Here is a 449,332-nt window from a genome sequence, read left to right as displayed (position 1 = left end):
CGTCTGCCCCCGCCGGATATGGGCGGGCAGGGCCCTGGCAGGGCATGAGATCGCCCCGCAGCATGTGGTCGTTGGAGACGCTGGGGCGGGAACCCCTGTCGGCGCATTTCTGGATGCGCGAGTTTCTCTATTCGGAGATCGGCAATTTCCACGCGGTGCCGAACATCCCCGACAATCCTGACCTGGCCCTTGAACGGGGCCGGGCCTTTGCCACGGCCCTGCTCGACCCCCTGGAAGAGACGTTCGGGCGCATCTTCGTCCGGTCCGGTTTCCGGTCTGCCGCGCTCAATGGCTACGGGAACGCCAACAAGCTGAACTGCGCGCGCAACGACAATCCGCTGGAGTGCCACATCTGGGACCTCCCGGATGTCGCCGTCTCGGGTGCCACCGTCGTGATCCCGTGGTTTGCACGGCGCTACGAGGCCGGGCGCGACTGGCGGGATCTGGCGTGGTGGCTGCACGACCATCTGCCCTATTCGGAGATCTGGTTCTTTCCCAAGCTCTGCGCCTTCAACCTGGTGTGGCGTCCGGACCCTGTGAGGCGGATCGACAGCTACATCGCACCGAAGGGGACGCTTCTGAAGGCAGGAGCGGAGCCGGGGGAGGATTTGGAAACCCGGGCTGCACGCTACGAGGACTTCCCGCCGTTCAGGGGTATCGCCTTGCCCGTCTGAGACTCGGCGGCGGGCCGATCCCCAAAGGCGGTTTACCAAAGCTTTAGGACGAATCTGCGAGACCTGTCGGTTGAAGATCCGTGCAGAGAGAACTTCGACATGATGGGATTCGATCCCCGGTTCCGTGACTTCCCCGACTACCTGCGTGCGGCGGGCCGCGAGATCTGGGAAGGCCGCACGCTTGGAGCGGGGCTCGCGACCTTCTACCATCCGGCGATCGTCCAGCGTGACGCGCGCGGTGTCCTGCAGGGGACCGACGCGCTGTGGGCGTCCGGTCTGGCGGAACTCCACGCCATGCCCGACCGGCGCCTGCTGACCGAGGACGTGATCTGTAGCGGTTCGGACAAGCGTGGGATGCTGGGCTCGACGCGGATGGTCGCAATGGGCAGGCACATCGGCGATGGACCGTGGGGGCCTGCAAGCGGTGCCCGGTTGCGCTATCGAGTCATGGCCGATCATTTCGCCAAGGCCGGGCGCATCAGCGACGAATGGCAGGTGGTCGACACCGCGGCTTTGCTGTCGCAGGCCGGACAGGACGTGAAGACCTGGGCACGCGACCGGCTGGACCGCGCCGACACGCCAGAGCCGGTCTTTTGTCCGGAGGTCGATGTTCAAGGGCCCTACACGGGTCGCGGCAACGACGACAGCTGGGGTTTGGCACTGGAGAACGTGCTGGAGCGGTTGATGGCCGGGCACCTGTCCGTCGTTCCGGATCAATACGATCCCGCCTGCGGCCTGTCCTATCCCGGCGGGCAGGAACTGCGGGGGCACGTCGCGGCAGAGCGGTTCTGGCTGGGGCTGCGGCAGGCGTTTCCGTCGGCCGCCTTCGCGGTGCACCATCGCATCGGGGAGGAGACGCCGATGCTGCCGCCGCGCGCCGCGCTGCGCTGGTCGCTGACCGGGCGGCACGACGGTTGGGGCGCGTTCGGACCGCCGACCGGCGCGACAGTCCATGTCATGGGCATCAGCCACGCGGAATTCGGACCGGAAGGGTTGCGCCGCGAATGGACGCTGTACGACAGCGCGGCGATCTGGATGCAGATCCTCGCCGCGGAAGGCTAAGCGGGTCTAGGGTGGGGTCGGGCCAGGCGGTCGATCTGAAGCATCAGGGCACGGCGACAGGTAGGTCGATCGTTTCGGTATCAGACTTGGCAGGCACCAAGAAAAACACGCTAAGGGTATGCAATTTATCTATTTAATCTCCTTCTGATTGTGCTCCCGCAGCCGCGCGTTTGTCACTTAGCGGACCCGTTGCCAGCGGCCCCAGCGAAACCTTGGCTGCCTTCGCCTGAGTCATGCGCCTATTGATTCTGTGGATAAGCGTTGCGCGACGCTGGGCCATGGATTGATGGGGTTTGGGAAGTGCTTGATACATATGGGTAACACCACATTCCTTTGATGAATTGTTGACCGGTACTACTACATGCGCGCATTTTTGCCGCAGCAACAGTGGGGGACGGTTGGAATGATCAGGTGCACAAGCGCGTGGGCGGCGGCGGTCGCATTGTCGGGGGCGGTCGTCAGCGGGGCCGCCATGGCGCAGGAAACCTGCGGCGGGCTCTATACCGTGCAGCGGGGCGATTCCCTGTCGCTGATCGCCGACCGGCTCTACAAGGACGTGGGGCAGTGGAGCGCGATCTACCGCACCAACATCGAGATCATCGCGAGCCCGGATGCGATCCGCGTGGGTCAGACCTACCGGATGCCCTGCATCAACGGCCTGCCCGCGGGTCTCGATGGGGGAATGCCGGTCGCGCAGGCGGCCATGGCCGAACCGCAGCCCGCGCGGTCCGCCGTCGAGGTGCAGGCGCACCGCCAGCGCAAAGCGGACGAAAGCCGCAAGGGTGTGGACGTCAAGCTGCTGGCCGGCGACGATTTCAAGCCGTTCACCAATCGTCTGCAGATGTCGTCCGGCATGATCACCGATATCGTCAACCGGGCCTTCGTCGCAAACGACGACACCGGCGCGCACAAGTTCTATTGGGTCAACGACCGCTCCGTGCATCTCGACCCGATGCTGTCCGAAGGTATGGTCGACCTGGCCTTCCCGTGGCGCAAACCGGACTGCGGCGGCGATGCGAGCTCTGCCCTGTGCGCCGACTATGTCTATTCCGAACCGATGTTCGAGATGCTGGTCGTGCTCTTTACCGCCAAGGGTTCGGGCGTGACGTACCAGCAGGAGGCCGACCTCGACGGTCTGCGTGTCTGTGCGCCGCTGGGACACGCCAGTGCATCGCGGCAAGGGCAAAGCGCGGGCTATCTTGCCCGCGTCGGTGCGCGCCTGCAGCAGCCCGCCAGCGCCGGGGATTGTTTCATGCGTCTGGTGTCCGGCTCTGCCGATGCGGTTGCGATGAACGAGTTCACCGGCCGCGTCGTCCTGAAGGACATGGGACTGGGCGATGCGGTGGAGCTTCAGCTGTCGCGTCCGCTGGCCATCGAAGGTCTGCATGTGGTTGCCCACCGCTCCAACCCACGGGCCGAGGCGCTGATCGCCGCCTTCAACGACGGGTTGGACAAGATGCGTGACAGCGGAGAATACCTGAAGGTCATCGACAAGCACATGTCGTCGATCTGGGCGGGTCTCTGATGATCCTGGGGAGGAGCATCGCAGCACTCCTCATGCTGAGCGCGTCCGCCGTGGCGGCCCAGACCTGCGTGCCGGAGGCATACACCGTACAGGCCGGCGACACGGTCTTCACCATCGCCGAGACCCGTTATGGCGACCCGGAGAAGTGGACGCTGATCTACTACGCCAACGAGGCGGCCCTGCAGCAGTCGGTCTTCCAGGTCGCGCCCGGCGACGTGCTGAAGCTGCCCTGCGCGCCCGGAACGGAGGCCGCGGATGCCACGCCGCTGCGTCGGGACGACGCGGAACTGAAGCTGCTGACCGGGGGCAACTTCGCGCCGTTCACCGATCAGGACTGGCCGGGGCAGGGCATGATCACGGAGATCGTCAATGCCGCGATGGAGGCGACCCCGGCCCCGGTGACCTATTCGATCACCTGGGAAGACGACTGGTCGGAACACCTGTTCCCCGATCTGGCGGAGAAGAAGTACGACATGGGTTTCCCATGGTACAAGCCCGACTGCGCCGCCACTCCCGACAACGAGCGTTGCGCCAGCTTCCATTTCTCCGATCCGCTGGTCGATATCCTCGTCCTGCTGTTCGTGCGCGAAGGGGACGGCTTCACCTACGAGAGCGACGCGGATGTGGTGGGCAAGCGGCTTTGCCGGCCCAAGGGGTATTTCACCCACGACCTCGACCGGCCGGGGCGGGAATGGATATCGAAGGGGTTGATCGACCTCGTGCAGGCCGACAGCCCGCAGGCCTGTTTCACGGCGCTGATGGCGGGCGACGTCGATGCGGTGACGGTCAATGTCTTCCTGGGCGCGCAGACTATCGAAGAGATGGGGTTGAGAGGCCAGGCGGTGCCCCTGGACAAGCCGATCGCCACCGAGGGGCTGCATGTCATCATCTCGAAGACGCACTGGCGCGGAACGACGTTCCTCTACCGCTTCAATGCCGGCCTCGCGGCGCTGAAGGAAAGCGACCGCTACAGCCAGATCGTGTCCCGGCACCTCGGCGTCTTCTGGGACCAGATCAAGACGCAATGAGGCGGAATGCGTTCCGCGATGGGACGCACGGATCGTCTGCACGGCACATCCGCAGTCGTGGCCATCAAACACGCTGCCGAAGCTGCCGGTTCTGCCTGCGCTCCGTGCGGGCTCTGTGCGGGCGCTTTGCCATGCTCTGCGGTGGTGAGGGAACAGGCGTGTCGTTACGGTGCGGCGGGACGAGGGATGCGCACCGCGCGCCCGCCCATCTTTCGGCACCGGATCGCTCTTGGTTACTGCATCGGATGCCCCCTCCGTCTGGCTTGGCGGCCCCTCTTTTCCTTGCGACCGGGTCTGATAGGGTTGCGGCGACTGGGGGTGGCTTCGTGGGTGCAAGCGTGACGACAACAGGCGGCGGACCGGAGTGCGGGGACGTACATGCGTGAGTCCGTCGTGTTCTTGCCGGATATCCTGTGCGACGCCCGACTGTTCGGACCGCACCTGGCCGACCTGTCGCGCAGCCGCGCCGTCATGACCGCAGCTCTGACAGAAGGCGAGCGGATCGAGGAGATCGCCTCGGCGCTGCTGGACGTCATCCCCAAGCGATGCGCGCTGGCGGGGCAGGGACTGGGCGGTATCGTTGCGATGGAGATCGTCCGCCGGGCGCCGGACCGCGTGACCCGCCTATGCCTTATGGACACAACGCCGTTGGCCGATACGCCGCAGCAGGCCGCCGAGCGCGACCCGCTGATCGTCCGTGCCCGCGCCGGCAAGAGCGGCTCGGTCTTTGCCGAGGCCCTGCGCCTTGCAGACCTCGCGCCCGGACCTTGGCGGGCCGAGATTTCCGCGCTGCTGCAAGAGATGGCCGCGGGCCTTGGGGTCGAGGTCATGACCCGCCAGATCCGCGCGCTCCAGCGCCGTCGCGACCAGCAAAGCACCCTGCGCAAGATTGCCGTGCCGACGATGGTGCTGTGCGGGGCATCCAATCGTCAGCTTCCTGTCAAACGGCACGAGTTCATGGCGGAACTGATCCCGGGCGCGGCCTTGCGGGTAATCGAGGGGGCCGCGCACATGTCTGTGCTGGAACAGCCCGACGCAGCAGCCGACGCTCTGGCAGAATGGCTGTCCATGCCGCTCGTCCTGCGCTGACCGGAGATAGGTCGGCACGCGCGGGATTGCCAAGCTCTTCCGCCCCGCCTATGTCGGGCGCGCGTGGAGGGCCGGACGGCCGCCTTGGGGAAACCCCGGGAGGAAAGTCCGGACTCGCCAAAGCACCGGTGCCGGGTAACGCCCGGGCAGGGCAACCTGACGGAAAGCGCCACAGAAAACAGACCGCCTGTCGCCTGTCGGCAGGTAAGGGTGAAACGGTGGGGTAAGAGCCCACCGGGGGGATGGCAACATCGCCCGCTTGGCAAGCCCCACCGGGAGCAATGCCGTGTAGGGACCTCGCGTCCGACTGATCCCGCTTGCGGGATATCGGGACAGGGCGGCTTTGGCCCGAGAGGTCCGGGTTGGCAGCTAGAGCCGCGCGGCAACGTGCGGCCCAGAGGAATGGTCGTCTGAGGGGGCAACCCCGACAACAGAATCCGGCTTACAGGCCCTCCGCGCATCACTGCTCCGGGCGACCGGCCCGGCCGCCGGACCACGCCGGCCCACAAACTGTCACGAGACGGTTGACTCGGGCCGCGCAGTAAGTAAAAGGCGGGCTTCATACGAATTTCACGCGCGGCGCCCCGCGTGTTGCAGGAGACGACCAATGGCGAAGCCGACCACGATCAAGATCCGCCTGAACTCGACCGCAGGCACCGGCCACTTCTACGTGACCAAGAAGAACGCGCGTACCATGACCGAAAAAATGACCATCCGGAAGTTCGACCCGGTTGCGCGCAAGCACGTCGAATACAAAGAAGGCAAGATCAAGTAATCCTGCCCTTTTTCGGAACGAGCCACAAAGGCCGCGACGGTGCTTCCGCGCGGCTTTTTTCTTGTTTCTGACGGTTTTTCTGCAGTCGCAAGCCTATCTTGACCGGTTCGGTCTACCGTTGCATACTGTTAACATATTGATTTCAAGTCATAACGGTCTTGCCCATTCTGCATTGGTCCTTCGGTCTGCCTTCTGTCATGCTGCGGTGCAGAATGTTGGCGCTTGGCATCCGGCCACGCGCTACGCAGAAAACTGGAGAAATCGATATGTTCCGCACGTTTGCACTTGCCGCCTTTGTTTTGCTTCCCCTTGCCGCCGCAGCTGAAACCGTCACCCTCGACACGCCGATGGCCGGTGCCACGCTGCACCAGTCGACGACCGACATGTCTGTCTACTGGACCAAGGCAGGCGACACCTTCGAAGTCGTGGGCTACTACGCAGCCCGCAACGACGCTGACGATCAAGGGCGCATTATCATGGCCCTGGCGGATGGCGACTCCGTTACCTTCGGCCTGCCTGGCCATATTGGCCAGCTCTACAGCTTCACCCGCGAGGGCGATGCGGTGACCTTATCGACCCGCAACACCATGGTTCAGGAACTGGCGCTGAATTAAGAGCGACAGACCGGCGCCACCAACGGGCGTCGGTTGTGATTTGCCTGACCGGCCAAATCCCGGAATACTCCCGCATCGGAGGTACGGATTTGGCCGAGCAGATCACCATACGCCCTGCGACTCGGCATGACATCTCTCTGCTGGACGACCTCTATCGCCGCAGCTACGCCCGTTTGCTTGCAGCGGACTATCCGCCGTCTGCGCTAGTCTTTGGCTTACCCGAATTCGCGCGCGCCCAGCCCGAATTGATCGACTCGGGCTTGTACTTTGTCGCGGAAAGCGGAACGGCCCTGCTAGGCGCTGGCGGCTGGTCGCTGGCCATGCCCGGTGGTACGGGGCGTGCGCCGGGCGTGGGATACGTCCGCCACCTAGCCACGGACCCTGACGCCGTCCGCAGGGGCGTCGGCACGCGACTCATGACACATGTCATCCAGGACGCGCGGGACAAGGGCATCCGTGTGCTGCACTGCAAGAGCACCCTGACGGCCACACCGTTCTACAAGTCGCTGGGCTTCCGCAGCATCGGGCAGAGCGCCATGACATTCGGAGGCGGTGTGGCGTTCCCGGTCAACCTGCTGTCGTATCCCTTGTAGGCCACGTGCAAGGCACATGGTCCCTCAGCTGACGACCAGCACGTCGCCTTCAAAAAAGTCGGCTGGCGCGCGACTGACAAACGTAACCTCGCTCTCAGGAAAGGGCTGTGCGTATAATCGGGCGGCATCTTCAGCATCCCCGTTGTAGCAGTGACAGACGGCGTTATTGGGTGGCTTCATGGTCAGCTCACCCGGAGATGATACTTAGTTGACACGAACCCAAACGGCGCCGAATTCGAAATGGGAAGTTCGGCCGGGCAACGAAAAAGGGCCGGTCTTTGGACCGGCCCTTCGTTAGATTGCGTGGATCTGCGATCAGTCGTCGCCGCCCATGAACAGATACATGATCGAGCGGAACATCGCGATGAACGAGATGTAAAGCTGAAGCGCACCGATGATCGCGGCCTTCTCAAGGAAAAGATCTGCCTCCGGACCACCGTGGGTGCGCGCCTCAAGATAGGTGTTCTTGATCTCTTGCGTCGAAGTCGCGGTGAGGACCGCGAACAGGCCGAGGATCGCCACGTTCATCCACCAGAAGGTGTTGCCTCCCATACCGCCGAACAGCATGCTGATCAGGGCGAAGGCGACGAGGCCCCAGGTCATCATCACGGCGACCTGGTGTACCGGGCCGAGGTTACGCTTCGTCAGGTAGCCTGTCAGCGAAAGGCCAAGGAACGCAACCGCGGTGTAGGCGAGGCCGGTGATGACCTGCATCATGTCGAACATGATGAAGATCGTGGCCAGCGACACGCCGGTCAGGGCCGCGTAGGCCCAGAAGAGACCGTTCAGCGCAACGACGGACAGCTTGTGGAACGCGAAGGACGCGATCATCACGAAGGCCAGCGGGCCGAAGATTACGACCCAGACCACCGGAGAGACCAGCAGAACCTGCTGAAGGGCCGGGCTGGATGCCACGAGGTAGGCCAGCGCGAACGTCATCAGCAGCGCGCCGGACATCAACGCGTAGACCTTGTTCATATGAGCGCGCAGCCCCTCGTCAATCTGGGCGCTGCGGGCACCGGATACGCCCCGTGCCCCGATCGTTTGATATTCAGCCATCAATGCCTCCGTTTGCGTACAAATCGCCCCGAAACACTATTCGGGGAACATGGCAGGAATATTGGCAGTGAGGCATGAATATTCAAGCTTTAGAGAGGTCTTGGGACATAACATACGCGTCAGATGCGCCAAAAAGTCGGTGCATCCCACCGGGCGTCATGTTCCGCACGCTCGTAGCGGTTGGCTTCGCGCAGGTCGGCGGCTATCCGGGAGGGCGGCCAGTGCCTTTCGGGGCCACGGTGCAAAAGGTCGATAAAGTAGCGTTCGGCGGCACGATACATGGCGTCGTCTTTCAAGAGCTGTGATGTTTTCGGGTGTGTCGATGTTTTCCATTGATGAATTTGGCACAGTCTGATTGATATTCGAAGTGAATGTTTTTGCTTCCTCCCATCACGGAGCGTAATGGATGAGAAATCTCGACATCACCGTCCTGAGGTCCTTCGTGGCCGTTGCAGAGGCCGGCGGCGTGACGCGTGCCGCAGGTTTCCTGAACCTGACGCAGTCGGCCGTCTCGATGCAGCTCAAACGGCTTGAGGAGATGTTGGGTCTCAGACTGCTGGAGCGCAGCGGGCGCGGCGTCAGCCTGACGCCGGCGGGCGCACAGCTTCTGTCCTATGCGCAGCGCATGGTCGAGATGAACGACGAGATCTACACCCGCCTGACCTGCCAGAGCTGGGAGGGGGAAATCGTCCTCGGCGTGCCACATGACATCGTGTACCCCGTGATCCCGCAGGTCCTGCAACGGATGGGCCGGACGCACCCCCGGGTCAAAGTCCAGCTTCTCAGCAGTTTCACGAAGGAACTGAAGGCAAAGTTTGCCCGGGGTGAGGCCGATGTCATCATGACAACCGAAGGCGGCGTCGACCAGGGCGGAGAGACGTTGATGGAAGTGCCCCTGCGCTGGATCGGTGCTCCGGACGGGCAGGCGCACAAGTCACGCCCGCTGCGGGTCGCCTTTTGCCGGTCCTGCGGATTCAGGGAATTTGCACTCGCCCGGCTGGATGCAGAGAATTTCGCCTGGGAGCTGGCGGTGGATTCCGACAGCGACATGACCGTGGACGCGACGATCAGCGCCGATCTTGCCGTGACGGCGCGGTTGCAAGGCCACGCGCCGACCTACGTGAAGTATCTGGACGAGGGGCTTCTGCCCGACCTCGGCACGCAGAACATCAACCTATATGCCGGGAACGGAAAGACCGCGATCACCGAAGTGATGGTCGACTATATCCGGCAGGGCATGCTGGCGGTGCGCGGCCTGTCCCGCGACGCCGCCTGATCTCAGACGCCCACGTCCGGGCCGTAGCACATCATCGGTTCGTCGTTCTGGCGCGCCTCGTAGAGGACAGTGGACGACGGATCGTTCTCGAACACCGCGCGTAGTTTGCTGCCCTCGCGGAAGAACGTCCAGCACTGCGGGTCGGGGCTGTCCTCGTAGACGAAACAGATCTGGGAGCCTTCAGCCTCGTACCAGTATCCTTCCTTGCACTTGCCGTCGAGGAAGGACCAGCGCACGCGGCGGTCGGGCAGGTACTCCTCGACCCCGTAGGCGTCGCCGGACATGCCGTAATACAACGTCTTGCCGTTCACGTAGCTTTCGAAGGCGTTGGCCGAAAGGGGCTCGGCGGCGAATGCGGGGGCAGCGGCTAGGGAAAGCGCCAGTGCGGCAGGAAGGAACTGTTTCATGCCTCAATCCTGCCACATTCACGGGCGGAGGCAAGATACGGGATTACCGAATGGTTAAGACTTCGGCGCGCGTCGGCGAAGGATCGCCCGGGTGCGGATCATCCGGGTTGCCAGCGGCGCACACGCTTGTCCATTACACGGCGCCAGAGGGGCGGCACAAGCGCCAGAACGGCCATCACGGGCAGGGAGTGCGGCAGGATCGGCATCGTGCCGCGGTCCAGTTCCAGCCCGGGATAATGCTGCGACGGGTGGGCATGGTGATCGGAGTGGCGCGGTGCGTTCAGCATCAATGCCGACGAAAAGCCGTGGGGCGCGTTCCAGCTATGGCCGGGCCCGACCGGTTCAAACCTGCCCGGAGCGACCTCCCTGCGGCGCAACCCGTAGTGCTGGACATAGTCCGACAGCAGCAGTTGTGCCTGCGCGTAGCCCGCGAGACCAAACAGCACCACGACGCCTGTCAGCCCAGCCACAGTAGCGGCGACCAGCACCGATAACGCCGCGCCCATGCCATAGGCGGTGTAGGGATGCGACAGACCGCGGCGGCCAAGCCGACGTTCCGCCCTGTATCCTTCCACCAGTGCGCCACGCCAGGCCCGCACGGCGAACCGCCAGTAGCCTTCCCCCATGCGCGCCGAATTGGGATCGTTTGGCGTGGCGGCGTGGACGTGGTGAACCCGCGTATGCGCGGAAGCGTGGAACCCGAACAGAACAGAGGAATAGACCGCCACGCCCAACCGCCGCATGGCGCGGGGGGAGCGATGGATCAGCTCGTGCGCGTTGGAATTCGACACCTGTCCCAGGAACAGGCCTAGTGCCGCGAACAGGCAGACCGTGTCCAAGACCGAGAGACCCCCGGCGGCGATGACCCGGACGCCGCCGTAGAGCAGCGGGAAATGAAGCAGGCCAAGCGTCACCGACAAGGCGTCGCCCGCCGGAAACTCCGCATCCGGGCGGTCAGGGGCGGCGAAGGCCGTCAGCTTGTCCAGAAAGAACGTGAAGACCGTGATGTAGAGCAGCGCAATGAAAGGGAAGGGCGCGCCGAGGGTCATGGCCAGCGCCAAGAGCACCACCATACTCAGTGTTGCGATCGTGAATCGTGCCATCGTTGCCCCCGGAGCGCCGCCCGATACCATTGGATGTCTTACCTCTAGCGGAACTTTCCGTCACCCATCAGGCAAAAGACGGGGCATTTCGCGGCGGAGCCATGCTCCAGTGCGTCGTTTTTCATCGGCGTCCGGGACGGCGTGGACGGTAGGCTGCGCCAACACGAATACGGGGAGGTGCTTCGATGGCACTCGATGAGCGCAAGGGCGTATGGAAATCGGGCAAGGGACGGGGACGCCGGACGCCGAAGGGCCGTCAGGTCGAGGACAAGGCATGGGCCGAGGTGCGCGACCTGCTGGGCGACCGTCCGCGCCGCCGCGACCTGCTGATCGAGTTCCTGCACCTGATCCAGGACGAATACCGTTGCCTCTCTGCCGCGCACCTGCGCGCGCTGGCCGAGGAAATGCGCCTGTCCATGGCCGAGGTCTACGAGGTTGCCACCTTCTACGCGCATTTCGACGTCGTGAAGGAAGGCGAGACGCCGCCGCCCGCGCTGACGATCCGCGTCTGCGATTCGCTTTCCTGCGAACTGGCCGGAGCGGAACAACTGCGTGAAGCGCTGGAAAACGGCATGGACCCTGCTCAGGTCCGCGTCATGCGCGCGCCCTGCATGGGCCGCTGTGACACCGCGCCGGTTCTGGAACTCGGCCACAATCACATCGGTCACGCCACGCCGGAGAAGGTAGAAGCGGCCATCGCCGCCGGCGAAACCCATGCCCCCGTCGAGCGGTACGAGACGCTTTCCGCTTACCTCGAAGAGGGGGGGTACAGCGAACTGAAGGCGCTGCGTGCCGAAGGTGATTGGGAGGAGGTGCAGGAGAAGATCCTGGCGTCCGGTCTGCGCGGGCTGGGCGGGGCAGGCTTCCCCTCCGGTCGCAAGTGGGGTTTCGTGCGCGCCAATCCCGGGCCGCGTTATCTGGCGGTCAACGGCGACGAGGGTGAGCCGGGAACCTTCAAGGATCGCGTTTACATCGAGGGCGAACCCCATGTTTTCCTTGAAGGAGTTCTGATCGCCGCCTGGGCGGTGGAGGCCGAGCGCTGCTTCATCTACATGCGCGACGAATACCCCGGCATCATCGACATCCTGCGCAAGGAGATCCGCGCACTCGAAGAGGCGGGGATCGTCGAGAAGGATTATATCGACCTGCGGCGGGGCGCGGGCGCGTACATCTGTGGCGAAGAAAGCGCGATGATCGAGTCGATCGAGGGCAAGCGCGGGATCCCGCGCCATCGTCCGCCCTACGTGGCTCAGGTCGGCATCTTCGACCGGCCGACGCTCGTCCACAACGTGGAGACGCTGTATTGGGTGTCCAAGATCTGCCGCGAGGGGCCGCAGATCCTGTCATCGGTGGAAAAGAACGGGCGGAAGGGGCTGCGTTCGTATTCGGTGTCGGGACGGGTGAAGTCGCCGGGCGTGCACCTGCTGCCCGCCGGATCGACGATCATGGATATTATCAAGGCGGCGGGCGGGATGCTCGACGGGCACAGGCTCAAGGCCTACCAGCCGGGCGGTCCGTCTTCGGGCTTGTTACCCGCGTCGATGAACGACATCCCGCTGGACTTCGATACGCTTCAGCCGCACGGCAGCTTCATCGGGTCGGCGGCGGTCGTCGTCTTGTCCGACCAGGACTCCGTCCGGGACGCCGCGTTGAACATGCTGCAGTTCTTCGAGGATGAAAGCTGCGGTCAGTGTACGCCGTGTCGCGTCGGTTGCGAGAAGGCGGTGAAGCTGATGATGGCGGACAAGTGGGATCAGTCGCTGCTGGAGGAGTTGTGCCAGACAATGACAGATGCGTCCATCTGCGGCTTGGGTCAGGCAGCGCCGAACCCGATCCGCCTGACCATCAAGCACTTTCCGGAAGAGATCTGACCGAGAAGGGCGGGACATGTCCCGCCCTGCCTCTTCGATCAGGACCGTCCGGTCGGAAACACCGGGCGCGTCGTGGTTGCCCGGACACGCACTTCGGCCTCACGGGCACGACGTCGCGTTTTGACCACACCCGCCAAGGTCATCAACGCCACCGTTCCAAACAGGAAGTACATCGATCAGTTCTCCTTTGCTCTGTCACATTCCTTTGTAGCCCTGCGAAGGACAGCCGCTTTGATCCTGAGCAAGTCGGACGAAAGTCGTGGTTTTGATGGGCGCCGTCGATTTATCGGAAAAAGACAAAAGTGATCGGATGAAAACGCCTGACCTGCGGAATAAAGTCGGATAAGGGAAATAGACAGCCACTTATCCACATGCCTCAATCGTTGCGATAAACCGCGCAGATGCAGCCGCTGCGTTTCAGTTTTCTGCACATGTTCCAAGCGGCATCGCGGCTGTCGCGACCGAAGCGGGCCATGTAGTAGCCGCCCCTTGGGCTCGCCCGGCTTTTCGACCAGAGGAGCAGCGGCTCTTCCGAGCCGTAGACCGACCGGCATCCGCGTGTGCTGCTGCGGAACTTGGCCAGCGCGGCCTTCTCCGACACGCCGAAAGCGACCTGCACGCCCCAGTCCGGCACCACGGGCTCCGAAGGTTCCTGTTCCGGATAGGCGGTCAATCGTCTGTTTCGGCCCAGATCGTAACACGCCTCCCGGAAGGATAAATCGTCGTCCAAGGCAAAGTCCGGCTCGACAGGCGGGGCGTCGCGCCATGTCTCGGCCTTCAGGCCGGTGATGATCTGGACGTAGTCTATGGTTTCCCGCGCAAGTCCGCCGGTCTTTGCCACCAGCCCGTCGGCGCGCCTTTCGCCACCGTTGTAAGCGACCGCGGCCAGCCCGTGATTGCCGTAGCGCCGCGTCAGTTCGCCAAGGTATTCCGCCGAGTATTCCAGCGCTTCCGCCGGGTTGTAGGGATCGCGCAAACCGCGCAGCTCTGCGGTGGAGGCGATGAACTGCGCGATGCCCATCGCGTCGGCGTGTGAAAGGGCGTTGGGGTCGAAGCGGCTTTCCTGCCAGATCAACCGGGCGAAGAAGTGCGGGTCGATACCGGCATCGTTGGCGAAGGCTTCCAGCGCCTGGCAGGTGTCGTACACGAAATGCGACGGGCGGATACACTGCACCTGTCCGAACGCTCCGGAGGAGCACAGGCTGCCCGGCTCGTCGGGTTGGGCGTCAACCGACGCGGGGATCAGGAAAAGCAGGAAGAGCAACGCGCGCATGGCTGCAGTAAGGGGGGACCGGGCCGGATGGTCAACTCACACTTTCATTGAGCCGCGCGGCGTATTAGGTGTGATTGATCCAGAAGGTACGAGGCCGCGCATATGTCGTTTTTCGGAAAGCTGAAAAACCGTCTGTTCAAGACGTCTTCCAAGCTCGACGAAGGGCTCGATGCCATCGTCGAGGAGGGCAGCGATGAGACGCCCGCCGACGACACGCCCGCACCCGAAGCGCCGATTGCCGCGATGCAGCCCATGGCGCTGCCGGAAGAGACGGAGCCGCAGGGCACTCAACGGCCGGGTCTGCTTGGTCGCCTCATCGGCCAGCCGGACAGTGCGGAGCCGCGCCGCGTGCTGGACGACGACATGCTCGAAAGCCTCGAAGAGCTGCTGATCGCCTCGGACATGGGGGTGGACACGGCTTTGCGCGTGACGTCGAACATTGCCGAGGGGCGCATGGGCCGCCGTGTTTCGGCCCGCGAGATCAAGGAGTTGCTGGCGGAGGAAATCGCGCGGGTGATGGAGAGCGTGGCACGTCCCCTGCCGATTTATCCGAAGAAGCCGCAGGTCGTTCTGGTGGTCGGGGTGAACGGTTCCGGCAAGACGACGACGATCGGCAAGCTGGCCAGCCAGTTCAGGGCCGCCGGAAAGTCGGTGGTCATCGCCGCGGGCGACACCTTTCGCGCGGCGGCGGTCGAACAGTTGCAGGTCTGGGGCGAACGCGCAGGCGTACCGGTGCTGACGGCGCCCGAAGGATCCGACCCGGCAAGCCTTGCCTTCGACGCGATGGGCAAGGCCCAAGCGGAGGGCGCCGATCTGCTGATGATCGATACGGCGGGCCGGCTGCAGAACCGCGCCGACCTGATGGAAGAACTCGCCAAGATCGTCCGCGTCATCCGCAAGAAGGACCCTGACGCGCCGCACAATACGCTGCTGGTGCTGGATGCCACCACAGGTCAGAACGCGCTGATCCAAGTGGAGGCGTTCCGGCAGTTGGCCGATGTCTCCGGCCTCGTGATGACAAAGCTCGACGGTACGGCGAAGGGCGGTGTGCTGGTGGCGCTGGCCGACAAGTTCGGCTTGCCGATCCACGCCATCGGGGTGGGGGAGCAGATTGACGATCTGGCCCCCTTCGACCCGGAGGAATTCGCGGCGGCGCTCACCGGGCTTGAGCCCTGACCCGAGGCTTTGACAACTCAGGCGTCGGTCTGTGTGCCCAGCACCTTCTCCACCTGTCCCAGCACGAAAAGCACCACGACGACGATCCCGGTCGCCATCGACGCAAGCGCGATACTGCCCGCGCCGCAGCCGAGGCCAATGGCACCGCACAGCCAAAGCGAAGCGCCCGTCGTCAGGTTCTGCACCTTGCCGCCACTAGTGAAGATCACGCCCGCCGCCAGGAAGGCTACTCCGGCGGTGACCGCCTCGATCATGCGCAGGGGGTCGTGACGCTGTTCGCCGGTGTTGCCGAATTCGATGGACGACAGCTCCTGACCGACGAGCACGAAGAGACAGGCGGCGACCGCCACGAGGATATGCGTCCTGAGACCGGCGGGTTTGCCTTGCAACTCCCTTTCCAATCCGACAATGGCAGACAGGACCACCGCCACCAGCAAGCGTGTAAACGCGAGCGAGGCGGGGACGACAGAGAAGCAGGCCCCGAGCTCGCCAGCGACCTGTTCAAACATGCGGAACCTCCGGGTGTTTCTTGAACGTCTTGACCTTCAACCGCCCGGCAAGGCGTCGGGTTCCGAAAACGAGTGCCGATGAGCGACTGGCTGATTTCACTGGAAGGCACGGAAGCGGGCCATACCCTTGCGCTGTGGCTGGCCGTTCTGGCGGCCTTCCTGCACGCGGCCTTTGGTGCTCTTCAGAAGGGGCGGCACGATCCGTGGCTGTCGCGCGGTGCCATAGACGGCAGCTATGCCCTGATGGCGGCGCCCTTCGCCCTGTTCGTCGTGCCATGGCCCGAACCGCACATGTGGCCGATATTTGCCGGCGCCTTTGTCATCCACGCGGTCTACAAGGTGCTGCAGGCCCTGGCCTACACGCGCGGCGCCTACACGGTGGTCTACCCGGTGGTGCGCGGGACCGGCCCGCTTTTTGCGGTCATCGGCGCGGCGCTGGTCTTTGGCGAACACTTTGCACTGACGCAGTGGTTGGGCGTCGGGGTGCTGCTTTGCGGGATCTTCGGGCTGGCGGTCTACAACCTGATATTCCTTGAGGTCGACCGCGACACGCTGCCTGCCGCACTGGGCTTTGGCGTGGCGACCGGCCTGTTCGTCGCGCTCTACACGACTTATGACGCTTACGGCATACGGGCCACGGCGGACCCGTTCACGTTCCTTGCGTGGTTCTTCTTCATCGACGGCTGGCTCATGCCCGGCATCGCGGCGGTGCGCTGGCGCTCCATGATCGTGAAGCCTGAGTTTCCGCCGCTGATGGTCCGGGGCGTCGTCGGCGCGATCGTGGCCTTCTTCAGTTTCGGCTCCATCATGCTGGCGACGCGGCTGGACAAGGTGGGCGAAGCGGCCGTCCTGCGCGAGACCTCGACCGTCTTCGCGGCGATCATCGGCTGGCTGGTGCTGCACGAAACGGTGGGACCCCGCCGGATCGCTCTCATGGCGTTGATCGCAGCGGGCGCGGTGATCGTTGAGTTGGGCGGCTGAAGCGACTATCTGAGGACAAAAGGAGCCTCACATGACCGACCAAGCCGGGCCGCGCCCGATCAACCCGATGCTGAAGAGCGCGCTGGAGTTCGGGCCTCTGCTGGCCTTCTTCGCCGCTTACCTCGCGCTGAAGGACCGGATCTTCACCATCGGCGGGACGGAGTACGAGGGGTTCATCGTGGTCACCGCCGGCTTCATCCCGGTCTTCCTGATCGCCACCGGCCTTCTGTGGAAGCTGACCAGGCATCTCAGCAGGATGCAACTGGTGACGGCGGTGTTGATCGTGATCTTCGGGGGCCTGTCCGTCTGGCTGAACGACGACCGGTTCTTCAAGATGAAGCCGACGCTGATCTACCTGCTGTTCGGCACTGCCTTGGGCATCGGGCTCTTGCGCGGCGAAAGCTGGTTGCGTGCGGTCATGGAGGGACTAATGCCGCTCAAGCAGGAAGGGTGGATGATCCTGACCCGCCGCGTGATGCTGATGTTCTTCGGACTGGCCGTGCTGAACGAGGTGATCTGGCGCACCATGTCGACGGAAACATGGGTCTATTTCAAGACCTTCGGCCTGACAGCGGCGGTCTTTGCCTTCTTCATGACGCAGAGCAGCCTGTTCAAGACCTACGCCATCGAGGACGAGGCCGAGGCAGACAAACCGGCGGAGTAGGCGCACCCTGCCGCAGGCTCACCACACCCGGCACGTCGGGTCCCCCAGCAGAACGATGGACCGCCAGTCGTCAGCGATCAGCTTCGCGGCAAGAATGTCGCCAAGCTGGCTTTCGTCGCGGTTGTCCAGAAGGCGGCGTGCGGCAATGTCACGGCTGTTGCGGAAGGATGCGCCGGTCGCGCGGACCCGGTCCAGCGCCATGCCGATGGGCTGGCCGGTGAACAGGCATGTGTGAAAGCAGTCGAGGATCGAGCTTGTCACGTACTGCCCGGTCTTCCGGTTCCTGAGCGACCAGTCGAAGGTCGGCTCCACGTGGCCGACAAAGGCGCGCAGGGGCTTCGGTGACCCAAGGAGCGCGCGGGGCAGGGGTGCCGTGGTCTCCCCGCATCCGGCCACGGCCCGCACGATCCGGTCGGCGGCGGTCCCGGCCTTCAGGACACCGTCATAGGCGGTGCGCGCAGAGCTACCGGCCGAACAGCAGGCCTGCGCAAACCAGATCGCGCCGGAGGGCGCCGCATTGCCGGTCAGTTGCGCGGGATCGAGCCGGCGCAGGTCCGCGTCGATCGGCAGGCCCAGATTGCTCCGCATCAGATCGACGTCATCGAGCGGCGCGGTGTCGCCATGGCTCGTCGAGACGATCAGGGCCGGATGCCGGGCTTCGATAGCTGCGGAAAGCGCGGCGTGGGTGGCTTGAGGCCCACGCAGGACATGTGCGCCCGCGACCAGCTCTGGCACCGGGTCGGTGGCAAAGCGGTCGTGGATCGGGTCGCCGATTGTCTTGCGCATCAGGGTGGTGATGTCTCCGCCGCCGTGATCGACCGTCCAGGACAGCGTGTTCGCCTTCATCATCGGGCTGCCTTGCCAGTCGGACAACAGGGCGTCGACGTAATGCTCCAACCCGGCGTCGTCGAGGTCGAGGCGCCCGGTGAAAAACGTCAGATGCAGGTCGTACTGCACGTCCCAGGGAATCTGCGCCGGGCTGCCCACGATCAACAGGTAACGCGGGATGTGCCCCGGCGCAGTGCCGATGCGCCCGGCATGAATGTCGATGTCCATGGCCGAGCCATCCGGCGCGTAGCGACGCAGGGTGCCGGGTTGCCAGTCCTTGCCGACCCGGAAGACCGGCGCATCGCCCCGTCGTGCCACCAAGTCCCGGATCGGTGCCGGGGCATCCATGGCCGAGGCCAGCTCCGCGCGGGTCAGTTCGCGGTTCTCGGGAAGGATCACACCCCATCCGACCTTCGGGTCCTGCCATCGGTCCTGCGGGACGGGGGCGGCCGGAAGCCTCCGGCTCTGGCCGGCGAAGGGCAGACCCAGCAGATGGCGCTTCAGGTCCGGGTCGACCGCGCCGGTGTTCTCCCCACCGGTCCATGCGTTCAATTGGAGCGTGTCGGGCAGGGTCATGGCGCGTCTCCGGTCATGCCTCGTCGAAGGCTGTGTGTTCTTCGGTCCGGGTCCGGGTGCCCAGTTGCGCCTCGAGTTCCGCGATGCGTGCGCGGACCTCGCGCACGGCCTCGTCCGGCAGCACGTCGCCCCGGCTATCCAGAATGCGGGCCAGAACCTCCCGTTCGCCGATGGCCTCTTCGCGGGCCAGAAGGGTGTCTTCGTCCACGTCGGGGGACGCGCCGCCGGGGGCGTCGCCATGGCCGATGACCTTGATCGCGAGCGGCCCGCTGCGGAGCGTCATGACCGGGAAGGTCCAGTCGCGGATGCGGGCGGCGGCCAGCATCGGGGGCAACGGCGGGTCGGCGAGAATGGCGCGGCAGGCGTCGGAGAAACAGGCCCCCAAATCGAGCTCCATGCCGCCTTGGGCGATGGCCTGTCCAACGGCCCGCAACGCCCGTTCATGGAAAGTACCGCCGAAGGCATGGGTGTATCGTGCCAGCATCGGCCCGCGCATCCCCACCACCACCGGTATCCCGGACTGGACGAGTTCCTCGCACAGGCTGGCGGTTTCGGGCGTGCCCGGCCCGGTGTCCTCCGCATCGCCCACATCCGCCAGCGAACAGGCGTTCAGCACCACGAGCCACGCCTTGGCCGAAAGCGCATGCAGCAGGTCGCCGCGCATCAGCCAGGTCGGTTTCGTGCAGCCGTAGTTGACGCCCCCGTCCTCGACCTCAAGCACGGATTCGGTGCCTGCGTAGCCGTGGCAGAACAAGTGCGCCACATGGGGACCAAAGCGCTCGATCCGTGCCACGAGGGCGCTGGTGCCATGCGGTATGGTTTCGGCGCGGATCGCAGGAACGCCGAGCGCGTTGATGTCGTCCTCGAGTTCCTGCCGGGAGGCGAGGATCAGCGCCTGAAACCTGACCGAACCGGTCAGAGACTGCAGAGCCTTCCGGATCTCGTCCCATTCTCCCTGTCCGTCATCGCCGCGTGCGCCGATCACGGCGAGAAAGCGCAGCGTGTCGGTGTTGGCAATCTGCAGGTCCGGGGCGGTTTCCGTCTCTACCTCGCGCAGGATCGGAATGCGGCGGTCGAAGCAGAGGAACCCGGCCTGCGTCTCTCGCAGGGCCTCCCATGGCAGGGCTTTTGCGTCGCCCGCGAGGTCGGAGAAGGCCAGCCGCAATGCCCCCTTCGTCGCGTCTTTGCGCAGGATCGGGCGGAACGCCTCCTTGGTGTTGCGGTGGGCCGAGAGGCAGGACCAGAGCGCATCGCCCGCCGCGCGGACCACGTCGTCCGGTCCGGCGGCATCGAAGGCGTCGAACACCGCCTTGTGGGCGTCGATCTGTAGTGGCGGGCGGGGGGCATCGCTCAGGAGGACGCCGGGCGCCTCGATGTGGAACTGGGTGTACTCGGTCATGTCGTGACCGATGGCACGCTCGAACCGGATGCGGGTGACACTCATCGGCCCGTTCCCCCGCCAAAATCGCCGCCCGTCAGCTTCGAGATGAAGTCCAGCGCGCGTAGCGCCCCCTGGTCCCGCGCCTCCTGCGTGCGCGATTTCGGCCGCGCGCTGCCGATCTGGTCAAGCGTGCGCTGAAGGTCGGCGGGAAGCGGTGGCACGGAGGTGGCAAGATCCGGCGTTTCGAAGGCTGCGCGCAAACCGTCGTCCAGCGTGCCCGACGGTGCGGGCAGCATCACATCGTCGAGCGCACTTTCCGACAGCGGCTCGCCCGGGGCGACGGTGGCGGTCCGCACCCCTCTTGTGATGGCCTGGAAGGCAGCTTTGGGTTCGGCAGCGGCCACGGCCTTCGGATGGACAGAGAACACCAGCCCGGGTGCCGGGTCGGGATAAAAGGGCTCCCCTGCCAGGGCGTGGAGGGCCGGCGCAAGCTGCCGATCCCGTTGGCGCAAGTTCAGCAGGAAGGGGCCGGGACGCCGCCACGACATCTCGTTCAGAAGCAGCCGAAGCCCGGTGGACCACCGAGGGTCGCCGAGGGCGGTCAGGGTGACAAGCTGCGCGCCGATGGTGTCGCAGAAGCGCGCGAGTTCCTGCGCCCCCACGAAGCGGGACCATTGCGAATCTCCGTCCGAGAGCGGGCTTTCCGGCAGGGCCAGCGCGCCATGGGCGTTACTGGCGTAGCCGGGACAGAGGAAGTGGACGGCATGTGCACCCTCCGGGCCAAGCGTGTCGGCCATCCACGTCAGCCAAGGATTGCTCACCTCGGCGGACTGCGGGATGGTCCGTGCGCGGTCCGGTGCATCCGCTTTCTCGGGCAGGGCTGCGCGGTGAAAGCGAAGCTGGGGAAACCTCTGGCCAAGGTGGTCGAGGTCTCGCACCTCCTCGGGCACCATGTCAGCGCCGTGGAACAGCACGACATCGCGTCTCTCGAAATGCGGAAGGCTGTCTAGCAGATCCAGCAACGGCGCTCCCCAATCTTCGCTACCCTTGGCTCTGGGCGCGGCCGCACAGATCGCGATGGGCCGGTCGGACGCCGGGGCGTAGCCCGGACGGACGAAGTTCGGCACCCGCAGGATCGCCCGGCCGCAGGTGTCGGAGAACATTTCTTCCCACGGATAGGCACCCAGGGTTTCTGCGCCGTAGGCCAGTTGAATCCAGATCGCCTCCGGTCCATCGGCCTGTTCGCCCAACCAAGCGAACATCCCGCGCAGATCGCCCGGCACCTTTGGTCTGAAACCGTTCTGCCGGTCTCGGACCGTGGCGGGAAACCCGAGGTCGGTCAGCGGCAGGCGCAGCGGTTCGGCCAGCGCTTCCTCGCCCCGATAGGGTTCGGCGGCCAGCAACGCCCCGCTCCGCGACATCTCTACCGTGCAGCGGAGCGCGAGCAGGTGTTCGGAGGCGCGGACGAGGGTCGCCATGGGGTCCTTTCAGCGCAGGTTCTGGAGCATCGCCCAGAAGGTGTAAGGGTTGGTGACGTCGGAATGCCCGGTGATGCGCCCGTCGCCGTTCAGGTCGATCACCGCGTGTCCGGAGAGGTCGGGATACGTGATGCCCCGGTCGGGAAGGGTGACCTCCAGCAGTTCGCCGGGCGCGAGTTCATGCGGCCCGTAACCGCCCATTGCCGCGAACTGACTGACGCCCGACGCGAACTGCATCTCGCCCAGGTCGCTGCGGCGGCGTACGGCCAGGTGGAAGACGTGCCTGAGCGGGATGTCGTTCTTCGACCGGGTTGTCAGTACCGGCTTGCGACACCGCTCTAGGACCTTGCGGAAGCCGCCGGGCCGCCCCTCCACATCCTGAGCGAAGGCGAGGTGGTTCACGGCGGGCTGGAGAAGCAGCACGGATTCCACGGCGCGCGGGGCCTGCACCCGGCTAAGCGCCGTCATCGTCACCTTTGCACCGTAGGAATGCCCGACGATGTGAAGGCGGGTGCCCGTCTCTCCTAGCAGGCGTTGCAACAGTTCGGCCACGCCGTTGGCGCCCACGACACCGCCGCGGTCCTTCATCTTTAGGACCGTCGCCATCCTGAGCACCTTTCGCAGGCCGAAGACACCGGAGAAAGGCCCCCCGGCGGCCTGCACGCCATCGGTTGGCGCGTCGTCGATCGTACCGCCGCTGTCGAAGCCGCCATCGTCATCCTCTGGCCCTTCCGCCAGGATATCCGCGGAACGGAAAGTGTGTTCGAGGTCGCGCGCGGTGAACTGCGCCGAGGCTTCCGTCTCGTCCTCGTCGGGATGGGCGAACTGCGGAGCGAGCAATTCCGACAGTTGCGACAGCTCGGCCCCGGTGATGGTGTCCTTCCCCGCGAGGAAAGCGGTCAGCGCCTCTGCCTCGTCGGGGTCCATGTCCTCGCGCAGAAGCTCCGCATCGGCGCTTTCTACGACCGGTTCGGGTGTGCCGGCGGCCAGATCGGGTGTCTCTTCCCACGGCCAGAGCAGGGCGGCACTGGGCCAGGACACGCCAAGAAACAGGGGCTTCAAACCGCCTGGCAGGACGTCACCGCGCTGGTCTGCCATAGCGCAGACGCCTTCCATGAACGCGCGGTAGAGGCGCATGGCATCGTCCCAGTCGTTGTTCCAGCCATGGCTGAACAGGATCGTGTCGGAGTGACCGCCATCGCGGATCAGGCGCAGGACCGCGTCGCGTGTCGCCGGAGAGGTGCAGACCCCGTTCTTGTCGTAGGTGATGGCGTGAAACGGGACCGTTTGACCGAGAAAACCCTGATGGGTGAAAATCGGCGCTTCGGGCGAACCGGGCATGCGCGCGCTCCTCAATATTCGTTAAAAAATACACGATCATCGTATGCGATGTCGCAATTCTGTCAATCACGTCTCAATCGCGGCGGGCATTGTCCCGGGCATCTTCGTGCGCTCAGCGCCCGACCCGGTCGATCTTGGTCGAGAGGTGGATCAGGCTTTCCGAACTGCGCACACCCTTCGCCTCGACGATCTTGTCGAGGCTGATGTCCAGCGCCTCGGTCGTGCCGGCGGTCAGGCTGACAAGGAAATCGAAGCGGCCCGATGTGGTGTGCACCGTCTCGACCTCCGGCATGGCCTTCAGGCGCGACAGAACGGCGGCGGCCTCGTTCGGTTCCAGGGAAATCAGCACGGTGGCGCGCAGGGGCGGGCGCAGGCCGGGACCGCGCCTGAGGGTGAAACCTGCAATGGCACCGCTGGCGAGAAGTCGGTCGATGCGCGCCTGCACCGTCGTCCGGGCAAGGTCCAGCCTGCGGGCCAGTTCCGCCACGGGGGCGCGGGCGTTCTCGGCCAGCGCGGCGATCAGTTTGCGGTCGGTTTCGTCGATCTGCATGTCATCCTCGTCGATCTGACGAGAAGAATGGCACATTCTGTCCGTCCTGCCCATATGAATCGCAGGGCGTGGGTGCATTTTCGGGGAACGCGAGCAGGAGACACGAACACATGGTTGTACAGGACACCTTCTACAGTGACCCGGCGAAGTGGATGGCCCGGGAATTGCCGGACGAGCCGGTCTTTTTCTACGATCCGGAGCGGCTGACGCGCATGGCGCGCCGCTTCATCGACGGTTTCCCCGGAGAGGTGACCTATGCCGTGAAGGCGAACCCCGACCCGGTGGTGATCGAGGCGCTGTCGCGTGCCGGTCTGCAGGCGTTCGACGTTGCCTCGCCCGAGGAAATGGCGCTGGTGCGCGATGTGGACCCCAAGGCACGGCTGCACTACCACAACCCCGTCCGTTCGAAGGCAGAGGTTGCTGCAGCGCGCGCCTTCGGCGTCGTGTCGTGGTCTGTGGACCGTATGAGCGAGCTGGAGAAGCTGGGCGACATCGAGGGCGCCGAGATTGCCGTGCGCCTGAAGCTGCCGGTGGCGGGGGCCGTCTATGACTTCGGGACGAAGTTCGGCGCGGCACCTGAGAAGGCCGTGGCGCTCCTGCGGGCGGTGAAGGATAGGGGCGGCGTGCCGTCGATCACCTTCCACCCCGGCACCCAATGCCGCGACGCGCAAGCCTGGGTGGCCTATATCGCGGCATCGGCGAGGATTGCGGCAGAGGCGGGCGTGACCCTGCACCGTCTGAACGTCGGCGGTGGTTTCCCCGCGCATCGCAACGACCCGGAACCTGACCTGGAGGTGATCTTTGACGCGATCCGGGACGCCGTGCGCGCATCTTTCGGTGACGATGCCCCCGCTCTGGTCTGCGAGCCGGGCCGCGCGATGGTGGCCGAGGCCTTCGAACTGGCGCTTCAGGTCAAGGCGATTTGCGACGGCGCGGTCTTCCTGAACGACGGCATTTACGGCGGCCTGTCCGAATGGCGCGACCTGTCCCCGTCGCAGCGGCTGACGGCCTATGCGCAGGACGGCACGCGGCGCGACGGCGAAACCGTGGCGAACACCGTCTTCGGCCCGACCTGCGACAGCCTCGACCGGCTGTCCGACCAGGTGTCCCTGCCAGAGGATCTGGCCGAAGGCGACTATCTGCTGTTCCATGCCTGCGGTGCCTATTCCACCGCCCTCGTGACCCGTTTCAACGGCTACGGCGCACGGAAAATCGTCACGCTCATGCGCTGACCGGCCTGCTCTGGACACTTCGCCCGCAAAGGCTAAGGTCCGGGGCAAACCGGCAAGCGCAAGGGAGTGTGTCCATGGAAAAGTTCGGCAAGAGCCAGTCGGTCAGGCGGGTCGAGGACACACGGTTCCTGACCGGTCAGGGACGCTACGTCGATGACATCGTGCCGGAGGGCGCGCTCAGGGCCTACTTCCTGCGCTCGCCCGTAGCTCATGCGGTGCTGAAGGGGATCGACGTGTCTGCCGCGCTGGAGGCCCCGGGCGTGCATGCCGTCATCACCCAGGCGGACTTGGAAGAGGCGGGTCTGGACGCGCGGATGACCTACACCTGCGCGCCCAACCGTGATGGCACGAAGGGGGCCGCGCCGAAACGCCCGCTTCTGGCGGAGGGTCGGCTGCGCTTCGTCGGAGAGGCGGTGGCGATGATCGTCGCCGACACGCTGGAACAGGCGAAGGATGCCGCCGAACTGGTCGAGATCGACTACGACGACCTGCCTGCCCACATGGAGATCGGCGCAGGCGGAGAGGCCATCCACCCGGAGGCGCCCGACAACCGCGCCTATGACTACGGCATGGGCGACGAGGCGGCCACCGACGCGGCTTTCAAGGCGGCGGCAAAGGTCGTGTCGCTGGAAGTCGGGGACAACCGGATCATCGTGAATTCCATGGAGCCGCGTGGCGCCTTCGCCGAATGGGACGGCGACCGGATGCATCTGGCGTTCGGCGGGCAGGGTGTCTGGGGGATGAAGAAGGAGCTTGCGCGCGCCTACAAGGTCGAGGCGGAGAAGGTCCGCACCACCAATCCCGACGTCGGCGGCGGCTTCGGCATGAAGGGCATGGCCTACCCGGAGTACTTTGTTCTTCCCCATGCCGCGAAGGTGCTGGGCCGACCGGTGCACTGGATGTCCGACCGGACCGAGGCGATGCTGTCCGACAACGCGGGCCGGGACCTCGTGACGCTGGCAGAGCTTGCCTTCGACGCCGACAACCGCATCGTGGCCTACCGGTCCCACACCCGGTCGAACCTTGGCGCGTACAACTCCCAGTTCGGGCAGATGATCCAGTCGTTCCTGTTTTCTCGCGTCCTGACAGGGGTTTACGATATCCAGACGGTCTATCAGCGGGCGGAAGGGTTCTATACGAACACCACGCAGGTGGATGCCTATCGCGGCGCTGGCCGCCCGGAGGCGATTTATGTGCTGGAGCGGGTGATGGACCGGGCCGCGCGCGAACTGGGCGTCGATCCGATGGAACTGCGCCGCATCAACTTCATCAAGCCGGAGCAGTTTCCCTACACCACGGTGGCCGGGGAATCGTACGACGTGGGCGCGTTCGCTCGCGTGCTTGGCCGGGCCGAGACATCGGCGGATGTGGCGGGCTTTGCCGCCCGGCGTGAGGCCAGTGCTGCCGAGGGCAAGCTTCGCGGGTTGGGGGTTTGTTATTACATCGAGTCTATCCTCGGGCAGCCGCATGAGGACGTTAAGGTGGAATTTGTTGGTGACGGTGCGCTGATCTACGTCGGGACCCAGTCGAACGGGCAGGGGCACGAAACGGTGTTCCGCCAGTTCCTTGCCGACCAGACCGGCATTCCGGCGGAAAAGATCGAGGTGGTGCAGGGCGATAGCGACCGCATCGCTTCGGGCGGGGGCACCGGCGGATCGCGATCGGTGACGACGCAGACAAACGTGACGTTGCAGGCTGTGGCAGAGATGGTCGGCGGCTTCTCGGCGTTCCTTGCCAGCGAGATGGGCGTCGCGGCGGATGAAGTGACCTTCGACGACGAACGTTTCCGCGCCGAGGGATCGAACCTGACGCCCACGATGCTGGAGGTGGCGCAGATGGCACGCGACGTCGGCCGCGAGGACCTGCTTGTCTGGCAGGCCACGGCCAAGCTGCCGGGGCGGTCCTACCCCAACGGATGCCACGTCGCAGAGGTGGAGATCGACCCGGAAACCGGCCATGTCGCCTGCGACCGTTACACGGTGGTTGACGATTTCGGCAACCTGATCAACCCGATGCTGGCCGAGGGGCAAGTGCACGGCGGGGTGGCGCAGGGGCTGGGGCAGGCTCTGACCGAACACGTCGTCTATGATGGCAACGGGCAACTGCTCACGGCAACGTTCATGGACTACGGGATGCCGAGGGCCGATCTCATACCCAAGATCGGTTTCGAGACGGAGCCGGTGCCTTCGACGGCGAACCCGATGGGAATGAAGGGCTGCGGCGAGGCCGGAACGGTCGGCGCGCTGGCGGCAGTGTCGAACGCGGTGCAGGATGCGTTGTGGGAACGGGGAATCAGACAAGTGGACATGCCATTCACGCCGATGCGTGTCTGGTCGATGCTGGAGAATGATCGGATCGCGGCTGAATGACGAAACGGGCGTACAGGGTGGGCCTTTGGCCTTTGCCCTGTTGCCGCGCGTCTGGCGGGATCCCTGGGCCGGGGGCCGGAGATGATCGGCACACAGATCGCCAACACCGTCCTTGGCTGGGTCCGCAAGCGCTTTGCAACCGGCTACACCCCGTATGAGCCGCGGCGCGGGCCGCGCGATCACATCATCATCCTGGACGGCACGGCTTCCACCCTCGAACCGGGGATGGAGAGCAACGCGGGCCTGACCTACAAGCTCTTGAAAGAAGTCGGGCGGACCTCGCTTTACTACGAGGCGGGCATACAGTGGGAAGCCTGGATGTCGACCTGGGACGTGGTGTCGGGCCGGGGGATCAACCGGCAGATCCGTCGCGCCTACGGCTACCTCGCATCGCGCTACCGGGTGGGAGACCGCATTTTCCTTCTGGGCTTTTCGCGCGGCGCCTATGCCGCACGGTCGTTGGCGGGGATCATCGACCGCGTGGGGCTGCTGCGGCCAGAGTTCGCCACGGAACGGAACATCACGCAAGCGTACCGGCTGTACCAATACGCGCCCGACAGCGAGACGGCGGACGACTTCGCACGGCTGCATTGCCACGATGTGACGCTGGTGGAGATGGTGGGCGTATGGGACACGGTGAAGGCGCTGGGGCTGCAACTGCCGCTGCTCTGGCGGGTGACGGAGCCGAGCCACGCCTTTCACAACCACGCGCTTGGCAATTCGGTGCGGCACGGGTTCCACGCGCTGGCGCTGGACGAGACGCGGGTGACCTTCACGCCGGTGATGTGGGAGCGCCCGCCGGACTGGAGGGGCGTGATGGAGCAGGTCTGGTTCCGCGGCACACATGGCGACGTCGGTGGGCAGATCGGCAGTTTCCAGGCGGCGCGCCCCCTGGCGAACATACCGCTGGTCTGGATGCTGGAACGGCTGGAAGCCTGCGCCGTGGCGCTGCCGCCGGGCTGGCGGGACAGGTTTCCCTGCGATGTGGATGCGCCTTCGGTCGGCACGTGGCAGGGCTTTGGCAAGCTGTTCCTGAACCGGCGCCGCAGGGTCCTGGGGCAGGACCCGTCGGAACGTCTGCACGAAAGCATTGACGTTCCCTTACCGGCGGGAGCGCCGGCGGAGTAGGCTTTTTGCCAAGGTCAAGCGAAAAGGCTCACATTTTATTTACTACCCTTTAACCTGTGTCTTTTGCGCCTATCTCTTTATCAGGATCGCGGGACCGGAACTCCCGCGAGACCTTCACTGTCCCTCGTTCCGTGACTTGCGCCCGGGAAACTATCCCGGGCGCTTTTTCTTTGCCTGAAGGCTGCGTACGGTGGCGGTCATGAGATACGACGACTCATTCCTCAAGGACGTGTTGACCCGCACCAGGACGGTGGCGGTGGTCGGCGTGTCGATGAACCCGGTCCGGCCCAGCTACTACGTGGCGCGCTACCTGTCGCTGAAGGGATACAAGGTGATCCCCGTCAACCCGGGTCACGCCGGGAAAAAGCTGTTCGGTCAGGAGGTTAGGGCCACCCTTTCAGACTGCCCGAAAGAAGTGGACATGATCGACGCCTTCCGACGGTCGGAGCATGTACCGCCCATCGTCGAGGAGGCGCTGGAGGTCTTTCCCGCGCTGAAGACAGTGTGGATGCAGATCGGCGTGGAAAGCCCGGAGGCGGCGGAGATGGCGCAGGCGAGGGGCGTGGACGTGGTGATGAACCTCTGTCCCAAGATCGAATACCAGCGCCTTTTCGGGGAGTTGCGCATGGGTGGCTTCAACACCGGGATCATTTCTTCGAAGCTATAGGGACGGGACCGGCGCTGTTTGCGCAGGCGCAAAAGCGCCCCGCCCACCGTCCCGTCAACGCCGCGTTCGACCCGCGTGCGTGGTGGTTGAGCATGCGGGCGATGGCCAGATGATGTGGCGTTCGGCCCGTCCGCGGGCCGTCGTTTGCCGTTTCTTCACAAAGGTTGACGCGCTGTAAGGGGTGAACCGGCCGGTTCGACCCCTCGAACCGGCCGGTTGGTAACCTTTTGCCCGGGAGGGGCAGGAAACGTGGTTAACGGGCGGCTATGTCGCAGTGGGCCGGTCGTCGTCGGGGGTGGGGTGCGTGTCGGAGGTGGCTGTCAGGGCCTGCGGCAGGGACACCGGGCAGGGACGCGGGCCAGGTTCACCCGCGCGCGGCTTTTTCCGCCAGACCCGATTGCGACTGGCGGGCGGCCAGTACGTCCATCACCTGTGCCACCGTGACCCCGCGGGCGTGCAGCATGACGAGCAGGTGAAACAGGACATCCGCCGCCTCCGACGCCAGTTTCTGGGGATCGTTCTTGACCGCTTCGATGATCGCTTCGACCGCTTCTTCGCCGAACTTCTCGGCGCATTTCTCCGGACCCTTGGCCAGCAGCTTGGCGGTCCACGACTCGTCGGGCGAGGCCTTGGCGCGGGCGGCGACGATGGTTTCGAGCTCTTCGAGGGTCATGGGAAGTCCTTTCGGAGGCGGCCGGACGAGCGGCCAAGGGGGCGGTCAGAGGCGGCTGTCGTGCTTCAGGATCAGTTCGACAAGGGTCCAGAACTGCGGCTCCATCGGGGTGCCTTCGATCTGGCTGCGGTTGAGGGGCGTGAAGACCGGGCGGGCTTCCGCATCCTCTGCCTCGGACCAGTCGAGCAGGAGCGGCCCGTCTGTGGTGATGCCGATGCGCACGCCCCAGCGTTCGCGGGGACCGGCGGACTGCGACCAGTCGCCGATGTAGAGCCGGCAGAGCGGGCGGTGGTTCGGCGCATCCAGCGTCACGCCGACGGAGTACCACCCCACCGACCGCGCACCCACGTCGAGGTAACCGGTCACGACGGTTGTCGGCTTGCCGCAGCAGTTGCAGGCGGTGTGCTCGGTCTCGCCCTCGCGGAGCGTGACGTCCGAGCCGTCGGAGATCATAGGCGCACGGGGATCCCGGCGGCGGCCATGTGGGCCTTGGCCTCCTGGATCGTGTAGGTGCCGAAATGGAAGATCGAGGCGGCGAGCACGGCGGATGCATGACCCTCGGTCACGCCCTCGACGAGATGGTCGAGCGTGCCGACGCCGCCGGAGGCGATCACCGGGATGTCCACGGCATCGGCGATGGCGCGGGTCATCGGCAGGTTGAACCCGGCCTTCGTGCCATCGCGGTCCATGGAGGTCAGCAGGATTTCCCCGGCACCCTTCGCGGCGATCATGGTGGCGAATTCCACCGCGTCGATGCCCGTGGGCTTGCGACCGCCGTGGGTGAACAGTTCCCATTTGCCGGGGGCGACGGTCTTGGCGTCGATGGCGCAGACGATGCACTGGCTGCCGAACTGATCGGCGGCCTCTGCCACGACGTCGGGATTGGCGACGGCGGCGGAGTTGAAGCTCACCTTGTCCGCGCCCGCGAGCAGGAGGGCGCGGACGTCACCGACGGTACGAACGCCGCCGCCGACGGTGAGGGGGATGAAGCACTGTTCCGCCGTGCGTGTCACGACTTCGAACATGGTGCCCCGGTTCTCATGGGTTGCATGAATGTCGAGGAAACAGATCTCGTCCGCGCCGGCAGCATCGTAGGCACGGGCGCTTTCCACCGGGTCGCCCGCATCGACGAGGTCGACGAAGTTGACGCCTTTGACAACGCGGCCGTCGGCCACGTCGAGGCAGGGAATGATACGCGTCTTCAACATGCTTCGGGGGTTAGCGCGAAAAGCTCATGTTGGGAAGAGGCTGCAAAGATCGTCGTGAACAGCCGGCGGCGGGCGCGGTTTTTCTGCCAGATCGCGTGCGGCGGACAGGCGAGATCCGAAACGCAAAAAGCGCCGCCTCCGGGGGGAGGCGGCGCGTCGAAGGCGTCAGGCTGTCATGCCTTGGGGGAAGCGGCGTCAGCCCTCGCCTTCGGTGTCCTGCGCGTCGGCTGCGCGGATCTCTTCCATCAGCGCGGCGACGCGCTCGCCGACCTGCTTGTCGGTCTGCAGGGCCTCGCCGATCTCGTTGTAGGTTTCCACATCGAGGTTGTCGGTCTCGGTGATCGCGGCCTGCATTTCGGTCATCGCCTCGCGCTGCAGGTCGGTGATGGCGTCCTCGCCTTCGGCGGCCTGGATCTGCGCGGTGTAGTCCTGGCGGATCTCGACGATGGCCATGGCGGCGGTGACGAAGCTTTCAAGCTGTGCGTCGGTGAAGCTTGCGGTCTGGGTCGCCGGTGCCTCCTGCGTCATCGGCGCGTCCGTGGGGGCTGTGTTCGCCTCCTGGGCGAAAGCCGGGGCCAGCGGAGCGGCTGCCATGCCGAGGATGGCTGCGGTGCCGAGGATCGATTTGCGGATGGTCATGTTGGGTCTCCGTCGTATTGGTCTGCGAGTGCGCCGGCCGGACCGGCGCTGCGATGGGGCTAACCTGTGGGCCATGGCGGCGGGACGCAACCGGGGGCGACAGGACCGGCGCGGGCTCGCCGAAATGGGGGTGCAGACTGCGCGGTGCTCCGCAGGCCGGGACCGCCTGAGGTTGAATTCGTGCCATGGCATCATAAGGCCCGGAGCGGCGGAACCGGGATGGCAGAAGCGGTGTTGATCTGGTGGAGCTGACCAGGGAGATCCCACATGAGACTTTTGATGGCCACGGCGATGGCATTGCTGCCGTTGTGCGCGACAGCCGACGAGAACCTGAACTGGGTCAAGGCGAAGGGCACCGTGCCCGAAGCGATGGACCGGCTGGAGGCGGCGGTGGAGGAGGCCGGCGGCACGGTCTTTGCCCGCATCGACCACGCCGCCGCTGCCAAGGATCTGGGCGTGGAACTGACGGATGCGCAACTGCTGATCTTCGGCAACCCCAAGTTGGGCACGCCCGTCATGAGGGAAAACATGCGCGCGGGGCTGGTGCTGCCCCTGCGGGTCCTGGCGTTCAAGGACGATGGCAGCACGTGGTTCCTGTATCAGGAAGTCGTGCCGATGCTCGATTCCGTCAACGTGGACGACGATGTGGAGGGTATCCAGCCAATTGTCGACGCGTTGAAAGCGTTGACGGAGAAGGCGTCGGACATGCCGGCCGAGTGACATCCGGGCTAAGGTCCGTTTCGAACCGAAAAAGGGACGTCAGTGGGCGATCCGCCAGTGCCGTGTTTCGTGCGGGCAACGCATGTGTGTCGCGGGTCGTTTGACGGGAACGGGCCGCTTCACACGACGCTCAGGTGCGCAGGACCTTCAGCGCTTCCTTGAGGTCGATGGCCCCGTCATAGAGCGCGCGGCCCGAGATCGCGCCGTTCAGTTTGGCGCCGCAGTCGCGCAGCGCGCGGAGATCCTTGATCGAGGAGACGCCGCCGGAGGCGATGACCGGGATCTGCACGGCACGGGCGAGGGCGGCTGTCGCCTCCACGTTCGGGCCCTGCATCGCGCCGTCGCGGTTGATGTCGGTGTAGACGATGGCCGCGACGCCCGCGTCCTCGTAGCTGCGCGCAAGCTCCGTTGCGTCCACGTCTGTCGTTTCGGCCCAGCCCTTCGTGGCGACCTTGCCGTCGCGGGCGTCGATGCCCACGGCGATCTGACCGGGGAAGGCGCGGGCCGCCTCGCGCACCAGCGCGGGATTTTCCACGGCCACCGTCCCCAGGATCACGCGGGCGAGGCCCTTGGACAGCCATGCCTCGATCGTGGCCATGTCACGGATGCCGCCGCCCAGTTGCGCGGGGGTGCCGGTCTGGGACAGGATCGCCTCGACCGCGGCACCGTTGACCGGCTGGCCCGCGAAGGCGCCGTTCAGGTCGACGAGGTGCAGCCATTCGCAGCCCTTGGCCACGAATTCCAAGGCTTGCGCGGCGGGGTCTTCGTTGAAGACCGTCGCCTTGTCCATGTCGCCGCGCAGGAGCCGCACGGCCTTTCCGTCCTTCAGGTCGATCGCCGGATACAGGATCATCGACTGCCCTTCTCAATCTTGCCGGTGGGACAAGGCCCGCTGGTCCAGGGGTCTTGTGGACCCGCTTGTTATGACGTCACGCCACTAAAATAAGGCGTACCCAACGTCATCCTTGTTCGAAAGCCGCCATACGCGTCAAGTCGAATGGAGCAAGAGGGAGGACAAGACAATGAGATTGTTGGCATATGTTGCCGCACTGGGGCTATTCGCCGCGGCTGCGCAGGCGGACCCGGTCGAAGGTGTCTGGCAGACGCAGCCGGACGAGGGATCGTATGCCCATGTGACGATGGCGCCCTGCGGCGCAAAGTTCTGCGGTGTCATCAGCCGGACGTTCAACGCGTCGGGCGAATACAAGTCGCCGAACATCAGCCGCAAGCTGGTCATCGACATGGCCCCGCAGGGCGGTGGCAAGTACAAGGGGCAGGTGTGGCAACCGTCGAAGGACCGCATCTTCATGGGCAAGATGGACCTTGCGGGCGACCGTCTGCAGCTTGCGGGCTGCGTCGCGGGCGGCCTGATCTGCAAGAAGCAGACCTGGGCGCGGGTGAAGTAGTGGAAACATGTAGGCAGGTCCTTGCTGGCACGGCGGCTGTCTGACTTCTCCTGACGGTTGAAGAACCCATATGTAACGGGCAAAGCCGTTCCAGTCAGAGAGGGAGAGTTCACCATGATCCGACCCGCGATGTATGCCGCCATGGCCTGTGTGCTGGCCGCTCCGGCACTGGCCGACCCGATGGAGGGGATGTGGCGCACCGAACCGGACCGCAAGAACCTGACCAGCTATATCGACGTCACCCGCTGCGGCAGTGCGCTGTGCGGCACGGTCGCGAAGGCCTTCGACGCGTCCGGGCAGGAGGTGACGACCCCCAACGTGGGCAAACGGCTGTTCTGGGATCTGAAACCCGAGGGCGGCGGCGCCTACGAGGACGGCACGGTCTGGGTGCCCCTTCTGGACGTGACCGCACGGGCAAGCGCGCGCCTGAGCGGCAACACGCTTGAGGTCACCGGCTGCAAGGGGCCGGTCTGCGACGGGCAGGTCTGGACGCGGGTCAACTGAGACGCCCGGGGGCGTGACTACGGGCGCCAGTTCAGAAAGTTGGCGATCATGCGCAGCCCGGCGCCCGCGCTTTTCTCCGGGTGGAACTGCAGCCCGACCTTGGTGCCGTCCGCCACGATGGCGGTGACGTCGCCGCCGTAATCGACATGCGCGACGCGTTGGCCGGGGGCCAGCATCCGCATCTGGTAGGAGTGGACGAAATACGCGTGTTCGCCGGTCTCGATCCCGTCGAGCAGCGGGTGAGGCGTGTCGATCAACAGATCGTTCCAGCCCATGTGCGGCACCTTCAGCGCCGGGTCGGACGGGGCGATGTGCTCGACCGAGCCGTCGATCCAGCCCAGCCCCTTCGTCGCCTCGTACTCATGCCCCTCCTGCGCCATGAGCTGCATACCCACGCAGATGCCAAGGAACGGGCGGCCGCGGTTTTCGACGGCGTCCACCATCGCCTCGAAACATCCCGATGCGCGCAGGGCCGCCGCGCAGGCGGGGAAGGCGCCGTCGCCGGGCAGGACGATGTGGTCGGCCACCGCGACGGTTTCCGGATCGGAGGTCACCACGACCGAACCCGCGCCGGTTTCGGCGGCCATCTTCTGGAAGGCCTTTTCGGCGGAGTGCAGGTTGCCGCTTTCGTAGTCGATGATGGCGGTGAGCATGGGCGGTCCTTTCCTGTGCGCGCCCCGGAGGTCGCGCGAAACGGCGCAGGCGTCAAGAGGGCTGGGGATCGCGGCCGACGTGGTCGAGCAGCGCGAGGATCGCGGCGTCGTCGGGCAGGGCGTCGCCGAAGCGGCCCGTCATCTGCAGCAGGACAAAGCCGTGGCACAGCGACCAGACCTGCGTTTCGATCACCAGCGGGTCGGTGCCGGGAGGGACGAGCGGCCCGCAGGTGTCGCGCAGGACGCGGTAGGCGGCAGAGGCACCTCGGTCGGTCTCGGTAAAGGGGCCTGCATCGCGGAAGCTGAAGATCAGGTCATAGAGCGCCGGCTCGGACCGGGCGAAGGCGAGGTAGCCGCGCGCGATGCCGCGCAGCCGGTCGCGCGGCGTCTGCGGCCCGGCGTCTGCGTGTGCAAGCATGGCCTTCTCGAACCGGGCAAAGCCTTCGTCGGCGATGGCATGCCGCAGCCCGTCCGCATTGCCGAAGTGATGGGCGGGCGCGGCGTGGGACACACCGGCGCGCGCGGCGCATTTCCTGAGGCTCAGCGCGTCCAGCCCGCCTTCCTTCAGGAGTGCGATCCCGGCCTCTACCAGCGCCGGTTTCAGGTTGCCGTGGTGGTGGCGGGTCTTGTCGTTGGTGTTCATGCCGGCGGCGTATCCGGATGACTTGACAGTGTCAAGTTTTGGGTCATATCGTGATTCATCTTGACAGTGTAAAGTTCATCGGGGGAAAGATGATGACGAAGGCACGGACGATCCTGATCGCGGTCCTGTCGCTGGCGGTGGCGCTGGCGTCTTGGCGGTTCCTGGCATTTGGCGTGCCGCAGGCGATGCCCTTCATGGCGCATCACCTGGACGGAGGGGCGGTGGCACTTTACGCGCATATCCTTCTGGCACCGGTGGCGCTGGCGGTCATGCCGTTCCAGTTCTGGCCAAGTCTGCGGGCGCGGCGTCCTGCGCTGCACCGATGGACGGGGCGGGTCTACGCCCTGTCGGTCCTGCTGGCGGGGCTGGGCGGGCTGTGGCTGGCGCCAGGGAGTTCCGCCGGACCGGTGGCGTCCTGGGGCTTTGGCTTGCTGGCCGTGATGTGGCTGGGCAGCACGGCGCGGGCGGTCTGGCTGGCCCGCGCGGGCCGGATCGCCGAACACCGGGTCTGGATGCTGCGTTCCGCGGCGATGACCTTTGGCGCGGTGTCCTTGCGCCTGCAACTCGGGCTGTTCGTGCCGCTCGTGGGGTTCGAGACGATCTACGTCATCACGGCGTGGTCGTCCTGGATGCCCAACGTGATCCTGATGGAATGGTGGCTACGGCGGGACCGTGCCCGCCGCCTGCCCGCCGTCGCCTGATCAGAGCGCGCCCTTGGTCGAGGGGATCGCGTCGCCCTTGCGCGGATCGGGTTCCACCGCTTCGCGCAGGGCACGGGCAACGGCCTTGAAGGCCGCTTCGGCGATGTGGTGGCTGTTCAGGCCGTGCAGCTTGTCGACGTGCAGCGTGATGCCGCCATGCGTGCTGAGCGCCTGAAAGAACTCGCGCACCAGTTCTGTGTCGAAGGTGCCGATCTTGGCACTGGGCAGATCGACGTTCCATACGAGGAAAGGCCGTGCGGACAGGTCGAGCGCGGCGCGCACGAGGCTGTCGTCCATCGGCAGCAGGCAGGCGCCATAACGGCGAATGCCACGCTTGTCGCCAAGCGCCTTGACCAGCGCCTGGCCGATGGCGATGCCGGTATCCTCGACCGTGTGGTGGTCGTCGATGTGCAGGTCGCCCTCGGCCCGGATCGTCATGTCGATCAGCGAGTGCCGAGAGAGCTGGTCCAGCATGTGATCGAAGAAACCGACGCCGGTCTGGTTGTCGTAGGTGCCGCTGCCGTCGAGGTTCAGTTCGACGGAAATGCTGGTCTCGGCGGTCTTGCGGGTCACGGTGGCGCGGCGCATCGGTCGTCCTCTTGCTGGTCGGCGCCTTATAGGCGGGCAGGGGACGCGCGGAAAGAGGGCGCACGCGGAAAGCGCGGCGGGTGTCGCCGTTGCGTTGCGTGCTGCGGTGCTTAAAGATCGACGACTGGAGCGGGCGAGGCGATTCGAACGCCCGACCCTAACCTTGGCAAGGTTATGCTCTACCCCTGAGCTACGCCCGCGAACCAGTCTGTCATCTGGACCCCGACGTGCGCCATGGCGCTGATCCGGTGTCCGGCCACTTGGAGCGGGCGAGGCGATTCGAACGCCCGACCCTAACCTTGGCAAGGTTATGCTCTACCCCTGAGCTACGCCCGCGTGCCAAATGGTAGGGGGGCGTTTAAGGCTTCCGCGGGAGGGGCGCAAGCGGAAAAATCGGGGCCTGCCGAAAATTGTGAAGGGGGCGGCGCGAAGCCCCGCCCTACGCCAGGTCGCGCCCGGGCGGTGCAGGTCATTCCGCCGCTTCGGGGGCGCATTGGCGGGGCGGGAACGCCTTTGTTCCGGTCGGGCCGTCGCCGGTGCAGACGAAGACGGTCAGGTCGTCGCCATGCGCCTTGAGCAGGGGATCGGGAACCAGACCGATGCGGGCGGCGAGCCCCGCGAGGTCGGCCCGGTTCTGCGCGCCGGTCTTGGCCTGTACCGACGCGAGCCTTTGGCGGACCGCCGAAAACGATACCCCCAGCTTGTGCGCGATCTGCTTGTCCATCATCCCGTGGCCGATGAGGCACAGAAGCTCTTTCTGCTTTGCGGTCAGTTGGTTGCGCTCGATGAATTCAGTCTTGAAAAGCTCCGCGTAGCGCGCGTGCCCGGCCAGCGCGGCGGTGTGCAGGGTCCAGCCGTGCCGGGCCAGCAGCGCATCGAAGGCCTCTGCGCTGTGGTCGCCGCCGAAGGTGATAAGCGCGGCGTGACCCGGGTCTCCCATGCGCAACGGAAAGGCGACCCCGGCGTTCAGACCATGTTCCGCCGCCAAAAGAACGTGGCGCCGCTTGTCAGCGGAAATCTCGCCCATCGACGGAAGGTAGGCGGCGCCGATCTTCAGCGGCGTCAGATAGCGGCAACCATGAGTCCGGAAGTCCGAGGTATCGCGGATGTGGGGATAGGCGCGCACACGGTCGAGCCAGTCCGAGGTGAAGGTCGTTCGGATGAATTGCGCCTGCTCCCAGTTTCGGAAGTCGGCGGAGTAGACGTACTCGACGACATTCAGGTCCAGCCCGTGGGCAAGATCGAGAAACAGCTCCCAGACCGCGTCAGTGGTGCGGGTCGCTTCGAGCCTCAACAGAAAGTCCAGGAGCCGGGCGGGTACGAATGTCTCCGTCGCCGCAACGGCCATGCCATCAAAGTGTTCCATTCCGGTATTGTCGCGCGGGACGGAGCACGTGGGCAGTCAGGTTTTCCCTCACCTGACAGAATTGACAGGTGGTCAGGCTGCGGGCGGCGTCGGCTCGATCAGGTCCCAGCGGTTGCCCCAGGGGTCGCGGAAAACGGCGACGGTGCCATAGGGTTCGTGGCGCGGCGCTTCTTCGAAGACCACGCCCTTCGCGGTGAAGGCCTTGTGATCCCGGGCGAAATCGTCGGTGCGCAGGAACAGCCAGACGCGCCCGCCGCCCTGCTGGCCGATGGCGTCGCGCTGGTCGCCCACCGCCCGGGCGAGCAGGATCTCGGTCGTGTGGCCCGGACGCCCGACCCGGACCCAGCGTTTGCCGCCGCCCATGTCGGTGTCTTCCTTCAGCTCGAACCCGAGGACGTCACGAAAAAAGGCAATGCCCGCGTCGTATTCCGGCACGAGGACGGCGAAGGCAGCCAGTGTCAGCCCCATCAGCTGTCGGTCTCTACCGGCCCGCCCTGCTTCACCCAGTCGGAGAAGCCGTCGCGCAGGTGCGCGGCGTCGAATCCCATGTCCAGCAAGGTCGCGACGGTCAGCGCGGAACGCAGGCCGTGGGCACAGTGGAAGATGTACTGCTTGCCCTCCTGCGCGAAGACCGGCTTGTGATATGGGCTTTCGGGATCGACCCAGAATTCGATCATGCCGCGCGGCGCGTGTACGGCGCCGGGGATATGGCCCAGTTTTTGGCGTTCCCGGATATCGCGGATATCGACGAAGACGACGTCGGGATCCTTGTGCATCTCGATCGCCTCGGCCGTGCCGATTTCAGGGATTCTATCGCGGGCGGCGGCGACCATGCGGGCCGCTGTTACGGTGAGTTTCTCCATGGTGTCGCAAGCTGTCCGTTTATAAGCGCTGCGGTCAAGGTAGAAGCTGGCGCTGCAGAAGGCGAGGCCGTAAATCTGGCGCGAGATGCCTTGGCCTCGGGCGTTTCCTGCAGGAAACACCGTGAATCTTGCAGGAAACCCCTTTGCCTAGCGCCAGGCTTCGGGGATGGGATCGGGGGAGAGAAGGTCACCGACCTGTTCCGCCTCACTGCGTGACAAGTGCGGAAGCATCACGCGGGTGGTGTAGTGCCCATACATCCGCCCGTCAGTCGACAACACCGACCAATCGGCGATCTGGTCGCGTTCGAAGCTGACGGTGTCGCCCAGCGACAGGCCGGGAAGGTAGGCGGGATCGTTGGCCAGCTTGCCGGTAAATCTGCCGTCTTCGGACAGGGCGACGTGTTCGACCCATATGACTTCGTCATCGACGTCGAAGTGATCCACCGGCAGCCGCGCCTTGAGGTTCAGCGCCGGGTGCAGCCCGCCGTCGTCAGTTGTCAGCCGGGCCAGCACGAAATCGAGATGGCTGCGCGCCTCTTCGATGGCGGCGGACATCTCCGCGTCTTCGGGCGAGAAGTTGACCACCGGATCCTGCGCGGCCAAGGGGCCGGACGAGAGGCATAGGGCCAGCGCGGCGGCGATCCGGAGCGGTGTCTTGCAGAGCACGGGACTTCCCTGAACGTAAGCGATGACAACGGGATAGCACGCTGCGCGACGCTTGCGAACAGGCGGCGCGCGGGGTGCGCGGATTTCGGCCCCCGGGCGCCCCGGGTCTGTGCGGCAACGCTGCGGATTGGCGTCAGGTCAGAACGGAACGTCGTCGGCGGCGCAGAGAAAACGGGCCACGACCTTCTTCGTCCCGGCCTTCTCGAACGCGATTTCGAGCTTGTCGCCCTCGATCCCGTCGACAGTGCCGTAGCCGAACTTCTGGTGGAACACGCGTTCGCCGATGGTGAAGGCCGAAACCGCCTGCATGTCGATCACCTGGGTCTTCGATTCTCGCGGCTGGCTGATCGGGCGGTCGCCCGACCGCGCCTGCAGCCGTTTCCAGCCGGGCGAATTGTAGACATTCGCCTCTGACGCGCGGGTTTCCAGCGTCGAGGAAGTGTCGCCGAAGCCGCCTTGCGCCGCGCCGAAACCGCCCCCGCCGTAAAGGCCCGGCGGCGTCAGGACTTCCACGTGCTCTTCGGGGAGTTCGTCGACAAAGCGCGAAGGCATCTGCGACTGCCACTGGCCAAAGACACGACGGTTGCCCGCGAAGCTGATGGTGCAGCACTCCTCGGCCCGGGTGATGCCGACGTAGGCGAGCCGCCGCTCTTCCTCCAGCCCCTTCACGCCGCTTTCGTCCATGGAGCGTTGCGAGGGGAAGAGGCCGTCCTCCCAGCCCGGCAGGAAGACGGCGGGGAACTCCAGCCCCTTGGCGGCGTGCAGCGTCATGATCGAGACCTTGGCGCCGGATTCGTCGGTATCGTTGTCCATGACAAGGCTGACGTGTTCGAGGAAACCTTGCAGGTTCTCGAAGCTTTCCAGCGCCTTGACCAGTTCTTTGAGGTTCTCCAGCCGGCCGCCAGCCTCTGCATCCTTCAATTTTCGCTGTTCATTTGGATCATCCGGATCTTTTTTCGGTAGGTAGTAGCTGTCGATGTAGCCAGACTCTTCCAAGATCTCTTGGGCGAGTTCGATGTGCGATATCTCCGGCTTTCCATATTCAATCCGAAAAATTTGCTCGGCCTCGCCCGCAGCAGCCATCTTGCCCACTTCTTCAGTAATCTCCCGGACAGGGCCGCGCATCTTTTGGCCCCAGCGCGCGAGGTCGGTAACCAGTTGGCCGAGCGCCTTTGCACCCTTTCCCTTGATCGCACCCTGTTCGATGGCCAGCGCGGCGCCGTCCACAAGGGGTACGCCGTTCTCGCGCGCGATGCGCTGGATGGTCTGCTGCGCCTTGTCGCCAAGGCCGCGCTTCGGCGTGTTCACGATCCGCTCGAACGCGAGGTCGTCCGTGGGCGAAATCACCAGCCGGAAGTAGGCCATGGCATCGCGGATCTCCATCCGTTCGTAGAAGCGCGGGCCGCCGATGACGCGGTAGGGCAGGCCTATGGTCAGGAAGCGGTCCTCGAAGGCGCGCATCTGGTGTGAGGCGCGGACAAGGATCGCCATCTCGTCGAGGCTGAACGGCCGCATCCGGCGCGTGCCGTTCTGCATCGATTCGATTTCCTCGCCGACCCAGCGGGCCTCCTCCTCGCCGTCCCAGTGACCGATCAGGCGGACCTTCCAGCCCTCTTCCCGATCGGTCCAGAGCTCTTTGCCGAGCCGGTTCGAATTGCCCCGGATCACGCCGGAGGCGGCGGCGAGGATATGCGGGGTGGAGCGGTAGTTCTGTTCCAGGCGCACCACGTGCGCGCCGGGAAAGTCCTTTTCGAACCGCAGGATGTTGCCCACCTCTGCGCCGCGCCAGCCGTAGATCGACTGGTCGTCGTCGCCCACGCAGCAGATGTTCTTGTGCGCCGACGCGAGGAGACGCAGCCAGAGGTACTGCGCGACGTTGGTGTCCTGGTATTCGTCCACGAGGATGTAGCGGAACCAGCGCTGGTATTGTTCCAGCACGTCCGGGTGGGTCTGGAAGATCGTCACCATATGCAGGAGCAGGTCGCCGAAGTCGGTGGCGTTCAGCTCCTTCAGGCGGTCCTGGTATTCCGCGTAGAGGCGCGGTCCCTTGTGGTTGTAGGCACCGGCGTCCGCGGCGGGCACCTTGTCGGGTGTCAGCGCGCGGTTCTTCCAGCCGTCGATGATGTTGGCAAGCTGGCGTGCGGGCCAGCGCTTGTCGTCGATGCCATGCGCCTGCACCAGTTGCTTGAGCAGCCGCAGCTGGTCGTCGGTGTCGAGGATGGTGAAGTTGGACTTCAGGCCGACGAGTTCGGCGTGGCGGCGCAGCAGCTTCACGCAGATCGAGTGGAAGGTGCCCATCCAGGGCATCCCCTCCACCACCTGGCCCAGCACCTTGCCGACGCGGGTCTTCATCTCGCGCGCGGCCTTGTTGGTGAAGGTCACGCTGAGGATCTCGTTCGGGCGGGCGCGGCCGGTGTTCAGAAGGTGCACCACCCGGGCGGTCAGCGCCTTGGTCTTGCCGGTGCCGGCGCCGGCCAGCATCAGGACCGGCCCGTCGAGATGTTCGACCGCCTCCCTCTGGGCCGGGTTCAGCTCGTCCAGATAGGGGTTCGGGCGCGCGGCCATCGCGCGGGCGGAAAGCGAAGACGCCTCGAAAGCGTCGAATTCGTCGTAGCTGCTCATTGCCCCAATCTAACGCCGGGGCGCCGGAAGGGGAAGGTGTGTTCGCCTTGTGTTCCGCGTGTTTTCTTTGTTCAGGCGGACATCAGCGCGCCGGAGGTCACGCCGAGCCTGCGCCGCGAAGTCTGGAAGACGGGGCGCGGTGTCTCTTCGGGCGCCGCTACGGGGGCCTGTGCAGGGGCATGTGCGGGGGCGGGCGTGGGGGCAGTTTGCGGCCGCAGCGGCTGAACGGCGGCGGCTGCGGTCTGGGCCCGCAGTGGCTGGATCGAGGCAAGCGCAGGCTGGGCCGCAGGTTTCGGGGCCTGTTCCTGAGGGGCTTTGTCGGCGGCGGCGGTGCGGGTCTGTGCCTCGGCGGCGCGTTGGGCCGCCAGCGCGGGATGCATGCGAATCGCGGGATACTCATTGGGCTTGAGCGCGGGGCCGACGGGGGGCGCGGTCCTTTGGAGGTCTTCAGATGGGGCTGCGGACCGCTGCGCGGATAGGGCATCGGGCCGCGGCGGCGCACTGAGGGTGGTCCGCATGGCGGCGGTCTGCTGCTTCAGGTGTGCCTCGCGCGCGGCGACCGATGGGTCATGACGGGCCTCTTGCACGGCGTGCGGCATGTCGTGCTGCGTGGTTGCGGCGGGCTGCGGCGGGACGGCGGCCTGGGGCGTCGCGACCGGAGACCTGGCGGCCTCTGCCCGGTGGCGGGCGTTCTGGTCGGCGGCGGCGCGGACCTCTGCGGCGGCCTTCTGCGCGACCTCCGAACACCGCGCGCGACCGGCAAGCGAGGCGCGGGCCATGCGGGCCACCAGCCCGGCCTCCGACACGCCTTCGAGCACGCAGTGCAGCGATGCGAAGCGGTCGGACCAGCGGTCGGTGGCGGCAGAGACGGCGTCCGACAGGAAAAGCGTGACCAGCCGGGGATTGCGCCGCTCTGCCAGTGTCACGATCTCAGGCAGGTAGGCGCCCGCCGTGTCCAGATCGACCAGCAGCACGTCGGCCACGGCCCGGCGCAGGCAGCACTCGGCGACAGAGAGGCTGCCGGAGCCGGTCACGTGGATGCCCGCTTCCAGAAACGCGATCTGGAGGCGGTCCAGGCGGGGGATGTCACTGTCCAACAGCATCGCGTGCATGGTCTACTCCGGGGTTCGGGAACGCTTGGCGGAGAGCCTCGGCTATCGCGCTTAAAAAAAACTGAACATTTTCGGAGAATGCGGCGGGGTCTGGCGGACGCGCGGATTTCGGGCGAGACATGGGACATGGAACCGCAGCAGAGATACATGACCGTCGCCGACCTGAGAGAGCGGGCCAGGCGACGCGTGCCACGTTTTGCCTGGGCTTACCTCGACACGGCGACCGGGACGGGCGCGACCCCCCGGCGCAACCGTGCGGCGCTGGACCGGATCGGCTTTGTGCCGTCGATCCTTGACGGAGAGGTGACGCCGGACCTGGCCACGGAATTGCTGGGCGTGCCGCATCCGCTGCCTTTCGGGGTGGCGCCGGTCGGGCAGTCGGGCCTGTTGTGGCCGGACGCGGAGGCGATGCTGGCCCGGGGGGCGGCGCAGGCCGGTCTGCCCTACACGCTGTCGACGGTGGCGACGGCCACGCCCGAAGAGGTGGGGCCGCTGACCGGGGGGCAGGGCTGGTTCCAGCTTTACCCGCCCCGCGCTGTCGACGTGCGCCTCGACATGCTGGCGCGCGCGCAGGACAGCGGGTTCCGCGTGCTGGTGCTGACCGTCGACGTTCCGGTGGCGTCGCGGCGGGAGGCGCAGGTGAAAGGCGGGCTGGTGCAGCCGCCGCGTCTGACGCCCCGGATCGCCGCGCAATGCGTCCTGAGACCGGCCTGGTCGCTGGCCCGGATGCGGGCGGGAATGCCGCGGATGAAGACGCTCGACCGGTACACGACCGACCTTTCCACCCGCGATCCGACGGCGCATGTGGGCTACCTGCTGCGCACCGCGCCGGACTGGGATTACGTGACCTGGATCCGGGACCACTGGGACGGGCCGCTGGTGGTCAAGGGGGTGATGCGCGCCTCCGATGCGGCGCGGCTTGAGGCGGCGGGCGTCGATGCCATCTGGGTGTCGAACCACGGCGGGCGCCAGTTCGACGCGGCCCCCGCCGTGGCCGAGGTGCTGCCGGAGGTGCGCGCCGCCACGACGCTGCCGGTGATCGCCGACAGCGGCTTCGATTCGGGGCTGGACATGCTGCGGGGCATCGCGCTTGGCGCGGATTTCATCATGATGGGGCGCGCTTGGCACTACGCGGTCTGCGCGCTTGGCGAAGATGGCCCGGCGCACCTGACCGAGATGCTGCGCCGCGACCTTGTGGCAGCCATCGGCCAGCTTGGCGTGGCGCGGCCCACGGACCTGCGTGGCCGGACGGAGACCCTCAGCGATCTGCCAGGAACGGGCTGGTGAAGGCCCAACTCTCGGCCGAGACACGGACGACGATGTGCGACACCTGCCAGTCGTCGCTGCACCGGGTCAGCCGCAGGTTGGTCCGCATGGGAGGGGCCGGAAAGAAGTCGTCGATCTTGCGTGCCGTGATGACAACGCCGTCGATGCGCTTTTCGGAAATCGCCTCTGCCTTGGTGACGACGCGGAGGGTGCGGTCGATGCCGCGGGCGTGGTCGTCGTCGGCCTGTGCCAGCATCGCGGTTTCGAGGTCCTCGACGGAACGAAGCACGATCGTCCGGTCAAGAGTCTCGATTGTGCAGGGCTTCCATGCCTTTCGGGACAGGGTGAGACAGCCGAGGGTCCTGATCTCCCGGTCGAGCTGATCGAGGTGTTGGCTGATCATCCAGTCGGGGCGCGCCATGAGGCTTTGCGCAAGCGCGCCCGCAGGCCGCTCGGATCTGTCGAACATGTTGGGCTCCTTGACCCGGGTCATTCCGCAACCGAATAATTTGTCGGCGTTAATGACGGATTAAGCCGGAGCGTTTGCAAATCTGGCCTTGCCAAAAAATTAATTTGCAAACCCCTCTTGCGCCGCGGTGCGGCAAGGCGTCAAGGTAATAATGTTGCGCAAACTGACAACAATCATGCGCGAGAGGACCAACACACATGCCCGATTTCGAGAAAATTCTCGTCGCCAACCGTGGTGAAATCGCGATCCGCATCATGCGGGCGGCGAACGAGATGGGTAAGAAGACCGTCGCGGTCTTTGCCGAAGAGGACAAGCTGGGCCTTCACCGCTTCAAGGCGGACGAGGCCTATCGAATCGGAGTAGGGCTTGGCCCGGTGCAGGCCTATCTCGCGATCGATGAGATCATTCGCGTCGCCAAGGAAAGCGGCGCGGATGCGATCCACCCGGGCTATGGCCTCCTGTCGGAGAACCCGGATTTCGTCGACGCCTGCGACGCGGCGGGGATCACCTTCATCGGGCCGCGGGCAGAGACCATGCGCGCGCTTGGCGACAAGGCCTCGGCCCGGCGGGTCGCCATCGAGGCGGGCGTCCCGGTGATCCCGGCAACCGATGTGCTGGGCAACGATTTCGACGCCATTGCCAAGGAGGCCGAGGAGATCGGCTATCCGCTTATGCTGAAGGCGTCCTGGGGGGGCGGCGGGCGCGGCATGCGCCCCATCGAAGGTCCGAAGGAGTTGAAGGACAAGGTGCTGGAAGGCCGGCGCGAGGCCGAGGCGGCCTTTGGCAACGGCGAGGGTTATCTTGAAAAGATGATCATCCGCGCCCGTCACGTCGAGGTACAGATCCTTGGCGACAAGCAGGGCAACATCTACCACCTTTATGAACGCGACTGTTCGGTCCAGCGCCGGAACCAGAAGGTCGTCGAACGCGCACCCGCACCGTACCTCAGCGAGGCGCAGCGCGAGGAGATCTGCGAGCTGGGCCGCAAGATTTGCGCCCATGTGAACTACGAATGCGCGGGCACGGTCGAATTCCTTATGGATATGGACACCGGCGCTTTCTACTTCATCGAGGTGAACCCGCGCGTGCAGGTGGAACACACCGTCACCGAGGAAGTCACCGGCATCGACATCGTGCAGGCGCAGATCCTCATCGCTGAGGGCAAGTCGCTGTCCGAGGCCACCGGCAAGGCCAGCCAGTACGACGTGCGTCTGACCGGCCACGCGTTGCAGACCCGGATCACCACGGAGGATCCGACCAACAACTTCATCCCCGACTACGGCCGCATCACCGCCTATCGCTCGGCCACGGGCATGGGCATCCGTCTGGACGGCGGCACGGCCTACGCGGGCGGGGTCATCACGCGCTTCTACGATTCGCTGCTTGTGAAGGTGACGGCCAAGGCGCCGACGCCCGAGAAAGCGATCAAGCGGATGGACCGCGCCCTGCGCGAATTCCGCATCCGGGGCGTGACCACGAACATCGAGTTCGTCATCAACTTGCTGAAGCACCCAACGTTCCTGAACAACCAGTACACCACGAAGTTCATCGACACGACGCCGGAGCTGTTCGACTTCCAGAAGCGCCGCGACCGGGGCACCAAGGTGCTGACCTACATCGCCGACATCACGGTGAACGGTCATCCGGAGGTGCAGGGCCGCGCCATGCCGCATCCGGACCTGAAGCCCGCAAAGCCGCCGATGCTGCGCGCCGACGCGCCCGCGCCGGGGACCAAGACGCTGCTGGAGGAGAAGGGGCCGAAGGCGGTCGCCGACTGGATGCTTGAGCAGAAGCAGCTTCTGATCACCGACACGACGATGCGCGACGGCCACCAGTCGCTTCTGGCCACGCGGATGCGGTCGATCGACATGATCGGCGCGGCGCCCGCCTATGCTCACAACCTGCCGCAGCTCTTCTCGATGGAGTGCTGGGGCGGGGCAACCTTCGACGTGGCCTATCGCTTCCTGCAGGAATGCCCCTGGCAACGCCTGCGGGACCTGCGTGCCCGGATGCCCAACCTGCTGACGCAGATGCTGCTGCGCGGCGCGAACGGGGTGGGCTACACCAACTATCCCGACAACGTCGTCCAGTTCTTCGTGAAGCAGGCGGCAGAGACAGGCGTCGACGTCTTCCGCGTGTTCGATTCGCTCAACTGGGTGGAGAACATGCGCGTCGCGATGGATGCAGTTCTGGAGAGCGGCAAGATCCTCGAAGGCACGGTCTGCTACACCGGCGACATGCTGGACCCGGACCGGTCCAAGTACGACCTGAAGTACTATGTCTCCATGGCCAAGGAGCTGCGGGACGCGGGCGCCCACGTGCTGGGCCTGAAGGACATGGCGGGCCTGCTGAAGGCCAATGCCGCCTACACGCTGGTGAAGACGCTGAAGGAAGAGGTCGGCCTGCCGGTCCACTTCCACACGCACGACACCTCGGGCGCGGCGATTGCCACGATCATGGAGGCCTCGCGTGCCGGCGTGGACTGTGTCGATGCCGCGATGGACGCGCTGTCGGGCAACACATCGCAGCCGACGCTGGGCTCGGTGGTCGAAGCGTTGCGCTTCACCGAGCGGGACACCGGCCTCGACATGGGGGCGATCCGCGCGATCTCCAACTACTGGGAGGCGGTGCGCGGCCAGTATGCGGCGTTCGAATCCGGGATGCAGGCCCCGGCCTCGGAGGTCTACCTCCACGAGATGCCGGGCGGTCAGTTCACCAACCTGAAGGCGCAGGCGCGGTCGCTGGGTCTGGAAGAGCGCTGGCACGAGGTCGCCCAGACCTATGCCGACGTGAACCAGATGTTCGGCGACATCGTGAAGGTGACGCCGTCCTCGAAGGTTGTGGGGGACATGGCGCTGATGATGGTCAGCCAGGGTCTGACGCGTGCCGAGGTGGAAGACCCGAAGACCGACCTCAGCTTCCCGGATTCGGTCATCGACATGATGAAGGGCAACCTCGGGCAGCCGCCGGGCGGCTGGCCGAAGAAGATCCAGAAGAAGATCCTGAAAGACGAGAAACCCTTTACCGAGCGGCCCGGCCTGAAGGCGGCGCCGGTCGACATCTCCGAGAAGCGTGCCGAGCTGGAAAAGACCATCGAAGGCGTGGAGTTCGACGACGAGGACCTGAACGGCTACCTGATGTATCCCAAGGTCTTCACCGACTACGCCGCGCGGCACGAAACCTACGGCCCGGTGCGGGTGCTGCCGACGCGGACCTTCTTCTACGGCATGGAGCCGGGCGAAGAGATCACCGCCGAGATCGACCCCGGCAAGACGCTGGAGATCCGGTTGCAGGCGGTGGGCGGCACGCAGGACGATGGCGAGGTGCGGGTGTTCTTCGAGTTGAACGGCCAGCCGCGCGCGATCCGCGTACCCGACCGCAAGGCCAAGGCGGCAAGCGGCGCGCGGCCGAAGGCGGAGGTCGGCAACCCGAACCACATCGGCGCGCCGATGCCGGGGGTGGTGTCCTCCATCGTTGTGAAGCCGGGCGACAAGGTCAAAACCGGCGACCTGCTGCTGACCATCGAGGCGATGAAGATGGAATCGGGCATGCACGCCGAACGGGACGGCACGGTGAAAGCGGTGCATGTCGCCGCTGGCGGCCAGATCGACGCCAAGGACCTGCTGGTCGAGATGGAGTGAAACCGGCCCTTCGGGGGGCGGAAAGGCAGGGCGCGGGGGGTCACCCTCGCGCCGTTTTGCTTTGCCTTCGTGGCGGTCAGTCGGCGGTGGCCAGTTCCGAACCGTCGGTGGCACGGTCCATGGGCATCCCGCGACGTGCGGCGACGGTCAAGCCGCGCACAGCTTCTCCGCGATCCTCGCGCAGGACGACCTCTGCCAGGTAGGCGACGGTCAGGCCCGCATCGGCCAGCAGCGTCTCGACATAGTCGCGCGAATGGGCGAAACGCCGGGTTTCCCGCAGCAGGACGGGCGCGTCGCCAAGTTCCACGGTGAACGAGAAAAGCCCGCCGGGCCGCAGCGCGTCGACCGCCCAGGCCACCGGCTGTTCGAGTGCACCGAGGTAGTTGAAGACATCCGCCGCGACGATCAGGTCGTAACGGCCCGGGCGCCGGTCCAACGTGGCGATGTTCTGCTTTTCGAGGAGGTCGTAAACGCCTTTCGCCTCCGCCTCGTGAAGCATGTGCTGCGACAGATCCAGCCCGTCCAGGCGTGTCACATGCGGCCGCAGCAGTTCGCCCATCAGGCCTGTGCCGCATCCGAGGTCGAGCGCGTGGTCCGCGCGGCCTAGCCCGGCGGTCTTCAGCGCGGCCAGAATCTCTTCCGGCCCGCGATAGACGAGGCGGTCGCGCAGCGCGCGTTCGAAGCGCGGCGCGTATTGGTCGAAGAGCAGTTCGACGAAGGCGGGCGGCAGGGTTTCGGTGACCGGCACCTCCCGCGCGAGGTCGCGGTTGATGCCCGCACCCAGCGGGTCCTTCGGGTCTGCCTCGACCGCGCGGGTCCAGGCGTCGGCGGCGGCGGGGATGTCGCCCGCGGCCTTCAGGTACTCGCCCAGCCGAAACCAGCCGGCGGCCCAGTCCGGGGCCAGCTCAAGCGCCTGTTCGAGGATGCAGATGGCAGCGGGCAGGTCGCCCAGGTGCGCCATGTTTTCGGCAAAGCCCGCACGGCTGTCGACCGCGGGCACGCCGGAGGAGAAGAGAGCTCCGGTCATTCCTTGTCACTTCATAGGGCCCGCTTGTTTCCCGTCTCCCTTGTCGGGGGCGGGCACGCGGCGGGCGGCACGAGTCTCACGGATCGGGTCCGTGCGTGGCGGCGATTATTGCCGGTGCGCGTTTCCGTCAATGGGGTCCGTCACTTGGGTGCCGGGCGGTGACGGAAGGTTCCATCCGTCAGCCGATGGGCAGGGGGGCGTCCGCCTTGGGTTGGTCCATGACGATCTGGCTGTGCACCCGCGAGACGACCGGATGGGCGAGCAGGACCTGATGAATCAGCGTGTTCAGCGCGGGCAGGTCGGAGCAATAGACCCGCAGGAGGTAGTCGGCCTCGCCGGTCATGGTCCAGGCCGAGGTGATCTCGGCCCGGGTGCGCAGGAGCCGGGCGAAGGCCGCGCCTTCCTCGGCGCCGTGGCGGCCAAGCTGCACTTGAACGAAGGCCTGCACATCGAGGCCCAGCCGCGCAGGGTCGAGCGTGGCGCGGTATCCACGGATCACGCCGGTTTCCTCCAGCCGCTGCCGCCGACGCCCTGCCTGGCTGGCCGAGAGGTTCAGCGCCTCGCCCAGTTCCTGTGCGGTGGCCTGTCCGCGAGTCTGGAGACGCTCCAGAAGGGCGACGTCGGTCTGATCGAGGTCGGCGCGGCTTTCGTGCATGTTTCCTCCGGTTCGTGCGAATCTTGCGCGTGGATCGTTCCCTGAGGGCGAAGAATGCGCGCAAGCCGCGTGCGGGTAAAGGCATACTGGAGGCAGGAAACCAAAACACGCACGAACAGGAGGACACCATGGGACCTTTCCCGCACGACGCACCGCAGTCCACCATCACGGAACAGAACCCGGCCGGGACCGATGGCTTCGAATTCGTGGAATTCGCCCATCCCGACCCGGAAGAGCTGCGCGCGCTGTTCCGCAGGATGGGGTATGAGCACGTCGCAACCCACAAGTCCAAGCAGGTGGAGCTTTGGCAGCAGGGCGACATCACCTACGTGCTGAACGCCGATCCCGACAGCTTTGCCGCGCGTTTCGTTGAAGAGCACGGCCCCTGCGCGCCGTCGATGGCATGGCGCGTGGTCGACGCTCAGAAGGCGTTCGAACATGCGGTCGCCAAAGGGGCGGAGCCGTACGAAGGTGCGGACAAGACCGTCGACTGGCCCGCGATCAAGGGCATTGGCGGGTCGCTGCTGTATTTCACCGACCAGTATTACGACACCTCGCCCTACAACGAGGAGTTCGACTGGATCGCGCAATCGAAGCCGAAGGGCGTGGGGTTCTACTATCTCGACCACCTGACGCACAACGTGTTCCAGGGCAACATGGACACGTGGTTCCGCTTTTATGGCGACCTGTTCAACTTCCGCGAAATCCGGTTCTTCGACATCGAGGGCAAGTACACCGGCCTTTTGAGCCGGGCTTTGACCTCTCCTTGCGGCCGTATCCGCATCCCGATCAACGAGGACCGGGGCGAGACGGGGCAGATCGTGTCCTACCTCAAGAAGTACAAGGGCGAGGGCATCCAGCATATCGCCGTGGGCGCGCGCGACATCTACGACTCGACCGACGCGATTGCCGACAACGGGCTGAAGTTCATGCCGGGACCGCCGGACACCTACTACGATCTGTCCTACGACCGCGTGCAGGGGCACGATGAACCGATGGACCGGATGAAAAAGCACGGCATCCTGATCGACGGCGAAGGCGTCGTCGACGGGGACGAGACGCGTATCCTGCTGCAGATCTTCTCGAAGACGGTGATCGGTCCGATCTTCTTCGAGTTCATCCAGCGCAAGGGCGACGACGGCTTTGGCGAGGGCAACTTCAAGGCGCTCTTCGAGTCGATCGAACGGGAGCAGATCGAGAACGGCGAAATCGCCGCGGAGTGATCTGGCCCGGGCGCGCGCGCGAGGTCGTGCGCGTCGAAGAACAACCAGGGAGGAGAAGGGGGAGGGCGCCGTGCTGCGGCGCCCTTCTTCGCGTCCGCAGGCTCAGGGCCAGAGTATCCAGAGATAGGCGGCATATCCCGCAACCAGCACGACGCCTTCGCGCCGCGCGATCCGGAGGCCGGTGGCCGCGAAGACCACCAGCAGGACGGAGACGCCGACCATGAGCGGCGCGTCGAACGCGGCGATGCCGGACGGCACCTGCGATGGCGCGATCAATGCGGTTGTGCCGCCGATCCCGAGAATGTTGTAGATGTTCGATCCCACCACGTTGCCGAAGGCCACGTCGCCCTGCCGCTTCAGCGCAGCGATCACCGAAGTGACGAGTTCGGGCATCGAGGTGCCCACCGCCACGATGGTCAGGCCGATCACCGTTTCGGACACGCCGAAGCCGCGTGCCAACGCCACCGCACCGTCGACCAGCAACGCTCCGCCCGCCACGACGATGACCAGCCCGGCCAGAGTGATGAGCAGCGGGATGGCGACGGTCCTGGCGGGATGCGGCGCGGCAAGGTCCGGGTCGGCACCGGCCAGTGCGAGGCTCTTGTCGAGCAGCGCTCCGCCCTCGGGTCCACTGCGCTCCTGCCGGATGACGAAGACGAGGTAGAGCACAAGGACCGCCAAAAGCGCCGCTCCGACGATCCGTCCCATGGCCACCAGAAGGGCGAGCGCGGCAAAGACGACCGTCGCCAGCAGCATCGCCATGGCGTCTCGGCGCAGCGCGGAATGCGCCACGATCACCGGACAGATCAGCGCCGAGACGCCCGCGATCAACAGGATATTGGCGATGTTGGATCCGACGATATTGCCATAGGCGATACCGGGCGATCCGCTTAGCCCGGCCTGCACCGAGGTGACGAGTTCCGGCATCGACGTGCCGAACCCCACCAGCGTCAGGCCGATGACAAGCGGTGAAATCCCGAACCTTTCCGCGGCCTGAACGGCGCCGCGCACCAGCAATTCTCCCCCGATCACGAGAAGCGCAAGCCCCGCGATCAAAGGCACCCAGGTATCTAACATGATGATCCTCCCGCCGCATGTCGTGCGGCACGTCGAGCGTAGGTGGGGAGGGCCGGAGAGACTTCAATGAGGCCGCAACGCAGACCTGCCGAGTATTCCGGAAAGCAGGCGGAACCCCGCTAGGGGGCGGGACAGGTGCGTCAGCTTGCGATGGGACGGCCGCTGCGGCTTGCCCGCAGCAGGGGACCGATCAGCCGCGCGGCATCTGCAGGGTCACGTTGCGCCCGCCCTTGGTGTACCGCAGCTCGGAATCGCCGATGGCGGCGACTCGCCCGCCGTCCAGCTTATCGCCGACCTTCACCTTCAGGTACTTGCCGCTGGCCAGGCGCACCAGCGCGCGGCGGTTGGCGGGGGTGCCATAGACGCCGATCAGGTTGATCCGGCTGAGGTTGATCGCGTTCCGCACCGTGGCAGACGATGCGACCGAAGCGCTCGACGGCACGGAGGGCGCCACGACACGCGGAGCCACGGCGGCGGTCTGGACCGGCTCTGTCGGTCGCTCGCGTTCGGCGCGTTCGACTATGGCGGCCATGTTGCGCGGACGGCCCACCGGTTCCAGCGAGTTGCGCACGGCAAGGTCCGTGGCGGGCGAGGAGGGTTCCTCGTCCGCGGCTTCTTCCTGCGCCGTACGCGGGCGGGCCAGCGGTCGGAACTGTTCCAGCTCTTGAAGGGAGATGCCTCCGAGCGTCGCACGTTCCTGTTGTTCCACCACATCGTCGGGGCGGGCTTCGGGACGGATGCCGGCAAGCGGATCGGTGACTGCCGGCGCGTCGGGCGCGTCGGACGTGGCGGGCGTGTCCGGTGCCGGCAGAGCGGCCAGCTCGACCGGTGGATTGCGTAGCGGCGGCACCACGGGCGGCGGGCCGGTGTAGATGCGCAGGCCGTCTGGCGTCAGCGCGCCTTCGGGTGTGGCGCGCACGACACCGCGCTCGTCGATGTCGAACGTCATGCCTGCGGGCGGCGGCAGGCCGGGATCCACGGGGAACGGTTGAGAGAGCAGATCCGGCGCCTCGGGCAGCGCCACGGCGTCGAACATCCGCACCGAGGGGTCGATGGAGGCGACGTACACGTTGTCGACGCCATCGTCCGGCGGCGTCAGAGGGGAGGCGGGGGACCGCTGCCATATGCCCGTCGCGGCATAGGTCGCGTCGGCTTCTTCGGGTGTCAGCGCGCGGGGCGCCTCGGGCAGGTTGCGCGGCGCGGGGGCGTCCGTGGTGTCGACCGGCTCCGTGTTCAGGGCGGCAACATCGACGGAGTCGGCCTGCGCGTCGGGGGCGGTTTGATCGCTGCCCGTTGCCTCCGGCGTCGCGGCGGGTGTCGAGGTCTCAGCGGGGGTCCCGGTGACCGCCGGATCGGGCAGCGCCGCGACCGCTGTCGGTTCGTCCTGCCCCCGGAAGAAGCGGGCGAGCCCGTCCTCAAGGAAAACGGAGGCCCAGGCCGCCACGCCCACGAGGAACAGCAGCAGGCCCGCCGTCAGAATCAGCCCGAGAAAGCGTGGTTTGCCGCCCACCGCCTGCTGTTCCCGCGCGCCGAAAACGGTCATGCGATCACGTTCTTCGCGCGGGCTCATCTGGCTGCGGCGGTCGCGTTCGAGCGCGGGCTTGCCGGGTGTGACCGGCGCAATGTCGGGCGCGGTGCGGGCGACGGGCTTGGCGACGGGCAGCGGCAGATCGTCGACCGGTTCGGGATCGGGCTGGATCTTCAGCGGCGACAGCGGCGCGCCGGTGGGCGCGGGGGGAATGCGGTCAGGGGTTGCGTTCAGCTTGGCCAGCTTTGCGACGCGCGCGGCGGCGGGTGGTACCGCATCGGGGGCGCGCAGAGCCGCTAGGCGGGCAAGCGGGTTGCCGCCGGAGGCCGCCATGGCGACGGCGGGCGGGGGCGTATCGACCGGCGCAGGCGCGGGCGTCTTGTCACGCCGGGTCAGGCGCAATCCCGGCTTGCGTTTCTTCGGGGCGCTCTCTGCCGGGTTTGCGCGCGGTGCTGCGGCCGCAGGGGCCGGGTTGTCCGTCGCGGTTGCAGCGCGCTTGCCCTTGCCCTTGCGGCCCAGCCGCAGCCCGGATTTCTTCGGGCGTGGTTCGCTTTCCGGCATGCCGGTCTGGCGCGGCAGGGGGGACCCGAATTTCGGTGTCTCTCCGGTCTGCGGGTTGGCGGCGCCGACGGTCGGTGCGGAGGTCCCGGCCTCCGGATGGGAGGGCACGCCAAGCGGTCGGGCCGGGCCGTCGGCCTCCGGGCGTCCCGCCGCGCCGAGCGTTGGGGCCGCAGTGCTGGCATCGGGACGGGACGGTGCGCCAAGCGCACGCGATGGCGCAGCTGACGGCCGGTCGGCCGCAGGGCCGACGGGGCGAGGCGCGGGGGGCAGCGGTGCCTGTTGCGTGCCCGGCGCGGAGGCTGCAGGGGTCGTCCCCGGCGCAGGTGCCTTGGGCAGCGGCGTGTTGCCCGCAGGCAGCGTGGTTTCGTCCGCCCGGGCAGTCAGCGGCGTGCCGGGCGCAGGGGGCGTGGCGGGTGATGCGGGCTGGATGGGCGGCGCTTCGGACGTGCGGCCCAGCGGCATGGCTGCCGGTTTCAGATCGGCCAGACCTTCGATGTGGTCGGAGGTGACTTGCGAGTCGCGGGTGCGCATGTCCGGCGTGGCGAGCGGCGTGAAGCGCGCCCGCCGCGGCGGCACCTCGGTCGATGGCACGAGGTTCGGGCGCGGCGCCGGAGGCACGCGCCCGTCGGCGCGCAGTGCGCGGGATGTGGAGAAGGCGACGGGGGCTGTCTCGGTTTGATCGGTGTCTGTCGCGGCGTCGTCCAGACGGTCCGGCGCGCCATCGGATGTCCGCGCGGTCACGGGTTCCGGGCGCTCGGGTGCGTCCATCTCCGGCAGTGCAGGCATCGCGGGCAGCGTGTCGGTGTCTGGCTCCGGTAGCGTAGCAAAGGCCGGGATCGTTTTTTCGCCAAAGCCAAGGCGCGCGGCTTCGGCGCCCGCAGAGGCGGCCTCTGCCGCCGTGTCGTCCGTTCCGGCGTCCGACGACGGCGCTGTCCGGCCTGCCTGTGCCTCGTCCTCTGCCGTCGGTGCGAAGTTGGCGGGCGCGCGGTACACTGGCGCGTCGTCGCGCAGCGGCAGCACGGGACCGTCGTCCGGTAGATTCGTGGGGGCCGGTGCCATGTTGCGCGCTTCGGGCAGTTCCGCCGCCGCATGGTCGGGCAGTTCGGCTGTGCCGAATGGTTCCGGCGCGGCGACCGGTTCGGCCCGGCGCGAGGTTGGCGCGGCGGAGGCAACCGGTGTCAGCGCCGCTTCGTTCGCCGCCACGATCTCGATGGCACGGGAGGGGCGGTCGGCCGCGCGTTTCCACGTCCGCGCCTTGCCGAAGTAGACCGCGCCGTCGAACGCGCCTTCGGGGGCCTGGGCAAGATGGCACACCGGGGTGAAGCCGTGTTCCTTTGCAAAGGTCTCGGCCTCGTCCAGCGTCTCGCGCGCGACAGCCGCGATCTGAAGGCGTCCGCCCACCAGAGCGTGATCATAGGCCAGAGCGCTCAGCGGGTAGGGCGTCGCACCGTCCAGCGCGGCGCGGATGGCGGCATCGCGGGCAGCGGTGTCCCCGCCGAAGTCCGGTATGTCCAGAAAGCGGATCTGCTCCGTCGGGATGACGATGGCGACCTCGGCCCCTTTCGGGTCGAGCTTCTCGGCACGGTCGCGCATGGCGATGACCGCGACATCCAGATCCGGATTGTCGATGGGCACTTCTTCGATGCGGGCCCATGTGGACCCGATACGACGCAGCAGGGCGATGCCTTCGAACGAAAGGGCGAGCGCAAAATTCGATACCATGGCGCGGGTCTTACCAGTCCTGCCGTGCTCGGGGGAGGGTTTATCCCTTTTTCACGAAGTATATGGCAACTCTTCGCCGAGGGGAAGAAAGACCTCGCCCGGGGGATGGACGCGGACCGCCCGATGACCGACCCTTGGGCGGAAATGTTCCCTGATTTTAGGATGTTGCGATGCGCTTCATAACGATGATTTTACTTGTGGCGATGACCGGGCCGGCCTTTGCCCAGGAAACGCCCGGACAGGCGCCTGCCCAGGCCCCCGGCCGCATGACTGTTTCGGGCGAGGCGAAAGTCGTGGCCACCCCCGACATGGCGGTTCTGAGGCTCGGTGCGCAGGGCCGTGGAGAAACCGCAGCAGAGGCGATGGATTCGACCTCGGCCGCAGTGTCGGCGATCCTGGCGCGGCTGCAGGAGCTCGGCGTTGCGGAGAACGACATCAAGACCACCTCGCTCAACCTTTCGGAAGAGCGGCGCTGGAACCGCGAGCAGGAAGTCGAGGTGTTCGAAGGCTACCTTGCGGAGAACATCGTGGAGGTGCGTGTGCGCGACCTCGACTCGCTCGGCGCGATTCTCGGCGACGTGCTGGACGAGGGGGCGAACCGGATGCAGGGTCTGCAGTTCACCCTGCAGGACCCGCGCGAGGTCGAGGACGAGGCACGCCGCCGCGCTGTTGCGGACGCGCGTGCCAAGGCGGAACTCTACGCCGAAGCCGCAGGCGTGTCGCTGGGTACGCTGGTCACGCTGACCGACAGCGCGACGCCGATCGTGCGCCCGATGGACCTGGCAGAGCCGGTGGTGATGGAAGCCCGCGCCGCCAAGGACGTGCCCGTCGCGGCGGGCGAGATCGAGATCCGCGCCGAGGTCACGATGACCTACGCGCTGGGTCAATAATAAAGCGGGGCAGGGCGGAGGCGATCCGCCCTGCCGTCACGCTGTCAGATTACGACAGCGACTTGTGCAGCGCCTGATCCAGATCGGCGATCAGGTCCTTCGCGTCTTCGATCCCGATGGAAATCCGCACCACGTCCGGCGCCGCCCCTGCGGCGACCTGCTGCTCTTCGGTGAGCTGGCGGTGGGTGGTGGAGGCGGAGTGGATCACCAGGCTGCGGGTGTCGCCGAGGTTGGCGACATGGCTGAAGATTTCCAGCGAATCCACAAACTTGACGCAGGCCTCGTAGCCGCCTTTCAGTGCGACGGTGAACAGCCCGCCCGCGCCTTTCGGGCAGATGCGTGCCACCCGGTCGTGATAGGGCGAACTGGCGAGACCGGCATAGGTCACGCCCTTCACCGCCTCGTGCTTTTCCAGCCACTCGGCGATCTGCCTGGCGTTCTCCACGTGTTTCTGCATCCGCAGGCTCAGCGTCTCGATGCCCATCAGCGTGTAATGCGCCGCTTGCGGGTTGAGCGTCATACCGAGGTCGCGCAACCCGATGGCGATGCCGTGGAAGGTGAAGGCCAGCGGGCCGAACGTCTCGTGGAACTTCAGGCCGTGGTAGGCCGGTTCCGGCGCCGAAAGAGACGGGAACTTGTCCGAGGCGGACCAGTCGAAATTGCCGGAATCGACCACGGCGCCGCCGGTGACCGTGCCGTTGCCGGTCAGGTACTTGGTCATCGAGTGCACGACCAGCGTCGCACCGTGTTCGATGGGGCGGCAGAGGTAGGGCGTGGCAGAGGTGTTGTCGACGATCAGCGGCAGCCCGGCCTTGTCTGCCACGGCCGCGATCGCGTCGAGATCGGTGATGTAGCCGCCCGGGTTGGCGATGGATTCGCAGAACACGGCGCGGGTGTCGTCGTCGATGGCCGCGGCCACGGCGTCGAGGTCGTCGAAGTCGACGAAGGTCGCGGACCAGCCGAAGCGCTTGATGGTCTGGCTGAACTGGGTGATCGAGCCGCCATAAAGCCGGGTCGACACCACGACGTTGCGCCCCGGTGCCATCAGCGGGAACAGCGCCATGATCTGCGCCGCGTGGCCGGAGGAACAGCAGACCGCGCCGACACCGCCTTCAAGCACCGCGACACGTTCCTGCAGCGCGGCGACGGTGGGGTTGGTCAGGCGGGAATAGATGTAGCCCACTTCCTGAAGGTTGAAGAGCGCGGCGGCATGTTCGGCATCGCGAAAGACGTAGGCCGTGGTCTGGTAGATCGGCACCTGCCGCGCGCCGGTGGCCGGATCGGGCCGGGCGCCCGCATGGATTTGCAGCGTGTCAAAGCCGAACTGGGGTGCGTCTGTCATATGATCCTCTCCCTCTGGACGAATTTGGCGCGACGGTATGCGAAGCGACGGGGGCCGACAAGCGCAAGCGCCCGTGCCGGGGAGCATGGTGGAGGGAACATTGCCTTTGCGTCAGGCCGGGTGGGGCGCGGTCGTAGGGTGGAGATTCTCCACCCTCCGCGCTCCGGTCAGTGCGCGGCCTCGACGCAGAGGACCGTAGGCAGATGCTGCGCCAGTTCCTGCCAGTTGTCGCCCTCGTCGAAACTGGCAAAGACCGAGCCGGAGTTCGTGCCGAACCACAGGCCCGCGCCCGGATCGGTGGCCATCGCCTGCCGCAGCACCGTGAAGTAGCAGTTTTCCTGAGGCAGACCGGTACGGCAGGCTTTCCACGTGTCGCCCCCGTCGCGCGATCGCCAGACGGCGGCGCTGGCGTCGGGCGGGTAGCGGCCGTCGCTGTCGCCGTTGAGCGGAAGGGTCCATATCGTGTCGGGCTTCTGCGGGTGAACGGCAATCGGGAAGCCGAAGGTGGAGGGCAGCCCTTCGGTGATGTCGTCCCAAGACCTCCCGCCATCCCGTGACCGGAACACACCGTGGTGGTTCTGCTGGTAAAGCAGGTCTTCCTCACCGCCCGCGCGAACGATGCTGTGGACGCAATGACCGGTCTCGCCGTCCCTCGGACCGGCCGGGTGGTGCGTGTGTCCGCAGGGGCCGAGGTTGCCCAGCCGGTTGCGCCGCTCCCAGCTTGCGCCGCCATCGTCGCTGGCGAACACGCCCGCGGCAGAGATCGCCAGCCAGATCTTGTCCGGACTCCTCGGATCGGACACGATGGTGTGCAGCACGAGCCCCGCGGCGCCGGGCTGCCAGCTGTCGGAAGAGGGGTGGTCCGTCAGGCTGTTCACCGGTTGCCAGGATAACCCATTGTCATCGCTGGAAAAGAGTGTCGCGGGTTTTGCTCCGGCGTAGATCCGGTCACCCGCCTTGGCCAGCGACCAGATCGCTTTGATCCGTCCGCTGTAGGGCGCTGGGTCGGTGGACGCGTCGATGCCGAAGATCTTCGCGGCCTCAGGGTCGGCGCGGGCCCATGTGTCCATCTCCCCGTCGGCGAGCTTGACCACGTCCCACGACACGCCTTCATCGGTGGAGCGCCAGATCCCCGCGCCCGGGAAATCGCCGCCGCCGCCAGCCAGCATCACGCCATCCGCCCCCAGCGCGTGGTTGATGGGCCATCCGCCGCAATGTGGCCCTGACAGGACCCACCCGTCGCGCCCGTTGGCAGACTTCAGCAGGAAAAGGCCCTTGGTGGTGCCGATGAAGATGGTGGTGCTTTTGCTCATTGCAAAACTCCTGTCGCTTAGAACGAGATTATCAGCTTTCCCCCGTCTTGTGCGAAAAGAGTTGATATCCACCCATTGGCGCGCGCAAGCCAGCGACGCCTTGTCCATGGATGCCGATCCGGTCCCCGGCCCGGTGGGCCGGACCCGCCTAGCGCATCCAGAAACCTTCCCGCTTCAAGGTGTTGCGGATTGCCTGTTCGCGGCGGGGCAGGTCGTCGCGGTCGAACAGCGCGCGCGCTTTCTGACCGCGCCCCTGGTAGATCATGCGCTTGAAGGGATCGTATTGCTTGAGCAGTTTCTTCAGGCGGTTGGGTTCGCTCACGCTTTCCAGCACCTCCACCGCCTTGTCCGATTCGCGCGCGTAGAGCATCGGGATGGTGCGGTAGTGACATGTGACGGAACCGTCCAGCAGGCCCGCGGGCAAGGTGTCCTTGCCGCCGCCGAAAGAATGGATCACCAGCGGCAGCGCCACCTGGTCCAACCACGGGTCGAGGGACTGACAAACCAGCGCCTCGGGCGGGGTGTCGCGGATCTCCAGCGCGTAATCGAGGAAGCGCTGCCCGAAGGTCCTCGGGCACCTGTAGAAGAAGAACCCGGCGTTGAAGTAGAGATACCGCTGCCAGTATTCGTCCGGCTGGGTCAGGTCGAGGCTCGACCCGAAATCTAGCCCGAAGCGGTCATACAGCGATTTCCAGATGCCGCCGTAGCCGGGGCCGTAAAGCTCGGGCTGCGGCCAGGTTCCCTCTCGGCGCAGCGATGCGGTGGGCCGGTCGAAGTCGAACGGCACCGATCCGAGGTCGTCCAACACCAGCGTGTCGGTGTCGAAGAACACGAAGGGTTCGCCCTCGGGCAGGGCAAACAGTGCCTCGATCTTGTTGCCGTAAGGGTATTTGTTGCCGAAGTGGCGCGCCTCGAAAGACACGAAGGTCGCGCCGAGGTCGGTGAGCGCCTCTCTGATCTCCGGGTCGCGGATCGTCGGGTCGTTGGGCCAGAGGTCGCCGGGCGCGGGTTCGGCTACGAACAGGCGGAACCCGTCCCTGGGCGAGCGTTCGGCGCGGGAAGCGGCGAACAATAGTGCCTCGTAGGCGAGGCGGTCGTTCTGGCCGACGATAAGAATATTGACGGTTTGCGCGTCGCGCTCGGGGCGTGGCATGGTGAGGCTGCTCGCATTTTTCCGGCAGTATACGCGAGGTTGCGCAGACAGAAAGCGCCGATCTGCCGAAAGGTCATGGAGAGGGAGGTTGAGATGCTGGATGTGGTTCTGGTGTTGATCGCGCTGGCGACGGGCGGCGGTGGCGCAGGCCCCGAGCGGGAGACGCTGACCCTGACGCCCGCGGAGGCCCCTGTCGCCGCTTCATCGTCCGAGGAGGCGCCGCCGCCCGTGGCCTCGTCCGAGGAGACGCCCGCAGCGCTTCCCTATGAGGCCGAACCGCAGGTGGCCACGGGCCGTTTCCTCACCGCGCTCGAGATCAAGCCGATCATGGGCGCCACCCGGGCCAACTGGGTTGCGGTGCGTGAATGGGACGGGCAGGACCTGATCTACGTGACCCATATCTGGAGCTGGCGTTGCGGGCTCGCTGCAATGAAGCTGGGCGTGAACGGCGCGGCGCCCGAGGATTGGCCCCTGCCGCCCTGTCACGAGGACACGGCCCAGCCCAATGCCATGCTGGAAAGCGACGGGCTGCCCTACAGGGCTTTCCCGCTGAAGTCGGTCGAGACCGTCACGGTGGAGTTGATCTACGACGATCTGACGACGGAGCGGTCGACCTTCAACCGTCAGGGCGTCTTGATGCCTTGACACGGGCGGCGCGCAGCCCCGCCCTACGGTCCGCAGCGACCGACCGCACCCGGTGCGATACGACCCGGGTGCGGTGCGTACTCAGACCTCTATGGGCTCAAGCACCTGCGGCTCGATCACGGTGACGCCGGGCAGGCCGGCTGCCAGCTTTTCGGCCGACTGTTCGAGCGCCGGGAACGTGCGGTAGTGGCATGGGATCACGGTCTTGAAATCGAAGTACTTTTTCGCGGCATAGGCGGCCATTTCCATGTCCATCGTGTAGTAGCCGCCCGCCGAGATGATGCCGATCGTCGGTTTGAAGTACTCCGCGATCCACGCCATGTCGGCCATCGGGCAGGTGTCGCCGGAGAGATACAGCACCGTCCCGCCGCTTTCGATGACAAAGCCCGCTTCCTGCCCCATGTAGGTTGCCACACCGTCGACCTTCATCGACGAGGAATGCGAGGCCGGGACCATGGTGACCTTCACGTCTCCGAAGCTGACGGAGCCGCCCATGTTGAACGCGTGACCTTCCTTTGCGCCCATCGCCTGCAGCGCATGGCCAAGCTCGAAGATGGCGTGCACAGGCGCGCCCGTGCGGTTGGACACGTCCACGATGTCGTCCGTGTGGTCGAAATGCCCGTGGGTGAGGAGGATCTGCGTGGCCCCCTCGATGGCGGCGTCGGTGTCTTTGCCGTCCATCATCGGGTTGCCGTCGATCCACGGATCGATCAGCAGCACCTCGCCACCCGTTTCGATGCGGAAGCCGCCGTGACCCATCCAGGTGATCTTCATGTCCATTCTCCATCTGGCCTTTGCGTGAAGGCTAGCAGGCCGCGGCCCGAAGGCCAGAGGCGAGGCAAGCAAAATCCGGCGGTCGCGTGAGAAATCGGATTTGCCGGATGGCTCGGGCCGGTCTCGGCATCTGGGGCACGCTGCGGGGCCGATCGTGCTTCGAACGCCTGAATGGCGGCGTTCGGTGTATGGTATCGGGAAAAACGTGCAGCGTCGCCGTGCATGGCATGTCCGGTGCGGCGTTGCCCCGACACATGCTTGCGGGCCGGGCGGCAGGACGGTAAAGCGGCGCTTGAACTTTCTGCGAAAGAGGCCCCCATGTCGATCGACATCGAGACCGCCGCCCGCGTCGCCAAGCTTGCGCGGATCAAGGTGGAAGAGGACGACCTGCCCGCGCTGGCAAATGCCTTCAACGACATCCTCGGGTTCATCGAGCAACTGAACGAGGTAGATGTCGACGGGGTGGAGCCCATGGTCTCCGTCACGCCGATGCGGCTGAAACGCCGCCAGGACGGGGTGACGGACGGAGGCATGCAGGACAAGGTCCTGTCGAATGCGCCGGATGCCCGGGAAGGCTTCTTTGCGGTTCCGAAGGTGGTCGAGTGATGAGCGAACTGACGAAACTGAAGATTGCCGAGGCGCGCGATGCGCTGCGTTCCGGTGACGTGACTTCTGCGGAACTGACCGATGCGTGCCTTGCGGCCATCGACAACGCGGACGCTTTGAATGCTTTCGTGCACAAAACGCCGGATATCGCGCGCGAACAGGCCGCTGCGGCAGATGCACGGCTGAAGACGGGCGATGCCCCGGACCTGTGCGGCATCCCGTTGGGCATCAAGGACCTGTTCTGCACCAAAGGCGTGGCGTCACAGGCGGCCTCGCGCATCCTCGAAGGCTTCCGGCCAGAGTACGAGTCGACCGTCACGACCAAGCTGTTCGAGGCGGGATCGGTCATGCTGGGCAAGCTCAACATGGACGAATTCGCCATGGGGTCGTCGAACGAGACCTCTGTCTACGGCAACGCCGTGAACCCGTGGCGGCGCGGCAATGACGATGCACACCTGACACCCGGGGGGTCTTCGGGCGGCTCCGCTGCGGCTGTCGCGGCGGATCTGTGCCTCGGCGCGACCGGCACCGACACCGGTGGCTCCATCCGCCAGCCTGCCGCTTTCACCGGCATCACCGGGATCAAACCGACCTACGGGCGCTGCTCGCGCTGGGGCATCGTGGCTTTCGCCTCCTCGTTGGACCAGGCCGGGCCAATGGCCAAGGATGTGCGCGACGCGGCAATCATGTTGCAGGCGATGTGCGGACATGACCCGAAGGATTCCACCTCTGCCGACCTGCCGGTTCCGGACTTCGAGTCCATGCTGACCGGTGATATCAAGGGCAAGAAAATCGGTATTCCCAAGGAATACCACATGGATGGCATGCCCGCCGAGATCGACGCCCTGTGGGCGTCCGGTCGCGACATGCTGCGGGACGCGGGTGCAGAGATCGTCGATATTTCGCTTCCGCACACGAAATACGCACTGCCCGCCTATTATGTGATCGCTCCTGCAGAGGCATCGTCCAACCTGGCACGGTATGATGGCGTGCGGTATGGCCACAGAGCGAAGCTGAGCCAGGGTGACGGCATCACGGAGATGTATGAAAACACCCGTGCCGAAGGGTTCGGCGAAGAGGTCAAGCGCCGCGTGATGGTCGGCACCTACGTGTTGTCGGCAGGCTTCTACGACGCTTACTACAATCGTGCGCGAAAGGTCCGGACCCTTATCAAGAAGGACTTCGAGGACGCGTTTCATGCAGGAATCGACGCGATTCTGACACCGGCGACCCCCTCTGCCGCCTTTGGCCTGGGCGAGATGGTCGAGGCGGATCCAGTCGCAATGTACCTCAACGACGTCTTCACCGTGACTGTCAACCTGGCCGGTCTGCCGGGGGTCTCCGTGCCCGCGGGGCTGAACGGGCAGGGCCTGCCGCTCGGGCTTCAACTGATTGGTCGCCCGTGGGAAGAGGGCGATCTGCTGAATACCGCCTATGCGCTGGAACGGGCGGCGGGTTTTGTTTCCAAACCAGTGCAATGGTGGTAAGGCGCTCGCCTAAAGAACCGGTGGGACAGGCAGGACATCTGATGCGGTATATCCTTTGTGGAGTGGCGGCACTTGCGCTGACGGCGTGCACGACTTCTGTACCCGACAGCGCGGCAGGGGTTGTCGATCCGGGACAGGGTGTCGGCTTCAACAACTACGACACCTATCGTGCGGAACGGGAGGCGCAACTGAACGGCACAACCGGCCAGTCCGGCGTGATCACGCCGCCGGCTGCCGTGCAATCCGGAACGCTCGATCCGCAGGACGCTGCCGCCGCACGGCAGGCTGCGGCTCTGAACTCCGGCCAGGCGCCCATCGATGCGTCGCCTTCCAATCCGGCGCCGCAGATCGTCGAGAATTCCGCCGGTATTTCCGGTGAGAACGACTTCAATGCCGTGTCGGCACAGCGTGACATCGCCGCCGACGCGGCGCTGATCCAGCAGAACCGAGCGCAATATCAGGTGATCCAGCCGACCGACCTGCCGACGCGCCCGGGCACCAACCGGCCGAACATCGTCGAATACGCCTTGCGCACGACGAACCCGGTGGGCACGACGCTGTACAAGCGGTCGTCCCTGCGGGCTGAGACGCGCTATCAGAATTCCTGCGGTTCTTTCGCGTCGCCGGACCTTGCGCAGGAAGAGTTCCTCGCGCTTGGCGGCCCCGAGAAGGACCGCAAAGGCATGGACCCGGACGGCGACGGCTACGCCTGCGGCTGGAATCCTGCGCCGTTCCGTGCCGCGAAGGGATGACGGAAGAGCCGGTCTGGCATCCTTCCCCAAACGTCGGTGACCGGCGCGACTGCGCCGCGCCGGATATGATCGTCCTGCACTACACCGCGATGAAGACCGCGGAGGCCGCCCGTGACCGGCTGTGCGATCCGGCTGCGCAGGTCTCGGCGCATTACGTCGTTGCCGAGGATGGGCGCACTTGGCAACTGGTGCGTGAAACGCATCGCGCCTGGCATGCCGGGGCGGGGGCGTGGGGTCCGGTCCGCGACGTGAATTCTCACAGTATCGGGATCGAGATCGCGAATACTGGTGCCGCGCCATTCCCGGAGCGGCAAATGGTGGTGGTCGAAAACCTGCTGCGTCGTGTCATGGCGCGCTGGCGGATCGCGCCTGAAAGGGTCGTCGGGCATTCCGACACGGCGCCGGGGCGCAAGATCGACCCGGGCCCCCGTTTCGACTGGCGCAGGCTGGCACTGCAGGGGGTGGCGGTTTGGCCCGACGACACCGGCGATCCGGGGCAGTTCCTGCACGATGCACGACGTTTCGGTTACGATGTGGATGCCGTTGGCGAGGATGTCGTTCTGAACGCCTTCCGCATGCGGTTTCGTCCTGGGGCCAAAGGGCCGTTGGAGGACGAAGATCGGCGTTTGATGCACGATCTTGCCAACCGATGGCCCGTCGCGCAGGTCGCGCTCGTCTAATCCAGCTTGTAGGGAAGGACGTCGCGCCGGTTCGGCGTGGTCGTCAGACGCTTTTCCAGCGGCGGAACGGAGCGTTGGTGGCAAGAGGTCCGCTCGCAGATCCGGCACGAGATCCCGATGGGCTCGAAGGCGGAAGCGCGGGTGAAATCCATGTCGTCTGCGTAGACCAGCGCGGCGGCGTGGCGCACTTCGCACCCGATGGAAATCGCATAGCGCCGCACGGGCGCCCCGAAATGTCCGCCCGTTTTCGAGACGTCGCGCGCGAGGGAAATGTAGCGCACACCGTCCGGTGTCTCGGCCAGTTGGCGCAGGAAACGCCCCGGTGTCTCGAAGGCGCGGTGCACGTTCCACAGGGGGCAGGCTCCGCCGAACCGCGCGAATTGCAGCCGCGTGGCAGAGTGTCTCTTGGTGATCGTTCCGGCCTGATCGACGCGGACGAAGAAGAACGGCACGCCCTTCGCGCCGGGGCGCTGCAGGGTCGACAGGCGGTGGGCGACCTGCTCGATGGATGCACCGAAACGGGCGGCGAGCAGTTCTAGGTCGTGACGGGTTTCCTGCGCAGCCGACAGGAAGGCCTTGTAGGGCATCATGGCGGCACCGGCGAAGTAGTTCGCCAGCCCCAGTTTGGCGATGGCGCGCGCCTCTTCGCTTTGGAACCGCGCGAGGTCGAGTGTCGCCTCCAGCAATTGGTTCTGCCGCAGAAGCGCGATCTGCACGAAAAGCTGGAAGGTCTGCGTCTCGACCGGCAAGAGCGAGGACAGGGTCAGTTCCTGCCGCTCCGTGTCGAAGGCACGCATTGGCGCGGCCTGCACGAACCGGACCTTGATGCCGCCGATTTCCAGACGCGCAACGGCGGCTGTGCGCAGGTCGCCCTCGCTGGCCAGCAGCCCGGCGAAGTGTTCGGCGGCGCGATCAACGGCGTCGATGTAGTTGTCGCAATAGTGGAAGAAATCGCGCACCTCTTCCCACGGGGACGGTTGCAACTGCGAGCCTTCGCGTCCAAGCGCCTCATCGAGGGAGGCCAACCGTTCATGGGTCTGGCGGTAGGCGCGGTGCAGGGCGAGAAAGGCGCGCGCCAGAACCGGGGCGTTCGAGGCTGTCAGGCGGAGGTCGGCCAGTTGCGGCGTGGCATCGCCGAAGATCGGGTCAGCCAGTGCCTCGCGCATGTCGGTGACCAGACGTTCCGCGTCGCCTTGCCCCAGCTCGGTGACGTCGAAACCGAATTCCTGTGCCAGCGCCAGGACAACCGTCGTCGACACCGGACGGTTGTTGTTTTCCATCTGGTTGAGGTACGGCAGCGAGATGCCCAGCTTGGCCGCGAAATCCTTCTGGGTCAGCGACAGACGACCGCGGATGTCCCGCAGCTTTGCGCCGGCATAGAGTTTCTGGGTGGCCATGGTCGTCCTGCTGTCTGCGGGTTTTGCAATTTTGCGGCTGCTCGCCCCACTTTTTGCAACTTCGCTCAGGCTGCGTCCAGCCCCCTCAGTTGCCGCTCACGCCAGATCACCAGAGAGATGGCCAGGATCGAGGCGACGGAAGAGCCAAACATCATCCACAGGAGCGGCCATGCCCCGGTTTCCGGTGTCAGCATCGTGCCGGCCATTTGCGACAGCCCTGCGCCGCCGCCCAGCATGATCGCACCGGCAAGACCCGAGGCGGTGCCGGCCAGATGCGGACGCACCGAAAGGGCGCCGGCGGTGGCGTTGGGGATGCACATGCCGTTGCCAAGGCCGACCAGCGTCATGAAGCCGAAGAAGGTCCACTGGCTGCCGAACCCCGCCGCGAAGACAAGGATCGACACCGCGAGGCCGATCGTCACGATGAAGGCCCCCCAGAGGATCATGCGATTGATCCCGAAGCGGGCGGAGAACCGTCCCGACAAGAAGTTGCCGAGGAAATAGCCCACCGCCGGAGCGCCGAAGAAATACCCGAGGTTGGCGGTGGTCAGGCCGAAGACCTCGATGCCGACAAAAGACGCGCCGCCCACGTAGGAGAAGAACGCACCGGACGAGAAGGCGCAAGCCAGCGCGTAGCCCCAGAACCGCGGCGAGCGGAGAAGCTCGGGGTACTGGCTGAACTGCTTGCCAAGGGTCAGCCCGCTTCTGGTGGCGGTTTCACCGAGGTCGGCCCAGACGAGGGCCAGCATCGCGACGCCCGCGACCAGCATCAGCCAGAAGTTGGAGTGCCAGCCGAAGGCCTCGGCCAGGGCGCCGCCGAAGATCGGTGAGATCATCGGGACCAGCGACATGCCCATCGTGACATATCCGATCATCGAGGCGGCCTTGTCCGGGGGGTAGAGGTCGCGGACCACGGCGCGGGACAGGACCATGCCGACGACCACGCTGGCCTGCATCATGCGGAAGGCGAGGAAGACCTCCACCTTTGTGGCCATGATGCAGCCGACGGTCGCCAGCACGAAGATCGCGAGCCCTCCCAGGATCACCGGCCGCCGCCCGAGGTTGTCGGCAATCGGCCCGATCAGCAGTTGGAGGACGGCGTTCATCAGCAGCGTTAGCGAGATCGCGAGCTGCATAATGTGGTACTCGGTCTCGTACCAGTCCGCCATGATCTGCAGCGCCGGAACGAAGACGTTGAGCGTCAGCGCGGTCATGCTGGCCAACAGGACAAGCGTCAGGATATGAGGGGGTGTGGTGCGGTCGAGAAACCGCTTTTGTCTGCTGGGCGTCATGCCGAAAACGGGTAGGGCGGCACGGGCGGTTTGTCCATGCGGATACATGTCCATTTCATGCATTATTCAAATTTGCAATTTGCGATAGTGCGTATTTCCAGAATTTGCAAATTTGCGAGGAAATGCTTGAGTGGACGCGTGCGCTCTGTATGTTCCCGCCAAACGGAAAGGGGCCGCCGATGAAGGACATTATCCAGGAACTGCACGACCGTCGCGAGAACGCCCGCCTGGGCGGGGGGCAGAAACGGATCGACGCCCAGCACGCCAAAGGCAAGCTGACGGCACGGGAGCGGATCGAACTGTTGCTCGACGAGGGCAGCTTCGAGGAATACGACACCTTCGTCGCCCATCGCTGCACCGACTTCGGCATGGACAAGAACCGGCCCTACGGGGACGGCGTGGTGACCGGCTGGGGGACGATCAACGGTCGCATGGCCTATGTCTTCAGTCAGGACTTCACCGTGCTGGGCGGCTCGGTCTCTGCTACACATGCGCAGAAGATCTGCAAGATCATGGACATGGCGATGCAGAACGGCGCGCCGGTCATCGGGTTGAACGACAGTGGCGGTGCTCGCATCCAGGAAGGCGTGGACGCGCTGGCGGGCTATGCCGACATCTTCCAGAAGAACATCGAGGCCTCGGGCGTCATTCCGCAGATCTCCGTCATCATGGGGCCCTGCGCAGGTGGCGCCGTTTATTCGCCCGCGATGACCGACTTCATCTTCATGGTGAAGGACACCTCCTACATGTTCGTCACCGGCCCCGATGTGGTGAAGACCGTCACCAACGAGATCGTCACCGCCGAGGAACTGGGCGGCGCGTCCACCCATACGAAGAAGTCCTCGGTCGCCGATGGCGCGTTCGAGAACGATGTGGAGGCGTTGGCCGAGGTGCGTCGGCTCGTGGACTTCCTGCCGCTCAGCAACCGTGAGAAGCCGCCGGTCCGTCCGTTCTTCGACGAGGTCGACAGGCTGGAGGCGTCGCTGGATACGCTGATCCCCGACAACCCCAACATGCCCTATGACATGAAGGAACTGATCGGCAAGGTCGCGGACGAGGGCGATTTCTACGAGATCCAGCAGGACTTTGCCGGCAACATCATCACGGGGTTCATCCGCCTCGAAGGGCAGACCGTGGGCGTCGTCGCCAACCAGCCGATGGTGCTGGCGGGGGTTCTGGACATCGACAGCAGCCGCAAGGCCGCGCGCTTCGTCCGGTTCTGCGATTGTTTCGAAATCCCGATTCTGACCTTCGTCGACGTGCCGGGCTTCCTGCCGGGGACGGCCCAGGAATACAACGGCGTGATCAAGCACGGCGCAAAGCTGCTGTTTGCCTACGGCGAGGCGACCGTGCCGATGGTCACCGTCATCACCCGCAAGGCCTACGGCGGCGCTTATGACGTCATGGCATCGAAGCACATGAAAGCTGACGTGAACTATGCCTGGCCCACGGCGCAGATCGCCGTGATGGGTGCAAAGGGCGCGGCAGAGATCATTCACCGGGCCGATCTGGGCGACGCGGACAAGATCAAGGCCCATGCCGACGCCTACGAAGAGCGGTTCGCCAACCCCTTCATCGCGGCAGAGCGCGGATTCATAGATGAGGTGATCCAGCCCCGGTCGACCCGGCGGCGCGTGGCGCGTGCCTTTGCGATGCTGCGCAACAAGCGGCAGTCGATGCCGTGGAAGAAGCACGACAACATTCCGCTGTGAGCCGAAGATGCAGGGTGAGGTCGCAATCCGTCGTCTGAAGGGCGGCTGGCTGGAGCAACGGTCTGCGGAGGGCTACGTGCTGGCGCGCGAGTGGCCGCCGCGACTCGATGTTTCCGCAACGTCAGCCTTCCCGGACCTGAGCGCCTCGCGCCTCGCTCGGCAGATCCGTCAGGACCTCTGGCGGAGCCTTAAAAATATGCGTGGTTTTTCGCCAATCGTGCAGATTCACTTTACGTTACAAGGAATGACTGTTACGGCTGGCGGGCGTGTTTACGGACGCGCGCCACGGGGAATCGCTTCGCAGATTCAATCCCTTCTGGAGAACCCCGCCAATCGCGAGCGGTGGCTCACATGGGCCCGGAGGCGCACGACATGAGCGCAATGAAACACCATGCCGCAGGTGCGCCTGCGGCAGCAGCGGCCCCGGCGGGAGGAGCGAGCGCGGCAACGCGAACGTGCCGGGGCTGCGACTTGATCACCCGATTGCCCCTTATCTTCTCACTGGTCTCCGTCCTTGCCGCGCCTGTCGCGGCAGAAGAACTGGAGTTGCCGGTGTCCGGGCTTTCGGTCGCCTTCTTCGACCTGATCGACGACACTCCGACATGGCGGATCCGCTTCACGGCGCCTGGCCTCACGTCCGGCGACGTGGACTACGCATCGGTCTCCGATGACATGGCGTGGCTGTGCCGGGAAGAGGCACTGCCGCGCCTCGAAGCTGTCGCTGCGTCACCCGAACATATCGTCGTCACACTGATGCAGGAGCCGGTCGAATTCGGGGTCGCGACACCCGGAATCCGGCAGTTTTTTGAAAGCTATACGGTCGAAGACGGCCTCTGTATCTGGGAGGCCTACTGATGAATGCACTACATCTAGCGCAAGGCGCGCCACTGCGGCGGGCGTATGCGTCTTCCGAGTCACAGATGAAATCGCTTGCTCGGACCGCGTATCTTTTCCCCAGCATCGCCGTTATTCTGACATGCGATTGCACCCAAGCAATCGACACCTCGAAAGGGGGGGCGGCAGAGTGCGGCCTCCCGTTTAATGACAGGAGCAAGAGATGTCCAAGAGCATCAAACTGCTTGCCATGCTTTCGGTTGTCGCCGGCCTCTCGGCTTGCGCGCAGCAGGAAGAAGAAGAATACGTCGTGGTCAACCCTGAGCCGATCAGCGTTGAGCCGGTGTACACGGGCAAGTACAAGTAAGAACCTATCGGGGCGGGTGGGTTCCCCGCTCGTCCCGACATTCCTATCGAGCACGGCTGATCGGGCCCCGTCGAAAGAGGGCCGGACATGCTGAAGCACCGCGGTTTTCCGGGCCGTCTGCCCGGCACAGATTTTCAGTTCACGATCCGTCGCGCCAATCCAAAGGGCGCGACGGCGATAGTCCGGCGGGACCGCTATCGCGACCGCCGCGCGCCTGACCGCAAGGCCGACTGGGTCTTCATGTCGGCGCTGTGGTACCACTTCGGCGATCAGCCCTTCGAACGCGGCAACCTCGATGCCGGGCGTCTGTCTTGGTTGTTCGGTCGCGAAGTCCTGCCTTACGACGATCCCTTCGATCCGGAGTCCTACGAGGCGCTCCTGATCATCGACGAAGCCGCCGCCCGCGCATCCTTCCCCGAGGCCTTCGACGAACAGGAGCCCTGGGAAAAATGAACGTGCGCGTGGTTTTGCCGATCCGGTCAGCTTTTGCGCGGCACAATGCCGACGGGAATCCAGCGATGGATTCACACTTTGCCGAAAGCGCCGCTTCTGCCAGCCTGAAGACAGGTCAAGGGTTCAGTCCGTCGAAGGCTGTCCGTTCCGCCCTTGCCCGTTCCCCAAAGGGGCGGCCGCACTTGTCCCCAGTATGGCCGCCCCGCCCTTGGGTGGACTTTCAGGAATGGTCGGATCGTCAGGAGCTTGTGCCATGCCACGTCATGCGGAGAAACTTCTGGAAGTTTGCACCTCTTTGGGCGATTCTGACCGCAGAGCAGAAAAAACAAAAGCCTGAGGCAGACAGATGCAAATCCTTCGTATTTCTTTCGCCATATTGGCGATGCTTGTTCTTGCGAGTTGTGGCGACACGCTTGGAGAGCAGGCAGTTGTGGGCATGGGCGCCGGTGGCGCCGCGGCCATGGTCCTTGAAAAGGACGCCCTCACCGGCGCGGCCGTCGGTGCTGCGGCCAACATCGCCTATTGCAGGACATATCCGTCGCGCTGCTGAAAAAAGGACGATACGCGCGCATGCCCGGACTTGCGTCGAAAATTTTCTAAAAAATCACGAAATCGCGGGAACCCTGTGCCTCGCGCGTGCGTATGGTCGTACGAATAATCAAAACTATCCGACCTTTTCCAAGGAGGAAATCCAATGCGCATTCTCACCCTCACCGCCGCTCTCGCTGCGACCCTCGGCCTTGCGGCCTGCGAAGGCACCGATCTGGAGCGCGGCGCTCTGGGGGCCGGCATCGGCGCGGCAACCGCGGCAGCGACCAACCGCAATGTGGCGGCCGGTGCAGCCATCGGCGGCGCAGCCGGTGTGGTCTGCGACGACGTCACGCCGCAGCTCTGCAACTGATCGCAAGCTGACATCCGGCCTGCGCCCGAACGGCGCATCCTGGCCGACAGATACCGAAACACGCCGTCCGGGGCTTTGCACCCCGGGCGGCGTTTTCGTGTGCGCACATCCCCTGCCGAGGCAGGGCGACGGACAACACGCCCGGGGCGTGACGACAACGAACACGCCCTCGGCGTGACGAACGAAGGGACGAGAGATGTTTGAAAAGATCCTGATCGCGAACCGGGGCGAGATCGCCTGCCGGGTCATCAAGACCGCGCGCAAGATGGGCATCAAGACAGTGGCCGTGTACTCGGACGCGGACAAGCACGCACTGCACGTCGAGATGGCCGATGAGGCCGTGCACATCGGCCCGCCGCCCGCAAACCAGTCCTATATCGTGATCGACAAGATCATGGATGCGATTGCGCAGACCGGTGCGCAGGCAGTGCACCCGGGCTACGGCTTCCTTTCCGAAAACCCGAAGTTCGCGCAGGCGCTGGAAACCGCGTCCGTCGCCTTCATCGGTCCCCCGGTCAAGGCGATCGAAGCCATGGGCGACAAGATCACCTCGAAGAAGATCGCGCAGGAGGCCGGGGTCAGCACCGTGCCCGGCTACATGGGTCTGATCGAGGACGCCGAAGAAGCGGTGAAGATCTCCAACGAGATCGGCTACCCCGTGATGATCAAGGCCAGCGCCGGCGGCGGCGGCAAGGGCATGCGGATCGCGTGGAACGACAGCGAGGCGCGCGAAGGCTTCCAGTCGTCCAAGAACGAGGCGGCAAACTCTTTCGGCGACGACCGCATCTTCATCGAGAAGTTCGTCACCCAGCCGCGCCACATCGAAATCCAGGTGCTCTGCGATGCCCACGGCAACGGTATCTACCTGAACGAGCGGGAATGCTCGATCCAGCGCCGCAACCAGAAGGTCGTCGAAGAAGCGCCGAGCCCCTTCCTGGATGCCGAGACCCGCAAGGCGATGGGCGAACAGTCCGTCGCGCTGGCCAAGGCGGTGGGCTATACCTCTGCCGGGACGGTCGAATTCATCGTCGATGGCGAAAAGAACTTCTACTTCCTTGAAATGAACACCCGCCTTCAGGTGGAGCACCCGGTGACCGAGCTCATCACCGGTGTCGATCTGGTCGAGCAGATGATCCGCGTTGCCAATGGCGAACCGCTGTCGATCACCCAGGACGACGTGAAGATCAACGGCTGGGCCATCGAGAACCGCCTTTACGCCGAGGACCCGTACCGGGGCTTCCTGCCCTCCATCGGGCGGCTGACCCGCTACCGTCCCCCGGCGGAGGGCGAACTGGGCGAGGGGATCGTGCGCAACGACACCGGCGTCTTCGAAGGCGGCGAGATCTCCATGTATTACGACCCGATGATTGCGAAGCTCTGCACCTGGGGCCCGACCCGGGGGGCCGCAATCGAAGTCATGCGCAACGCACTCGACAGTTTCGAGGTCGAGGGCATCGGTCACAACCTGCCGTTCGTGGCCGCCGTGATGGATCATCCGAAGTTCATCTCGGGCGACATGACCACCGCCTTCATTGCCGAGGAATATCCCGAAGGTTTCGAAGGCGTGGCGCTGAGCGAGGCGCAGCTCAAGCACGTGGCCGCTGCCGCGGCCGCGATGAACCGGGTGGCAGAGATCCGGCGCACGCGTGTGACCGGGCGCCTCGGCAACCACGAACGCCGTGTCGGGTCCGAATGGAACGTGACACTGCAGGATACCTCCTTCGACATGACCGTGGACGCCGACCAGAAAGGCGCGACCATTGCCTTTGCCGATGGCGAAACGATGCGGGTGGAAGGCGACTGGACGCCCGGCGACAGTCTTGCACGGATGACCGTGGACGGCACGCCGCTGGTCCTGAAGGTGGACAAGATCACCCAGGGCTTCCGCCTGCGCACCCGTGGCGCCGACCTGAAGGTGCATGTCCGCAGCCCGCGCCAGGCCGAACTGGCCCGGCTGATGCCGGAGAAACTCCCGCCCGACACCTCCAAGCTGCTGCTTTGCCCGATGCCCGGCCTGATCGTGAAGATCGACGTGGAGGAAGGACAAGAAGTGCAGGAGGGGCAGGCGCTCTGCACGGTCGAGGCGATGAAGATGGAGAACATCCTGCGCGCCGAGAAGAAGGGCGTCGTGTCCAGGATCAACGCGGGCCCGGGCGACAGCCTGAAGGTCGACGACGTGATCATGGAATTCGAGTGAGACCATGGCGGCAGGGGGTTTGCACGGCTGGGCAGACAGGCGTCGGACAGGTGTCCGGCGGCTGTTCCCGCGCCGGCTGCCCACTGCCGCCGGCCCTGTCGGTGCGCGCAGTGCTTTTGCACCCGTGACCTCCGGGTGTTTTCCGGTCTATTCTCTGTTCGAGACGGGAACGAGCGGGGACAAGGGCGATGATGCGACGCGTCGCAGCGATATGGCTGATGCACAGCCTGGCCTTTCTGGCCGGGCTGATCGTGTCGGGTGTTGTCGCCGTGGGTCTCTGGGCCGTCGTTCCGGGGACGGTGCCGACGTGGATGCTGTTCGGCATGGCGCTTTCGGTCTCCATCGTGGCGGTCGGCGCGGGCTACGGGCTGTACCTGACGCTGGTCGGGCTGCTTCTGGACGTGGATCTGGGCTGGGCCTACTACCTTCTGGGGCCGGTCATCGTGCTGGTGGTCATGACGCTGGTGTTCCTGGGCGTCTATTGGCACATCCTGACCGTAGGGCAGGGCAGCCTTGCGGGATACGTGGCGCTCTTCCTGATCGGCGGGGCCATCCTGACCCGTCGCGCCGCGGGAACTCTGCCGCTGACGGAGGCCGAGGAAGACGCCTGACCGGCGCGCCCCGCCTCGGCGAAACGAAGTCTCAAGACCTTGCGCTTACCCTCCCGGACCGAAGGGAACGGCCGGAGGCGGGACATCATGCGCATTGCGAAGCACGTTGTGCTTGTCCTGTCCGCGCTGCTTGTCCTGACGTCCTGCATTCCCCTCGACAAGGAGGAGGAGGTCCGCGCCGAACTTGCCGGTCTCGTCTACCTTGCGCAGACCCGGCGCTTCACGTCGAAGCCCACGTGCACGGCGGCGATCTTCGATCTGGCCTCGTCCTCGGTGCGCAGCCATCGGGTGCGGATCGTCTCGGACGTGCGGGCCGGTCTGCGGCTGGTGAAGGCCGGGCGCGTGGTGGCCTTCGACGTGCCGGGGGCCAATCCCAACGTCGTCTCCGAACAACTGATGTCCATCAGTCTGGAGGAGGGCATGGGCCTGCTGTCCAGTTTCATAGGGCCGTCGATGGCCTGTATGGACGACCAGTTCCAAGTGGATGCCTACTACGCGTTGATGTCGGACCAGAGCCTGACGATCTACGATCCGACGAACAACGCGATGATGCTGCTGCATCGGGAAGCGCGCCTGCTGTTCTTCCTGCGCGGCAACGTCTGACGACGGCTCAGAAGCCCTTCAGCTCATCCTGCCGAAGCGGCAGCTTGTCGATGGAGCGGGAGATCTCCCGTACCGACCACGGGCGCGGCTTGCGGGTGACGATGGTGCCGTCCTTTGCCATGACCACCAGCATGAACCCGCGTGGGCGCAGGGCCTTACGGACAGAGGTCATCGCCTGCGGATCGCTGTCCGCGATGATGACCACGTCGCGCTCGTCAAGCGCGGTGTACCGGTCGGTCAGCAGTTCGATCTGTTCCTGGAACCTCGGATCGGCGGCATTGTCGGCAAAGACCACGACGGGCCGCTTGATCCACAGCCAGTCCGACAGAGAGGTGTCGGCGGCGTCCAGCACGATGGGCCTGTCGGCATCGTTATCGGCGGCCCATGCCGGGGTCAGCGCGGCTGCCCCGAGGCAGAGAATGGCAGTCAGGCGAAAAATCCAGCGCATACCACAAGATATATGTCGCTCCGCGCGTCCTGCACAGGCCACATGCACCTCAGCCCGCGAAAATTTTACCTTTAACCGCATTGTCACCGGCCGGGGCGCAAGCTCTGCCGTTGCAAGAACCGTGCGCGCATCGGCTGCGTCCGGGCGCTCCGGGACCGTGACGACCATGCAGATCATTCTCCACCTCGGCGCGCACCGCGCCGCCACCACCAGCTTTCAGGCCTACCTGCGCGCCCACCGTGCCGACCTCGAGGCGCGCAGGCTGGGATTCTGGGGGCCGTGGCGCACACGCAAGGGGCTTTTGCACGGAGTGGCGGAGGCGCCGGAAAGCCCGGCACAGGCGCGCCGCGCCACCGGGCGCGTGCGCCTCGCGCTGGAAGGGGCCCGCAAGACCGGCACGGCGCGGCTTGTCGTCAGTGACGAGAACATGCTTGGTATGCCGCGCCGGTGCCTGCGCCGGGCCACCCTGTATCCCGGTGCCGGAGAACGGGTCGCCCGGCTGGCGAAGGCCTTTGGCCACGTCAACACGATCTGTCTGCAGGTGCGCGCGCTCGATGCCTGGTGGGCGTCGCTCATCGGCCACCTCATCCCGCGCGGGGCACCGGCCCCGTCGGAGGAGACGCTCGCCCGCATTGCCGCCAACCCGCGAAGCTGGCGCGAACTCGTCACCGAACTGGCCTGCGCCTGTCCGGAGGCAGAGATCCTCGTCACTCCGTTCGAAGCGTTCTGCGATCGTCCCGACCGCCTGCTGACGGTCATGAGCGGGCTGACCCATCTGCCCGTCGCCCGACCGGGCGCGTTCTGGCGCAACCGCCACCTCGACCTGAGCGGCCTGCGCACGACACTTTCGGACCGGGGCGAAGATCCCGGCCACATGCCGGAGGGAGAGGGCCGCTACATGCCCTTCACAGACGGCCAGCGCGCCTGCCTGCGCGAGGCCTACGCCGACGATCTGTTCTGGCTCGAAGCCGGGGCGGACGGGCTCGCAACATTGAAAGCCGACCCGGACCCGGGCCGCCGCAGGCTGACCCTGGCGGCGGGTCTGAAAGAGAGAGGACACACACATGACGGATCTGCCCGAAGACTGGCGCGCGACCGCTGAAAAGGAACTGCGCGGCAAGGCTGTCGACGACCTGACCTGGGACACGCTAGAAGGCATCCCTGTCAAGCCGCTCTACACCGCCGCCGACACCGAGGGCCTGCCGCACATGGGCAGCCTTCCGGGGCAGGAGCCCTTCACCCGTGGCGTGAAGGCGACGATGTACGCGGGCCGTCCCTGGACGATCCGCCAGTACGCCGGGTTCTCCACCGCCGAGGAATCGAACAACTTCTACCGCAAGGCGTTGGCCGCCGGGCAGCAGGGTGTGTCCGTCGCCTTCGACCTTGCAACGCACCGCGGCTACGACAGCGATCACCCGCGCGTGGTGGGGGATGTGGGCAAGGCAGGGGTCGCCATCGACAGCGTCGAGGACATGAAGATCCTGTTCGACGGCATTCCGCTCGACAAGGTGTCCGTGTCGATGACGATGAACGGCGCGGTGATCCCGGTTCTGGCGAACTTTATCGTCACCGGCGAAGAGCAGGGCCATGACAGGTCCGTGCTGTCCGGGACCATCCAGAACGACATCCTGAAGGAGTTCATGGTCCGCAACACGTATATCTATCCGCCCGCGCCGTCGATGCGCATCATCTCGGATATCATAGCGTATACATCGGATTACATGCCGAAGTTCAACTCGATCTCGATTTCCGGCTATCACATGCAGGAAGCGGGCGCGAACCTCGTCCAAGAGCTGGCCTTCACCCTCGCCGACGGCAAGGAGTACGTGAAGACCGCCATGGAAGCCGGTATGGACATTGACAAATTCGCCGGCCGTCTGTCCTTCTTCTTCGCCATTGGCAAGAACTTCTTCATGGAAGTGGCCAAGCTGCGCGCCGCGCGACTGCTGTGGCACCGCATCATGACGGAACTCGGGGCGCAGAACCCCCGGTCGAAGATGCTGCGCACCCATTGCCAGACCTCCGGCGTGTCGCTGGCAGAGCAGGACCCCTATAACAATGTCATTCGCACGGCTTATGAGGCGATGTCGGCGGTCCTTGGCGGCACCCAGTCGCTGCACACCAACGCACTCGACGAAGCCATTGCCTTGCCGACGGAATTCTCCGCCCGCATCGCGCGCAACACGCAGCTTGTGCTGCAGGAGGAAACCGGCGTCACAAAGGTCGTCGATCCGCTGGCGGGGTCCTACTACGTCGAGAGCCTGACCAACGAGCTGGCCGAACGGGCCTGGGCGTTGATCGAGGAAGTGGACGAGATGGGCGGCATGACCCGCGCCGTCGAATCCGGGATGCCGAAGCTCCGGATCGAAGAGACGGCGGCCCGCCGTCAGGCCGATATCGACCGCGGCACCGACGTGATCGTCGGCGTCAACAAGTACCGGCTGGAGAAGGAGGACGACCTCGACATCCTCGACATCGACAACGCCAAGGTGCGCGAGAGCCAGGTCGCCCGACTGGAGAAGATCCGTTCCACGCGCGACGAGGCGGCTTGCACCGCGGCGCTCGAAGAACTGACCCGCCGTGCGAAAGAGGGCGGCAACCTGCTTGATGCCGCGGTCGAAGCGGCCCGCGCGCGTGCCACCGTAGGAGAGATCAGCATGGCGATGGAAAAGGAATTCGGCCGGCACCGGGCAGAGGTGAAGACCCTCGCCGGTGTGTACGGCGCGGCCTACGAGGGCGACGAGGGCTTTGCCGCCATCCAGAAATCGGTGGAGCAGTTCGCCGAGGACGAAGGCCGCCGCCCGCGCATGCTGGTGGTCAAGATGGGGCAGGACGGTCACGACCGCGGCGCCAAGGTCATCGCGACGGCCTTTGCCGATATCGGGTTCGACGTCGACGTGGGACCGCTGTTCCAGACCCCGGAAGAGGCCGCTCAGGACGCCATCGACAACGATGTGCACGTGGTCGGCATCTCCAGCCAGGCCGCCGGTCACAAGACCCTGGCCCCGCAACTGGTCAAGGCGCTGCAGGCCGAAGGCGCGGGCGACATCATCGTGATCTGCGGCGGTGTCATCCCGCACCAGGACTACGAATTCCTGAAAAATGCAGGGGTGAAAGCGATCTTCGGTCCCGGCACCAACATTCCCGAAGCGGCGCAGGACATTCTGCGGCTGATCCGTCTGGCGCGCTCCGACGCGGCGGCCTGATCCCCTTCGCGCGTCCCCTGGACAGGGGGCGCGCATCGCCGGGGCCAAGGTCATACCGGCGGGTGTAGCGGTCCGCCTTGCCGGTCGTTTGCTCCGAATTCAGGCCCGCGCAAACCGGCGACTGCGCCCATCTGCCGGACGTTTCCGCTGATTTCGTACCTCATTACGGTGCTCGACAGGATGATGCGCGAAGACAATTTGGCGCCTCAAGACGTCAGCGAAACATTGGCGGTATCAAAAAAAGACGCCTGCGCGTCAGCGCAATGGCGGCTTAGGTAGCCGCCCCAATTTCGCGGAACTGGGCAGATCATGGCCCGGTCCAAGGCCGTCTGTTTGACGAAAACGTCAGATCGGGGCCGACCTGTAGCGGACGGCCCCGATCGTGATGGTTCAGGCTGCGGTCGCGTTTGACTCGCTCTCGGCCTTGCCGGCCTGATCTTCCTTGCTGGTCGACATGCGCAGAGCGATGTAGCCGATGATGCCCGAGATAAGCGATCCGCTCAGCACGCCGATGCGCACTTCGTTCATCAGCGCCGGATCGGAGAAACTCAGCGAGCCGATAAAGAGCGACATGGTAAAGCCGATCCCGGCGAGGCAGGCGATGCCGTAGATCTGCGCCCAGTTGGCGCCGTAGGGCATCCGGGCCAGACCCATCTTCACCATCAGGAAGGCCACGCCGAAGACACCCACCTGCTTGCCGATGATCAGGCCAAGCGCGATGCCAAGCGGCAGCGGAGCCAGCACCTGGTTCAGTTCCATGCCCGCCAGCACAACGCCCGCGTTGGCAAAAGCGAAGACCGGAATGATGAGGTAGAGAACATAGGGGGACAGGCCGTGCTCAAGGGAGTGCAGGGGAGACTTGCCCCACTTGTCCTTGAGCGGGATGAAGAAGGCGGTGACCACACCGGCCAGCGTCGCATGAACGCCCGACTTCAGCACCAGCACCCACAGCACCACACCCAGAAGCAGGATCGGGGCCACACGGTGCACGCGCTGGCGGTTCAGATACCACATGGCTGCCATTGGGATCAGCGCCATCAGCAGGTAGTTGACCTTCAATTCGGCGGTGTAGAACAGGGCGATGATGATGATCGCGCCCATATCGTCAAGGATCGCCAGCGTCAGCAGGAAGACCTTCAAAGAGGCCGGAACCCGGTCGCCGACCAGCGCCAGAACGCCCAGGGCAAAGGCAATGTCGGTCGCCGCCGGGATGGCCCAACCGTTGACCGTTTCAGTGTTGCCCCAGTTGAAGACGAGGTAGACGACGGCCGGAAGCACCATACCGCCCACGGCGGCCATGCCCGGAAGGACGACGTCAGACGGGTTCTTCAGCTTGCCTTCCAGAAGTTCGCGTTTCAGCTCAAGGCCGATCAGGAAGAAGAAGATCGCCATGAGCCCGTCGTTGATCCACAGGATCAGCGGCTTTTCCAGGCCTTCGCCGTTGATGGTTACGCTGAAGTAGCTGCCGAGAAAGTTGTCATACAGGATATCGAGCCCGGAATTGGCCACCACCATGGCCAGGACCGCTGAAAGTATGAGGAGGATGCCCCCCGAAGCTTCGTGACTGAAAAACTTGTCCAGAGCGCGTAGCAGCATCCTATATTTCCCTCATGTAAAGATTATAGATTCAGTCATATTTGGGGCGTTTGCCTGAGCTTTCAACGCGGAACCGGTCGTTTTTCCGCTTTGCAGCATGGATTTGCGCGTCTATCGTGCTGCGACTGCACGGAATTCACACTCAATGGTGACGCTGACCCTCGATCATATCGCCGTTCTGGGCGAAACGCTCGCCGAAGCGATCGCGCATGTCGAAGGTGCGCTCGGGCTGCCCATGTCCTCGGGCGGGGTGCATCCGCGTTTCGGCACGCACAACCAGCTCGTCGGGCTGGACCCGGAACTCTACATCGAGGCGATTGCCATTGATCCGTCCGCCTCCGCGCCGCCAGACGCGCGCTGGTTCGGCCTTGACGAGTTCGCGGGTGAGGCACGGCTGGACAAGTGGATCTGCGCCGTCTCCGACATCCACGCGGCCATCGCGGCGCTTCCCATGGCCGGGCGGGCCGTGGAACTGAGTCGCGGCAAACTGTCATGGACCATGGCGGTGCCCGAAGACGGGCGCCTGCCGTTCGACGGTCTTTTTCCGGCCCTGATCCAGTGGCATTCGGCTGTGCCGCCGGGGCGCTCGTTGCCCGCATCCGGCGCGGCGCTGACCGAACTGACGGTTACACATCCCGACGCCGCCGCCCTGAGCGACCTGCTCGCTCCGTATCTGGATGCGCCGCAAGTCCGGTTTCAGCATGGGCCTGCCGGCCTGGCTGCAGCGATCCGGCAAGCGGACGCGGACATCGTCCTGGCATGATCGTGCGGACCAAATAGCCCGCGCGCGTCGCTCGCCCTGACCGCGCGTTGATGGCGGCGACTGATCGCGCTTTATACGCGGATGGCGTGCACAGACGATGCCTCGGTAAATCGGGCGCCGATCCCGGCGGTGCTGCCAACCATGATTGCCCCGCCGCGCTCCTTTCGCAGGTGCGCCTCGGGGCCGGCGGATGGATGGATTTCGTGCTTATGCAGAAAATTCTGTATTTCCTGCCCTGACAGTTTCGCTGCATCGCGGTAAAATGCCGGCATGTCGATCTGGACCCGCATCACCCAGGCGCTTTCTGCGCTGACCTCCGGCGAAACGCTTGGCGCGCTGTTCGACCGCCTGCGCACGCCGCCTGAGCGTTCCGTGGCGTTCACCATCGCCGTGATCGCCCTGTCGGCAAAGATGGCCAAGGCCGACGGCCTCGTCACCCGCGCCGAGGTCACCGCCTTCCGCGAGGTCTTTCATATCCCGGCCGAGGAAGAGGGCAACGCCGCCCGCGTCTTCAACCTTGCCCGGCAGGATGTTGCAGGTTTCGAGGAATACGCCCGCCGCATCTCCACCATGTTCGGCGAAAACCGCGAGGCGTTGTGCGACCTGATGGAAGGGTTGTTCCATATCGCGATGGCGGACGGCCAGTATCACCCGGCAGAGGACGCCTTCCTGACCCGTGTGTCCGAGATCTTCGGCATGTCGGAAAACCGCTTCCGGTCCATGCGCGGCCGTCTTGTGCCGGACGCGGTGCCCGATCCCTACGATGTGCTGGGCGTCACGCCCGATATGGACCTGCGCGAAATCCGCAAGCATTGGCGGCAACTCGTGCGCGACAGCCACCCGGACGTGATGATCGCGCGCGGTGTGCCCGAAGAGGCGGTCAAGATCGCCGAAAAGCGCATGGCCGCGATCAACCGCGCGTGGGATGAGATCTCCGCCCGCGAAACCGCCTGACCCCGGCTTGCGCTTTGCCACCTACAACGTCGAGTGGTTCGATGCGTTGTTCGACGATCGCGGCCACCTGATTGCCGACGATGGCTGGTCAGGGCGCCGCGATGTGACACGCCGCGCGCAGGCAGAGGCACTGGGCACCGTTTTCAAAGTGCTCGACGCCGATGCGGTCATGGTGATCGAGGCACCGGACACCGGCAGCCGCCGCTCCACCACCCGCGCATTGACGGCCTTTGCGCAGGCATTCGACCTGCGCACGTCGGCCACGATCACCGGCTTCACCAACGACACGCAGCAGGAAATCGCGCTGCTCTACGACCCGGCGCGCCTGACCGTCCGGCACGACCCGAAGGCCACGCCTGGCGCGCCGGGCTTTGACACGGAGTTCCGCATCGACCTCGATGTCGACGATTTCCCCGACCCGGTGCGCTTCTCGAAACCGCCGCTGGAACTGGCCGTAACGACTGCCTCGGGCCACGCAGTGCATCTCATAGGCGCCCATCTGAAGTCCAAGGCACCGCACGGCGCGCGCAGCCGGGATGATGTCATGCGGCTGGCCATTGCCAACCGGCGCAAGCAACTGGCACAGGCGATCTGGTTGCGCGCCCGGATCGACGCGTTGCTTGCAGACGGCCAGAGCCTGATCGTGATGGGCGATCTGAACGACGGTCCCGGTCTCGACGAATTCGAAAGCCTGTTTGGCCGCAGCTCGGTCGAGATCGTTCTGGGGCAGGGCGACACCGCCCTTTACGACCCCCACGCGGCGGAGGCTCTTTCTCGGCGGATCGGTGCCCAGCCCGCCACTTCGCGCTTCTTCATCGAACCTGAAAACCGCTATCTTCAGGCGCTGCTCGACTACGTGATGGTGTCGCCGGACCTGATGGCGCGGCAGCCGGACTGGCGGATCTGGCATCCCTTCGACAATCCCCGATGCTGGCGCGACCCAGCGCTGCGGGAGGCGCTGCTGACCGCTTCGGACCACTTCCCGGTCACGCTCGACCTGGAAATCTGAGGGCGTTGCCCTTCCCGGACCGCATGGGCCGACCTATCTTCGGGGGATGAAACACATTGCCGCACCGCTGCTCGCCCTGACGCTCTTCGCCGCGCCCGTCGCCGCGCAGGAAGAGGACGACGGCGGATTCAACCTGATGGAAGAGGGCGCGCGCCTCTTCTTCCGCGGGTTGATGAGCGAGATGGAACCGGCGCTTGAAGATCTCGAAGATCTCGCCCGGGAAATGCGCCCTCAGTTACAGGCCTTCATGACCGAGATGGGGCCAGCCCTGCGCGATATCCTTGAAGAGGTGGAGGACTGGTCGGTCTACGAGCCGCCCGAAATTCTGCCCAACGGCGACATCATCATCCGACGCAAGACGCCGCCGGAAGACGAGGAGCCACTGCCGGAGAACGGCGAAATCGAACTGTGATCGAAAGGCGAGATCCACAGGCCCGGCACCGCAGGTGAAACATGCGTCTCGCATCCCCGCGAAGGCCGCTGCAGTGCCGGTTCAGCCGGAAACGACCTCGAAACTCTCCGCGCCCATGGCCTGCGCCAGCGACTTGAACCGCGCGCGCGCGACCTCTCCGTACAGGTCTGTCATGTCGGGTTCCATCCGCAGCAAGAGCCGCGTGCCGTCCGAGTCGAAGCGCGCTTTTCCGGCAGACGATTCCAGCGTCCAGAGCATGGCGCCAAAGCGCATCGCCTTGCCCAGCACCTCAGCTTCGCGCCGGTGCGGCTCGTCCAGAAGGTTATAGAGCTCTTCGAACCGCGTGCCTTCGCGTTTGTTCTTGTATCGGTGCAGCAGAGACAGGCCGAGATACACCCGTTCCCAGTGCTTCAGCCCGCCGAGGTTCGCGCGCGTGGCGTTGTCGAAACAGGTCTCGGCCCGGTAATCGGGATGCGCGCGCCAACTGACATCGTGCAGGAGACAGGCGGCGTGGATCAGGCGGCGGCGCCCCTCCGACGCGTCGGGGAACAGCGGCAGCACGAAATCGTAAAGCTGGCGGCCGAACCCTGGTAGACGCGCATCCTTCGCCTCGGCGAACCGACAGGCCTCGATCAGCGGGTCGCGGTCGCGCAGCACCTTCGGCATCTGTTCGTACAAAAGCCCCTCGCGGATGCCGTAACTCGAAATGGCGATGTCGGAGGGTTGGACGTTTGCCACGATCTGTTGCAGCACCTCCGCCGCAAAAGGCACCAGAGCCATCCGTGTGGACGACACGCCGGCCGCCTTGCGCAGCACCTCGTGATCCGGGTGCGCTTCGATGAAGGCGACGGTTTCCGCCACGGTCGAAGCATCCATGCGGTATTCATGCAGCACCCGCAACGGGTACTCTCGGCGCAGCATGTCGATGCGTGCAATGGCCCGCCAACTGCCCCCCACGAGGAACAGCCGGTCGCGCTGCGTGCCCATATAGTCCGTCAGCGCTTCGATTTCCTTGCGGATGTGCTTGTCACGCGCCTTCTTGCCGCCGTCGAGGTCCTTCAGTTTCAACGGTCCCAGCGCCGAGGTCATGCGGCGTCCGACGCGGCCCTTGCCGATCTCGGCCAGTTCCATCGACGATCCGCCAATGTCACAGACCAGGCCATAGGATCCGGGCCACCCCAGCAGCACGCCCTGAGCCGAAAGCCGCGCTTCTTCCGCGCCGTCGATGACGTGGACCGTCAGCCCGGTCTCGTTTTCGATCTGGCGGCGGAACTGCGGCCCATCCTCTGCGTCGCGCATGGCGGCGGTCGCCACAACGGTCAGACCCGACAATTCCATCCCGTCCGCCAGCAACCGGAAACGTTTCATGGCATCCAACGCGCGCACCCGGCCATCGGGGCTCAACCGGCCCGAGGTGTTCATCCCGTCGCCCAGACCGCACAGGATCTTTTCGTTGAAGTAGTAGGCCGGGCTGCGTGCCGCGCCGTCGAACACCACCATCCGGACAGAGTTCGACCCGATATCGACCACGCCCACGCGGCTCAGCGCGCGTGCCTCCGGTCCGTCGAACAGCGGATGGCCAAACGGATCCCAGTGACCGTGGCTTTCTTCGGTTTCATCCATAAAACGCGCTCCCACGGATCGTCTCGCGCGAAGTCCTAGGGGCAGGGGAAGGGGGGGTCAAGAAAGGACCGCCCCTCCCGTCACTTGGCGCGGGGTCAGCGGAACAACGACAACAGCAGCGACGGTGCCTGGTTGGCGATGGAGAGAGAGGTGACTGCAAGCTGTTGCTGGACCTGCAGCGCCTGGAATTGCGCCGCCGTCTCTTCCATGTCGGCATCGACCAGAGAACCGATTCCCGACTTCAGCGCGTTCGTCAGGCTCTTGACGAAATCCGCCTGCGTTTCGAGCCGGCCGCCCGCGCTTCCGAAAGAGGCCGCAGCGTCGATCGCCGTGTCCAGCAGCCTGTCGATGTCAGCCAATGCGGCGTCCGCGCCTTTCTGAGACGTGACGTCGACGTACATCAGCGACGACAATCCGCCGCCGATGGTGCTGGAGGAGTCTGCCGCGTATTGATCTACCCGGACAGAGAAGTCGTCCCCGACGGATCCGGCCCCGGTGAAGGTGATCGTGTTGCCGCTGGCCTCCGCCCCGATGCCGGCGGTTGCGGTCGCTCCAAGGTCCGCCTCCACGTATCGGTTGAACTGCGCGGTCAGCGCCCGGGCGACGTCGGCCATGGTGTCACCGTCGCGTGCCACATAGTTAATCTCGTTCCCGGAGGCCGTGGCCGAAGGCGCTCCGCCCGCCGAACCGCTGATCCAGATGGCGAACCCGGTGCCGACGGCCACCGACTGCGACGCGGAGGTTCCGAAGGTCGTGACGCCGGTCGGGGCCGTGGCCGCGCCGGTCAGCGCGCTGGCTGTGGCATCGCCAAAACCGGTGATTTCGTTCGCCCCCGCGGCCAGCGAGGTCAGTCCGGTTCCGATGGACGACAGCGTCAGCCCGAGGTCCTGCTTGCCCACCCGGATGTCGGATGCCCGCACGCCCGACGACGAACGGTCCAGCGAGGCCAGCACATTGATGCCGCCGCTGCCGGCATGCATGGACCGGTTGGACAGAAGATTGAGCCCGTTGAACTGAGCCGCGCCCACGACGGCTCCGATCTGGTCCCGCAAGGCGACGATATCGGCTTGGATCTTGTCGCGGTCGACGTTCTCTTCCTGCGCGGCGACGATCTTCTCCTTCATGCGGGTCAACAGGTCGGTCACCGTCTCCGCGCCTTTGCGGGCGACCGACACGCTCGACATGCCCAGGTTGAGACTGTCGGAGATCCTCGAAAAGCCCGCGACATCGGACTCCATCGTCTTGGCGATGGCCCAGACAGCGGCGTTGTCGCGCGCGCTGGCGACCCGCAGCCCTGTCGAGATCTTGCGTCGGGTCTGCGACATCTGGTCGTTGATCGACTTCAACGTGTGCAGCGCGATCATCGCGCCCCGGTTCGTTAGAATGCTGGACATCACACTCACCCAATTCTCGAATCTCTAATCCGCGTTCCGGCGTCGTCTTCTGACGTTGCGAGCCGAAGGTCGAAGGCCGCGCCACCCGGGGAGAGTGCAGGCGGACAGTACAGTGCCCGCGTTAACGGGATGTTTGGACAGCCTGTCGAACGGTTCGAACTGTTTCAAAAAAGCATGCCCCGCAAACGGGTTGCGGGACATGCTGTTGGTGTCGGACCGCGCGTCCGGCGACGCGCGGCACCTTCATCAGCGGAAGAGCGACAGCAGCGACTGAGGCGCCTGGTTGGCGATGGACATGGCCTGGATCGACAGCTGCTGCTGGACCTGGAGGGCCTGCAGCCGTGCCGAGGTTTCTTCCATGTCGGCATCTACCAGCGTGCCGATGCCGGACTTCAGCGCATCGGTCAGACCGGAAACGAAGTTCGACTGCGTCTCGATCCGCATCTGCGCGGAACCGAAGGCCGCGGCGGAGTCGATCGCGATATCGATCAACCCGTCGATGGCCGCCAGAGCCGAATCCGTGCCCGACTGCGTCGTTACGTCCACGTCGGCCAGGGCCGAGAGGCGGCCACCGATGGTCGTGCTCGCATCCGGGTCGTACTGGTTGACGGTCAGCGAGAAGTTGTCGCCCGTGCCGTCGTGACCGGTGAAGGCGATCTCGTTGCCGTTCTGAACGACCGCGTTGACGGTTGTGTCGGTTCCCAGGTCGTCCGCGGCGTAGCTGTTGAACGACTGTGCGAGACCCGCGACCACATCGGCCATCGTGTCGCCGTCCCGGGCGACGTAGGAGATGTCGTTGCGGTCGGTTGTGGCCGCAAGACCGTTGCCTGCCGTGCCGGTGATCGAGATCGAGAACGCGGTGCCCGCCGCCACGGAGTCGGTCGAAGCGCTGCCGAAGGTCGTGGTGCCGGTTGGGGCGGTGGCCGCGCCGGTCATCACAAAGGCCGCCGCGTCGCCGTCGCCGGCGATGTCGTTGTTCGCACCGGTCAGGGAGGTCAGGGAAGCACCGATGGAGGAGGCCCCGGTGCCGAGATCCTGCTTGTTCACGCGGATGTCGGTGGAGGCAACGGTCCCGTCACTCGACCGGTCGATTGAGGCCAGCACGTTGATGCCACCGGAATTCGCCGTTTGTTCGGTGTTCTCCAGCAGGTACTGCCCGTTGAACTGAGAGGCTCCGACGACGGCCGCGATCTGGTCGCGGAGGGCGTCGATATCGGTCTGGATCTTGTTGCGGTCGACGTTCTCTTCCTGAGACGCAACGACCTTTTCCTTTACCTGCGTCAGCAGGGCGGTGACGGTTTCGGCTCCCTTGCGGGCGACGTCGATGGTCGCCTGGCCGAGGCTCAGGCTGTCGGAGATGCGCTTGAAACCGGCAACATCGGATTCCATCGCCTTGGAGATGGCCCAGACAGCAGAGTTGTCCTTGGCCGTCGCCACCCGTTTGCCGGTGGAGATCATGCCCTGGGTGTCTGTCAGAGACCGATTGACCATCTTCAGGGTCTGGAGTGCGGTCATCGCGCCGGTGTTGGTAAGAATGCTCGACATGTCGAGTGCGCCTTTCATTTTGGCATGGCGTGTTTACGCCGGTTGTGCCAGCCGTTCGGCCGACTTCGGGAAAAGCGTCTTCTGACGATTGCAGGCGGCTCGGGGGCGTTCACTTGCCCGCGGCCCTGCCTTTCACACCACCCGCGTTCCGAGTGGATTCTCCCCGCGGCCCGTGGCGGGCCGGGGAAAGCGCCCCTGGGGTACTGCCCCTCCCTGCGGTCGTTTACCGAGGGAAGGGCGCGCCCCGGGGGCGCTTCGTTCCGTTAGCGGAAGAGACCCAGCAGCGACTGCGGCGCGCTGTTGGCAATGCTCATGGCCTGGATGCCCAGCTGCTGCTGGACCTGCAGGGCCTGGAGACGTGCCGAGGTTTCTTCCATGTCCGCGTCGACCAGCGTTCCGATGCCGCTCTTGAGGGCGTCGGTCAGGCCGGATACGAAGTCTTTCTGCGACTCGATGCGCATTTCCGCGGAACCGAAGGCGGCGGCGGAGTCGATCGCGGTGTCGATCAGGGCATCGATGCCGGCCAGCGCCGAGTCCACACCGGACTGGGTGGTCACGTCGATGTCGGCCAGGGCCGAGAGGCGGCCACCGATGGTCGTGCTGGCATCCGGGTCGTATTGGTTGACGGTCAGCGAGAAGTTGTCGCCCGTGCCGTCGTGACCGGTGAAGGCGATCTCGTTACCGTTCTGAACGACCGCGTTGACGGTTGTGTCGGTACCCAGGTCGTCCGCGGCGTAGCTGTTGAACGACTGTGCGAGACCCGCGACCACATCGGCCATCGTGTCGCCGTCCCGGGCGACGTAGGAGATGTCGTTGCGGTCGGTGGTGGCCGCAAGACCGTTGCCCGCCGTGCCGGTGATCGAGATCGAGAACGCGGTGCCCGCCGCCACGGAGTCGGTCGAAGCGCTGCCGAAGGTCGTGGTGCCGGTCGGGGCGGTGGCCGCGCCCGTCATGACATAGGCCGCCGCATCGCCGTCGCCGGCGATGTCGTTGTTCGCACCGGTCAGGGAGGTCAGGGAGGCCCCGATGGAGGAGGCACCGGTGCCGAGATCCTGCTTGTTCACGCGGATGTCCGAAGAGGTCACGCCGTCGAACGACCGGTCAATCGAGGCGAGTACGTTGATGCCGCCGGAGTCCGCCGTCTGGTCCGTGTTGGTCAGCATGTACTGGCCGTTGAACTGTGCGGCGCCGACGACGGCAGCCACCTGGTCGCGCAGGGCGCTGATATCCGCCTGGATCTTGTCCCGGTCGACGTTCTCTTCCTGTGCCGCGACGACCTTTTCCTTCACCTGGGTCAGGAGGTCGGTCACGGTTTCCGCGCCCTGGCGAGCGACGGAAATGGTCGCGAGGCCAAGGCTGAGGGAGTCGGAGACCTTCTTGAAGCCCGCGACATCGGATTCCATCGCCTTGGAGATCGCCCATACGGCCGCGTTGTCCCGCGCAGAGTTCACCTTCTTGCCGGTGGAAATCTGCGTCTGGACATCACCCATCTGCCGGTTGATGCCCTTCAGAGTCTGCAACGCGGCAATGGCCCCGTTGTTCGTGAGAATACTCGACATAAGTCTCGCCTTTCGGTTCGTGGCGCGTTTGGCGCCGGGATTTGCCGGTGTCCTTCTCCGGCATTCGGAACCGTCTTCTGACGCTACGGACCGCATCCTCACGATACGTCCGCGCCACCCAGGTCGAGTGCAGGGGCAACATGCGCCCCGGCAATTAATCCCCGTTTAACGATTTGCGTCCCCCGAAGGGTCATTTCAGGGCGAGGATGTGGCACGCCGCCCAAGTCCTGCCGCAGCGATGAACGCGGCATTCACCATGGCGGCGCAAGTATTTGGTATTAAAGGAATTTACCGGAGTTGCCCGAGCGGGGCGCACAGCCCCGTGACGCGGGCCAATCCAAGTGTCGAGCCGTCAGCCCACACCTGCAAACGCGCGCCCGAGCTGCCCCGTCATCCGTCCAGGGGCACCTGACTTCAAGACCGGTAAAACTTCAGTCCTCGGTATGCGTCAACTGCGGCACGTCCTTGGCACCAGCGGACCCGCGGCCAGAGAGCGAGGGGTTCTCCATGAAGAACCGGTGGCAGTTGAACGCAAATTCGCCCTCGGGCACCGGATGGCGTGCAAAGCGGCCCGACGGTTCCATCACCCAGCTCTGCGCCGTGTCCGCCAGGTTCGCCGCCATGATCTGGCTGACGATCTGCGCCTTCACCGTGGCGTTGCGGATTTCCACGCCGGTTTCGATCCGGCGGTTCAGGTTGCGGCCCATCCAGTCGGCGGAGGAAATGAACACCCGGCTCTTGCCATGCGGGAGGCCGTGGCCGTTGCCGAAACAGGCGATCCGCGAATGTTCGAGGAACCGGCCCACGATGGACTTCACCCGGATGTTCTCTGACAGGCCCTTCACGCCGGGCCGCAGCCCGCAGATGCCACGGATCACGCAGTCGACCTTCACGCCGCCCTGGCTCGCACGATAGAGCGCGTCGATCATGTCCGGTTCGATGAGCGAGTTCATCTTCAGCCAGATCGCCGCCGGGCGGCCGGCCGCCGCGTGCTCGATCTCTTTCTCGATGAGGTCGATCATTCCCGGCTTCAGCGTATGCGGCGAGATCAGCAGGTTCTCCAGCCCCTCGGGCATCGCGTAGCCGCTGAGGTAATTGAACAGCTTCGCCGCGTCGCGCCCCAGCGCCGGGTCGCAGGTGAAGAACGACAGGTCGGTGTAGATCTTTGCGGTGATCGGGTGATAGTTGCCGGTGCCCCAGTGGGTGTAGGTCACCAGCTTGTCGCCCTCGCGGCGCACCACCTGGCTGATCTTGGCGTGGGTCTTCCATTCTAGGAAACCATAGACCACATGCGCACCGGACCGCTCCAGACGCCGCGACTGCCGGATGTTGGCGGCCTCGTCGAAGCGCGCCTTCAGCTCGACCAGCGCCGTCACCGACTTGCCATCCTCCGCTGCCTCGCACAGCGCCGCCACGATGGGCGAGTTCTTGGACGTCCGGTAGAGCGTCTGCTTGATCGCCACCACATCCGGGTCGAGCGCCGCCTGGTTGAGGAAGCGCACCACCATGTCGAACGTCTCGTAGGGGTGGTGCAGCAGCATGTCCTTCTGCTTGATCGCGTCGAACATGTTGCCGTCGAAGTCCTGCACCCGCTCAGGCACGCGGGGCGTGAACGTGGGCCACAGGAGGTCGGGGCGGGAATCGAGCACCAGCTCCTTGGTGTCCGCCACGCCCAGCATCCCGTTCAGCTCGATCAGCTCATCGGGGCTGACGTGCAGCTCGCGCATGACGATGGCGCGCAGGGCTTTGGGCGCACCGGTGCTGATCGTCAGGCGCACGACCTCGCCGCGCCGGCGGCGCTTGAGCGCGACCTCGAATTCGCGCACGAGATCCTCGGCTTCTTCCTCCACCTCAAGGTCGCTGTCGCGCAGCACGCGGAATCCGAAGTGATCCTTCACCTTGTACTGCGGAAACAGAGAATCGATGTGCAGCAGGACCACGTCCTCGAGATAGATCGCCCGGTGCTGACCGGGATCGGAGGGCAGCGTCATGAACCGGTCGATCTGCGCGGGGATCGGCAGCAACGCCTGAAGCGGGCGCTTGTCGCGGTTCCGCTCAAGCTGGAGCGCAAGGCAATAGCCCATGTTGGCGATGAACGGGAAGGGGTGCGCGGGGTCGATGGCCAGAGGCGACAGCACCGGGAACACCTGTTCGAGGAAGGCCGTCCCAAGGTGCTTCACGTCGGCCTCGGTCAGGTCGTCGCGCCCGACGATGTGGATGTTCTCGTCGGCCATCTGACCTTGCAGGACCCCCAGCACGCGCTGTTGTTCGGCCATCAGGTTGCGGGCGTCCTCGTCGATGAGGACAAGCTGCTCGGCCGGGCTGAGTCCGTCGGCGGCGGGCGTGGTGTTGCCGTTGTGCGCAAGTTCGCGCAGGCCTGCGACCCGCACGGTGTAGAACTCGTCGAGGTTCGCCGCCGAAATCGACAGGAAACGCAGCCGTTCAAGCAGCGGGACGCGCGGGTTCTCGGCCTCTTCCAGCACGCGCCAGTTGAAGCCGAGCCAGCTCAGTTCCCGGTTCACGTAACGCCCCGGACCCTGCAGGTCGAGGTCGGGCAAGTCGGTGGCGGGCGACAGCGGGGATTTGAGGAAGTCGGCAATGGTCATGACGGGCTTATGCCTCTGGTTATGCAACGGAATGATGACAGTGGCGCGGTTCTGCCCGGCACGTGTTGCCCCAGTCTTGCCCACGCGCATCGGTTCCTGCAAGCGGCAGCGGCGGGGATCGCACCGGATCGCACGGCAATGGCAGGATCAGCCCCGGCCGCCGTCCCCGGCAGAGGCCATGCGCGCCAGAACGGCTGCCGCCATGGACCGCGTGACCCGCTTCTTGTCGGCCAGCGACGACTCGTCCAGCGCCGCCACCACGTCACGTGCGGCGGCATGGCTGCGCGGCATGTGCCGGGTGAGATACGACAGCACTTCCGGACCCGGCGTGATCTGGCGGTCGGCGAACTGCTTGGCCAGCAAGGCGGTCAGAAGCGCGTCGTCGGGCGCCCCCAGCCGAGCCACCTGCGCGCCCATGATCCGGCTCTTCAGGTCCGGCAGGACCAGCGGCCAGAGCGACGGCTCCCGCTCTGCCGTCATCAGAAGCTGATGCCCCTGCGCCAGCGCGAGATTGTGCAGATGAAACAGCGCTTCTTCCGCTGGACGGTCGCCTGCGATCCGCTCCACATCCTCGACGCAGAGAGGGGCGGCGGCAAGGTCCGGGATGTCGGCGCCTGCCAGAGTGTCGGCGTTCAGGATGCGGGCGCCCGACAGCTTGGCCCAGACATGGGCGAGGTGCGTCTTGCCTGAGCCGCGCGGCCCGCAGATCACCATCTTGGCGCCGGGCCATTCCGACCAGCGGTCTATCAGCGCGACCGCCATGGCGTTGGCCTCGCTGACAAAGAAATCCTCCCGCCCGAGCGCCTCACGCGCGGGAAGGGGAAGCGGCAGTTGCTTCGGACCCTTCACGGGGTATCTTGCCGCGGCCGGCTGACCGTCAGATGCGTCGTCGCCTGGACCATCTCCGGGCCGCCGACCCGCTCCGTGGCGGACACGGATTCGACCTCGTCGCCGACGAACCCCAGGTACAGCTTGGATTCGCGGTAACGGTCGCCGAGGAAACGCACGATCACCCCGATGGCCGCCGCCAGGGGCACCGCCACCAGCAGCCCGATAAAGCCGAAGAGCGCCCCGAAGACCGACAGCGCCAGCAGCAGCCACACCGGGTGCAACCCGACCGAACTGCCGACAAGACGCGGCGTCACGATGTTGCCCTCGATGAACTGGCCCGACTGGAAGATCGCCCAGACCGCCACGATCCACCACCACTCGCCCCAGAACTGGAACAGCGCAAGCCCGATGGCCAGGCCGCCGCCGACGATGGCCCCCACGTATGGGATGAAGGTCAGGAAACCGGCCACAACGCCCACGACCAGCCCGAACTGCAGGCCCACGGCCCACAGCAGCACGGCGTAATAGGTGCCGAGGATCAGCATCACCGACCCCATGCCACGGATGAACCCGGCCAGAACACTGTCCACGCTGCGCGCCAGTTCGCGGACCGTCTCGCGGTGATCCAGCGGCACGAGCGTGTCGATCTGCGCCACCATGTTGTCCCAGTCGATCAACATGTAGACCGCCACCACCGGCACGATGAGGAACAGCATCAGCACGTTCAGCAGCGATCCGACCGACGCCAGCGCCGTCTCGGCCACCGCGGCGCCCTTGGTCTTGATCGTCTCGCCCAGCGAGGCCAGCGACTGCTGCACCACGCCGCCCTCGGTCATGAGATTGGGGAACTTCTCCGTCAGGAAGGCCTGCAGGTCGCGGAAAAGCTGCGGCGCGGTCTCGAACAGGGCGGTGGCCTGACCGATCAGCAGCGGGATGATGGCCAGCGTCAGCACCACGAAGATCAGCACTCCGGCAACGGTGATCACCCCGACCGAGGCGTTGCGCGACAGGCCCGCGCGCTCAAGCCGGTCGGCCACCGGGTCCAGGCAATAGGCAATCGCGCCGCCCAGAACGAAGGGCAGCAGCACATTGCCGAGGAACCACAGGGTCACGGCAAAGATCGCCGCGGCGATCCCCCAGTACTTCAGTTGCTTTCGGACCGGCAGGGCCATGGGCGCTCCTTTTGCTGCGCCGCCACAATCGCCCGCGCAGGCGCCGGTTTCAAGGCCGCAGGCGGGTCCTGTCAAGTCCGATATGCCGACCTGACAAATTCACCGGCACAGTCTAGCAGGTCTTGCATGACAAGCCACATGCGCCCCTCGGCCGCCGGATGCGCGCCGCTTCCGGCCCTCAGCCAGTCCGAGGCACTGGGCCGCGTGGCCGCCATCGCCGAAGCGCCCGACATGGAAATCGCCTGGGCGGTTTTCGTGGCCGCCGCCCGCGCCATGGGGTTCGAGCGCATCAACTACGGCTACACGCGCTACCGCACCGGGGCGGGGATCGGCGACCCGGCGGATGCGATGTTCCTTTCGACACATGCGCTGGACCGGGTGATCGCGTTCCACACGACCGGGCTTTACCTGCAATCCGCCGACTACCGCTGGACACGGGACAACTGCGGTGCCTGTTCCTGGGGCTGGGTGCATGACGAACGTGCCGCCGGGCGCCTGTCGCCGCAGGAAATCCGCACCATGGACAAGCTGGGCCGGAGCCGCGCGGGCTATTCCGTCAGCTTCCCTGTGGGTGCGCCGCGCTCGAAAGGGGCGATGGGGCTGGCCGCGCCGCGCGAGGTCCCGCAAGAGTTGGTCGATGCCCATTGGCGGGACCACTCCGATGCCCTGTTGGCCCTGACCCACATGGCGCATTTCAAGCTCAGCCAGTTGCCGCTGCCGGTCGCCGCCGCGCGGCTCACGCCCCGCCAGCGCGAATGCCTGCAATGGGTCGCCGATGGCAAGACGCAGGCCGACATCACCCAGATCACCGGCATGGCGGCCTCGACGATCGAGCGGCACCTGTCGCGCGCCCGCGACCACCTGAGGGTGGAGACGACGGCGCAGGCCATCGCCAAGCTCGCCTTCCTCAACCAGCTCTGGGTGACGCAACTGGACGAAGCGCCGTAAGGTCAAGAGTTTGCCCGCGTCTGGGGCAGCCTTTCGAAAAGCCCATAAAAGGCAGTGTGTTAAACGACCCGTCAGACACTGGCCCGCGACAGGACCGCACCACCATCGGCGGTTTTCGGTCATCGCGCGCGGGCGTCTGGCGTCCTTCCGCGCACACACCCGCTCGTGATCCCGGGGCGCTTGGCGCATCGGGGGGCATCGTGCTTAACTCTATCCCGTTGCTGCCATTGCCTTTAGTCTCATAGGTGCCTTCTATGCCCAGACCGCCCCTGTTCGTATTCTTCGTGCTCGTTCTGTCGATGTTTATCACTGCCGTCGGTTATGCCGAAAACGACAACCGCCACGCCGGGGTCTTCGCTCCGGTTCCCAAGGTCATGAACGTGGAGGGCACATCGCCCTCGCCGCACCCCGGCAAGGCTGGCTGACGGCTGACCTGATCGCCCCGGCGCGCCCTGCCTGTCCCAAGGGACGGCGGGCGACGCTTTACCCCATGCGGGTTTTGCGCCATTCCCAGCGGATGGCGCTTTCTTTTTTCCGGGGGCAAGGGGCATGACGGATCGACGCGTGGCAGGCACGGGGCAGGGCTGAGATGCTCTTCCTGACGATATGGCCGCTTTTCGCGCTGATCTGCGCGGGGTTCCTGCTGGCCCGCAAGGGGTTCCCCGCCGAAGGGTTCTGGCCCGCTGCCGAGCGCATGAACTACTTCTTCATGTTCCCGGCGCTCCTGTTTTCCAGCCTGGCCCGCGCGCCGATCCGCGATCCGGAGGTTTTGCGCCTCGGCGTGGCGGCGGTGGCGTTGCTGCTGATCGCGGCGGCGCTTCTGGCCTTTGCGCGCTGGCTGAGACCGGCACCCGCCGCCCGTTTCGGCCCGGCGCTGCAGGGTGTGCTGCGGTTCAACACCTACCTCGGGGTCGCCGCGATCACGAGCCTTGCGGGAAGCGAGGGCCTTTCCCGCGCGGCGGTCTACCTCGCCATCGCGGTGCCGCTGGTGAACCTGCTGTCGATCCTCGCGCTCAGCGAAGGCGGCGCGTCAGGCCGTTGGCGCAGACTGGTGCGGACGATCTTCACCAACCCGCTGATCCTCGCCTGCCTTGCGGGAATCGCCGTGGCGCTGGCCGGCACCGGGTTGCCCTTCGGCTCTGCCGCGCTGTTCTCTCTGCTGGCACAGGGGAGCCTGCCGCTCGGCCTTCTGTGCGTCGGCGCGGCCCTGCAACCGCAGGCGCTGAGGCAGGACATGGCCGCGCTGGCAGGCATCGACGCGTTGCGGCTGTTCGCCATGCCGGTGCTTGCCACTGTCGTGGCTTTCGCCATGGGGCTTGAGCCCGTCTCGGCGCTGATCCTCGTGGTGTTCTCCGCCATCCCGACGGCGCCCACGGCCTACGTGCTGACGCGGCAACTTGGCGGCGACGGGCCGTTCATGGCGGGGATCATCACCTCCCAGACGCTTGCCGCCGTGCTGACCCTGCCGCTGGTCGTCTGGCTGTTCAGGCTGGTCGGCGGCAACTGACCGCCCATGAACCCGGCCGCGGACGGCCTGTCGCGCCCCGCCGATCCGCCGCCTTCCAAGCCGTGCAAACGCCGCCCGCGCACGCCGCACCGCCAGAAGGCTTGCAAACCCCCCGCGCGAGCCTCTAAACCGCGTGGAAACCCTCTTTTTGCAAGGTCCAGACCCGATGCGCCTCAGCCGCTACTTCCTGCCCGTCCTCAAGGAAACCCCGTCCGAGGCGCAGATCGTCTCGCACCGGCTCATGTTGCGGGCCGGCATGATCAAGCAGGCGCAGGCGGGCATCTATTCCTGGCTGCCGCTGGGCTACAAGGTCCTCAAGAAGATCGAGAACATCGTTCACGAGGAGCAGCAGCGCGCGGGGCATATCCCGCTTCTTATGCCGACGCTGCAATCGGCGGACCTCTGGCGCGAATCCGGTCGTTACGAGGCTTACGGCGAAGAGATGCTGCGCATCACCGACCGTCACGGCCGCGACATGCTGTATGGTCCGACGAACGAAGAACTGATCACCGACATCTTCCGCAGCTACGTCCGGTCCTACAAGGACCTGCCGCTGACGCTCTACCACATCCAGTGGAAGTTCCGCGACGAGGTGCGTCCCCGCTTCGGCGTCATGCGCGGCCGCGAGTTCCTGATGAAGGACGGCTACAACTTCGACCTCACCAAAGAGGATGCGCTGCACGCTTATAACCGCCACCTCGTCAGCTACTTGCGCACCTACGAACGCATGGGCCTGCAGGCCATCCCGATGCGCGCCGATGGCGGCCCGATCGGCGGCGATTACACGCACGAATTCCTCGTGCTGGCGGAAACGGGCGAGTCGGAGGTCTTCTACGACAGCGAAATCACCGATCTGAAGTTCGGCACCCGCGACATCGACTACGACAGCGTCGAAGAGTGCCAGTCCGTGCTGGAGGAGTTTACCTCCCGCTACGCGCGCACCGACGAGACCCACGACGAGGCTCTGTTCGGCGAAATCCCCGAAGAGCGCCGCCGCACCGCGCGCGGCATCGAGGTCGGCCAGATCTTCTACTTCGGAACGAAGTACTCCGACGCGATGAACGCCGTGGTGCAGGACCACTCCGGCGCGCAGGTGCCGGTGCACATGGGGTCCCACGGGATCGGCGTCAGCCGCCTGCTGGGTGCCATCATCGAAGCGTCGCATGACGACAAGGGCATCATCTGGCCCGAGGGCGTGACGCCGTTCCATTGCGGCATCATCAACCTCAAGCAGGGCGACGCAGAGGCCGACGCCGCTTGCGAGGCGATCTACCTCGACCTCGTTAAGTCCGGGCTGGAACCGCTTTACGACGACACCGACGAACGGGCCGGGGGCAAGTTCGCCACCATGGACCTGATCGGCCTGCCGTGGCGGATCACCGTCGGCCCGCGCGGGCTGAAGAACGGCGTGGTCGAGCTGACCTCGCGCCGCACCGGCGAAAGCGAGGAAATGCCGCCCGAACAGGCGGTGGAACGCATCCGCCAGATCTACGCCAACCACTGACCGTGAGGCGCGGGCCCGCGAGACGGGCCTGCGCTCTCCCTGCAACCCCCGTTCGCCTGTCCTGTCTGTCCCGCTTGATGCGACGCGGCAGGTGGCTTTAAGCTGGCCGGAAAAACGGCAGGAGCAGAGGCGATGATCGGGCGGGCACTGGCACTCGCGGGCGGCTTGACGGGTGCGGTGGGCGCATCGCAATTCCCGGAATTCTCTCAGCAATACATGCAGCGTCTCGGCGGCACAGTGGACGAACTGGCGCGCCAGATCGACCGTTACGAGGCCGACGCCGAAGCCGTCGACATGACGCTTGCCGAATACCTCCGCCAGTTGGGCGCCGAAGGGTCGCTGGCCCAGACGCAGGCGGGCAACATGGCCGAAGACATTGCCCGCCACGACCGCCTGGCAGACGCGCTGGCCACGCTGGAAGGCGCAGGCCCCTTCATGCGCGCGCGGCTCGCCAGCCACATGGGGGACCGGGAGATCGCGGAACGCGCCTTCGAGGTATTCAAACCGGCTGTCCCGGCGACGTTCGAGGGCGCGGTCTTTGCGGGAACGGGGTTTCTCGCGGGCTGGCTGGGGCTCAGCCTGATCTTCGGGTTCCTCGCGCGGCTCTGGGCCACGCTCAGGGCGCCGTTCCGACCGCGCCGGACGACCCGGCGCGGTTACCGCTGAGGGGCAGGGCGCCCGCCCTCGGCTCAGGCCTCCGTCCGCGCGACCGCTTCGACTTCTGCCACGATGCCGTCGACCACCGACAGCAGAAGGGCGTCGTCCTCGCATTCGGCCATGACCCGGATCAGCGGCTCCGTACCCGACTTGCGGATCAAGAGCCGACCCTTGCCTGCCAGCCGTGCCTCCGCATCTCGGATCACCGCCTTCACCTGCTCGGAGTCGAGCGGTGCCACACCGGGCCCGAAACGGACGTTCTTCAGCAATTGCGGCACCGGCGCGAAGCTGCGCGTCAGCTCCGATGCGCGGCGGCCGGTGCGCACCATCTCGGCCAGGAACTGCAGCCCCGCCATCAGACCGTCGCCCGTGGTGGCATAATCGGTCATCACGATGTGGCCCGACTGTTCGCCGCCGAGGTTGAACCCCCCCGCGCGCATCCGTTCCACCACGTAGCGGTCGCCGACAGCCGTGCGCTCAAGCCGCAGCCCGCGCCCGTCCAGAAAGCGTTCCAGCCCGAGGTTCGACATCACGGTGGCCACCAGCGCGCCGCCCTTCAGGCGGTCTTCTTCCGCCCAGCGGTCCGCCAGCAGCGCCATGATCTGGTCGCCGTCGACCACCGTCCCGGTCTCGTCGATCAGGATGATCCGGTCCGCGTCGCCATCGAGGCACAGCCCGACGTCCGCGCCGTGCGCGACGACCGCCTCGGCCGCGGCCTGCGGATGGGTGGAGCCGCATTTGTCGTTGATGTTCAGTCCATTGGGGTTCGTTCCCAGCGGCACCACGTCGGCGCCCAGCTCCCACAGAACCTCGGGCGCGGTCTTGTAGGCGGCGCCGTTGGCGCAATCCACGACCACCTTGATGCCGTCCAGCCTGAGGCCGGAGGGCAGCGTACCCTTGATCCGTTCCTGGTAGCGGAAGCGGCCGTCGTCGATCCGCTTCGCCCGGCCGATGTTCTGCGGCTGCGCGGCGTGCACGCCGCCTTCGACCAGCCCCTCGATTTCCGCCTCGACCGCGTCGGACAGCTTGAACCCGTCGGGGCCGAAGAACTTGATGCCGTTGTCGTCCGCCGGGTTGTGGCTGGCCGAGATCATGATCCCCAGATCGGCGCGCATCGAGGTCGTCAGCAGCCCCACCGCAGGGGTCGGCACCGGCCCCAGCAGCAGAACGTTCATGCCGGTCGATGTCAGGCCCGCGGTCAGCGCGTTCTCGAACATGTAGCCCGACAGGCGCGTGTCCTTGCCGATCACCACGCGGTGCACACCGCCGTGTTCGTTGCGGAAGTGGCGGCCCACCGCGGCACCAAGCGCCACGGCGAGTTCGACCGTCATCGGATAGGTGTTGGCCTTGCCTCGCACGCCATCGGTGCCGAACAACTTGCGGCTCATGTCTTGCCTCTCCCTTGTATTGCCCGCAGCATCGTCAGCGCCTGCGCCGTCTCTGCCACGTCGTGAACCCGAACGATCTGGACGCCCTGTGCCGCCACGGCCAGCGCGCAGGCAACAGAGCCGGGCATCCGGTCGGTGGCCTTCTCGGCCCCGGTAAGCTTGCCGACAAAACCTTTGCGCGACGCGCCCACGAGGATCGCACAGCCAAGACCGTGATACAGCGATACGTTGCCCAGAAGGGCAAGGTTGTGGTGCATCAGCTTGCCGAAGCCGATGCCAGGATCGACGACGATGTTCTTGCGCGGGATTCCGATGTCTTCCAGCTTGAGGATCTGCCGTTCGAGGAAGTCGTAGACGTCCAGCAGCACATCTTCGAAGGTCGGATCGTCCTGCATCGTCTCCGGTTCGCCCATCATGTGCATGACGCAGACCGGCAGATTCCGTTCGGCGCAAAAGCGCGCCAGCATCGGATCGTAGACAAAGCCCGAGATGTCGTTGACCAGCCGTGCGCCTGCATCGACCGCCGCTTCTGCCACCACCGACTTGCGGGTGTCGATGGAGACGGGGGCGGCAATCTCGGTCGCGATGGCCCGGATCACCGGCTCGACCCGTGCGATCTCGGCCTCGCGGGGGACGGCCAGCGCCCCGGGCCGCGTGCTTTCGCCGCCGACGTCGATGATATCCGCCCCGGCCTCCACCAGCGCACGCGCATGGTTCAGCGCGGCGGCGGATGACTGGAATTGCCCGCCATCCGAGAAACTGTCCGGCGTGACGTTCAGGATGCCCATGATCCGGCAACGGTCCATGGCGACGCCGGACACCGGGGCACGCGGTGCGCTGATGCGGTCGCGCCAGTCCTGCTGAACCTCTTCCAGGGAAACGGTTTCCGGCCGCTGGCCGCGTTCGTATTTCACGGCAAGGTGGAACCATCCAGGTCCGCCAGCCACCGGCAGGCTGCCGTGCTCCGGCACGGGGGCGTCGAAACGGACGAGGGGCCTGTAGTAGGATCTGCTCATGCCGCCTTCACTAACGGAAACGCGGCCCTTTGCAAGATCGGGGCCGCCCGTCAGAGCAGCGGCGCCCCGGTCTTCACCCCGCGCAGCGGCACGGGCGCGGATTCCGGCAGGCTTTCGCCGACCACAAGCAGCTCGGCGGCCTCGATTTCGCCCGCGAACCAGGCGGACAGGGCGACCGTGTCGCGGGGCGAGACCCTCGGCGGTTCGGTGGCGTCCAGAACGATCTTCGACGGGGCCCAGACGCAGGTCTGACCGTTCTTCATCGCCCAGTCCAGTTCGGTGCGGGTGGCGACCACCTTGCAGCGCAGATCCCGCGCCGCCAGACGCCAAGCGTTCTGCTCGATCGCCAGAAGATCGACCCGGCGCTGCGTCATGTGGTGGCCGGTTTCAAGCGGCGCGGCGGCCGGCAGCCCGGTGGTCAGGATCACCGGTGCCCCGTCCGCGACCAGCGCGTCGATCCAGTGCCCCAGATCGGGATGCGCGATGGCGTCGTTCGACAGGTAGACGACGCGCGGATGCGGCCGGGCCGAGGCGGCGTCCTCCGCCAGCGCATTGAGGTGGGCCGCCACGTCCTTGCGGGCGCGCACGATCTCGACACCCAGCGCGCCGGGGCCTCGGTCCAGCTTCTCGATCCGGACGAAGGCACGCAGCGCCTGAGGTTCCAGCAGGATGCGTTCGGCGATGCGCTCGGCCAGTGTCTCCAGTAGGTTCAGCCGCTCGGCGGCCAGCTCGAAGGCGATGGCCTCGGTCACGCTGTCGTAGGACAGGATGCGGTCCACGTCGTCGTCGATGGTCCCGGTGAAGGGCGCGACCTCGACCACAACGTTGAACCGCAGACGCTGCGTGATGCCGCGTTCCGCCTGAAAGGCGCCGATCTCTGCCTCGACGATGTGGTCGCGCAGGGAAATACGGTCGCGCGGTGTGTCGCCGGCGGTCGCAACGGCGCGCTCCGACGGGTGGGCAAAGGCAAGGCGGATTTCAGAGGCCATGACGACTCCCGTTTGGTGGTGGGGTCCACCTATAGGGTGCATTGCGCAGCGGTGGCAGGCCGAAAGCGGCAAACGCGGACCCATGGCGGCATCGCGCCATCGTTGGGGCAGGGTGCAAGGGCCGGTGGCGGAGGAGCGTGCCGCCGCTCAGCGCGGATTGCGGTAGAAGATGTGCTGGCCGATGTTGGCCGTCTTCATGAAGCTGCGCGACCACTTCGGACGCACGGCGTTGGTGTGGTAGTAGGTGGCCCCCTGCGTCAGCGAACGCGGTGCGCCGTTCAGCATGACCTGCGCGACCTTGCCGACCCGATCCCAGGCGGCGGGCTCGTTAATGCGTTCGGGATGACCGTCGCAGGTGTAGGTGAACTGGCAGCCGTATTTCTTGCCGGTGCCTTGCTTCACCACGCCGCAGACCGACCCGGGAAAGCGCGGCGAAGACACGCGGTTCAGGATGACCTCGGCCACAGCGAAGAGGCCCTGCACGCTTTCTCCGCGCGCCTCGAAGTATAGCGCTTCGGACAGACACTGCCATTCCGCACCGCCGGTCGAGATGATCGGCTGCCGCGACAGCCAGGCGTTGGAATAGGTGATGTCCCCCGTGCCCTGCGCGGCGGCGACCGGCGTGACCAGCTTTTCTAGGTGGCCGTTGCGCGCCCGGGCCAACGCCTTTGTCTCGAGCGAGACGAGCGTCTCGGCCTTGCGGATGGCATCGGCATGGGCCGGGGCGGAAATGGTCGAAGCAATTGCCAGGCCGATCAGGGCGGCAGCACGGAAGGCACGGATCATTGCGGCGGTCTCTTTTGACGGGAACGTGGCCCCGATCCATGCCGGGACGGCGCGGTTCGTAGCCATTTTTGCGAAATTCGTAAACACTGCGATCTGGAAGCGCGGAATACCGCCGCTGCCTGCGGTCGATTTGCGACTTGTCCACGGCTTTTGCGGCCGGCGGGCTTGCAAATCCCAACGCCGTGTCGGCAGCGGTAAACGCATTGCGCGACTCGGCTCAACCCCCGGATTCCAAAGGGCGCTTATACCAAGGGCGGTTTACGTAGCGTCCGCTCCGAGGGGCATGGCAAGCCCCTTATGGTCACATGCGCGGAGGTTTGCGCACGCCTTCGGCGGAAAGTGCGAATTGCGCCGCCGCCAGCCGGGCGACCGGCACCCGGAACGGCGAACAGCTGACGTATGTCATGCCGACGGCGCGGCAGAAGGCGATTGATTCCGGGTTGCCGCCGTGTTCGCCGCAGATCGACAGGGTGACACCGGGGTTGGATGAGCGGCCGCGCTCCACTCCGATGGCCACCAGCTCGCCCACGCCGTCGAGGTCGAGCACGTGGAAGGGGTCCTCGTTGAACACGCCCTGCTGCACGTAGTCCCCCATGAAGCGGCCCGCGTCGTCGCGCGACAGCCCGTAGGTCATCTGCGTCAGGTCGTTGGTCCCGAAAGACAGGAACTGGCAATGCGGCGCGATCTCGTCGGCGCGCAGGCAGGCGCGCGGCGTTTCCACCATCACGCCCAGGCGGTAGGTGAAGTTGCGCCCGCGTTCCGCCCGGACCGCCGCGGCTACCGCGTCGATGCGCGAGCGCAGCAGTTCCACCTCGCGGTTCGCGCTGACCAGCGGCAACATGATCTCCGGCACCACCGGTGCGCCCTCGCGCGAGGCGTCAAGCGTCGCCTCGAAGATCGCACGGGCCTGCATGTCGTAGATTTCCGGCACCGTGATCCCCAGCCGCACGCCGCGCAGGCCCAGCATGGGGTTGTATTCGCCCATGGACTCCACCCGCCGCGTCACGTCCGACACCGGCAGGTCCAGCGCTTCGGCCAGGTCGCGCAGCCCGGCCCGGTCGGTCGGCAGGAACTCGTGCAGCGGCGGATCGAACAGCCGGATGCAGACAGGCAGCCCCTCCATGATGCGGAACAGCTCGGTGAAGTCGGCGCGCTGCATCGGCAGCAGCATCGCCAGCGCCGCCTGCCGGTCTTCCGGCGCATCGGCAAAGATCATCTCGCGCATGGGGGTGATGCGGTCGGCCTCGAAAAACATGTGCTCTGTCCGGCACAGGCCGATCCCCTGCGCCATGAACCGCCGCGCCGTCGCCGCGTCGGCGGGCGTATCGGCATTGGCGCGGACGCCAATGTCGCGCGCGTCGTCGGCCCAGCCCATCAGCTTCTGGAAGGCGTCGTCGAGCGCGGCCTCCACCATCTCTGGGCTGCCTTCCAGCACCTCGCCCGCGGTGCCGTCGAGCGTGACCACATCGCCCTCGCGGAAGGTGCTGCCGTTCTCGGCAAGGATCGTCTTGCGCTGGAGGTCGATTTTCATCCGCGCGGCCCCGACCACGCAGGGCAGGCCCATGCCACGCCCGATGACGGCGGCGTGCGAGGTCATGCCGCCACGCTCGGTCAGCACGGCCACCGCGGCGTGCATGCCCCGGATGTCTTCCGGCGAGGTTTCGCGCCGAACGAGGATGCAGCTTTCCCCGCGCGAGGTGGAGGCCAGCGCCTCCGCCGACGAAAACACGATCCGCCCCGTGGCGGCCCCGGGCGAGGCCGCGATGCCACGCCCGATCACGCGCCGGTCGGCGCCCGGCGCAACCTGCCGGTGCAACAGTTCCGAGATCGCGCCCGGCTCGATACGCATCACCGCTTCCTGCGGCGAGATGATCCCGTCCTCGACCAGACGGACCGCGATCCGCACCGCCGCGCGCGAAGATCGCACGACACGCACCCCGTCGAGAATGTGCAACTGTCCGTTCTGAATGGTGAATTCGATCTGCATCTCGGCGCGCAGCTTGCGCCGCATCAGCTCGGTATGGGCCTTCAACTGTGCGAAGGCCTCCGGCGCCAGCTCCTCCAGCGAAGGCCCCCGCGGGTCCTTTTCGAGGAAAAGGCTGGTGTTGCGATGCTTCAGCGCTTCTCGGCCCTGGCTCTGGCTCAGGTAGCGGCCCGTGACCTGCGGCAGGCCGGTGTCCGAATCGACAAGCTGCAATACGCCCGAGCCGCATTCCCCCTTACCGAGACCCGGCGCCATCTCCTGCACCACGAGGCCAAGGCCCGCGTCCACTGGCGCGCCCTTGGCCTGCCGAAGCAGCCGGGCCGACGTGCCCTCCCACGCGCGCGCCATGGACCGCAGCACCTCGCGCAACTGCACCGCCGGGTCCTGAGGGAAGGCCTCTTCGGCCTCTTCCTCATAGGCGGCGAGCGCGGCGGAAAGCCCGGCCTGTCCCACGTCCTCGATCTCGTCGAAAAGGTCGGGGTCCAGTCGCGCGATATGGACCGCATAGCCCTGCACGAACCGCATGTAGAGGGAGGCAGACGCCTCGTGCCCGATGCTCTCGGTCAGTGCCACGTAGCGCGCGTCGTTCATCCCGATATTCAGAACCGCGCCGGGACCGCCCCAGTCGGGGTCCTCCGACGAGGGGCGCACGCACAGCAGCGCCTCGGGGTCGAAATGCGCCAGCAGGGCCGCCATGTCCGGCATCTGCCCGGCGGCGATGCGGTGCACCTCGGCGAAGGACAAGGCGACGGTGCGCGGCACCGGCAAGTCGAGCCGCACGAGCCGCTGCAGGCACTTCGCCCGCCCGCCATGCGTGGGCGTCGCCATCGGCGCGGTCGGCGTGATGAGCGTGACGTCAGGGTCTTCGGAGAACGCTTTCTGCACTGCAGCACCTGTTTTGGTTGCGCGCAGAATACGGAGTGACACTCATATGACAAGATGGGCTGTCGTCGCGGGCGGAAATGCGTGACGTAGCGTCGTGCGGGTTGGTGGTTTCGCCTTGCCAACGCAACGCGATCCGCCGGGGAAAGGCGCGGCCTTTCCCCTTTGCCGCTCCGGTTACCCCGTTCGAAGGGCGCGGGCGACGGAAGGGGCGGGCCTCAGCCCTCGATCTTCGTCAGGTCGGCGATCTGCAGGCAGGTCTGGCGGATGCGGCTCAAGAGGTTCAGCCGGTTGCGGCGCACCACTGAGTTTTCGGAGTTCACCTGCACCGCGTCGAAGAAGGCGTCGATCGGCGCCCTAAGGGTGGCCATGGCCTCCATCGCGGCGGTGAAATCCTCTGCCTGCATCGCCGGGGCGATCTTCTTGTCGGCGGCGTCGAGCGCTTCGAACAGCGCGCGTTCCTCGTCGGTCTCGGCGAATTTCACATCCGCGCCGAAGGAATATTCCACGCCGTCCTTTTCCTCGGCCTGCGTGAGGATGTTGTTGGCCCGCTTGAACCCCTGCACGAGGTTCCTGCCGTCCTCGGTCTGCATGACGGCAGCCAGCGCCTCGGCGCGCTTCACCAGCAGGGTGAGGTCGTCGTTGCCGTCCATCGCGAGCGAGGCGTCGATCACGTCATGGCTGACGCCTTGGTCGCGCAGGTAGACTTTGAGGCGGTCGTGGAAGAAGGCGAGGAGGTCCAGATCCTTGTCAAGTCCTGTATAGTCGTCTTCATCCTGCGGGTTCGGGCGAGCTGCACCCACGTTTTCAAGTGCTTCGGAGATGACATCGGATAAGCTTATCCGCAACCCATTCCCCAGCACCAACCGGATCACCCCTAGCGCAGCGCGGCGGAGGGCGTATGGGTCCTTAGATCCCGTGGGCTTCTCGTCGATGGCCCAGAAGCCTGTCAGCGTATCGAGCTTGTCGGCCAGTGCCACGGCGACCGAAGTGGGGGCGGTGGGCACGTCGTCGGACGGGCCCAGCGGCGAGTAGTGTTCCTGACAGGCGGCGGCAACATCGGCGGGCAGGCCCGCGGCCTCCGCGTAGTAGCGGCCCATCAGGCCCTGCAACTCGGGGAACTCGTAGACCATCTCGGACGACAGATCGGCCTTGGCCACCTCGGCGGCCTGCGCCGCGCGGTCGGTATCTGCGCCGACCTTGGGCGCCAGGTCGCGGGCCAGCGCGGCGATGCGTTCGATCCGGGCCTTCTGGCTGCCCAGCTTGTTGTGGAAGGTCACGTCCTCCAGCCGGTCGGTCCAGGCGGTCAGGCCCGCGTCCTTCGCCACGCGCAGGTCGTTTTCCCAGAAGAACTTCGCATCCGACAGGCGGGCGGCCAGCACCTTCTGGTTGCCCGCGAGGATGGTGGCGCCGTTGTCTGCCGTCTCGATGTTGGCGACGGTCACGAATTTCTCGATCCGGCCGGTCTTCGGATTGCGCACCGAAAAGAACTTCTGGTGCTCCTTCATGGAGGTCTGCAGCACCTCTGGCGGCAGGCCGAGGAAGGTGTCTTCGATGTCGCCCATCAGCACCACCGGCCATTCCACAAGGCCCGCGACCTCCGCCAGAAGGCCCTTGTCCTCGACCACGTCGAGGCCCTGCGCGAAGGCCATGTTGGTGGCGTCGTTCCAGATGTGCTCGGCGCGTTCCTCGGCCGACAGGATCACATGCGCGCGCTTCAGTTTCGCGGCGTAATCCTCGAAGGAGGTCACTTCGAACGGCGCGCCGCCCATGAAGCGGTGGCCTTCGGTGGTGCGGCCCGCGCGGATGCCGTCGATCTCCAGGTCCACGACATGCTCGCCGCCCTCGTCGCGCATCAGGCAGAGGATGCGGTGCAGGGGGCGGACCCAGCGCAGGCTGCCCGTGCCCCAGCGCATCGACTTGGGCCAAGGAAAGCCGCGCACGGTCTTTTCGAGCTGCTCGGCGACGATGGCTTCGGCCTTGCGGCCCGGGGTCGTGACGGTAGCGTAGTAGAAGGCGCCCTTCTTGTCTTCGCGCTCTTCCAGCTGGTCGCGGGTGACGCCCGCGCCGCGCATGAACCCTTCGAGCGCCTTGTCCGGGGCGCCGACCTTGGGCCCGCGGCGCTCTTCCTTCAGGGTGGGGCTTTCGGCGGTCAGGCCCTCCACCGTCAGGCAAAGACGGCGCGGCGTGTGGAAGGCGGCGGCGGACGCATAGGTCAGCCCGGCCTCGACCAGTCCGTCGGTCATCATCTTCTTCAGGTCCCCGGCGGCGCGGGCCTGCATGCGCGCGGGGATTTCCTCGGAAAAGAGTTCGATCAGAAGGTCGGGCATCGTCTCACCACAGCTTTGGCCCGCGCCTTGGCGGCACGGGCTTCGTCGTTGCTGCGGTGTCTAGCGGGCCTCGCAGGGGGTCGCAAGCGGAGACGCCGCCTGCGACCCCTTGCGGATCAGGCCGTGGCTTCGTTGAGCTTGCCCTCGGCTTTCAGCTTGGCGCGGCGGGCGAGGGTCATGACGTCCTTGCCCTCGTAGCGCGGCAAGACGCGATACCAGCCCTCGACGGCGTTTTCCACGGCGAAGGCCAGCAGACCCAGCGCCACGATGCCCAGAAGGATGCGCCCGTAGGCCATGGACCGCAGCTGGTGCAGCGCTTCGCCCACGCCTCCCGCCTCATTGGGGTTGGCGGTCATGGCGGCGAAGATGATCGAAACGCCGATCAGCGAGATCACCACGCCCTGCGCGATGCAGCCGAACTTGCACACCGGGTCGAGCTTGCGGGCGGTGGGCGTGACGCGGATGTGCTCCTTGTATTTCTCGGCCCAGCCCTTGTGCATGTAGTAGATGCCGGCGCCCAGCGTGGCGATGCCGACCACGCCCACGAGCCAGGGTCCGAACGGCATGGACATTAGTTTCTGGGTCATGGACTGCGTGCCGCCGCCTTCGCCGCCGCTGCCGCCGCCCATGGCGGTCGCCGCGACCGAGACCCCGATAGCGCCGTGGATCAGGCCGGTGATCACCAGACCGGCGCGGGCGATCATGCCCTTGGCGTCGGTGCCGTAGTCCTCGAGATCGAGCCAGGCGTCGACCAGACGCCAGGCGAGATAGGCCCAGAGCCCCACGGCGATCGCCCAGAGCGCGGCCACGCCCCAGGCCTGTCCGCGCAGGTCGGCGAGCGCGTCGGTGGTGCCCTGCGCCTGACCGCCCTTCAGCGCGGCCATGAGGGCCAGACCGCCCACGACCACGTAGACGGCGGCGCGCGCGAAGTAGCCGGTGCGCATGACGGGCGGGACCCAGGCGGGGGCTTTCTCGGACATGGTCGATCTCTCCTCTGTTGCAGGGAGAGCGCTTGGAGAGGCGATAAAGTTCCGTGGAAGTTGTGGTCGTCTGCGGTGTCGCCGCGCATCTTGCGCGGCGACAGGCCGAGGGAGGCGCTGCCTCCCCCGCACCCCCTCCGAGGTATTTGCGCCAAGATGAAGGGGGGGCGACGCGGATTGCGGGCCGGATTGCGGGGCGGGGGAGCGCCTGGCGCGCGTTGTCTATGGCGGGCTGGTCGGCGGGACAGTGCGATGTTGGCCGGTTCTACCCGGGGACGGTCCGTCGTTGGGACGGTCAGTCCTTGACCGGGCAGTCCTCGCCCAGCGGCGTGCCGTCGTAGGCCTTGTCGCCGCACTCGTTGATTTCTTCCCAGACGTAGCCGTGACCGTCCTCGGCGATCGCGACGACGCGGTCGATGCCGTATTCGATGTTGCGTTGTCCGGCGAAGACCAATGCGCGTCCGGCTTCGATGTCTTCGGCGATTGCCTCCGCATCGAAACAGGTGAACCAGGCGGGCGCGTTGCGCGGCTCGGCACCTTCGTAGGGCTCGTAGGTTTCTGTCAGCATCGCCAGCGACAGGGTCGTGGTGAAGCAGGCGCGGTAACGGATCGGTGAGCTGTCGGCGTCGATGGCCTCGAAATTGTCGTAGAGGATCGCTTCCGGAGCGTCGGTGACCATGTTGGTCAGCAGCACGTCGTCGCGCCCGGTGGCCTGCACCGGTTCGTAATAGTAGTAGACCTGCGTGTAATACACCACGGCGCCGAAGATCAGGGAGACGAGCACGATACCGATCCCGATGACCTTGCCGCTCATGCCGCCGCGCCGCTTTCGTACCCGCCGGCGGTGGTGGTGACGAAGGCATCGGCGCACATCTTCGCCAGCGCGCGGACGCGGCCGATGTAGGCCTGCCGCTCGGTGACGGAGATCACGCCACGGGCGTCGAGCAGGTTGAAGATGTGGCTGGCCTTGATGCACTGGTCGTAGGCCGGGTGGGCCATGACGATGCGCTTGCCGGTCTTGGGGTCCTCTGCATCGCGCGCGAGGATGGCGGCGCATTCGGCCTCTGCCTCCTCGAAGTGGCGCAGCAGGAGCGCGGTGTCGGCGGTGTCGAAGTTGAAGCGCGAGTATTCCTCTTCGGTCTGGCGGAAAACGTCGCCATAGGTCAGCGCGATGGGCGACTGCGGGTCGTTGAACGGCATTTCCATCACGTGATCGACGCCGAGCACGTACATCGCCAGCCGTTCGAGACCGTAGGTCAGTTCGCCGGAAACGGGGTGGCAGTCGTGGCCGCCGACCTGCTGGAAATAGGTGAACTGGCTGACTTCCATGCCATCGCACCAGACTTCCCATCCGAGGCCCCAGGCACCGAGCGTCGGGCTTTCCCAGTCGTCCTCGACGAAGCGGATGTCGTGCAGGGCCATGTCGATGCCGATGGCTTCGAGACTGCCGAGGTAGAGCGCCTGCAGGTCCGGCGGCGACGGCTTGATGATGACCTGATACTGGTAATAATGCTGCAGCCGGTTGGGGTTCTCGCCGTAGCGCCCGTCCGTGGGGCGGCGCGAGGGCTGCACATAGGCGGCCGTCCAGGGGCGGTTGCCCAAGGCGCGCAGGGTGGTCGCGGGATGGAAGGTGCCGGCGCCGACTTCCATGTCGTAAGGTTGCAGAATCGCACATCCTTTCGACGCCCAGTATGTCTGGAGTCGCAGGATGATCTCCTGGAAGGAGGCGGGTTTGTGCGGGCTCTTTTGCTGGGTCTCGGACATGGTTGGCTTCCTCGCGGCGCTTGGGCGTCTGATTAGGCGGCAACAGGCGTGGGGTCAATGCGCCGCCTCACGTCATTTTCACGTGCACGCGGCGTGCGATCTGATAAAGGTTGCCTGATTTGGGCAGCACGAAGAGGCCGACGACAGCGATGCCGAGACATTTGATTTCCCTTGCTTTTGCGCTGGTTCTTTCGGGGCAGGGCGTCCTTGCGCAACAGGAAGAGCGGTTCTTCATCCAGGTCGAGGCGCGCACGTCCTTGGCCGGGGCTCAATCGAGTGTCCGCCAGTTTTCGCAGCGTTTGAACAATGTGAACGGGTTCTCGCTGGGCGGCGGCTGGTACGGCGTGGCCGTGGGCCCCTACGGCGACCGCAACGAGGCGGAGGCCTTCCTGGGCGAGCTGATGCGCTCCGGCGCGATCCCGCCCGACAGCTATGTCGAGACGTCGCGCGTCTACGGCCGGCAGTTCTGGCCGGTGGGCGCCCAGGTCGAGCTCGACGCACCGCAGGACGGGCAGGCCGCCGCTGGCGACACGCCCCGGACCGAGGTTCAGCCGACGCAGGACGACGCCGCACCGACCGATACCGCCCAGGCGCCGGCGACCGGGGACCAGCCGCTGACCGCGGACGACCTGGCAGCGGCGCTCTCCGACGAGCAGCAAGCGGCGCCCGAACCGCAGGCCGCGCCCGAGCCACCGGTCCCCGCGGTCCCGGAAGAGACCCCGCGCGAGGCGCGTGCCTCCGAGGCGCAGCTTGACCGCGAAGCGCGCGACATGCTGCAGATCGCGCTGCAATGGGCGGGCTTTTACGAAGGCCGCATCGACGGTGCCTTCGGTCCCGGCACGCGCCGGTCCATGGCCGGATGGCAGGAGGCCAACGGCTACGAATCCACGGGCATCCTGACCTCGCGCCAGCGCGCCGCGCTTCTGGGGCAGTACAACGCCGTGCTCGACGGAATGGGCATGGCCGACCGCGTCGACGACCGCGCGGGCATCGTCATGCAGATGCCGCTGGGCGTGGTGGACTTCGACCGCTACGAGGCGCCTTTTGCGATCTACGGGTCGAAGACCGATCTGCCCGCGCAGGTTCTGCTGATCTCGCAACCCGGCGACCGCGACACGCTGAACGGCCTTTACGAGATCATGCAGACGCTGGAAATCGTCCCCGTCGAGGGCGAGCGGCGCCGCGACAACGGCGGCTTCCTGCTGACCGGGGCGAATTCGCGTATCGTCAGCCACACGGAGGTCGGCCTGCGCGACGGCGAGATCAAGGGTTTCACCCTTGTCTGGCCCGCCAACGACGAGGAGCGCCGCTCGCGCGTGCTGGCTTTGATGCAGGACAGCTATCAGCGCATTCCCGGCGTGCTCGATCCGGCGATGGTCTCGGACGACGGTCAGTCCGTCGACCTCGTTTCCGGCCTGAAGGTGCGCACGCCGAAGGGCAACGGTTCGGGGTTCTTCGTGGCATCGGGCGGCGCGGTCCTGACCTCTGCCGACGCGGTGGCAGACTGCGAACGCGTGACGATCAACGGCAGCTACCCGGCGCAGGTGATGGCGCGCGATGCGTCGCTGGGCGTGGCGCTGCTGCGTCCGCAGGACGCGCTGGCGCCGCGCCGTGTGGCGCAGTTCTCCACCGGCACGCAGCGCCTCCAGTCTGAGATCGCGGTGGCGGGCTTTTCCTTCGGTGGCGTGCTGACCGCGCCGACCCTGACCTTCGGCACGCTGGAGGACACCCGTGGCCTTTCCGGCGAACCGCAGGTCAAGCGCCTCGCGCTGTCGGCGATGCCGGGCGACGCGGGCGGACCGGTCTTCGATGCAGGCGGCTCGGTCATGGGGATGCTGCTGCCACGCGAAACCGAAGGCGGACGGCAACTGCCCGATCAGGTGAGCTTTGCCGCCAAGGGCGAGATGATCCTCGATTTCCTGCGTGCCAACGGCGTGAGCGCCAGCAGCCAGGTGACGGGCGGCATCATGGAGCCGGAGGACCTGACCGCGCTGGCCACCGACATGACCGTGCTGGTGTCGTGCTGGTGACAGGCCTTTGATCCAAGGTAGGGCGGCGCACAGCCCCGCCCTACGAATCGTGGCACGGGACCGGACGCAGGGTCCCCGTCCTGCCTGAAAACTCTTCCCTGAAGACCCTTCGCCTTCGCGGCGGCCGCCGATGTGCTGGCGCCGCGCGGATCGACGGTCAAACCCAAAACGCTCTCACGAAAATTCGCGAGGGCGTTCCTGTCTGGGTGATCTGTCACACGGGGCAGGCCGGCTTTTACCAAAGACCCGGTGGTCCGCTTGCGGATCAAGCCCGGTCTCGACGATTGCGTCCTCTTACGGCAGGCGCCCTGTGACATACTGCGCTTCACCTTGTGCGAAACTCCAGTCCTCTTCCCGGTTGGTGAAAACCGAGATCAGGAGGTCGTTCGGGTCCAGCCCGCAGGTGTGTTCGAGGTTCTCAGCCAACAGTTTGTAGACCTTCATCTTCTCGACGTGGGTGCGCGGACTGGTAAAGAACTGGATCGAGATCATTTGATCGCTGCGCGTGAACCCCAGCCCGGTGTCGAGAAAGACCATACGTCCGGGCTTGTGTTCGTGGACGATCTGGTAGCGGTCGGTCTCGGGGACGCCGAAGGCTTCGACAACGCAGGACTGGACGGTATCCAGAAGGCGTTGAAGATCCTCGTCAGAGCGTCCTTCGATCATGTCAATTCGCAGGAGCGGCATGCTTGGTTTTTTCTCTTTCGGCTGGAGGCAAGTTTGAATACGCGCACTCAACGTCCCGAGCATTGAATTGGTTGCCCTCCCGGCGTGGACCCATGGCTGGCATGCCGCCTATCGGTCGGCCTTAGCATCGGTCATGGAGGGCGCCCAGCCGTCACAAGGGCATTACTCGGACGGCCTGATCGATGCGGCATACGGCAAGCGGATCGCCAGACCGGGCAGGGCGCGCCTCACCGGGCACGCCCCCGGCCTCAGCGCAGGAACAGCCGCTTCAGCGCGCCCCATTGGCTCAGGAAAACGCCCGCGAGGATCAGCACCAGTGCCACCAGAAGGGAGGCGTGCAGCGGCTCCCCCAGCACGATCACCCCCAACGCCACCGACCACAGCGGCACCTGGTAGTTCGTCAGGCTCATGAACACCGGCCCGGCAGAGCGGATCACCAGCACCCGCAGCAGATTCGCACCCGCCGTAGGCAGCAGTCCCAGCACCGCCAGTATGGCCAGCGTCTGGCCGTGCGGCAGGGGCGGCGGACCTTCCTGCGCCCAGGCGACGGGCAGCACGAACAGCGCCCCCACCACCAGCGGGACCGCCGCCAGCCCTATGGCGTCGATCGGCGGCAGGCGCCGCATGGTGACCGAGCTGACCGCATAGCAGCAGGCCGCGCCGAGGCAGGCAAGCCGTCCCCAGGGCTCCATCGCGTTGCCGGACGCCTGCAACGCCTCCGGTCCGATCAGCACGACGACCCCGACAAAGCCCACCGCGAACCCCACCGCGCGGCGTGCCGTCATCCGTTCGCCCGGCACGAGGAAATGCGCCAGCGGCAGCACCATCAACGCCACCGCCGCCATGCTGACCCCGGCAAAGCCGGAGGTCGCGTATTGCTGGCCCCAGCCCAGCAACATGAAGGGCAGGCCGGAGGACAGGACGCCGATCAGGATCAGCGATGGCCAGTTGCGCGCCTCTGTCAGCCACAGGCCGCCGCCGCGCAGCGCCCAGACGGCCAGCGTCAGCAATGCCGCGAATCCGATGCGGTAGGCGGCCAGCCAGAACGGCGTGATGCCGTGCAGGGCAATCTCGATGAACAGGAAGGTCGCGCCCCAGACAAGGCCGAGGCTCCCGACCATTGCCCAGCTTCGGGGCGTGATCTCTGGTGTCATGCCGGCGCTATATCGGGCATGTCGTGCCGCGCCAAGGTCCCGCGCGACACGAGGCAGGGCGGAGCCTCTCCGCCCCACTCAGGGTCATGTCAGCCACGCAGCCGGTGGTGCAGGACGATCGGCACAACGAGGTCTTCCTCGTCCGTCAGGTGCCGCTCCAGGAACCCGGTCAGAGCGCTCACCGTGTCGTGCAGCGGTCCGGCCTCTTCGGTCATCTGCGCGGGATCGAGCGTTTCCAGCGCGATCACCCGGTTGGCCTGCCGCGTCAGCCGGTCCAGCGTCTCGTCCAGCGTGACGTGATCGCTTTCCAGCATCTCCAGTCCGCGGGCAAAGCGCGGATCGGCCGCTTCGAGTTCCGGGAAGAAGCTGCGATCCTCCCAGGTGTGATGCCCGTGCAGGCTGACGACCAGCCGGTGCCCGAAGAACCCCAGCCGTTCCGCATAGAGGTCGGCGGGCGTCTCCTTGTCGAGGAACCGCTCGGTCTCGGCCTTCAGGAGCGCGCCGGTATGGCGAAAGCCCAGATGAGCGCCCATCCAGTTGCGGGTCGCTTTTTTCAGGCCCGGGTGTTCCAGCCAGCCGTCGCGTGGCAGGTCCCGATAGAGGGTCCGCATTTCGGGCGGAAGCCCCTCGCGCGTGTTGATGTCGTAAGTCATGACCGGAAGATGGTGGGCGCGTTATGATGTAACAATGTCGCGACCGCGCACAGTGGCTCTGACCGGATCGCACCGTCTGTGCACGAAGCAGACGGATCGGGGTTAACGCAAAAAAATCCCTGCGCAACGGGAGATTTTGGCCGACTCGGGGGCAAAGGTTAACAACCGGCCGGGAATCGGGGTCCAATCGGCCGGTTCACCCCTTACAGGGCGTTAAGGTCGGTTAACGCTTCGTGATGTCGTTGTGCCGCGCTGAAGGGCGTACACCGCATGTGGTCCTGCAAGGACGGCGCACGCGGCGTTAAGGCCATCGCGCGGTGGTGTCACGGTTAACGTCGCAACGCAAAAGGGCGGCCCGAAGGCCGCCCCTGTCGTCCGGTCCGGAAAGGACCTCAGTTCTTGGCCTTGTCGACCATCTTGCCGGCAGAGATCCACGGCATCATGTCGCGCAGCTTCTCGCCGATCTGCTCGATCTGGTGCTCGTCGTTGATCCGGCGGGTCGCCTTGAAGAACGGCTGGCCGACAGCGTTTTCCTGCATGAAATCACGCACGAATTTGCCGGTCTGGATGTCCGTCAGGACTTCCTTCATGCGGGCCTTGGTCTCGGCGTAGGGCAGGATGCGCGGGCCAGAGACGTACTCGCCGTACTCGGCGGTGTTCGAGATCGAGTAGTTCATGTTCGCGATGCCGCCTTCGTAGATCAGGTCCACGATCAGCTTCACCTCGTGCAGGCACTCGAAGTAGGCCATTTCCGGCTCGTAACCGGCTTCGACCAGCGTCTCGAAGCCCATGCGGATCAGTTCCACAAGGCCGCCGCACAGCACGGCCTGCTCGCCGAACAGGTCGGTTTCGCATTCCTGGCGGAAGTTGGTCTCGATGATGCCCGAGCGGCCGCCACCGATGGCGGAGCAATAGGACAGGCCGATTTCCAGCGCCTTGCCGGTGGCGTCGTTATGAACGGCCACGAGGCAGGGCACGCCGCCGCCCTTGGTGTATTCGCCACGCACGGTGTGGCCCGGACCCTTGGGCGCCATCATGATGACGTCGACGCCCGGCTTCGGCTCGATCAGGCCGAAGTGCACGTTCAGACCGTGTGCGAAGGCAATGGCAGAGCCTTCCTTCAGGTGGTCGTGGACGTATTTCTTGTAGGTCTCTGCCTGAAGTTCGTCGGGCATGGTGAACATGATGACGTCGCACCATGCCGCCGCTTCCGAGATGCCCATGACCTGCAGGCCTTCGGCTTCGCACTTCTTGGCCGAGGGCGAACCCTCGCGCAACGCGATGGCAACGTTCTTGGCGCCAGAATCGCGCAGGTTCAGGGCGTGGGCGTGGCCCTGGCTGCCGTAACCCAGGATCGCGACCTTCTTGTCCTTGATAAGGTTAACGTCGCAGTCGCGGTCGTAGTAAACGCGCATGTGTCTTCTCCTCTGTGATGGCGGCACAATAGTCCCGGAGGGATGAGAGAGTTTTCGTTTTTTGGGTATTTTGGGAAGAAGACGACTTTATCATTCTCCATTACGTGATATTTCGGTGAAATCATGCTCGACGACACAGACAGACGCATCCTTCGGCACTACCAGGCCGACCCGGACTCGCCCGCCGCCGAACTGGCGGACAGGGCCGGTGTGACCCCTTCGACGCTGGCGCGGCGGCTGGAACGGCTGCGCGAAACCGGCGTGCTGAAAGGCGTGCGCGGCGTCATCGACTGGCACGCGCTGGGGTACGAGGTCGAGGTCAGCCTGCGTGTCACCCTCGACAAGACCCAGCCGCGCGCCTTCGACACCTTCATCGCCGCCGCACGCGAGGTGCCGGAGGTGCTGGAGATCCAGACCTTTCTGGGTCAGGTGGACGTGCGCCTCGCCGTGATCGCCCGCGACATGGCTCATTACCAGCGCATCTACCGCGAACGGCTGCTGGACCTGCCGCACATACAGGACATCGAGGCCTTGATGCACGTCGCCCGCCTCAAGGACGAGGAGACGCTGCCGCTGTGATCGACCTCGACGACATCGACCGCGCGCTGCTCCGGGCGCTGGCAGAGGATGCCACGGCGACTGCCGGCGCGCTCGGGCGTGAGCTTGGCCTGTCGCAACCGGCCTGCTGGCGCCGCATCAAGCGGCTGCGCGAGGCCGGGCTGTTCCGCGACACCCGGCTGGACCTCGACGCGCAGGCTTTGGGGTTCGGAGTGACGGTCTTCCTCGGCGTGAAGCTGGCGACCAAGGGCCGTGTCAGCCTGCAGGACTTCGAACGCGCGGTGTCGGCCATTCCGGAAGTGCAGACGGTGGAGCACGTTCTGGGCGCCTACGACTACCGGTTGCGCGTGGTGGCGCGCGACCTGGCGGATTTCGAGCGGGTCCTGCGGCGCCGGATCATGACGTTGCCGGGGGTGGGCAATCTGGACGCCAACGTGCTGTTGTCGGAAGAACGCAGGCCCGGACCCCTGTTCGCGATCTGACCGGGCCGGGTGCGGTCAGGCGCGCTCAGGCCGACCGCCGGAGGGCCTCCGCCTCGAAGCGTTTCAGTTCGTAACGCGACAGCGCGCCGGCGTCCGGTCGCTGCGCGAGGTCGGGAAAACGGGCGATGATCTCGTCGCGTTCCTCAGGCCCCACCGTCTTCAACGCCTGGCTGCCAAGGTGCAGGGACTCCGCCGGGCAGCCTTCTGCAAAGATGATCTGGTGCCGTTCGAACAGCAGGTGATAGTAATGCACGACCGGGCATTCTTCGATGAAGATGTCGCGCCCGTCGACAAGATGCTTTGCCGCGACCAGCACCTCGGACTGGCCGAACATCAGTTCCGCGCGTGGGCCGCCGAACAGCATCCGGTGGTTCTGCGACACGACCAGATCGCGCAGGTTTCCAAGCGCACCGGCGCGGATGCGGACCGGCGCATTCGGCCCGACCCCCGCCTGCCGGTCCGACCCGGCCCAGATCACCGGCTGCGGTCCGTCATCCTGCGTGACGACAAGGTCGCCTTCCTTCAGCGTCTCGACAAAACGCGGGCCGCCCGGTGTCTCGATCAGGGTGCCCCGGGCAAAGCAGAGCACCACGTAGATGTCGTTGCCGCCCGCGCCGCCATGGAAGATCCCGTCGGCCTGTTCGCTGCTTCCGCCGTCGATCGTGTCGTTCGCGTTGTAGTCGTTGTCCTTATACTGGTCGACAAAAAGCGGAATGCCGTCGTTGACCGCGTCGGACAGATCCGTCCCCGAGACAAGGAAAAGCTGGTTGATGTCCGGCGCGTCGGGGTCATCCGATGTCAGAACATTTGCGTTCAGTCTCAGGTAGTTGTCGCCGACACCTGAAGTGTTTCCACGGATCTCGCCAGTATGCCCGTTGTGTCCTTCGTAGACATATTTTGACGTCCCGGCAAAGTAGTCCGCCGAGGTGTCGTAGACGGTGATCCGGGTGATTTCCGACCCATGCCCGACGCCGCCATCCTCGTTGGCATTCGTCACGTCGATAAGGACGATGTCGTCGTGCTCCCACACGAACTCTGCGTCTCGGAGGAGCATGCCGCCCTCGTCGAGATTGCCCCCCGAATGCACAACCTTCAGCTTCGGGCCGCCCACAATGCTGTACGCATTGAGGAGGATCGTCGTGTCCGCCATGATACTCTGCCTCGGCGCCGGGTCTTCGTGCCCGGCCGCTCTTTGATCTGGGGGAAATGTAACAGGTTCTCGCGGTTCGTGAATCCTTTAGTTGATGCAGCAATGACACTGCGGCATATGCGACACGTCCACCGGGACCAAAGGTTGTTTTGCCAAGCGTCGCGCGCTGCGGTAGGTCCGGGATAACGACCTTTGGAGGGATATATGGCTGCTTTGCTCGACAACATCGACCCGGACGGGCTCGAGGAGTTTTCGGTGGTCTTCACCGACCGTTCGCTGAACCACATGTCCGCCGCGTTCCAGCAGGTGATGCGCGACATTTCCGGCATGCTGCGCGAGGTCTACAATGCCGAAGCGGTGGCGCTTGTCCCCGGCGGCGGCACCTACGGGATGGAGGCGGTGGCGCGCCAGTTCGGCCAGGGCACCGACGTTCTGGTGGTGCGCAACGGGTGGTTCTCGTACCGCTGGTCGCAGATTTTCGAAGCAGGCAACTTCGGCGGCCAGACGACGGTGCTGAAGGCACGCCGGCCCGGCAACGCGTCCGACGCGCCGTTCTCTCCCGCGCCGATCGAGGACGTGGAAGCGAAGATCGCCGAAACGAAGCCCGGCATCGTCTTCGCACCGCATGTAGAGACCTCGGCCGGGATGATCCTGCCCGACGACTACATCCGCCGGATGGCGGCGGCGGCGCATGACGTGGGCGCGTTGATGGTGCTGGACTGCATCGCCTCGGGCTGTGTCTGGGTGGACATGAAGGACTGCGGCGTGGACGTGCTGGTCTCGGCCCCGCAAAAGGGCTGGTCGGCAACGCCCTGCGCCGGCCTCGTGATGATGTCCGAACGCGCGGTGGCCCGGCTGGAAGAGACCACCTCCGACAGTTTCGCCGTGGATCTGAAGAAGTGGCGCCAGATCATGAAGGCCTACGAGGACGGCGGCCACGCCTATCACGCCACCATGCCGACGGACGGTCTGCGCGGGTTCCGCGATGCCATGGCCGAGACCAAGGACTACGGCTTCACCCGCCTGAAGGAGGCGCAGTGGGCGCTGGGGAACGCTGTGCGGTCCCTGTTCGCGGAAAAGGGCGTGAAATCGGTTGCGGCAGAGGGTTTCGCAGCGCCGGGCGTCGCGGTGTTCTACACCTCCGATCCGGAGGTGAAATCGGGCAAGGCCTTTGCCGCGCACGGGATGCAGATCGCTGCGGGTGTGCCGCTGGCCGTAGACGAGGGGGCGGAGTTCTCGACCTTCCGGATCGGGCTGTTCGGTCTCGACAAGCTCTATGACGTCGACGGCACTGTGGCGCGGCTGAAGCGCGTCGTGGACGCGGTGTTCTGACAACGGGCTGACGTTGCGATGCCGCGCCGGTGCGTCCAGCGCGGCATCCTCTTCATATTGTGCGCACCGAAGGCCGCTCGCCGCGCGCGGTCACGTCCGCGCGCATCGGCCCGTCAACGGGTCACGAGCGCCAGAACGTTCGGATCGGGTGCGGGCAGCACGGTGATATGCCCCGAAAGGGCGGTTCCGGGCGCAGCACATGTGCCCGCAACGCCTTCCTTCTTGTTCCCCGGACAGAATGCGTCGGTCGTGTGCAGGCCGAAGTAGGCATTGCCTGCCGCGATCTCGGACAGGACGAAATCGACATCGACGTGATCCGGCCCGACCATTGCCGGTTCCATCGTCCAGTTCGACACGCGGTAGATGAAACCGTCTTCCGTCGCCTCGATCTCTCCCGGCATCTGTTGGACGAAGAAGTCGGGACCGCCTTGCGGATAGTTGTGGATGTGGATCGGGCCAAGCACGCCACCCGGCCCGGCCGAAGCCAGCGTATCCGGCGCCACGCCGGAGATCGTCATGACCAGTTCGATGATGCGGCCTTCATCGCGATTGTAGGTCAGGGAGGCCGCCCCCCAGCCTTCGTGGGTCGATCCCCAGTTGGCAGACGTCGGGTGGCTGGCGCGCATCTCCGATACGGCGCGGGTTACGTCCGCTGCAGAAGGCAAGGGGATAGCTGCGGCGCACGCAAAGGCGGCGCCCAAAAACAGGCGAGTTATCATGGCTTTACCTCGATTTGGCGAGTTTCGTCTGATGCACTCCCATCTGCCGATATGCGCCTTAATAGAAGGTAAACCGCGGCTGTGGCGGCGACTGTGTTGCTCACTTGTTCTTGCAAAAACCATCCCCAGTTGTGGGGAGTTGCCAAAGTCGCTCAACCGTGAGTGGCCGTACGCGAACGCAGCGCCGTTGCAATGATTCGGCCCGGTGAAGACGGGATCATCCGGAGGCGCCAAGACCCAGTTTCATCAAGGACGTGCGGACCGGCTTCATGCTGTAGAGCGTGTCCAGACCCCTGGCCCGGAGGTCGCGGAGCGGTTGCGACGACATCTGCGAGATCCGGTTCAGCGCGGTGATCCCCGCGACGCGCGCACGGATGTCGGTGATCCGGCGGCGGTGGTAGGCGTCGAGCATCGCGGCATCTCCGAGCCGGTCAGGCTGGGCCATGGCGAGGTCGCGCAGCGTGACCAGATCCCGCAGGCTCATGTTCAGACCCTGGGCCCCGATGGGCGGCACGACATGCGCGGCTTCGGCAACGAGGGCGAGGCGCTGCCCGGCCAGTTGCTCGGCTTCCCGAGCGATGATCGGCCAGATCGTGCGTCGGGAGGCCAGTTCGAGCGGGCCGAACAGGTGGCAGGAGCGTTCCGACATCTCCTGTTCGAAGGCCGTCTTGTCCAGTGCCATGCGCTGTTCGGACTTCGCGCCGTCGTCCATCCAAACAATGGCGGAGGACGGGCGGCCTTCGAAGTCAGGCAGCGGCACGAGCGTGAAGGGACCGCCGGTGCGGTGCACCTCGGTCGAGACGTTGCCATGCGGGATGGGGTGTGTCACGGCAAAGGCCAGCGCCTTTTGCCCGAAGCGGGTCGTGCGCACGCCGATCCCCGCCGCCTGCCGCATGGGCGAGTTGCGACCGTCTGCGGCGATCACAAGGCGGGTGCGGATCCGGCTGCCGTCCGAAAGCGAGACGCGCGCTTCGCCCTCGCGCGTGAACAGGCCCGTGGTGCCGGTGCCGGGGCGGAAGTCGACCTGCGCCAGTTCGCCGAGCCGAGCCGCCAATTCACGGCGCAGGAGCCAGTTGGGAAGGTTCCACCCGAATGGTTTGTCCGAGATATCGCCTGCGTCGAAGTCCTTTGTCACGCGCGGTTCGGACACGGCACCACCGGCATCGACGATGCGCATGGTCTGCAGGGGCATGGCGTGATCGGCGAGCCGCGTCCAAAGACCAATGTCTTCAAGAAAGGCCTGCGCAGGCTGCAGGAAGGCGGTGGTCCGCAGGTCGGAGCCTTCGGCCTCGCGCTCTGTCACCGGAGCGGTCGGGTCGACCACAAGCGTCGAGAACCCGGCCTGCGCAAAAGCGGCGGCCGCGGTCAGTCCCGCGATGCCGCCGCCTGAAATCGTGATATCGTAATCCATGGACACTCTCCTTGCGCGGCAACCTAGGGCGCGCAACAGCGGATCGCCATGCGACGCGATGGGTTATCTGCCCATGGAGATCAGGATCAGCAGCGCATACATCACCGGCACCAGCGCCAGTGCGATCATTGCCAGTGCCGGCAGGCCCCATGTCCACGTGGCGAGCGCGGTGAGCGCCACGAATAGCACCACGCACATCAGGATCAGCGTCACGACGCTTGCGGGGGTCTTGGCGGTTTCGTGCGACAGGGTGGCGTCTTCGGTCGTCATGGGCGGGTCTCCTGAACTTGGCCGATCCGACATACAGGTCTTGCGCGAAAACGACATGTGCGAAATGCCGCATCTGACGTGTCAGGATGTCCTTTGTGCCGTGCCGCGCGCGGCGTCATGTAGCGGTTCGTTTCCGGACCGTGTCGAGGAACCCGGTCAGATCGTCGGTATGATGGTGAATGTGATCCGCCGGCGCAGGTGTGGGCGCAACGTGCACCGTCACCATTCCAAGGCCGTGCGGCACGGCGAGGTTCCTCGGGTCGTCTTCGAACATGACCGCCTGTGTGGGGTCGAGCGACTCCTTGGCAAAGACCTTCGCGAAGGCATCGGCGTGCGGTTTCGGAAGGTAGTCGGCATCTTCCACGCCATAGATCGCGTCGAAGGCGTGTTCCAGCCCGCGCGCCTTCAGGACCTGCGCCGCATAAGGCGCACTGCCGTTGGTGTAGACCACGCGCCGTCCGGGCAACTGGCCAATCAGTTCGGCCAGATGAGGGTCGGGTGTCAGCGCGTCGAACGAGATGTCGTGCACCTCTGTCAGATAGCGCTCCGGCTCGACGCCGTAATGGGTCATCAGCCCGGCCAACGTCGTGCCGTGATCCATCCAGTAGCGGTGCCGCAATTCGTCGGCGGCCTTGTGCGAGACCGACAGGGTTTCCATCACGAAGGCGGTCATCTTCGCCTCGATCTGGTCGAAAAGCCGCATCGCAGGCGGGTAAAGCGTGTTGTCGAGGTCGAAGACCCAGGTGCGCAGTCGGGAAAAACGGTCCATGACGCCAGTTTATGCCTGTTGCGGCATCGAGGCAAAGCAAGTTGCTTGTGTGTTAGCGCCCCAAAGGTCTAACTTGCCGCGAAGACTGCAAGGAACCCTCATGGCTCAACCCAAAACCGCCCAGAAGGACGCCTATTCTCTGATCCTCGATGCCATCGACTCCGGGATCTACCGACCAGGCGACCGCCTTGTAGAGAGCGAACTGGCGGACCGCTTCGGCGTGTCGCGGACACCGATCCGAGAGGCCTTGCAACGGCTTGAAACGCAAAGCCTTCTGGCTCGGGACGGTCGGTCGCTGATCGTGGCCTCGCTCGACCACAACCAGATGGCCGAGCTCTATGCGGTGCGGACGGAGCTTGAGGGGCTGGCCGCGCGGCTTGCGGCCCGGCATGCCACCGAGGAAGAAATCCAGGTCCTGACCGAGATGGTCGAGGAAGACCGCGCACTGATGAACGACCCCAAGGCGCTCAGCCGTGCGAACCGGCGGTTCCACAAGATGATCCACCTGTCGTCGCACAACCGGTATCTGGTCCAGCAGCTCGATCTCGTGCACCGGTCGATGGCGCTGATGGCCACGACCTCTCTGGCGGCGCGCGGCCGGGGCGAGATCGCCATGGCCGAACATCAGGCCATCGTCGATGCGATCTCCCGGCGGGACGAGGATGCGGCCTACAAGGCGTTGCGCGATCATATCTCGGTGGCCTTCGTGACGCGTCTGAAGCTCGACACCCAGGAGGCGCTTGGCGCCTGACGTATGTCAGAGCTCTCGGTCCGGGGGAATGTCCGCGCCCGGCGTATCGGGCGAGGAATGACCGTGCTGGGTCTTGTCCCAGAAGAACGGGTTCCGCAGCGTTTCCCACAGGGCCTTGTAGATCGCCACGGTGCCGAGCGGGAAGTAGGCGAATAGCGTCGGAACCCAGGGGAACAGCGCTCGGTGCGGGCTGCGCGCGAGGGCGGCCATGCCGACCAGCAGCGTCATTCCCTCTGCCGTGAGGAAAATGACCGTCAGCGCCAGGATCCCGCCACGTCCGATCCACGGGTCCAGCGGATGAGGCAACCCGGCGAGGATCAGCCAGAACGACCAGAGCACCGGCGCGAAGGCGAATTGCAGGATCGTGCCCATGAACAGCGCCTGCATCCCGAAGAACCGTTTCGGACCGAGGTCGTGCCACAGGCGCCTAGGGTGGCGCGAGTGCACCCACCAGGTGATGACGTATCCCTTCAGCCAGCGCGACCGCTGCTTGATCCAGGGCCAGAACCGGTTGTTCGCCTCTTCCCTTGTGACGGAGCGGATCATCTCTGTCCGCCAGCCGTAGCGGGCCAGCCGGATGCCGAGGTCCGCGTCCTCTGTCACATTGTGGGCGTCCCAGCCGCGCACCTCCTCCAGCGCCTCGCGCCGGAAGAAGACGGTGGTGCCGCCAAGCGGGACGGCGAAACCCATCCGCGCGAACCCCGGCAGCAGGATGCGGAACCAGCTTGCGTATTCGACGGCGAAACAGCGTGACAACCAGTTGGCGCGCGGGTTGTAGAAATCGAGAATGCCCTGCAGGCATCCGACCTTTGCCGGGGCGCTGTCGAAGGCGCTCACCACCTGGTCGATCTGGTCGGGGGCAGGGGCGTCCTCGGCGTCGTAGATGCCGACAATCGCGCCACGAGTGAAGCGAAACGCGTAGTTCAGGGCGCGGGGCTTTGTCCGTATGCGCCCGGGCGGCACCACGATGGTCCTGATCCATGGCGGCAGGGCGGTTCGGTCGACGGTTGTCCGCGTGACAGTGTCCTCCGCCTCCAGCACGAGCACGACGTCCAGCAAGGATTTCGGGTAGGTCAGGCGCGACAGGCGTTTGACGAGCGTTCGCGCAATTTCCTGTTCATGAAACAGCGGCACAAGGATCGAAACCACTGGCGGATGGGGAGGCAAGGTGTGTCGGGTCGATGCCAGACGACGCGGAACGGCGATGAGCGCAGCAAGCTTCATACCCTGCGACACCAGCAGCGATCCAAGGGCAAGCAAGAGCCCTATGGTGAACAGCAGTGCAGGCGCGGTCGCAAGGAGGGAGAGACAAATGAGGCTGGCAAGGATCGCAAGTGCGGTCGCCGCCGGGCTGGAGGTGTTGAGATCGCGGCAGCTGTCCTCCTCCCGGACCCAGTTTTCGGCGGCTGCGGCCATGGCATTGCCGTGTCGTTGGGCGATTTCGTCGTGGATGTCCGCTTCGGTCGCGACAGCCATGACGACAGGTCCGATGTCGGGCGGGAGCAATTCCAGAAGGTCGTCGTAGTGCTCCGGGCGAGCGGTGGCGAGGACGAGTGTATCCCCGATGCGGATCCACGGCAGGACGCCGTGAGCAAGGCAGAAATTGGCGGGCAGCAGATGTGACAACGCGGGATCGGGGGGATGGGCCGCACGGTCGAGGGCCATGGCGCCATAGTGCCGTGCCTGGGCTTCGGCAACGTCCTTTCGTGTGGCGAGCGCCTCTGCCATGACGACCGTGGAAACCGGCTGATGCAGTCGAGCGGACTCCGCCAGCGCACCAAGCATCGTGCCGGGTGCGACGGCCCCGGCCTCCATGAGGATGTGGCTGACCGGCTGACCCCTTGGCCCGCGAGCCTGCGCGAGGGTGACGTCCGTCAACAAGAGGCGGGTCTGGGTCATGGAGGGTCCGGCTTTGCCTGCCGGGAGTGTCGCGAACGGGATTTAAGATGCGTTTAACGCCGGTTTGGGTGCGGCAAATATTTCCCCGTGTGCGGCAATGCGTTAACTGCCACCCTTGATGATTGTGAACAAATGGAAAAGCCGCACCGGCGCGACAGCGCAGGCTTGCCGTCCATAGGCGCGACCGTGCCTTTGCCGTGCCCGCCAAGCCGCTGGACTAGCGGGCACAGATGGGAACGTAAAAAGCCCCGGCGCAGAGAGCGTCGGGGCCGGAGCATGCTTTGAAGTCCCTGTCGTGAGAGACCGATGGAACCGGATCAGGCGTGGGCCATGGATGCGGCGAAACGTTCGAACAGGTAGAAACTGTCCTGCGGCCCCGGGCTGGCCTCCGGGTGGTGCTGGACAGAGAACACCGGGCGGTCGGCCACGCGTATTCCGCAGTTGGAGCCGTCGAACAGCGATACGTGGGTTTCAAGCACGCCGGAGGGCAAGGTCTGGCTGTCCACCGCGAAACCGTGGTTCATGGAGGTGATTTCCACCTTGCCGGTTTCCATGTCCTTCACGGGGTGGTTGGCGCCGTGGTGACCGTGGTTCATCTTGATCGTCCGTGCCCCCAGCGCCAGCGCAAGCATCTGGTGGCCCAGGCAGATGCCGAACACCGGCAGATCGGTGTTGTCCAGCAGGCCCTTAATCATCGGCACGGCATAAGATCCGGTCGCAGCAGGGTCGCCGGGTCCGTTCGACAGGAAGACGCCGTCCGGGGCGTGCGCCATGACGTCTTCATAGGTCGCCGTGGCGGGCAGGACGGTCACCTCGCAGCCGGCAGACGCGAGACAGCGCAGGATGTTGCGCTTGGCGCCGAAATCAATGGCGACAACCTTGTGCCGGGCATCGGTCTGGCGAACGTAGCCGTCCGGCCAGGCCCACCGCATCTCGTCCCAGCGGTAGGATTGCGCGCAGGTGACGTCCTTGGCGAGGTCGAGCCCTTCCAGCCCGGAGAAACCGCGCGCCGCGGCCACCAAAGCCTCGATGTCGAAGTTGCCCTCGGGATCGTGGGCCAGTGCCACATGCGGGGCGCCGGACTGGCGGATCGCCCGAGTCAGCCGCCGGGTGTCGATGCCGCCGATGGCAATGCGGCCACGGGCCGAGAGCCAGTCCGACAGGCCCTGCACCGCGCGCCAGTTCGACGGTGCGGTCGGCATCCACTTGACGACCATGCCTGCCGCCACCGGATCGCCGGTTTCGTCATCTTCGGGATTCACACCGACGTTGCCCACGTGCGGGAAGGTGAAGGTGACGACCTGACCGGCGTAGGAGGGGTCGGTCATGATTTCCTGATAGCCCGTCATGGCGGTGTTGAAGCACAGCTCGGCGGTGACCTGACCGGTGGCGCCGAAGCCCTGCCCGTAGAAAAGTGTACCGTCGGCTAGGGCGAGGCATGCGGTGGGCGCGGGCTTTGGGCTCGGCATGGGGCGACTCCGGACTGTGGGCAAATCGTGCGGAACCTAAGCCCGCGCCGTGAGGCGGTCAAGAGGCCGTTCTCAAAATGTAAATCCCTTTAATTTCAGGGTTTTGGGCAAATCTGGCGGAGTTGCGCCGACGCAGCGGTTGGGATAGGGTCGGGTCTTGAATGTGGATAACCGCGGGGATTGCGGCATGGAATTGCGCGAGAGAGTCAACGTGGCCGTCAAGCAGGCGATGCGGGAGAAGGACGCCGCGCGGCTGTCCACCCTTCGCCTGATCAATGCCGCGATCAAGGATCGCGACATTGCGGCCCGTGCGGACGGGCAGGAAAACGGCGTGGACGACTCCGAAGTGCTGGCAATCCTCGGAAAGATGGTCAAGCAGCGCCGCGAGAGCGCGAAGACCTACGAGGAAGGCGGACGGCTGGATCTGGCCGAGCGCGAGATGGCCGAGATCGAGGTGATCGAGGAATTCCTGCCGCGCGCCCTGAGCGATGCGGAGGTTTCGGCGGCGATCGATGCGGCTGTGGCCGAAGTCGGGGCCGAATCCATCCGCGACATGGGGCGTGTCATGGGTGTGCTGAAATCGAAGTACACCGGCCAGATGGATTTCGCGGCCGCGGGGCCGCTGGTCAAGGCGCGGCTGGCCTCCTGAGGATCGGCGGGCGCGGCGTTCATTCGGGTAAACGCCGCAGTCATTTTTCCTGACATCCGGTTGAGAAATGAGACCTCTGCGTCGGGTTCGGCGCGGTCCGGTGTGGGGCTGCGCGCGTCCCCGGTCGGGGAAAGTGCGAGTCGCAGCCACCGGAACGCCGACGTTCACGCAACGCGCGCCAGGGTAACGGACCGTGCGGTGGGCAGGGCTTGTGGCAGGCAGGGGCGCGCGCACAAGGCCCGCAGACACGGGTTTCCCGAAGTCGGGATTTATTCTTAATATCGGGACAAAACCGGCCGGAACGGGGGGCCGAACCGGCCGGTTGTTAACCTTTGTCCATGCGCCAAGAAGGACGTTGCGTCACAAACGGTTAACGAAGGCAGGCGGCGCGCAGCCCCGCCCTACACCGGTTGTGCGTCCGGATTCTGTCCCGCCTGTCCCTGTGCCGGCTCCATGGCGGCGAGATCCTCGGGCAGCTCCTCGGGCAGGGGAAATCCCTGCGCGATGCGGGCCAGTTCCTCCGGGTCGTCGATGCGGAAACGCTCCACGAATTTCGTCTTGAAGCTGACGCGCCCGCGCCGCGCGCCGAAGTTCTCTCCGTGGTTCAGGACATAAAGCACCGCCGGGAAGGACAGGGGCGCCAGCCGGTGGCCCGCCAGCGCGGCGAGGTAGGGAAACATCCGGTGTTCGTGCTGCGTCATCGCCTGAAGAAAGCCCGCCGACTGCGGCAGGTCCGGATCGTGGGCCACCGCCGCGCAACTTCCGCAGAGCTTCCAGAAAGGTTTCCGCATCGGTTCGCGCAGGGTCGGCGCATCGGCGAGCGCGATCACCCCGGTCGCGTCGTCCATCACGAGGCCCTGCTGCACAAGGTAGCCGCCCGGGGCCTGCCGGCGCAGCATCTCGCGCACCATGCCCTGGCGCATGAGGTCGTCGGCGTCGAAGCTCATGACATAGGAGGGGCCGGTGTCCAGCCGGTCGAGCTGTCCGTAGAGCGCCGCCAGCTTGCGCCACTTGTCATTGCCGGGGGTGGGATCGTCGAAGGGCAGGAAATGGATGCGGCGGTCGTCCGGCAGGGCGGGCCGTTCCTGGCAGCAGACGATGGCCTGCCAGTGCGGATCGTCCTGCGCGATCATGCATTGCAGCGTGGCGCGCAGGCGGATGTTGACGGCACGCCAGTCGCCGACCTGCTCCGGCCCGACCAGCGGAATGAGGAAGATCACCTGCCGGCGCATCGCGGGGACCCGGGTCCTGAGCGCGTGGCGCAGGGCGAGGGCCGCGGCCTCGGAGGGGACGGGGGTCAGCCGGTCGGCGATGTCGTCGCGTCCGGCGCGGGCGGCAAGGGACAGGGCGGCGCGGTGCCATTTGGGTGTTGCGGGGGCCTGGGCCATCTCAGCTCTCCTTCGCGCGGCGGACGGCGGTCAGCAGGTCGGTGTAGAGCGCCTTGCGTTCGTCCTCGGACAGGAAGGCGCCGATCTCGACCTCGCGCCCGCTGCCCTTGAGGGTGACGTAGTAGGGAACCGGGCCGCCCGTCTCGTGCAGCGAGACGGTGACCCAGAAGGTGTTGGCATCCCACGACAGGGAGTCGCCGCGCGGATCGGTGCGCACGAGACTGGTGTTGTCGTGGGTCAGGGTGAGCACCTCGAGGATGCGGCGGTCGCGCAGGTTGCGGCGCAGCGCGTAGTAGAGCGCGGCCGTCGCGGCCAGCATGAACGGCAACAGCCCCCAGAGCACCAGCGTGCCGAGAACCCCATAAAGCGGGATCGAGGCGGCAAGGAAGAAACCAAGCACCATGGCGGCGAAGCCCTTTGGCGACAGGGAGTTGTGCGGCCAGAGCTGCATCTCCTGTACGTGCGCGCGTTGGGGTGTCGTCCAGTGGTACGGCATTCCTGTCCTATAACGTGCCACATGGCGTCCGCAAAGCGGGAAGCTATCGTGTTTTCGGGAGGTTGCGTCCGTTTTGCGCAGATGCGGCGCAGCGGGTGGCCCAGTTGGCTCCAGTCAGGTCCGGGCGGGGCCGCGCAGGACCCGGAGCACGATCTGCCCCAGCGTCAGCGCGGCGAAGACGATGAGCGCCAGGCCCGCCACTCCGGTCAGCGCCTGCTGCACTTCGAGCGTCCAGAACATGGCTGGAAGTGCGTCGGCTTCGGGCACCACACCGCGGACGTGCAAGGCTCCGAACTCTACCGCCGACAGGATGCCGTGCTGTGTCAGAACGCACAGCGCCATGTTGCGCCCGAAGCGGACCGCACGGATGAAATCCAGCACGAAGTACACCGCCGGAAAGATCGCGAATGTCAGCGCCACGCGGGCGAAGAGTTGCGGCAGCGGAATGGTGGAGAAGGTGTCGTGCAGCGAGGTGTCGCGCAGCGCCGGAACCTCGGTCATCGCAAGCAGCCAACCGGCATAGAGCGCCCACGAGAACGGAATGGCGAGCAGCAGGATCGGCGGCCAGCCCGGGCGCCTGAGAAAGGCGGCCAGGGGCAGGGCCGATACGATCAGGAGGACGACGTAGGACAACGGGGACTCCGGCTGCGGACAGTGGGGAGAGAGGAAGGTAGCGGGCGGGAGCACCGGAGAAAGGCCCGTCGTGTGTGCACCGGTCCGGGTGTGGCCTTTGCGCCAGAGGGCGTCGGGGGTCAGGCTTGCGCTGACAGTATCGTGCGCCTGTCCGGGTGTCTCGCCGCAGGCCGGAATTCAAAAGGCCCCGCGAGCGTGTCGCGGGGCCTTTCGTTGGTCTTTAACACGGGGCGCTTAGTGTGCGTGGCCCTTGTCCCAGTCTTCCTGCTTCGGGAGCTGCTCGAACGTGTGCTCCGGCGGCGGGGAGGGCAGGGTCCACTCCAGCGTGTCGGCCCATTCGTTCCACGGGTTGTTCTCGGTCACCCGCGCGCCACGGGTGAGCGCGTGGAAGACGATGTAGAAGAACAGCAGGAACGAGGCGAAGGAGATGAATGCGCCGATCGACGAGACGAAGTTCCAGGTGGCGAATGCATCCGGGTAGTCGATGTAGCGGCGCGGCATACCCTGACGGCCAAGGAAGTGCTGCGGGAAGAAGGTCAGGTTCGCACCGATGAACATCATCCAGAAGTGCAGCTTGGCCAGGGGTTCGGAGTACATCCGGCCCGACATCTTCGGCAGGTAGAAGTACATCCCGGCGAAGATGGCGAAGACGGCACCCAGCGACATAACGTAGTGGAAGTGGGCAACCACGTAGTAGGTGTCGTGGTACGCGCGGTCGACGCCTGCCTGGCTCAGCACCACGCCGGTCACGCCGCCGACGGTGAAGAGGAACAGGAAGCCGAAGGCCCAGAGCATCGGTGCCTTCATGTCGATGGAGCCGCCCCACATGGTGGCGATCCACGAGAAGACCTTCACGCCCGTGGGGACCGCGATGACCATCGTTGCCAGCATGAAGTAGGACTGCTGGGACAGCGACATGCCGACCGTGTACATGTGGTGCGCCCACACGACGAAACCCAGCGCGCCGATGGCGATGATCGCCCAGACCATCGGCAGGTAACCGAAGACCGGCTTGCGCGAGAAGGTCGCGATGACGTGGCTGATGATGCCGAAGCCCGGCAGGATCACGATGTACACTTCCGGGTGGCCGAAGAACCACAGGATGTGCTGGTAGAGGATCGGGTCACCGCCGCCGGCCGGGTCGAAGAAGGTCGTCCCGAAGTTCCGGTCGGTCAGCAGCATGGTGATCGCGCCGGCCAGAACGGGCAGGGACAGCAGGATCAGCCAGGAGGTGACGAAGATCGACCACGAGAACAGCGGCACCTTGAAGAGCGTCATGCCCGGGGCGCGCATGTTCAGGAAGGTGGTGATCATGTTGATCGCACCGAGGATCGAGGACGCGCCGGAGACGTGCACCGCAAAGATCGCGAGGTCGGTGGAGAAGCCCCCTTCGGTGGTCGAGAGCGGCGGGTAAAGCACCCAGCCGATACCAGACCCGAGCTGACCGTTGCCGCCCGGCGAGAAGACCGAGCAGATCGCCAGCGTGGTGCCCGCGACATACAGCCAGAACGACAGGTTGTTCATCCGCGGGAACGCCATGTCCGGCGCGCCGATCTGCAGCGGCATGAAGTAGTTGCCGAAACCGCCGAACAGCGCCGGAATGACCACGAAGAACATCATGAGGATGCCGTGGCCGGTGATCAGCACGTTCCAGAGGTGTCCGTTCGGCGTGCAGTTCTCGACCGCGGTCGGGAACAGGCGTGCGCCTTCCATACACATGAACTGGACGCCCGGCTCCATGAGCTCCATGCGCATGTAGACGGTGAAAATGACGGAGATCAGGCCGGCGAAGGCCGACACGATCAGGTAAAGGATCCCGATGTCCTTGTGGTTCGTCGACATGAACCACCGGGTGAAGAACCCCCGGTTGTCTTCATGCTCGTGGCCATGAATGGCGGCGTCTGCCATTGTCTGCCTCCCTAGCGTTTCCATGCGGGGACGCGCGAAAAGACTCCTGCCAAGAATCTTTCCGTGCATCCGGTGTTCTGTCAGGTTTTTAGAATGTGTCCGCGACAGCGTCCATGCGGCGATTTGATCTCGATCAAACTTTTTGTCGCACCCAGTTGAAGTGCTGCGGTCCGGTCCACCCGGAGGCCGTCGTCGGTCAAACCGGGTGCGGTTCGGAAACCGTCCGACCGTGGTTCTGGCGCAACGTCCGATTCGGGCGGGCGCGGAATCGGACCTGTGCCAAGGCCGGTGACAATGTCTCGCAGGGTGAGGAATGTCGTCCATGGCTTTGAATTTGTTGTAGATATCCGGCCATTCCGAAGGTTCGTTCGCCGGTGCCTGAAGCGTGCGGTGTGGCCTGACGCAGCGCCAGTGCGCGCAAGACGCGGCCGGGGGCAGTGCTGCCTTAACGCTTTGTTAGTGGTGCAGGCGTCACCTTCGGGACGGGCATCGGTTTACGCGGCAGAGGGCGGGGTCAGGCATTCCAGACTGTCGGTTCGGGTGGGAGTGTCTATTTATTGTCTCACTGCCACGCAACAAAATTGCCCATGCAACGTTTGGGATGAGGAGGGTACAATGACTGCCGTTGATATGATGTCTGCTCACACGACCGGCAGCTCGCTGCGCCAGCGCCTTGCCCGGATCTTCGAAACGCCGTTCGACCGGCGCTATCGTCAGCGCACCGCGACCATTGCGGCGCTGCGCGCCAAGTCGGATGCCGATCTGGCCGCGATGGGCCTGACGCGGGACGAGATCGTGCCGCATGTGTTCGGCGGCCGCGCCGTGGCCTGAGGCGTCCTCTGGCGGACGTCAGGCATCGGCCTTCACCGGAATCGGACCGAAGACCTCATCGAAGGTCTCCCTGAGTGCCACGTCGAGGTCGTCCATCGTCACCGGCAGGCCGAGGTCGACAAGGCTCGTCACCCCGTAGTCGGTGATTCCGCAAGGCGTGATGCCGTCGAAATGGCTCAGGTCCGGTTCGACGTTGATCGAAATACCGTGAAAGCTCACCCATTTGCGCAGGCGGATCCCGATCGCTGCGACCTTGTCCTCTGCCATGCGCCCGTCGGGCAGGGCGGGGCGGTCGGGCCGCTCGATCCACACGCCGACTCGGCCCTCGCGGATATGGCCGCGCAGGTTGAAGGTGTCCAGCGTCGCGATCACCCAGTTCTCAAGATCCTGCACGAAGCGCCGCACGTCCTTGCCGCGTTTGCCCACGTCCAGCATCGCGTAGACGATCCGCTGGCCGGGGCCGTGGTAGGTGTACTGCCCGCCGCGCCGCGTGGCGTGAACCGGGAAGCGGTCCGGGTCCTTGAGATCCTCGCGCTTGGCCGAAGTGCCTGCGGTGTAAAGCGGCGGGTGCTCCAGCAGCCAGACGCATTCCTCGGCCTCGCCGCGCGCGATGGCTTCGGCGCGGGCTTCCATGAAGGCGAGCGCTTCCTCGTAGGACGTCAGCCCGTCACTGATCTTCCATTCCACCATGCGCCTGCCGGGACCTCTGCGCCCCGTCTCCCTCATGCCTGTTGTCCGGGCGACGCCCTCGCCTCCCACAAATTTCGGGGTAATGCGCATCGGGCTAAAGCGCAACGCAAAGGGGATGTGTCGGGTCCCCGGACACGGGCGTCGGACAAGACGGACAGGGCGCAGATCCGCCGGAACCGGAGACCTGTCGGCCGCTCGCGCAAACTGTCCGAATGGCAATGCAATTTTCCTCTTCACATTGCTGACGGGCTTCGCTAAGAGGCGCGTCACCAAGTCAAGACAGTGCGGTCGTGGCGGAATTGGTAGACGCGCAGCGTTGAGGTCGCTGTGGGGTAACACCCGTGGAAGTTCGAGTCTTCTCGACCGCACCAAAACAGAATTCAGTCTGTTTTTGACCCCCTAGAGCCTTGAATGGAAAGGCTAAAGGCGGGGTTCTGGGGCCTGTATTCCGGCAGTATGCCAAGCGGTCTGACAGGGCTAGTTTCAGCATTATTTTGCGCAATTCTATGTGGCCCGATTCCCATAGCTTCCAAGGGTTTGACAGGAACTGGAGCGCTGGTTCTAGGGTCAGGACTCGTTCTCTCTCAAAGCCAGAAGATCACGGTCGCAGCGAGTGCGATCGCTGAGAAGAAGGTCTTTGGGCATCGGTCATAACGGGTCGCCACCCGTCTCCAATCCTTGAGCCTGCCGAACATGATCTCGATCCGGTTGCGACGCTTGTACCTGCGCTTGTCGTACGGGACGGGCGTCTTCCGTTTCGTCCGGCCCGGGATGCAAGGGCGTATCTTCTTGTCTTGCAAGGCTTCTCTGAACCAGTCGGCATCGTAGCCGCGATCTCCGAGCAGCCATTTCACGTCTGGCAGCCCGCCGACCAGCGCACGCGCCCCGATGTAGTCGCTGACGGGGCCGGCAGTCAGGAACAGGTCGATGGGCCGGCCATGGCTGTCGCAGACGGCGTGCAACTTCGTGTTCATGCCTCCCTTCGTCCGGCCAATCAGCCGTCCACGCCCCCCTTTTTCACGCCCAGGCTGGACGCCGTGCGATGGGCCTTCAGATGAGTTGCGTCGATCATCACGGTCGTCTCCTCACCATGCTCGCCCGCCAGCCCGGCCATGATCCGGGCGAAGACGCCTCTATCGCTCCACCGCTTCCAGCGGTTGTAGAGTGTCTTGTGCGGGCCGTATTCCCTTGGCGCATCTCGCCACCGCAATCCATTGCGATTGATAAAGATAATACCGCTCAGAACGCGCCGGTCATCAACCCGGGGCTTGCCGTGCGACTTGGGGAAGTAAGGCTCCAGACGCGCCATCTGCGCATCGCTCAACCAGTAGAGATCAGACATGTTCACCGCTCGTTTTCGAACGGTGAATCACGCTCGCTCAACCAAATCAATGGGTCCTGAACCTAGGCACTATCCTTCTGATCTCGACACATACCGCACTTATCGTGACGCGGTCACAGCGTTCATCATGGCCCGGAAAAAGCGAATTGAAAACGCAAGCGTCTGACCCTGATTGTTTGCTGGAAAGTCGAAAAGCAGGGGCCACTTTGGGCTTTGTCACGTTTTTGCCTGCAGCCGAAAGGGCAGACATTGGTGCACTGTGTCAATCGGCAGGCAATCTTGGGTCTGACGCATATTTGGTGCAGATGAAGCCTTGCCTCGCTACATTTGGGCGATCTTCGCGGGAGTTTGCCCATGGCATGTGGAATGGATCGACGGGCGTTACTGCCCGGAGGGTTGAAGGCGGACCGGGTCGAGCTGGTTGACGATAGGGTGCAGATCCATGTGCGCCCGGTCGGCGGAACAGCCGCCTGCCCAAGATGCGGCGAGATTTCTCGACGCGTTCATAGCCACTACCAGCGTCGTCTTGCGGATCTGCCGGCACATGGGCGGCAAGTCAGGCTTGTTCTGTCTGCTCGGCGCTTTCGGTGCTGGTCCCCTTTGTGCCGGACACGGATCTTCGCGGAGCGGTTCTCGCCGGCAATTGCTCAGCCCTACGCGCGGCGGACAGGGCGCTTGCAAGACCTGGTCCGACATCTTGGCCTCGCCCTCGGTGGGCAGCCGGCTCAGGCCTTGGCCGCACGACTGCTCCTGCCAGTGAGCAAGGACACCTTCCCTTCCTGCGCAGCGTCCGCATTGCGATGAGACAGCCGGTTAGCGCGCCACGGGTGATCGGTATCGACGACCGGGCTTGGTTGCGGGACCAGCGCTACGGCACTTTGATCTGCGATCTCGAGCGGCGGCGGATCATCGATCCGGCTCGCCGCCGGGCAGGGAGCCGGCGACCATCGAGACATGGCTGAGGAGCCAGCCCCAGATCGAGGTCGTCGCCCGCGATCGCAATGGCGGTGCCGTCACGCGCGCCTTGCCGCAAGCGGTTCAGGTGGCGGATCGCTGGCACCTCCTCGAGACCGTCAGCGTGGCGTTTCTGGCGGCGGTGCGACGGTCCATGCCGACGATCCGCCGCGCTGTTGGGGCGTCGGAGCTCGATCCCGCCCTGCTCACCGGGGCCGAGCGCCTGCAATACGACGGTTTCCAGCGCCGAAAACATACAAACGAAACCGTCGGGCGCATGACCAGCGAAGGTGTTCCGGTCAAGCGCATCGTGCGGACGACAGGGCTGAGCCGTGGCCTCGTCCGCCAGATCGTGTGTGGCGAGCGCGACGATGTCTTCCGGGTGCGCCAAAACGGCCTGACCCCTTGGTTACTTCGGCTGGAGGAAGATTGGGTCGGCGGGTGTCGCAATGCCACAGAGCTCTGGCGCCGACTTCGCACCTCGGGCTTCGGCGGTAGCCTCCGCGTGGTTGGTGAATGGGCCACGCGGCAGCGCCGTGCCGAGAACGCGATGCTGGCCGGCAACGGGAAATGCCCGCCCGCCCGCAGGATCGCGCTGCTCATGACCTCGGCACGAAACCATCTGTCCAAGGCGGACGCCGTGCTCGTTGCGCAAGTTGAAGCCGCGCTGCCAGCTTTGGCGGCCGGCGGCAGCTCACTCATTGCCGATGATCCATTCCAGGAAGGCCAGCGCGGGGCCCGACGGGCGTCGAGGTCCGGTCACGTAGTAGGATGTGCCGAGATCGAGCTCTCCGTCTGGCCACATGCGCAGCGCGCCCTCGCGGACCGCACCGCTTGCAATGGAGCGCCAGCCCAGCATGACACCGCGCCCGTCCAGTACCGCCTGCGCGGCCTGCACGTAGTTGTTGAAGGTCTGCCCCGACAGCCGGCTGCGTTCGATCCGCCGGGTGCGCAGGTATTCCTCCCAGCCGGCCCAATGCTGGTTGTGCGGGCTGCGCACGTGAATGAGTGGTGCCGTATCGAGCTCAACCCCCTTTTCGAGAAGGCTTTCGAGCAGCTGGGGTGCCGCCACCGGGCAAACGCGTTCGTCGAACAGTTTCACTGTCGTGCCCTCGCTCCAGCCGCCGGTGCCGTAGCGGATGGCGACGTCGACGCCGGGGGACAGGTGCGGCAGGTCGGTTGCCGGAGCTTGTACGTTCACGGTCACATCCGGGTGCGCGGCGTAGAAATCAGGTAGGCGAGGCATCAACCAATAGGTGGCCATGCCCAATGTGCACGACACTGTCAACTGGGCTCCGTCCTGCCCGCTGAGTGCCCGGATGTCCTCCAGCGCGGCCGCGATCTGTCCCAGCCCGTCACGTACCGCCCGCGAGAGAAGCTCGCCCGCTTCTGTCAGCTGCGCGGGACGCGTGCCGCGATCAAAGAGAGAGGTGCCGATATGATCCTCGAGCGCTTTGACGGTCTGGCTCACCGCGGACGCGCTTACGTTGAGCCGGGCGGCGGCGAGCCGCGCCGAACCATGCCGGGCGACGGCCTCGAATGTGGTCAGCAGGCGCAGTGGGGGCAGGCGGTCCATCAAGTTAATCCGTGGCTTAAGTTATCTTCACGCTAATCCGGCTTTTGGCGGAAAGGAAGGCGTGGAATGCTTGTTTGCAGAATCCTCCAAACTCACTCCAAAGATCTGGTATCACGCATGAATGTCATGACCTCCCCCGTGGCTGCCCCGGTCCTCAAGGACACGGGCCTTGAAATCCTCCTCTCCGACGGAGAGGCTCACTACTTCAACTATTACTGGCTGCGCGACAACTGCCCCAGCTCGTTCAACAGCGCCACGCGCGAGCGCAGTTTCGACATCTTCCACCTCGATACCGCGCCCAAGGCGAAGGCCGCCGAGGTGACCGGCGATGTTCTGGAAATCACCTGGGAAAGCGAAAACCACGTGTCCCGTTTCCCGCTGGCATGGCTCGAGGCTTACAAGACACCGCAGCGCCGCCCCGATCCCGCCGACCTCGCCCGCGAGGCATGGTATGGCGATCACTACCCGAACGTGCCGCGCTTCAGTCAGCCCGCGCTCAAGGCCGATCCGGAGCTGCGCGCCAAGTGGATCGAGGCGATGCTGGTCAAGGGCTTCGTGATCCTCACCGACATGCCGGATAGCGACGAGGGTCTTACCGAGACTGCCGAGATGATCGGACGGGTCCGCCCGACCTTCTTTGGCGACTACTTCGACGTAAAGACTCACATCAACCCGACCAACACCGCCTACACCGCCTCGGCGCTGGAGCTGCACACCGACACCCCCGCCGAAGAACATGCCCCCGGCGTGCAGTTCCTGCATTGCCGCGCCAACACGGTCGAGGGCGGCTACAGCCTCTATGCCGACGGCGTTGCGGTGGCGAACGATTTCCGCGCGCGTGATCCCGAGGGGTTCAAGCTGCTCGCGGAAACCAAGGTGCCCTTCTTCTGCGAGCACGACACCTACGACATGCGCTCGCGCCAGACGATCATCGAGCTGGACCAGCACGGTGAGGTCTCGGGTCTGACCATCAGCCAGCACATGCTGGACATCTCAGATCTGGATCAAGAGCTGCTCGACCGCTGGTATCCGGCGTTCTGCCGCTTCGGGAAGATGCTTCAGGAAGAGAAGTATATGATGACCTTCATGATGAAGGCCGGCGAATGCATGGTCTTCGACAACCACCGCATCGTGCATGGCCGCGCGGCCTATACCGCCGAAAGCGGTGACCGCTACCTGCGCGGCACCTACACCGACCGGGCCGAGATGCGGTCCACTTACCGCGCGCTGGTGAGCGAGGGGCGTTTCAAATGAAGGACCTGACCCAGATGACCGGCAACGCCGGGGAGACTGCCGCCCTGCGCCAGGATCTCTCGGCCGCCTTCCGCATCTGCCACCAGATGGGCTGGAGCGAGTCGGTCGGCAACCATTTCAGCGCTGCCGTCAGCGAACACGAGTTTCTGCTGAATCCCTGCTGGCAGCATTTCGCGTCGATCCGCCCGCAGGATCTGCTGCGCATCGACGCCCGCGACGGGCGGGTGATCGAGGGGGAGGGCTCGCCCGACGCCTCGGCCTGGTGCGTGCATGGAACGCTGCACCGCAAGAAACCCGAAGCAAAAGTGATCCTGCACGCGCATTCGCCTTACGCAACGGCGCTGGCCTGCCTGAAGGACCCGACCGTCGTGCCGATCGACAACAACACCGCGCGATTCTACGGGCGTACCGCTTATGATCTCGACTTCGGCGGCATTGCCGACGCCGAGGAAGAGGGCGAGCGGCTGGCGGACTCGCTGGGCGACAAAAGCGTGCTGGTGATGGGCAACCATGGCGTCACCGTTACCGGCGAGACTGTCGCGGCGGCCTTCGAGGATCTCTACTTCTTCGAGAAGGCGGCACAGACGCTGATCCTGGCCCGATCAACGGGAGAACCGCTTGCGGTGCTCTCAGACGCAGTGGCGCAGAACACCGCCGATGGCTGGCGGGCCTATGCCGGAATGGCAGAACGGCACTTCGACTTTCTCAAGTCGCAGCTCCCTGCGCTCTGAGCGCTCGCATGTAGGCCCCCGCCGGTGTATCCAGCGGGGGCATCCAAGCGCGAGGCCTATCATCAAACGCTACCCCTCCATTCAGGCGCTGCGTGCCATCGAGAGTGTCGCTCGCAACGGTGCTCTCTGGCGCGCCGCAGCCGAGCTGAACGTTACTCGCAGCGCGATCAGCCACCAGTTGCGGCTGCTCGAGGCGGATCTCGGTTTCAAGATCGTCGAACGCAGCGGCAACAAGTCCGAGATCACGCCCCGCGCCCGCGCTTATGCCGAGGACGTGCGCCGTGCGCTCAGCATGATCGCCACCTCCACCGCGCGGGTGGCGCAGGAGGGGCTGACCGGGTCACTGACGATCAGCGCCACACCCGGCTTTGCCGATGGCTGGCTGTGTCTGCATTTGGGCGATTTCATCGACGAGCATCCCGACGTGGTGGTGACCGTGCTGAGCTCGCACAAGATGGCAGACACCACCAATCCCGAGATCGACACCTTCATCACTTTCGGGCAAGAGTCGCGCGCCAACCTTAGGACCGAGCCACTATTCGAGGTTGAGTTCACGCCGCTGTGCAGCCCTGCCTATCTCAGCCGATTCGAGAGCTTCAACGATCTGCGCATCTTGCAGCAGGCGACACTTTTGCACATGACCGATTTCACCGACTGGGAGGGCTGGATGGCCCTCTCGGGGTTGCCGGCCGAGGATGCCCGGCGCGGCATCTGCTACTCGGACATGAACATCGTCCATACGGCGGTTCTGGCGGGGGAGGGGATCGCCATCGGCGACACGGTTCTTTGGGGAAAGGACCTGCGAGACGGGCGTCTGATGCGGCCGTTTTCAGCGTCCTTGCACGCGGGCACAGGTTATTTCGTTTGCACGCCCAAGGAAAACCTCGAAAATCCCATTGTTGAAGAGTTCCATAAGTGGTTGAAATCAAAAGTTGAATTTAGCCGGCTCAGCTCCTCCCAGAGGGCGTGACAAAAGAAATTTGTCACGCCTCTGAATGAGTTTCATTTGCAGTTCGGCTCTGCGCCCCGCACCCTTGGTCCACAACGGACAGGAATGAAGAGCGAGGCGATTGTGTCAGACACAACGCAGATCGAAGCACGTTCGGTCGGAAAAAAATTTGGGAAGTTCCACGCTTTGCGGGATATTTCCCTCGGGGTTTCGGAGGGCGAGTTTCTCTCCCTGCTCGGTCCATCGGGCTCGGGCAAGACCACCTTTCTCACGCTGCTTGGCGGATACGAGCCGGTGACATCGGGCCAGCTGCTTCTCGAAGGGCAGGACATGACGAACTGGTCTGCCAACCAGCGCGGCTTCGGCATGGTGTTCCAGGGCTATGCCCTGTTCCCGCATCTCACCGTGGCCGAGAACATTGCCTTCCCGCTGAAGGTGCAGAAACGCGGCAAGGCGCAGATTGCCGACCGCGTCGCGCAGATGGTCGAGATGGTCGGCCTCGACGGTCACGCCAACAAGAAGCCCAAGGCGCTTTCGGGCGGGCAGCAGCAGCGGGTCGCACTGGCTCGGGCGCTGGCCTACGAGCCCAAGGTGCTGCTGCTTGACGAGCCGTTCTCGGCCCTCGACAAGAACCTGCGCGGGCAGATGCAGGAAGAGCTGCGCCGCCTGCACCGAGAGCTGGGTACAACCTTCGTCTTCGTCACCCACGACCAGGAAGAGGCGCTGGCGTTGTCGTCCCGCGTGGCGATCTTCAATCAGGGCGAGCTGCAACAGATCGGCACACCGGCCGAGGTCTACGAGCGCCCCGCCAACCGCTTCACCGCGGAATTCCTCGGTGACATCAACATCCTGTCGCTTGCGGGTCTTTCCGGCGCGCCGATCGAGCTGCCCACCAATGCGGGTGCCTTCGACACGCTGGCGATCCGCCCCGAACACATGCGCCTTGCCACGGGCACTGACACCAACCAACTGCCGGTAACGATGCGCGACCGGGTCTATCTCGGCTCGAAATCCCGGCTGCTTCTGGAAACCCAGACGGGTGAAGAGCTGATGCTCTATTTCGACAACGGTCCCGGAGTGCCGCCTCCCGATCCGGGCACCGAACTTCGTGTGGCATGGCACACCGGCGACAGCTTCGCCATCTGACGTCGGTCACACGACACATCCCCGACCCGCGGCGCAGGTCGCTTCGGGACGACGATACCCTTATAAAAAACAAACAGGTGAGACCAATGAACACCCATTTTCAGAACGACCTCGTGGAAATCCTGAAAGAGCGCGCCGCGAAGGGGCAAATCTCGCGCCGCCAGATGCTGCAGGGCTTTGCGGCTCTTATGGGCACCACCGCGCTTGGCGCGGGCGCGGCGAAGGCGGAGGAGGGCCGGCTGGTCTTTGTCAACTGGGGCGGCGATGCGCTCGATGCGATGGACGAAGCCTTCGGTACGCCGTTCACCGAAGAGACCGGTATCGAGGTGCTCTATGACGGCTCCGGCCCGACCGAGGGCGCGATCACCGCGCAGGTACAGGGCGGCAACCCGACCTGGGATCTTGTGGATGCGGACCCGTTCTCGTCGCAGGCGCTGGGGCGTAAGGGGCTGATGACGCCCATCGACTATGACATCGTCGACAAGGCCAAGCAGCGTGAGGGCTTCGGCTGGGAATACAGCTCGTCGTGCTATTTCTACAGCTACGTCATCGCCTACGATGCGACGCGGTTCGACGAGCCGCCGACCTCGATCGCAGATTTCTTCGACACCGAGAAGTTCCCCGGCAAGCGGTCCATGTATAAATGGGGCGCGGGCATGTGGGAGGCAGCGCTGCTCGCTGATGGCGTCGCGCCCGAAGACCTCTATCCGCTCGACCTCGAGCGTGCCCATGCGAAGATCGATGGCTTCAAGGAGCACATCGGCGCCTTCTGGGGCGGCGGCGCGGAAAGCCAGTCGCTGCTGCTGAACGGCGACGTGTCGATGGCGCTGATCTGGAATACCCGCGCGAGCCTGCTGCACAAGGATACCGAAGGCGAGATCACCTTCACCTGGCAGGATGGCATCATCGGCCCGGGCGGCATCGGCGTGCTCAAGGACAACCCGGGCGGCACCGAGGCCGCGATGCGCTACATCGCCGCCACGCAGGAGCCAGAGCGCCAGGTCGTGCTGTTCCAGATGCTGGGCAACGCGCCGTCGAACCCCGCCGCCGACGCGCTGATCCCCGAAGACGAGCGCCGCTTCAATGCGATGGATCCCGAGAACCTGCCGAAGCAGATCGCTCTGGACACCGACTGGTACGAAGAAAACTACGGCGCCGCGCTCGACGCCTATCTTCAGATCATCTCGGCCTGATCGACGCCTCCGCCTGATTTTCAACGACCGCCGCCCTTGACCGGGGCGGCGGACCGGAGACCCCATGCGCGCCTTCCTCTTTCTCATATGTCCCGTGCTGCTGTTTCTCGGAGTCAGCTACCTGCTGCCGTTCCTGGGGATCGTGCAGCTGAGCTTCACCGACCCCGATCCGGGGCTGGCCCAGTACAGCCGCGTGCTGACCGAGGATCTGCCCACTGGCGTCATCTGGCGGACCCTGCGCCTGTGCGTGATGGTCACCGCCGTGTCGGTAAGCTGCGCCTATGTCATCACACTGCTCTGGGTGCGGGGCTCGCCGCTGGTGCGCTCTATCACCGAGCTGTGCATCATGATCCCGTTCTGGATCTCGGTTCTCAGCCGCGCGTTCGGCTGGCTGTCGATGCTGTCCAACCGTGGCCTGCTGAACACGTGGCTGCAGGACATGGGGCTGATCGACAGCGCCATCCAGATGACCCGCAACGAGTTTGCCGTGGTCGTCGGCATGTCGCACTACCTGATCCCTTTCGCGGTCTTTCCGCTCGCCACGGCCATGCGCAACGTCGATGAACGCGTGCTGACCGCAGCCGACGGAATGGGCGCATCGCGGCTGCGGATCTTCTGGCAGGTTTTCCTGCCGATGACCTCCAGCGGCATCCTGGGCGCGACCCTGCTCGTGTTCGTCTTCTCCATCGGTTTCTACGTGACGCCCGCGCTGCTGGGCGGTGGACAGTCGGTGCTGGTGGCGGAACTGATCTACCTCTGGATCTTCCAGATCCCGCAATGGGGCATGGCCGCCGCGATGAGCGTGGTGCTGATGCTCGGGGTCGGGGGCATCCTCTACGTGCTGATGCGCCGCTACGGGGAGATGGCGAAATGAACAGGCTTCGTCCCGGCGTCATCGCCACGCTCCTCTCGGGCCTCGTCGCGGTCTTCCTGCTGATGCCGCTGATCGCGGTGGTCCCGGTCAGCTTCACGTCGCGGCGCTACCTGTCCCTGCCGAACGGCGAATGGTCCTGGCGGCACTACGCCGCGCTCTTCGAAGATGCCGAGTGGGGGCAGAGCCTTCTGACATCGGTGCAGGTCGGCGTTCTGGCCAGCTTCCTTGCGGTGGCGCTGGCGGCGGCCTTCTGCATCGGCATCTGGATGCTGCGTCCGCGCGGCGCGGGGCTGATGACCGGCTTCGTGCTGCTGCCGATGATGGCTCCGCCCGTGGTGTCTTCGCTGACGCTGTATTTCTTCCTCAACAAGATGGCCCGCTGGAACGACATCATCGCCTACGACAAGCTCGGCGGAGTGGTGCTGGCGCACATGGTCATGGTCGTGCCATACGCTGTGGTGGTGATCATGGTCTCGCTCAGCCAGCTCGACCGGCGTATGGACCTTGCCGCACAGTCGATGGGGGCAAGCGTGCCGACCCGCGTCTTCGGAGTCATCATCCCCAACATCCGCTTCGGCCTGATCGGCGCGTTCTTCCTGTGCTTCCTGCTCAGCTGGGACGAGATCGGTGTGACGCTCTTCGTCACCTCGGTCGAGACGATCACCCTGCCGCGCCGCATGTGGATGGGACTGCGTGACAATGTCGATCCTTCGATCGCCGCGCTTTCGGTGTTGCTGATCTGCGTGGTAACCTTGCTGGTCGTCATCCGCGCCGCGATGTTGATGCGCAAGGAAAGCTTGCGCTGATCCCGCCCCATTCCCGCGCCCGCAGCCCGGGCGTGGACCGAACCCACCCCGGACCTTCCGCACAAAAGAAAAGTGTGACCCATGCATTTTGGACTGACCGAAGAACAGGAGATGATCGTCTCCACCGTCCGTAGTTTCGTCGAGAACGAGATCTACCCGCACGAGGCGCTCGTCGAGCGCACCGGCGAGGTGCCCGCCGAGATTGCGCAGAACATCAAGCAAAAGTGCCTCGACCTGGGCTTTTACGCTTCGAACTTCCCCGAGAGCGTCGGCGGCCCGGGCCTGTCCCACGTCGATTTCGCGCTGGTCGAGCGCGAGCTTGGCCGCGGCTCGATGGCACTGACCCATTTCTTCGGGCGCCCGCAGAACATCCTGATGGCCTGCGAGGGCGAGCAGGTCGAGAAGTATCTGATGCCTGCGGTGCGCGGGGAGAAGATGGATGCGCTCGCGATGACCGAACCGGACGCCGGGTCCGACGTGCGGGGCATGAAATGCTCGGCTGTGCGCGACGGAGGCGACTGGGTGGTGAACGGCTCCAAGCACTTCATCTCCGGCGCGGAGCACGCGGATTTCGTCATCGTCTTCGTCGCCACCGGCGTCGATGAGACCCCGCGCGGCCCCAAGAAGCGCATCACCTGTTTCCTGGTGGATCGCGGCACGCCGGGGTTCGAGATCGCGCGCGGCTACAATTCCGTGTCGCACCGGGGCTACCAGAACAGCATCCTCTATTTCGACAACTGCCGTCTGTCTGACGCGCAGGTGCTGGGCGAGGTCGACGGCGGCTTCGACGTGATGAACGAATGGCTCTATGCCACGCGCATCACCGTCGCGACCAACTCTGTCGGTCGGGCGCGCCGGGTCTATGACCACGCGGTGCAATATGCCGCCGAACGCAAGCAGTTCGGCCAGCCCATCGGCAAGTTCCAGGGCGTGAGCTTCCAGATCGCCGACATGATCACCGAGATCGACGCCGCCGACTGGCTGACCCTCGCCGCCGCCTGGCGTCTCGACCAGGGGCTGCCCGCAAACCGCGAGATCGCCTCGGCCAAGCTCTATGCCTCGGAGATGCTTGCCCGCGTCACCGATGCGGCCCTCCAGATCCACGGCGGCATGGGTCTGATGGACGAACTGCCGATCGAACGCTTCTGGCGTGACGCGCGGGTGGAGCGCATCTGGGACGGCACGTCCGAGATCCAGCGCCACATCATCAGCCGGGAGATTTTCCGGCCGCTGGGAGCCTGAGCCATGTCGCCGCTAAGCCGGTTCTTCTCGCCGAAGGCCGTCACCGTGATCGGTGGCGGCGCTTGGTGCGAGGCGGTGGTGCGCCAGTGCCGTGCCACCGGCTTTGCCGGGCCGATATGGCCCGTGCATCCGAAGAAATCGGAGGTCGGCGGGGTGCCCGCCTATCCGGACCTCGCCTCCTTGCCGGGGGTGCCCGACGCGGCCTTCATCGGCGTCAACCGGGAGCTGACGGTGACCATGGCGCGCGAGCTCTCCGCCATGGGATGCGGTGGCGCGGTCTGTTTCGCCGCCGGCTTCTCGGAGGCGGTGTCCGAGCTTGTCGATGGCGACGCGCTTCAGGCGCAGCTTGTAGACGCGGCCGGAGAGATGCGGGTTCTGGGGCCGAACTGCTATGGCATCGTCAATGCGCTGGATGGCATGGCGCTCTGGCCCGACCGGCACGGAATGTCACCGGTCGAGTCCGGCGTGGCCGTGATCGGCCAGTCCTCCAACGTGCTCATCAACCTGACCATGCAACGGCGCGGCCTGCCGCTCGCCGCCGTGGTCGCGGCGGGCAATCAGGCGCAGACCTCGATGTCGGATCTCGGCATTGCGCTGCTTGAAGATCCGCGCATCACCGCGCTTGGCCTGCACATCGAAGGGATCAGCGATCTGCCTGCCTTCGAAGCGCTGGCCGGCCGTGCCGCCGAACTGGGCAAGCCCATCGTCGCGCTGCGCGTCGGCGCGTCCGAGCAGGCGCAGACGGCGGCGGTGTCGCATACGGCCTCGCTCACCGGCTCGGACGCGGGCGCGCGGGCGCTCTTGCGGCGGCTGGACATCGCACAGGTGGACACGCCGACCGAGCTGGTCGAGACGCTGAAGATCCTGCACGTGACCGGCGGGCTACGGTCGTCGCGCATCGCTTCGGCCTCCTGTTCCGGAGGCGAGGCGTCGTTGATGGCGGATATGGGCGAAATCGCGGGGGTCACCTATCCGGCGCTGACCGATACGCAGAAAACCGGCCTGCGCGCGGTGCTCGGCCCCAAGGTCGCGCTCGCCAATCCGCTGGATTACAACACCTATATCTGGGGCGACGAAGACGCGCTGACGGCGACCTTCACGGCGCTCTGCACGGCGGAGCTTGGGCTTGGCTGCGTCGTGCTGGACTACCCCCGCAACGACCGGTTCGAGGCGCCCGATTACGATCAGGTCCTGCGTGCCGTTGCGAAGGCCCGCGAAATCACAGGCACGCCGATGGCGATGGTCTCGCTGCTCTCCGAGGGGTTGCCCGAGGCGGTGGCGCAAAGGGCGATGACCATGGGGATCGTCCCGCTCTGTGGTATGGGAGATGCGCTGCGGGCGATCCGCGCCGCCGTTACCGCGCCGGACCGCCGCAACGCCCGTCCAGACCCGGTGACCCTGCCGGTGAATGGACATGGCGCTGCGCGGGTGTTCTCCGAGGCCGAGGCCAAGGCGCTGCTCAAGAGCTTCGGCGTGCGGGTACCTGGCGCCTCCCGTGCCGGTGATCCGGCCGAGGCTGCCGAGGCTGCCGCGCGGATCGGCTTTCCCGTGGTGCTCAAAGGCGAGGGCATCGCTCACAAGACCGAGGCCGGGGCGGTGGTGCTGAACCTCGCCACCGCGCAGGCGGTGGCCGAGGCCGCCGCGAAGATGCCGGCCGAGAGCTTTCTCGTGGAAGAGATGATCACCGGCACCGTGGCCGAGCTGATCATCGGCGTCACGCGCGATGCGGCGCATGGCTTCGTGCTGACGCTGGGGCTTGGCGGGATCCTAACTGAACTGATCCGCGACACCGCCTCGGTGCTGATCCCGGCCACACGCGAGGACATCGCGGCGGCGTTGCAAAGCCTGCGCACCGCGCCGCTGCTGACCGGCTACCGGGGCCGTGCCGGGGCCGATGTCGACGCGGTCATCGACACCGCGATGGCACTGCAAAAGCTGGTGCAGCAGCACGCCGGTGCGCTGCACGAAATCGAAATCAATCCGCTGATCTGCCGCGCGACGGACGCGGTGGCGGCGGATGCCCTGATCAGGATGGAAGAATGACCCAGAACGTTCTGACCGAGCGCCGCGGCGCGGTGCTCGAAGTCACACTGAACCGGCCCAAGGCCAATGCCATCGACATGGCGACCTCGCGAGAGCTGGGCGAGATCTTCACCGATTTCCGCGACGATCCCGAGCTGCGCGTGGCGATCCTTACCGCGCAGGGCGAGAAGTTCTTCTGCCCCGGCTGGGACCTCAAGGCCGCCGCGGGGGGCGAGGGCGCCGATGGCGACTATGGCAAGGGCGGCTTCGGCGGATTGCAGGAACTGCGTGGTCTCAACAAGCCGGTGATCGCCGCCGTCAACGGCATCGCCTGCGGCGGCGGGCTGGAGCTTGCGATCAGCGCCGACATCATCCTTGCCGCGGATCACGCCAGCTTTGCCCTTCCGGAGATCAAGTCGGGCACCGTGGCCGATGCGGCGACGCTGAGGCTGCCCAAGCGCATTCCCTATCACATCGCCATGGAGCTGCTCTTCACCGGGCGCTGGTTCGATGTCGAGGAAGCGCATTGCTGGGGGCTGGTCAACCGGATCGTCCCCGCCGCCGATCTCATGTCCGAGGCCCGCAAGATGGCCGACGAGCTGGCCGCCGGACCGCCGCTGGTCTTTGCCGCCATCAAGGAGATCGCGCGCGAGGCCGAGGACATGAAGTTCCAGGACGCCCTCAACCGCATCAACGCCAGCCAGTTCGAGACGGTGGAAAAGCTCTACCGCTCCGAGGACCAGAAGGAAGGCGCCCGCGCCTTCGCCGAAAAACGAGATCCGGTCTGGAAGGGCCGGTAAGGAGATCCCATGACCCTTCAGATGAACCGCAAGCCTTTCATCACTGCCGCCATCACCGGGGCGGGGGCCACGCAGGACAAGAGCCGGCACGTGCCGCGCTCGCCCAAGGAGATCGCCGAGGCCGCCATCGAAGCAGCCAAGGCGGGCGCCGCGGTGGTGCATTGCCACGTCCGCGACCCCGAGACCGGTGCGCCCTGCCGCGACGTGGCGCTGTTCCGCGAGGTGACGGACCGCATCCGTTCGTCCGAGGTGGACGTCGTGTTGAACCTCACCGCCGGGACGGGGGGCGATCTGACCTTCGGCGATGTCGAGACCCCGATGCAGTTGGACACGGCCAACACCGACATGGCGGGCGCGACCGAGCGCATGGCGCATATCCGCGATTGCCTTCCGGAGATCTGCACGCTCGACTGCGGGTCGATGAACTTTGGTGATGGCACCTACGTGATGACCAACACCACCGAGATGCTGCGTGCCATGGGCGCGATGATGACCGAGCTTGGCGTGAAACCCGAGATCGAGGCCTTCGACACCGGGCACCTGTGGTTCGCCAAGCAGCTGGTGAAGGAAGGTGTGCTGGACGATCCCGCGCTGGTGCAGCTTTGCATGGGCATCCCGTGGGGCGCGCCGGGGGACATGAACACGTTCATGGCTATGGTCAACAACGTGCCCGCCGGTTGGACCTGGTCGGCGTTCAGCCTCGGCCGGGACGAGATGCCCTATGTGGCCGCAGCAGCCCTGGCCGGGGGCAACGTGCGGGTGGGCCTCGAGGACAACCTCTATCTCGAACGTGGGGTCATGGCGACCAATGCGCAGTTGGTGGAGAAGGCGGCGAACATCCTTGCCAACATGGGGGCGGCGCTGATGGGCCCGCAGGAGGTCCGCGACCAGCTTGGCCTCGTGAAGCGTGACATGCCGGTGCCTGCATGACCCCCACAACGAAGAAGGCGGCCATCATCGGGGGTGGCGTCATCGGCGGCGGCTGGGCGGCGCGGTTCCTGCTGAACGGCTGGGACGTCGCGGTGTTCGATCCCGATCCGGAGGCGGAGCGCAAGATCGGCGCGGTGCTCGACCGGGCCCGCGCCTCGCTTCCCGCGCTCTACGACCGGGCGCTGCCGCCCGAGGGCGCGCTGACTTTCTGCGACAGCCTCGTGGACGCGTTGCAGGGCGCCGACTGGGTGCAGGAAAGCGTGTCCGAGCGTCTGGAGCTCAAGCACAAGGTCTACGACCAGATCGCCGCGCATCTGCCCGAGGGTGGGTTCATCGCCTCCTCGACCTCCGGTTTCAAGGCGTCTGACCTTGCGGCGAACGGAGCGCCGGTGGTCGTGGTCCATCCGTTCAACCCGGTGTACCTCTTGCCGTTGGCGGAGATCACCGGCGAGCCGGAGCTGCGCGCCAAGGCTCTGCCCGTGGTGCAGTCCATCGGCATGTCCCCGCTGGAGATGCATGCCGAGATCGATGCCTTCATCGGCAACCGCTTTCAGGAAGCGATTTGGCGCGAGGCATTGTGGATGATCAAGGACGGCATCGCCACCACCGCGCAGATCGACGACGCGATGCGCATGGGCTTCGGCCTGCGGCTTGCGCAGATGGGCCTGTTCGAGACCTATCGCCTGGCAGGCGGCGAGGCCGGCATGGCCAGCTACATGGAGCAGTTCGGCCCGTCGCTGCACTGGCCGTGGTCCAGGCTGACCGATGTGCCCGATCTCGACGCCGCGCTGGTGCAGGCCATCAGCGACCAGTCAGACGCGCAGTCCGGCCATATGACCATCGCCCGGATGGAAACCCTGCGCGACGACAACCTCGTCGCCATCCTGCGGGGGCTGCGCCGCACGGGCAGCGGCGCAGGGGGCGTGATCACCGCACATGAGGAGAGTTTGGACTCCGACGGCGAGATCGACGGGCTGCCGGTCACGCAGCGCCGCGCCGTGCCGGTGACCTGGACCGACTATAACGGTCACATGAACGAGGCCGCCTATCTCGAACTTGGCACCTGGGCCACCGACGGCCTGATGAAGCTGGTGGGCGCCGACGATGCCTATGTCGCCAGCGGCAAGAGCTTTTTCACCGTCGACACCCGCATTCGGTACTTGGGCGAAGTGCATCGGGGGGCGGTGCTGACGGTGACCACGCAGGTGCTCGAAGGGGCAGGCAAGAAGATGAAGCTCTTTCACCGCATTCTGAAGGAAGACGGCAGCCTCGCGGCCACCATCGAAACGCTCATGCTGCACACCGATCTGAACACCCGTCGCGCCTGCCTGCCGGAGCCAGCGGTGGCGGAGGCGCTCGAAACCCTGGCTGCGGCCCATGCCGGGCGCGATGCGCCCGGTGCCGGCGGCTCTGTCGGCCAGCGCAATTGAGGAATGGACCCAAGATGTCTCCCGAAGAGAAACAGACCCGCGAAGACTTGGCCGCCTGCTACCGCCTGGCGGCGCTGCATCGCTTTACCGATCTGATCTACACCCATATTACCGCCCGCGTGCCGGGCGAGGAGGGGCATTTCCTGATCAACCCCTACGGCTGGCGCTGGGAAGAGATCACCGCTTCGTCGCTGGTCAAGATCGACGTAGACGGCAACAAGGTTGACGGCAGCCCGCACCGGGTGAACCCGGCGGGGTTTACCATCCATTCGGCGGTCCACATGCACCGGCATGACGCAGCCTGGATCATGCACACGCACACCCGCGCAGGGGTGGCTGTGTCCTGCATGGAGGAGGGGCTGCTGCCGCTCAACCAGATTTCGCTGCAATTCCACAATCGCACAGCCTACCATGATTTCGAAGGCATCGCGCTCGACCTCGAAGAGCGCGCGCGCATCGTGGCAGACTTTGGCACCCACCCGGTCATGGTCCTGCGCAATCACGGGCTGATCGCAACCGGGCGGTCTGCGGCCGAGATGTTCTCCAACATGTTCTATCTGGAACGGTCCTGCGAGATCCAGGTGGCAGCGACATCCTCGGGGCGCCCGCTCCGCATGGTGGAAGACAGCATCGCTGCGCATGTCCACGGGCAATACGCGCAGATGAACGAGGAAGACGGCGACCTGCAACTTGAGTGGGACGCCCATTTGCGCTCGATCGAAGGGCTGGGCAGCGACTACCGCGCTTGACATCTGCAGGTTCGCGCCCTCCCGGCGCGGACCCTTCCACGGGGGCGTGCCTTCTGGCAGGCTGCTGAGAAATTCCGGTCGCGACGCGCATCGAAGATCATGAGCCACCGGCACCACGGTATGACGGAGGTGGCGATGCGCGGTTCGGACGAGGGAACGGGGTCGCTGTCCAGCTACGTCGATCGTGAGGAGCGCATCCCGTTCCGGCATCCGCTGCGCAAGATCAGATCCGGCGTCAACGATGTCCTGCGTTCGGCGTTGTTGCAGAACATTTACCTCAGACGCACCTGTCCCTTTCCCGTTTGATGTCAGGAGGCGCGCACGATCTTGGTGGTGCGGAAGGCTGAGAAGCGGTTCATGAGGGCGATGCATATTTGAACTTCGGCGGTTTGTCTGTCGGGAACTATCGCAGCGATCCGGTCGCCGAAGGCTTTGAAGCATCGCACCTTCGCCCCGATGCGACTTCGGAGATGGTAGCCCGTCCAAAGATTTCAGAACGCCTTGCCTTAATGGCGCGTGGCGCGCAGGGTATCGTTCCGGACGCGGGCCGCCGGGCCGTTGTCCTTCCAAGGTTTGCCGTTCTTGCGGATCATAATGATCGGAGCGGCATCGCGTTCGAGGATGGCGGTGTGACAGCGGCGGGTATCGTAGGCAACGTCGGCCGTCACCGTGCCGATAGGTTCCCCCTGTGGCACCTGGGGGCAGTTCGGGCAAGAGAGGGCTGTCCCCGTCCCGACGTGACGTGAACTCTACAGCCCGGATGTCGGAGGTGGCAGGGTCCATGGCGAGATGACCCTTTCGCCATTGGCAGGGACCCTGCACTCCGTGCTTGCGAGCCTGCCATTTAGGACCCGGCAATGGTTTGCTTGCAAACCATGAGAGGGCACCATCGCCGAGAAACTTGATGCCGGTGCTGTCTGTCATCTGGCAGGGCATCACGCAGCGATGTCCCGAGAGGCCACGAGCAGATCCAGCGGGCCATCGGCACGCCGATACGGGATCTGCACCGCCAGGGTATTCTGCCGGCGGCAGAGCGTGGACGCGTCCGGAACGGGCCAGTCGAGCCCCGCCTGCCGCACGAGCCCGGCGACCATCTCTACGGTCTGTCGCAGAGGAAGCCTGATCAGAACTTTGATCCCCTCTCGGGACATTGCTGTGCAATACCCTGCCGGGAAGTGGACAAGCAGAACTGGATCGCCGCATCGGAGAAAACCGGTGGCCTGCCTGCGCGACCGTCGTGCGGCGCGCGCCACCTCATGTCCTTGTCGAACCAGATCAGCACCTCACCGCGCTTGCGGAGCGCGGCAGTGTAGGCGGACCAGTTCGTCGTGCGGAAGCGGGTAGGTGCAGGCTTCGGCATGCCGCCCTACTTACTTGCTGGATTCGGTCTGTGAATCCTTATCGGCTCAGGTTGTGCAACAACGCCGAGCAATAGTCGACCTTCGTTCACAGCGCAGCATCCGGCACCTTGGGCTCTGAGCGGACATGCGGCGGCGCAGAGGTGCCAAGCGCTTGGTCGCTCGTGTCGCGACGTCGCTGCCGGATGGCCGCCGCTTCCGGGTTCTGGTCGTGGTCGACGACTATGGCCGGGAACGCCTGGCGCTGGTGGCGGACACCTCGCTGTCCGGCCTGCGCGCCGTGCGAGAACTCGATGGGCTGATCATGCAGCGTGGCCGACCGGCGATGGTGGTCTCGGGCAACGGAACCGAGCTGACGTGGCTGGCGGTGCTGAGCTGGTGCCAAAGCACGGGGATCGAGTGCGGGCTTGTTGCACATATCAGCGATGAGGATTCACTTTAGGACGTGTTGACAAAAGGTATTCACAGTTCGGGCTGATCGTGATTCAAGCTGGTATCTGCGATGGAGACCCGCTTGGCACGAGACCTGATGTCGGACGAGGAATGGGCGTTCTTTGAGCGTTTCATCCGGACAGTCCGCGCCCCGAACGGGCGCAAACCTACCAACCACCGGCTAGTTCTTGATGGGATTTTCTGGATCGCGCGCACGGGGTCTCCCTGGCGCGATCTGCGGGAAGAGTTCGGCAAGTGGTCAAGCATCTACCGCCAGTTCCGGCGCTGGACGCTGCCGGGGCTCTGGGAGCAGATCATGGACGCCCTGATCGAAAGCGGCGCGGTCCCGCACGCCCTGCAAATGATCGACAGCACCGTGGTTCGCGCCCCTCATCAGGCAGCGGGCGCTAAAGGGGGACTCCGCGAGAGGGTTTTGGCCGCTCAAGAGGTGGCTTCACGACCAAAATCCATCTCCTCGACAATGCAGCAGGGCTGCCCATGAGGACGGAGATAACCGCGGGGCAAACCTTCGACTATCTCGGCTTCGATCTGGTCATGGCGGACAACATGCCGACCCCAAGCGTCCTGCTGGCCGACTGAGGCTATGACGCTGACAGCATTCGGGAAACCATGGACAAACGGGATGTCCTGCCGGTCATTCCAATGCGCAAGTCCCGCAAAAAGCGCGTTGGCGTGGACCGATCACTATACCGACTGCGCAACCTGGTCGAACGGTGCTTCAACAAGCTGAAGAACGCCCGCCGCGTCGCCACCCGCTACGACAAAACTGCGGAGAGCTTCCTGGGCTTCATCGACATCACGTCGATACGCCTTTGGGTGCGCCATTTGTCAACATGACCTAGCCGGTGGTTGGTAGGTTTGCGCCCGTTCGGGGCGCGGACTGTCCGGATGAAACGCTCAAAGAACGCCCATTCCTCGTCCGACATCAGGTCTCGTGCCAAGCGGGTCTCCATCGCAGATACCAGCTTGAATCACGATCAGCCCGAACTGTGAATCCCTTTTGTCAACACGTCCTAAGCTTTTCCAAAATCGAGTCTTTTCGATCGCACCATTTTCTCATTAGAAAGTCGTCAGTATCGCTGCGCGATGTACGCAGGGGGCGGAGGGCCCATTTGGATGCTACTCATCGTCCAGAAGGGGGGCGCCTGTCAGTGCAATCGCTAAGGGCCTGAGGGGGCTGGCTGAGGCTCCGGGTCGAAGTTCGCGTGGCATGGGCCTTCAGAGGGCCGAGAGGCTCGGTAAGGTACACGCGACAGGTCTGGATGGCGTTGGTTGTGTTGACACCGGGGCGCGCAGGGGCAGGTCTTGGGCCACTTGCTGTGCCGTGACAACAGTCCGATTTTCTTACGGGAATCCGGGACTCATTCGACGGAGTGTTCGACGGCAGCTTGGGGCAAGCTACCGCCTTTGAAGCTGGATAAACCGGGCGGACAAACCGGGATGGTTGCTGCACGCAGATCGCTTTGTCAGGGCAGCGATTTCTCCACCGTCAGATGCGGTGTGCCGTCCGATGTTCTGCGACGGCTGCGGCCATCCTTGCCGACGATTCCGCGAATACGGTGACGCCAGTTCGAAAAGCTGTCGAACACCACGGTGTCGATCGGTTGATCCAGCGCGATCTCGACGTGGCGATGGCCGGCGGGACCCGAGAGAGAGACGATCCGTCCCGTGTAGGCCTGCCCCAGGTAGTGGCCCGACACCTGTGCGCCCAAGGCAAGGCCCGTTTCGGCGCCGCCTTTGCCAAGGCGGGCATGCAGCGTATTCCAGTCCCGCGCGCCGTACTGCAGGGCGACGAGTTCGAGGGACCGGGCGTGGCTGATCGTCGTGCCCTCGGCTTGCAAGGCGCGCCGGAGCGCCTTGGCCTGGGCTTTCACGAAATCGAGTGTCGGCTGTGTCATGTTGCCTCCGTGGCAGAGGGGGATGCCGAGGTTGCCGTGCTCAGGCGGGCGCGGACAACCAGAGCCAGAGCCAGCAAAAACAGCGCGGCATCGGCGATGGGGAAGGCGAACCACAGGCCGTCGATCCCGGCATGGGCATTCAGGACGACGAGCAGTATTGGCGTCAACACCCAGGGTTTGACCAGTGTCAGCGCAGCCGTCCGCAGCGGATGACCCAATGCCTGGAAATGCAGGGCCAGGACGAGGACCGGCCCGGTGGCGGCATAGAGAGCGGTCATCGGGCGCAGGACCGCGCCAACCGCTGAAATGACCTGCGGGTCGTTCGAGAACAGCGCGCCCAACGGTTGACCGGCGAAGGTCGCGCAGAACGTCACGCCAAGACACCAGACAAACGCGCTTGCCATGGCCAGCCGCAGGGCATCGCGTGCCCGGTCCATGCGGCCTGCGCCAGCGTTGTGGCCGGTGATGCTCTGGACGGTCAGGGCGATGGCCATCTGCGGCAGGAAGGCCAGTCCGAGGAGGCGCGTCACCACGCCGTAGGCTGCGACATATGCGGCATGATCCGCCGTGGCGGTGCCGATGACGAGAAGCACGGTGCTTGCCACAACGGCCATCCCGACGAAAGTCAGGCAAAGCGGCAGACCGAGCGAGAGGATCCGGCCCCAACCCGACAGCCAGTTGGCGTGCCGGAGCGTGCCAAGCGGCAGAAGCTCGTCGTCGCGTGCCCGCACGCCCAGCAGCAGGGCGAGGCCAAGCGCCTGCGCGCACACGGTGCCAATGGCCGAGCCTGCCACGCCAAGCCCGAGAAGCACGATGGCCACATAATTCGCGCCGATGTTCAGCAGGTTCACCAGTACCGAGAGCAGGGCTATCAGCCCGGCGCGGCCCTCGTTCCTGAGCGCATCGGCGTGCAGGCCCAGCCCGAACTGGATCGGAGCGCCAAGGATCAGGATCAACAGGTAGCGCTGCGCCATCCCTGCGATCTCTGCGTTTCCGGCGGCAAGCGTCGAGACGACAGCGGGGCCGAGCGTCAGCGCTCCGATGACCAGCGCCGCGCCGATGGCCATGGCCAGCCCGTGGGCAGCCGCGAAGACCGCACCCGCCTGTGTGCGATCCCCGGCGCCCAGATGGCGGGCGAACAGGCTCGACATGCCACCGCCGGCAAGGGTGGTCAGCGCGGTCAGCAGCATGACGACAGGAAAGGCCAGGCTGACCGCGGCCAGGGCCTGCGCGCCGACGAAGCGGCCGACGAATACTCCGTCGATCACGTTGAGGAGGCCGCCCATCGACATGACCACAGCCATTGGCAGGGCATTCGACAGGAACAGGCGTCCGACGGATCGGGTCAGAAATCGGTTCTCAATGGTTCGTGGGGCGGGTCCGACAGACATCGCTCACTCCTCCGGGGAGGCATTTCGGATCGGGAGGGAGCCTGCATTGCCCACCTGCGAAATGCTTCGGGGGTGAGATGTCGTCATTATCCGGGCTTCACCGTGACTCGCGTCCGCAGGCGGCAGGTGCCCGGCACCTTGGTCGTCGGATACGGGCAAAACCTGCCAGAGGCAATATGGTATTCGCGACTCGGCTCATTGTCATGAACGATTGGTGTCTGCGCTCGGACCGGGAGCCGAGATGTTTGCGAAACGCAGATGGCCCACGGGATTTGGCCGGGCGTTCGAGCTGAACGGGACGCAGGTGTTCCAGGTCCCTTACAGCACACGCCCTGCCATACATCGTCAGGGGCGATGTCGGTCGATCACAGAGCCGTTTCGCGGCCGGTCGCGGGATGTCACGTCCGACGTGGTGTGGTGGGGCGGATGGCATCGCAAAACAGCGGCGCGTCGTCCAGGTCGTGGTCGCGGTCCATGTTCGGGGTGGACGGGTCAGCGGCGCTGACCTTAAATGCGGGCATGATCCTGCAGAAACGCCTTCCCTACGATGTCTCGACTCCACGCCGCTTGCCGGGTGTCGCTCCCTTCGACATGGCCGACTGGCTGCAGGTGGACGAGGCTTACGCTGGACAGATGGCGGAACGCGTCAGGCTTTTGTCCGAGCGGCGGACCGATGTGCTGCGGCTCGATCCGGACGCCAAGGCGGCGGCAGGGGAATTGCTGGATCTCGTGCTGGCGCACCTGCCGGAAGGGTTTTCACGAGAGGGGGAGCGCATTTTCTGTCCTGACGGTCGTGTCGTCGAGGCCGATCGCAGCGACCCCTTGGGCACCCTTGGGGTGATTGTGCAGGAGGATTTGTGCCTCATGCAACCACGGGACGGCGTCCACGTTCTGACCGGCGCGGTTTTGTGTTTCCCCGCAAGTTGGCTCCTGTCGGAGAAGTTCCTCAGGCCGTTGGTGGGCATACATGACCCGGTCAAGGTCTATGACGAGGGGCTTGCCAAGCGGGTGCAGCGGTTGTTCGACGGGCTGCAGCCGGGTCGGCCGCTGTGGCGCTACAACCTGTTGAACTATGACGATCCCGCGTTGTTCCAGCCCCGGTCGGAAAACGCGCGCCGCCCGGAGGTTGACCAGGAAACGGCACCCTTCACGCGCAGCGAACGCCAATGCCTCGTGCGGTTGCCACAGACCGGCGCGGTCGTGTTTTCGATCCACACATACATCGTGGCCCGGTAGGTTTCGCCCCACATGGGGGCTTGGTGCCGTTCGACAGCATCGCAGTCACTGCCGACCCTGATCGGCGAAAGGGGTGAGGTTTTCTTGGCCACCCCGTCGAAGATCTTGGCGCCGTCTGCGAAACCCGGACACACGATGCCAGCGTACCCGCCGAACGACAGCATGACTCGCTTTACTTGTGACGGCAAACCTTGTTTAGAATGGGTTCAAGAACAGGCAATCATTTAGAGATTTCAACACGATGGTACTCGGATTTGTTAAGTCGGCTGGCCGCGCATATTATCGGGCGAAGGGCTATTTCCCGGCAACCATTCGCGGGAACGATTTCAAGCTCGATCCATATCATTTCGCTTTCTGGAGCGCCGCGTCGCAAGAACGCTGGGAGCCAAGCACTTTCGACGTAATCACGAAATACCTTTCGCCCGAAGCGACGTATATCGATATCGGCGCGTGGATCGGCCCTACGGTGTTACACGCTGCCAAGCAATGCAAACAGGTCTATTGCTTCGAACCCGACCCGACAGCGTTGCGGTTCCTGAACTGGAACCTTGATCTGAACGAACTGCATAACGTTCACGCTCTGGGCGTGGCCGTTGCCGCCGAGGCCGGCCTTCTCAAAATGGCGACGTTTGGAGACAACCCCGGCGACAGCAAGACCAGCTTGTTGCAGAACGAAGCACAGTATTTTGTTCATGTTCTTGCGATCACCTGGGCCGACTTTATTCAGAAGGCTCAGCCCGAAAATGTCAGCTTGATAAAAATAGACACCGAAGGTGCGGAGTTCGATCTTATTCCGACGATGCGGGAGTATCTTGAAGACAACCGTCCGGCATTGTTCCTTTCGACACATGCGCCTTACCTTGACGAGTCGAAGCGGATGGATGCGATGGCTGCGCTTTTGGATGCCCTTTCTTTTTATCCCAACATATACGATGAGTTTCTGAAGCCGATAGGCCGCGATGAGTTTCTGTCACGGAAAGCTTCCGAGGAGTTTGGCACATATCTCTTTGCGGATGATTGATTCCGGCCCCGAGCAGGGCGGGAATTCTAATACCCGATCTGCCTCGTTCGTCCGCATTTTTCGGGTGGAATTGGAAGGCCGCGGGTCTGTCGGCCTCTCCAAACGAAGACGCGGTCGATGAAGCCTGCAAGGTCATAGAGTCGGCCGGCGCTATTGCCTCATCAGGCAACCGCCGGCCGCGGGTTCAATTCACCAGGGCGCTCATTACACCGTCCAGGCGGTGTGTGGTGTGGAGAACGGAGAAAAGGCACGTGACCGCCAGCGTCTGTGCCGCCAGGCGGAAGTCCATGCCACGCAGGCTGGCGATGTAGACGAAGACGGCGGCCGGGAAGTAAACCATGCCAAGAACGCCGGTCATCATGTAGCCCGCGACGGAGAGGCGGCGCTTGACCGGTTCCTGCGGTTCAAGTTTCACGTAGGTTTCGAGTAACTCGGCGGCGTTGAGACGCTCCTCCACCGGTTCGGGCGTAGGCGTTTCAGGAGAGGTTTTGCTGAAATGGCCGTTCAGGTTCTCGTGTTCGAACAGTTCATTCTCCATCTCTGCATCGAGCTCTGGCATTCGATGCGGCGACACGTAGGACCGCAGACGGACGAAGTCGTCGCGGTCGAGCAGAACGTCAGGCGAATACCATTCGAGGATGTCGGCAGAGGAATGGTCGAGTGCGGCCAGGACAGTGTCGGACAGGATGCGCGCGGCCTTTTCGTCGTCGAGCGGCTCGCCATCGGTGGTGATGACCTCCAGCAAGACGCGCGGGCCATATACGCTTTGTTCCTCGGGGATGACGTGGATACCGTAGCGGCGCCCAAAGACCTTGTCGGCATGGACAGACCGGCTGGGCGCTTTGCCTGGCACCGGGTCGAGACGCGCCAGCACGCGGGCTGCGCTTTCGACGTAGGGCGCCGGATCCAGATCGGTGGCGTCGGGAAGAACAAGACCTGCGTAGGGATACTCGGCTTTTGTCATGCGTGGGTCCTCAGTGTGGCAGGGCGGCGCTGCATGCGCCGCGTTAGCCAATGTGTGCCCGCAGATCATGTTTCGATTTGGGCGAAATGACGCAACTTTCTTGTCAATTTAAGAGATAGTGTTGCACTTTTGTTCAACTTTGGGTTGATCATTCCGCCCTTCGGTCGCAGGCGATCAGTTGCCGACGGCCTGGGCTGCATAGGCGATGGCGCGCTGGTAGTTGCCACTGTCGTTCCACGCCGACAGGGCACGGAAGTTCCGCGTGCCTTCTCCGAACGGCTGACCCTTCTGCCAACCGTTCTGGCGCAGGAGATTTGCTGCGGAGGCCAGGGCATCGGCGGCGTTGTAGGGATCGGCCCGACCGTCGCCGTTGGCATCGACACCGTAGCGCATCCAGTTGCCGGCGAGGAACTGCATATGGCCCAGCTCACCCGAGGGGCCGCCCTGCGTGTTGGGCGAAATCATGCCACGGTCGACCATCATCAGCGCAGCTTCCGCGTGGGGTTCGAATCGCGGATGACGGCGGCAGTAGGAGGCCAGCGTCACGGCGCCACCGACGATCGGCGTCTTGCCAAGGTAGCCGCCCCAAGAGGTCTCAAGCCCCCAGATCACCGCAAGCACGCTGCCTGGTACGCCGTATTGCCGTTCGATGGAATTGAAAAGGTTGGCGTTTTTGTTCATCCGGGAGCGCGCGGCGTTCACGAAGGCCTGTGCCGATCCGCCGGTGCGCTTGGCGAGGAAGGTCGCCGGGTCGGCATGCGACACGCCCGTCTGGCTGGAGGGGCGGGATTCGAACCGCCAGGTAATGGAGGACAGCTGTGCCCCCTGCAGCGCCTGCAGGCCACGCTGGCCTACGCCGCGCGATGCCGCTTGCTGGGCGAACGCGGCCTTGTAGGCGCCGAAAGAGCCTTGGTCGGTGATGCAGCTCGCCGCGAATGCCGGCGAGGTTGCGAGAAGAGACAGCAGGGCTGCGTGAACGATACGGCGCATCGGGTCCTCCGGATAGCTACAGTTCACGGGAGACTAGCATCGGTTTGCTGTCCGCCAAGGGCCGTTCGTCAGATCATGCCGGAGAAGCCGCCGGAGAGCACCAGCGTGGTGATCGTGACCACGAGGGAAGCTGCGCGCAGCCCGGGGTTTTTCGCGAGGTTTCCGGCAACGTCGGAGACTTGGTTCTGTATGCCGACGCGCTCGCCCGCGATCTCGGCCGCGGTGGCCTCCCGGCGGAAGGCTGCGCGCATGTGGTCCTCGAACGCGGCGACATGGGCGTCGAAGCGGTCGTCGGTGACACGGGTTTGGCGGGGACGCATTGTCACGGCGCGGCGGACCGAGACCCGGCGGGGGGCGATGGGCGGAGGAGCCGGAGCGAAGACGGCGTCGAGCCCTTCCAGGAAGGCCGTGCGGGGGATGGCCGTCTTCCTGTCTTGCCAGATGACCGACGTCACGTCGAGTGCGCGGGTGAAGCGGTAGGCGAGTTCCGCGAGACGGGCGGAGGCATCTGCGTCGCCGAGATCGAGCGAAAGCGTGACCACTGTTTCATCGGCCATGTGCGACACGGCGAATGACAAGGTCAGGCCAGGCGCCGCCATCCGGAGCGCGTTCAGGGAAACGTCGTCGACGTGCAGGCCTTCGACGCGCAAGTACGGTTTGAGCACGTCTGCCATCTGCGGGAGAGCGACGGACGGACGGCCTGTGAAGACGAACTTGGCTTTTGCGGACATGGTTCCCCCGGATTTCTTTGCTTGCAGAGACAGTCTTGCCGCAGTTTTGGGAAGAATCTGGACCGCATCCGGGGGGGACTTAGGCAAGATCGGACGCAATCCGCCACAGTTGTGCCGAAGTCGTCTTGATCGCGTTCAAATGCGGCGGTGCCGCCGCAAAACCCGAAGGGCGCCAAGGTTTCGACATAAAAACGGAACGTTCGAAACGCATTGTTTCCGGGCATTCTGACATGACGGCTTGACGTGACTTTGCGTCAACGGAAACGGGCCCCGCGAAAACGCGGAGCCCGTCCCGAAAAACATGTGCCGTCAGGCTGGATCAGCAGGAGTAGTACAGTGCGAATTCGACCGGGTGCGGCGTCATTTCGTACATTTCCAGCTCTTCCATCTTCAGCTCGATGTAGCCTTCGATCTGGTCCTTGGTGAACACGTCACCGGCCAGCAGGAAGTCCATGTCGGCTTCCAGTTCAGCCAAGGCTTCGCGCAGCGAGCCGCAGACGGTCGGGATGTCGGCCAGTTCTTCCGGCGGCAGGTCATAGAGGTTCTTGTCCATGGCTTCGCCCGGATGGATCTTGTTGGTGATCCCGTCGAGGCCGGCCATCAGCAGGGCCGAGAAGCACAGGTAGGGGTTCGCCGCCGGGTCGGGGAAGCGGGCTTCGACGCGCTTTGCCTTCGGCGACTGGGTCCACGGAATACGCACGCAGCCCGACCGGTTGGATGCGGAGTAGGCGCGCAGAACGGGGGCCTCGTAGCCCGGGACCAGACGCTTGTAGGAGTTGGTCGACGGGTTGGTGAAGGCGTTGAGCGCCTTGGCGTGCTTCAGGATGCCGCCGATGAAGTACAGCGCCTCGTCGGAGAGGTCGGCGTACTTGTCGCCCGCGAAGAGCGGCTTGCCGTCTTTCCAGATCGACATGTTGACGTGCATGCCCGAACCGTTGTCGCCCTTGATCGGCTTCGGCATGAACGTTGCCGAACGACCGTAGGCCTGCGCCACGTTGTGGATGACGTACTTGTATTTCTGCAGCTCGTCGGCCTGTTTGGTCAGCGAGGAGAAGACAAGGCCCAGCTCGTGCTGCGAGGTCGCCACTTCGTGGTGGTGCTTGTCGACCTTCATGCCGAGGCGTTTCATGGTCGACAGCATCTCGGAGCGGATGTCCTGGCCATCGTCGGACGGGTTCACCGGGAAGTAGCCGCCCTTGTAGGTCGGACGGTGGCCCAGGTTGCCCATCTCGAATTCCGCGTCGGTGTTCCATGCGGCGTGGTCGGCGTCGACCTCGTAGGACACCTTGTTCGGGGAGACGGCGATCTTGACATCGTCGAACAGGAAGAACTCGGCCTCGGGGCCGAAGTAGGCGACGTCACCGATGCCGGAGGACTTCAGGTAGGCCTCGGCCAGCTGCGCGGTGCCGCGCGGGTCGCGGTTGTAGGCTTCGCCTGTGTCCGGCTCGACGACGGAGCAGTGCACGCAGAGCGTCTTCTCGGCATAGAACGGGTCGATGTAGACCGAGTCCGGGTCGGGCATCAGCTTCATGTCGGAGGCTTCGATCGACTTCCAGCCGGCGATGGAGGAACCGTCGAACATGAAGCCTTCTTCGAGGAAGTCCTCGTCGACCAGGTCGCTCATCACGGTCACGTGCTGCAGCTTGCCGCGCGGGTCGGTGAAGCGGATGTCGACGTAGGCAATATCCTCGTCCTTGATCAGCTTGAGAACGTCAGCGTTGCTCATTCTGTTGTGTCCTTCTCTGTCAGAATTGGATTTTGTTTGCGCGGACGCCGCGCGCGCGGGCGCGGCCCCGTGAGGTCAACCGGTGCTCAGAGCGCGTCCGAGCCGGATTCGCCGGTACGAATGCGAATGGCCTGCTCGACGTGGCTTACGAAGATCTTGCCGTCGCCGATCTTGTCGGTCTTGGCCGCGGAAACGATGGCCTCGATGGCACCATCGACCTGATCGTCGTCAAGAACGATCTCGATCTTCACCTTGGGAAGGAAATCCACCACGTATTCGGCACCGCGATACAGTTCGGTATGACCTTTCTGGCGGCCGAAGCCCTTCACCTCGACGACGGAAAGGCCCTGGATGCCGGCCTCCTGCAAAGCCTCTTTGACTTCATCAAGCTTGAATGGCTTGATGATGGCTTCGATCTTCTTCATGAGGTTCTCCCCCCCTTTTCGCATCCCGTGTCGGGCTTCGGCAGACCATTTCTGACCTGAGCCCACAATCACATAGAATGTCAGTTGGGGGACAATGGCCATGCGAACTTGAATGGGAGATCGTTTTTTAATCGGTGTGCACAAAAATGCGCCGAAAAAGAAACGTGGAGCGAGGTAGTGACGGAACTGGTAACCGCAGAGGAAATGCGGGCTCTCGAACGCGCGGCCATGGACAGCGGTAGGGTCACCGGACTGGAGCTGATGGAGCGTGCGGGGAGGGGAGTGGCCGAGGCGATCAGGGCGCATTGGCCAGATGCCCGGCGCGCCGTTGTGCTGTGCGGGCCGGGCAACAACGGCGGCGATGGCTTCGTGGTGGCGCGCCATCTGTCCGACGCCGGCTGGCAGGTGGACGTGCTCTTTCATGGCGATGTCCGCCGCCTGCCGCCCGACGCCCTGGCCAACCATGACCGCTGGGCTGCAATGGGCGCGGTCGAGCCGCTGACGCTCCGCGCTGTGAAACGCACCGGCGCTGCCGATGTCTTGGTCGACGCGATCTTTGGCATCGGCCTGTCCCGGCGTGCGTCCGGAGAGCTTGAGCGCGTGTTGTGCCATCTGGCGGGCTATGGCGGCGATCGGGCCTTTCTCCAGCCAAAGCTGGTCGCGGTGGACGTCCCCTCCGGTCTCGATGCGGACAGCGGCGAGATCCCTGGAAAGGGCGCGTTGGAATGGGCGCCCCCATGCCCGTTCTGCGCCTTGACCGTGACCTTCCACCGCGCCAAGCCGGGCCATTGCCGTGCCGAAGGCCCGGAGCATTGCGGGAAACTGATCGTCAAGGATATTGGTCTTTAACAGGCCAACTTTGCCCGGAGGTGCCATGCAGTCGGAAACCATCACGCGCGACACGCTCCCTGATCTGTCCAAGCGGGTCGATCAGCACAAGTACGACCACGGACATGCCGTCGTTCTGTCTGGGCCGCCGGGGCAGGGCGGTGCGGCCCGCCTTGCTGCCCGGGCGGCGCTGCGGGTCGGCGCGGGCCTTGTCACGCTTGGCTGTCCTCTGCGCGCGGTGACCGAGAACGCGGTGCAACTGACCGCGGTCATGGTGCGCGGGCTCGACGGGACGGCTGGCCTGGCCGAGATGCTGGAGGACGAACGCTACAACGCCCTGTGCCTTGGCCCGGGGCTGGGTCTCGGGCCGGCCACGGGTGAGTTGGTGCGCGGCGCGTTGAGCGCGCGACGGGGCACGGTGCTGGATGCCGACGCGCTCTCACGCTTTCAGCGAGAGCCGAAGGCGCTGTTCGACATGCTGCATGACAACTGCGTGCTGACCCCTCACGGCGGCGAGTTCCGCCGCCTGTTCCCCGACCTCGCCGCACGGCTGGACGGCGACGACGCGGTCAGCAGGATCGACGCCACGCGGGAGGCGGCGATGCGCGCCGGGGCGGTTGTCCTGCTCAAAGGGGCGGACACCGTGATCGCCGCGCCAGATGGCCGGACAGCGGTGAATGCGGCGGTCGACGACCGCGCGGCGCCCTGGCTGGCGACGGCAGGGGCAGGGGACGTTCTGGCGGGGATCGTGTGCGGGCTGATGGCGCGGCGGCTGCCGGCCTACGAGGCTGCCAAGGCGGGGGCCTGGCTGCATGTGGAGGCGGCGCGCGCCTTCGGCCCCGGCCTTATCGCAGAGGACCTGCCGGAGATGCTGCCCGGGGTCTTCCGCGACCTCGGCCTCTAGCTGCCTTGCAGGTCTGTCGCCGGCGCGTGGTCAGGCCGGGGCGACGACGGTTTGCGCGGAAGCCAGTTCCAGCCCGTCGGCATACAGGATCTGCGGCGTCTCGAAGTGCAGTTCGAACAGGTCCAGCGTCTCTCGGCCAAGGCTGCGGATGTAGGTGCCGTCGACGAGCCGGCAGGCCGGCACCAGCGCCTGGGCCGCACCGAAAAGCGCGCTTGCCCGCCAGTCGCGCACGAGGATCTCCTGGCAGCCGGGCAGGATCACGTCACGGTCGGGCCGGGCGTTGCCCAGCGTGCCATGCGCGATGCTGACCGCATCGACCGTCAGGCGCCTGTGGCGCAGGGCGTGCAGGCGAGCGGTGCCCGCGGTGCGGGTGATGATCCGGTCGCCGGGCGTCAGGTATTCGACGGGCAGCTCGCCATCGAGAGTCAGCACGAGCGTACCCGCGCAGACTGCGTTCAGCGTCTCGCGTGGCACGACATGCCGCGCGCGCAAGCGCGCGTTCGGTCGGTTCGTCATGTCTTGGGCGTCCTGCTCTGGTTGCCTCTGGTTTTTTCAGAAGTGTCCAGCAACATTCGCGCGATGTCACGGCTTTTCTGACTTTGGCGCAGGTGCTTTTTTCTCTCGCATGCGCGCGGGGGCTTTGCTATGGAGCGCGCCACGGAGCGGGTGTGGCGAAATTGGTAGACGCACCAGATTTAGGTTCTGGCGCCGCAAGGCGTGGGGGTTCAAGTCCCTCCACCCGCACCACGTTGAAAATAGATGGAAATTATTGAGATCAGGAACGTAGCAGAGCGTGAAACCTCTGCTACTGGCGCGATTTTGCTAGGCTGAGTTGCTCTGTTCCCCATCGTAGGGCCGCCGGAAGCAGAGTTCTTCCGGCTCTCGCTCTGCTGCCCAATGCTGTGGCGCGGGCCTTCGCCTCGGCCGTGCCCAGGCGTATCCCGGTTGTACCCTCAAGAGCCTGCAGCCCCCTTGGTGGTGCCAAGGGGGCTGCTCTGTTCACCTCTGCGCGTCGGCGGCAAGCGCGGCAAGCCTGTAGAACCCATGTGCCATCTTGGTGAAGGGTGTCAGCAGGAAGAAGGCAAGGACCGCGCCCAGATGCAGGGCAAGCAGCGGGGGCATCAGCGCTGTCTGGCCAAGGGCATAGAGCACCAATCCGCTCAGGCCCACGAACCCCAGCAGGCCGATAAAGGCGATTTCGCCGCCGAAGGCGCCGCTGGCCCCAAGGTTCCGGTCGGATCTCAACTTCAGCCGGATCATCTCGAAACAGCCGGCCACCAGCAACAGTCCGCCCGACAACCCGAGGATCTTGGGCAGGGACAACAGCCCGTAGGGCGCGGGCATGTGCAGCGCGTAATGCATCACGGTCGCAACGCTGGTCGAGGCGAAGCACAGCAGGAAACCATACATCACCGCCTGATGGACCGCCCGTCGCGCATGGGTGAAACGGTCTTCGTCTTCGAAGTTGCAGCCGTCGCCATGACCGCCCTTGAGGTTCTTCATGTTGGCAGCCTGCCGGAATGCCTGTGCCAGATGCGCCGGCTTCAGCGGCTGCGCGCCGACATGGCGCCAGTACCGACGCAAACTGATGCCGATGCTGACCAGCGGGAAGAGGAAGGCGGGCAGGAAGATCGCAACCATGGCATTGTGCGACAGCACTGCGTAGAAGCCTTCGCCGCCCTGACTGGCCAGAGACCGCGCCGCCCAGAACAGGAGCGCGAAACCGACAACCGTGGCCAGCGCGATCAGAACCCCGTTCTTCTGGAAGGCCCGACCCGCCGCTTGCGGAAAGGCCAGGTCTTCCCAGCTGTCCTGCCGGACATCCGCCAGCGCCTGTGGCAGGTTCAGGTCAAACTCGTGGGGGGCGGTGTACTGGCAGGCGTAATAGCAGCCCCGGCAGTTGTGGCAGAGGTTGGCCAGTTGTGTGAGATCACCGTCGCTGAACGCGCGCTCGGCGTGCAGTGCGGGGAAGACCGAACAGTAGCCCTCGCAATAGCGGCAGGCATTGCAGATTTCGGCCTGGCGGCGGGCTTCCTGGAGCAGATCAGTTTGCATGGGCGGCGGCCTCCTTGCCTGCGATGCGTCCGAAGACGGTTCCGATGGTCATGCCGAAGCCGGCGAGGTAACCCTGACCCAGGATCGACCCGGCCATGGTTTCGCCCGCGGCCCAGAGGTTTCGGACGGGGCGGTTGCCAATGGCGCATTGGGCGCGCTCGTCGACCTTCAGCCCGAGGTAGGTGAAGGTCACGCCGGTCCTGAGCGAGTAGCCGTAGAACGGCGGTTCGGTGATGGGGCGGGCCCAGTTGGTCTTGGGCGGGGTGAGGCCGTTGGTCGACACGCCGTCGAGTTCGGTGGGGTGGAAACCCGAGGTGTCACCGCAAGCGGCGTTGAATTCTGCGACGGTCTGCACCAGCGCATCGGCGGGCAGTTCCATCTTGTCGGCCAGCTCTTCCAGCGTGTCGGCCTTGATCGGCGGAAAGACCGACGGCATGAACAGGTTCAGCGACTTGGCGTCGATGATGACGTAGCCCACCTGATCGGGTTGAGCCGCGACAAGGCGGCCCCAGATCGCGTAGCGTTTGGGCCAGACGTCCTCGCCCTCGTCGTAGAAGCGCTGCGCGTCCTTGTTCACCACGATGGAGAAGGGCACGCAATCAAGCCGCGTGACGATGCCGCCGTCGAACTTCGGGGCGCGGCCGTCGATGGCCACAGCGTGGCATTGTGTCGGGTCGCCGACCTGTTCGACGCCCTGGTCCAGCAGATCGGCCAGCACTACACCCCGGTTGTAGGGCGTGCCCCGGATCAGGAAGTTCTTCGCCGCAGGCCCCCATGCGCGGGCAAGCCAGTCGGTGTCGGCCTGGAAACCGCCGGAGGCCACGACGACGGACTTCGGCGTGACGCGCCGCGTCTCGCCTTGATGGGCATATTCGACGAAGGCGATGCGGTCGTTGTCGAGTTCGAGGTGGGTGACTTCGGCCTCGTAGTGCACCTCCACGCCGAGGCGCGCTGCGGTGCGGTAATAGGCGTTCACAAGGCTCTTGCCGCCGCCGAGGAAGAACGCGTTCGTGCGTGCCAGCGACAGCGTGCCCGAGAGCGAGGGCTGAAAGCGGACGCCGTGTTCCTGCATCCATGGCAGGCATTCCTCCGACGTGCGGATGGCGAGGCGGGCCAGATGCTCGTCCGTCTTGCCGCCGGTCACTTTCATCAGATCGGCGAGGTATTCCTCTTCGGTGTAGCTGTCGACCAGCGGGCCGAGCGGGCCGTGGTGCATACAGCGGAAGTTGCGTGTGTGGCGGGAATTGCCGCCGCGGTATGGCTTGGGTGCGGATTCCAGGATCAGCACGCGGGCGCCCGCCTCGGCGGCGGTGATGGCGGCACAGAGCGCCGCATTTCCGCCGCCGATGACGACGATGTCGGGGGTATCGGCAGTTTGGTTCACAGTAGGTCTCCGTCAAAGCCGGGGGTACGGTTGGGCAGGGTGCGCAGGGCGCGCACCCGCACCCGTTGAGCGGCCTCGATGTGGGCGCGCATGGCGGCCTCGGCCAGGGCGCCGTCACGCGCCTTGATCGCATCGAGTACGCCGAAATGTTCCTCTACCGCTTTCTCGGCGCGGTCCGGTTCGGTCAGCGTCGTCGGGCCCAGGATCATCAGCGCCTTCTGCAGCGCGTGGATCGACCGGGTGAGAAAGCGGTTCTTGGCGGCATCCAGCAGCGCGGCATGGAACTGGCGGTTCAGCACGAAGGCCTCGGGCACGTTGCCCAGGTGCGACATCTGCTGGTTCATGTCGATCAGCTCCTCGATTTCGATGTCCGAGGCCGCCCGCGCCGCCAGCCGCGCCGCCGTGCCTTCGAGTACGGCGCGCATTTCGTAAAGCTCCATGACCTCGGCGTAATCCAGCGTCCGGATCGTCGCGCCCTGACGGGGGACATGGGTGACGATGCCGTCGGCCTCGAGCTGGCGAATCGCCTCGCGCACCGGGGTGCGGGACATGCCGAGCCGGTCGGCCAGCTCGGTCTCGCGCAACCGGTCGCCGGGGTTCAGGCGGCCTTCGCGCAACTCGGTCAGCAGGCGGGCGTAGGCGGCGTTGCCCTGCGGGGTGCCGTCGTCTTCGGTCGTCATTGAACCCTCCCAATCAATATTGTATGCGGGTGGATACAAGAGTATTCAATGCTTGGTCAAGAGAGTCGGGAGGCCGGTTTGCGCAAACATTTCATCGACAAGGCGATGCAGCAGCGTGGGCTGACTTTCGTCCTTGCGTCGTTTGGGGCGGCGCTGTTCTGGTTGGGCAACCTGCCGCTGCCGTTTCTTTTCGGTCCGATGAGTTTCTGCCTCGCAGGGGCGCTGGCCCATCTGCCGCTGAAGGGCTTCGGGCAGGTGTCTGTGGCGGCCCGAACGATTCTCGGGGTTGCGGTCGGCGCCTCCATCACGCCCGACGTCATCGCCCAACTGCCGCGCATGGCGGTCTCTGTCGCGCTGATCCCCGTGTTCATCGCGGTGATCGCGCTGGTGGGCGTGCCGTTCTTCCGCAAGCTCTGGGGGTTCGACGCGCCCACGGCCTATTACGCGGCCATGCCGGGGGGGCTTCAGGACATGGTGATCTTCGGCACCGAGGCCGGGGCCAATCCGCGCGTGCTGTCACTGGTTCACGGCACGCGCGTCCTGATCATCGTGACGCTTGCGCCTTTCATCCTCGGGCACTTCTACGGCGTCGGTCTGACCAATCCCATCGGAGCGCCGGCCGCCGATCTGCCAGTGCACGAGTTGTTGATCATGGCCGTCGCCGCTTTGATCGGCTGGAAGGGCGGGGAACGCATAGGGCTGTTCGGAGCGTCGATCCTGGGGCCAATGATCGTCACGGCGGCGCTGTCGCTGGCCGATGTGATCCATGCCCGGCCCCCGGCCGAGGCGATCCTGCTGGCGCAGTTCTTCATCGGCTGCGGGATCGGGGTGCAGTTCCGTGGGGTCACATGGAAGGAACTCACCCGCGTGGTCGCGGCAGGTATCGCCTACGTACTGGTGCTGGCTGTCCTCGCGGCGGTCTTTTCCGGCGTCGTCACGGGGTTGGGGCTGGGAGAGCCGGTGGCCGCGTTCCTGGCCTTCGCGCCCGGCGGGCAGGCCGAGATGACGGTGCTGGCCATTGTGACCGGTGCAGATCTCGGGTTTGTCATCACCCACCATCTGACGCGCATCGTCATCGTGATCGTCGGCGCGCCGGTGCTGGCCGCGCTTATCGCTCGAAGACGGAAGGATTGACCATGTGGATCGGCTGGCCGGCAGCGTAGGCATTCACCTGCTCGAAGATATCCGCGAACTGCTTGTCGAACTCGTCCTCGGTGACAAAACCGATATGTGGCGTGGCGATCAGATTGGGATGGGACAGCAGCGGGTCATGGGCGTCTGTCAGCGGCTCGGTGTCGAAGACGTCGACGGCTGCCATGCCGGGATAGCCCGCATTCAACCCGTCAAGCAACGCGCCCGGCGCGATCAGCCCGGCGCGGGACGTGTTCACCAGGACAGAGCGCTGCGGCATCTGCGCCAGGTCGTCCGCAGTGACGATGCCACGCGTTTCCGGTGTCAGGCGCAGGTGAAGGGAGACCACGTCACTTTCGGCGAAGAAGGCGGCCCGGCTGTCCGCGACAAGCTCGCCCGCCACGCGCGCCCGGCTGCGCCCCTCGTCGGAGGCCCACCATTGCACCTGCATCCCGAAGGCGCGGGCGTAGTCCGCCACCACGCGACCTATCCGGCCATAGCCATACAGCCCCAGCGTCCGGCCGCGCAGGGTTCGGCCCACGCCCATCTGCCACTGTCCGGCCTTGGCGCTAGCCATCTGCTGCGGCAACTGGCGCATGGCCGCGAGGATCAGGGCGAAGGTCAGTTCGGCGGCGGCATAGTTCGCGCCGTCAGCGCCCTTGTTCGAGCAGAGCAACACACGCCGGTCGGTGCAGGCCGCCACATCCACGTGCGGCCAGACCCCGCGTTGAGAGATCAGCCGCAGCTTCGGCAGGCGCTCAAGAAGGCCCCGCGTGACCCGTGTACGTTCCCGGAACAGCACGACACACTCGGCCTCTGCGAGGCGGGCCGCCAGCGCCGCCTCGTCGGGTTCATGGTCGGTCCAGACCGTGACGTCATGGCCGTCGAGCAGGCGGAAGCAGGGCAGCCCCCGCAAGGTGTCGAACCAGTCGTCGAGAATGTGGACCTTCATGTGCGTGCCCTGTCAGCTCTGGGGAGAGAGCGCCTTGATCGCCCGGCTGACCCGTTCGTGCAGGATCAGAAGATCGGATTGGCTCGGACCGTCTTTGGCGATCCTCTGCGACAGGTCGCTGCGGATCTCTTCCAGATCGCGGCGCACGCGGCTCAGTTTTTCGTAATCGCTCATTCGGGGATCCTCAGTGCGACAGGAGTACGGGAATGTCGATCTGCGCCAGTACCTCGGAGGTGACACCGCCAAGCAGATCTTCACGGAACTTCGAATGCTCGAATGCGCCGAGCACCAGAAGCGATGGGCGATGCTTCTGGCACCAGGCGAGAAGGGTAGGGGCGACAGGGTGCGACGTCGGCCATTCCTCGTGCACGGCTTCGACGCCGTGACGGGAGAGGTGGGTCATCAGGTCCTCGATCGGCCATGCGGCACGCGGCCCGACGGTCAGCACGCTGACGCGCCCGTCGTCTTCGATCAGGCGCAGGCTGTCCGACAGGGCACGCGCCGCGGCGCGGCCGCCGTCCCAGGCCAGCGCGGAGTGGCTGAGCCCGCCGCCGCCGGCATAGCCCGCAGGCACGACAACCACCGGACGCCCGGACATCAGCGCGATGCGGTCCGGGTGCAGCGTCACATGTTCGTCGTCGGTGTCGGCATGGCTGCCCACGATGAGCATGTCGTAGTGCCGCGCGGCTTCCGACAGGACGTTGTCGACACGGCCGGTGACTTCCTTCAACTGAAGCCCGGTGGCCAACCCCAGGGCAGAGCGTTCCGTTTCGAACTTCGCTTCGATCTCGCGCAGGATGTCCGAGTTGGCGGCGTCGAGCAGCGCGCGCGCTTCCTTCGGGATCCAGCGTGACCGCTTGTCGATCACCTCGTGCGAACTGTGTGCCAGTATGGCGGTGACATGCGCGCCCAGCCGTTCCGCCAGCGACGCGGCATAGCGCAGAGCGGCGACCGAGCCATCCGAACCGTTGAAGGCCACGAGCAGGTTCATCATCGGCATGTCAGTGTCCTTCCCAGACCGTGGCGGGCACATAGATGTGCCCGTCGGCGAGCTTGCGGGCGGTGCGCATCAGGCCGGCGGAATTGAGCTTGAACTGGGTGGTCATCTCGAAATCCACCAGCACTTCGATGGTGCCGGAGGCATGCTCCAGCACGACGTTCGTGGGGCTTTGCGTCGGACGGTCCAGCAGGCCATCGGCCACCGTACCGGGCGTCAGCGCGCAGGACGCCAGACATTGCGACCCGGTGACAGCCATCGAGGGATGGGTCGTCCAGGGCATGAAGTAGCGCGTGCAGATCGTGCCGCCGTCCTTCGCGGGCGCCAGAAGCCCGAACTTCGGCGTGACGGACTTCGAGACGTCGCCCATGCCCATGGCCGCGCCCGCCTGAAGGCGCACGGACTCCATGCGTGCAAAGAAATCGCGGTTCTCGTCCAGTTCCTGCACGGTCTCGTAACCCGTCAGGCCGAAGTCCGCCGCGCGGGCGATGACCATCGGCATGGCGACGTCCATGCAGGTGACCTCGATGCCGTCGAAGGTGTCGCGCAGGTTGCCCGTCGGCACGAAGGCACCGGTGGCGGACCCCACCACGCCCATGAAGTTCAGCGCTATGGGGGCGGCGGTGCCGGGCACCCCGGCGATCTCTGTGTCGCCGTCATAGCGCAGCACGCCGCCCGGGGTCTGGACCCGCGCCAGCACCCTTGCGCCGGTGTTGACGGCGCGGATCCTGATCTCGGTCTCGTCGCCGGAAGGGGTGACGAGGCCCATCTCGATGGCCGCCGGACCCACGCCCGACAGGATGTTGCCGCAGGTCGGTTTGAAGTCGACCATCCGCTCCGTGACCGAGACCTGGGCAAAGAAGTAATCCACTTCGGCCCAGTCGTCGTCCGACGGCGAGAGCATGGCAACCTTGGTGGTCACCGCCACGCCGCCGCCGATGCCGTCGATGTTGATCGGATGGCCCGCGCCCACGGCAGCCATCAGCACTTCGGCCAGTGTTTCACGGTCCTCGGGCAGATCGGCCCGATTGAAGTAAGGCCCACGCGAAGTCCCGCCCCGCATGAACACGTAAGGGATGCTTGTCTGTGTCATATCACTGTCTCCCTTGGATCAGTTCAGCGGCCAAGGCAAGTCGGTGACGCCCTGCAGAAGGCCCGGTGGAAAGTCGCGGTTGAGGGCGCCTGCCATCACGCACATCAGCGCAATGCCGCAGGCCGTCAGGATCAGCGTCTTCGGCCAGGGGGCCTGTGCCCGAACCCTCAGGAAGGTCACCAGGAACCCGGCCAGAGCGAGGATGAAGCCCAGCACGTAGGTGGCCGCGATAAGCCCCGCGAACCAGGCCAATGTGCCCCAGAGGCCATAGGGCGCATCCGCGTCCTCGCCCGCCATTTCCTTGTCGGCGAAGATGGTGTCGCCCTCGGGTCGCAGGATCATCTGCACCAGCAGGATCAAGAGCGCGGTCAGCGTGATGCCCCCGATGACCAACGGTACGATCTTGTCCGTCATGTTGTAGTCGGGGATCATGTTGGCGTTGATGAGCGCGGTCACGACATAGGCCAGGATGACCAGCAGGAAGACGATGGGCGCGCGCTTCGATCCGGACTTCACGTCGCCCTCGGCCATGATGGTCTTGGCCTGCCGGATACCCAGCACCACCGACACGACCGTGACGATCAGCAGCACGATCACGATGGGCGAAAAGATGTAGGAGATACCTTCCTCGAAAGAGCTGCGGAACCGGAAAGACGCGATCTGGAATGCCTGGTTGGAGAATTTCTCGACCGGGTTGGACAGCACGAAACCGATCAGGAAGGCCGGACGCGACCAGTCGAAGCGGCGCAGGAAGATGCCGATCAGGCCGATGGCGAACAGCGCGAGGATGTCCTCGAAGTTCTGACCCGACTGGAATGCCGCGAAAGAGATCAGCATGAACAGGAATGGCGCAAGATAGGTGAAGCGGATGGTGGTCAGCTTCGCGATGCCGCCAGAAGCCGCGATGCACAGGATCGTGCCGACCACGTTTGCCAGCGCCAGCAGCCAGACGATGGAGTAGGTGATGTCGAGATTGTCGCGCAGCATGTTCGGCCCGACTTCGATATCGCCCGAACCCAGCAGCGCAATGGCCCCGATGAAGATCGCCATGGAGCCGGAGCCGGGGATGCCGAACAGCAGGGTCGGGACAAGGCCGCCGCCTTCCTTGGCGTTGTTCGAGCTTTCCGGCCCGATCACGCCGCGGATCTCGCCCTTGCCGAAATTCGATTTGTCCTTGGTGGTCTGGACGGCGTGGCCGTAGGCGATCCAGTCGACGACCGAGCCGCCAAGACCGGGGATCACGCCGACGACGACGCCGATCAGCGAACAGCGGATCGAAAGCCACTTGTTGGCGACCCAATCCTTCACGCCTTCGCCCCAGCCGGCACCCAGCTTGGCATCCTTGGCGATGGAGCGGTCCTGGCGCAGCAGCGAGACGATTTCCGGCACGGCAAAGATGCCGAGGCCGACGATCACCAGCTTCAGCCCGTCTGTCAGATACGGGATGTCATAAGTTGCCATGCGCAGCGAACCGCCCGCGTCGGCCTCTCCGATGGTGCCGATCAGCATGCCCAGACCCGCCGCTGCCAGCCCCTTGAGTGCCACGCGCCCGGCGAGGACGGCCACCATCGACAGGCCGAGGATCGAGATCATCAGCATTTCCGGCAGCCCGAAGGCCAGCACGAGCGGCCGGGCGACCACGATAAAGACCGTCAGGAAGGCCGCGCCGACCAGCCCGCCGAACAGCGACGAGGTAAAGGCCGCCGACAGCGCCCGGGCCGCCTGGCCTTTCTTGGCCAGTGGAAAGCCGTCCAGCACGGTGGCCTGCGAGGCGCTGGACCCCGGGATCCCCATCAGCACCGAGGCAAAGGTGTCCGAGGTCGGGACCACCGCCACCATACCGATCATCAGCGCGAGACCGAGAACCGGTTCCATGCCGAACATGAAGGGCAGCAGCAGCGACAGTCCGGCGATGCCGCCGAGACCGGGAAACACACCGACTGCAAGGCCCATGACCACGCCGAGGACAAGGTAGCCCAGGACGACAGGTTGCAGGATGAGAGCCCATGCGTCGGCAAGCGCCGGCAGGGCGGTCGCAAAGAGATCCATCGCACCGTTCTTTCGGTTGAGTCTTCAGAAACAAGGAATGTCGCGCGCCCCGCCCGGAGGAGAGGACGGGGCGCGCGGGCGCGTCGATTACTTGATCGTCACGCCATAGGCTTCTTTGAGCCAGTTGATGACAAAGGCCTTGGCTTCGGGCGACACCGTGGTCGCCTCCTTGGTTGCCTTGGCGGCGCCATTGCCCACGAACATCGGGTACTTGCCCACTTGCTTTGCCGCGAATTCGGCAAAGTCGGGGCGCGCACGGACAGCCTCGAACGCGGCGATATAGGTGTCGGCCACCTCTTGCGGCGTGCCATTCGGCAGGAAGGCGATTTTCTGGGACGGGAAGCCCGCCACGAAGAAGGCTTTCCAGGAATCCCAGGCGTCGCCGCTGGTTTCGCAGCCATCGGTGGCCTCGCACACCTCCTTGAAGGTGGGCATGTCCGGGAAGGTCGGATCACGCACGATGTTGCCGTCTTCGTCCAGTGCGCCCCAGCTCATCATTGGCACGGCCTTGCCTTGCTCGACCAGGTCCGCCGATGCCCCGAGATAGCCCGAGGAGGTCTGGTAATCGATGGTGGCTTCGCCGCGTTCGAACATCAGGCGACCGTCGCCGCGTCCCTTGATGCCGAAGACCGGCTCGACGTTCATGCCAAGCATTTCCCAGGCCAGCAGCGGCACGAGGTCAAGCCGCGTGGCACCCTGCGAACCGTAGATGAAGTTGACATCCTTGAGATTGTTGGCCGAGCCGTCGAATTTCGCGCCGTCCTCGGGGTTGAGGTAGGCGACACCGCCCGTACCGGAAGCCATGACCGGCACCCAGTCGGAATATTCATAGCGTACACGCGGATCATCCAGCAGATACGGGAACTGGGTCGACCCGGACGTGCCGAAGATCAACGTGCCATCTTCGTATTCCTGCTCCTGGAACCAGTTGGCGCCCTTGGTCGAGCCTGCGCCCGGCATGAACTTGACGACGACGGTCGGTTTGCCCGGCAGTTCCTGCGCCAGCAGCGGCGCGAAGAAGTTCGCCCACTTGGCCGAACCGCCTGTTTCCGAGAATGGGATGACCCATTCGATCGTCTCTCCGGAAAAGTCCACTTCGGCCAGAGCCGGTGCCGACATGAGGGCGAGAGCAGCAACCGAGGTTGCGAGGTTCTTGATGGTCATTGGTATCCTCCCGTAGACCTTCGCCGTGCCAGATGAATGTCCGGCACGTTACATGTTATCTTTTCAAGGGAATGATTCCCTCCTCCAACGTCTGCACCTTGCGGTTCCAACCTTGCGCGAAACTTGCGCAACATGACAAAGAAGTAACCATGCGGATTGCAGTCATAGAAGACAACGAGGCTCTGGCACACGGGATTGCATTCCGTTTGCGGGACCGGGGGCATTCGGTGGACCTCCTTCACGACGGCACCGAAGCCGACGCGTTCCTTGCGCAGGAAGGCGCGGACTTGGTCGTGCTGGACCTGAACCTGCCGGGAATGGACGGGCTCTCGGTGCTGCGGGCCTTGCGGCGCCGCAACGATGGTACGCCGGTCATCCTGTTGACCGCCCGTTCCGAGACGGCGGAGCGGGTGGCGGGGCTGGATGCCGGAGCCGACGACTACCTGACCAAGCCGTTCGAGATGGATGAACTCGAAGCCCGCCTTCGCGCCATGGCCCGGCGCAAGAACATCGAGTTCGCGGCCCGCGACAAGCTGGGTCCGCTGGTCTTCGACCGCACCGGACGCCAGCTTATGCAGGACGAACAGGCGCTCGACATCCCACGCAGGGAAATCGCGACGCTGGAGTGCCTGCTGGAACGTCGCGGGCGCCTCGTGTCCAAGGCGCAGTTGATCAGCCATGTCTACGGCATCGGCTCGGACGCCGAGGACAGCGCGATCGAGCCGCATGTCTCGCGTCTGCGCAAGAGGCTCGAACCCTTCGGAATACGTATCAAGACGGCCCGGGGCCTGGGCTACATGCTGGAAGTCGATGGTGCATAGCCGGCGCAGGCGGGTGTTCCGCAGGGCCATGTCACTGCGCTTGCGGCTTTTCCTGGTGATTTTGCCGCCCCTTCTCGTGGTGTCCGTCCTGCTTGGCCTGTGGCGTTTCGAGGCGGCGCAGCGGACTTCCGAAGAACTGTTCGACCGCAGTTTGCTTGCAGCCGCGCTGGCGATTTCGCGGGATGTCGCAATCTCCGATGGGGATGCCCTCTCACCCAGCGCACGCAGATTCATCTCGGACGCGGGCGGTGGCGAAATCTTCTACCATGTGACCGGGCCGGGCGGATATTACGTGACCGGCTATGCTTACCCGCCGCGCGCCGCCGAGACGACTGACGCCGACGTGCCCAGTTATTATCTGGCCACGTACCGGGGCGAAGAGATGCGGGTCCTGCGTATGATAGAGAACCGCACGATCGACAACCTGACGGGCGAAACGGTCGTGACCGTCTGGCAGCGGGTCAGTGACCGTCAGGCCTTTGCGCGCGAACTGGCGCTGCGTGCGATTGTCCTGATGGCGGGCCTGATGGCGGCGCTGGCGCTGGTGGTCTGGTTTGGCGTACAGATCGGCCTGCGTCCGCTCAACGACCTGCAGGAGGCGATCCGGCAACGCTCCCCGGACGACCTTGGCCGCATTCGCCGTCCCGTTCCCAAGGAAGTCGCCGGGGTGGTCTCGACCCTGAACCGCCTGCTCGGTCAGGTGCGGGACAGCATCGAGGTCCATCAGTCCTTCATTTCCGACGCCGCGCACCAGTTGCGCAACCCGGCCGCTGCGCTGCTGGCTCTGGCCGAGACCCTGCCGGATGTCCGCGACGAAAAGGAACGTTCTGCCCGACAGGCGGAGCTCATCGCCGCCGCCCGCGTATCCGCCCGTCTGGCTAACCAGTTGTTGTCTCTTGAGCGCCTCCGGTACGACGGCACGGCACCGGCCACGCGCTTCGACCTCAACGAGTTGGTCGAAGATGTCTGCAGCGGTCTCGCTCCGCAGGTTCTGTCCCGTGAGATCGACTTCGCGTTAGAGAGGGCGGAAGCGACCCTTGACGTGGAAGGGGACCCGGTTCTGTTGGGTGAGGCGCTTTCCAACCTCGTGGAAAACGCCTTGCGTCACGGCGGCAACGGAATGACTCGGATCAAGGTGAGCACCGGCAAACGTGGCGCGGAGGCGGTGATCACGGTGCGGGACGACGGGGTGGGGATACCGCTCGACAAGGCGGACATCGCCTTCCGCCGCTTCTCGCAGCTTGAGAACGGCGAAGGAACGGGCCTCGGTTTGGCTATCGTCGAGCAGGTCATGCGCAGGCATCACGGCGGTGTGAAACTGGAAGAGGTCCGGACAGGCACGTGTATCAGCCTTCGCGTCCCGTTGGTCGGGAATGGTCAAGCCTGACGCGTATCCAACTGGGGACATTGGGCCGGGACTTCGACAAAGGGGCGCCTTCGTGTGCGCGACCGCCTGAAAACCGGACCATTTGAAGCTGGAGTCTTGTGCCAGTCCTTCTTGGTCGAAATTTGAGCGAAGCCACATGAAACCGTTGAGTTTCAAATCGGCGCGGGACAGGTTCACGTCTTTAAGTAGGGCGATCTGCGAAACAATCGCGCGCCATGCGTTTCGTCGCGAGCGTGTCTTGCAGCGGCAGGAAGGCGGTGGGTGCGCGCGCACTGGCCCATGATCCTTGCCGATACCCACGAGAAACTGGGATATTAGCGCAAACACATCCACGAAAACCGTAAGCGTTGCATCCACCAGCCCCCAGTCTGAGGGCTGTCCGAGGCCACTGCCGACTGCATATTGGCGCATAGTGCCGATATTTTGCTAAGGCAAAAACGCTCTTCTGGCTCGGAGCAAACATTCATGCGGCAAGCAGCGGACGGGCGGTCACCAATGCCGCCCCATGTGCTCGGCGCAACAGGAGAGCGCGTCCAGACACGAGGGGCGGGGAACCGATCTTCGCCGCGCGCGGCATGACCGACGCCGACGTGCAGAAACTGCATAAAGAATAAATGCGCTCTGCCTTCTTGCTGCCGTCGTTGCCGGCCCAGAGCGGGCCTCCATGTGGATCTCAGCGAAGGTCCGGTTCGAGACCCTCTAAACGATGCTGCGCCTCGTGATTGACAGCTTCAAAACTTGACGTTGAAATCGAGACGGGAAGCTTTCATCGGCATCCAACGGGTGCCGATGAAAGCCAGAGCCGCAGCGCTTCCGCTTCTTCTGGCATGCTGCGGGGAGGTCTCGATCTCAGAGCTCAATCTTGCGCATCGACGCTCCGCGGCACCAGGGCCTGCACGACGGATTTCATGTCGATATAGCCCAACGTTTCGCCATCGTTCTTTACGTCGAAGGCACGGTCCAGATTGCCCTCGGCCAGCGCGATGATGCTTTCCAGGTTGTCGCCCGGAGCGACCTCTCCGTCGATCGGAGCGTCCGGTTTGCGATCCGTCATCACCGAACGGACGCGCAGCACGCGCGCGCGATTGATGTCGGCGACGAATTCTTCGATGTAGGGGTCCGCAGGGTTCAGCAAGATGTCTTGCGGCTGACCCTGCTGCACCACTGCGCCGTCTTTCAGGATCACCAGATGATCGGCAAGCTTCAGCGCTTCATCCAGATCGTGGGTGATGAAGACGATCGTCTTTTGCAGTTCGTCCTGAAGCTCGAGCAGAAGGTTCTGCATGTCCGTTCGGATCAGCGGATCCAAGGCGGAAAACGCCTCGTCCATCAACATGATGTCCGAGTTCGATGCCAGAGCCCGCGCGATGCCGACCCGCTGCTGCATGCCGCCCGAAAGCTGGTGGGGATATTGCTCGCCCTGACCGGCAAGTCCGACCCGGTCGAGCCACTTGTTGGCCTCATCCTCATAGTCGCGCCGCGCCATGCCGCGGGTGGCCAGCGCCATGCCCGCATTCTCCAATACGGTTCGGTGCGGCAGCAGGGCGAAGTTCTGGAACACCATCGACATGGATTCGCGGCGCAGGGTGCGCATCTGCGCGTCGTTCCACGACAGGATGTCCTCGCCATTGACAAGCACCTCTCCGGCCGTGGGTTCGATCAGCCGGTTGAGGTGCCGGATCAGCGTCGACTTGCCCGAGCCCGACAGGCCCATGATGACGGTGATCTCGCCTTCCTTCATGTCGACGTTGATGTCCTGCAGGCCCAGCACATGGTTCGTCTGTTCCAGCAACTCGGCCTTGGTCATGCCGTCGCGAACCTTGGCGAGGGCCCCTTTGGGGTCCCCACCGAAGATTTTGTAAAGGTGCCTGATCGAGACTTTCACGTTCTTTGTCATGTCCGTCTCCTCAGCGGCTGCTTTGGCTGGCGTCGATGCGCGCCAGCGAGGCTTTGGTCACGCGGTCCAGCGCGATGGCCAGTACGACGATACCCAGACCGGCAATCAGACCGACGCCAAGTTCAAGGTTGCGGATGCCGCGCAGCACGAGAATGCCAAGGCCCGGGGCCGAGACCATCGAGGCGATGACCACCATCGCAAGGCTCATCATGATCGTCTGGTTCACGCCGGCCATGATGTTGGGCAGCGCCAGCGGGATCTGCACGCCAAAGAGCTTCTGGCTTTTGGTCATGCCAAAGGCGTCGGCGGCCTCGATCACGTCCGGATTGACAAGCCGGATGCCGAGGTTGGTCAGGCGCACCACCGGCACGATCGCGTAAAGGATCACTGCGATGCCGTAGAGCTTGGGTTCGGTCACCGAGAACAGGAAGATCAGCGGGATCAGGTAAACGAATGGCGGCAGGGTCTGCAGCATGTCCAGCACCGGCGTCAGTATGCCCTGCAGGCGATCGCTGCGCGACATGGCAATCCCTATGGGCACCCCGATCAATACGCATATGAAGGCGCAAACGAAGATGATGGCGAGGGTCTGCATCGCGACCTCGTAGTGGTCGACGAAGGCGAGGCCCGCAAGAACCAGCGCCACGAAGCCCACGACCTTCCATGACCGGCCTACCACCCAGGTGATCAGCAGCAGTATCGGAACCATGGCCCACCAGGGCGTTTCGGTCATCACCCAAAGCATGGTCTCAAGTGCCCAGCTCAGCGGTTGGGTCAGCGGATCGACGACCACGCGCAGCGCATCGCGAATGCCGAGAAAGCCGGTTTCCAGCCCAAGCGTCAGATCGCGCGACTGCGGAATGGCCGCGCAGGCCTCGTGCAGGGCATCGAGCGAGGGAAATGGAAAGTCCCGCAACGAGGTGTCGGCATCGGCGCCGCTTGACTTGGCCAGCAGGTCGGCCATTGACATCGGTGCGCCGGAGTCCTGCGCACCGCACCACTCCCTCAGGCCAAGGGTATCGAAGAGACCATCGTAGGTTGCCATATGAGCATTGCGGCCCTTGCAGGCCCTCCTTGTTGTTGAAAACCAAAACGGGGCCGATTGCCCGGCCCCGTTGAGAAACTTCGCCCCGAAGGGCAGGGCATCCGATTACTTAAGGAGTGCCGAGAGGTTTTCGCGCGCGGCGTCGTTGACCCAGTTGGTCCAGGTGTCGGACGCGGTCGACAGGAAGTAGACGGCGACTTCCTCGTTCGAGGCGTTGTTCTCGTCTTTCCATGCCAGCAGGCCCGACATCTGGTCGGTGGCGAAGGTCATGTTGGTGAAGAACTCGGTCACCTCGGGGTTCTCTTGGGCGAACTCGGTGGTGACGGATGTCAGGATCGGCGCCGCGGGGAAATCCGAAACCTGCGGGTCGGGGGTATCGGGGTTCTGCAGCGGGGCAAAGGCCGCCTCGTCATAGCCGCCCAAGTCCACCTTGGTCATGTCGTACTTGCCAAGCGGGACAGTCGGGCCCCAGTAGTAGCCGAACCAGGGCTCACCGCCGGTCACAGCCGCGCCCATCGACGTCGCGAGCGTCTCGCCCGAGCCGTGGTTGAAGACCTCGATGCCATGGCCTTCAAGGTCCAGCGCGCGCGACAGGTTGTCGGAGACAACGCGGCAACCCCAGCCATCGGGGCAGTTGTTGAAGCGGCTGCCGACCAGCTCGGGGTTCTCAAGGATACCGTCGATGGTCTTCAGTTCGGGGTGCTCTTCGGCGAGCGAGGTGGGGATCCACCAGCCCTCGACACCGCCTGGCTCCAGCACGGAGGTCAGGCGCTGAATGGTGCCGCCTTCTTCGAGTTTGATATAGGCTTCACCGCCCGAGTTGAGCCACAGGTTGGTCACCACGTCCGGCTCGCCGTTTTCAGCGACCGAGGTGATCGCGGGAATGGTGTCGGACTGCACCAAGGTGACATCGCAGCCATAACCCTGCTCCAGCAGGAACTTGGCGATGTTTGTGGTCACCTCGGCAGCGGCCCAGCCCATCTGGGCGATCGAAACTTCGCCGCACTGGCCAGCGTCGTCCTGAGCCTGCGCCTGAGTGGCGAGCGGCAGTGCGAGGGTGGCGGCGAGTGCGGTGGATGCGAGCTTCATGGTACGCATGAGGTTCTCCTTTTAGACGTTCAATTGAATGCGAAACGAAAGCGCACGCCATGTAGGGTGGCATGTTCAGGACATGCCACGCGTTCATTTTGCGTTTCTTTTCAACATTTCCGGGGTGGATAACAGGCTTGGGCCGGAACCGCAAACAGGCGGGCGGAGGGCGCGCTACCGGGCCCGCGGCGCCTGATGATCGGAGGAGCGCCGGTCGGGCACCGTTGCGTCGCCGTGCGCACTCTATTCTCCTGACCGACCGCTTCCCGTCCCGGTTGGACGTTTGGGCCGGGCAGAGCGAAGGTTAGATTCCCGCGGCCCTACGCCATCTAACGACTGATCGATAGTTTCGCAGGGGCGTTCCAAAGAAGCAGCTTTGCGTAATCGCGTCGAGGCAGCTTCGCCTCGATCTGATCCAGAATCCGAGTCAGATAGGACTCAACATTTATGTTGTCGAGCTTGCAGGTCTCTACGTTGGAGGACAGGATGCCCCAAGCATGTGCGCCTTCGTCACTGCCTATGAACAACGCATTTTTGCGAAGCAAGATAGACGGCTTAAACATGCGTTCAACCGGGTTCGTGTCTAAGTCTATCCGCCCATTGTCGACGAAAAGGGTCAGGCCTTGCCAGTACTTTAGCGTGTAGGTGGTCGTGTTGACAAAAGGGATTCACGGGACGCGCTGATGGGATTCAAGCCGGTATCTGCGATGCAGACCCGCTTGGCACGAGACCTGATGTCGGACGAGGAATGGGCGTTCTTTGAGCGTTTCATCCTGATAGTTCGCGCCCCGAACGGACGCAAACCTACCAACCACCGCCTTGCTCTTGAAGGGATTTTCTGGATCGCGCGCACAGGCTCTACCTGGCGCGATTTGCCGGAAGAGTTCGGCAAGTGGTCAAGCGTCTACCGCCAGTTCCGGTGCTGGACACTGGCGGAGCTCTGGGAGCAGATAATAGACGCGCTGAACGAAAGCGGGGCGGTGCCGTACGCCCTGCAAATGATCTACAGAAGTGTGGTTCGCGCCAATCATCCACTGCCCGGCAGGGCATCGCGCCAGCAATGTCTCTAGAGGGAGGCCGCGCGCGCTAAAGGGCGAATCCGCGACAGGGTCTTGGCCGTTCACGAGGTGGGTCAGGGTTCACGAGGGCTTGTCGCATATATCAGCGATGAGGATTCACTGTAGGAATCCAGTGCGTTGGATCGGTGTCATGCCGAGGCTCTCGCCCACCCGCTATCGCACGACGGACTGGTCCGAATATGACGCTGCGCTGCGCCGGCGGGGTTCGCTCTCGGTCTGGTTTGATCCCGACACGGTCCGGCACGCCGGAAAGACCGGTAAACGGGGGCGGCCCGAGACGTTCTCGGATGTCGCGATCCACACCTGCCTGACGCTGAAGGGTGAGGGGCGTCTCGGAAACGATCCGGGGGATCGTTTCAGCCCTGAACGGGCGGAGCCCCGGCCTGTTCGGCCTTCCGCTGCGGCAGACGGTCGGGCCGGTCGAGAGCCCGATCCGGATGGCTGGGCGCGACTGGCCGGCTCCGGACTGTTCGGCGCTGTGCCGACGGCAAGCGCGGATCGGGGTCAGATCCCCTGTCGCCGCTCGGGCAAGCCCTTGAACCTGCCGATCCCCTCTCGTGACATCACCGCGCGATGCACGGCCGGGCAGCGGACAGCACGGGGGTGACGTTCGGTGGCGGTGGCGCATGGCCGGCCCGGAAGCATCGCGCCTCCGGCCAGAGGCAATGGCGCAAGGTTCACATCGCCCCGGACACGGAAACCGGCGACATACGCGCGGTCGAGTTCACCTCAGGCCGCCATGGCGACAGCCCGCTGCTGCCAGACCTGCTGTCGCACATTCCCGAGGGCGAGGAGATCGCCACCGTCACGGCCCCTCTCGGGATCATGCGACGCATGACCCTGCCGGGCAACGGACGGCGCATCCGACACACGCCGATGCCATCCCGCCATCGTCGAGCACGGCGCCGATGCCGTCATACCGATCCACCGGAACGGCCGCGCCTGGAAAGAAGACTGCCCCGCAGCATTGGCGCGAAACGAGATCCTGCGCGCGACGCGACACCTCGGCAGGGCGCTCTGGAAGACGTGGGCCCGCTACCATGTCCGAAGTCGGGTCGAAGCTCAGCCTCTCGGGACATTGCCGACGCAATGCCCTGTCGGCCAAGGGATGAAATGCCTGAAGTTCTTCGGCGAGCGGATCATGTCCGTTCGCCACTGTCGCCCGGACCGATGGCGCGTCGATGGCTCACCCCCGACCGCCAGACCGCCGAAATCCAGATCCGCATCGTCATCGTGAACCGCTTCCCGGCCCCCGGCAGAGCCGAGATCGAGGCCATCGCCTGAAGCACAGCGGGAAAAAGGACCTTCAGCCCGAACGCCGATTTGCGCAACAGCGCCGGTTTACGACCAAGATCCACCATCTCGCCAATGCCGCTGGAACTGCCGATGAGGACCGAGATCACCGCTGGGCAAACATCCGATTACCTTGGCTTTGATCGGGTCATGGCTGACGACCCGTCAACGCCAAGCGTCCTGCTGGCTGATCGGGGCTATGACGTTGACAGCATGCGCAGATCCATGGACAAACGCGATGTGTTGCCGGTCATCCCCATGCGAAATTCACGCAAGATGCGCGTCGGCGTCGACCGGTCATTGTATCGCCTGCGCAACCTGGCCGAACGATGCTTCAACAAGCTGAAAAACGCCCGCCGGGTTGCGACCCGCTACGACAAGACCGCGGAGAGCTTCCTCGGCTTCGTCGATATCACTTCGATCAGGCTTTGGCTCCGCCATTTGTCAAACTGACCTAACCGGTCATTGTCCTCATTGCGGGGATATCCGCATCATTGGCCATGGCGGAAAACAGTTCGAGGCTGTTGGAAGAGCGCGTGAATTTCGGCTCTTGGGAAGCTGATTTCTCTTGGGGATCGTCCAGCTTGAAAACTGAAGCGCTATCCAGCATTGAAGAAACATCCGATTGGAGTGCAACCGTACTCGCATTCGTTTCCTCAACCATCGCGGCATTATGCTGGGTCACGTTCTCAATCTCATTCATTGCGGTGTTGATTTCCCGAATGGAATTGACTTGGCTTTGAGCGGTAGTCGAGATATCCATTATTGCGGTATTCAGTTCCTTGACCATATCTTCGATCTCGGAAAGCGCATGCCTGGTTTCATTGGCAAGGTTTTCACCATTTTGTACATCTGTGACACTGGTGTTAATGCGTGTCTTGATGTCTTGGGCCGCCGTGCTTGCACGCTGTGCCAAACCTCGCACTTCAGCGGCAACGACAGCAAACCCGGACCCGGCTTGGCCGGCTCGAGCCGCCTCCACCCCCGCATTCAACGCCAGCAGGTTCGTTTGAAAGGCGATATCGTCGATCAAACCAATGAAACTAGAGATTTCATCAGTGCTTTTCTTGATTCTCTCCATCGCATTCGTCGACTGGGCCACCACGTCTCTGCCTATCTCGGCCTTCTTTTGCGCGTTCTGAGAGAGTTCCCATGCATCGCGCGCGCCGGACGCCGTACCTTCTACCTCATTCTTGATCTGGGCCAGGGTTGTGGTCGTCTGGGTCACCGCGCTTGCCTGTTGCTCGGTACGTTTCGCGAGTTGGATAGATGCGTTGTAAAGGCTCTGCATGCCGCTGGAAATGGTTTCGGACGTGCCAACGACATCGGTCAGGATCTCGTTCAAACGGTTCACCGATTGATTGTAGTTGACGCAAATCGAGCTGAACTCTGCACCGACATCCTGGTCTATGCGGAATCTCAGGTCCCCCATTGAAAGGTTGCGCAAGGCTTCGCTCAGCGTGGAAACAAAATCAGACGTTTCCTTCAGGCGCGTTTGTTCCCGCTCCTTTTGTTCCCGCCGCTCGATTTCTCCTTTCTGGAAGATACCGAGTGCTGTCACCATCTGGCCCAGTTCGTCGTCGGGTGCACGGGGAAGCGTCATGTCGATGTTTCCGGACGCCATTTCCTTTGTCATGTTGGATAGCTGACTGAGCCGCTGTAAGATATGCTTCGATACGTAGCCATAGCCGATGGCACCAGAGAGCAGGATGGCCGTTATTGCGATGGCGATCAAAGTCATGTTGCCGACCGAAACCTGCTGAGCCGCTTTGGAAACCGATTTTTCGATTTGCGCGGCGCTTATGCTGACGATTTCGGCGACAGTGTTTTCGAATTGTGCAAACAGATCGTCCAATTCGGCGCGCGTGATCGTGGCGCGGTCTCGGTTGGCCAAGGATTCGACGATGCTGTCGTAGAGGCTTTGCTGCGCATCGCTGCCCAAAACGGTCAACATTTTGTCAAGGAATGCCTTGGCCTGAGCCTGCCTTTCCGGATCGTCAATGCTTGATACTTCGCGGTCGATCGTCTCGATCGTGAATAAAATTTTCGATTGAAACGCGTCCAGGGTTTCGATGTCGTTCGCCGCCAGCAATTTCAGCGAAAGTTGCTGCAACAAAAGCGCATTGTTGCGCAGATCCGACATTCTTGTGGAATAAGGTTGATCGATGTCCAGAATGTTGTCCAACGTATCATATGTATCGTCGATCATATATGGGTCTTCGACCGTGTCGTACATGCGCGACAAGCGGTTGGTGACAGTTGCTCTGGCATTGGCCACAAGCGAGTCGGTGACCCCGTTCAGGTTGCTGCTTTCGTCGGAGATCAGTGCGACAGCGTCCGACTGTGACGCGACGAGTTGCGCCCGCTGGCGCGATATATCGACATAGCCCGTGATCGCTGCTTCCAAATCGACGAGCAAACCGTCCAGTTGATCCGTCAAGGCCGTGCTGCCGGTCTGGCTGTGCAGCCTTTGTGTCGTGTTTTTCGTCTCAGCCATCGCGGTGGCAAACTCGGACGCCAATTCTTCCACGGCTTGCACAGTCGGCGCACGGTCAAGGCGATCCATGAACTGGAGAATCCTGCCGGTTTCCGCTTCCAGTTCCGTGGCCGTTATGGCGGCGGGAAAGGCGCGTTCCGTTACGATCTCTTGTTGCCCGGTAATCGAGCGCATGATGAACAATGCCGTCACCGACGAAATGGCGACCAACGCGGCGAGACTGGCGATTGCAAGCAGCAACCCTGTACGAATTGAAACCGTGGGCATTTTTCAAACCTTTTTTGGACGTCGCTGCGGGCTCCATTTTCACGGTTCCCGCAGCGGTTGGTTTCAGGCGGGATGCGTCAGTCGACCTTGAAAGTCGGATTGAAATCTGCCGGCGCCAGCGACTGGTCCACCGGGAATGTCGACGAGTTTTCCTTTGTCACGCTGAAAATGACCGGGCCGATGTGGCCGGGCGTTTCCTTTCCTTCGAGGTGGCGGACCGCCTGGTCCACAGAAAGCGTCCCTTGCAGCGCGGCACTGTCGGTCGGTGCGCTCGAAATGATGCCGCGCCGAACGCCCCGGTACATCGCCGGTGTGAAGTAGTCGGCAACAAGCCCCACCTGATCGGTCAGTCCGCGTTGGCGCAGCACGCCCATGGCCGCTTCGATCGCGACGGCATTCCCGGCGATGTAGTCGAGGTCCGGGTTCGCATCGAGCGCCTCCTCCACCAGGGCGCGTTGGAAATCTGCACCGGTATCCCCGTAGTAGACCGCACTGATCTCGGCCGCGGAGTTCTGCATCACCTCGCGAAAGCCCGCGTCGGTAAAGGTTACCCAGCCGGCCGCTTCCGGACCGGGCAGCCAGGCTACGGTTGGTGCGTCGCCGCCTTGCGGGTAATTGTCGACGAAATACTGCCCGGCGGCGCGCCCCATGTCGTGCCAATCGACCGCGACCATGCCGGTGATTCCGTCACCCTGGATCGCATTCACCGTGGCAAACACCGGAACGGACTGGGCCGCTTCCGTGACCGTCTCGGTCATCTGGTCGTAGGAGACAGTGCCAAGAAGGATCGCATCGTAGTCTGCCGCGGCGCAATCCTTTACCAGTTTCTTCTGTTCTTCCAGATGGTCGTATCCGCCCGCTTCGAACAGATCGACCGCGACACCCAGGCTTCTTGCGTGGGAAACGACACCATAGTTCGTTGCGACCCAGTACGGATCCTTCAGATGTGGAAACACGACGCAGAGTTTCCATTTCTTTTCGGCCTTCGACAGAGGGGTGTAGTCGAGCGCCGTAGTCTGGCTGTCGAAATTGAAATGCTCCCCCCAACTGGTCAGCGTCAAAGTCGATTGGATTGCCAGTGCGCTGGTCGCCGCAGCTACGAGGAATGCGGCGCCTAGGCTCGTGGAGGTTCTCATGGCGGAACACCTTTCAAATATGCCGATGAGCTCCAAAATGGTCCTCAAATCTGAACATTAGATTTAGGCGATGCAGATTGTCTCTGGTCGCTGGCGAGATTTTGTTGAGGGAACAAGGTTCGGGAGATCCCCGATCAAGTGGGCTCACGATTCCGGCCCTCGTGCATGATGCAAACGCCGAAGTCCGCGTCCTTCCGCGAGCCTGGCCCCCCAGAGCGCCGGGGGCGAACGGGAGATGCTCCCGCGCCGTGGCGCGGGCGGCGGCCAAACCCGCTTGCACTGTTGTCCTCGTGTCAATAGAAGGTGCCAAATTCAATTGCGCCCCCATCGTGGGGCGCGTCTTCATTCGAGGGAAGAGACGATGCAGGTCACCGAGACGCTGAACGAAGGCCTCAAGCGCGGCTATGCCATCACCGTGACGGCGGCCGAGCTGGACGAGAAAGTCACCGCCAAGCTGAAAGAGGCGCAACCGGACATCGAGATGAAGGGCTTTCGCAAGGGCAAGGTGCCGCTTGCTCTGCTCAAGAAGCAGTTCGGCCCGCGCGTTCTGGGCGAGACGATGCAGGAAGTCATCGACGGTGCCATGAACGAGCACTTCGAGAACACCGGCGATCGCCCGGCGCTGCAGCCGGAAGTGAAGATGGTGGATGGCGAAGAGTGGAAGGAAGGCGACGACGTGCGCGTCGAGATGTCCTACGAAGCGCTGCCGGAAGTCCCCGAGATCGACCTGTCCACCATCACTGTCCAGAAGCTTGTGGTGAAGGCCGACGATGCGTCCGTGGACGACGCGCTGAACAACCTCGCCTCCACCGCCAAGGACTTCGAGACCAAGGAAGGTCCGGCAGAGGACGGCGACCAGGTGGTGTTCGACTTCCTGGGCAAGGTCGACGGCGAAGCGTTCGACGGCGGCGCGGCAGAGGACTATCCGCTGGTGCTGGGCTCTGGCTCCTTCATCCCGGGCTTCGAAGAACAGCTCGCGGGGGTCTCCGCGGGGGATGAGAAGGTCGTCGAGGTGAAGTTCCCGGAAGAATACGGTGCGGAGAACCTTGCCGGCAAGGACGCGACCTTCGAGTGCAAGATCAAGGAAGTGAAGGCTGCCAAGGCTGCCGAGATCGACGACGAGCTGGCCAAGAAGTTCGGTTCCGAAGACCTAGAAAGCCTGAAGGGTCAGATCCGTGAGCGTCTTGAGGCCGAATATGCCGGTGCCGCGCGCCAGGTCATGAAGCGTGGCCTTCTGGACCAGCTTGACGGCATGGTGTCCTTCGATCTGCCGCCGACCCTGCTGGACGCCGAAGCCAAGCAGATCGCGCACCAGCTGTGGCACGAAGAGAACCCGGACGTGCACGACCACAACCACGACACGATCGAGCCGACCGAAGAGCATATGAATCTGGCGGAGCGCCGCGTGCGCCTTGGTCTGCTGCTGGCCGAACTGGGTCAGAAGGCAGAGGTCGAGGTGACCGACGCCGAGATGACGCAGGCGATCATGAACCAGGCCCGCCAGTATCCGGGTCAGGAGCGCGCCTTCTTCGACTTCGTCCGCCAGAACGCACAGATGCAGCAACAGCTTCGTGCGCCGATCTTCGAGGACAAGGTCATCGACCACATCGCCGATCAGGCGCAGGTCACGGAGAAGGAAGTCTCCAAGGAAGAGCTTGAGAAAGAAGTCGAGGCACTCGAGGAAGAGTGATCCGATGCGGCTGGCGGGACAGAAACCGCCGGTCGGGAAAGCCAAGCACCGGAGCCGCCCTCATCGGGGCGGCTTTTTTTGCCCGAGACTGTGTGGCGGACAAGCCGCGGTGTCAGACGGCGGTCTGATACGCCTGAAAGCTTCCGGAACTGCCTGTTTCGCTGACCGTGAAGAAGTCGATCTCGGTCAGAAGTTCGCGGGCGCCGCCCTGGAGGCGGCTGCTGGAGTCCCGGGACTCTTCCACCATCGCGGCGTTCTGTTGGGTGACCTGATCGAGCTGCGAGACGGAGGAGTTGATTTCCGCCAGCGTCTGGCTTTGCTCTTCCATGCCGTGCGCGATTTCCTGGACACGTTCCGAAATCCCGTTCACGCCTTGGAAGATCGTCTCGAACTCCGTGGTTGCGCGGCCCACGAGATCGGAACCCTCTCCGACATGTTCCGAGCTGGCCTGGATCAGCGCCTTGATCTCGTTCGCGGATTCGGAACTGCGCTGCGCCAGCCCCCGGACTTCGGACGCCACGACAGCAAAGCCCCGCCCGGAGTCGCCAGCGCGCGCGGCCTCCACTCCGGCGTTCAGGGCCAGCAGGTTGGTCTGGAAGGCGATGCCCTCGATCACCGCGATGATCTGGCTGATCTGGTTGGACGAGCCTTCGATCTTGTCCATGGCCGAAGTCAGGTTGGCGACAAGGGTGCGCCCGCCCTCGGCGGCGGTGCGGGTGTGGTTCGCGACGTTGCGCACCTCGTTCGCATTCGTCGCGGCCGAACGTGCGGTGGAGGTCAGCTGATCCACGGCGGCTGCGGTCTGCTCCAGCGTGGCGGCCTGCGTTTCCGTACGGCGGGAGAGGTCGTCCGCCGTTGCCATCATCTCGTCGGCGGTGCGGTTCACGTCGCTCGAAACGTTTTTCACGTTCGTCATCAGTTCCGACAACTGGTTCATGCAAGCGTTGAACGTCTCGGCAAGCGAATTGAGATCCGGCGCGCTGCACGGCGCGACATGGCGTGTCAGGTCCCCCGTCGACAGGGCCTCAAGAGAGTTTTTCAGGTCGTTGATGGCAAGCTGGCGTTCGGTCACGTCAGAGGCGACCTTGATGACCGCACGAACCTTGCCATCGTCGCCCATAACCGGCGAGTAGCAGGCCTGTATGTAGACCAGATCCCCGGATTTCGTGACACGCGGGAACTGGCTGGTGAACGTTTCGCCGTTCCGGAGTCTGTCCCAGAAAGAGGCGTATTCGGCGCCTTCGCGGTAGGCCTTGTCCACGAACAGCGAGTGGTTCTTACCGTCAAGTTCTTCCTTTGTGTATCCGAGAACGGCGAGGAACAAGTCGTTCGCCCATTCGATCTGCCCGTCTGGTTTGAACCGAATGACGGCATGGGTGTCGGTCACCATGTTGGCAAGATCGAGTTCCTCCGAGCTAGGAGATGCGGTCTGGGGAGCGATGGACTTGAACGGCCACATGGGACACCTCTGGAAGCCTTTTGTTCCGTCAATCCCTAAGCCGCCAACGTTTACAAATTCTGACCAAATCTGCGTATGCCCGAATTAATACTGGCGCGGCGGCTCGCATTCGGATGTGCGAACGAAAAAAAACCGCGCGATCCGGGACCGCGCGGTTTTCAATGTCTGAGGCACAAAGCCTGTCAGTCGTCGTCGCCCTCTGCGGCCGTAGCCGGGGCAGACGGTGCATCGTCGTCGTCGGACGCGGCAGAGCCGATGTCGTCAAACAGTTGCGACACTTCGAATTCGGCCTGTGCTTCTTCCTCTGCGGCGAGTTCCTGGATGGACTTGCCGGATTCCTGAAGCTCAGCCTCCTCGGGGGAGCGCGCGACGTTGAGGGTCACGGTGACCATGACCTCGGGGTGCAGGTGCACCTCGATCTCGTGCAGGCCGAGTTCCTTGATCGGGGTACGGATCAGGATCTGCTTGCGATCGATCGAGAAGCCCTCGGCGGTGGCCACGTCGGCCGCGTCACGAGTGGTGACGGAGCCGTAGAGGTTGCCACCATCGGAGGCCTGACGAATCACGACGAACTGCTGGCCACCCAGACGGTCGGCCAGTGCTTCGGCCTCTTTCTTGGATTCCAGGTTACGTGCTTCGAGCTGTGCCTTCTGCGCTTCGAAGGAGGCGATGTTCTCCTTGGAGGCGGTCAGGGCCTTGCCCTGCAGCAGCAGGTAGTTGCGCGCGAAACCGGGCTTGACGTCCACGACGTCGCCCATCTGGCCAAGCTTGGCCACGCGTTCGAGAAGAATGACTTGCATGTTGGCCTCCTTACTTCACGGCGTAGGGAAGCAGGGCGAGGAAACGGGCGCGCTTGATCGCACGGGCCAGTTCACGCTGCTTCTTTGCCGAGACGGCGGTGATGCGGGACGGCACGATCTTGCCACGCTCGGAGATGTAGCGCTGCAGGAGGCGGGTGTCCTTGTAGTCGATCTTGGGCGCGTTCTCACCGGAGAACGGGCAGACCTTCCGGCGGCGGAAAAACGGTTTTGCAGCCATGGTTTATGCTCCTTGTTCTCTGGGGATCAGTCGCGGGGACGACGCTCGCGGCGGTCGCCACGCTCGTCTTTCTTCTGCATTTGGACGGAGGGGCCTTCCTCGTGCGCATCGACCTTGATGGTCAGGACGCGCATGACGTCGTCATGCAGGCGCATCAGGCGTTCCATTTCCTGCACGGCGGACGACGGGGCGTCGGTGCGCAGGTAGGCGTAGTGGCCCTTGCGGTTCTTGTTGATCTTGAAGGCCATGGTCTTCACGCCCCAGTACTCGGACTCGATGACGTTGCCGCCATTGTCCTTCAGCACTGTGGAGAAGTGTTCGACAAGGCCTTCGGCCTGCGCGTTGGACAGGTCCTGGCGCGAGATAAAGACATGCTCGTAAAGCGGCATGTGCACTCCATTTCTATCAAGGCGCGTTTCAAAGGGCGGGCTTTGCCTTCCGCGCCCGACCCACGAGAGACCGCGCGGTTCAACCGTTCATGCGGAAGGAAGCGCCCGTATACACGCTTTGCCGGCCATTGCAAGACGCCGCGGGAGCGGTCCCGGCGGACCCGGAAATGCCCGTTGGCTGTCACATTGGCGGCCGGATCAACCTTAGTGTCCAGCGCAAGGTGAAGGATGTGGTAATAGGCCACGATTATTTAGGACGGGTTGGGACTATCTGCAACAAGCGGTGCTGTCGGGAACGGTCGCGGCGGTGGCCATCTGGCTTGCGGTGGTCAGGGCGCAAGAGCCGCGTAATTCCAACTGGATCGCTGGGCGGCGCTGGGATCCTGCGTCAGGCGGATCGTGACGGGCCACTGACCGTGGGCCCCTGGCAAACTCACCTGTCAAGCGCTTGGCCCGCTTCTGTCGAAGGAGGTCCGGCGCAATCGCCAGGCCAGGTTCCTTCTGCCCCGGAGTTTCCCGGAAGGCGCCGCATTCCCGTCGGTTTTGCCGTTTACGCTCGCACGGACGTCGACGGGCCACGAAGGTCAGCAAGGGACGGGAGACCGGGAATGAAGGCGATGGCAGGGGCAACGGAGGGTCATGAGGCCGCGGACGCCGTGGAACTGGGCCAGGTCCGCCACCTGCTTGTCCGCATCATCCTTTTGTGCGCCGGCATGGGCCTGATGGTGTCTGCCTTCGGCATATGGCTTGTGGGGGGCGGACACGGCCCCACCGATCTGCGGCTGATAAAGATGGGCGTCTCACTCTTCATGCTGATCATGGGCATGTCGATGATCGTCCTCGCGAAGTCGCCGGCAAGCGACTGACCTGTTCGAAAATCAACACAACCTGTTGAGTCAGCACCAGTTGTGCGAATGCTGCAATGCCGCGACATGAGGGTCATCTTACAGTCCACAAAGGTGACACCATGAAATCCGTACTTCTCGCCACAGCCGTCTCGCTGCTGCCGATCTCTGCCTTTGCCGGCGATGCCTGGACGCTCGACCCGAGCCACAGCCAGATCGTCTTTACCTATGACCACCTCGGTTACTCGACCGGCACCGGCATGTTCTCCGGTTTCGAAGGTACGATCGACTGGGATGCCGAAGACCCGGCGGCCTCGTCCGTCTCCGTTTCTTTCCCCGTGATGTCGATGCTGACCGGCTGGGAAGCGCGGTTCGAGCACTTCATGTCCCCCGATTTCTTCGACGCCAGCGACGACGAGATGGTGACCTTCGAATCGACCTCCATCGAAGTGACCGGCGAGGACACCGCGCTGATCACCGGCGACCTGACGCTGAACGACGTGACCAAGGAAGTCGTTCTGGATGCCAAGCTGAACCAGCAGATGGATCACCCCATGGAAGGCAAGCCCTGGGCCGGTTTCGACGCCACCACGACGCTGGTGCGCTCGGACTACAACCTCGGTGCGTTTGCGCCCTACGTCAGCGACGAGGTCGATGTGTCGATTTCCGTCGAGGCGATGAAGGCGGACTGATCCGTCAACGGGTGTCGGCGGATACGGTGCCGCCACAATTCATCCGACTGAACAGTGCCCGGCCTGCGTTTCCGCGCAGGCCGGGCATCTTTGTTTTTCGGGGCCATCCGTATGGTGCGGATGCGCTTGCAAGGCGCCGCCTTCGAGATGTGGGGTCCGACAAGCAGACCTTGGTCTCTCTCCAATTCGAGCTTCGTTCGAAGCACTTGGTAGGGCCCGCCTCCTCAATCGCGCCACAAACGTCACAGAAAAGAGGGCCCGGAACGGAGGTATTCCCGCATGTTCGATGTGATGCCAGATGGCGACTGGGGCGGCGCGGCGTGGCGCTTGCTGGACCCGCGACCGCTGAAGGCGGAGGCGCCCTATACGTATTTCATTCCCAGCACAGCGGAATTGGCCCGTCTGGAGCCCGGTGACGTTGTCATGCTGGAGTTCGTGGCGCCGAATCCGGACGACTACGCCGGCCAGCGGCTGCCGGTGCAGGTGGACACACAGACTGACGATCATTGGTTTGGTATTCTGATGAGCGCGCCGCACAACCTGGCCGGACTGGAGGCCGGCAGTCTGGTGGAGTTCCGGCCATGGCACATCGTGGCCGTTCCGGAGACGCGCGCCGACGCGAATGCGCATGAGGAAGAGGCCCGCTTTCTCGCCTGCGCCCTCGTCGACGGCCGTATCCTGTCCGGCGCGGCCAGTGTGGGCGCGCTCGAACGGCGGCAGCCCTCGCCGGAGACCGGGCAGACCAGCCCATACGCCCGCATCTACGGAGAAACGGGGTGGGTCTTCTATCCTGCCGGGCTGCCGCGCATGGCGGATCAAGCGATGGACTATGTACCGATCGGCTTGGTGCTCAACATTGACGACACGATGCTGCCACTGCTGCGCAAGCCCACGGGCACACGGATCATCCGGTGGCGAGAGGGGTGGCGTACTCTGCCCAGTTGAACCGCATTCGCCTTGACGCAAAGCACCGGGTCTCCCTTCGCGGGTGACCGGGTGCCGATGGCCTTTTGGGTCAGGAGCCGCCTGCGCGCGTGGCGGTCAGTTTGACGCTTACCTGCACGTCGAACCCAAGCTGTGCCGGATCGGTCATCGTCTCGCCCATGCCGAAGGCGCGACGGTCGAGCGTGGTGGTGCCAGCCATATGCGCAGTGCCGTCCGACAGATCCAGCGTGAAGGGCAGGGTGACCGGCACCTCCGTCCCGCGCAAGCTCAACGTCCCATCGGCGACGTAGCCATCGGCGGTGCGGGTGATCGGTGCGGTGAAGGTCGCCGTCGCGAACTGCTCCGCATCGAAATACTCAGGGCCAAGAGCCTGCTTTGTCACGCTGCCAAGCGACAGGGACGGGATCGAAATGGTCACGGCGACGTCGCCCTTCCGGCCCGTGCCCTCGCTGTCGTCGAAGGCGATGTCGGCGGTCCAGTCGGCAAAGGAGCCCTCGACCGTCTTTCCGAACTGCTGGACAGAGATGCCAAGCGTCCCTTCGGTCACCCGCCAGTCGCTTTCGACCTGCGCCAGCGCGGGGCGCAGCGGGGCCGGTCCCGGGGACGCACTGGTGTCGTGGCTGAACAGGCCGGAGGCGCCGGCAATGGCAAACGCCAGGACCCATGTGGCCAGCGCGCCGGTGGGCGCGGCAATGGTGTGACGCGGGGCCGGACGCTCTCCGGCATCCGTCCGCCCGAACCACATCCGCCGAAGCGTGGCGTCCCGGTCGATCAGCGCGTGTTTCAGGGCGCCTGCGACGTGAAGCCCGACCGACCCCAGCATCACCCACTGCAGCACGTAGTGGATGGTGGCGAAGACCTCGGCCAGTGCGGGGCTCTTGGGCACGAAGGGCAGGCTTTGGCCGAAAGGCCACCAGATCGGCGCGAAACCTTCGGTCGCGGCGTGTTCGATCCATCCCGACAGCGGCACGAGAACGAGGCTGCCGTACAGCAACCAGTGCACCAGTTCGGCCAGGAAGGTCTCGGCGCGGCGGTCGGGGTGCAGCGCAACCGGTTTGGGCTGCGTGACCGCCCAGGCGATGCGGATGACGGCAAGCGCGAGGATCGTCACGCCCAGAGTCTTGTGGATGGAAAACAGCGTGGCCTTGGTCGCCAGCTGCTCGGCCGTGTCATACCCCGCGTTCGAGGCGAGGAACCCCAAGGGGAACATGGCGAGGATGCCAAGCGCCACGGCCCAGTGCAGCGTCTTGGCGACGGTGCCGTACCGTGTGGCGGTGTTGGTCAGGGACATCGATTGCTCCTGTGCGGGTTGGTGCGAATTTCCGCAACATGTGCCCGTGCCGCACTGCCGCGCAATCTCTGCAGGTGCACAGGCATCGTGCGGCAGGCGTTGCATGGCTGTCCCACTGGCGGTATTGCCTGAAGGCCAAGGATCAGACGCTGAGGAGAGGCCATGACCCGCGCTTTCATTTTTCCCGGGCAGGGTGCCCAGACCATCGGCATGGGGCGCGATCTTGCCGAAGCCTACCCGGCCGCCCGGGCCGTCTTCGATGAGGTCGACGCCGCACTGAACGAGAAGCTGTCGGCGCTGATCTGGGAGGGGGACCAGGACACGCTGACCCTGACCGAGAACGCGCAGCCTGCGCTCATGGCCACGTCCATCGCGGCGCTCAGGGCACTTGAGGCCGAAGGGGTGAGCATCGAGGCGGCGTCCTACGTAGCAGGCCACTCGCTGGGCGAGTACACGGCGCTGACTGCGGCGGGCGCCCTGACGGTGAGCGACGCGGCCCGATTGTTGCGCGCGCGCGGTAAGGCCATGCAGGCGGCAGTCCCGGTGGGCAAAGGCGCCATGGCGGCGATCCTCGGACTGGATCTCGCGGCGGTGCGTGGCGTCGTGGCAGAGGCAGCCGAGGGCGAGGTGCTGGCCGCGGCCAACGACAACGATCCGTCGCAGGTGGTGATTTCCGGCGCAAAGGCGGCGGTCGAACGTGCCGTCGAGATCGCCAAGACGAAGGGGGCAAAGCGCGCCGTTCTTCTGCCGGTCAGCGCCCCGTTCCACTGTGACCTCATGGGGCCGGCAGCCGATATCATGGCCGAGGCACTGGACGACGTGAACATCGACGAGCCGAAGGTGCCGTTGGTGGCCAACGTGCGTGCCAGTGCGGTGACCGATGTGACGCTGATCCGCAACCTGCTGGTCGAGCAGGTCTGCGGCGCCGTTCGGTGGCGCGAGTCCGTTGAGTACATGGTCGGCAAGGGCGTGACCGAATTCTGGGAAATCGGCGCGGGCAAGGCGCTGTCGGGCATGGTGCGCCGCATCGACCGGTCCGCCGCAGTGCGCAACATCGGCACCGCGGCCGAAGTGGCCGCCGCCGCTGCCAGCGTGAAGGGCTGATACGCCGGGGCGTCTGGCAGGCGCGACGCCCGCCGGACGTCTGTTCAGAGCCATGCAGCCGTGCCACATGGCGCTCCGGAGACCTCGGTTCTGGATTCGTATGTGGCGAAGGTCGCCGGACTTCTGCCCGGCAGGTACAACCCATGGCAACGCGGTCCGGATGTGCCTGAATGGGCAAGGGCTGGTTTGCGGCACTGGCGAAGTGTGCGTCCGGCTGATAACCGGAGCGAAATGAAGTCCGAAGGAGACGAGGGTCATGTTCGATCTGACAGGCAAGACGGCGCTGGTGACCGGCGCATCGGGGGGCATTGGCGGCGCGGTCGCGAAGGCACTGCACGGCGCGGGGGCCACGGTGGGGCTTTCGGGCACACGTACCGAACCTCTTGAGGCGCTGGCGGCAGAACTGGGTGCGCGCGCGCATGTGCTGCCCTGCAACCTGTCTGACGCCGATGCGGTGAACGCTCTGCCCAAACAGGCGGTCGAAGCGATGGGCAGCCTCGACATCCTGGTGAACAATGCGGGGATCACCCGCGACAACCTCTTCATGCGCATGTCCGAAGAGGAATGGGCACAGGTGCTGGAAGTGAACCTCACCTCCACCTTCCGGCTGTGCAAGGGCGTGCTGCGCGGCATGATGAAGGCGCGCTGGGGCCGGATCGTGAACATCTCGTCGGTGGTGGGTGCCACGGGCAACCCGGGGCAAGGCAACTATGCTGCCGCCAAGGCGGGGCTCGTCGGCATGTCGAAATCGCTGGCCTACGAGGTCGCCAGCCGTGGGATCACGGTGAACGCGGTGGCGCCGGGCTTCATCGAGACGGCGATGACCGACAAACTGAACGAGGACCAGAAGGGCGCAATCCTCAACCAGATTCCTGCGGGTCGCATGGGCACGTCCGAGGAAGTCGCGGCGGCGGTTCTCTACCTGGCCAGCCCCGAGGCTGCCTATGTCACAGGCGCCACGCTTCACGTGAACGGCGGAATGGCGATGCTGTGATTTGCGCGGCGGCCTTCTGCGCGGCGGCACGGGAAAGCATTTGCCATCCCCGCCGCCTGTGCTATAGGCCGCACTGATTTACAGGCCGGTCCGCAGCTTTGCGCGCCGGGATCCGGGGCGACCCCGGTAGATCGAGCCGCCCGCCAAACGGGCAACGAAAGTCCGCCGCGGGGTCGGGCAAACTGGGTTTTGAGTAGCCCACAGACTTGTGAGGAAAGAACATGAGCGACATCGCAGATCGCGTGAAGAAAATTGTGGTCGAGCACCTGAGCGTTGACGAGGACAAGGTCGTCGAATCGGCGTCGTTCATCGACGACCTCGGCGCGGACAGCCTCGACACCGTTGAGCTGGTGATGGCGTTCGAAGAAGAGTTCGGCATCGAGATCCCGGACGACGCGGCCGAGACCATCCAGACCTTCGGCGACGCGGTGAAGTTCATCACCGAAGCGCAGTAAGCGCTATCTTCGGACGTGGTTTTGCGGCGCTCCCTCGGGGGCGCCGTTTTCTTTTGGGGGAAGGTTTGGGATGGGGACGGCGCTCGCCTGCGGCATCGCCCCGCCCACCATACCCGGCCGCAAGGCCATACACGGTGGTCATGTGCTTTGGTGGACACGAAAAAAGGGGCGCCGACCCGTCGGGTGGCGCCCCTTTCGTTGCTTCGGACACAGGTCTGACGATGCGTGCCCGGACCGCGTGAGGGCAGGTCCGGGCCGCGCTCATCGTGTGTCGGCGATCAGCCGTCGAAGTCGACTTCCTCGATCAGTTTGAGCGCCGCCGACCGTTCGCCCGCGATGGTCATCAGGTTGGTTTCGTCCGGGGTGAAGGTGCCCCAGCTCTCGACCAGTTCCGCCGGCTCTGCGCCGGGTGCGATCGGGTATTCGTAGTTCGCTTCTGCGTAGATCTCCTGCGCCTTCGGCGACGTCAGGAATTCCATGAGTTTCAGCGCGTTCTCCTTGTTCGGAGCGGCGGCGGTCATTGCCACGCCGGAGATGTTCACATGCGTGCCGGACTCCTCGAAGGTCGGGAACACGATGTCGACCGAATCCGCCCATTCCTTCTGTTCCGGGTCGTTCAGCATCTGGCCCATGTAGTAGGTGTTGCCGAGGCTGATGTCGCACTCGCCGGCCCAGATCGCCTTGACCTGCGCGCGGTCGTTGCCCTGCGGCTTGCGGGCGAGGTTGGCCTTCACGCCTTCGAGCCACTCTCGCGTGTACTCTTCGCCGTGGTGAACCAGCATCGCGCTGACGAGCGCCACGTTGTAGGCATGGGTGCCGGACCGGGTGCAGATGCGGCCTTTCCACTTCGGATCGGCGAGATCCTCGTAGGTGGTCACTTCGCCCTCAGCCACGCGCTCTTTCGAGGCATAGACGACGCGGGCGCGGGTGGTGAGGCCCCACCACTGCTTGTCCGGATCGTGGTAGATGGCCGGCACGTTCTTCATCAGCGTGTCGCTTTCGACAGGCTGGGTGACACCGGCCGCGACGACGGCGTTCAACCGCGAGATATCGACCGTCAGAACGACGTCTGCCGGAGAGCGCCGACCCTCGGCCTGCAGGCGTTCGACCATCCCCTGTTCGAGAAAGGCGACGTTGACCTTGATGCCGGTCTCTTCGGTGAAGGCCTCGGTCAGCGGTGCCAGAAGTTCAGGCTGGCGGTAGCTGTAGACGTTGACTTCCTGGGCCATCACGGGTGTGGCCATGGCAAGACAGGTCAGTGCGGTGGTGGCGCGAATGAACATTGCAGATCCTTTCGGAGCGTTTCCTGATGCGGGCGTTAGAACCCGACAAAAAACATCAGTCAATACCCGACGGTAACGCTCAGGCTTTTTCCTGCGCTTTGGCCGCGTCCCAGAGCCTGTCCATTTCGGCAAGGTCGCTGTCCTCCGGGCGGCGCCCATCCTGTGACAGGCGATCTTCTATGTATTTGAACCGGCGGGTGAACTTGCCATTGGCAGCCCGCAGCGCCGCCTCCGGGTCGATGTCGAGATGGCGGGCAAGGTTGGCCACGACGAACAGCATGTCGCCGAATTCCTCGATCTGCTGATCCTTGTCCTCCGCTTGGCGGATTTCCTCCAGTTCCTCCACCAGCTTGTCCATGACGTGCCCCGCGTCGGGCCAGTCGAAGCCCACCCGTGCGGCGCGCTTCTGGAGCTTCACGGCGCGCATCAGGGCGGGCAGTCCCAGTGCAACGCCGTCCAGCGTGCCTTTCTGCGCCTTCGACGCGCGTTCGGCGGCCTTGATCTTTTCCCAGTCGAGGGTCTGCTGGTCGGCGGACTTGTCGCGGCTTTCGTCGCCGAAGACGTGCGGATGACGGGCGACCATCTTGTCCGACATCGTGTCGGCCACCTCGTCGAATGAGAAAAGCCCTTTCTCTTCGGCCATTTGCGCGTGGAAAACCGACTGGAATAGCAGGTCGCCCAGCTCGCCCTTCAGCTCGTCCCAGGTCTTGCGGTCGATGGCGTCGGCGACCTCGTAGGCCTCTTCGATGGTGTAGGGCGCAATGCTGGCAAAGTCCTGCTCCAGGTCCCACGGGCAGCCGGTTTCGGGATCGCGCAGGCGGCGCATGATCTCCAGCAGGCGCGGCATCCCGCCATTCGGGTCGTGGATCAGGTCTGTCATTGCCTTTCTCCCTCGGCTGGGGTTTCGCTTTGGTGTGCGGGATCGGACGGAAGGAGTCCAGACGATGGTGGTGGTGAACAGGATTGCCGGGTTCGCGGAGGAGATGGCCGGCTGGCGGCGGCACCTCCACATGAACCCGGAGCTGAGCCTCGCGTGTCACAAGACGGCGGCCTTCGTGGTGGACCGGCTGAAGGAATTCGGGGTCGACCGGATCGAGACCGGCATCGCGGAAAGCGGCGTCGTCGCGGTGATCGACTGCGGGCCGGGTCCGGTGACGGCACTCAGGGCCGACATGGATGCTTTGCCGATACAGGAGGCGACGGGTGCCGAATGGGCGTCGCGCGTCGATGGGCAGATGCACGCCTGCGGTCACGACGGGCACACCGCGATGCTGCTGGGCGCGGCGAAATACCTATGCGAAACAAGGGCTTTCAGGGGGAAGGTGATCCTCCTTTTCCAGCCCGCCGAAGAGACCGTCGGCGGCGCGCGCCTGATGGTGGAGGATGGGGTTTTCGACCGGCATGGAGTGGAGGAGGTCTTTGCCCTGCACACCGATCCCTTTGCCGAGCTAGGCGTCTTCCGCACCAATCCCGGGTCCGTCATGGCGGCGGTGGACGACTATGCGCTGACGGTGCGGGGCAAGGGCGGCCACGCGGCCTATCCGCACGAATGCCGCGACCCGATGCCCTGTGCGTTGGCCGTCGCGCACGCCTTGCAGGCGCTGCCACGGACGTTCGATCCGCTCGAAAGCCTCGTGGTGGCGGTCACGCAATTCCACGGCGGAACGGCGCCGAACGTGGTGCCGGACACGGTGACGCTGGGGGGCACGGTGCGCAGCCTGTCGCCTGAAGTGCGCGACCGGGTGGAGCAGCGGATCAGGGACATCGTGGCGGGGGCTGCGGCGATGCACGGCGTTGAGGCGGAACTCGACTACCATCGCAACTATCCGCCGACGGTGAATCACCCGGAGCAGACGGGATTCGCGGTCGATGTGGCGCGGGAGGTGTCCGGGCAGGTGATCGACGACCTGCCGCCGGAAATGGGGGCGGAGGACTTTTCCTACATGCTGGAAGCGCGGCCCGGCAGTTTTCTCTTTCTTGGGCAGGGGCTTGGCCCATCGGTGCACCATCCGGAGTTCGACTTCAACGACGAGGCGGCTGTCATAGGGGCAAGTTACTTTGCACGACTGGTAGAACGCAGACACGCATCGTGATCCTTTTCGCGCCACAACCCGCGCTATAGGTGCATAAATAGTATTTAATGAACGGTTGACGCTATACCGAGTCTTCCATGTTGGCGCAAACCGACGCAGTGTGCGCGGCAATTGAACACTGTTAGGGAGGCCGCATATGGCCATCGTGAATTCGATTTCGGCGCTGGAAGAGGAGATGACAGGATGGCGTCGACATCTTCACCGGACTCCGGAACTGGGGCTGGACTGCTTTAAGACAGCCGCCTTCATCGTTGAAAAGTTGAAGGAATTCGGGATCACGGAGATTCACGAGGGCATTGCCCGGTCGGGTGTCGTGGCGATCATCGAGGGGCGCGCGCCGGGCCGTACCATCGGGCTCAGGGCCGACATGGATGCGCTGCCGATGGACGACCTGTCGGGGACGGAATACGCCTCCACCGTGCCGGGTCTGGCGCACACCTGCGGACACGACGGCCACACGACGATGTTGCTGGGCGCTGGAAAGTATCTTTCCGAAACCCGGAATTTCGCCGGTCGCGTGGCGCTGATCTTTCAGCCGGCGGAGGAAAACGAAGGCGGCGGCCGGATCATGGTCGAAGAGGGAATCATGGACCGCTTCGACATCGAAGAGGTCTTTGGCATCCACAATTCCCCGGGCGCGCCCGAAGGATCGCTGAACACCAACCACGGCGCGCTTCTGGCGGGCGTCGATGAGTTCACCGTTCATATCAAGGGTATAGGGGGTCACGGCGCACAGCCGCAGAACACCGTGGACCCGGTTGTCGCAGCGGCGTCGATGGTGATGTCGATCCAGACGATCCTTGGCCGGAACCTGAGCGCGCTTGACCGGGTGGTGGTTAGCGTCACGCAGATCCACACCGGATCGGCCATGAACATCGTGCCGGAAACGGCCATGCTGAACGGCACGGTGCGCTACTACGACACGGACGCCCAGGCGACGGTGAAATCGCGTCTGGCGGAGATCGTGGAGTTCCAGGCCCGCAGCTTCGGCTGCACGGCGGAGCTGGTCTACGAGGACGGTTATCCGCCCACGATCAACCACCCCGAGCAGGCGGCCTTTGCCGCCGAGGTGGCGCGCGAGGTCGTGGGGGCCGACATGGTCGACGAGGACACGCCGCCGATCATGCCGGGCGAGGATTTCGCCTATATGCTGCAGGCGCGGCCCGGGGCGTATCTGTTCCTGGGGCAGGGCGATACGCCGATCTGCCACCACCCCAAGTACGACTTCAACGACCGTATCGCGCCGGTCGGGGCAAGCTTTTTCGCCCGCCTGGTAGAGCGCGCGCTGCCCGTCGGTTAACGTGCTGTCGAAAACGCCGGGTGAAGGGATCGTTGCAGGGGCGCGCGGGAGGGTTAATCCGCCGCGCGCCACAGCATCTCGTGCGGCGTGGCGCGGGTTCTACAATGCCGTTCACCTGTCTTGACGGGATTTAACCATTCCTGACGCCCTGTAAGGGGTGAACCGGCCGTTTGAAGGGGGCGAACCGGCCGGTTGTTAACCTTTGCACCCGCCGCTGATCTGTCGTTTGGATGACGTTGCGTCAGGTGTTTTAAGAACTGGCGTGCGTCAGGACAGCGCCGGCCTGAAAGCCCGGCCTACGCGCGGTTGCGCTTGACGGCGGCGCGCGTGCCATGTGACCTCGGAACGGGAAGAGACAGGAGCGACCCATGAGTCTGGAAGAGGCGAAGACGCAGATCGACCACGCGTTCACCCGCGAGGACCTGAAAGGGCCCTCGTTCGAGAACGTCTTTGCCGGGGCGCCGTCCTTCCTGCGCCGCAAGTACACCAAGGATCTGACCGGCGTGGACGTGGCGGTGACGGGGCTGCCCTTCGACCAGGCGGTGACCAACAGGCCCGGCACCCGGCTGGGTCCGCGCGCGATCCGCGAGGCGTCGCTGTTGCAGACGATGGACAAGCCCTATGGCTGGGATTTCGATGTGCTGTCGGAGTTCGCCATCGCGGATTACGGCGACATGGCGCTGGACTATGCCATGCCCTCAGAAGTGCCGGCGCGGGTCGAGGCGCATGTGAGCGGCATCCTCGACGCGGGCGCGGCCTGTGTGGCGCTTGGCGGCGACCACTCGGTGACCTGGGGCTGCCTGCGCGCCTATGCCAAGAAACACGGACCGCTGAGCGTGATCCAGTTCGACGCCCACACCGACACCTGGGCGGACGACGATTTCGACCGGGTGGATCATGGCACGTTCATGTACAAGGCGGCGAAGGAGGGGATCGTCGTGCCGGAGCGGTCGGTGCAGATCGGCATCCGGACGGACAACCCCGACACGCTGGGTTTCAACATCATCGACGCCCGCGAGGTCCACGAGATCGGCGCCGAGCAGGTGGCGCAGCGGGTGCACGAGATCGTGGGGCAGGCGCCCTGCTACCTGACCTTCGACATCGACGCGCTGGACCCCGCCTTCGCGCCGGGCACCGGGACGCCGGTCTGGGGCGGGCTGAGCAGCCACCAGGCGGCGGTGATCCTGCGGCGGCTTGCCGGGCTCGACCTGAAGGGCGGCGACGTGGTCGAGGTCTCGCCGCCGTTCGACACCACCGGCGCGACGGCTGTGGCCGCGGCGCATGTGGCGACAGAGATCCTGTGCCTCTGGGGCTGGCGCCAGCGGTCGGCGGTTTCCGGCTGAGGCCCGCGCATCGGCGAAGGCGCGCCACCCGGCGCGTCCGGCACTTTCAGAATCGGGCCGAACCGTGCAGATGCAGAATCTGTCATACCGGAAGGACGTGGAGACGTGCGCTTATTCTTCTATCTTGCGGTTCTGTGCGTCATCGGCGGGCTGGCGTGGATCCGGTTCGCGCCGTCAGACCCCGCCTACTGGAACGTCGATCCGCATGTCACGGCGGACCAGGACCTGGCCGATGGGGTGCGGCGGCGCATCCCCGGCGGCGAGGCGGTCTTTGAACGGCTGAACGGAATCATCCTCGCCACCCCCCGGACAGATGTGCTGGCCGGCAGCGTGGCGGACGGGCAGGTGACCTATGTCACCCGGTCCAAATGGATGGGCTTTCCCGATTACACCACGGTCAAGCTGAATGGCGACGTGCTGGAGCTTTGGGCGCGGTTGCGGTTCGGGCGCTCCGACATGGGCGTGAACCGTGACCGGGTCGAGGGCTGGCTGGCACAACTGGGCGCGGGACGCGACAGCTAGGACGCGCCCCGGCGGTCCCTCTCAGGACGCTTTTTCGTAGCGCGGCGCGTGTTCCGCGAAGGGCGCCATCTGTTCGGCGAGCGCTGCCGCAAAGGCGGGCCGCGCGGTGCCACGGTCGCGATAGGCCCGGAGTGCCGGGTAGGCGGCAAGCGTGACTTCGGGCACGTCGCGCAGGACCGTCACCATCAGGACATCGGCTGCGGTGAAGCGGTCGGCGACCAGCCAGTCCTTGTCGCCGAGCGCATCGGACAGCCGTTTGAGCTTGCGCTCGACAAGCGCGGTGATCTGCGGAACGAGACGCCCGGCGGCCTCCTTGTCCTGCGCGAAGATCGACAGGAAGGTCAGCTGGGCCACGAAGGGCTCGACCGAGTTCAGCGCGGAAAAGCACCACGACAGGGCCGAGTCGCGGTCGGCGGCGTCCTCGGGCATCAAGGTCGGGGACCGTTCCGCGATGCGCCAGACGATGGCCCCGCTTTCGAACAGCCTGGCCTCGTCCGCGTCGAGCGTCGGCACCTGTGCAAAGGGCTGGCGGGCGAGGTGTCCCGGCTCTGTCTGCCGGCCCTGTTCGATCAGTGTCACGTCGTAGGGCAGCCCCGCCTCGCGCAGAGCCCAGCGGACGCGCAGGTCGCGGACGTGCCCCTGTGCAAAATCCGGAACCCAATCGTAGGCGGTGATCGTGATGTTCTTCATGTCCGTCTCCTGTCGCTGTCATTGAGTTGATATCAACGTGATTGCGGTGCGTCAATCCGCAGCGTCTTGACCGCACCTGCGGTTTGCGGGCAATCAGGGCGCCATGATCCCTTCTGACCGTTTGCACCAGATCAAGGCGCGGCTCGAATATGTCGAGGCGCAGATGGCCACCGGCGGCGGGGACATCGTGGCGCTTGGCCGCGAGTTCGCCGAACTGTCCCCGGTGGTGCGCCAGATCGCGGAGTGGGAACGGCTGACCTCCGACATCGAGGAGGCCGAGGCAATGCTGGCGGACCCGGAAATGCGCGCGCTGGCCGAAGAGGAGTTGCCGGACCTGCGCGCGGCACTGCCCGCGGCGGAGAAGGCGGTTCAGCTTGCGCTTCTGCCGAAGGACGCAGCCGATGCGCGCCCGGCGGTGCTGGAGATCCGGCCCGGCACGGGCGGCGACGAGGCGGCGCTTTTCGCGGGCGACCTGGCGCGCATGTACCAGCGCTACGCAGAGGCGCACGGCTGGCGTTGGGATGTCATCGAAGAGCAGATGTCAGAGCTGGGCGGCGTGAAGGAACTGGTGGTGCGGGTCGTGGGCGAAGGCGTCTTTGCCCGGCTGAAGTTCGAATCGGGTGTGCACCGCGTGCAGCGCGTGCCGGAGACGGAATCGGGCGGACGTATTCACACGTCCGCCGCGACGGTGGCCGTTCTGCCGGAGGCGGAGGAGGTCGATATCGCCATCGCCGCCGCCGATATCCGGATCGACACCATGCGGTCGTCGGGCGCGGGCGGGCAGCACGTCAACACCACGGATTCGGCGGTGCGGATCACCCACCTGCCGACCGGCATCGTCGTGACCTCGTCCGAGAAGTCGCAGCACCGCAACCGCGAGATCGCCATGCAGGTCCTGCGCACGCGGCTGTTCGACCTGGAACGGTCGAAGGCGGATGCCGCGCGCTCGGCGGACCGCAAGGCGCAGGTGGGGTCGGGCGACCGGAGCGAGCGCATCCGCACCTACAACTTTCCTCAGGGCCGGATGACGGACCACCGGATCGGGCTGACGCTCTACAAGCTGGACGCGATCATGGGCGGCGACCTCGACGAGATCATCGACGCCCTGATCTCGGAACACCAGGCGGCGCTGCTGGCGGAGATGGACGGGTGATGGCGCTTCCCTTGGACGTTGAAACGGTGAGGGGCCGCCATGCGCGCCGCTGACCTTCTGTCGCAGGCCACGCGGCGGCTGGCCGATGCCGAGGTCGCCGATCCCGGGCGCGACGCCCGGCGGCTGATGGCGCATGTCTTGAAGGTGCCCCCGGGCCGCCTGACGCTGTTCCTGCCCGAGGAGGTCGATCCGGAGCTGGAGGTCGTCTATCTGACGCTGATCGAGCGGCGTGCCGACCGTGTCCCGGTCAGTCATCTTGTGGGGCGGCGGGCCTTCTACGGGCGCGATTTCCTTGTCACGCCCGAGGTGCTGGACCCGCGCCCCGAGACCGAGACGCTGATCGAGGTCGCGCTGTCCGAACCTTTCGGCACGGTGCTGGACCTTGGCACCGGGTCGGGCTGCATCCTGCTGACGCTTCTGGCAGAGCGCGACGATGCGGTGGGCTACGGCACCGACGTCAGTGCCTCGGCGCTGAACGTCGCCCACTGGAACCGCAATGCGCTGAATCTGGAAGGCCGCGCGGAGTTCTGTGAAGGGAGCTGGTACGGCGCGCTCGGGCAGATGGACGAACTCTTCGACCTGATCGTGTCCAATCCGCCTTACATCGCGGTGAACGAAATGCCCTTCCTGTCGCCCGAGGTGCGGGACCACGAACCGCGTCTGGCCCTGACCGACGAGGCCGACGGGCAGACCGCCTATCACGCCATCCTGGCGGGCCACGCGCGCTGGCTGGCCCCCGGCGGACGGCTGGTCGCCGAGATCGGTGCAACGCAGGGTATGGCGGTCAGCAAGCTTTTCGCCCGCGCCGGACTGCGCGGTGTCAGGGTCATTCCCGACATCGACGGGCGCGACAGGGTCGTCGTTGGCGTGAATTCGCCGTTCTGAGGGCTTATCCACGCAAATTTCGGCGTTTTCCGGGCATTTGCGCTTGCCGAACCGCGGTCCATATGATTATTCAGGCTTAGTTGGCTGTTGAGCGGCATCCGCCGCTCCCGCTGACGATAAGCCAACATGAAGGTGACAAAGACAGAGATTGGCGCAGGACGCGCCCGAGTGTCACCAAGCCGTATCAACAGGCTGGACCAGATAAACCTATGCGATCTTCCAAATCCCGCTCGCGGAACAAGAACAACCGCAACCGCAGCAATTCGCTGGGCAACGTCGTCAACCGGGTGTTCGATTCGAACGGTCCGGAGGGCAAGGTACGTGGCACGCCCCAGCAGATCATCGACAAATACAACCAGCTGGCCCGTGACGCCGGCCTGGCGAACGACCGCGTGAACATGGAGAACTTCCAGCAGCACGCGGAACACTACATGCGGATGCTGAGCGAAGCGCAGCGCGAGCAGGACCAGCGCCGCGAACAGCAGGAAAAGGAAAACCGCGAACGCCAGGCGCAGCGGGACCGTGATCGGTCGCAGCGCGGCGACGACCAGGGCAACGACCGCGGCGACGACGGCAACGCGTCCGGCGGCCAGAACGGTGGTCAGAATAACGGCCAGAACGGGGGCCAGAACAACGGCCAGAACGGTCAGAACAATGGTCAGAACGGTGGCGGCCAGTCCCGGAACGAACCGCGCGGCCGCGACACCTCCGACAACCGCCAGCCCGACGTGCTGGACTTCGGCGGCGACGACGACGGCCCGGGTCTCGTGGACACGCCGGAAAGCCGCGCTGAAACCCAGCCCGAACCGGTGAAGGCCGAGGCCGCGTCCGACGCCCCCGCCGCCGAGGCGAAACCGAAAAAGCCGCGCGCGCCCCGCAAACCCTCGACCCGCAAGAAGCCGGTCAAGAAGGACGCGGCAGAGGGCGAGACCCCCGCGGCAGCAGAAGCGCCCGCAGGCGACGCCACCCCGGACGCCGCTGAATAGACCCGTCACGCAGGTTTTCACGAAGGCCCCGCCAACCGGCGGGGTCTTTTCGTTTTGACCGTCATGTTCTCGGCCGTCGTTCTTTTTGGACTGTCAGGGCGACAGGCGTGTCGGGGAGGTCACCGGTCGGAAGTCACCGGTCGAAGGTGCGGGCCAGCGCGCAGAATGCCTCGAGAGAAACCTGCTCCGCCCGCTCGGTCGGCGGAATGCCGACGCTCCGCAGCCGGTCCTCGATGTCCGGGGCGGCCCCCTTCAGCGCGGCGCGCAGCATCTTGCGACGCTGGTTGAAGGCCATGGCAACGATCCGTTCCAGCGTCTTCGGGTTTGCCGGATAGCGCGGCGCGGGCAGGGCGGTCAGATGCACAACGGCGGAACTGACCTTCGGCGGCGGCGTGAAAGCCCCCGGCGGCAGGGTCAGCGCGATGCGCGCATCGGTGCGCCACTGCGACAGGATCGCCAGCCGCCCGTAGGCCTTGCCGCCCGGCTGGGCGACGATCCGCTCCGCCACCTCTTTCTGGAACATCAGCGTCAGCGACGACCAGACCGGCGGCCACTCGGGCGGCGTAAGCCAGCGGGTCAGCAGTTCTGTGCCGACGTTGTAGGGCAGGTTGGCGCAGATCGCGATGGGCGGCTCAAGATGCGCCAGCGGATCGATCTGCAACGCGTCGCCCTCGATCACCTCCAGCCGCCCGGGATAGGCGTCCGCGATCTCCGCCAGCGCCGGCAGACAACGCGCGTCCTTCTCGATGGCCAGCACCCGCCGTGCCCCCCCGGACAACAACCCCCGCGTCAGCCCGCCGGGGCCGGGCCCGACCTCGAGCACATCCATTTGCGACAGGTCGCCGGGAATACGCGCGATGCGCGCCGTCAGATTCAGATCCAGAAGAAAGTTCTGCCCCAGCGCCTTCTTCGCCGAAAGCTGGTGGGTCGCGATAACCTCGCGCAGGGGGGGCAGGTTGTCGATCTGGCTCATGGGGTTCCTTCGCCCAGCCGCCGGGGCGCGTCAAGCGCCCGAAGACCTCCGCCCGACGCCACCGGCCCCTTCATCTTGGCTCAAATACCTCGGGGGGTGCAGGGGGGCAGCGCCCCCCCTGCGCGTGGCGACGCGGAACGCGGCGCAAGCAAAGCCCTAGCCGCGCGCCAGCCGGGCCGCCATGCGCAGCGCCGCGATGGTGGACGTCGGGTTGGCGATGCCGGTGCCCGCGATGTCGAAGGCGGTGCCGTGGTCCGGAGAGGTCCGCACGAACGGCAGGCCCAGGGTCACGTTCACCCCTTCGTCGAAATCCAGCGTCTTGATCGGGATCAGCGCCTGGTCGTGGTACATGCAGATCGCGGCGTCGTAACCCTCGCGCGCGCGGGCGTGGAACATCGTGTCGGCGGGCAGGGGGCCGTTCAGCAGCATGCCCTCGGCGCGCAGCTTCGCCAGCACCGGTGCGATCAGCTCCATGTCCTCGTGCCCCATGCGGCCGCCTTCTCCGGCGTGGGGGTTCAGCCCCGCGACCGCCAGCACCGGCTGCTCGACGCCGAACTGGCGCACCAGCGCATCGTGGGTAATGCGGATGCGGCGCTCCAGCAGGTCGGGGGTAAGCGCGGCGGGCACATCGGCCAGCGCGATGTGGATGGTCACCGGCACAACCCGCAGGCGGTCGGAGGCCAGCATCATCACCACCTCGTCGACCTCGCCCAGGTGGGCGAGGAACTCTGTATGGCCGGGGTAGGCGAAACCGGCACCTTCGGCCAGCGCCTGCTTGTGGATCGGCAGGGTGCAGAGCGCGGCGGCGTGGCCGTCCTGCACGTGGCGCACGCCCGCCTCGATCGACTGGATGACGCCCGGCGCGTGGGCCGCCTGAGGGTCCCCCGGGACACGGGGGCCGGGCATGGGCAGCGGCAGCACGGGCAGTCCGCGCGACGCGGCCTCCACCGCCTCGCCGGGATCGGCCAGCAGCACGTGGGGCACGGTGCCGGGCAGGTGCGACGGCTCTCCGATCCAGAAGAACGGCAGGCTGTCGCCGAGGATCTCCCACGCGCGTTCCGCCAGTTCCGGGCCGATGCCGGCCGGTTCGCCGCAGCTCATGGCGATGGGGGCGGTGGGCGCCTTGGCCCTGTCGGTCCGTTCCGTTTCCGGATCGGGCACCGGGTCGGAGGTGGCGCGCCGGGGCCGCGTGGTCACGCCGCCATCGGGCGCCTCGCTGTCGCCCGGAGAGGCTACGGGATCGACCTTTTCGGCGCTTTCGCCAAACGCGTCGCCCGAAGGCGTGCCGGCCCGCGTCATTGGTTGATGATCGTGGCGTCGGAGCGCAGCTGCGCCAGGTAGCCGTCGGCCAGAGATCCGATGCGCTGGTTGCGCAGCGCGCCGAAGACCTGTTCGCGGTCGGGCGCTTCTTCCTCGGCCACACCGGCGGTCCGTCCGCAGAGCATCAGCAGCACCAGAGTCTGGCCGTCGGCGCGGGTCAGCGCGGTCGAAACCTCGCCCGGATCGAGCTTCGACAGCTCATAGGCGATGTCGGTGGGGATCTCGTTCACCGGCAGCGTGCCGCGGTCGAGCACTTCCGGCGGCTGGCCCTGCGCCACGGCGTAAAGGTCATCGCAGCGGTCGCTCTTGTCGGCGATGGCCTGCGCCTTGGCGAGGTTCTCGGGCGTGCGGCCGCCGGGGATGTAGTAGGCGGCGTATTCGACGGCGGCCGTGGCGGGGGGCTGATACTCGCCTTCCTCGATGGCGCGCAGCTGGAAGAGCGCCATGGCGCCCTGCAGCGGGATCGGGTCCGACACTTCGCCCGGCGCGAGGCCCAGCACGATGGGTTGCAGCGGCGGCGGAAGTTCGGACAGCGAACGCCACGGCAGTTGCCCGCCCGCCCCGCGTGAGGCGGTGGCCGAGAAGCGCCGGGCCTGCGCCGAGAAGGCGCCGGTGTCGTCGAGCTGCGCGATGCGCTGGGCCCGTTCGCGGACCACCTCTTCCTGGCCCGGGGGCATCGGCATGATGATCTCGGACAACAGGACGCGCACGGTCGAGGTGCCATTCTGGCCGGAGGACAGGGCGCGGTCGACCTCGTCCTCGGACACGTTGGCCCGCCCGGCAAAGCGCTGCTGCACCAGCATGCGCCACGACAGGCCCGCGCGGACGAAGTCGCGGTACGTCTCTTCGTCGACACCGGCCTGCGCCAGCGCCTGGGTGAACTGTTCGCGGGTCAGGCTGGCACGGCTGGCGAATTCCTCCATCCCGTCGAGAAGCTCTTCGGGGGAGGGCTGGATGCCGGCGTCTCGGGCGGCCTGCAGGCGCAGACGGTCGTCGATCAGCTGTTCGCGTGCCACCTTGTTGAGGTCGCCGGGCGCCCGCATGACCTGCAGCATGCGCTTGCGCTGTTCCAGCTCGTAGCCGGTGATGACCTGCTCGTTCACGATGACGGCGGGAGAAAAGAGGCCCTGGGCCGCCACGGGTGTGCCCTGCGCGGCCGCAAGGGCGATGCCGAGCGCGAGGGAGGCGGCGGTAAGAGAGGTTTTCAGCGACATATGCGGCGATACTCCTTGGCACTGTCGTCGGCGCCGAAGCCGTGCAGCGCGACGGTCAGTTGGATGTCCGTGGACGGCTCCAGGTTGTTGGCCGAGGCGAATTCGCGTGTCGCCCCGATATCTACCTGGATGCATTCGTTGCGGTATTGCAAGCCGAGGCCCACGCGGTCAAGGCGGCGGTCGGCAAGATCGTACCGAACCTCGGTCGAGGTCTCCCAGTGGCGGGTCACGCGGTAGCGCCCGTCGAAGGTCCATTCGGAGACGGCCTTGTTGCGAAGTTCCTCGGGATCGGTGACCAGCAGCACGTAAGACGCGCCGAGGTCCATGCGGGTGTTGGACCAACCGGCGCGGGCTTCGGCCTTGGTGAAGCGGTTTTCCTCGTCGAGCAGTCCGCGCGCCGTCAGGGTGATCCCCAGCGGGTTGGCGAAGCGCCCGGCGATCAGCCAGTCGCTTTCGAGGCTGTCGAGACCGGAGGACCGGGTGAATTCAGAGTCGATATCCTCGCGCCAGAGACGGCCCATGGTCAGCGCGGCGGACCAGCCGCCCGGTGCCTCGTGCATCCAGCGCACGCCCGCGGCGAAGGTCATGCCGTGTTCACGCCGGTCGGCGGCGGGGAAGCGGGAGAGCGAGAGAAGGTTGGCTTCGTCGAATTCGACGCGGGTCGATTCCTCGTTGGCGTTCTTCGCACGCGATCCGCCGACCCAGCCGATCTGGGCCACCGGCTCCAGCAGGGTGCGTCCGCCGTTGCGGCCCTTGCGTTGCAGCGGCCAGCGCAGTTCCACCGCGGCGCCGGGGGTGAAGCGGGTGATCCGGTCGGGGACGGCGGCGTCCTGGTCGGTGATGTAGTGGTCGATCCACAGATGGCCTTCGAGACCCAGGCGGAAGCCGGGGCCGAGCGTCCAGCGGTCGCGCCAGCTTCCGTCGATGTTGAGCCGCGCGGTGTCGCGGCCGTCGGTGATGTCGTCGGCGTCGTTGCTGTCGACGTCGAGCGTGCTTTCCCGGTAGAGGCCGCTGGCCGCCAGAGACAGCCGGAATTCGCCCGGGACGCGCGACCACAGGAACCGCCGGTCGGTGTGCACCGCGGCGGTGAGACCGGGCTGCGTGGCGTTCGCCTCGTACTGGCGCAGGGTCTGATAACTGGTCAGGTCGAAGCTGATGCGGCGGTCGGTGCGCACCCGTGCCATGGTCACGGTGCTGGCCAGACGGTCGCTGTTCTGGATGGAGTAGTCGTTGAGGTAGGCGTCGTCCGAGACGGAGCGCAGCGCGAATGTCAGCGTGTAGTCGCGCGGGAGGCTGAAGACGCCGTCGGCAAAGAGGTAGCCGCGCACCTGTTCGTCCCGGAAGCTGTCGGAGGACATCGCCCCGGTCAGTGTCAGTTTTCCGCTTCGGAACGCACGCCGATAACGGAATTCGAGCGAGCGGGATTTCGTCGTCAGGTGCGGGGTGAGCGTCAGGTCCTGATGATCGCCGATGGGGATGAAATACGGCACCTTCACGCCGAACCCCAGCAGGGTCGAGGAGGTGAAGGTCGGGAACAGGAAGCCGCGCGCCCGGTCGAGCGTCGGATCGGGCAGGCGCAGGCGCGGCAGCCAGAACACCGGCACGTCGAGCAGGCGCACCTGCGCGTCGTCGAAATAGAGCTGGCGCTCTTCCTGATCGTGCACCACGCGGGCGGCGCGGATCTGCCAGAGCGGCACCTGGTTCTTGCCGCAGACCTGGCAGGAGGTGGCGGCGACGCGACGCAGTTGCGTGTAGCGGCCATCGACGCGCTGCGCCTCGACCGCCGCAAGCTGAAGCTGCTGGTCGATGACCATGCGCGCGCCCTTCAAAAGGCCGTTGCGGAAGCCTTCGTCCAGTTCTGCCTCGGAGGCGAGGATGATGACGCCCTGTTCGGGATCGGTGATGCGGATCGGGCCGGTGATCTGCAGCCGGTCGTTGGCGCGGTCGTAGGTGATCGCCGACGCCGTCAGCCGGGTCGTGCCCTGCAGCGCCTCGACGTTGCCGGTGGCGACCAGCGTCTCTTCGCCGTCGATGAACACGTTGTCGGCCACCAGAAGCGCGGGGGAGTCGTCCTCCTGCGCCGTCTGCTGGGCCGCCACCGGGGTGGCCGATGCCATGAGGGCGGGCAGGGGCGCCAGCCACAGCGCCGCGCAGGCAGTGGCCCGAACGGCGGCCCGAACGGCAGCACGTGCCAGCGCGACCGGCGTGCGCCCCGCCGGGGGCGTGGCCAGCGGCACGATGCGTCTTCCTCGTGTCATCCGTCCTCCATGTGCAGGACCAGTCCCAAGGCCAGCAGGACCGAGGCGGTGGGGGGCACCCAGGCCGCGACAACCGGGGCGAGCTGGCCGTTCTCCCCCATGATCTGCGCGAAGCTTCGCACGTAATAAAGCCCGAATCCAAGCAGCACCGCAGAGAGCACGGCCAGACCGGTGCGCGCAAGCCGTGTCGGCTGCATGGTGAAGGCCGCTCCGACCAGAACCATGGCCACGAGGAACAGCGGACGGGCCAGCTCCATGTTATACCATACGATGTGGCGGCGGGCCGAGAAGCCCGACTCTTCGAGCCCCGCGATGAATTGCGGCAGGTCCCAGATCGCGACGGCGGAGGGCCGTCCGAACCGGTCGCGGATGCTTTCCCGGGTGAGGGTGGACGGAAGCTCGTACTCGACGTGCAGGCGCGCCCCGAGTTCGGGGTTGAGGCCCGGGGTCAGCGGCCAGGCCTTGGCGTCGGTCAGGTGCCAGGCGCCGTCCGAGAGCGCCGCGCTTTCGGCCTGGATGCGCATCGCCGGACCGCCGTCGGGCGCGTATGTGACGATTGAGACGTCGTAAAGCTCTGTCGCCTCCGGGTTGGCGCGGGCCGCGCGGATCACCGACTGGCCGTCTTCGCCGCCCTGCCGCAGCCACAGGCCCTCGGGCCCGAAGGAGACGGCGGAGGTGTTGCCGGATTCGTAGGTTTCGCGCAGGTCGGCGTAGCGCTTGGAGGTGGCGGCGACGATCGGGTTCATCATGGCGACGATGATCGCCCCGATCAGCAGCGCCACGGTGGCGGGTGCCATGAGCGCGGTCAGCCCCGAGCGCCCGGCGGCGCGGGTCGCCACCAGTTCGGAGGACCGTGCCAGCCCGATAAACATCGCCACGGTGGCCAGGATCATGACCAGCGGCAGGATTTCGTACAGGCCCTCGGGCAGTTTCAGGATGACCAGTTGCAGGGTCTCGCCAAAGCTGACCTCGTCGCCAAGCTGGCGCAGTTCGTCGATCAGGTCGAGCAGCCCCTGGAACAGCGCGAAGACGGCGAAGATGCCGAGGAACAGCGACAGGAAACGGCGGGCGTAGTAGAAGTGCAGGGTCACGCGGCGGCCTCCGTTTCACGAAGGCGTTTCGGCCGGAAGGGACGCGAGGCCTGCCAGAGCAGAATCCACGTGAAGGCGAGGCCGGTGACGCTGGGGGCATAGACAAGCGGCCAGAGACGGGGGTTGCGCACCACCGGGTCGGTCACCGCGCTTTCCACCAGCTTGACCACGACCAGCAGGAAGATGGCAAAGACGATCTGCCGCGTCACGCCGAAGCGCGAAAAAACCCCGACCATCAGGGCGGAATAGCCGATCAGCGCCGCCACGACGCACAGGAGCGGCCCCTGGAATCGCATGTGCGCCTCTTCCAGCACTTCGCCGATCTGTTGGCCGGTCTCCGCGGCGATACCATCGGTGTTGAGCAGCAGTTCGGTGGTGGGAATCGCATCGAGCTTGCGGCGCTTCTGCGGGCTGGCGGTGATGAGCCCGGTCAAGTCGTACGTGAAATCCGAGAAATTGGTGGTCGAAAGCCGCATGTCGGTCGTGTTCATGGTCTGCGCGAGACCCGCCAGCATGACCATCTTCGGGCCTTCGTCGTCGCGGATCAGGTAGGCGCGGTCGGCGGTGTAGATGACTTCGCGTTCGGGTTCCCGCCGGTCCGAGAGCAGCACGTCCTGAAGCGTGCCCTCGGGGGTGATGTCACGGATGTAGAAGGTGATGCCCTTGGAGGGGTGCAGGAAGGTGCCTTCGCGCAGGAGCCGGGCCGAGACGGAGCTGGAGAGTTCCTGTTCGCGCATCCTGAGCTGCTTGAGCGATTGTGGCACAAGCACGTGGGTCAGGACGCTCATCATCAGGGTGACCATGATGCCGAAGACCAGCACCGGCCGCGCGAGCCGCCATGGCGAGAAGCCGGTGGCCTTGACCACCGTCAGCTCGGAATCGCCCGACAGCCGGTTGGTGACGTAGACCGCCGCGGCGAAGGTCGCCATGGGCAGCACCAGCGCGATCACCGCAGGCAGCGACAGGGCGGTGAATTCCAGCACGATGCGTGCGGAATGGCCGTCGTTGATGAGCCGGTCGAACAGGACCACGGCGCGGTTCACCCAGTAGACGGACACAAGCACCAGCGCGAAAAATCCGAAAAGCACCATCAGTTGCGACAGAACATATCTGTCGAATCTTTGCACGCCCCGTAACCCCCCGGTCCTTTCTGGTCGAAGGGCAGTCTAGGGGAAAGGCCGGGCGGGGGGAAGGTGGCTCTGGCCTTCCGCTGCGGGCGCGGCTAGGTCTTTGGGCAAGGACACGCTCAACGACACCCGCGCCGGACGCGGGAGGACGGGGCCGGCCCCTGCCGCCCCTCACCACGACAAGGAGAACCCAAGATGACAGAGCTGCGCGACATCCGTTTCGCCGAGACCGATCTGGAAGCACTGGCGGGCGCCTCGGGCGCCGTCGCGGTGGCCGTGCCCGCCGAGGGCACGATGGGCCCGGGCGCGCGGCGGCTGAACCGTTTGACCAAGGGCGCGGTGAAACGTGCACTGGAGAGCGAGGCCTTCGAGAAGCTGGGAACGGGCGAGACCATGGCCCTGGCCTGGCCGGTTGGCATGGTGGCGGATGCGGCGCTGCTGGTGAAGCTGCCGCGCCGTCCCTCGGTGACGGAGGCCCGCAAGGCCGGTGCGTCGCTTGCCAAGGCAGCCGGTTCGAAGGAACTGACCGTGGTCGCCGACGGCACGAAACGCGTGGCGCAGATCGGCCTCGGCCTCGCGCTGCGCGGCTACGCCTTCACCGCCCGCAAGTCGAAGGCCGACGACCCGCTGGGCGCCGCCACGCTGATGGTGAAGTCGGTGGAGGAGGCGGAAGGCGCCTTTGCCGCCGTAAAAGCCGTGGCCGAGGGCGTGGCCTTTACCCGCGACCTGACCTCGGAGCCAGCGAACGTGCTGGGCACGGTGGAATTCGCCAACCGGCTGGAGGCGCTGCGCGACCTCGGGCTGGAGGTCGAGGTGCTGGACGAGGACAAGCTCGAAGAGCTGGGCATGGGCGCGCTGTTGGGCGTGGGCATGGGCTCTGCCATGCCGTCCAAGGTGGTGGTGATGCGCTGGAAGGGGGCGGAAGGTGCGCCGCTGGCGCTGATCGGCAAGGGCGTGGTCTTTGACACCGGGGGCATCTCGCTGAAGCCCGCCGCCGGCATGGAGGACATGACCATGGACATGGGCGGCGCCGGGGTGGTGTCGGGCGTGATGAAGACGCTCGCGCTGCGCAAGGCCAAGGCCCATGTTGTCGGCATGGTCGGCCTTGTGGAGAACATGCCCTCGGACCGCGCGCAGCGTCCGGGTGACATCGTGACCTCGATGAAGGGCGACACGATCGAAGTCATCAACACCGACGCCGAGGGGCGGTTGGTGCTGGCCGACGTGCTCTGGCACGCTCAGGAGAGCGAGCAACCGGCGGCCATCGTCGATCTCGCCACGCTGACCGGCGCCTGTATCATCGCGCTGGGCCACGAGAACGCCGCCGTCTTTTCGAACGACGACGGGTTTGCGGGCGATTTCCTGAAAGCGGCGGAGGCCGAAGGCGAAGGCGCGTGGCGGATGCCGATGGGCAAGGCCTACGACGACATGATCAAGAGCCAGAAGGCCGACATCAAGAACACCGGCGGTCGGCCCGCGGGGTCCATCACGGCGGCACAGTTCCTGCGGCGCTTCGTGAAGGAAGGCACGCCGTGGATCCACCTCGACATCGCGGGTGTGGCGCAGGTGAGCGCCGAGACCGCGCTGGCGCCGAAGGGCGCGACCGGCTGGGGTGTCATGTCGCTCGACCGTCTGGTGCGCGACAAGTTCGAGACGGAGTGATCCGGGCCTTGGTGCGGGACGCGTCACATACACTGCCGGGCGCGTCCCTTCCATGGCGCGCCCGCTGCGGTACGGGAACGGCCTGACATGGGGGCGGTGTTCTTTTACCATCTCACGCGCCAGCCCGTCGAGGTGACGCTTGGCATGCTGCTGACGAAGTCGCTGGAGCGCGGCTGGCGGGTGGCTGTGCGCGGCACCGATCCGGCGCGGCTCGACTGGCTCGACGCGAAGCTGTGGCTGGAACCGGAAGAGGGCTTCCTGCCGCATGGGCTGGCGGGCGGCAAGTTCGACGCGGAGCAGCCGGTGTTGCTGACCACGGCGCTGGAGGCGCCGAATGAACCGGCCTGCCTGATCGCGCTGGACGGGGCGGAGATCCGGCCTGAAGAGACCGATGCGCTGGAGCGGGTGTGCATCCTGTTCGATGGTGGCGACGGCGCGGCCGTTCAGGCCGCGCGCGGCCAGTGGAAGGCGCTGACGTCGGCGGGCTGCAAAGCGCAGTACTGGTCGGAGGACTCGGGCCGCTGGGAAAAGAAGGCCGAGGCCTGAGCGGGCGCCCCACGATGTTCGTCTAAAATCGTTGGGCGCACCGTTTCAGATGCCAGCAAGACCGACGATTGGTGTCGCATCTCAGACCACGAGTACGGCGCTACGTCCGAAGGATGGGACAGCGATCAGTCGAGCAGAATGCAATGAAGGGCAGGATTGAGCCCAAAGTGCCGGATGCTGCGTGCGGCATGAATGTCAGCTCCCGCGTCTATCATCACGCCCAGGTTCATTCGGGTCACTGGAGAACAGCGCGATCTTGTTGCCGTGCGGGTCACGAAGATAGCCGACATAAAAGTGGGGGCCGTATATCGGACGAAAACCAGGCTGCCCATCGTCAGAGCCGCCTGCGGCCAGCGCAGCGCCATGAAGCTCACTAACCTGGCTTTGTGATCGCGCCTGAAACGCGACCATGACACCGTTCCCAGCCGAGGCAGATTGCCCATTGAAGGGGGATTTGACGTAGAAATCTGGCTGGACGGGGGGCTGACCCTGCTCTGTAGGCAAGATGTAGCTTAGGTCTCCTTGATACTCTTCGAGCGCATAACCCAGCGCTGGAAGGAAAGCCGAGTAGAAGCGCTCTGCCTTCGCGATGTCATCCGCGCCAACGGTGACGTAAGCAATCATTTTGTGGTTTTCCTCCCAAAGTCTCAGCGATGGCGATGGGCCGCCATAGAACGAGAGAGTAGCACCATCCGAAGCGGCCATTGCAACAGCCGCAGCGAAAGCTCACTCTGTCCGCAGTCCGGTCGTTCAAGCATCACGCGGCGAATGTCGGGATCGAGCCCCTTTGACGGGATGCTGCAATTTGAACCGAGGTTCGTTTGCGATTGGATTGCAGCATCGGATCATGCGCTACATCACAGCGCCGGCGCGTCTACCTATCCAAATGCCACGAGCTTCTTGCTGTCTTCGTCCCATAGATGAAGTCGCGTACTTCGAAAGCTCTGCCTGATCGTCATGTGATTGCTCGACGCAAGACTGTCGTGGTCCCGAAGCACTTCGGGCAGTCGATAGAAGGGAATCCGGCTGTACAAATGGTGTACGTGGTGAATTCCAATATTCCCGCTCAACCACTGCAACACGGATGGCAAGACATAGTGAGAACTGCCGTGCAGCGCGGCGTCATGCAGATCCCAGTCTTTATCGGCCTCCCAGTGCGTGTCTTCGAACTGATGCTGAACGTAAAACAACCACACCCCTGCGCTCGCCGCGAGCAGCGTAGATGGCAAGAAAATCAAGAGGATCGGCATGATGCCGCCAAAGTAGTAGATAACCGAAAGAGCAAGGCAGATCATGGCATTGGTGACCATTGAACTGACCCAGTACTTGGCTCGACCGGTCAGACCCAACGGCAATCTGTTTTCCAGAAAGAACAAGTACCCGGGGCCGAGACCGAACAGGACCAGAGGGTGACGGTACAGACGATAGAGCAAGCGCTTTAGCGGGCTCCTTGCCTTGTATTCCGCAACCGTCAGGGTGTGCACATCGCCCATGCCCCTACGGCCGAGGTTGCCGGAAGAACTATGGTGCAAGGCGTGCGATGCTCGCCAAACGTCGTAAGGCGTCAGAGTGACGATGCCGATCACGCGACCAAGCCAATCGCTCAACACACGGTTCTTGAAAAAAGCGCTGTGGCCGCAATCATGCTGAATGATGAACAACCGGAGCAAGAAGGCCGCGTTGCACAGCGATATTACAAATGCCAGCAACGCGCTGATGGACATGGCATACCATGCGACGGCCCACAACAGAACGAATGCGCCTACCGTCACGGCCAACTCAAAACTGCTCCGCAGAGCATCCGGTTCGCGGTATGCGGAGAGAATTTTGACCCAGTCACGCGCAGCGCTTACACGAGCGCCAGCCGTATTGTCTTCGTGGGTCATCATGCTCCTCGGTTCGCCATTTTCCCTACTGCTATAGGAAGTGGGCGAATATTCAACCGACGACGCGCCTTTTCCGCACGAAAGCTTCTGACAAATTCGAAATCCTTCAGCATGAACTCTTGAATGAGGGGGGTGCACGGTAAGGATGCCGGTCGTTGGTGCCCAAGCACTTGATGACAGCTTTGTCCGCTCACCTGACCTTGACCCATACCGCGACCGGGGTCCGGTCGCGGGAAGACGTGCCTGTCACTTGGGGCGGAATTGTTTGGTACGGCACCCTGTCAAGATCGAAGACGTTCGACACGAAGAGTAAAATCTGCACGGTATTCGACACGCCGTTTCAGCGTTCCAGGACCATCCTGCCGCCCGAAATCTCCAGCCGGTCGAAGCGGGACAGGTAGTCCATGCCCAAGAGCGAATCCATCATCTGCCCGTCGTTGACGTAGGCCCTGACTCCGCGATCCATAAAGGGTCCGAGCGACACGCTGTCCAGGGTGACTGGCGCTGTTTTCACCGTGCCGTTCGCGGTCTGCGCCATGTCGTAGAAGGCGAGGTCGTCGGGATGCAGGCCCGCTTCCTCCGCCGCGATCTTGGTCAGCACCATGCCGGAGGCGCCGGTGTCCACGACAAACCGGGTGGGCGAGCCGTTGACCTCGAGAGTCACGTAGTAGTGGCCGTCGAAGCCGCGCGGGATCTCGATCCGGCCATCGCCGGAGAACACAGCCTGCCGCTGGTCCAGCCCGCCGCGCACGTCCTGCCAGAGCCCTGCGGCGGCAAGGATGCCGACGAACAGCAGCGCCCAGCCCATCAGGCTCTGCAGGCCACGGCCCGGCGTGCGGCGGTGGTTGAGCCAGAACCATGCGAGGGTGGCGAAGGCCAGAAGCCCGAGAAAGATCGTGTGGCCGGTCTGGTCGGGCGTCATGTCGGGTCCCTGTGCCTGCGTTCCCTCAATGTAGGCACTCCGCCCGCAGAAGGAAGTCTCAGGGCGCCACGAAGCCGAAGTCCCGCAGCCCGTCGAGCACGAACTGCACGGAGAGCGCGGCGAGCAGCATGCCGAGCAGACGGGTCGTGACGGTGATGCCGGTGGGGCCGAGCCCGCGCTCGATCAGTCCGGCCGAAAGGAACAGCATCAGGACCAGCGCCAGCACGAGCGCCATGACGCCCAGCACGCCAATGATGCCCAGGACGTCGGTGGTCGAGCCGGTCAGCAGGATCATCGACGCGATGGCGCCGGGGCCGGCGATCAGCGGGATGGCAAGCGGAAAGACGGAAGGGTCGGGCGGGTGGTCGGCCTCGGCCCGGTCCTCGCGCCGCTTGTTGCGGCGTTCGAAGAGCATGTCGAGCGCGGTGATGAACAGCAGGATGCCGCCGGAGATCCGGAAGGCCGGCATGCCGATGCCGATGAAGCCCAGCACCGCCTCGCCGAAGAAGGCGAAGAGCGTCAGGAGCGCGGCGGCGATGACCGTCGCGCGGATGCCGACGGCGCGGCGGTGGCGCGCGTCAGCGCCCTGCGTCAGGGCGATGAACAGCGGTGTCAGCCCGATCGGGTCGATGACCACGAAGAGCGTGACGAAGGCCGAGATCAGGAAGGTCGGGTCCATGATTCCCGGTTAGGCGGTTTCGGGCCGCCGGTAAAGCCTTTGCTACGGGATCAGGCGGCGATGGCGACCTGCGCCTTGCAGGCGGTTTCGAACGCGGCGCGCGCGGTCGAGAAGGAGGCGGTGGCCTTTTGCAGCGCCGCGCGCTGCGCCGGGGACAGGGACGGGGCCCGGGTCTCTTGGCGGCTGCGGGTGGCGGTTGGCTTTGCCTTCGGCTGTTCGCTGGCGTTCTTTTTCGCGCCTGAGCCCGCTTTGGCCTGCGCATGGGCCTGCGTGCGGCGGGGTGCATCGGACTTGGGCCTTGCCTTGGCCTCGGGCCGAGTGTCGGCTTCGCGGTTCGTGCCCGCAGCGCCGCGCCCCGTGGCCGGGACGTGGTGACGCAGCTTGTCGTAGGCCGCGTTCAGGTCGGCGAGGCGGCGGGTCAGTCGGGCGGCGTCGGCGGGGCAACGGTCTGGATGATTTGCGCGGACAAGCCGTTTCCATGCCTTCCGGATGGTGGCGCGGTCGTCGAAGGCGGACACGCCGAGGATCTCGTAGGGGGTGCGGGCTGCGGTACGGGTCATCGGGGGCGTCCTTCCGGGTCCTGTCAGATCCGGCGCCGGGGCTGCCCCCGCGGCCCTGCGGCGCCGTTGAATTGAGGCATAAATCGGGCGGAAGGTGCGGGGAAGTCTCAATTTGGACACAAAGTTAACGCGATTCTGCCGGGTATTTCCGGGTTTCGCGCCCGGATGTATCCGTAAAACTAATTTATTTCAGATGCTTGCGGCTTGGTTGGCTGTTGCGTGACGTGGGGCTTTCGAAACGGGCATACGCGGAAAATGTGGCGACCTGTGCCACATTCGTGGTCCCGATCTGGCCGGTGCGGGCGCTGACTGGCCCGCAGTTGCCCGAACGTCCGCCTGAAACGAAGAACGGCGGCGCCGAAGGACCGCCGTTCTCCATAGTCGGAAGAGAAGGTGCGGAGTCAGCCGCGCTGCGCCGTGTCCAGTTTTTCCTGAGCCGCCATCCAGAGTTCCTCTGCACGGGAGAGGCCTTCCATGATCTCGGCGTATTTCTTGTTCCAGACTTCCAGCTCGCCCACCTTGTCGTTCTCGTAGAGCGCAGGATTCGCCAGCTTGTTCGCCAGTTTCTCGCGCATGTCCTCAAGCTTGGTCACGCGGTCCTCGCATTTGCGGACGTGGGCGCGCAGGTCGAGGATCTCGTCGCGGGAGGCGCGCCTGGGTTTTTCCTTCGGCTTTTCGGGCTTGGCCGGTGCGTCCTTGGACAGCAGGAGGGCGCGGTAAGCATCGAGGTCTTCTTCGTAGGGCTTCACTGTGCCGTTCGACACCAGCCAGAGCCGGTCGGCCACCATCGACAGCAGGTGCATGTCGTGGCTGACGAGGATGACGGCGCCGTTGTAGGCGGTCAGCGCCTCCATCAATGCCTCGCGGCTTTCGATGTCGAGGTGGTTGGTCGGCTCGTCGAGGATCAGCAGGTGGGGGGCGTCGAGCGTGGCGAGCAGCAGCGAAAGCCGTGCCTTCTGGCCGCCGGACAGGCGCGCCACCTCGGTATCGGCCTGCGCGGCCTGCAGTCCGAAGCCGGCGAGCCGGGCGCGGAGTTTGGCGGGCGGCGTGTCCGGGCGTTCGCGCTGCAGGTGCTGGAGCGGCGTCTCATCCAGATGCAGTTCGTCCACCTGATGCTGGGCGAAGTAGCCGATGCGCAGCTTGGACGAGCGGTTCATGTGGCCTTCGATCAGGGCGATGCGGTCGGCAAGCAGCTTCGAAAGGGTCGATTTGCCCTGACCGTTCTTGCCCAGAAGCGCGATGCGGTCGTCCTGATCGATGCGCAGGTTCAGTCGGTGCAGGACCGCCTTGCCGTCGTACCCCGTGGAGCCGCCGTCGATGTTGATGATCGGCGGGCTGAGCTCATCCGGCTGCGGGAAGGTGAAGACGCGCTTGGCCGCCTCTTCGGGCGCGGTGACCATGTCCATGCGCTCGATCATCTTGAGCCGGGCCTGCGCCTGTTTGGCCTTGGAGGCTTTGGCGCGGAAGCGGTCGACGAAGGACTGGAGGTGCTCGCGGCGGTCCTGCTGCTTCTTCGCGGTGGCCGCCTGTTGGGCACGCTTTTCGGCGCGCAGCCTGACGAAGCCGTCGTAGGGCGTGCCGTAATAGGTCAGCTTGCGGTCTTCGAGGTGTAGGATGCTGCCGACGGCGCGGTTCAGAAGGCCGCGGTCGTGGCTGATGACGATGACGGTGTGCGGATAGCGTGCCAGATAGGATTCGAGCCAGAGCGCGCCTTCCAGGTCGAGGTAGTTGGTCGGCTCGTCGAGCAGCAGCAGGTCGGGCTGGGCGAACAGCACGCCCGCCAGCGCCACGCGCATCCGCCAGCCGCCGGAATAGGCGGAACAGGGGTTGGCGTGTTCCTCGGGCTCGAACCCCAGTCCGCGCAGGATGGTGGCCGCGCGGGCCTCGGCCGACCATGCGTCGATGTCGGCCAGACGTGTCTGGACCTCGGCCATGCGGTGGCCGTCGGCGGTTTCGGCCTCGGCCATCAGCGCGGAGCGTTCTTCGTCGGCGGCAAGCACCGTGTCGAGGATCGATACGTCGGAGGAGGGCACTTCCTGGCTGACGCCGCCGATGCGGGCACGGCTGGGCAGGGAGATGTCGCCGCCATCGATGGTCAGTTCTCCGCGGATCAGGCGGAAGAGCGTGGTCTTGCCCGCGCCGTTCGGACCGACGAGGCCGACCTTGTGGCCTTCGGGAATGGTGGCGGTGGCGTCCTCAAAGAGTGGACGGCCTTCGACCGAATAGGAGAGGGATGAGATGCGCAACATGGGGGCGCTTTAGCAGAGGGTTACGGTATGGGAAAGGCGCGTCGGTGTGCGGCACTGTTTGCCTTCGCAAAAGCGCCCGCCCACCGACCCGTGGGGCGTCTTCGCGGGTGGAGGCGGAACTGGTGCGCAGGGCGTTTTTTCGGCGTGGTGACCTGTCGGGGCGCGCGTCTGTTCGGCACGGAATGACCTTTGTGCGGGGCCGGCGCCACCTGTGCGCATGCGGCGGGGTCATGAGGGGTTCCCTGATCCGGGAGGCCGTGTTATCGGGCGCCGCGATACACCCTGACGACCCCGGACTGTGGGTCGGATCCATCTGGAGGATAACACGATGGCCCTCGAGCGCACCTTTTCGATCATCAAGCCCGATGCAACCCGCCGCAACCTGACCGGCAAGATCAACGCCAAGTTCGAGGAGGCCGGTCTGCGCATCGTCGCGCAGAAGCGGATTCACCTCACCAAGGCGCAGGCCGGCGAATTCTACAAGGTGCATGCGGCGCGCCCCTTCTACGATGAACTGTGCGAGTTCATGGCCTCTGCACCGATCGTCGCCCAGGTCCTGGAAGGCGAGGACGCCATTTCCAAGAACCGTGAAGTGATGGGCGCGACGAACCCGGCCGATGCGGCCGAGGGCACCATCCGTGCCGAGTTCGCCGAGTCGGTGGGCGAAAACTCCGTCCACGGGTCGGATGCGCCGGACACCGCGGCAGAGGAAATCGCGTATTTCTTCTCCGGTCTCGAACTGGTCGGCTGAACCGGTTCCCGGTTACTGGCATGATCCTGACATGACGAAGGGGCGCCTTTGGGCGCCCCTTTTCGTTTGCCCGGACGTCTGCCGCGTGCCGCGCGTGTCAGGCGTTTGCGCCCCGGGCCCGTCCGAGCCCCTGCACAGGGGTGCGGGTTGGCGACGGCCGCGGGGTCTGGCCCTTGGTGGTGTCCGCGTGGCGCCGTTCCGCGAAGTCGCGCATCAGGGCCGCGTTGCGGAGGTTCGCCTTGAAACCCACGTCGAAGATATCGCCGATCAGGGGGATGAGGCCGATGACCCAGTCGATGCCGATGTTGCCGGCCATGCGCACCAGCAGGTGCTTCGGCGCGCCGATCTCATGGCCGAGGTAGACGATATAGGCTGCGGGCGTCAGTGCGAGCGTGTCGCCGATGCCCGGGACCAGCCCCAGGATGCCGTCCCACCCCAAGCGGATGCCGGTGCCGGGCAGATGCAGCGCGGCGTCCATCCGGCGGGCGATGCGTTCCGCCCGTTCGACCTTTGCGAAGATGGTCTTTGCGTCGGTCATGGCGGCGCTCACGCGTGGGCCGGACGGCGCGAGATCACCCAGATCGCGTGCACGACGCCGGGGAGCCAGCCAAGGAGTGTCAGCAGGACGTTGATCCAGAAGTGTTTCGACAGGCCCACTTCTAGGAAAACGCCAAGCGGCGGAAGAAACAGGCTGAGAATGATGCGGATGAGGTCCATCGGGGATCTCCTTTGCGTTGCCGGGTTAAGGAAAGAACGCGGCAACGGTGTGGAAGTTCCGACGGTGCCCGGCGCCGCCCGGGTCAGGCGGCGCGTTCGGCGGGCGACTGGACGGGGTCTTCGGTGTCGATCCGGAACTCCGACACCGAACGCGACAGGTCCTGTGCCGTGCCGGCGAGCGCAGAGGAGGTGGTCCGCGTGTCGGCAACAAGCCCGGCGTTGGCATGGGTCAGGTCCTGCAGCAGCTTCATCGCGGAGTCGATCTCGGCCAGGTCGCTGGCGTGGGCGCTGGTGGACGCGGCGATGTCCGACAGGGCTTCGTCCATCTTGTGGATGCTGCTGACCATGGTCTGGAGCGACTGCCCCGCGCCGTTGACCAGCTGGACGCCGTCCTGAACCTCCCTGTGGCTTTCGGAGATCAGTTTCTTGATATCGAGGGCGGATTTCGACGACCGGCCGGCAAGGTCGCGCACCTCTTCGGCCACCACGGCGAAGCCACGGCCGGATTCGCCGGCGCGGGCGGCCTCCACCCTTGCGTTGAGGGCGAGGAGGTTGGTCTGGAAGGCGAGTTCCTCGATCACCGTGACGATCTTTGCGATCTCGTCCGACCGTTGGCTGATCTGGTCCATGGCGGCGATGGCCTCTGCCACCGTGCGGTCCGATTCGGCGGCGGTGTCGGAGGCGGCGCGCGCCTCTTCCTTGGCGGAGGCGATGTGTTGCGCGTCGTCGCGGGTCTCTTTCGTCACACGGGCGACGCCGTCGGCGCTGCGGATGATCGCGTCGCTTTGCTGTTCCGTCCGGTGGGCGAGATCCTCCGCACCGTCCTGCATCTGGCGGGAGCGGTCGGAGATCTGCGTGACGGCTGACACCAGACCGGAGATCACTCGGTTCAGGCGGTCGGCGGCCGAGTTGAAGTCGAGCCGGATGTGATCGTACTTCGGATCGAGGGGCGTGTGGAAACGGCGCGTCAGATCGGCGTTGGCGAGGGCGTTCAGACCTTCGGCGACCATGTCGACGACCTGCTGGTGCGTGCCGTTCAACCGGGCCCTTTCCTCGGCTTCGGCACGGGCGCTGTCCTGTCGCTGGAAAAGCATCGCTGCCTTGAAGTCCGCCAGGACGCGCGCCATGCGCCCCAGTTCCGAACGTTGGGAGGACTGCGGAACCTCGGGTTCGAAGTTGCCGTCGCGATAGTGCCCCATCAGGGCGATCAGGCTGGAAATCCGGCGGAGTGTCTTCTCGAACAAAAGGAAGGAGAAGAGCGCGGCGGTCAGCGCCGCGCCGACCGTCAGGAGAACCGTGTTGCGCAGTTGTGTGGCGGTCTCCTCCCGCTGGAGCGCGGCGTTTGTCCTGATCTCCTGCGCCAGGTCGAGTTCGAGGGCGCGCAGGCTGTCGATCCAGGCGGTGGAGGCGGCGAACCATTGGGGCGCGGTATAGCCGCCCATTGTACCGGTGTGGACGGACGCGGTCAGGACTCCGCGCATAGTGGTCACCGTCTGCGCGGCTTCGGACTGGCGAAGGGCTTCCAGCCAGTCAGGGCGTTCGAGGACCTGCGCCGCGGCGGCCAGATCCGCAGCCTGAACGGCGCCCAGGCTGACGAACCGGGTGTGTACGGCGGGCGCGAAGGCCCCGGCGCCAAGCCCCGTGGCACCCATCGCCCGCTCCAGCCCGGCGCTTTCCTTTGCCTTTCCGACCAGTGTCTTGGCTTCCACGAGCCGCGCAAGGCCTTCGGACGCGTGCGCCTCCGACACGCGGTTGGCGGTGGTGAGCAGCGTGTTGATGAGGCCGGTGTACCAGCCCGCCAGTTCCGGCACCGTCTTTTCCGTAGCGGTGATCGCAGCCCGCCAGTCGGCCAGTTCGGCAATAGCGGCATCGGCGTTTGCCATGGGGGTGGGCGCCATGGCATGTGCCATCGGCAGCGCGCCGGAAATGGCGGCAAGCGCCGCGTCGGTGTCGAGCCGCTGGGCGGGAAGGGCATCGGCGAAGCTGGTGCCGCCCGACGAGGTGTAGCCGGCGGAAAAGCCCCGCTCTTTCTGGAGTTCATGCACGAGGTTGTTGATCAGCTCCGCCTCGGCGATGCCGCGCGCCTGTGCGTCGAGGTGGTCAATTCGGTTCTGCCCGGCCGCCCAGTCGTACCATGTGAGGTAGCCGATCAGGGCAAGAAGGGGGATCATGATGACAAGAGCAGTTTCGCGGAGAGTCATGGCCGGCCTCGCTGAAAGAGTTGACCGACCATCCGCACATCTGGTTACCGAAGTGTCGCTTCGATAATTTTCTCTTTTCGAATGTATCTATAACTCAAGCCATCGTTCCGCTCGCGACGCGGGCCTCGGACAGGTCTGCCGCAAAGCCGCACAGCGTGTCTATGGCATGCGACAGCCGGTCGTCGGCGACGGTCAATGCCACACGCACGTGGCCCGCCGCCGCGGCACCGAAGCTTTCCCCCGGCATGACGGCGATGCGATGCGCGTCGAGCAGGCGGTAGGCGAAAGTTTCCCCGTCGAGGCCGGTTTTGCGGATGTCGAGCATCAGGTACATCGCACCGCGCGACGGGATGGCTGTGACCACCGACTGCCTGGCCAGTCTATCCAGGACAAGCGCACGGCGCCGGCGGAAGGGTTCGGCCACATGGGCCTCGACCGCATCGCCTTGTTCCAGTGCGAAAAGTGCCCCGTCCTGAATGTAGCCGGGCACGCCATAGGTGGTCGCCGTGGCGAGGTCGATCAGGCGGGAGACGGCCTCTTCCGGGGCGACGATCCAGCCGATGCGGGAGCCGGTCATGGCGTGGCTTTTCGACATGGAGCCGACGACCATCGTACGGTCCGCCATGCCGGGCAGGGCGCGCGGGCTGACGTGGGCGCCCTCCCAGACCTGCGTGTCGTAGACCTCGTCCGAAATCACCCAGAGGTCGTTGGCGGCTGCGGCGCGCGCGATGCCATCGAGGGTTTCCGCGCCGTAGAGCGTGCCGGTCGGGTTGTTCGGCGTATTGACCAGAAGGGAGCGTGCGTTCGTGTCCCGGGCCGCGCCGTCGATCTGGTCGAAAGACGGCAGGAAGGCGTCCTCCGCCCGGGTGGCTATGGCATGCGGGATGCCGGAAGCGGCACGGATCGTGCCGGGATAGGTGGCATAGTAGGGGTCGATGAAGAGGCCCGTCTCGCCCGGGGCCAGCACCGCCATGTGAGCGGAGAACAAGGCGGCCTGACCGCCGGGTGTCACGAGCACGTTGTCGCGGGTGGTGGCGACCCCTGTGCGGTTGGAGACACGGCTTGCGATCCGGTCGCGCAGGGCATCGACCCCGGGCACCATCGCATAGCCGGTGTGCCCGGCGCTGGCGGCGCGGTGCATCTCGTCCAGGATCGCCTGATCGGTGCCGATGTCGTGCTCGCCAATGGTCAGTTCGAGGATGTCCCGGCCTTCGGCCTTGAGGGCGCGCGCCTTGTAGAACACGCCCCAACCGTCGGAGCCGTCACCGTTGAGGGTGCTGATACGCTTGGACAATTGCGGCATGGGCGGCTCCTTTTCGGGTTTGGGACCGGTGTGCCAGAGCCGGAGAGGCGGGGCAAGCCGTGTTAACCATTGGTCCGGAAGTGTGAAGGGATTCAACGCGTTGCGTTCGGCGCCCGGATTGACCGGGCGCACGGAGGGGAGTAGCGTTCACGGCATGCTGGACAAGGTGCGGCAGAGGCCCGCGGGGGAAACCCTGGCGGGTCTTTTTCGTCTCCTGCCCGAGGAGGGGCAACCTACAGGCAAGAAAGGTGTCGAGCATATGAGCAGCAAGAAGGTGACCGGCTGCACACTGGTGGTTCCGGTGTGCGAGACGGCGCGTCTGGAAGCGCAACGGGACGAGATTGCGCAGACGCTGAAGGACCTGGTCGCGGATATTCGCGAGCTGGCGGAGAAAGTCCGGAATGGAGGGGTGAAGAAGGCCGAGCTGGGCACGTCGCTGAACGACCTGCGCTACTGGCTGAAGGCCGCCCGGGAAACGGAGCTTGAACTGGATGAAATCAAGAGGAAAACAACCGGAATCGTCGGATCCTATGGACTCGACCTCGAAGCAGCCAGATTTGAGGTCCGGTGCCGCCTGGATCGCCTCCGCGCCTGCCGAGGTGCAGATTGAGTTCTGGAATGCACTGTCGGAAGGGGGGCGCATCGCGCTCCCCTACCTTTTCGATTTCTGGGCGCATCCTCACCAGCTTCCGCCGGAGGGCGACTGGCGGACCTGGGTGATCCTGGGCGGCCGCGGCGCGGGCAAGACGCGCGCCGGGGCCGAGTGGGTGCGCGCGCAAGTCGAAGGCGCGCGTCCGATGAAGCCGGGCCGGTGCAAGCGCATGGCGATCATCGGCGAGACCTTCGATCAGGCGCGCGAGGTGATGGTGTTCGGCGACAGCGGCATCCTCGCCTGTTCGCCGCCCGACCGGCGTCCGCTGTGGCAGGCGTCGCGAAAGTGCCTCGTCTGGCCCAACGGCGCGGAGGCGATGATCTATTCCGCAAGCGAGCCGGAGGCCCTGCGCGGGCCGCAGTTCGACGGCGCCTGGGTGGACGAGCTGGCGAAGTGGAAGCGCGGGCAGGATACGTGGGACATGCTCCAGTTCGGTCTGCGACTGGGTGATCATCCGCAAGTCTGCGTGACGACGACGCCGCGCAACGTCGGCGTGCTGAAGGCTTTGCTGGCGCTGGAGTCCACCGTGACGACCCATGCGCCCACCGAGGTGAACGCCGCGCATCTGGCGCGCAGCTTCCTGGACGAGGTGCGTTCGCGCTATGCCAATTCCTCGCTCGGAATGCAGGAGCTTGACGGCCTGCTTCTTGACGAGGTCGACGGTGCGATGTGGACGCGCGACCTGCTGGATGCACAGCGCTGTGGCATGCTGCCCGCGCTCGACCGGATCGTTGTGGCGGTCGATCCGCCAGCGGGCGACGGCAAGCGGTCGGACGCCTGCGGGATCGTGGTCGCCGGTGCGGCGCGCGGCAAGGACGGGCTACTGACAGCCTATGTGCTGGAGGATGCCAGCGTGCAGGGGCGGCGCCCGGCGGAATGGGCCGCCTGCGCGGTCGAGGCGGCGCGCCGCTGGAATGCGGACCGCGTGGTGGCAGAGGTCAACCAGGGTGGCGCGATGGTCGAGAACGTGCTGAGGCAGGTCGACCCATACCTGCCTGTCACGCGCGTCCATGCCTGCGACGGTAAGGCGGTGCGGGCGGAGCCGGTCGCCGCGCTTTACGAACAGGGGCGCGTCTTTCATGCGGCGGGACTGGCGGACCTGGAAGCGCAGCTTTGCCTGATGACCCCCATGGGATTCCAGGGAGGCGGCAGCCCCGACCGGGTGGATGCGCTGGTCTGGGCGGTGTCGCACCTGATCGTATCCGGCAGACCGCCGGTCAACCCGCGCGTGCGGAGTGCCGGGTAAGTGTTTGATTTGGCTTAAGATCGCATCTGCGCTGGGCAGCGTTCGCTACGCTGAAGGCTTGTTAACCCGCTATTCATAGGGTGGCTTTCGAAGCGCGGATGGACCGACCGTCCGCCGTTTTCGGGATAGCGGGATACGCCAGGGGACGCAGACCTTTCGGGGCTGCGGCCGATGGTCTGCGGCGCGGCGGAACGGCCGGAGGGAAAAGGAGCACAAACATGGTTTTCGACTTTCTGCGGCGACAGGATACGCGGAACGCTGGGTCCGTGCCGGAGGTGAAGGCCTCGGCCACGGGTCGTGTCGTGGCCCACATGTCCGCCGGCCGCATCGCGTGGAGCCCCCGGGACACGGTGTCGCTGACAAAGCAGGCGTTCTCGGGCAATCCGGTGGGGTTTCGCGCGGTCAAGCTGATCTGCGAGGCGGCGGCGGCGTTGCCGCTGGTGCTGCAGGATCGGGACACGCGTTACGTCGACCATCCGATCGTCAGGCTGATCACTCAGCCCAACAGCGGCCAGGGCCGAGCCGAACTGTTCGAGGCGCTCTATGGGCAGATGCTGCTGTCCGGTGACGGATACCTTGAAGCGGTGGCGGGCGATGCCGGGCTGCCGTTCGAGCTGCACGTGCTGCGCAGCGACCGGATGAGCGTCGTGCCCGGAGCCGATGGCTGGCCCGTGGCCTATGTCTATGAGGTCGGCGGCCGAAAGCACCGTTTCAACGTGACCGGGCCGGTTTCTCCGGTGCTGCACGTCAAGACGTTCCATCCGCAGGATGATCACTACGGTCTTTCCCCGCTTCAGGCGGCGGCCCAGGCGGTCGATGTGCACAATTCGGCGTCGCGCTGGTCCAAGGGGCTGCTGGACAACGCAGCCCGGCCTTCGGGCGCCATCGTCTGGAAGGGCACCGAGGGGCAGGGGCACCTTACGACCGAACAGTACGACCGGCTGACCGCCGAGATGGAGGCGCATCATCAGGGCGCGCGGAATGCGGGCCGGCCGATGCTGCTGGAAGGCGGGCTGGACTGGAAGCCGATGGGTTTCTCGCCCTCCGACATGGAGTTCCAGAAGACCAAGGAAGCGGCGGCGCGCGAGATCGCCGTGGCCTTCGGTGTGCCGCCCATGCTGTTGGGAATCCAGGGCGAGGCGACCTATTCGAACTACGCGGAGGCACACCGGGCGTTCTATCGCCAGACGGTGCTGCCGCTGGCGTCGAAGGTGACGCATGCGGTGGGGCGCTGGCTGTCCTCCTTTACCGGAGAGGAGATCGTGCTGTCGCCCGATCTCGATCAGGTGCCTGCACTCGCCGTGGAGCGGGACGCGGTCTGGAACCGGGTGGCCGGGGCCGAGTTCCTGACCACTGCGGAGAAGCGCCAGTTGCTGGGCTTGCCCGCGCTTCCGGAGGAGGCTCAGGATGACTGACATGCGCAGCCGGGCAGAGACCTTCGCCTGCGCGCCGGGGCTTCGGCTGGAAGCGCACGAGCGCGTCTCGAAGTTGCAGTACGACGGGTTGACCGACAGGTTCCGTCGACTGGAAGCGCTGATGGAACGGCTGGAGCGGCGGTTGTGGCTGGCCGTCTACGGCGTTGCCGGGGTGATCCTGGCGGAAGCTTTTCAGGGGTTCATGCAGGTGACGCCCTGAGGGCTGCACCAGAGGAGGATCGGAAATGGATCTGGAACACAAGTTCTGCCGCTTCGACACCGATGTCACGGTCGTCGAAGGCACCCGCATCGAAGGGTATGCCTCGCTGTTCGGGAAGTGCGATCAGGGCGGCGACGTGGTGGCCCGTGGCGCCTATGCCCGCTCTTTGAAACGGCTTCTGGCGGAGGGACGCGCGGTCAAGATGCTGTGGCAGCACGACCCCGCCCAGCCCATCGGTGTCTGGGAGCAAGTGCGGGAAGATGAGCGCGGGCTTTACGTGAAGGGCCGTCTTCTCGACACGGTGGCGAAGGGCCGCGAGGCCGCAGCCCTGATCGAGGCGGGCGCCATCGACGGGCTTTCGATCGGCTATCGCACGATCAAGTCCAGCAAGGATGACGGGGGCCGCAGGCTCCTGGCGGAACTGGAGCTTTGGGAGGTGTCGCTTGTGACTTTCCCGATGCTGCCCAGTGCGCGGGTTGCCGCGAAGGGCGAGGATCGTCCCGAAGACGGTGGCCTGCATGCGTTGGCGGAGGCCCTGGAGGGCATGCGCCTGAACCTGGCGGGCGACTGACGCGCGCCACTCATGAGGGAAACAAGGATGAGCAAACCCGAGACCACGTCTCGGACCGGGGAAGATGTGTCTCCGGTCGCCCGGGTGAGTGCCGCGATGGCGGGACTGATCGGGGACTACAAGGCCCTCGCGGCCGATCTGGAAGAGAAGCTTGCAAAACAGGAAGAGCGACTGACCATGCTTGATCACAAGACCGCACTGGCGAAACGGCCGACCCTTTCGACCCGCGCCGAGGTCGAAGCCCCCCATCTCAAGGCGTTCGACGCATACCTCCGGTCGGGCGACGACGACGGCCTGCGCGGCATCGAGCTTGAAGGCAAGGCGATGTCCACGGCGGTGAATGCCGATGGCGGCTACCTCGTCGATCCGCAGACTTCTGCGATCATCAAGTCGAAGCTCGACAGCCTCGTCTCGATCCGTGCGATTTCCAACGTGGTGAACGTGGAAGCCTCCGCCTTCGACGTCCTGATCGACCGCAACGATACCGGCGCCGGCTGGGCGACCGAGACCTCGACCGCAGCCGAGACCACGTCGCCGACAATCGAGCGCATCTCCATTCCGCTGTACGAGCTGAACGCGATGCCCAAGGTGTCGCAGCGCCTGCTGGACGACTCCGCCTTCGACGTGGAATCGTGGCTGGCATCGCGCATCGCCGACAAGTTCATCCGCGCCGAAGCGGCGGCCTTCATCAACGGCGATGGCGTCGACAAGCCTTCCGGTCTGCTGACGAACGCCATCGTCGCGAATACCGCCTGGGCCTGGGGGTCTTTGGGTTATGTGCCCACTGGCGCGGCCGCGGGCCTGGGCGACGGCGATTGCGTGATCGACCTGATTTACGGGCTCGACAGCCGGTATCGCTCGAACGCGACCTTTGTGATGAACTCCAAGACCGCGGGCGCCCTGCGCAAGCTGAAGGACGCGGATGGTCGCCACCTGTGGGCCGACGGCCTTGCCGCGGCAGAGCCCGCGCGCCTTCTGGGCTACAAGGTCCTGATTTCCGAGGACATGCCGGACATCGCCGCTGACGAGTACCCCATCGCGTTCGGCGATTTCGGCGCGGGTTACACCATCGCGGAACGCCCGGACATCCGTGTCCTGCGCGACCCGTTCTCGGCCAAGCCGCACGTCCTGTTCTACGCGTCCAAGCGCGTGGGCGGCGGCGTCAGCGACTACGCGGCGATCAAGCTGCTGCGTGTCTCGACCTCGTAAGCGTGCACCGGACAGGGGGCGCGAGACCGCCCTCTGACGGGCGCGCGTGGTCCCGAGTTGTCCAGCTTCCCCTCCGCCCGAGCAGCCTGGGCGGCGCGCGCCCACCTGTCGATGAGGCCCCAAGGCCGAGCATATCGGAGAACAGACATGATGTTGGTGGAAGAAACACAAGTGGCGGAGGCAGCCCTTCCGGTGGCCGGGCTGAAAGAGCATCTGCGGCTGGGCAGCGGCTTTGCGGAGACCGATTTGCAGGACAGCGTGCTGGTGTCGTTTCTCAGGGCGGCCATGGCAGCCATCGAGGCGAGGACGTCCAAGGCGCTTGTGCAGCGCGGGTTCGTCCTGACACTGGACGACTGGCAGGAGCGGAGCGTGCAGAAGCTGCCCATTTCGCCGGTGCAGAGCATCGCCGAGGTGACGATCATCGACGGCTACGGCGTTCCGCAGACACTCGATCCGTCCGCCTACCGGCTCCAGCGTGACACCTTCACGCCGAAGGTGCGCGCAGTGGCCGCGAGCTTTCCGTCGGTTGCCGATGGCGGCGCAATCGAGATCCGTTTTCAGGCGGGCTACGGCACGGACTTTTCCGACGTTCCTGACGATCTGAAACAGGCCGTCATGCTGTTGGCGTCGCATTATTACGAGTATCGGGACGAAACCGCGCTGAGCCAGGGCTGCATGCCCTTCGGCGTGACGAGCCTGATCGCCCGTTACCGTCCGATCCGTCTGGGGCTGGGGGCATGAGCGCGTTGGGAGGTGGCGGTCCGAAAAGTGTCGCGACGCTGAACCGGCGGCTCGTGCTGGAAGCGCCACAGGACGTTGCGGATGGCGCTGGCGGTTACACGCGCGTGTGGTCGGCGATCGGTACGCTTTGGGCGCGGGTCGATCCGCGGAGCGGGCGTCAGACCGAGGGCGAGGCCGGGGCAATGTCCTCCGCGGGATTCACCGTGACAGTGCGGGGCGCCCCGGTGGGTCATTCGAGCCGCCCCGTCGCGGGACAGCGCTTTGTCATGGCGACCAGGATTTTCCTGATCGAAGCGGTCACGGAGGTAGAGCCTCGCGGCATGTACCTGGACTGCCGCTGCACCGAGGAGGTTTCCGCATGACCTATGCAATCGCAGGAGCGTTGCAGGCGGCGGTCTACGCGCGGCTTCAATCCGACACTGCACTGACGGCAGTTGTCGGCGCCGAGGTCCACGACAAGGTCCCCACCGGCGCACTTCCCCCGATCTACGTGGCCCTCGGACCTGAACGGGTGGAGGAGGCCGGAGACCAGACCGGCGCGGGCGCGTGGCACCAGTTCGTGATCTCCGTCGTGACGGAGCACGCGGGCTTTCTTTCCGCCAAGGAGGCCGCCGCCGCAGTGAGCGACGCCTTGCACGGCGCGGACCTGACGCTGGGACGAGGTCGCCTGGTGGGGCTGTGGTTCCACAAGGCCAGGGCGGCGCTGGCCGGCGAAGGTCGCCGGCGCATCGACCTCACGTTCCGTGCGCGGGTCGAGGACAACTGAAGCTTTTCATCCAGGAGTGAGACAGATGGCTGCTCAGAACGGCAAGGATCTTTTGATCAAGGTGGACATGACCGGGACCGGCACGTTCCAGACGATGGCGGGGCTGCGGGCCACGCGGGTCAGTTTCAACGCGGAAAGCGTGGACGTGACGACGCTGGAAAGCCAGGGCGGTTGGCGCGAACTGCTGGCTGGGGCGGGCGTCAAGTCGGCCAATATCAGCGGCTCGGGCGTGTTCAAGGACGACACCACGGACGAACGCGCGCGGCAGATCTTCTTCGATGGAGAGACGCCGGCCTTCCAGATCATCATCCCCGATTTCGGGACGGTCGAGGGCGCCTTTCAGGTGACTGCGATCGAATACGCCGGGTCGCACAACGGCGAAGCGACCTACGAGATGTCGCTGGCTTCGGCCGGCCAGCTCGCCTTTACGGCACAACCGGCGGCGTGATGGCCAATCCGTGGCGGGGGGATGTGGCGTTGGTCATCAATGACGAGCGCCACGTGATGCGGCTGACGCTGGGTGCGCTGGCCGAACTGGAAGCTGGGCTGGAGACGGGCTCGCTCGTGGAACTGGTACAGCGGTTCGAGGATGGCCGGTTCAGCACGCGGGACGTGTTGGCACTGATCGTCGCAGGACTGCGCGGCGGCGGATGGACCGGCCATGCCCCGGATCTGTTGTCGGCGGAGATCGAGGGCGGTCCGGTGGGTGCGGCAAAGGCCGCGGCGGAACTGCTGGCGCGCGCCTTCATGCTGCCGGAGGCGGCCAATGACGGGGTTTGACTGGCCTGCGCTGATGCGCGCGGGGATGCGCGGTCTCGGACTGCGCCCCCGCGAATTCTGGGACCTGACGCCGGCGGAGTTGCAGCTTCTGCTGGGCGAGGGGTCCGGCACGCGGCCGCTGGGACGCAAGCGGCTGGCGGAACTGATGTCGGCCCTTCCGGACAGGAGTGACGAAAGATGAGCGGTTTCGATCTGGATGACGATCTGGCCGACGAGGCAACCCGCCTCGAACGGTCGCTGGGCAACGCGGCGGGAATGGCGCAGGCGTTCGACGCGGAAATGCGGCGGATCAACACGACCTTCTCGGAGACGGGACGCAGCGCCACGCGGTTGGACTCGACCATGAGCCGAGGTGTGGCGCGCGCCATCGACGGCGTCGTGCTGGACGGAATGAAGCTGTCGGATGCGCTCGATACCGTCGCGCGGTCGATGATCGACGCGGCGTGGAGGGCGGCGGTCAAGCCAGTCGCCAACCATGTGGGCGGCTTTCTCGCCTCGGGTGTCTCGGCGCTGTTCGGCGATCTGTCTCCGTTCGCGAAGGGCGGTGGGTTCACCCAGGGGCGCGTCATGCCGTTTGCCACAGGCGGTGTGGTCAGCGGCCCGACCTACTTCCCGATGCGGGCAGGAACAGGCCTGATGGGCGAGGCCGGACCGGAGGCGATCATGCCGCTGACCCGTGGCCCGGACGGCAAACTGGGGGTGCGCGCCGCTGGCGGCGGTGCACCGGTGACGGTCGTGATGAACATCTCGACCCCGGACGCCCGTTCGTTCGAACGCAGCCAGAGCCAGATCGCGGCCCGCATGAGCCAGGCGCTGAGCCGTGGCGCGCGGAACAGGTAATCGGAGGGATACATGGCTTTTCACGAGGTAAGATTTCCGGCCGATCTGAGTTTCGGCTCGGTCGGAGGGCCGGAGCGGCGGACCGATATCGTGACGTTGACCAGTGGTTTCGAGGAACGCAACACGCCATGGGCGCACTCCCGCCGCCGCTACGATGCGGGACTCGGGCTTCGTTCGCTCGACGACATGGCGGCGCTGATCGCCTTCTTCGAGGCGCGGCAAGGCCAGTTGAACGGGTTTCGCTGGAAGGACTGGGCCGACTACAAGTCGTGCGCCCCTTCGCGAACGGTTGCCACGGGCGATCAGGTGATCGCGCGGGGTGACGGCGTCACGACGAGCTTCCAGCTCATCAAGACCTACACGTCGGGCGAGGGGGCCTATGCGCGGCCGATCACGAAACCTGTCGCCGGTACAGTGGTCGCGGCGGTTCAGGACGACCGGATGTTCGAGGGCGTGCACTTCGAGATCGACACCGCGACTGGGATCATCACCTTCACCGAGGCGCCGATGAACGACGTGGAAATCTCGGCCGGGTTCGAATTCGACGTGCCAGTGCGGTTCGACACGGACCGGATCAACGTAAGTGTGTCCAGTTTCCAGGCCGGCCAGGTGCCGGACGTGCCGGTTGTCGAGGTGCGGATCTGATGGGACAGGAAGAGCTGCACGTGCACCTGGCGACCGGTGTCACCACCGTCGCCCGCGCCTGGGCCGTCACCCGCCGGGACGGGGTCGTCTTCGGCTTCACCGATCACGATCGGGAACTGACCTTTGACGGTATCGTCTTCAAGGCGGATACGGGTCTGTCTGCCAAGGCGCTTGCCCAGTCGACGGGACTGTCTGTCGACAACACAGAGGCTATGGGCGCGCTCAGCGACACGTCGATCCGCGAGAAGGACATCGCGGCAGGGCGTTTCGACGGGGCGGAGGTTGTCGCCTGGCTGGTGAACTGGGCGGATGTGGACGCACGGCGGGTGATGTTTCGGGGACATATCGGCGAGGTTCGCCGCAGCGCCGGGGCCTTCCACGCGGAACTGCGTGGCCTGACGGAGGCGCTGAACCGCCCGGTGGGCCGCGTCTACCAGAAGCCCTGCACGGCGGTCCTGGGGGATGCGGCCTGCGGGTTCGATCCGAACACCGGGGGCTACACGTTCGAAGGGGATCTGGAAGGGGTAGAGGAAGCGCGGGTCTTTCGCGCCGGGCCGCTTGGCGGGTTCGGTCCGGGCTGGTTTCAGCGCGGCCGCCTGACCGTCCTGACGGGTGATGCCGAAGGGCTTTCCGGCATAATAAAGCGCGATCATTTGGCGCGCGATGGCACACGGCTGATCGAACTCTGGGAACCGTTGCGCGCCCAGCCAGCGGCGGGCGACACGGTGCGGCTTGTCGCCGGATGCGACAAGAGGTTCGAGACCTGCCGCCTGAAGTTCGGCAACGCCATCAACTTCCATGGGTTTCCGGATGTTCCGGAGGACGACTGGATCACCGTGCAGCCGGCTTTGGCAAAGGCCCGGAACGGGGGGAGCCGCCGATGAACGCGGTTGTCGAAACGGCGCGCTCCTGGATCGGAACGCCTTACGTGCACCAGGCGTCGCTCCGGGGGGCGGGGTGCGACTGTCTCGGGCTCTTGCGCGGGGTCTGGCGCGACATGGTGGGACCCGAGCCGGAGGCCGTGCCGCCATACACCCGCGACTGGTCGGAACCGCAGGGCGACGAACGGCTGTGGCGTGCCGGGCTGGCCCATCTGCGATCCAAGCCGGTCGATCTGGTCGAGGCTGGCGACGTGCTTCTTTTCAGGATGCGGGATGGCGCGGTGGCAAAGCACATCGGCCTCCAGGCGGAGACGGGGACAGACCCGACGTTCGTGCATGCCTATTCCGGGCATGGGGTCATCGAAAGCGCGTTCAGCGCGCCATGGGCCCGGCGCGTCGTGGCCCGTTTCTCCTTTCCCCAACAGGTTTCATCGGAGGGCTGACGCATGGCAACGATCCTACTTTCCGCCGCAGGGGCGGCGATCGGCGGCTCAATCGGCGGCTCTGTCCTGGGCCTTTCCGCGATGGCGGTGGGTCGTTTTGCGGGGGCTGCGGTGGGGCGCGCCGTCGATGCACGCCTGATGAACCAACGGGTGATGGGGCAGGGGTCTGACGTCGTCGAGACCGGGCAGGTGGACCGCTTCCGTCTGACCGGCACGGGAGAAGGCCAACCCATTGCGCAGGTCTATGGGCGCATGCGCGTCGGTGGCCACGTGATCTGGTCGACGGAGTTCATGGAGCATGTCCATGAAAGCGGCGGCGGTGGCGGTGGCAAGGGCACAGCGCCGAGACAGCCGGCGCAGCCGGTGGTGCGGCAGTACAGCTATTCCGTCAGCCTGGCACTTGCCTTGTGTGAGGGCGAGATTGCCAGCGTCGGTCGCGTCTGGGCCGACGGCGCCGAGATTCCTTTGCATGATCTCGACATGCGCGTCTATCGCGGCAAAGCCGACCAGTTGCCGGATCCGAAGATCGAAGCGGTGGAAGGCAGCGGGCTTGTCCCGGCCTATCGCGGCACGGCCTACGTTGTCATCGAGGATCTGGATCTGTCCCGTTTCGGCAACCGTGTCCCGCAGTTCAGTTTCGAAATCACCCGCCCGGACAACAGCGCCTCGGACGTTCCGGATCTTGTGCGCGGCGTGGCGATGATCCCCGGCACAGGCGAATACGCCCTTGCGACGGAGCCGGTGTACTGGGCCTATCAGGCCTCGACCGACGCTCTGTTCGGAGCAGGGCCGGGTGGCGTAGCGGTGGCCAACGTGAACTCTCCGTCCGAAGAACCGGACTTCAACACCTCGCTCCGGCAACTCACGGACGAGGTACCCGCATGCGAAGCGACCTCGCTTATTGTCAGTTGGTTCGGCGACGATCTGCGCTGTGGCATGTGCGAGATCAAGCCGAAGGTGGAGCAGACGGCCCATGACGGGCGGATGCCGTGGACGGTCAGCGGATTGACCCGTGGTGCCGCCGGGGTCGTTCCGCAGGACGCGGGCCGGCCGGTCTACGGCGGCACGCCGACGGATCAATCCGTGGTTCAGGCGATCCGCCGCATGAACGCCAATGCGCTGAAGGTGATGTATTATCCCTTCATCCTGATGGAGCAGAACACGGGCAATTCCTTGGAAAATCCATGGACGGGCGAAACCGGTCAGCCAGCCTTTCCTTGGCGTGGCCGGATCACGCTCAGCACTGCGCCGGGACGTGCCGGGACGCCCGATAGCACTGTGGCGGCGGATGCAGAGGTCGCTGCCTTCTTCGGCACGGTTTCGGCCTCGGACTTCACGGTTGGCGACGGCATGGTGACCTACACTGATCCGGCGGAGTGGCGCTACCGTCGGTTCATTCTGCATCAGGCGGCACTGTGCGTCGCGGCGGGCGGTGTCGACTCCTTCTGCATCGGGTCGGAGATGGTCGGCCTTACCCAGATCCGTGGCGCTGCGGGCTTCGCCGCTGTGGCGGAACTCAGGGCGCTGGCAGCGGAATGCCGCGCGCTTCTCGGGCCGGGTGTGCGGATCGGTTATGCGGCGGACTGGACGGAGTACTTTGGCTATCATCCGCCGGAAGCGCCCGGGGATCTGTACTTTCATCTCGACCCCCTTTGGTCCGATCCGGAAATCGACTTCGTCGGCATCGACAACTACATGCCGCTGTCCGATTGGCGCGATGGCGAGGACCACGCCGATGCGGCATGGGGACAGGTGCATAACCTTGACTACCTCACCGCCAACATCGAAGGCGGCGAGGGCTACGACTGGTATTACCCGACCGACGAAGCCCGAGAAGCGCAGCGGCGCGAACCGATCACCGACGAGGCCCACGACGAGCCGTGGGTCTGGCGCTACAAGGACATTCGCAACTGGTGGCAGAACCGTCATCACGAGCGCATCGGCGGAGAACGCCAGGAAACGCCAACTGACTGGGAGCCGGGCATGAAGCCGGTTTGGTTCACCGAGCTGGGCTGCGCCGCGGTTGACAAGGGCACGAACCAGCCCAACAAGTTCCTCGATCCCAAGTCTTCGGAATCGAGCCTCCCGTATTATTCCAACGGTCTTCGTGACGAGGCGATCCAGCGCGCCTATCTGCAGGCTTTGCTGGGCTACTGGATGGACCCGTCCAATAACCCGGTGTCGGACGTCTACGAGGCGCCCATGCTCGACATGTCGCGCGCCTTTGTCTGGGCCTGGGATGCCCGGCCTTATCCGTGGTTTCCGGGCAATGCCGCGCTGTGGTCGGACGGGCCGAACTATCGTGCGGGGCATTGGCTGAACGGCAGGGCATCCGGGCGCTCGCTGGCCTCTGTCGTCACGGAAATCTGTCATCGCGTCGGTTTGACGCAGATCGACACCAGCGGGCTTGCCGGGTTCGTCCGGGGCTATGCCGTGCCGCAGATCGCAGATGCGCGCAAAGCCCTTCAGCCGCTCATGCTGGCCTACGGCTTCGACGCGGTCGAGCGTGACGGTCTGCTGGTTTTCCGGATGCGGTCGGGACGCTCGCCCGTTGAAATCGCGGTCGAGGATCTGGCGGTGAGCGACGAACTCGACGGCGACCTTGTCGAGACACGCGCCGGTGCGGCAGAGATGTCGGGTCGTGTCCGTCTCGGGTTCTTGCTTGCCGACGCGGATCATCAGGCTGCCTCGGAAGAAGCGATCCTGCCTGACGACGAGACGCATGCCATTGCCGAAACCGAGTTGCCGCTGGCGCTCACGCGTACCGAAGGGCGGCAGATCGCGGAGCGCTGGCTTTCGGAGGCCCGCGTGTCCCGCGACAGCCTGCGGTTCGCCTTGCCGCCGTCATGTCTGCGTGTGGGGGCCGGGGACACTGTGCGCCTGCCGACGAAGTCCGGCCCTGTTCTTGCGCGGGTCGACAAGGTTGAGGTCATGGAACACCAGATCGTCGATGCGGTGCGCATCGAGCCGGATGTCTTCCTGCCTTCGACTTTCACCGAGGACGCCACCCGTTTGCGGCCCTTCGTGCCTGCCGTGCCGGTTACGCCTCTGTTCATGGACCTGCCGTTGACGACCGGGGAAGAAGTGCCGCACGCCCCGCACCTTGCCGTTACGGCCGAGCCGTGGCCCGGTGCGGTTTCGGTCTACGACGCGTCGCAGGATGCGGACTACCTCGCAAACGTGCTCGTTCCCGGTCGCGCCGTTGTGGGCATCACGGAAACCCCGCTTTTGGCGGCGCGGCCCGGTCTGATCGATCCGGGCGCCCCGCTTCAGGTCCGGTTGGCGAACGGCGTCTTGCAGTCGATCGGCGCAGAGGCCTTTCTGACGGGGGGGAACCTGATGGCAATCGGAGACGGTACACCGGGCAACTGGGAACTGTTCCAGTTCCGCGATGCGACGCTGGTCGGGGAGGGGCGCTGGCTTTTGTCCCATCGTTTGCGCGGTCAGGCGGGCTCTGACGCTCTGATGCCGCATACATGGCCTGTTGGGTCGTGGGTCGTGCTGATGAACGGCGCGCCGCGGCAGATAACGATGGCCGGTCACCTGCGGCGCGTGTCGCGTCATTTCAGGATCGGTCCGGCCCAGAGACCTTACGACGATCCGAGTTACACGCATCAGGTCCACGCCTTCGACGGCAACGGGCTCCGGCCCTATCGTCCGGCGCACCTGTCAGCCACCGAAAGCGCCGGGGACACGACCGTCAGTTGGGTCCGGCGCACGCGCATCGATGGCGACAGTTGGGACGGATACGAAGTGCCCCTCGCAGAAGACAGCGAGGCCTACCTCGTGCGGGTCATGCAAGGCAGCAGCACGCTGCGCGAGGTGCAGGTGTCCGTCCCGGAATGGACCTACAGTGCACTGTCACGGGCGTCTGACGGGATCGTTGGCGCATACAACATCTCGGTGGCGCAGATCTCGTCGCGCTACGGAGCAGGGCCTTTCGCGACTGTGGACCTCACCGCATAAGACCGGTGCGGCCTATGACTGAACTGGCGGTGGCGCGGGCCGTCGCCACTCTGGTACGTTGCCTCCTATCTGGGGCAGTGATGCGTCCGCGTCGGCGACTTCGGAGCGGCCGATATTGCCCTGACACAAACTGCATCGCAGCGGTCGTCTGAAGTGTCCTGTCCTTGTTACCGACAAACGGCCGAAGCGTAGCCGGTTCGGTCATCCTCTTGCGCAGGACATGCAGCGCAACACCGTCGGTTCGAGTTCAAGCCGGGCGCGGTCGATGTCCTCGCCGCAATCGGCGCAATAGCCGAATTCACCTTCTTCGATTCTCCGCAAGGCGGCCTGCAACGCGCGCCTGTATGTATTCCGCCGGGCTTGCGTCGCCTTGGCCATCGACTGGTTCAGAAGCGCATCCTGCCGTGACAGCCGGCCGACCGACTGCTGGTCGAGTTCGACGACCCGCTGGCTCCGTTCGCCGAGCACATCCTCTTGGTCGAGTTCGGCCAGGCGTCTGCCTATGTCCTGACGAAATGCCGGAACTTTCCGTTCATCCATGATCGCGATGGTCCTCATCAAGGATTTGCGTTTCGCTCCCCAGACCCTATCTGCTATCTTACCGTGGTCAAAGGAGGATGCCAGATGGCCGAGACACGCATGAAACTGGCCGAGGTCGACCCGGTCTGGGCGCGCATCGCCCGTGAAGCCGAAGAAGCCGTGGCGCATGAACCCTTGCTGGGCGGTCTGGTGCATTACTCCATCCTGCACCATCCGACGATGGAAAGGGCGCTGAGCTACCGGACTTCGTTGAAGCTGGCCAACGGCGAGATGTCCGAACAGATCCTCCGGGAAATCTGCGACGAAGCGTATTCGGCGGATCCGGACCTTGCCCATGCGGCGCGGGCCGATATCACCGCGACCTACGAGCGTGACCCGGCGTGCCACCGCTACCTGCAGCCGTTGCTTTTCTTCAAGGGCTTCCAGGCGGTGCAGGCTTATCGCGTGGCGCATTGGCTCTGGACGCAGGGGCGCAAGGATCTGGCGTATTTCTTCCAGATGCGGTCCTCCGAGGTCTTCGGCACGGACATCCACCCGGCGGCCCGTATCGGGCGCGGCATCATGATCGACCACGCGCATTCCATCGTGATCGGGGAAACGGCTGTCGTGGGCGACAACGTGTCCATGCTGCACTCGGTCACGCTTGGCGGCACAGGGAAAGAAGACTCCGACCGCCATCCCAAGATCGGGAACAACGTGCTGATCGGGGCAGGTGCCAAGGTGTTGGGTAACATCACGGTCGGCCACTGCTCGCGCATTGCGGCGGGGTCTGTCGTGCTGAAAGAAGTGCCGCCGTGCACCACCGTGGCGGGGGTCCCCGCGAAGATCGTGGGCGAGGCCGGCTGCGACCAGCCCTCCAAGGAGATGGACCAGATCCTGCGTGGCGAAACGCTGGGCATGTGATCCGGCCAGACGGTTTAAAAGCCCCGGTCATGACCGGGGCTTTTCGTTTGGTGGCGTTTCTTCGTTGTTGCGAATGGACCAGCTGCGGAAGCGCTCAGGCCAGCATGGCCAGCGGGTTCTCGAGGTTTCCCTTGATCGCGGTCAGCAGTTCGGCACCGAGCGCGCCGTCGATCACGCGGTGATCCACGGACAGCGTGACCGACATGACGGTCGCCACGGCCAGCGCGCCGTCCGCGTTGACGACGGGTTTCTTCACCCCTGCGCCGACCGCGAGGATCGCGCCGTGCGGCGGGTTGATGACCGCATCGAAGTTCTCGATCCCGAACATGCCAAGGTTGGATATCGCGAAGCTGCCGCCCTGGTATTCGGACGGTGCGAGCTTCCGGTCGCGGGCACGGGCCGCGAGGTCCTTCATATCTGCCGACAGCGCCGACAGCGTCTTCTGGTGCGCATCGCGCAGGACTGGCGTGAACAACCCGCCCTCGATTGCGACGGCGACCGCCACGTCGGAAGGTGTCAATTGCAGGATGCGGTCGCCCGCCCAGACGGCATTCGCCTTCGGCACCTGCTGAAGGGCCATCGCACAGGCCTTGATGATGAAGTCGTTGACAGACAGCTTCACACCGCGCGGCGCGAGCTGTTCGTTCAGTTGCGCGCGGAAGGCCATCAGCGCATCCAGCGTGATGTCCCGGCGCAGGTAGAAATGCGGGATGGTCTGCTTGGCTTCGGTCAGGCGGGCGGCGATGGTGCGGCGCATGCCGTCCAGCGGCACCTCGGTATAGTCGCGGTCCGCGTAGAGCGCCGCGACCGAGGACGGATCGACCGGCGTCGGTGCGGCTTTGGCGGGCGCCACAGCGGGCGTGGCGGCAGCGGCTGCCGGTTTCGCCGCGGCGGGCTCGGCGGTCGCACTTTCCACGTCGGCCTTCACGATCCGTCCGCGCGGGCCGGAGCCAGTGATCCGCGATAGGTCCAAACCTTTCTGCGCGGCGATGCGCCGGGCGAGGGGAGAGGCGAAGATCCGTTCGCCGTCTGCACGTTCCGGCGCCGGCGGCGCGGCGTGGCTGTCGGTTTTGGGCGCTGCCGGTTCTTCTTCGGGGGTGGCGGGCGTCTCGGCTGTACTCTCTGCGGATGTGCCGATGTCCTCCGCCGTCTCGCCCTCTTCCAGAAGGACCGCGATCACGGTGCCGACTTTCACCTCCGCAGTGCCCTCGGCGACGACGATGCGACCGATCACGCCCTCGTCGACGGCCTCGAATTCCATGGTCGCCTTGTCGGTTTCGATTTCGGCCAGAACGTCGCCAGACGACACTGTGTCGCCTTCCTTCACCAGCCACTTGGCCAGTGTACCCTCTTCCATAGTGGGCGACAGTGCGGGCATCTGAATTTCCACGGGCATCGCTCAGGTCTCCGTTTCGAGGGTCATCTCGTCGAAGGGCGCTTGCGGCGTGCCTCCGTTGATGAGCGTCGTCAATGCGCCTTCCAGCTCGGTCTTCTGGGCCGCAGCCCATTCCATCGCACGCGCTTCCGTGACCGTACCCATCTCGCGTTCCAGTAGCGACTTGGGTGCGAGTGCCGTCACGGGCCCAAGCGACAGGTGCAGGCCGTGCGGGCCGAGCCCGAGGATTTCGATCTCATCCGCCATGGTTGTCCCCTCAGCGATAGGTGACTTGTTTGACGGCCTCGATCACCTCCGCGGTGGTGACCAGGGCCAGCTTTTCGAGGTTCGCGGCATAGGGCATGGGCACGTCCTTGCCGGTCAGGTTGATGACCGGCGCATCCAGCCAGTCGAACGCCTTCTGCATCAGGACCGCCGAGATGTGGTTGCCGATGGAGGCCACCGGGAACCCTTCTTCGATGGTCACGCAGCGGTTGGTCTTCCGGACCGAGGCGATGACCGTTTCTGTGTCCATGGGGCGCAGGGTGCGCAGGTCGATGACCTCTGCGCTGATGCCGTCCGCCGCCAGCTTTTCGGCCGCGTCCATGGCGTAGGTCATGCCGATCCCGAAGCTGACAAGCGTGACATCGGTGCCCTCGCGCCAGATCCGGGCCTTGCCGAAGGGCACGGTGAAATCGTCCATCACCGGCACGTCGAAGGACCGCCCGTAAAGGATCTCGTTCTCCAGGAACACCACCGGGTTCGGATCGCGGATCGCGCTTTTCAGCAGGCCTTTCGCGTCGGAGGCTGAGTAAGGCATGCAGACCTTCAGCCCGGGGATATGCGCGTACCACGCGGCGTAGTCCTGGCTGTGCTGCGCGCCGACACGGGCGGCGGCGCCGTTGGGGCCGCGGAAAACGATGGGACAGCCCATCTGCCCGCCCGACATGTAAAGCGTCTTGGCGGCAGAGTTGATGATCTGGTCGATGGCCTGCATGGCGAAATTGAAGGTCATGAACTCCACGATGGGCCGAAGACCGCCAAACGCCGCGCCTACACCGATCCCGGCAAAACCATGCTCGGTGATTGGCGTATCCATGACCCGCTTGGAGCCGAACTCGTCCAGCAAACCCTGGCTGATCTTGTAGGCACCCTGATATTCGGCCACCTCCTCGCCCATCAGAAAGACGTCGCCATCGCGGCGCATCTCTTCTGCCATGGCATCGCGCAGCGCCTCGCGGACGGTCTGCTGCTTCACCTTCGTCCCCTCTGGCCAGTCCGGTTCGGGCTTCTGACCGTCGGGCTCCGGACGGCTTTTCGCGGCGGCGGGTGCACTTTCCGACGTCAGCGTCTTGTCGACGGGGGCGGGTTGTTGCGCGGGGCCGGTGGCGGACGCGTCCTCGACGCTTTCGCCGTCTTCGACCAGCACAGCAATCGGCGTGTTGACGGCCACGCCCTGTGTGCCTTCGGTCACGAGGATCTTGCCGACGATCCCCTCGTCGACCGCCTCGAATTCCATCGTCGCCTTGTCGGTCTCGATCTCCGCGATCACGTCACCGCTACTGACGGTGTCGCCTTCCCTGACCAGCCATTTGGCCAGTGTGCCTTCCTCCATCGTCGGCGACAGCGCGGGCATCAGGATTTCGGTTGCCATGTCCGTGTCACTCCTGCTCTTGCGGCCGACAGGCGTGCATCAGCGCCCCCATCGACATGTTGGCGAAACCGACATCGTTCTCGGCGGTAGGGGTGAGGATCGTCAGGTGCACCTTTTCGGTCGGCATCTGGCCTTCGCAGCGTGTCTCGGTGCAGGTCATCTCGATGGCGTCCAGATAGGCCTTGCGGGTGTCGTTGTCCGGTCCGTCGAGCGTGATGTCGGCGCTCACATCGACCCCTTCCGAGAACGGCAGGATCAGGCTGGCCACGTCTGGCGCATAGACCGCTTCCTCGTAGCCGTTCATCGACAGGTCCCGCACATTGAAGGTGGTGACCGTCGTACGCACGGTTTCCGGGTCGAGCCGTTGGATCAGCGTCATCCGGTAAAGGCAGGTGTCGAGATGTTCGAACTTGGTGCGGAAAGGTGCGTCTTCCGCGCCCTGATTGAGGTAACGGAACAGGCTGACCGCCAGCGGCGCCTCCAGCGGCGGGCCTTCGATCACGATGGTCTCGCCGGTGTCCTTGTTGGTCACGGTGGTCTGCGCCAGCGCGGCGAGGGGCAGGGCGGACAGTGCCGCGGCAAAGACAAGCGCTCTCATGCCGCGCCCTCCTGTTTCTGCGGGATGGCTTCGGCATAGATATCGGTCCAGAGTTCGTCCAACGCCGGTTCCGGGCTCTCGCGTGAGAAATCCGCCGCCTCCGTGACGACCGCCTTGATCTCCTTGTCGATGGCCTTCAGGTCCTCTTCCGTCGCGTGTTTGCCCTGCAACAGCATCTCGCGGACGTGTTCAATCGGGTCGCGTTCCTCGCGCATTTTCTGGACTTCCTCGCGTGTTCGGTACTTGGCCGGATCGGACATGGAGTGACCGCGATAGCGGTATGTCTTCACCTCCAGGATGTACGGCCCCTTGCCGGAGCGACAGTGCTTTACAGCCTTGGCCCCCGCATCCCGGACCGCCGTCACATCCATTCCGTCGACGATCTCTCCGGGGATGCCGAAGGCCTCGCCGCGGGTGTGGAGGTCGGGGGTGGACGTCGACCGCGCCTGCGCCGTGCCCATGGCGTACTGGTTGTTCTCGATCACGAAGATCACCGGAAGCTTCCAGAGGGCCGCCATGTTGAAGGTCTCGTAGACCTGGCCCTGGTTCGCCGCGCCGTCACCGAAATAGGTGAAGGTCACGCGGTCGTTGCCCCGGTACTTGTCGGAGAATGCTAGGCCCGCGCCAAGTGGCACCTGCGCGCCGACAATGCCATGGCCGCCGTAGAAGTGCTTTTCACGGCTGAACATGTGCATGGAGCCGCCCTTACCCTTGGAATAGCCGCCCTCGCGACCAGTCAGTTCGGCCATGACACCCTTGGGGTCCATGCCGCAGGCCAGCATGTGGCCGTGGTCGCGGTACGAGGTGATCCGTTTGTCGCCTTCGTCGGCCGCGGCTTCCAGACCGACGACGACGGCCTCCTGGCCGATGTAGAGGTGACAGAAGCCGCCGATCAGGCCCATGCCGTAGAGCTGGCCCGCCTTCTCCTCGAACCGCCGGATGAGGAGCATGTCGCGATACCAGGACTTGAGTTCGTCAGCCGAGACATTTGGCTTTGCAGCCGCCTTGCGCGTGGCCATCGCTTCTCCTCCCCAGGAATAGTTTAACGTTAAACGGCATTGGGTAAGATCGTAGCGCGACGGGCCGGGGCCGTAAAGACTGCGCAACAATGTTTCGCGCGAATTACCGCTCAGGAAATCTTCAATAGCGCGCAACGGGATGCTGCCGTCGAACGTTTGCGGAAGAACGGCCCGGGCAGGGTGGTCCTGCAGGAGCGTTTATCAGGGATTGTTAACGATAGGGATTGTTCTCGATGGAAGACGATGACGACGCGCCGAAGCTGATCCGCACGGATTTCAGCGACGATACCTCTTGGGAGGCACTGCTCGAATCCGCGATGGCCGAGGGCGAGATGGGCTTTACCGCAACCTTCTCGCGCGTGGAAGACGAGGCATTCGATGGCGCCGATACGGAGGCCCTGTTTGAAGCGTTTCCGGATGATGCGGTGCTGTACGTCGCCGACGATCACGCAATGAGCGACCAAAGCTGGCCGATCCTTGTGGTGGACGCAGAGACCGGCGCCGAATTCCGGGTGCGGGCCAAGGACACCTGGGCCGTGGAAAACAACCTCAGCCTTGGCAACATGTCCTTCGATGAGGCGATGGACATGCTGGACGAGGACGGGGTGTTCGAACCGCCTGTCTAAGACCGATGAGGCGTATCAGTTCACGACGATTTCGTCCGAACGTACCAGACCCAGCACGTCGCGGGCTTGCTGATCCAGAAGATCGAGGTCGAGGAAGTCGTCGGACAACCGCCGCGTGAGGTTTTCCATCTGGAGGACCTCGGCCTGCACGGCGGCAAGTTCCTGTTCCAGCTTCTGGCCCTCCACAACGATTTCAGCGCGTCGAAACAGGCCGAAGTCGCCTTGCACGGCGGCAAAGGTGAAGTAGGCCGACAGGCTGAGGGTCACCGCGAAGAACACGGGGACGCCTAGGGAAGGGCGCGAACGGCGGGGTGTCATATCTCGGGTCTGCCTCGGACAACATCTCTCGGGGGATGCCTTGAAGGCCAATCTGTCATGCCGGCCGAATCAGTGGAAGTCACGCCTTCGTGGGTGAGCGAATCGCTCAAAAAGCGTTGCATTCCTGCACGGTGTGATCGCCCGCTGGCCCGCGCCACGCGTGAGGGTATTGTGCGATCATGCAAAGACCGCTGCTCCTCTGCCTACTGATTCTCCTCCTTGCCGGCTGCGCCGCGCGGGGTGTCATCACGCTTCTGCCACAGCTGGACGGGCAGGGGACCGATGTGCGGCGGGTGTTCATCGCCTCCAACCGTCTGAGCGGCTCCGATGACGCCAGCCAGTTCATCTTCGAACAGGACTTCGGCGACGTGCGCGACCCGAACATGCGGTACGGGTCCATCCTCGTTTCGATCCCGCCTGGGCACAGGGAAGGGCAGATCGAATGGCCCGGGGCCGAGGTCCCCGATCCGCAACGCCATTTCGTGGCCTCCGATCAGCGCACCTATGCCGACGCGCGGACCTTCCTCGACGCGCTCGACGCCAGCGACCGCGAGCCGCGCGAAGTCGTGGTGTTCGTCCATGGCTACAATGTGAACAACGCCGAGGCGGTCTATCGTCTGGCGCAGATCGCAAAGGACTTCGACGCGAAGGTGCCGGCGATCGCGTTTTCGTGGCCATCTGCCGGAAACCCGCGCGGATACGTCTACGATCGGGACAGCGTCATGTTCTCTCGCGACGATCTCGAGTCGCTGCTGACGGCCCTGACCGGGCCGGGCGGGCGGCGGGTTCTGCTGGTGGCGCATTCGATGGGCAGTCAGCTGGTGATGGAGACGCTGCGGCAGATGTCGATTTCGGGCAACCGGCGGGCGCTGGCCGGAATCTCCGGCGTGGCGCTCATCAGCCCGGACATCGACGAGGATGTCTTTGTCCAACAGGCCCGGCGCATCACACCCTTTCCGGAGCCGTTCACGCTGATGGTGTCGACCCGCGACCGCGCGCTGGACCTGTCGGCCTTCCTGACGGGCAAACCCGCCCGCCTTGGATCGATCACCGATCCGTCACGGCTGGGGGCCCTGCCGGTGCAGGTGGTCGATCTGTCCGATATCGAAGGCGGCGAAAGGGGCGGCCATTCCACGGCCTTTACCGCCCCTGCGGCGATCCGGCTCCTGCGGGATCTGGCAACGGGCGCCTCCGAACTGATCGAAGGCGCCTTCTGACCGGTTCAGGCTTCGGTCTTATCTTCTTCGTCTTGCTGGTCCAGTGCCGCCACGCCGGGCAGGGTCTTGCCTTCCATCCACTCGAGGAACGCGCCGCCAGCCGTTGAAATGTAAGAGAAATCCGATGCGACACCGGCCTTGTTCAGCGCCGCGACCGTGTCGCCGCCACCGGCGACGGACACAAGCTGTCCCACTTCGGAACGCGCTGCCGCATGACGGGCCGCCGCATTTGTCGCCGCGTCGAAGGGCGCGATTTCGAAGGCCCCCAGCGGACCGTTCCAGATCAGGGTGTTCGCCCGGTCGATGGCCTGCTTGATGTGCGCCACGCTGTCGGGTCCCGCGTCGAGGATCATCGCGTCGGCGGGGCATTCCTCTGTCTTGACCACCTCGCTCTCGGCGCCTTCCTTGAACTCTCGGGCCACCACGACGTCGCGCGGCAGCAGAAGTTCACAGCCGGTCTCTACGGCCTTTTCGGCAATCGCCTTGGCGGTCCCGGTCATGTCGTGCTCGCACAGCGACTTGCCAACGTCGATGCCCTGCGCGGCGAGGAAGGTGTTCGCCATGCCGCCGCCGATCACCAGCATGTCGACCTTTTCGACGAGGTTCGACAGGAGGTCCAGCTTGGTTGACACCTTCGCGCCGCCAACCACCGCCAGAACCGGGCGTTCCGGCGTGCTCAGTGCCGATTCCAGCGCCTGCAGTTCGCCCTGCATCAGGCGACCGGCGCAGGAGGGCAGAAGGTGCGCCACCCCTTCGGTCGAAGCATGGGCGCGATGCGCGGCCGAGAAGGCATCGTTGCAGTACACGTCGCCCAGTTCCGCCATCTGCGCGGCAAGCTCCGGGTCGTTCTTTTCCTCACCCTTGTGGAAACGGGTGTTCTCCAGCAGCGCCACCTGGTTCTCGCCCAGCGTGTCGATGACCGCCTGGGCCACCGGGCCCACGCAATCGGCCGCGAACACGACCTCGACGCCCAGAACCTGCTCCATCGCGGGGATCAGCATCTGCAGGCTCATGTCGTCGCGGCGCTCGCCCTTGGGGCGACCGAAGTGTGCCAGAAGCACCGGTTTGCCTCCGCGCGCCAGGATGTCCTGGATCGTCGCGCAGATGCGGTCGATGCGGGTGGTGTCCGTCACCTTGCCGTCTTCGACGGGGACGTTGATGTCCACCCGGGTCAGCACCCGTTTGCCGTCCAGATCCATGTCGTCGAGGGTCTTCCAGGCCATGTCGCTCTCCCAGTCCCAGTCCCGTTCTCAATCGATACCCGTGTTGCCCTCTGACGGGCGCGCCGTCAACGGCTGCTTGGCTTTGTGCGCGGTGTGGCATAAACCACCAGCCAGAATGGACTGAGGAGTGGAACACATGGCCGAGATCAAGGATCCGGAGAACACCATCCTGATGGAACTGAAGGGCGGCACGGTCGTGATCGCGCTTATGCCGGACGTTGCGCCCAAGCACGTTGAGCGGATGAAAGAGCTGGCGCGCGCCGGCGCTTATGACAACGTGTGCTTTCACCGTGTCATCGACGGTTTCATGGCGCAGACCGGCGACGTCGCCAACGGCAACATGGAAAAGGACTTCAACCTGCGCCGCGCTGGTACGGGCGGGTCGGAGCTTCCGGATCTGCCGGCAGAATTCTCGCGCATCCCGCACGCCCGCGGGTCGCTGGGGGCGGCACGGTCGCAGAACCCGAACTCCGCCAATGCGCAGTTTTTCATCAACTTCAAAGACAACGACTTCCTGAATGGGCAGTATACGGTCTATGGGCAGGTGATCGAAGGCATGGAGCATGTCGATGCCATCACCCGTGGCGAGCCGCCCGCGAACCCGGACCGCATGATCTCTGTCAAGGTGGCCGCCGATGTTGCGTAACCTGACCGCCGCACTGGCGATCATGGCGTCCCCGGCGCTTGCCACCGGTCTCCAGATCGAGGTCGCGGGCGAGGACGGACCGAAGGGCACCGTGACCATCGACCTGTTCGAGGATGTGGCTCCGGGCCATGTGGAGCAGATCACGGCACTGGCCGAAGAAGGGGCCTATGACGGCGTCGTCTTCCACCGGGTGATCGATGGTTTCATGGCGCAGACCGGCGACGTCACGTTCGGCAACATGGAGAAGGATGGCTTCGACATGCGCCGGGCCGGCACCGGCGGGTCCGAGCGTCCCGACCTGAAGGCGGAGTTCTCCGATCTGCCGTTCGACCGTGGCGTCGTTGGCATGGCGCGGTCACAGTCGCCGGACAGCGGCAACTCCCAGTTCTTCATCATGTTCGAGCCGGGGCCGTTCCTGAACGGCCAGTACACGGTGGTCGGCGAGGTGACGGACGGCATGGACGTGGTCGATTCGATCAAGCGCGGGCATCCGCGCAGCGGTGCCGTGGACGGCGAGCCCGATCACATGGTGAAGGTCACCGTGACAGAGTGACGATGCTCGGGGGCGCTTCGGCGCCCCTTTTGCTGTCCGCCTGCCGGGCCGGTCCCACGCGATGCAGCACAGCGGACTGGACAGCCGGCCCCGGAGTCCGGACAATCGGACCAAAGAGGGGGATTTGCCATGCGCCGCGTCTTCGGTCTGTGCCTGCTGCTCTGGTCCGTGATGGCCACCGGCGCCACCGCCGATCCGTCGTTCTGGAAACACGAATGGCCCGACACCGATTTCTCCAACACCAGTGTCGCAAACTGGGTGGAGATCGTCTCGGGCGGCCCTCCGAAGGACGGCATCCCGGCGCTCTCCGATCCGCAATTCGTCGAGGTCGGCCAGAAGGAGGGCATCGCGCCCACGGAGCCGGTCATCACGGTGGAGATCGACGGCGAACGCCCGCGGGCCTATCCGATCCGCTACCTGACGTGGCATGAGATCGTCAACGACAGCATCGGTGATGTGCCGGTCGCGGTGACATTCTGCCCGCTGTGCAATTCCGCCCTGACTTTCGACCGGCGCGTGGATGGCCGGGTTCTGACCTTCGGCGTCTCTGGCAAACTGCGCAACTCGGACATGATCATGTACGACCGCGAGACGCAAAGCTGGTGGCAGCAGGCGGTGGGCATGGGCATCGTTGGGGACATGACCGGCACGCGGCTGAAATCCCTGGCCTCGTGGATGGAGAGTTTCGCGGCTTTCAAGGACCGCAACCCGAACGGGCTGGTAATGGCGGAACCGGAGTGGCAACGGCCCTACGGCCGCAATCCCTATCGTAACTACGACAGCTCGAAACGGCCTTTCCTGTATTCCGGCGAGATGCCTCCGCACGGCATACCGCCCCTGATGCGGGTGATCCGCGTCGGCGACAGGGCCTGGCCCATGGACCGGCTTGCCCGCGAAGGAGACGTGACTGAGGACGGCGTGCGCATCCTTTGGCAGTCGGGCGTGAACTCTGCGCTCGATTCCGAGCGGATCGCGGACGGGCGGGACGTGGGGGCGGTGCGCGTTACGGATGCGGCAGGCCGGGACTTGCCGCACGACGTGATGTTCGCCTTCGCATTCCACGCCTTCTGGCCAAACGGGCGCTGGATGCTTGGCGGCACCTGACGATCCGGTTCAGGAACACAGCGCCAGCGGCAGGACTCGCGCCACGGGCGCAAGGCAGGGTAGATGGACCCACGTGCCGCCCAGACAATGGGCGTCCGCGCCGAGCCCCAGTTTGAAATGCGTAAGCCCCGGCGCGTCCTGCGCGTTCAGAATGCCGAGATCCAGCATGTCATGCCCGCGCCGCCAGCAATCGGTCACTGCCTCCCAGAGAACGAGGTTCATGGCATTCAGGCGGCGTCCCTCCTCCGTGATGTGCCCGATCTGCCATGTGGTCATGCGCCCGTGCCGCAGGATCAGCGCGGCGGCAACCGGTCGGTCTTGGTGCAGCGCCTCGTAAACGATGGCTTCCCCGGGGTTGGCGGCAGCGTAGATCGCGCAGAAGGCGGGCGGCAGACCCTTGTAGCCCTTAGTCTTCGCATGTCTTGTCTCGGCGCTGAGGAGCCAATGATCCGGCGTCAGCTCCTGCTGGCGCACCGCCATGTCCATCTGCTGTGCGCGGTTGAGGCGATTGCGCCACTTTTGTTTCAGGTTGGCACGTTGGGCTGGAGGCGGGGCAAGCGGCAGCAGCGCAACGGTCGCCGGCGTCATCAATGGCCAGAAACCGCCGTCGCGCAGGGCGCTTGCCGGGATGCCGTCGGCGTTCAGCAGAAAGGGGCGTCCGTCGTGCCAGTGCGGCCAGCGTGTGACCCAGTCGCAGAGATCGCCCGGATTCTCCGCCACCGGGCCGCGCGACACGAGATCGACCCGACCGAACGGCCGGATGACCCGGGACTGCACCTGCCAGAGCAGGCGCACGTCCCCCCTGGACTCGCGTTTGCAGAGCCGGGTCGGTACACCCATGCGCGCGCAGGCCCGCGCGAATTGTGGGGTTTGGGGGAGGGGGAGCCGCAGCATGGCGGCATTAACGGGATCAAAACTTTCGATTGGCTTAATGGCCGGATGAACAGACACCCTTTGCGCCGTACGGCGCCCCGATCCGAATCGATTGCGCTGTCCCGTCCTCGTCCGACTGCAGGGGCGGCCCTGCTGGTGGCTTGCGTCCTGTCGGTGCCCTTCCTGTTGTTAAGCGTCGTGCAGGCGGTGTTCTGAAAACGTCCGGACGTCTGCCCGGCTGGCGGTGTCGTAAGTGTGGCGGCGATGGGAGCGGACGGACCCCGCGCGGTCGGACGATGCGCAGCAGAACTGCGACGCGCGGGCCAGCGCCATGCATCCAGTCGTGCCTGTGTCCGAGACTTGTCCGCGCGATCCGTCTCGTGCCGCTAGGCGAAATGTCGTGCCGGATCGCGCTGGACCGCCCGGCTGAAGCTGCACACTGCGCCAAACCCGATGGCCCAACGTCTGCGACTTGCAATGGCGCCGCGAAACGTGCCGACAAGACCGGTCAGGTCTCGCGCCTAGAGAGCCCCTATGCGGCGGAGCCGGGCGTCAAAAAGCACGCTTTCCGGACGCGGGGCGGGTCCACGCGTCCGGAGGGGCTTGGAACCGCGGGGATCAGTCGGACAGCTTGATCAAGGCGTGCCGCTTCTTGCCTGCGCTGAGCTTGATCGGTGAGGCCAGCGCCCCACGGTCCAGCATCAGGCCCGCGTCGGTCAGCGGTGCATCGTCCAAACGCGCGCCGTTCTCGGCGATCAGGCGCTTGGCCTCCTTGCCGGACTTCACCAACCCGGACCGGACGATAAGCTGAATGACCGAGATGCCGTCGCCGACTTCCTCGGATGTCAGCTCAAGCGTGGGAAGATCGTCACCAACGCCGCCCTTCTCGAAGACTTCGCGCGCTGTGGCCTCTGCCGCGGCGGCGGCCTCGGAACCGTGGCACAGCGTCGTGACCTCGTTGGCCAGAACGATCTTCGCCTCGTTGATTTCCGACCCGGCAAGGGCGCCAAGACGCGCGCATTCCTCAAGCGGCAGTTCGGTGTAGAGCTTCAGGAACCGACCCACATCGGCGTCCGTCGTGTTCCGCCAGAACTGCCAGAACTCGTAGGGCGAGAGCATGTCGGCATTCAGCCACATGGCGCCGCCCTGGCTCTTGCCCATCTTCTTGCCGTCCGACGTGGTCAGCAGCGGCGAGGTCAGGCCGTAGATCTCGTGATCCAGCACCCGGCGCGTCAGGTCGATACCGTTGACGATGTTGCCCCATTGGTCGGAGCCGCCCATCTGCAACAGGCAGCCGTAGCGCCGGTTCAGTTCGAGGAAGTCGTAGGCCTGCAGGATCATGTAGTTGAATTCGAGGAACGACAGGGACTGTTCCCGATCCAGCCGCGACTTCACACTTTCGAACGACAGCATCCGGTTGACCGAGAAGTGCCGCCCGATGTCCCGCAGGAAGTCGAGGTAGTTCAGGTCGTCCAGCCATTCCGCATTGTTCAGCATCAGGGCGACATTATCCGGCCCTACCGCTTCGCTGCTTGAAGGCATGGTGGGCGCGTCGCCGTAGGAGAGGTACTTGGCAAAGACCTGCTTCATCCCTGCGATGTTGGCGTCGATCTGCTCGGGGCCCAGCAGCGGGCGCTCGTCCGAGCGGAAGGAGGGATCGCCAACCTTCGTCGTCCCGCCGCCCATCAGCGTGATCGGCCGGTGGCCGGTTTTCTGCAGCCAGCGCAGCATCATGATGTTGAGCAGATGGCCCACGTGCAGCGACTGCGCCGTGGCGTCGTAGCCGATATAGGCGGTCACCACCCCGTGCGACAGCTTGTCGTCGAGCGCCTGGTAATCGGTACAGTCGGCAAGGTAGCCGCGCTCCATCATGACGCGCATGAAATCCGATTTGGGATGGTAGGTCATGGCAGGCCTTCTGTATATTGTCCGCGGTCCGTATAAGGGCGGCGGGGCGTGAGGAAAAGACCATGATGAGAACCGGACCGGTCAAAGCGTTGGGGGCGATGTCGGGAACGTCTCTGGACGGCGTCGATGCGGCCGTCGTGGTGACCGACGGGGTGACGATCCTCGAATTCGGCGACAGCGCCTATCGCCCCTATTCCGAGGCAGAGCAGGCGGTCCTGCGCGCGGCTCTGGGCAAGTGGCCCGGGGCGGATCTGGCGGCGGCGTCTGAGATCGTGCTTGGCGCGCACCGTGAGGTTCTGTCGCGGTTCGAGGGGATCGACGTGGTGGGCTTCCACGGCCAGACTCTGGCGCATGAGCCGCGCGGACGGGGCACGCATCAGTTGGGCGACGGCGCGGCGCTTGCCGATGCCCTGGGTGTGCCGGTGGTCTGGGACTTCCGGTCCGCCGATGTGGCGCTGGGGGGCGAGGGCGCGCCGCTGGCGCCGTTCTTCCACTGGGCCTGCGCCAAGTGGATCGGGGCGGACAAACCCTTGTGTTTCCTCAACCTTGGCGGCGTGGGCAACCTGACGTGGGTCGATCCCGCTGCCGCAAAGCCCGAGGCGCCCGGCGCGCTGTTGGCGTTCGACACCGGGCCGGCCAATGCGCCGCTGAACGACCTGATGACGCAACGGCGCGGGCTGGCCTACGACGAAGGCGGCGCGCTGGCGCAGCAGGGCCGGGTGGAAGAGGGCGCGCTGGAGCTATTTCTCGATGAAGGTTTCTTCCGAAGAATGCCTCCGAAATCGTTGGATCGGGACGATTTTTCCGTGATGCTGGATCTGGTTCGGGAACTCGGCGACGCCGATGCCGCCGCGACGATGACCGGCATGGCGGCGACCGCGGTGATGGTCGGGATGGAGCATTGTCCTTCGCCGCCGGACAGGGTTCTGGTGACGGGGGGCGGCCGCAAGAACCCGGTGATGATGGAGATGCTGCGCGCCGGGCTGGATTGTCCGGTGGCGCCGGTAGAGGACGTGGGCCTCGACGGCGACATGCTGGAGGCGCAGGCCTTCGCATGGCTGGCAGTGCGGGTGGCGCGCGGCCTCCCGACCTCGGCGCCCGGCACGACCGGGGTGGCGACGCCCGTGGGCGGTGGCCAACTCTCGCGCCCCGAGAGACGTTCCGAAAGCGTGGCCTGAGCGGTGTTGCGCAGCGTGCGCCCTGTTGCGTGAACGGGCGTTCAGTTAAGCCTGCGACCGTTGCGGGAAGGCACCGTGCGCCGTTAACGCATGCCCCGCATGTGGGGGCGGGGGCGCCGTGCGCCACAAGGCGTTTACCGGATATTCATGTTTAACCATAAGCCGTTACCCCCGAACCGGCCGTTCAGGGGTGCCGTTCCGGCCGGATTGCCGTTTTGGAATGCATGATTTCTGAACAAACCATTGATGTTGTGGAAAACCCTGTCGGGCGGCATGCAACAGCACGTCATCCGGGCGTTTTCAGCATTGTCATTTGTGGTCCCGTGGCCTTATGTTATCAGGCAGGCTTTCGCGCAGTTGCGCAAGGCCGGACAGTTTCGCTGCATCGGGAGTTGCGACAGACGCGCCGGATGCAGACCGATTGGGCCCGAGGGGCGCTGGCGGGGATACCCGTGGCATGCCGGAGGCCGATGAACCGAACCCGCAGAGCGAGCGACGCGACGGGTTTCATGAATGGGCGTCGGGTGCGGAAAACGCGCCTTGGCGTCGGAGAAGAACCGCGATGACGCGCGCGACGCAAGACAGGCACATGGGCAGGAGCGGAAACGCCGCCTTTGAGCCGTGCGACCGGCCGTCACTATTCGCCCAGACAAGACACGCTCCACGCTTCCTTGCGCCTCCCGGTCAAAGGGCCGGTTCACGGGGGCTGCGCGCGTGCACACGGATTACATGGCAAAGAAAATGCTCATCGATGCCACCCACGCGGAAGAGACCCGCGTCGTGGTGGTGGACGGAAACAAGGTCGAGGAATTCGACTTTGAATCGGAAAACAAGCGTCAGCTAGCAGGTAACATCTACCTCGCGAAGGTCACGCGGGTCGAACCCTCGCTTCAGGCGGCGTTCGTCGATTACGGCGGCAATCGCCACGGCTTTCTCGCGTTCTCGGAGATCCACCCGGATTACTACCAGATCCCGGTGGCCGACCGTCAGGCTCTGATGGAGGAGGAGGCCGCGCTGGCCGCCGCCGAGGAAGAAGAGGACAAGCCGAAGAAGACGTCGCGGTCCCGGTCACGCAAGAAGTCGACGAAACCGTCGTCGCGGTCCGATTCGAAGTCGCCGAAGGAACCTTCGGGGATGGAAACCATCGACCTCGGCGCCGAGGACGACACCTCCGAAAACGAGGCGGTGGCAGAGACCGGCGCCCCGGGCGAGGGGCTGTCGCCGATGGAAACCGTGAACGAGGCGCCCGTGGGCGAGCCGGTCGATTCGGTGGAAAGCGCCGATACCGGTGCTGAGACGACCGCCGCTGCCGAAGCCGATCTTCCGGAATTCGTCATGGCCGAACCGGCCCCCGCACCTGAACAACCCGCGCCCGAACAAGCGGAGACCGTTGCAGAAGCGCAGGCAGACGCCGCGTCCGAAACCGCAGAAGCGACCGTGACCGAAGCGCAGGCTTTCGCCGCGCCCGAAACCGGTAACACCCCGGAAGAGGACGCGCAGGCGGCGGACGCCACGGCAGAGACCGCCGAGGACACGGCAGAAGAACCCGCCGCTGCGACAGAGGAAGACACCTCGGCAACGTCAGACGACGAAGACGACACCAACGGGTCGCAGCGCCCGATGGCGGCGGATTCGCGTGACGACGGGCTGGTCGTGACCGGCGAGCCGGGCGAAACCAGCGAGGATGACGATGACGAGGGCAGCGGCGACGATCCGTCGGCGCGCGACGAATCCATCGAATCCGTGGCCGACGACGACACGCACGAAGACATCCGTCCGGTGCGCAAGACGTCGCGTGCACGCCGCTACAAGATCCAGGAAGTCATCAAGGTCCGGCAGATCATGCTGGTGCAGGTGGTCAAGGAAGAGCGCGGCAACAAGGGCGCGGCGCTGACGACCTACCTGTCGCTGGCCGGTCGCTACTGCGTGCTGATGCCGAACACCGCCCGTGGCGGCGGCATTTCCCGCAAGATCACCAACGCCACCGACCGGTCGAAGCTGAAGGCCATCGCCAACGAGATCGACGTGCCCAAGGGCGCGGGCCTGATCATCCGGACGGCGGGCGCCAAGCGCACCAAGACCGAGATTAAGCGCGACTACGAATACCTCCAGCGTCTGTGGGAGCAGATCCGCGAACTGACGCTGAAATCCATCGCGCCGGCCAAGATCTACGAGGAAGGCGACCTGATAAAACGCTCGATCCGCGACCTCTATTCGCGCGAGATCGACGAGGTTCTGGTCGAGGGCGAGCGCGGCTATCGTGTCGCCAAGGACTTCATGAAGATGATCATGCCGTCCCACGCCAAGAACGTGAAGCACTACACAGAACAGATGCCGCTCTTTGCGCGCTACCAGGTCGAAAGCTACCTGGGCGGCATGTTCAACCCCGTGGTGCAGCTCAAGTCGGGCGGCTACATCGTCATCGGCGTGACCGAGGCGCTCGTTGCCATCGACGTGAACTCTGGCCGGGCGACGAAGGAAGGGTCCATCGAGGAGACCGCCACCAAGACCAACCTGGAGGCCGCCGAAGAGGTGGCGCGCCAGTTGCGTCTGCGTGACCTTGCCGGTCTGATCGTCATCGACTTCATCGACATGGACGAGCGCAAGAACAACGCTGCCGTCGAAAAGAAGCTGAAGGACAAGCTGAAGACGGATCGCGCGCGTATCCAGGTGGGCCGTATTTCGGGCTTCGGCCTGCTGGAAATGTCGCGTCAGCGTCTGCGCCCCGGCATGATCGAGGCGACGACACAGCCCTGTTCGGCGTGTCACGGAACGGGCCTGATCCGCTCGGACGACAACATGGCGCTGCAGATCCTGCGCCAGATCGAGGAAGAGGGCGTGCGTCGCCGGTCGCGTGAGGTTCTGGTGAAATGCCCGGTGGGCATCGCCAACTACCTGATGAACCAGAAGCGCGAACACGTCGCCATCATCGAATCTCGTTATGGCATGGCTGTCCGAATCGAGGGCGACCCGCATCTTGTGGCGCCCGACTTCTCGATGGAGAAGTTCAAGACCGCGACACGCTCCGTGCCCGAAGCGACCGCGCCGGTGGTCTCGGTCGACACGTCGATAATGGATGCCATCGACGAGGCGACCGAAGCCGAGGAGATCGAGGCCGAGGTCGAGGAGGCCGAGGATCAATCGTCCGGAGACGACAACGGCGACGATCAGGGCAACGAGCAGGGAAGCGACGACAAGCCGAAGAAGAAGCGCCGCCGGCGGCGTCGGCGGTCGAAGTCCAAGGACGGCGATCAGGACGACAACGGGTCGAACGATGGCGATACCGGCAACGGGTCCGACGATTCCGACAGCAACGGTGACACGGGCGATTCTGCCGAGGGTGGCGATACCGATGGCAACACCGAGGACGGTCAGGACGGCGGTAAGAAGACGTCGAGCCGCTCGCGGTCCCGCTCCCGTTCGCGCAGCCGCTCGTCCAAGCCGAAGGAACCGGTCGAAGCGTCGACCGGGGGTGACGCTGCGGGCGATGCCACCGATGCCACCGATGCCACCGAAGCGCCTGCCGAGGCTGTGGCCGTAACCGCCAACGCACCTGCGCCGGTAGAGGCGGATTCCGCGACAGAAACGCCGGCGGTTGTGGAACAGGTGGCGGAACCCGTCGCCGAACAGGCACCGGAACCCGAAAAAGCGCCAGAGCCGCAGGCAGCGGAGCCAGAGGCCGCCTCCGAGGAGGAGAAGCCGAAACGCGCCCGCACACGGGTCAAGGCATCCGACGTGATCGCGCAGGTCGTGGGGTCGCCGGTCGGTGGCTCGGCAGAGGCCGCGGTCAATGCCGAACCGGTAGATGAGCCCGCTGCTGAGGCGGAACCGGACGCCGCCCCGCAGCCGGAACCGGAAGCGGTTGGCGAGGATGCGGGCGGCGACGACGACGAGCCCAAGAAGAAGAAACGCGGGTGGTGGTCGCTGGGCCGCTGAGGCCCGCACACACGTGAACAGAAAAACCGCCACGTCCAGACGTGGCGGTTTTTTCATGCGCTCTTGGCAAGCGTGGCGGGACGCAACGGTCGCGACCGCAGCGGCGGTTCGGCGCCTTCGCGGCAGGAGGCGTTAAGCTCAGACCTTCCGCACGATCCAAGTCATGGTCGTTCCGTCCTCTGACTGGCTGATCAGCTCGTTGCCGGATTCGGCGCAGAAGTGCGGCACGTCGATCACGGCGGCCGGATCGTCGGTGATCAGCGTGACGGTCTCTCCCGCGGCAAGCGCCTGCAGCCGCTTGCGCAGCTTGAGGACAGGCAGGGGGCAGAGCAGTCCGGTGGCGTCGAGTGTCTGGGTCATGCCCGTCGTCTAGCGCCTTTGCCGCCGCTCTTGAAGAGCCTTGCGCGATGGTCTGTGACGATGCGTCCACGGGGATGTGAGCACGCCCCGCGTGACGCCATGCGCGCTTTGCCATATGTCCGGAAGCATGTTCGGAATCGACCTCATCGACGCATCCCTGATGCCCGCCATGTTCGTGGCATTGCTTGCCGGGCTCGTGTCCTTTCTCAGCCCCTGCGTGCTGCCCATCGTGCCGCCCTACCTCGCCTTCATGTCCGGCCTGTCGCTGAACGAGATGCAGGAGGGCCGCAAGCGGGGCAAGGTCGCGCTGGCGGCGCTGTTCTTCGTGCTGGGGCTATCGACGATCTTCGTGCTGTTGGGGTTCACTGCGTCGTGGCTGGGGTCGTTCTTCCTGACGAACCAGGTGCTTTTGGGGCGCATCGCGGGCGCGGTGGTCATCGTCTTCGGCCTGCATTTCCTTGGGGTCTTCCGGATCGGGTTCCTCGACCGCGAAATGCGGATGGAAGGCGGCGAAGGCGGATCGGCATTCGGGGCCTACATTCTGGGGCTCGCCTTCGCCTTTGGCTGGACGCCGTGCATCGGCCCGCAACTGGGGGCGATCCTGTCGCTCGCCGCGACGGAGGCGTCGGTGGCCCGGGGCACGGTCCTGCTAGCGGTCTATGCGGCGGGGCTGGGCATTCCCTTCCTGCTGGCGGCGATCTTCCTTGGTCGCGCCGTGGGGCTGATGAACCGGTTGAAGCGTCACATGGGCCTGATCGAGAAGGTGATGGGCGTGCTCTTGATCGTGGTCGGCGTGGCTCTGCTGACGGGGGCGTTCTCCGCGTTCTCGTTCTGGCTGCTGGAGACCTTCCCCGGACTCGCGACGCTGGGCTGATGCGGCGCTGCTTGGTGCAAAATCCACCTGCGCCGCGCCTTACTGTTGCCTGAAACCGCGGTTATCCTGCGCTGCAGGAGAGATTGCGCATGGCACAGCAGGACCGGAACCAGATCCGCGACGGGGACGTCAGCAAGCGCCGGGTGTTCTACATCCCCGGTTATGATCCCATTCATCCGCGCCGCTACCGCGAACTCTATCGCAAGGAGGGCGCCGCGCAGGCGCAGATTTCGGGCTACGAGATCGGGTTGAAGCCGAAGCGCACCGGCGGCCCGTACGGCTGGCACGTGGAGGCCGCCTTTGACGGCACACCCGTCACGGCGGACGTCGAGGTCCTGGTCTGGTCGGATATCGTGCGCGACAGCATGTCGAACTCCATCCCCGCCACGTACGCCCAGCTTGTGCGCACGGCGTGGGAATACATCGCAACGGGCGCGCTGTTCCGGTTGATGCGGCTGCGGAAAGGGCCGGTGATCGCGGCGCTCTACCCCATCGGTGCGCTGCTGGTGCAGGCGATGCTGGCCCTGCTGGTGGTCTGGCTTTGCGGTTGGGTCGGCAGCTTCGCTGGACCATGGGGCACGCTGGCGGGGACCATAGTGGGCCTTTTGCCCGGGGTACTGGTGCTGCGCTGGTTCAAGTCGAAAGACGGCAAACTCTTCGCCTATTACCTGATGCACGACTACGCCTATTCCGCCCGCTACCGGGGCGCCAACCCGCCGGAGCTTGAGGCGCGCATGGCGGAGTTCGGCAAGACCATCGCGGGCGCCCTGGCCGAAGACCACGACGAAGTGCTGGTGGTCGGCCATTCCTCCGGCGCGCACCTCGCCGTCTCAATCCTGGCCGACCTGATCCGGTCTGGCCGGGTTCCGGCGAACGGGCCGCGGCTCGGGTTCCTGAGCCTCGGGCAGGTGGTGCCCATGGTGTCTTTCCTGCGCGATGCCGACCGCCTGCGGGCCGACCTGCACTACCTATCGGCGCGCGATGAACTGACATGGGTCGATGTCACCGCGCCGGGGGACGGCTGCGCCTTTGCGCTGTGCGACCCGGTCAGCGTGTCGGGCGTGGCACCGGAGCGCAAGCGCTGGCCGCTGGTCTTTTCGGCACAGTTCACCCGGTCGCTCAGCCCCGAACGCTGGAAGGAGCTTCGGTGGAAGTTCTTCCGCCTGCATTTCCAGTACCTCTGCGCCTTCGACAGGCCGCTGGACTACGACTATTTCCAGATCACCGCGGGCCCGCTGAGCCTTGCCGCGCGCTACGCCGGGCGCCCGCCCTCGGCCAGCCGGATCGACCGCGCGGTTTCCAAGTACACGAGTATGGCGGCATGACGGATGACAGGGTGCCGCCGAAACCGGCGGCGCGGCCCGACAAGGTGTCGCTCAGGCGGTATGTGAAGCTGTTCCGGCAGGACATCCTGTCGGCCCAGCCCGCGAAGCTGTACCGCGCGTGGATGGCGGAGTTCCGGACGCCGTTCTTCCGGTCCTACCTTGTCAACCAGCCGGAGCTGGTGACGAAGGTGCTGAAGGAGCGGCCCATGGACTTTCCGAAGTCCGACCGCATCGGGGAAGGGCTGCGTCCGCTTCTGGGCGACTCGGTCTTCCTGACCAACGGCGCGCAATGGCAACGGCAGCGGCGGATCATCGACCCGGCGTTCGAGGGCGGGCGGCTGAGGGAGACCTACCCGGCGATGTGGGACGCGGCTGAGGCGGCGCTGGCGCGGCTGACCGCCCGCGCGGGCGGTGTGGTGGAAATCGAGGAGCAGACCAGCCATGCCGCCGCCGACGTGATCTTTCGCACGCTGTTCTCCATCCCCATCGAGGACGAGACAGCCTCGGCGGTGTTCCACGAATTCCGGGCGTACCAGCGCACACAGCCGATCCTGAACCTGGCCGCCTTCATCCCGGTGCCGCGCTGGATGCCGCGCTTTTTCCGGCGCGACACGAAGGCCGCGGCCCGGCGCATTCGGGGGCTGATCGCCCGTCTGACAGAGGCACGCGCGGCTGAGATCGCCGCCGGAACGGCGCCCGACGACCTGGCCACAAAGATCATGACCACGCGCGATCCGCAGACCGGCGAGACCTTCACCGCTTCGGAAATGGTCGACCAGGTGGCGATCTTCTTTCTTGCCGGGCACGAGACTTCGGCCTCTGCGCTTGGCTGGGCGCTCTACCTGATGGCGCTTTTCCCGGAGTGGCAGCAGCGCGTGGCTGAGGAGGCGCAGGGCCTGCAAACCGGCGATTTCGCCGAGATCGGTCGGATGCGCGTGTCGCGCGACGTGTTCCGCGAGACGCTGCGCCTTTACCCACCGGTGCCGATGATGGTGCGGGAGACGAGCTGCCCGGAGCGGTTCCGGGGCCGGGACGTGCCGCAGGGGTCGCAGATTGTGCTGTCGCCCTGGCACCTGCACCGGCACGAACGGCTGTGGGACCGTCCCGACGATTTCGACCCGGGCCGCTGGCAGACGGAAAACGGCCGGACCTGCGGGCGAGACGCCTTCATCCCATTTTCGGCCGGGCCGCGTGTCTGCACCGGGGCGGGGTTCGCGATGGTCGAGGGGCCGCTGCTTTTGTCGCTGCTCCTGCGCGACCTTAAGGTGTCTCGTGTCGAGGGGCGCACGCCGGTGCCGGAGGCGCACCTGACGGTGCGCGCGCGCGACGGTATCTGGCTGCGGATCGACAAGCGCTGACCTAGCTTCGGGGTGCGGCGGGCCGCTGTCGTACCGGCAAAACCGTCAAAGCCTGGGCATCCTCCGACCTGTTGTTGCGGCGGGACTGCGCAGCCTGCCACATTTAGCGATAACAATTTTCGATGCCTCTAGGTTTGCCCGGAAACCCGCGCTAAGCGTTGGGCGATTTAATTCCAGCCGGGAGAGGGTGATGGCAGATTTCGAGAAAATGAAGGCGCAGATGGCCGAGGGAAAAGGCTTTATCGCAGCGCTGGACCAGTCGGGCGGCTCGACCCCGAAGGCGCTGAAACTCTATGGCGTGACCGAGGATATGTACGACGGCGAAACCGCGATGTTCGACGAGATCCACGCCATGCGCACGCGCATCATCACGGCGCCGGATTTTACCTCTGACAAGGTCATCGGCGCGATCCTGTTCGAACGCACCATGCGCGGCACCATCGAGGGCAAGCCGGTGAGTCAGGTGCTTTGGGAAGACAACGGAATCGTCCCTTTTCTGAAGATCGACAAGGGGCTCGAAGACGAAGCGGACGGCGTGCAGCTCATGAAGCCGAACCCGGGCCTGGAGGCGCTGCTGAAGGACGCCGAGGGTTTTGGCGTGTTCGGTACGAAGGAGCGTTCGGTGATCCACGAGGCAAACTCGGACGGCATCGCCGCCGTGGTGGCCCAGCAGTTCGAGGTCGGCCGCACCGTGCTCTCCTGCGGGCTGGTGCCGATCCTTGAGCCGGAGGTCAACATCAAGTCGTCCACCAAGGCCGAGGCCGAGGCCATGCTGAAGGATGAGATCGCCAAACACCTCGACACGCTTGAGGACGGCCAGGACATCATGCTGAAGCTGTCGATCCCGACCGAAGCCGGGCTGTACGACAACCTTGCCGACCATCCCCGCGTGATCCGCGTCGTGGCGTTGTCCGGTGGCTACTCCACCGACGAGGCGTGCGAAAAGCTGGCGAAACAGCCGAAGATGATCGCCTCCTTCAGCCGTGCGCTTTCAGAAGGGCTGTCGAAGCAGCAGTCCGACGAAGAGTTCAATGCGGCTCTCGGGTCGAACATCGACAAGATCTATCAGGCGTCGATCTGACGTCCGATCCTTTTACGGTCTGACAGGACCCCGTGCTGGCCATCTGCCCGCGCGGGGTTTTTCATTTTGTTGGCCGAACGCGGAGTTGCCCAGTTAGCGCAGCGCGCGGTTCGTTGCATGGACGGGGCGAAAGAGGTGCCGACCGGCACCGGAAACCGCCGCGTCATGGACCAACGGGATTTTTCCCTGACGCGGCTCGCCTGGATCGTTCTTGCCACCCCAATGCAGGCGTGCGGCTATTCCGACAGGAACGCCGCTTGCGTCTCGGAACAGGCGAGCAAGAAGACGGGCGAAGGGCGGGGCGGCAATGGCACGACCATGCAGCCCGAAGCGATCCGTACCGGCGGCGACACCGGCGCGCGATGGTCCAGCATCGTCACCGGTGTGCAGGACGCGCAGTCGCGCTCAGCCCTGCCGGGCGCGCCAGTCGGCGAGCGTGCGGCCGGGTTCCCCCACAAAAAGCGAGGGCAGGGGCCTCAGGTCCTCGATCCGGTCGATGCGGAAGCTCAGGAAATCGCCGATGGTTTCTGACCAGGCGATACAGGTCCAGATCCTGCCGAAGTAATCCAGATGCAGCGGGCGCAGGTCGTGCCCGCTGCCGTTCAGTGTGACCCGCAGTTTCTGCCGAGCCCGGATGGCGGCGCGGATCGCGGGCATATGGGCAAAACCGCGCGCCGCCTCGGCGAAGGCGTCGGTGGCGAAACCGAAGGGCGCCGCGCGGCTGTCGCTGTCCTCGGGTAGGACGGCGTCGATCTTGGCGGCGAGGGAACGGGCGGCACTGGCCTGTTCCGTAAGGGGAGAGGCGCCGAGGGCGGCGAGGGCCAGGTGCAGCGCCTCCAGCTCTGCCTCTGTCAGGTTCAGCGGCGGCAGGGTGATCGCCGCCTGCACCGTGTAGCCATAGCCGCGCGCGCCCTCCACCGGCACGCCCGAGGCGGCGAGGGTCTCCATGTCGCGGTAGATCGTGCGGACCGAAACGCCAAGGTCCTGGGCCATCGCCTCGGCGGTGTGCAGACGCCCGTCGCGCAGGCGCTGGGTCAGGGCATAGAGGCGGTCCTTGCGGTTCATTTCGGGCGACTCACGGGGGTGTTTCGGGCCTGTGTGGCCCCTTTGCTTGTGGCAGGGGCGGGGGGCGGACTCCACCCATACTGACAAAAACCTGACAACTGACAACCTCATGACACACACAGTGTCCGGGCGCGGCGGTTTGGCGCTTTCCGCGCGCTTCAAACGTCTTTACACAACCTCGGACGAATTCGGGTCGCGGCTTCTGCGACCGTTTTGCAGGAACAATGACGGAGCAAGACCAATGGGTATCGGGAACATCGGCCTGCCGGGCCTTCTGCTGATCGCGGTTGTGGTGCTGGTGCTGTTTGGCCGCGGCAAGATCTCCTCGCTGATGGGCGAGGTCGGCAAGGGCATCACCGCCTTCAAGAAGGGCGTGAGCGAAGGTGGTCAGGAACTGGAAGACCAGAAGAGCGAAGAGGCCCGCGACGTGACGCCGACCTCCACGCCGGAGTCCAACCAAGACAAGGACAAGGTGTAAGCCGCCATGTTCGATCTCGGGTTCGCCGAGCTTCTGGTCATCGGTATCGTCGCGCTGATCGTCGTCGGTCCGAAGGACCTGCCGGTGCTGTTCCGCAACGTCGGCCGGTTCATGGGCAAGGCGCGTGGCATGGCGCGCGAATTCAGCCGCGCCATGAACGAGGCCGCCGACGAAGCCGGCGTGAAGGACATCCAGAAGACGATCCGCACCGCAACGAACCCGGTGAACAGCGCCATGGACGGGGTCAGGGATGCGGCGAAGTCGATGACCGACTTCAATCCCGACAGCGAGACCGGCAAGCTTGCCAAGGAACGCGACGAGGCCCGCAAGAAGATCGAGGCCAACGCCGCCCGCGCCGCCGCCGACCGCAAGAAACGGGAAGCCGAAGAGGCCGCGCGCAAGGCCGAGGAAATGGAGAAGGCGCTGGCCGAAGAGCCCAAGGCGCCCGCGACCGACGAGGGTGACAAGGCATGAGCCGCACCGAAGACGAACTTGAGGACAGCTCTGCCCCGCTGATCGAGCATCTGGCCGAACTGCGCACGCGGCTGATCCGGTCGATCATCGCGCTGTTCGTCGGTATCTGCGTGATGTTCATCCCGATCGACGGCCAATTCCTAGCGGAATACGTCCTGCAATTCCTGCTCGTGCCCATCGAAAGCGCGTTGCGCGCGCTGGGGGACCCTTCTCCGACGCTGCAATATACCAGCCCGCAGGAATACCTGTTCGTGCTGTTCCGCATCGGCATGGTCTTCGGCTTCGCGCTGGCCTTCCCGGTGATCGCCTACCAGATGTGGCGCTTCGTGGCGCCGGGGCTGTACCGGTCCGAGAAGAACGCCTTCCTGCCGTTCATCGTCGCCTCGCCGGTGATGTTCCTGCTGGGCGCGTCCTTTGCCCATTTCGTGGTGACGCCCCTGGCGATGGCCTTTTTCCTGGGCTTCACCGACGCGCCGTCGGTCTTTGCCAACCTGTTGTCCGGCTCTGTCGATGTCGACGCCGCCGCCGTTGTGCCGACGACCACCGAAGGGCTGCGGATCACCTTCTTCGGCAAGGTGAACGAAAGCCTGCAGACCAGCCTCGTGTTCATCATGGCGTTTGGCCTCTGCTTCCAGTTGCCGGTGCTTCTGACCCTGATGGGGAAGGCGGGTCTGGTGTCTGCGCAGGGTCTCGGCTCGGTCCGCAAGTACGCCATGGTGGCGATCCTGATCCTGGCGGCCGTCGTGACCCCGCCGGATGTCGTCACACAGTTGATCCTCTTCACCGTGGTCTACGGCCTTTACGAGGTCTCGATCTTCCTTGTCGCCCGCGTCGAGAAGCGGCGTGAGAAGGATCTTCGGGAACAGGGCCTTTGGTTCGAGGACGAAAACGGCGAGGAAGATCCCCTCATGAAGGAATTCGACGAGGACAAGAAGGCCCGTGACTGACCCCCTCGACCGCATCGCGGCGGCGCTGGAGCGACTTGCCCCGGCGCCTGCCCCGGCCCCCGATTTCGCCACGGCCGAAGCCTTTGTGTGGGAGACGGAACCGGACCACCTTCAGCCGGTCGCCAGAGTCAGCCGGGTGGACCTGTCACTGCTGATCGGCATCGACCGGTCGCGCGACACGCTGCTGAAGAACACATTGCAGTTCGCCCGTGGCCTGCCCGCCAACAACGCGCTTTTGTGGGGCGCGCGGGGCATGGGCAAGTCGTCGGTGGTGAAGGCCGTGCACGCCGCCGTCCGCGCCGAAGGCCACGACCTGAAACTGGTGGAGCTTCAGCGCGAGGACCTGCCGTCGGTGGGTCGCCTCCTGGACCTATTGCGCGACGCGCCGTGCCGGTTCGTGCTGTTCTGCGACGACCTGTCGTTCAGCCACGACGACCAGCATTACAAGAGCCTGAAGGCTGTTCTGGACGGCGGCGTATCGGGCCGGCCCGACAACGTGGTGCTTTACGCGACCTCCAACCGGCGGCACCTGATGCCGCGCGATATGATCGAGAATGAGCGGTCTTCGTCGATCAACCCGTCCGAAGCGGTCGAAGAGAAGGTCTCCCTTTCCGACCGATTCGGCCTCTGGCTCGGGTTCCATCCCTGTTCGCAGGACGAGTATCTGGCGATGATCCGAGGGTATTGCGACCGATACGGCGTCATGATCGACGACGAGACGTTGCGTGCGGAGGCGATAGAATGGCAGGCCACGCGCGGCTCGCGCTCTGGCCGGGTGGCTTGGCAGTTCTTCACCGACCTCGCAGGCCGGAAGGGCGTATCCCTGAGCTGAGCGGCGGCGGCATGCCGTCAAGGCCTGCCGGCCGCCGGGGTCATTCCTGATCTGATAAGTCCGGACAACCGCTTTCGATGAACATCGAAGGCGCGCGAAGCTGTGTCGCGCGCCTTTCTCCGGCTGGTTCGCGGCCAAAGAGGAACGCGCGGGGCCAAGCCCGGGACGTTCCTCGCAATGGCTTATTTCAGGTAGGCCATCGGGTCCGTGCTGTCGAAGCCCTTGCGGACCTCGAAGTGCAGGAAGGAAGGCGAACCGGAGCCGACGCGCGCAATGGTCTGCCCCTTGCTCACCGCGTCCCCCTTCTTGACCGAGATGTCGTCGACATGGGTGTAAACGGTGATCAGATCGCCCGGGTGACGGATCAGCAAGAGCTTCACGCCTTCGGTGGTGTTCGAGATCGACGCGACCGACCCGGCGGCGGCAGCCTTGACCGGCTGACCGGCAGAGGCGGAGATGTCGATGCCCTCGTTCTTGCCCTTGGAGTATTCGCGGATGATCGAGCCGGAGACCGGCATGACCATCTGAGCCGAGCTGGACGCCGGTTTCGCCGCCTGCTGGCCGATGTCGGCGGCGGGAGGTTTCGGTGCGGGGGCAGCTGCGGTCGAAGTCCCGCCCGAGGCGGGCGCGGCCGGTTCGATGGGGGTCACGTCTACGGACGGGAGGGGCGTCGTCGACGACGGGGGCGTCGGCGTGGGCGTTCCGCTGCCCGGCACCGTGGTGCTCGCGGCGGCGGCCTCGTTGATGTCGACCACGGGGATCAGCAGGTACTGGCCTTCGCGGACAGTGAAATCCTTGTCGAGCGCGTTCCACTCCGCAAGGCTGCGGGGGCTGACCTGGTAGAGCCGCGCGATGGTGAAGGCGGTTTCGCCCCGTGCGACCTGGTGGCGGATCGGTTCGGCCCCGCCGCCTGAGGTTGTACCACGCGGCGTGGTCGGAGAAGCACGCTCGATAGCGGCACCGGCCAGCGTCGTCACGTCCACCTGACCCGCAGGTTGCAGGCCGCCGGTGGCGGGCGAAGGTTCGGCCACCCGGCTCGGCAGGGCGATGATCTCGCCCCGGCGCAGTGTGTCGCCGGTTTGAAGGCCGTTGTAGCGGGCGAGTTCCTGAGCGGGCAGGCCGATCCGTTCGGCGACCTGCGCCACGGTGTCGTTGCGCCGGGCCACGGCGACCTGGTAGCTGGGATAGGAGATTACGCCGCGATTGTCAGCAGCGGGCCGTTCGGCTGTCGCCGTGGCTGCGGCGGCGGCCGTGTCGACCGGTCCGCCGATACGGCCGCGCATGTCGACGTCCATCCCGTTCGAACAGGCGGCGCCAAAAGCCAGCAGGGCAAACGCGGGAAGGGTGCGGGTCAGCGTCATCTCGATGTCCTCGTCTCATGCGCCCCTTGTTGTTCCGGGGCGTCACGCCTGTGATCTCGGTACAGGCTGATGCGGTCAGGACCCTCTTAGTCCTTTCCCAGCCCTTCCACCAGCGGCACGAAGCGCACGGGCCGCAACTCGTCATACTCGAACCCGCTTTCCGTCCGGGTGACCCGGATCAGGTGCTGCACGGTGTCCGACTGCCCCACGGGCACCACCATGATACCGCCAATCTTCAACTGCGCCAAGAGTGGCCCGGGCGGGTCTTCGGCGGCGGCGGTCACGAGGATGCGATCAAACGGTGCCTGGTCTGCCAGCCCGAAGGAGCCGTCGGCGGTGAAGGCGGTGATATTGGCGAGCTCCAGCGCATCGAAGACCTTGCGCGCGGCGGCGACCAGACGCTTGTGACGGTCCACGGTATAGATACGCCGGGCAAGCTGACTGAGGATTGCGGCCTGGTAACCGGAGCCTGTCCCAACCTCCAGCACCTTGTCGCGGGGGCCGACCTGAAGCGCCTGAGTCATCAGGCCCACCACGGAGGGCTGCGAAATGGTCTGGCCGCAGGCGATGGGGAGCGGCATGTCCTCGTAGGCGCGGTCGGTAAAATAGCCCTGGATGAAAAGGCCGCGGTCGATCTTTTCCATCGCCGAAAGCACGGCCTTGTCTGTCACGCCCTTGGAGCGCAGGGCGAACAGGAACTGCATCTTTGCCTCGGCGTCGAACGTCATGCGAAGGCGTCCCGCAACGCCTTCAGGGCCGTGGTGCAGGTCAGGTCGGCCCGCATCGGGGTGACGGAGATCCAACCGTCGAGGTTGACGGCGGCGTCGGTGCCTTCGGCCACCCGCGCACGCTGGTCGCCGCCCTTTGCCCAGAGAAACCGGCGCCCGGACGGAGAAAGCTGCGATTCGACAGAGAACCTCGTGTCTTCGCGGACGCCCTGCGGGGCCGCCACGATCCCCTTGACGCCCGAGGCCGGGACCGGAGGGAAGTTGACGTTGTAAAAAAGCCGGTAGCCGTCCTGCGCGTTCGTGTCGAAGGCGAGGATCTTGCGCAGGACTTCGGCTCCGAACTGCGCAGCGCCCTCGAATGGGTTGTCGATATGGTAGTTCTCGGGCCCGAGGTATTGCGACAGGGCCACGGCTGGCAGGCCCTGCAGCGCGCCTTCCATAGCGCCGCCCAGAGTTCCCGAATAGAGCGCGTTCTCGGCGGAGTTGTTGCCCCTGTTCACGCCCGACAACACGAGGTCGGGGGGCGTGTCCTTCAGGACGTGGTGCACACCGGCCAGAACACAATCGGCGGGGCTGCCCTCCGCTGCGTAGCGGCGGGGCCCGAGTTCGGAGATCATCGTGGGATGGGCGTAGCTGATGCAGTGGCCGACGCCAGACTGCTCGAAGGCAGGGGCGACGGTCCAGACCTCGCCGTCCGGCCCTGCCAGCTCGGTCGCGATCTGTTCCAGCACCTTGAGCCCCGGGGCGTTGATGCCGTCGTCGTTGGTGATGAGGATGCGCATGAGCCTGCCCGTTCGCTTTGCTTCGTCCTTAAGCGAAGGGGGCAGGCGGGGCAAGCGGCGGGGCGCCGACCGTTGCGGGCCGTGTCCGGTAAGGGACAGAACGGTCCGGTCGCCGTCGCGCGGGCCTGTCTGCCGGGCTGCTCAGCCGAGCGTGGCAATCAGGCGGCGTGCCTCGTCGGCGGGTGTGGCGAGCGCGTCGCGGTCCTCTCCGGGATGGAAGCGCGCGCGCACGGCGGTTGCCATGGGCGCGGGTGTCAGGACGCGCACCTTCGGGCCGGTCTTCACGGTCTCGGCGGCCCAGCTTTGCGCGACGGCGATCTGCGCGGCCTTGGAGGCGCCATAGTGGCCGTAGAACTTTTTGCCGCCCTTCGGATCGTCGAAGAACAGCGCGGTGCCATCGGTGCCAAGCAGCGGCGCGATGTAGGGGATCAGGTGGCCCATGGCATGGGCATTTGTCGCCATGGAGCGATCCCAGTCCTTCATATCGAGCTGCCAGGTCGGCGTCAGCGGACCGGTATGCACTGCCGTGTGCGCCCACAGCGCGACGCCGCCCCAGCGGTCATGCACGGAGCGGCAAAGCTGGGCCATGGCGTTGCGGTCGGTCACGTCCATCGGGGCCAGCGTCGCGGCGCCGCCCTTGGCCTTGATAGCATCGTCGAGCTCTTCCAACCCGCCCACGGTTCGGGCGACGGCGACGATGTGGTACTCGGGCGCAAGCGCTTCTGCGAGGGCATAGCCAAGGCCGCGCGAGGCGCCGGTGATGAGGGCGATCTGGGTCATGCGGTCCGTTTGGCGGGGATTTCGCGGTCCGTCAAGCCACGGCACGGGGCGTGGACGCGCGACGACCGTCAAGTGCTGGCTGGAATCCGGAGAAGAATCGATATTTCAGTGCTTTGCATCTCGTTCTTCGTGTCGCCTTGACGAGCGTGCGACGGCGTGACGCTTTGGCGCCGGCTGGCTTTCCCTCCTCCGGAAAGCGCGGAGCGTCTTTTCGGAATGCGAAATTTATACTTTACGTCAATATCTTGCGAGTCGTTCTTCCAGCCGCAAGTCGGCCCCGGATCAACCGGCGGCGCGGTTATCTTCGATCGGCCCGTATTGCGGGAAATGGCGCAGAACGTGATCGACCACCTTGCGGGCCTCCTGCGTTTCGAGGCCGAGGCCGAAGCCGATCACGTACCGCCCGTAGTCGAACTTGATCGTGCCCGCCTTGCGTGACGCCCACAGCCCGGGCGAACGCTTTGCGTCCTGCGGCCAGGCGCTTTCAGTTGGGCCCGCGCGCAGTCCGGTCACCGCCTCCCCGTCGCATCGGGTGGAGCGGCGCCAGATGGGTATGCTGCGGGTAACGGTCACGGCCTGTGGCGTGACGATCAGGCGTTCCTCTCCGATGTTCAGCCACAACAAAAGCGTCAGTGCGCCGAGGCAGCCCACCGTCCATCCGGCCAGCCAGAGGCCGAGGAACGCGATCAAGGCGGCGGGACCGGCGAGAAGTTCCCAAAGTGCGAACAGCCAAGCGCCGCCAGCGATCACCAGCCAGATGCACAGAAACAGGCTGACCCAGAAATGCCGCTGCGGGCGCATCAGAAACGAGATTTCCTGCGCGTTGCCTGTGGCCTCCAAGGTGATGCGCGCGCTGCCTGTCATGGTCTTCCCCTTTTCCCGCAGATTAGACGGTCCCGGTCCGGCTTGGCGAGCGCCAGTGCCGAAGTGATTGGCACGGACGCGCCGCCTGTTGCAGACTGGCCCTACCAGAAGGGAGTTCCGAAATGCGCATTGTGATGATCGTCCTGGCGATGCTGGGTCCAGGTGCCGCGCTGGCGGACGAAATCAGCGGTGATTGGTGCGGGCCGGACGGGCGGTCGTTGACCATCCTCGGCGCGACTGTCGTCACTCCGGGCGGGGCAGAGGTTCCGGGTCGCTACAGTCGCCACCGCTATGAATTCGAGACACCGGCGGGCGAGCCGGGCGCGGGCGACACCGTGGTCATCAATCAGTTGTCCGAAGAGGCTGTGGACGTGGTCTTTGGCGCAGCAGATCCGGTGCGCTGGACCCGCTGCAGAGACGTGACGAGCTGAATCAGGTGGCGCGGGAACCAAAACGGGCAATGGCGGTTCACGTGTCATGCAAGACCATGACATGACCGCACCGCGGCGGGGCGCTTCCCCAGAAAAGCAAGACAACCTGGACCCCGAAGCCGAAAAGGAGGCGGTGCGCAGCCACTCCGACGAGTCGCATGTAACAGAGGCGAGTCGCCTGTCTGCCCGCCTGATCTACGAGGTCATCCGGCGCGACGGCGACGAGGAACTGCAGCGGCCCGTGGCCTCTCTGGTCTGGTCAGGGCTCGCCGCCGGCGTGCTCATCAGCCTCTCGGTGCTGACGCAGGCCGTACTGAAGAGCAAACTGCCGGAGACCGACTGGGCGCTGCTGGTGGAAGGGCTGGGCTATTCGGTCGGGTTCATGGTGGTCATCTTCGGACGGATGCAGCTTTTCACGGAAAACACGATCACCACGGTGCTGCCGGTGGTGGCGGACCGTTCGCTGACCTGCCTGCTGAAGCTGTTGCGCCTTTGGGCCGTGGTTCTCGTTGCCAATATCGTGGGCTGTGTCGTGGCCTCCGGCTTCCTGACCCTGCCATTCGTCGTGCAGCCCGATGTCATGACGGCGCTGATCGCCGTGTCGCACCACGCGGTGGAGGGAACGGCAACGCAGAACTTCGTCCGCGCCATGCCCGCCGGCCTGATCATCGCCGCGTTGGTGTGGATCCTGCCTGCCACACGCAACGGCGGGTCGTTCTTCGTGGTCATGGCGCTGACCTGGCTGATCACCGCCGCCGGATTCGCCCATGTCATCGCCGGATCGGTGGAGGCAGGCCTGCTTGTGTGGGTCGGAGAAATGCGCTTTGCCGATGCGGCCCTGATCTATTTCCTGCCGGTGCTGGCGGGCAACGTCGCGGGTGGCACAGCGGTGTTCACGCTTCTGGTCTGGGGGCAGGTGCGCAACGAGGTCGAGGTGGAGTGATCACTGCACGACGGGCTGGGTCATCCAGCGGGTGCGGCCCTTGCCTGACAACGCAAGACGCCCGTCCTCGATGGCAATAATGGGATCGCGACCGATCCGGTCGCCGACCTTGAGTTCGACAATCTTGCCGTCCGCAGTGCGCACCAGGGCGCGCGGTCGTTCGCCTGAACCGAAGGTGCCAAGCAGGATCAGGTCGTCGAGGTTGCCAGTGGCCTTCTGCGTGGCCAGTTGCGCGACTTTCTGGGATGACTTTTCCTGTGCCATATCGACGTCTCCTGTGAATGGAGAGGCGCGCCTACACGGGCTTTATCTGCTGCGAAAGCCGTCCCGCGGGACCTCTGCGGCGGTATGCCGGAATGGGGTGCGACATGGGCACAAGCTTGCCGGATCGGCTTGGCGGGACTGTTCGGCCTGCGGCCGAAGGCGCCCGCCCGCCAACCCGTCACGCCGCTTCGGCGGATACGCGCCACGTCTGAAATGCGCGCGGGGGCTGTCCGGCGTTTTTTTTATATCGCTCCGGGAGCAGGCCTGGATGCCGACTTGGTGGCCGGGCTTTGCCGGTGTTCTTTTCGGCTGGTCTTCGTTGAACGAGCCTTTGGGACTCTGGCGGCATCGGGACAGAGAAGATGGCATCTGTCCCGGTCTTTGCTTCGAACCCGGTCCTTTGTTTGGCGCGGCAAGACATGTTGATCTGTGCAACCGCCGGCGAGGCCATAAGGCATGCGTGAACGGGATTTGTCCGGCCAATCCGGACGTTGGCTGGGAGGATCGGGTGGATATGTCGTGTCGCAGGGGAAGGCGTGGCGCGGGTTGCGCGGGAGGATGCCTCCGGCGGGAGTATTTCGCAGCAGAGAAGCCGGGGGCGCAGGCTGGCTGCAGTTCGCGATGCGTGTGCGGTGGGGTCCGCCACCGGGCGCGTCGTTGGCCGTTTGCCGGAACGCGCGGCCGTTCGGCGCGCGGTGAGGCGAGGGCGTCCGGGAATGCGGTTGATCGGGGGCTGATGTCGCCCTTTCTGGCAGAGGGGATGACTGGCGGAGCGGTCTGCGTGGGGATCCGGTCCGCGCAGGGGAGCGGGCCGGGTGTTGTCTTAACCCGGGCCCGGATCCACGTTTCAGGAAAGGCGGTTTATTCCGCGGCTTTCATCTTGAAACCCTTCTGCAACATGTCCGCAGGTTCCACCGGGTACTCACCGGAGAAGCAGGCGTCGCAGTATTGCGGGCATTTGGCGTCGCGGCCCTCGGCCTCGCCCACCGCGCGGTAGAGGCCGTCGAGCGAGATGAACTTCAGGCTGTCGACGCCGAGGTGATCGCGCATCTCGTCTTCGGACATGGTCGCGGCGAGCAGTTTGTCGCGTTGTGGGGTGTCCACGCCGTAGAAGCACGGCCAGGCCGTCGGCGGCGAGGCAATGCGGAAGTGGACCTCGGCCGCGCCCGCGTCGAGGATCATCTCCTTGATCTTGCGGGAGGTGGTGCCACGAACCACGGAATCGTCGACAAGGATCACCTTCTTGCCTTCGATCAGCGCGCGGTTGATGTTCAGCTTCAGGCGCACGCCCATGTTGCGGATCTGTTCGGTCGGCTCGATGAAGGTGCGGCCCATGTACTGGTTGCGCACGATGCCCATGCCGTAGGGGATGCCGGATTCGGCGGCAAACCCGATGGCCGCCGGAGTGCCGCTGTCGGGCACGGGGCAGACCAGATCGGCCTCCACCGGAGTTTCGCGCGCCAGCTCGACGCCGATCTGGCGCCGGGTTTCGTAGACCGAGCGGTGGCCGATGATCGAATCGGGGCGCGAGAAGTAGACGTGTTCGAAGATGCAGAAGCGCGATTTGGCCGGACGGAAGGGGCGGATCGATTCGACGCCGTGTTCGGCGGTGATGACCACCATCTCGCCCGGATCGATCTCGCGCACGTAGTCCGCGCCGATGATGTCCAGCGCGCAGGTTTCCGAAGACAGCACCCAGCCGTCCGCAACCTTGCCGAGGACGAGCGGGCGTACGCCCAAGGGGTCGCGGACGCCGATCAGCTTTGTCCGCGTCATGGCGACGACCGAAAAGGCGCCTTCGACGCGGCGCAGCGCGTCTTCCATCCGGGCGGGGATGTCACGCTGCAGGGAGCGGGCCATCAGATGGATGATGCATTCGCTGTCCGAGGAGGACTGGAAGATCGAGCCGCGCTCGATCAGTTCACGGCGGAGTGCGTCGGCATTGGTGATGTTGCCGTTGTGCGCTATGGCCGCGCCGCCCATGGAAAACTCGCCGAAGAAGGGTTGCACGTCGCGGATGGCGGCGGCTTTCGATCCGGCGGTGGAGTAGCGCACATGGCCGATGGCCAGTTGACCCGGCAGGGTGTCCATCAGCGACTGGCGGGTGAAGTTGTCCCGCACGTAGCCGAAGCGCCTGGCCGAGTTGAACCCCGTTTCGGGATGGTAGGAGACGATGCCCCCGGCCTCCTGTCCGCGGTGTTGCAGGGCGTGCAGGCCGAGTGCCACGAAGTTGGCGGCATCGGTCACGCCCACCACGCCGAATACGCCGCACTCTTCGTGCAGCTTGTCGTCTCCGGCGTCGAAAGGGTTGGATGGAAAGAAGGTGGCGTCGGACATGGTGTCTCCGAATCCCGGGCTGGTCGCGCCCCTCATACGGGCTTGGCGGGGAAGTGTCACGGAAGGATCACAAAACTATGCGTGAGAAATGTCGGTTTCTACCAGTACAAGCGCGCCGTCGCTGTGCCATCCCGCCGCCCAGCCCCCTGCGCGAAGCAGGGCGAAGGGATAGTAGACGTCCGGCGCATCGTTCGGTGCGACAAGCGGCCACATGAGCCAGTGCGCCACATCGTAGCTGTCGGCGGCGCGGTAGAACGGCTCTGACAGAAAGGCGAGCGCCGCTTCGTGTGCCGGAGATCGGGCGGCGGCCATGTTCCACAACGCGTCGTCCATATTGATCGTGGGCGCGTCCGTGCCATCGAGTGCGTCGGGGAAGGGCGTTTCGAACCGGATCGGCGCGTCGCTTTCCGGTGCATCCAGGCCAAACAGGCGGAGGTCCGCCACCGCCGTGCGAAGCAGCGCGTGTGCCTCGTTTCGCGGCAGTCTGCGCATGTCGAGCGGCCAAAGCGCGGCACGCTCGCCAAGCGCCGCGCCCTCGGGCAGAGGTGCGAAGGCTGCGGGGCAGTCTGTGGCCGGCAGACGCCAGATGCCGAAATGCAGGCGGGCATCGCTGTCGCAGGGCGGCAGGGGATCTGGGCGCGGGTCCGTGACCAGGGGGGAGGCGTCGAGGATGTCGTGCCAATGCGCCTGCCAGCGGGCGTGCAGGTCTGCGGCTGACATCGTCTGACCCCGTGCCGCGGTTACTGCGGCGTGTCGCAGACACCCACGAGTTGCTCATACTGGGCTGTGATCCAGCCGAGCGCCTGTTCGGGGTTCTGCTCTTCGATCTTGCCGCTGAACTGACTGAACACGGCAGCCGAGCGGCTGTCGTCGATCATCGCCACGTCCTGCGCGGTGATGACGGTCTCGTAGACGAAGAAGGCAATGGCCACCAGAACGATGCCCCGGGCCACGCCGAAGAAGAAGCCAAGCGCCTGATCCAGCCCGCCAAGCGCGGAGCGCTGGATCAGCGAAGAGAAGAGCGGCGTGAACAGCGACACGATCAGCAGTGCGATGGTGAACACGGCGGCAAAGGCGGCGATGATCGACAACTCGCAGCTGTCCGACAGGAATTCGCCCACAACGGGGAGTTCCTTGACCAGGGGCTGCACCTGAGCGGCGAACATGAAGGCGAGGATGGCGGCGACGATCCAGCCGACGATGGCCATGGCCTCGCGCACAAGGCCGCGCGAATAGGCCAGCAGCGCCGACATCACGACGATTGCCGCCACGATGCCGTCGACGATCGTAAATCCATCCATGGGCCTGCCTCTTCGCGTTCTTTTCCCGTGTGTGCCTGCCGGCGCGGTTCATCCGGCGCCGAAGACCTCTCCTACAAAGCCGGTCAGGTCGGCCATCTGCGTCAGTTTCACGGATGGGCCACCCTGCGCCTTGCCGCCCGAAGGCAGGATCGCGGTGGAGAAACCAAGTTTGGCGGCTTCTTTCAAGCGATTTTCGGTCTGACCCACGGGACGTAGGGCACCCGATAGGCTGATTTCGCCGAAAACGACAGTCTCGCGCGGCAGCGCCGCGTCCTCGCGGGCGGAAAGTAGCGCAGCGGCCACAGCCAGATCGGCAGCAGGTTCGCCGACCCGCATGCCCCCGGCGACGTTCAGGTAGACGTCGAGCCCAGCAAACGGAATGCCGACCCGCGATTCGAGCACCGCGAGAATCATCGCCAAACGTCCGCCGTCCCAGCCGACGACCGACCGGCGCGGCTGGCTGTGTGGCGAGGGCGCGACGAGGGCCTGGAATTCTACCAGGACAGGGCGCGTGCCTTCGATGCCGGCAAAGACCACCGATCCGGGCGAGGGCTCTCCGCGTTCGGCAAGGAACAGGGCAGAGGGGTTGGACACTTCCGCAAGCCCGCCGCCGGTCATCTCGAACACGCCGATCTCGTCCGCCGGGCCGAAGCGGTTCTTGACCGAGCGCAGGATGCGGAACTGGTGGCCGCGTTCGCCTTCGAAGTACAGGACGGTGTCGACCATGTGCTCGACCACACGGGGACCGGCAAGCTGGCCGTCCTTAGTGACGTGGCCCACCATGATGACGGCGGAGCCGGTGCGCTTGGCAAAGGTCGTCAGTTCGTGCGCGGCGGCGCGGACCTGGCTGACGGACCCGGGTGCACTGTCGACGTTGTCGGCCCACATGGTCTGGATCGAGTCGACGATGGCGAGGTCGGGGCGTTCCTTGTCGAGCGTGGTCAGGATGTCGCGCAGGTTGGTTTCCGTCGCGAGTTTTACGGGGGCATCCGCAAGGTTCAGGCGCTGTGCCCGCAGCCGGACCTGGGCAGAGGCTTCCTCGCCCGAAATATAGACGACCTTGAGCCCGGCATTGGCAAAGGCGGCCGCGGCCTGCAGCAGGAGCGTCGATTTCCCGATGCCCGGATCGCCTCCCACCAGAACGGCCGAGGCTGGGACGAGGCCGCCGCCCAGCACCCGGTCCAGTTCGTCGAGCTTGCAGGCCGTCCGCGGCGGCGGGGCCTCCTTGCTCGACAGGTCGCTGAGCTGAACGGCCCGTCCGCGCGCCTGACCCAGGGACTTTCCGGCCGGCCCGCGCGACAACGGTTTTTCTTCCTGGATACAGTTCCACTCGCCGCAGGCCTCGCATCTGCCTGCCCACTTCGTGGTGACGTTGCCGCAGGACTGGCAGACGAATCGACTGATGGCCTTTGCCATGGAAAACCTCCGCTGGGATCGGAAGCGGGTATGTACCGGGATTGATCGCGAAAGGGAACGGTTGCGCCTGTGTCGTGCAGGGCCATCCGTGATCGTGTGACAAAGCCCGGGCTTTGGCGTCGCGATCTCGTCGAATGCACGCGGCACCTATCTGGTCATGGCGACAGTTCGACCGGTTTATCTCTGCAAACCGTCGTGAGCATCGACAGCGTGCCTAAACGTCAAGATGGACATCGCGGGACGTGGGCCACACGCACGGACGCACTTCTCCGCCGTGCCCGTTGACTATCGGCTTTTGGAAGGGAAGATGACCCCCACACACGAGACCGGCGGCAGGTCGGACCTTGCAAACACGGAGAAGACATGGTCGCAACGGTCCTGCTTGCGCTTCATCTGTTGATCCTCACAGGCTTCACGCTCCGTATTCTTCTGCGCGACAACCTGTCGCCGCAGGCGCGCCTGGCGTGGTTCATCGTCCTTTCGGCGCTGCCCTACGTCGGAACCGCCATCTATTTCCTGTTCGGCGAAATCGACCCCGGCAAGCGTGCGGACATGCGCCACAAGGAGGTCTTCGGCCAGATCCGCACGAAGGCGTCACATCTCATGGGCGCGCCCGGCGATACGGAGCGACTGATCGATCCGCTCTACAGGCCTGCATTCCGGTATGCGGGGTCCATCAACGGTTTCCATCCGGTCGCTGGGAACAGCGCGGCCTTGATGGCGGACGCCGCTGACACGAACGCGCATCTCATTGCCGATATCGACGCGGCACAAAGCCATGTGCACGTGCTCTATTACATCTGGCTGGACGACGGGACCGGCACGGATGTGGCGCGGGCGCTGATCCGTGCCGCACAGCGTGGCGTCACCTGTCGGGCCATGGCCGATGGCCTCGGATCGCGCGCCCTGATCAAGTCGTCCCTCTGGCAGCAGATGAAGGATGCAGGCGTTCAGATGGCGGTGGCCCTGCCTCTCGATCATCCGATCCGCACCTTGATGACCAGTCGCATTGACCTGCGGAACCACCGCAAGATCACCGTCATCGACGGCCAGGTCACCTATTGCGGCAGCCGAAACTCCGCCGATCCGGAGTTTCGGGTGAAAGCCAGGTATGCGCCCTGGGTGGATATCATGCTGCGCCTGAAAGGACCCATCGTCGCCCAGAACGAATTGTTGTTCCTCAGCGACTGGATGCAGGCCACGGGCGAGGCCTTCGATGACTTCGTTGTCGCGGAACACGACACACAGGGCGGCTTTCCCGCGCAAGTGATCGGAGACGGCCCGACCGAACGGCGGGGGGCCACGCCGCAGCTGTTCTCGGGACTCATCGCCTGCGCGCAGGAGACCCTGACGTTGTCGACCCCCTACTTCGTACCTGACGCCACCGTGCTGGATGCGCTGTGCTCCGCGGCGCATCGCGGGGTCGAGGTCACGCTGATCTTTCCCAAGGTGAACGACAGCTGGATCGTCGCGGCGGCGAGCCGAAGCTACTACCGCAGACTGTTGTCCGCGGGGTGCCGGATTCACGAGTTCAAGGGCGGCCTCCTGCATGCCAAGACCTTGACCATTGACAGCAAGGTAACACTCATCGGGTCGTCGAACCTCGACCTGCGCAGCTTCGATCTGAACTACGAGAACAATATCCTTTTGCAGGATGCAGGCGTGACCGGTGCCGTGCAGGAGCGCCAGAGCGCCTATGTCGCGCGGTCCGACCTGATAACGCTCGATCTGGTCGCCGCGTGGCCGCCGCACAGGCGCATCTGGAACAATGTCATAGCCACGATCGGTCCGGTCCTCTGACCGGCGCAGGGCCGTCCGCGCTCCGTGCCCGACAGCGGGCACTGGAAGGTCGTGGCCGCTTGTGCTTCGGTCTCGTTCGAAACCCCGCGACACGGGCTGTTTAAGGAGAAACCGATGACCTGGAAAACGGTGGAGCAGTGGACGACGCATCTGCATCCGGACAAATGGTCGGGGGCGTTAATCATCCTCGCGCTCTTCCTTCTTGCCGGGATATTGCTGTCGCATCTGTTGAAACGGACCATCCGGCTCGTCGTCGCGCGCGACCACGACAATCGCCTCGACCGCATGTCCATCGCGTTTCTGTCGAAGGTGGCCAGCGCCTTTGTCTGGATCATGATCCTCATGCTCTACGCGCACATGATCCCGGCTCTGGACAAGCTTGCCACCGCTTTGCTGGCCAGCGTGTCGGTCGCATCGGTGGTCTTTGGCCTGGCCGCGCAATCGACCCTGTCGAATTTCGTCGCGGGCTTCAGCTTGATCTTCTACCGGCCGTTCCGGCTTGGCGACAAATTGCAGATCAATGCGCCGACCGGCGTCGAGACGGGCATCGTCGAGGACGTGTCGCTGGGCTACACGATGCTGAAGACCTACGACAATCGCCGGGTCATCATCTCGAATTCGTCGATTTCGAGTGCCACCATGGTCAATCTGTCGGCCCGTGAACAACGGACCATGGCGGTGATCCCGATCTCGATCGGCTACGATTCCGACATCGACGCGGCGCGTGCGTTGATCCTCGAAATCGCGTCCGGTCTTCCCCAGGTCGAGGAAGTCGTTGGCTGCCCCGTGACCAACCTCGGCGCGTCGAGCGTAGATTTCAGTCTGCGCGTCTGGTGCGCCGATTCCGGTGTTGCGGCAGGTGTGAAGAACGACGTGTTCGAAGCGGTGAAAAAGCGGTTCGACGCGGCCGGAATCGAGATTCCCTACGCCTACCAGAACGTCCTGATCAAGGAGGTGTCCGCGGCGCTCCGTCAGGACGCGCGGCCCGAAACGGACGCGGACTGATCGGGGTCCTGTAGATTCCGATGCCATGGCGCCTTTGAGGTTTGGACAATGCGGCGGGACGTCGGATTGTCTGCGTTGCGCCGCGGCCAGCAAACCTTTCACGAATGTAAGGCCGCGGAAAAGACCACTGCAGATGGCTCGGGCAGAAAGGGCGTATCGGAGCAAATCGCGCGAAAGGCCCATCATGCTGACATACTGGTTCAAACTTCTATCCGATGTGGTCGGCCACTCGCTGGCCGCGCCGCGTTTTGACACGCGCATGGTGCCGGTCCGGTCGCATGCCGCCGCGCCGCGCAGCCCCAAAGCGGTCGTCCTGGGACGGCCCCGCCTGACTTCTGAAAGGAACCCTTCATGAAACGTACGCTTCTTCCCCTCCTGACGGTACTCTGCCTGTCATCCCCCGCGCTGGTTGCCGCGCAGTCCCTCGAATGCCCGGAGCCCGCGCCCGTGTTCACCGAGGCCGGTGCCCATGACTTCGATCTGCAGCAGCTTGCGCAAAGGGTCGGGACGGCCGATCTGGACGGCCAATCGCTGGGTACGATCGCAAAGGAGATCCGCAGCGAATATCCAGACGCCAAGGACGCCGATGTCGCGGACATCATGATCACCGCCTTCTGCAACTACCTCAACACCAATGCACCGTCCGATCACCGCAGCGAGGCGAATGTGGCGGCCTTCGAAAACCAGGTTTACGACGCCGTGTTCGGGGGCGCTCCGGCGAAGACCTACAAGCGCCAGGGTTGGCTTTACGGAAACTGAGCCAACCACATGGCCCGCGACATCGGACCCGTCACCCTTGGTGGCGGGTTTTTCTTTTAACGATAGTAACTTGTCGAATCTTTCGCACATGTAAGGTTGCCGAAAATCTGGTGAAGGAGTGCGCCCTTAAATGTTCTTCAACGGCAGCAATCGCTGCGGGAACAGGACAAGCGAAAATGGCCTCAACAGAATTCAATGCGTTGGTCTTGCAAGGGGCAGGGCGTCCGGCGCCGACGGGATGCTCGGCATTTCAACTGGCGCGGTGGGCTAAGGCAACTGAGGGGAAGGCCGCGTCGCGGCGCCAGCCTATGCCATATGGCCGGTCCGCCTCCCTTACGCTGTCCACAGACACTTCGAATTTCCGCTGCGTGGGGGCAATGGCCCTGCACGTCTGCGCTTCTCAAACACCCGAAAACTGAAGGACCCCGATCATGAAATCCTCTGATGTCGTCGCAAACGCCTTTGCCATGCCGCTTACCAGCCCGTCCTATCCAAAGGGGCCTTACAAGTTCGTCAACCGGGAATTCCTGACGATCACCTACCGCACCGATATGGAGGCCCTTCGCCGCGTGGTGCCCGAGCCGCTGGAGATCCCCGAGCCGCTGGTGAAATACGAGTTCATCCGCATGCCCGACTCGACCGGTTTCGGTGACTACACCGAAAGCGGACAGGTGATCCCGGTCACGCTGGACGGCGTCGCGGGCGGCTATGTCCACTCGATGTTCCTCAACGACGACGCGCCCATTGCTGGAGGGCGCGAGATCTGGGGCTTCCCGAAGAAGCTCGCCGATCCGGCGCTGAGGGTCGAGAAAGACACGTTGGTCGGTACGCTGGACGTCGGCTCTGTTCGGGTGGCGACCGGCACGATGGGCTACAAGCACCGCGAGCTGGACCATGACAAGGTGCTCAAGGGCTTCGAAGCGCCGAACTTCATGCTCAAGATCATCCCGCATGTCGATTGCACGCCGCGCATCTGCGAGTTGGTCCGCTATTACACGCTGGACGTGACCCTCAAGGGCGCCTGGGAAGGCCCCGCCGGGCTGGAACTGCACCAGCACGCGCTGGCCCCGGTCTCTGACTTGCCGGTGCTGGAGGTCGTTTCCGCCGTCCACCTGATGACCGACCTGACGCTCGGACTGGGCGAGGTGGTCCACGATTACCTGCAGCCGAAAGGATAACGGATCATGCAAGCTGAACGCCAATCCGACGCTATGCGCCACGCTTCTCGACACAATCTGCCGACACGACTGGTTCATGCCGGGTTGGCTGTGGCCGTCGTGACCCAGCTTGTGGTCAGCCTGGTGATGAAGCCCGCCGAGGACGGACATGCCGGTAACCTCTGGTACGAGATCCACGAATATGGCGGCCTTGCCGCCTTTGCCCTGATCGTGCTGTTCTGGATCGTTCTGACGGCCCGCAAGCGCGGCACGCCGTCGGGCCTGTTGTTCCCTTGGTTCTCGGGCGCACGTCTCTCGGCGCTCTGGTCCGACATCAAGCGCCACGGCGCGGCGCTGCGCCAATTCCGTCTGCCGCCGCATGACGACGCCAGCCCGCTTGCAAGCGCCGTGCATGGCCTGGGCATCCTGCTGATCACCGCGATGGCGGGGTCGGGCACGCTTTATTACTTCGTCGGAGCCGGCAACCCCGATGCTGGCGGCTTGGTGGGCCTTGCCATGTTCGTCCATAAAGCGCTGGCGAACCTCGCCTGGGCCTACCTGATCGGCCACGTCAGCTTGGCCGTCCTCCAACACCTCTCCACCGATTTCAACCTGCGCGAGATGTGGTCTTTCCGCTCCGCGTCTAACAAGGAAGCAAGCAAATGAACCTCAGGGATAAGGTCTGCATCATCACCGGCGCGGCCAGCGGCATCGGCCACGGCATCGCCAAACGCTACGTCGCCGACGGCGCCAAGGTCGTCATCGCCGACCTGAAACTGGACGCCGCGCAGAAGGCGGCGGATGAGTTGACCGCCCAAGGCCCGGGCGAGGCGATGGCCGTCGAAATGGACGTCACCGACGAGGACCAGGTCAACGCCGGTGTCGCCAAGGTCATCGACGCATGGGGCCGGATCGACGTGCTGGTGTCGAACGCGGGCGTGCAGATCGTGCACCCGCTGGAAGACTTCCCGTTCAACGAATGGAAAAAGCTGCTGTCGATCCATCTCGACGGGGCCTTTCTGACCTCCAAGGCGGTGATGCCGCACATGCAGAAGGCCGGATCTGGCACGATCATCTTCATGGGCTCGGTCCATTCCAAGGAGGCCAGCCCTCTTAAATCCGCCTATGTGACTGCGAAACACGGGCTGCTGGGTCTGGCCCGTGTGATCTCGAAGGAGGGTGCCAAGCATGGCATCCGCGCCAACGTGATCTGCCCGGGCTTCGTCAAGACGCCGCTGGTCGAAAAGCAGATCCCGGAACAGGCGCGCGACCTTGGCATCTCGGAAGAGGAGGTCGTGAACAAGATTATGCTGGGCGAAACCGTCGACCAGGAGTTCACCACCATCGAGGATGTGGCCGAGGTGGCCCATGTCTTTGCGGCGTTCCCCACGAACGCCCTCACCGGTCAGTCGCTGGTCGTCAGCCACGGCTGGTACATGAACTGACCCTGCAGGCAAAAGGAAACCGGCAATGGAACACCCGTCCCTTCACGACCGGCTGGAAGCACTCGGTCACAAGATCCACGCCGCCGAAAAGAGGCTGCGTGAGGAAAGTCACCTGTTTCACGACAAGGCGCATCTGACCTCGCAAGAACTGAAGGCCCGCTACGCGCGTCTGCAGGCCCGGCTGAATGGCGAATCCGCCGATGCCGAGGCAAACGGCAACCACGTGACCGACCTCGAACGCTCCGTGCAGCAGTGGCTCGAAAGCATCGACCCCTCGCACGTTGGATCCAACTGACATTCACTCAAGGACTGAAAAGGATAACGTCATGTCCGAACTCATCGTCATCGGGTACGAAACACCTGATAAAGCGGAAGAAGCCCGCGCCGAGCTGATGAAAATGACCCGCGAATACCTGGTCGACGTGGCCGACGCCGTTGTCGCCGTTGCGGACGACAAGGGAAACATCAAGCTCAACCAGATGGTCAACATGTGGACGGCCGGGGCAACCGGCGGGGCCTTCTGGGGACTGCTGGTCGGCATGCTCTTCTTCAACCCGCTTCTTGGGGTGGCCGTGGGGGCAGGGGCCGGGGCACTGTCCGGCGCGCTCACCGATTACGGCATCAACGACGACTTCATGAAAGAGGTGGGCGGTGTCCTGCAACCGGGACAGGCGGCGCTCTTCATGATGGTGCGGACCATGGCTTCGGACAAGGTCATCGAGCGGCTTGGCGAACACGGCGGCCGGGTTCTGCGGACCAACCTCGACACCGATGCGGAAAACCACCTGCGCCGTGCCTTCGATGAGGCGCACAAGGCCGAGGTCGACGCGCAGGCGCCGGAACAGGCATGACAACGGTCGTCTTTCTTCAGCCGCTGCTGGCGCTGATCTCGGGCGTGCTGATCCTCATTTTTCCGAGGCTGCTCAACTACGTCATCGCCGGCTACCTGATCCTTTTCGGACTGGCCGGGCTGTTCCCGCAAATCTTCGGCGCCTGAGCGCGCATACTTCCGGCTGCGGACCCCATGATCGGGGTCCGCCCCCTTTCTGACAGGGCCAACCATGAAACATTTGAAACTGATCATTCTCGCTGTCGCCGTCGTCGCTGCCGGAGGCGGACTGTGGCTCTGGTGGCAGCACGAAACCATCCACCCCTCGACCGACGACGCCTACCTCAAGGCCAATGTGCTGACCATCGCCCCCCAGGTCGGTGGCGCGGTCGAGACCGTCGCGGTCACGGAAAACCAGCATGTGAAGGCCGGTGACCTGCTGTTCCAGATCGACACCAACGATCTGGCCGCTCAGGTCGCTGCGGCGCAGGCCAGTTACGATGCCGCCGTCCAGCAGACCAAGGCGTCGATCACCGATCTGTCCTCGGTCTCGGCCCAGGTCGACAGCGCGCGGGCGGCGCTGACCGATGCGCAGGACAGCTATGACCGGACGGCGTCTCTGTTCAAGAAGGGCGACGTGGCGAAAGCGGCGCTGGATCAGGCCACCACGACGCGCGATCAGGCCAATGCGGCGCTCGACAGCGCGCAATCGGCATTGGCCTCGGCCCGCGAACGCGCCGGGCAAGCCGGTGACGACAACCCGGCGGTGCGCGCGGCCAAGGCGCAGTTGACACTCGCGCAGATCAACCTCGCCCGGGCAAAGGTCACCGCCCCGGTGCCGGGCTGGGTCTCGAACCTCGACCTCCGGCCCGGTGCTCTGGTGTCGCCGGGAATGGCGGTGTTTTCCTTGGTCGAGGACGGCGACTGGTGGATCGACGCGAATTTCAAGGAAACCGATCTGGCGCGCCTGCGCCCCGGCCAGCCGGTGACCGTCGACATCGACATGTACCCGGGTCTGTCGCTTGACGGCACAGTCAAGAGCCTGGGCGCCGGGTCGGGGTCGGTGTTTTCCCTGCTGCCACCGCAGAACGCCAGCGGCAACTGGGTCAAGGTCACTCAACGCTTTCCGGTGCGCATCGCGCTGGACACCCGTCCGGACGATCCGGCGATGCAGCTGCGCGTGGGCGCAAGCACCAGCGTGACCGTCGATACATCCGGTTTGGACAACGCGAAATGAATGCCGCCGCCAATACGCCCGAGGCCCCGCGCGGTGCGGCACCCAAGGCCGTGCGCTGGACAATCGTGCTGGCCGTGGTGCTGACGGCGGTTCTGGAGGTGCTCGACAGCACCATCGTCAACGTGGCGCTGCCGCAGATCCAGGCCGCTTTCGGGATCACCAACGACCAGACTGTGTGGATCCTGACCAGCTATATCGTCGCGTCCGTTGTTGTCATGCCTTTGACAGGGTTCTTTGTCCGCATGGTCGGGCGGCGGCGGCTGATCACTTCGGCCATCGTCGGCTTTGCCGCCTTCTCCGCGCTTTGCGGCCTGTCGTGGAGCGTCGAGGTCATGGTCGCCTGCCGCCTTGGTCAGGGCATCTTTGGCGCCTTCCTGATCCCGCTGTCGCAATCCATCCTGTTCGACAGTTTCCCGAAGGAAAAGCGCGGGCAGGCCATGGCCTTTTTCGGCCTGGGCGTCGTCGTGGCGCCGGTATTGGGCCCGACCATCGGGGCGCTTCTGACCGAGTATTTCTCGTGGCGCGCGGTGTTTTACGTCAACCTGCCCATCGCGGCCTTTGCCCTGACCATGATGACGGGCGAACTCAAGTCCGAGGACACACACCGGATCAAGGTGGACTGGACCGGGCTGGCGCTGATGGTGGGGGCCATCGCGTCGCTGCAACTGATGCTTGACCTGGGCGAGACCCGCGACTGGTTCGCCTCGAAGCTCATTCAGGTCGCCGCGATCACCATGATCGCCTGCGCCACCACCTTTGTCCTGCGTGGCCGCGGCAAGACCAACAACATCATCGACTTCTCGCTCTTCCGCGACCGCAGCTTTGCGGGTGCCAACGTAGCAATCTTGGGGTTCGGCGTGGCGATGTTCGGGTCCATCGCGATCCTGCCGCTGTTTGTGCAGGGCCTGCTGGGCTATCCGGTGCTGGATGCGGGGTTCCTCTTCATCCCGCGCGGGATCGCGGGGGGTATTTCGATGGTGCTGACGGGATCGGTGCTGGTCTCGCGTTTCGACCCGCGCAAGCTGCTGGCGGTCGGGCTGATCATGACGGGAATGGGCAACATCCTGCTGGGGCAGCTCAACCTCAATGCCGGCTTCTGGAACCTCGCGTGGCCGGGTGTCGTCTCGGGCCTTGGCATGGGGCTTTTCTTCGTTCCGATGTCGACGCTGGCTTTCCAGAACATCGGGCCGGACAAGCAGGACGAGGCTTCGGGCATCTACGGCGTGACGCGATCGCTTGGGTCCTCTGTCGGCATCGCGCTTGTGGGCTGGCAGGTCGCAAGCCGGATGCAGTTTCACTACGCGACTCTGTCGGCGGGGATCACGCCCTTCGACGCGGCGGCGCGGGCATGGCTGGCGCCTCTGGGCCTCGATCCGTCCTCCGCCGCAGGGGCGGCCCAGATCGCCGGACAGATCCAGCAGCAGGCGAGCCTTCTGGCGTTTCAGGACGCTTTCTGGCTGACCGGTGTCGCGGCCTTCCTGATGCTGCCCGTGGTGCTAATCCTCCAACGGCCAAAGGCCACGGCCGCCCCAGCCATGGCGCACTGAGGCCGCCCGGCAGCCGATGATCGAGAGCGGGCATTCGTCGCAGGGATTGCCCGCAGAAGAGTGGTGAACGGCATCCTACGCCAGTCTTCAAAATCGGTTCTGCCACGCCGGTCAAGGGTCAGCATGATTGTCCATATCCAAGGAGCGGCCCCAGACCGGAAATCGGCGCCTGTTCAGGGCGGGGGGCTCTCAAGGCCTACAGCCTCGACCCTTGTGCTTAAAGCGTTGTCCCGGGTCGTGGCCGAGACCCCATTATGACCCATCTTTCCGCCGTTGGTCCGACGAAACTCCGAGGCCTTGCCGGACGGCTGGCGCCCGGTCGGCCCGGCCCGGACGGCGCGGTTCGAATACACCAGCGCCAAATCCTGCAAAGAGTGCGATCAAATGACCCCCGTCCGCAACCGGGTCAGGCGCAATCGCATATTTTGCGGCCACAAGTCCGACGATCGCGGCCAGCCATCCCCCTGCGTGCCGCCATGAGGCGACGAACACGCCGATCAATCCGAAACCGCCCAGCGACATGCCGACATCGGTCACACCTGCCAGCGGAGCGAGATGGGGGATCAGTGCGATGGCCGCCAGAAGGATGGCGCCGACCACGAAGTCGAGACCGAAAAACAGTCCGGCGGCCCGCCAACTGCCCCAGCGCCATTCCGCCGCTCCGATCACGCCCGCTGCAAAGACGAGCTGGCGCAGCAGCATCGGCAGATCGTGCGACAGGAAGATGGCGGTGACGAACCGGGTCAGATCGCCGTCCCTGATCGCATCGACCCCGATGCCCCGCGCATCAAGCACGGCGGGGGCGATCTGTCCGGAAACCGTCCCGGAAAGGGCATTTGCCAGCAGCATCGCGCCAAGAAAGGCAAGCGTGAAGGGCACCCGCCGTAACGCATCGGCGACGCTTGGCTGCGATCCGGGATCAAGGCGCAACATGGACGGCGAAGCTTCCGAGCAAGAGGAACAGCGCCATGACAAGCAACAGCAAAAAGGCTTCGGCAGGGCCGTCGTCGTCGGGCAGCCTGTCCTGCGCGTCGATGCGTTTGCGCACATGCCGCATCCGTAGCCAGGCGATGATCACGACCGCGCCCCCGGTGGCAAAGAGCAGATAGCTGGACCACGGCGGCACTGGCCGCGCCCCCAGCCGCGCCGCCGCGAGGCCAAAGCCGACGATGGCCACGGCGGTGCGCACCCAAGCCAGAAACGTTCGTTCGTTGGCGGCATGTGTGTCGAAATTGACGATCATCCGCGGCTCCTATTTCATCAGTCCGCGCAGTCCGCCGGACACCAGCACATTGACCTCGTACAGGATCTGCGGCGCCGCCAGACCGCCTGGGCAGGCGAGGTAATTCGGCGACCAGACCGGGTCGAACTTTTCCTTGTAGGCGCGCAGGCCGCCGAACCGGTAAAAATGCTCGCCATGTTCGTAGATGAACCCGCCGATGCGGTTCCAGAGCGGCGCCAACTCGCGGTTTTCGACACCCGAGAAAGGCGCGGCCCCCAGCGACATCCAGCGATAGCCCTCGGCCGCGCCCCAGAGCATCATCTCCGCAAAGAGCGCGTCCATGGCGAAATGCGGGGCCTCGGGCAGGTAGCGCATCAGGTCCAGAGACAGCTCGCTGCGCTCTGCGCCCTGAAAGAGGTTGGCAAAGGCCACGATCTGTCCGTCCGGGTCGCGCAGCACGGCCACGTCGAAATTACGCATGTAGTCTTCGGTGAAGGCGCCGAGGGAAAAGCCCTTTTCCTCGCCCTGCTTGCGTTCCAGCCAGGCATCCGAGATGTGCCGCAGCTCGGGCAAGATCGCTCCCAGCTCGGCGCGCGGGATCACGGCAAAGACAAAACCGTCGCGCGCCGCCCGGTTGCGGGCCTGCCGCAGGTCCTTGCGCTTCGATCCGTCCAGAGTGAAGCCGCGAAGGTCGACGCGCGCCACCTCTCCGATCTTGAGGATAGACAGCCCCAGGTCGAGGTAGGTCGGCAGGTAGGCCGGAGATACGGAATAGAACGCCACCCGCTTGCCGGCCCGATAGGCACGTTCCCGCAGTGCCCAGATCAGGGCCTGGCCGGCGGTCACGTCGCCGACCGGATCGCCCTTGGCGATCAGTGACTTGCCGGTGTCCGCATAGGCGATGAAGGCGGTCTCGTCCTCCGAGACCAGGAACAGCTTGTCCCCGGTCAGGGCGATATTGGCCTCTGTGTCCTCGCTTTGCGCCACCAGATTGCGCACCACGTCTGGGATTGTGCGCGGCTCGCGGACCGGTGGCCGATGGTTGATGATGGAATTGACGACAACCGCCGCCAGAACGATCGCGACGACCAGGCTGGCCCTCAGGAACCGCGAGGCGTCGCCGTTCCAGCTGAACTGCCACCAAAGCGCATTGCGGTATTCGACGTGGTCGTACGCAAAGAGGCCGATCCAGAAGATTGCCGCGGCCAGAACAAGGATGCTGAGGATCCAGCGCCGGTCGAGCCGGAAAAGCGATATCTCCTCGGCACGGTAGAAGGCGGGGCGCAGCAGTCCCAAGGTCGCCAGCGTCGCCGCCATGGAAAGGGCTTCGACCCAGTCGAGCCCCTTGGCCAGCGACAAGACCAGCCCGATCCCGATGAGCGCCATGGCAAAAAGCCAGGCGCGGTAGAGCTTGCGGTAGAGGCCTGCCGCCACGACGATCAGCAAGGCCCCCACGAGGCTTCCGGCCAGGTGAGACGCTTCGACCACGCCCAGCGGGAACACGTCACGCAGCAGTTCCAGCCGGGTGCCCTCGGCGGGCAGGTTGCCCGAAACGAGCAGGACGATACCCGCGAGCATCGCCAATGCCGCCGCGAGGATCGGCACCACGGGCTTCAGCGCGCGCCAAAGCGTGCTCGACGTGACCTGAAACCGTCCCCGGTTGGCCAGTGCCGCCGCAGTGGCCAGGCCAAAGGCGGCGATGGCGAAGGGAAGCACGGTATAGATCAGGCGATAGAGCACAAGCGACGCAAGCACGTCGGAGCTGCCGGAGGCACCAAGCCCGGCGATGATGGTCGCCTCGAACGCGCCCAGACCGCCGGGGGCGTGACTGAGGATGCCCAGAATGACCGCCGCGATGAACACGGTCGCAAAGAATGGGAGGTTGGGCACGAGGTCCGCAGGCAACAGCACGTAGAGCGTCAGGGCCGCGCCGGAGATATCGAGAATACCCGCCATCGTCAGGCCCGCAGCCTGCGCGGATCGCGGCAGAGCCACGGTGTATGGCCCCGATTTCAGACGCCTCCTGTCGCTGGCCAGCCAGATCAGATAGCCGGCGTATCCCGCAAGCAGGACAGACCCGAGTGCGGTCTCGATCACCGGAGGAATCGGGATGACCGCGCTCAACCCCGCAGGATGCTGTGTCAGCAGTACGCCGAACAGCAGAACCAGACCGGACAGGAAACCGGTCCATGAAACCGCGACCAGGGCGGTGACCTTCACGAGGTCGAGACCGAAGGCCGAATAGGCCCTGTAGCGGACGGCGGTGCCCGTCAGGTACGAAACGCCGAGAAGGCCGGATATCGCGTAGCCCGCCGCACCGGCGACCATCGGCACATGGGCTGGCATGGTTTTCGGAGCGACGGCACGCATGGCGAGGAAATCGTAGATCGCGATCCCGGTGAAGCTGAGTCCGGTGCAGGCAAGCGCCGCAAGAAGCAACCACGCATCCTTCGCCGCAAGGTCGGACCTCACGTCTGCCCAAGTGACATGGCTGGCCAGCTTGTGCAGCACGATCACGGCAATGATGCCGATCACGACGGGAATCGCGAACTTGACGGCGGGGTGTTCGATCACGCGCAGCGCGCGCGAGACGACCTTCGGGGGCTCAGTGACGGTCATTCATAGGTTCCCCGAGACGGTCGATTCGTGTCTGCTGCAACGTGGCAAGCCTTTCCAATGGTTCTGCACTCGGGTGGTCGATCTTCTCACGACGCGGGTGAATGTCCAGTTCGCGTGTCGGCTTCACTCGGCCTTCTTGCCCTTAAGGCTGGCGAGCCATGGTTTTCTGCCTCTGTGGGCGCATCACCGTGGTTGGGCCGGAAGTGCGGTCATGCTGGGACATCGGATCGGGCAGTTTGAGGGTGTAGGGCGCGATGGAACGTCGTGCACATTCATCCGTGCCACCGGCACGTCGCAAAAGCGGTTCAAAACGTTCCGGTTGCTGCCCGGGTTGCGCGGGCATGTCTGGCGGAGGCATGCCCAGCGACCAGTGCCCGGCCGCGTCTTCTTTGGACAGATGTCAGTCGGCGGGTCTGGCCGATCTTGCGAGCATGACAATCGACAATCCGGTCGAGAGGAAATTCAGACCCATCATCAGGCCGAGTGTCCAGCTTGCAGTCCAGGGCCAGCCGAACAGGATCACGACACCGGCCGCGAAGGAACACAACCCGCTGAACACGAGCCAACCCCAGTTCGACAGATGAGCGCTGGCGCGCAGCCCAAAGAGGATAGACAGGATCCCTTCCATCAGAAAAGACAGCATCATGAGCACGGTCAGTACGGCGATACCGGCAAGCGGAAACAGCACGAAGGCGACACCGACGACAAACAGCAGTCCGAAGGCCGCAAAACCGTAGCGCCATTCCGGCGCGGGTCGTATGGCCCACGAAAACCAAAGCCCCACGGCCCCCCACAAGGTCAACATCCACGCCACCAGAAGTTCCGTTCCGAAGGTCGCGACAGAGGGCAGAAGGATGGCGAGCAAGCCGATCAGGGCAAGGATAACGCCGACAAGTCTCAGGTGTTTGAAACCGACCCGTTCGATGTCCGGGCTGACCGACAATTTCAGATGAGTCAGGTAAGTCTGCATTTGCTTCGCTCCAATGGGTCCGGTCTCTTCGGCCGGGCGTGTGAGGAAACTAGGTGTGCGCCATCGCTCAGGGTTCGCGCGAACTTTACTTCCACGCAAACAACTCTGTTTCGCTGGCGTATCCGGTCGGATTCTCATTACATGACGGCAAGGAGATGGACGCCCATGAAGATCATGCTTGCCGAAGACGATACCAAGGTGGCCGACTACATCGTGGCCGGCCTTTCGGAACACGGCCATTCCGTAGATCACGTTGCCGATGGCCGGGACGCGCTCAGCTATCTTCTGTACAACGACTGCGACCTGGCGATCCTCGACCGCATGTTGCCGGGCATGGACGGGCTGTCGGTGCTCAAGGCGCTCCGGGCCTCGAAGAAATCCCTGCCGGTCCTGTTCCTGACCGCGATGGGACAGGTCGACGACCGTGTCGAAGGGCTGGCCGCGGGCAGCGACGACTACCTCACGAAACCCTTCCACTTCTCCGAACTTGTCGCCCGCATAGACGCCATCGTCCGCCGCAAGACGGAGACCCGCGCGGAACCCGTCCTGACCGTGCACGACCTGACGCTCGACCTGCTGGCGCGTACCGCCACACGCCAGGGCACCGTGATGGAGTTGCACAGCAAGGAGTTCGCCATCCTCGAAATCCTGATGCGGAACTCCGGCCGGGTTGTGACCCGCACACTGCTGTTGGAGCGGGTCTGGAATTTCAACTTCGACCCCAATACCACCGTGGTCGAAACCCACATGAGCCGCCTGCGTGCCAAGGTCGACAAACCCTTCGAAACGCCCCTGATTCACACGATCCGCAACACCGGGTATTCGATGCATGGACCGCGGTGACGTTCTTTCGGGCGCCGCGTTTTCGGCTGTCCTGCGCTCTGCCTTCGCCTTTGTCATCGTGCTGGTTCTTTTCGGCTGGCTGGCTCTGGTCTACATCGACCGAAGCCTGATCGCCGAGTTGGGCGACGATGTGCAGCAGCGCTGGAACATCATCGCCACCGATCACGCGAACGAAGGCCAGGACCACGTTGTCACCACGGTCAACAAGGTCTCGCGCGTGCAGTCCAACGGCCATCATGCGGTTGCGCTTTTCGATACAAACGACAGCCTTGTCGCCGGGAACATTCTGAGCCGTCCGGAAGGACGGGGACTCCAGGTCGGTGCACTGGACCATGTCGACGGTTCGCCGGACGATCTTACCCACGACTACGTCTATTATTCGGATTCGCTGGACGGAACCCTCCTGGTTGTCGGTCAGCGTCTGGACCTGCTCTATCGCACTAAGATCCTCGTCTTTCGCGCCCTGACGTTGAGCGGGTTCCTGATCGTCCTGACCATGCTGTCCGTCGGCTACCTTCTGAGCGGCAAGAGCCTGCGGCGCTTGCGAGAGATCGAGACCGCGCTGTCGAAGACCAGCGAGGGGGACATGGCCGTCCGTATCCCCGAGAACGGGGGCACAACGCAGATCGACCGGATCGCGCGGCAGTTGAACCAGCATCTGGACCGGTTGTCCCGTATGGTGGCAACGACCCGCAACACCGCCGCCGCAACCGCCCACGACCTGAAATCGCCCCTCGGCCGCGCCTATCTTTCGCTGGGCAAGGCCATGGAGAGGGTGGAGCACGACGAGGATCCGTCAGCGGAACTGGCCGACACGCAGGACGAGCTTGAGAACATGCGGGTCATCTTCGACTCCTACCTGCAGTTGTCCCGCATCGAAGCGGCGGGGCAAGAGCATCTTGGCAAAAGGATCGATCTGGTGGCATTGGCTGGGGAACTGGCCGACACCTTCGCCCTGATCGCGGAGGACGAGGGCCAGAGCCTGCTCTTCGACGTGGACGCCGGGAAGGACTACGGGGTCAACGGCGACGGCCAGATGCTTCAGCAGATGGTGGTGAACCTGCTGCAGAACGCCGTCACCCATGGCGCCGAGGGCAACGTCATCACGGTCAGGCTGGCCCGTGCGGAAGGCTGCGTAAGGTTCACCGTTGCCGACAAGGGCCCCGGGATTCCCGCCGAGTCCAAAGAGCGCGTGTTCGAACCGTTCCACCGGCTCGACCCCAGCCGCTCGAAGCCGGGAAGCGGTTTGGGGCTGGCGCTTGTGCGGGCCATCGCCGAGAAGCACAACGGCACCATAGCTCTCAGGGATAACCACCCGGGCCTGATCGTCGAGGTGACCTTGCCTGCCACCGCCATTTGAATGGCGCCCGGTCGAACGGCGGTGTGCCGCTGCCACTTAGCGTCGGACCCTGCGCCGCCCGTGACCCGTCGACGCGTGACGCGCCAACGGATGAGACGCACCGTCATGAGCCATGCCGTTGCGCACGGAGGAATGAAGCGCCGTTTCGGATCACGCGTATACGAACCCAAGTGACAGGGAGTTTCCCGGCAAAGGCACGCTCGTAGCACATCCAAAGGTAGCTGAGGATATCTTGCCCCACACGTACAAACTGTCGGAGATAAAGAGGCATTCGTCTGATCCTCCAGATTGTCGATCCGCAGGCTTTGGGAAGTTGAAGCATTGAAGGGGGCTCTGCCCCCGCTCCTTCGGAGCCCCCCGAGGTATTTGTCACCAAGATGAAGGATGAACGCGGCACGTGAGTGTCTTCGCCTTAGCAAAAATACCTGTTCTTCGCAGTACGAAGGACTGCCTGAAGTAGAGCCGCTTCAGCGGATCGGAACTTCGGGGGCGGGGCATTTCCAGGATGCGGAGCACAATCGAGCCGAGAATCGTAGCGGTGAAACAAATGCCGCCAAGTGGTCTCTACCCGCCTGGCGCGGAGACCCTTGGCGCGGATGCCGTAACGCGCAATCAGGTAGCCGTCGGCCATGATGAATAGACGTCCGTCCGCAATGGTGCACGCGAACGCGCCCTGTACGTCGAAGGCAAGCAGAACGCCGGATCGGAAAATCAAATTGCAAGCGCAGGGGGCCGACGGTCTTCTGTACAGGGGCGACAGGGATGAATGCCGCAAATAAGAGGGCGCGAAAGAGTGTGGGTCTGCCATGACGTCAGCCTTGATATCACCGATATGTCGGACTTGTCGAAGATCGGCAGGAGGCCCGCGCGCGATAAAGTGCCAGCCAAGCGAGCGGCTAAAGGACGGTGCAAGCGAGGTTCACGTGACGCTTCGGATCGTAGGGCGGGGCTTCGCGCCGCCTGCCCTTGGTCAGGAAACCCACCACCAGACGATCAGCAGGCCGGACAGCATCACGAGGTGCAGCAGGTCGATGATCCGCCAGCGCGCTCGGGGCGTGACGGAGCAGATCAGGAAGATCGCGGATGGAACGAGCAGAGGCCCCAAACCGCCGCCGCCAGCCATCAATTGCGCCGCGGTCACGTAGAGCGGTCCTTCGTTCAGGCCGAGGGCAGGGGCGAAGGTCGTGGCAATTCCGCCGAGGCAGAGCACCAACGTCATCAGGGCGGGCCAGCGGGCGAGGCCACGCCCGGCGGTCACGCGGATCAGGGCCAGGAGGGCAAGAACCTCGAGATAGACGAACTTCTTGAAGAACAGGAACCCGAGCAGAACCGGGTCGGGCTGAAGAAGGTTGTTCATCTGTTCTCCGGGGCTGCGGTGGCGGTCGGCCCGCATTGACATCATGGATGGGGAAAAATCAATTCGCGCGGTCGTTTCAGCCGGGTCCCGGCGGTTTTAGCGCACGGATGCTATGGGTCCCGTCGCGCGGCCGTGGATGAACTGGTCGACGTGGGCGTCGCCGGAGCGGTCAAGCTCGTTCACCGGTCCGGTCCAGCGGATGGTGCCGCCGTGCAGCATCGCGACGTTGTCCGCGATGGCCCGGACAGAAGTCATATCGTGGGTGATGGTCATGGCGGTGGCGCCCATCTCGGTCACGATCTCGCGGACAAGGTCGTTGATGACCCCGGCCATGATCGGATCGAGCCCGGTGGTCGGTTCGTCGAAGAAGATGATCTCGGGCTCGGCGGCGATGGCGCGGGCGAGGCCCACCCGTTTTTGCATGCCGCCAGACAACTCTGCCGGGTAGCGGTCGGCCACGTCGGTCGTCAGACCGACGCGCCGCAGTTTTTCTATCGCGATTTCGCGGGCCTCTGCCTTCGGGCGGGCGAGGCTGCCGCGCAGCAGGCGGAAGGCGACGTTCTGCCAGACCGTCAGTGAGTCGAACAGGGCGCCGCCCTGGAAGAGCATGCCGAAGCGGGCAAGAAAGGCGTCCTTGTCCTGCGTCGTGACGTCCTGACCGTCGAGCGTGATCGTGCCTGCGTCAGGTGTCACGAGGCCGAGGATACATTTCAGCAGCACCGACTTTCCGGTGCCTGAACCGCCGATGATCACCATGGAGGTGCCCTGCGCGATCTCGAGGTCGACGCCCTGCAGGACGCGGTTCTGGCCGAAGGCCTTGGTGACGCCATGCAGGGCGATCATCGCATTCCCTCCTGCGTCGCGAAATCGGCCCGCGTTGGACCGAGTATTTGCAAAGCGGAGAAACGCAGGGATGTGCCCGGTATGTCCGGGCGGGGCGCTTGGGGGGATGGGTGCAAGCCGGTCATAGCGAGAAGAAGGCCCCGGTCAGCAGGAAGTTGGCGGCGAGGATCAGGACAGCTGCGGCCTCGACGCTGCCCTTGGTCGCGCGGCCCACACCCTGCGCGCCGCGCCCTGACATCATGCCGAAGTAGCACCCCATCAGCGCGGCAATGCCGCCGAAGGCGCAGCCTTTCACGAGGCTGGAGATCACGTCGAGCGGTTCGAGGAAATCGACGGTGTTCTTCAGGTAGGCGGCAGGGTTGAACCCCAGCGAGCCGGTGGCCACCGCGTAGCCACCGAAGACTCCGATCACGTCGCCGATTCCGACGAGCGCGGGCACCACAAGCAGCGCGGCCAGCAGGCGCGGCGCGACGAGGTACTTCATCGGGTTGGTGGACAGCGTGGTGAGCGCATCGATCTGTTCGGTTACCTTCATGGTGGCGATCTCGGCGGCTATGGATGACGTCACGCGGGCGGCGATCATCAGGCCGACCAGCACGGGTCCCAGCTCGCGCACCATGCCGATGGCCACGATCTGCGGCACCACCGCTTCGGCGTTGAACCGGGCGCCACCGGAGTAGATCTGCAGGGCCAGTGCGGCGCCGGTGAAGAAGGCGGTCAGGCCCACCACCGGCAGAGACAGCCAGCCCACGTTCATCATCGCGGCACCGAATTCGCCCGCGTAGAAGGGCGGGCGGAGGGTGTGGCTGAGCGCTGTGAGGCCGAAGCGCGTGACCCGACCGATGGCGGCGAGCCAATGGAGCAGGGCGCGGCCCAGCCAGCCGAAGGGCGCGAGAAGCGTCATGCGCCCGTGTAGCTGCGGTCGTAACGCGCACCGAGGGAGGTGAGCACCTCGTAGCCGATCGTTCCCGCCCAGTCCGCGAGGGTGTCCACACCCTGATGCAGGCCGATGAGCTCGACATGGTCCGGCAACTCGGGCAGGCCGGTCACGTCGACGGCGATCAGGTCCATGGAGATGCGGCCGAGGATCTTGCAGCGGGTCTCTCCGGCCCAGACGTAGGCGGCGGATCCCATGGCGCGGTGGATGCCGTCGGCATATCCGCCGGCGATTGTCGCCACGCGCGACGGAGCAGAGGCGGTCCAGGTGTTGCCGTAGCCCACGGTTTCACCGGGCAGCACGTCGCGTGTCTGGATCACCGGGATGTCGAGGCTGACGACCGGTTGCGCGTCCACGAAGGGCAGGCCGCCGTAGAGGCCGACACCGGGGCGCGTCATGTCGAAATGATATTCCGGCCCCAGCAGGGTGCCGCCCGTCGCACCAAGGGAGCGCGGCGCGTCGATGCCATCCGTCATGTCGCGGAAGGCCGCCAGTTGCCGGGCGTTCATCGCGTGATCGGGTTCGTCCGCGCAGGCGAGGTGGCTCATCACCAGCCGGGGGTTCTGGGCGAGGGCGATGTCGCGCAGAGCGGACCACTCTGCCGGTTCCATGCCCAGCCGGTTCATGCCGCTGTCGAGCTGTATGCCGAAGGGATGGCCGGGCAGACCCTCCACGTGCATCAACATCTGGTCGATGGAGTTGATCATCGGCACGAGGTCTGCATCGCGTATCGCATCACGGTCGCCGGGCATATGGCCCGAGAACACGCAGATTTCGGGGCCGGGACCGAGGATGCGGCGCAGACGCAAGCCCTCCTCGGCGATGGCGACGAAAAAGGTCCGTGCACCGGCGGCAGCCAGAACTGGTGCGCATTTCTCGGCGCCGAGGCCATAGGCGTCCGCCTTGACGACGGCGCCCGTCTCGCCCTCCGACAGGGCGGCGAGGGCAGTCCAGTTGGCGCGGAGCGCGCCCAGGTCGATTGTCAGTCTCGCCATGGCCATGTTGCCTGTCTTTGGCAGGTTGGATGTTGGGGTCAAGGGGGAAATGCGGCTTCATGCCTGCGGCGGGCAAGGATATGCTTGCACGAAAAGGGGGCAAGGCAGGGCGCATGAAGGACACGCTGCGGCTGGAGGCCGAACTTTTCAGGCTGGCGCTGGGAGAGGTGACACGGATCGTGCCGCCGGCGCGCGACGACGTGTCCGAGGATCTTCTGGTGCGCTCGGTCAAGTATCAGCCGGTGATCGGCGCCTTGGTCGGGTGCCTGGGGGCTGCGGTTCTGTGGCTGGCGGGCTTGGTTCTTCCGGCGGCAGCGGCCGTGCTGGTTGCGATTGTCGCGATCATGCTGGTCAGCGGTGTGCGCGACGAGCTGGGACTTTCCGTCGCGGTCGATGCCCTGGCCCGAGAGACGGGCCGCGAAGCGGTGCTGGCGCGCATGGCGCGGGGCGCGGGGCCACGCGGCGGACTTGCGGTTGGCCTGACGCTGGCTCTCAAGGTTGTGCTGCTTGTGTCCTTCCCACCGGGCGTGGCGGCGGTGGCTCTGATCGCGGGGATGGGGCTGGGCCGCATGGCTGCGGTCCACACGGCGGCAAGCACCGTCTCTGCGCGCAAACGGGGCATGGAGGTTCTGTTGCCCGGCGTGACGCCCGACGGCTACCGCGTCGCGCTGGCAGGCACAATCCTGGCCGTGCTGGCGTTGGAGTTCGTGGCGGGTGCCTGGGCCGGTGTCGCCGCCGGTATCGGTGCCATCGCTTTGGGCCAGGCATTCCGAATCTTCGCCCTCAGGCGATTGGGGGGATACACGGCGGAAATCCTCGGCGGTGCGGCGCTGCTGGGGGAGCTTGGCACCTACCTGGGCCTGGCGGTCGTGCTCTGACCCCGCGGCATGATGACCGAGGTGGCAGGCCGGCGGACTGACGGCGCGCGCGGGCCTGACAATCCTGCCAACCGGGCAAAGCGCGCTTTGTCGCGCGTGCAAGGCAAGGTAAACTTCTCCGCATTTGATAGCGGAGGCATTTGAGATGGACTTCTCGGGAATTTCACGTCCGCAGGTCGAAACGCTGGTGTTCAATCTTCTGGCTGTCGACGCCTACAAACCGCTTGGTGTGCTTCTTGGCGGATGGGTGCCGGTGGCGGGGGCCGTCATGGCGGCGATCCAGGGGGCCGCGCTTGTCGGCTGGTCGGCGTTTGAGGCCGGGTTGATCGGCGCGCTGAAGACCATGGGCAATCTCGGGGCGGGGATGGTGAACATGCTCACGGACTTCGTCGCGGACCTTGTGAACGGGCTGATCGTTATCGGCGCGGGCAATCAGGACGGGGTTCTGGCGGATGCGGCGCAAGGGGCTATGACCGGAGGCGGTCTCGCCGCCCAGATGCTGTGGATGGTCGGAGGCGGCGCGGTCGTCGAAGCGGGTGGCGCGGCAGCGCGCGGTGCAGCGGAGACCTTCATGCGTGGGGCCGGGCTGGTGCTGCAACAGGAACGCGGCGGCGGTCCGGGCAGCAATGCGCGTGGCTGGGGTCTTTTGGGCGTCGGCATCATCGCAATCGCGGCGGTGGCGGTGGCCGCCGTCACCTTCGGCTCCGCGGCCGCGGTGATCGGCGTGGCCGTGATCGCGTCCGGTGCCGTCATAGGTGCCGGGCTCGCGGTGTATTATGGCATGGGGGAGGACGATGGGCCGGAGCAGTCCGGCTCAGAGCCCCAGCCAGAACCGCCCTCGGAAGGCCGCCCTTCGCGGGAACCGGCTGGGGCCGCACCTGCACCAGATCCGCGTCTTGTCACCCCGACCAGAAACCGGGCAATCGGACACCGGCCCGCCAAGTCGCAGCGTGAGATAGACGCGATGAAGGCGGGGCGGGCGTCCTACAACAGCCGCTTGCTGACAAGCTATCTGGCGCAGGGCGGTCGCTGACGAACGTACCCGGCGCCCGGGGATCAACCTTCCTGCCAGGGCTTCACGAGGTTGCCGAAGCGGGTGAACTGGCTTTCGAAGGACAGTTCGACCGTGCCGATGGGGCCGTGACGCTGCTTGCCGATGATGACCTCGGCCTTGCCATGCAGGCGGGACATGCGCTCCTGCCAGGCGACCATTTCGTCCAGACGGTCATCAGAGGGCTTCTCGCGTTCTACATAGTATTCTTCGCGGAACACGAACATCACGACGTCGGCGTCCTGCTCGATGGAGCCCGATTCCCGAAGGTCCGACAACTGGGGCCGCTTGTCCTCGCGGCTTTCCACCTGACGCGAAAGCTGTGACAGGGCGATTACCGGGATGTTAAGTTCCTTCGCTATCGCCTTGAGACCCATGGAGATTTCGGCAATCTCCTGCACCCGGTTTTCGGCGGTGCCGCGCAGAAGCTGAAGGTAGTCGACGATGATGAGGTCAAGCCCATGGGTTCGCTTCAGACGACGGGACCTGGCCGCGACCTGGCTGATCGGCAGCGCGGGCGTGTCGTCGATATAAAGCGGGCAGGCCTCCAGTTCCTTGGCGGCCTCGACGAAACGGCGGAACTCGTGCTCCTCCATGTCGCCCTGCCGGATCTTGTGGGAGGAGATCTCGGACGCCTCGGCGAGGATACGGCCTGCGAGCTGCTCGGCGCTCATTTCGAGCGAGAAGAAACCGACCACGCCACCGTCCAGCGCGCCGACCGTGCCGTCGGGACGCTGGCCCTTCTTATACGCCTTGGCGATGTTGAAGGCGATGTTGGTGGCCAGCGAGGTCTTCCCCATCGAAGGACGCCCGGCGAGGATCAACAGGTCGGACGGGTGCAGGCCGCCCAGCTTCTTGTCCATGTCAATGAGGCCGGTGGAGATGCCGGCAAGACCGCCTTCGCGCTGATACGCGGCGTTTGCGACGTTCACCGCCTCCGTCACCGCGCGCAGGAAGGACTGGAACCCGGACTCCGCGTTGCCCTGTTCGGCCATCTTGTAGAGCTTCTGCTCGGCCTCGACGATCTGCTCCTTCGGTTCGGAGGCGACATCGACCTTGGCGGCCTTGTCGGAGATCTCGCGCCCGAGGCGGATCAGATCGCGGCGCACCGACAGGTCATAGATCATCTGCGCATAGTCCCGCACCGCGAAGGTGGAAACGGCAGAAGCCGCCAGACGCGCAAGGTAAGCCGCGCCGCCCAGTTCCTGAAGGCCTTCGTCGTCTGCCATAAAGGCCTTGAGCGTGACCGGCGAGGCGAGGTTGTTCTTGGCGACGCGCGCGGCGGCGATCTCGAAGATTCGGGTGTGCACCGGGTCGTAGAAATGCTCGGCCCGGATGATCGACGCAACGCGGTCGAAGATGTCGTTGTCGGTCAGGATCGCGCCCAGAAGCTGCTGTTCGGCCTCGATGGAGTGCGGCATGGTCTCGGCGGCGTCGACGTGAACGCCGGTCGGATTGATCGTCGTTATCTCGTTCATTTTGATCCCCACTGCTCAGGCTGACCGTGTAGCAAACCGGATTTCCGGGGTGCAGAGTGTAAATCTCTGGGGATAAGCGGTGGACCGCTATCCCCACATCATCTTGTCACAGAACGGGCGTATGCCGCAAGATAGGCCAAAAGGGGCCTGTGGGCGACTCATGGGCGTGTCAGTGGAGACACACCGCAAGAGATCGTGAAATCAAACTGACGCCACGACACTGCCTGACAACAACCGATTGACGGGACGGGCTGGTGCCCCTCAGGTCCCGGCGCGGGCTGCGCGCCATGCGTGGGGGTCCTTCAGGAACGACTCGACCTCCGACAGGACGCCCGCGTGCTTCTCCGGCGCTTCGGCGAGAACCTCCCACCATGTGCACAGGTGATGCAACGACACGCCGTGATCGCCCAGCGTTTTGATCGTTTCGGGGAAGATGCCGTAGTAGAAGATCACCGCCGTATGGGCGCAGGTCGCGCCGGTTTCGCGGATCGCATCGACGAAGGACAGTTTCGATCCGCCGTCGGTGGTCAGGTCCTCGACCAGCAGTACACGCTGGCCCTCCGTCATGGCGCCCTCGATCCGCGCGTTGCGGCCGTAGCCCTTCGGTTTCTTGCGGACGTAAGTCATCGGCAGGGCCATGCGTTCGGCCACCAGAGCGGCAAAGGGAATGCCCGCCGTCTCGCCGCCGGCGATGTTGTCGAACGCCTCGAAGCCTGCGTTGCGCATCACCGTCACCGTGAGAAAGTCCATCAGGGTCGAGCGGATGCGCGGGAAGGAGATCAGCTTGCGGCAGTCGATGTAAACCGGCGAGAGCTGCCCGGACGCCAGCTTGAACGGTTCATCCTGCATGAAGCTCACCGCCTCGATCTCCCAAAGCATGCGCGCGGTCAGGCGGGCCATTTCTTCGGCGGAAGGGTAGGTCGAGGGGATCATGGGTGGCACTCCTTTGGGTCAGGCGTCGATTAGCGGGTTTTCGTCAGCGGGGGAAGAGGTGCGCATGGGCCGGGACCCGCGTGGACCATATTGCGCATGTGCAATGGGCAAACCCGGTGTATCCTGCCGTCAAAGGAGACCGTCATGCGCCCCGCACTGCGTCCGCCCTATTCCTACCGCGACGACCCGGAGGTTCCGTCCTTCGACGATGACTGCATCCTCGTGGTCATGGACGGGGACTGCGCGCTCTGCTCGGCCACGGCGCGGCGGATCGCGCGGCTGGACCGCGATGATATGGTCCGCATTTGCACGGCGCAGTCGCCCTTGGGGCGCGGTTTGCTCGGCCACTACCAGCTTTCGCCGGACGATCCCGACAGTTGGCTGATGCTGCACGAGGGCCGGGCGCGCGGGTCGCTCGATGCCATCGTGGCGCTGTTCCCAAAGCTGCATCACGGTTTCGTGCCGCTGCGGGTGCTCGGGGTTCTGCCGGTGGGTGTGCAGGACTGGCTCTATGCCCGGATTGCCCGCAACCGGTATCACTTCGGCAAGACCGACCTCTGCGCCTTGCCCGATCCCGAGCTGCTGCGGCGGCTGATCTCTTGACGCCTTATGCCGCCTTGTTGGGGGACCGCATGGCGGGGTTGCCGCCCGCCTGCAAGGCCCTGCATGCGGGGTTCGGAGCGTTCGATGGACGGATCACCGTGACGCCGGCCGACACTCGCGGGATGCGGTTGCTGGCCAGGGTGATGGGTCTGCCTCCTGCCGCCCGGAACGTGCCGTTCCGGCTGGTGACCGAACCCGACGGGCAAGGCGCGCGGTGGATACGTGAGATCGGGGAAACCCGCATGGTCTCTCGCCTGTTCGCCACCGTCGACGGATTGCTGGCCGAGCGCCTGGGGCTGGCGCGGGTCGATACGCGCCTTGTGACCGAGGCGGGTGGCCTGAGACTGGTGACGGAGCGCGTGGCAATGCTGGGCATGCCTGTACCCCGAGCGCTTTGGCCCCGCGTGGTTGCGCGGGAATGGCAGGACGGCGGACTTTACCGTTTCGATGTTGCCATCGCCCTGCCGCTGCTCGGGAGGCTCGTGTCCTACACCGGGCAACTCGATACGCTGCCGACGCAAAACGACCCGGCGCAGGTTCAGCCGTCGCAGGACTTGTAGATCTTGTCGCTGGCCGTGCGGTCCTTCATCGGATCCGGCACGTTCAACTGCTTCAGGAAAGTGCCGCCCATCTGGTAAGCTTCGGACTCCGACAGCGAGATGCAGGTCCAGGTTTCCGCGCCGTGGTCATGCTGCGCGTGATGGACCAGTTCATGCAGGAGGATTTCGCGCCAGAGCGGATTGTCGCGCGGGTCGGCGAAGTTCTCGGCCCCGTCGATCTGCTCGGGCGAGAGGATGAAGATCGTGCCATCCGGTCCTTCATTGGCGATGTAGATGGCGTTGACGCGGTCGTCGACGCCGTCCTCGGGGATGAGGTGCGCGCGCCCGTAGTAGAATTCGCGGGTCAGTTCCTTCGGACTGAGTTCCACGACCGCCGGTGGCTCAAGGTCACTGGTCTGATAGGCGCTGTTCTCGCCGATCCAGTCCAGAAGCAGGTCGATGAGAGCGTCCATGGGCGGTCTCCTTCTTTCTGTCCCTCGGTGCATTGACCGTTATTCAGACCAGCCTAAATGGGTATAGGTTTACGTTTCAATACTTTCGTCCGTCCAAATTCCGCACGGGCCATAATGATGCGCGCGGCTGCCGCTTTTTCCGACAACCCCAGCGAATTCTCTGCAGTGGGCGTCGTTCGGACCCCAGACGTTGCGGTTGGGCAGGGGATCGGCCACTCCAAATTGTCTGAGGTCGTGCTCACGCAGCCTGTAGGCCCGGGGAGCTCCCTGAGCATCGCAGGCCTGACTGATGGCCATCCCGGTTTCGTTTTGGGCGTGATGCACGATCTCGTGCAGGATCTTTCTTTCCTGCGGTTTGCCGTAGGGACCGTCGAACCCGGTCCCGTTCTTTACGGCGTACGGCGACAGGGGCCATATCGTGCTGTCGGGACCGTCACCCACCGTGCAAGGCGCGATCAGGCGCTCGGTCGAGCGGTCCTGGGCGATAGATGCGGTACAGCGGGGCCGTCTTCGCGGGTGGGGCAAAGGGAGTCAGTTCAATGGCAACCGAGTCTGGGACGGCGATTGTGGTGTGGACGGGGTTCGCGCCGATCCGGTCCGGCAAGCCATCCATCGAAGGCTTTGGTTGGTGCTCGCTGACTGGCGGGTCATGGCTGGGCCTCCTAAAGGCCTGACACACCGGTCAAGGAGAACCGGGCATTGCGCCCCGGCCAACAAAGCGCCGCCCGGAGGCAGCGCCTGTCTTGTTTGCAGGCGGTGCGCAGGTTCTGGACCCGCACTGGCCAGTCAGTCGACGCGCCAGTGCAGCGGCATCATCGGGTCGAACACGGTGACCGGGCCGTCTTCGGTGTCGATCTTCTTCGGATATTCGACCGGATCGCCCTTGGTCAGGGTCACGGTCTGCTCGCTGACCGGCAAGCCGTAAAAACGCGGTCCGTTCAATGAGGCAAATGCCTGCAGCTTGTCCAGTGCGCCGTCCTGCTCGAAGACCTCGGCCAGGATCGACAGCGTGTTGGTCGCTGTGAAGCAGCCGGCGCACCCGCAGGCGTTTTCCTTCAGCGGATCGAGGTGCGGCGCGGAATCGGTCCCGAGGAAGAAGCTCGGATCGCCGGAGGTTGCGGCCTTGCGCAGGGCGAGCCGGTGTTCTTCGCGCTTGGCGACCGGCAGGCAATAGTAGTGCGGCTTGATCCCGCCCACGAGGATTGCGTTTCGGTTGATGACCAGGTGATGGGTGGTGATCGTCGCCCCCAGCGCATCGCCGCCTTCGCGCGCGTAATCGGCACCCTGAGCGGTGGTGATATGTTCCATCACGACGCGCAGGTCCGGCGTGGCGCGGCGCAGCGGATCCAGCACGCGGTCGATGAACACGGCCTCGCGGTCGAAGATGTCGACGTCCGCATCCACCACCTCGCCATGGACGCACAGCGGGCAGCCGATCTCGGCCATACGCTCCAGCAGGGGGCGCACCTTGTCGAAGTCGCGCACGCCCGAGGCGGAGTTGGTCGTGGCCCCGGCCGGGTAAAGCTTCACGGCGTGGATGATGCCATCCGCATGCGCCTTGGCAAGGTCGTCGGGGTCGGTCGTTTCGGTCAGGTAGAGCGTCATCAGCGGGGTGAAGCCGCTGCCTTCCGGAAGCGCCGACATGATGCGGTCGCGATAGGCGGCGGCCTGATCGCCGGTCACGACGGGCGGCACGAGGTTGGGCATGATGATCGCACGTCCGAAATGGCGCGCGGTTTCGGGGGCCACGGCACGCAGCATTGCGCCGTCGCGCAGGTGCAGGTGCCAGTCATCCGGGCGGGGAAGGGTGATCTGGGTCATGGCAAATCCGCTAGCATGGGGCGCCGTTCTTCACCAGAGCGGCTTGACGCGCTATGAGCATAGTGAGTGCAGAAAGGGGTGACGATGCTATTGACGGTGATCCTTGGCGCCGCTGCCGGATGGGGCGCGAAACACGTGGAGCCCCAGGTGACAGACCGGCTGTACCGCTGGCTTGGGTCGGAGCACATGATCGCAGAGCAGGATCGCGGCGTGGCGGCCCTGCTTGTTTGTCTTCTGGCTGCGGCGGTGTTGCTGTCTTTGCTGGGCGAGGGCGGTCGGGTCTTCCTGTTCAGCCTTTTCGCCGCGCTCGGCTATTTCCAGGAAGACCTGCGCGAAGCCTTCCTTAGGCGCGGGTCCTGACCGATCATCGAGCGGCCCTCTGTGCCTCGAGCTGAGCGAGACGGCGACGGAATCGCGGGGCATTCATCCGTGCTGTCACATGGCGGCACAACATGAGGCCCAGCCTGTCGCGCTGGCTGGCGTCGGTCCGCGCAAGCAGTTTGCGCAGGTAAGGCGGATGGTTGCGGCGGGCCCGCATGTGTTCTGCAAACCGCGCAGTGTCGAGCGTGCCGTCGGCGACCTCGATCAACAGTTTCGGCAGAATGTCCATTAGGCGCAGGTCCGTCTGCAGCGCGCCACCGAAGAACGGCATCCGGTAGCGGTCGACGTTGCCGCGCTCGAACAGGGCGGAGTGCATCGCATCCAGGCGTTCGTAGGGATCGTAGAGGACCCAGGCCTTTTCCGCGGCGTCGATCATGTCAGGCGCAAAACCGTAGCGCGAAGTGAAATCCTGTCGGCGCATGTCTGTGAACCGGTCGTCCCATTCCGTCACGCGGGGATCCAACGTCGCCTGCGGCTGCAGGAGCAGCGCTCGTGCGCCAGGCGCCGCGACCGAATAGGCGGCAGCAGCATAACCGCACGGGCCGGCGCCGTAAAAGACCACCCGCTCGAATTCGTCGAAGAAACCATCGTCCAGCAGCTGGTCGAAGAAGCCGAAGACCCGCGGGTCGCGGAACCACGTGTCGCCGTGCGAAAGGACAGAGAGCGAGGACCAGCCGTGGTCGCGCACCATGTCGAAGCCAAGGGGGGTGCGGGTCTCCGATAGGGCCTCTATGCCCGACATGGTCTCGAACGACACCAGCAGGGTGTCGCCGTCCTCGATGAAGATGCCGGCATGCCGTTTGCCGAGAGGCTCGGCAAAGCCGTGCTCCTCACCAAGCCCTTTCAGGGCGGTCAGCCACTCACCGCGGCCAAGCTCGCTGAAATCCGGAGTGAAACCGTTGTCTGCTGCCATGCCATGTCCTCTTTGACCGCGTCTGAGGGCGGCCCGTTCGGAAACAATCGCCGCCAGGTCGGGCAGATTTATGGCTCAGTCGTGTTGAATTAAGGAAAAATGGGGCAGAGATGGTGGAGAGGGCAGTTGCCCGGCGCCGGCTAGGTGTCGCCCGTCATACGGGCCCTGGTCGCGTGGCCACTCAGGAAACGCGCCGCGTCGAGCGAAAGCGGGCGCGCGGGTGGCGCCATGAGGAGGCGGGCAAAGAGCGCGCGGTTTGGCTCCTCCGCCATGAGCGCGTCGAAGCGCGCATGCCGCCAGGCCACGGCCCTTTCATGCAGGGGGCCAAGCACCCGGTCCTCGGCAAATGCCGCCCGGCGTTCCGCGACTCCCTCCAATCCAAGGACGCTGGTGTCCTCGACGTCGCACCAGTTCCTCTCGACCCAGTAGTCCATTCCGAGCGCATGATCGCTGTGGACGGCACGCCCCCTGTCCGCCTTCAGAACATAGCTTTCCATGGCACCGAGTGGATAGTGGTTGAGCTGCGCCATACCGTAGAGCGGCTGTCCGAAGGGCGAGAAGATGCGGCGCGTGCGGAATTGCTCGTCCAAAGCGCGGCCATGCGCGTCGAACCAGCGCGCGTTTGCCAGACGGTCCTCCATGGGGCTTCGGGGCCTGTGGACACCGAGTTTCCTGTAGGTGCCGTCGTTGCGGTAGAGCGTCTTGAACATGAACGCCCGCCACGGCCAGTGCATGATCTCCGGTGCCGCGCGAGTGAACTGCTGCGTGACCGCCGTGTCTGTGAACCGGACCACGCCCGCATTGCCGAAGAGCCGCCATGTCAGCGTTATCGCGGTGGCCTCGGGCAGGGCTCCGATCAGGGCGGGCAGGGTCCGGTCGCCCGCGTGGACGTTCACGTACTCGTCGATGTCGATGGGCAGGAGCCAGTCGGCGCGCCGCACTTGCTTCGCCTTGTCTGCCAGCTTCAGCCCGGTGAACTGGATGCCACCGCTGTCGTAGGGGCCGTCGTTGCGAATGTGCGTGACGTGGCCCATTTCTGCCAGCCGGTCGAGCATCGCGTCCGTGCAGTCGTCGCAATCGTTGCTCATCGCCACGACATGCGTGATCCCGCAGGCGAGATGATGCGCTATCCAGTCGAGCAGGAAGGCCGCTTCGTTGCGGACGCAAAGGACGGCTGTGATATGCATGCGGCTCCGGCAATTCGCGTGAAGAATTTCTCGTAGAAAATTCTTTGAAGCGGAGGACTTTTCGTCGAAAAGTCCTCCGCCGCCCGGTCACCAATCCTTGCGGAAAGTGACAACCTTGGCTTCGCTGGCCTTGGGGAAGTACGTCAGACCGGCTTTGTGCATGGCGTCGAACACCGCTTGCACGCCGCTCTGACCGATCCATTGCGGGTGCAGTTCGATGATCGCCACACGCAGCGACGACCAGTCGGCGGCGGGCAGAAGCTCTGCCTCCGCGCCTTCGATGTCGCAGACGAGCACCGACGGTTTCAACGCGTCTATCACGGGTGCTATGGCCTGCTGCTCGACCTTCTCCTCGCGCACGATGGCATCGGTATCGATGTCCCCGCTCATGGAAGAGGCAAGGAAGTTCTTGCGGATGTAGAACGGCACCGGTTCGCCCTTTTCCGGCGCGAGCAGGGCATTGCGCACCTCGACGTTGGTCACGTCGTTGGCGGCGTGGACCGACTTGATGTAGTCGATGAGGCTAGGGTTCGCCTCGTAGGTGACGATCTTGGCGACCTTCTTCTTCACCGCGAGGAGGGTGGACATGTAGCCCATGCCGCCACCCAGTTCGAGAACGGTGTCGCCTTCGCGCACGACGCGCATGACCGCGTCGCATTCCTTGCGCTCATAGGTCCCCTCTTTCAGAGCGGCGCGCACCCGTCCCGTGGTCAGTTCCGGGTGCTTGGGGATCTTCAGCCCGCGCGAACGAAGGAAGGCATTTCTTTCGATGCCGTCGCTGCCATCCATTTCAGTTCTCCAGATCAAGGGCGAGCGCATAGGCCACCCGTTCGGTTTCCGTGAGCTTCAGCGTGAGCGCCTGTTGGTACAGGTCTTCGAATTCGGGCATTCCATGCAGTTCATCGGCCTTGGCACGGTGCCATTGGAAAGCCTTGCCATGCCACTCTTTCAGAACCGGGTCCGACAGGAACCGGTCGTATTCTGCGCGCACACGCGGAACGTTGCGCTTGATCGTGATGTCCCGGTGCACCGACCAGTCCATGCGGATCCAGTAGTTTATGCCGATGTTGCGGTCGACGTGCAGGGCGCGGCCGCGCTGGCGCTTGATCAGGTAGCTTTCCGCCGAGCGCAGAGCATAATGATTCAGCTGGATCAGGTCGTAGCCGATCGACCTCTTGGACGACCGCCAGCCGTTCCGGAGCGCTTCCGAGGTCATGTCCCGGCCGGAGCCGTTGACCCATTTCACCTTGTCATCGAAGCCATCGGCCAGCTTGTTGGGCCGGTGGCAAGAGATCTTCTCGTAGGCGCCGGTGTTCCTGAACATCGTCTTGAAGCCCCAGACGGTGTGCGGCTTGGGGCAGAACTTGGGCGCGCAGGTGTCGAACTGCTCGATGACGAAGCGGTCCGTGAGGGTGAGCACGTCGTTGTGTCCGAAGAGCCGCCAGGTCATCGCCACATTTGTCGCATCCGGTACGGCGGCAAAGAGGTCGTCGAGCGTTCCGTTCCCGGTCCGGATGTTGACGAACTCGTCCACGTCGATGTGTGCGATCCACTCCGCGTTTCGGATCACCGGCTCGTCCAGTGCGTTGTCGAGCGCGAACTGCTGTGGCGAGTTGCCGGACCAGTTGTCGTTGTTGCGGTGCTGCAAGATACCGATTTCCTGCAGCCGGTCGAGAATTTCGGATGTGCCGTCTTCGCAGCCGTTGGTGTAGATCAGGAAATCGTCGAAACCGATTGCGCGGTGATAGGCGATCCATTCGAGGATATACGGCCCTTCGTTCTTCATGCAGCCGACAATGACCCGGCCCGTGCTGCCGTTCGGCAGGACGCGCTTCGGGGCGGGCGTGTAGGCGGCGGCCAGAGCCTCTTCGTCGACACGGCCCAGCCGATTGTGCGGTGCAAAGGACGACGTCTGTAGTTTGACGAAGTTCTGCTTGGCCAGATCGGGCATCACCTTGCGCGCGGCGGGCGACAGGATGCGGTCGACATTTTCCGTCGCGGTTGGGTCAGCCTCGGCATCCACCTCGCGCAGGGTGGCAGCCGCGCCTGCCAGAGCCGGGGTGCGCGGCGCGGCGGCCGGTGCGCTGACCGGTGCCGGGGTCCGGGCCGCGAGGCGCGCGAGGTCCGCCGCCTTGTTCGCCAGTTCCTCCTTGGTCGCCTGGTTGATGCGCCAGCGGAAGGCCATCAGGTATTGTGTCGCACGGAAGCCGTTCGTCGGATCCGCCTCAACCCAGGGGGCGGCGGCCCTGTCCGGTGCCATCAGCGCCGGGTCCAGCCCGTCGTGTTCGGCGCAGAGCGCGGAGATGTCACCCGCGAAACGTTCCGAGAGCGCCGCGAGGCTGTCGGCGTCCACAGGGGCGCCGTGCACCTTGATTTCGCCCAGGAACTTTCGCCAAAGCTGGCGGGGAAGGATGACCTCTTTTTTTGCCAGCAGGCGCAACACCGCGTCGTTGAACAGACGGCAACGGGTCAACCATGCGGCGGAGGGCTGGGCGGGCAAGTCCCAGGCTTCCACCTTGCCGATGGTGTCTGCGATGCCGAATGCCGCACGGACTTCATCGGGGGCTCTTTCTGACTCCAGCAACGCGAAGTCGATGCTGCGGAACGTCATCGACCCGGCGCCGAAGACCGCCTCCCACTCGCTTTGCATCCGTCGGAAGTCGAGCCAGTGGTTGGCCCCTTGGATCTCCGGGAACTGGCCTGCCTGCGGGTCCGGCTTAGGGCGGGTCGCGATGGCGGCGTCCCAGAAGGAGTTGGCTGTTGTCGTATCCAGTTCAAGGCCAAGGCTGCGGCCCCGGCCTTCCAGCAACTGCCCGGGATAGCGCCGCACCAGCATCCGCGCCGGATCGTCGACATGCGCCACGATCCGGATATCGTCGGAGATGGGGGCCAGCAGTGCCTTCAGTCGCGTCAGTTCGGAACGGGTCGACAGGGAGGTGCCAAGCTGGTGGGCCGACAGGATCAGCGTATCGACGGGGAAGCGCCGTGCTTCTTCGGTCAGCGCATGCGCCACGTCGTCATGCAGGACGCGCTGTTTTTCGGGCGCGATGTATCCGCGGTTGTAGCGCAGGGAATCCACATGTTCCGGGTCCGTGACAGCCATGAACAGTCGCGTGTGGTTCCGTGCGCCCGGCGAGCGTGCGTAAAGCACGCCTTTGCCCAGAAGCTGGTCGCGCTTGCCGTCCAGGATGCGTTGCAGCCGGTCCGACACCTGACCATCGGGACCGATATGGACGTAGATGCGCATCAGGCCGCGCCCTCTACGTCATCGCCGTCGTCGTCCCCGACAGGGTTCACGTTCAGCCGCCCCCACCACGGCAGGTCCACACCGATATGCGCCGAAAGCCTTTCGCGCGCGTCGTCGGCGGCCATCGGCAGTTCGAGATAACGCGGGTCGTCGCCAAATAGGTCGCGGAGCATGTCGTAATGTCCCTCGATCCATCGGATGCGTTCCTTGTCGGATCCGCCGTACCCCATCGGCAGCCCTGGCACTGGACCCGCGGGCAGCCGATCCGTGCCCATGTTGTTCCAGCGGCGCATGGAGTCGGAAACCTCGTCCGCCGGGCGCCACGTCGCGACGTACAGCATCTTCGGCCGCGCCATGCGCATCGCTTTGATCATCGCGTAGTCGCATTGCGGCCAAAGGGAGGTGTCGCCGTTCAGGACGCTGACCTCCGTCAGGGCATGGTAGATCGGGTCGAGGTGGACAAAAGGGTCGCCGGTCTCGAAATAGCCGTTGTAAAGCTGGCGGCCGACGAAGGTTCCGCCAAGCCCGACCTGCCGGGTGTGGATGCGCCGCACCTTGTGATCCGCCACTGTCCAGCCGCCCCGGTCCAGGGCATGGGCCAGGGTCGTGGTTCCCGTCTTCGGCAAGCCGAGGTTGACCAGCTTCACGCTCATCTCGCCAACTCCGGCTGCTGGTCCGGGGCCAGGCCCAGTTCCACCATCAGCTCATATTCGCCGGGCGGGAAGGGCGGCAGGTCGCGCAGGTGGGCGTGCATCTCGGCGTAGGCAGGCATCGCCATCAATGCATCGCGCTTCTCACGATGAAGACGCACGCAATCGTCGTGCAGGCGCGCAATCGTCGGATCCGCTTTCAGTTTGGCCAGCGCCTTCCGAAGGGCGGGCAGGTATCGGTGGATCGAGGTGTCCCGGAACGCGCGGTCGTTGCGCTCGCGCCAGTAGGTGTCGTCGAAGACCCGGCCCTCGCGGTTCACGTCGCCGCGGTCGTTCTTCACGAGGTAGCTGTCGAGCGAGCGCAGCGCGTAATGGTTGAGCGTGGCGTATTCCCGCGCGCCGGTAGACGGAAACTTGCGGATGCGCCGCGGATTGGCGGCCACGAGGAACTTGTGCGGCACGCCGCGCCCTGAACCATCGGTCCACGCGGGCCGCTTTTTCTCGCCCTTGTTGTCCTTGAAGAAAGGGCGGTGCGCGCCGAAGTATTGCAGCGGGAAATTCTTCCGAATGAGGGATTTGACTTCGATCGCCGTCTCCCCGCACCAGAGGTCGGGGTTGTGCGACCGGGTGAACTGCTCGATCACCGGTCGATCCTCGAAAGCCTCGACGCCGTCGTTGGCGAAGAACTGGAACGTGACAGAGATCGCCTGCGGATCGCCGCAGGCCGAAATGAGCGCGGGGATCGTGTGGTCGCCCACATGCACGTTCAGGAACTCGTCGACGTCGGCGATCCAGACCCAGTCGGCCCCTTGCACGACGGGCCGATGGGCCGCGTCTTTCAGCGCCTCCATCTGGTAGTTGCGCCCCTCGGCGGGGTTGGGCAGGCGAAGGACGCCCTGATCGGCCAGCGCGTCCAGCAGCGCGTCGGTGCCATCTGTGCAGTCGTTGGAATAGAACAGGAAGTCGGTCACACCCAGAAGACGATTGAAGGCGATCCATTCCAACAGGAACGGGCCCTCGTTCTTCACGCATGTTACTGCGGTTATGCGCATAGGCGCCCCGCGTCTGTGTCAGGCATGGCTGCTCGTCCGCCTCGCGACCGGTGTTCCCCGGCTCTGTTGCAGGAAATCATGTCACCACCGTGGCTTTCAGTCAACGTTTGCTTGATCGGGCCACCATTGCGGCGGGGTGTGGACTGCGACCTTGGCGCTATTGACCCTGCGCGCAGCGCTTGGGACATCTCGGTGCAAGGAGAGCCATATGACCATTCCCAATTCCATCGACGAGGTCCAGTCCACGCTGGCCTCCACCGGGTACGTCTGCGGGCGTGCGCTGGCAACAGTTGTGTTCCTGTCGCTGAAACTCGGCCGCCCGCTGTTTCTCGAAGGGGAGGCAGGCGTGGGCAAGACGGAGATCGCCAAGGCGCTGGCCAAGAGCCTGAACCGCCGCCTGATCCGCCTTCAATGCTACGAGGGACTCGATGCGTCCTCTGCCGTCTACGAGTGGAACTTCCCCGCCCAGATGATCGCGATCCGCACGGCGGAGGCGGCAGGCGGATCGGATCGCGCGGCCCTCCAGACCGAACTGTTCGGACCGGACTACCTGATCGAACGGCCGCTCCTGCAGGCCATGCGCCCCGATGAGAACGGCGCCCCGATCCTGCTGATCGACGAACTCGACCGCACGGACGAACCCTTCGAGGCCTTCCTGCTGGAGGCACTGTCAGACTTCCAGGTGACCATCCCCGAGATCGGCACAATCGAGGCGCCTGAACCGCCCATCGTCATCCTGACCTCCAACCGCACGCGCGAGGTGCACGATGCCCTGAAACGCCGCTGCCTGTACCACTGGGTCGACTATCCGAAATTCGGTCGCGAGGTGGAGATCCTGAACGCCCGCGCCCCGGAGGTCTCTGAAACCCTCTCGCGCGAGATCGTGGCTTTCGTGCAGTCGCTCAGAACGGAAGACATCTTCAAGAAGCCCGGGGTGGCGGAAACGATCGACTGGGCCAAGTGCCTCCTGGCGCTCGACGTGGTGGACCTGAGCCCGGAGGTCATCTCGGACACGCTGGGTGCAATCCTGAAGTACCAGGACGACATCGCCAAGATCGGGGGCGGCGAAGCCGGTCGCCTCCTCGACGAAGCCAGGAAGAGCCTCGAAGCCGTCTAGCGCGCCTCTCTCGCCCTTCATCTTGGCAAAAATACCTCGGGGTCCGGGGCAGAGCCCCGGCGCCTGTCCCGATCCAGCCTCCCGCTGAAAGTGCCCATGCCAGAATACCTTCCTCTCGAACTCCCGGAACATCCGAAGCTCGCGCAGAACATCATCCATTTCGCGCGGGCGCTGCGTCGGGCCGGTCTGCCGGTAGGGCCGGGGCGGGTGATCGACGCCATCCGGGCCGTGGAGGCCGCAGGCTTCACCGAGCGGATGGATTTCTACTGGACGCTGCACGCCTGTTTCGTGAACCGGCCTGAGCACCGCGTGGTCTTTGCGCAGATCTTTCGGCTTTACTGGCGCGATCCGCGGTTTCTCGAACACATGATGTCTATGATGCTGCCCGCGATCCGTGGCGTGCAGGAGGAAAAGGCCGCCCAATCCGCCGAGAAGCGCGCGGCTCAGGCGCTGCTGGGCGACCAGATGCCCGAAGTCCCGCAGCCGGAGGAGGAGGACGGCGGCACGCAGGTGGAGGTCGACGCCTCCTTCACGATGTCCGCCGAGGAAAAGCTGCGCACGCTCGACTTCGAACAGATGTCGACCGAAGAGATCGCTCAGGCCAAGCGGATGCTGTCGCGGCTGACCCTTCCGGTCAAACCCATCGCCTCGCGCCGGTCGCAGGCGGCGGCGCTTGGGCGGCGCACCGATCACCGCCGCACGATACGCGATGCACTGCGCAAAGGCGGGGAAATCCACTCGATCGCACATGCCAAGCCACGCCTGCGATGGCCGAACCTGGTGGTGCTTTGCGACATCTCCGGTTCCATGAGCCAGTACAGCCGGATGGTCCTGCACTTCCTGCACGCGGTGGCAAACGAGAAGGGGCAGGGCTGGGCCAAGGTCCACGCCTTCACCTTCGGCACGCGGCTGACCAACATCTCGCGTCACCTCGCGACCCGGGATGTGGATGCCGCGCTGAAGGCCGCAGGGGCCGAGGCGCAGGATTGGGAAGGCGGGACACGGATCGGCGCCTGCCTGCATCAGTTCAACCGCGACTGGTCTCGCCGGGTGATGGGGCAGGGCGCGGTCGTCCTTCTGATCACCGACGGGCTGGACCGGGACGACGCCGGCGCGCTGGAAAAGGAAATGGAGCGTCTGCACCTTTCCGCACGTCGGCTGATCTGGCTCAATCCGCTTTTGCGTTGGGACGGTTTCGCACCCAAGGCCACCGGCATTCGCGCGATGCTGCCGCACGTTGACAGCTTTCGGGCGGGCCATTCGATTGCCTCTCTCGAAGAGCTGGCGGAGGCGATCTCACGCCCCGACGATCTGGGCGAGAAGGCCCGGCTGATGCAGATGCTCTGAGATCATGGGGCCGGTTTCCCGGGCATCCCCATGGGTTCACGGCGGAAGACATATGCCGCGGACCGCTCCGGTTCCGGTTTGTGCGTCTTCGCGCCGCCTCCGACCCATACGCGCCGGAACCATTTGAAACCCCTGCAAGACCCGGTCTCCGACGCAGAAAGATCGTGGTTACCGACACACGACATGTTTCGAATGTGTCCGCCGACAGCCTCAATACGCGGCAACCTGCTCAACGATTGACGCGACGATATGCGTTGCCATGCAACTGAACGCATCCCGGGGCGTTTGCAGGGCAAGCCTCCGTGAGGGGCGTCGAGAGAGGAGACTACAATGAAAACCCGCAATCTCGTGACTTCGTCGGTCACAGCGCTGTCCATCGCGCTTGGTGCACCGATGTCCGCACAGGAAGCGTCGCAACTCCCCCCCGGGCAGATGCAGAAACTGATGGGCGCGCTACAGGCAATGTGTGCCGCAGAAGGTGACGTGCCGCCGGCGCTCGACTGCAACCTCGTGGCCGAGGCGTCTCAGGACGGCTCCCGCGAGGGCGCTGTCGTCGATATGGCGGAAGACCTCGCGGCCAATGGCGTGGCCGTGCCCGGCGTGGATCTGAACCAGTTGCTTGCCACCGGCGCCCCGGCCGAGGCGGCCGACGTGGCAGCTGCGCCCGACGTTGCAGCAGAGCCGGACGTGGCCGCGGGCGCGGAAGCGACGGCTTCGGCGGAAGCGGATGCACAGGCGCCGGCTCCAGCCGACCAACCGGCAGAGGCGCAGGCCCAGGCCGAAGGCAACGCAGACAGCGCAGTTCAGGCCGACGATCTTGCCGCGGCCCTGCAGGAGCAGGCTGACACAGAGGCCAATGCAGCGCCCGAAGCTGCCCCGGAGGCCGAAGCCGAAACACAGGCCGAAGTCCAGCAGACCGCGCCTGAAGCCGAGGCGCAGGCCGAAGCTGAACAGGCCGCACCCGCGCCTGAAGCCGAAGCTCAGGCCGAAGCCGAACAGGCCACACCGGTCGGACCCGCGCCTGAAGCCGAGACGCAGGCCGAAGCCGAACAGGCCGCACCCGCGCCCGAAGCCGAAGCACAGGCCGAAGCCACGGGTGAAGTGCAGGCCGACGATCTGGCCGCCGCCCTCGAAGCAGAGGCCCAGCAGGCCGAGGACAACGCCGCCGCCGCTGTCGAACAAGCCGAAGGTGCAGCCGAGGAGGCCGTTCAGGACGCACAGGATGGCGTTGCCGAAGCCCAGACCGAAGCCGAGCAGGCTCTGGAGCAGCAGGCCGAGGCTGTCGTGGGCGAAGAGAACATTCCGACCGAAGCAGATGCACAGGCCCAAGCCGACGCCGTGGCCGAGTCGGAGCAGTCGGCCTCTGCGGCTGCCGCAGCTTCTGCCGAAGGTGGCACGGAAGAGCCGGAAGCGGTCCAGGAAACCGTGACCGAGGAAAACACCCGCCAGTCGGACGAAGACTTCACCACCACGGTGAACCAGTCGCAGGCCGAAGCGGAGCGCTACAAGCAGGAAGCGCGCGATGCCGGTGAAGACGCCGAGCGTGCCCGCACGGTGGCCGGTGCCGCCCTTCTTGGTCTTGGCGCCGTTGCACTGAACAACATCCTCGACAACAACGACAACGTGGTGTCGAACTCTGGCGACCGCGTGGTGGTGGAGAATAACGGCCGTTTCCGCGTGCTGCGCAATGACGATGTGCTGTTGCGCCGCCCCGGGGCAGAGGTCACGACCTACCAGTACAACGATGGCTCCACCCGTAACGTGGTGGCCTACGACGATGGCACCTCGGTAGAGACCGTGCGCGCCGCCGATGGACGTGTGCTGCGCCGGACGCGGATCCTGACGGACGGATCCCGCGTCATCCTCTTCGACGACACACAGCAAGCGCAGGAAGTCGTTGTTGGCGATCTGCCGCAGGTCAGCTCGCGTGGGAACGAGGAGCGGACCATCTACCGCGAAGGTACCGACGCCGCGACGCTGGAACAGGCGCTGGCATCGCAGGTCGCGCCTCAGGTGGGCCGGACGTTCTCGCTGAACCAGATCCGCAATATCGACCGCGTGCGTCAGCTTGTGCCCGAGGTGAGCGTCGACACGATCAATTTCGAGACGAACAGCGCAGCCATTCGTCCGGATGAGGCCCAGGAACTCGCGGCGCTTGGCAACGCGCTCAAGGCGTTTATCGACAAGAACCCGAGCGAGGTCTTCCTGATCGAAGGCCACACAGACGCGGTGGGCAACTACGCCTACAACCTTGCTCTCTCGGACCGTCGAGCGGAGTCGGTGGCGCTTGCCCTGACCGAGTACTTCAAGGTCCCGCCAGAGAACATGGTCCTGCAGGGCTACGGCGAAAGCGATCTGCTTGTTCCGACCGCCGATGCCGAGCGCGCCAACCGCCGTGCCGCCGTGCGCCGGATCACGCCGCTCCTGCAGAACGGCGGATGATCCTCTCTCTCTCTCCAAGTGATGGAAGCGGGCCCTTCGGGGCCCGTTTTTTTATGCCCAGCCTATTTGCCGGGCCTGCCGCCAGACGTGGCCTCCTGGTAGCCCAGCAGCGTGGGCGCGATGTGACGCTCGCCTTCCGGGCCGAAGACGTGGCCCTGGATCGCCTTGAAAGCGGCGGTGTAGATCCCGAGGTTTTCGACGTCGAGATTGTCCGGTGCGGGCAGCATCAGACCGAGCGGTCCAACGAAGCCGTCGACGGAGATCGAGATCCGCGCCTGCAGGTTGGATATCTGCGCCTTGGCCGCGATGTTGGGCAGGGTCACGGCAAGGTCGAAGTCGGCAGAGAGCACAGCGACGGACAACCGCACGGCGGTGCCGTATTCGACCTGCCGTCCCGTGCCTGTCTTCTGGATGCAGAAACGCTTGGCCTCTTGCACCAATCCGTATCGCGAAAGTGAGCCCTTGCTGGTCAGAAGGCGGGCGAGAATGCTGGCTTCGACCTCGGCTTCGGTTGTGTACTGATGGGCCTGCACGTCCCAGCGGTCCAGTATCTCGGCTTTCGCAGGGGCGGCGGTCAGGCTGGCGATCTGTGGGCCGCCAAGGTCGCCACCCGGCAACTCGTCCCGGTCGGGACCGGCGGCCTTCTGCAGGAACAGCGTATGGTCCCGCACGTCGTCGGGCAGGGTTTCGGACATTCCGTTGACGGCGATGAACATGTGATCCCTTCCTGAATTGGCTGCTTCGTCAGAGTGTGACCCTGTGCCTACTGAACGGTCTGAAATCTATGAAATGGCTGACATGGCGCTGAGGCGCGGGCGTGTTCCAGAAGCAACCGGCGTTGATGTTCAATGGGCCGCCTTTGTACCCTGTTGCCACGCCTCCGCGGTACAATGTGACGCCAATCTGAAGTGGTTTTTTCTGCACCGACGCATGACCGGAATAATGCGGCGAGGCTCAAGGGCACGGACATGATACGGATCAACGAATACGCCCACGCATATCATGAAGGGGTGAGGCGGTGAAGCGTCGCTGCCGTCGGGCGTGTGACGCCTGACAGCTGCCCGACTGTCGGATCAGTTCACCAGTGCGCCTTCGGTCAGAAAAACCGCGCGGTAGGTCTCGGGGCTCTCGTCGAAGTTCAACGTGCCGGTGACGGTAACCTCCGTCGCCTCGGCCATGTCCGGGACGGGCCGTGACATCTGGACCTCAAGTGTCGGACCGTAGCCGTTCGTGCCGCAGAAAGGGCAATCCGCCGGGTCGGGAACCAACAGGAACTGAGTGACCTGCGCCTGTGCCTCCACCGGGACGTAGAAACCGGTGATCGTGAATTCCCCGGCCTGTGCGCGCAGTTCCTCGGGGATCGTCTTTTCGACCGACCAAGAGGTCTCGGTCTCGGTTTCCTTGTAGGTGATGCCGGTGATCAGGTCCCACGGGTTTGCCATGGCCGGTTGGGAGAGCAGGGCAAGTGCGATCAGGGGCAGGGCGCGCATCGGGTACTCCGGGAAGGACAAGCGTTTGCATGAGAGGATACGGAAATTCGGGTCCTCTCACCAGCCGCCTTGCGAGTCTGGCCAAGCGGCGATTCGCCGATCGGACGCCCATGCAGGGTGCGGCGTCGACTAAAGGCACGGTCAAACGGTCGGCAAGCATGACGTGCATGTCCTGCGTTTGCTGCTCCTGACGAGGGGTATTCGAACGCCTATGCGCGAGCGGTTGCAGTCGGTTTTCGCGTTTGCGGTGCGCAAAGCACCAACCATGAGGCTGAAATGCGCATTAGCGAAAAATTTAGACTAACGCCGCGAAAATACTCAGGTCTTGCCGCCTTCGGTACGATGCCGTCGGCGCCGGAAATGAGGGGATATGATATGGCAGACCACAGATGGCTTCTGGAAGTCCTGGCCGATATTCACGTGTATGCTTGTGCAAACGCTTTACCCATGGTTGCTAAGTCGTCGCAGGCCGCGTTGACCGCAGCCGAAAAGGAGGTCTCGGGCGGTGCGAGGATGCATTCGCGATGCACGACGGCCGCTGGTCACCTTTCCATTGTCGCCGACAACTAAGCGGCCAGTCGGGCCGAAGGCATCCGAAGGGGTTGGCTTCGGCCCTTCATGAACGACCGATTTCGATAAACCGCAGGTCAAACTGTATGCGATTTCCATCTGTTTGCCCAAGACATGTCCAAAACAAGGAGGCGTTATAGAAGAGGCTGAGCGCACTGCTGCCGGAGTGCTCGTATGCCCCAATACAACGTATCACTGACGAACATGTCTGCGACCGGGAGGTTCGTTCAGTCGGACCATTTCGGTGCGAATGCTTTGCAACTGGTCAACGTGGACGCACATGGCCACCTCGGTCCGACGGACGGTTTCCAGAGCGCCGCTCAGACGCTTGGTCTCAACCATTTCCGTTATCCCGGAGGCGGGACGGAGAACGTCATCGACATCACCCGGCTGGAAAACGGCCAGATAAGGGAGGAGGTGCGCCGCTTTCTCGATTGGGTCAGGGACTCTGGGACTGCCGATGAGCCGGGCAAAGTGACGATCGTCCTGCCGACGAAGACCGACCTGCCGGCGCAGCAGGTCGAGGATTTCGTCTACCTACTGCTGAGGGAATACGGACCGCTGATCGAGGCGCTGGAAATCGGCAACGAGTATTCGATTGGCCGTTACGATCCCAACTACGACCGCAGCACCCACCCAGAGGAGAACCCGAACGGCGATTTCGTATCCTCCATGACGGAGGCGGAGTACGGCGTCGCCGCGAACCGTGTCATCAACGCCTCGCTCGATGCGATGGACCGGTATTCGGCAGGGACCACCGGCACCGCCCACGACCCCAAGATCCTCCTCCAGATCGGCGACATCCAGGGCGCCGCCAGCACGTACAAGGGCAGCGGTTCCTTTGACATGGCGAACGAGGCGATTGTCTCGTTTCTGAATGCGCGCGCGCGGGCGGCTGTCGACGGCGGCGTGGCACACTACTACTACAACCAGTCACACGAGGACGATCAGTCCTTTACCCATGAATGGTACGAACACCGCAGTCTCGACTGGCGTATCGAGAACTTCAGCAACTGGCTGGGGCATGATGTGGAGCTTTACGTCACCGAATGGAACGTGCTGGCCAGCAATTACAACCAGCTCGGCGCGGCGAGCGCGGGCATCCTGCTGGAACAGTTCGAGTTCATGGTGCAGGCCGGTGTTCAGGACGCCTTCGTCTGGCCGCTGCAGCATCGCACCGGATCGAATATCGCGGGCAACCGGCAGGTGGACGATATCGACCTGACCATTGGCGGCACGGCTTTCCAGATGATGGCCGAATCCCTGAAACCTCAGACCAGCCAGACCGGCAGCGTCACCGCCTTCGAGAGCATCGCCTCCGACAGCACGGGCAGCAACGACAATGTCGAAGTGAACCTGTTTTCCAGTGCCTATCAGGATGTCATCTTCATGACCCTGCGGGACCTCAACCGCGCCACGGTCAACCTCGACATCTCGCCCTTCCTGAATGCGGATTCCACGGTGGAAGTGACCCATGTGACCATCGACCGGTCCACCTCGGACGGTTTGTCGGACATGGCGGACGAGGACGGGCTGAACCGGATCGGCAGGCGCATCATCGACCAGGAAGAGGCGGATCAGCTTGCGACGCTGGCCTTCTTCGACCCCACCGACGCCAATCATATCCGGGATCTGGGCGACGGGCGCTACCAGACCTATCTGCCGACATACTCGAGCATCGTGCCGTTGACCGCCAATCCGACCGGCCTCGACGACTACTACTTTGCGACGGAAACCGACGTGGATGCGCTCGTCACGACCCTGTCGGGCGACTACCTGTCGACGGGCATCGTACGGGTCGGCCTGATGCCCTATGACTTCGTGCGCGTGGTCATCGACAAGACCGCTTCGCACGACGGCGGCAGCGGAAACGACCATCAGGTGGGCGGCACGGGCCGCGACTCCATGTTGGGCAGGCTCGGCAACGACACGATGTTCGGTGGGGAGGGCAACGACACGCTCAAGGGGGGGCATGGCGACGACCGTTTGTACGGCGGGGACGGCAACGACTACATTGTCGACGGTTACGGCAACGACCTGATTTACGGCCAGGAGGGGGACGACGAGTTTGTGCTTGTCGCGGGTCAGGACCGGGTGTTCGGCGGTGACGGAAACGATTCAGTTTCCGTCGCGTGGGCAAAGCACGACGTTTCGTTTCAGCACCTCGACGGCGGTCTGACCCTCGTGACGCCGGACGGAAGGGTCGACATGCGTGAGGTCGAGACTGTGGAACTCGCCGACGATACCGTGGCCACCGACGACATCCACGTCTTCGTGATGGATGCGCCGCCGAACTTCGACGACATGCTCTGAACCGTCAGACCATCATTTCCTTCGTCGCGCTGAGCGTAATGTCGGGATAGTCACGCTCCACCCGGTCGATGTCCCATTGCAGGCGTGTCAGGTAGACCACGTCGCCATCGTGGTCGTAGCTGATGTGCTGCTTGTTGGCCTGCGAGAACTTCTCGACAGCCTCTTTCGGCCCGTGCACCCAGCGGGCGGACGTGAACTGCGACGCGTCGAACCGGACCGGCAGGCCGTATTCCAGCTCGATCCGCGATCCCAGGACCTCGAATTGCAGCGCGCCCACGACGCCGACGATGAAACCAGAGCCGATCATCGGCTTGAAGACCTTGGCCGCGCCTTCCTCGGCGAATTGCATCAGCGCCTTTTCCAGGTGCTTGGCCTTCATCGGGTCGCCCGCGCGGACGCTTTGCAAAAGCTCCGGCGCGAAGGATGGGATACCCGTGACCTTCAGCGCCTCGCCCTCGGTCAACGTGTCGCCGATGCGCAGCTGCCCGTGGTTCGGGATGCCGATGATATCGCCGGCCCAGGCCTCTTCCGCCAGTTCGCGGTCGGCGGCGAGAAACAGCACCGGGTTGGAAATCGCCATGGGTTTCTTCGTGCGGACGTGCGTCAGCTTCATGCCTCGTTCGAAGTGGCCCGATGCCAGCCGGACAAACGCCACCCGGTCGCGGTGCTTGGGGTCCATGTTGGCCTGCACCTTGAATACGAAACCGGCGACCTTGGTCTCTTCCGGCGCGATCTCTCGCGGGGTGGCCTTCTGAACCTGCGGTTCGGGGCCATAGGTGCCGATGCCCTGCATCAACTCCTTCACTCCGAAGGAGTTGATCGCCGAACCGAACCAGATGGGCGTCATGTGCCCTTCGAGCACGCTTTGCGGATCCAGCGCGGGCAAGAGCTCCCGGGCCATCTCGACCTCTTCGCGCAACTGCTCAAGCAGCGCCTCTGGGATGTGATCGGCCATGCGCGGATCGTCCAGCCCTTGAAGGCTGATGGATTCCGCCACCTTGTTCCGGTCGGCCCGGTCCATCAATTCCAGCCGGTCGTTCAGCATGTCGTAGCAACCCAGGAAGTCGCGCCCCATGCCGATGGGCCAGCTTGCCGGGGTCACGTCGATGGCGAGGTTTTCCTGGATCTCGTCGATGATCTCGAAGGTGTCGCGCGCCTCGCGGTCCATCTTGTTGCAGAAGGTCAGGATCGGCAGGTCGCGCAGGCGGCAGACCTCGAACAGTTTCTGCGTCTGGCTTTCCACGCCCTTCGCGCCGTCGATGACCATGACCGCCGCGTCCACCGCCGTCAGCGTGCGGTAGGTATCCTCGGAAAAGTCCGAGTGGCCGGGCGTGTCGACGAGGTTGAAGCGGAACTTGCCAAAGTCGAAGGACATGGCAGATGCAGAGACCGAGATGCCCCGGTCTTTTTCCATCTGCATGAAGTCAGATCGCGTCCGCCGCGCTTCACCCTTGGCGCGCACCTGACCGGCCATCTGGATGGCGCCCCCATAAAGGAGGAATTTTTCCGTCAGCGTGGTCTTGCCGGCGTCCGGGTGCGAGATGATCGCAAACGTCCGGCGACGGGCGATTTCGGGCGGAAGGGAGGGGCGATTGTCCAGCATGGAGGCGCAGATAGCGCGGATTCGAAGGCCGCACAATCCATGCAGACGATCGGCCCGCCATTCGTGCCTTGAGAGGGCCGTTCAGGCCGCGACGACCTATCGGAGGGATGCTCAACCCGAGTGCAGTATTACGCGAACATGGACGTTCAACACTCGTTTGACGGGGACGGATGACGACCCGTACCCATGGCAGGTTTCTCGGTTCCCCTTGTGGAACAGGGGTTTGGGCGGCGGGCCCCACAGCCTTGCCGCCCAGTCCTGTCATTGGGCTGCGCGAGGGAAGTGCCGCTGCGCGGATCGGATCAGGCGTCCAGTTCGCGCGTCGTGATCGTGTAGGTGAAATTCGCCGGGTCGAGTTCGTCGCGTCGTTCCCCGCCGATTTCGGCCTGAGGGTACATCAGGAACGGCACCGGCCCGTTGTCAGAGCCGGGCAGCGACACGTCGTGCGCTGTGCCAAGCGCGATCCAGTTGCCTTCCGCAGCGCCAAACAGCGCATCGCGCACGTCCTGCACCTTGGCATCAGACAGGCTCAGAGTACCATCGTCTTCCTGCAGGACGACCTTGCGCACGTCGGCCGGATCGGCGGCGACCCACCCGTGACCGTCGATGAAGACTTCGGCCCGGCAATGCTGGGCCTTTGTCACGTCAGCAGACCCGGCACCGAGCGCTTTGTAGCCGAAGGCGGAGGGCGCCACGCGAATGCCGTAGAGGTCCCGCGCGGGCAGGCCAGCGGCACGGGCAAGACCCACAAACAGGGCGTTCAGGTCGGCGCATTTTCCGGTCAGATCGCCGGTGTGCAGCATGGATGCGATGTCGCCCAGACCGCAGCCGCGGGTCTCGGGATTGCGCTCCGTCTCATCGACGACCCAGTTGTAGATACGCTTGGCCTTGTCGAGGTCGTTGTCGGCGCCATCGGTGATCTCGTTGGCAGTATCCAGAACGATGCCGTTCAGCGGCAGGAGTTCGGTTGGGGTCGTGGCGCGTGCGCGTTCCTCCTCGGACAGGGCGGCGGTGCCGGACAGACCGGAATGGCGGTCGCGGGTGCGGACGTCGGATGTCACTTCCAGCACGGCAGGCGTATCGGAGGCGTCCCAGGTGGCGTGGATGAACCCGTGGCTTCCGTCTTCTGACATGACCTGCTTCACCGTGTCGGCGTTGCCGGTCCACGTGGTGTCGCCCGGGATCGTCCAGAGCGGGTCGGCATGGGCGGGGACAGGGATCCACGCCTGCGCCGATGCACCGTCACGATCAAGTGTGACGCGCGTTTTCAGTTCGAACCTGCGCCACTCGGTGGAGGCGGGCGCGTAGGCGGCGCGCAAAGAGACGGGTGCAGCGATCAGGGCGGAGACGGCAGCGGAACGGAGGAGAAATTGACGACGGCGCATGGCATGTCCTTTCGGTCAGGAGTCCGCGACGGGATACGCGCCGGACCCGGGGGCTGCAAGGGTCGGAACCCACAGCGCACGCAGCACGTTTTGACCCGGCAAAGGAGATCCACATGTCACGACCGAGCATCAAGAACGAAAAGCTGTATGACGACTTGCGCGACGACGGCATGTCCAAGGAAAAGGCGGCCCGCATCGCAAATGCCAAGGCCAACGACGACATGAACCCGTCCGAGAAGGGGGGCAAGGCGCCACCCTACGAGCAATGGACAAAGGACGACCTCTACACCCGCGCGCAGGAAATCGGGATCGACGGGCGGTCCGACATGTCCAAGGACGAGCTGATCGAGGCACTCAGGTCCCATTGACCTGAAAGACAAGCTCATTTTGGCTTCAGCCGCCAGACGACTTTCTCAACAGCGCTGCGGCGTCCGGATGCGACAACAGCGCTTCTCCGATTTCGTAGTCGGAGAAGTCTGTACACCTGTGCCCCGGTATCAGCGCCGACAGACGGTCGGCCAGCGCATCGGGAAGAACCGCCTGGGTCTGTGACGTCACGAGCATCGATTCGGCGGCGATCCCTTCGGCATAGATGATCTGATGCGCGTCGAAGAGCATCTGGAAGTAATCGACGAAGCCCCCCGGTGCGACGACCACCGTGTCACCGTTCACCAGGTGTCGGGCACGGACCAGAACCTCCGACCGGCCCGCCCCGAGCTCGTCACGCCGCTGGTAGATGAAAAGCCTGTGGTCGGGTGAGACGTAAAGGTCTCGGGCGTTGTTCAAGGCACCCTCGCGGATGAGGATCGGAGCGAAGGTCCCCGAGGCGCGCGACGTGTGGTGGCCGATCCACCTTATTTCCTGCGGGCCGTCGTCCCGTGTCAGCACACGATCACCGGCCGCAAGTTCCTCTACCGGTTTCTGCGCGCCCGAGGCCATGGTGATGAGGGTGCCCGCAGTGAAGGAGGTGCAGGCGATCTGCGCGTAGCGTGCCAGCGCCGTCTCCTCGGAAATGCCCACCAAGGTGTAATCGACCTTAGGCGACATCTCGGTCAGGGGCAGGGCGTAGACCTGGACGGCGTTCCCGTCCGTGTCGGTTTCGACAAGCACCAATGCCTCTGTCGTGTTGCCGGAGCCGGACATGAAGGTGACGCAGCAGTCGAGGTGCAAATCGTTCTCGGGTGTCCCGGCCTCTGTATCGTGGCCGATGCGGAAGGGGGGCCTGGCCGTGTTCTCGACAGAAATGGTGCGCAGCGCCGCCAGAGGCGACAGGCGGTAGATATCGTCGTGCTGAAGGTCCTCTGCCCAGGCCAGTGCATCGCCAAGATTGGCCCCGCTGACCACGCGCAGGGCGGTGGTCGGGTAGACCTGAAGGGGCGAGGCGGAACGGCTCATGACGACTCCTGGCAGTTGGCAGCGTGAAGCGGAGGACTCGATTCATGGAACCTCCCACCGGGGCATTGTATGCTGGTAAATTGTGTCATCAAATGGGTTGCGTACCGGCAATTTGTCGACGTTGCTGAAACGAAGCAGAAATCAAGTACTTGGGAGGTCTCTATGGACCTGGGAATTCGTGGTAAACGCGCGCTGGTCTGCGCCTCCAGCAAGGGACTGGGGCGGGGCTGTGCCGAAGCTCTGGCAGAGGCGGGGGTGGACCTCGTGATGAATGCACGCGGGGCCGAGGCGCTGGAAGAAACCGCGCAGGCCATCCGTGATCGCTGGGAGGTCGATGTCACGACCGTGGCGGCGGACATCGTGTCAGAGGACGGACGTGCACGTGTCCTGCAAGAGGCCGGGGGTGTCGATATCCTCGTGACCAACGCGGGCGGCCCGCCGCCGGGCATGTGGTCCGACTGGGGCCGCGAGGATTTCGTGAAGGCTTTGGACGCCAACATGCTGACGCCCATCGCGCTGATGACCGCGCTCATGCCCAAAATGATCGACAAGGGATGGGGCCGGGTGGTCAACATCACCTCCGTGTCGGTCAAGGCGCCGGTCGGCGTGCTGGGCCTGTCCAATTCGGCCCGGACGGGGCTTACGGGATACGTCGCCGGGACCTCGCGGCAGGTGGCACCCAAGGGCGTGATCGTGAACAACCTGCTGCCCGGCATCCATGCGACGGACCGCGCGGATTCGCTGGATGGCGCGGTGGTCAAGGCAAAGGGGATCTCGCTGGAAGAGGCGCGGGCCGAACGCTTTGCGACCATTCCGGCGGGGCGCTATGGCACGCCGGAGGAGTTCGGCCAGATGTGCGCCTTCATGTGTTCCCAGCACGCGGGCTTCATGGTGGGGCAGAACGTCCTGCTGGACGGCGGTGCCTCCAACATGACGATGTAAGCCTTGGCGCGGGGACCGGATGGCAAGGGGGGCGGCGCGGGCTTCTCCCTAGCCGATCAGCTGTTCAACGCCGACTCGCTGGCCGATCTGGCCGGTGAGTTTTCGGTCGTGACCGGGTTCGACCCGGACCGGTTCCTTGCGGACTGTGTGCCGGGGCTCAGCGGGCGCGGTCTGCTGGAGCGGCTGGACTGGATGGCCGATTGCCTCGAAGCGCAGTTGCCGTCCGGTTTTGACGCCATGTCCGAGGCGCTGGAGGCCGCTCTGCCCCCCGCGCTCGACCCTGCACTGACCGATGACGATTTTGGCCGGTTCATCCACGCAGTGCATGGCATCCTGATCGTCCGCCACGGGATGGAGGACCCCGATCGGTCGCTCGACCTGCTGCATGCGGCCACCCGTAGATTTTCCATGGAGTTCTACATCCGGCCCTTCCTGAATCGCTGGCCGGACCTCACGCTTGCGCGGCTGCACGACTGGGCGCGGGACGACAACTACCACGTGCGGCGGCTGGTCAGCGAAGGCACACGCCCACGGTTGCCCTGGGCGCGCAACATCGATATCGACCCGGCGGTGCCGCTGGACTTCCTCGACGTTCTGCACGCCGATCCGACTCGCTACGTCACCCGGTCTGTCGCGAACCACATGAACGATCTTTCGAAGGTCATGCCGGACGAGGTGGTGACCCGCTTGGCGCGCTGGCAGGCGGAGGAACGGCAGGACCCGGCCGAGATGGCGTGGATCACCCGCCACGCCTTGCGGACGGCGGTGAAGCGCGGAGAGCGAGCCGCGCTGGACCTGCTGGGCTATCGGGCCGGGGACGTGACCACCCGGCTGGAGATATTGACGCCAAAGGTGCGGATCAGGGACGCGCTGAGGTTCGCTGTGGAAGTCGAGGCGGATGAGGCCTTGCCCGTCCTCGTCGACTATCGCCTCCGATTTAGTCGGCCCGGCGGATCGGCGGAAAAGGTGTTCAAGCTGAAGTCCGGAAAGCTCGCGCGAGGCCGGGCAACGCGGTTCGAGAAACGCCATCTCCTGAAGGGCAACGCCACAACCTACCGGCTCCATCCCGGCGAACACGGGGTCGTCGTGCAGGTGAACGGCACCGACGTGGCGGAGGGCACCTTCGACCTTCTGCCCGCAGCGGAGTAATTAGCAGCCTCAGGTTTCCGGCGTCGACCAGCGGGCACCCATCGCCTCGATTGCGGATATCCGGTCCTGCGTCTTCGGGTGCGACAAAAGCCAGGCAGGCGCGGCGTGGGTCGACTGGGTCAGCGCCTCCAGCTTCTTGAAAAGACTGACCTGTGGCGCAATACCGATGCCGGACTTGTGCAGGAGGGCCGCGGCGTAGGCGTCCGCTTCGTATTCGTCAGACCGCGACAGATGTGCGGCCAGCAGCGACGTCAGCATGTTGGCGAGCCAGACGCCAACGCCGGGGATCAGACGGCCAAGCACCATCATCAACGCGGTGCGGATTGCGTTCTGGCCGGAGAAGTCGATCATCCGCCGGCGTGCATGACCAAGGGCCACATGGCCCAGTTCATGCGCGATGACCGAGGCCAGCTCCTCTGCCGAAACCTCACCTTGCCGGTACTTTTGGTAGAAGCCGCGCGTGATGAAGATGCGACCGTCCGGCGCGGCCAGACCGTTGACCGGATCGATCTCGTAGATGTTCACGCGAATGCGGGGCAACTCCAGCGCCTGCGCCATGCGGTCGGTCAGCTTCTTCAGGCGCGGGTCGGCAAGCTCGGTGGACCGTGCGTCCAGCTCCCGCCGCGTGCGCCACGCCGAGAAGTGGTACATCACAAGGGCATAGACAATCGCGAGCAGGATCGGAGTGAACTTCAGCATGGGCTGAATATGGGTCCGCGGCCCGACTGGGGAAAGGGGCGATTTTCTGGCGGGACATCACGGCCCCGCTGATGTCGGAGCGGGTCACGGTTCTCGTGCCCGCTCCGCGCCGATTCTCAGTCGAAGGTCGCCGCGAAGGACGTCCGGTAAGTGTTCAGAAGGTCGGCCAGAGGGGTCTCGGAGCCGCCCATGCGCACGGTGTCCCCAGTGAACTTCCCGACCGAGGTGAGCGTGACACCCGCCTGTCCGGCGGCGGTCATCAGAGCTTCGGCGGAGTCGAAGTTGCAGGCGATCAGGTAGCGGCCCTGATCCTCGCCGAAAAGCAGTGCGGTGTCGTCGGTGTCCAGGTGGACGCCCGTGTTGCCCGCCGCCGCCATCTCGAAGGCTGCCATCGCAAGACCGCCGTCGGCCAGATCGGTGCAGCACCTGATCCACTGCCGGTTCGCGCGGATGAAGTCGCCGTTGGCAAGCTCCACGTCCAGATCGACGTGCGGAGCATCGCCATCCTCGCGGTGGAAGACCTCTGCCAGAAGCGCGGACTGGCCAAGGTGGCCCGCCGTTTCGCCCAGAAGAAGCGCCACGTGCCCGTCGCGGGGCACGTCCAGGATCGGCTCTTCGTCGGCGGCGATGAGACCCACCGCACCGATGGTCGGAGTAGGCAGGATGCCTTGACCATCTGTTTCGTTATAAAGTGACACGTTGCCCGAAACGATGGGCATGTCGAGCGCAAGACAGGCCTCTCCGATGCCCTGAAGCGCGCCGACGAACTGGCCCATGATCTCCGGCTTCTCCGGATTGCCGAAGTTTAGGTTGTCGGTTGTCGCCAATGGCTTGGCACCAACGGCGGTCAGGTTACGGTAGGCTTCGGCCACCGCCTGCCGACCGCCCTGAACCGGATTGGCCTTCACGTAGCGCGGCGTGACGTCCGACGTGAACGCCAGCTTCTTGTCGGTGCCGTGAACGCGGATGACGCCCGCGCCAAAACCCGGCGTGCGCATGGTATCGGCCATCACCTGGCTGTCGTACTGATCGTAGATCCAGGCTTTGGACGCGTAGTTCGGTGAGCCCAGCAATGCTCTCAGACCGTCGATGGGGTCGATCTGCGGCACATCCGCCAGCGGTGCGGCCTCTGGTGTCGGCACGTGCGGCCGGTCGTATTCCGGCGCGCTGGACGACAGTTTGGACAGCGGCAGGTCGGCCATGCAGGTGCCGTTGTGCATGATGAGAAAGCGGTCCTCGGCAATCGTCTCGCCCACGATGGCAAAGTCGAGGTCCCACTTGTCGAAGACTGCCTTCGCCTCGGCTTCCTTCGCCGGGTCGAGCACCATCAGCATCCGTTCCTGCGATTCCGACAGCATCATCTCGTAGGCAGTCATGTTGGTTTCGCGCTGCGGCACGTTCTCGAGGTCGAGACGTACGCCAAGGCCACCCTTGTCACCCATCTCCACCGCGGAGCAGGTGAGGCCGGCCGCACCCATGTCCTGGATCGAGATCACGGCGCCGGTCTGCATAAGCTCAAGCGTCGCTTCCATCAGGCGTTTTTCTGTGAAGGGGTCGCCGACCTGAACGGTGGGGCGTTTCTCTTCGATCGTTTCATCGAACTCCGCCGAGGCCATGGTCGCGCCACCGACGCCGTCACGGCCGGTCTTGGCGCCGAGGTAGACGACGGGACGGCCGACGCCAGACGCGGCGGAGTAGAAGATCTTGTCCGTATCGGCGAGGCCGGCGGCAAAGGCGTTGACGAGGCAATTGCCGTTGTAGGCCTTGTGGAAGCGCGTCTCGCCACCGACGGTCGGGACGCCGAAGGCGTTGCCGTAACCGCCGATGCCTTCCACGACACCGTGCACGAGCTGGCGGGTCTTGGGATGCTCCGCCACTCCGAATGACAGCGAGTTCATTGCCGCGACGGGGCGGGCCCCCATCGTGAAGACGTCCCGCAGGATACCGCCCACGCCTGTCGCCGCGCCCTGATAGGGTTCGATGTAGGAGGGGTGATTGTGGCTTTCCATCTTGAAGACCACAGCCTGCCCGTCGCCGATGTCCACGACACCCGCGTTCTCGCCCGGACCGCAGATCACCTGCGGGCCGGTGGTCGGCAGCTTCTTGAGATGGATCTTGGAGGACTTGTAGGAACAGTGCTCGTTCCACATCGCGCTGAAGATGCCCAGTTCCGTAAACGTGGGCTCTCGATTCAGGATGCGCAGGATCTCGGCGTATTCGTCCGGCTTGATGCCGTGGGACGCGATCAGATCTTCGGTGATGTCCGGTTCCTGCATGTCTTTCCCCTGACGTGGCAATGCGCGCCCCGTTTAAGGCAAGGGCGCGGCAGGGGGAAGGGGGCACGCGGCCCCTTTGGTTCTGCAGGCGGGCGCTCTTCTGGTGTCAGTCCAGTGGCGTGCGCGCGGCGTTGCGTTCCGCCAGTGTCAGCACACGGGGCGTAACCACCGGCAGACCGTCCTCGCCATGGAACGGACCGCTGGTCTTGCCGGAAAACACCGCGCCGATGGCGCGCCCGAAAACGGTGAGGAAGGCCGCCTCGGGTTTCAGCTCCTTCACCTTCCCACGTGTACTGTCGACGTTGACCCGGCTGCGCACCGGGCCGCATTTTTCGGCGGGCGCGGGAACGCACAGACCGACGAAGGGCAGGGTCTTCTTTTCCAGCACGTTGGCGATGGGTGTGCCGCAGCACCCCGAGTGGTAACGCACCATGCCTTTTGGGGACAGCTTGAGGGCAGCCAGGTGCTTATGTCCGTGGGTGATGGTGACGTGGCCGGGCACGGACTGGAGAATATGCAGACCGCCGTTCTGGTCGAGGAACTCAGGATGGCCGAGCGCCTTGGGAAAGCTGCGGCAGTCGGCGCAGTAACACACGACGTGGCGACGAGGGGCGGCGGAAGCGAGGCTCCATGACATGCTGCCGCACGAACAGGAAAACATCAGCGAAGACGGCATACGGTAACCCTTTGGATTGAATAGGGGGACGTTACCGATTTCGTCGCGGGCCGCAACCTTGGTCGTGGGTCATGCGTCGGGGCGCGTCCAGACATATGTGCCCGCGCCAAGGAAGCACACCGCCTGAATCGCCAGTACATGCGTCGGCAGGGCAAGGATCAACCCGATGCAGAAGGTGACGGCCATCATCCCCAAGGCCATGCGCTTGTGGCGGCGTGCGATGGCGCCTGTCGTTTCCCACGCGCGGATCGGCGGGCCGAAGGTCCGGTGCGTTTCAAGCCAAAGCCGGAGACGTGGCGACCCCTTGCCGAAGCAGAACGCCGCCAGAAGCACGAGGGGCGTCGTCGGCAGAAGCGGAAGGACGATACCGATGATGCCCAGCCCAAGGGACAGCGCGCCGAGAGCAACCCAGACCGGGCGGGCGAACATATGCGGGCGAAGCGGCATCAGGCAGGCTGTCCGTGAAGTTGCAGTCTAGTGTGCAGGGTAGTTCAGTGATGGCCGCCGGAAAGGGTGAGCCACGTCGTGCGCCGCTGCGGCACGGTCCGTCGCTGGAGGTCCGCCTCGTCACACCCCATCGCGAAAAGGGCCGGGCCAAAAAAAAGGCCGAGCACAAAGCTCGGCCGAAGTCCAACAGGGAGGTATGACGATGCGAAACAAATGATGCAACGCTTCGTCATGTGCCGAATATGTCATCACAGATGAATCGATCAAGGACATTTACGCCGCACCTGCAGCATTTCCGCCATGCGTGACGTGCATACCACAGTGATTTTTCCCGCATTACGTGTGTTCAGTCCGCGCCCATCGCCTTTCGCTGGCGGCGATGCGCGATGATTTCATCCTGCACGAAGTCACGGAACGCGGACACACGCTTGGATTGTCTGAGTTCTTCAGGATACGCTAGGAAAACGGGCACCTCGACGCTTTCGATATCTGGCAACACCCGGACCATCGTCGGGAAATCCTCGATGATGTAATCGGGCAGCACGCCAATCCCGAGATTCGAGATCGTCGCCTGCAGCACGCCGAAGTAGTTGTTCACGGTCAGCGTCGTCTGGACGTCATTGGCCAGCAGCGACTGCACAAGCTGTTCACCGGCCAGCACCTGCGGCGCGCCGGGCTTTTGGCAGATCAGGCGGTGCGTGACCATCTCTTCGAGCCGCGTAGGTTCGCCGTGTTCGGCCAGATAATCCGGCGAGGCATACATGCGCATGCGGATCGACATAAGACGCTTGCGGATCAAATCGGCTTGGCTTGGCTCTTTCATGCGGATGGCGACGTCGGCCTCGCGCATCGGCAGGTCGAGCACACGCTCTTCCAGCATCAGGTCGATCTTCAGGTCGGGGTATTTCTCGTACAGCTTCGTCAGACGAGGCGCGAGCCAGAGTGCGCCGAACCCATGCGTGGTCGTGACCTTCAGCTCGCCGAAGACTTCTTCTTCGCTGTCGCGGATGCGCGCGGTCGCGCTGTCGATGCGTTTGACCATCGATGAGGTGGCGTCGAACAGGAGTTCACCCTGTTCGGTGAGAATCAGCCCGCGCGCATGGCGATGGAAGAGGGTCGTATTCAACGCCTCTTCCAGCGCGCGGACCTGCCGCGACACCGCCGATTGCGACAGATGAAGCGCATCCCCTGCGTGTGTGAGGCTGCCCGCATCTGCCACTGCGTGAAATATTCTGAGCTTGTCCCAATCCATACCGACACTTTCCGCTGTTGGCGCACACATAGTGGACGGAATCTGTTAAATGAATAAGAAGTTGACTTAAGGCTCGGCATTTGTGGAAATTAAACCCACTAAGGTCAGTAGCATTTACCTAATTTTGCGCTACAATGCTGATAACTTCAGCGTTGGGAGGCGCCGGATGAGCAAGCACCAGATCACCCTGAACGACCGTTTCGACCTGTCCCGCGAAAGCGTTCTTCTGAACGGCACGCAAGCCCTTGTCCGTCTCATGCTGACGCAAAAGGCACGGGACAGGCAAGCCGGGCTGAACACCGCAGGCTACGTCACGGGATATCGCGGCTCGCCACTCGGTGCCGTCGACCTGCAGATGCGCCGCGCCGAAAAACTGTTGCGTGAAAACGATATACGCTTCGAAGAAGGACTGAACGAGGATCTCGCGGCGACGGCACTTTGGGGGTCCCAGCAGGCCGAACTGCGAGGCGAGGGGCGCTTCGACGGAGTTTTCGGGCTCTGGTACGGCAAGGGGCCGGGTGTGGACAGGTCCGGCGACGCGATGCGCCATGCCAACATGGCGGGGGCCTCGAAACATGGCGGTGTCCTGATGGCCATGGGTGACGATCACACAGGGGAGTCCTCCACTGTCCTGCATCAGAGCGAATGGGCGCTGGTGGATGCCTATATGCCGGTCGTTTCGCCTGCGGGCGTACAGGAAATCCTCGACTTCGGACTTTATGGCTACGCGCTCAGCCGGTTTTCCGGTTTGTGGGTCGGTCTCAAGACGATGAAGGACACGGTGGAGGCGACGGCGGTCGTGGATGGCCGTCCCGACCGCGTGTCCCTTGTGACGCCCGACTTCCCGATGCCCGAAGGTGGGCTGAACATCCGCCTCGGTGACACGCCTCATGCGCAGGAAACGCGCATGATCGACCACAAGCGCTTTGCGGCCGAAGCGTTCTCGCGCGCGAACGGTATGGACAAGCGGGTCTGGGGCAAGCCGGGGGCGAAGATCGGTTTCGTCTCGGCGGGCAAGAACTGGCTCGACCTCGTGCATGCGCTGACCCTTCTGGGCATCGACGCGGCGGAGGCCGAGCGGCTCGGTATCACCACCTACAAGGTTGGCCAGGTCTTTCCGCTGGACATGCAGGGGTTCCACGACTGGGCCGAGGGCCTCGATCTGATCGTGATCGTCGAGGAAAAGCGCAAGCTGATCGAGGTGCAGGTCAAAGAGGCGATCTTCGACGACAGACGTGGCCGGCGGGTCTATGGCTGGTACAAGGGCGGTGCGGGCAGCATGCACCGGGACGAGCTGTTTCCAACGCGCGGGGCGCTGGACCCGATGTGGATCGGCCGAAAGCTGGGCGAGATTCTGATCGAGGAGGGACGCGGCACAGATGCCGTGCGCGCCGGTCTTGCCAGGATCGAGGAGGCGACACGCGCCGACAACACGCCCGACATTGCCGCGCGGGTCCCGTACTTCTGCGCGGGCTGTCCGCACAACTCGTCCACCAAGGTGCCGGAAGGGTCGCGCGCCTATGCGGGGATCGGCTGTCACTACATGGTGCAGTGGATGGACCGTTCGACGCTCGGTTTCACCCACATGGGGGCAGAGGGGGCCAACTGGATCGGCGAGGCGCCCTTTTCGAAGACCGGACATGTGTTCCAGAACCTTGGCGACGGTACCTACAACCACTCCGGTGTTCAGGCGATCCGCGCGGCTTTGGCCTCGGGCGTCAACATCACCTACAAGATCCTGTTCAACGATGCGGTTGCCATGACCGGCGGCCAGAAGAACGAGGGCGGCCTCACCCCCCAGCGCATCGCGGACGAGGTGCGCGCCATGGGGGTCGAACGCGTTGCCGTGGTCTACGACGAAAAGGAGGATGTGGCCTTCGGCGCGTTTCCGTCCGGCGTCACGATGCACGAACGCGCCGAGTTGTCGGAGGTGCAGAAGGGGCTAGCGAAGCACGAAGGCGTGTCGGTGCTCCTCTACATCCAGACCTGCGCCGCCGAAAAGCGCCGCCGCCGCAAGCGCGGCCAGTTCCCCGATCCGGACAAGCGGGTTTTTATCAACACCGATGTCTGCGAAGGCTGCGGGGATTGCGGCGTGCAGTCGAATTGCGTGGCCATCGTGCCGGAAGAGACGGAACTGGGCCGCAAGCGGGCCATCGACCAATCCGCCTGCAACAAGGATTTCTCCTGCCTGAAGGGATTCTGCCCATCTTTCGTGACATTGGAAGGCGCGGAAGTGAAGAAGGCTGAGGTCGCGAAGCTCGACCTCCCGGACATGCCTTTGCCGGACCTGCCGAAGATCGACGGCACGTTCAACGTGGTCGTCACCGGTGTCGGTGGCACAGGTGTCGTGACCATCGGTGCGGTTCTCGCGCAGGCGGCACAGATCGATGGCAAGGGCGCGGCGATGATGGAAATGGCGGGCCTCGCCCAGAAGGGCGGTGCCGTCCACATCCATCTGCGCATTGCCGAAAAACCCGACGATATCTCGGCCGTCCGGGTCGCGACCGGCGAGGCGGATGCCCTGATCGGCGGAGATCTGGTGGTCAGTGCCGGGGCCAAGACGTTGGGGCTTACAAAGACCGGGCGCACCGGCGGTGTCGTCAACAGCCACGAGTTCATCACTGGCGACTTTACCCGGAACACCGAGCTCGCCCTGCCGGTTGACGCGCTCAAGCTGGCGCTGGAGGCCCGGATCAAGGACAGGCTCGCGATGTTCGATGCCAGCGATCTTGCCAAGGCCACGCTGGGCGACTCGATCTTCTCGAACATGATGATCCTTGGGGCTGCCTGGCAGATGGGGTTGGTGCCGCTGTCGCATGACGCCATCGCCGCCGCGGTCGAGCTGAACGGGGCCGCCGTCCAGCGCAACCTGCGTGCTTTCGAGATTGGACGCTGGGCCATCCTGCACGCGGAAGAGGCCGCACGCCTTCTGCGACCGGTCGTGGTCGACAAGCCGAAGTCGCTGGACGAGCAGATCGCTTTCCGCGCCGATCACCTGACGAAATACCAGGACGAGGCGCTTGCCGACAAATACCGCGCGCGCCTGAAGGACATTGCCGACCCGCGGCTGAAGGAAGTGGTCGCGAAAGGATATCACAAGGTTCTGGCCTACAAGGACGAATATGAGGTCGCTCGCCTGCACCTCGAAACCCGCGACAAGGCGCGCCAGCAGTTCGGCGGCGTCTTCGAGATGACGTTCCACCTGTCCCCGCCGCTGGTGGCAAAGGAAGGGCCGGACGGGCGCCCGGAAAAGAAACCCTACGGCGAGAAGATGCTGAAGGTCTTCGGTGTGCTGGCCCGCATGAAGGGGCTGCGCGGCACGGTCTGGGACGTCTTCGGACGGTCGGAAGAACGCCGGATGGAGCGGGCGCTGATCGCACAATATGAGGCCGACATGAAGGAATGGCTGCCGAAGGCCCGGCCCGAGATCATGGACCCGTTGGTCGCGCTGGCGGAACTGCCGTTGCAGATCCGCGGGTTCGGCCCCGTCAAGATCGCGAACGAGGCGAAGGCCGCGAAGCGCCGTGAGGAATTGCTGGCGGTGCTGAAAGCCGGTGGCGCACCGGTCTCGCAAGCGGCAGAGTAAGCGCCTACGTCCTGCGTGCCGGCGTGGCGGGGGGCTCACCGACCGGGCCTATGGCCTTGCGGGCGAGCACAATGAAGGTCTCGCGCTCTGCCTCCGTCAGCCTGTGGAGCATCTCGTCCTGCAGCGCCGTCACGACGGGCAGGCTCGCCTCGAACAGAGTTCTGCCGTCATCGGTCGGTCGCACCTCGCGGGCGCGACGGTCGTGGCGGCTGACCTCGCGCCGGACAAGTCCTTTCTGTTCCAGCCTGTCGATCACGCCGCCTATGGTCGCGCGATCATAGGCGATAGCCGCCGCGACACTCGCCTGGTCGATGCCGGGCCGGTCGATGATCGCATCGAGGGCGGCAAACTGTACGGGTGTCAGATCGTACCCGGCATCCGCCATGTGCCGTGAAAACACCTGCGTTGAAATCTGGTTCAGCCGCCGAATCAGGTGGCCTGGCATGGCGTGCACTTTCATCTGGCGGTTCCTTCTTCGGCTGTAACTAAAGTCATTAATCACAATATGTTATTGAATTTGATTTGTATACTTACCTTTCTGCCGAAAAATGATATGTGTAGATATCAATTCGCGCCGGCACGGTGCGCGACACGAGGAGGAGCCCCCATGCAATTTTACCTCGACGGTTTTCGCGGCGGAGATCCGGACATCCGCAACGCCGCGCCCAATCGGCGGGACCGTGGGCCACATGCGCCGCTGCCCAGCGAGGTCGACGTACTGATCGCTGGCTGCGGTCCAGCGGGCCTTTGCCTTGCGGCGCAGCTTTCGCGGTTTCCGGAAATCGACGTGATGATCGTCGAGCGCAAACCGGGGCCGATCGAAAAAGGGCAGGCGGATGGCGTCAACACCCGCACGATGGAGATGTTCCAGGCCTTCGGTTTCGGCGAGAAAGTGAAGCGCGAAAGCCACTGGGTAAACCAGACGGCCTTCTGGTCGCCGGACCCCGCGAACCCTGCGCACATCCGCCGGATCGGCCGGGTGCAGGACGTGCCGGAGGACAGCTCCGAGATGCCGCACACGCTAATCAACCAGGCGCGCATCCACGAGCTTTTTCTCGACGTGATGCGCAATGCGCCGTCACGGCTGGAACCGGACTATGGCTGGTCGGTCGTGAATGTCGTCGTCGATCCCGCGACCGAGGACCATCCGGTCACGGTCACGCTTGAGAACACCGGCGTCAATCCCGGCGAGACGGTGACGATCCGCGCCAACTACGTGGTCGGCTGCGACGGCGCGCGGTCCAATGTGCGCAAGGCGATTGGCGGGCAGTTGCACGGCGACGCGGCGCATCAGGCCTGGGGGGTGATGGATATCCTCGCCAACACCGACTTCCCCGATGTCCGGCAGAAATGCCTCGTCGCCTCTCAGTCCGAGGGCAACATCCTGATCCTGCCGCGCGAAGGCGGCTACCTGTTTCGCATGTACGTCGAACTGGACAAGCTGAACCCGGATGAGCGTGTGTCCAGTCGCAAGTTCTCGGCCGATGACATGATTGCCGCCGCGAACCGCATCATGGCGCCCTATACCATCGACGTGAAACAGGTGGTCTGGTGGTCGATCTACGAGATCGGGCACCGTCTGACCGACCGGTTCGACGACGTGGGCCAGGACGACGCACGCAATCCCCGTGTGTTCACCGCCGGGGACGCCTGCCACACGCATAGTCCCAAAGCCGGGCAGGGGATGAATGTGTCGATGCAGGATACCTTCAACCTCGGCTGGAAGATGGCGCACGTTCTGACGGGCCGTGCCGACGCCAGCCTGCTGCGGACCTATTCCGCCGAACGCTGGGTCGAGGCGAAGCGCCTGATCGACACCGACCACCAGTGGGCGCGGATCATGTCCGCCCCGCCGGGCCAATCGGAACTCGACGGGTCGGGCATGCCGCGTTTCCAGAAGCAGTTCATCGAGAACCTGATGTTCACAGGCGGCCTTGCGGTGAAATACGACGCGTCGCGCCTGACCGCGAAACAGAGCCACCAACACCTCGCCATCGGACAAGAGATCGGGCGCCGGTTTCATTCCGCGCCGGTGGTGCGTGTGGCCGACGCGATGCAGATGCAACTCGGCCATGTCGCGGAGGCGGATGGACGCTGGCGCATCTATGCCTTCGGTGGGCAAGCGGACACTTCTGCACCCGGCTCCGCGATCCATCGGCTGGCGGAGTGGCTGGAGTCGGATCCAGCCTCGCCTGTGGTGCGATACACGCGGCCGGATGAAGATCCGGATGCGATCATCGACCTGCGCGCCGTGTTCCGGCAAACCTTCGAAGCTGTGGCGATGGAGGACATGCCGCCGCTCTTGAAGCCGATCAAAGGGCCGTTGGGACTGCAGGATAATGAGAAGGTTTTCTGCCTCGATCACAAGGGGATGGGCGACATCTACGACTTGCGCGGCATCGATCGGGAAAAGGGCTGCATGGTCGTCGTTCGGCCCGACCAGTACATCGCCCATGTCCTGCCGCTGGACGCTACGGCAGAGCTGGCGGCCTTCTTCGACGGAGTCCTGTTGCCGCAAAGGTAGGCGCGCGCGCCGGGGCAGCGTCATCAAAGCGCCAAAAGGGCGTTACATTTTCTGGCCAGAACGCGCGAACCGCAGTAAAGGCTGCGGCATCGGGAGCACGGGGAGGAGCCATGCCCGCCAGCTGCAGAGACGTGACGCGCGACATTTCCTATTCCTACTCGGCCAGGACCCGGAGCGGCCGCGCGATGATCCGCCTTATGGAGAACGCCACCGGGCGTCTTGGGCTGATCCGCCGGGCTGCCGGCTACGAAACGGAGGTGGGGCAGGGCCGCGACTTCTGGGAGGTCATGGTGACGCGCTATGGCCTCGGGCTGGAGGTCATCGGCGGATCGCTCGACAACCTCCCCAAGCACGGGCCGCTCGTGGTCACCGCCAACCATCCGTACGGGATCCTCGATGGTCTCATGCTGGGGCACATATTGTCGGTGGCGCGGGGCGACTTCCGCATCCTCGCCAACGGGGTTTTCCGCAAGGCGGCGGAACTGAACCGCGTCGTGCTGCCGATCTCCTTCGACGAGACCAGGGAATCCGTGCAAATGAACCTCGACACCCGGCGGGAGTGTCTGCGTTACCTCGACAGCGGGGGCTGCATCGGTATCTTCCCGGGTGGCACGGTGGCCACGGCGGAACGCCCGTTCGGACAACCGATGGACCCGGGCTGGCGTACCTTCACCGCAAAGATGATTGCCAAGTCCGGCGCGACGGTCGTACCGATTTACTTCGACGGGCATACATCGCGCCTGTTCCAGCTTGCCTCGCACCTGCACACGACCCTGCGCATGGGGCTGCTGATCAAGGAATTCCGGAAACGGGTGGACACGCCCGTGCGAGTCGCCATCGGTCAGCCAATCCCCGCGCACGAGATTGCCCTGCGTGCCAGAGACGCGCGCGCGATGATGGATTTCCTGCGGCAAAGCACCTATCAGTTGTCGCCGACACCGCTGAAATCCCTCGAATACGGATTCGAATTCGAGCAAAAGCACAAGATGCGGCGGCAGTGAAGTGACAGGCACACGGGGCAGGACATGGCGGTAGGTGTATTCGATTCGGGCCTTGGTGGCCTGACCGTATTGGATCGGGTTGTGAAACGGCTGCCGGACGTTCCGTTCGTCTATTTTGCCGACAGCGCCCACGCGCCCTACGGTGTGCGCGACGCCAACGACATCTACGATCTGACCACGCAGGCCGTATCCCGGTTGTGGGACGAAGGCTGTGATCTGGTCGTTCTTGCCTGCAACACCGCCAGCGCGGCGGCGCTCCGCCGGATGCAGGAATCCTGGGTCCCGCGCGACAAGCGCGTTTTGGGGGTCTTCGTGCCGCTGATCGAAGCGCTGACCGCGCGCCAGTGGGGCGACAACTCTCCTCCGCGCGAGGTGGGCATCCAGCACGTCGCCCTTTTTGCCACGCCCGCAACCGTGCGCAGCCGCGCGTTCCAGCGCGAACTGGCTTTCCGGGCAATCGGTGTCGACGTGGAGGCACAGGCCTGCGGCGGTCTGGTCGACGCGATCGAGGAAGGCGACATGATCCTCGCCGAGGCGCTGGTTCGCAGCCACGTGGACGCCCTGAAGCGCAAGATGCCGACACCCGAGGCGGCCATCCTGGGCTGTACGCATTACCCGCTTATGCAGGACATATTTCAGGATGCACTGGGTCCGGACGTGCATGTTTACAGCCAGGCGACCCTGGTGCCGGATTCTCTGGCCGACTACCTCGATCGGCATCCGGACATGTTGGGCCGTGGCACGACCAGCCGGTTCCTGACGACGGGCGATCCGGCGCGTGTCTCGCGCCATGCAACCCAGTTCATGAAGCGCCAGATCACCTTCGAAAAGGTCTGACCTGGGGCACCCTGATCGCGGTTCATGCGTCGGATAACGGCGGCCCGGCAGTCGGCGGGGGCGGAAACCTCAGGTTCAGATAGCCGCGAAGGTAGAACATGATCTCCTTCGTGGCGCCGCGCGGAAAACGCGCTTCGAGCGCGCGGCGCGTCAGGCTGAAATAGCAGGGCAGGTTCGATATCGTGCCGTCGAGCCGCCGGAACCCCATGGACCAGCCGTCGAAGCGCCGCAACTTGGCCGGTCCATAGTGCATGACCTTCATCTTGTAGTGCCGCGGGTCCCGATAAATCCGGTGCAGGGTGGGATCGAGGATGTCCCGAGGCCCTTCCAGCACTTCGAAGAAGTTGCGCGACTTGTATAACAGCAGTCCGCTCAGGCGTCTGGCGAGATTGGACTTCGCAGTCTCGACCATCAGGTGGTCCAGCGCGCTGTCGCTCAGCCGTGTGCGTGTATGGCTGATGCAGATCGCCCGGACCAGAGACGCCGAGTTCACCCCTTTCCCGGGCGATGCGGAAGCGGTGCTGCCGGACAGGTGGTCGAAATCGACGACCGCCATCCCGCAGTAGCCCTGACCCGTGGCAGCGCGGACGGGCCGTACGATGCCTGTAAATGCGTTCATCTTCCCCCTCCTTTCTGCACTGTGCCTTACGGCTGTCCGACGCCGGAGGAGGTCATGCCGCTGTCCGGGGCGATGCCCGCGATGCGGGCGGCTTCGAAGCAGAGGACATAGCCATCCTGCGAAGGACGCCTTGTCCGTGAGTATTTCAGTCAAATCTTAACGGGCCGCTTGATCGCGATGTATCGTCTGTCCCGACCCAAGGTTCCTGGCGGTTCGGCGGCTCAGGTCCGGGGATCCCTCGGGCCGACGTCTCCTTCCCACCATGCTTTCGTCAGGCCCTGGTAGATGGAGATCCGGCTGCCTTCGGGAAAGGCGCGGAGAATGTCCCGGCGGTAGGGCAGGCTCTTGCCTTCCCGGCCACGTTCATCGCGCCAGGCCAGGCGGTAGAGACGGCGGGAGTTCACGGTGATGTGGGTGCGCAGATGCTCGGTCACCACGGCCCTTTCACGCGCGCCGTAGCGGCGGGCGCGCAGGGCGGCGATGGCGCGACGGGCGGGAACCCAAAGCGCAGCAAGAAAGATTGTCCCAAAGACCAGTGCGATGCCCTGCGTCACGGCCGATGCGGTCCGGGTCTCGCCGCGCGACAACTCGATCGTGTCCGGCTCCGACGCGAGATACCACAGGGTTACCGGGGTGCCGATGGCACTCCGGTCATGGGTTGCCGCGTCAGTGTTCTGTTCGACCGTGAGTGGTGCGCTGCCGTCCGGTGTGAACCGGACCTTCACGAAGTAGGACCGCGTTTCGTCGCCGTCGCTGTCGTGGGACACACGGATGTCGCGGCCAAGCACGGTGCCCACTGTCTCTATCCCTTCGGCATCGAAACGCTCAGCCGTCCGGAGCGTGAAGTGGCTGACCAATGTCAGGATCAGCGTCACGACCAGCGGAATATAGGCAATCCAGCCGCCCATCCGGTGAAAGAGGCGGGAGAAGGAGACCGGTCTGGAAAGTGACGGTTCGGCTGGCATGGCGCAGAGAGTGCCGCGAGCTTGGGCCCGGATCAAGCGTAGGTCACTGGTCTGCGGTGTTTTTTTCTTGGTGCCGTGGCCGAGCGGTGGTGGGGCACGCGGCAGGGTCGGGATGGCTCCGGGAATGCGCGGCCGTGCTTTTACGGATCTCGCATGGGCCGTGCGCGCTAGGCAGTTGCGAGAGAGGCATTTTGGCGGTAATGCAAATCCCAAAGGAGATACTGCATGATCGGGACCCGCAACGATTTGCGACGATGACGTTCATGCCGCGCCGGGGCGCGGCACCTGCAGCCCATCCTTCGTTTTCATGAAAGGTGTCTCATGACCCAGTCCATCGCCATCATCGGCGCGTCCGGATACACCGGCGCGGAACTCATCCGGCTGATTGCCACCCACCCGTCGTTCGAGATCAAGGCGCTGGCCGCCAATTCCAAGGCCGGCCAGAGCATGGCACAGGTCTTTCCGCACCTGCGCCAACTCGACCTGCCGACGCTGGTGACGTGGGAGCAGATCGACTTTTCCGAGATTGACCTGTGTTTCTGCGCTCTGCCGCACAAGACAAGCCAGGAGGTTATCTCGAAACTGCCCAAGAGCTTGAAGATCGTCGACCTGTCGGCCGACTTCCGTCTGCGGGATCCGGCCGCCTACAAGACATGGTACGGCAACGATCATGCCGCCGTCGACATGCAGAAAGAAGCGGTCTACGGTCTGACCGAGTTCTACCGCGACGAGATCGCCGGAGCGCGGCTGGTGGCGGGCACCGGGTGCAACGCGGCGACCGGTCAGTACATCCTGCGGCCGCTGATCACCGCCGGTGTGATCGACCTTGACGACATCATCCTCGATCTGCAGTGCGGCGTATCCGGCGCGGGTAGGTCTTTGAAAGAGAACCTGCTGCACGCGGAACTCTCGGAAGGGACGAACGCCTATGCGGTCGGCAGCACCCACCGGCATCTCGGCGAATTCGACCAGGAGTTTTCCAAGCTTGCCGGGCGCGAGGTGAAGATCCAGTTCACACCGCACCTCGGGCCGTTCAACCGCGGCATCCTTGCCACCGGCTACGTGAAGGGCGAGGCGGAGGCGATCAACATGGCGCTTGAAGCCGCTTACGCCAACGAGCCGTTCGTGGAGGTGCTGCCCTTTGGCGAGACGCCTTCCACGCACCACGTCCGGGGATCGAACTTCGTCCACATAGGCGTGGTGGCGGACCGGCTGCCGGGACGGACCATCGTGGTCGCGGCGCTCGACAACCTGTGCAAGGGGTCGTCCGGGCAGGCCCTTCAGAACGCCAACCTGATGTTGGGTGTCGAGGAAACCGCAGGCCTCATGCTGGCGCCCTGCTTTCCGTAGGCGGGGTTTTCCGGATTGAGCGCGCCTGCGCGCGCTCTTTCTGCCGGGGGCAGGCCCCCGGACCCACGTCGGGGCGCTGCCCCGAACCCCGGGGTATTTGGGCCAAGATGAAGGGCCGGCGGCCGTATCTGGGGGCGATCGGGACGGGCAAATCGCCACAGGCCTCCCCGCGCTGCGGGGAATCGCATATATAGCGATGCACCGATCTTTGGGAGGACAGACATGGCGCTGAAGTCGCTGAAGAAGAAACGGCGGATCCAGGTTGTAGCACTGGCTGTGGTCGCGCTGATCGTCTCGACCGGACTGATCGGTTACGCGATGAAGGACGGTATCAATTTTTTCCGGTCTCCAAGCCAGGTGATGGAGGAGCCGCCGTCCCCGAACGAGGTCTTCCGGATCGGCGGGCTGGTTGAGGATGGGTCGCTGGAACGGGGTGTCGGCGAGACGATCCGGTTCCGGGTGACGGATGGCGGCGCGACGGTGCCGGTCGTCTTCACCGGCGTGCTGCCCGATCTCTTCGATGAGAACCAAGGCATGGTGGGCACCGGGCGTTACGTCAACGGCACCTTCGAAGCCTCTGAAATCCTTGCCAAACACGACGAGACCTACATGCCCAAGGAAGTTGTGGACGCGCTGAAGGCGCAAGGGGTCTACCAGGAGCCGGAGAGCTGATCTCACGCACGTTGTGCAGTGAACCGCGGAGCTGTCCGGCCAGCCAGGGGCTGTCGATGGATTGGGCGGCCTCGTTCGGACCGGCGCTCGACAGTGTTGTCAGTGCACTTTTGCCAGCGGCTTGCGGATAGGGGGCCCGGACCCCGGGGTGGTATGCTCGTCTTGGATCGTTGAGGCTTGCGGCTTGTCCTTTCGGACCGCCGTGCCCGAGGGCGGCGGGCTCCACGGACTGGCGGGGAGGACGAGTGCGACGCGCAGCCCGCCCAGCGGTGCGCGGTTGATCTGTATCAGCCCACCCGATTGGCGCGCGAAACCGGACACGGCGGACAGTCCGAGGCCGGACGCCTCGCTTTTGGCCTTGGTGGTGTAGAACGGCTCCGTCAGCATGGCGAGCGCCTCACGCGGGACGCCGGGGCCGTTGTCCTCGACGAAGAACACCGTGTAGGGAGGCGGGCATTCGGTCTTTTGCGCAGGGTCCGGCAGCGTGTCCTGGGTCTCCACCCAGATCCGGATATCGCCCTTTCCCAGCAAGGCATCCTGCGCGTTGAGGCACAGTTGCACGAGGCAGGTTTCCAGCATGTCTGCGTCGACATAGGCGGTCAGCGGCTCGGCGGGCGGCGCCAGCGTGATCTGCATGCCCGGATCGAGAAGGTCGCTTAGCAGGTCCTCAAGCCGGTCGAGGAAACCGCCAACGGACAGGGCCATGGGGGTGAGCCTGGTGCGGCCCGAGGCCGCGAGCAATTGCTGGACCGTCAGAGCCGCCCTGCGTGCCGCCTTTCGGCTGAGGTCGAGTGCGGCCATGCGATCCTCGGGCGTGTCGAGGAGTTCGAACAATTCGAGGTGGCCGAGGATCACGGTGAGCTGATTGTTGAAGTCGTGCGCCACGCCACCGACGAACTGGTTCAGTGCGCGGGCCTTCTGGGCATTCGCGTATTTCTGTTGCGCCTCGCGAAATTGCGTCTGTCGACGCGCATCGGTCAATAACGAGACGATCACATAGGTCGTCAGGGCGGCGTCGGCCACGATGACAAGCGCACCCTCCTGCCAGCTGCGGGTCATGGGCAGGACGATGGCGGCTGCGGCCCCGAATATGGTGAGCAGAAGGCATACATCGACCGCGATGATCGCGAAATCCCGCTGGCGCCTGTGCAGCAGATAGATGGTGTAGCCTGTCAGGGTTGCTGCGGCGGCGAAGTCCATGCCCGTGCCGGGTGAAGAGGCGAGAATCCAGATCGGGAGCGAGAGGAAGATCAGGCCGGAGGCGGCATAGGCCGCCAGGACAATCGCGATATCGAAGACCGGCGTGCGCATGTGTCGCCGCGCAAGCAGCGCCATGATCGTCAGTTCGGAACCGGTGTGAGCAAGGAACCAGAAGATGACGAGGTGGTCTGGCCGGGCGATGTAGTACGCAGTGGCGCCGATGCCGACGAGCAGGATGCGCAGCAGGGTGTCGGACCGCGACCGGTGCTCAGCACGGCGGATTTCCTCCAGTCGTTCCTTGTATGCCGCGGAAGACATAACGTTCACCCTGCGCTTCCCGATCACCGGCGGCGGCCGGAAATCGGGTTCGATGATAGGGGGATGGACACGATCGCTCTATGGACGTCGGGGCCGTATTGCCCGGAGGCGTGGTCTCATCCGTATAGGGCTGGCACGTGTCAGTTGCGCCAGCCCGCTGGTGTCATCTCAGGATGGAGCGACCGGCGTAAATCGCGGTGTCTTCCAGCATTTCCTCGATCCGGATGAGCTGGTTGTATTTCGCCAGCCGGTCGGACCGCGCCAGGCTGCCGGTCTTGATCTGGCCGCAGTTCGTGGCGACGGCAAGGTCGGCGATGGTGGCATCCTCGGTTTCGCCGGAGCGGTGCGACATGACGTTGGTCATGCGCGCGCGGTGCGCCATCTCGACCGCCTGGAGCGTTTCGGTCAGAGTACCGATCTGGTTGACCTTCACCAGCATGGAGTTGGCGCAGCCCTTCTCGATGCCCATCGAAAGGCGCTTGGGGTTGGTGACGAACAGGTCGTCGCCCACAAGCTGACAACGGTTGCCCAGAACGTCCGTCAGCATCTTCCAGCCATCCCAGTCGTCCTCGGCGCAACCGTCCTCGATCGAGATGATCGGGTAGTCGTTCACCAGCGCCTCAAGGTACTTCACGTTGTCTTCTGGCGACAGCGACAGGCCTTCGCCCTTCATCTCGTACTTGCCGTCCTTGAAGTACTCGGTCGAGGCGGCGTCGAGCGCGAGGTAGATGTCTTCGCCAGGCTTGTAGCCTGCCTTCTCGATGGACTTCAGGATGAAGTCGAGCGCGTCGCGCGTTCCCTTCAGTTCCGGTGCGAACCCGCCTTCGTCGCCCAGACCGGTCGACATGCCCGCTGCCGAAAGCTCCTTCTTCAGGGTGTGGAAGACCTCGGAGCCCATGCGCACCGCCTCGGCGATGTTCTCCGCCGCGACCGGCATGATCATGAACTCCTGAATGTCGATCGGGTTGTCCGCGTGTTCGCCGCCGTTGATGATGTTCATCATCGGGACAGGCAGGGTGCGGGCGGATGTGCCGCCCACGTAGCGGAACAGCGGCTGGCCGGCAAAGTCGGCTGCGGCCTTGGCACAGGCCAGCGACACGCCGAGGATCGCGTTGGCGCCCAGGCGGCCCTTGTTGTCGGTGCCGTCGAGTTCGATCATCGTGAGGTCGATGGCCACCTGTTCGGTCGCGTCGAAGCCGACGATGTTCTCGGCAATCTCGCCGTTAACACTTGCCACGGCATCCCGGACGCCCTTGCCCATGTAGCGCGACTTGTCGCCGTCGCGCTTTTCGACGGCTTCGTGCACGCCGGTCGATGCGCCGGAGGGCACGGCGGCCCGGCCCATGGTGCCGTCTTCGAGGAGGACGTCGACCTCGACGGTCGGGTTGCCGCGGCTGTCGAGGATTTCGCGGGCGTGGATGTCGATGATGGTGCTCATGGCTGTCTCCGGAGCTGGGCGTCTGTCCGGAGGTTTATCAGGCCGCGAGTGAAAGTAAACGGTGGCGTTATCGCTAACACGCCTTCCGGCGCGAGGGTTGCGCTAACGCCTGCGCTGCGGGTGCGACTGTACGGGCCAGCGCACGTTCCCGGAGGAAGGTATACAGTCCCGCGGCGAAGATGATCCCGGCGCCGACGTATGTCATCATATCGGGACGGTCGCCAAAGATCAGAATGCCGAGCGCCGGGGTGAACAGCAGGCGCGTGTAGCGGAATGGGGCGACGATGGAGGCCGGTGCCATGCGCATCGCCGTCGTGATGGCAAGATAGCCCAGCGTGGTGACGAAAATGGTCCCCAGAATGAACCACAAGGTCAGTGCGGAATAGTCCGACGACCGTTCCGCAAAGCTCCAAAGAAGGATGCCGGCAGGGATGGTCACGGCGAACCCCCATGTGGAAATCGCCAGCGCCGGGATGTGGGGCGGCGACAAACGGGTGACGAGGTCGCGACCCGAAAGGCCCGCAATGCCCATCACGGCAAACAGCTCGTACCCGGTGAAGCTGGCGGACCATGGGCGGATCACCAGCAGCATGCCGAAGATGCCGATGGCGACAGCGAACCAACGGCGCGGCCCGATCTCTTCCTTCAGGAAGATCGCGGCACCGATTGTGACCACCAACGGGCCGGTCTGCATGATCGCCGCGAAGACCGGAAGAGAGACATGGGCGATCCCGTTGACAAGCCCGATGGCGCCGATGATCTCGAACCCGTTGCGGAGCAGGATCATAGGATGCAGCGCGTCCTTCGTCAGGATCTTCACACGCATTGCCAGGGCCAACGCGATGAAGAACGCGGTGCCGCCGATCGAGACAAGCGTCATCACCTCGCCGATGGGAGCGCGCTGGGTGGAAAGCTTGTAAAAGGCGTCGGACCCGGACAGCAGGGCCATGGACAGGATCATCAGGAGAATGGCGCGCAGGGTCATGCCGGTCTTGTGATCCCAATTGCAGGATTCGGCAAGATATGTGCCGAGCGCACATTTCTGCGCATGTCAGGCAACGACCGCCGCGAGGGCATACGCTGCCTGCCAACAGTTCAGTTCGTGGCGGTCTGCAGCTCGTGCAGGTGGGCCGCGCAACCCCGCAGCGCCGCGTAGTCGTCCGTCACGAGGTGCACGGGGAACTGCTCCATGAAGGCAGCGAAGCGGCCCTTGTCACGAAACGCCTCCGCAAAGCCCAGCTCCATCAGGTGGGGCCCGAGGTGGCGAGTGACACCGCCCACAAGGAAGACGCCGCCAAAGGGCAGGGTGGTCAGGGCAAGGTCGCCCGCATACCGTCCGAGGTAGCGCACGAATAGCTTTGCCGCCTTGCGGGCGCGGTCTTCGCCTGCCGCGTAGGCCTCCATCACCGTTGCGGCTTCGCGACGGTTAGCGCCGTCCCCGATGAACTCGTCGAGGTTCTCTAGCCCGCGGCCTGACAGGATCTCTTCCATGCCGGAGGACGGAATGCGCGCGTTCATCCAGTCGACCAGCCGCAGCTCCTCCGTATCGCGCGCTTGAAGCGCGATGTGCCCGGCCTCTGCCGCAGGGACCAGCGTCAGCGTGCCGGAAGTGTGCACCGGGACGGCGTTCAGCCCGGTCCCGACGTTGACCACCAGCCGCACATCGCTGGGCGCGGGCTGACCCGGCATCAGCGTCAGGAGGCTGTCTGCATCGAGATGGGGGACGGAGTGCCCCTGCGCCTGCAGGTCGTTCAACACCACCACGCGAGCGCCACCAGTGCGGGCCGACAGCGCGCGCGCGTCGATGGTCCAGTCGAGATTGGTGAGTGTGCCCACGCCGTCCTTCACCGGTCCGGCCATGTCTACGCAGATCGCGCCGACGAGCGGATGGGCGGAGAGGTATGCGTCGAGGATCGGCTCAAGGCCGGGGTGTTCGGCGTTGCGATAGCGTTGGATGGTGTCGGTCAGCACCTCGCCATCGTCACACAGCGCGACGCGCGTGTTCGTGCCGCCGATATCGACGGTGACGGAAACGGGAGTGATCATGGCTGATCCCTTCAGCTTTGCAGCGCGGACTTCAATTCGTGGTATGAGGACTTTGCCGTTCTTTCAAGCGTTCCGAAGTCGACGTGCACCAACCCGAACCGCTTTTCATACCCCAGCGCCCACTCGTAGTTGTCGAGCAGCGACCATATGAAATAACCCGATACCGGCACACCAGCGGCAATCGCCCGTTGAACCGCGTCGAGATGGTCTTCGAGGAAGGCGGTTCGCGACGGATCCTGCACGGCGCCATCGACCAGCACGTCCGGTGACGCCATGCCGTTCTCGGTGACATAAAGCGGCAGGTCGCCGGTGTACTCGCGGGCGGTGCGCGTGAGAAAATCCTCCAGCCCCTGCGGATAGATTTCCCAGTCCATGAAGGTCTTCGGCAGCGGGCCTTCGACCTCTTTAAGCGAGGGGAAGGGGGTGGCGTCCGGCGCGATCAGCTTGCGCGTGTAGTAGTTCAGGCCACACCAGTCGAGCGGTTCCTGGATCGTCGGGAAATCGTCCTGCCAGCCCGCGGGCAGATGCGGCTCCAGCCCGTCGAGCGCGGCCTGCGGGTAGGCGCCTTTGAACACGCCGCCCAGAAACCAGCGGTTGTAGATCGCGTCGTACCGCGCGGCGGCCGCTTGGGCCTCGGGTGTGCCGTCCGCAGGCGTGGCCCATTCGAGGTTGAAGACGCCGCCGAGGTTCGACATGCCAAGGCCCCGCATCGTCTGGATGGCGGTGCCATGGGCGAGCAGGACGTGATGCATCGCGCGGGCGGCGGCGCGCACATCGCGCAGACCGGGGGCGTGCCCGCCCATGAAGTGCGACAACCACGCCACGCACCACGGCTCGTTTATCGGCGCGACAGAGAACATTCGGTCGCCCAACCGTTTCATCGCGATCTCGGTAAACTCTCCGAACCAGGCCGCGATGTCCCGGTTGCGCCAACCGCCCTTGTCGGCCAGCGCGGAGGGCAGTTCCCAGTGATAGAGCGTGGCACAGGGCTTCAGACCGCGTTCCAGCATCGCGTCGGTCAGCCGGTCGTAGTAGTCCAGTCCTTCCGCGTTGGGCGTCCCCGTACCCTCTGGCAGGACCCGCGCCCAACTGATGGAGAAACGATAGGCGTCCAACCCGGCAGCCTTCACAAGGTCGAGGTCCTCGGCAAAGCGGTGATAGTGGTCGCAGGCCCGGTCGCCGTTTTCGGCGCGGACCACGTTGCCGGGTGTCGCCGCGAAGTCGTCCCAGTGGTTTCGGCCCGCACCGCCGAAGGCATGGCCCTCGATCTGGTAGGCGGAGGTTGCGGTGCCGAAGAGGAAACCTTCGGGGAAATCGGATCGCTTGTGGCGCATGGGAAAACCTTATGTCGGTTGGGGGACCTTGCGGGCCGGGCCGGTGGAGGTGCCGATGATCAGCTCCGCCTCCATGAGGTGTGTCAGGGGTTGGCCGCCGGGATTGCGGATTTGATCTAGCAGCATCTCTGCGGCACGTTCGCCGGCCTCCCGGACGGAGGAGCGTGTGGCCGTAAAGATCGGGACGGAATGCCCGTTCTTCAGGTATCCGAGGTCGTCGTCGTGCGTGATGACCGAGATGTCGCGCCCCATCTCCAGCCCAGCCTCGTGGATCGCGCGGCGGACGCCGATGGCGGTGATCATGGACGACACGATAAAGGCGGTCGGCGGACGGGCGTCGGCCAGCATCTCGGCGGCGGTACGGAAGCCGTAGACCTCGGTCATCTCCTCGGCCCGCATGAGGGTCGGGTCGGGTGCCATGCCGCGGTCGGTCAGGGCCGTTTCGTACCCGATTCGGCGGCGATAGGCGAAATCCATGAACTCCAGCCCGTTGATGAGGGCGATCCGCTGGTGCCCGAGATCCAGCAGAAATTCCGTCGCGCGCTGAAAGGCGCCAGCGTTGTTGATGTCGAGCCACGAGTAGGGTTCTGTCACCTCTGAGGCGCGTCCATGCACGAGGAACGGCATCCCCAGTTCAGAAAGGAGGGCGATTCGCGGGTCGGACATCTTCGGGCCGTGCACGATGATGCCGTCCACGATCCCGCGCGCGTCGATGGACCGATAGGCCTTTTCCTCCTCCAGGTCGGAGACGAGCGAGATGACGATCTCGTAGCCGGCGCGGGAATAGGCGTTGCCGGCGCCTGCGATGAAATCGCCGAAAATGGGGTTCACCATCTCGTGGCTGGCCGAGATCGGAAGGATGTGCCCGATGGCGTGTGCGCGCCCCGTGGCCAGCCCCTTGGCCCGCGTGTTCGGGCTGTAATTCATGTCGCGCGCGGCCTGCTTGACCCGCTCTCTCGTCTTCTCGCTCACCTCCGGATAGCCGTTCAGCGCACGGCTGACGGTCGTCTGGGAAAGGTGGAGATGTTCCGCGAGTTCTTTTAGATTCATCGTGCCATGTGATCCAAAGCGCTTTGGCTTTGTCAAGAGTATGTTCGCTAACACGGCATGATGCAATGCGGCGCTTAATGCTGCATTGCAGCGGTCTATTTCATTAAATTGTTGGAAGCACGGTTGACACACGCTATTCATTAAGGAAGGCTGACCTCGCTCAAAGCGCTTTGGATGACTCCACCACAGCAAGCGTCGTTGAGCTGGGTTTCACCCGCCTTGGGGCGGGATACTGGGAGGACGAATTCATGAAAACTTCGCTTTATGCCGGTGTTGCCCTGTGCACGCTGGGTGCCGGGGCGGCGCATGCAGAGGATCTGACGGTCTTCGGTCCGTGGCTGGGTCCGGACCAGGAAATGGTCGAGACCGTGCTGGATGCCTTCGCCGAACAGTCGGGCCATAACGTGTCCTACGTCGGCTCCGACAGCTTCGAGCAGCAGATCCTCGTCGACGCCGAAGCGGGCTCCGCGCCGAACGTATCGGTGTTCCCGCAGCCGGGCCTTGCCGCCGACATGGCGTCGCGGGGGTTCCTCACGCCGCTGGGTCAGGACGTCGCCGACTGGGTGGCAGAGAACTACGCGGCGGGGCAGTCCTGGGTCGATCTCGGGACCTATGCGGGACCTGACGGCGAGGATCACCTCTACGGTTTCTTCTACAAGGTCGATGTGAAGTCGCTGGTCTGGTATGTGCCGGAGAACTTCGAGGACGCGGGCTACGAGGTTCCCGAGACGCTCGAAGAGCTGAAGGCCCTGACCGATCAGATGGTCGAGGACGGCGAGACGCCGTGGTGCATCGGACTGGGATCCGGCGGCGCAACCGGCTGGCCGGCGACCGACTGGGTCGAGGACATGATGCTGCGCACGCAGTCCCCCGAGGACTACGACGCATGGGTCAGCAACGACCTGAAGTTCAACGACCCGAAGGTGGTCGGCGCTATCGAGGAATTCGGTTGGTTCATCGAGGATGATCGCGTGGCCGGGGGCAGGGGCGCGGTGGCGTCCACCGACTTCCGCGACAGTCCCAAGGGCCTGTTTGCCTCGCCGCCGCAGTGCTACTTGCACCATCAGGCATCCTTCATCCCGGCCTTCTTCCCGGAAGGCACCGAGGTCGGCCTCGACGCAGACTTCTTCTACTTCCCGGCCTATGCTGAAAAGGACCTTGGCACGCCGGTTCTGGGGGCGGGCACACTCTGGGCCATCACCAACGAGAACCAGGCCGCACATGACCTGATCGCGTGGCTCGAAACGCCCGAGGCGCACGAGATCTGGATGGGCCTCAAGGGCTTCCTGACCCCGCACAAAGGTGTCGATCCCGAGGCGTTCTCCGATCCGACGCTGCGCAAGATGAACGAGATCCTGCTGGGGGCCACGACTTTCCGCTTCGACGGCTCCGACCTGATGCCGGGCGGAGTCGGCGCGGGTTCGTTCTGGACCGGCATGGTGGATTACGCGGGCGGCGAGTCCGCCGAAGCGGTCGCGACCGAGATCCAGGAAAGCTGGGACGCGCTGAAGTAAGCGCCTTACCATAGTCCGCTCCGGACAGATGCGGTCCCCTTGCGTGGGGCCGTTTCCGGGGCGGGGTTTCATACAGCGGGGGAGAAGGGCCGATGCATCCGGCGCTACAGGGTCTCTTGACGATCGTGATCGGGGTGGGTGCCTGCCTCGCCTATTTCTGGGCCTCGAACCAGATCCTGGACAAGGTTCTGTTTCCGGCGAAAGGCCCCAACGCGGGGCGCAACATCAACCGCGCCAGCATGATACGGCCGTGGCTTTTCCTGTTCCCGGCGCTCTTCGCGCTGACGCTCTACTTGGCCTATCCGGTTCTGGAGACGCTGCGCCTTTCGCTGACCGACCGGCGCATGGGGGGCGCATGGGCGGGTTTCGACAACTACTCTCAGATGTTCTCCGAGGCGAAGTTCTGGGAGGCGATGCGCAACAATATGCTCTGGCTGGTCGTGGTGCCCGCCTTGTCGACCGCTTTCGGGCTGATCGTGGCGCAACTGACCGACCGGCTGCGCTGGGGCAACGTTGCGAAGTCGCTGATCTTCATGCCCATGGCGATCTCCTTTGTCGGCGCGTCGGTTATCTGGAAACTGGTCTACGACGCCCGCCCGCCGGGCACCGAGCAGATCGGCGTGCTGAACGCCATTTACGTGTTCTTCACCGGCGGAGAGCCGCAGCAGTGGCTGACGATCCCGCTGTGGAACAACTTCTTCCTGATGGTGGTGCTGATCTGGATCCAGACCGGCTTTGCCATGGTGATCCTGTCGGCCGCCCTGCGTGGCATCCCAGAAGAGACCGTCGAAGCCGCCATCGTCGACGGCGCCGGTCCCTTCCAGATCTTCTTCAAGATCAAGGTGCCGCAGATCTATCCGACGATCATGGTCGTCTGGACGACGATCACCCTGGTGGTGCTCAAGATCTTTGACATCGTCTTTGCCATGACCAACGGCCAGTGGGGTACACAGGTCCTGGCCAACTACATGTTCGACAAGCTGTTCAGGGCCAACGACTGGGGCGTCGGCTCCGCATCGGCCATCATCATCATGGTCCTCGTGACGCCGATCCTCGTGTGGAACGTGGTGCAGGCGCGTCGGGAAATGCGATGACCGGCCGGTCGGTCGTGCAGGGATAAGGGGGCGGGGGCTCGTTATGGACAATATCGCAGGACACAAGTCGTCGCTGACATGGGCGGTGAACATCTCGGTCGTGGTGATCGTGGCGCTCTGGCTCTTTCCGACGGTGGGGCTGTTCGTCTCGTCCTTCCGGACGGCGGACCAGATCGCGACCACCGGCTGGTGGAAGGCGCCCTTCGCCGCGGAGCAGAACCTCGTGCTTCGCACCAAGGCGCCTGAAGACCAGGTGCAGGAGGGCGACCTCTACGTCATTTCGGGCAATCTCTTCGATGAAGAGGGGCGTGACCGGCTGGGCATTTCGGCCTGGGGTACGTCCTCGCGCGATGTGGCCGCCTATGAGCCGGGGGACACGGTTGAGGATGACGAGATGCGCATCACGCTGGCGAAGAACGGCGACTACCGCGTCGAAAGCGGGGTTGCGATGGAAGGCCGCCGGGGCGAGCGACTGTTCGTCACCGCGCTCGTTCCGCCGGAATTCACACTCGACAATTACCGCCAGGTGCTGACCTCCGGCAACGCGACCGACAGCATGGCCAAAGCCTTCTTCAACACGCTGACGGTCACGATCCCGGCGACGATCATCCCGATCGTGGTGGCGGCCTTTGCGGCCTACGCGCTGGCATGGATGGATTTCCCGGGCCGCGCGCTGCTGATCGCCTTCGTGGTGGGGCTGCTGGTCGTGCCGCTGCAACTGGCGCTGATCCCGCTGTTGAAGCTGCACCTGCAAATCGGGATCGGGAAGGGCTACCTGGGCACATGGCTGGCGCACACGGCCTTCGGCCTGCCACTCGCCATCTACCTGCTCAGAAACTACATGGCTGGGCTGCCGCGCGACATCATCGAGAATGCGCGCGTCGACGGGGCGACGGATTTCCAGATCTTCACCAAGATCATCCTGCCGCTGAGCTACCCGGCACTGGCAAGCTTTGCGATCTTCCAGTTCCTCTGGACATGGAACGACCTGCTGGTGGCAAAGGTCTTCCTGATCGACGCCACGGGCCAGACCACTGTGATGACCAACCAGATCGTCGAGCTGCTGGGAACCCGTGGCGGCAACTGGGAAATCCTCGCCACCGCGGCCTTCGTCAGCATCGCCGTACCGCTGGTCGTGTTCTTCGCCATGCAGCGATACCTGGTGCGCGGCCTTCTGGCGGGCTCCGTGAAGTGAATTGAAAACCGCCCCGGGACATGGACCGGGGCCCCGGCTCCGGGCCGGCCAAGAAAGGGTCCCGGACCTCGTCCGGGCCTACAAGGGAAAAAAAATGACAGACTCGAGCATCGACAAGGACTGGTGGCGCGGCGGAGTGATCTATCAGATCTATCCGCGCAGCTACCAGGATTCCAACGGCGACGGGATCGGCGACCTCAACGGCATCACGGCGCGCCTCTGGCACGTCGCGAGCCTTGGCGTGGACGCGATCTGGATCTCGCCGTTCTTCACCTCTCCGATGAAGGACTTCGGCTACGACGTCAGCGATTACTGCGACGTCGATCCGATGTTCGGCTCGCTCTCGGATTTCGACACGATGGTCGAGACGGCACATCTGCACGGCATCAAGGTGATGATCGATCTGGTGCTTTCGCACACCTCGGACCTGCACCCGTGGTTCGTCGAAAGCCGGTCGTCGCGCACCAATGCGAAATCCGACTGGTACGTTTGGTCCGATCCGCAACCCGATGGCACACCGCCGAACAACTGGCTGTCGATTTTCGGCGGCTCGGCCTGGCAGTGGGACACCACACGAGAACAGTACTACCTGCACAACTTCCTGACCTCGCAGCCGGACCTCAACTTCCACTGCCCCGAAGTGCAGGACGCCTTGCTGGAGGTTGTGCGGTTCTGGCTCGACCGGGGGGTGGACGGGTTCCGCCTCGATACGATCAACTTCTACGTCCACGATCAGGAGCTGCGCTCCAACCCGCCCCTGCCGCCGGAACGCCGCGACGATTCCATCGCGCCGAAGGTGAACCCCTACAATCACCAGGAGCATATCTATTCGAAAAACCGTCCCGAGAACATCGCCTTCCTCGAACGGTTCCGCGCCCTGCTGGACGAATACGAAGGCAAGACCGCCGTGGGTGAGGTCGGCGACGCGCAGCGCGGGCTGGAGATCATGGGCGAATACACGCGCGGCACCAAGCGCGTGCACATGTGCTATTCCTTCGAATTCCTGTCGAACACCTACCCCTCGGCCGAGCGTGTCGTGCAGGTGATGAACGACGTGGACGAGCGCGCGAATGGCGGCTGGCCCTGCTGGGCCTATTCCAACCACGACGTGGTGCGCCATGCCTCGCGCTGGAATCTGCCGCCGGCGGCCTTGCGTGCGCTGACGACCTTGCAGATGTGCCTGCGGGGGTCGGTCTGCATCTACCAGGGCGAAGAATTGGGCCTGCACGAAGCAGACGTGGCCTACGAAGACTTGCAGGACCCCTACGGCATCGCGATGTGGCCAGAGTTCAAGGGCCGCGATGGGTGCCGCACGCCGATGGTCTGGGACGCGCAGGCGGTGAACGGCGGGTTCTCCGACTCGCATCCGTGGTTGCCGGTCAGCTTCGAACACATCCGTGCCGCCGTGTCCGCGCAGGAGGACGATCCGGGCGCGCTTCTGCACCACTATCGCAGGGCCATCGCCTTCCGTCACAGCCACGTGGCGCTGAAGAAGGGCGAACACTACGGCATGGATCACACCGGGACGGTCGTGCACTTCTTCCGCAAGAGCGACGACGAAGAGATTTTCGTGGCGATCAACCTGTCGGGCGAACCGGCGAACATCGACATGCCGGAAGGCACCTGGTTCCAGATCGGGCAGGAACTGGGCAGCGCCGCACCGGGACCGGACGGCAAACTGCATCTTGGTCCGTGGCAACCTGCGCTTGCACTGCGCAATACGCACTGACGCGATAGAAGGGGGAGGGGCATGGCCGGACTGAAACTCAGGGACGTCGAAAAGACGTATGGCGGCACGGTCAACGTGCTGAACGATATCAATCTCGATATCGAGGCCGGCGAGCTGATCGTGTTCGTCGGGCCTTCGGGCTGCGGGAAGTCGACGCTGCTCAGAATGATCGCGGGGCTGGAGAAGATCACCGGCGGAACGCTGGAAATCGACGGGCAGGTGGTCAACGACGTTCCGCCCGCGCAGCGTGGTATCGCCATGGTGTTCCAGTCCTACGCGCTTTATCCGCACATGACGGTGCGCGACAACATGGCCTTCGCGCTGAAGCTGGCGAAGAAGACCCCGGCCGAGATCGACGAGGCTGTGAACCGCGCCGCGAAGATGTTGCAGCTGGAGCCCTATCTCGACCGCCTGCCCAAGGCGCTGTCGGGCGGGCAGCGACAGCGGGTGGCCATCGGGCGCTCCATCGTGCGCGATCCCAAGGTCTTCCTGTTTGACGAACCCCTGTCGAACCTCGATGCCGCGCTGCGGGTCGCCACCCGGATCGAGATCGCCCAGCTCAAGGAATCGATGCCTGACCGCACGATGATCTACGTGACCCACGACCAGGTGGAGGCGATGACACTCGCCTCGCGCATCGTTGTGTTGGCCAACAAGGGCATCGCGCAGGTCGGCACGCCGCTTGAGCTTTACGAACGGCCCAACGGCGAGTTCGTGGCGCAGTTCATCGGCTCCCCTTCGATGAACCTGTTGCCGGGCGAAGTGATCGCCACAGGCGCGCAAACCACCGTGCGCCTTGCAGGCGGCGGAACCGCTGTGTCGAACGTGCCGACGAAGGACGCCGACATGGGGTTGAAGGTCAAGGTCGGTATCCGGCCGGAGGACTTCACCCAGACCACGGGAGAGGCCGTCTTTTCGGGCGAGGTGGCGATCACCGAAGCCCTCGGCGAGGTCACTCTGCTGTACTTCGTGGCGGAGAAGGGCGAGGATCCGGTCATCGCGAAGTTGCCGGGTATTCACACCGGTATGCGGGGCCAGACCGTGCCGCTGACGGCGGTGCCGGAAAAGGTCCACCTTTTCGCGGACGGCGTGTCGCTGTTGTATCGCTAAGATCCGGTAGCGCGGTTCGGAAGCGCCGCGCACCGCATGATCCCGGGATACCGGATCTACGCCCGCGCCCGACAGACGGACGCGGGCTTCCTTCTTGCAGCCAGAGAAGTCACCCACCGGATGTGGCCGGAAAAATGACAACGGCCTGAATTCATCGCCGTGGAGGCAAGCTTGGACCTCCGCGTTTGCCGGCCCGAGCAGAATACGTTCCGCCGTAACAGGGCGATCACGAGGCGACCGCCGTTTGCCCGGGCCGGGCCGTGCCGCGTTAAAGGACTGCATTTATTTTCGGCGAACCCCATGCGCCTGTGGTCACGAACTCTTGCGTGCAGTCAGAATCCCGGCGGATTGTTGATGTTCGGCTAATGTTCTCATTTTCCGATTGGCCCGGGCACATGTTTCAACTATGTCTAAAACGTTAATCGACCCGGGGAGTCCCCATGCCTGAGCTGAAGCAGATCGAGGTGCGTGGCGCGCGCGAGCACAACCTCAAATCGATCGACGTGGATATTCCGCGGGATCAGCTGGTTGTCATCACCGGCCTGAGTGGATCGGGCAAGTCATCGCTCGCCTTCGACACCATCTATGCCGAAGGTCAGAGGCGCTATGTCGAGTCGCTCTCGGCCTATGCGCGGCAGTTCCTCGACATGATGGAAAAGCCCGACGTCGACCACATCAGCGGTTTATCGCCGGCCATTTCCATCGAGCAGAAGACCACGTCGAAAAACCCGCGCTCCACCGTCGGTACGGTGACCGAGATCTACGACTACCTCCGTCTGCTGTTTGCGCGCGTTGGCACACCCTATTCGCCCGCCACCGGACTGCCCATCGAGGCGCAGCAGGTGCAGGACATGGTCGACCGCGTCATGGGCATGGAAGAGGGAACGCGCGCCTATCTTCTGGCGCCCATCGTGCGCGACAGGAAGGGGGAATACCGCAAGGAGTTCCTCGAACTGCGCAAGCAGGGTTTCCAGCGTGTAAAGGTGGACGGCACCTTCTATGAGCTGGACGAACCGCCGACGCTCGACAAGAAGTTCCGTCACGACATCGACGTGGTGGTGGACCGCGTGGTGGTCCGCGACGGGATGCAGACCCGGCTTGCCGACAGCTTCCGCACGGCGCTGGACCTCGCCGACGGCATCGCGATCCTTGAGACCGCGCCGAAGGAAGGGGACTCGGAGCGCATCACGTTCAGCGAGAACTTCGCCTGCCCGGTCAGCGGTTTCACCATCCCCGAGATCGAGCCGCGCCTGTTCTCGTTCAACGCCCCTTTCGGCGCTTGTCCGGAGTGCGACGGTCTTGGCGTGGAGCTTTTCTTCGATGAACGGCTGGTGGTCCCGGACCAGACGCTGAAGATCAAGGACGGGGCGCTGGCCCCCTGGCGCAAGGGCAAGTCGCCGTACTTCCTGCAGACCATCGACGCCATCGCCAAGCACTACGAGTTCGACAAGAACGCCCGCTGGAAGGACCTTCCGGCGCATGTGCAGCAGGTATTCCTCCACGGTTCGGGCGACGAGGAGATCGCGTTCCGGTACGACGAAGGCGGTCGGATCTACAACGTCACCCGCACCTTCGAAGGCGTCATTCCCAACATGGAACGACGCTACCGCGAGACCGATTCAAGCTGGGTCCGCGAAGAGTTCGAACGGTATCAGAACAACCGTCCGTGCGGCGCCTGCGGCGGCTACCGTCTGCGGGAAGAGGCGCTGGCCGTGAAGATCGGGCCGTCGGACGACAAGGCGCACCTGCTGCACGTCGGTCAGGTGGTGCAGATGTCAATCCGTCAGGCCTTTGACTGGTGCGGGACGGTGCCGGAGAACCTGACGCAGCAGAAGAACGAAATCGCCGGCGCCATCCTGAAGGAGATTTGCGAGCGTCTTGGTTTCCTGAACAATGTGGGCCTCGAATACCTCACGCTCAGCCGCAATGCCGGGACCCTGTCGGGCGGCGAAAGCCAGCGGATCCGTCTGGCCAGCCAGATCGGCAGCGGTCTGACGGGCGTGCTCTACGTCCTCGACGAGCCGTCCATCGGCTTGCACCAGCGCGACAACTCCCGCCTGCTCGACACGCTCAAGAACCTGCGGGACCAGGGCAACACTGTGATCGTGGTGGAGCACGACGAAGAGGCGATCCGAGAGGCGGACTACGTTTTCGACATCGGCCCCGGTGCCGGCGTGCACGGCGGGCAGGTGGTGGCCAAGGGCACGCCCGAAGAAGTGCAGAACGACCCCGCCAGTCTGACGGGCCAGTACCTGTCCGGCGCGCGCGAGATTGCCGTCCCGACTGAACGCCGGAAAGGCAACAAGAAGAAGCTGAAGGTCGTGAAGGCAACGGGCAACAACCTCAAGGACGTCACTGCCGAGTTTCCGCTCGGCAAGTTCGTGTGCGTCACCGGTGTCTCTGGCGGCGGCAAGTCGACACTGACCATCGAAACGCTGTTCAAGTCTGCCTCCATGGCGCTGAACGGCGCGCGCCAGACGCCCGCGCCCTGCGAGACAATCAAGGGGCTGGAACACCTCGACAAGGTTATCGACATCGACCAGCGGCCCATCGGACGCACGCCGCGTTCGAACCCCGCGACTTATACCGGGGCTTTCACGCCGATCCGCGACTGGTTTGCCGGGCTGCCGGAGGCCAAGGCACGTGGTTACAAACCCGGGCGGTTTTCGTTCAACGTGAAGGGCGGGCGGTGCGAGGCATGTCAGGGCGACGGTGTGATCAAGATCGAGATGCACTTCCTGCCCGACGTCTACGTCACCTGCGAGACCTGCAAGGGCAAGCGCTACAACCGCGAAACACTGGAAATCCTGTTCAAGGGCAAGAGCATAGCCGACGTTCTTGATATGACGGTCGAAGACGCGCAGGTGTTCTTCAAGGCCGTGCCGTCGATCCGCGACAAGATGGATGCGTTGATGCGCGTGGGCCTCGGCTATATCAAGGTTGGGCAGCAGGCGACGACTCTTTCGGGCGGCGAAGCACAGCGTGTGAAGCTGTCCAAGGAACTGGCCAAACGGTCCACGGGCCGCACGCTTTATATCCTCGACGAACCTACGACCGGCCTGCATTTCGAAGACGTGCGCAAGCTCCTGGAGGTGCTGCACGAACTGGTGGATCAGGGGAACTCGGTCGTGGTGATCGAGCACAACCTCGACGTCATCAAGACAGCCGACTGGCTGATCGACATCGGCCCGGAAGGCGGTGACGGCGGTGGGGAGATCGTGGCCGTGGGCACACCCGAAACGGTCGCCGAGGTGGAGCGCAGCCATACAGGGCGTTACCTGAAACCGATGCTGGAAGCCCGGAAAGTCGCCGCCGAATAGCCGCACTGCAAACCGTGCCGGAACGAATTTCCGCCCTACGTGGTATGGCCGAACGATGCGCTGCATGAGGCGCGGGCATGACGGAGGCGACGATGACGGTTCTCGGGCTGGCGTTGGGGGCGGGCGGCGCACGCGGATGGTGTCACATCGGCGTGCTGCGCGCGCTTGAGGACATGGGCGTCGAACCGCAGGTGGTGGCCGGGTGCTCCATGGGTGCGGTGGTCGGCGCGGCCTGGGCGGGTGGCAAGCTCGACGCGCTTGAGGATTGGGCACGCAGTCTGACGCAGGGCAAGTTCCTGAAGTTCCTCGACTTCCGGCTGGACCGCGGCGGCGTGATCGAAGGCAAGGCCGTCACCCGCCTGATCGAAGAGCTGGAGCTTCCGGAGAACATCGAGGACCTGCCGCGCCCTTTCCTTGCCGTTGCGACGGACATGAGCACCGGGCGCGAGATCTGGCTGCGCAAGGGGAACCTAGCGCGGGCTGTTAGAGCGTCTGCGTCGATCCCGGGAGTTTTCTCGCCGACGGAACTGGATGGCCACTGGCTGCTGGATGGCGGTTTGATCAACCCCGTTCCCGCCTCTGCGACGCGTGCGCTTGGCGCGACCTGCACCATCGCGGTTCATCCCGATGCGCGTCACGGCAAGATGTGGGAACCCAAACCGGTATCGGGCCTGTGGGACAAGCTTGGCGCGCAGCTTCCGGGCACCATCGGCGGCCTGCTGCCACACACTAAGAAGGAAGCGGTGCCCGGTTACACGGAAGTGGTCGCGATCTCCATCGAGATCATGATGGAGTTCATGCGAAAAGCACGCGAAGCCTCGGACCCGCCGGATGTCCTGTTGCAGGCGGATCTGTTGAACGCCATGGGACTTCTGGAGCTTTACCGCGCCGATGTGGCGATAGCCGAGGGCCGACGCATCGCCGAGGATGCGCGCGACCGGATCATGGAGGTGGCCGGTGTGGCGCCGGATACCGCGCGGATGTTCACGACGTCGGGCTCCGTGACGGGTGGAGGCGACACGTCCAGCCTGCCGCCCAGCATAGCGCCGGACAAAGACCCCGGAGGCGCGAACGACGGCGCGCCGGAACCGGTCTATGAACGGGTCAGGACCGGCCTGTACTGAAGCGCACGGGGCAGGGCGCCGCCACCTTGCCCCGTCAAACCGGACTTTACTTGGTCTTGCAGGTGTTGATGCCGAGCAGGCTGTAGGGCGGGCAGGACCCCATGGCCGAGGTGGCCAACATCACAACGCCGACGATCCCGGCGACCCAAGCCCACACCCCGCTCAGCGCGGCGAAGGCAAGCAACAGAAGGACGACGCCCAGAACGGCGCGGACGATCCTGTCTGTTTGACCCATGTTTTTCGCGAACATCGAAGACTTCCTCCAAAAGATTGATCTGGGATAAGTCTTAGATCGCCGGGCCCGTCGGGGAAATGACGTGGATCAACCGTCGAAGGCGGGCAACCGAAAAGCGTGTAGGTGCCGTCCCCAAAAGGACAGCACCTCAGCGCGTCAGTTTGAGAGCGCAGCAACCGCACCGATGATCGACAGCACCGCGCGGGTGTCGGGATCGACGCGGACGACCTCGTTGCCCAGACGGTAATACGTCCGGTTCGGGTCGAGCCCGTAGGAGGCGGGGTTCCTGAGCAGGACGTAACGGTCGGGGATCGGCTCACCACGGCGGACCTCGTCGTACACTTGGGCATCTTCACGACGGTTGCCCTGCTGCGTCTTCTTGGACTGACCGGGGGCAACACAGCTTGGGTCTTTCTTGGCAAGGCCCGGCGGGCAGGCCTGATCGGCGCTGGCGGCCAGCGGCGCGGTCAGGGTCACGAGGCCAAGGGCGGCGGCGGCGGTGAGGATGCGTTTCATTCAAGCTCTCCTGTCTTCTGGGAACAGGGGACAACGTCCTTTCCTCGACGTTTCGTTTCATTGATCCTGACGATCGGCGGATATCAGCCACGGTGCCGTTTTTCGAACCGCGGCAGCATGGCCGAGAAGTCTCGTCCCTTGCCGTCCTCGTCCTCCACGAAGGTGCGGTAAAGTTCGGTGGCGGCCTGTCCCAAGGGCGTATCGGCATCCGCCGTCTCTGCCGCCTGTTGGCTGAGGCGCAGGTCCTTCAGCATCAGGTCGGCTGCGAACCCGGGATTGTAGCCGTTATCGGCGGGAGAGGTCGGGCCGACCCCCGGTGCGGGGCAATAGGCGTTCATCGACCACGAGTAACCCGAAGACGTGGAGACGACGTCGAACATCGCTTCGCGTGAGAGGCCCAGCTTGTCGGCCAGCGAGAAAGCCTCGCACGTGGCGATCATGGTGACGCCGAGGATCATGTTGTTGCAGATCTTGGCGGCTTGCCCGTTGCCGGAGGCGCCGCAATGCACCGCCTTCTGGCCCATGATGTCGAACAGCGGTTTCGCGATGGCGAAGGCGTCGTCGGGACCGCCGACCATGAAGGTCAGCGTTCCGCCAGATGCCCCGCCAATCCCGCCGGAGACCGGTGCGTCCAGCGCCATCAATCCCGCATACGATGCCTGGCTCGCGACGGCACGCGCCGAGTCCACATCGACGGTCGAGCAGTCGAGCAGCACGGCACCTTTCTCCATATGCGGGATGATCTCGGTCGCGACGCCGCGCAGGATGTCGCCGTTGGGCAGCATCGTGATGACCACCTCGGCTCCCTTGACCGCTTCGGGGGCGGAGGTGGCATTGGTCACGCCATCGGCCGTGGTGCCCGCAACGTCGAAGCCGGTGACCGAGTGGCCCGCCTTGGCGAGGTTTGCCGCCATGGGCGCCCCCATGTTGCCCAGTCCGATAAACGCGATCTGCATGGCTTTCTCCTTGAAATCGAGTGTGTCAGGTCCCAGCGGGCGCAGCATCTTCGAGACGTCCGACGCGGTCACCCCGTCCGGCGCGTGCCGCCAGTTGGGCGTGTTGTCCTTGTCGATGATCGCAGCGCGGATACCTTCGAGGAAATCACCGTGCTCCATGACCCGGTAGCTGACGCGGTATTCCAGTTCCAGCGCCTTGCGGATGGTGAGGGACGGACCGCGCAGGCGGTGGATCATCTCAAGTGTCAGCGCCATCGACAGGGGAGAGACGCGCTCCATCGTTTTCAGCGTCTCGGCAGCGAACTCGGACGGATCGTTCCTGAGCGCGTTCAGCACGTCTCGCAGGGTTTCTCCACCAAAGAGGTCGTCGATCTGCGCCTGCCGCGCGGCAAGCGGGCTGTCGGGCACGGGCTGCGTCGCCGCCTCGACCTGCGCGACAAGGCCGGTGTGGACCAGGTTCTCCTTCAGGGCGGGCCAGGCGTCTTCGGGGATGTAGGTGTCGGCAAAACCGGCATGGATCGCGTCGGACGCGTTCATGCGATAGGCGGTCAGACCGAGGTATTCGCCCAGACGTCCCGGGGCCTGCGCCAGCCGGAAGGTGCCGCCCACGTCCGGGACGAATCCGATCGCCGTTTCCGGCATGGAGATCCTGGAGCGGTCGCCCACGATCCGGTGCGAGACGTGCCCGCCAAGCCCCACGCCACCGCCCATGGTAAAGCCGTTCAGGAAGGAGACGACAGGTTTCGGATACTCCGCCAGCTTGGCGTTCAGCCGGTATTCGTCGCGCCAGAAGTTCCGGCCATAGTCGTAATCCCCGGCGATCCCGCTGCGGTACATCTCGGCGATGTCGCCACCCGCGCAGAAAGCCTTGTCTCCTTCCGCGTCGAGCAGGATCAGATGCACACTGTCGTCTTCGCGCCAGCGGTCCAGCGCGCGTTCGACGTCGAGGCACATGGCGTAGGAAAGGGCGTTCAGCGCCTTGGGTCGGGTCAGAGTGATACGCCCGGCATGGCCTTCGGTGCGGATGTGGGTGTCAGACATGACGTGTGGCCGTCCTTGATTTGAGGGCGGGACCGGGCGCGCAGGCCAGGTCCGCCCGGTATGTGCGATGCCCTGCGACAGGGCACACCGATATCAGCCGGCCAGCATGTGGCGGGCGGTGATCAGGCGCATGATCTCGTTCGTGCCTTCGAGGATCTGGTGTACGCGGAGGTCGCGCACCAGCTTCTCGATCCCGTAGTCGGCAAGATAGCCGTAGCCGCCGTGCAGTTGCAGGCACTGGTCGACGGTGCGCGATCCGGCCTCGGTCACGAACTTCTTGGCCATCGCGCAGAACTTTGTGGCGTCCGGGGCTCCGGTGTCCAGTTTCCATGCCGCCTGCCGCAGAAAGGTGCGCGCGGCCTGCAACTCGATCTCCATGTCGGCGAGCCGAAACTGCAGGGCCTGAAACTGGTCGATGCTCTGCCCGAAGGCCTTGCGTTCGGACATATATTGCAGCGTCAGGGTCAACGCGGTCTGCGCCGCACCGAGCGAGCAGGCAGAGATGTTCAGCCGTCCGCCGTCAAGACCCGCCATGGCATAGCGGAACCCCTTGCCTTCCTCGCCGATCAGGTTGTCGTGCGGGATGGTGCAATCGTCAAACTGGACCTGCGCGGTGGGTTGCGACCGCCAGCCCATCTTGTCCTCTGCCGCACCGAAGGACAGGCCCGGGGTGCCGTCTTCGATGTAGACGGTCGAGATGCCCTTGGGCCCGTCCTCGCCGGTGCGGACCATGGTGACATAGGCATCGGAATAGCCGCCGCCCGAGATGAACGCCTTGGTCCCGTTCAGGACATAGCCTTCGTTCGTTTTCTGCGCGCGGGTCTTCAGCGCCGCCGCGTCGGAGCCGGAACCGGGTTCGGTCAGGCAGTAGGACAACACCGTCTCCATCGACAGGGCCTTGGGCAGGACGCGCGCCTTGAAGTCGTCAGAGGCGTAGCTGTCAATCATCCGGGCGCACATGTTGTGGATCGACAGGAACGCCGCGACGGAGGGGCACGCCATCGACAGTGCTTCGAACACCAGCGTGGCGTCGAGCCGGGACAAGCCCGCGCCGCCCGACTCCTCGCTGACATACAGTCCGCCAAATCCCAGGTCCGCCAGTTGCGGCCAGAGCGATTTGGGGATCGTGCCGTCCTTTTCCCATGTCCGGGCGTGCGGGGCGATGTGCTCTTGCCCAAACGCATACGCCATGTCGAAGATCGCGGTTTGCTCTTCCGTCAGCGCGAAATCCATTGTCGGCCTCCTCCCGGCTGAAATGAACGCTTGTTCAGATTGAGCCCGAGCTGGCGGACGATTGCAAGTGGTGGCCACGCAAATTCGTTTTGCGGAATTTGGCCTGCGCCATGGTGTTCGGCGCTAACATCCTGCAGGAATGCCAGTGTCAGGAGGAGCCCGAGAACACCTCGACCGTCACGGCACTTGCGTAGATCGCCATCATCAGGACGCTTTCGATGCCGATGCGGGCGGGACCTTTGCGCTGACGCAGGATCAGCCCGGCCAGCAGCACGGCGGTCATCAGCATGCCCGTCGCCAGCCAGTACAGGTCGTTCATGCTGACCGCGTGGTAGATGGAGCCGTCGCGATACGCCACGTCGGCGGCGACAAGAAACAGCGTATCGAAGGTGTTGCCGCCGATGATACCGCCGACCGCCAGTTGAAGCGAGCCCTTGCGCACGGCGACCAGCGTGGTGACGAATTCCGGGAGCGAGGTGACGACCGCGGTGAGCAGTGCCCCGACAAGCGATGACGCCAGTCCGAAGCGTGTGATGAAGCTGGCACCGACCTGCGAGATGACCCAGCCCGCGACGCCCATGACCGCGACCAGCGCGGCGAAGGTCAGCGCGGGCTTCAGGACGGATTTGTCGGGGTCGCTGTCTTCCTCGGGTTCGTCGTGTCGGGTGTCGCGGGTTTCGACCGGCTTCCACATCGGTCTTTCGCTGACCTGTGCAGACAGGTGCACGCCGGCGAGGTAGGTCAGGAACAGGATGGCGGACACCGGGTGCACGGCAAAGAACGACACGTCCGGCCCGGCCATGGCGGCAACGGGCAGGGACAGAAGGATCAGCAGCAGCACCGCCTGGAACAGGTTCGCCGGCTCAGCAGCGGCATGTTCGAGGTTGGCGCGCTTGTACAGCAGGTCCGCGATGGCCAGGAACAACGTTTGCGCCGCGATCCCGCCCACGGCGTTCGACACGGCGAAACTGGCGTCCCCAGACGACGCGGCAGAGACCGAGACGACCACCCCCGCCAGCGACGTGGCGCCGCCAAGGATCAGACCCCCGGCCAGGGCTTCGCCCATGCGGGTACGGTCGGCGATGATGTCGGCAAGGTGGGTGGCCCGGATCGAAGCCGCAATGACCGCGGCGGCCGCAATGGCAAAGATCAGCAGGAGCAGCGGCAGGGAAACGTCTTCGAGCATCAGGTCTTTCTATGGGGTTTGACCGGTCATGCCAAAAAAACCGGGCCGCCTTTGGGGGCGGCCCGCGTGTCTCAGGTCAGGGGAATGTCAGGCGTGTCGCCCGCGCACGGCCCGTGCGATCCAGATCAGCAGGCAGGCGCCGATGAAACCGATGATCAGCTGGCCGATCCAGCCGCCAAGCGTGCCGCCGACGATGGCGACGAGAATGGCATTCAGCACGATGGCGCCGACGATGCCGAGAACGATGTTCATGATGATGCCCATGTTCGAGTTCATGAACTTCTCTGCCAGCCAGCCAGCGATACCGCCGACGATGATGGCTGCAAACCAACCGAGTCCGGTCATGGGGGTCCTCCTTGATGGACGATGCGGAGTACGGCGCGGGGATATCCCGGCCTCTGACACACAAACACGCGGACCCGGCCAGTTGTTCCCGCTCCGGTGCGGATTTCCGCCTCCGCACCCGGCGCGCCTCAGGTGCTGGGAGGCGGTGACGGGCGAAGGCGGCGCTTCGATGTGGCGTCCATGTGATGGCGGTCAGGCCAATGAACCTTGGGCCTTGCGCGCCAATGTGGCCTGTGCCGTTTGTGTGTCGGTCATTGGCAGGGGTGTGCCCGGCGGTGGCTCAGGCTTGCGCCGTGGTGCGGGATAGCACGTCTTCGACGCGGGCGAGCCCCTTGGCATTGTCGAACTTTGCTTCGGCCGTGGCGCGGGCGGCGCGCGCCATCTCGCCACGGTCGGGCATGTCGAGGATCTGGGCGATGCGCTGCGCGAAGTCCTGCTCGTCCCATTCGTCGGTCAGAAGGCCGTTGACGCCGTGCTCCACCGCTTCGGGGATGCCCGCGTGGCGAGTGGACAGCGTGATGCAGCCGGATGCGAGGGCTTCCTGAATGGCGGTGGGCAGCCCTTCGGTGTTGCCGTCCTTCGCCGTCACCGAATGCTGGAGGAAGACTTCGGTCGTATGTAGCCGTTCGCGGACCGCGTCATGCGGCAGTGCCCCGGTGAAGGTGGTTTGCCCTGCAATCCCAAGGCTTTGCGCGAGTGACTTGCAGTCTTCCAGCAAGGGGCCGTCGCCGATGAAAGTCAGGTGCGCGTCGCGTCCGCGTGCACCTTCGGCAAAGGCGCGGAGCGTGACCTGCGGGGCCTTCTTTTCCACCATGCGGCCCACGGCGAGGAAGCTGCCGGGGGTCTTGGGGCCGGGGGTGAAACGGCGGATGTCGACGCCCGAGGGCACCACATGGGCATTCGGATGGGACACACCGTGTCTGGCGAGGTTGTCGAGCAGGAACTGGCTGACCGAGAACATGCCCGCGAGGCGGGGCATCATCAACCGGTAGGATCGCACGCGCTGCGCGGAGGTCAGCATCTTGGAGGCATCGGTGCCCCGCCAGTAGGTGAAGACCGGGATGTTCAGATCGTTGCCGAGCCCCGCCACAACAAGCGCCTGCGTGCCGAATTCCGAAAGGATCGCATCGACTTGCTCGTCCTTCAGGAACCGCGCCAGCGCCCGGCGCCCGGCGCCGAAGGGCAGGCGGGAGGTGCCGTGCAGCAAGGCGCCCGATGCGGCATGGACGGGCGCGGTCAGCCTGTCCGCCAGCGAGAGTTTCGCGCGGCGCACGAAGAGCGGCTTGCCATAGGGATCCTGTCCGTTGTGACGGCCGCAGATGACACAGGTGTTGCCGCCGAACATGTGTTCGATGTGGCGGTTTATGAAGGTCTCGCCAGGGACGAAGTAGTCGGAGGTGGCGATGGCGACTTTCATGATCGATCCCGGGTGGTTGCGTGTCGGGGGTAGCCTCTGGCGGGCTTGCGGGCAAGGGCAGCGCACGCCCTTCATGGAGGTTTCGGCGCCCGAAAGCATTTACGGCGCGTGCGGTGGGGTTGCGGCACCGCGCGCTACAACCCGCTGTGGTGCGGCTGGCGTGGACCACCACGGATTAACGCGGATTCATCTTTGGCATGGCGGCGTTAAGAGGCAAACCGGCCGGTTCGCCGCCGATTCCCGGCCGGTTGGTAACCTTTGCTCCGTGTGCGCGGGTGAACGGCGGGGCCACGGGCGTTTTGGCGTTAACCTTTGGTGTGACGTTGCGTCATGTCGTGAAGGTCGCCGCGTGGTGATGCGGTACCCGGTTCCGGGGACGGCGCTTGTGTTGGGGGCGGGTGCGAGGGGCCGGCCCCTCGCGCTCCCCGAGGTATTTTTGCCAAGATGAAGGGGCGGTGTGTCGGGGAAGGCGGCGGCGACTTTGCGGGCCACGGGTTTCCTTTGCGGCAGCGGCCTTGTGTGCGGCGCCTGAACCCGGTCAGAGGTCGGCATGGAATTCCTCGATCAGGTGCGAGACCACGGCGCGCATCTGGCCGTCGTGGTCGGCGCCCGCGGCTTTTGCGGCGGCAAGGGCCGCGCGCTGGCGGCTGGCGGAGGTGCCGCCGGTGACGATATCGCGGGCGCGGTGGAGCGCAGCGGTGCAGTGCAGGACGCCGGCGTCCTCTTCGAGCAGGTCGATCAGCTCCTCCACCAGTTCGGGGAAGGGCACGATTTCGGCACGGCCGAAATCGATCAACCCCTCGGTGGTTCCGTAGCGCTGCGCGCGCCAGCGATTTTCCTCCATCAGGAAGCGGTCGTAGATCCGCCAGCGCTGGTTTCTTATCCGGAGGCGCCAAAGCATCCGCATCAGGCATTGCGCGATGGCCGCCAGCGTCAGCGTGTGTTCCAGCCGGGGCTGCACGTCCATGATCCGGGTTTCCAGCGTCGGGAAGCGGGCGGAAGGGCGCAGATCCCACCAGATGCGCGAGCCGTCCTCGATCACGCCCAGGTCGATCAGCACCTGCACGGAGCGCTCGTATTCCTGCCAGGACTGGAATTGCGGCGGCAGGCCGGTGCGGGGCAGGTTGTCGAAGACCGAGATCCGGTAGGAGGCGAGGCCGGTGTCCTGGCCCTGCCAGAACGGCGAGGAGGTGGAGAGCGCCAGCAGGTGGGGCAGGAAGTAACTGGCCTGCCGCATCAGGTCGGCGCGCAACGTGTCGTCGTCGAGGCCCACGTGCACGTGCATCCCGCATATCAGCATGCGGCGGACCACGCCGCCGAGGTCGCGGTCGAGTTCGTTGTAGCGCTGCTTGTCGGTGTGGGTCTGCGTTTTCCAGTCAGCCAGCGGGTGGCAGGAGGCGGCGATGGGCGAGAGGCCGTGGCGGGCCGCGTGTTCCGAGACCGTGGCGCGCAGTCTGCGCAGGTCGTCGCGGGCCGCGTCGACGGAGGCGCAGGGCCGCGTGCCGATTTCCACCTGGCATTGCAGGAACTCGGGCGAGACCTGGTCTTCGAGATCACGGGCGAGGGCGGCCATCAGCGCGTCGGGCGCCTCGACCAATGCGCAGGTGTCTCGGTCGACGAGCAGGTATTCCTCTTCGATGCCGATGGTGAAGTCCGGTTGGGCCATGCCAGTCTCCGTTGTTTCTCAGCCGCGGCGCCTGGCCGGTTAAAAGTCCTTCCGGGACGTTGCCCCGTTACGGGTTGGGTGCGGGGCTGTGCACCGCGTCGTGGGCGGCGTTCAGCGCGGTCAGGTCGGTGTCGGTCTGGCCGGCGAGGTGCAGCGCCTCTGCCACGTCGTGCGTGATGTGGAAGCGCAGCGCGCTGACCGGTTCGACCACCTGCTGCATCATGCGGGCCATGCCGAAGCTGTGTCCGGAGGCCACCAGCAGGACGCTGTCCGCCTTTTTCGAGAACCTGCCTATGAGCGGCGCGAGCCGTTCGACGGCGACGATGATCCCCAGGAAGCTGGCGTCGATCTCCGTCACCTCGGTGGCATCGGTGAGCATCCTGCGACCGGGGTCGAAGCGCGGGTCCTCGACGTAGCGCCGTAGCATGTCCGCGCAGCCGGTCACGCCGATGTTGGCCGGCATCCTGAAATAGGCGAGGTTGCGTTCGTCATGGATACTGTAGGCGAAAGTCATTGTTCCGATGCCGTCGATGTCCGATGTCAGCTCCTTTCGGCCAGAAGGGTGCGCACCTTGCGGATCGTGTTCAGGTTGCGGGCGGTGCCGTTCGCCATCGCCGGAAGCCTGAGCCGCGAGCGGCCTTGTCCTTCTGGATAATGGATGTAGAGCGCGCCGGGCCCGGGTCTAATGTCCTCGGAGGTCTTATGCGTGGCCTCGTCATCGGGGGCGGCGGGGATCGGCGCATCGGTCAGAAGGCAGATCACCTTGTTGCCGGGCGCGTCGGGAAAGGGGTTGCCGCCGGTGAGCGCGTCGAGCTGCGGGAGGCTGCGGAGGACGAGGCCCACGGGGGCGCCGACGTGGTCCTCAAGGGCCTTTTCCAGCGCCGCCTGCACGTCCGCGGGAGCGGCGTCGTGCGTGAAGGCCACGTTGCCGGAGGCGATGTAGGTCTGGACGTTCCCGGCGCCCGTGGCTTCGGTCATCGCCCTGAGGTCGGCCATGGCGAGCTTGCCGGTGCCGCCCACGTTCACGGCGCGCAGGAAGGCGGCGTAGGCTGGCATGGCTGGTCCCCTCGTTGCGGTTTGCCGGGCTGCCCGCCTGGTGCGGAGGGCAGCCCGGGAGAGCGTCAGCGACCGCGCATGCGCGGGTCGAGCGCGTCGCGCAGGCCGTCGCCGAGATAGTTCACGCTGAGCACGGTCAGCGAGATGGCGACACCCGGCAGCATCACGCGTTCGGGGAAGCGCTCCATCCTCTGGACGGCATCGGCCAGCATCTTGCCCCAGGTGGGGAAGTCCGACGGGAAGCCCACGCCGAGGAAGGAGAGCGCCGATTCCGTGATGATCGCCGTGGCGAGGCCGAGGGCGGCGGAGACCATGATCGGCGACAGCACGTTCGGCAGCAGGTGGCGGCGGATCAGCTTGAACGGCGAGGTGCCGATGGAGCGGGCGGCGAGCACGAACTCGCGTTCCTTGATGGCCAGGATGTCGCCCCGGACGATGCGGGCGGTGGGCATCCAGGAGGTCACGGCGATGACCGTGACGATCAGGATGAACATGCCCCCCTCTGGCCCGAAGTTGGCCCTGAGCGGTTGTCGGAACAATGTCACCGCGACCAGCAGCAGAGGCAGGATGGGAAGCGACAGGAAGAGGTCGGTGAGGCGCATGAGCGGCCCGTCGAGCTTCTTGAAGTACCCAGCGATCACGCCGATGGCGGTGCCGATCACCAGGCTGAGGATCATCGCGGCCCAGCCGACGGCCATGGAGGCGCGGCCGCCAGACAGCATCTGGGCGAGGTTGTCGCGCCCGAGCTGGTCGGAGCCGAGCGGTTTGGCCCACGACACCTTGGCACCGGAATCCCAGATCGCGGTGTAGATCGGGCGCATGTCCTTGTTGCGAATGTCCAGTTTCTGCGGGTCGACCGTGTAGATGTAGGGGCCGACCAGCACCGCGAGGGTGATGAACACCAGAAACCCGAGCCCGAACATCGCGCCCTTGTGTTTGCGGAACTGGTCCCACACGTCCTTGCCGCGTGACCGCGGCGGCTTGGTCGGGCCGGTGTCCTTCAGGGCCTCGATGGCGGCGGGGCCTTCGGCGAGGATTACGTCGTCCTGTGGGCTGTCAGTCATAGCGGATCCGCGGGTCGAGCACGCCGTAGAGGATGTCGGCGATCAGGTTGAAGAGCACGATGAGCACCGCGAAGATGAAGGTCAGCGTCATGACCATCGGCAGGTCGTTTGCGAAGAGCGCCGTAATCAGGAGCTGGCCGATGCCATTCACCTTGAAGACGTTCTCGGTGATGATGGCGCCGCCGAAGATCGACGGAATGCCGAGCGCGATGACGGTGATCACCGGGATCATCGAGTTGCGCACCACGTGGACGTTGACGACGATGGCTTCGGACAGGCCCTTGGCGCGGGCGGTGCGCACGTAGTCCTGCCCGAGGTTGTCGAGCATGGAGGCCCGCATGTAGCGCGAAAGCTGTGCGGTGATCTGCAGCGCCAGCACCATGACCGGCATGATCATCTGCTGAAGCTGAAGCTTGAAGCTGGCCCAGTCGTCCACGACCAGCGTCGTGTCGTAGATCGAGGGGAACCACCCGAGCTGCACCGAGAAGATCACGATCAGCAGCGGGCCTGTGAAGAACGGCGGGATCGAGAAGCCGATCATCGTCACGAAGGTCCCGGCCTGGTCGAAGACCGAATACTGGCGGTAGGCGGAGTAGATGCCCACCGGCAGCGCGATCAGGATCGCCACGATGTAGGCCACACCGACCACTTTCAGGGTCTGCGGAATGCGCTGGATGATGATGTCCATGACCGGCGAACGGGTCTGCCAGGAGATGTTGCGCTGTTCGGGCACCCAGAGCTGCATCTCGCCGTTGACCTCGCGCACGCGGCCCGCCTCCTGCATGGAGGCGAGCAGCGAGTCGGTCGGCGTGAAGGTCGGGGCTTCCCAGTGCCAGGCCAGTTGCGTGCCGAACAACCAGTCGATGAAGACCTTGGGTTCGATCCAGAAGACCTGGACCAGCCATTTCCAGTACTGGACGAGAGGCGGTTCGCCGAGGCCGAGGGCCTCGCGCATCTTCTGTTTGACCTCGTCCGGCACCGTCAGCGGCACCTGGGCCATCGGATCGCCCGGGGCAAGTTGCAACAGCATGAAGATGATGAAGCTGATAAAAATGAGCGTCGGGATCGAGAGGATCAACCGTCGCGTGGCGTAGGTGAGCAACGCTTATCCCCCTGTCGGGCTTTGGTGATGGTGAATACGTGCCGTGACGCCGGCACGGGACCGGACGAAGGGGCACGGGGTGTGACGCGGGGCGGCGACGGGACGGGGTCCCGGAGTGCCGCGGGTGATGTTACTGGCTTTCCCCGGCATCTGCCGGTGGTAATCGTACATGTCAACGCCGGTTCGGTGGGGCGCGGTCCTCGGCGCGGGATGCGTGGCAACGCGCGGTATCGGCGACCCTGTCCGTGCGCATGGCGTCGCCGCATCGTACTGCGCGCATGCAGTCGTCGCATCGTACTGCGCGCATGCAGTCGTCGCATCGTCGGCGAAGGGGGGCGCGAAGGCGTCGATGCCGTCGGTCCAGAGGCTGCGGTCGAGGCTCCGGTGTTCATCCATCGGCGCGGCGATCCCTTTCGTGTCTTCAAGGATGCGCCCGCCCCGTGCGGAACGGGACGGGCGCAGGATCAGGAACTCATTCCTTGATGCGATACCAGTCTGCGACGTTCCACAGTTCGGAGTCCCAGACGTTCAGCTTCACACCGCCAAGGCTGTTGGAGTGTGCCGACAGGCGGCCGCGGTGCACCAGCGGGATCATGGAGCCTTTTTCGTAGGCCATCTGGCTGAGCTGGCGGCCGATTTCCTGGCGTTTCGCCATGTCGGCGGTCTGCGTAAGCTCGGTCCACAGCGTGTCGTATTCCTCGTTGCAGAAGCGGCTGATGTTCTCGCCCTGCCACTGGGTTTCCGGACGCGGAGCCTTGTCGCACAGACCGTTGCCCAGGTAGGCCTGCGGGTCGGTGCCGTTGAAGGTGTTGGCGTACATTTCGACGTCGGCATAGAACTTCTGGAAGGTGTCGGGCGAACCCGCGTCACCGCCGAAGAACACCGAGGAGTCGACGTTGCGCAGTTCGACTTCCATGCCGATCTGCTCCCACCACTCCTTGATCAGTGCCTGGAAGTCCTGACGCACGGCGTTGGTCGAGGTCTGGTAGAGGATCGAGAGCGGAACGCCGTCCTTCTCGCGCACGCCGTCGCCGTCGGTATCGACGATGCCGGCCTCATCCAGAAGCGCCTTGGCGCCTTCGATGTCCTGCGTGCCGCAGTCCTCGTTCTGGTAGGCGAAGGCTTCGGGCGCGGGCACCCACGAGCAGGTCACCTTGCCGGCCTGTCCGTAGCCGACTTCGACCAGCAGCGGACGGTCGATGGCCATCGACATCGCCTTGTAGACCGCCGGATCGCCGAGGAACGGGTGCGGGCGGATCACCGACCGCTCGTCCGGACCAAGCGCCGGATCGGGGTTGGTGTTGTTGATCATGACGCGTTCCAGAAGCGGGCCGAAGCCTGCCACGGCCACGCCCTTGCCGCCTTCTTCCATCTCGGCGATGACGTCGGGGGCCAGCTGGAGGTTCCAGGCGTAGTCGAATTCGCCGGTCTCCATGACCGCCGTGCCCGCTGCCGCCGCATCGCCGCCGCCCTTGAAGGTCATGGTGGCGAAGGCCGGCTTGGCCGGGTCGCGGTAGTTCGGGTTCGCCGAGAGGGTGATCACGTCGTTCGGCTTGAATTCGTCGACGACAAATGCGCCGGTGCCGATCGGGTTGAAGTTCTGCTCGGTGCAGGTGGAGGCCGCAGCGCCCACGCAGTTCTCGAACTGGGCCTTCTGCAGGATCGGGGATTCACCGCCGACGAACGGGCCGTAGGGCACGGGGGTCGCTTCGCCGAAGGTCACCACCACGGTCAGGTCGTCCGGTGTCTCGACCGAGGAAACGCCTTCGAACTTCGTCAGCTGCGCGCAGCCGCCTTCGGGGTGGGTGCAGTATTCGTAGGTGAACTTCACATCGGCAGAGGTGAAGGGCGTACCGTCCGACCACACGATGTCCGGTTTGATCTTCCAGGTGATCTGCGTCAGGTCCTCGGACACGCCGCCGTTTTCGACCGTCGGGATCTCTGTCGCGAGCCAGGGCACCAGCGTGCCGGTTTCGTCGTAGCGGGCCAGCGGTTCGATGATCATCGACGAGGCTTCGACGTCCTTGGTGCCGCCCGAAAGGAACGGGTTCAGGATCGACGGCGCCTGCCAGTAGATGATCCTCACCTCGCCGTCCGCGCCACGCTCTGCGAGCGCGGGGGCGGCGAGCGCTGTCACGGCCGCGGCACCCATCATCAGGGATTTCAGGGTCATGTTTCACTCCATGTTGGTCGGGACCGGCATCATGTCCGGTCCGCTTCGTTGATGCCGGGAAGGCTGTTCACCCGGTCAGGTCCGTTTCAACCCGAAAAAGACCCGCACCCTGAAAACGCCCCCTGTGCCCGGCCATCGAAACCCGCGGATGCTCAAAATGCAAGCATTGCCTAAGGGCATCGGGGGCGCATTCGGAGAGGGTCCGGCGGCGGCACGTCGCAACGGCCGTATCCGCAGGCGATTGGTTTTGCTGTGGGTTGCATGATAGGTGGCGGTTTCACCTGCGTCCGCAGGCACCTGAGGGGCAGCGACATGGCTCTGTTTGCACGCTTGGGGCATGCTCGTGCCGCCGACAAGCCATTGGTGGCATGTGCCTTTCAATGATGGCGCCTGGAATCGGTTCCGATGCCAAGGCCGTGCCGGCGGACACGGAGGACGTCGGCAAGCCGTGTCCGGTACAGACCGTCACCCTGTGAAACTGTTTCGCTCCGCCCATTTTTTCGGCATCCGTCGCAGGGGCGTCCGGGCCTTGTCCGCATTGACCCGCTGACGCCACCGCAGGCGGCACCGGCGCCTGTTCGGAAGGCTATGCCGCCCGGGAAAGCGCGAAGGGACCTTTACGCCCCGCAACCGGGCTTTTAGCCTTCGCCGCGACAAGGGAGTTTCGAAGATGCTGGACGACACCACGGATACCGCCGCGACCGGGGCCGCAGAAGCCCAGGTGCCCATCGCCCGGATCGACAAGCTCCGGGTCGAGTTCCAGACCAAGGACGGCACGGTTGTGGGGGTCGAGGACATCTCGTTCGAGATCAACCCGGGCGAGACGGTCTGCGTCGTCGGCGAATCGGGATCGGGCAAGTCGGTTTCTTCTCTCTCGCTCATGCGGCTGATCGAATACGGCGGCGGTGACATCGCGGGCGGCAAGATGCTGTTCGACCGGCGCGAGGGCGGGGTCATGGACTTGGCCACCGCCGACCAGAGCGTGATGCGCCACATTCGCGGCAACGAGATCGGCATGATCTTCCAGGAGCCGATGACCGCGCTGAACCCGGTCTTCACCGTGGGCCGCCAGCTGACCGAGGGGCTGCGCGTGCATCGTGGCATGTCGAAGGCGCAGGCGGAGGCGCGGGCGCTGGAACTCCTGCGCGAGGTCCGCATCCCGGAGCCGGAAAGGCGGCTGAAGCAGTATCCGCACGAGTTGTCGGGCGGCATGCGCCAGCGTGTGGTGATCGCCATGGCGCTGGCCTGCAAGCCGCGCCTGCTGATCGCGGACGAGCCGACCACCGCGCTGGACGTGACGATCCAGGCCGAGATCCTCGCCCTGATGGACCGCCTCAAGCGCGAGACCGGGACGGCGGTGATGTTCATCACCCACGACATGGCCGTGGTGGCGCAGATGGCCGACCGCGTGGTCGTCATGTTCCGCGGCAAAAAGGTAGAGGAAGGCACGGTCGAGGAGATCTTCGAGAACCCCAAGCACGCCTATACCAAGGCGCTGCTGGCCGCCGTGCCGAAACTGGGCGAGATGACCGGCAAGGACCTGCCGGAGCCGATGCGGCTGGTCGGGCGCACCGACCAGAACCTTGACCCGATCAAGGGGTCGGACGAGGTGCTCTTGCGGGTCGAGAACCTCGTGACGCGCTTCCCGGTGAAGGGCGGGTTCTTCCGCCGGACGGTGGCCAACGTGCACGCGACGGAGGACGTGTCCTTCACGCTGAACAAGGGCCGGACGCTGAGCCTCGTGGGGGAGTCGGGCTGCGGCAAGTCCACGGCGGGGCGGTCGCTGCTGCGGCTGGTGGAGCCGCTGTCGGGCAAGATCGACCTCGACGGCACCGACATCATGGCGCTGTCGCAATCCGGCCTGCGCGATGCGCGGCGCGAGATGCAGATGATCTTCCAGGACCCCTTTGCCTCGCTCAATCCGCAGCTTCAGCTTGCCGACCAGGTGGCGGAGCCGCTGGTGAACTACGGGATCGGGTCCGGGTCGGAGATTCAGGACAAGGTGGCCAACCTCTTCGACCGGGTCGAACTGCCGCGCTCGTTCATGCGACGCTATCCGCACGAACTGTCGGGCGGCCAGCGGCAGCGGATCGCCATTGCCCGGGCGCTGGCGCTGAACCCCAAGCTGATCGTGGCGGACGAGGCGGTCTCGGCGCTGGACGTGTCGGTGCAGGCGCAGGTGGTGAACCTGATGATGGAACTGCAGGCGGAGCTGGGTCTGGGCTATGTCTTCATCAGTCACGACATGGCGGTGGTGGAGCGGGTCTCGCACACGGTCGGGGTCATGTACCTTGGCCGGATCGTCGAACTGGGACCGCGCCGCGCAGTCTTCGAGGATCCCCAGCACCCCTATACCAAGGCCCTGATGAAGGCGGTGCCGATCGCCGATCCGCGCCGGCGGAAGGCCGAGAAGGACCTGAACTTCAAACCGATCCCGTCGCCGATCCACCCGGTCGGTTACGAGGCTGGACCGTCGGTCTATGAAGAAGTCAGCCCGGGGCATCTCGTGCTGACGTCGGACAGCGGCTATTGAGGGCAGAGGCGATTTTTCCGTGAAGGATCGCGCAGGGCAAATCTGAAAGCGAAGAAGCAGGGGCAGCGGTGCGCCGTGCCCCGGCCTGTCTGGAGGCATGATGACGGAACGACTTGCGCCGCGGGCGCTGCTGGAGCGGCTCGTGGCGTTTCCCAGCGTCAGCCGGGAGCCGAACGGCCCGGTGATCGACTGGGTGGCGGACTACCTCAGATCCCACGGCATCGAAGTGGGCATCCATCACAAGGACGGCGCGCCGGAGTGGAAGGCGCTTTATGCCCACGTCGGGCCGGAGGTCGAGGGCGGCGTGGTGCTGTCGGGCCATACCGACGTGGTGCCGGTGGACGGGCAGGCCTGGGACACCGACCCATGGGTGCTGACGGAGAAGGACGGTCGGCTTTACGGGCGCGGCTCATGCGACATGAAGGGCTTCGACGCGTTGGCGATCTGGGCGCTGGTGGAGGCGCATTACGCGGGCGTCACACGGCCCCTGCAGCTTGCGCTGAGCTACGACGAGGAAGTGGGCTGCACCGGGGCGCCCGCGCTGATCGAAGCCATGCAGGCGATGCCGCGCGCGACGGACGTGATCGTGGGGGAACCCACGATGATGAAGGCGGTGACCGGTCACAAGGGCGGGGTAAGCTGGTGGGTGCACATGCACGGCTTCGAGGTGCATTCCTCGATGCTGCACACCGGCGTGTCGGCGATCATGTGGGGCGCCAAGCTGATCGACTGGTGCAACGCCGTGAACGCGGCGGCGGAGGCGGCAGAACCGGCTGGCATGGCGGCGCTGTTCGACCCGCCTTACACCAACGTCCATGTGGGCGTGATCTCGGGCGGGACGGCGCATAACATCACCGCCAAGGACTGCGAGTTCGGGCTGGGGTTCCGCGTGGTGCCGGGCGAAGATCTTGAGACGTATCGCACGCTCTTCACCGCGAAGATCGATGAGCTGACCGCCGGGATGCAGGCCGTGCGGCCCGAGGCGTGGATCGAGGCGCGCGAGATGTTCTCGCTGCCGCCCTTCGCGCCGGAAGAGGACAACACCGCAGAGGCGCTGGTGCGGCGGCTGACCGGCGACAATTCGGAGAACTACGTGAGCTACGCAACAGAGGCGAGCCACTTCCAGACCGCCGGTTACAAGGCGGTCGTCTGCGGGCCGGGCTCCATCTCGGTGGCGCACCAGCCGAACGAATCGATTGCGATCAGCCAGTTGCAGGAGGGCGAAGCCTTCATGCGACGGTTGCTGGAGGCGCTGGCATGATCTTTCCGTTTCGGGACGAAGGCGAGCGGGACTTTCGCGGACCACTGCCAGAGGCGGTTGACGTTGCGGTGATCGGCGGCGGCGTGATCGGCGTGTCGACCGCGCTGTTCGCGGCGCGCGCGGGCAAGCGTGTGCTGCTGCTGGAAAAGGGCCGCATCGCAGCCGAGCAATCCTCGCGCAACTGGGGCTGGATCCGGACACAGGGCCGCGACATGGCGGAGATACCGGTGGCCGAGGAGGCAAAGCGGCTCTGGCGCGGCTTCGACGAGGAATGCAAAGGCGCGCTTGGCGTCGAAACGGTCGGCGTGTCCTACCTTGCCGGAACGGAGGCCGAGATGGCCGCCTTCGAGGGGTGGCTGACGGAAGCGAAGGCGCAGGGCGTCGATTCGCGGCTGGTGGGCCGGACAGAGACGGTGCGCAGCATGGCCTACCCGCATGCGGGCTGGTGCGGCATGCTGCTGACACCGTCGGACATGAAGGGGGAGCCATGGGTTGCCGTGCCCCGGCTGGCGAAGCTGGCCGAAGCGGACGGCGCGATGATCCGGGAACGGGTGGCGGTGCGCAGGCTGGAGATCAGCGCCGGTCAGGTGACGGGCGTCGTGACCGAAGAGGGCACCGTGCGGGCGGAAAGCGTGGTGCTGGCGGGCGGCGCGTGGTCGTCGCTGCTGCTGGCACGCCACGGAGTGCGGGTGCCGCAGCTTGCGGTGCGCTCGACGGCCCTTGCCACACGGCCACTGCCGGACCTGGGTCTGCCTGCGTCGGTCGACAGCGACATCGCCTTCCGGCGACGCGCGGACGGCGGTTACACGCTTGCCCCGGCGGGCTTTGCGGAACTGTACACGGGCGCCGACATGCTGCGCCACCTGCCGGTCTACCTGAAACTGGCCTTGCAGGGCTCTTTCGACGTGCACCTGCGCGGTCCGCAGCCGCACGGCTGGCCGGATTCGCCGGGCGTGGCGCGGTCCTGGAGCGGCGACGAAGTCAGCCCGTTCGAACGGGTGCGCATCCTCGATCCCGGCCCGAACAAGCGGCGCGTGCTGGAACTGTTGCGCCGGTTCGCCGAAATCTACCCGGCGCTTGGCGACGTGCACCTCAACACCGCATGGGGCGGGATGATCGACGTCATGCCCGACGTGGTGCCGGTGGTGGACCGCGTCGACGCGCTGCCGGGGCTGACGGTCTGCACCGGGATGTGCGGGCATGGATTCGGTGCGGGCCCGGCCTTTGGCCGGATTGCCGCCGACCTTGCCATGGGGCGCGATCCCGGCACGGCGCTGGACCGTTTCCGGCTGTCGCGTTTCTCGGACGGATCGCGGCTGGTTCCCGGCCCGAACATCTGACGCCATACCTTTGAGCGATTTCCGACCAACCGGTCAGGAGTGTCGCGGCAAAGCTTGCGTTCGGCATGTATCGGACTAGGCTCGCCGCCGATATGACAGACTGGCCCCGGTGCCTGCGGGGCCGTTCGCACACAAGGAGACTTCCATGCCCGTCAAGAACCGTTTCGCAGAGCTTCACGGCGACATCACCGCCTGGCGACGCGACCTCCATGAGCACCCCGAGATCCTGTTCGAGACCCACCGCACCAGTGCGCTGGTGGCCGAGAAGCTGCAGGCCTTCGGCTGTGACGAGGTGGTGACCGGCATCGGACGGACCGGCGTGGTCGGCATCATCAAGGGCCGCAACACCGGATCGGGCAAGGTGATCGGCCTGCGCGCCGACATGGACGCGCTGCCCATCGAGGAGCAGACCGGGGTGGAGTACGCCTCGAAGACGCCGGGCGCGATGCACGCCTGCGGCCACGACGGGCACACGGCGATGCTGTTGGGCGCGGCGCAGTACCTGGCCGAGACGCGCAACTTCGACGGCACCGTGGCAGTGATCTTCCAGCCGGCCGAAGAGGGCGGCGGCGGCGGCAAGGAGATGTGCCAGGACGGCATGATGGAGCGCTTCGGCATCCAGGAGGTCTATGGCATGCACAACTGGCCCGGAAAGCCAGTGGGCAGCTTCGCGATCCGGTCGGGCGCTTTCTTTGCGGCCACCGACCAGTACGAGATCACCATCCACGGCAAGGGCGGCCACGCCGCAAAGCCGCACCAGACGGTGGACCCGGTGGTGATCTCCACCCAGGTGGTGCAGGCGTTGCAGAGCATTTCCAGCCGCAATGCCGATCCGTCCGATCCGATCGTGGTGTCGGTGACGTCGATCGAAAGCTCCTCGAAGGCGTTCAACGTGATCCCGGCGCGGGTGACGCTGAAGGGCACGATGCGCACCATGTCGAAAGAGAACCGCGAACTCGGCGAGGCACGGATCAAGGAGCTGGCCCCGCTGACCGCGGAGGCCTTTGGCGGCAGTGCCGAGGTGCGCTGGATCCGGGGCTATCCCTCGATGGTGAATTCCGAGGAGCAGACGAGCTTTGCGGCGGATGTGGCCGAAGCGGTGTCGGGCGCCTGCGAGCGCGACGCGCCGATCACCATGGGCGGCGAGGACTTCGCCTACATGCTCGAGGAACGGCCCGGCGCCTACATCCTGGTCGGCAACGGCGACACCGCCGACGTGCACAACCCCGGCTACAACTTCAACGACGAGGCCATCCCGGCGGGCTGCTCGTGGTGGGCCGAGATCGTCGAGCGGCGGATGCCGGTCGCGGGCTGATGCCCACGGCCATCGTGACAGGGGCCGCGCGCGGGATCGGGCGCGGCATCGCCGACCGGCTGGTGGCGGACGGCTGGCAGGTCGCGGCGCTCGACCTGTCCTTCGAGGGCGATGTGGCGGGGCGTCCGGTGGTCTGCGACGTGTCGGACGAGGCGTCCGTGGCCGCCGCCTTCGCGGATCTGTCGGACATGCTGTCGGGCGGGCTGGACCTTCTGGTGAACAACGCGGGCGTCGCCTCTCCGGTCAGCGGGCCGGTGGAGGACCTGTCGCTTGACGGCTGGAACCGCTGGATCGGCGTCAACCTGACCGGCACTTTCCTGATGGTACGGGCGGCGGTGCCCTTCCTGCGGCAGGCGCGCGGGTCGGTGGTCAACCTCTCGTCCACCCGGGCGCGCATGGCAGAGCCGGACACAGAGGCCTATTGCGCCTCGAAGGGCGGGGTCGAGGGGCTGACGCAGGCGCTTGCCGTGTCGCTCGGACCGGAGGTGCGGGTCAACGCCATCGCGCCGGGCTGGATCGTGACGGACGGCTGGGACGAGCTGCGCCCGGAAGATCACGCGCAGCACCCCGCAGGCAGGGCCGGCCGGGTGGGTGACATTGCCGACAGCGTGGTCTGGCTGGCGGGCGCCGGGTTCGTCACCGGGCAGGTGGTCACCGTCGACGGCGGCATGACGCGCAAGATGATCTACGCCGAATGACCGGACGGTCCGGATGACGGTTTCGTCTGGTGCGCGGCGCGGGCTGCGGCTAGGACACGGACATGACCCAGACCGCCAACATCATGTGCATCAAGTGGGGCACGCTTTTCGGCCCCGAATACGTCAATCGTCTGTATTCCGGCGTCCGCCGGAACATGACGCGCCCTGTGCGCTTCTTCTGCATGACGGAGCACGCCGAGGGGCTGCATCCCGACATCGAGGTTCTGCCGCTGCCGGTGGAGCCTTTCGCGGAACCGATGGCGGAAGCGCTGAAGGTGGCGAACCGGCAGGGCGCGATGCGCAAGGTTTCGCTGTTTCGCCCGGGGTTAGTGCCCGACCTCGACGGTCCGGTGCTGGGGTTCGACCTGGACGTGGTGATCACCGGCGGGCTGGACGAAATTTACGAACTCGCCCCGGAGACGGTGGCCATGCGGATCGACTGGATCGAGAAGCGCAAGGGGCGTGTGACGGGGCATGGCTCGGTTTTCCGCTTCGATCCGGCGGTGCACGGGTTCCTCTACGACGACATCGCGGCGAACCCTTATGCGGAAGTCGAAAAGGCACGCGGATCCGAGCAGCGCTATACCTCCACCAAAGCCCTGGATCGCGGCGTTTTCACATATATTCCGGACCCTTGGGTGGCGTCCTTCAAGTATGACTGCAACCCGTTTCCGGTGAATTATCTGCGCCCGCCGACGCTGCCGGACGACGCGCGGGTGGTCTGCTTTCACGGCCGGCCGAAGATGACGGACGCGCTGACCGGGTGGTCGGGGTCGTTCATCCGCTACTCCAAACCCTGTGCCTGGCTGCGGGATCACTGGATCGACCGGGCACGAGAAGATCTTGGTGGCAACTGGGCGTGAGCCTGCCCAATGTTCGCGCCGGTTGAGGTGACGGGTGCGAGGGGCCGGCCCCTCGCGCTCCCCGAGGTATTTTGGCCAAGATGAAGGGGCGGTCCGCCGAGGGGCCGAATAGCCGTCGGGACGGGTTGTCTTGGACGGTTTGTTGGCCTTGATCGCGCGGGCGGTGCCGGGGCGCGGTTCGCGGGCACGTGGCCCGTCGGGTTGGCCGGGTGCCCGGGCAATGGCGTGGCGATCGTCACAGCGGTATGACGCGCGGACGATCCGGGCTGTCGATGGCGGTGTGTCCGGTTACCCCATGAGTGGCGCATGGCGGCGGGCAGGCGGGCCCTGCGCCGGGAGCCCTCGGGTGGTGGTCGCGGCGGTCTCGTCGGCGGGAAGATGCCGGTGCGGGCGGCCTTCCTGCCGCGCGGGTCCTGCGCCGCGGCGTCGCGGGAGCGTCATGGCGGTCTGAGCGCGCGGCCTTGCCGATGGGGGCCAAGGCGCGCTAAGAGCGGGTCGGAGAATGAGAATGGAGAGAGCCGCAATGGCACGTCGTGTCGTCGTTACCGGGCTGGGGTTGGTCACGCCGCTGGCCGATGGGGTGGAAGCCAGCTGGAGCCGCCTGCTCGAAGGACAGTCGGGCGCCGGTCCGATCACGCGTTTCGACGCGAGCCACCTTGGCACCACTTATGCGTGTGAGGTTCCGCTGGGGGACGGGTCCGACGGGACGTTCAACTGCGACGCCTACATGGACAAGAAGGAACAGCGCAAAGTCGACGAGTTCATCAAGTTTGGCATCGCCGCCGCCGATCAGGCCGTCCGTGACTCGGGCTGGATGCCCGAGGACGAGGACAGCCGCGAGCGGACCGGCGTGATGATTGGGTCGGGCATCGGCGGGTTGTCGTCCATCGCCGACACCGCGCTGCTGATCCGGGACAAGGGACCGCGCCGCGTGTCGCCGTTCTTCATCCCCGGCGCGCTGATCAACCTGATTTCCGGCAACGTGTCGATCCGCTATGGTTTCAAGGGGCCGAACCACGCGGTGGTGACGGCCTGTTCCACCGGTGCCCATGCCATCGGCGACGCGGCCCGGCTGATCAAGTACGGCGATGCGGACGTGATGCTGGCGGGGGGCGCCGAGGGGGCGATCTGCGAGATCGGCATCGCGGGGTTCAACGCCTGCAAGGCGCTGTCGACCAAACGCGCCGACGATCCGAAGGCCGCGAGCCGCCCCTATGACGCCGACCGCGACGGGTTCGTCATGGGCGAGGGCGCGGGCGTCGTGGTGCTGGAGGAATACGAGCATGCCAAGGCGCGCGGTGCGAAGATCTACGCCGAGGTCCGCGGCTACGGGCTGACCGGCGACGCCTACCACATCACCGCGCCGTCGGAGACGGGTGAGGGCGGCGAGCGGTCGATGCGCGCGGCGCTGAAGGACGCGGGGCTGACGCCGGCGGACATCGACTATATCAACGCGCACGGCACGTCGACCATGGCGGACACCATCGAGCTTGGCGCGGTGGAGCGGCTTCTTGGCGAGCATGCCTCGAAGGTGACCATGTCCTCGACCAAGTCGATGACCGGCCACCTGCTGGGGGCGGCGGGCGCGATCGAGGCGATCTTTTCGATCCTCGCGATCCGCGACCAGGTGGCGCCGCCGACGATCAACCTCGACAATCCGGCGGTCGAGACACCCGTGGACCTGGCGCCCAACGCCAAGCGCGAGCGGCGGATCGCCTATGCGTTGTCGAACAGCTTTGGTTTCGGCGGCACCAATGCCAGTGTGATCTTCGGCAAGGTCGACTGAGGATCCGGGCGCGCGCGGTCAGCCGGGCGCGCCTGAACGAGGTGAGCACAGGCCCCCGTGCGAGGGGCGGAGCAAAGGGCAATATAGGGGCAATATCATGTGGCGCAGCATCGCCTCGAACGCGCTGACCCTTTTGGTCGTCGCGCTGTTTCTCTTTGGCGGCGTCCTTCTGTGGGCGCAGGCCGAATATTCCGCGGAGGGGCCGCTGAGCGCGCCGATCTGCGTGGAGGTGCCGCGCGGCTCCAACATGGCGCGGGTCTCGGACAACCTCGCGGAGCAGGGGGCCGTGAAAAGCGCGATGATGTTCCGCCTTGGCGCCGAATACGGCGACAAGACGCAGGAGCTGAAGGCGGGGAGCTTCCTTGTTCCCGAGCGCGCCTCCATGTCGGAGATCACGGATATCATCACCCGGGGCGGCGCGTCGACCTGCGGGACGGAAGTGGTCTATCGCATCGGCATCAACCGCGCGACGGTGCAGGTGCGGGCCATCGACCCGGCCACCGGGCGCTACGAGACACAGGCCAGCTTCGACCCGGCCGAGGACGAGGTGCCCGAGGAATACACCGAGGTGCGTCAGGCGAACGACACGCGCTATCGCGTGGCGCTGGCCGAGGGCGTGACGAGCTGGCAGGTGGTGCAGGAACTGGGCGAGATCGACGTGCTTGAGGGTGAGGTCGAGGTGCCCGAAGAGGGCAGCCTGGCCCCCGACAGCTACGAGATCGGCGTTGGCGACACCCGTGCGAGCCTCGTGGAACGGATGCGCCAGGCGCAGGAGCTGATCCTTGCGGAGGCCTGGTCGAACCGCGAGGAGGGCCTGCCGCTGGACAGCCCGGAGGAGGCGCTGATCCTTGCCTCGATCATCGAGAAGGAGACCGGGAACGCGGAGGAACGCGGCCTGGTGGCCTCGGTCTTCGTGAACCGGCTGGAGAAGGGCATCCGCCTGCAGACCGACCCGACCGTCATTTATGGCGTGACCGAGGGCAAGGGTATCCTGGGGCGCGGTCTGCGGCAGTCGGAGCTGCGTGCGAGCACGCCGTGGAACACCTACGTGATCGACGGTCTGCCGCCGACCCCAATCGCCAACCCGGGCCGGCTGTCGATCGAGGCGGCGCTGAACCCGTCGTCGACCGACTACGTCTACTTCGTGGCGAAGACGCTGGACCCGGCGGACGGCCATGTGTTTGCCGAGACGCTGGACGAGCACAACCGCAACGTGGCGGCCTATCGCGCGCTGGAGGCGCAGCGGGACAACTGAGACTGCTGGCGGGTCGGGACTGTTGCTGACGCAAAGCGCCCGCCCGCCAACCCGCCCGGCGACAGGGCCCGCTCCGCAGGCGCTCCGGTGTCAAAGGCGGATGACGTATTCCTTGGTCGTCGTCTCGACCACTTCCCATGTTCCGCGGAAGCCCGGGCGCAGGATGAAGCTGTCGCCCGCGCGCACGTCCGCTGCGTCGCCGCCTTCTTCCGTGATGATCGAATGACCGTCGAGGATGCGGCAGTATTCCCATTCGTCGTAACTGATCCGCCATTTCCCGGGCGTGGCCCGCCATGTGCCGCAATAGAGACCGTCTTTCTCCTCGACGTTCCATGTGGTGAATTCGGGCGCCCCGGAAATCACCTTGTCGGGCGAAGGGGCGTCGGTTTCGGCCTCCATGTCGGTGGAGATGCGCAGGAAGGTCTGGGTCATTGGGGCCTGTTGTTGGATTGGGTTCGGGGAGTGTGGGCTGTGCGACGGCTGGCAGGGGTGCGGGCCTCAGCCCGGTGAAATCGCGGCGCGCGTCTTCTTTGGTAGTTTCGCGAAGATCAGATCGTAGGACGTCCGGATCCGGTCGCGCAGCTCGTCCTCCGGCACCGCGTCCCAGTCGATCAGAACCCAGGAGCGGTGGAAATAGGGGGCCTTCTGCGCGCGGTCCATCTCGATCAGAAACTGCGCGTCCTCGATGGAGGGCGTCTTGACCGAGACGCCGAGCCCCATGGCGCCGATGCTGGCGAACATCTTGTCGCCGACCTTCCACGCATCGTGGCCGCCGCCCCAGGGGTCGGAGACTTCGGCACCGGGCAGGGCGGCACATATGGCGTTGACGGTTTCGCGGTTCATGGCCGGAGCATGGCAGGCGGCGTGTCAGTCGTCCAGCGCGGCGTCGATGACGTGGCGCGGGCCCGGGCCGCGGCGGGCGGCGCGGTCTTCGGGGTTGTAGAGCGCGCAGCGTTGCAGGGACAGGCAGCCGCAGCCGATGCAGCCGTCGAGGTTGTTCCTGAGCGCGGTCAACCGGGCGATGCGTGCGTCCAGAACACGGGAAAAGCGGCGCGAGATGCGAGTCCAGTCTGCGCGCGTGGGCGCGCGGTCCCGGGGCAGGCGGTCGAGGTCGGCGCGGATCTCCGTCAGGGAAAAGCCCAGTTGCTGGGCGATCATCACGAAGCTCAGCCGCCGGATGTCGGCGCGCTGGAACCGGCGCTGGCCGGAGGCGGTGCGCGCTGGAAAGACCAGCCCCTCCGATTCGTAGTGGCGAATGGCGGAGGGGGCGAGGCCGGTGCGCTCGGCGATCTCGCGGATTGTCAGGCCGTCTCTCTTCATCGTGTGGAAATCATGCGTTATTTCGTTCTTGCATTCAAGTGTACTTGAAGAACTAAGATGTAGGTCGTTGAAATCGAATGAAAGGAAGCCGCAATGGCACGGCTTGAACATGTGAACGTGACGGTTAGCGATGCAGAGGCGACGGCGGCGCTGCTGGGGGACCTGCTGGGCTGGCGGGTGCGCTGGAAGGGGCCGGCGATCCACGACGGGACGTCGATCCACGTGGGCGACGACGAAACCTATCTTGCGCTCTACAGCCCGAAGCGCATCGACGCGCCGCATGACGACAACTACACCCGCGCCGGGTCAATGAACCACATCGGGCTGGTGGTGGACGACCTCGACGCGACCGAGGCGAAGGTCCGCGAGATGGGCTTCAACCCGCACAACCATGCCGACTACGAACCCGGACGCCGCTTCTATTTCGATGGGCCGGACGGGGTGGAGTACGAGATGGTGTCTTACGCCTGAAGGGCAACGTCACGGCGATATGCAGCTATCGGTTGCATATTGACGGATGGCAGGCATTGGCGGATGATCGACGTATTGAACGTCAAATTTTCAACGAAGTCGCATATTCAACGAAAAGGTCATTGCCATGCCTCCTCCTCCCCCTCCGGCCCAGGATGGCGCTCTGAAGCGCGTCATTCTCCTTGCCATCCAGAACGACCGCAGGATCACCGATCACGAAGCCGACGGGATCATCGGCGTCACCAAACTGGATGCGCAGGTCTCGGACGCCGAATACGCCACGCTGTGCCACCTGGTGTCCTGGTCGAAGTCGCTTTCGGTCACGTCGCGCAACAAGATCATGAACTACCTCGCGGACGCGCTGTCGCTGAAGGGGCCGTACGTGAAAAGCAAGGTGCGCGATCTTGAGGGGCAGCCGCTTGTCTCGACCCATCAATGCGTGACGCTGCTGCAGTATTACACCCACGTCGGCCTGACGTCCGGTTGGCGGCAGGGTCTGCGGGTGCGCGGCAACGATGCGCTGATTGCGCGGGGCACGGCCATCGCCACCTTCGAGTACGGCAAGTATCCGAACAAGGCGCACGGCAACCATGGTGCCTTTTACGACGGCCAGGATGCGACGGGCATCTATGTCGTCGAGCAATGGTCCGGGCTGGACGCGATCCAGAGGCGCCACGTGACCTTTCAGGGGTTGGACGGGATGATGTGGAAGGATCCCAGCAACAACGGCGATGCGTTCTCGGTGATCCGCAAGGTGTGAGGGGCTGGCAGGATTCGCTTGGCAGACGGCGCGCCGGCTGATACAGAGCGCGCATGACCACCCGTAGCGCAATCATCATCGCTTGCATTATCCGCTGACATCGTCGGCGGGCCGGTCTTCTATTCCCTCTCAGAGTTGAAGTTGCTAATCCCGCCGCGAGCAATCGCCGAGGACCACGCAATATGGCCGACCCGAATCCCGACCGTCTGGAGATCAGGCTGACGAACACCCGCAACCGGGCGAAGGAAGTGTTTGTCCCCATCGACCCGGAAAACGTGCGGATGTACGTGTGCGGGCCGACGGTCTACGACCGGGCGCATCTGGGCAACGCACGGCCCGTGCTGGTGTTCGACGTACTCTACCGGCTGCTGCGCCACGTCTACGGTGCAGATCACGTGACCTACGTGCGTAACTTCACCGACGTCGACGACAAGATCAACGCGACGGCGCTGGCGCGCAAGGAGGCGGGGGCGGATGGCACGCTGGAGGATCTGATCCGCGAGCGCACCGAAGAGACGATCTCGTGGTACCTGAAGGACATGGGCGAACTCGGCGCGCTGGAGCCCGACCGGATGCCGCGCGCGACGGAGTACATCGCGCCGATGGTCGCGATGATCGAAGGGCTGATCGAAAGCGGCCACGCCTATGCCGCCGAGGGGCACGTGCTGTTCCGGGTGCGGTCCTATGAGGCCTACGGCAAGCTGTCGGGGCGGTCGGTCGACGACATGATGGCGGGCGCCCGGGTCGAGGTCGCGCCCTACAAGGAAGATCCGATGGACTTCGTGCTGTGGAAGCCGTCCTCGGACGAACTGCCGGGCTGGGACAGCCCCTGGGGCCGGGGGCGCCCGGGCTGGCACATCGAATGCTCCGCCATGTCCTACGAGCTGTTCGGTTCCAGTTTCGACATCCACGGCGGTGGCAACGACCTGATGTTCCCGCACCACGAAAACGAGATCGCCCAGTCCTGCTGCGCACACCCGGAGGGCGACTTCGCGAAGGTCTGGATGCACAACGAGATGCTGCAGGTCGAGGGCAGGAAGATGTCCAAGTCGCTGGGCAACTTCTTTACCGTGCGGGATCTGCTGGACCAGGGCGTGCCTGGAGAGGTGATCCGTTTTGTCATGTTGTCGACGCACTACCGCAAGCCGATGGACTGGACCGCTGAGAAGGCGCGGGAGGCCAAAAGGAAACTCGCATACTGGCGTGCGCTCTTGAAAGAGGCAGGAGTAGAAGGTGTCGATTCGACTGCTGCCGATTTGGGCGTGGTTTCCGATCTCGCCGAAGACTTGAATACCAAGCCGGCGTTGGACAAACTTGGAAGCATTGCGGACTATTTGAAATCAGCTCTGGTGTCCGAGAAACAGAGATCTTCCGGTGATTTAAACGTTCCTGAGTCATCGGAAAACAGTGCCGAACTTGCAAAACGGCTGAAGTCTTCTGCAAACCTGTTGGGCTTGTTGCAAGATGAACTAGCCGATTGGTTCGAGGATCAGGTGTTTTTCGATTTATCGGATTTTTCCTCAAAGCTTGTAAACCTTAGAGCCGAAGCTCTCGCGAAAGTCCAAGAACCAGGGGCCGACAAGAAAGAGTGTTTCCGCGAACTGGACAGATTCAAGTCCGCCCTGCTCAACGCTGGCGTCGAGGTGCGCATGTCCAAGGCGGGCGTCGAGCTGGTGCCGGGTCCGGATTTCGATCCGGCCAAGCTGGAGCAGGTCTGATGCGTGGCGCTGACTGTGAGCACGGACTGGGGCTCTGCCCCAGACCCCGGAGGTATTTGGAAAGCAAAGAAGCGCAGGGTCGACCCTGTCGGAAACGGGGGGCGCGGTGATGGCACGCGAGCGGCTTTATCTCTACGACACCACGCTGCGCGACGGGCAGCAGACGCAGGGGGTGCAGTTCTCCACCGCCGAGAAGCTGAAGATCGCCGCCGCGCTGGATGCGCTGGGGGTGGATCATATCGAGGGCGGCTGGCCCGGGGCGAACCCGACGGATTCCGCCTTTTTCGAGGAGGTGGGCCAGACGCGGGCGGTGCTGACCGCCTTCGGGATGACCAAGCGGGCCGGACGGTCGGCGGAGAACGACGATGTGCTGGCGGCGGTGATGAACGCGGGCACTCCGGCGGTCTGTCTCGTGGGCAAGACGCATGACTTCCACGTCACGACGGCGCTGGGGATCACGCTGGAGGAGAACGTCGGGAACATCGCCGCCTCGGTCGCGCATCTGGTGGCCTCGGGGCGGGAAGCGCTGTTCGACGCGGAGCATTTCTTTGACGGCTACAAGGCCAACCCGTCGTATGCGCTGTCCTGCCTTCGGGCGGCGTTGGATGCCGGGGCGCGTTGGGTCGTGCTGTGCGACACCAACGGTGGCACGCTGCCGACGGAGATCGGGCGGATCGTCGGCGGGGTGATCGCGGCGGGCGTGCCAGGCGACAGGGTCGGGATCCACACCCACAACGACACCGAAACCGCGGTGTCCGGGTCGCTGGCGGCGGTCGAGGCGGGCGCGCGGCAAATCCAGGGCACGTTGAACGGGCTGGGCGAGCGTTGCGGCAATGCCAATCTGACGGCGCTGATCCCGACGCTTCTGCTGAAGGAGCCTTACGCCAGCCGCTACGAGACGGGCGTCAGCCACGAGGCGCTGGAAGGGCTGACGCGGGTGAGCCGGATGCTGGACGACGTGCTGAACCGGGTGCCGCTGAAGCAGGTGGCCTATGTGGGCGCTTCGGCCTTTGCGCACAAGGCGGGGCTGCATGCCAGTGCGATCCTCAAGGACCCCACGACCTACGAGCATATCGACCCCGCGCTGGTGGGCAACCGGCGGGTGGTGCCGATGTCGAACCAGGCCGGGCAGTCGAACCTGCGGCGCAGGCTGGCGGAAGCGGGGCTTGAGGTCGCGCCGGGCGATCCGGCGCTGGCGCGCATTCTCGAACTGGTGAAGACGCGGGAAGCGGAGGGTTATTCCTACGACACCGCGCAGGCATCGTTCGAATTGCTGGCGCGGGAAGAGCTGGGGCTGCTGCCGGAGTTCTTCGAGGTGAAGCGCTACCGCGTGACGGTCGAGCGGCGGAAGAACAAGTACAACCGCATGGTGTCGCTGTCGGAGGCGGTCGTGGTGGTGAAGGTCGACGGTGAAAAGAAGCTGTCGGTCTCGGAGTCCATGGACGAGGAAGGCAACGACCGCGGCCCGGTGAACGCCCTGTCGAAGGCGCTGGCGAAGGACCTCGGGTCCTACCAAGCGTACATCGACGACATGCGGCTGGTGGACTTCAAGGTACGCATCACGCAGGGCGGCACGGAGGCGGTGACGCGGGTCATCATCGACAGCGAGGATTCCTCGGGCCGGCGGTGGGCGACGGTGGGTGTGTCGGCCAACATCGTCGACGCATCGTTCGAGGCGCTTCTGGACGCGGTGCGCTGGAAGCTGGTGCGGGCGGGCGCGGCCTGATGGATTGGGAAACGTTCTTTGCCGTACACCGCGGGCTGCCGCGCGAAGGGCCGGGCGCGCCGGACGATGTGGCCTGGGCCTGCGCGCTGGCCGGTCTGCCGGAAGACGCCTCGATCTGCGATGCGGGCTGCGGCCCGGGCGGCGACATCGACGCCCTGCTGGCCGCCGCGCCGGGTGCACGGGTGGTGGCGGTGGACCGGATGGCCAGCTTCGTCGCGGAGGCGGACGCGCGGTTTGCGGGCGATCCGCGGGTGTCCGTCATGGAGGGCGACCTTGGCGCGCTGCCGGGACCGTTCGACATGATCTGGTGTGCGGGCGCGCTCTATTTCCTCGGGCTTCAGGACGGGCTGGCGGCAATGGCCCGGGCGCTGAAGCCCCGCGGGGTGCTGGCGTTTTCGGAGCCCTGTTTTTTCACCGAGGCGCCGGGCGCGGAGGCCCGGGCCTTCTGGGAGGGCTATCCGGCGCGTTCGGCCGAAGGTATCGCGGCGGCGGCCGGTGCGGCCGGGTTCGAGGTGCTGGGCACGCGCAAGGTGCCGGACGCCGGATGGGAGGCCTATTACCGCCCCATGGAAGCGCGGATCTCTGCATTGCGTCCGGGGGCCGACGCCCGGCTGTCGGAGATGCTGGACCTCTGCGCGGCGGAGGCCGCGACATGGCGGCGGGTCAAGGGCGAGACCGGGTATCTGTTGTGCGTGGCGCGGCTGACATGATCGCGCCGGGGTCCGATCTGCATGCCTGCGCGGAGATCGTCGAGCGCGGCGACCCGGAGCGTTTCGCGGGTGCCATGGCGGCGCCGGTCGCGGCGCGGCGCGTGCTCTTTCCGCTGTACGCCTTCAATGTCGAGGTGGCGCGCGCGCCCTGGGTGACGGCAGAGCCGATGATCGCCGAGATGCGCCTGCAATGGTGGCGCGACGCGCTGGACGAGATCGGCGGCGGCGGCGCGGTCCGGCGGCACGAGGTGGTCTCGCCGCTGGCGGAGGTGCTGGACGCCGAAGGGGCGGCGGTGCTGGACGCGCTGGTGGAAGCACGGCGCGCGGATATCGAGAAGGCCCCGTTCGATGAGCCGCACGCCCTGTGGTCCTACCTGGAGGCCACGGGCGGCGGGCTGATGTTTGTCGCGGCCCGTTGTCTTGGGGACCGGGACGGACGCGCGGCTCGGGCACTGGGAAAGGCTTCCGGTCTCGCGGCTTACCTGCGCGCGGTGCCGGTGCTGGAGGCGCGGGGCAAGTTGCCGCTGGCGGACGGGCGCCCCGAGGCGGTGCGCGCGCTTGCGGCACATGGGCTGGACCTGGTGGCGGAGGCTCGGGCGGCGCAAGGGGCGGTGCCGCGCGCCGCCCGCGCGGCGCTGATGGCCGGTGTGCTGGCGGAGCCCATGCTGCGCCGCGCCGTTGCGGATCCGGGGCGGGTCAAGGATGGCACGCTTCTGCCCTCGGAGGCCAAGGTGCGTTGGACGCGGTTGCGGGCCGGGCTGACCGGGCGCATCTGAGACCGGGTTTCGCTGCCTTGCGGCAGCGACCCGCCGGGGGGCGCCGCCCCCCGGACCCCCGGAGGTATTTTGGCAAAGATGAAGGGGGGCCGGAAGGGAGGGCGTCTTGCCGTGCGTCCGTGATGGGTACGTTCAGGAGCCTTTCCGGCACCGGGAACACGCAATCGGCGCACTTCAGGCTGTCTAGACGGCATGTGTGGGGAAAGCGGGGGCCGTCGGTCTGGCCGTTCTTGTCCCTCGCGATCGCAGGGACAGGGCCGAACCCGGCGCTGTTGCTGGGTCGGTGGCTGGCGTTTGGGTGTAAGGGCGCCGGCAGTGAGCGCCCGTTTTCCGGGCAAGGGGTCGTGGACCGCTTCGAGAGCGTTGGCGGGAGAAGGCGGTTTCCCTATCGGGACAGGTGGCGGGCGTGGCGCGGGACCGTCATTGCGGTTGCGTGGTCGCGCACCGGTTTCGGCTTGCCAGGGGGGGCGTTGCGGGCGTCACGCGACCTGGCGGGGCAATGATTTGCCGCGCACAGGGTTTGCCGCGCACACGGAGCAGGCGTCAGTGCGAGCATCGGCGCTGGCCGCAGCGATTTGCGAGGTTGGCCGAAACCGCATGTCAGGCGGGCTGCTCTTCCTTCGGGCGCAGCCAGAGCCAGATCAGCGCGCCGCCGGCCAGCACGAGAAACGGTGCCATGGCGAGGTTCACCGACATCCAGCCCTGCACCGGCGAGCCGCCCGAGCAGTTCATCAGGCCGCCCGAGGACAGCGAGGCGAAGGTGACGGCGCCGAAGACGATCAGGTCGTTGAGGCCCTGCATGCGGCCGCGTTCATGCGCTTCGTGGGCGCCCGACAGCATGCTGGTCGCGCCGATGAAGCCGAAGTTCCAGCCGATGCCCAGCAGCACCAGTGCCACGAAGAACTGTTCGAGGTTGACGCCCGAAAGACCCACGGCGCCGGCGCCCGCCAGGATGACGAGGCCGGTGGCCATGATCCGTTCCACGCCGAAGCGGGCGATGAGGTGGCCGGTGAAGAAGCTGGGCGCGAACATGGCCAGGACGTGTGCGGTGACGACGTTGGCGGCGTCTCCGGTCTCGTACCCGCAGCCGACCACGGCCAGCGGCGTCGAGGTCATCACCAGGTTCATCAGCGCGTAGGAGACCGCCGCGCAGATCACCGCCACGCCGATACGGGGGGTGGTCAGGAGCTGCCAGCGGGTGCGTCCCTTCGGTGCGTCCTCGGCGGGGACAGGCGGCTTGGGGATGTCGAGGAAGAAGAACAGGCAGGCGCCGATCAGGTTGATCGCGATCACCCCGGCGTAGGTACCGAGGAAGGGGATGACGTAACTGTCAGCGGTGAACTTCACCAGTTGCGGGCCGATCACGGCAGAGGCGAGGCCGCCGGCCATGACGTAGGAGATCGCCTTGGGGCGGAAGTCTTCGGAGGCAGTGTCGGCGGCGGCGAAACGGTAGAAACCCTGGGCGGACATGTAGATGCCGGTTACGAGGCTGCCCAGCAGGAAGATCGTGAAGGAGGCAGTCAGGAGCCCGTAAGCACCGATCGCCCCGCCAACCGCACCGGCGCCCGCGCCGAGGAAGAAGCCCGCGCGGCGCCCGTATTTCTGCATGATCGCCGAGACCGGCGTGGCCGCCAGCATCGATCCGAGCACGATCAGCGAGATCGGCAGCGTGGCATAGCAGGGGTTGGGGGCGAGGCTTTGCCCCGCCAGTCCGCCGATGGTGAAGATCATCGGCATCTGCGCCCCGAGAAACGCCTGCGCGAGCACGAGGACGGTGACGTTGCGGCGGGCGCGGGTGTCGGTGGGCTGGGCCGTGGTCTGGGTGGTCATGCGCGAAGTCGTAGGCCGAGCCGCGAGGTATCGCAAGAGGCGAATGTGTCCCAGTGAACGACCTGTGCGGGCGGCGCCGGGGTCGGTGCTCCGGATTGCGCAGGAAGCGGGTCGCGGCTGTGATGCGCGCCCGGGCATTGCGTCCCGGCGCTGTGGACGGCAGGGTGCCGGGAAAGGGAGACGGCGATGAACGACGGTGTCGGGCGGATCATAATGGGCGACGCCTGCGTGGCGGAAGGGGCGGACTGGCTGGCCGCCTGCGAGCCGCGCTTTGCCGGGGCCCTGGAACTGACCGGCCCGCTGCCGCTGCGGCGCAGGCCCGACGGTTTCGCCCAGCTTCTGAGCGCCATCGTCAGCCAGCAGGTCAGCGTCGCCTCGGCCCGCGCAATCTGGGCGCGGCTGGAGGCGGCGGGGATGACCTCTGCCGCGGCGGTGCAAGGGGCCTCGGACGACGACCTGAAGGCGCTGGGGCTGTCGCGGCAGAAGGTGGCCTATGCGCAGGCGCTGGCCTCTGCCGGGATCGACTTCGACGGCCTGCGCGACATGCCCACCGACGAGGTGGTAAAGACCCTCGTGGCGGTGAAGGGGATCGGTGTCTGGACGGCCGAGATCTATGCGATGTTCAGCCTCGGCCGGGCGGACGTCTTTGCCCCCGGCGACCTGGCCTTGCAGGAGGGCGCACGGCTGCTGTTCGATCTCGACGAACGCCCGACGGAGCGCGCGCTGCGCCGGATGGCAGAGGCCTGGTCGCCCTGGCGGTCGGTTGCGGCGCGTGCGCTCTGGGCCTACTACCACGTGTGCAAACAGCGAGAGGGCATTGCGTGAGCGGCATCTGGACGGGTGTCGGCGCGGCGGTCGCGGTCATCTGGGCCGGGGCCTGCGCGGCGGCCTTCTTTTCGCCCATGGTCTGTACGGGGAGAATGGATTTCCCCAACGCGGACGGCTCCACCGAGACGTACGATCTGCGGCTGACGCTCGACGCGGCGGGATATCGCATCATGTCGACCCATGTGGCGGATGGCGCGGTGACGGACGACGCGGGCACATGCACGGACTATCTCGACCCGGGCTGCCGCCACGAGATCCGCGATGCGGCGGGCGAGGTCACGGATTTCTACGACTTCGTGCTGGTCGCGCTGGACGGCGGTGAATATGCCTATGCCGAGCGATGGGCCGACGGGTTCGAGGGCGGCGCCAGGATGACCTGCGCGCCGGAATGACAAAGGAATCAGGGAGAGTTTTGCGATGACACGGGTTCTTAAGGCGGGGCGCCGCGCGCCGGTATCCGGGGACACACGGTCCGGCGTGGTCTTCCTGCACGGCTACGGCGCGAACGGCGCAGACCTTCTGGGGCTGGCAGATCCGCTGGGCGAACATCTGCCGGACACGCTGTTCGTGGCGCCGGATGCGCCGGAGGCCTGCGCGGGCGCCCCGTTCGGCTTTCAGTGGTTTCCGATTCCGTGGATCGACGGCTCGTCCGAAGAGGAAGCCGCCGCCGGAATGATGCGGGCGGTCGACGACCTGAACGCCTTTCTCGACGCGCTGATGGTGGATGAGGATCTGTTGCCCGAACAGGTCTGCCTTTTCGGGTTCAGCCAGGGCACGATGATGAGCCTGCACGTGGGGCCGCGCCGGGAGGATGCCGTCGCGGGGATCGTGGGCTTCTCGGGTCGTCTGTTGCAGCCGGAGCTTCTGGCGGACGAGGTGCAGTCCATGCCGCCGATCCTGCTGTTGCATGGCGACATGGACGACGTGGTGCCCGTGGACTCGCTTCCCGCTGCGGCAGAGGCGTTGCAGGGCGCGGGCTTCGAGGAGGTCTATGCCCATATCATGAAGGGCACGGCCCATGGGATCGCCCCCGACGGGCTGTCGGTCGCACTGGCGTTTATCCGCGACAAATGCGGTTTCTGAGGCCGTTGGCGCGGCGGCTGACCGGCCGATCTTGCGCTGGTGCGGCGGGCCATACCTTCGACGGTTGAACTGTTGAATGGCTGGATGCGGAGGCGCAGGGCCGCCGCGGGTCCGGTTTTGTACACATGGCCGCCTTTGCGCGTCGGGTCCCGATCCGTCCACAGAGCCGCGCCACGGCTGGACTCCGGTGCCCTGTGGCCCACCTGCCTGTCACACAGGCATTACATTCGGGGGCTACTGCTCTGCAGGACCACACCATCTTGTAAGGCTTGCCAGAAGGTTGCCGCGAGATATAGTGGCACCTAGCTGGGGCGGGTCGTCCCGCTCCGGTGCTTGAGAAAGAGCAGACGGAGCGGAGGACGAGTCCCGCAATGGACGGAGATTTCAGAACCACTTTCGTGCGGGAGCCGGGCGCCCTGAGGCACCATCCGGCGCTTGTGCTGAATGCGGACTACAGGCCGTTGTCCTACTATCCACTCAGCCTCTGGACGTGGCAGGAGGCGGTGAAGGCCAAGTTTCTCGACCGGGTGGATATCGTGGCGGAATACGACGAGGTCGTCCGAAGCCCGAGTATGAGCATCAGGATACCCAGTGTGGTCGTTCTGAAAGATTTTGTGAAACCTCAGAAGCGCGTGGCCTTCACGCGCTTCAATCTTTTTCTGAGGGACGAATTCCGCTGCCAGTACTGTGGGACCAAGGCGGAACTGACATTCGATCACGTGATCCCGAGGGCGCGGGGCGGCATCACGAGCTGGGAAAACGTGGTGGCGGCCTGCGCGCCCTGCAACCTGCGCAAAGGGTCGCGCAGCCTCCGGCAGTCGGGTCTGAGCCTGCGGAAAGTGCCAAGGCAGCCGACAGCCGGCGAGCTTCTGAACATGGGACGGCGCTTTCCGCCGAACCACCTGCACGACAGCTGGATGGACTTCCTCTACTGGGACGCCGAGCTGGAGGCCTGAACGGGCGGTTCCGACGAGACGCCCGGCGCGGACGCATCGCGGGGCACTTCGGTCTGTCGGCTTAGGTCGCCGAATTGGACTATCGGCGCGGTTCGTCTGTCAGTTCGTGGTGCGCGGGTGGGCGTCACGGGTCAGCCGGGCAGGGTGACGAATATGGCCTTGCCGCCGGTTGCGACCACGGTGTGTTCGTACTGGACAACAGGCGCCCTTGGGTCGGCGCGCAGTGTCCAGCCGTCGCCGCCATCGGTCGCCCAGAGCGCGCCGGTCGACAGGAACGGCTCCACCGTCAGGACGAGGCCATTGTGGATACGGCGCGTGTCCTTGTTGGGCCATGTGGCGATCTCGCCGGGGTATTCGTGCAGCGACCGTCCGACACCGTGACTGGCGAGGTTGCGCACCAGAGTGTACCCCCGGTCGGAGGCGAAGCGCCCGATGGCTCGCCCGATCCCGTCCAGCCTGCGGCCTGCGCGGACCTGCGCGATACCGATCTGCATCGCCCGCCGTCCGTCCCGGCAGAGGCGGTCGAGCGAGGGCTTCACGGGCGGTACGCGGTGGGTCGCGCCGGTGTCGGCGAAATATCCGTCCTTTGACGCGGAGACGTCGATGTTCACGAGGTCCCCGGCGGCGATCACCCGGTCGCCGGGGATGCCGTGGGCGATGTCCTCGTTCACGCTGATGCAGGTGGCGCCGGGGAAGTCGTAGACCTGTTCCGGGGCCGAGACCGCGCCGTGCCGGTCGAGATACGCGCGCCCGATGGCGTCGAGTTCGCGGGTGGTCATGCCCGGCTCCATCGCCTGTGCCATCGCGCGCAGGGTGTTGGCGACGATGCGCCCGATCTCTTTCAGGCCGTCCAGGTCTTCCTGTCTGTCGATGGTCATGGTGTGCTCCACTTGTCTTACCACGTGACAGATAGCGCATGGCGCCGCGTTTGTCCCGGCGCCGTGGCGCTTGCGCGTACCGTCCCACGGCGGCAGGCTTGGCGGGTCCTGTCCTTCAAGAGGTTGCGCGGCGGTGTCCCGACTGATCCTGATGAACCCGAACTCGAACGCCGCGACCACGCAGGCCATGGTCGCCATCGCCCTGCAGATCCTGCCGGGGGTCGAAGGCTGGACCGCGCCCCGGGGACCGGGGATGATCGTCACCGAAGAGGCGCTGGCCGCCTCCGCCGAAGAGGTGGCCGCCGCAGACTTGCCCGATGCGGCAGGCGTGATCGTCGCGGCCTTCGGGGATCCGGGGCAGGCGGCACTGGCGGCGCGGCTCGATTGCCCGGTGGTGGGCATCGGCGCGGCTGCGGCGGCTGAGGCCGGTATGGGCGGGCGCCGTTTTGCCGTGGTGACGACCACGCCGGGTCTGGAACGGTCCGTCGATGGTCTGATGCGTGCCCATGCCGGTGCGGGCCGTTATGTGGGGTGTTTCCTGACGCAAGGCGATCCGCTGCGCTTGATGGAGGATGCGGATGCGCTCGACCGGGCGTTGATGGCGGGGATCGACCGGGCCGCCGGGCAGGGCGCGGCGGTGGCGATCATCGGCGGCGGCCCTCTGGGAGAGGCGGCAGAGCGGTTGGCGGATCACGCGGCGATTCCCCTGATCGCTCCGATCCGGGCGGCGGCGCGCGCGCTGAAGGACCGTCTGTAGGGGCCGCGCCGCTGATGGTGCAGCGCAAAGGTGTATCGCGCGCATAGTTTTGCAGCAGAAGTGTACGCATTCGCCCGTTTTCCACGCAGCTATCCTGACGCTCCGCGCCCCAACGCGGGCTGACACGTTTCCTTGCTGGCTTACGGATTGGGCACTTGACGAGACTTTAGGCCGTGGACGCCGCAACGACGCGCGTCGGAACACCTAGCGGGCCGAAGTGCCCGGGTCAGAACACGGAGAGGTATTCATGAAGACATTCGGAAAGGGCGTTGCGGCCTTTGCAACGGCGGTCACGCTGTTGTGTGGCGGCATGGCCCAGGCGCAGGGCACCCTGCGCGTGGGCATGACGGCGGCGGACATTCCGCTTACCACGGGCCAGACCGACCAGGGCGGTGAAGGCATGCGGTTCATGGGTTATACGGTCTACGACTCGCTGATCGAATGGGACCTGACCAGCGCGGACAAACCTTCGGTGCTGATCCCCGGCCTCGCGACCGAATGGTCGGTGGGCGACGACCAGCTGACATGGACCTTCAAGCTGCGCCCCGACGTGACTTTCCACGACGGCTCTCCCTTCACGGCAGAGGTCGCGGTCTGGAACTTCGAGAAGCTGCTGAACGACCAGGCAGAGCAATACGACCCGCGCCAGTCGGCGCAGGGCAAGTCGCGCATTCCGGCGGTCGCTTCGTACGAGGCGGTGGACGACCTGACGCTGACCATCACCACCAAGGAGCCCGACGCGACGCTGCCCTATCAGCTGGCGTGGATCCTGATGTCGTCGAAGGCGAACTGGGAGGCGATGGACAAGGACTGGGAAAAGGTTGCCATGTCGCCCTCCGGCACCGGCCCGTGGAAGCTGGAGACCTTCGTTCCGCGTGAGCGCGCCGAACTGGTCCCCAACACCGAGTATTGGGACGAGGAACGCATCCCCAAGCTGGACAAGATGGTGCTGATGCCGCTGCCCGAACCGAACGCCCGCGCCGCGGCACTGATGTCGGGACAGGTGGACTGGATCGAAGCGCCGGCCCCCGACACCATCCCGGCGATGGAAGGCAACGGCTTAGTCATCTCGTCGAACGCCTATCCGCACAACTGGACCTGGCACCTGTCGCGGCTGGAAGGGTCGCCGTGGAACGACATCAACGTCCGCAAGGCTGCCAACCTCGCTATCGACCGCGAAGGCATGATGCCGCTGCTGGGCGGGCTGATGGTCCCGGCGAAGGGCTTCCTGCCGCCGTCCTCGCAGTGGTTCGGCAACCCCGAATTCGACGTGACCTACGATCTCGAAGCGGCCAAGGCGCTGATGCAGGAGGCCGGGTACGGCCCGGACAACCGCCTGAAGGTCAAGGCGCTGATCTCGCCCTCGGGGTCTGGCCAGATGCTGCCGCTGCCGATGAACGAATACATCCAGCAGAGCCTTTCTGAGATCTGGATCGACGTGGAGTTCATGGTCGTCGAGTGGAACCAGATGATCAACTTGTGGCGCGCGGGCGCGGCCGATGCGTCGGTCGACGGGTCGCAGTCGATCAACTTCACCTACTTCATCCAGGACCCGTTCACCGGCCTGATCCGCCACCTCGACTGCAACCTGATCGCGCCGAATGGCACCAACTGGGGTCACTATTGCGACGACGAGATGCAGGCGCTGTTCGAAGGCATCAAGACCACCTTCGATCCCGAAGAGCAGAACGCGGTGCTGCAGAAGACGCACGAGAAGTTCGTGAACGACGCGCTGTTCCTGTTCGTCACGCATGACGTGGCACCGCGAGCGATGAAGCCGTCCGTGAAGGGCTTCGTGCAGGCGCAGAACTGGTATCAGAACTTTTCGTCCATCTCGATCGAAGAGTAACAGACCCGCCCCGCCGCCCTTTGCGGGGTGGCGGGGCCTCTGGTAAGGGGCTCACACGTGCTCAGCTATCTACTTCGCCGCATTCTTCTGGTTCTGCCGGTCGCCTTCGGCGTCTCGGTCATCTGCTTTCTGCTGGTGCAGATCGCACCCGGCGATCCGCTGACCGCCATCATGCCGGTCGATGCCACTGCCGAGGAGCAGGCCGCGATGCGTGCCGCCTACGGTTTGGACAAGCCCCTGCCGGTGCAATACACCATCTGGATCGGCAACCTCGTGCAGGGCGACATGGGCAAGTCCATCGCCACCGGGCGCCCCGTCGCCGGAGAGGTATTTGGCGCTGTGCAGAACTCCCTGCTGCTGGCCGCGAGTGCGGCTGTCATCGCCTTTCCCATCGGCATCTTCCTGGGTTTCCTCGCAGGCTATTTCCGCGACACCTGGATCGACCGCGGCGTGACCGCTTTGTCGATCACCGGCGTTTCGGTGCCGAACTACTGGCTGGGCATCGTCCTGGTCATCATCTTTTCGGTGAACCTCGGGTGGTTGCCGTCCATGGGCGCAGGCCCGGGCGGAAGCCAGGCGTGGGAGTGGGACTGGGCGCACATGCGCCACCTGATCCTGCCCGCCGTGACGTTGGCCGTGGTGCCCATCGGCATCGTCGCGCGCACCGTGCGGGCGCTGGCCGGGGACATCCTGACCATGGACTTCGTGCAGGCGCTTTACGCCAAGGGCATGAGCCGCGCCGACGTGCTGCGCCATGTCGCCCGCAACGCCGCCGCCACCGCGTTGTCGGTGATGGGCCTGCAGCTTGGCTACCTGCTGGGCGGCTCGATCCTGATCGAGACGGTTTTCAACTGGCCCGGTTCCGGCTTCCTGTTGTCGAACGCGATCTTCCAGCGCGACTTGCCGCTGTTGCAGGGCACGATCCTCGTGCTGGCGCTGTTCTTCGTGGCGATGAACCTGATCGTCGACGTGGTGCAGGCCGCCATCGACCCACGCATCCAGAGGACCTGACCCTTGGCCCTGACGGACTCGAAAATGACGGATACCATAACATCACATGACGCCGCCGCGACAGAGCCGGCGCCGGTCGCCAAGCCTCAGGGCTATTGGCAGGGCGTTGGCGCGCGGCTGGTGCGCGATCCCCTGACCATGCTCTGCTTCGGTGTGCTGATGCTGCTGATCCTCGCGGCGATCTTCGCGCCGTGGCTGGGGCTGGCCGATCCCTACAAGGGGTCGATGATCGCCCGCCTGAAGGCCCCGGGCACCGAGGGTTACCCGCTGGGCACCGACGAGCAGGGCCGCGACATGCTGGCCCGGCTGATCTACGGCGGACGGCTGACGCTGTTCATCGGCCTGATGCCTGTGGTTCTGGCCTTCTTCATCGGATCGGCCCTGGGCATCGTCGCGGGCTACGTAGGCGGCATGACCAACACCATCATCATGCGCACCGTGGACGTGTTCTTTGCCTTTCCGTCGGTGCTGCTGGCCATCGCCATTTCCGGCGCGCTGGGGGCGGGAATCGTCAACAGCCTCGTGTCGTTGACCGTCGTCTTCATCCCGCCGATCACCCGCGTGGCGGAGGCGGTGACCTCCGGTGTGCGCGCGCTCGATTACATCGACGCGGCGCGGGCGACGGGGGCCAGCGCGTGGACGGTGATCCGGGTGCATGTCATCGGCAACGTGCTGTCGCCGATCTTCGTTTATGCCACCTCGCTGACCTCGGTCTGCATGATCCTCGCGGCGGGCCTGTCGTTCCTCGGCATCGGGGTGCGCCCGCCCGAACCGGAGTGGGGGCTGATGCTGAACACCCTGCGATCCGCCATCTACGTGAACCCGTGGCTGTCGGCGCTGCCGGGGGTGATGATCTTCATCACCTCGCTGTGCCTGAACCTGCTGAGCGACGGGCTGAGGAGTGCGATGAATGTCCGCGACTGACTTATATGCGCCGACGAAGGACAAGGGCGGCCCGGCGCAGCCGCTGATCTCCGTCCGCGGCCTGAAGAAATACTTCCCCGTGCGCGGCGGCATCCTGGGACGGACGCAGGCGCAGGTGCAGGCGGTGGACGGCGTGTCCTTCGAGGTCGCCAAGGGCGAGACGCTGGGCATCGTCGGCGAATCCGGCTGCGGCAAGTCGACGACCGCCAAGCTGCTGATCGGCCTGACGGAAAAGGACGCGGGCGAGATCGTCTTCGACGGTTTCGCGCTGGGTCCGCGCCTGTCGCTGAAGGAACTGCGCAAGGGCGTGCAGATGGTGTTTCAGGACAGCTACGCCACGCTCAACCCGCGCATGACGATCGAGGCCTCCGTGGCCTTCGGCGCGAAGGTGCAGGGGCTGGACAACCCGGAGGCTCGGGCGCGCAAGCTGATGGAGCGCGTCGGCCTCGACCCGGCCCGCTTCGCGCACCGCTATCCGCACGAACTGTCCGGCGGCCAGCGGCAGCGGGTGAACATCGCGCGCGCGCTGGCCATGTCGCCCCGGCTGGTGGTGCTGGACGAGGCGGTCTCGGCGCTCGACAAGTCGGTGGAGGCGCAGGTTCTGAACCTGCTGTCCGACCTCCGCAAGGAATTCGGGCTGACCTACATCTTTATCAGCCACGACCTGAACGTGGTGCGCTACATCTCGGACCGCATCCTCGTGATGTACCTCGGAGAAGTGGTGGAAATCGCGCCGGTGGACAGCATCTGGGAACGGCAGGCACACCCCTACACGCGGTCGCTGTTCTCGGCCATGCCGTCGATGGACCCGGACAACCGCACGAAGGAACCGCCGCTGGCCGGCGACCCGCCGAACCCGATCAATCCGCCGTCCGGCTGCCGGTTCCACACTCGGTGCCGGTTCGCCTCCGAGGTGTGCAAATCGAAGGTTCCGGTGCTGGGCGGGCTGGCTGTCAACGCCGGACACAGGGTGGCCTGCCACCTCTACGACGCGCAATCCGGGCATCCGAAGGCCGGGCAGGGGATACCCGCATGACCAAGCTTCTGGACATCCGCAACCTGTCGGTCCGCTTCTCGGGCAAGCGCACGGTGCACGCGATCAACGACGTGTCCCTGAGCATGGAGCAGGGCGAGACGCTGGCGCTTCTGGGCGAAAGCGGATCGGGCAAGTCGGTGACGCTGAAGACGCTGCTGGGCCTGCTTCCGCCCAAGCGCACGAAGATCGACGGTTCCATCCATGTGAACGGCGTGGACGTGCTGTCGCTGAAGGGCAGGGCGCTGCAGAAGTACCGGGGCGGCGAGGTCTCGATGGTGTTCCAGGAACCGGCACTGGCACTGGACCCGGTCTACACCGTCGGCCACCAGATCGCGGAGTCGGTCATGCGCCACAAGGGCGTAAGCCGCGAGAACGCCATGTCCACCGCGCTGGATATGCTGGACCGGGTGCGCATCCCCTCGGCCAACCGGCGCCTGCACAACTACCCCCACGAACTGTCGGGCGGCATGCGGCAGCGGGTGATGATCGCGCTGGCGCTGGCCTGCCGTCCGCGTCTGCTGCTGGCGGACGAGCCGACGACGGCGTTGGATGCCACGGTGCAGATCCAGATCCTCCTCCTGCTGCGGGAATTGCAGAAGGAGTTCGGCATGGGCGTGATCTTCGTCACCCACGACATCGGCGTGGCGGTGGAGATCTCGGAACGGGTCGCAGTGATGTACGCGGGCCAGATCGCCGAGGAAGGCACCACGCGCGAGATCATCCGCGACGGGCGCCATCCTTATACGCAGGGTCTTCTGGCAGCGAACCTGCACGATGTGGCGCGCGGCGCGCGGCTGAACGCCATCCCCGGTGCGCCGCCCGCTCTGGAAGAGCGGCCCGACTCGTGCTCTTTTGCGCCCCGGTGCCCGCGTGTGCTGCAGGAGTGCCGTGCTGCGCTGCCGCCGATGATCGAACCGGCCCCGCGCCGGCGCGTCGCCTGCCTTCGCGCCGAGGAACCCGTCGCCGTTGAATGACCGAAAGACCGAAATCCAAATGCTGATCGACAAAGACCCCTTCCGCTGCTTCATGCCTTACCCGCCGGTGCGCGTGGCCTCTGCCGGCGGCGGGCCTCTGGCCGGGCTCACACTGGGGGTGAAGGACATATACGACGTTGCAGGATACCGCACCGGGTCCGGCTGCCCGACGGCGCTGGCCATGAGCGAGGTCAAGCAGGCGAATGCCCCCGCTGTCGACGCCCTGCTGGAGGCGGGTGCCGCCTTTGTCGGCAAGACCCACACCGACGAGCTGGCCTGGTCGATGTACGGCATGAACGCACATTTCGGCACGCCGGTGAACCCGGCGGCGCCAGACCGCATACCTGGCGGATCGTCCTCGGGGTCCGCCGTGGCGGTGGCGGCGGGGTTGTGCGACATCGCGGTCGGATCGGACACCGGCGGATCGGTGCGCGCACCGGCCAGCTTCTGCGGGATCTGGGGCATAAGGCCCACACACGGTGTCATCTCGCTGGAGGCGGTGCAGAAGCTGGCGTCGAGCTACGACACTTGCGGGCTGTTCGCGCGGGACGGTGAAACGCTGTTGCGTGCCATGTCGGTCCTGATGGAGGATAGCGCGCCCCTGCCGGACGTGCCGCGCCTGATGCGGCCTCTGGACATGCTGGCGCAACTGGGGCCGGAGCAAAGGGCGGTCTACGACGCGGCTTTCGGCGGGATGGAGGCGACAGAGGTCTCTGTCTACCCCGAGGGAGTGGAGGCGACCTACAAGACCTTCCTCACGACGATGTCGGCGGACGCGAAGGTCGACGTGGTGCCGTTCATCCGCTCCTCTAGCATGCCACTGGTGCGTGGAATCGACGGGCGGGCCGACGCGGCTGAGGCGCTGACGGACGCGGAGGCAGAGGTCGGTCGCACCGCCCGCGCCGCCTTCACGGCTGCGATGGACCGCTTGCTGGGCGCCGAAGGTGTCCTGTTGGCGCCAGTCGTGCATGACGCGCCATTCCGGCTGGATGCGCCTGTCGAGGTCTTCGACGGCTTCCGCCACGACGCCATGCGGCTGTTGTGCGTTGCGGGACTGGCGGGGCTGCCGCAGGTGGTGATGCCTGCGCGCAAGGTGGACGGTGCGCCCTACGGCGTCTCGCTGATCGGGCCGCGCGGTTCCGATCTGTCGCTGATCCGGGCGGCGATGGCGCTCAGCGCGGTGCCGGCATGAGCTGCCCCATCGAGGCGAAACTGGCGGAGATGGGGCTGGACCTGCCGCCCTCCGCGCCGTCGCGCGCGTTGTTCCTGCCCGGCAAGATCACCGGCAACCTGCTGTTCCTGTCCGGGCAGATTTGCGAATGGGAAGGCGAGCCAAAGTACTTCGGGCCGGTAGCCGACGGGTTCGACATGGCCGAAGGGCAGGCGGCGGCACGGATGTGCGCTTTGAACCTGCTGTTCTGCATCAAAAAGGTCGCGGGGTCCCTCAGCCGCGTGAAAGAGGTCGTCCGGCTTGGCGGCTTCGTCGCGGCCCCGCCGGATTTCGGCGACGGGCCGATGATCGTGAACGGCGCGTCGCAGCTCTTCATCGACCTCTACGGCGACGCTGGCCGCCATGCCCGCACTGCGGTCAACGTGTCCTCGCTTCCGGCAAAGGCGCTGGTCGAGGTCGATGCGGTGATCGAACTGACCTGACGGCTGCTGGCCGGGGCGGGTGCCGTCGCGCTCAGGTGTCGAGCGTGGCCGCAATGCCCAGCAGAAGATCCTCACCGCCAAGGCGGCCGACAAGCTGCATCCCGATGGGCAGTCCGTTCGCGGGCTTGGCCGGGAAGGCCAGGGCGGGAAGGCCTGCCGCGTTGACCCAACCGGTATAGACGGCATGTCCGCGCGGTCCGGCAGGTTGGCCGTCGATGGTGTCAGGATAGACCTCGGACGCGGGCCAGGGTGGCGCTGCGGCGGTCGGCATGAGGACAGCATCGTGCCCCCACAGATCGCCGACCGCCTCGCGCAGGGCGAAGACGCGGGTCAGTGCCTCGTAGAGCTGCACGGCAGAGACCTGTGCCCCTCGTACCGCCATCGCCTTGTACTTGCCGGCGGCGGCGTCCATCACCGCCGGGTCGCGCCAGGCGAGATGCGCGAGGCCGATCTCCGCCATCCCGGACCAGACCTCGTTCAGCGGTTCGAGGTCGAGCGGCAGCGGGCGCTCGGTGACTTCATGGCCCAGGGCGCGCAACCGTTCGACCGTCTCGGCAAAGGCCGCGCGGATGGATGCATCGCAGGGCGCATCGGCGATCCGCCCGACGGCAAGGATGCGGATGGGGCGGGTCGCTGACGTAACGGTGCGTCCGGCAAGGACGCCGTGGAAGAGGGCGAGGTCGCGGGCAGAGCGGGTGATGGGTCCGACCGTCTCGAAATCGAGCAGGACCTGCGGCAGGCCTTTGCCGCGCGGCACGCTGCCGATCCCGGGCTTCAGCCCCCAGAGGCCGGTGTAGCCCGCAGGCCTTCGGATGGAGCCACCGCCGTCCGTGCCGATTCCGGCCACCGCCATGCCGGACGCCACGGCTGCGACGACACCGCCGGAGGATCCCCCGGGTGTCAGCGCCGGATCGAACGGATTGCGGGTCACGCCGAAGGCGGCGTTGGCGGTGTAGCCTTCGACGGCAAATTCGGGCGTGTTTCCTTTGCCGAGGACGATGGCCCCGGCGCCGCGCAGGGCGGCGATAGGGTCCTCGTCGTGCTCTGGTACGCGGCGCCCGAGTTCAGGATTGCCCCATGCCGCCGGGAGACCGGCGGAGACCAGGTTGTCCTTCACGATCACCGGAACACCGTCGAGCGGTCCCAGCGGCGCGCCCGCCTGCCAGCGCTCGCGTGCGGCGCGGGCCAGATCGCGCACATCGGCGGCGCGGGCCGAGAAGGCGTTCAGGTCACGGTCGCGGCGGTCGATGGTTTCCAGGTGGTTTTCCATCACTTCGACGGGATCGGCGTCGCCTTTGGAGAACGCCTCGACCAGGGCGGTGGCGTCGGGCAGGGTCTGCGTGGTGTCGAGGCTCATCGTCCGACCGCCTCCGGAAGCCAGGTCGCAATGGACGGCCACAGGATCAGCGCCGAGGTGAAGAACAGCATGAGCGCGGCATAGGGGATGGCCCCCGTAACCACGTCGGTGAAGGGGCCCTTGTCGTTGCGGACGCCCTGCACGACGTAGAGGTTCATGCCGACAGGCGGCGTGATCATGCCCAGCTCGCACATGAGCACGACGAAGATGCCGAACCAGACTGGGTCGATGCCCGCGGCGGTGACGATCGGCACGACGATCGGTATGGTCAGAACCTGCATCGACAGAACGTCCATGAACATCCCGAGGATCACGTAGAACAGCATCAGGGCAAAGAGCAGCTCGACCGGGGTCAGCCCGAGGCTGTCGACCCAGACCGTCATCACCCGCGTCACGCCGCCAAGCGCAAGCGTCACGTTCAGGGTGAAAGCAGCGACGATGATCAGGAGGATCATGCCGGTGGTGCGTGCGGTCTTGCGGAAACAGACGTCGAGGAAATCGCGCGTCAGCTTGCCCTCCGCCGCGACAAAGCCGAGCGCGGTCAGCACCGCCAGCGCGGCGCTTTCGGTCGGTGTGGCGATGCCGAGATAGATGGAGCCCATGACGATGGCAAAGACGGTGGCGGCGGGGACCAGGTTCTTCAGCGCGCGGATCTTCACCTCCCACGGGACATGCGCGTCCTCGAAGGCGCCGCCGGGCGACAGGATGTCCTGCGCGGCGATGAAGACCATGAACATGAGCGTCAGCAGGATACCGGGCACGATGCCCGCGATGAAGAGCTGCCCGACAGAGACGCTGGCCAGAGAGCCATAGACCAGCAGGTTGACCGAGGGCGGAATGAGGATGCCAAGCGTGCCGCCCGCCGCCAGCGATCCCAGAGCGCGGGAGGGGCGGTAGCGGCGTTCGGTCAGCGCGGGCAGGGCAACCGTGCCCACCGTGGCGGCGGTCGCGACCGAGGATCCGGAGGTCGCGGCAAACAGCGAGCAGCAGCCGATGTTGGTGTGCAGGAGGCCCCCGGGCAGCCGGCCGAGCCAGAGCGCGAGCGTGCCGTACATGCGGTCGGCCAGGCCCGAGCGCAGCAGCAGTTCACCCAGCAGGATGAACAGCGGGATGGCGGTCAGCACCGGCTCGTTCGAGGTGCCCCACAGCACCGGCCCCATGCTTTTCAGCAGGACGGGACCGTAAAGGATCATGCCGCCCGCGACGCCGATGGCGACCATCACGGTGGCGACCGGCAGCCCGGCCAGAAGCAGGCCCATCATCACGATGAATCCCACGAGAATGTCGAGAATACCCATGTGTCAGCGGTCCTGAAGCTGCTGGAGCTCTTCGGAAAGCTCCTCTTCGGCAGAGGTCGGGTTGAATTCGGCGGCAAGCTGGGCATGGCGGTCGATGAAAAACAGCCAAGTAGCGCGCGCAGCGAGGACGAAGGAGCAGAGTGCGAAGATCGCGAGGCCGGCGTACCAAGCGGATTGCGGCCAGATCAGCGGCGTGCGCCAGGGCGTCGCGGCGGTGGAGCCGTAGTCGAGCGTGTCTGCGATGACGAACCAGCCGACATACAGGAAGAACAGCCCGAGGATGCCGAGTGACAGCACCGACAGCCAGTCGAGCACGGCCTGCACCTTTAGCGGAAAGCGCGCGTGCAGCACGTCGATGCGGATGTGCGCCCGGTCGGCCATGGCGACGATGAAGGACAGCGCAGCCCCGAGGGCCAGGACATAGCCGCCCAGTTCGTCGGCGCCCTGAAGGGACATGTTGAAGACCTTGCGCAGCACCGTTTCCAGCGCGACGAAGGCGGACAGGAACAGGAGCGCCCATCCGAACAGGCGGCTGATCCATGTGGCAAGGCGGTCCATTCGGTTTCTCCGGGTAAGGGAAAGGCGCCCCCGGACCATCGCTGGCCCGGAGGCATCGGGGGAATTACATGCTCTGGCCGGTGGCGGCGGTCCACGCCTCGGAGCAGCCCGGGTTGGTGGCGTCGCAGACCTCTTTCCAGGCCGGGAAGGAGACGTTCGGCACCGCGGTGCCCACCAGTTCCTTGTCGGCTGCGGTCGGTTCCACCAGTTTCAGGTCATAGGAGGTCCCGGTTTCGCAGGGTTCGGCGCCGGTGTTGCAGTTCACCGCGTCGTCGAACAGTTCCTCGGAATAGGCCCAGATCTTGTCGGACAACTTGTCGAAACCCGCCTCCAGCTTTTCCTGCTGGTCCGGAGTCATCTTGTTCCAGGTGTCGAGGTTGATGCCGTAGCCGTTCATCGCCAACTGGAAGGCGATCGGTAGGGTGTAGGAGGTCACTTCCGGCCAGCCGGCGGAATTGGCGGAGGACGGGCCGGTGATCGCGCAATCGACCACGCCGCGCGCCAGCGATTGCTGCACTTCGGGGAAACCGAGCGGCACGGGCGTGCCGCCGACGAGGCTGACGAACTCTGCCAGGTTCTGGTCGTAGACGCGGACTTTCAGGCCCTTGAGATCGGCCAGAGAAGCGATCTCGGGTTCGCAAAACAGCACCTGCGGACCGAACGGCCAGACGCCCAGCAGCTTGGTGTTGAACTTCTCCTGCAGGCGGGCGTCGACCACGGGGGCAAAGGCCTCGACCGTCATCTTGCCGGTCTCGTAGTCCGGGTTCAGACCGACGAGGTCGAGCCCGAGGATCGTGGGCTCGTCACGGCTGACCTGCGACAGGCGCAGCGACACGATGTCGAACAGGCCGTCCTTGAGGATGCGAAGCTGTTCGGTGTCCTTGATGCCGGTCACGTCGACCGGCTGGTAATCGGCGGTGAAACCTTCAAGTCCGGTTTCTTCGGCGAAGTTTTCGAAGAACGGCTGTTCGACGTTCTTCTGGATCAGGCCGGTTGCGACGGGCTGGCCCATCACGCGCAGGGTTTCGGCGGACGCAGGCACGGCGAGGACGGCCAGCGCCGCGGCGCAGGTTGCGATCGTTCGGATCATGGGTGGTCTCCTTGGTGGGTCTTTGTCGTGTCGTACTGGGATCAGGACAGGGCTGCGAAACGTGCGAAGACGCTCCCCCATCCGGTGACGCGCGACGGGTCCAGCCCGGTCTCGCGCAGGCAGTGAGCCGCCGTGACGGCGACGGAATCGAGCACCGGGATGCCGGTGGCCGCTTCGATGCGGGCCGCCTCCGGCGCGCCGCGGAAGTTGGTGCAGACGATGGCGATGGCGTCGGGTTTCGACGCCGCGACCTCCTCGACCATCGCGCCGACCTGTTCCGCAAGGTATGTTGCGAAGCTGTAGTTGCCCTTGTCGTCGAGGCGCCGGGTGGCCGTGACCTCGATCCCCTGCGCCGCGTAGTTGGCGATCATCCGGCTCTCGATGTCCTCGATGTAGGGCGTGACGACGCCGAGCCGCCGCACGTTCATCGCTTTGAAGAGCGTGTCGTAGGCGAGGATCGTGGATGTGGCGGGAACACCCGTCCGCTCGGTGATGGCAGAGCAGAGCGCGCGGTCCTTCTCCAGCCCCAGCCAGGAGGCCGAGGTGCCGTTCCATGCGATCAGGTGGGGTTTGGCCTCGGCCAGCCGCTCCGCCGCATCGAGGATCGGCTCAAGCGTGAACTGCGACTGCGACGCCTCCGACATGGATATCTCAACCACCCGGAAGCGGCCGAAATGTGCCGTGGCCGCATCGCCGAAGGGCGCGAACATCGCCGAGGTGTAGGGCTCCAGCACGGTGTTGGACGAAGGCGTGAGCATCCCGATGCGGATGCCGTCGACGGGGGGGAAGCTCATGCCGCGACCTCCGGCTTGGCGCGGGCGACGTGATGGCCCGTGGGCTGGCCCACCGGTTCACCGTCCTGCATGACCGTCTGCCCGCGCAGGATGGTGCGCACCGGCCAGCCGGTCACCTCGAAGCCTTCCCACGGAGTATAATCCGAGCCGTGGTGGAGGATGTCCTGCGTGATGGTGCGTGTCTTCGACGGATCCCAGAGCACGATGTCGGCATCCATGCCCACGGCGATGCTGCCCTTGTGCTCCAGACCGTAGATCCGTGCGTTGTTCGTGGCGGTCAGCGCGGCGAAGGTCTGAAGGCTGATGCGACCCTTGGTGACGCCTTCGGAGAACAGTATGGGTAGGCGCGTCTCGACACCCGGGATTCCGTTCGGGATGTTGCGGAAGGACTTGCGCGCACCGGGCACATCCTTGCCGTGGCTATCGTCGAATCGGAACGGACAATGGTCGGAGGAGAAGACGTCGAAGGCGCCAGAGGTCAGCCCGGTCCAGATCGCCGCCTGTTCCGCGGTGTCGCGCGGCGGAGGAGAGCACACCCATTTCGCCCCCTCGAATCCTGCGCGGTCCAGGTCGTCGGCGGTCAGGGTGATGTACTGCGGGCAGGTCTCGGCCAGCACGCGCACGCCACGGGTCTTGGCGCGCTGGATCTCCTCCAGCGCCGCACCGTTCGACACATGCACGATCATCACCGGCACGCCTGCCACCTCGGCCAGCGTCGTGGCGCGGTGGGTGGCTTCGCGTTCGACCGGTACGGGTCGGGTACGCGCGTGGTTTACCGGAGTGGTCTGGCCCGCGCGCTCTGCCTTGTCGCGCAGGAATTCGATGGCGTCCTCGTTCTCGGCGTGGACCAGGGTCAGCGCGCCCTGTTCGCGGGCCACGTCCATGACCTGCAGGATCTCCGCATCGGTCAGGCGCATACCCTGGTAGGTCATGAAGACCTTGAAGCTGGTCATCCCCTCGGCGATCAGCGCGGGCAGGTCCTGGCCCAGCGTCACCGGATCGGCCTTTGTCACGATCAGGTGGAAGGACACATCGGTCAGGCACTGGCCTTCGGCCTTCGCCATGTAGTCGGCCACGGCTTCGCGCAGTGTCTGGCCTTCGGTGGCGAGGCAGAAGGGCATGACCGTGGTGTTCCCGCCGCAGGCGGCGGAGCGCGTGGCGGAGGCGAAATCGTCCGCCATCTCCACACCCGGTCCCGAGGGCTGCGAGATATGCACGTGGCCGTCGATGCCGCCGGGCATGGCGATGAGACCGGTGGCGTCGATGACCTCGTGTCCGCACAGCCCTGTGCCCAGCGTCACGATGCGCCCCGATACGATGCCGATCTCGCACGTGGTCACCGTGCCGGAGGTCACGACGCGTGCGCCCTTGATGACCGTGTCATGGGGCTGGCTGTGGAGAGCATTGTCTTGCATGGTTCATGGTCTTTCTGTTGGCGGGCCGAACCGTCGACCCCAAGGCTAGCGACGGTTTGAATTGCCATCCATGACAAAATGTGTGAGTTTCCGTTCTCGAATTGAGAACGGATATTTCGGATGGTCGCATGAAAATGCATCTCGTTCCGAGGCCTCTGCTATATGTCGAGGCAGTCGCGGAACACGGGTCGGTGCAGGCCGCGTCCCGGGCCTTGGGAATTGCGGCCTCGGCCATCGACAGGCACATCAAGGCACTGGAAGAGGCGAACCGCGCGCCGCTGTTCGAACGCCTGCCGCGCGGCATGCGCCCCACGGCGGCCGGAGAGGCGGTTGTCGTCATGGCGCGTCGCTGGCGGTCGGACGCCGAACGGCTGGAGACCGACCTGCAGGAGATGCGCGGGCAGGAGCGGGGCAGCGTGCGTCTGGCGGCCATGGACAGCATGGCGAACGGCGTCCTCGAAGACCTGCACGTCTGGCTGCGTGAAGAGCACCCACACCTGCGTCTCAACCTCGACATTGTGCCACCGTCGCAAGCGGCGCGGCAACTGGACGAAGGCGCGGTAGAGGTCGCCATGGCCTTCGACATGCCGCGCCTGCGCCACCAGCACGTGATGTGGATAGACAAGCTGCGCTTCGGCTGTATCGTCGCGCCCGAGCATCCGCTTGGGGCAGAGGCGGAGGTTTCGCTGTCCAGGCTGTCGGGCCATGCACTGGTGTCGCAAAGCGCGCGTCTGCCGATCCGTCAGTACATGGACAACCGGCACGCCTGGTTCTTTGCCGAGAACGTGCCGGTGCTGGCGTCCAATTCCCTGCAGGTGCTGAAACGCGCGCTGCTTCGGGGCGACGTGGCGATGATCACTTCGGAACTCGACGTGCTGCCGGAACTGCGCAGCGGGGACCTGGTGTTCCTGCCGCTGAAGGACAAGGGGCTGGTGCCGCCCACCATTTCGGTGGTGATCGACGCGCGGCGGACCCTGTCGCGGGCGGCGCGTCTGGTGGCGGAATACCTCGTCGAGCGGACGGGCGGTCTGCTGGCGGAGGCGCGCGAGGACAGCTAGCCCAGCGTGCAGCCGATCCCGCCGAAGCCGTCGATATGACCCGCGACCTTCGTCCCGGCGGGGAAGTATTCCAGTCCCGAGAGCGAACCTGTGATGACTGTCTGGCCCTGGCGCAGGCCGCCACAGTGCTGGCCCACATGCGCGCAAAACAGGGCAAGGTTCGCCAGGGCAGAGCCGCCCGGCACGGTCGCGGGGCCGTCGATCACCGTGCGGTCGTTGCAGGTGAGCCGCGCGTTGACGGTCGAGAAATCGCTGCCGTCCCAGTCCTCCAGCACCGGACCCAAGATCAGGCCTGCGTTGATCTGCATGTCGGCCAGTTTGGTCATCGGGTCGAGCTCGCGGCCCGTCAGGCGCGTGTCGACAAGTTCCAGCACGATGCGTGGGCGGAAGTACTGCGCAGGGGTCTTCAGGTCAGCCGCGCCGTCGGTCAGGCATTCGAAACCGATTTCAAGTTCGATCCCCAGGAGGTCGATAACCGGAACCACAGCCCCGGTCGCCAACGTGCGGCTGGCCGGGATCGGCGCGATGACCGGCGGGCCGTCCACGCGGTCCGCCACCTTGAACCCACTCACTGCGCCCAGCGTCGGCATGACACGGGACTGTATGGCCAGCGCCTCGTCGTAGGTCGGGGCCGGAAGAGCCGTGGCATCCGCCCGTTGGCGCGAGGCGTGGGCCTGGATCAGGGCGGCGGCATAAGCTTCGGTGGTGGTCATCGGTCTGGCTCCGGGCGCGGTTTGCGTCACTCTCCTGTGGCAACCGCGCCCGTGCAAGGCGATTTCAGGCGAGGTCCCGCACCGGAGCCGCCGGCATTGCGGTTGCCCGCTCCGGTGTCGGACCGCGCGGCACGGTGCCCCAGATCGCGATCCGCACCGCCGCGTAAGAGATCAACGCGGCGAGTGGCGGTAAAGCCCAAGGGAGCCATGCCACGTTCGGCTCCACGTCCATCAGGATCTGGCCGGTCAACGCCAGCACGGTGCCAAGTGCAAAGACCAGAAGCCCATGCTGCCCCAGCAGCCGCAGCGGGGCCGAGGCCGCATGCGCGGCGATCGTGCGGACGAACGGCAAGCAGGACAGGACGTAGAGCATGGCCAGCACGTGCAGCAGGCGCGGCGCGGCCAGCAGGGTCTTGTTGTGGGTGGTGATATGGTAGGGCGCGCCAAGGCTGCTGAGTTGCGCCATCTTGTGGTTCATGAACGACCCGAGGTCCGGCACGTGTCGCCAGGCGAATGCGAAGACCACGAAGAACAATGCGGCGCAGAACAAGGCGCGGTTGACCGGAACCAGACGCTCGCCGCGCCGGTGGCGATGGCCGATCATCAGCCCCACCAGAAAGATCAGTTGCCACGACAGAGGCGACAGGAACCAGCCGCCGCCACCGGGATGGTTGGGGATGTTCAACCGGTATGCCCCCGCCACCCACCACAGCGCGACCGAGGCCGTGAGCGTCTGCCAGGGCCAGCGGATCGCGGCGGCGAGGATCAGCGGCCCGGCCAGCATCAGCACGATGTAGGTCGGCAGGATGTTCACATAGCCGATCTGGTAGCCGAGGATCGGAATGCCGGTCAGCGCCGCGCGCGTGTCGGAGTAGATAAGTCCCAGGTTGTGCATCGTCCTGAACTTGGACAGCAGGAAAGTGTCCGCGGCCCAGGCAAACAGACCGAGAGCTGCGACCGTCAGCAGGATCTGCACGAGATACAGCGTCCACGCCCGCCGCCACATCGGTGTCAACGCCGCGCGCAGCCCACCCTTGCCATCGAGCCACCGCGCGATGGCGGGCGAATAGGCGATGCCCGCCGCGATCCCGGACATGACGAAAAACGCCTCGGCCGCATCGGAGAACCCAAGCTCGCGGTTGGTGATCGCTTCCCACGGATTGCCGGGCATGTGGTTGATGAGGATCATCATCAGCGCGACACCGCGGAAGAAGTCGATGCGCGGATCGCGTTCCTTCGGGGACGGACCGGACCGCGCCGGCATGGGGACGATCTTGCGGTCAGTTTGCGCGGACGGGGACATCGGGCGTCTCGGGGTCGGCGGCAGAGCTCTGGTCTGCCTTGGTTTCGTGGGAACGGTCGGACTGCGCGCGTTCGCTCAGCACCCGGTAGGCGGCAATGACGGGCGCCGGGGCGGTTTCCTCGGGCGTGTGGAAGACAGCGCGGCCCACGGGATGCGACGTCGCGGCCAGAAGGACCGGCGCGCCGATCATCGGCACGGTCACCGGCAGGAGCCAAACCGTCAGGGCAGGGGCGAGGTAGGCGGCAGCCAGAAGCGCGCCCAATCCGCAAAGCGCGATCCAGCCGGAGGCGCGCCATGCGTCCAGCAGCGACAGACGCCCTTCGCCGCGTTGGTTCGCAGGCCATCCGCCGTCCTGACCGAAGAGCACCTGAACCACCGCGCGGGTCTGGTACATCAGCATCACAGGCGCCAGCAGCGACGACAAGAGCACCTCTGCGGCGACAGAGCCGGTCGAGCGCAGCCAGCCGCCAAACTCCTTTGTGCGGCGGTCGAGGGCTGCGTGCAGCAGGATGCCGAACTTGGGCAAGAGCAGCAGGCCGATGATGCCGATGGCCAGCGCCACGATCTGGCGTGTGCGGTCGTCGGGGAAGACCGGGAACAACTGGTGCGGTTCGGGGAAGTAATCCGGCGCAGGCGCCGTTGCGGTGGCCGCGACGGAGGTCACGAGGAACGCGGCCCAGAGCAGCGGCACCAGATACGACGCGATCCCCTGGACAAAGACGAAGCGGCTCCACCCGACAAGGCCCGGCGCGCCGACCAGACGCATGTGCTGCAGGTTGCCCTGGCACCAGCGACGGTCGCGGCGGGCGAAGGCCATGATGTTGTCGGGACCCTCTTCGTAAGATCCGGGGATGGTGCTGTCGAGTTCGACCCGCCAGCCGCCGCGCGCCAGCAGGGCGGCTTCGACGTAATCGTGGCTGAGGATGACACCGCCGAAAGGGGGCGTGCCGCGCAGCACGGGCAGTCCGCAGCACTGGGCGAGGGCGCGTACGCGCACGATGGCATTGTGTCCCCAGAACGGTCCGGTGCCGCCCTGCATGCGCTGCAGGCCGCGCGCAAAGACCGGTGCGTGGAAGCTGGCCGCGAATTGCATGGCGCGCCCGAAGAGCGACGAGGCCCCGATGACCTTGGGCAGAGTCTGCAAAAGTCCAAGCTGCGGGTCCGCCATCATGCGCGACATCAGATGCCCGATGGTGGCACCTTCCATCAGGCTATCGGCATCGAGGATTACCGCGAACTCGTAAGCGCCACCGAAACGGCGGATGAACTCTTCGACGTTGCCGGCCTTGCGGCCGTGGTTGTTCTCGCGCAGGCGGTAATAGACGCGCAGACTGTCCTCGCGCGGTTGTAGCAGGTCGGCAAAGGCCGCGCGCTCTCTTAACTGTGCCTGGGGATCGCGCGTGTCCGACAGGATCGCGAAGTCGACCTTCACATCCGCGAACATGCACGACCGTATCATAGCCCGAATACGGTTGGCCGCTGCGTCCGGATCCTCGTTGCAGATCGGCAAGAGGACGACGGTAGGGGCGGTGGGTTTCGGAAGGGCCTCGATGTCGATGCGCCGCCGCAATCTGGGCAGACCGACAAGGGCCTGCACCGCGCCCCACGCCAACCAGAGCGTGGTTATGAAGATCAGCGCAACGCGCGCCACGTCCAACGTTTGAAAACCGTCGCTGATGGCGGCATCGGCCATGAGGGTCGCCGCAAACGCCGCCGCCCCGAAGGTGAAGGTGAGTGCCAGCGTGCGGACGAGAACGGTTGGAGAGTCCGGGCGGACGGCACTCCGATCAGGCATTGCGCCACATCAGCCAGCGCGTCAGCATCGGCGCGTAGCGCGACCGGTCGCGTTCGAGAACCTGAGATGGCATGTCGAGCGGTGCGTTCGGCGGCAATCCGAACATGTCCTTGCTTTCGGACCGGCCCATCAACTTTTCTTCCATTGGTACAACCATGTTTCCGTCAAACGGCGATTACCCTGTTGAAGGTCGGCCTTGAGTTCGACCGGTGCAGGCCCGTTTGCGCGGACCTCGATCACCAGCCGCCAGAGGCTGGGGTCCTCAAGGCGTTCCAGAACCGTTTCAACAATCTCGCCATTGACCGCTGAAACCACTTCTTCAACAGGTGCGTCGTCTTCGGGTTCCGTCATTTTTCCGGCTTCGAAGTCGATGACGAATTTTTGCCGATCCTTCTGCGGATTTATGCCTGCAACGCCGCCAAAACCGGTCAAAGTGCGCAAAACTCGGGCAAATTGTGTATCGCTGCCAAGCGGAGCCATGCCCCAATGTAGCCGGTAGGAGAATTCACGCGCGTCTCCGGCCCGGATTTCGCCCTCCGGCACCCAGAAAGCCACGATGTTGTCGTTGCTTTCCAGGTCGGTCGGGATTTCGATCAGCCGGACCGCCCCGCGTCCCCAGTCTCCGACCGGTTCCACGATCAGCGAGGGGCGCTTTTCATAGTAGGCGTGGGCGTCGAGGTAGTCTTCGAACGCACGGTTGCGCTGCACGAGCCCGAACGCGGCGGGCGCGTTCGCTCCGACATAGGAATTCGCCAGCGTCTCCGGGTTGCGCAGGGGCCGGAAGAACCGGTGGTCGGTCGTGTCGACGATCAGCGCTTCGCTGTCGTGCACCCGTTCGCGGTAATCGTGGAACGGACCCACGTCGTTCGGCGCAAACAGGAACATGGAGGTCAGCGGCGCGATGCCCAACTGGCGCACGTCGTTGCGGAAGAACAGGCGCTGCTCCACGTCGATGGTGGTGGTTTCGCCGGGCGTGATGGCAAAGCGATATGCGCCGGCCACGGAAGGGCTTTCCAGCGCGGCGTAGAACACGACATGCGACGTTCCCGGTTCGGGGCGTTCGATCCAGAACTCCGAAAAGAAGGGGAATTCCTCTTCGCCGCCGATGGCGGTGTTCAGCGCAAGACCGCGCGCGCTGAGCCCGTAGACGTTGCCCTTTCCGAGCGCCCGGAAATAGCTGGCGCCCAGAAAGGACACAACTTCGTCGAAGCGGTCGGGCGCGTTCAGCGGTGCGTTCAGACGGAATCCGGCGATGCCGGGAAACTCGAAGTCGTCGGGAAAACGCTCCGCGATGTCGTCGCCGTAGCGGAAGTCGCTGCCGGTGAAACGAATGGGGCGCGAGGTGCCCTCGACGATCTCGTTCAATCGCACGGGGCGGTCGAACAGCCAGCCCGGATGGTAGCCGTGCAGCACGACGCGCGCCTTCGGATCTGACCAACGGGCGTGGTCCGGGCGGAACTGGATCTGGCGGTAGGTGTCGTAGTCGAGCCCGGAAACCTCTTCATCCAGAACGGGAGGAGCAGTCCATTCGTGGGTGGCACTTTCGCGCTGCCGGTCAGTCAGCCAGTCGAACGAGAATGGCGTGCCTTCTGCCTCCGGTGCGAGGGCGTCTTCGGGTGCTGTCTGTGCCGCGCTGCGGCTGGCGGCAAAAAGGGCCGCGGCAAAGGTCTGAGCGAACATGGCCCTGCGTGTCAGGGCCGAAGAAGTTACTGTATTACGGTATGTTGCGGGCATATGTTTGCGGCGTCGCCTCTTTATTGTCGAGCGTAAGTTGCCTCCTGCAGCAGGTTTTTCAAGCGCCGAAACGCCGCATTTTTGCATCGTGCAACAGGTTGCGCGCATTTCCGCCGCAATGCGGCAAGAAACACCCCGAAATCGTGCTTCCGCCATGAAGATGCTTGCTTTTCGAGCGCAACTGAAACGCGAATATCCTCTTCGCAAGGCTGCATTCGACTCGTCCGTCCGCCATGGCAGTCAGGTCCGCCAGCGCGACTCAATCGGGGTGGAAACAGAAGGAATTGCCGGAGGAGGTGTTTTGCGTGCAGGTCTCTCCGGCGCCTTGTGGCTTTGGCTCCGGCCAGTACCAATCGTAGGCCTCGCCGCCATTGATCCGCCGGATGCCGCCGTCCAGTTCGACCACTGTCCGCGCGCCGGAGGGCCAGTCGTGCAGCGACAGGAACCGCCCGTCCGGCTCTGCCCGCTGGATGCGGGTGCAGGGCTCGCGGTCGATCAGGGAGTCGTTGGAATCGTAAACAAAGCAGGTCCCGCGCCGGGTCATTTCGATCACTTGTCCGTTGCGGGGCAGGGCGGACAGGGGAACCTCGCCGGGCCAAGCCATGAACGACTGCAGGAACGAGAAGAAAAGCGTGGGCTGGGCATCAGGGAAGGCGGCCGTGGCCCAGGTGGCGTTCTGGACCGCGCTGGCGACCGGCCACCAGGTCCGGGCAAGGTTGTACGCGTCGCCGGGGTCCAGGAAGCGGCCCTCGCACGTGCCGAGCGCTTCCATCCCGAAGTTGGTATAGGTGAAGGTCTCGGGCTCAGGGCGGCTTACCGGTTCGCCGTTGTGGGCGTTGCGGTTCCACGAGTCGGGGTCGCTGTCGATCTGGTCCTTCGTGCGGCGATAGAGGTTCCCGCATGCGGTGCGGATCACTGCGTCCGAGAAGGCGGAGGGCGCATCGACGCCGACAACCGAAATCCCCCAACGCGCGGCTTCGCGCACGGTAGTGACATAGAACATCTGTTCGGGCGGTGTTTCGTGCATCCTGGCCGCCAGCGAGGGCGGGAAACGGTAGTTCACCAGGTTGCGGAAGATCTTTGCCGTGGCGACAACAGACACCTGGTAGGCCCGCGCGACAGAGGCCGCGTCGTAATTGCCCTCCGGCACCGTTAGGCTCGGTGCGTGAAAGCCCAACTTGCCGTCGACGTGGAGGTGGCGGCTGGTCACATAGCCGATGTCGCTGCCCGTGTCATAAGATCCGGCCATGAAGACGAGGGCACATGCGCTTTCGCAGCGCGCGCCGGGCCGGACCATCGTGCCCAGATGACCATGCACCGCGTCGGTCAGTGCCATCGCCTCTGTTAGGGAACCGCCGGGGCTGTTCAGGCAGAGGTTCAGCGGCACCTTGAAGTCTATGTCTGGCGGGCCTCCGTCATCGTATTCGTTGTACCAGATCAGGTCGGCGTGGTGAGAGCTGGTGGAGGCCTGCTGGATAAGGGAGAGGAAGGTGTTCGTGTCGCCCGGCGCAATTGGTCCGTCGAGCGTGACGAGACAGCCGAATACCGGATCGTCGGCCAGTGCAAGGGTCGCTGTCATGCCCGCGGATGGCAGGACCGCGACGATAAGGGCGGCAAGAAGTCTTTTCATTGAATAGGTCCGTTCCGGTAATGATCCGGTCCAGAAAAGCAAAAGGCCCCGCACTTGGCGAGGCCTTTCCCGAAATTTTGGCGCTGCGTTCAGCCCTGCTGGCTGCCGGTCTGCGGCGGGATCGCCGTGGCCTGTGCCGTGGCCTGGCCGATGGGACGGGCCTTGCCGCCATTCAGCGGATCGTCCTGACGCTGCACCGAACCCTCGAAATGGGCGCCGGATTCGATTGCGATGGTCTTGTGGATGATGTCGCCCTCGACACGCGCGGTGGCGGTCAGGCGGACCTTCAGGCCGCGCACGCGACCGACGATGCGACCGTTCACGACGACGTCGTCCGCGACGACCTCACCCTTGATGGTCGCGCTTTCGCCGATGGTCAGCAGGTGGGCGCGGATGTCGCCTTCGACGGTGCCCTCGACCTGGATGTCGCCGGTGGTCTTGATGTTGCCCGTCACGTGCAGGTCCGGGGACAGCACGGAGGCCGGCGGCTTCGGCTTCGGAGCGGAGGGTTTGAAATCGCCGGTGGACGGTTTCGCAGACTCGGGAACGCTGGGTTTCGCCGCAGCATCGCTGCCGGGACCGGGTTCGTTGATTTTGCTTTTAGAAAACATCGTTCGCAGCCTTGATATAGATCATGGGATTGACGGGTTTGCCGCCGACACGGACCTCGTAGTGCAAATGGGTCCCGGTCGACCGTCCAGTGTTCCCCATATCACCGATCCGTTGCCCGCGCGAGACCCTTTGGCCAACCTTCACCCGAATTTTCGACATGTGCGCATAGCGCGTTTCGATGCCGAATTCATGCTGGATCTTGACCAGTCGGCCATAGCCCGAAGACCATCCGGCGTGGACCACGACGCCGTCTGCCGTGGAGTAGATCGGCGTGCCATGCGGTGCCGCGAAATCGGTGCCTGCGTGCAGGCGGCCCCAGCGGTAACCGAAGCCCGAGGTAAAGCGGAACGGGTCCTTCAGCGGCGTTGCGAACGGCGCCTTCTGAGCGGCGATGCGATAGAGGTTCAGACGGTCCATCTGGTTCAGGATGCGGTTGGCGCGCATCGTGTCGCCCGACGGCTCCTGGCCCATGGTCGAAAAGGACAGCGGCGTCAGCGGTCCGCCTTGGCCGCTGTAACCTTTGCGCACCTGGTTGAGGATGCGGTCCGGATCCATTCCGGCTTTCTCGAACATCTTGTCGAGCGGCTTGACGGAGACGGTCATGGCGTCTTCAAGCTGGCGGAAGATCGTGTCGTTCTTCTCTTCCATCATCTCGATCTCCGCCTGCATCTCGGAGGCGCGGATCAGCGCGTCCTGTGCGTCGGCGATCACCTGGTCACGCTCGGCCGCGGTGCGGGCCAGCGCGTCGGACAGGATGTCGAGCGTGTTGTCTTCCTGCGAGGTGCCCGACACGGCCACCGAACCGCCCTGGATCTGTTCTTCCAGCGCGGCGAGGCGGTCGGTAACTGTTTCGCGCGCCTTCATGGTGTCGCGCAGGGTGGTCTGGATGACGTCGATACCGGTTTCCAGTTCGCGGCGCCGGGTCTCGGACTCTAGCAGTTCGGTCTGCATGGAGGAGATCTGCTTGAGCGCGGCGTTGAACCGGTTCTGAGCGGCCAGCGCTTCGGAGGCGCGGTTGTCGCGTTCCGCCGAAAGGGCGTTGAGCCGTTGCTGGTAGGTGATCTGTTCGCGTTTCGCCTGTTCCCGGAAGTTCCCGGCGCCGATGGAGTCCATCAGCAGGATGGCGGTTGCGATGGTCGTCCAACTTATCACAAGCGCCGTGCCCACAAAGGCGATGGCCTGCGTGCTGGACTTTAGGCGGATGAAGCGGGTGTCGGTCTCAGATCGGAGGAAGAGTCGCCGCTCCGGAAAGAAGCGTTCGAGAATTGCATGTGTCTTTATTGCCAGACGTGTTCGCACCTGACCGTCCCTATATTGTCCCCATGTCGAAGCCTTGGTCCCCCAACCCAGCCTCGTTTTCGGGCTTAACGGCGGGTTCACGGGCGTGCAACAAATTTGGCCAGATGAATGTGTGTCGTGCGCGGAACACGGCCAAACCGGCAAGAATTCGCCGATTCACTGGCGGATCAAGGGGTTCTGTTGGGGATGGTTTCGGCGAGCGGCCAGTAGAAATCGGGCGGAAGGCCGGCTTCGGCGCGTTTTTCATCGTTGAACGGCGGCTTGAGCGCGCCGTGGAAATACGTCCGGACAAGCGTATGAAAGGCGTCCTTCGGATCCTGGTCGTGACGTCCGCACAGGAAGTGGAACCATTTGGAGCCGTAGGCGACGTGACCGACCTCCTCTGCATAGATCGTTTCGAGCGCGGCGACGGCGGATGAGTCCCCGGCTTTGCGGAAGATCTCGATCATGCCCGGGGTCACGTCCAGACCGCGTGCTTCGAGCACCATCGGCACCACCGCGAGGCGCCCCATGAAGTCCGCCACCGTATCCTCTGCGGCGCGCCACATCCCTGCGTGAGCGGGCAGGGCGCCGTAGTATGACCCCTGCTCTTCGAGGCAGTCGCACATCAGGTTGAAGTGCTTCGACTCCTCGTCCGCTGCCTTCACCCAGTCATCGTAGAAGCCCGGGGGCATGGGCGTGTCGGCAAAGCGCGGGATGATGTCCCAGTGCAGGTCGACGGCGTTCAGTTCGATATGGGCCACGGCGTGCAGCAGCGCGATCCGGCCCTGTGGGCTGCCCGGCTTGCGCTTGGGCACGTCGCGTGGGTCCAGCAATTCGGGTTTCGCGGGCCGCGATGGTCGTAGCGGCGCCTCGGCCCGACCGACCGGAATGGGTGCGCCTGCGGCGCGCGCCGCGAACCAGTCGGCGGCATAGGCGCGGGACTTCGCGGTTTTCTGCCGACCGTCCGCGGTGGTCAGGACATCCACCGCCATTTGCGAAAGCGTCATCATGGCCCGCCGTTTGCCACGCCCGGTCCGCTCGGGCAACGCCCGACTGTCATGCGCCAGGAAATCCTGCCTCGGATGGTGCTGGCCGGACGGAACCCGTCCGACCTCTCGCACGACGGCGGTTGCGGTGTCTCGGTGTCAGAGCGCGCGCACGGCTTCAAGCACCTCCTCGGCGTGGCCGGGAACCTTCACCTTGCGCCATTCCCTGACGATCGTGCCGTCCGCACCGACAAGGAACGTGGAGCGTTCGATACCCATGAACGTCTTGCCGTACATGGATTTTTCCTTCCACACGTCATAGCGCTCGGACAGGTCGCCCGTCTCGTCGGAGATCAGCGGCACGGTCAGCGATTTCTTCTTCATGAACTTTTCGTGGCTGGCGATGGAGTCCTTCGAGATGCCGAAGACCTTCACCCCTGCCGCTTCGAACTCGGGCAGGAGCGCGGTGAAGGCTTCGTTTTCCTTGGTGCACCCGGAGGTGTCGTCGCGCGGGTAGAAGAACAGCACGTAGGGTGTGCCGGACAATGCGTCCGAGGACACCTCGCCGGATGTGGCGGGCAGAGTGAAGGATGGAGCGGTTTCGGACATACGTGTCTTCCCAGTATCATTTCGTTTATGGTCGGCGCAAAGGGCCATACACTCCAAGCATATGGCACCGAGGCCGGTCTTCCAGTGAGCATGCAACAAGCAACAGAAAAATCGGATGCCCCGAGACGGCGGCGCAAGGTGCTGGTTTGGTGCTTTGGCGTCGTTCTGGCGCTGGCGGTCGGTATCGCGGGCGGCATCTGGGCAATGCTGGGCCGCCCCGTCGACGCGCCGGACTGGCTGCGCGAAAGGATCGAGACGCGGATCGCCGAGAACCTCAGGGGGATTTCGATCGACTTCGGGCGCATGAGCCTCCTGATCACCGAGACGGGGCTTGCGCGTATCGTCTTGTGGGACGTGACGGTCACCAACGATCAGGGTGTCCTGGTGGCGCAGTTGTCGGACATCGAAGCGGGCGTTGCGCCGGTGTCCTTCCTGCGGCGCGAATGGGAACTGAGAGAGGCGCAGGTCTCCGGTGCCTTCGTCACGCTGCAGCGCGACAGAAACGGCAAGCTGGGGCTGGCGCTGGGGGATGCCTTTGCCGAGGGCACACAGGTGCCCGACCTCGCCCAGATCATCGCACGGATCGACGCCATCGCCATGGACCCGCGTCTGGCGAAGCTCGACCTTTTCGAGGCCGACAGCCTGACGCTGCGCTACGAGGATCTGCGCGCGCGGCGCGGCTGGACGGCGGACGGCGGACGACTGCGCCTGATGCGCGAGGACGGCACGCTCAGGCTGACCGGCGACGTGGCGCTTCTGTCCGGCGGGGCGGGCGTGGCAACGGTGGAGCTGGGCGCCGAAAGCCGCATCGGCGATGCCTCGCTCGACTTCGGGATTACACTGCAGGATCTCGACTCCGGTGACATCGCCACGCAAAGTCCTGCGCTGGCATGGATGGACGCGCTCGAAGCGCCGATCTCCGGATCGCTGCAATCCACTTTGGCGCCGGATGGTGCGCTTGGCGAGATGCGTGCAACGCTGGAAATCGGCAAGGGCGTGCTGCAGCCCAACCGCGAGGCCCGGCCTGTGCCCTTCGACGGGGCGCGGACCGCGTTCACCTACTTGCCCGAGGAACGGTTGATGCGCTTCGACGAGATCCGCGTCGATTCAGCCATGGGGCGGGTCCGCGCGTCCGGAACCACCATGCTGGACGATGCGCCGGACGGCGGGTTGCCGCCCGGGCTGACGGCCCAGTTCCGGCTTGCCAGCGTGGAAGTGGCAGAGAGCGCGGTGATGGACAGGCCAGTGGTGGTCGAGGGGGCGCAGACCGCTTTTCGTCTTCAGCTCGATCCGTTCCGGGTGGATATTGGATCCCTCCGTATTACCGATCCGACACTGCCGATCAGCGCGCGCGGATGGCTGGAAGCGACGCGTTCGGGGTGGAGCATGTCGCTCGATGCGCGCGTGGCCGAAACGGTGCCCGAACAGGTCATGGCCTTCTGGCCCGACCAGCTTGTGCCGCAGACCCGCGACTGGGTCGGGCGCAACGTTCGGGAGGGCCGTCTCTTCGATGCCAGCTTTGCCTTGCGCGCAGAAGCCGGGGCAGATCATCCGACAACTTTCTTCGACCTTTCGTTCGAGGATGCTGTGGTCGGTGTTGCCCCGAACCTTCCGCCGATCGAGGACGGGCGCGGACGGCTGACCATTCACCAGCGGAGGCTGGGCCTGCGCGTCGACGCCGGACGCATCGTGACGGACCGGGGGGCAATTGATGTGGCCGGATCTGTCTTCACCATCCCGGACCTTAAGAAGAGGCCATCGGTCGGCGAAGTCGATCTGAAGATCGATGGACCGGTCGGCGCCGTGCTGGCCTATGTCGACAATGACCAGTGGCGGGTGCTGCGCAACGTCGGGCGGGATGCAACCCTCGCCGACGGGCGGATCAAGGCGAGCGGACGGCTGGTTCTGCCGCTGGCGGAGGGGCTGACATTCGATGACATCCAACTGGCCTTCGACGGGACGCTTCGCGACGTCGAAAGCGCAAAGGCGATCCCGGGCAAGACGATCCGCGGTGATGGGCTATCGGTGAAGCTCGACAACGGGGGCATCACCATTGCGGGGCAAGCGAGTGTTTCGGGGGTGCCGGTCGACGGGCGCTGGACGCAACCCTTCGGCGGCGAATCTTCAGAAGTCGTCGCAGACATCACGATCAGCCCGAAATCGCTGTCGGACTTTGGCGTCTCTCTGCCGAACGGCATGTTGCGGGGCCAGGGCACGGGCGCCCTGCGGGTGACGCTTCCGCCGAACGCCCCGCCACGGTTCTCTCTTGAAAGCGATCTGGCCGGGCTGGGTCTGGCGGTGCCGCAAATCGGATGGTCCCTTGCCCCGCGCACGAAAGGCCGGTTCACCATGGCGGGGAACCTGACACCCGGGCTGCAGGATGCCGATCTGACCCTGAAGGGCGCGGGCATGGATGCGGCGGGGCAATTGGTCCTTTCGAAGTCCGGCGCCTTCGAAAGGCTCGATCTGTCGCGTGTGAAGGTCGCCGACTGGCTGGATGTTGCGGGCCGGCTGCGCGCGCGAGGCGGCAACAGCGCCCCGGCGGTCGAGATATCTTCCGGTCGTGTCGACCTGCGGAGTGCGCCTTTCGGCGCTTCCGGTGCGGGCGGAAGCAGCGGAGGCGGGGGCGGACCGCTGGTCCTGACGCTCGACAGCCTGCGGGTGACCGACAGCATCGAACTGCGCGCCTTCCGGGGCAACTTCGACACGGCGCGCGGGATCGAGGGGCGCTTTGACGGGCAGCTTGGGGGCGCGACGCCGGTGGCGGGACAGGTGATCCCGCAATCGGGCGGCAGCGCGTTCCGGATCACTGGCGAAGACGCCGGAGATATCCTGAAAGCGGCAGGGCTGCTGAAGACCGTGAAGGATGGCACATTCAACCTCGACCTGGCGCCGGTCAGCGGCCAGCCGGGCAGCTTCGACGGGTTGATGCGGATACAGGGCACCCGGATGCAGAAGGCCCCGGCCATCGCTTCGCTTCTGGATGCGATCAGCATCGTCGGGATCATCGACCAGATGAACGGACCGGGGATTTTCTTTTCTGACGTGGAGGCGCGGTTCCGGCTGACGCCTTCCCGGGTGATCCTGTCGGAGTCGAGCGCGGTGGGGCCGTCGATGGGCATTTCGATGGACGGCTATTACGATCTGGGCAGCGGCCAGATGGACTTTCAGGGGGTTCTGTCTCCGATCTACGCGGTCAATGCCATCGGCCGCCTGATCGCGCGCAAAGGAGAGGGGTTGATCGGTTTCAACTTTAACCTTCGGGGTACGGTCGGAGCACCCAGGGTCGCGGTCAATCCGCTCTCGGTCTTCACCCCGGGCATGTTCCGTGACATCTTCCGGCGACCGCCGCCAAAGCTGTCGCAGTAGGCGGCACGCGTGACATTCCAAGAGGTTGAGACATGAAGCTGTCGGATTTCGATTTCGAACTGCCCGAACGGCTGATCGCCACGCGGCCCGCCCGGCCGCGGACCGCCGCCCGGCTGCTGGTGTGCGACGGCGGGGTGATCTCGGACGCCACCGTCGCCGAGCTGCCGGACTGGCTGCGCCCCGGCGACCGGCTGGTTCTGAACGATACGCAGGTGATCCCGGCGCGTCTTTCGGGCGTGCGGCGTCGCGTCGGCGAGGCCGGTGAGACCGAGGCTCAGATCGAGGTCACGCTTCTCGAACCGCGCGCAGACGGGTGCTGGTCCGCGCTGCTGAAGCCCCTGAAAAAGGTGCGCGACGGCGAGATCGTTCGCTTTTCGGACGACCTGGAAGCGATGCTGATGTCGCGCCAGGACGGGCAGGCGATCTTGCGTTTCAACCTCGCGGCCGCGGATTTCGACGCCGCGCTGAATGCTGCCGGTGCCATGCCGCTGCCGCCCTACATCGCCGCCCGGCGCCCGGCCGATGCGCAGGACAAAGAGGACTACCAGACGGTCTGGGCACGCAACCGGGGCGCTGTCGCCGCGCCGACCGCCAGCCTGCACTTCGACGAATCTCTGCTGAAACGGATCGCGGATATGGGGGTCGCCTTTACCCATGTGACCCTGCACGTCGGTGCCGGCACTTTCCTGCCGGTCAAGGTCGAGGACGTCACGACCCACCGGATGCACGGCGAATGGGGCGAGGTCACGCCACAGGCCGCCGCCGAGATCGCTGCGACCCGCGCGGCTGGCGGGCGCGTCATCCCGGTTGGGACGACCGCCCTGCGCCTGATCGAGTCGGCGGCGCGCGAGGGCGAAATCGCTCCTTTCCACGGGGTGACCGACATCTTCATCTATCCCGGCTTCTCCTTCAACGTGACCGACGCGTTGATGACCAATTTCCACCTGCCGAAATCCACGCTGCTGATGCTGGTCTCCGCGCTCATGGGGCAGGATTGCATCCGCGAGGTTTATGCGCATGCCGTGGCAGAGGATTACCGGTTCTTTTCCTATGGCGACGCGTCCCTGCTGATTCCTCCCGGCCCCCGGACATCCTGACGGTTTCGCCAGGAGGCATCTGCGAGTAACCGCGTGTTCATGGTGAACGGCCCATCAAGGGTCGCACAGCGGCGTCGAATCGTGCATGGCGTCGCAGCAAGACAAGACCTGTGCCCTGACGATCTGTCAGGGACCGGGGTAACGAGGAAAGAACGATGCTGTACGTGATGAGAACCTCCTGGCCGCTGCTGCTGGGAATGCTGCTGCTCATGGTCGGGAACGGCCTGCAGGGCTCCCTGCTGGGTGTGCGCGGCAGCGCGGCGGGTTTTTCGACCACTGTGATGGCAGTCGTCATGTCGGCCTACTTTGCCGGTTTCCTGTTTGCGTCGCGCATGGTGCCGGAGATGATCCGCCGCGTCGGTCACGTCCGGGTCTTTGCGGCGCTCGGCTCCTTCATTTCGGCTGCGCTGATCCTGTTCCCCGCCGTGCAGCACCCCGCCGCTTGGGTGCTGGGGCGGCTGGTGCTGGGCTTCTGCTTCTGCGGCGTTTACGTGACGGCGGAAAGCTGGCTGAACAACACCGCCACAAACGAGACGCGCGGGCAGACCCTGTCCGCCTATATGATCGTCCAGACGCTTGGCATCATCGCCGCGCAGGCCCTGCTGGTCGTGCCGGATGTTTCCGGGTTCCTGCTGTTTGTCATCCCGTCCGTGCTCGTTTCCATATCCTTCGCGCCTATTCTGCTGTCGATCTCGCCGACACCGGCCTTTGAATCCACGAAGCGGATGACTTTGAGAGAGCTCTACAGCGTGTCCCCCCTGGGGATGGTCGGCATCTTCCTGCTGGGCAGCGTGTTTGCCGCGCAGTTCGGCATGGCGGCAGTCTACGCGACCGAGGCAGGGATGCGGCTGGGCCAGATCTCCATCTTCGTCGCGGCGTTCTATGTCGGCGCGCTGATCATGCAGTATCCGCTGGGCTGGATTTCGGACCGCGTCGACCGTCGCGGTCTGATCATGATCGTCGCAGCGCTGGGGGCGGCGGGGGCCCTGGTCGCCGTCATGGCGCAAAGCTACTGGGTCATCGTCGGCTGCGCCGCGGTGATCGGCGGCTGCTCCAACCCTTTGTATTCCCTGTTGATTGCCTACACCAACGACTTCCTTCAGTCAGAGGACATGGCCGCCGCATCCGCCGGGCTGCTGTTCATCAACGGTGTCGGCGCCATCGCCGGTCCGCTGGTCATCGGCTGGGTCATGCAGGTCATGGGGCCGCCCGGGTTCTTCGTGCTGATCGCGACACTCCTTGTCGCCCTGACCGCCTATGCCGCTTACCGGATGACGCAGCGCCCCGCACCGGCGGTGGAAACGACGGGCGCCTATGCCCCGGTTTTGCCGTCCGCTTCGCCCGTGGCGATGGAAGTTGCGCAGGAATACTTCATCGAACGCTCCGAAGAGGAAGAGGAGGAGTAGCGCCGTCGCACCGCAAGCGCTTGTCAGATTGTGACAACAATTGTGATTGGGCCTGCGGATACGGGTGTGTGTAACACTTTGTTAACCTGATGCGACGGGGCCTATGAGGAGGATCACATGGCACGGCCTGAAGACATTCTTGCGTTCTGGCTCGACGAGGTGGGACCGGATGGTTGGTACAAGCAGGACGAGGCGCTGGATCAGGAGATCCGCGACCGCTTCCTGACCGCATGGGAGGGACAGATGCAGGGACGTTACGGCCTGTGGCTGACGTATCCTTCCGGTACGCTCGCGTACATCGTGCTGGCCGACCAGTTCCCGAGGAACATGTTCCGCGGCAAGGCCACAGCATTTTCGTCCGACCGCATCGCGCTGGCCGCGGCCAAGCAGGCGATCCATCGCGGCTGGGACATGCGCATCGACGAGCCGTCCCGCCAGTTCTTCTACCTGCCGCTGATGCATTCGGAGAACCTTTGCGATCAGGACCGCTGCGTCCGTCTCATGAAGGAGCGGATGCCTGCCTCCGGTGACAGCAATCTGATGCATGCCAAGGTCCATCGCGAGGTGATCCGCCAGTTCGGCCGCTTCCCGTACCGCAACGAGGCTCTGTTGCGGAAGACAACCGAGGCCGAGAAGACCTTCATATCGGACGGCGGTTACGGCGCGATCCTCCGCGATATGCAGGCCGAAGCAGAAGCTGCATGAATTCGGCCACTTGCGTGCGTCGGTGGCACAAGTGCTCTTGATCCCCGGCGGCCCCCGCGCCTAGCCTGTGACTGGCCCGTTCGGGGCCCGGGCAGGGAGGGCCGGATGAGCGCAAAGTACGACATGGTGGTGATCGGGGCCGGACCCGGAGGGTACGTGGCCGCGATCAGGGGCGCCCAGCTTGGCCTGCGCACCGCGATTGTGGAACGGGAGCATCTGGGCGGCATCTGTCTGAACTGGGGGTGCATTCCCACCAAGGCGCTCTTGCGGTCCGCCGAGGTGTTTCACCTCATGCACCGCGCGCCGGAATTCGGCCTGAAGGCAGACGGCATAGGCTTTGATCTCGACGCGGTCGTCAAACGTTCGCGCGGAGTGGCCAAGCAACTGAACTCCGGCGTCGGGCATCTTCTGAAGAAGAACAAGGTCGATGTCGTCATGGGGGCTGCGCAGATCGAAGCCCCGGGCAAGGTTCGTGTCGGCGACACGTTGCTGGAGGCCGGGAATATCGTCGTGGCGACTGGTGCTCGGGCGCGGGAGCTTCCGGGACTGGAGGCCGACGGTGACCGGGTCTGGACCTATAAACACGCGCTGCAACCGAAGCGGATGCCGAAGAAACTACTGGTGATCGGCTCCGGCGCCATCGGGATCGAGTTTGCGAGCTTCTTCAACACGCTAGGCGCAGAGGTCACGGTGGTCGAGGTGATGGACCGCATCCTGCCCGTCGAAGACGCGGAGATCGCCGCCTTTGCCAGGAAGCAGTTCCAGAAACAGGGCATGACGATTCTCGAAGGCGCGTCGGTCAAGTCGCTGGATCGCGGTCCGAACGGCGTTGTCGCCCATGTGGATAAAGGTGGGGAAAAGTCAAAAATATCAGTCGATACAGTGATTTCGGCTGTGGGCATTATCGGAAATGTCGAAGATTTGGGGTTGGAAGCGCTCGGTGTTCGGGTGGAGCGGTCGCACGTCTTGACCGATCCGTACTGCCGCACCGGAATCGAGGGTGTTTATGCCATCGGCGACGTGGCCGGTGCGCCGTGGCTCGCGCACAAGGCCTCGCACGAGGGAGTCATGGTGGCCGAGCTGATCGCGGGCGGTCAGCCTCATGCGGTCGATCCGGGCAGCATCGCGGGCTGCACCTATTGCCACCCGCAGATCGCCTCTGTCGGACTGACAGAGGCGAAGGCGAAGGAACAGGGCTTTGACGTGAAGGTGGGCAGGTTCCCCTTCATTGGCAATGGCAAGGCCATCGCGCTCGGCGAGGTGGAGGGCATGGTGAAGACCGTGTTCGACGCAAAAACGGGGGCCTTGCTGGGCGCGCATATGGTGGGCGCCGAGGTCACCGAACTTATCCAGGGCTACGTCGTTGGCCGGCAATTGGAGACCACGGAAGAGGATCTGATGCAGACCGTCTTCCCGCACCCGACGCTCAGTGAGATGATGCACGAATCCGTTCTGGACGCCTGGGGTCGCGCCATACACTTCTGACGGGCGGGTGCCGAAGAAGGGGTCAGCGGTCCTGCCGTTTCAACGCCAGGCGGTCCAGTACCTTCCGAGCGCGCGGCATGATCCACTGCCACAGCACCGGTGCGCCAGCCTGGATCTTGCGGCCGACGTTGTTCTCGAACGTGGCCCACTCGACATCGTAATCGACCCAGGACCCGCCGCCGTTGGCGATGTTCAGGTTCGGCGGGGCGAAGCGGTCGAGTGACTTTGCAAAGCGCGCCTCAGGCGTCTGGTTGGCCTCGAACTCTTCCCAGATCGCGCGGAAGTGCTGGCGCTGATCCTCGGGCAAAAGGCCGAAGATCCGGTCGGCGGCACGGGCCTCGGCTGCCTCGACGGCTGCCGTGTCGTGGTTGCCGAAGACCGGCGCGTCGCCGGCGTCGATTTCCACGAGGTCGTGCAGCAGCAGCATCGCGATGACCTTGCCCCGGTCGACCTGAGCCGGGGCGTGCTCTGACAAGGTCAACGCAAAGAGCGCGATGTGCCAGCTGTGTTCGGCGGAATTCTCGTACCTTGACCCGTCGGCCAGCCGCGTGGCGCGTGACACGGACTTGAGGCGGTCGGCCTCCAAAAGGAAATCCATCTGGGCGTCGAGGCGGGTCCGGGCGTTGTCATTCGTCATGGCAGAGAGGTGCACCGTACCGAGGTAAGACGCAAGCCGCAGTGGCCGGTCTCTGCAACCGCGAAATCGGCCTGGTGCGATACGGAGCCCACGATGGGGCGCATGTCGACGTCAGATGTTTTCGTTGTCGGTTCCGGGAGCGAGTGCGGTGGGAATGGCTTCTCCGCGCTTCTTCGCTTCCAGTGCGCGCTGCAGATGCTCCGTCAGGAAGGCGCGTGCCCGGCGTTCCGCCAGGCGAATGCGGACGGCAGCGCGGAAGATTTCCTCGG

General features: G+C 65.0%; 414 protein-coding genes, 4 tRNA genes, 1 other RNA gene and 10 pseudogenes (1 of these 429 running past the window's edge). 209 read left to right on the top strand and 220 right to left on the bottom strand.

The genetic code is table 11. The features are described 5' to 3' along the window. Positions 1-62: 62 nt before the first annotated feature. The 9 genes from ABFK29_RS15300 (at position 63) to ABFK29_RS15260 (ending at position 7,360) form a co-directional block, all read left to right on the top strand. Positions 63-674, top strand: coding sequence for a hypothetical protein (locus tag ABFK29_RS15300; RefSeq protein WP_005856357.1), 612 nt, complete (start codon positions 63-65; stop codon positions 672-674). Between the two features lie 99 nt (positions 675-773). After that, the gene (locus tag ABFK29_RS15295; protein WP_005856355.1) at positions 774-1,736 is read left to right on the top strand and encodes an ester cyclase; all 963 of its coding nucleotides are present in this window, start codon (positions 774-776) and stop codon (positions 1,734-1,736) included. Between the two features lie 403 nt (positions 1,737-2,139). Continuing rightward, positions 2,140-3,261 (top strand): LysM peptidoglycan-binding domain-containing protein, encoded by a 1,122-nt coding sequence (locus ABFK29_RS15290; RefSeq protein WP_005856353.1) that lies wholly within the window; start codon positions 2,140-2,142, stop codon positions 3,259-3,261. Continuing rightward, entirely contained in the window at positions 3,261-4,289 is a 1,029-nt protein-coding gene (locus ABFK29_RS15285) for a transporter substrate-binding domain-containing protein (protein WP_005856351.1), read from the top strand. The genes ABFK29_RS15290 and ABFK29_RS15285 overlap by 1 nt, the downstream gene beginning before the upstream one ends. A 378-nt stretch (positions 4,290-4,667) precedes the next feature. Beyond that, complete coding sequence (locus ABFK29_RS15280; protein WP_005856349.1) at positions 4,668-5,378, top strand: alpha/beta fold hydrolase; 711 nt, start codon at positions 4,668-4,670, stop codon at positions 5,376-5,378. 63 nt (positions 5,379-5,441) lie between these two features. Next, positions 5,442-5,839: RNase P RNA component class A (rnpB, locus tag ABFK29_RS15275), an RNA gene on the top strand. A gap of 146 nt (positions 5,840-5,985) precedes the next feature. Further along, the gene (gene rpmG, locus ABFK29_RS15270) at positions 5,986-6,153 is read left to right on the top strand and encodes a 50S ribosomal protein L33 (protein ID WP_005856346.1); all 168 of its coding nucleotides are present in this window, start codon (positions 5,986-5,988) and stop codon (positions 6,151-6,153) included. Between the two features lie 266 nt (positions 6,154-6,419). Then, on the top strand, positions 6,420-6,767 hold the full coding sequence (locus ABFK29_RS15265) for a hypothetical protein (protein WP_005856344.1): 348 nt from the start codon (positions 6,420-6,422) through the stop codon (positions 6,765-6,767). 89 nt (positions 6,768-6,856) lie between these two features. Beyond that, a complete protein-coding gene (locus tag ABFK29_RS15260) occupies positions 6,857-7,360 on the top strand; it encodes a GNAT family N-acetyltransferase (RefSeq protein ID WP_005856342.1) in 504 nt (167 codons plus the stop codon). A gap of 315 nt (positions 7,361-7,675) precedes the next feature. On the opposite strand, the gene ABFK29_RS15255 is transcribed toward ABFK29_RS15260, so the two are convergent. Both ABFK29_RS15255 and ABFK29_RS15250 read right to left on the bottom strand, forming a co-directional pair. Further along, positions 7,676-8,419, bottom strand: a complete 744-nt coding sequence (locus tag ABFK29_RS15255) for a Bax inhibitor-1/YccA family protein (RefSeq protein ID WP_005856340.1) — start codon at positions 8,417-8,419, stop codon at positions 7,676-7,678. Positions 8,420-8,538: 119 nt separating this feature from the next. Beyond that, on the bottom strand, positions 8,539-8,700 hold the full coding sequence (locus tag ABFK29_RS15250) for a hypothetical protein (RefSeq protein ID WP_157136402.1): 162 nt from the start codon (positions 8,698-8,700) through the stop codon (positions 8,539-8,541). 125 nt (positions 8,701-8,825) lie between these two features. On the opposite strand from ABFK29_RS15250, the gene ABFK29_RS15245 reads away from it, so the two are divergent. Then, the gene (locus tag ABFK29_RS15245) at positions 8,826-9,695 is read left to right on the top strand and encodes a LysR family transcriptional regulator (RefSeq protein ID WP_005856336.1); all 870 of its coding nucleotides are present in this window, start codon (positions 8,826-8,828) and stop codon (positions 9,693-9,695) included. Positions 9,696-9,697: 2 nt separating this feature from the next. Here the strand turns inward: ABFK29_RS15245 and ABFK29_RS15240 are convergent, their stop codons facing one another. Continuing rightward, positions 9,698-10,102 carry a hypothetical protein gene (locus tag ABFK29_RS15240; protein WP_005856334.1) on the bottom strand — a complete coding sequence of 135 codons (405 nt, stop codon included), beginning with the start codon at positions 10,100-10,102 and terminating at the stop codon, positions 9,698-9,700. 98 nt (positions 10,103-10,200) lie between these two features. Beyond that, positions 10,201-11,205: an alkane 1-monooxygenase gene (locus tag ABFK29_RS15235; protein ID WP_040604238.1), complete on the bottom strand. Its 1,005-nt coding sequence runs from the start codon at positions 11,203-11,205 to the stop codon at positions 10,201-10,203. Between the two features lie 185 nt (positions 11,206-11,390). Here ABFK29_RS15235 and ABFK29_RS15230 point away from each other — a divergent pair, with 185 nt between their 5' ends. Continuing rightward, entirely contained in the window at positions 11,391-13,076 is a 1,686-nt protein-coding gene (locus ABFK29_RS15230; RefSeq protein ID WP_005856330.1) for an NAD(P)H-dependent oxidoreductase subunit E, read from the top strand. A 376-nt stretch (positions 13,077-13,452) separates the two neighbouring features. Here ABFK29_RS15230 and ABFK29_RS15225 read toward each other — a convergent pair whose 3' ends face one another. Continuing rightward, positions 13,453-14,349 (bottom strand): lytic transglycosylase domain-containing protein, encoded by an 897-nt coding sequence (locus ABFK29_RS15225; protein WP_005856328.1) that lies wholly within the window; start codon positions 14,347-14,349, stop codon positions 13,453-13,455. 102 nt (positions 14,350-14,451) lie between these two features. Here ABFK29_RS15225 and ftsY point away from each other — a divergent pair, with 102 nt between their 5' ends. After that, on the top strand, positions 14,452-15,525 hold the full coding sequence (gene ftsY, locus ABFK29_RS15220) for a signal recognition particle-docking protein FtsY (protein WP_005856326.1): 1,074 nt from the start codon (positions 14,452-14,454) through the stop codon (positions 15,523-15,525). Between the two features lie 17 nt (positions 15,526-15,542). On the opposite strand, the gene ABFK29_RS15215 is transcribed toward ftsY, so the two are convergent. Beyond that, entirely contained in the window at positions 15,543-16,034 is a 492-nt protein-coding gene (locus ABFK29_RS15215; protein ID WP_005856325.1) for an MgtC/SapB family protein, read from the bottom strand. A gap of 78 nt (positions 16,035-16,112) precedes the next feature. On the opposite strand from ABFK29_RS15215, the gene ABFK29_RS15210 reads away from it, so the two are divergent. Further along, positions 16,113-17,015, top strand: coding sequence for an EamA family transporter (locus ABFK29_RS15210; protein WP_005856323.1), 903 nt, complete (start codon positions 16,113-16,115; stop codon positions 17,013-17,015). A 31-nt stretch (positions 17,016-17,046) separates the two neighbouring features. Further along, a complete protein-coding gene (locus ABFK29_RS15205) occupies positions 17,047-17,679 on the top strand; it encodes an inner membrane-spanning protein YciB (RefSeq protein ID WP_005856321.1) in 633 nt (210 codons plus the stop codon). 18 nt (positions 17,680-17,697) lie between these two features. On the opposite strand, the gene ABFK29_RS15200 is transcribed toward ABFK29_RS15205, so the two are convergent. The 5 genes from ABFK29_RS15200 to ABFK29_RS15180 form a co-directional block, all read right to left on the bottom strand. Then, positions 17,698-19,083, bottom strand: a complete 1,386-nt coding sequence (locus tag ABFK29_RS15200; RefSeq protein WP_005856319.1) for a hypothetical protein — start codon at positions 19,081-19,083, stop codon at positions 17,698-17,700. A gap of 13 nt (positions 19,084-19,096) precedes the next feature. Next, positions 19,097-20,527, bottom strand: a complete 1,431-nt coding sequence (locus ABFK29_RS15195) for a CHAT domain-containing protein (protein ID WP_005856317.1) — start codon at positions 20,525-20,527, stop codon at positions 19,097-19,099. Then, entirely contained in the window at positions 20,524-21,942 is a 1,419-nt protein-coding gene (locus ABFK29_RS15190; protein WP_005856315.1) for a hypothetical protein, read from the bottom strand. The genes ABFK29_RS15195 and ABFK29_RS15190 overlap by 4 nt, the downstream gene beginning before the upstream one ends. A 9-nt stretch (positions 21,943-21,951) precedes the next feature. Further along, positions 21,952-23,283, bottom strand: coding sequence for an alpha/beta fold hydrolase (locus ABFK29_RS15185; RefSeq protein ID WP_005856313.1), 1,332 nt, complete (start codon positions 23,281-23,283; stop codon positions 21,952-21,954). 112 nt (positions 23,284-23,395) lie between these two features. Beyond that, positions 23,396-23,833: an Lrp/AsnC family transcriptional regulator gene (locus ABFK29_RS15180; RefSeq protein ID WP_005856311.1), complete on the bottom strand. Its 438-nt coding sequence runs from the start codon at positions 23,831-23,833 to the stop codon at positions 23,396-23,398. 110 nt (positions 23,834-23,943) lie between these two features. On the opposite strand from ABFK29_RS15180, the gene ABFK29_RS15175 reads away from it, so the two are divergent. The 4 genes from ABFK29_RS15175 (at position 23,944) to ABFK29_RS15160 (ending at position 29,229) form a co-directional block, all read left to right on the top strand. Then, the gene (locus ABFK29_RS15175) at positions 23,944-25,065 is read left to right on the top strand and encodes a type III PLP-dependent enzyme (protein ID WP_005856309.1); all 1,122 of its coding nucleotides are present in this window, start codon (positions 23,944-23,946) and stop codon (positions 25,063-25,065) included. A 74-nt stretch (positions 25,066-25,139) separates the two neighbouring features. Continuing rightward, positions 25,140-27,434, top strand: coding sequence for a xanthine dehydrogenase family protein molybdopterin-binding subunit (locus ABFK29_RS15170; RefSeq protein WP_005856307.1), 2,295 nt, complete (start codon positions 25,140-25,142; stop codon positions 27,432-27,434). Between the two features lie 81 nt (positions 27,435-27,515). Next, the gene (locus ABFK29_RS15165; RefSeq protein WP_005856305.1) at positions 27,516-28,562 is read left to right on the top strand and encodes a DUF2235 domain-containing protein; all 1,047 of its coding nucleotides are present in this window, start codon (positions 27,516-27,518) and stop codon (positions 28,560-28,562) included. Positions 28,563-28,761: 199 nt separating this feature from the next. Beyond that, positions 28,762-29,229: a CoA-binding protein gene (locus ABFK29_RS15160; RefSeq protein ID WP_005856303.1), complete on the top strand. Its 468-nt coding sequence runs from the start codon at positions 28,762-28,764 to the stop codon at positions 29,227-29,229. Between the two features lie 364 nt (positions 29,230-29,593). Here the strand turns inward: ABFK29_RS15160 and ABFK29_RS15155 are convergent, their stop codons facing one another. From ABFK29_RS15155 to ABFK29_RS15140, 4 genes are all read right to left on the bottom strand, one after another. Continuing rightward, a complete protein-coding gene (locus tag ABFK29_RS15155) occupies positions 29,594-29,902 on the bottom strand; it encodes a phosphoribosyl-ATP diphosphatase (RefSeq protein WP_005856301.1) in 309 nt (102 codons plus the stop codon). Between the two features lie 45 nt (positions 29,903-29,947). Further along, positions 29,948-30,355 carry a hypothetical protein gene (locus tag ABFK29_RS15150; RefSeq protein ID WP_005856299.1) on the bottom strand — a complete coding sequence of 136 codons (408 nt, stop codon included), beginning with the start codon at positions 30,353-30,355 and terminating at the stop codon, positions 29,948-29,950. Next, positions 30,352-31,110 carry an imidazole glycerol phosphate synthase subunit HisF gene (gene hisF / locus ABFK29_RS15145; protein WP_005856297.1) on the bottom strand — a complete coding sequence of 253 codons (759 nt, stop codon included), beginning with the start codon at positions 31,108-31,110 and terminating at the stop codon, positions 30,352-30,354. The genes ABFK29_RS15150 and hisF overlap by 4 nt, the downstream gene beginning before the upstream one ends. Before the next feature lie 195 nt (positions 31,111-31,305). Then, positions 31,306-31,749 carry a DUF4168 domain-containing protein gene (locus tag ABFK29_RS15140; RefSeq protein ID WP_005856295.1) on the bottom strand — a complete coding sequence of 148 codons (444 nt, stop codon included), beginning with the start codon at positions 31,747-31,749 and terminating at the stop codon, positions 31,306-31,308. 267 nt (positions 31,750-32,016) lie between these two features. Here ABFK29_RS15140 and ABFK29_RS15135 point away from each other — a divergent pair, with 267 nt between their 5' ends. Further along, positions 32,017-32,469 (top strand): DUF302 domain-containing protein, encoded by a 453-nt coding sequence (locus ABFK29_RS15135; RefSeq protein ID WP_050772355.1) that lies wholly within the window; start codon positions 32,017-32,019, stop codon positions 32,467-32,469. A gap of 130 nt (positions 32,470-32,599) precedes the next feature. Here ABFK29_RS15135 and hisA read toward each other — a convergent pair whose 3' ends face one another. Further along, a complete protein-coding gene (gene hisA / locus ABFK29_RS15130; RefSeq protein ID WP_005856292.1) occupies positions 32,600-33,322 on the bottom strand; it encodes a 1-(5-phosphoribosyl)-5-[(5-phosphoribosylamino)methylideneamino]imidazole-4-carboxamide isomerase in 723 nt (240 codons plus the stop codon). Positions 33,323-33,491: 169 nt separating this feature from the next. On the opposite strand from hisA, the gene ABFK29_RS15125 reads away from it, so the two are divergent. Together ABFK29_RS15125 and ABFK29_RS15120 are read left to right on the top strand one after the other, a co-directional pair. Beyond that, positions 33,492-33,875: a DUF2147 domain-containing protein gene (locus ABFK29_RS15125; protein ID WP_040604188.1), complete on the top strand. Its 384-nt coding sequence runs from the start codon at positions 33,492-33,494 to the stop codon at positions 33,873-33,875. A gap of 114 nt (positions 33,876-33,989) precedes the next feature. Next, positions 33,990-34,379, top strand: a complete 390-nt coding sequence (locus tag ABFK29_RS15120) for a DUF2147 domain-containing protein (RefSeq protein WP_157136401.1) — start codon at positions 33,990-33,992, stop codon at positions 34,377-34,379. Between the two features lie 17 nt (positions 34,380-34,396). Here ABFK29_RS15120 and hisH read toward each other — a convergent pair whose 3' ends face one another. Both hisH and ABFK29_RS15110 read right to left on the bottom strand, forming a co-directional pair. Next, the gene (hisH, locus tag ABFK29_RS15115) at positions 34,397-35,032 is read right to left on the bottom strand and encodes an imidazole glycerol phosphate synthase subunit HisH (protein ID WP_005856287.1); all 636 of its coding nucleotides are present in this window, start codon (positions 35,030-35,032) and stop codon (positions 34,397-34,399) included. A gap of 52 nt (positions 35,033-35,084) precedes the next feature. Then, a complete protein-coding gene (locus ABFK29_RS15110) occupies positions 35,085-35,675 on the bottom strand; it encodes a TetR/AcrR family transcriptional regulator (protein WP_005856285.1) in 591 nt (196 codons plus the stop codon). Between the two features lie 92 nt (positions 35,676-35,767). Here ABFK29_RS15110 and ABFK29_RS15105 point away from each other — a divergent pair, with 92 nt between their 5' ends. Next, positions 35,768-36,376, top strand: a complete 609-nt coding sequence (locus tag ABFK29_RS15105) for a DUF2306 domain-containing protein (protein ID WP_232281517.1) — start codon at positions 35,768-35,770, stop codon at positions 36,374-36,376. On the opposite strand, the gene hisB is transcribed toward ABFK29_RS15105, so the two are convergent. From hisB to ABFK29_RS15060, 9 genes are all read right to left on the bottom strand, one after another. Then, entirely contained in the window at positions 36,377-36,964 is a 588-nt protein-coding gene (gene hisB / locus ABFK29_RS15100) for an imidazoleglycerol-phosphate dehydratase HisB (RefSeq protein ID WP_005856282.1), read from the bottom strand. Between the two features lie 125 nt (positions 36,965-37,089). Continuing rightward, a tRNA-Gly gene (locus ABFK29_RS15095) sits at positions 37,090-37,164 on the bottom strand. A gap of 61 nt (positions 37,165-37,225) precedes the next feature. After that, positions 37,226-37,300: transfer RNA gene (locus ABFK29_RS15090), tRNA-Gly, on the bottom strand. Positions 37,301-37,433: 133 nt separating this feature from the next. After that, positions 37,434-38,330 (bottom strand): helix-turn-helix transcriptional regulator, encoded by an 897-nt coding sequence (locus ABFK29_RS15085; RefSeq protein WP_005856280.1) that lies wholly within the window; start codon positions 38,328-38,330, stop codon positions 37,434-37,436. Between the two features lie 72 nt (positions 38,331-38,402). Next, entirely contained in the window at positions 38,403-38,798 is a 396-nt protein-coding gene (locus tag ABFK29_RS15080) for a VOC family protein (protein ID WP_005856278.1), read from the bottom strand. Further along, complete coding sequence (locus ABFK29_RS15075; RefSeq protein ID WP_005856276.1) at positions 38,798-39,193, bottom strand: rhodanese-like domain-containing protein; 396 nt, start codon at positions 39,191-39,193, stop codon at positions 38,798-38,800. Before ABFK29_RS15075 ends, ABFK29_RS15080 begins: the two co-directional genes overlap by 1 nt. Before the next feature lie 147 nt (positions 39,194-39,340). Further along, on the bottom strand, positions 39,341-39,859 hold the full coding sequence (locus tag ABFK29_RS15070) for a YegJ family protein (protein WP_005856275.1): 519 nt from the start codon (positions 39,857-39,859) through the stop codon (positions 39,341-39,343). Positions 39,860-39,997: 138 nt separating this feature from the next. Continuing rightward, positions 39,998-42,481, bottom strand: coding sequence for an ATP-dependent helicase (locus ABFK29_RS15065; protein WP_005856273.1), 2,484 nt, complete (start codon positions 42,479-42,481; stop codon positions 39,998-40,000). A 71-nt stretch (positions 42,482-42,552) separates the two neighbouring features. Beyond that, entirely contained in the window at positions 42,553-43,593 is a 1,041-nt protein-coding gene (locus ABFK29_RS15060) for a hypothetical protein (protein WP_005856271.1), read from the bottom strand. 126 nt (positions 43,594-43,719) lie between these two features. Between ABFK29_RS15060 and ABFK29_RS15055 the strand changes: the two genes are divergently transcribed. Continuing rightward, positions 43,720-44,880, top strand: coding sequence for an alpha-hydroxy acid oxidase (locus tag ABFK29_RS15055; RefSeq protein ID WP_050772365.1), 1,161 nt, complete (start codon positions 43,720-43,722; stop codon positions 44,878-44,880). Here the strand turns inward: ABFK29_RS15055 and ABFK29_RS15050 are convergent. Continuing rightward, positions 44,852-45,328, bottom strand: coding sequence for a hypothetical protein (locus ABFK29_RS15050; protein WP_040604187.1), 477 nt, complete (start codon positions 45,326-45,328; stop codon positions 44,852-44,854). The two genes, ABFK29_RS15055 and ABFK29_RS15050, sit on opposite strands and share 29 nt — an antisense overlap. Positions 45,329-45,525: 197 nt before the next feature. On the opposite strand from ABFK29_RS15050, the gene ABFK29_RS15045 reads away from it, so the two are divergent. Beyond that, on the top strand, positions 45,526-48,969 hold the full coding sequence (locus ABFK29_RS15045) for a pyruvate carboxylase (RefSeq protein ID WP_005856266.1): 3,444 nt from the start codon (positions 45,526-45,528) through the stop codon (positions 48,967-48,969). Between the two features lie 76 nt (positions 48,970-49,045). Here the strand turns inward: ABFK29_RS15045 and ABFK29_RS15040 are convergent, their stop codons facing one another. Then, positions 49,046-49,996, bottom strand: a complete 951-nt coding sequence (locus ABFK29_RS15040) for a methyltransferase (protein ID WP_005856264.1) — start codon at positions 49,994-49,996, stop codon at positions 49,046-49,048. A gap of 178 nt (positions 49,997-50,174) precedes the next feature. Further along, positions 50,175-50,651 (bottom strand): Lrp/AsnC family transcriptional regulator, encoded by a 477-nt coding sequence (locus tag ABFK29_RS15035; RefSeq protein ID WP_005856263.1) that lies wholly within the window; start codon positions 50,649-50,651, stop codon positions 50,175-50,177. Positions 50,652-50,779: 128 nt separating this feature from the next. On the opposite strand from ABFK29_RS15035, the gene hppD reads away from it, so the two are divergent. Continuing rightward, positions 50,780-51,874, top strand: a complete 1,095-nt coding sequence (gene hppD, locus ABFK29_RS15030) for a 4-hydroxyphenylpyruvate dioxygenase (protein WP_005856262.1) — start codon at positions 50,780-50,782, stop codon at positions 51,872-51,874. 102 nt (positions 51,875-51,976) lie between these two features. Here the strand turns inward: hppD and ABFK29_RS15025 are convergent, their stop codons facing one another. Together ABFK29_RS15025 and ABFK29_RS15020 are read right to left on the bottom strand one after the other, a co-directional pair. Then, positions 51,977-52,951 (bottom strand): calcium/sodium antiporter, encoded by a 975-nt coding sequence (locus ABFK29_RS15025; RefSeq protein ID WP_040604186.1) that lies wholly within the window; start codon positions 52,949-52,951, stop codon positions 51,977-51,979. Positions 52,952-53,141: 190 nt separating this feature from the next. After that, a complete protein-coding gene (locus tag ABFK29_RS15020; RefSeq protein ID WP_005856260.1) occupies positions 53,142-56,762 on the bottom strand; it encodes a hypothetical protein in 3,621 nt (1,206 codons plus the stop codon). A gap of 170 nt (positions 56,763-56,932) precedes the next feature. On the opposite strand from ABFK29_RS15020, the gene ABFK29_RS15015 reads away from it, so the two are divergent. Further along, a complete protein-coding gene (locus ABFK29_RS15015; RefSeq protein ID WP_040604185.1) occupies positions 56,933-57,652 on the top strand; it encodes an SIMPL domain-containing protein in 720 nt (239 codons plus the stop codon). Positions 57,653-57,701: 49 nt separating this feature from the next. On the opposite strand, the gene ABFK29_RS15010 is transcribed toward ABFK29_RS15015, so the two are convergent. The 3 genes from ABFK29_RS15010 to ABFK29_RS15000 form a co-directional block, all read right to left on the bottom strand. Further along, entirely contained in the window at positions 57,702-58,994 is a 1,293-nt protein-coding gene (locus ABFK29_RS15010; RefSeq protein ID WP_005856258.1) for an O-acetylhomoserine aminocarboxypropyltransferase/cysteine synthase family protein, read from the bottom strand. A 167-nt stretch (positions 58,995-59,161) separates the two neighbouring features. Next, positions 59,162-60,307, bottom strand: coding sequence for a WD40/YVTN/BNR-like repeat-containing protein (locus ABFK29_RS15005; protein WP_005856257.1), 1,146 nt, complete (start codon positions 60,305-60,307; stop codon positions 59,162-59,164). 148 nt (positions 60,308-60,455) lie between these two features. Next, positions 60,456-61,460, bottom strand: a complete 1,005-nt coding sequence (locus ABFK29_RS15000) for a hypothetical protein (protein ID WP_005856256.1) — start codon at positions 61,458-61,460, stop codon at positions 60,456-60,458. Between the two features lie 93 nt (positions 61,461-61,553). On the opposite strand from ABFK29_RS15000, the gene ABFK29_RS14995 reads away from it, so the two are divergent. After that, a complete protein-coding gene (locus tag ABFK29_RS14995; RefSeq protein ID WP_157136400.1) occupies positions 61,554-62,105 on the top strand; it encodes a hypothetical protein in 552 nt (183 codons plus the stop codon). Between the two features lie 81 nt (positions 62,106-62,186). Here the strand turns inward: ABFK29_RS14995 and ABFK29_RS14990 are convergent, their stop codons facing one another. Beyond that, positions 62,187-62,879 (bottom strand): metal-dependent hydrolase, encoded by a 693-nt coding sequence (locus ABFK29_RS14990; RefSeq protein ID WP_040604234.1) that lies wholly within the window; start codon positions 62,877-62,879, stop codon positions 62,187-62,189. A gap of 318 nt (positions 62,880-63,197) precedes the next feature. Between ABFK29_RS14990 and gatC the strand changes: the two genes are divergently transcribed. Genes gatC through ABFK29_RS14970 form a run of 4 tightly spaced genes read left to right on the top strand, consistent with a single transcriptional unit; the run spans position 63,198 to position 66,404 of the window. After that, the gene (gene gatC, locus ABFK29_RS14985) at positions 63,198-63,485 is read left to right on the top strand and encodes an Asp-tRNA(Asn)/Glu-tRNA(Gln) amidotransferase subunit GatC (protein ID WP_005856253.1); all 288 of its coding nucleotides are present in this window, start codon (positions 63,198-63,200) and stop codon (positions 63,483-63,485) included. Further along, complete coding sequence (gene gatA, locus ABFK29_RS14980; RefSeq protein WP_005856251.1) at positions 63,485-64,972, top strand: Asp-tRNA(Asn)/Glu-tRNA(Gln) amidotransferase subunit GatA; 1,488 nt, start codon at positions 63,485-63,487, stop codon at positions 64,970-64,972. The genes gatC and gatA overlap by 1 nt, the downstream gene beginning before the upstream one ends. 41 nt (positions 64,973-65,013) lie before the next feature. Next, positions 65,014-65,724 (top strand): hypothetical protein, encoded by a 711-nt coding sequence (locus tag ABFK29_RS14975; RefSeq protein ID WP_040604184.1) that lies wholly within the window; start codon positions 65,014-65,016, stop codon positions 65,722-65,724. Then, positions 65,721-66,404 carry an N-acetylmuramoyl-L-alanine amidase gene (locus ABFK29_RS14970; protein ID WP_005856247.1) on the top strand — a complete coding sequence of 228 codons (684 nt, stop codon included), beginning with the start codon at positions 65,721-65,723 and terminating at the stop codon, positions 66,402-66,404. The genes ABFK29_RS14975 and ABFK29_RS14970 overlap by 4 nt, the downstream gene beginning before the upstream one ends. On the opposite strand, the gene ABFK29_RS14965 is transcribed toward ABFK29_RS14970, so the two are convergent. Beyond that, positions 66,401-67,801 (bottom strand): helix-turn-helix domain-containing protein, encoded by a 1,401-nt coding sequence (locus ABFK29_RS14965; protein WP_005856245.1) that lies wholly within the window; start codon positions 67,799-67,801, stop codon positions 66,401-66,403. The genes ABFK29_RS14970 and ABFK29_RS14965 overlap by 4 nt on opposite strands. 65 nt (positions 67,802-67,866) lie before the next feature. Further along, positions 67,867-69,093: a multidrug effflux MFS transporter gene (locus tag ABFK29_RS14960; protein WP_040604233.1), complete on the bottom strand. Its 1,227-nt coding sequence runs from the start codon at positions 69,091-69,093 to the stop codon at positions 67,867-67,869. A 179-nt stretch (positions 69,094-69,272) separates the two neighbouring features. Between ABFK29_RS14960 and ABFK29_RS14955 the strand changes: the two genes are divergently transcribed. From ABFK29_RS14955 to ABFK29_RS14915, 9 genes are all read left to right on the top strand, one after another. Continuing rightward, the gene (locus ABFK29_RS14955) at positions 69,273-70,805 is read left to right on the top strand and encodes an acyl-CoA carboxylase subunit beta (RefSeq protein WP_005856241.1); all 1,533 of its coding nucleotides are present in this window, start codon (positions 69,273-69,275) and stop codon (positions 70,803-70,805) included. A 471-nt stretch (positions 70,806-71,276) separates the two neighbouring features. Then, a complete protein-coding gene (locus ABFK29_RS14950) occupies positions 71,277-71,660 on the top strand; it encodes a DUF6497 family protein (protein ID WP_040604183.1) in 384 nt (127 codons plus the stop codon). 202 nt (positions 71,661-71,862) lie between these two features. Continuing rightward, positions 71,863-72,006 carry a hypothetical protein gene (locus tag ABFK29_RS14945; RefSeq protein ID WP_005856236.1) on the top strand — a complete coding sequence of 48 codons (144 nt, stop codon included), beginning with the start codon at positions 71,863-71,865 and terminating at the stop codon, positions 72,004-72,006. A gap of 87 nt (positions 72,007-72,093) precedes the next feature. After that, positions 72,094-72,459, top strand: a complete 366-nt coding sequence (locus tag ABFK29_RS14940; RefSeq protein WP_005856234.1) for a hypothetical protein — start codon at positions 72,094-72,096, stop codon at positions 72,457-72,459. Between the two features lie 346 nt (positions 72,460-72,805). Further along, the gene (locus ABFK29_RS14935) at positions 72,806-73,009 is read left to right on the top strand and encodes a hypothetical protein (protein ID WP_040604182.1); all 204 of its coding nucleotides are present in this window, start codon (positions 72,806-72,808) and stop codon (positions 73,007-73,009) included. Between the two features lie 144 nt (positions 73,010-73,153). Further along, positions 73,154-73,360, top strand: coding sequence for a hypothetical protein (locus ABFK29_RS14930; RefSeq protein ID WP_005856230.1), 207 nt, complete (start codon positions 73,154-73,156; stop codon positions 73,358-73,360). Positions 73,361-73,556: 196 nt separating this feature from the next. Continuing rightward, complete coding sequence (locus tag ABFK29_RS14925) at positions 73,557-75,557, top strand: acetyl-CoA carboxylase biotin carboxylase subunit (RefSeq protein ID WP_005856227.1); 2,001 nt, start codon at positions 73,557-73,559, stop codon at positions 75,555-75,557. A gap of 188 nt (positions 75,558-75,745) precedes the next feature. Further along, a complete protein-coding gene (locus tag ABFK29_RS14920; protein WP_005856225.1) occupies positions 75,746-76,168 on the top strand; it encodes a hypothetical protein in 423 nt (140 codons plus the stop codon). An 87-nt stretch (positions 76,169-76,255) separates the two neighbouring features. Beyond that, positions 76,256-76,771 (top strand): hypothetical protein, encoded by a 516-nt coding sequence (locus ABFK29_RS14915; RefSeq protein ID WP_005856222.1) that lies wholly within the window; start codon positions 76,256-76,258, stop codon positions 76,769-76,771. Positions 76,772-76,778: 7 nt separating this feature from the next. Here the strand turns inward: ABFK29_RS14915 and ABFK29_RS14910 are convergent, their stop codons facing one another. Next, the gene (locus tag ABFK29_RS14910; protein WP_005856220.1) at positions 76,779-77,219 is read right to left on the bottom strand and encodes a DUF4174 domain-containing protein; all 441 of its coding nucleotides are present in this window, start codon (positions 77,217-77,219) and stop codon (positions 76,779-76,781) included. Positions 77,220-77,385: 166 nt separating this feature from the next. Between ABFK29_RS14910 and ABFK29_RS14905 the strand changes: the two genes are divergently transcribed. Together ABFK29_RS14905 and scpA are read left to right on the top strand one after the other, a co-directional pair. Beyond that, positions 77,386-78,321: a hypothetical protein gene (locus ABFK29_RS14905; protein ID WP_040604181.1), complete on the top strand. Its 936-nt coding sequence runs from the start codon at positions 77,386-77,388 to the stop codon at positions 78,319-78,321. Further along, positions 78,284-80,425 (top strand): methylmalonyl-CoA mutase, encoded by a 2,142-nt coding sequence (gene scpA / locus ABFK29_RS14900; protein WP_005856216.1) that lies wholly within the window; start codon positions 78,284-78,286, stop codon positions 80,423-80,425. Before ABFK29_RS14905 ends, scpA begins: the two co-directional genes overlap by 38 nt. 390 nt (positions 80,426-80,815) lie before the next feature. On the opposite strand, the gene nhaA is transcribed toward scpA, so the two are convergent. After that, complete coding sequence (nhaA, locus tag ABFK29_RS14895; protein WP_005856214.1) at positions 80,816-82,021, bottom strand: Na+/H+ antiporter NhaA; 1,206 nt, start codon at positions 82,019-82,021, stop codon at positions 80,816-80,818. Between the two features lie 145 nt (positions 82,022-82,166). On the opposite strand from nhaA, the gene ABFK29_RS14890 reads away from it, so the two are divergent. The 4 genes from ABFK29_RS14890 to ABFK29_RS14875 all read left to right on the top strand — a co-directional run bounded on the left by ABFK29_RS14890 (position 82,167) and on the right by ABFK29_RS14875 (position 85,159). Then, positions 82,167-82,784 (top strand): VOC family protein, encoded by a 618-nt coding sequence (locus ABFK29_RS14890; protein ID WP_005856212.1) that lies wholly within the window; start codon positions 82,167-82,169, stop codon positions 82,782-82,784. Between the two features lie 270 nt (positions 82,785-83,054). Next, the gene (locus ABFK29_RS14885; RefSeq protein WP_005856210.1) at positions 83,055-83,738 is read left to right on the top strand and encodes a TerB family tellurite resistance protein; all 684 of its coding nucleotides are present in this window, start codon (positions 83,055-83,057) and stop codon (positions 83,736-83,738) included. Positions 83,739-83,745: 7 nt separating this feature from the next. Then, positions 83,746-84,747 carry an endonuclease/exonuclease/phosphatase family protein gene (locus tag ABFK29_RS14880; RefSeq protein ID WP_005856208.1) on the top strand — a complete coding sequence of 334 codons (1,002 nt, stop codon included), beginning with the start codon at positions 83,746-83,748 and terminating at the stop codon, positions 84,745-84,747. Between the two features lie 46 nt (positions 84,748-84,793). Further along, positions 84,794-85,159: a hypothetical protein gene (locus tag ABFK29_RS14875; protein WP_005856206.1), complete on the top strand. Its 366-nt coding sequence runs from the start codon at positions 84,794-84,796 to the stop codon at positions 85,157-85,159. An 81-nt stretch (positions 85,160-85,240) separates the two neighbouring features. On the opposite strand, the gene ABFK29_RS14870 is transcribed toward ABFK29_RS14875, so the two are convergent. The 7 genes from ABFK29_RS14870 to ABFK29_RS14840 form a co-directional block, all read right to left on the bottom strand. After that, entirely contained in the window at positions 85,241-86,782 is a 1,542-nt protein-coding gene (locus ABFK29_RS14870; RefSeq protein ID WP_005856205.1) for a Ppx/GppA family phosphatase, read from the bottom strand. Between the two features lie 95 nt (positions 86,783-86,877). Next, the gene (locus tag ABFK29_RS14865; RefSeq protein WP_040604180.1) at positions 86,878-88,176 is read right to left on the bottom strand and encodes a flagellin; all 1,299 of its coding nucleotides are present in this window, start codon (positions 88,174-88,176) and stop codon (positions 86,878-86,880) included. 246 nt (positions 88,177-88,422) lie between these two features. Beyond that, complete coding sequence (locus tag ABFK29_RS14860; RefSeq protein WP_040604179.1) at positions 88,423-89,721, bottom strand: flagellin; 1,299 nt, start codon at positions 89,719-89,721, stop codon at positions 88,423-88,425. 263 nt (positions 89,722-89,984) lie between these two features. Continuing rightward, positions 89,985-91,280 (bottom strand): flagellin, encoded by a 1,296-nt coding sequence (locus ABFK29_RS14855; RefSeq protein ID WP_005856200.1) that lies wholly within the window; start codon positions 91,278-91,280, stop codon positions 89,985-89,987. A gap of 431 nt (positions 91,281-91,711) precedes the next feature. Beyond that, positions 91,712-93,886 (bottom strand): RNA degradosome polyphosphate kinase, encoded by a 2,175-nt coding sequence (locus tag ABFK29_RS14850; RefSeq protein WP_005856198.1) that lies wholly within the window; start codon positions 93,884-93,886, stop codon positions 91,712-91,714. Positions 93,887-94,033: 147 nt separating this feature from the next. Further along, entirely contained in the window at positions 94,034-94,735 is a 702-nt protein-coding gene (locus tag ABFK29_RS14845) for a DnaA ATPase domain-containing protein (protein WP_005856193.1), read from the bottom strand. Continuing rightward, positions 94,732-95,889 carry an AI-2E family transporter gene (locus ABFK29_RS14840; protein WP_005856191.1) on the bottom strand — a complete coding sequence of 386 codons (1,158 nt, stop codon included), beginning with the start codon at positions 95,887-95,889 and terminating at the stop codon, positions 94,732-94,734. Before ABFK29_RS14840 ends, ABFK29_RS14845 begins: the two co-directional genes overlap by 4 nt. A 126-nt stretch (positions 95,890-96,015) precedes the next feature. On the opposite strand from ABFK29_RS14840, the gene ABFK29_RS14835 reads away from it, so the two are divergent. The 5 genes from ABFK29_RS14835 to ABFK29_RS14815 all read left to right on the top strand — a co-directional run bounded on the left by ABFK29_RS14835 (position 96,016) and on the right by ABFK29_RS14815 (position 100,514). Continuing rightward, positions 96,016-96,837: a helix-turn-helix transcriptional regulator gene (locus ABFK29_RS14835; protein ID WP_005856189.1), complete on the top strand. Its 822-nt coding sequence runs from the start codon at positions 96,016-96,018 to the stop codon at positions 96,835-96,837. A gap of 254 nt (positions 96,838-97,091) precedes the next feature. Continuing rightward, positions 97,092-97,262 carry a hypothetical protein gene (locus ABFK29_RS14830; protein ID WP_005856187.1) on the top strand — a complete coding sequence of 57 codons (171 nt, stop codon included), beginning with the start codon at positions 97,092-97,094 and terminating at the stop codon, positions 97,260-97,262. Positions 97,263-97,426: 164 nt separating this feature from the next. Next, a complete protein-coding gene (locus ABFK29_RS14825; protein WP_005856185.1) occupies positions 97,427-98,344 on the top strand; it encodes an AEC family transporter in 918 nt (305 codons plus the stop codon). A gap of 166 nt (positions 98,345-98,510) precedes the next feature. Beyond that, positions 98,511-99,848: a proline--tRNA ligase gene (proS, locus tag ABFK29_RS14820; protein WP_005856183.1), complete on the top strand. Its 1,338-nt coding sequence runs from the start codon at positions 98,511-98,513 to the stop codon at positions 99,846-99,848. Positions 99,849-99,980: 132 nt separating this feature from the next. Continuing rightward, on the top strand, positions 99,981-100,514 hold the full coding sequence (locus ABFK29_RS14815; RefSeq protein ID WP_005856181.1) for a DUF2937 family protein: 534 nt from the start codon (positions 99,981-99,983) through the stop codon (positions 100,512-100,514). Positions 100,515-100,537: 23 nt separating this feature from the next. On the opposite strand, the gene glmM is transcribed toward ABFK29_RS14815, so the two are convergent. The 9 genes from glmM to ABFK29_RS14770 all read right to left on the bottom strand — a co-directional run bounded on the left by glmM (position 100,538) and on the right by ABFK29_RS14770 (position 112,624). Next, on the bottom strand, positions 100,538-101,893 hold the full coding sequence (gene glmM / locus ABFK29_RS14810) for a phosphoglucosamine mutase (protein ID WP_005856180.1): 1,356 nt from the start codon (positions 101,891-101,893) through the stop codon (positions 100,538-100,540). Further along, positions 101,890-102,909, bottom strand: a complete 1,020-nt coding sequence (gene folP, locus ABFK29_RS14805) for a dihydropteroate synthase (RefSeq protein ID WP_005856179.1) — start codon at positions 102,907-102,909, stop codon at positions 101,890-101,892. Before folP ends, glmM begins: the two co-directional genes overlap by 4 nt. Before the next feature lie 50 nt (positions 102,910-102,959). Continuing rightward, positions 102,960-103,898, bottom strand: a complete 939-nt coding sequence (locus ABFK29_RS14800; RefSeq protein WP_005856178.1) for a dihydroneopterin aldolase — start codon at positions 103,896-103,898, stop codon at positions 102,960-102,962. 147 nt (positions 103,899-104,045) lie between these two features. Beyond that, complete coding sequence (locus tag ABFK29_RS14795; RefSeq protein WP_040604178.1) at positions 104,046-104,684, bottom strand: cell wall hydrolase; 639 nt, start codon at positions 104,682-104,684, stop codon at positions 104,046-104,048. 301 nt (positions 104,685-104,985) lie between these two features. After that, positions 104,986-107,496 (bottom strand): putative PEP-binding protein, encoded by a 2,511-nt coding sequence (locus tag ABFK29_RS14790; RefSeq protein ID WP_083803415.1) that lies wholly within the window; start codon positions 107,494-107,496, stop codon positions 104,986-104,988. Between the two features lie 272 nt (positions 107,497-107,768). After that, positions 107,769-109,880: a glycine--tRNA ligase subunit beta gene (gene glyS / locus ABFK29_RS14785; RefSeq protein WP_005856175.1), complete on the bottom strand. Its 2,112-nt coding sequence runs from the start codon at positions 109,878-109,880 to the stop codon at positions 107,769-107,771. A gap of 116 nt (positions 109,881-109,996) precedes the next feature. Further along, positions 109,997-110,860: a DUF1206 domain-containing protein gene (locus ABFK29_RS14780; protein WP_005856174.1), complete on the bottom strand. Its 864-nt coding sequence runs from the start codon at positions 110,858-110,860 to the stop codon at positions 109,997-109,999. Positions 110,861-111,155: 295 nt separating this feature from the next. Then, a complete protein-coding gene (locus ABFK29_RS14775; RefSeq protein ID WP_005856172.1) occupies positions 111,156-111,674 on the bottom strand; it encodes a DUF6446 family protein in 519 nt (172 codons plus the stop codon). Further along, positions 111,671-112,624, bottom strand: a complete 954-nt coding sequence (locus ABFK29_RS14770; protein WP_005856170.1) for a glycine--tRNA ligase subunit alpha — start codon at positions 112,622-112,624, stop codon at positions 111,671-111,673. The genes ABFK29_RS14775 and ABFK29_RS14770 overlap by 4 nt, the downstream gene beginning before the upstream one ends. Positions 112,625-112,773: 149 nt before the next feature. Here ABFK29_RS14770 and ABFK29_RS14765 point away from each other — a divergent pair, with 149 nt between their 5' ends. Then, a complete protein-coding gene (locus ABFK29_RS14765; RefSeq protein WP_040604177.1) occupies positions 112,774-114,654 on the top strand; it encodes a trypsin-like peptidase domain-containing protein in 1,881 nt (626 codons plus the stop codon). Between the two features lie 294 nt (positions 114,655-114,948). On the opposite strand, the gene ABFK29_RS14760 is transcribed toward ABFK29_RS14765, so the two are convergent. The 4 genes from ABFK29_RS14760 to ilvC all read right to left on the bottom strand — a co-directional run bounded on the left by ABFK29_RS14760 (position 114,949) and on the right by ilvC (position 118,563). Continuing rightward, complete coding sequence (locus ABFK29_RS14760; RefSeq protein WP_005856166.1) at positions 114,949-115,341, bottom strand: tautomerase family protein; 393 nt, start codon at positions 115,339-115,341, stop codon at positions 114,949-114,951. A gap of 248 nt (positions 115,342-115,589) precedes the next feature. Then, complete coding sequence (locus ABFK29_RS14755) at positions 115,590-116,495, bottom strand: DMT family transporter (RefSeq protein ID WP_040604176.1); 906 nt, start codon at positions 116,493-116,495, stop codon at positions 115,590-115,592. 89 nt (positions 116,496-116,584) lie between these two features. After that, the gene (locus tag ABFK29_RS14750; RefSeq protein WP_005856163.1) at positions 116,585-117,148 is read right to left on the bottom strand and encodes a hemerythrin domain-containing protein; all 564 of its coding nucleotides are present in this window, start codon (positions 117,146-117,148) and stop codon (positions 116,585-116,587) included. 392 nt (positions 117,149-117,540) lie between these two features. Continuing rightward, positions 117,541-118,563: a ketol-acid reductoisomerase gene (ilvC, locus tag ABFK29_RS14745; RefSeq protein WP_005856161.1), complete on the bottom strand. Its 1,023-nt coding sequence runs from the start codon at positions 118,561-118,563 to the stop codon at positions 117,541-117,543. A gap of 123 nt (positions 118,564-118,686) precedes the next feature. Here ilvC and ABFK29_RS14740 point away from each other — a divergent pair, with 123 nt between their 5' ends. Both ABFK29_RS14740 and ABFK29_RS14735 read left to right on the top strand, forming a co-directional pair. Beyond that, positions 118,687-119,142 (top strand): Lrp/AsnC family transcriptional regulator, encoded by a 456-nt coding sequence (locus ABFK29_RS14740; protein WP_005856159.1) that lies wholly within the window; start codon positions 118,687-118,689, stop codon positions 119,140-119,142. Further along, the gene (locus tag ABFK29_RS14735) at positions 119,139-119,603 is read left to right on the top strand and encodes an Lrp/AsnC family transcriptional regulator (protein ID WP_005856157.1); all 465 of its coding nucleotides are present in this window, start codon (positions 119,139-119,141) and stop codon (positions 119,601-119,603) included. The genes ABFK29_RS14740 and ABFK29_RS14735 overlap by 4 nt, the downstream gene beginning before the upstream one ends. 25 nt (positions 119,604-119,628) lie before the next feature. On the opposite strand, the gene ABFK29_RS14730 is transcribed toward ABFK29_RS14735, so the two are convergent. After that, positions 119,629-120,753: a Hint domain-containing protein gene (locus ABFK29_RS14730; RefSeq protein WP_005856156.1), complete on the bottom strand. Its 1,125-nt coding sequence runs from the start codon at positions 120,751-120,753 to the stop codon at positions 119,629-119,631. Between the two features lie 204 nt (positions 120,754-120,957). On the opposite strand from ABFK29_RS14730, the gene ABFK29_RS14725 reads away from it, so the two are divergent. Next, entirely contained in the window at positions 120,958-122,085 is a 1,128-nt protein-coding gene (locus tag ABFK29_RS14725) for an aminotransferase class V-fold PLP-dependent enzyme (protein ID WP_005856154.1), read from the top strand. Positions 122,086-122,198: 113 nt separating this feature from the next. On the opposite strand, the gene ABFK29_RS14720 is transcribed toward ABFK29_RS14725, so the two are convergent. The 4 genes from ABFK29_RS14720 to ABFK29_RS14705 form a co-directional block, all read right to left on the bottom strand. Then, the gene (locus ABFK29_RS14720) at positions 122,199-122,750 is read right to left on the bottom strand and encodes a hypothetical protein (RefSeq protein ID WP_157136399.1); all 552 of its coding nucleotides are present in this window, start codon (positions 122,748-122,750) and stop codon (positions 122,199-122,201) included. Positions 122,751-123,021: 271 nt separating this feature from the next. Beyond that, positions 123,022-124,215, bottom strand: coding sequence for a UbiH/UbiF family hydroxylase (locus ABFK29_RS14715; protein ID WP_005856151.1), 1,194 nt, complete (start codon positions 124,213-124,215; stop codon positions 123,022-123,024). A gap of 63 nt (positions 124,216-124,278) precedes the next feature. Then, on the bottom strand, positions 124,279-124,485 hold the full coding sequence (locus ABFK29_RS14710; RefSeq protein WP_005856149.1) for a hypothetical protein: 207 nt from the start codon (positions 124,483-124,485) through the stop codon (positions 124,279-124,281). Positions 124,486-124,600: 115 nt separating this feature from the next. Then, on the bottom strand, positions 124,601-125,254 hold the full coding sequence (locus tag ABFK29_RS14705) for a pyrimidine 5'-nucleotidase (RefSeq protein ID WP_005856147.1): 654 nt from the start codon (positions 125,252-125,254) through the stop codon (positions 124,601-124,603). Positions 125,255-125,354: 100 nt separating this feature from the next. Between ABFK29_RS14705 and ABFK29_RS14700 the strand changes: the two genes are divergently transcribed. Further along, the gene (locus ABFK29_RS14700) at positions 125,355-126,005 is read left to right on the top strand and encodes a GntR family transcriptional regulator (protein ID WP_005856145.1); all 651 of its coding nucleotides are present in this window, start codon (positions 125,355-125,357) and stop codon (positions 126,003-126,005) included. 6 nt (positions 126,006-126,011) lie between these two features. Here ABFK29_RS14700 and ABFK29_RS14695 read toward each other — a convergent pair whose 3' ends face one another. Then, positions 126,012-127,904: a glycosyltransferase family 2 protein gene (locus tag ABFK29_RS14695; RefSeq protein ID WP_198135690.1), complete on the bottom strand. Its 1,893-nt coding sequence runs from the start codon at positions 127,902-127,904 to the stop codon at positions 126,012-126,014. 317 nt (positions 127,905-128,221) lie between these two features. After that, complete coding sequence (gene carA, locus ABFK29_RS14690; RefSeq protein WP_005856141.1) at positions 128,222-129,373, bottom strand: glutamine-hydrolyzing carbamoyl-phosphate synthase small subunit; 1,152 nt, start codon at positions 129,371-129,373, stop codon at positions 128,222-128,224. A 187-nt stretch (positions 129,374-129,560) separates the two neighbouring features. Between carA and ABFK29_RS14685 the strand changes: the two genes are divergently transcribed. Continuing rightward, a complete protein-coding gene (locus ABFK29_RS14685; protein ID WP_005856139.1) occupies positions 129,561-130,022 on the top strand; it encodes a GatB/YqeY domain-containing protein in 462 nt (153 codons plus the stop codon). Between the two features lie 401 nt (positions 130,023-130,423). Here the strand turns inward: ABFK29_RS14685 and ABFK29_RS14680 are convergent, their stop codons facing one another. The 4 genes from ABFK29_RS14680 to ctaD all read right to left on the bottom strand — a co-directional run bounded on the left by ABFK29_RS14680 (position 130,424) and on the right by ctaD (position 134,447). Then, positions 130,424-131,410 (bottom strand): hypothetical protein, encoded by a 987-nt coding sequence (locus ABFK29_RS14680; RefSeq protein ID WP_005856138.1) that lies wholly within the window; start codon positions 131,408-131,410, stop codon positions 130,424-130,426. A 1-nt stretch (position 131,411) separates the two neighbouring features. Continuing rightward, positions 131,412-131,906, bottom strand: coding sequence for a DUF2244 domain-containing protein (locus ABFK29_RS14675; protein WP_040604175.1), 495 nt, complete (start codon positions 131,904-131,906; stop codon positions 131,412-131,414). A 114-nt stretch (positions 131,907-132,020) separates the two neighbouring features. Beyond that, positions 132,021-132,539: a hypothetical protein gene (locus tag ABFK29_RS14670; protein WP_005856134.1), complete on the bottom strand. Its 519-nt coding sequence runs from the start codon at positions 132,537-132,539 to the stop codon at positions 132,021-132,023. A gap of 234 nt (positions 132,540-132,773) precedes the next feature. Continuing rightward, complete coding sequence (ctaD, locus tag ABFK29_RS14665; RefSeq protein ID WP_005856132.1) at positions 132,774-134,447, bottom strand: cytochrome c oxidase subunit I; 1,674 nt, start codon at positions 134,445-134,447, stop codon at positions 132,774-132,776. A 615-nt stretch (positions 134,448-135,062) separates the two neighbouring features. Between ctaD and ABFK29_RS14660 the strand changes: the two genes are divergently transcribed. Next, a complete protein-coding gene (locus ABFK29_RS14660; protein WP_040604174.1) occupies positions 135,063-135,278 on the top strand; it encodes a hypothetical protein in 216 nt (71 codons plus the stop codon). 18 nt (positions 135,279-135,296) lie between these two features. Here ABFK29_RS14660 and lipB read toward each other — a convergent pair whose 3' ends face one another. After that, positions 135,297-135,968 (bottom strand): lipoyl(octanoyl) transferase LipB, encoded by a 672-nt coding sequence (gene lipB, locus ABFK29_RS14655; RefSeq protein WP_005856128.1) that lies wholly within the window; start codon positions 135,966-135,968, stop codon positions 135,297-135,299. A 284-nt stretch (positions 135,969-136,252) separates the two neighbouring features. Here lipB and ABFK29_RS14650 point away from each other — a divergent pair. Continuing rightward, positions 136,253-136,339, top strand: a tRNA-Leu gene (locus ABFK29_RS14650). Between the two features lie 213 nt (positions 136,340-136,552). On the opposite strand, the gene ABFK29_RS14645 is transcribed toward ABFK29_RS14650, so the two are convergent. Next, a protein-coding gene (locus tag ABFK29_RS14645) for an IS5 family transposase (RefSeq protein WP_085983406.1) occupies positions 136,553-137,310 on the bottom strand; the annotation gives its coding sequence in 2 pieces (ribosomal slippage) (positions 136,553-136,989 and positions 136,989-137,310; 759 coding nt in all). A gap of 354 nt (positions 137,311-137,664) precedes the next feature. On the opposite strand from ABFK29_RS14645, the gene ABFK29_RS14640 reads away from it, so the two are divergent. After that, a complete protein-coding gene (locus tag ABFK29_RS14640) occupies positions 137,665-138,114 on the top strand; it encodes a transposase family protein (RefSeq protein WP_083803407.1) in 450 nt (149 codons plus the stop codon). 64 nt (positions 138,115-138,178) lie between these two features. On the opposite strand, the gene ABFK29_RS14635 is transcribed toward ABFK29_RS14640, so the two are convergent. Next, positions 138,179-138,655, bottom strand: a complete 477-nt coding sequence (locus ABFK29_RS14635) for a hypothetical protein (protein WP_040604173.1) — start codon at positions 138,653-138,655, stop codon at positions 138,179-138,181. Between the two features lie 303 nt (positions 138,656-138,958). Continuing rightward, entirely contained in the window at positions 138,959-139,840 is an 882-nt protein-coding gene (locus ABFK29_RS14630; protein ID WP_005856124.1) for a LysR substrate-binding domain-containing protein, read from the bottom strand. Positions 139,841-139,966: 126 nt separating this feature from the next. Between ABFK29_RS14630 and ABFK29_RS14625 the strand changes: the two genes are divergently transcribed. The 14 genes and pseudogenes from ABFK29_RS14625 to ABFK29_RS14560 form a co-directional block, all read left to right on the top strand. Then, on the top strand, positions 139,967-141,094 hold the full coding sequence (locus tag ABFK29_RS14625; RefSeq protein WP_232281514.1) for a TauD/TfdA family dioxygenase: 1,128 nt from the start codon (positions 139,967-139,969) through the stop codon (positions 141,092-141,094). Further along, entirely contained in the window at positions 141,091-141,825 is a 735-nt protein-coding gene (locus ABFK29_RS14620) for a class II aldolase/adducin family protein (protein WP_005856122.1), read from the top strand. The genes ABFK29_RS14625 and ABFK29_RS14620 overlap by 4 nt, the downstream gene beginning before the upstream one ends. Then, positions 141,752-142,795: a LysR substrate-binding domain-containing protein gene (locus tag ABFK29_RS14615; protein ID WP_332306596.1), complete on the top strand. Its 1,044-nt coding sequence runs from the start codon at positions 141,752-141,754 to the stop codon at positions 142,793-142,795. The genes ABFK29_RS14620 and ABFK29_RS14615 overlap by 74 nt, the downstream gene beginning before the upstream one ends. An 84-nt stretch (positions 142,796-142,879) precedes the next feature. After that, positions 142,880-143,920 (top strand): ABC transporter ATP-binding protein, encoded by a 1,041-nt coding sequence (locus tag ABFK29_RS14610; RefSeq protein WP_005856118.1) that lies wholly within the window; start codon positions 142,880-142,882, stop codon positions 143,918-143,920. 86 nt (positions 143,921-144,006) lie between these two features. Continuing rightward, positions 144,007-145,113 carry an ABC transporter substrate-binding protein gene (locus ABFK29_RS14605; protein WP_005856116.1) on the top strand — a complete coding sequence of 369 codons (1,107 nt, stop codon included), beginning with the start codon at positions 144,007-144,009 and terminating at the stop codon, positions 145,111-145,113. A 64-nt stretch (positions 145,114-145,177) separates the two neighbouring features. After that, on the top strand, positions 145,178-145,987 hold the full coding sequence (locus tag ABFK29_RS14600; protein WP_005856114.1) for an ABC transporter permease: 810 nt from the start codon (positions 145,178-145,180) through the stop codon (positions 145,985-145,987). Further along, positions 145,984-146,793: an ABC transporter permease gene (locus ABFK29_RS14595; RefSeq protein WP_005856112.1), complete on the top strand. Its 810-nt coding sequence runs from the start codon at positions 145,984-145,986 to the stop codon at positions 146,791-146,793. Before ABFK29_RS14600 ends, ABFK29_RS14595 begins: the two co-directional genes overlap by 4 nt. An 81-nt stretch (positions 146,794-146,874) precedes the next feature. After that, entirely contained in the window at positions 146,875-148,035 is a 1,161-nt protein-coding gene (locus ABFK29_RS14590) for an acyl-CoA dehydrogenase family protein (RefSeq protein WP_005856111.1), read from the top strand. 3 nt (positions 148,036-148,038) lie between these two features. Further along, entirely contained in the window at positions 148,039-150,078 is a 2,040-nt protein-coding gene (locus ABFK29_RS14585) for an acetate--CoA ligase family protein (protein WP_005856109.1), read from the top strand. Continuing rightward, a complete protein-coding gene (locus ABFK29_RS14580) occupies positions 150,075-150,857 on the top strand; it encodes a carnitinyl-CoA dehydratase (protein WP_005856108.1) in 783 nt (260 codons plus the stop codon). Before ABFK29_RS14585 ends, ABFK29_RS14580 begins: the two co-directional genes overlap by 4 nt. A 9-nt stretch (positions 150,858-150,866) precedes the next feature. Next, positions 150,867-151,787, top strand: coding sequence for a 3-keto-5-aminohexanoate cleavage protein (locus ABFK29_RS14575; protein WP_005856107.1), 921 nt, complete (start codon positions 150,867-150,869; stop codon positions 151,785-151,787). Beyond that, the gene (locus tag ABFK29_RS14570; RefSeq protein ID WP_005856103.1) at positions 151,784-153,217 is read left to right on the top strand and encodes a carnitine 3-dehydrogenase; all 1,434 of its coding nucleotides are present in this window, start codon (positions 151,784-151,786) and stop codon (positions 153,215-153,217) included. The genes ABFK29_RS14575 and ABFK29_RS14570 overlap by 4 nt, the downstream gene beginning before the upstream one ends. A 14-nt stretch (positions 153,218-153,231) precedes the next feature. Then, positions 153,232-153,966 carry a class II aldolase/adducin family protein gene (locus tag ABFK29_RS14565; RefSeq protein ID WP_005856101.1) on the top strand — a complete coding sequence of 245 codons (735 nt, stop codon included), beginning with the start codon at positions 153,232-153,234 and terminating at the stop codon, positions 153,964-153,966. Between the two features lie 135 nt (positions 153,967-154,101). Next, positions 154,102-154,221, top strand: a pseudogene (locus ABFK29_RS14560) (IS5/IS1182 family transposase); the annotation flags it as partial. A gap of 53 nt (positions 154,222-154,274) precedes the next feature. On the opposite strand, the pseudogene ABFK29_RS14555 reads toward ABFK29_RS14560, so the two are convergent. Next, positions 154,275-155,326: pseudogene (locus tag ABFK29_RS14555) on the bottom strand (IS5 family transposase). Positions 155,327-155,508: 182 nt separating this feature from the next. On the opposite strand from ABFK29_RS14555, the pseudogene ABFK29_RS14550 reads away from it, so the two are divergent. Both ABFK29_RS14550 and ABFK29_RS14545 read left to right on the top strand, forming a co-directional pair. Then, positions 155,509-155,721: pseudogene (locus ABFK29_RS14550) on the top strand (IS3-like element ISMamg1 family transposase); the annotation flags it as partial. Between the two features lie 105 nt (positions 155,722-155,826). Continuing rightward, a pseudogene (locus tag ABFK29_RS14545) lies at positions 155,827-156,614 on the top strand (IS5 family transposase). Positions 156,615-156,616: 2 nt separating this feature from the next. Here ABFK29_RS14545 and ABFK29_RS14540 read toward each other — a convergent pair. The 3 genes and pseudogenes from ABFK29_RS14540 to ABFK29_RS14530 all read right to left on the bottom strand — a co-directional run. Continuing rightward, a pseudogene (locus ABFK29_RS14540) lies at positions 156,617-156,730 on the bottom strand (IS5/IS1182 family transposase); the annotation flags it as partial. Positions 156,731-157,243: 513 nt separating this feature from the next. After that, on the bottom strand, positions 157,244-157,675 hold the full coding sequence (locus ABFK29_RS14535; RefSeq protein WP_005856087.1) for a glyoxalase superfamily protein: 432 nt from the start codon (positions 157,673-157,675) through the stop codon (positions 157,244-157,246). Next, positions 157,672-159,066, bottom strand: a complete 1,395-nt coding sequence (locus ABFK29_RS14530) for an MATE family efflux transporter (RefSeq protein ID WP_040604172.1) — start codon at positions 159,064-159,066, stop codon at positions 157,672-157,674. Before ABFK29_RS14530 ends, ABFK29_RS14535 begins: the two co-directional genes overlap by 4 nt. A gap of 426 nt (positions 159,067-159,492) precedes the next feature. On the opposite strand from ABFK29_RS14530, the gene ABFK29_RS14525 reads away from it, so the two are divergent. Both ABFK29_RS14525 and ABFK29_RS14520 read left to right on the top strand, forming a co-directional pair. Next, entirely contained in the window at positions 159,493-160,302 is an 810-nt protein-coding gene (locus ABFK29_RS14525; protein ID WP_005856084.1) for a heme-dependent oxidative N-demethylase family protein, read from the top strand. 241 nt (positions 160,303-160,543) lie between these two features. Further along, entirely contained in the window at positions 160,544-161,323 is a 780-nt protein-coding gene (locus ABFK29_RS14520; RefSeq protein ID WP_005856083.1) for an FkbM family methyltransferase, read from the top strand. 184 nt (positions 161,324-161,507) lie between these two features. Here the strand turns inward: ABFK29_RS14520 and ABFK29_RS14515 are convergent, their stop codons facing one another. The 5 genes from ABFK29_RS14515 to ABFK29_RS14495 all read right to left on the bottom strand — a co-directional run bounded on the left by ABFK29_RS14515 (position 161,508) and on the right by ABFK29_RS14495 (position 166,159). Further along, the gene (locus tag ABFK29_RS14515) at positions 161,508-162,287 is read right to left on the bottom strand and encodes a hypothetical protein (protein WP_005856082.1); all 780 of its coding nucleotides are present in this window, start codon (positions 162,285-162,287) and stop codon (positions 161,508-161,510) included. Between the two features lie 174 nt (positions 162,288-162,461). Beyond that, a complete protein-coding gene (locus ABFK29_RS14510) occupies positions 162,462-163,277 on the bottom strand; it encodes a lytic murein transglycosylase (protein ID WP_005856080.1) in 816 nt (271 codons plus the stop codon). A gap of 68 nt (positions 163,278-163,345) precedes the next feature. Further along, the gene (locus tag ABFK29_RS14505) at positions 163,346-164,008 is read right to left on the bottom strand and encodes a hypothetical protein (protein ID WP_005856079.1); all 663 of its coding nucleotides are present in this window, start codon (positions 164,006-164,008) and stop codon (positions 163,346-163,348) included. A 319-nt stretch (positions 164,009-164,327) separates the two neighbouring features. Next, positions 164,328-165,734 (bottom strand): type I glutamate--ammonia ligase, encoded by a 1,407-nt coding sequence (gene glnA, locus ABFK29_RS14500; RefSeq protein ID WP_005856077.1) that lies wholly within the window; start codon positions 165,732-165,734, stop codon positions 164,328-164,330. 86 nt (positions 165,735-165,820) lie between these two features. Then, positions 165,821-166,159, bottom strand: a complete 339-nt coding sequence (locus tag ABFK29_RS14495) for a P-II family nitrogen regulator (protein ID WP_005856074.1) — start codon at positions 166,157-166,159, stop codon at positions 165,821-165,823. Between the two features lie 177 nt (positions 166,160-166,336). Here ABFK29_RS14495 and ABFK29_RS25160 point away from each other — a divergent pair. Further along, a pseudogene (locus ABFK29_RS25160) lies at positions 166,337-167,891 on the top strand (NAD(P)H-hydrate dehydratase). A 30-nt stretch (positions 167,892-167,921) separates the two neighbouring features. Here ABFK29_RS25160 and ABFK29_RS14480 read toward each other — a convergent pair. Then, entirely contained in the window at positions 167,922-168,407 is a 486-nt protein-coding gene (locus ABFK29_RS14480; protein ID WP_005856066.1) for a Hint domain-containing protein, read from the bottom strand. Positions 168,408-168,553: 146 nt separating this feature from the next. On the opposite strand from ABFK29_RS14480, the gene ABFK29_RS14475 reads away from it, so the two are divergent. After that, positions 168,554-168,638 (top strand) — tRNA-Leu (locus tag ABFK29_RS14475). 252 nt (positions 168,639-168,890) lie between these two features. On the opposite strand, the gene tcuB is transcribed toward ABFK29_RS14475, so the two are convergent. The 3 genes from tcuB to ABFK29_RS14460 are packed head-to-tail and all read right to left on the bottom strand — an operon-like array spanning position 168,891 to position 172,010. Beyond that, positions 168,891-169,946 carry a tricarballylate utilization 4Fe-4S protein TcuB gene (gene tcuB, locus ABFK29_RS14470; protein WP_005856065.1) on the bottom strand — a complete coding sequence of 352 codons (1,056 nt, stop codon included), beginning with the start codon at positions 169,944-169,946 and terminating at the stop codon, positions 168,891-168,893. Then, the gene (gene tcuA, locus ABFK29_RS14465; protein WP_005856063.1) at positions 169,936-171,330 is read right to left on the bottom strand and encodes an FAD-dependent tricarballylate dehydrogenase TcuA; all 1,395 of its coding nucleotides are present in this window, start codon (positions 171,328-171,330) and stop codon (positions 169,936-169,938) included. The genes tcuB and tcuA overlap by 11 nt, the downstream gene beginning before the upstream one ends. After that, on the bottom strand, positions 171,327-172,010 hold the full coding sequence (locus ABFK29_RS14460) for a GntR family transcriptional regulator (protein ID WP_005856062.1): 684 nt from the start codon (positions 172,008-172,010) through the stop codon (positions 171,327-171,329). Before ABFK29_RS14460 ends, tcuA begins: the two co-directional genes overlap by 4 nt. 105 nt (positions 172,011-172,115) lie before the next feature. On the opposite strand from ABFK29_RS14460, the gene ABFK29_RS14455 reads away from it, so the two are divergent. Next, positions 172,116-173,144, top strand: coding sequence for an AbrB family transcriptional regulator (locus tag ABFK29_RS14455; protein WP_040604225.1), 1,029 nt, complete (start codon positions 172,116-172,118; stop codon positions 173,142-173,144). Here ABFK29_RS14455 and ABFK29_RS14450 read toward each other — a convergent pair. From ABFK29_RS14450 to ABFK29_RS14425, 6 genes are all read right to left on the bottom strand, one after another. Then, a complete protein-coding gene (locus tag ABFK29_RS14450) occupies positions 173,119-174,093 on the bottom strand; it encodes a D-2-hydroxyacid dehydrogenase family protein (protein ID WP_005856060.1) in 975 nt (324 codons plus the stop codon). The two genes, ABFK29_RS14455 and ABFK29_RS14450, sit on opposite strands and share 26 nt — an antisense overlap. 12 nt (positions 174,094-174,105) lie before the next feature. Beyond that, positions 174,106-174,267, bottom strand: coding sequence for a hypothetical protein (locus ABFK29_RS14445; protein WP_005856058.1), 162 nt, complete (start codon positions 174,265-174,267; stop codon positions 174,106-174,108). Between the two features lie 10 nt (positions 174,268-174,277). Beyond that, complete coding sequence (locus ABFK29_RS14440; RefSeq protein WP_005856056.1) at positions 174,278-175,093, bottom strand: universal stress protein; 816 nt, start codon at positions 175,091-175,093, stop codon at positions 174,278-174,280. A 1-nt stretch (position 175,094) separates the two neighbouring features. Beyond that, positions 175,095-176,183 carry a 4-oxalomesaconate tautomerase gene (locus tag ABFK29_RS14435; protein WP_005856054.1) on the bottom strand — a complete coding sequence of 363 codons (1,089 nt, stop codon included), beginning with the start codon at positions 176,181-176,183 and terminating at the stop codon, positions 175,095-175,097. Between the two features lie 18 nt (positions 176,184-176,201). Then, positions 176,202-178,232 (bottom strand): tripartite tricarboxylate transporter permease, encoded by a 2,031-nt coding sequence (locus tag ABFK29_RS14430; protein WP_005856053.1) that lies wholly within the window; start codon positions 178,230-178,232, stop codon positions 176,202-176,204. 87 nt (positions 178,233-178,319) lie between these two features. Continuing rightward, the gene (locus ABFK29_RS14425) at positions 178,320-179,396 is read right to left on the bottom strand and encodes a hypothetical protein (RefSeq protein ID WP_005856052.1); all 1,077 of its coding nucleotides are present in this window, start codon (positions 179,394-179,396) and stop codon (positions 178,320-178,322) included. Between the two features lie 149 nt (positions 179,397-179,545). On the opposite strand from ABFK29_RS14425, the gene ABFK29_RS14420 reads away from it, so the two are divergent. Together ABFK29_RS14420 and ABFK29_RS14415 are read left to right on the top strand one after the other, a co-directional pair. Beyond that, positions 179,546-180,217, top strand: a complete 672-nt coding sequence (locus ABFK29_RS14420; protein WP_040604170.1) for a response regulator transcription factor — start codon at positions 179,546-179,548, stop codon at positions 180,215-180,217. A gap of 28 nt (positions 180,218-180,245) precedes the next feature. Then, on the top strand, positions 180,246-181,604 hold the full coding sequence (locus ABFK29_RS14415; RefSeq protein WP_005856050.1) for a sensor histidine kinase: 1,359 nt from the start codon (positions 180,246-180,248) through the stop codon (positions 181,602-181,604). Between the two features lie 856 nt (positions 181,605-182,460). Here ABFK29_RS14415 and ABFK29_RS14410 read toward each other — a convergent pair. The 4 genes from ABFK29_RS14410 to ABFK29_RS14395 all read right to left on the bottom strand — a co-directional run bounded on the left by ABFK29_RS14410 (position 182,461) and on the right by ABFK29_RS14395 (position 186,228). Continuing rightward, the gene (locus ABFK29_RS14410; protein WP_005856049.1) at positions 182,461-183,501 is read right to left on the bottom strand and encodes a quaternary amine ABC transporter ATP-binding protein; all 1,041 of its coding nucleotides are present in this window, start codon (positions 183,499-183,501) and stop codon (positions 182,461-182,463) included. Positions 183,502-183,511: 10 nt separating this feature from the next. After that, the gene (locus tag ABFK29_RS14405) at positions 183,512-184,546 is read right to left on the bottom strand and encodes an ABC transporter permease (protein WP_005856048.1); all 1,035 of its coding nucleotides are present in this window, start codon (positions 184,544-184,546) and stop codon (positions 183,512-183,514) included. 105 nt (positions 184,547-184,651) lie between these two features. Continuing rightward, positions 184,652-185,644: an ABC transporter substrate-binding protein gene (locus ABFK29_RS14400; RefSeq protein WP_005856045.1), complete on the bottom strand. Its 993-nt coding sequence runs from the start codon at positions 185,642-185,644 to the stop codon at positions 184,652-184,654. Positions 185,645-185,964: 320 nt separating this feature from the next. After that, positions 185,965-186,228, bottom strand: a complete 264-nt coding sequence (locus ABFK29_RS14395) for an IS66 family transposase (RefSeq protein ID WP_232281518.1) — start codon at positions 186,226-186,228, stop codon at positions 185,965-185,967. A gap of 114 nt (positions 186,229-186,342) precedes the next feature. On the opposite strand from ABFK29_RS14395, the pseudogene ABFK29_RS14390 reads away from it, so the two are divergent. The 3 pseudogenes from ABFK29_RS14390 to ABFK29_RS14380 form a co-directional block, all read left to right on the top strand. Continuing rightward, a pseudogene (locus ABFK29_RS14390) lies at positions 186,343-186,678 on the top strand (transposase); the annotation flags it as partial. A 166-nt stretch (positions 186,679-186,844) separates the two neighbouring features. After that, positions 186,845-187,998 (top strand): annotated as a pseudogene (locus ABFK29_RS14385) (IS5 family transposase). Positions 187,999-188,048: 50 nt separating this feature from the next. Then, a pseudogene (locus ABFK29_RS14380) lies at positions 188,049-188,460 on the top strand (IS5 family transposase); the annotation flags it as partial. 1 nt (position 188,461) lies between these two features. Here ABFK29_RS14380 and ABFK29_RS14375 read toward each other — a convergent pair. Further along, positions 188,462-190,771 carry a methyl-accepting chemotaxis protein gene (locus ABFK29_RS14375; protein ID WP_050772353.1) on the bottom strand — a complete coding sequence of 770 codons (2,310 nt, stop codon included), beginning with the start codon at positions 190,769-190,771 and terminating at the stop codon, positions 188,462-188,464. Between the two features lie 77 nt (positions 190,772-190,848). Continuing rightward, positions 190,849-191,943 (bottom strand): TMAO reductase system periplasmic protein TorT, encoded by a 1,095-nt coding sequence (gene torT / locus ABFK29_RS14370; protein WP_232281511.1) that lies wholly within the window; start codon positions 191,941-191,943, stop codon positions 190,849-190,851. A 325-nt stretch (positions 191,944-192,268) separates the two neighbouring features. Here torT and tig point away from each other — a divergent pair, with 325 nt between their 5' ends. Then, entirely contained in the window at positions 192,269-193,597 is a 1,329-nt protein-coding gene (gene tig, locus ABFK29_RS14365) for a trigger factor (RefSeq protein WP_005856033.1), read from the top strand. Positions 193,598-193,709: 112 nt separating this feature from the next. Here tig and ABFK29_RS14360 read toward each other — a convergent pair whose 3' ends face one another. The 4 genes from ABFK29_RS14360 to rpsF all read right to left on the bottom strand — a co-directional run bounded on the left by ABFK29_RS14360 (position 193,710) and on the right by rpsF (position 196,483). Then, on the bottom strand, positions 193,710-195,056 hold the full coding sequence (locus ABFK29_RS14360; protein ID WP_005856032.1) for a methyl-accepting chemotaxis protein: 1,347 nt from the start codon (positions 195,054-195,056) through the stop codon (positions 193,710-193,712). A 182-nt stretch (positions 195,057-195,238) separates the two neighbouring features. Continuing rightward, positions 195,239-195,856 (bottom strand): 50S ribosomal protein L9, encoded by a 618-nt coding sequence (gene rplI / locus ABFK29_RS14355; RefSeq protein ID WP_005856029.1) that lies wholly within the window; start codon positions 195,854-195,856, stop codon positions 195,239-195,241. A 10-nt stretch (positions 195,857-195,866) separates the two neighbouring features. After that, positions 195,867-196,094: a 30S ribosomal protein S18 gene (gene rpsR, locus ABFK29_RS14350; RefSeq protein ID WP_005608650.1), complete on the bottom strand. Its 228-nt coding sequence runs from the start codon at positions 196,092-196,094 to the stop codon at positions 195,867-195,869. Positions 196,095-196,120: 26 nt separating this feature from the next. Next, positions 196,121-196,483, bottom strand: a complete 363-nt coding sequence (gene rpsF, locus ABFK29_RS14345; protein ID WP_005856027.1) for a 30S ribosomal protein S6 — start codon at positions 196,481-196,483, stop codon at positions 196,121-196,123. A 608-nt stretch (positions 196,484-197,091) separates the two neighbouring features. On the opposite strand from rpsF, the gene ABFK29_RS14340 reads away from it, so the two are divergent. The 3 genes from ABFK29_RS14340 to ABFK29_RS14330 all read left to right on the top strand — a co-directional run bounded on the left by ABFK29_RS14340 (position 197,092) and on the right by ABFK29_RS14330 (position 198,965). Next, positions 197,092-197,349 (top strand): hypothetical protein, encoded by a 258-nt coding sequence (locus ABFK29_RS14340; RefSeq protein ID WP_005856026.1) that lies wholly within the window; start codon positions 197,092-197,094, stop codon positions 197,347-197,349. Positions 197,350-197,450: 101 nt separating this feature from the next. Then, positions 197,451-198,020: a YceI family protein gene (locus ABFK29_RS14335; protein WP_005856024.1), complete on the top strand. Its 570-nt coding sequence runs from the start codon at positions 197,451-197,453 to the stop codon at positions 198,018-198,020. Positions 198,021-198,299: 279 nt separating this feature from the next. Beyond that, on the top strand, positions 198,300-198,965 hold the full coding sequence (locus tag ABFK29_RS14330) for a hypothetical protein (RefSeq protein WP_005856022.1): 666 nt from the start codon (positions 198,300-198,302) through the stop codon (positions 198,963-198,965). Between the two features lie 70 nt (positions 198,966-199,035). On the opposite strand, the gene ABFK29_RS14325 is transcribed toward ABFK29_RS14330, so the two are convergent. Next, on the bottom strand, positions 199,036-200,256 hold the full coding sequence (locus ABFK29_RS14325) for a cytochrome b/b6 domain-containing protein (protein WP_005856020.1): 1,221 nt from the start codon (positions 200,254-200,256) through the stop codon (positions 199,036-199,038). Between the two features lie 162 nt (positions 200,257-200,418). On the opposite strand from ABFK29_RS14325, the gene fabD reads away from it, so the two are divergent. The 3 genes from fabD to ABFK29_RS14310 all read left to right on the top strand — a co-directional run bounded on the left by fabD (position 200,419) and on the right by ABFK29_RS14310 (position 202,809). Further along, complete coding sequence (gene fabD, locus ABFK29_RS14320; protein WP_005856011.1) at positions 200,419-201,360, top strand: ACP S-malonyltransferase; 942 nt, start codon at positions 200,419-200,421, stop codon at positions 201,358-201,360. A gap of 256 nt (positions 201,361-201,616) precedes the next feature. Next, positions 201,617-202,354 (top strand): 3-oxoacyl-ACP reductase FabG, encoded by a 738-nt coding sequence (gene fabG, locus ABFK29_RS14315; RefSeq protein ID WP_005856009.1) that lies wholly within the window; start codon positions 201,617-201,619, stop codon positions 202,352-202,354. Between the two features lie 221 nt (positions 202,355-202,575). Continuing rightward, positions 202,576-202,809, top strand: coding sequence for an acyl carrier protein (locus tag ABFK29_RS14310; RefSeq protein ID WP_005856007.1), 234 nt, complete (start codon positions 202,576-202,578; stop codon positions 202,807-202,809). Positions 202,810-203,087: 278 nt separating this feature from the next. On the opposite strand, the gene ABFK29_RS14305 is transcribed toward ABFK29_RS14310, so the two are convergent. Next, the gene (locus ABFK29_RS14305) at positions 203,088-204,092 is read right to left on the bottom strand and encodes a Fe(3+) ABC transporter substrate-binding protein (protein WP_005856005.1); all 1,005 of its coding nucleotides are present in this window, start codon (positions 204,090-204,092) and stop codon (positions 203,088-203,090) included. A 79-nt stretch (positions 204,093-204,171) separates the two neighbouring features. Next, positions 204,172-204,972 (bottom strand): nucleoside triphosphate pyrophosphohydrolase, encoded by an 801-nt coding sequence (mazG, locus tag ABFK29_RS14300; protein ID WP_005856003.1) that lies wholly within the window; start codon positions 204,970-204,972, stop codon positions 204,172-204,174. A 64-nt stretch (positions 204,973-205,036) separates the two neighbouring features. Here mazG and ABFK29_RS14295 point away from each other — a divergent pair, with 64 nt between their 5' ends. The 4 genes from ABFK29_RS14295 (at position 205,037) to ABFK29_RS14280 (ending at position 209,350) form a co-directional block, all read left to right on the top strand. Next, a complete protein-coding gene (locus tag ABFK29_RS14295; RefSeq protein ID WP_005856001.1) occupies positions 205,037-206,185 on the top strand; it encodes an amidohydrolase in 1,149 nt (382 codons plus the stop codon). A 136-nt stretch (positions 206,186-206,321) separates the two neighbouring features. Further along, the gene (locus ABFK29_RS14290) at positions 206,322-207,485 is read left to right on the top strand and encodes a M20 aminoacylase family protein (protein ID WP_005855999.1); all 1,164 of its coding nucleotides are present in this window, start codon (positions 206,322-206,324) and stop codon (positions 207,483-207,485) included. A 368-nt stretch (positions 207,486-207,853) separates the two neighbouring features. Continuing rightward, positions 207,854-208,828, top strand: a complete 975-nt coding sequence (gene speB / locus ABFK29_RS14285) for an agmatinase (RefSeq protein WP_005855997.1) — start codon at positions 207,854-207,856, stop codon at positions 208,826-208,828. Between the two features lie 105 nt (positions 208,829-208,933). Further along, entirely contained in the window at positions 208,934-209,350 is a 417-nt protein-coding gene (locus ABFK29_RS14280) for a DUF1499 domain-containing protein (protein WP_005855995.1), read from the top strand. A 21-nt stretch (positions 209,351-209,371) separates the two neighbouring features. Here the strand turns inward: ABFK29_RS14280 and ABFK29_RS14275 are convergent, their stop codons facing one another. Beyond that, positions 209,372-210,040 carry a glutathione S-transferase family protein gene (locus ABFK29_RS14275; RefSeq protein ID WP_005855994.1) on the bottom strand — a complete coding sequence of 223 codons (669 nt, stop codon included), beginning with the start codon at positions 210,038-210,040 and terminating at the stop codon, positions 209,372-209,374. Between the two features lie 103 nt (positions 210,041-210,143). Here ABFK29_RS14275 and prfA point away from each other — a divergent pair, with 103 nt between their 5' ends. The 3 genes from prfA (at position 210,144) to ABFK29_RS14260 (ending at position 213,064) form a co-directional block, all read left to right on the top strand. Beyond that, positions 210,144-211,193 (top strand): peptide chain release factor 1, encoded by a 1,050-nt coding sequence (gene prfA / locus ABFK29_RS14270; RefSeq protein ID WP_005855992.1) that lies wholly within the window; start codon positions 210,144-210,146, stop codon positions 211,191-211,193. Positions 211,194-211,232: 39 nt separating this feature from the next. Then, positions 211,233-212,078, top strand: coding sequence for a peptide chain release factor N(5)-glutamine methyltransferase (gene prmC, locus ABFK29_RS14265; RefSeq protein ID WP_005855990.1), 846 nt, complete (start codon positions 211,233-211,235; stop codon positions 212,076-212,078). A gap of 209 nt (positions 212,079-212,287) precedes the next feature. Continuing rightward, positions 212,288-213,064, top strand: coding sequence for a DUF4167 domain-containing protein (locus ABFK29_RS14260; RefSeq protein WP_005855988.1), 777 nt, complete (start codon positions 212,288-212,290; stop codon positions 213,062-213,064). 133 nt (positions 213,065-213,197) lie between these two features. Here the strand turns inward: ABFK29_RS14260 and rsmA are convergent, their stop codons facing one another. From rsmA to lptF, 6 genes are all read right to left on the bottom strand, one after another. Next, the gene (rsmA, locus tag ABFK29_RS14255; RefSeq protein WP_005855987.1) at positions 213,198-214,037 is read right to left on the bottom strand and encodes a 16S rRNA (adenine(1518)-N(6)/adenine(1519)-N(6))-dimethyltransferase RsmA; all 840 of its coding nucleotides are present in this window, start codon (positions 214,035-214,037) and stop codon (positions 213,198-213,200) included. 156 nt (positions 214,038-214,193) lie between these two features. Further along, a complete protein-coding gene (gene pdxA / locus ABFK29_RS14250) occupies positions 214,194-215,138 on the bottom strand; it encodes a 4-hydroxythreonine-4-phosphate dehydrogenase PdxA (RefSeq protein WP_040604220.1) in 945 nt (314 codons plus the stop codon). A 194-nt stretch (positions 215,139-215,332) separates the two neighbouring features. Then, positions 215,333-216,571 (bottom strand): peptidylprolyl isomerase, encoded by a 1,239-nt coding sequence (locus ABFK29_RS14245; RefSeq protein WP_005855983.1) that lies wholly within the window; start codon positions 216,569-216,571, stop codon positions 215,333-215,335. Continuing rightward, the gene (locus ABFK29_RS14240; RefSeq protein ID WP_005855982.1) at positions 216,562-218,829 is read right to left on the bottom strand and encodes an LPS-assembly protein LptD; all 2,268 of its coding nucleotides are present in this window, start codon (positions 218,827-218,829) and stop codon (positions 216,562-216,564) included. The genes ABFK29_RS14245 and ABFK29_RS14240 overlap by 10 nt, the downstream gene beginning before the upstream one ends. Beyond that, positions 218,826-219,920: an LPS export ABC transporter permease LptG gene (lptG, locus tag ABFK29_RS14235; protein WP_005855981.1), complete on the bottom strand. Its 1,095-nt coding sequence runs from the start codon at positions 219,918-219,920 to the stop codon at positions 218,826-218,828. Before lptG ends, ABFK29_RS14240 begins: the two co-directional genes overlap by 4 nt. Beyond that, positions 219,917-221,047, bottom strand: a complete 1,131-nt coding sequence (lptF, locus tag ABFK29_RS14230) for an LPS export ABC transporter permease LptF (protein WP_005855979.1) — start codon at positions 221,045-221,047, stop codon at positions 219,917-219,919. The genes lptG and lptF overlap by 4 nt, the downstream gene beginning before the upstream one ends. 195 nt (positions 221,048-221,242) lie before the next feature. Between lptF and ABFK29_RS14225 the strand changes: the two genes are divergently transcribed. Together ABFK29_RS14225 and ABFK29_RS14220 are read left to right on the top strand one after the other, a co-directional pair. Beyond that, positions 221,243-222,709 (top strand): leucyl aminopeptidase, encoded by a 1,467-nt coding sequence (locus tag ABFK29_RS14225; protein WP_005855971.1) that lies wholly within the window; start codon positions 221,243-221,245, stop codon positions 222,707-222,709. Positions 222,710-222,796: 87 nt separating this feature from the next. Then, positions 222,797-223,255, top strand: coding sequence for a DNA polymerase III subunit chi (locus ABFK29_RS14220; RefSeq protein WP_005855968.1), 459 nt, complete (start codon positions 222,797-222,799; stop codon positions 223,253-223,255). Positions 223,256-223,450: 195 nt separating this feature from the next. On the opposite strand, the gene ABFK29_RS14215 is transcribed toward ABFK29_RS14220, so the two are convergent. The 6 genes from ABFK29_RS14215 to ABFK29_RS14190 form a co-directional block, all read right to left on the bottom strand. After that, entirely contained in the window at positions 223,451-223,879 is a 429-nt protein-coding gene (locus ABFK29_RS14215) for a VOC family protein (RefSeq protein ID WP_040604168.1), read from the bottom strand. A 254-nt stretch (positions 223,880-224,133) separates the two neighbouring features. Beyond that, on the bottom strand, positions 224,134-225,144 hold the full coding sequence (locus tag ABFK29_RS14210; protein ID WP_005855963.1) for a fatty acid desaturase: 1,011 nt from the start codon (positions 225,142-225,144) through the stop codon (positions 224,134-224,136). Between the two features lie 337 nt (positions 225,145-225,481). Next, positions 225,482-226,063: a retropepsin-like aspartic protease family protein gene (locus ABFK29_RS14205; RefSeq protein ID WP_005855961.1), complete on the bottom strand. Its 582-nt coding sequence runs from the start codon at positions 226,061-226,063 to the stop codon at positions 225,482-225,484. Positions 226,064-226,121: 58 nt separating this feature from the next. After that, positions 226,122-226,742 carry a MarC family protein gene (locus ABFK29_RS14200; RefSeq protein WP_005855960.1) on the bottom strand — a complete coding sequence of 207 codons (621 nt, stop codon included), beginning with the start codon at positions 226,740-226,742 and terminating at the stop codon, positions 226,122-226,124. Between the two features lie 50 nt (positions 226,743-226,792). Then, positions 226,793-227,302 (bottom strand): J domain-containing protein, encoded by a 510-nt coding sequence (locus tag ABFK29_RS14195; protein ID WP_005855958.1) that lies wholly within the window; start codon positions 227,300-227,302, stop codon positions 226,793-226,795. 401 nt (positions 227,303-227,703) lie between these two features. Next, the gene (locus ABFK29_RS14190; RefSeq protein ID WP_005855956.1) at positions 227,704-229,551 is read right to left on the bottom strand and encodes an ABC-F family ATP-binding cassette domain-containing protein; all 1,848 of its coding nucleotides are present in this window, start codon (positions 229,549-229,551) and stop codon (positions 227,704-227,706) included. Positions 229,552-229,879: 328 nt separating this feature from the next. Between ABFK29_RS14190 and ndk the strand changes: the two genes are divergently transcribed. After that, positions 229,880-230,302, top strand: coding sequence for a nucleoside-diphosphate kinase (gene ndk, locus ABFK29_RS14185; RefSeq protein ID WP_005855954.1), 423 nt, complete (start codon positions 229,880-229,882; stop codon positions 230,300-230,302). Positions 230,303-230,399: 97 nt separating this feature from the next. Here ndk and ABFK29_RS14180 read toward each other — a convergent pair whose 3' ends face one another. The 4 genes from ABFK29_RS14180 to ABFK29_RS14165 form a co-directional block, all read right to left on the bottom strand. Then, the gene (locus ABFK29_RS14180) at positions 230,400-230,840 is read right to left on the bottom strand and encodes a DUF4112 domain-containing protein (protein ID WP_050772362.1); all 441 of its coding nucleotides are present in this window, start codon (positions 230,838-230,840) and stop codon (positions 230,400-230,402) included. 8 nt (positions 230,841-230,848) lie between these two features. After that, positions 230,849-231,019: a YqaE/Pmp3 family membrane protein gene (locus tag ABFK29_RS14175; protein ID WP_347099673.1), complete on the bottom strand. Its 171-nt coding sequence runs from the start codon at positions 231,017-231,019 to the stop codon at positions 230,849-230,851. An 83-nt stretch (positions 231,020-231,102) separates the two neighbouring features. Further along, the gene (locus tag ABFK29_RS14170) at positions 231,103-233,220 is read right to left on the bottom strand and encodes a methyl-accepting chemotaxis protein (RefSeq protein ID WP_005855951.1); all 2,118 of its coding nucleotides are present in this window, start codon (positions 233,218-233,220) and stop codon (positions 231,103-231,105) included. 94 nt (positions 233,221-233,314) lie between these two features. After that, entirely contained in the window at positions 233,315-234,523 is a 1,209-nt protein-coding gene (locus ABFK29_RS14165) for a pyridoxal phosphate-dependent aminotransferase (protein ID WP_005855949.1), read from the bottom strand. A 154-nt stretch (positions 234,524-234,677) separates the two neighbouring features. Between ABFK29_RS14165 and ABFK29_RS14160 the strand changes: the two genes are divergently transcribed. From ABFK29_RS14160 to ABFK29_RS14080, 17 genes are all read left to right on the top strand, one after another. After that, the gene (locus ABFK29_RS14160) at positions 234,678-235,133 is read left to right on the top strand and encodes a hypothetical protein (RefSeq protein ID WP_005855947.1); all 456 of its coding nucleotides are present in this window, start codon (positions 234,678-234,680) and stop codon (positions 235,131-235,133) included. Continuing rightward, positions 235,054-236,421, top strand: a complete 1,368-nt coding sequence (locus ABFK29_RS14155) for a DNA-packaging protein (RefSeq protein ID WP_083803403.1) — start codon at positions 235,054-235,056, stop codon at positions 236,419-236,421. Before ABFK29_RS14160 ends, ABFK29_RS14155 begins: the two co-directional genes overlap by 80 nt. 218 nt (positions 236,422-236,639) lie before the next feature. Then, positions 236,640-237,836 (top strand): phage portal protein, encoded by a 1,197-nt coding sequence (locus ABFK29_RS14150; protein ID WP_005855943.1) that lies wholly within the window; start codon positions 236,640-236,642, stop codon positions 237,834-237,836. After that, on the top strand, positions 237,829-238,056 hold the full coding sequence (locus ABFK29_RS14145; RefSeq protein WP_005855942.1) for a GTA head formation protein, RCAP_rcc01685 family: 228 nt from the start codon (positions 237,829-237,831) through the stop codon (positions 238,054-238,056). Before ABFK29_RS14150 ends, ABFK29_RS14145 begins: the two co-directional genes overlap by 8 nt. Positions 238,057-238,081: 25 nt before the next feature. Then, on the top strand, positions 238,082-238,627 hold the full coding sequence (locus ABFK29_RS14140) for an HK97 family phage prohead protease (protein ID WP_005855941.1): 546 nt from the start codon (positions 238,082-238,084) through the stop codon (positions 238,625-238,627). Between the two features lie 27 nt (positions 238,628-238,654). After that, entirely contained in the window at positions 238,655-239,836 is a 1,182-nt protein-coding gene (locus ABFK29_RS14135) for a phage major capsid protein (RefSeq protein WP_040604166.1), read from the top strand. Positions 239,837-239,983: 147 nt separating this feature from the next. After that, the gene (locus ABFK29_RS14130; protein WP_005855939.1) at positions 239,984-240,577 is read left to right on the top strand and encodes a head-tail connector protein; all 594 of its coding nucleotides are present in this window, start codon (positions 239,984-239,986) and stop codon (positions 240,575-240,577) included. Next, positions 240,574-240,939, top strand: a complete 366-nt coding sequence (locus tag ABFK29_RS14125; protein WP_005855938.1) for a head-tail adaptor protein — start codon at positions 240,574-240,576, stop codon at positions 240,937-240,939. Before ABFK29_RS14130 ends, ABFK29_RS14125 begins: the two co-directional genes overlap by 4 nt. Further along, positions 240,936-241,343: a DUF3168 domain-containing protein gene (locus ABFK29_RS14120; protein ID WP_005855937.1), complete on the top strand. Its 408-nt coding sequence runs from the start codon at positions 240,936-240,938 to the stop codon at positions 241,341-241,343. The genes ABFK29_RS14125 and ABFK29_RS14120 overlap by 4 nt, the downstream gene beginning before the upstream one ends. Before the next feature lie 25 nt (positions 241,344-241,368). Next, positions 241,369-241,791: a phage major tail protein, TP901-1 family gene (locus ABFK29_RS14115; RefSeq protein ID WP_005855936.1), complete on the top strand. Its 423-nt coding sequence runs from the start codon at positions 241,369-241,371 to the stop codon at positions 241,789-241,791. Next, positions 241,791-242,123, top strand: coding sequence for a gene transfer agent family protein (locus tag ABFK29_RS14110; protein WP_005855935.1), 333 nt, complete (start codon positions 241,791-241,793; stop codon positions 242,121-242,123). Before ABFK29_RS14115 ends, ABFK29_RS14110 begins: the two co-directional genes overlap by 1 nt. After that, a complete protein-coding gene (locus ABFK29_RS14105) occupies positions 242,110-242,304 on the top strand; it encodes a rcc01693 family protein (RefSeq protein ID WP_005855934.1) in 195 nt (64 codons plus the stop codon). Before ABFK29_RS14110 ends, ABFK29_RS14105 begins: the two co-directional genes overlap by 14 nt. Beyond that, positions 242,301-242,963, top strand: a complete 663-nt coding sequence (locus tag ABFK29_RS14100) for a phage tail tape measure protein (protein WP_005855933.1) — start codon at positions 242,301-242,303, stop codon at positions 242,961-242,963. The genes ABFK29_RS14105 and ABFK29_RS14100 overlap by 4 nt, the downstream gene beginning before the upstream one ends. A gap of 12 nt (positions 242,964-242,975) precedes the next feature. Beyond that, the gene (locus tag ABFK29_RS14095) at positions 242,976-243,608 is read left to right on the top strand and encodes a DUF2460 domain-containing protein (RefSeq protein WP_005855932.1); all 633 of its coding nucleotides are present in this window, start codon (positions 242,976-242,978) and stop codon (positions 243,606-243,608) included. Continuing rightward, the gene (locus ABFK29_RS14090) at positions 243,608-244,492 is read left to right on the top strand and encodes a DUF2163 domain-containing protein (protein WP_005855931.1); all 885 of its coding nucleotides are present in this window, start codon (positions 243,608-243,610) and stop codon (positions 244,490-244,492) included. Before ABFK29_RS14095 ends, ABFK29_RS14090 begins: the two co-directional genes overlap by 1 nt. After that, complete coding sequence (locus tag ABFK29_RS14085; RefSeq protein WP_005855930.1) at positions 244,489-244,932, top strand: NlpC/P60 family protein; 444 nt, start codon at positions 244,489-244,491, stop codon at positions 244,930-244,932. The genes ABFK29_RS14090 and ABFK29_RS14085 overlap by 4 nt, the downstream gene beginning before the upstream one ends. 3 nt (positions 244,933-244,935) lie before the next feature. Then, entirely contained in the window at positions 244,936-248,898 is a 3,963-nt protein-coding gene (locus ABFK29_RS14080) for a baseplate multidomain protein megatron (protein WP_005855928.1), read from the top strand. A gap of 201 nt (positions 248,899-249,099) precedes the next feature. Here the strand turns inward: ABFK29_RS14080 and ABFK29_RS14075 are convergent, their stop codons facing one another. Then, the gene (locus ABFK29_RS14075) at positions 249,100-249,438 is read right to left on the bottom strand and encodes a TraR/DksA C4-type zinc finger protein (RefSeq protein ID WP_040604212.1); all 339 of its coding nucleotides are present in this window, start codon (positions 249,436-249,438) and stop codon (positions 249,100-249,102) included. Between the two features lie 84 nt (positions 249,439-249,522). Between ABFK29_RS14075 and cysE the strand changes: the two genes are divergently transcribed. Further along, the gene (cysE, locus tag ABFK29_RS14070; RefSeq protein WP_005855924.1) at positions 249,523-250,341 is read left to right on the top strand and encodes a serine O-acetyltransferase; all 819 of its coding nucleotides are present in this window, start codon (positions 249,523-249,525) and stop codon (positions 250,339-250,341) included. A gap of 94 nt (positions 250,342-250,435) precedes the next feature. On the opposite strand, the gene ABFK29_RS14065 is transcribed toward cysE, so the two are convergent. Genes ABFK29_RS14065 through pdhA form a run of 5 tightly spaced genes read right to left on the bottom strand, consistent with a single transcriptional unit; the run spans position 250,436 to position 254,987 of the window. Further along, positions 250,436-251,737, bottom strand: coding sequence for a pyruvate dehydrogenase complex dihydrolipoamide acetyltransferase (locus ABFK29_RS14065; RefSeq protein ID WP_005855922.1), 1,302 nt, complete (start codon positions 251,735-251,737; stop codon positions 250,436-250,438). 3 nt (positions 251,738-251,740) lie between these two features. Beyond that, on the bottom strand, positions 251,741-251,983 hold the full coding sequence (locus tag ABFK29_RS14060; RefSeq protein WP_005855920.1) for a hypothetical protein: 243 nt from the start codon (positions 251,981-251,983) through the stop codon (positions 251,741-251,743). Positions 251,984-251,993: 10 nt separating this feature from the next. Further along, the gene (locus ABFK29_RS14055) at positions 251,994-253,370 is read right to left on the bottom strand and encodes a pyruvate dehydrogenase complex E1 component subunit beta (RefSeq protein WP_005855918.1); all 1,377 of its coding nucleotides are present in this window, start codon (positions 253,368-253,370) and stop codon (positions 251,994-251,996) included. A gap of 7 nt (positions 253,371-253,377) precedes the next feature. Continuing rightward, a complete protein-coding gene (locus tag ABFK29_RS14050; RefSeq protein WP_005855916.1) occupies positions 253,378-253,968 on the bottom strand; it encodes a hypothetical protein in 591 nt (196 codons plus the stop codon). Beyond that, a complete protein-coding gene (gene pdhA / locus ABFK29_RS14045) occupies positions 253,965-254,987 on the bottom strand; it encodes a pyruvate dehydrogenase (acetyl-transferring) E1 component subunit alpha (protein ID WP_005855914.1) in 1,023 nt (340 codons plus the stop codon). The genes ABFK29_RS14050 and pdhA overlap by 4 nt, the downstream gene beginning before the upstream one ends. A 233-nt stretch (positions 254,988-255,220) precedes the next feature. Between pdhA and ABFK29_RS14040 the strand changes: the two genes are divergently transcribed. Further along, a complete protein-coding gene (locus ABFK29_RS14040) occupies positions 255,221-255,613 on the top strand; it encodes a DUF6924 domain-containing protein (protein ID WP_005855912.1) in 393 nt (130 codons plus the stop codon). Between the two features lie 15 nt (positions 255,614-255,628). On the opposite strand, the gene ABFK29_RS14035 is transcribed toward ABFK29_RS14040, so the two are convergent. Then, the gene (locus ABFK29_RS14035; RefSeq protein WP_040604165.1) at positions 255,629-255,931 is read right to left on the bottom strand and encodes an FtsB family cell division protein; all 303 of its coding nucleotides are present in this window, start codon (positions 255,929-255,931) and stop codon (positions 255,629-255,631) included. 179 nt (positions 255,932-256,110) lie between these two features. Between ABFK29_RS14035 and ABFK29_RS14030 the strand changes: the two genes are divergently transcribed. Further along, a complete protein-coding gene (locus ABFK29_RS14030) occupies positions 256,111-257,148 on the top strand; it encodes an alpha/beta hydrolase (RefSeq protein WP_005855908.1) in 1,038 nt (345 codons plus the stop codon). 5 nt (positions 257,149-257,153) lie between these two features. Here the strand turns inward: ABFK29_RS14030 and ABFK29_RS14025 are convergent, their stop codons facing one another. Continuing rightward, on the bottom strand, positions 257,154-258,371 hold the full coding sequence (locus tag ABFK29_RS14025) for a phosphoglycerate kinase (RefSeq protein ID WP_005855906.1): 1,218 nt from the start codon (positions 258,369-258,371) through the stop codon (positions 257,154-257,156). A 136-nt stretch (positions 258,372-258,507) separates the two neighbouring features. Here ABFK29_RS14025 and ABFK29_RS14020 point away from each other — a divergent pair, with 136 nt between their 5' ends. The 3 genes from ABFK29_RS14020 (at position 258,508) to ABFK29_RS14010 (ending at position 260,674) form a co-directional block, all read left to right on the top strand. After that, positions 258,508-259,017, top strand: a complete 510-nt coding sequence (locus tag ABFK29_RS14020; protein WP_040604164.1) for a peptidylprolyl isomerase — start codon at positions 258,508-258,510, stop codon at positions 259,015-259,017. Then, positions 259,007-259,570, top strand: a complete 564-nt coding sequence (locus ABFK29_RS14015; protein ID WP_005855902.1) for a peptidylprolyl isomerase — start codon at positions 259,007-259,009, stop codon at positions 259,568-259,570. Before ABFK29_RS14020 ends, ABFK29_RS14015 begins: the two co-directional genes overlap by 11 nt. Positions 259,571-259,699: 129 nt before the next feature. Next, positions 259,700-260,674 carry a DUF3179 domain-containing protein gene (locus ABFK29_RS14010; protein ID WP_005855900.1) on the top strand — a complete coding sequence of 325 codons (975 nt, stop codon included), beginning with the start codon at positions 259,700-259,702 and terminating at the stop codon, positions 260,672-260,674. A gap of 9 nt (positions 260,675-260,683) precedes the next feature. On the opposite strand, the gene ABFK29_RS14005 is transcribed toward ABFK29_RS14010, so the two are convergent. Both ABFK29_RS14005 and tyrS read right to left on the bottom strand, forming a co-directional pair. Further along, on the bottom strand, positions 260,684-261,514 hold the full coding sequence (locus tag ABFK29_RS14005) for a GNAT family N-acetyltransferase (protein ID WP_005855898.1): 831 nt from the start codon (positions 261,512-261,514) through the stop codon (positions 260,684-260,686). Positions 261,515-262,165: 651 nt separating this feature from the next. After that, positions 262,166-263,455: a tyrosine--tRNA ligase gene (tyrS, locus tag ABFK29_RS14000; RefSeq protein ID WP_005855896.1), complete on the bottom strand. Its 1,290-nt coding sequence runs from the start codon at positions 263,453-263,455 to the stop codon at positions 262,166-262,168. Positions 263,456-263,517: 62 nt separating this feature from the next. Here tyrS and ABFK29_RS13995 point away from each other — a divergent pair, with 62 nt between their 5' ends. Both ABFK29_RS13995 and ABFK29_RS13990 read left to right on the top strand, forming a co-directional pair. Continuing rightward, entirely contained in the window at positions 263,518-264,633 is a 1,116-nt protein-coding gene (locus ABFK29_RS13995) for an anhydro-N-acetylmuramic acid kinase (RefSeq protein ID WP_005855894.1), read from the top strand. Positions 264,634-265,362: 729 nt separating this feature from the next. Continuing rightward, on the top strand, positions 265,363-268,569 hold the full coding sequence (locus ABFK29_RS13990) for an Rne/Rng family ribonuclease (RefSeq protein ID WP_040604162.1): 3,207 nt from the start codon (positions 265,363-265,365) through the stop codon (positions 268,567-268,569). Positions 268,570-268,707: 138 nt separating this feature from the next. Here ABFK29_RS13990 and ABFK29_RS13985 read toward each other — a convergent pair whose 3' ends face one another. After that, a complete protein-coding gene (locus tag ABFK29_RS13985; protein ID WP_005855889.1) occupies positions 268,708-268,929 on the bottom strand; it encodes a sulfurtransferase TusA family protein in 222 nt (73 codons plus the stop codon). 127 nt (positions 268,930-269,056) lie between these two features. Here ABFK29_RS13985 and ABFK29_RS13980 point away from each other — a divergent pair, with 127 nt between their 5' ends. The 4 genes from ABFK29_RS13980 to ABFK29_RS13965 all read left to right on the top strand — a co-directional run bounded on the left by ABFK29_RS13980 (position 269,057) and on the right by ABFK29_RS13965 (position 273,567). Further along, complete coding sequence (locus ABFK29_RS13980) at positions 269,057-269,803, top strand: cytochrome c biogenesis CcdA family protein (protein WP_040604161.1); 747 nt, start codon at positions 269,057-269,059, stop codon at positions 269,801-269,803. An 89-nt stretch (positions 269,804-269,892) separates the two neighbouring features. Beyond that, the gene (locus ABFK29_RS13975; RefSeq protein WP_005855885.1) at positions 269,893-271,128 is read left to right on the top strand and encodes a hypothetical protein; all 1,236 of its coding nucleotides are present in this window, start codon (positions 269,893-269,895) and stop codon (positions 271,126-271,128) included. Further along, the gene (locus tag ABFK29_RS13970) at positions 271,125-272,486 is read left to right on the top strand and encodes a cytochrome P450 (protein WP_005855883.1); all 1,362 of its coding nucleotides are present in this window, start codon (positions 271,125-271,127) and stop codon (positions 272,484-272,486) included. The genes ABFK29_RS13975 and ABFK29_RS13970 overlap by 4 nt, the downstream gene beginning before the upstream one ends. 190 nt (positions 272,487-272,676) lie before the next feature. After that, a complete protein-coding gene (locus ABFK29_RS13965; RefSeq protein ID WP_005855882.1) occupies positions 272,677-273,567 on the top strand; it encodes a fructose bisphosphate aldolase in 891 nt (296 codons plus the stop codon). A gap of 405 nt (positions 273,568-273,972) precedes the next feature. On the opposite strand, the gene ABFK29_RS13960 is transcribed toward ABFK29_RS13965, so the two are convergent. Continuing rightward, positions 273,973-274,632 carry a helix-turn-helix transcriptional regulator gene (locus ABFK29_RS13960; protein WP_005855878.1) on the bottom strand — a complete coding sequence of 220 codons (660 nt, stop codon included), beginning with the start codon at positions 274,630-274,632 and terminating at the stop codon, positions 273,973-273,975. Positions 274,633-274,873: 241 nt separating this feature from the next. Here ABFK29_RS13960 and ABFK29_RS13955 point away from each other — a divergent pair, with 241 nt between their 5' ends. From ABFK29_RS13955 to ABFK29_RS13940, 4 genes are read left to right on the top strand one after another with little or no spacing between them, the layout of a single operon-like run. Continuing rightward, positions 274,874-275,110: a twin-arginine translocase TatA/TatE family subunit gene (locus ABFK29_RS13955; RefSeq protein WP_005855876.1), complete on the top strand. Its 237-nt coding sequence runs from the start codon at positions 274,874-274,876 to the stop codon at positions 275,108-275,110. Positions 275,111-275,116: 6 nt separating this feature from the next. After that, positions 275,117-275,584, top strand: coding sequence for a Sec-independent protein translocase protein TatB (gene tatB, locus ABFK29_RS13950; protein WP_005855874.1), 468 nt, complete (start codon positions 275,117-275,119; stop codon positions 275,582-275,584). Further along, complete coding sequence (gene tatC / locus ABFK29_RS13945) at positions 275,581-276,531, top strand: twin-arginine translocase subunit TatC (RefSeq protein ID WP_005855872.1); 951 nt, start codon at positions 275,581-275,583, stop codon at positions 276,529-276,531. The genes tatB and tatC overlap by 4 nt, the downstream gene beginning before the upstream one ends. Beyond that, positions 276,524-277,363, top strand: a complete 840-nt coding sequence (locus ABFK29_RS13940; protein WP_005855870.1) for an ATP-binding protein — start codon at positions 276,524-276,526, stop codon at positions 277,361-277,363. The genes tatC and ABFK29_RS13940 overlap by 8 nt, the downstream gene beginning before the upstream one ends. Before the next feature lie 182 nt (positions 277,364-277,545). Here ABFK29_RS13940 and ABFK29_RS13935 read toward each other — a convergent pair whose 3' ends face one another. The 5 genes from ABFK29_RS13935 to ABFK29_RS13915 form a co-directional block, all read right to left on the bottom strand. After that, positions 277,546-278,724, bottom strand: a complete 1,179-nt coding sequence (locus ABFK29_RS13935) for a peptidoglycan DD-metalloendopeptidase family protein (RefSeq protein WP_005855868.1) — start codon at positions 278,722-278,724, stop codon at positions 277,546-277,548. Between the two features lie 86 nt (positions 278,725-278,810). Further along, the gene (locus ABFK29_RS13930; protein WP_005855865.1) at positions 278,811-279,452 is read right to left on the bottom strand and encodes a protein-L-isoaspartate(D-aspartate) O-methyltransferase; all 642 of its coding nucleotides are present in this window, start codon (positions 279,450-279,452) and stop codon (positions 278,811-278,813) included. Beyond that, entirely contained in the window at positions 279,449-280,234 is a 786-nt protein-coding gene (surE, locus tag ABFK29_RS13925; RefSeq protein ID WP_005855863.1) for a 5'/3'-nucleotidase SurE, read from the bottom strand. The genes ABFK29_RS13930 and surE overlap by 4 nt, the downstream gene beginning before the upstream one ends. Positions 280,235-280,375: 141 nt before the next feature. After that, complete coding sequence (locus ABFK29_RS13920) at positions 280,376-281,014, bottom strand: SDR family NAD(P)-dependent oxidoreductase (protein WP_005855861.1); 639 nt, start codon at positions 281,012-281,014, stop codon at positions 280,376-280,378. A gap of 282 nt (positions 281,015-281,296) precedes the next feature. After that, positions 281,297-281,878, bottom strand: coding sequence for a hypothetical protein (locus ABFK29_RS13915; protein WP_005855859.1), 582 nt, complete (start codon positions 281,876-281,878; stop codon positions 281,297-281,299). A gap of 122 nt (positions 281,879-282,000) precedes the next feature. On the opposite strand from ABFK29_RS13915, the gene ABFK29_RS13910 reads away from it, so the two are divergent. Then, positions 282,001-282,309, top strand: a complete 309-nt coding sequence (locus ABFK29_RS13910) for a hypothetical protein (protein WP_005855857.1) — start codon at positions 282,001-282,003, stop codon at positions 282,307-282,309. 61 nt (positions 282,310-282,370) lie between these two features. After that, positions 282,371-283,252 carry a formate/nitrite transporter family protein gene (locus ABFK29_RS13905; protein WP_157136396.1) on the top strand — a complete coding sequence of 294 codons (882 nt, stop codon included), beginning with the start codon at positions 282,371-282,373 and terminating at the stop codon, positions 283,250-283,252. Here the strand turns inward: ABFK29_RS13905 and ABFK29_RS13900 are convergent, their stop codons facing one another. The 5 genes from ABFK29_RS13900 to radA all read right to left on the bottom strand — a co-directional run bounded on the left by ABFK29_RS13900 (position 283,253) and on the right by radA (position 288,570). Continuing rightward, a complete protein-coding gene (locus ABFK29_RS13900) occupies positions 283,253-283,516 on the bottom strand; it encodes a hypothetical protein (RefSeq protein WP_005855855.1) in 264 nt (87 codons plus the stop codon). Positions 283,517-284,377: 861 nt separating this feature from the next. Next, the gene (gene purF / locus ABFK29_RS13895) at positions 284,378-285,853 is read right to left on the bottom strand and encodes an amidophosphoribosyltransferase (protein ID WP_347099670.1); all 1,476 of its coding nucleotides are present in this window, start codon (positions 285,851-285,853) and stop codon (positions 284,378-284,380) included. A gap of 75 nt (positions 285,854-285,928) precedes the next feature. Continuing rightward, entirely contained in the window at positions 285,929-286,573 is a 645-nt protein-coding gene (locus ABFK29_RS13890) for a hypothetical protein (RefSeq protein WP_005855852.1), read from the bottom strand. 20 nt (positions 286,574-286,593) lie between these two features. Beyond that, entirely contained in the window at positions 286,594-287,154 is a 561-nt protein-coding gene (locus ABFK29_RS13885; protein WP_005855851.1) for a CvpA family protein, read from the bottom strand. Between the two features lie 48 nt (positions 287,155-287,202). Continuing rightward, on the bottom strand, positions 287,203-288,570 hold the full coding sequence (gene radA / locus ABFK29_RS13880) for a DNA repair protein RadA (RefSeq protein WP_005855850.1): 1,368 nt from the start codon (positions 288,568-288,570) through the stop codon (positions 287,203-287,205). A 363-nt stretch (positions 288,571-288,933) separates the two neighbouring features. Between radA and cls the strand changes: the two genes are divergently transcribed. From cls to ABFK29_RS13825, 11 genes are all read left to right on the top strand, one after another. Beyond that, positions 288,934-290,370 carry a cardiolipin synthase gene (gene cls / locus ABFK29_RS13875; RefSeq protein WP_005855849.1) on the top strand — a complete coding sequence of 479 codons (1,437 nt, stop codon included), beginning with the start codon at positions 288,934-288,936 and terminating at the stop codon, positions 290,368-290,370. Positions 290,371-290,484: 114 nt separating this feature from the next. After that, the gene (locus tag ABFK29_RS13870; RefSeq protein WP_005855848.1) at positions 290,485-291,375 is read left to right on the top strand and encodes a mechanosensitive ion channel family protein; all 891 of its coding nucleotides are present in this window, start codon (positions 290,485-290,487) and stop codon (positions 291,373-291,375) included. Positions 291,376-291,726: 351 nt separating this feature from the next. Beyond that, entirely contained in the window at positions 291,727-292,134 is a 408-nt protein-coding gene (locus ABFK29_RS13865) for a hypothetical protein (RefSeq protein WP_005855847.1), read from the top strand. 431 nt (positions 292,135-292,565) lie between these two features. Beyond that, positions 292,566-293,312, top strand: coding sequence for an acetoacetate decarboxylase (locus ABFK29_RS13860; protein ID WP_005855846.1), 747 nt, complete (start codon positions 292,566-292,568; stop codon positions 293,310-293,312). Positions 293,313-293,318: 6 nt separating this feature from the next. Beyond that, positions 293,319-293,957: a cytochrome b/b6 domain-containing protein gene (locus ABFK29_RS13855; protein WP_232281509.1), complete on the top strand. Its 639-nt coding sequence runs from the start codon at positions 293,319-293,321 to the stop codon at positions 293,955-293,957. Continuing rightward, complete coding sequence (locus tag ABFK29_RS13850) at positions 293,954-294,736, top strand: 3-hydroxybutyrate dehydrogenase (RefSeq protein ID WP_005855844.1); 783 nt, start codon at positions 293,954-293,956, stop codon at positions 294,734-294,736. Before ABFK29_RS13855 ends, ABFK29_RS13850 begins: the two co-directional genes overlap by 4 nt. Positions 294,737-294,761: 25 nt before the next feature. Next, on the top strand, positions 294,762-295,031 hold the full coding sequence (locus ABFK29_RS13845; protein WP_005855843.1) for a hypothetical protein: 270 nt from the start codon (positions 294,762-294,764) through the stop codon (positions 295,029-295,031). Between the two features lie 31 nt (positions 295,032-295,062). Further along, entirely contained in the window at positions 295,063-295,587 is a 525-nt protein-coding gene (locus ABFK29_RS13840; protein ID WP_005855841.1) for a DUF1269 domain-containing protein, read from the top strand. Then, positions 295,584-295,733 (top strand): DUF3096 domain-containing protein, encoded by a 150-nt coding sequence (locus tag ABFK29_RS13835; RefSeq protein ID WP_005855839.1) that lies wholly within the window; start codon positions 295,584-295,586, stop codon positions 295,731-295,733. Before ABFK29_RS13840 ends, ABFK29_RS13835 begins: the two co-directional genes overlap by 4 nt. A 64-nt stretch (positions 295,734-295,797) precedes the next feature. After that, positions 295,798-296,802 (top strand): HlyD family secretion protein, encoded by a 1,005-nt coding sequence (locus ABFK29_RS13830; RefSeq protein ID WP_005855837.1) that lies wholly within the window; start codon positions 295,798-295,800, stop codon positions 296,800-296,802. Then, positions 296,799-298,349, top strand: coding sequence for a DHA2 family efflux MFS transporter permease subunit (locus ABFK29_RS13825; protein ID WP_005855835.1), 1,551 nt, complete (start codon positions 296,799-296,801; stop codon positions 298,347-298,349). The genes ABFK29_RS13830 and ABFK29_RS13825 overlap by 4 nt, the downstream gene beginning before the upstream one ends. A gap of 252 nt (positions 298,350-298,601) precedes the next feature. Here ABFK29_RS13825 and ABFK29_RS13820 read toward each other — a convergent pair whose 3' ends face one another. The 4 genes from ABFK29_RS13820 to ABFK29_RS13805 all read right to left on the bottom strand — a co-directional run bounded on the left by ABFK29_RS13820 (position 298,602) and on the right by ABFK29_RS13805 (position 303,160). After that, positions 298,602-299,282 (bottom strand): hypothetical protein, encoded by a 681-nt coding sequence (locus ABFK29_RS13820; RefSeq protein ID WP_198135688.1) that lies wholly within the window; start codon positions 299,280-299,282, stop codon positions 298,602-298,604. Then, positions 299,269-299,592, bottom strand: a complete 324-nt coding sequence (locus ABFK29_RS13815; RefSeq protein ID WP_005855831.1) for a YidH family protein — start codon at positions 299,590-299,592, stop codon at positions 299,269-299,271. The genes ABFK29_RS13820 and ABFK29_RS13815 overlap by 14 nt, the downstream gene beginning before the upstream one ends. Positions 299,593-299,601: 9 nt before the next feature. After that, positions 299,602-302,190, bottom strand: coding sequence for a bifunctional lysylphosphatidylglycerol flippase/synthetase MprF (mprF, locus tag ABFK29_RS13810; protein WP_005855830.1), 2,589 nt, complete (start codon positions 302,188-302,190; stop codon positions 299,602-299,604). 400 nt (positions 302,191-302,590) lie between these two features. Further along, a complete protein-coding gene (locus ABFK29_RS13805; protein WP_005855827.1) occupies positions 302,591-303,160 on the bottom strand; it encodes an HdeD family acid-resistance protein in 570 nt (189 codons plus the stop codon). 165 nt (positions 303,161-303,325) lie between these two features. On the opposite strand from ABFK29_RS13805, the gene ABFK29_RS13800 reads away from it, so the two are divergent. Both ABFK29_RS13800 and ABFK29_RS13795 read left to right on the top strand, forming a co-directional pair. Next, the gene (locus ABFK29_RS13800; RefSeq protein WP_005855826.1) at positions 303,326-304,003 is read left to right on the top strand and encodes a response regulator transcription factor; all 678 of its coding nucleotides are present in this window, start codon (positions 303,326-303,328) and stop codon (positions 304,001-304,003) included. After that, positions 303,990-305,363, top strand: a complete 1,374-nt coding sequence (locus ABFK29_RS13795) for a HAMP domain-containing sensor histidine kinase (protein WP_005855825.1) — start codon at positions 303,990-303,992, stop codon at positions 305,361-305,363. The genes ABFK29_RS13800 and ABFK29_RS13795 overlap by 14 nt, the downstream gene beginning before the upstream one ends. Before the next feature lie 970 nt (positions 305,364-306,333). On the opposite strand, the gene ABFK29_RS13790 is transcribed toward ABFK29_RS13795, so the two are convergent. The 4 genes from ABFK29_RS13790 to alr form a co-directional block, all read right to left on the bottom strand. Beyond that, positions 306,334-306,720 carry a hypothetical protein gene (locus tag ABFK29_RS13790; RefSeq protein ID WP_040604207.1) on the bottom strand — a complete coding sequence of 129 codons (387 nt, stop codon included), beginning with the start codon at positions 306,718-306,720 and terminating at the stop codon, positions 306,334-306,336. Between the two features lie 96 nt (positions 306,721-306,816). Next, complete coding sequence (locus ABFK29_RS13785) at positions 306,817-307,563, bottom strand: ABC transporter ATP-binding protein (RefSeq protein WP_005855823.1); 747 nt, start codon at positions 307,561-307,563, stop codon at positions 306,817-306,819. A gap of 121 nt (positions 307,564-307,684) precedes the next feature. Beyond that, complete coding sequence (locus tag ABFK29_RS13780; RefSeq protein ID WP_005855822.1) at positions 307,685-308,467, bottom strand: MlaE family ABC transporter permease; 783 nt, start codon at positions 308,465-308,467, stop codon at positions 307,685-307,687. Further along, the gene (gene alr, locus ABFK29_RS13775; RefSeq protein ID WP_005855816.1) at positions 308,464-309,501 is read right to left on the bottom strand and encodes an alanine racemase; all 1,038 of its coding nucleotides are present in this window, start codon (positions 309,499-309,501) and stop codon (positions 308,464-308,466) included. The genes ABFK29_RS13780 and alr overlap by 4 nt, the downstream gene beginning before the upstream one ends. Positions 309,502-309,608: 107 nt before the next feature. Here alr and ABFK29_RS13770 point away from each other — a divergent pair, with 107 nt between their 5' ends. Beyond that, entirely contained in the window at positions 309,609-310,373 is a 765-nt protein-coding gene (locus ABFK29_RS13770) for an adenosylcobinamide-GDP ribazoletransferase (RefSeq protein ID WP_157136395.1), read from the top strand. Between the two features lie 145 nt (positions 310,374-310,518). Further along, the gene (locus ABFK29_RS13765; RefSeq protein ID WP_005855813.1) at positions 310,519-311,406 is read left to right on the top strand and encodes a hypothetical protein; all 888 of its coding nucleotides are present in this window, start codon (positions 310,519-310,521) and stop codon (positions 311,404-311,406) included. Between the two features lie 23 nt (positions 311,407-311,429). Here ABFK29_RS13765 and ABFK29_RS13760 read toward each other — a convergent pair whose 3' ends face one another. Both ABFK29_RS13760 and ABFK29_RS13755 read right to left on the bottom strand, forming a co-directional pair. Beyond that, a complete protein-coding gene (locus ABFK29_RS13760) occupies positions 311,430-312,902 on the bottom strand; it encodes a replicative DNA helicase (RefSeq protein WP_005855810.1) in 1,473 nt (490 codons plus the stop codon). A gap of 261 nt (positions 312,903-313,163) precedes the next feature. After that, entirely contained in the window at positions 313,164-313,835 is a 672-nt protein-coding gene (locus tag ABFK29_RS13755) for an orotate phosphoribosyltransferase (protein ID WP_005855804.1), read from the bottom strand. Positions 313,836-313,979: 144 nt separating this feature from the next. Here ABFK29_RS13755 and ABFK29_RS13750 point away from each other — a divergent pair, with 144 nt between their 5' ends. Then, positions 313,980-314,438, top strand: a complete 459-nt coding sequence (locus ABFK29_RS13750) for a thiol-disulfide oxidoreductase DCC family protein (protein WP_005855802.1) — start codon at positions 313,980-313,982, stop codon at positions 314,436-314,438. A 29-nt stretch (positions 314,439-314,467) separates the two neighbouring features. Further along, positions 314,468-314,998, top strand: coding sequence for a DUF4166 domain-containing protein (locus ABFK29_RS13745; protein ID WP_005855800.1), 531 nt, complete (start codon positions 314,468-314,470; stop codon positions 314,996-314,998). Here ABFK29_RS13745 and ABFK29_RS13740 read toward each other — a convergent pair. Then, complete coding sequence (locus tag ABFK29_RS13740) at positions 314,977-315,450, bottom strand: hypothetical protein (protein WP_005855799.1); 474 nt, start codon at positions 315,448-315,450, stop codon at positions 314,977-314,979. The genes ABFK29_RS13745 and ABFK29_RS13740 overlap by 22 nt on opposite strands. Positions 315,451-315,989: 539 nt before the next feature. Between ABFK29_RS13740 and ABFK29_RS13735 the strand changes: the two genes are divergently transcribed. After that, the gene (locus tag ABFK29_RS13735; protein ID WP_269725258.1) at positions 315,990-316,124 is read left to right on the top strand and encodes a hypothetical protein; all 135 of its coding nucleotides are present in this window, start codon (positions 315,990-315,992) and stop codon (positions 316,122-316,124) included. 112 nt (positions 316,125-316,236) lie between these two features. On the opposite strand, the gene pyrC is transcribed toward ABFK29_RS13735, so the two are convergent. Further along, complete coding sequence (gene pyrC, locus ABFK29_RS13730) at positions 316,237-317,271, bottom strand: dihydroorotase (RefSeq protein ID WP_005855797.1); 1,035 nt, start codon at positions 317,269-317,271, stop codon at positions 316,237-316,239. 84 nt (positions 317,272-317,355) lie between these two features. Here pyrC and ABFK29_RS13725 point away from each other — a divergent pair, with 84 nt between their 5' ends. Then, entirely contained in the window at positions 317,356-317,631 is a 276-nt protein-coding gene (locus ABFK29_RS13725; RefSeq protein WP_040604160.1) for a hypothetical protein, read from the top strand. Positions 317,632-317,635: 4 nt separating this feature from the next. Here the strand turns inward: ABFK29_RS13725 and ABFK29_RS13720 are convergent, their stop codons facing one another. The 6 genes from ABFK29_RS13720 to ABFK29_RS13695 all read right to left on the bottom strand — a co-directional run bounded on the left by ABFK29_RS13720 (position 317,636) and on the right by ABFK29_RS13695 (position 324,701). Further along, on the bottom strand, positions 317,636-318,565 hold the full coding sequence (locus tag ABFK29_RS13720) for a hypothetical protein (protein WP_005855794.1): 930 nt from the start codon (positions 318,563-318,565) through the stop codon (positions 317,636-317,638). A gap of 140 nt (positions 318,566-318,705) precedes the next feature. After that, on the bottom strand, positions 318,706-319,752 hold the full coding sequence (locus ABFK29_RS13715; RefSeq protein WP_005855792.1) for a glycosyltransferase family 2 protein: 1,047 nt from the start codon (positions 319,750-319,752) through the stop codon (positions 318,706-318,708). A gap of 87 nt (positions 319,753-319,839) precedes the next feature. Next, on the bottom strand, positions 319,840-320,541 hold the full coding sequence (locus ABFK29_RS13710; RefSeq protein WP_005855790.1) for an FkbM family methyltransferase: 702 nt from the start codon (positions 320,539-320,541) through the stop codon (positions 319,840-319,842). A gap of 1 nt (position 320,542) precedes the next feature. After that, entirely contained in the window at positions 320,543-322,999 is a 2,457-nt protein-coding gene (locus tag ABFK29_RS13705; RefSeq protein WP_005855788.1) for a glycosyltransferase family 2 protein, read from the bottom strand. Next, on the bottom strand, positions 322,999-323,652 hold the full coding sequence (locus ABFK29_RS13700; protein WP_005855786.1) for a hypothetical protein: 654 nt from the start codon (positions 323,650-323,652) through the stop codon (positions 322,999-323,001). The genes ABFK29_RS13705 and ABFK29_RS13700 overlap by 1 nt, the downstream gene beginning before the upstream one ends. Continuing rightward, positions 323,649-324,701: a glycosyltransferase family 2 protein gene (locus ABFK29_RS13695; RefSeq protein WP_040604159.1), complete on the bottom strand. Its 1,053-nt coding sequence runs from the start codon at positions 324,699-324,701 to the stop codon at positions 323,649-323,651. Before ABFK29_RS13695 ends, ABFK29_RS13700 begins: the two co-directional genes overlap by 4 nt. A 208-nt stretch (positions 324,702-324,909) precedes the next feature. Here ABFK29_RS13695 and ABFK29_RS13690 point away from each other — a divergent pair, with 208 nt between their 5' ends. The 3 genes from ABFK29_RS13690 to ABFK29_RS13680 all read left to right on the top strand — a co-directional run bounded on the left by ABFK29_RS13690 (position 324,910) and on the right by ABFK29_RS13680 (position 329,607). Beyond that, a complete protein-coding gene (locus ABFK29_RS13690; protein ID WP_005855782.1) occupies positions 324,910-325,818 on the top strand; it encodes an AAA family ATPase in 909 nt (302 codons plus the stop codon). Positions 325,819-325,914: 96 nt separating this feature from the next. After that, entirely contained in the window at positions 325,915-327,165 is a 1,251-nt protein-coding gene (locus ABFK29_RS13685) for a vWA domain-containing protein (RefSeq protein ID WP_005855780.1), read from the top strand. A 330-nt stretch (positions 327,166-327,495) separates the two neighbouring features. Further along, positions 327,496-329,607 carry an OmpA family protein gene (locus ABFK29_RS13680; RefSeq protein WP_005855778.1) on the top strand — a complete coding sequence of 704 codons (2,112 nt, stop codon included), beginning with the start codon at positions 327,496-327,498 and terminating at the stop codon, positions 329,605-329,607. 62 nt (positions 329,608-329,669) lie between these two features. On the opposite strand, the gene ABFK29_RS13675 is transcribed toward ABFK29_RS13680, so the two are convergent. After that, entirely contained in the window at positions 329,670-330,323 is a 654-nt protein-coding gene (locus tag ABFK29_RS13675) for a hypothetical protein (protein WP_005855776.1), read from the bottom strand. 357 nt (positions 330,324-330,680) lie between these two features. Beyond that, a complete protein-coding gene (locus ABFK29_RS13670) occupies positions 330,681-331,097 on the bottom strand; it encodes a DUF3299 domain-containing protein (protein ID WP_005855775.1) in 417 nt (138 codons plus the stop codon). Positions 331,098-331,841: 744 nt separating this feature from the next. On the opposite strand from ABFK29_RS13670, the gene ABFK29_RS13665 reads away from it, so the two are divergent. Then, a complete protein-coding gene (locus ABFK29_RS13665) occupies positions 331,842-333,980 on the top strand; it encodes a calcium-binding protein (protein ID WP_050772352.1) in 2,139 nt (712 codons plus the stop codon). A gap of 4 nt (positions 333,981-333,984) precedes the next feature. On the opposite strand, the gene ABFK29_RS13660 is transcribed toward ABFK29_RS13665, so the two are convergent. Both ABFK29_RS13660 and ABFK29_RS13655 read right to left on the bottom strand, forming a co-directional pair. Further along, the gene (locus ABFK29_RS13660; protein ID WP_005855772.1) at positions 333,985-335,583 is read right to left on the bottom strand and encodes a peptide chain release factor 3; all 1,599 of its coding nucleotides are present in this window, start codon (positions 335,581-335,583) and stop codon (positions 333,985-333,987) included. 302 nt (positions 335,584-335,885) lie between these two features. Then, a complete protein-coding gene (locus tag ABFK29_RS13655; RefSeq protein WP_040604157.1) occupies positions 335,886-336,968 on the bottom strand; it encodes a transglutaminase-like domain-containing protein in 1,083 nt (360 codons plus the stop codon). Between the two features lie 113 nt (positions 336,969-337,081). Between ABFK29_RS13655 and ABFK29_RS13650 the strand changes: the two genes are divergently transcribed. Continuing rightward, entirely contained in the window at positions 337,082-337,336 is a 255-nt protein-coding gene (locus ABFK29_RS13650; protein WP_005855770.1) for a DUF7218 family protein, read from the top strand. A 25-nt stretch (positions 337,337-337,361) separates the two neighbouring features. On the opposite strand, the gene ABFK29_RS13645 is transcribed toward ABFK29_RS13650, so the two are convergent. Then, entirely contained in the window at positions 337,362-338,363 is a 1,002-nt protein-coding gene (locus tag ABFK29_RS13645) for a Hint domain-containing protein (protein ID WP_005855769.1), read from the bottom strand. 162 nt (positions 338,364-338,525) lie between these two features. On the opposite strand from ABFK29_RS13645, the gene ABFK29_RS13640 reads away from it, so the two are divergent. After that, complete coding sequence (locus ABFK29_RS13640) at positions 338,526-339,305, top strand: SDR family oxidoreductase (RefSeq protein WP_005855768.1); 780 nt, start codon at positions 338,526-338,528, stop codon at positions 339,303-339,305. 3 nt (positions 339,306-339,308) lie between these two features. Further along, complete coding sequence (locus ABFK29_RS13635) at positions 339,309-340,454, top strand: hypothetical protein (protein ID WP_005855767.1); 1,146 nt, start codon at positions 339,309-339,311, stop codon at positions 340,452-340,454. 9 nt (positions 340,455-340,463) lie between these two features. Here the strand turns inward: ABFK29_RS13635 and ABFK29_RS13630 are convergent, their stop codons facing one another. The 5 genes from ABFK29_RS13630 to ABFK29_RS13610 all read right to left on the bottom strand — a co-directional run bounded on the left by ABFK29_RS13630 (position 340,464) and on the right by ABFK29_RS13610 (position 345,804). After that, complete coding sequence (locus tag ABFK29_RS13630; protein ID WP_005855766.1) at positions 340,464-341,153, bottom strand: M48 family metalloprotease; 690 nt, start codon at positions 341,151-341,153, stop codon at positions 340,464-340,466. 116 nt (positions 341,154-341,269) lie between these two features. Beyond that, positions 341,270-343,429, bottom strand: coding sequence for a phosphoribosylformylglycinamidine synthase subunit PurL (gene purL, locus ABFK29_RS13625; RefSeq protein WP_005855764.1), 2,160 nt, complete (start codon positions 343,427-343,429; stop codon positions 341,270-341,272). Positions 343,430-343,535: 106 nt separating this feature from the next. Next, positions 343,536-344,066 carry a DUF6151 family protein gene (locus ABFK29_RS13620; RefSeq protein WP_232281508.1) on the bottom strand — a complete coding sequence of 177 codons (531 nt, stop codon included), beginning with the start codon at positions 344,064-344,066 and terminating at the stop codon, positions 343,536-343,538. 108 nt (positions 344,067-344,174) lie between these two features. Further along, the gene (locus ABFK29_RS13615; RefSeq protein ID WP_232281507.1) at positions 344,175-344,552 is read right to left on the bottom strand and encodes a YbaN family protein; all 378 of its coding nucleotides are present in this window, start codon (positions 344,550-344,552) and stop codon (positions 344,175-344,177) included. Between the two features lie 346 nt (positions 344,553-344,898). Next, a complete protein-coding gene (locus tag ABFK29_RS13610) occupies positions 344,899-345,804 on the bottom strand; it encodes a LysR family transcriptional regulator (protein ID WP_040604156.1) in 906 nt (301 codons plus the stop codon). Positions 345,805-345,970: 166 nt separating this feature from the next. Between ABFK29_RS13610 and ABFK29_RS13605 the strand changes: the two genes are divergently transcribed. Then, a complete protein-coding gene (locus ABFK29_RS13605) occupies positions 345,971-349,390 on the top strand; it encodes an indolepyruvate ferredoxin oxidoreductase family protein (RefSeq protein ID WP_005855754.1) in 3,420 nt (1,139 codons plus the stop codon). Between the two features lie 4 nt (positions 349,391-349,394). Here the strand turns inward: ABFK29_RS13605 and ABFK29_RS13600 are convergent, their stop codons facing one another. Next, complete coding sequence (locus ABFK29_RS13600) at positions 349,395-349,850, bottom strand: MarR family winged helix-turn-helix transcriptional regulator (protein WP_005855751.1); 456 nt, start codon at positions 349,848-349,850, stop codon at positions 349,395-349,397. 147 nt (positions 349,851-349,997) lie between these two features. Between ABFK29_RS13600 and ABFK29_RS13595 the strand changes: the two genes are divergently transcribed. The 3 genes from ABFK29_RS13595 (at position 349,998) to ABFK29_RS13585 (ending at position 353,752) form a co-directional block, all read left to right on the top strand. Next, positions 349,998-351,914: an FAD-dependent monooxygenase gene (locus ABFK29_RS13595; RefSeq protein ID WP_005855749.1), complete on the top strand. Its 1,917-nt coding sequence runs from the start codon at positions 349,998-350,000 to the stop codon at positions 351,912-351,914. 110 nt (positions 351,915-352,024) lie between these two features. Continuing rightward, positions 352,025-352,915 (top strand): lysophospholipid acyltransferase family protein, encoded by an 891-nt coding sequence (locus ABFK29_RS13590; protein WP_040604155.1) that lies wholly within the window; start codon positions 352,025-352,027, stop codon positions 352,913-352,915. A gap of 24 nt (positions 352,916-352,939) precedes the next feature. Then, positions 352,940-353,752 carry a glutamate racemase gene (locus ABFK29_RS13585; protein ID WP_040604154.1) on the top strand — a complete coding sequence of 271 codons (813 nt, stop codon included), beginning with the start codon at positions 352,940-352,942 and terminating at the stop codon, positions 353,750-353,752. Positions 353,753-353,774: 22 nt separating this feature from the next. On the opposite strand, the gene ABFK29_RS13580 is transcribed toward ABFK29_RS13585, so the two are convergent. Together ABFK29_RS13580 and ABFK29_RS13575 are read right to left on the bottom strand one after the other, a co-directional pair. Beyond that, complete coding sequence (locus ABFK29_RS13580) at positions 353,775-354,371, bottom strand: BLUF domain-containing protein (protein WP_040604153.1); 597 nt, start codon at positions 354,369-354,371, stop codon at positions 353,775-353,777. Between the two features lie 221 nt (positions 354,372-354,592). After that, a complete protein-coding gene (locus tag ABFK29_RS13575; RefSeq protein WP_083803400.1) occupies positions 354,593-355,336 on the bottom strand; it encodes a DUF3592 domain-containing protein in 744 nt (247 codons plus the stop codon). 321 nt (positions 355,337-355,657) lie between these two features. Between ABFK29_RS13575 and argC the strand changes: the two genes are divergently transcribed. Both argC and ccmE read left to right on the top strand, forming a co-directional pair. Next, positions 355,658-356,686, top strand: coding sequence for an N-acetyl-gamma-glutamyl-phosphate reductase (gene argC, locus ABFK29_RS13570; RefSeq protein ID WP_005855741.1), 1,029 nt, complete (start codon positions 355,658-355,660; stop codon positions 356,684-356,686). 222 nt (positions 356,687-356,908) lie between these two features. Next, entirely contained in the window at positions 356,909-357,358 is a 450-nt protein-coding gene (ccmE, locus tag ABFK29_RS13565) for a cytochrome c maturation protein CcmE (protein ID WP_005855740.1), read from the top strand. 99 nt (positions 357,359-357,457) lie between these two features. Here the strand turns inward: ccmE and ABFK29_RS13560 are convergent, their stop codons facing one another. The 6 genes from ABFK29_RS13560 to ABFK29_RS13535 all read right to left on the bottom strand — a co-directional run bounded on the left by ABFK29_RS13560 (position 357,458) and on the right by ABFK29_RS13535 (position 364,744). Then, the gene (locus tag ABFK29_RS13560) at positions 357,458-358,876 is read right to left on the bottom strand and encodes an ATP-binding protein (RefSeq protein WP_005855739.1); all 1,419 of its coding nucleotides are present in this window, start codon (positions 358,874-358,876) and stop codon (positions 357,458-357,460) included. 163 nt (positions 358,877-359,039) lie between these two features. Further along, complete coding sequence (gene eno, locus ABFK29_RS13555) at positions 359,040-360,314, bottom strand: phosphopyruvate hydratase (protein WP_005855738.1); 1,275 nt, start codon at positions 360,312-360,314, stop codon at positions 359,040-359,042. A gap of 73 nt (positions 360,315-360,387) precedes the next feature. Next, the gene (locus ABFK29_RS13550) at positions 360,388-361,299 is read right to left on the bottom strand and encodes a DMT family transporter (protein WP_005855737.1); all 912 of its coding nucleotides are present in this window, start codon (positions 361,297-361,299) and stop codon (positions 360,388-360,390) included. Positions 361,300-361,409: 110 nt separating this feature from the next. Beyond that, on the bottom strand, positions 361,410-362,360 hold the full coding sequence (locus ABFK29_RS13545) for an ROK family protein (RefSeq protein WP_005855735.1): 951 nt from the start codon (positions 362,358-362,360) through the stop codon (positions 361,410-361,412). Between the two features lie 11 nt (positions 362,361-362,371). Beyond that, complete coding sequence (locus tag ABFK29_RS13540) at positions 362,372-363,694, bottom strand: GH1 family beta-glucosidase (RefSeq protein ID WP_005855734.1); 1,323 nt, start codon at positions 363,692-363,694, stop codon at positions 362,372-362,374. 9 nt (positions 363,695-363,703) lie between these two features. Beyond that, complete coding sequence (locus ABFK29_RS13535; protein ID WP_005855732.1) at positions 363,704-364,744, bottom strand: substrate-binding domain-containing protein; 1,041 nt, start codon at positions 364,742-364,744, stop codon at positions 363,704-363,706. 248 nt (positions 364,745-364,992) lie between these two features. Between ABFK29_RS13535 and ABFK29_RS13530 the strand changes: the two genes are divergently transcribed. From ABFK29_RS13530 to ABFK29_RS13500, 7 genes are all read left to right on the top strand, one after another. Then, entirely contained in the window at positions 364,993-366,258 is a 1,266-nt protein-coding gene (locus ABFK29_RS13530; protein ID WP_040604201.1) for an ABC transporter substrate-binding protein, read from the top strand. A 92-nt stretch (positions 366,259-366,350) separates the two neighbouring features. Then, positions 366,351-367,352: a carbohydrate ABC transporter permease gene (locus ABFK29_RS13525; protein WP_005855729.1), complete on the top strand. Its 1,002-nt coding sequence runs from the start codon at positions 366,351-366,353 to the stop codon at positions 367,350-367,352. Positions 367,353-367,395: 43 nt separating this feature from the next. After that, positions 367,396-368,547, top strand: coding sequence for a carbohydrate ABC transporter permease (locus ABFK29_RS13520; RefSeq protein ID WP_005855727.1), 1,152 nt, complete (start codon positions 367,396-367,398; stop codon positions 368,545-368,547). Positions 368,548-368,641: 94 nt separating this feature from the next. After that, on the top strand, positions 368,642-370,276 hold the full coding sequence (locus tag ABFK29_RS13515; protein WP_005855725.1) for an alpha-amylase family glycosyl hydrolase: 1,635 nt from the start codon (positions 368,642-368,644) through the stop codon (positions 370,274-370,276). 21 nt (positions 370,277-370,297) lie between these two features. After that, positions 370,298-371,386 (top strand): ABC transporter ATP-binding protein, encoded by a 1,089-nt coding sequence (locus tag ABFK29_RS13510; protein WP_005855723.1) that lies wholly within the window; start codon positions 370,298-370,300, stop codon positions 371,384-371,386. A 440-nt stretch (positions 371,387-371,826) separates the two neighbouring features. Further along, positions 371,827-374,706 (top strand): excinuclease ABC subunit UvrA, encoded by a 2,880-nt coding sequence (gene uvrA, locus ABFK29_RS13505; RefSeq protein WP_005855721.1) that lies wholly within the window; start codon positions 371,827-371,829, stop codon positions 374,704-374,706. Between the two features lie 77 nt (positions 374,707-374,783). Next, on the top strand, positions 374,784-375,830 hold the full coding sequence (locus ABFK29_RS13500; RefSeq protein ID WP_005855719.1) for a patatin-like phospholipase family protein: 1,047 nt from the start codon (positions 374,784-374,786) through the stop codon (positions 375,828-375,830). A gap of 46 nt (positions 375,831-375,876) precedes the next feature. Here ABFK29_RS13500 and ABFK29_RS13495 read toward each other — a convergent pair whose 3' ends face one another. The 14 genes and pseudogenes from ABFK29_RS13495 to ABFK29_RS13430 all read right to left on the bottom strand — a co-directional run bounded on the left by ABFK29_RS13495 (position 375,877) and on the right by ABFK29_RS13430 (position 389,820). Then, complete coding sequence (locus ABFK29_RS13495) at positions 375,877-376,080, bottom strand: YgaP family membrane protein (protein ID WP_005855717.1); 204 nt, start codon at positions 376,078-376,080, stop codon at positions 375,877-375,879. 141 nt (positions 376,081-376,221) lie between these two features. Beyond that, positions 376,222-376,581, bottom strand: coding sequence for a hypothetical protein (locus ABFK29_RS13490; protein WP_005855715.1), 360 nt, complete (start codon positions 376,579-376,581; stop codon positions 376,222-376,224). A gap of 83 nt (positions 376,582-376,664) precedes the next feature. Beyond that, positions 376,665-377,537, bottom strand: coding sequence for a 3-hydroxyisobutyrate dehydrogenase (mmsB, locus tag ABFK29_RS13485; RefSeq protein ID WP_040604199.1), 873 nt, complete (start codon positions 377,535-377,537; stop codon positions 376,665-376,667). 78 nt (positions 377,538-377,615) lie between these two features. Then, positions 377,616-378,578, bottom strand: a pseudogene (locus tag ABFK29_RS13480) (enoyl-CoA hydratase/isomerase family protein); the annotation flags it as partial. Positions 378,579-378,671: 93 nt separating this feature from the next. Further along, on the bottom strand, positions 378,672-379,811 hold the full coding sequence (locus ABFK29_RS13475; RefSeq protein WP_005855711.1) for an acyl-CoA dehydrogenase family protein: 1,140 nt from the start codon (positions 379,809-379,811) through the stop codon (positions 378,672-378,674). 148 nt (positions 379,812-379,959) lie between these two features. Further along, positions 379,960-380,997: a sodium:calcium antiporter gene (locus tag ABFK29_RS13470; RefSeq protein WP_005855709.1), complete on the bottom strand. Its 1,038-nt coding sequence runs from the start codon at positions 380,995-380,997 to the stop codon at positions 379,960-379,962. A gap of 87 nt (positions 380,998-381,084) precedes the next feature. Next, positions 381,085-381,342: a GlsB/YeaQ/YmgE family stress response membrane protein gene (locus ABFK29_RS13465; protein ID WP_005855707.1), complete on the bottom strand. Its 258-nt coding sequence runs from the start codon at positions 381,340-381,342 to the stop codon at positions 381,085-381,087. 280 nt (positions 381,343-381,622) lie between these two features. Beyond that, positions 381,623-382,759 (bottom strand): glycosyltransferase, encoded by a 1,137-nt coding sequence (locus tag ABFK29_RS13460; protein WP_005855705.1) that lies wholly within the window; start codon positions 382,757-382,759, stop codon positions 381,623-381,625. Positions 382,760-383,297: 538 nt separating this feature from the next. After that, complete coding sequence (locus tag ABFK29_RS13455; RefSeq protein ID WP_005855703.1) at positions 383,298-384,425, bottom strand: carboxylate-amine ligase; 1,128 nt, start codon at positions 384,423-384,425, stop codon at positions 383,298-383,300. 67 nt (positions 384,426-384,492) lie between these two features. After that, positions 384,493-384,939 (bottom strand): hypothetical protein, encoded by a 447-nt coding sequence (locus tag ABFK29_RS13450; RefSeq protein ID WP_005855701.1) that lies wholly within the window; start codon positions 384,937-384,939, stop codon positions 384,493-384,495. A gap of 26 nt (positions 384,940-384,965) precedes the next feature. After that, the gene (locus tag ABFK29_RS13445) at positions 384,966-385,481 is read right to left on the bottom strand and encodes a DUF1697 domain-containing protein (RefSeq protein WP_005855699.1); all 516 of its coding nucleotides are present in this window, start codon (positions 385,479-385,481) and stop codon (positions 384,966-384,968) included. 65 nt (positions 385,482-385,546) lie between these two features. Beyond that, positions 385,547-386,545 (bottom strand): ABC transporter permease, encoded by a 999-nt coding sequence (locus ABFK29_RS13440; RefSeq protein ID WP_005855696.1) that lies wholly within the window; start codon positions 386,543-386,545, stop codon positions 385,547-385,549. Further along, positions 386,538-387,647 (bottom strand): ABC transporter permease, encoded by a 1,110-nt coding sequence (locus ABFK29_RS13435; protein WP_005855694.1) that lies wholly within the window; start codon positions 387,645-387,647, stop codon positions 386,538-386,540. Before ABFK29_RS13435 ends, ABFK29_RS13440 begins: the two co-directional genes overlap by 8 nt. A 472-nt stretch (positions 387,648-388,119) precedes the next feature. Beyond that, positions 388,120-389,820 (bottom strand): peptide ABC transporter substrate-binding protein, encoded by a 1,701-nt coding sequence (locus ABFK29_RS13430; protein ID WP_005855692.1) that lies wholly within the window; start codon positions 389,818-389,820, stop codon positions 388,120-388,122. Between the two features lie 670 nt (positions 389,821-390,490). Between ABFK29_RS13430 and ABFK29_RS13425 the strand changes: the two genes are divergently transcribed. From ABFK29_RS13425 to mltG, 8 genes are all read left to right on the top strand, one after another. Further along, positions 390,491-392,353, top strand: coding sequence for an ABC transporter ATP-binding protein (locus tag ABFK29_RS13425; protein WP_005855688.1), 1,863 nt, complete (start codon positions 390,491-390,493; stop codon positions 392,351-392,353). 100 nt (positions 392,354-392,453) lie between these two features. Continuing rightward, positions 392,454-393,614 (top strand): acetylornithine deacetylase, encoded by a 1,161-nt coding sequence (gene argE / locus ABFK29_RS13420; protein WP_040604197.1) that lies wholly within the window; start codon positions 392,454-392,456, stop codon positions 393,612-393,614. After that, a complete protein-coding gene (locus ABFK29_RS13415; RefSeq protein ID WP_005855683.1) occupies positions 393,611-394,954 on the top strand; it encodes an NAD(P)/FAD-dependent oxidoreductase in 1,344 nt (447 codons plus the stop codon). Before argE ends, ABFK29_RS13415 begins: the two co-directional genes overlap by 4 nt. Positions 394,955-395,099: 145 nt before the next feature. Further along, positions 395,100-396,269, top strand: coding sequence for a M20 aminoacylase family protein (locus tag ABFK29_RS13410; RefSeq protein WP_005855681.1), 1,170 nt, complete (start codon positions 395,100-395,102; stop codon positions 396,267-396,269). After that, complete coding sequence (locus ABFK29_RS13405) at positions 396,269-396,967, top strand: SDR family oxidoreductase (RefSeq protein ID WP_005855679.1); 699 nt, start codon at positions 396,269-396,271, stop codon at positions 396,965-396,967. Before ABFK29_RS13410 ends, ABFK29_RS13405 begins: the two co-directional genes overlap by 1 nt. 62 nt (positions 396,968-397,029) lie before the next feature. Beyond that, positions 397,030-397,830, top strand: coding sequence for a hypothetical protein (locus ABFK29_RS13400; protein ID WP_005855677.1), 801 nt, complete (start codon positions 397,030-397,032; stop codon positions 397,828-397,830). Between the two features lie 508 nt (positions 397,831-398,338). Continuing rightward, on the top strand, positions 398,339-399,616 hold the full coding sequence (gene fabF / locus ABFK29_RS13395) for a beta-ketoacyl-ACP synthase II (protein ID WP_005855675.1): 1,278 nt from the start codon (positions 398,339-398,341) through the stop codon (positions 399,614-399,616). 97 nt (positions 399,617-399,713) lie between these two features. Next, the gene (gene mltG / locus ABFK29_RS13390) at positions 399,714-400,871 is read left to right on the top strand and encodes an endolytic transglycosylase MltG (protein ID WP_005855673.1); all 1,158 of its coding nucleotides are present in this window, start codon (positions 399,714-399,716) and stop codon (positions 400,869-400,871) included. Between the two features lie 90 nt (positions 400,872-400,961). On the opposite strand, the gene ABFK29_RS13385 is transcribed toward mltG, so the two are convergent. The 3 genes from ABFK29_RS13385 to soxR all read right to left on the bottom strand — a co-directional run bounded on the left by ABFK29_RS13385 (position 400,962) and on the right by soxR (position 402,191). Next, positions 400,962-401,303 (bottom strand): cupin domain-containing protein, encoded by a 342-nt coding sequence (locus tag ABFK29_RS13385; protein ID WP_005855671.1) that lies wholly within the window; start codon positions 401,301-401,303, stop codon positions 400,962-400,964. A gap of 66 nt (positions 401,304-401,369) precedes the next feature. Continuing rightward, complete coding sequence (locus ABFK29_RS13380) at positions 401,370-401,714, bottom strand: MmcQ/YjbR family DNA-binding protein (protein ID WP_005855669.1); 345 nt, start codon at positions 401,712-401,714, stop codon at positions 401,370-401,372. A 24-nt stretch (positions 401,715-401,738) separates the two neighbouring features. Then, complete coding sequence (gene soxR / locus ABFK29_RS13375) at positions 401,739-402,191, bottom strand: redox-sensitive transcriptional activator SoxR (RefSeq protein ID WP_005855667.1); 453 nt, start codon at positions 402,189-402,191, stop codon at positions 401,739-401,741. A 93-nt stretch (positions 402,192-402,284) separates the two neighbouring features. Here soxR and ABFK29_RS13370 point away from each other — a divergent pair, with 93 nt between their 5' ends. From ABFK29_RS13370 to ABFK29_RS13345, 6 genes are all read left to right on the top strand, one after another. Continuing rightward, positions 402,285-402,662: a VOC family protein gene (locus ABFK29_RS13370; RefSeq protein ID WP_005855662.1), complete on the top strand. Its 378-nt coding sequence runs from the start codon at positions 402,285-402,287 to the stop codon at positions 402,660-402,662. Between the two features lie 127 nt (positions 402,663-402,789). Further along, positions 402,790-403,422 carry a BPSL0067 family protein gene (locus ABFK29_RS13365; protein ID WP_005855660.1) on the top strand — a complete coding sequence of 211 codons (633 nt, stop codon included), beginning with the start codon at positions 402,790-402,792 and terminating at the stop codon, positions 403,420-403,422. 182 nt (positions 403,423-403,604) lie between these two features. Beyond that, complete coding sequence (gene cysS, locus ABFK29_RS13360) at positions 403,605-405,140, top strand: cysteine--tRNA ligase (protein ID WP_005855658.1); 1,536 nt, start codon at positions 403,605-403,607, stop codon at positions 405,138-405,140. A 109-nt stretch (positions 405,141-405,249) separates the two neighbouring features. Beyond that, complete coding sequence (gene cimA / locus ABFK29_RS13355; RefSeq protein WP_005855656.1) at positions 405,250-406,866, top strand: citramalate synthase; 1,617 nt, start codon at positions 405,250-405,252, stop codon at positions 406,864-406,866. Further along, positions 406,866-407,576: a class I SAM-dependent methyltransferase gene (locus ABFK29_RS13350; RefSeq protein ID WP_005855654.1), complete on the top strand. Its 711-nt coding sequence runs from the start codon at positions 406,866-406,868 to the stop codon at positions 407,574-407,576. Before cimA ends, ABFK29_RS13350 begins: the two co-directional genes overlap by 1 nt. Next, positions 407,573-408,352: a squalene/phytoene synthase family protein gene (locus ABFK29_RS13345; RefSeq protein ID WP_005855652.1), complete on the top strand. Its 780-nt coding sequence runs from the start codon at positions 407,573-407,575 to the stop codon at positions 408,350-408,352. Before ABFK29_RS13350 ends, ABFK29_RS13345 begins: the two co-directional genes overlap by 4 nt. A 600-nt stretch (positions 408,353-408,952) precedes the next feature. On the opposite strand, the gene ABFK29_RS13340 is transcribed toward ABFK29_RS13345, so the two are convergent. Further along, a complete protein-coding gene (locus ABFK29_RS13340) occupies positions 408,953-410,182 on the bottom strand; it encodes an MFS transporter (RefSeq protein WP_005855650.1) in 1,230 nt (409 codons plus the stop codon). 186 nt (positions 410,183-410,368) lie between these two features. Here ABFK29_RS13340 and ABFK29_RS13335 point away from each other — a divergent pair, with 186 nt between their 5' ends. The 4 genes from ABFK29_RS13335 (at position 410,369) to ABFK29_RS13320 (ending at position 413,049) form a co-directional block, all read left to right on the top strand. Beyond that, complete coding sequence (locus ABFK29_RS13335) at positions 410,369-411,007, top strand: DNA-3-methyladenine glycosylase family protein (protein WP_005855648.1); 639 nt, start codon at positions 410,369-410,371, stop codon at positions 411,005-411,007. Next, on the top strand, positions 411,004-411,402 hold the full coding sequence (locus tag ABFK29_RS13330) for a hypothetical protein (RefSeq protein ID WP_005855646.1): 399 nt from the start codon (positions 411,004-411,006) through the stop codon (positions 411,400-411,402). Before ABFK29_RS13335 ends, ABFK29_RS13330 begins: the two co-directional genes overlap by 4 nt. A 25-nt stretch (positions 411,403-411,427) precedes the next feature. After that, entirely contained in the window at positions 411,428-412,093 is a 666-nt protein-coding gene (locus ABFK29_RS13325; RefSeq protein ID WP_005855644.1) for an alpha/beta hydrolase, read from the top strand. A 371-nt stretch (positions 412,094-412,464) separates the two neighbouring features. Further along, a complete protein-coding gene (locus ABFK29_RS13320) occupies positions 412,465-413,049 on the top strand; it encodes an HNH endonuclease (protein ID WP_005855643.1) in 585 nt (194 codons plus the stop codon). Between the two features lie 131 nt (positions 413,050-413,180). On the opposite strand, the gene map is transcribed toward ABFK29_RS13320, so the two are convergent. After that, positions 413,181-413,927 carry a type I methionyl aminopeptidase gene (gene map, locus ABFK29_RS13315; protein WP_005855641.1) on the bottom strand — a complete coding sequence of 249 codons (747 nt, stop codon included), beginning with the start codon at positions 413,925-413,927 and terminating at the stop codon, positions 413,181-413,183. Positions 413,928-414,060: 133 nt separating this feature from the next. On the opposite strand from map, the gene ABFK29_RS13310 reads away from it, so the two are divergent. The 8 genes from ABFK29_RS13310 (at position 414,061) to ABFK29_RS13275 (ending at position 422,131) form a co-directional block, all read left to right on the top strand. Then, positions 414,061-414,684 carry an aspartate/glutamate racemase family protein gene (locus tag ABFK29_RS13310; protein WP_232281505.1) on the top strand — a complete coding sequence of 208 codons (624 nt, stop codon included), beginning with the start codon at positions 414,061-414,063 and terminating at the stop codon, positions 414,682-414,684. A gap of 247 nt (positions 414,685-414,931) precedes the next feature. Then, positions 414,932-416,533, top strand: a complete 1,602-nt coding sequence (locus ABFK29_RS13305; RefSeq protein ID WP_005855637.1) for an ABC transporter substrate-binding protein — start codon at positions 414,932-414,934, stop codon at positions 416,531-416,533. A gap of 57 nt (positions 416,534-416,590) precedes the next feature. Next, positions 416,591-417,544: an ABC transporter permease gene (locus ABFK29_RS13300; RefSeq protein WP_005855635.1), complete on the top strand. Its 954-nt coding sequence runs from the start codon at positions 416,591-416,593 to the stop codon at positions 417,542-417,544. Positions 417,545-417,568: 24 nt separating this feature from the next. Beyond that, positions 417,569-418,468, top strand: coding sequence for an ABC transporter permease (locus tag ABFK29_RS13295; RefSeq protein WP_005855633.1), 900 nt, complete (start codon positions 417,569-417,571; stop codon positions 418,466-418,468). Continuing rightward, on the top strand, positions 418,455-419,504 hold the full coding sequence (locus tag ABFK29_RS13290; RefSeq protein WP_005855631.1) for an ABC transporter ATP-binding protein: 1,050 nt from the start codon (positions 418,455-418,457) through the stop codon (positions 419,502-419,504). The genes ABFK29_RS13295 and ABFK29_RS13290 overlap by 14 nt, the downstream gene beginning before the upstream one ends. Continuing rightward, entirely contained in the window at positions 419,501-420,478 is a 978-nt protein-coding gene (locus ABFK29_RS13285; protein ID WP_005855629.1) for an ABC transporter ATP-binding protein, read from the top strand. Before ABFK29_RS13290 ends, ABFK29_RS13285 begins: the two co-directional genes overlap by 4 nt. A 19-nt stretch (positions 420,479-420,497) precedes the next feature. Beyond that, positions 420,498-421,670, top strand: a complete 1,173-nt coding sequence (locus tag ABFK29_RS13280; RefSeq protein ID WP_005855627.1) for an amidase — start codon at positions 420,498-420,500, stop codon at positions 421,668-421,670. Further along, a complete protein-coding gene (locus ABFK29_RS13275) occupies positions 421,667-422,131 on the top strand; it encodes a RidA family protein (RefSeq protein WP_005855625.1) in 465 nt (154 codons plus the stop codon). Before ABFK29_RS13280 ends, ABFK29_RS13275 begins: the two co-directional genes overlap by 4 nt. Before the next feature lie 31 nt (positions 422,132-422,162). Here the strand turns inward: ABFK29_RS13275 and ABFK29_RS13270 are convergent, their stop codons facing one another. From ABFK29_RS13270 to hydA, 6 genes are all read right to left on the bottom strand, one after another. Further along, positions 422,163-423,488, bottom strand: a complete 1,326-nt coding sequence (locus ABFK29_RS13270; RefSeq protein ID WP_005855623.1) for an amidase — start codon at positions 423,486-423,488, stop codon at positions 422,163-422,165. Further along, the gene (locus tag ABFK29_RS13265) at positions 423,485-424,786 is read right to left on the bottom strand and encodes a TRAP transporter large permease (protein ID WP_005855621.1); all 1,302 of its coding nucleotides are present in this window, start codon (positions 424,784-424,786) and stop codon (positions 423,485-423,487) included. Before ABFK29_RS13265 ends, ABFK29_RS13270 begins: the two co-directional genes overlap by 4 nt. 3 nt (positions 424,787-424,789) lie before the next feature. Further along, positions 424,790-425,344, bottom strand: coding sequence for a TRAP transporter small permease subunit (locus tag ABFK29_RS13260; protein WP_005855619.1), 555 nt, complete (start codon positions 425,342-425,344; stop codon positions 424,790-424,792). A 64-nt stretch (positions 425,345-425,408) separates the two neighbouring features. Beyond that, positions 425,409-426,434, bottom strand: coding sequence for a TRAP transporter substrate-binding protein (locus ABFK29_RS13255; protein WP_005855617.1), 1,026 nt, complete (start codon positions 426,432-426,434; stop codon positions 425,409-425,411). 41 nt (positions 426,435-426,475) lie between these two features. Beyond that, positions 426,476-427,228 carry a maleate cis-trans isomerase family protein gene (locus ABFK29_RS13250; protein ID WP_005855616.1) on the bottom strand — a complete coding sequence of 251 codons (753 nt, stop codon included), beginning with the start codon at positions 427,226-427,228 and terminating at the stop codon, positions 426,476-426,478. Further along, the gene (gene hydA / locus ABFK29_RS13245; RefSeq protein WP_005855614.1) at positions 427,225-428,643 is read right to left on the bottom strand and encodes a dihydropyrimidinase; all 1,419 of its coding nucleotides are present in this window, start codon (positions 428,641-428,643) and stop codon (positions 427,225-427,227) included. The genes ABFK29_RS13250 and hydA overlap by 4 nt, the downstream gene beginning before the upstream one ends. Positions 428,644-428,771: 128 nt before the next feature. Here hydA and ABFK29_RS13240 point away from each other — a divergent pair, with 128 nt between their 5' ends. Next, positions 428,772-429,701, top strand: coding sequence for a LysR family transcriptional regulator (locus ABFK29_RS13240; protein ID WP_005855612.1), 930 nt, complete (start codon positions 428,772-428,774; stop codon positions 429,699-429,701). Here ABFK29_RS13240 and ABFK29_RS13235 read toward each other — a convergent pair. The 10 genes from ABFK29_RS13235 to ABFK29_RS13190 form a co-directional block, all read right to left on the bottom strand. Then, positions 429,698-430,414: a hypothetical protein gene (locus ABFK29_RS13235; protein ID WP_005855610.1), complete on the bottom strand. Its 717-nt coding sequence runs from the start codon at positions 430,412-430,414 to the stop codon at positions 429,698-429,700. The two genes, ABFK29_RS13240 and ABFK29_RS13235, sit on opposite strands and share 4 nt — an antisense overlap. A gap of 64 nt (positions 430,415-430,478) precedes the next feature. Continuing rightward, the gene (locus ABFK29_RS13230; protein ID WP_005855608.1) at positions 430,479-431,717 is read right to left on the bottom strand and encodes an OpgC family protein; all 1,239 of its coding nucleotides are present in this window, start codon (positions 431,715-431,717) and stop codon (positions 430,479-430,481) included. Further along, entirely contained in the window at positions 431,695-433,512 is a 1,818-nt protein-coding gene (gene mdoH / locus ABFK29_RS13225; RefSeq protein WP_040604150.1) for a glucans biosynthesis glucosyltransferase MdoH, read from the bottom strand. The genes ABFK29_RS13230 and mdoH overlap by 23 nt, the downstream gene beginning before the upstream one ends. Beyond that, complete coding sequence (locus ABFK29_RS13220; RefSeq protein WP_157136394.1) at positions 433,505-433,657, bottom strand: hypothetical protein; 153 nt, start codon at positions 433,655-433,657, stop codon at positions 433,505-433,507. Before ABFK29_RS13220 ends, mdoH begins: the two co-directional genes overlap by 8 nt. Continuing rightward, positions 433,642-435,192, bottom strand: a complete 1,551-nt coding sequence (locus ABFK29_RS13215) for a glucan biosynthesis protein (protein WP_005855603.1) — start codon at positions 435,190-435,192, stop codon at positions 433,642-433,644. Before ABFK29_RS13215 ends, ABFK29_RS13220 begins: the two co-directional genes overlap by 16 nt. 313 nt (positions 435,193-435,505) lie before the next feature. Then, positions 435,506-436,876, bottom strand: a complete 1,371-nt coding sequence (locus ABFK29_RS13210; protein WP_005855601.1) for a hypothetical protein — start codon at positions 436,874-436,876, stop codon at positions 435,506-435,508. Positions 436,877-436,965: 89 nt separating this feature from the next. Further along, entirely contained in the window at positions 436,966-437,487 is a 522-nt protein-coding gene (locus ABFK29_RS13205; RefSeq protein ID WP_005855600.1) for a bactofilin family protein, read from the bottom strand. Further along, a complete protein-coding gene (locus tag ABFK29_RS13200; RefSeq protein ID WP_005855598.1) occupies positions 437,477-438,787 on the bottom strand; it encodes a M23 family metallopeptidase in 1,311 nt (436 codons plus the stop codon). The genes ABFK29_RS13205 and ABFK29_RS13200 overlap by 11 nt, the downstream gene beginning before the upstream one ends. A gap of 167 nt (positions 438,788-438,954) precedes the next feature. Then, positions 438,955-439,779 carry a ferritin-like domain-containing protein gene (locus ABFK29_RS13195; protein ID WP_005855597.1) on the bottom strand — a complete coding sequence of 275 codons (825 nt, stop codon included), beginning with the start codon at positions 439,777-439,779 and terminating at the stop codon, positions 438,955-438,957. Between the two features lie 135 nt (positions 439,780-439,914). Beyond that, positions 439,915-440,364, bottom strand: a complete 450-nt coding sequence (locus ABFK29_RS13190; RefSeq protein ID WP_005855596.1) for a peroxiredoxin — start codon at positions 440,362-440,364, stop codon at positions 439,915-439,917. A gap of 90 nt (positions 440,365-440,454) precedes the next feature. On the opposite strand from ABFK29_RS13190, the gene ABFK29_RS13185 reads away from it, so the two are divergent. From ABFK29_RS13185 to lpdA, 5 genes are all read left to right on the top strand, one after another. Further along, positions 440,455-443,733, top strand: coding sequence for an AsmA-like C-terminal region-containing protein (locus tag ABFK29_RS13185; protein ID WP_040604148.1), 3,279 nt, complete (start codon positions 440,455-440,457; stop codon positions 443,731-443,733). A gap of 32 nt (positions 443,734-443,765) precedes the next feature. Then, positions 443,766-444,830 (top strand): tRNA preQ1(34) S-adenosylmethionine ribosyltransferase-isomerase QueA, encoded by a 1,065-nt coding sequence (queA, locus tag ABFK29_RS13180; RefSeq protein ID WP_005855592.1) that lies wholly within the window; start codon positions 443,766-443,768, stop codon positions 444,828-444,830. A 155-nt stretch (positions 444,831-444,985) separates the two neighbouring features. Beyond that, positions 444,986-446,236 carry an MFS transporter gene (locus tag ABFK29_RS13175; RefSeq protein WP_005855591.1) on the top strand — a complete coding sequence of 417 codons (1,251 nt, stop codon included), beginning with the start codon at positions 444,986-444,988 and terminating at the stop codon, positions 446,234-446,236. A 117-nt stretch (positions 446,237-446,353) separates the two neighbouring features. After that, positions 446,354-446,941, top strand: coding sequence for a DUF924 family protein (locus ABFK29_RS13170; RefSeq protein ID WP_005855589.1), 588 nt, complete (start codon positions 446,354-446,356; stop codon positions 446,939-446,941). A gap of 105 nt (positions 446,942-447,046) precedes the next feature. Beyond that, positions 447,047-448,426 carry a dihydrolipoyl dehydrogenase gene (gene lpdA, locus ABFK29_RS13165; protein ID WP_005855588.1) on the top strand — a complete coding sequence of 460 codons (1,380 nt, stop codon included), beginning with the start codon at positions 447,047-447,049 and terminating at the stop codon, positions 448,424-448,426. 22 nt (positions 448,427-448,448) lie between these two features. Here the strand turns inward: lpdA and ABFK29_RS13160 are convergent, their stop codons facing one another. Both ABFK29_RS13160 and ABFK29_RS13155 read right to left on the bottom strand, forming a co-directional pair. Then, positions 448,449-449,063 carry an HD domain-containing protein gene (locus ABFK29_RS13160; RefSeq protein ID WP_005855587.1) on the bottom strand — a complete coding sequence of 205 codons (615 nt, stop codon included), beginning with the start codon at positions 449,061-449,063 and terminating at the stop codon, positions 448,449-448,451. A 111-nt stretch (positions 449,064-449,174) separates the two neighbouring features. Further along, positions 449,175-449,332 carry the 3' portion of a hypothetical protein gene (locus ABFK29_RS13155; RefSeq protein ID WP_005855585.1) on the bottom strand. It continues 124 nt past the right edge of the window, so only the last 158 of its 282 coding nucleotides appear in the window; its start codon lies off the right edge, out of view — the gene reads right to left on this strand; its stop codon occupies positions 449,175-449,177.

Origin of the sequence: Sagittula stellata E-37, from assembly GCF_039724765.1 — a bacterium.
Classification (GTDB): domain Bacteria; phylum Pseudomonadota; class Alphaproteobacteria; order Rhodobacterales; family Rhodobacteraceae; genus Sagittula; species Sagittula stellata.
The sequence above is the reverse complement of the archived record's forward strand: the minus strand, read 5'-3'. Positions and strand labels throughout refer to the sequence as shown.

Excerpts from the sequence above, each read along its gene's own strand:
- ABFK29_RS15300 (WP_005856357.1), top strand. The coding sequence starts at position 63 with ATGTGGTCGTTGGAGACGCTGGGGCGGGAACCCCTGTCGGCGCATTTC.
- ABFK29_RS15295 (WP_005856355.1), top strand. The coding sequence starts at position 774 with ATGATGGGATTCGATCCCCGGTTCCGTGACTTCCCCGACTACCTGCGT.
- ABFK29_RS15290 (WP_005856353.1), top strand. The coding sequence starts at position 2,140 with ATGATCAGGTGCACAAGCGCGTGGGCGGCGGCGGTCGCATTGTCGGGG.
- ABFK29_RS15285 (WP_005856351.1), top strand. The coding sequence starts at position 3,261 with ATGATCCTGGGGAGGAGCATCGCAGCACTCCTCATGCTGAGCGCGTCC.
- ABFK29_RS15280 (WP_005856349.1), top strand. The coding sequence starts at position 4,668 with ATGCGTGAGTCCGTCGTGTTCTTGCCGGATATCCTGTGCGACGCCCGA.
- rpmG (WP_005856346.1), top strand. The coding sequence starts at position 5,986 with ATGGCGAAGCCGACCACGATCAAGATCCGCCTGAACTCGACCGCAGGC.
- ABFK29_RS15265 (WP_005856344.1), top strand. The coding sequence starts at position 6,420 with ATGTTCCGCACGTTTGCACTTGCCGCCTTTGTTTTGCTTCCCCTTGCC.
- ABFK29_RS15255 (WP_005856340.1), bottom strand. The coding sequence starts at position 8,419 with ATGGCTGAATATCAAACGATCGGGGCACGGGGCGTATCCGGTGCCCGC.
- ABFK29_RS15250 (WP_157136402.1), bottom strand. The coding sequence starts at position 8,700 with ATGTATCGTGCCGCCGAACGCTACTTTATCGACCTTTTGCACCGTGGC.
- ABFK29_RS15245 (WP_005856336.1), top strand. The coding sequence starts at position 8,826 with ATGAGAAATCTCGACATCACCGTCCTGAGGTCCTTCGTGGCCGTTGCA.
- ABFK29_RS15240 (WP_005856334.1), bottom strand. The coding sequence starts at position 10,102 with ATGAAACAGTTCCTTCCTGCCGCACTGGCGCTTTCCCTAGCCGCTGCC.
- ABFK29_RS15235 (WP_040604238.1), bottom strand. The coding sequence starts at position 11,205 with ATGGCACGATTCACGATCGCAACACTGAGTATGGTGGTGCTCTTGGCG.
- ABFK29_RS15230 (WP_005856330.1), top strand. The coding sequence starts at position 11,391 with ATGGCACTCGATGAGCGCAAGGGCGTATGGAAATCGGGCAAGGGACGG.
- ABFK29_RS15225 (WP_005856328.1), bottom strand. The coding sequence starts at position 14,349 with ATGCGCGCGTTGCTCTTCCTGCTTTTCCTGATCCCCGCGTCGGTTGAC.
- ftsY (WP_005856326.1), top strand. The coding sequence starts at position 14,452 with ATGTCGTTTTTCGGAAAGCTGAAAAACCGTCTGTTCAAGACGTCTTCC.
- ABFK29_RS15215 (WP_005856325.1), bottom strand. The coding sequence starts at position 16,034 with ATGTTTGAACAGGTCGCTGGCGAGCTCGGGGCCTGCTTCTCTGTCGTC.
- ABFK29_RS15210 (WP_005856323.1), top strand. The coding sequence starts at position 16,113 with ATGAGCGACTGGCTGATTTCACTGGAAGGCACGGAAGCGGGCCATACC.
- ABFK29_RS15205 (WP_005856321.1), top strand. The coding sequence starts at position 17,047 with ATGACCGACCAAGCCGGGCCGCGCCCGATCAACCCGATGCTGAAGAGC.
- ABFK29_RS15200 (WP_005856319.1), bottom strand. The coding sequence starts at position 19,083 with ATGACCCTGCCCGACACGCTCCAATTGAACGCATGGACCGGTGGGGAG.
- ABFK29_RS15195 (WP_005856317.1), bottom strand. The coding sequence starts at position 20,527 with ATGAGTGTCACCCGCATCCGGTTCGAGCGTGCCATCGGTCACGACATG.
- ABFK29_RS15190 (WP_005856315.1), bottom strand. The coding sequence starts at position 21,942 with ATGGCGACCCTCGTCCGCGCCTCCGAACACCTGCTCGCGCTCCGCTGC.
- ABFK29_RS15185 (WP_005856313.1), bottom strand. The coding sequence starts at position 23,283 with ATGCCCGGTTCGCCCGAAGCGCCGATTTTCACCCATCAGGGTTTTCTC.
- ABFK29_RS15180 (WP_005856311.1), bottom strand. The coding sequence starts at position 23,833 with ATGCAGATCGACGAAACCGACCGCAAACTGATCGCCGCGCTGGCCGAG.
- ABFK29_RS15175 (WP_005856309.1), top strand. The coding sequence starts at position 23,944 with ATGGTTGTACAGGACACCTTCTACAGTGACCCGGCGAAGTGGATGGCC.
- ABFK29_RS15170 (WP_005856307.1), top strand. The coding sequence starts at position 25,140 with ATGGAAAAGTTCGGCAAGAGCCAGTCGGTCAGGCGGGTCGAGGACACA.
- ABFK29_RS15165 (WP_005856305.1), top strand. The coding sequence starts at position 27,516 with ATGATCGGCACACAGATCGCCAACACCGTCCTTGGCTGGGTCCGCAAG.
- ABFK29_RS15160 (WP_005856303.1), top strand. The coding sequence starts at position 28,762 with ATGAGATACGACGACTCATTCCTCAAGGACGTGTTGACCCGCACCAGG.
- ABFK29_RS15155 (WP_005856301.1), bottom strand. The coding sequence starts at position 29,902 with ATGACCCTCGAAGAGCTCGAAACCATCGTCGCCGCCCGCGCCAAGGCC.
- ABFK29_RS15150 (WP_005856299.1), bottom strand. The coding sequence starts at position 30,355 with ATGATCTCCGACGGCTCGGACGTCACGCTCCGCGAGGGCGAGACCGAG.
- hisF (WP_005856297.1), bottom strand. The coding sequence starts at position 31,110 with ATGTTGAAGACGCGTATCATTCCCTGCCTCGACGTGGCCGACGGCCGC.
- ABFK29_RS15140 (WP_005856295.1), bottom strand. The coding sequence starts at position 31,749 with ATGACCATCCGCAAATCGATCCTCGGCACCGCAGCCATCCTCGGCATG.
- ABFK29_RS15135 (WP_050772355.1), top strand. The coding sequence starts at position 32,017 with ATGAGACTTTTGATGGCCACGGCGATGGCATTGCTGCCGTTGTGCGCG.
- hisA (WP_005856292.1), bottom strand. The coding sequence starts at position 33,322 with ATGATCCTGTATCCGGCGATCGACCTGAAGGACGGAAAGGCCGTGCGG.
- ABFK29_RS15125 (WP_040604188.1), top strand. The coding sequence starts at position 33,492 with ATGAGATTGTTGGCATATGTTGCCGCACTGGGGCTATTCGCCGCGGCT.
- ABFK29_RS15120 (WP_157136401.1), top strand. The coding sequence starts at position 33,990 with ATGATCCGACCCGCGATGTATGCCGCCATGGCCTGTGTGCTGGCCGCT.
- hisH (WP_005856287.1), bottom strand. The coding sequence starts at position 35,032 with ATGCTCACCGCCATCATCGACTACGAAAGCGGCAACCTGCACTCCGCC.
- ABFK29_RS15110 (WP_005856285.1), bottom strand. The coding sequence starts at position 35,675 with ATGAACACCAACGACAAGACCCGCCACCACCACGGCAACCTGAAACCG.
- ABFK29_RS15105 (WP_232281517.1), top strand. The coding sequence starts at position 35,768 with ATGACGAAGGCACGGACGATCCTGATCGCGGTCCTGTCGCTGGCGGTG.
- hisB (WP_005856282.1), bottom strand. The coding sequence starts at position 36,964 with ATGCGCCGCGCCACCGTGACCCGCAAGACCGCCGAGACCAGCATTTCC.
- ABFK29_RS15085 (WP_005856280.1), bottom strand. The coding sequence starts at position 38,330 with ATGGAACACTTTGATGGCATGGCCGTTGCGGCGACGGAGACATTCGTA.
- ABFK29_RS15080 (WP_005856278.1), bottom strand. The coding sequence starts at position 38,798 with ATGGGGCTGACACTGGCTGCCTTCGCCGTCCTCGTGCCGGAATACGAC.
- ABFK29_RS15075 (WP_005856276.1), bottom strand. The coding sequence starts at position 39,193 with ATGGAGAAACTCACCGTAACAGCGGCCCGCATGGTCGCCGCCGCCCGC.
- ABFK29_RS15065 (WP_005856273.1), bottom strand. The coding sequence starts at position 42,481 with ATGAGCAGCTACGACGAATTCGACGCTTTCGAGGCGTCTTCGCTTTCC.
- ABFK29_RS15060 (WP_005856271.1), bottom strand. The coding sequence starts at position 43,593 with ATGCACGCGATGCTGTTGGACAGTGACATCCCCCGCCTGGACCGCCTC.
- ABFK29_RS15055 (WP_050772365.1), top strand. The coding sequence starts at position 43,720 with ATGGAACCGCAGCAGAGATACATGACCGTCGCCGACCTGAGAGAGCGG.
- ABFK29_RS15050 (WP_040604187.1), bottom strand. The coding sequence starts at position 45,328 with ATGTTCGACAGATCCGAGCGGCCTGCGGGCGCGCTTGCGCAAAGCCTC.
- ABFK29_RS15045 (WP_005856266.1), top strand. The coding sequence starts at position 45,526 with ATGCCCGATTTCGAGAAAATTCTCGTCGCCAACCGTGGTGAAATCGCG.
- ABFK29_RS15040 (WP_005856264.1), bottom strand. The coding sequence starts at position 49,996 with ATGACCGGAGCTCTCTTCTCCTCCGGCGTGCCCGCGGTCGACAGCCGT.
- ABFK29_RS15035 (WP_005856263.1), bottom strand. The coding sequence starts at position 50,651 with ATGCACGAAAGCCGCGCCGACCTCGATCAGACCGACGTCGCCCTTCTG.
- hppD (WP_005856262.1), top strand. The coding sequence starts at position 50,780 with ATGGGACCTTTCCCGCACGACGCACCGCAGTCCACCATCACGGAACAG.
- ABFK29_RS15025 (WP_040604186.1), bottom strand. The coding sequence starts at position 52,951 with ATGTTAGATACCTGGGTGCCTTTGATCGCGGGGCTTGCGCTTCTCGTG.
- ABFK29_RS15020 (WP_005856260.1), bottom strand. The coding sequence starts at position 56,762 with ATGGTATCGAATTTTGCGCTCGCCCTTTCGTTCGAAGGCATCGCCCTG.
- ABFK29_RS15015 (WP_040604185.1), top strand. The coding sequence starts at position 56,933 with ATGCGCTTCATAACGATGATTTTACTTGTGGCGATGACCGGGCCGGCC.
- ABFK29_RS15010 (WP_005856258.1), bottom strand. The coding sequence starts at position 58,994 with ATGACAGACGCACCCCAGTTCGGCTTTGACACGCTGCAAATCCATGCG.
- ABFK29_RS15005 (WP_005856257.1), bottom strand. The coding sequence starts at position 60,307 with ATGAGCAAAAGCACCACCATCTTCATCGGCACCACCAAGGGCCTTTTC.
- ABFK29_RS15000 (WP_005856256.1), bottom strand. The coding sequence starts at position 61,460 with ATGCCACGCCCCGAGCGCGACGCGCAAACCGTCAATATTCTTATCGTC.
- ABFK29_RS14995 (WP_157136400.1), top strand. The coding sequence starts at position 61,554 with ATGCTGGATGTGGTTCTGGTGTTGATCGCGCTGGCGACGGGCGGCGGT.
- ABFK29_RS14990 (WP_040604234.1), bottom strand. The coding sequence starts at position 62,879 with ATGAAGATCACCTGGATGGGTCACGGCGGCTTCCGCATCGAAACGGGT.
- gatC (WP_005856253.1), top strand. The coding sequence starts at position 63,198 with ATGTCGATCGACATCGAGACCGCCGCCCGCGTCGCCAAGCTTGCGCGG.
- gatA (WP_005856251.1), top strand. The coding sequence starts at position 63,485 with ATGAGCGAACTGACGAAACTGAAGATTGCCGAGGCGCGCGATGCGCTG.
- ABFK29_RS14975 (WP_040604184.1), top strand. The coding sequence starts at position 65,014 with ATGCGGTATATCCTTTGTGGAGTGGCGGCACTTGCGCTGACGGCGTGC.
- ABFK29_RS14970 (WP_005856247.1), top strand. The coding sequence starts at position 65,721 with ATGACGGAAGAGCCGGTCTGGCATCCTTCCCCAAACGTCGGTGACCGG.
- ABFK29_RS14965 (WP_005856245.1), bottom strand. The coding sequence starts at position 67,801 with ATGGCCACCCAGAAACTCTATGCCGGCGCAAAGCTGCGGGACATCCGC.
- ABFK29_RS14960 (WP_040604233.1), bottom strand. The coding sequence starts at position 69,093 with ATGACGCCCAGCAGACAAAAGCGGTTTCTCGACCGCACCACACCCCCT.
- ABFK29_RS14955 (WP_005856241.1), top strand. The coding sequence starts at position 69,273 with ATGAAGGACATTATCCAGGAACTGCACGACCGTCGCGAGAACGCCCGC.
- ABFK29_RS14945 (WP_005856236.1), top strand. The coding sequence starts at position 71,863 with ATGTCCAAGAGCATCAAACTGCTTGCCATGCTTTCGGTTGTCGCCGGC.
- ABFK29_RS14940 (WP_005856234.1), top strand. The coding sequence starts at position 72,094 with ATGCTGAAGCACCGCGGTTTTCCGGGCCGTCTGCCCGGCACAGATTTT.
- ABFK29_RS14935 (WP_040604182.1), top strand. The coding sequence starts at position 72,806 with ATGCAAATCCTTCGTATTTCTTTCGCCATATTGGCGATGCTTGTTCTT.
- ABFK29_RS14930 (WP_005856230.1), top strand. The coding sequence starts at position 73,154 with ATGCGCATTCTCACCCTCACCGCCGCTCTCGCTGCGACCCTCGGCCTT.
- ABFK29_RS14925 (WP_005856227.1), top strand. The coding sequence starts at position 73,557 with ATGTTTGAAAAGATCCTGATCGCGAACCGGGGCGAGATCGCCTGCCGG.
- ABFK29_RS14920 (WP_005856225.1), top strand. The coding sequence starts at position 75,746 with ATGATGCGACGCGTCGCAGCGATATGGCTGATGCACAGCCTGGCCTTT.
- ABFK29_RS14915 (WP_005856222.1), top strand. The coding sequence starts at position 76,256 with ATGCGCATTGCGAAGCACGTTGTGCTTGTCCTGTCCGCGCTGCTTGTC.
- ABFK29_RS14910 (WP_005856220.1), bottom strand. The coding sequence starts at position 77,219 with ATGCGCTGGATTTTTCGCCTGACTGCCATTCTCTGCCTCGGGGCAGCC.
- ABFK29_RS14905 (WP_040604181.1), top strand. The coding sequence starts at position 77,386 with ATGCAGATCATTCTCCACCTCGGCGCGCACCGCGCCGCCACCACCAGC.
- scpA (WP_005856216.1), top strand. The coding sequence starts at position 78,284 with ATGACGGATCTGCCCGAAGACTGGCGCGCGACCGCTGAAAAGGAACTG.
- nhaA (WP_005856214.1), bottom strand. The coding sequence starts at position 82,021 with ATGCTGCTACGCGCTCTGGACAAGTTTTTCAGTCACGAAGCTTCGGGG.
- ABFK29_RS14890 (WP_005856212.1), top strand. The coding sequence starts at position 82,167 with ATGGTGACGCTGACCCTCGATCATATCGCCGTTCTGGGCGAAACGCTC.
- ABFK29_RS14885 (WP_005856210.1), top strand. The coding sequence starts at position 83,055 with ATGTCGATCTGGACCCGCATCACCCAGGCGCTTTCTGCGCTGACCTCC.
- ABFK29_RS14875 (WP_005856206.1), top strand. The coding sequence starts at position 84,794 with ATGAAACACATTGCCGCACCGCTGCTCGCCCTGACGCTCTTCGCCGCG.
- ABFK29_RS14870 (WP_005856205.1), bottom strand. The coding sequence starts at position 86,782 with ATGGATGAAACCGAAGAAAGCCACGGTCACTGGGATCCGTTTGGCCAT.
- ABFK29_RS14865 (WP_040604180.1), bottom strand. The coding sequence starts at position 88,176 with ATGTCCAGCATTCTAACGAACCGGGGCGCGATGATCGCGCTGCACACG.
- ABFK29_RS14860 (WP_040604179.1), bottom strand. The coding sequence starts at position 89,721 with ATGTCGAGCATTCTTACCAACACCGGCGCGATGACCGCACTCCAGACC.
- ABFK29_RS14855 (WP_005856200.1), bottom strand. The coding sequence starts at position 91,280 with ATGTCGAGTATTCTCACGAACAACGGGGCCATTGCCGCGTTGCAGACT.
- ABFK29_RS14850 (WP_005856198.1), bottom strand. The coding sequence starts at position 93,886 with ATGACCATTGCCGACTTCCTCAAATCCCCGCTGTCGCCCGCCACCGAC.
- ABFK29_RS14840 (WP_005856191.1), bottom strand. The coding sequence starts at position 95,889 with ATGGCCCTGCCGGTCCGAAAGCAACTGAAGTACTGGGGGATCGCCGCG.
- ABFK29_RS14835 (WP_005856189.1), top strand. The coding sequence starts at position 96,016 with ATGACAAGCCACATGCGCCCCTCGGCCGCCGGATGCGCGCCGCTTCCG.
- ABFK29_RS14830 (WP_005856187.1), top strand. The coding sequence starts at position 97,092 with ATGCCCAGACCGCCCCTGTTCGTATTCTTCGTGCTCGTTCTGTCGATG.
- ABFK29_RS14825 (WP_005856185.1), top strand. The coding sequence starts at position 97,427 with ATGCTCTTCCTGACGATATGGCCGCTTTTCGCGCTGATCTGCGCGGGG.
- proS (WP_005856183.1), top strand. The coding sequence starts at position 98,511 with ATGCGCCTCAGCCGCTACTTCCTGCCCGTCCTCAAGGAAACCCCGTCC.
- ABFK29_RS14815 (WP_005856181.1), top strand. The coding sequence starts at position 99,981 with ATGATCGGGCGGGCACTGGCACTCGCGGGCGGCTTGACGGGTGCGGTG.
- glmM (WP_005856180.1), bottom strand. The coding sequence starts at position 101,893 with ATGAGCCGCAAGTTGTTCGGCACCGATGGCGTGCGAGGCAAGGCCAAC.
- folP (WP_005856179.1), bottom strand. The coding sequence starts at position 102,909 with ATGAGCAGATCCTACTACAGGCCCCTCGTCCGTTTCGACGCCCCCGTG.
- ABFK29_RS14800 (WP_005856178.1), bottom strand. The coding sequence starts at position 103,898 with ATGGCCTCTGAAATCCGCCTTGCCTTTGCCCACCCGTCGGAGCGCGCC.
- ABFK29_RS14795 (WP_040604178.1), bottom strand. The coding sequence starts at position 104,684 with ATGATCCGTGCCTTCCGTGCTGCCGCCCTGATCGGCCTGGCAATTGCT.
- ABFK29_RS14790 (WP_083803415.1), bottom strand. The coding sequence starts at position 107,496 with ATGGCGACGCCCACGCATGGCGGGCGGGCGAAGTGCCTGCAGCGGCTC.
- glyS (WP_005856175.1), bottom strand. The coding sequence starts at position 109,880 with ATGCCCGACCTTCTGATCGAACTCTTTTCCGAGGAAATCCCCGCGCGC.
- ABFK29_RS14780 (WP_005856174.1), bottom strand. The coding sequence starts at position 110,860 with ATGTCCGAGAAAGCCCCCGCCTGGGTCCCGCCCGTCATGCGCACCGGC.
- ABFK29_RS14775 (WP_005856172.1), bottom strand. The coding sequence starts at position 111,674 with ATGAGCGGCAAGGTCATCGGGATCGGTATCGTGCTCGTCTCCCTGATC.
- ABFK29_RS14770 (WP_005856170.1), bottom strand. The coding sequence starts at position 112,624 with ATGTCCGAGACCCAGCAAAAGAGCCCGCACAAACCCGCCTCCTTCCAG.
- ABFK29_RS14765 (WP_040604177.1), top strand. The coding sequence starts at position 112,774 with ATGCCGAGACATTTGATTTCCCTTGCTTTTGCGCTGGTTCTTTCGGGG.
- ABFK29_RS14760 (WP_005856166.1), bottom strand. The coding sequence starts at position 115,341 with ATGCCGCTCCTGCGAATTGACATGATCGAAGGACGCTCTGACGAGGAT.
- ABFK29_RS14755 (WP_040604176.1), bottom strand. The coding sequence starts at position 116,495 with ATGACACCAGAGATCACGCCCCGAAGCTGGGCAATGGTCGGGAGCCTC.
- ABFK29_RS14750 (WP_005856163.1), bottom strand. The coding sequence starts at position 117,148 with ATGACTTACGACATCAACACGCGCGAGGGGCTTCCGCCCGAAATGCGG.
- ilvC (WP_005856161.1), bottom strand. The coding sequence starts at position 118,563 with ATGCGCGTTTACTACGACCGCGACTGCGACGTTAACCTTATCAAGGAC.
- ABFK29_RS14740 (WP_005856159.1), top strand. The coding sequence starts at position 118,687 with ATGCTCGACGACACAGACAGACGCATCCTTCGGCACTACCAGGCCGAC.
- ABFK29_RS14730 (WP_005856156.1), bottom strand. The coding sequence starts at position 120,753 with ATGGCGGACACGACGATCCTCCTCAATGCGTACAGCATTGTGGGCGGC.
- ABFK29_RS14725 (WP_005856154.1), top strand. The coding sequence starts at position 120,958 with ATGGCTGCTTTGCTCGACAACATCGACCCGGACGGGCTCGAGGAGTTT.
- ABFK29_RS14715 (WP_005856151.1), bottom strand. The coding sequence starts at position 124,215 with ATGGATTACGATATCACGATTTCAGGCGGCGGCATCGCGGGACTGACC.
- ABFK29_RS14710 (WP_005856149.1), bottom strand. The coding sequence starts at position 124,485 with ATGACGACCGAAGACGCCACCCTGTCGCACGAAACCGCCAAGACCCCC.
- ABFK29_RS14705 (WP_005856147.1), bottom strand. The coding sequence starts at position 125,254 with ATGGACCGTTTTTCCCGACTGCGCACCTGGGTCTTCGACCTCGACAAC.
- ABFK29_RS14700 (WP_005856145.1), top strand. The coding sequence starts at position 125,355 with ATGGCTCAACCCAAAACCGCCCAGAAGGACGCCTATTCTCTGATCCTC.
- ABFK29_RS14695 (WP_198135690.1), bottom strand. The coding sequence starts at position 127,904 with ATGACCCAGACCCGCCTCTTGTTGACGGACGTCACCCTCGCGCAGGCT.
- carA (WP_005856141.1), bottom strand. The coding sequence starts at position 129,373 with ATGCCGAGCCCAAAGCCCGCGCCCACCGCATGCCTCGCCCTAGCCGAC.
- ABFK29_RS14685 (WP_005856139.1), top strand. The coding sequence starts at position 129,561 with ATGGAATTGCGCGAGAGAGTCAACGTGGCCGTCAAGCAGGCGATGCGG.
- ABFK29_RS14680 (WP_005856138.1), bottom strand. The coding sequence starts at position 131,410 with ATGGCCCAGGCCCCCGCAACACCCAAATGGCACCGCGCCGCCCTGTCC.
- ABFK29_RS14675 (WP_040604175.1), bottom strand. The coding sequence starts at position 131,906 with ATGCCGTACCACTGGACGACACCCCAACGCGCGCACGTACAGGAGATG.
- ctaD (WP_005856132.1), bottom strand. The coding sequence starts at position 134,447 with ATGGCAGACGCCGCCATTCATGGCCACGAGCATGAAGACAACCGGGGG.
- ABFK29_RS14660 (WP_040604174.1), top strand. The coding sequence starts at position 135,063 with ATGACTGCCGTTGATATGATGTCTGCTCACACGACCGGCAGCTCGCTG.
- lipB (WP_005856128.1), bottom strand. The coding sequence starts at position 135,968 with ATGGTGGAATGGAAGATCAGTGACGGGCTGACGTCCTACGAGGAAGCG.
- ABFK29_RS14640 (WP_083803407.1), top strand. The coding sequence starts at position 137,665 with ATGGCATGTGGAATGGATCGACGGGCGTTACTGCCCGGAGGGTTGAAG.
- ABFK29_RS14630 (WP_005856124.1), bottom strand. The coding sequence starts at position 139,840 with ATGGACCGCCTGCCCCCACTGCGCCTGCTGACCACATTCGAGGCCGTC.
- ABFK29_RS14625 (WP_232281514.1), top strand. The coding sequence starts at position 139,967 with ATGACCTCCCCCGTGGCTGCCCCGGTCCTCAAGGACACGGGCCTTGAA.
- ABFK29_RS14620 (WP_005856122.1), top strand. The coding sequence starts at position 141,091 with ATGAAGGACCTGACCCAGATGACCGGCAACGCCGGGGAGACTGCCGCC.
- ABFK29_RS14615 (WP_332306596.1), top strand. The coding sequence starts at position 141,752 with ATGGCTGGCGGGCCTATGCCGGAATGGCAGAACGGCACTTCGACTTTC.
- ABFK29_RS14610 (WP_005856118.1), top strand. The coding sequence starts at position 142,880 with ATGAAGAGCGAGGCGATTGTGTCAGACACAACGCAGATCGAAGCACGT.
- ABFK29_RS14605 (WP_005856116.1), top strand. The coding sequence starts at position 144,007 with ATGAACACCCATTTTCAGAACGACCTCGTGGAAATCCTGAAAGAGCGC.
- ABFK29_RS14600 (WP_005856114.1), top strand. The coding sequence starts at position 145,178 with ATGCGCGCCTTCCTCTTTCTCATATGTCCCGTGCTGCTGTTTCTCGGA.
- ABFK29_RS14595 (WP_005856112.1), top strand. The coding sequence starts at position 145,984 with ATGAACAGGCTTCGTCCCGGCGTCATCGCCACGCTCCTCTCGGGCCTC.
- ABFK29_RS14590 (WP_005856111.1), top strand. The coding sequence starts at position 146,875 with ATGCATTTTGGACTGACCGAAGAACAGGAGATGATCGTCTCCACCGTC.
- ABFK29_RS14585 (WP_005856109.1), top strand. The coding sequence starts at position 148,039 with ATGTCGCCGCTAAGCCGGTTCTTCTCGCCGAAGGCCGTCACCGTGATC.
- ABFK29_RS14580 (WP_005856108.1), top strand. The coding sequence starts at position 150,075 with ATGACCCAGAACGTTCTGACCGAGCGCCGCGGCGCGGTGCTCGAAGTC.
- ABFK29_RS14575 (WP_005856107.1), top strand. The coding sequence starts at position 150,867 with ATGACCCTTCAGATGAACCGCAAGCCTTTCATCACTGCCGCCATCACC.
- ABFK29_RS14570 (WP_005856103.1), top strand. The coding sequence starts at position 151,784 with ATGACCCCCACAACGAAGAAGGCGGCCATCATCGGGGGTGGCGTCATC.
- ABFK29_RS14565 (WP_005856101.1), top strand. The coding sequence starts at position 153,232 with ATGTCTCCCGAAGAGAAACAGACCCGCGAAGACTTGGCCGCCTGCTAC.
- ABFK29_RS14535 (WP_005856087.1), bottom strand. The coding sequence starts at position 157,675 with ATGACACAGCCGACACTCGATTTCGTGAAAGCCCAGGCCAAGGCGCTC.
- ABFK29_RS14530 (WP_040604172.1), bottom strand. The coding sequence starts at position 159,066 with ATGTCTGTCGGACCCGCCCCACGAACCATTGAGAACCGATTTCTGACC.
- ABFK29_RS14525 (WP_005856084.1), top strand. The coding sequence starts at position 159,493 with ATGGCATCGCAAAACAGCGGCGCGTCGTCCAGGTCGTGGTCGCGGTCC.
- ABFK29_RS14520 (WP_005856083.1), top strand. The coding sequence starts at position 160,544 with ATGGTACTCGGATTTGTTAAGTCGGCTGGCCGCGCATATTATCGGGCG.
- ABFK29_RS14515 (WP_005856082.1), bottom strand. The coding sequence starts at position 162,287 with ATGACAAAAGCCGAGTATCCCTACGCAGGTCTTGTTCTTCCCGACGCC.
- ABFK29_RS14510 (WP_005856080.1), bottom strand. The coding sequence starts at position 163,277 with ATGCGCCGTATCGTTCACGCAGCCCTGCTGTCTCTTCTCGCAACCTCG.
- ABFK29_RS14505 (WP_005856079.1), bottom strand. The coding sequence starts at position 164,008 with ATGTCCGCAAAAGCCAAGTTCGTCTTCACAGGCCGTCCGTCCGTCGCT.
- glnA (WP_005856077.1), bottom strand. The coding sequence starts at position 165,734 with ATGAGCAACGCTGACGTTCTCAAGCTGATCAAGGACGAGGATATTGCC.
- ABFK29_RS14495 (WP_005856074.1), bottom strand. The coding sequence starts at position 166,159 with ATGAAGAAGATCGAAGCCATCATCAAGCCATTCAAGCTTGATGAAGTC.
- ABFK29_RS14480 (WP_005856066.1), bottom strand. The coding sequence starts at position 168,407 with ATGACGAACCGACCGAACGCGCGCTTGCGCGCGCGGCATGTCGTGCCA.
- tcuB (WP_005856065.1), bottom strand. The coding sequence starts at position 169,946 with ATGCAAACTGATCTGCTCCAGGAAGCCCGCCGCCAGGCCGAAATCTGC.
- ABFK29_RS14460 (WP_005856062.1), bottom strand. The coding sequence starts at position 172,010 with ATGACGACCGAAGACGACGGCACCCCGCAGGGCAACGCCGCCTACGCC.
- ABFK29_RS14455 (WP_040604225.1), top strand. The coding sequence starts at position 172,116 with ATGCAGCAGCGTGGGCTGACTTTCGTCCTTGCGTCGTTTGGGGCGGCG.
- ABFK29_RS14450 (WP_005856060.1), bottom strand. The coding sequence starts at position 174,093 with ATGAAGGTCCACATTCTCGACGACTGGTTCGACACCTTGCGGGGGCTG.
- ABFK29_RS14445 (WP_005856058.1), bottom strand. The coding sequence starts at position 174,267 with ATGAGCGATTACGAAAAACTGAGCCGCGTGCGCCGCGATCTGGAAGAG.
- ABFK29_RS14440 (WP_005856056.1), bottom strand. The coding sequence starts at position 175,093 with ATGCCGATGATGAACCTGCTCGTGGCCTTCAACGGTTCGGATGGCTCG.
- ABFK29_RS14435 (WP_005856054.1), bottom strand. The coding sequence starts at position 176,183 with ATGACACAGACAAGCATCCCTTACGTGTTCATGCGGGGCGGGACTTCG.
- ABFK29_RS14430 (WP_005856053.1), bottom strand. The coding sequence starts at position 178,232 with ATGGATCTCTTTGCGACCGCCCTGCCGGCGCTTGCCGACGCATGGGCT.
- ABFK29_RS14425 (WP_005856052.1), bottom strand. The coding sequence starts at position 179,396 with ATGACCATCAAGAACCTCGCAACCTCGGTTGCTGCTCTCGCCCTCATG.
- ABFK29_RS14420 (WP_040604170.1), top strand. The coding sequence starts at position 179,546 with ATGCGGATTGCAGTCATAGAAGACAACGAGGCTCTGGCACACGGGATT.
- ABFK29_RS14415 (WP_005856050.1), top strand. The coding sequence starts at position 180,246 with ATGTCACTGCGCTTGCGGCTTTTCCTGGTGATTTTGCCGCCCCTTCTC.
- ABFK29_RS14410 (WP_005856049.1), bottom strand. The coding sequence starts at position 183,501 with ATGACAAAGAACGTGAAAGTCTCGATCAGGCACCTTTACAAAATCTTC.
- ABFK29_RS14405 (WP_005856048.1), bottom strand. The coding sequence starts at position 184,546 with ATGGCAACCTACGATGGTCTCTTCGATACCCTTGGCCTGAGGGAGTGG.
- ABFK29_RS14400 (WP_005856045.1), bottom strand. The coding sequence starts at position 185,644 with ATGCGTACCATGAAGCTCGCATCCACCGCACTCGCCGCCACCCTCGCA.
- ABFK29_RS14375 (WP_050772353.1), bottom strand. The coding sequence starts at position 190,771 with ATGCCCACGGTTTCAATTCGTACAGGGTTGCTGCTTGCAATCGCCAGT.
- tig (WP_005856033.1), top strand. The coding sequence starts at position 192,269 with ATGCAGGTCACCGAGACGCTGAACGAAGGCCTCAAGCGCGGCTATGCC.
- ABFK29_RS14360 (WP_005856032.1), bottom strand. The coding sequence starts at position 195,056 with ATGTGGCCGTTCAAGTCCATCGCTCCCCAGACCGCATCTCCTAGCTCG.
- rplI (WP_005856029.1), bottom strand. The coding sequence starts at position 195,856 with ATGCAAGTCATTCTTCTCGAACGCGTGGCCAAGCTTGGCCAGATGGGC.
- rpsR (WP_005608650.1), bottom strand. The coding sequence starts at position 196,094 with ATGGCTGCAAAACCGTTTTTCCGCCGCCGGAAGGTCTGCCCGTTCTCC.
- rpsF (WP_005856027.1), bottom strand. The coding sequence starts at position 196,483 with ATGCCGCTTTACGAGCATGTCTTTATCTCGCGCCAGGACCTGTCCAAC.
- ABFK29_RS14340 (WP_005856026.1), top strand. The coding sequence starts at position 197,092 with ATGAAGGCGATGGCAGGGGCAACGGAGGGTCATGAGGCCGCGGACGCC.
- ABFK29_RS14335 (WP_005856024.1), top strand. The coding sequence starts at position 197,451 with ATGAAATCCGTACTTCTCGCCACAGCCGTCTCGCTGCTGCCGATCTCT.
- ABFK29_RS14330 (WP_005856022.1), top strand. The coding sequence starts at position 198,300 with ATGTTCGATGTGATGCCAGATGGCGACTGGGGCGGCGCGGCGTGGCGC.
- ABFK29_RS14325 (WP_005856020.1), bottom strand. The coding sequence starts at position 200,256 with ATGTCCCTGACCAACACCGCCACACGGTACGGCACCGTCGCCAAGACG.
- fabD (WP_005856011.1), top strand. The coding sequence starts at position 200,419 with ATGACCCGCGCTTTCATTTTTCCCGGGCAGGGTGCCCAGACCATCGGC.
- fabG (WP_005856009.1), top strand. The coding sequence starts at position 201,617 with ATGTTCGATCTGACAGGCAAGACGGCGCTGGTGACCGGCGCATCGGGG.
- ABFK29_RS14310 (WP_005856007.1), top strand. The coding sequence starts at position 202,576 with ATGAGCGACATCGCAGATCGCGTGAAGAAAATTGTGGTCGAGCACCTG.
- ABFK29_RS14305 (WP_005856005.1), bottom strand. The coding sequence starts at position 204,092 with ATGTTCATTCGCGCCACCACCGCACTGACCTGTCTTGCCATGGCCACA.
- mazG (WP_005856003.1), bottom strand. The coding sequence starts at position 204,972 with ATGACAGACCTGATCCACGACCCGAATGGCGGGATGCCGCGCCTGCTG.
- ABFK29_RS14295 (WP_005856001.1), top strand. The coding sequence starts at position 205,037 with ATGGTGGTGGTGAACAGGATTGCCGGGTTCGCGGAGGAGATGGCCGGC.
- ABFK29_RS14290 (WP_005855999.1), top strand. The coding sequence starts at position 206,322 with ATGGCCATCGTGAATTCGATTTCGGCGCTGGAAGAGGAGATGACAGGA.
- speB (WP_005855997.1), top strand. The coding sequence starts at position 207,854 with ATGAGTCTGGAAGAGGCGAAGACGCAGATCGACCACGCGTTCACCCGC.
- ABFK29_RS14275 (WP_005855994.1), bottom strand. The coding sequence starts at position 210,040 with ATGAAGAACATCACGATCACCGCCTACGATTGGGTTCCGGATTTTGCA.
- prfA (WP_005855992.1), top strand. The coding sequence starts at position 210,144 with ATGATCCCTTCTGACCGTTTGCACCAGATCAAGGCGCGGCTCGAATAT.
- prmC (WP_005855990.1), top strand. The coding sequence starts at position 211,233 with ATGCGCGCCGCTGACCTTCTGTCGCAGGCCACGCGGCGGCTGGCCGAT.
- ABFK29_RS14260 (WP_005855988.1), top strand. The coding sequence starts at position 212,288 with ATGCGATCTTCCAAATCCCGCTCGCGGAACAAGAACAACCGCAACCGC.
- rsmA (WP_005855987.1), bottom strand. The coding sequence starts at position 214,037 with ATGAGCCAGATCGACAACCTGCCCCCCCTGCGCGAGGTTATCGCGACC.
- pdxA (WP_040604220.1), bottom strand. The coding sequence starts at position 215,138 with ATGAGCTGCGGCGAACCGGCCGGCATCGGCCCGGAACTGGCGGAACGC.
- ABFK29_RS14245 (WP_005855983.1), bottom strand. The coding sequence starts at position 216,571 with ATGTCGCTGAAAACCTCTCTTACCGCCGCCTCCCTCGCGCTCGGCATC.
- ABFK29_RS14240 (WP_005855982.1), bottom strand. The coding sequence starts at position 218,829 with ATGACACGAGGAAGACGCATCGTGCCGCTGGCCACGCCCCCGGCGGGG.
- ABFK29_RS14225 (WP_005855971.1), top strand. The coding sequence starts at position 221,243 with ATGACAGAGCTGCGCGACATCCGTTTCGCCGAGACCGATCTGGAAGCA.
- ABFK29_RS14220 (WP_005855968.1), top strand. The coding sequence starts at position 222,797 with ATGGGGGCGGTGTTCTTTTACCATCTCACGCGCCAGCCCGTCGAGGTG.
- ABFK29_RS14215 (WP_040604168.1), bottom strand. The coding sequence starts at position 223,879 with ATGATTGCTTACGTCACCGTTGGCGCGGATGACATCGCGAAGGCAGAG.
- ABFK29_RS14210 (WP_005855963.1), bottom strand. The coding sequence starts at position 225,144 with ATGATGACCCACGAAGACAATACGGCTGGCGCTCGTGTAAGCGCTGCG.
- ABFK29_RS14205 (WP_005855961.1), bottom strand. The coding sequence starts at position 226,063 with ATGACGCCCGACCAGACCGGCCACACGATCTTTCTCGGGCTTCTGGCC.
- ABFK29_RS14200 (WP_005855960.1), bottom strand. The coding sequence starts at position 226,742 with ATGGACCCGACCTTCCTGATCTCGGCCTTCGTCACGCTCTTCGTGGTC.
- ABFK29_RS14195 (WP_005855958.1), bottom strand. The coding sequence starts at position 227,302 with ATGACCCGTACCGCAGCCCGCACCCCCTACGAGATCCTCGGCGTGTCC.
- ABFK29_RS14190 (WP_005855956.1), bottom strand. The coding sequence starts at position 229,551 with ATGTTGCGCATCTCATCCCTCTCCTATTCGGTCGAAGGCCGTCCACTC.
- ndk (WP_005855954.1), top strand. The coding sequence starts at position 229,880 with ATGGCCCTCGAGCGCACCTTTTCGATCATCAAGCCCGATGCAACCCGC.
- ABFK29_RS14180 (WP_050772362.1), bottom strand. The coding sequence starts at position 230,840 with ATGACCGACGCAAAGACCATCTTCGCAAAGGTCGAACGGGCGGAACGC.
- ABFK29_RS14175 (WP_347099673.1), bottom strand. The coding sequence starts at position 231,019 with ATGGACCTCATCCGCATCATTCTCAGCCTGTTTCTTCCGCCGCTTGGC.
- ABFK29_RS14170 (WP_005855951.1), bottom strand. The coding sequence starts at position 233,220 with ATGACTCTCCGCGAAACTGCTCTTGTCATCATGATCCCCCTTCTTGCC.
- ABFK29_RS14165 (WP_005855949.1), bottom strand. The coding sequence starts at position 234,523 with ATGCCGCAATTGTCCAAGCGTATCAGCACCCTCAACGGTGACGGCTCC.
- ABFK29_RS14160 (WP_005855947.1), top strand. The coding sequence starts at position 234,678 with ATGCTGGACAAGGTGCGGCAGAGGCCCGCGGGGGAAACCCTGGCGGGT.
- ABFK29_RS14155 (WP_083803403.1), top strand. The coding sequence starts at position 235,054 with ATGGACTCGACCTCGAAGCAGCCAGATTTGAGGTCCGGTGCCGCCTGG.
- ABFK29_RS14150 (WP_005855943.1), top strand. The coding sequence starts at position 236,640 with ATGGTTTTCGACTTTCTGCGGCGACAGGATACGCGGAACGCTGGGTCC.
- ABFK29_RS14145 (WP_005855942.1), top strand. The coding sequence starts at position 237,829 with ATGACTGACATGCGCAGCCGGGCAGAGACCTTCGCCTGCGCGCCGGGG.
- ABFK29_RS14140 (WP_005855941.1), top strand. The coding sequence starts at position 238,082 with ATGGATCTGGAACACAAGTTCTGCCGCTTCGACACCGATGTCACGGTC.
- ABFK29_RS14135 (WP_040604166.1), top strand. The coding sequence starts at position 238,655 with ATGAGCAAACCCGAGACCACGTCTCGGACCGGGGAAGATGTGTCTCCG.
- ABFK29_RS14130 (WP_005855939.1), top strand. The coding sequence starts at position 239,984 with ATGATGTTGGTGGAAGAAACACAAGTGGCGGAGGCAGCCCTTCCGGTG.
- ABFK29_RS14125 (WP_005855938.1), top strand. The coding sequence starts at position 240,574 with ATGAGCGCGTTGGGAGGTGGCGGTCCGAAAAGTGTCGCGACGCTGAAC.
- ABFK29_RS14120 (WP_005855937.1), top strand. The coding sequence starts at position 240,936 with ATGACCTATGCAATCGCAGGAGCGTTGCAGGCGGCGGTCTACGCGCGG.
- ABFK29_RS14115 (WP_005855936.1), top strand. The coding sequence starts at position 241,369 with ATGGCTGCTCAGAACGGCAAGGATCTTTTGATCAAGGTGGACATGACC.
- ABFK29_RS14110 (WP_005855935.1), top strand. The coding sequence starts at position 241,791 with ATGGCCAATCCGTGGCGGGGGGATGTGGCGTTGGTCATCAATGACGAG.
- ABFK29_RS14105 (WP_005855934.1), top strand. The coding sequence starts at position 242,110 with ATGACGGGGTTTGACTGGCCTGCGCTGATGCGCGCGGGGATGCGCGGT.
- ABFK29_RS14100 (WP_005855933.1), top strand. The coding sequence starts at position 242,301 with ATGAGCGGTTTCGATCTGGATGACGATCTGGCCGACGAGGCAACCCGC.
- ABFK29_RS14095 (WP_005855932.1), top strand. The coding sequence starts at position 242,976 with ATGGCTTTTCACGAGGTAAGATTTCCGGCCGATCTGAGTTTCGGCTCG.
- ABFK29_RS14090 (WP_005855931.1), top strand. The coding sequence starts at position 243,608 with ATGGGACAGGAAGAGCTGCACGTGCACCTGGCGACCGGTGTCACCACC.
- ABFK29_RS14085 (WP_005855930.1), top strand. The coding sequence starts at position 244,489 with ATGAACGCGGTTGTCGAAACGGCGCGCTCCTGGATCGGAACGCCTTAC.
- ABFK29_RS14080 (WP_005855928.1), top strand. The coding sequence starts at position 244,936 with ATGGCAACGATCCTACTTTCCGCCGCAGGGGCGGCGATCGGCGGCTCA.
- ABFK29_RS14075 (WP_040604212.1), bottom strand. The coding sequence starts at position 249,438 with ATGGATGAACGGAAAGTTCCGGCATTTCGTCAGGACATAGGCAGACGC.
- cysE (WP_005855924.1), top strand. The coding sequence starts at position 249,523 with ATGGCCGAGACACGCATGAAACTGGCCGAGGTCGACCCGGTCTGGGCG.
- ABFK29_RS14065 (WP_005855922.1), bottom strand. The coding sequence starts at position 251,737 with ATGCCCGTGGAAATTCAGATGCCCGCACTGTCGCCCACTATGGAAGAG.
- ABFK29_RS14060 (WP_005855920.1), bottom strand. The coding sequence starts at position 251,983 with ATGGCGGATGAGATCGAAATCCTCGGGCTCGGCCCGCACGGCCTGCAC.
- ABFK29_RS14055 (WP_005855918.1), bottom strand. The coding sequence starts at position 253,370 with ATGGCAACCGAAATCCTGATGCCCGCGCTGTCGCCGACGATGGAGGAA.
- ABFK29_RS14050 (WP_005855916.1), bottom strand. The coding sequence starts at position 253,968 with ATGAGAGCGCTTGTCTTTGCCGCGGCACTGTCCGCCCTGCCCCTCGCC.
- pdhA (WP_005855914.1), bottom strand. The coding sequence starts at position 254,987 with ATGGCCACGCGCAAGGCGGCTGCAAAGCCAAATGTCTCGGCTGACGAA.
- ABFK29_RS14040 (WP_005855912.1), top strand. The coding sequence starts at position 255,221 with ATGGAAGACGATGACGACGCGCCGAAGCTGATCCGCACGGATTTCAGC.
- ABFK29_RS14035 (WP_040604165.1), bottom strand. The coding sequence starts at position 255,931 with ATGACACCCCGCCGTTCGCGCCCTTCCCTAGGCGTCCCCGTGTTCTTC.
- ABFK29_RS14030 (WP_005855908.1), top strand. The coding sequence starts at position 256,111 with ATGCAAAGACCGCTGCTCCTCTGCCTACTGATTCTCCTCCTTGCCGGC.
- ABFK29_RS14025 (WP_005855906.1), bottom strand. The coding sequence starts at position 258,371 with ATGGCCTGGAAGACCCTCGACGACATGGATCTGGACGGCAAACGGGTG.
- ABFK29_RS14020 (WP_040604164.1), top strand. The coding sequence starts at position 258,508 with ATGGCCGAGATCAAGGATCCGGAGAACACCATCCTGATGGAACTGAAG.
- ABFK29_RS14015 (WP_005855902.1), top strand. The coding sequence starts at position 259,007 with ATGTTGCGTAACCTGACCGCCGCACTGGCGATCATGGCGTCCCCGGCG.
- ABFK29_RS14010 (WP_005855900.1), top strand. The coding sequence starts at position 259,700 with ATGCGCCGCGTCTTCGGTCTGTGCCTGCTGCTCTGGTCCGTGATGGCC.
- ABFK29_RS14005 (WP_005855898.1), bottom strand. The coding sequence starts at position 261,514 with ATGGGTGTACCGACCCGGCTCTGCAAACGCGAGTCCAGGGGGGACGTG.
- tyrS (WP_005855896.1), bottom strand. The coding sequence starts at position 263,455 with ATGACCTACCATCCCAAATCGGATTTCATGCGCGTCATGATGGAGCGC.
- ABFK29_RS13995 (WP_005855894.1), top strand. The coding sequence starts at position 263,518 with ATGATGAGAACCGGACCGGTCAAAGCGTTGGGGGCGATGTCGGGAACG.
- ABFK29_RS13990 (WP_040604162.1), top strand. The coding sequence starts at position 265,363 with ATGGCAAAGAAAATGCTCATCGATGCCACCCACGCGGAAGAGACCCGC.
- ABFK29_RS13985 (WP_005855889.1), bottom strand. The coding sequence starts at position 268,929 with ATGACCCAGACACTCGACGCCACCGGACTGCTCTGCCCCCTGCCTGTC.
- ABFK29_RS13980 (WP_040604161.1), top strand. The coding sequence starts at position 269,057 with ATGTTCGGAATCGACCTCATCGACGCATCCCTGATGCCCGCCATGTTC.
- ABFK29_RS13975 (WP_005855885.1), top strand. The coding sequence starts at position 269,893 with ATGGCACAGCAGGACCGGAACCAGATCCGCGACGGGGACGTCAGCAAG.
- ABFK29_RS13970 (WP_005855883.1), top strand. The coding sequence starts at position 271,125 with ATGACGGATGACAGGGTGCCGCCGAAACCGGCGGCGCGGCCCGACAAG.
- ABFK29_RS13965 (WP_005855882.1), top strand. The coding sequence starts at position 272,677 with ATGGCAGATTTCGAGAAAATGAAGGCGCAGATGGCCGAGGGAAAAGGC.
- ABFK29_RS13960 (WP_005855878.1), bottom strand. The coding sequence starts at position 274,632 with ATGAACCGCAAGGACCGCCTCTATGCCCTGACCCAGCGCCTGCGCGAC.
- ABFK29_RS13955 (WP_005855876.1), top strand. The coding sequence starts at position 274,874 with ATGGGTATCGGGAACATCGGCCTGCCGGGCCTTCTGCTGATCGCGGTT.
- tatB (WP_005855874.1), top strand. The coding sequence starts at position 275,117 with ATGTTCGATCTCGGGTTCGCCGAGCTTCTGGTCATCGGTATCGTCGCG.
- tatC (WP_005855872.1), top strand. The coding sequence starts at position 275,581 with ATGAGCCGCACCGAAGACGAACTTGAGGACAGCTCTGCCCCGCTGATC.
- ABFK29_RS13935 (WP_005855868.1), bottom strand. The coding sequence starts at position 278,724 with ATGACGCTGACCCGCACCCTTCCCGCGTTTGCCCTGCTGGCTTTTGGC.
- ABFK29_RS13930 (WP_005855865.1), bottom strand. The coding sequence starts at position 279,452 with ATGACGTTCGACGCCGAGGCAAAGATGCAGTTCCTGTTCGCCCTGCGC.
- surE (WP_005855863.1), bottom strand. The coding sequence starts at position 280,234 with ATGCGCATCCTCATCACCAACGACGACGGCATCAACGCCCCGGGGCTC.
- ABFK29_RS13920 (WP_005855861.1), bottom strand. The coding sequence starts at position 281,014 with ATGACCCAGATCGCCCTCATCACCGGCGCCTCGCGCGGCCTTGGCTAT.
- ABFK29_RS13915 (WP_005855859.1), bottom strand. The coding sequence starts at position 281,878 with ATGACAGGCAGCGCGCGCATCACCTTGGAGGCCACAGGCAACGCGCAG.
- ABFK29_RS13910 (WP_005855857.1), top strand. The coding sequence starts at position 282,001 with ATGCGCATTGTGATGATCGTCCTGGCGATGCTGGGTCCAGGTGCCGCG.
- ABFK29_RS13905 (WP_157136396.1), top strand. The coding sequence starts at position 282,371 with ATGACCGCACCGCGGCGGGGCGCTTCCCCAGAAAAGCAAGACAACCTG.
- ABFK29_RS13900 (WP_005855855.1), bottom strand. The coding sequence starts at position 283,516 with ATGGCACAGGAAAAGTCATCCCAGAAAGTCGCGCAACTGGCCACGCAG.
- purF (WP_347099670.1), bottom strand. The coding sequence starts at position 285,853 with ATGTCCGACGCCACCTTCTTTCCATCCAACCCTTTCGACGCCGGAGAC.
- ABFK29_RS13890 (WP_005855852.1), bottom strand. The coding sequence starts at position 286,573 with ATGTCAGCCGCAGACCTGCACGCCCGCTGGCAGGCGCATTGGCACGAC.
- ABFK29_RS13885 (WP_005855851.1), bottom strand. The coding sequence starts at position 287,154 with ATGGATGGATTTACGATCGTCGACGGCATCGTGGCGGCAATCGTCGTG.
- radA (WP_005855850.1), bottom strand. The coding sequence starts at position 288,570 with ATGGCAAAGGCCATCAGTCGATTCGTCTGCCAGTCCTGCGGCAACGTC.
- cls (WP_005855849.1), top strand. The coding sequence starts at position 288,934 with ATGGTCGCAACGGTCCTGCTTGCGCTTCATCTGTTGATCCTCACAGGC.
- ABFK29_RS13870 (WP_005855848.1), top strand. The coding sequence starts at position 290,485 with ATGACCTGGAAAACGGTGGAGCAGTGGACGACGCATCTGCATCCGGAC.
- ABFK29_RS13865 (WP_005855847.1), top strand. The coding sequence starts at position 291,727 with ATGAAACGTACGCTTCTTCCCCTCCTGACGGTACTCTGCCTGTCATCC.
- ABFK29_RS13860 (WP_005855846.1), top strand. The coding sequence starts at position 292,566 with ATGAAATCCTCTGATGTCGTCGCAAACGCCTTTGCCATGCCGCTTACC.
- ABFK29_RS13855 (WP_232281509.1), top strand. The coding sequence starts at position 293,319 with ATGCAAGCTGAACGCCAATCCGACGCTATGCGCCACGCTTCTCGACAC.
- ABFK29_RS13850 (WP_005855844.1), top strand. The coding sequence starts at position 293,954 with ATGAACCTCAGGGATAAGGTCTGCATCATCACCGGCGCGGCCAGCGGC.
- ABFK29_RS13845 (WP_005855843.1), top strand. The coding sequence starts at position 294,762 with ATGGAACACCCGTCCCTTCACGACCGGCTGGAAGCACTCGGTCACAAG.
- ABFK29_RS13840 (WP_005855841.1), top strand. The coding sequence starts at position 295,063 with ATGTCCGAACTCATCGTCATCGGGTACGAAACACCTGATAAAGCGGAA.
- ABFK29_RS13835 (WP_005855839.1), top strand. The coding sequence starts at position 295,584 with ATGACAACGGTCGTCTTTCTTCAGCCGCTGCTGGCGCTGATCTCGGGC.
- ABFK29_RS13830 (WP_005855837.1), top strand. The coding sequence starts at position 295,798 with ATGAAACATTTGAAACTGATCATTCTCGCTGTCGCCGTCGTCGCTGCC.
- ABFK29_RS13825 (WP_005855835.1), top strand. The coding sequence starts at position 296,799 with ATGAATGCCGCCGCCAATACGCCCGAGGCCCCGCGCGGTGCGGCACCC.
- ABFK29_RS13820 (WP_198135688.1), bottom strand. The coding sequence starts at position 299,282 with ATGTTGCGCCTTGATCCCGGATCGCAGCCAAGCGTCGCCGATGCGTTA.
- ABFK29_RS13815 (WP_005855831.1), bottom strand. The coding sequence starts at position 299,592 with ATGATCGTCAATTTCGACACACATGCCGCCAACGAACGAACGTTTCTG.
- mprF (WP_005855830.1), bottom strand. The coding sequence starts at position 302,190 with ATGACCGTCACTGAGCCCCCGAAGGTCGTCTCGCGCGCGCTGCGCGTG.
- ABFK29_RS13805 (WP_005855827.1), bottom strand. The coding sequence starts at position 303,160 with ATGCAGACTTACCTGACTCATCTGAAATTGTCGGTCAGCCCGGACATC.
- ABFK29_RS13800 (WP_005855826.1), top strand. The coding sequence starts at position 303,326 with ATGAAGATCATGCTTGCCGAAGACGATACCAAGGTGGCCGACTACATC.
- ABFK29_RS13795 (WP_005855825.1), top strand. The coding sequence starts at position 303,990 with ATGGACCGCGGTGACGTTCTTTCGGGCGCCGCGTTTTCGGCTGTCCTG.
- ABFK29_RS13790 (WP_040604207.1), bottom strand. The coding sequence starts at position 306,720 with ATGAACAACCTTCTTCAGCCCGACCCGGTTCTGCTCGGGTTCCTGTTC.
- ABFK29_RS13785 (WP_005855823.1), bottom strand. The coding sequence starts at position 307,563 with ATGATCGCCCTGCATGGCGTCACCAAGGCCTTCGGCCAGAACCGCGTC.
- ABFK29_RS13780 (WP_005855822.1), bottom strand. The coding sequence starts at position 308,467 with ATGACGCTTCTCGCGCCCTTCGGCTGGCTGGGCCGCGCCCTGCTCCAT.
- alr (WP_005855816.1), bottom strand. The coding sequence starts at position 309,501 with ATGGCCATGGCGAGACTGACAATCGACCTGGGCGCGCTCCGCGCCAAC.
- ABFK29_RS13770 (WP_157136395.1), top strand. The coding sequence starts at position 309,609 with ATGAAGGACACGCTGCGGCTGGAGGCCGAACTTTTCAGGCTGGCGCTG.
- ABFK29_RS13765 (WP_005855813.1), top strand. The coding sequence starts at position 310,519 with ATGGACTTCTCGGGAATTTCACGTCCGCAGGTCGAAACGCTGGTGTTC.
- ABFK29_RS13760 (WP_005855810.1), bottom strand. The coding sequence starts at position 312,902 with ATGAACGAGATAACGACGATCAATCCGACCGGCGTTCACGTCGACGCC.
- ABFK29_RS13755 (WP_005855804.1), bottom strand. The coding sequence starts at position 313,835 with ATGATCCCCTCGACCTACCCTTCCGCCGAAGAAATGGCCCGCCTGACC.
- ABFK29_RS13750 (WP_005855802.1), top strand. The coding sequence starts at position 313,980 with ATGCGCCCCGCACTGCGTCCGCCCTATTCCTACCGCGACGACCCGGAG.
- ABFK29_RS13745 (WP_005855800.1), top strand. The coding sequence starts at position 314,468 with ATGGCGGGGTTGCCGCCCGCCTGCAAGGCCCTGCATGCGGGGTTCGGA.
- ABFK29_RS13740 (WP_005855799.1), bottom strand. The coding sequence starts at position 315,450 with ATGGACGCTCTCATCGACCTGCTTCTGGACTGGATCGGCGAGAACAGC.
- ABFK29_RS13735 (WP_269725258.1), top strand. The coding sequence starts at position 315,990 with ATGGCAACCGAGTCTGGGACGGCGATTGTGGTGTGGACGGGGTTCGCG.
- pyrC (WP_005855797.1), bottom strand. The coding sequence starts at position 317,271 with ATGACCCAGATCACCCTTCCCCGCCCGGATGACTGGCACCTGCACCTG.
- ABFK29_RS13725 (WP_040604160.1), top strand. The coding sequence starts at position 317,356 with ATGCTATTGACGGTGATCCTTGGCGCCGCTGCCGGATGGGGCGCGAAA.
- ABFK29_RS13720 (WP_005855794.1), bottom strand. The coding sequence starts at position 318,565 with ATGGCAGCAGACAACGGTTTCACTCCGGATTTCAGCGAGCTTGGCCGC.
- ABFK29_RS13715 (WP_005855792.1), bottom strand. The coding sequence starts at position 319,752 with ATGCATATCACAGCCGTCCTTTGCGTCCGCAACGAAGCGGCCTTCCTG.
- ABFK29_RS13710 (WP_005855790.1), bottom strand. The coding sequence starts at position 320,541 with ATGGATGGCAGCGACGGCATCGAAAGAAATGCCTTCCTTCGTTCGCGC.
- ABFK29_RS13705 (WP_005855788.1), bottom strand. The coding sequence starts at position 322,999 with ATGCGCATCTACGTCCATATCGGTCCCGATGGTCAGGTGTCGGACCGG.
- ABFK29_RS13700 (WP_005855786.1), bottom strand. The coding sequence starts at position 323,652 with ATGAGCGTGAAGCTGGTCAACCTCGGCTTGCCGAAGACGGGAACCACG.
- ABFK29_RS13695 (WP_040604159.1), bottom strand. The coding sequence starts at position 324,701 with ATGCGCATAACCGCAGTAACATGCGTGAAGAACGAGGGCCCGTTCCTG.
- ABFK29_RS13690 (WP_005855782.1), top strand. The coding sequence starts at position 324,910 with ATGACCATTCCCAATTCCATCGACGAGGTCCAGTCCACGCTGGCCTCC.
- ABFK29_RS13685 (WP_005855780.1), top strand. The coding sequence starts at position 325,915 with ATGCCAGAATACCTTCCTCTCGAACTCCCGGAACATCCGAAGCTCGCG.
- ABFK29_RS13680 (WP_005855778.1), top strand. The coding sequence starts at position 327,496 with ATGAAAACCCGCAATCTCGTGACTTCGTCGGTCACAGCGCTGTCCATC.
- ABFK29_RS13675 (WP_005855776.1), bottom strand. The coding sequence starts at position 330,323 with ATGTTCATCGCCGTCAACGGAATGTCCGAAACCCTGCCCGACGACGTG.
- ABFK29_RS13670 (WP_005855775.1), bottom strand. The coding sequence starts at position 331,097 with ATGCGCGCCCTGCCCCTGATCGCACTTGCCCTGCTCTCCCAACCGGCC.
- ABFK29_RS13665 (WP_050772352.1), top strand. The coding sequence starts at position 331,842 with ATGCCCCAATACAACGTATCACTGACGAACATGTCTGCGACCGGGAGG.
- ABFK29_RS13660 (WP_005855772.1), bottom strand. The coding sequence starts at position 335,583 with ATGCTGGACAATCGCCCCTCCCTTCCGCCCGAAATCGCCCGTCGCCGG.
- ABFK29_RS13655 (WP_040604157.1), bottom strand. The coding sequence starts at position 336,968 with ATGCGCCGTCGTCAATTTCTCCTCCGTTCCGCTGCCGTCTCCGCCCTG.
- ABFK29_RS13650 (WP_005855770.1), top strand. The coding sequence starts at position 337,082 with ATGTCACGACCGAGCATCAAGAACGAAAAGCTGTATGACGACTTGCGC.
- ABFK29_RS13645 (WP_005855769.1), bottom strand. The coding sequence starts at position 338,363 with ATGAGCCGTTCCGCCTCGCCCCTTCAGGTCTACCCGACCACCGCCCTG.
- ABFK29_RS13640 (WP_005855768.1), top strand. The coding sequence starts at position 338,526 with ATGGACCTGGGAATTCGTGGTAAACGCGCGCTGGTCTGCGCCTCCAGC.
- ABFK29_RS13630 (WP_005855766.1), bottom strand. The coding sequence starts at position 341,153 with ATGCTGAAGTTCACTCCGATCCTGCTCGCGATTGTCTATGCCCTTGTG.
- purL (WP_005855764.1), bottom strand. The coding sequence starts at position 343,429 with ATGCAGGAACCGGACATCACCGAAGATCTGATCGCGTCCCACGGCATC.
- ABFK29_RS13620 (WP_232281508.1), bottom strand. The coding sequence starts at position 344,066 with ATGTCATGGAGCCTCGCTTCCGCCGCCCCTCGTCGCCACGTCGTGTGT.
- ABFK29_RS13615 (WP_232281507.1), bottom strand. The coding sequence starts at position 344,552 with ATGCCGCTTCGCCCGCATATGTTCGCCCGCCCGGTCTGGGTTGCTCTC.
- ABFK29_RS13610 (WP_040604156.1), bottom strand. The coding sequence starts at position 345,804 with ATGGATTGGGACAAGCTCAGAATATTTCACGCAGTGGCAGATGCGGGC.
- ABFK29_RS13605 (WP_005855754.1), top strand. The coding sequence starts at position 345,971 with ATGAGCAAGCACCAGATCACCCTGAACGACCGTTTCGACCTGTCCCGC.
- ABFK29_RS13600 (WP_005855751.1), bottom strand. The coding sequence starts at position 349,850 with ATGAAAGTGCACGCCATGCCAGGCCACCTGATTCGGCGGCTGAACCAG.
- ABFK29_RS13595 (WP_005855749.1), top strand. The coding sequence starts at position 349,998 with ATGCAATTTTACCTCGACGGTTTTCGCGGCGGAGATCCGGACATCCGC.
- ABFK29_RS13590 (WP_040604155.1), top strand. The coding sequence starts at position 352,025 with ATGCCCGCCAGCTGCAGAGACGTGACGCGCGACATTTCCTATTCCTAC.
- ABFK29_RS13585 (WP_040604154.1), top strand. The coding sequence starts at position 352,940 with ATGGCGGTAGGTGTATTCGATTCGGGCCTTGGTGGCCTGACCGTATTG.
- ABFK29_RS13580 (WP_040604153.1), bottom strand. The coding sequence starts at position 354,371 with ATGAACGCATTTACAGGCATCGTACGGCCCGTCCGCGCTGCCACGGGT.
- ABFK29_RS13575 (WP_083803400.1), bottom strand. The coding sequence starts at position 355,336 with ATGCCAGCCGAACCGTCACTTTCCAGACCGGTCTCCTTCTCCCGCCTC.
- argC (WP_005855741.1), top strand. The coding sequence starts at position 355,658 with ATGACCCAGTCCATCGCCATCATCGGCGCGTCCGGATACACCGGCGCG.
- ccmE (WP_005855740.1), top strand. The coding sequence starts at position 356,909 with ATGGCGCTGAAGTCGCTGAAGAAGAAACGGCGGATCCAGGTTGTAGCA.
- ABFK29_RS13560 (WP_005855739.1), bottom strand. The coding sequence starts at position 358,876 with ATGTCTTCCGCGGCATACAAGGAACGACTGGAGGAAATCCGCCGTGCT.
- eno (WP_005855738.1), bottom strand. The coding sequence starts at position 360,314 with ATGAGCACCATCATCGACATCCACGCCCGCGAAATCCTCGACAGCCGC.
- ABFK29_RS13550 (WP_005855737.1), bottom strand. The coding sequence starts at position 361,299 with ATGACCCTGCGCGCCATTCTCCTGATGATCCTGTCCATGGCCCTGCTG.
- ABFK29_RS13545 (WP_005855735.1), bottom strand. The coding sequence starts at position 362,360 with ATGATCACTCCCGTTTCCGTCACCGTCGATATCGGCGGCACGAACACG.
- ABFK29_RS13540 (WP_005855734.1), bottom strand. The coding sequence starts at position 363,694 with ATGCGCCACAAGCGATCCGATTTCCCCGAAGGTTTCCTCTTCGGCACC.
- ABFK29_RS13535 (WP_005855732.1), bottom strand. The coding sequence starts at position 364,744 with ATGAATCTAAAAGAACTCGCGGAACATCTCCACCTTTCCCAGACGACC.
- ABFK29_RS13530 (WP_040604201.1), top strand. The coding sequence starts at position 364,993 with ATGAAAACTTCGCTTTATGCCGGTGTTGCCCTGTGCACGCTGGGTGCC.
- ABFK29_RS13525 (WP_005855729.1), top strand. The coding sequence starts at position 366,351 with ATGCATCCGGCGCTACAGGGTCTCTTGACGATCGTGATCGGGGTGGGT.
- ABFK29_RS13520 (WP_005855727.1), top strand. The coding sequence starts at position 367,396 with ATGGACAATATCGCAGGACACAAGTCGTCGCTGACATGGGCGGTGAAC.
- ABFK29_RS13515 (WP_005855725.1), top strand. The coding sequence starts at position 368,642 with ATGACAGACTCGAGCATCGACAAGGACTGGTGGCGCGGCGGAGTGATC.
- ABFK29_RS13510 (WP_005855723.1), top strand. The coding sequence starts at position 370,298 with ATGGCCGGACTGAAACTCAGGGACGTCGAAAAGACGTATGGCGGCACG.
- uvrA (WP_005855721.1), top strand. The coding sequence starts at position 371,827 with ATGCCTGAGCTGAAGCAGATCGAGGTGCGTGGCGCGCGCGAGCACAAC.
- ABFK29_RS13500 (WP_005855719.1), top strand. The coding sequence starts at position 374,784 with ATGACGGAGGCGACGATGACGGTTCTCGGGCTGGCGTTGGGGGCGGGC.
- ABFK29_RS13495 (WP_005855717.1), bottom strand. The coding sequence starts at position 376,080 with ATGTTCGCGAAAAACATGGGTCAAACAGACAGGATCGTCCGCGCCGTT.
- ABFK29_RS13490 (WP_005855715.1), bottom strand. The coding sequence starts at position 376,581 with ATGAAACGCATCCTCACCGCCGCCGCCGCCCTTGGCCTCGTGACCCTG.
- mmsB (WP_040604199.1), bottom strand. The coding sequence starts at position 377,537 with ATGCAGATCGCGTTTATCGGACTGGGCAACATGGGGGCGCCCATGGCG.
- ABFK29_RS13475 (WP_005855711.1), bottom strand. The coding sequence starts at position 379,811 with ATGGATTTCGCGCTGACGGAAGAGCAAACCGCGATCTTCGACATGGCG.
- ABFK29_RS13470 (WP_005855709.1), bottom strand. The coding sequence starts at position 380,997 with ATGCTCGAAGACGTTTCCCTGCCGCTGCTCCTGCTGATCTTTGCCATT.
- ABFK29_RS13465 (WP_005855707.1), bottom strand. The coding sequence starts at position 381,342 with ATGACCGGACTCGGTTGGTTTGCAGCCATCATCGTCGGCGGTATCGCT.
- ABFK29_RS13460 (WP_005855705.1), bottom strand. The coding sequence starts at position 382,759 with ATGAAAGTCGCCATCGCCACCTCCGACTACTTCGTCCCTGGCGAGACC.
- ABFK29_RS13455 (WP_005855703.1), bottom strand. The coding sequence starts at position 384,425 with ATGGCCCAACCGGACTTCACCATCGGCATCGAAGAGGAATACCTGCTC.
- ABFK29_RS13450 (WP_005855701.1), bottom strand. The coding sequence starts at position 384,939 with ATGACTTTCGCCTACAGTATCCATGACGAACGCAACCTCGCCTATTTC.
- ABFK29_RS13445 (WP_005855699.1), bottom strand. The coding sequence starts at position 385,481 with ATGCCAGCCTACGCCGCCTTCCTGCGCGCCGTGAACGTGGGCGGCACC.
- ABFK29_RS13440 (WP_005855696.1), bottom strand. The coding sequence starts at position 386,545 with ATGACTGACAGCCCACAGGACGACGTAATCCTCGCCGAAGGCCCCGCC.
- ABFK29_RS13430 (WP_005855692.1), bottom strand. The coding sequence starts at position 389,820 with ATGACCCTGAAATCCCTGATGATGGGTGCCGCGGCCGTGACAGCGCTC.
- ABFK29_RS13425 (WP_005855688.1), top strand. The coding sequence starts at position 390,491 with ATGCTGGACGACACCACGGATACCGCCGCGACCGGGGCCGCAGAAGCC.
- argE (WP_040604197.1), top strand. The coding sequence starts at position 392,454 with ATGACGGAACGACTTGCGCCGCGGGCGCTGCTGGAGCGGCTCGTGGCG.
- ABFK29_RS13415 (WP_005855683.1), top strand. The coding sequence starts at position 393,611 with ATGATCTTTCCGTTTCGGGACGAAGGCGAGCGGGACTTTCGCGGACCA.
- ABFK29_RS13410 (WP_005855681.1), top strand. The coding sequence starts at position 395,100 with ATGCCCGTCAAGAACCGTTTCGCAGAGCTTCACGGCGACATCACCGCC.
- ABFK29_RS13405 (WP_005855679.1), top strand. The coding sequence starts at position 396,269 with ATGCCCACGGCCATCGTGACAGGGGCCGCGCGCGGGATCGGGCGCGGC.
- ABFK29_RS13400 (WP_005855677.1), top strand. The coding sequence starts at position 397,030 with ATGACCCAGACCGCCAACATCATGTGCATCAAGTGGGGCACGCTTTTC.
- fabF (WP_005855675.1), top strand. The coding sequence starts at position 398,339 with ATGGAGAGAGCCGCAATGGCACGTCGTGTCGTCGTTACCGGGCTGGGG.
- mltG (WP_005855673.1), top strand. The coding sequence starts at position 399,714 with ATGTGGCGCAGCATCGCCTCGAACGCGCTGACCCTTTTGGTCGTCGCG.
- ABFK29_RS13385 (WP_005855671.1), bottom strand. The coding sequence starts at position 401,303 with ATGACCCAGACCTTCCTGCGCATCTCCACCGACATGGAGGCCGAAACC.
- ABFK29_RS13380 (WP_005855669.1), bottom strand. The coding sequence starts at position 401,714 with ATGAACCGCGAAACCGTCAACGCCATATGTGCCGCCCTGCCCGGTGCC.
- soxR (WP_005855667.1), bottom strand. The coding sequence starts at position 402,191 with ATGAAGAGAGACGGCCTGACAATCCGCGAGATCGCCGAGCGCACCGGC.
- ABFK29_RS13370 (WP_005855662.1), top strand. The coding sequence starts at position 402,285 with ATGGCACGGCTTGAACATGTGAACGTGACGGTTAGCGATGCAGAGGCG.
- ABFK29_RS13365 (WP_005855660.1), top strand. The coding sequence starts at position 402,790 with ATGCCTCCTCCTCCCCCTCCGGCCCAGGATGGCGCTCTGAAGCGCGTC.
- cysS (WP_005855658.1), top strand. The coding sequence starts at position 403,605 with ATGGCCGACCCGAATCCCGACCGTCTGGAGATCAGGCTGACGAACACC.
- cimA (WP_005855656.1), top strand. The coding sequence starts at position 405,250 with ATGGCACGCGAGCGGCTTTATCTCTACGACACCACGCTGCGCGACGGG.
- ABFK29_RS13350 (WP_005855654.1), top strand. The coding sequence starts at position 406,866 with ATGGATTGGGAAACGTTCTTTGCCGTACACCGCGGGCTGCCGCGCGAA.
- ABFK29_RS13345 (WP_005855652.1), top strand. The coding sequence starts at position 407,573 with ATGATCGCGCCGGGGTCCGATCTGCATGCCTGCGCGGAGATCGTCGAG.
- ABFK29_RS13340 (WP_005855650.1), bottom strand. The coding sequence starts at position 410,182 with ATGACCACCCAGACCACGGCCCAGCCCACCGACACCCGCGCCCGCCGC.
- ABFK29_RS13335 (WP_005855648.1), top strand. The coding sequence starts at position 410,369 with ATGAACGACGGTGTCGGGCGGATCATAATGGGCGACGCCTGCGTGGCG.
- ABFK29_RS13325 (WP_005855644.1), top strand. The coding sequence starts at position 411,428 with ATGACACGGGTTCTTAAGGCGGGGCGCCGCGCGCCGGTATCCGGGGAC.
- ABFK29_RS13320 (WP_005855643.1), top strand. The coding sequence starts at position 412,465 with ATGGACGGAGATTTCAGAACCACTTTCGTGCGGGAGCCGGGCGCCCTG.
- map (WP_005855641.1), bottom strand. The coding sequence starts at position 413,927 with ATGACCATCGACAGACAGGAAGACCTGGACGGCCTGAAAGAGATCGGG.
- ABFK29_RS13305 (WP_005855637.1), top strand. The coding sequence starts at position 414,932 with ATGAAGACATTCGGAAAGGGCGTTGCGGCCTTTGCAACGGCGGTCACG.
- ABFK29_RS13295 (WP_005855633.1), top strand. The coding sequence starts at position 417,569 with ATGACGGATACCATAACATCACATGACGCCGCCGCGACAGAGCCGGCG.
- ABFK29_RS13290 (WP_005855631.1), top strand. The coding sequence starts at position 418,455 with ATGTCCGCGACTGACTTATATGCGCCGACGAAGGACAAGGGCGGCCCG.
- ABFK29_RS13285 (WP_005855629.1), top strand. The coding sequence starts at position 419,501 with ATGACCAAGCTTCTGGACATCCGCAACCTGTCGGTCCGCTTCTCGGGC.
- ABFK29_RS13280 (WP_005855627.1), top strand. The coding sequence starts at position 420,498 with ATGCTGATCGACAAAGACCCCTTCCGCTGCTTCATGCCTTACCCGCCG.
- ABFK29_RS13275 (WP_005855625.1), top strand. The coding sequence starts at position 421,667 with ATGAGCTGCCCCATCGAGGCGAAACTGGCGGAGATGGGGCTGGACCTG.
- ABFK29_RS13270 (WP_005855623.1), bottom strand. The coding sequence starts at position 423,488 with ATGAGCCTCGACACCACGCAGACCCTGCCCGACGCCACCGCCCTGGTC.
- ABFK29_RS13265 (WP_005855621.1), bottom strand. The coding sequence starts at position 424,786 with ATGGGTATTCTCGACATTCTCGTGGGATTCATCGTGATGATGGGCCTG.
- ABFK29_RS13260 (WP_005855619.1), bottom strand. The coding sequence starts at position 425,344 with ATGGACCGCCTTGCCACATGGATCAGCCGCCTGTTCGGATGGGCGCTC.
- ABFK29_RS13255 (WP_005855617.1), bottom strand. The coding sequence starts at position 426,434 with ATGATCCGAACGATCGCAACCTGCGCCGCGGCGCTGGCCGTCCTCGCC.
- ABFK29_RS13250 (WP_005855616.1), bottom strand. The coding sequence starts at position 427,228 with ATGAGCTTCCCCCCCGTCGACGGCATCCGCATCGGGATGCTCACGCCT.
- hydA (WP_005855614.1), bottom strand. The coding sequence starts at position 428,643 with ATGCAAGACAATGCTCTCCACAGCCAGCCCCATGACACGGTCATCAAG.
- ABFK29_RS13240 (WP_005855612.1), top strand. The coding sequence starts at position 428,772 with ATGAAAATGCATCTCGTTCCGAGGCCTCTGCTATATGTCGAGGCAGTC.
- ABFK29_RS13235 (WP_005855610.1), bottom strand. The coding sequence starts at position 430,414 with ATGACCACCACCGAAGCTTATGCCGCCGCCCTGATCCAGGCCCACGCC.
- ABFK29_RS13230 (WP_005855608.1), bottom strand. The coding sequence starts at position 431,717 with ATGTCCCCGTCCGCGCAAACTGACCGCAAGATCGTCCCCATGCCGGCG.
- mdoH (WP_040604150.1), bottom strand. The coding sequence starts at position 433,512 with ATGCCTGATCGGAGTGCCGTCCGCCCGGACTCTCCAACCGTTCTCGTC.
- ABFK29_RS13220 (WP_157136394.1), bottom strand. The coding sequence starts at position 433,657 with ATGGAAGAAAAGTTGATGGGCCGGTCCGAAAGCAAGGACATGTTCGGA.
- ABFK29_RS13215 (WP_005855603.1), bottom strand. The coding sequence starts at position 435,192 with ATGTTCGCTCAGACCTTTGCCGCGGCCCTTTTTGCCGCCAGCCGCAGC.
- ABFK29_RS13210 (WP_005855601.1), bottom strand. The coding sequence starts at position 436,876 with ATGAAAAGACTTCTTGCCGCCCTTATCGTCGCGGTCCTGCCATCCGCG.
- ABFK29_RS13205 (WP_005855600.1), bottom strand. The coding sequence starts at position 437,487 with ATGTTTTCTAAAAGCAAAATCAACGAACCCGGTCCCGGCAGCGATGCT.
- ABFK29_RS13195 (WP_005855597.1), bottom strand. The coding sequence starts at position 439,779 with ATGATGACGCTTTCGCAAATGGCGGTGGATGTCCTGACCACCGCGGAC.
- ABFK29_RS13190 (WP_005855596.1), bottom strand. The coding sequence starts at position 440,364 with ATGTCCGAAACCGCTCCATCCTTCACTCTGCCCGCCACATCCGGCGAG.
- ABFK29_RS13185 (WP_040604148.1), top strand. The coding sequence starts at position 440,455 with ATGCAACAAGCAACAGAAAAATCGGATGCCCCGAGACGGCGGCGCAAG.
- queA (WP_005855592.1), top strand. The coding sequence starts at position 443,766 with ATGAAGCTGTCGGATTTCGATTTCGAACTGCCCGAACGGCTGATCGCC.
- ABFK29_RS13175 (WP_005855591.1), top strand. The coding sequence starts at position 444,986 with ATGCTGTACGTGATGAGAACCTCCTGGCCGCTGCTGCTGGGAATGCTG.
- ABFK29_RS13170 (WP_005855589.1), top strand. The coding sequence starts at position 446,354 with ATGGCACGGCCTGAAGACATTCTTGCGTTCTGGCTCGACGAGGTGGGA.
- lpdA (WP_005855588.1), top strand. The coding sequence starts at position 447,047 with ATGAGCGCAAAGTACGACATGGTGGTGATCGGGGCCGGACCCGGAGGG.
- ABFK29_RS13160 (WP_005855587.1), bottom strand. The coding sequence starts at position 449,063 with ATGACGAATGACAACGCCCGGACCCGCCTCGACGCCCAGATGGATTTC.